This window comes from Wolbachia endosymbiont (group A) of Acrocera orbiculus (assembly GCF_947250015.1).
GTDB classification, from domain to species: domain Bacteria; phylum Pseudomonadota; class Alphaproteobacteria; order Rickettsiales; family Anaplasmataceae; genus Wolbachia; species Wolbachia pipientis.
In genome coordinates, this window is record NZ_OX366272.1 from 115,343 (window position 1) to 576,715 (window position 461,373).

Annotated in this window: 398 protein-coding genes, 12 tRNA genes, 1 rRNA gene, 2 other RNA genes, 35 pseudogenes and 1 riboswitch (2 of these 449 only partly in view); of the genes and pseudogenes, 226 read left to right on the forward strand and 222 right to left on the reverse strand. The window is 35.2% G+C overall.

Annotated elements, in window-relative coordinates; all coding sequences use genetic code 11:
* A protein-coding gene (priA, locus tag OOL03_RS00585) for a replication restart helicase PriA (protein ID WP_264707406.1) crosses the window boundary here: on the forward strand, window positions 1-337 show its final stretch. 2,006 nt of this gene lie to the left of the window's left edge; 337 of the gene's 2,343 nt are visible here — the last part of the coding sequence; its start codon lies beyond the left edge, outside the window; it ends in the stop codon at window positions 335-337.
* Between the two features lie 9 nt (window positions 338-346).
* On the opposite strand, the gene petA is transcribed toward priA, so the two are convergent.
* From petA to OOL03_RS00600, 3 genes are all read right to left on the reverse strand, one after another.
* Window positions 347-946, reverse strand: coding sequence for a ubiquinol-cytochrome c reductase iron-sulfur subunit (gene petA / locus OOL03_RS00590; RefSeq protein ID WP_010963095.1), 600 nt, complete (start codon window positions 944-946; stop codon window positions 347-349).
* Window positions 947-1,038: 92 nt separating this feature from the next.
* On the reverse strand, window positions 1,039-3,741 hold the full coding sequence (gene gyrA, locus OOL03_RS00595; protein ID WP_264707407.1) for a DNA gyrase subunit A: 2,703 nt from the start codon (window positions 3,739-3,741) through the stop codon (window positions 1,039-1,041).
* 52 nt (window positions 3,742-3,793) lie between these two features.
* A tRNA-Val gene (locus OOL03_RS00600) sits at window positions 3,794-3,866 on the reverse strand.
* Window positions 3,867-4,131: 265 nt separating this feature from the next.
* On the opposite strand from OOL03_RS00600, the gene OOL03_RS00605 reads away from it, so the two are divergent.
* Window positions 4,132-5,088, forward strand: a complete 957-nt coding sequence (locus OOL03_RS00605; protein WP_253303014.1) for an IS5 family transposase — start codon at window positions 4,132-4,134, stop codon at window positions 5,086-5,088.
* Window positions 5,089-5,234: 146 nt separating this feature from the next.
* Here OOL03_RS00605 and OOL03_RS00610 read toward each other — a convergent pair whose 3' ends face one another.
* The gene (locus OOL03_RS00610) at window positions 5,235-6,509 is read right to left on the reverse strand and encodes an APC family permease (RefSeq protein WP_010082345.1); all 1,275 of its coding nucleotides are present in this window, start codon (window positions 6,507-6,509) and stop codon (window positions 5,235-5,237) included.
* Between the two features lie 135 nt (window positions 6,510-6,644).
* On the opposite strand from OOL03_RS00610, the gene OOL03_RS00615 reads away from it, so the two are divergent.
* Complete coding sequence (locus OOL03_RS00615; protein WP_264707408.1) at window positions 6,645-7,970, forward strand: hypothetical protein; 1,326 nt, start codon at window positions 6,645-6,647, stop codon at window positions 7,968-7,970.
* 218 nt (window positions 7,971-8,188) lie between these two features.
* On the opposite strand, the gene OOL03_RS00620 is transcribed toward OOL03_RS00615, so the two are convergent.
* Window positions 8,189-8,395: a WPE palindromic element domain-containing protein gene (locus OOL03_RS00620; RefSeq protein ID WP_022626386.1), complete on the reverse strand. Its 207-nt coding sequence runs from the start codon at window positions 8,393-8,395 to the stop codon at window positions 8,189-8,191.
* 141 nt (window positions 8,396-8,536) lie between these two features.
* Between OOL03_RS00620 and OOL03_RS00625 the strand changes: the two genes are divergently transcribed.
* The 5 genes from OOL03_RS00625 (at window position 8,537) to OOL03_RS00645 (ending at window position 10,789) form a co-directional block, all read left to right on the forward strand.
* Window positions 8,537-9,703 (forward strand): aspartate kinase, encoded by a 1,167-nt coding sequence (locus OOL03_RS00625; protein ID WP_264707409.1) that lies wholly within the window; start codon window positions 8,537-8,539, stop codon window positions 9,701-9,703.
* A 91-nt stretch (window positions 9,704-9,794) separates the two neighbouring features.
* The gene (locus OOL03_RS00630; RefSeq protein WP_264707410.1) at window positions 9,795-9,998 is read left to right on the forward strand and encodes a transposase; all 204 of its coding nucleotides are present in this window, start codon (window positions 9,795-9,797) and stop codon (window positions 9,996-9,998) included.
* A 15-nt stretch (window positions 9,999-10,013) separates the two neighbouring features.
* Window positions 10,014-10,160, forward strand: a complete 147-nt coding sequence (locus tag OOL03_RS00635) for a hypothetical protein (RefSeq protein ID WP_264707411.1) — start codon at window positions 10,014-10,016, stop codon at window positions 10,158-10,160.
* A gap of 17 nt (window positions 10,161-10,177) precedes the next feature.
* The gene (locus OOL03_RS00640) at window positions 10,178-10,414 is read left to right on the forward strand and encodes a hypothetical protein (protein ID WP_238513961.1); all 237 of its coding nucleotides are present in this window, start codon (window positions 10,178-10,180) and stop codon (window positions 10,412-10,414) included.
* A gap of 162 nt (window positions 10,415-10,576) precedes the next feature.
* Window positions 10,577-10,789, forward strand: coding sequence for a hypothetical protein (locus OOL03_RS00645; RefSeq protein ID WP_065094389.1), 213 nt, complete (start codon window positions 10,577-10,579; stop codon window positions 10,787-10,789).
* Window positions 10,790-10,943: 154 nt separating this feature from the next.
* Here the strand turns inward: OOL03_RS00645 and OOL03_RS00650 are convergent, their stop codons facing one another.
* Window positions 10,944-12,860, reverse strand: coding sequence for an ATP-dependent helicase (locus tag OOL03_RS00650; protein ID WP_264707412.1), 1,917 nt, complete (start codon window positions 12,858-12,860; stop codon window positions 10,944-10,946).
* A gap of 392 nt (window positions 12,861-13,252) precedes the next feature.
* On the opposite strand from OOL03_RS00650, the gene OOL03_RS00655 reads away from it, so the two are divergent.
* The 8 genes from OOL03_RS00655 to ccmE are packed head-to-tail and all read left to right on the forward strand — an operon-like array spanning window position 13,253 to window position 20,386.
* Window positions 13,253-13,840 carry an NADH-quinone oxidoreductase subunit J gene (locus OOL03_RS00655; protein WP_006279581.1) on the forward strand — a complete coding sequence of 196 codons (588 nt, stop codon included), beginning with the start codon at window positions 13,253-13,255 and terminating at the stop codon, window positions 13,838-13,840.
* Window positions 13,831-14,139 (forward strand): NADH-quinone oxidoreductase subunit NuoK, encoded by a 309-nt coding sequence (gene nuoK, locus OOL03_RS00660; protein WP_006012916.1) that lies wholly within the window; start codon window positions 13,831-13,833, stop codon window positions 14,137-14,139. The genes OOL03_RS00655 and nuoK overlap by 10 nt, the downstream gene beginning before the upstream one ends.
* Before the next feature lie 4 nt (window positions 14,140-14,143).
* Window positions 14,144-15,991 (forward strand): NADH-quinone oxidoreductase subunit L, encoded by a 1,848-nt coding sequence (gene nuoL, locus OOL03_RS00665; RefSeq protein WP_264707413.1) that lies wholly within the window; start codon window positions 14,144-14,146, stop codon window positions 15,989-15,991.
* 3 nt (window positions 15,992-15,994) lie between these two features.
* Complete coding sequence (locus tag OOL03_RS00670; RefSeq protein WP_264707414.1) at window positions 15,995-17,437, forward strand: complex I subunit 4 family protein; 1,443 nt, start codon at window positions 15,995-15,997, stop codon at window positions 17,435-17,437.
* On the forward strand, window positions 17,434-18,819 hold the full coding sequence (locus OOL03_RS00675; protein WP_264707415.1) for an NADH-quinone oxidoreductase subunit N: 1,386 nt from the start codon (window positions 17,434-17,436) through the stop codon (window positions 18,817-18,819). Before OOL03_RS00670 ends, OOL03_RS00675 begins: the two co-directional genes overlap by 4 nt.
* A gap of 4 nt (window positions 18,820-18,823) precedes the next feature.
* A complete protein-coding gene (locus OOL03_RS00680; protein WP_264707416.1) occupies window positions 18,824-19,867 on the forward strand; it encodes a biotin--[acetyl-CoA-carboxylase] ligase in 1,044 nt (347 codons plus the stop codon).
* Window positions 19,864-20,001: a CcmD-like small membrane protein gene (locus tag OOL03_RS07105; RefSeq protein ID WP_006012903.1), complete on the forward strand. Its 138-nt coding sequence runs from the start codon at window positions 19,864-19,866 to the stop codon at window positions 19,999-20,001. The genes OOL03_RS00680 and OOL03_RS07105 overlap by 4 nt, the downstream gene beginning before the upstream one ends.
* Entirely contained in the window at window positions 19,985-20,386 is a 402-nt protein-coding gene (gene ccmE, locus OOL03_RS00685) for a cytochrome c maturation protein CcmE (protein ID WP_012673317.1), read from the forward strand. Before OOL03_RS07105 ends, ccmE begins: the two co-directional genes overlap by 17 nt.
* 62 nt (window positions 20,387-20,448) lie before the next feature.
* Here ccmE and OOL03_RS00690 read toward each other — a convergent pair whose 3' ends face one another.
* The 3 genes from OOL03_RS00690 to OOL03_RS00700 form a co-directional block, all read right to left on the reverse strand.
* Window positions 20,449-20,781, reverse strand: coding sequence for a hypothetical protein (locus OOL03_RS00690; RefSeq protein ID WP_182320991.1), 333 nt, complete (start codon window positions 20,779-20,781; stop codon window positions 20,449-20,451).
* Window positions 20,782-20,882: 101 nt separating this feature from the next.
* Complete coding sequence (locus OOL03_RS00695) at window positions 20,883-21,311, reverse strand: hypothetical protein (RefSeq protein WP_264707417.1); 429 nt, start codon at window positions 21,309-21,311, stop codon at window positions 20,883-20,885.
* Window positions 21,308-22,167, reverse strand: a protein-coding gene (locus OOL03_RS00700) for an IS630 family transposase (RefSeq protein ID WP_264707034.1) whose coding sequence is annotated in 2 segments (ribosomal slippage) — window positions 21,308-21,843 and window positions 21,843-22,167 — 861 coding nt in all. Because the reading frame shifts where the segments join, the coding sequence is not laid out codon by codon here. Before OOL03_RS00700 ends, OOL03_RS00695 begins: the two co-directional genes overlap by 4 nt.
* A 177-nt stretch (window positions 22,168-22,344) precedes the next feature.
* Here OOL03_RS00700 and OOL03_RS00705 point away from each other — a divergent pair.
* Window positions 22,345-22,962, forward strand: a complete 618-nt coding sequence (locus tag OOL03_RS00705; RefSeq protein ID WP_264707418.1) for a group II intron maturase-specific domain-containing protein — start codon at window positions 22,345-22,347, stop codon at window positions 22,960-22,962.
* 23 nt (window positions 22,963-22,985) lie between these two features.
* Window positions 22,986-23,575 (forward strand): annotated as a pseudogene (locus OOL03_RS00710) (DUF6444 domain-containing protein); the annotation flags it as partial.
* A 16-nt stretch (window positions 23,576-23,591) separates the two neighbouring features.
* Here the strand turns inward: OOL03_RS00710 and OOL03_RS00715 are convergent.
* The 9 genes and pseudogenes from OOL03_RS00715 to OOL03_RS00755 form a co-directional block, all read right to left on the reverse strand.
* Window positions 23,592-24,414: pseudogene (locus OOL03_RS00715) on the reverse strand (IS5 family transposase).
* Between the two features lie 93 nt (window positions 24,415-24,507).
* The gene (locus OOL03_RS00720; protein ID WP_077188310.1) at window positions 24,508-25,245 is read right to left on the reverse strand and encodes a putative folate metabolism gamma-glutamate ligase; all 738 of its coding nucleotides are present in this window, start codon (window positions 25,243-25,245) and stop codon (window positions 24,508-24,510) included.
* Between the two features lies 1 nt (window position 25,246).
* Window positions 25,247-25,726, reverse strand: a complete 480-nt coding sequence (locus tag OOL03_RS00725) for a dihydrofolate reductase (protein ID WP_006279286.1) — start codon at window positions 25,724-25,726, stop codon at window positions 25,247-25,249.
* Entirely contained in the window at window positions 25,720-27,003 is a 1,284-nt protein-coding gene (folP, locus tag OOL03_RS00730; RefSeq protein ID WP_264707419.1) for a dihydropteroate synthase, read from the reverse strand. Before folP ends, OOL03_RS00725 begins: the two co-directional genes overlap by 7 nt.
* The gene (locus OOL03_RS00735) at window positions 27,000-27,218 is read right to left on the reverse strand and encodes a dihydroneopterin aldolase (protein WP_022626368.1); all 219 of its coding nucleotides are present in this window, start codon (window positions 27,216-27,218) and stop codon (window positions 27,000-27,002) included. Before OOL03_RS00735 ends, folP begins: the two co-directional genes overlap by 4 nt.
* 209 nt (window positions 27,219-27,427) lie before the next feature.
* Window positions 27,428-28,084, reverse strand: a complete 657-nt coding sequence (locus OOL03_RS00740; RefSeq protein ID WP_264707420.1) for a CADD family putative folate metabolism protein — start codon at window positions 28,082-28,084, stop codon at window positions 27,428-27,430.
* A 78-nt stretch (window positions 28,085-28,162) separates the two neighbouring features.
* A tRNA-Ile gene (locus OOL03_RS00745) sits at window positions 28,163-28,239 on the reverse strand.
* Window positions 28,240-28,281: 42 nt separating this feature from the next.
* Window positions 28,282-28,605 carry a thioredoxin gene (trxA, locus tag OOL03_RS00750; protein WP_006279168.1) on the reverse strand — a complete coding sequence of 108 codons (324 nt, stop codon included), beginning with the start codon at window positions 28,603-28,605 and terminating at the stop codon, window positions 28,282-28,284.
* A gap of 116 nt (window positions 28,606-28,721) precedes the next feature.
* Window positions 28,722-29,342, reverse strand: a complete 621-nt coding sequence (locus tag OOL03_RS00755; RefSeq protein ID WP_010962900.1) for a ribonuclease D — start codon at window positions 29,340-29,342, stop codon at window positions 28,722-28,724.
* Window positions 29,343-29,522: 180 nt separating this feature from the next.
* Between OOL03_RS00755 and OOL03_RS00760 the strand changes: the two genes are divergently transcribed.
* A tRNA-Gly gene (locus tag OOL03_RS00760) sits at window positions 29,523-29,595 on the forward strand.
* Window positions 29,596-30,078: 483 nt separating this feature from the next.
* Window positions 30,079-30,938, forward strand: a protein-coding gene (locus tag OOL03_RS00765; protein WP_264707034.1) for an IS630 family transposase whose coding sequence is annotated in 2 segments (ribosomal slippage) — window positions 30,079-30,403 and window positions 30,403-30,938 — 861 coding nt in all. Because the reading frame shifts where the segments join, the coding sequence is not laid out codon by codon here.
* Here the strand turns inward: OOL03_RS00765 and OOL03_RS07110 are convergent.
* The 3 genes and pseudogenes from OOL03_RS07110 to OOL03_RS00795 form a co-directional block, all read right to left on the reverse strand.
* Window positions 30,933-32,009 (reverse strand): annotated as a pseudogene (locus OOL03_RS07110) (IS3 family transposase). The gene OOL03_RS00765 and the pseudogene OOL03_RS07110 overlap by 6 nt on opposite strands.
* A 232-nt stretch (window positions 32,010-32,241) precedes the next feature.
* Window positions 32,242-33,057, reverse strand: coding sequence for an SDR family oxidoreductase (locus OOL03_RS00790; protein WP_264707421.1), 816 nt, complete (start codon window positions 33,055-33,057; stop codon window positions 32,242-32,244).
* Between the two features lie 5 nt (window positions 33,058-33,062).
* A complete protein-coding gene (locus OOL03_RS00795; RefSeq protein WP_265029948.1) occupies window positions 33,063-33,707 on the reverse strand; it encodes an alpha/beta hydrolase in 645 nt (214 codons plus the stop codon).
* Window positions 33,708-34,243: 536 nt separating this feature from the next.
* Here OOL03_RS00795 and OOL03_RS00800 point away from each other — a divergent pair.
* Window positions 34,244-34,414, forward strand: a complete 171-nt coding sequence (locus OOL03_RS00800) for a hypothetical protein (protein WP_264707422.1) — start codon at window positions 34,244-34,246, stop codon at window positions 34,412-34,414.
* A gap of 37 nt (window positions 34,415-34,451) precedes the next feature.
* Here the strand turns inward: OOL03_RS00800 and OOL03_RS00805 are convergent, their stop codons facing one another.
* The 3 genes from OOL03_RS00805 to OOL03_RS00820 form a co-directional block, all read right to left on the reverse strand.
* Window positions 34,452-34,817, reverse strand: coding sequence for a hypothetical protein (locus OOL03_RS00805; RefSeq protein WP_015589326.1), 366 nt, complete (start codon window positions 34,815-34,817; stop codon window positions 34,452-34,454).
* A gap of 121 nt (window positions 34,818-34,938) precedes the next feature.
* The gene (gene mnmG / locus OOL03_RS06910) at window positions 34,939-38,541 is read right to left on the reverse strand and encodes a tRNA uridine-5-carboxymethylaminomethyl(34) synthesis enzyme MnmG (protein ID WP_406721290.1); all 3,603 of its coding nucleotides are present in this window, start codon (window positions 38,539-38,541) and stop codon (window positions 34,939-34,941) included.
* Window positions 38,542-38,728: 187 nt separating this feature from the next.
* A tRNA-His gene (locus tag OOL03_RS00820) sits at window positions 38,729-38,804 on the reverse strand.
* A gap of 150 nt (window positions 38,805-38,954) precedes the next feature.
* Between OOL03_RS00820 and murJ the strand changes: the two genes are divergently transcribed.
* Window positions 38,955-40,442 carry a murein biosynthesis integral membrane protein MurJ gene (murJ, locus tag OOL03_RS00825; protein ID WP_264707423.1) on the forward strand — a complete coding sequence of 496 codons (1,488 nt, stop codon included), beginning with the start codon at window positions 38,955-38,957 and terminating at the stop codon, window positions 40,440-40,442.
* A 3-nt stretch (window positions 40,443-40,445) separates the two neighbouring features.
* Window positions 40,446-42,989, forward strand: a complete 2,544-nt coding sequence (locus tag OOL03_RS00830; protein ID WP_264707424.1) for an AsmA-like C-terminal region-containing protein — start codon at window positions 40,446-40,448, stop codon at window positions 42,987-42,989.
* 54 nt (window positions 42,990-43,043) lie between these two features.
* On the opposite strand, the gene OOL03_RS00835 is transcribed toward OOL03_RS00830, so the two are convergent.
* Both OOL03_RS00835 and OOL03_RS00840 read right to left on the reverse strand, forming a co-directional pair.
* On the reverse strand, window positions 43,044-44,117 hold the full coding sequence (locus tag OOL03_RS00835; RefSeq protein WP_264707425.1) for a phage portal protein: 1,074 nt from the start codon (window positions 44,115-44,117) through the stop codon (window positions 43,044-43,046).
* Window positions 44,114-44,973 (reverse strand): IS630 family transposase gene (locus tag OOL03_RS00840; protein ID WP_264707019.1). Its coding sequence is split into 2 segments (ribosomal slippage): window positions 44,114-44,649 and window positions 44,649-44,973, totalling 861 coding nucleotides; the frame shifts between segments, so codons are not numbered across the junction. Before OOL03_RS00840 ends, OOL03_RS00835 begins: the two co-directional genes overlap by 4 nt.
* 27 nt (window positions 44,974-45,000) lie before the next feature.
* Between OOL03_RS00840 and OOL03_RS00845 the strand changes: the two are divergent.
* The 6 genes and pseudogenes from OOL03_RS00845 to OOL03_RS00870 all read left to right on the forward strand — a co-directional run bounded on the left by OOL03_RS00845 (window position 45,001) and on the right by OOL03_RS00870 (window position 51,022).
* Window positions 45,001-46,147 (forward strand): annotated as a pseudogene (locus OOL03_RS00845) (transposase).
* A 350-nt stretch (window positions 46,148-46,497) separates the two neighbouring features.
* Window positions 46,498-47,823, forward strand: coding sequence for a ribosome biogenesis GTPase Der (gene der, locus OOL03_RS00850; RefSeq protein ID WP_012673406.1), 1,326 nt, complete (start codon window positions 46,498-46,500; stop codon window positions 47,821-47,823).
* Window positions 47,820-48,341, forward strand: a complete 522-nt coding sequence (locus OOL03_RS00855) for a disulfide bond formation protein B (protein WP_015589379.1) — start codon at window positions 47,820-47,822, stop codon at window positions 48,339-48,341. Before der ends, OOL03_RS00855 begins: the two co-directional genes overlap by 4 nt.
* Entirely contained in the window at window positions 48,316-48,858 is a 543-nt protein-coding gene (locus tag OOL03_RS00860) for a demethoxyubiquinone hydroxylase family protein (protein WP_264707426.1), read from the forward strand. The genes OOL03_RS00855 and OOL03_RS00860 overlap by 26 nt, the downstream gene beginning before the upstream one ends.
* Before the next feature lie 580 nt (window positions 48,859-49,438).
* Window positions 49,439-50,419: a phospho-N-acetylmuramoyl-pentapeptide-transferase gene (mraY, locus tag OOL03_RS00865; RefSeq protein WP_065094848.1), complete on the forward strand. Its 981-nt coding sequence runs from the start codon at window positions 49,439-49,441 to the stop codon at window positions 50,417-50,419.
* Between the two features lie 6 nt (window positions 50,420-50,425).
* Complete coding sequence (locus OOL03_RS00870; protein WP_015589381.1) at window positions 50,426-51,022, forward strand: ribonuclease HII; 597 nt, start codon at window positions 50,426-50,428, stop codon at window positions 51,020-51,022.
* A gap of 14 nt (window positions 51,023-51,036) precedes the next feature.
* On the opposite strand, the gene virB9 is transcribed toward OOL03_RS00870, so the two are convergent.
* From virB9 to OOL03_RS00885, 3 genes are all read right to left on the reverse strand, one after another.
* Window positions 51,037-51,822: a P-type conjugative transfer protein VirB9 gene (gene virB9, locus OOL03_RS00875; RefSeq protein ID WP_264707427.1), complete on the reverse strand. Its 786-nt coding sequence runs from the start codon at window positions 51,820-51,822 to the stop codon at window positions 51,037-51,039.
* 185 nt (window positions 51,823-52,007) lie between these two features.
* Window positions 52,008-52,463, reverse strand: a complete 456-nt coding sequence (gene mlaD / locus OOL03_RS00880; RefSeq protein WP_007548591.1) for an outer membrane lipid asymmetry maintenance protein MlaD — start codon at window positions 52,461-52,463, stop codon at window positions 52,008-52,010.
* Window positions 52,464-52,465: 2 nt separating this feature from the next.
* Entirely contained in the window at window positions 52,466-52,780 is a 315-nt protein-coding gene (locus tag OOL03_RS00885) for an NADH-ubiquinone oxidoreductase subunit NDUFA12 family protein (protein ID WP_007548590.1), read from the reverse strand.
* Between the two features lie 64 nt (window positions 52,781-52,844).
* Here OOL03_RS00885 and OOL03_RS00890 point away from each other — a divergent pair, with 64 nt between their 5' ends.
* From OOL03_RS00890 to purF, 3 genes are read left to right on the forward strand one after another with little or no spacing between them, the layout of a single operon-like run.
* Entirely contained in the window at window positions 52,845-54,311 is a 1,467-nt protein-coding gene (locus tag OOL03_RS00890) for a proton-conducting transporter transmembrane domain-containing protein (protein WP_250294989.1), read from the forward strand.
* A gap of 45 nt (window positions 54,312-54,356) precedes the next feature.
* Window positions 54,357-55,460 carry a rod shape-determining protein RodA gene (gene rodA / locus OOL03_RS00895; RefSeq protein WP_264707428.1) on the forward strand — a complete coding sequence of 368 codons (1,104 nt, stop codon included), beginning with the start codon at window positions 54,357-54,359 and terminating at the stop codon, window positions 55,458-55,460.
* A gap of 25 nt (window positions 55,461-55,485) precedes the next feature.
* Entirely contained in the window at window positions 55,486-56,871 is a 1,386-nt protein-coding gene (gene purF / locus OOL03_RS00900) for an amidophosphoribosyltransferase (RefSeq protein WP_264705329.1), read from the forward strand.
* 19 nt (window positions 56,872-56,890) lie between these two features.
* Here purF and OOL03_RS00905 read toward each other — a convergent pair whose 3' ends face one another.
* From OOL03_RS00905 to ruvA, 4 genes are all read right to left on the reverse strand, one after another.
* The gene (locus OOL03_RS00905; protein ID WP_264705328.1) at window positions 56,891-57,400 is read right to left on the reverse strand and encodes a DNA-3-methyladenine glycosylase; all 510 of its coding nucleotides are present in this window, start codon (window positions 57,398-57,400) and stop codon (window positions 56,891-56,893) included.
* Window positions 57,401-57,460: 60 nt separating this feature from the next.
* Window positions 57,461-58,333 (reverse strand): hypothetical protein, encoded by an 873-nt coding sequence (locus OOL03_RS00910; RefSeq protein WP_264707429.1) that lies wholly within the window; start codon window positions 58,331-58,333, stop codon window positions 57,461-57,463.
* Window positions 58,334-58,410: 77 nt separating this feature from the next.
* A complete protein-coding gene (gene ruvB / locus OOL03_RS00915; RefSeq protein WP_010963048.1) occupies window positions 58,411-59,391 on the reverse strand; it encodes a Holliday junction branch migration DNA helicase RuvB in 981 nt (326 codons plus the stop codon).
* Window positions 59,388-59,969, reverse strand: coding sequence for a Holliday junction branch migration protein RuvA (gene ruvA, locus OOL03_RS00920; protein ID WP_264338838.1), 582 nt, complete (start codon window positions 59,967-59,969; stop codon window positions 59,388-59,390). The genes ruvB and ruvA overlap by 4 nt, the downstream gene beginning before the upstream one ends.
* Before the next feature lie 801 nt (window positions 59,970-60,770).
* On the opposite strand from ruvA, the pseudogene OOL03_RS00925 reads away from it, so the two are divergent.
* The 6 genes and pseudogenes from OOL03_RS00925 to OOL03_RS00950 form a co-directional block, all read left to right on the forward strand.
* Window positions 60,771-61,470: pseudogene (locus OOL03_RS00925) on the forward strand (IS5 family transposase); the annotation flags it as partial.
* Window positions 61,471-61,964: 494 nt separating this feature from the next.
* Entirely contained in the window at window positions 61,965-63,422 is a 1,458-nt protein-coding gene (gene ltrA / locus OOL03_RS00930) for a group II intron reverse transcriptase/maturase (protein WP_264707430.1), read from the forward strand.
* A 451-nt stretch (window positions 63,423-63,873) separates the two neighbouring features.
* Window positions 63,874-63,996: pseudogene (locus OOL03_RS00935) on the forward strand (IS630 transposase-related protein); the annotation flags it as partial.
* Between the two features lie 71 nt (window positions 63,997-64,067).
* Window positions 64,068-64,184 (forward strand): annotated as a pseudogene (locus OOL03_RS00940) (tRNA pseudouridine(38-40) synthase TruA); the annotation flags it as partial.
* A 75-nt stretch (window positions 64,185-64,259) separates the two neighbouring features.
* Window positions 64,260-65,119 (forward strand): IS630 family transposase gene (locus tag OOL03_RS00945; RefSeq protein WP_264707019.1). Its coding sequence is split into 2 segments (ribosomal slippage): window positions 64,260-64,584 and window positions 64,584-65,119, totalling 861 coding nucleotides; the frame shifts between segments, so codons are not numbered across the junction.
* 139 nt (window positions 65,120-65,258) lie between these two features.
* Window positions 65,259-65,759 (forward strand): annotated as a pseudogene (locus OOL03_RS00950) (IS4-like element ISWosp8 family transposase); the annotation flags it as partial.
* A gap of 189 nt (window positions 65,760-65,948) precedes the next feature.
* Here OOL03_RS00950 and OOL03_RS00955 read toward each other — a convergent pair.
* From OOL03_RS00955 to OOL03_RS00980, 6 genes are all read right to left on the reverse strand, one after another.
* Window positions 65,949-67,199 (reverse strand): citrate synthase, encoded by a 1,251-nt coding sequence (locus OOL03_RS00955; RefSeq protein ID WP_264707431.1) that lies wholly within the window; start codon window positions 67,197-67,199, stop codon window positions 65,949-65,951.
* An 80-nt stretch (window positions 67,200-67,279) separates the two neighbouring features.
* Window positions 67,280-67,549 carry a 30S ribosomal protein S20 gene (gene rpsT / locus OOL03_RS00960; RefSeq protein ID WP_264707432.1) on the reverse strand — a complete coding sequence of 90 codons (270 nt, stop codon included), beginning with the start codon at window positions 67,547-67,549 and terminating at the stop codon, window positions 67,280-67,282.
* A 51-nt stretch (window positions 67,550-67,600) separates the two neighbouring features.
* Window positions 67,601-68,188, reverse strand: a complete 588-nt coding sequence (locus OOL03_RS00965; protein ID WP_010081980.1) for a lysophospholipid acyltransferase family protein — start codon at window positions 68,186-68,188, stop codon at window positions 67,601-67,603.
* A gap of 193 nt (window positions 68,189-68,381) precedes the next feature.
* Window positions 68,382-69,368: a tyrosine recombinase gene (locus OOL03_RS00970; RefSeq protein WP_151808093.1), complete on the reverse strand. Its 987-nt coding sequence runs from the start codon at window positions 69,366-69,368 to the stop codon at window positions 68,382-68,384.
* Between the two features lie 365 nt (window positions 69,369-69,733).
* Window positions 69,734-70,369: a DnaA ATPase domain-containing protein gene (locus OOL03_RS00975; protein ID WP_006280257.1), complete on the reverse strand. Its 636-nt coding sequence runs from the start codon at window positions 70,367-70,369 to the stop codon at window positions 69,734-69,736.
* A gap of 129 nt (window positions 70,370-70,498) precedes the next feature.
* On the reverse strand, window positions 70,499-71,563 hold the full coding sequence (locus OOL03_RS00980) for an AI-2E family transporter (protein ID WP_319803719.1): 1,065 nt from the start codon (window positions 71,561-71,563) through the stop codon (window positions 70,499-70,501).
* 263 nt (window positions 71,564-71,826) lie between these two features.
* Here OOL03_RS00980 and OOL03_RS00985 point away from each other — a divergent pair, with 263 nt between their 5' ends.
* On the forward strand, window positions 71,827-73,020 hold the full coding sequence (locus OOL03_RS00985) for a bifunctional 2-C-methyl-D-erythritol 4-phosphate cytidylyltransferase/2-C-methyl-D-erythritol 2,4-cyclodiphosphate synthase (protein ID WP_264707433.1): 1,194 nt from the start codon (window positions 71,827-71,829) through the stop codon (window positions 73,018-73,020).
* 826 nt (window positions 73,021-73,846) lie between these two features.
* Here OOL03_RS00985 and OOL03_RS00990 read toward each other — a convergent pair.
* Complete coding sequence (locus OOL03_RS00990; protein ID WP_264707434.1) at window positions 73,847-74,911, reverse strand: 5-(carboxyamino)imidazole ribonucleotide synthase; 1,065 nt, start codon at window positions 74,909-74,911, stop codon at window positions 73,847-73,849.
* Between the two features lie 99 nt (window positions 74,912-75,010).
* Here OOL03_RS00990 and apaG point away from each other — a divergent pair, with 99 nt between their 5' ends.
* On the forward strand, window positions 75,011-75,412 hold the full coding sequence (apaG, locus tag OOL03_RS00995; protein ID WP_179951370.1) for a Co2+/Mg2+ efflux protein ApaG: 402 nt from the start codon (window positions 75,011-75,013) through the stop codon (window positions 75,410-75,412).
* Between the two features lie 177 nt (window positions 75,413-75,589).
* Complete coding sequence (locus OOL03_RS01000) at window positions 75,590-76,483, forward strand: Rpn family recombination-promoting nuclease/putative transposase (protein ID WP_264707435.1); 894 nt, start codon at window positions 75,590-75,592, stop codon at window positions 76,481-76,483.
* A 10-nt stretch (window positions 76,484-76,493) separates the two neighbouring features.
* Here the strand turns inward: OOL03_RS01000 and OOL03_RS01005 are convergent, their stop codons facing one another.
* Window positions 76,494-78,092, reverse strand: a complete 1,599-nt coding sequence (locus OOL03_RS01005; RefSeq protein WP_264705318.1) for an ABC transporter permease — start codon at window positions 78,090-78,092, stop codon at window positions 76,494-76,496.
* Between the two features lie 479 nt (window positions 78,093-78,571).
* Here OOL03_RS01005 and trhO point away from each other — a divergent pair, with 479 nt between their 5' ends.
* The gene (trhO, locus tag OOL03_RS01010) at window positions 78,572-79,399 is read left to right on the forward strand and encodes an oxygen-dependent tRNA uridine(34) hydroxylase TrhO (RefSeq protein ID WP_264707436.1); all 828 of its coding nucleotides are present in this window, start codon (window positions 78,572-78,574) and stop codon (window positions 79,397-79,399) included.
* 178 nt (window positions 79,400-79,577) lie between these two features.
* Here the strand turns inward: trhO and topA are convergent, their stop codons facing one another.
* The 3 genes from topA to terL all read right to left on the reverse strand — a co-directional run bounded on the left by topA (window position 79,578) and on the right by terL (window position 83,756).
* Window positions 79,578-82,028, reverse strand: coding sequence for a type I DNA topoisomerase (gene topA / locus OOL03_RS01015; RefSeq protein WP_264707437.1), 2,451 nt, complete (start codon window positions 82,026-82,028; stop codon window positions 79,578-79,580).
* A gap of 87 nt (window positions 82,029-82,115) precedes the next feature.
* A complete protein-coding gene (locus tag OOL03_RS07115) occupies window positions 82,116-82,205 on the reverse strand; it encodes a hypothetical protein (protein ID WP_419198969.1) in 90 nt (29 codons plus the stop codon).
* Between the two features lie 99 nt (window positions 82,206-82,304).
* Window positions 82,305-83,756, reverse strand: a complete 1,452-nt coding sequence (terL, locus tag OOL03_RS01020) for a phage terminase large subunit (protein ID WP_264707438.1) — start codon at window positions 83,754-83,756, stop codon at window positions 82,305-82,307.
* A gap of 770 nt (window positions 83,757-84,526) precedes the next feature.
* On the opposite strand from terL, the gene OOL03_RS01025 reads away from it, so the two are divergent.
* Window positions 84,527-84,600: transfer RNA gene (locus tag OOL03_RS01025), tRNA-Arg, on the forward strand.
* An 8-nt stretch (window positions 84,601-84,608) separates the two neighbouring features.
* Here OOL03_RS01025 and OOL03_RS01030 read toward each other — a convergent pair.
* Window positions 84,609-85,559, reverse strand: coding sequence for a complex I NDUFA9 subunit family protein (locus OOL03_RS01030; protein ID WP_264707439.1), 951 nt, complete (start codon window positions 85,557-85,559; stop codon window positions 84,609-84,611).
* Window positions 85,560-85,609: 50 nt separating this feature from the next.
* Entirely contained in the window at window positions 85,610-87,139 is a 1,530-nt protein-coding gene (locus OOL03_RS01035; RefSeq protein WP_264707440.1) for a UDP-N-acetylmuramoyl-tripeptide--D-alanyl-D-alanine ligase, read from the reverse strand.
* Window positions 87,140-87,322: 183 nt separating this feature from the next.
* Between OOL03_RS01035 and OOL03_RS01040 the strand changes: the two genes are divergently transcribed.
* Genes OOL03_RS01040 through mdh form a run of 7 tightly spaced genes read left to right on the forward strand, consistent with a single transcriptional unit; the run spans window position 87,323 to window position 91,170 of the window.
* Complete coding sequence (locus OOL03_RS01040) at window positions 87,323-88,117, forward strand: hypothetical protein (RefSeq protein WP_264705228.1); 795 nt, start codon at window positions 87,323-87,325, stop codon at window positions 88,115-88,117.
* A gap of 22 nt (window positions 88,118-88,139) precedes the next feature.
* Window positions 88,140-88,397 carry a hypothetical protein gene (locus tag OOL03_RS01045; protein WP_006279579.1) on the forward strand — a complete coding sequence of 86 codons (258 nt, stop codon included), beginning with the start codon at window positions 88,140-88,142 and terminating at the stop codon, window positions 88,395-88,397.
* Between the two features lie 3 nt (window positions 88,398-88,400).
* Window positions 88,401-88,769: an HIT domain-containing protein gene (locus tag OOL03_RS01050; protein ID WP_015589394.1), complete on the forward strand. Its 369-nt coding sequence runs from the start codon at window positions 88,401-88,403 to the stop codon at window positions 88,767-88,769.
* An 18-nt stretch (window positions 88,770-88,787) separates the two neighbouring features.
* Complete coding sequence (locus OOL03_RS01055) at window positions 88,788-89,141, forward strand: NADH-quinone oxidoreductase subunit A (RefSeq protein WP_006279576.1); 354 nt, start codon at window positions 88,788-88,790, stop codon at window positions 89,139-89,141.
* Window positions 89,142-89,144: 3 nt separating this feature from the next.
* Window positions 89,145-89,651: a NuoB/complex I 20 kDa subunit family protein gene (locus tag OOL03_RS01060; RefSeq protein WP_006279574.1), complete on the forward strand. Its 507-nt coding sequence runs from the start codon at window positions 89,145-89,147 to the stop codon at window positions 89,649-89,651.
* The gene (locus tag OOL03_RS01065) at window positions 89,644-90,216 is read left to right on the forward strand and encodes an NADH-quinone oxidoreductase subunit C (protein ID WP_007548576.1); all 573 of its coding nucleotides are present in this window, start codon (window positions 89,644-89,646) and stop codon (window positions 90,214-90,216) included. Before OOL03_RS01060 ends, OOL03_RS01065 begins: the two co-directional genes overlap by 8 nt.
* A gap of 3 nt (window positions 90,217-90,219) precedes the next feature.
* Entirely contained in the window at window positions 90,220-91,170 is a 951-nt protein-coding gene (gene mdh, locus OOL03_RS01070) for a malate dehydrogenase (protein WP_253303333.1), read from the forward strand.
* A 27-nt stretch (window positions 91,171-91,197) separates the two neighbouring features.
* Here the strand turns inward: mdh and OOL03_RS01075 are convergent, their stop codons facing one another.
* Genes OOL03_RS01075 through OOL03_RS01085 form a run of 3 tightly spaced genes read right to left on the reverse strand, consistent with a single transcriptional unit; the run spans window position 91,198 to window position 93,060 of the window.
* Window positions 91,198-91,965, reverse strand: coding sequence for a TatD family hydrolase (locus OOL03_RS01075; RefSeq protein WP_182320547.1), 768 nt, complete (start codon window positions 91,963-91,965; stop codon window positions 91,198-91,200).
* Window positions 91,962-92,408 carry an RNA pyrophosphohydrolase gene (locus OOL03_RS01080; protein ID WP_007548581.1) on the reverse strand — a complete coding sequence of 149 codons (447 nt, stop codon included), beginning with the start codon at window positions 92,406-92,408 and terminating at the stop codon, window positions 91,962-91,964. The genes OOL03_RS01075 and OOL03_RS01080 overlap by 4 nt, the downstream gene beginning before the upstream one ends.
* Before the next feature lie 34 nt (window positions 92,409-92,442).
* On the reverse strand, window positions 92,443-93,060 hold the full coding sequence (locus tag OOL03_RS01085; protein WP_022626414.1) for an AAA family ATPase: 618 nt from the start codon (window positions 93,058-93,060) through the stop codon (window positions 92,443-92,445).
* A gap of 179 nt (window positions 93,061-93,239) precedes the next feature.
* Between OOL03_RS01085 and rsfS the strand changes: the two genes are divergently transcribed.
* The 4 genes and pseudogenes from rsfS (at window position 93,240) to radA (ending at window position 98,768) form a co-directional block, all read left to right on the forward strand.
* Window positions 93,240-93,557: a ribosome silencing factor gene (gene rsfS / locus OOL03_RS01090; protein ID WP_264707441.1), complete on the forward strand. Its 318-nt coding sequence runs from the start codon at window positions 93,240-93,242 to the stop codon at window positions 93,555-93,557.
* Between the two features lie 231 nt (window positions 93,558-93,788).
* On the forward strand, window positions 93,789-95,039 hold the full coding sequence (tyrS, locus tag OOL03_RS01095; RefSeq protein ID WP_007548582.1) for a tyrosine--tRNA ligase: 1,251 nt from the start codon (window positions 93,789-93,791) through the stop codon (window positions 95,037-95,039).
* Between the two features lie 730 nt (window positions 95,040-95,769).
* Window positions 95,770-96,592: pseudogene (locus OOL03_RS01100) on the forward strand (IS5 family transposase).
* Between the two features lie 832 nt (window positions 96,593-97,424).
* On the forward strand, window positions 97,425-98,768 hold the full coding sequence (gene radA / locus OOL03_RS01105) for a DNA repair protein RadA (protein ID WP_264707442.1): 1,344 nt from the start codon (window positions 97,425-97,427) through the stop codon (window positions 98,766-98,768).
* Here radA and ftsY read toward each other — a convergent pair.
* Window positions 98,755-99,666, reverse strand: a complete 912-nt coding sequence (gene ftsY / locus OOL03_RS01110; RefSeq protein WP_264705222.1) for a signal recognition particle-docking protein FtsY — start codon at window positions 99,664-99,666, stop codon at window positions 98,755-98,757. The genes radA and ftsY overlap by 14 nt on opposite strands.
* Before the next feature lie 188 nt (window positions 99,667-99,854).
* Between ftsY and iscU the strand changes: the two genes are divergently transcribed.
* From iscU to hscA, 4 genes are read left to right on the forward strand one after another with little or no spacing between them, the layout of a single operon-like run.
* Window positions 99,855-100,238 (forward strand): Fe-S cluster assembly scaffold IscU, encoded by a 384-nt coding sequence (iscU, locus tag OOL03_RS01115; protein WP_007548853.1) that lies wholly within the window; start codon window positions 99,855-99,857, stop codon window positions 100,236-100,238.
* 5 nt (window positions 100,239-100,243) lie between these two features.
* Window positions 100,244-100,648, forward strand: coding sequence for a HesB/IscA family protein (locus OOL03_RS01120; RefSeq protein ID WP_264705221.1), 405 nt, complete (start codon window positions 100,244-100,246; stop codon window positions 100,646-100,648).
* Complete coding sequence (locus OOL03_RS01125) at window positions 100,641-101,093, forward strand: iron-sulfur cluster co-chaperone HscB C-terminal domain-containing protein (protein WP_264705220.1); 453 nt, start codon at window positions 100,641-100,643, stop codon at window positions 101,091-101,093. Before OOL03_RS01120 ends, OOL03_RS01125 begins: the two co-directional genes overlap by 8 nt.
* Complete coding sequence (gene hscA / locus OOL03_RS01130) at window positions 101,071-102,819, forward strand: Fe-S protein assembly chaperone HscA (protein ID WP_264707444.1); 1,749 nt, start codon at window positions 101,071-101,073, stop codon at window positions 102,817-102,819. Before OOL03_RS01125 ends, hscA begins: the two co-directional genes overlap by 23 nt.
* A gap of 7 nt (window positions 102,820-102,826) precedes the next feature.
* Here hscA and lepB read toward each other — a convergent pair whose 3' ends face one another.
* The 3 genes from lepB to OOL03_RS01145 all read right to left on the reverse strand — a co-directional run bounded on the left by lepB (window position 102,827) and on the right by OOL03_RS01145 (window position 106,639).
* The gene (lepB, locus tag OOL03_RS01135) at window positions 102,827-103,573 is read right to left on the reverse strand and encodes a signal peptidase I (RefSeq protein ID WP_010962911.1); all 747 of its coding nucleotides are present in this window, start codon (window positions 103,571-103,573) and stop codon (window positions 102,827-102,829) included.
* A 949-nt stretch (window positions 103,574-104,522) separates the two neighbouring features.
* Complete coding sequence (locus OOL03_RS01140; protein ID WP_006280416.1) at window positions 104,523-105,410, reverse strand: aspartate carbamoyltransferase catalytic subunit; 888 nt, start codon at window positions 105,408-105,410, stop codon at window positions 104,523-104,525.
* A gap of 203 nt (window positions 105,411-105,613) precedes the next feature.
* Window positions 105,614-106,639, reverse strand: a complete 1,026-nt coding sequence (locus OOL03_RS01145; protein WP_010082338.1) for a Fe(3+) ABC transporter substrate-binding protein — start codon at window positions 106,637-106,639, stop codon at window positions 105,614-105,616.
* A 900-nt stretch (window positions 106,640-107,539) separates the two neighbouring features.
* Between OOL03_RS01145 and ltrA (OOL03_RS01150) the strand changes: the two genes are divergently transcribed.
* Complete coding sequence (ltrA, locus tag OOL03_RS01150; RefSeq protein WP_264707445.1) at window positions 107,540-109,369, forward strand: group II intron reverse transcriptase/maturase; 1,830 nt, start codon at window positions 107,540-107,542, stop codon at window positions 109,367-109,369.
* Window positions 109,370-109,392: 23 nt separating this feature from the next.
* Window positions 109,393-109,776, forward strand: a pseudogene (locus OOL03_RS01155) (DUF6444 domain-containing protein); the annotation flags it as partial.
* Window positions 109,777-109,804: 28 nt separating this feature from the next.
* On the opposite strand, the gene OOL03_RS01160 reads toward OOL03_RS01155, so the two are convergent.
* The 5 genes from OOL03_RS01160 to OOL03_RS01180 form a co-directional block, all read right to left on the reverse strand.
* A protein-coding gene (locus OOL03_RS01160; RefSeq protein WP_264707034.1) for an IS630 family transposase occupies window positions 109,805-110,664 on the reverse strand; the annotation gives its coding sequence in 2 pieces (ribosomal slippage) (window positions 109,805-110,340 and window positions 110,340-110,664; 861 coding nt in all).
* Between the two features lie 33 nt (window positions 110,665-110,697).
* A complete protein-coding gene (locus OOL03_RS01165) occupies window positions 110,698-110,880 on the reverse strand; it encodes a hypothetical protein (RefSeq protein ID WP_264707446.1) in 183 nt (60 codons plus the stop codon).
* A 237-nt stretch (window positions 110,881-111,117) separates the two neighbouring features.
* On the reverse strand, window positions 111,118-112,596 hold the full coding sequence (locus tag OOL03_RS01170) for a UbiD family decarboxylase (RefSeq protein WP_264707447.1): 1,479 nt from the start codon (window positions 112,594-112,596) through the stop codon (window positions 111,118-111,120).
* Window positions 112,597-112,683: 87 nt separating this feature from the next.
* Complete coding sequence (locus tag OOL03_RS01175) at window positions 112,684-113,748, reverse strand: Fic family protein (RefSeq protein ID WP_264707448.1); 1,065 nt, start codon at window positions 113,746-113,748, stop codon at window positions 112,684-112,686.
* A gap of 16 nt (window positions 113,749-113,764) precedes the next feature.
* The gene (locus OOL03_RS01180) at window positions 113,765-113,917 is read right to left on the reverse strand and encodes a hypothetical protein (RefSeq protein ID WP_007548541.1); all 153 of its coding nucleotides are present in this window, start codon (window positions 113,915-113,917) and stop codon (window positions 113,765-113,767) included.
* A gap of 333 nt (window positions 113,918-114,250) precedes the next feature.
* Between OOL03_RS01180 and OOL03_RS01185 the strand changes: the two genes are divergently transcribed.
* Both OOL03_RS01185 and OOL03_RS01190 read left to right on the forward strand, forming a co-directional pair.
* Window positions 114,251-115,009: a DsbA family protein gene (locus OOL03_RS01185; RefSeq protein ID WP_264707449.1), complete on the forward strand. Its 759-nt coding sequence runs from the start codon at window positions 114,251-114,253 to the stop codon at window positions 115,007-115,009.
* Window positions 115,010-115,199: 190 nt separating this feature from the next.
* Window positions 115,200-115,796, forward strand: a complete 597-nt coding sequence (locus OOL03_RS01190) for a TIGR02217 family protein (RefSeq protein ID WP_264329612.1) — start codon at window positions 115,200-115,202, stop codon at window positions 115,794-115,796.
* A gap of 130 nt (window positions 115,797-115,926) precedes the next feature.
* Here OOL03_RS01190 and OOL03_RS01195 read toward each other — a convergent pair whose 3' ends face one another.
* On the reverse strand, window positions 115,927-116,529 hold the full coding sequence (locus OOL03_RS01195; protein ID WP_264707450.1) for a GTPase Era family protein: 603 nt from the start codon (window positions 116,527-116,529) through the stop codon (window positions 115,927-115,929).
* A 172-nt stretch (window positions 116,530-116,701) separates the two neighbouring features.
* On the opposite strand from OOL03_RS01195, the gene OOL03_RS01200 reads away from it, so the two are divergent.
* A protein-coding gene (locus OOL03_RS01200) for an IS630 family transposase (RefSeq protein WP_264707019.1) occupies window positions 116,702-117,561 on the forward strand; the annotation gives its coding sequence in 2 pieces (ribosomal slippage) (window positions 116,702-117,026 and window positions 117,026-117,561; 861 coding nt in all).
* Between the two features lie 15 nt (window positions 117,562-117,576).
* On the forward strand, window positions 117,577-117,732 hold the full coding sequence (locus tag OOL03_RS01205) for a hypothetical protein (protein ID WP_264707451.1): 156 nt from the start codon (window positions 117,577-117,579) through the stop codon (window positions 117,730-117,732).
* Window positions 117,733-117,907: 175 nt separating this feature from the next.
* On the opposite strand, the gene OOL03_RS01210 is transcribed toward OOL03_RS01205, so the two are convergent.
* The 9 genes from OOL03_RS01210 to OOL03_RS01250 all read right to left on the reverse strand — a co-directional run bounded on the left by OOL03_RS01210 (window position 117,908) and on the right by OOL03_RS01250 (window position 123,686).
* Window positions 117,908-118,873, reverse strand: a complete 966-nt coding sequence (locus tag OOL03_RS01210; RefSeq protein WP_264339219.1) for an SGNH/GDSL hydrolase family protein — start codon at window positions 118,871-118,873, stop codon at window positions 117,908-117,910.
* 140 nt (window positions 118,874-119,013) lie between these two features.
* The gene (rpoD, locus tag OOL03_RS01215; protein ID WP_264707452.1) at window positions 119,014-120,966 is read right to left on the reverse strand and encodes an RNA polymerase sigma factor RpoD; all 1,953 of its coding nucleotides are present in this window, start codon (window positions 120,964-120,966) and stop codon (window positions 119,014-119,016) included.
* A 138-nt stretch (window positions 120,967-121,104) separates the two neighbouring features.
* Window positions 121,105-121,416, reverse strand: a complete 312-nt coding sequence (locus OOL03_RS01220) for a cation:proton antiporter subunit C (protein ID WP_264707453.1) — start codon at window positions 121,414-121,416, stop codon at window positions 121,105-121,107.
* Complete coding sequence (locus tag OOL03_RS01225) at window positions 121,413-121,832, reverse strand: Na(+)/H(+) antiporter subunit B (RefSeq protein ID WP_006279705.1); 420 nt, start codon at window positions 121,830-121,832, stop codon at window positions 121,413-121,415. The genes OOL03_RS01220 and OOL03_RS01225 overlap by 4 nt, the downstream gene beginning before the upstream one ends.
* Window positions 121,825-122,352, reverse strand: a complete 528-nt coding sequence (locus OOL03_RS01230; protein WP_015589497.1) for a DUF4040 domain-containing protein — start codon at window positions 122,350-122,352, stop codon at window positions 121,825-121,827. Before OOL03_RS01230 ends, OOL03_RS01225 begins: the two co-directional genes overlap by 8 nt.
* A 1-nt stretch (window position 122,353) precedes the next feature.
* Entirely contained in the window at window positions 122,354-122,641 is a 288-nt protein-coding gene (gene mnhG / locus OOL03_RS01235; RefSeq protein WP_006279703.1) for a monovalent cation/H(+) antiporter subunit G, read from the reverse strand.
* 6 nt (window positions 122,642-122,647) lie between these two features.
* The gene (locus OOL03_RS01240; protein ID WP_007548527.1) at window positions 122,648-122,893 is read right to left on the reverse strand and encodes a monovalent cation/H+ antiporter complex subunit F; all 246 of its coding nucleotides are present in this window, start codon (window positions 122,891-122,893) and stop codon (window positions 122,648-122,650) included.
* Window positions 122,894-122,921: 28 nt separating this feature from the next.
* Window positions 122,922-123,329: a DNA-directed RNA polymerase subunit omega gene (gene rpoZ, locus OOL03_RS01245; protein ID WP_007548528.1), complete on the reverse strand. Its 408-nt coding sequence runs from the start codon at window positions 123,327-123,329 to the stop codon at window positions 122,922-122,924.
* Between the two features lie 60 nt (window positions 123,330-123,389).
* Window positions 123,390-123,686, reverse strand: a complete 297-nt coding sequence (locus OOL03_RS01250; protein ID WP_010081926.1) for a helix-turn-helix domain-containing protein — start codon at window positions 123,684-123,686, stop codon at window positions 123,390-123,392.
* 436 nt (window positions 123,687-124,122) lie between these two features.
* Here OOL03_RS01250 and purE point away from each other — a divergent pair, with 436 nt between their 5' ends.
* The 3 genes from purE (at window position 124,123) to OOL03_RS01265 (ending at window position 130,025) form a co-directional block, all read left to right on the forward strand.
* Window positions 124,123-124,614, forward strand: a complete 492-nt coding sequence (purE, locus tag OOL03_RS01255) for a 5-(carboxyamino)imidazole ribonucleotide mutase (protein WP_006280351.1) — start codon at window positions 124,123-124,125, stop codon at window positions 124,612-124,614.
* Between the two features lie 7 nt (window positions 124,615-124,621).
* Window positions 124,622-126,448, forward strand: coding sequence for a DNA mismatch repair endonuclease MutL (gene mutL, locus OOL03_RS01260; RefSeq protein ID WP_264707454.1), 1,827 nt, complete (start codon window positions 124,622-124,624; stop codon window positions 126,446-126,448).
* Window positions 126,449-127,340: 892 nt separating this feature from the next.
* Entirely contained in the window at window positions 127,341-130,025 is a 2,685-nt protein-coding gene (locus tag OOL03_RS01265) for a 2-oxoglutarate dehydrogenase E1 component (protein WP_264707455.1), read from the forward strand.
* A 350-nt stretch (window positions 130,026-130,375) separates the two neighbouring features.
* On the opposite strand, the gene OOL03_RS01270 is transcribed toward OOL03_RS01265, so the two are convergent.
* From OOL03_RS01270 to OOL03_RS01280, 3 genes and pseudogenes are all read right to left on the reverse strand, one after another.
* Window positions 130,376-131,235 (reverse strand): IS630 family transposase gene (locus tag OOL03_RS01270; RefSeq protein WP_264707019.1). Its coding sequence is split into 2 segments (ribosomal slippage): window positions 130,376-130,911 and window positions 130,911-131,235, totalling 861 coding nucleotides; the frame shifts between segments, so codons are not numbered across the junction.
* Window positions 131,236-131,323: 88 nt separating this feature from the next.
* Window positions 131,324-131,485: pseudogene (locus OOL03_RS01275) on the reverse strand (transposase); the annotation flags it as partial.
* 338 nt (window positions 131,486-131,823) lie between these two features.
* Window positions 131,824-132,481, reverse strand: a pseudogene (locus OOL03_RS01280) (IS5 family transposase); the annotation flags it as partial.
* 57 nt (window positions 132,482-132,538) lie between these two features.
* Here OOL03_RS01280 and OOL03_RS01285 point away from each other — a divergent pair.
* Window positions 132,539-133,162, forward strand: a pseudogene (locus tag OOL03_RS01285) (transposase); the annotation flags it as partial.
* Between the two features lie 116 nt (window positions 133,163-133,278).
* Here OOL03_RS01285 and OOL03_RS01290 read toward each other — a convergent pair.
* Complete coding sequence (locus tag OOL03_RS01290; protein ID WP_264707657.1) at window positions 133,279-136,086, reverse strand: WPE palindromic element domain-containing protein; 2,808 nt, start codon at window positions 136,084-136,086, stop codon at window positions 133,279-133,281.
* 108 nt (window positions 136,087-136,194) lie between these two features.
* Between OOL03_RS01290 and OOL03_RS07080 the strand changes: the two genes are divergently transcribed.
* From OOL03_RS07080 to OOL03_RS01325, 7 genes and pseudogenes are all read left to right on the forward strand, one after another.
* Window positions 136,195-139,302 (forward strand): AIR synthase-related protein, encoded by a 3,108-nt coding sequence (locus OOL03_RS07080; RefSeq protein WP_264707456.1) that lies wholly within the window; start codon window positions 136,195-136,197, stop codon window positions 139,300-139,302.
* 1,233 nt (window positions 139,303-140,535) lie between these two features.
* Window positions 140,536-143,331: an excinuclease ABC subunit UvrA gene (uvrA, locus tag OOL03_RS01300; protein WP_264707457.1), complete on the forward strand. Its 2,796-nt coding sequence runs from the start codon at window positions 140,536-140,538 to the stop codon at window positions 143,329-143,331.
* Between the two features lie 24 nt (window positions 143,332-143,355).
* Window positions 143,356-143,700, forward strand: coding sequence for a hypothetical protein (locus OOL03_RS01305; RefSeq protein ID WP_264707458.1), 345 nt, complete (start codon window positions 143,356-143,358; stop codon window positions 143,698-143,700).
* Window positions 143,701-143,927: 227 nt separating this feature from the next.
* On the forward strand, window positions 143,928-144,659 hold the full coding sequence (locus tag OOL03_RS01310) for a ComF family protein (RefSeq protein ID WP_264707459.1): 732 nt from the start codon (window positions 143,928-143,930) through the stop codon (window positions 144,657-144,659).
* Between the two features lie 719 nt (window positions 144,660-145,378).
* Window positions 145,379-145,735: pseudogene (locus OOL03_RS01315) on the forward strand (transposase); the annotation flags it as partial.
* 42 nt (window positions 145,736-145,777) lie between these two features.
* Window positions 145,778-146,637, forward strand: a protein-coding gene (locus OOL03_RS01320) for an IS630 family transposase (RefSeq protein ID WP_264707019.1) whose coding sequence is annotated in 2 segments (ribosomal slippage) — window positions 145,778-146,102 and window positions 146,102-146,637 — 861 coding nt in all. Because the reading frame shifts where the segments join, the coding sequence is not laid out codon by codon here.
* Window positions 146,638-146,666: 29 nt separating this feature from the next.
* Window positions 146,667-147,362: pseudogene (locus OOL03_RS01325) on the forward strand (transposase); the annotation flags it as partial.
* A 329-nt stretch (window positions 147,363-147,691) separates the two neighbouring features.
* Here the strand turns inward: OOL03_RS01325 and OOL03_RS01330 are convergent.
* The 3 genes from OOL03_RS01330 to OOL03_RS01340 all read right to left on the reverse strand — a co-directional run bounded on the left by OOL03_RS01330 (window position 147,692) and on the right by OOL03_RS01340 (window position 149,649).
* A complete protein-coding gene (locus OOL03_RS01330; RefSeq protein ID WP_264707461.1) occupies window positions 147,692-148,567 on the reverse strand; it encodes a tetratricopeptide repeat protein in 876 nt (291 codons plus the stop codon).
* A 168-nt stretch (window positions 148,568-148,735) separates the two neighbouring features.
* A complete protein-coding gene (locus OOL03_RS01335) occupies window positions 148,736-149,125 on the reverse strand; it encodes a DUF1284 domain-containing protein (RefSeq protein WP_006279825.1) in 390 nt (129 codons plus the stop codon).
* On the reverse strand, window positions 149,122-149,649 hold the full coding sequence (locus OOL03_RS01340) for a biotin transporter BioY (RefSeq protein WP_006279824.1): 528 nt from the start codon (window positions 149,647-149,649) through the stop codon (window positions 149,122-149,124). The genes OOL03_RS01335 and OOL03_RS01340 overlap by 4 nt, the downstream gene beginning before the upstream one ends.
* 85 nt (window positions 149,650-149,734) lie before the next feature.
* Here OOL03_RS01340 and OOL03_RS01345 point away from each other — a divergent pair, with 85 nt between their 5' ends.
* Window positions 149,735-150,322 carry a nitroreductase family protein gene (locus OOL03_RS01345; RefSeq protein ID WP_006279823.1) on the forward strand — a complete coding sequence of 196 codons (588 nt, stop codon included), beginning with the start codon at window positions 149,735-149,737 and terminating at the stop codon, window positions 150,320-150,322.
* Entirely contained in the window at window positions 150,303-151,091 is a 789-nt protein-coding gene (dapF, locus tag OOL03_RS01350; RefSeq protein ID WP_006279822.1) for a diaminopimelate epimerase, read from the forward strand. Before OOL03_RS01345 ends, dapF begins: the two co-directional genes overlap by 20 nt.
* Window positions 151,092-151,099: 8 nt before the next feature.
* On the opposite strand, the gene sucD is transcribed toward dapF, so the two are convergent.
* The 9 genes from sucD to hemF form a co-directional block, all read right to left on the reverse strand.
* Window positions 151,100-151,975 carry a succinate--CoA ligase subunit alpha gene (gene sucD / locus OOL03_RS01355; protein ID WP_006279821.1) on the reverse strand — a complete coding sequence of 292 codons (876 nt, stop codon included), beginning with the start codon at window positions 151,973-151,975 and terminating at the stop codon, window positions 151,100-151,102.
* A gap of 3 nt (window positions 151,976-151,978) precedes the next feature.
* On the reverse strand, window positions 151,979-153,130 hold the full coding sequence (sucC, locus tag OOL03_RS01360; RefSeq protein ID WP_264707462.1) for an ADP-forming succinate--CoA ligase subunit beta: 1,152 nt from the start codon (window positions 153,128-153,130) through the stop codon (window positions 151,979-151,981).
* A gap of 37 nt (window positions 153,131-153,167) precedes the next feature.
* Window positions 153,168-153,368, reverse strand: coding sequence for a 30S ribosomal protein S21 (gene rpsU / locus OOL03_RS01365; protein ID WP_006279819.1), 201 nt, complete (start codon window positions 153,366-153,368; stop codon window positions 153,168-153,170).
* Window positions 153,369-153,567: 199 nt separating this feature from the next.
* A tRNA-Pro gene (locus OOL03_RS01370) sits at window positions 153,568-153,641 on the reverse strand.
* Between the two features lie 218 nt (window positions 153,642-153,859).
* Window positions 153,860-154,546, reverse strand: coding sequence for a 16S rRNA (uracil(1498)-N(3))-methyltransferase (locus tag OOL03_RS01375; RefSeq protein WP_264707463.1), 687 nt, complete (start codon window positions 154,544-154,546; stop codon window positions 153,860-153,862).
* A gap of 28 nt (window positions 154,547-154,574) precedes the next feature.
* Window positions 154,575-154,646, reverse strand: a tRNA-Glu gene (locus tag OOL03_RS01380).
* A 68-nt stretch (window positions 154,647-154,714) separates the two neighbouring features.
* Window positions 154,715-155,077 carry a hypothetical protein gene (locus OOL03_RS01385; protein ID WP_223823129.1) on the reverse strand — a complete coding sequence of 121 codons (363 nt, stop codon included), beginning with the start codon at window positions 155,075-155,077 and terminating at the stop codon, window positions 154,715-154,717.
* 50 nt (window positions 155,078-155,127) lie between these two features.
* Window positions 155,128-155,850, reverse strand: a complete 723-nt coding sequence (locus OOL03_RS01390; RefSeq protein WP_264707464.1) for a hypothetical protein — start codon at window positions 155,848-155,850, stop codon at window positions 155,128-155,130.
* An 81-nt stretch (window positions 155,851-155,931) separates the two neighbouring features.
* Window positions 155,932-156,756 carry an oxygen-dependent coproporphyrinogen oxidase gene (hemF, locus tag OOL03_RS01395; protein WP_264707465.1) on the reverse strand — a complete coding sequence of 275 codons (825 nt, stop codon included), beginning with the start codon at window positions 156,754-156,756 and terminating at the stop codon, window positions 155,932-155,934.
* Between the two features lie 160 nt (window positions 156,757-156,916).
* On the opposite strand from hemF, the gene OOL03_RS01400 reads away from it, so the two are divergent.
* The 3 genes from OOL03_RS01400 to OOL03_RS01410 all read left to right on the forward strand — a co-directional run bounded on the left by OOL03_RS01400 (window position 156,917) and on the right by OOL03_RS01410 (window position 161,181).
* The gene (locus OOL03_RS01400; protein WP_264707466.1) at window positions 156,917-159,400 is read left to right on the forward strand and encodes an ATP-binding protein; all 2,484 of its coding nucleotides are present in this window, start codon (window positions 156,917-156,919) and stop codon (window positions 159,398-159,400) included.
* 90 nt (window positions 159,401-159,490) lie between these two features.
* Complete coding sequence (locus OOL03_RS01405) at window positions 159,491-160,333, forward strand: ParA family protein (RefSeq protein WP_006280226.1); 843 nt, start codon at window positions 159,491-159,493, stop codon at window positions 160,331-160,333.
* Window positions 160,330-161,181, forward strand: coding sequence for a ParB/RepB/Spo0J family partition protein (locus OOL03_RS01410; RefSeq protein WP_182321205.1), 852 nt, complete (start codon window positions 160,330-160,332; stop codon window positions 161,179-161,181). Before OOL03_RS01405 ends, OOL03_RS01410 begins: the two co-directional genes overlap by 4 nt.
* Before the next feature lie 893 nt (window positions 161,182-162,074).
* Here the strand turns inward: OOL03_RS01410 and OOL03_RS01415 are convergent.
* Window positions 162,075-162,689, reverse strand: coding sequence for a hypothetical protein (locus OOL03_RS01415; protein WP_264707467.1), 615 nt, complete (start codon window positions 162,687-162,689; stop codon window positions 162,075-162,077).
* Between the two features lie 153 nt (window positions 162,690-162,842).
* Here OOL03_RS01415 and OOL03_RS01420 point away from each other — a divergent pair.
* From OOL03_RS01420 to wmk (OOL03_RS01520), 21 genes and pseudogenes are all read left to right on the forward strand, one after another.
* A 16S ribosomal RNA gene (locus OOL03_RS01420) occupies window positions 162,843-164,347 on the forward strand.
* 100 nt (window positions 164,348-164,447) lie between these two features.
* Complete coding sequence (gene sdhC / locus OOL03_RS01425; protein ID WP_010963112.1) at window positions 164,448-164,825, forward strand: succinate dehydrogenase, cytochrome b556 subunit; 378 nt, start codon at window positions 164,448-164,450, stop codon at window positions 164,823-164,825.
* Window positions 164,822-165,178, forward strand: coding sequence for a succinate dehydrogenase, hydrophobic membrane anchor protein (gene sdhD / locus OOL03_RS01430; RefSeq protein WP_010963113.1), 357 nt, complete (start codon window positions 164,822-164,824; stop codon window positions 165,176-165,178). Before sdhC ends, sdhD begins: the two co-directional genes overlap by 4 nt.
* 84 nt (window positions 165,179-165,262) lie before the next feature.
* The gene (locus OOL03_RS01435) at window positions 165,263-166,525 is read left to right on the forward strand and encodes a hypothetical protein (RefSeq protein ID WP_264707468.1); all 1,263 of its coding nucleotides are present in this window, start codon (window positions 165,263-165,265) and stop codon (window positions 166,523-166,525) included.
* A 111-nt stretch (window positions 166,526-166,636) separates the two neighbouring features.
* Window positions 166,637-167,926 (forward strand): sugar phosphate nucleotidyltransferase, encoded by a 1,290-nt coding sequence (locus OOL03_RS01440; protein WP_264707469.1) that lies wholly within the window; start codon window positions 166,637-166,639, stop codon window positions 167,924-167,926.
* Window positions 167,927-168,059: 133 nt separating this feature from the next.
* Entirely contained in the window at window positions 168,060-169,289 is a 1,230-nt protein-coding gene (locus OOL03_RS01445) for a lipoprotein-releasing ABC transporter permease subunit (protein WP_264707470.1), read from the forward strand.
* On the forward strand, window positions 169,282-170,013 hold the full coding sequence (locus OOL03_RS01450; protein ID WP_038250643.1) for a hypothetical protein: 732 nt from the start codon (window positions 169,282-169,284) through the stop codon (window positions 170,011-170,013). The genes OOL03_RS01445 and OOL03_RS01450 overlap by 8 nt, the downstream gene beginning before the upstream one ends.
* Window positions 170,010-171,230 (forward strand): hypothetical protein, encoded by a 1,221-nt coding sequence (locus OOL03_RS01455; protein ID WP_007548692.1) that lies wholly within the window; start codon window positions 170,010-170,012, stop codon window positions 171,228-171,230. The genes OOL03_RS01450 and OOL03_RS01455 overlap by 4 nt, the downstream gene beginning before the upstream one ends.
* A gap of 198 nt (window positions 171,231-171,428) precedes the next feature.
* Window positions 171,429-172,301, forward strand: a complete 873-nt coding sequence (gene atpG, locus OOL03_RS01460; protein WP_010081973.1) for an ATP synthase F1 subunit gamma — start codon at window positions 171,429-171,431, stop codon at window positions 172,299-172,301.
* 18 nt (window positions 172,302-172,319) lie between these two features.
* Window positions 172,320-173,654, forward strand: coding sequence for a TldD/PmbA family protein (locus tag OOL03_RS01465; protein ID WP_264707471.1), 1,335 nt, complete (start codon window positions 172,320-172,322; stop codon window positions 173,652-173,654).
* Window positions 173,655-173,828: 174 nt separating this feature from the next.
* Window positions 173,829-174,080, forward strand: a complete 252-nt coding sequence (locus tag OOL03_RS01470; RefSeq protein ID WP_006279919.1) for a cold-shock protein — start codon at window positions 173,829-173,831, stop codon at window positions 174,078-174,080.
* Between the two features lie 35 nt (window positions 174,081-174,115).
* Window positions 174,116-175,342: a DEAD/DEAH box helicase gene (locus OOL03_RS01475; protein WP_264707472.1), complete on the forward strand. Its 1,227-nt coding sequence runs from the start codon at window positions 174,116-174,118 to the stop codon at window positions 175,340-175,342.
* A 203-nt stretch (window positions 175,343-175,545) separates the two neighbouring features.
* Entirely contained in the window at window positions 175,546-177,852 is a 2,307-nt protein-coding gene (locus OOL03_RS01480) for an AAA family ATPase (protein WP_264707473.1), read from the forward strand.
* A gap of 58 nt (window positions 177,853-177,910) precedes the next feature.
* Complete coding sequence (locus OOL03_RS01485; protein ID WP_007548702.1) at window positions 177,911-178,921, forward strand: hypothetical protein; 1,011 nt, start codon at window positions 177,911-177,913, stop codon at window positions 178,919-178,921.
* 58 nt (window positions 178,922-178,979) lie between these two features.
* Window positions 178,980-179,876 (forward strand): class I fructose-bisphosphate aldolase, encoded by an 897-nt coding sequence (locus tag OOL03_RS01490; RefSeq protein ID WP_151807527.1) that lies wholly within the window; start codon window positions 178,980-178,982, stop codon window positions 179,874-179,876.
* Between the two features lie 5 nt (window positions 179,877-179,881).
* Window positions 179,882-179,953, forward strand: a tRNA-Cys gene (locus OOL03_RS01495).
* A gap of 130 nt (window positions 179,954-180,083) precedes the next feature.
* The gene (locus OOL03_RS01500; RefSeq protein WP_264707474.1) at window positions 180,084-181,175 is read left to right on the forward strand and encodes a quinone-dependent dihydroorotate dehydrogenase; all 1,092 of its coding nucleotides are present in this window, start codon (window positions 180,084-180,086) and stop codon (window positions 181,173-181,175) included.
* 422 nt (window positions 181,176-181,597) lie between these two features.
* Window positions 181,598-183,427: a group II intron reverse transcriptase/maturase gene (ltrA, locus tag OOL03_RS01505; RefSeq protein WP_264707475.1), complete on the forward strand. Its 1,830-nt coding sequence runs from the start codon at window positions 181,598-181,600 to the stop codon at window positions 183,425-183,427.
* Between the two features lie 23 nt (window positions 183,428-183,450).
* Window positions 183,451-183,663: pseudogene (locus tag OOL03_RS01510) on the forward strand (hypothetical protein); the annotation flags it as partial.
* A gap of 75 nt (window positions 183,664-183,738) precedes the next feature.
* Window positions 183,739-184,659: a WO male-killing family protein Wmk gene (gene wmk / locus OOL03_RS01515; RefSeq protein ID WP_264707476.1), complete on the forward strand. Its 921-nt coding sequence runs from the start codon at window positions 183,739-183,741 to the stop codon at window positions 184,657-184,659.
* A 32-nt stretch (window positions 184,660-184,691) separates the two neighbouring features.
* Entirely contained in the window at window positions 184,692-185,624 is a 933-nt protein-coding gene (gene wmk / locus OOL03_RS01520; protein WP_406721303.1) for a WO male-killing family protein Wmk, read from the forward strand.
* 306 nt (window positions 185,625-185,930) lie between these two features.
* Here the strand turns inward: wmk (OOL03_RS01520) and OOL03_RS01525 are convergent, their stop codons facing one another.
* Window positions 185,931-186,860, reverse strand: a complete 930-nt coding sequence (locus OOL03_RS01525; protein ID WP_264707477.1) for a patatin-like phospholipase family protein — start codon at window positions 186,858-186,860, stop codon at window positions 185,931-185,933.
* Between OOL03_RS01525 and OOL03_RS01530 the strand changes: the two are divergent.
* Window positions 186,859-187,380: pseudogene (locus OOL03_RS01530) on the forward strand (phospholipase D family nuclease). The gene OOL03_RS01525 and the pseudogene OOL03_RS01530 sit on opposite strands and share 2 nt — an antisense overlap.
* On the opposite strand, the gene OOL03_RS01535 reads toward OOL03_RS01530, so the two are convergent.
* Window positions 187,381-187,602, reverse strand: a complete 222-nt coding sequence (locus OOL03_RS01535; RefSeq protein WP_143688910.1) for a hypothetical protein — start codon at window positions 187,600-187,602, stop codon at window positions 187,381-187,383.
* A gap of 246 nt (window positions 187,603-187,848) precedes the next feature.
* A protein-coding gene (locus OOL03_RS01540; protein WP_264707019.1) for an IS630 family transposase occupies window positions 187,849-188,708 on the reverse strand; the annotation gives its coding sequence in 2 pieces (ribosomal slippage) (window positions 187,849-188,384 and window positions 188,384-188,708; 861 coding nt in all).
* Between the two features lie 209 nt (window positions 188,709-188,917).
* Between OOL03_RS01540 and secD the strand changes: the two genes are divergently transcribed.
* Entirely contained in the window at window positions 188,918-190,426 is a 1,509-nt protein-coding gene (gene secD, locus OOL03_RS01545) for a protein translocase subunit SecD (protein ID WP_065095131.1), read from the forward strand.
* Here secD and OOL03_RS01550 read toward each other — a convergent pair.
* Window positions 190,423-191,208: an enoyl-ACP reductase FabI gene (locus OOL03_RS01550; protein ID WP_006280349.1), complete on the reverse strand. Its 786-nt coding sequence runs from the start codon at window positions 191,206-191,208 to the stop codon at window positions 190,423-190,425. The two genes, secD and OOL03_RS01550, sit on opposite strands and share 4 nt — an antisense overlap.
* A gap of 233 nt (window positions 191,209-191,441) precedes the next feature.
* On the opposite strand from OOL03_RS01550, the gene OOL03_RS01555 reads away from it, so the two are divergent.
* From OOL03_RS01555 to OOL03_RS07120, 3 genes and pseudogenes are all read left to right on the forward strand, one after another.
* Entirely contained in the window at window positions 191,442-192,257 is an 816-nt protein-coding gene (locus OOL03_RS01555) for a hypothetical protein (protein ID WP_264705573.1), read from the forward strand.
* A 62-nt stretch (window positions 192,258-192,319) separates the two neighbouring features.
* Window positions 192,320-193,492 carry a porin gene (locus OOL03_RS01560; protein ID WP_264707659.1) on the forward strand — a complete coding sequence of 391 codons (1,173 nt, stop codon included), beginning with the start codon at window positions 192,320-192,322 and terminating at the stop codon, window positions 193,490-193,492.
* 170 nt (window positions 193,493-193,662) lie between these two features.
* Window positions 193,663-194,749 (forward strand): annotated as a pseudogene (locus OOL03_RS07120) (IS3 family transposase).
* A 48-nt stretch (window positions 194,750-194,797) separates the two neighbouring features.
* On the opposite strand, the gene OOL03_RS01580 reads toward OOL03_RS07120, so the two are convergent.
* From OOL03_RS01580 to OOL03_RS01600, 5 genes are all read right to left on the reverse strand, one after another.
* Window positions 194,798-196,201, reverse strand: a complete 1,404-nt coding sequence (locus tag OOL03_RS01580) for an NAD(P)H-dependent flavin oxidoreductase (protein ID WP_264707478.1) — start codon at window positions 196,199-196,201, stop codon at window positions 194,798-194,800.
* Between the two features lie 207 nt (window positions 196,202-196,408).
* Complete coding sequence (locus OOL03_RS01585) at window positions 196,409-197,365, reverse strand: IS5 family transposase (protein ID WP_253303449.1); 957 nt, start codon at window positions 197,363-197,365, stop codon at window positions 196,409-196,411.
* A gap of 711 nt (window positions 197,366-198,076) precedes the next feature.
* Window positions 198,077-198,655, reverse strand: a complete 579-nt coding sequence (locus tag OOL03_RS01590) for an RlmE family RNA methyltransferase (protein ID WP_010962344.1) — start codon at window positions 198,653-198,655, stop codon at window positions 198,077-198,079.
* Window positions 198,656-198,731: 76 nt separating this feature from the next.
* Window positions 198,732-199,307, reverse strand: coding sequence for a PopZ family protein (locus OOL03_RS01595; RefSeq protein ID WP_010082598.1), 576 nt, complete (start codon window positions 199,305-199,307; stop codon window positions 198,732-198,734).
* Between the two features lie 19 nt (window positions 199,308-199,326).
* Window positions 199,327-200,550, reverse strand: a complete 1,224-nt coding sequence (locus OOL03_RS01600) for a TolC family protein (protein WP_264707479.1) — start codon at window positions 200,548-200,550, stop codon at window positions 199,327-199,329.
* 129 nt (window positions 200,551-200,679) lie between these two features.
* Here OOL03_RS01600 and rplM point away from each other — a divergent pair, with 129 nt between their 5' ends.
* From rplM to OOL03_RS01615, 3 genes are all read left to right on the forward strand, one after another.
* Entirely contained in the window at window positions 200,680-201,138 is a 459-nt protein-coding gene (gene rplM, locus OOL03_RS01605) for a 50S ribosomal protein L13 (protein WP_264707480.1), read from the forward strand.
* Between the two features lie 10 nt (window positions 201,139-201,148).
* Window positions 201,149-201,604 (forward strand): 30S ribosomal protein S9, encoded by a 456-nt coding sequence (rpsI, locus tag OOL03_RS01610; RefSeq protein ID WP_006279875.1) that lies wholly within the window; start codon window positions 201,149-201,151, stop codon window positions 201,602-201,604.
* Window positions 201,605-201,750: 146 nt separating this feature from the next.
* Window positions 201,751-202,062 (forward strand): HU family DNA-binding protein, encoded by a 312-nt coding sequence (locus OOL03_RS01615; RefSeq protein WP_010082594.1) that lies wholly within the window; start codon window positions 201,751-201,753, stop codon window positions 202,060-202,062.
* On the opposite strand, the gene OOL03_RS01620 is transcribed toward OOL03_RS01615, so the two are convergent.
* Window positions 202,055-202,762, reverse strand: coding sequence for a pyridoxine 5'-phosphate synthase (locus OOL03_RS01620; RefSeq protein ID WP_006279877.1), 708 nt, complete (start codon window positions 202,760-202,762; stop codon window positions 202,055-202,057). The two genes, OOL03_RS01615 and OOL03_RS01620, sit on opposite strands and share 8 nt — an antisense overlap.
* 136 nt (window positions 202,763-202,898) lie before the next feature.
* On the opposite strand from OOL03_RS01620, the pseudogene OOL03_RS07125 reads away from it, so the two are divergent.
* The 4 genes and pseudogenes from OOL03_RS07125 to OOL03_RS01655 form a co-directional block, all read left to right on the forward strand.
* Window positions 202,899-203,942 (forward strand): annotated as a pseudogene (locus tag OOL03_RS07125) (IS3 family transposase).
* A gap of 58 nt (window positions 203,943-204,000) precedes the next feature.
* A pseudogene (locus OOL03_RS01645) lies at window positions 204,001-204,168 on the forward strand (transposase); the annotation flags it as partial.
* Window positions 204,169-204,230: 62 nt separating this feature from the next.
* Window positions 204,231-205,090, forward strand: a protein-coding gene (locus OOL03_RS01650; protein WP_264707019.1) for an IS630 family transposase whose coding sequence is annotated in 2 segments (ribosomal slippage) — window positions 204,231-204,555 and window positions 204,555-205,090 — 861 coding nt in all. Because the reading frame shifts where the segments join, the coding sequence is not laid out codon by codon here.
* A 27-nt stretch (window positions 205,091-205,117) separates the two neighbouring features.
* Window positions 205,118-205,392 (forward strand): annotated as a pseudogene (locus OOL03_RS01655) (transposase); the annotation flags it as partial.
* A gap of 47 nt (window positions 205,393-205,439) precedes the next feature.
* Here OOL03_RS01655 and OOL03_RS01660 read toward each other — a convergent pair.
* Window positions 205,440-206,299, reverse strand: a protein-coding gene (locus tag OOL03_RS01660; RefSeq protein WP_264707034.1) for an IS630 family transposase whose coding sequence is annotated in 2 segments (ribosomal slippage) — window positions 205,440-205,975 and window positions 205,975-206,299 — 861 coding nt in all. Because the reading frame shifts where the segments join, the coding sequence is not laid out codon by codon here.
* Between the two features lie 242 nt (window positions 206,300-206,541).
* Between OOL03_RS01660 and OOL03_RS01665 the strand changes: the two genes are divergently transcribed.
* The 6 genes from OOL03_RS01665 to OOL03_RS01690 all read left to right on the forward strand — a co-directional run bounded on the left by OOL03_RS01665 (window position 206,542) and on the right by OOL03_RS01690 (window position 212,093).
* On the forward strand, window positions 206,542-208,005 hold the full coding sequence (locus tag OOL03_RS01665; RefSeq protein WP_264707483.1) for a YifB family Mg chelatase-like AAA ATPase: 1,464 nt from the start codon (window positions 206,542-206,544) through the stop codon (window positions 208,003-208,005).
* An 83-nt stretch (window positions 208,006-208,088) separates the two neighbouring features.
* Complete coding sequence (locus tag OOL03_RS01670; protein ID WP_264707484.1) at window positions 208,089-208,538, forward strand: hypothetical protein; 450 nt, start codon at window positions 208,089-208,091, stop codon at window positions 208,536-208,538.
* Window positions 208,539-208,786: 248 nt separating this feature from the next.
* On the forward strand, window positions 208,787-209,983 hold the full coding sequence (ftsZ, locus tag OOL03_RS01675; protein ID WP_010962790.1) for a cell division protein FtsZ: 1,197 nt from the start codon (window positions 208,787-208,789) through the stop codon (window positions 209,981-209,983).
* Window positions 209,983-210,381, forward strand: coding sequence for an EVE domain-containing protein (locus OOL03_RS01680; RefSeq protein WP_319803720.1), 399 nt, complete (start codon window positions 209,983-209,985; stop codon window positions 210,379-210,381). The genes ftsZ and OOL03_RS01680 overlap by 1 nt, the downstream gene beginning before the upstream one ends.
* Window positions 210,382-210,765: 384 nt before the next feature.
* The gene (gene ybeY, locus OOL03_RS01685; RefSeq protein WP_253303271.1) at window positions 210,766-211,218 is read left to right on the forward strand and encodes an rRNA maturation RNase YbeY; all 453 of its coding nucleotides are present in this window, start codon (window positions 210,766-210,768) and stop codon (window positions 211,216-211,218) included.
* A gap of 86 nt (window positions 211,219-211,304) precedes the next feature.
* A complete protein-coding gene (locus OOL03_RS01690) occupies window positions 211,305-212,093 on the forward strand; it encodes a succinate dehydrogenase iron-sulfur subunit (RefSeq protein ID WP_264378091.1) in 789 nt (262 codons plus the stop codon).
* 3 nt (window positions 212,094-212,096) lie between these two features.
* On the opposite strand, the gene OOL03_RS01695 is transcribed toward OOL03_RS01690, so the two are convergent.
* From OOL03_RS01695 to OOL03_RS01710, 4 genes are read right to left on the reverse strand one after another with little or no spacing between them, the layout of a single operon-like run.
* Entirely contained in the window at window positions 212,097-213,233 is a 1,137-nt protein-coding gene (locus OOL03_RS01695) for a hypothetical protein (RefSeq protein ID WP_236514561.1), read from the reverse strand.
* Between the two features lie 42 nt (window positions 213,234-213,275).
* The gene (locus OOL03_RS01700; protein ID WP_264707486.1) at window positions 213,276-214,055 is read right to left on the reverse strand and encodes a GNAT family N-acetyltransferase; all 780 of its coding nucleotides are present in this window, start codon (window positions 214,053-214,055) and stop codon (window positions 213,276-213,278) included.
* Window positions 214,045-214,527, reverse strand: a complete 483-nt coding sequence (locus tag OOL03_RS01705) for a phosphatidylglycerophosphatase A family protein (RefSeq protein WP_006279290.1) — start codon at window positions 214,525-214,527, stop codon at window positions 214,045-214,047. The genes OOL03_RS01700 and OOL03_RS01705 overlap by 11 nt, the downstream gene beginning before the upstream one ends.
* A 19-nt stretch (window positions 214,528-214,546) precedes the next feature.
* On the reverse strand, window positions 214,547-215,530 hold the full coding sequence (locus OOL03_RS01710) for an NAD(P)H-dependent glycerol-3-phosphate dehydrogenase (protein ID WP_006280098.1): 984 nt from the start codon (window positions 215,528-215,530) through the stop codon (window positions 214,547-214,549).
* A 325-nt stretch (window positions 215,531-215,855) separates the two neighbouring features.
* Here OOL03_RS01710 and OOL03_RS01715 point away from each other — a divergent pair, with 325 nt between their 5' ends.
* Window positions 215,856-216,626 carry a response regulator transcription factor gene (locus OOL03_RS01715; protein ID WP_096616586.1) on the forward strand — a complete coding sequence of 257 codons (771 nt, stop codon included), beginning with the start codon at window positions 215,856-215,858 and terminating at the stop codon, window positions 216,624-216,626.
* A 51-nt stretch (window positions 216,627-216,677) separates the two neighbouring features.
* On the opposite strand, the gene rnpB is transcribed toward OOL03_RS01715, so the two are convergent.
* Both rnpB and OOL03_RS01725 read right to left on the reverse strand, forming a co-directional pair.
* Window positions 216,678-217,027, reverse strand: an RNA gene (gene rnpB / locus OOL03_RS01720) — RNase P RNA component class A.
* 157 nt (window positions 217,028-217,184) lie between these two features.
* Window positions 217,185-219,038: a hypothetical protein gene (locus OOL03_RS01725; protein WP_264707660.1), complete on the reverse strand. Its 1,854-nt coding sequence runs from the start codon at window positions 219,036-219,038 to the stop codon at window positions 217,185-217,187.
* 21 nt (window positions 219,039-219,059) lie between these two features.
* Between OOL03_RS01725 and OOL03_RS01730 the strand changes: the two genes are divergently transcribed.
* Both OOL03_RS01730 and OOL03_RS01735 read left to right on the forward strand, forming a co-directional pair.
* Window positions 219,060-219,919 (forward strand): IS630 family transposase gene (locus OOL03_RS01730; RefSeq protein WP_264707019.1). Its coding sequence is split into 2 segments (ribosomal slippage): window positions 219,060-219,384 and window positions 219,384-219,919, totalling 861 coding nucleotides; the frame shifts between segments, so codons are not numbered across the junction.
* Window positions 219,916-220,158 (forward strand): WPE palindromic element domain-containing protein, encoded by a 243-nt coding sequence (locus OOL03_RS01735; protein WP_264707487.1) that lies wholly within the window; start codon window positions 219,916-219,918, stop codon window positions 220,156-220,158. The genes OOL03_RS01730 and OOL03_RS01735 overlap by 4 nt, the downstream gene beginning before the upstream one ends.
* Here the strand turns inward: OOL03_RS01735 and OOL03_RS01740 are convergent.
* Window positions 220,150-221,748: a hypothetical protein gene (locus OOL03_RS01740; protein ID WP_264707488.1), complete on the reverse strand. Its 1,599-nt coding sequence runs from the start codon at window positions 221,746-221,748 to the stop codon at window positions 220,150-220,152. The genes OOL03_RS01735 and OOL03_RS01740 overlap by 9 nt on opposite strands.
* A gap of 700 nt (window positions 221,749-222,448) precedes the next feature.
* Between OOL03_RS01740 and OOL03_RS07130 the strand changes: the two are divergent.
* Window positions 222,449-223,371 (forward strand): annotated as a pseudogene (locus tag OOL03_RS07130) (IS110 family RNA-guided transposase).
* A gap of 75 nt (window positions 223,372-223,446) precedes the next feature.
* Window positions 223,447-224,820 (forward strand): dihydrolipoyl dehydrogenase, encoded by a 1,374-nt coding sequence (lpdA, locus tag OOL03_RS01755; RefSeq protein ID WP_264707489.1) that lies wholly within the window; start codon window positions 223,447-223,449, stop codon window positions 224,818-224,820.
* Between the two features lie 5 nt (window positions 224,821-224,825).
* Here the strand turns inward: lpdA and OOL03_RS01760 are convergent, their stop codons facing one another.
* Window positions 224,826-225,218: a hypothetical protein gene (locus OOL03_RS01760; protein WP_006279962.1), complete on the reverse strand. Its 393-nt coding sequence runs from the start codon at window positions 225,216-225,218 to the stop codon at window positions 224,826-224,828.
* A 69-nt stretch (window positions 225,219-225,287) separates the two neighbouring features.
* Here OOL03_RS01760 and murG point away from each other — a divergent pair, with 69 nt between their 5' ends.
* Entirely contained in the window at window positions 225,288-226,319 is a 1,032-nt protein-coding gene (gene murG / locus OOL03_RS01765) for an undecaprenyldiphospho-muramoylpentapeptide beta-N-acetylglucosaminyltransferase (protein WP_264705624.1), read from the forward strand.
* Here murG and gshB read toward each other — a convergent pair.
* The gene (gene gshB, locus OOL03_RS01770) at window positions 226,304-227,233 is read right to left on the reverse strand and encodes a glutathione synthase (protein WP_264705623.1); all 930 of its coding nucleotides are present in this window, start codon (window positions 227,231-227,233) and stop codon (window positions 226,304-226,306) included. The genes murG and gshB overlap by 16 nt on opposite strands.
* A 60-nt stretch (window positions 227,234-227,293) precedes the next feature.
* Window positions 227,294-227,890: a BON domain-containing protein gene (locus OOL03_RS01775; protein WP_264707490.1), complete on the reverse strand. Its 597-nt coding sequence runs from the start codon at window positions 227,888-227,890 to the stop codon at window positions 227,294-227,296.
* A 140-nt stretch (window positions 227,891-228,030) separates the two neighbouring features.
* On the opposite strand from OOL03_RS01775, the gene OOL03_RS01780 reads away from it, so the two are divergent.
* The 8 genes from OOL03_RS01780 (at window position 228,031) to recJ (ending at window position 239,318) form a co-directional block, all read left to right on the forward strand.
* Window positions 228,031-228,112, forward strand: a tRNA-Leu gene (locus tag OOL03_RS01780).
* A gap of 158 nt (window positions 228,113-228,270) precedes the next feature.
* Entirely contained in the window at window positions 228,271-229,566 is a 1,296-nt protein-coding gene (tig, locus tag OOL03_RS01785) for a trigger factor (RefSeq protein WP_264707661.1), read from the forward strand.
* Between the two features lie 11 nt (window positions 229,567-229,577).
* The gene (gene clpP, locus OOL03_RS01790; protein ID WP_006280254.1) at window positions 229,578-230,204 is read left to right on the forward strand and encodes an ATP-dependent Clp endopeptidase proteolytic subunit ClpP; all 627 of its coding nucleotides are present in this window, start codon (window positions 229,578-229,580) and stop codon (window positions 230,202-230,204) included.
* Window positions 230,204-231,481 carry an ATP-dependent Clp protease ATP-binding subunit ClpX gene (gene clpX / locus OOL03_RS01795; protein ID WP_006279985.1) on the forward strand — a complete coding sequence of 426 codons (1,278 nt, stop codon included), beginning with the start codon at window positions 230,204-230,206 and terminating at the stop codon, window positions 231,479-231,481. The genes clpP and clpX overlap by 1 nt, the downstream gene beginning before the upstream one ends.
* 15 nt (window positions 231,482-231,496) lie before the next feature.
* Window positions 231,497-233,950, forward strand: coding sequence for an endopeptidase La (gene lon, locus OOL03_RS01800; protein ID WP_264707491.1), 2,454 nt, complete (start codon window positions 231,497-231,499; stop codon window positions 233,948-233,950).
* Between the two features lie 289 nt (window positions 233,951-234,239).
* Window positions 234,240-235,535 carry a Na+/H+ antiporter NhaC family protein gene (locus OOL03_RS01805; protein WP_253303194.1) on the forward strand — a complete coding sequence of 432 codons (1,296 nt, stop codon included), beginning with the start codon at window positions 234,240-234,242 and terminating at the stop codon, window positions 235,533-235,535.
* Between the two features lie 34 nt (window positions 235,536-235,569).
* Window positions 235,570-236,829 carry a cbb3-type cytochrome c oxidase subunit I gene (locus OOL03_RS01810; RefSeq protein ID WP_010962509.1) on the forward strand — a complete coding sequence of 420 codons (1,260 nt, stop codon included), beginning with the start codon at window positions 235,570-235,572 and terminating at the stop codon, window positions 236,827-236,829.
* A gap of 749 nt (window positions 236,830-237,578) precedes the next feature.
* Window positions 237,579-239,318, forward strand: a complete 1,740-nt coding sequence (recJ, locus tag OOL03_RS01815) for a single-stranded-DNA-specific exonuclease RecJ (protein ID WP_010962506.1) — start codon at window positions 237,579-237,581, stop codon at window positions 239,316-239,318.
* A 54-nt stretch (window positions 239,319-239,372) separates the two neighbouring features.
* On the opposite strand, the pseudogene OOL03_RS01820 reads toward recJ, so the two are convergent.
* The 3 genes and pseudogenes from OOL03_RS01820 to ygfZ all read right to left on the reverse strand — a co-directional run.
* A pseudogene (locus OOL03_RS01820) lies at window positions 239,373-239,630 on the reverse strand (IS256 family transposase); the annotation flags it as partial.
* Window positions 239,631-239,709: 79 nt separating this feature from the next.
* Window positions 239,710-241,004 (reverse strand): annotated as a pseudogene (locus tag OOL03_RS01825) (IS4 family transposase).
* Window positions 241,005-241,264: 260 nt separating this feature from the next.
* A complete protein-coding gene (gene ygfZ, locus OOL03_RS01830) occupies window positions 241,265-242,071 on the reverse strand; it encodes a CAF17-like 4Fe-4S cluster assembly/insertion protein YgfZ (RefSeq protein WP_010962504.1) in 807 nt (268 codons plus the stop codon).
* A 186-nt stretch (window positions 242,072-242,257) separates the two neighbouring features.
* Between ygfZ and OOL03_RS01835 the strand changes: the two genes are divergently transcribed.
* A complete protein-coding gene (locus OOL03_RS01835) occupies window positions 242,258-242,539 on the forward strand; it encodes a co-chaperone GroES (protein ID WP_173862895.1) in 282 nt (93 codons plus the stop codon).
* Between the two features lie 100 nt (window positions 242,540-242,639).
* Complete coding sequence (gene groL / locus OOL03_RS01840) at window positions 242,640-244,289, forward strand: chaperonin GroEL (protein ID WP_264707492.1); 1,650 nt, start codon at window positions 242,640-242,642, stop codon at window positions 244,287-244,289.
* A gap of 594 nt (window positions 244,290-244,883) precedes the next feature.
* On the opposite strand, the gene OOL03_RS01845 is transcribed toward groL, so the two are convergent.
* The 6 genes and pseudogenes from OOL03_RS01845 to OOL03_RS07135 all read right to left on the reverse strand — a co-directional run bounded on the left by OOL03_RS01845 (window position 244,884) and on the right by OOL03_RS07135 (window position 254,073).
* The gene (locus tag OOL03_RS01845) at window positions 244,884-247,973 is read right to left on the reverse strand and encodes a DUF3971 domain-containing protein (RefSeq protein WP_264707493.1); all 3,090 of its coding nucleotides are present in this window, start codon (window positions 247,971-247,973) and stop codon (window positions 244,884-244,886) included.
* Window positions 247,966-248,403: a ribonuclease HI gene (gene rnhA / locus OOL03_RS01850; protein WP_264707494.1), complete on the reverse strand. Its 438-nt coding sequence runs from the start codon at window positions 248,401-248,403 to the stop codon at window positions 247,966-247,968. The genes OOL03_RS01845 and rnhA overlap by 8 nt, the downstream gene beginning before the upstream one ends.
* A gap of 175 nt (window positions 248,404-248,578) precedes the next feature.
* Entirely contained in the window at window positions 248,579-249,466 is an 888-nt protein-coding gene (locus OOL03_RS01855) for a heme o synthase (RefSeq protein ID WP_264707495.1), read from the reverse strand.
* Between the two features lies 1 nt (window position 249,467).
* On the reverse strand, window positions 249,468-251,018 hold the full coding sequence (ctaD, locus tag OOL03_RS01860) for a cytochrome c oxidase subunit I (protein ID WP_264707496.1): 1,551 nt from the start codon (window positions 251,016-251,018) through the stop codon (window positions 249,468-249,470).
* Window positions 251,019-251,033: 15 nt separating this feature from the next.
* Window positions 251,034-251,798, reverse strand: coding sequence for a cytochrome c oxidase subunit II (coxB, locus tag OOL03_RS01865; RefSeq protein WP_264707497.1), 765 nt, complete (start codon window positions 251,796-251,798; stop codon window positions 251,034-251,036).
* A 1,182-nt stretch (window positions 251,799-252,980) separates the two neighbouring features.
* Window positions 252,981-254,073 (reverse strand): annotated as a pseudogene (locus OOL03_RS07135) (IS3 family transposase).
* 741 nt (window positions 254,074-254,814) lie between these two features.
* Here OOL03_RS07135 and OOL03_RS01885 point away from each other — a divergent pair.
* The 3 genes and pseudogenes from OOL03_RS01885 (at window position 254,815) to OOL03_RS01895 (ending at window position 257,868) form a co-directional block, all read left to right on the forward strand.
* Window positions 254,815-254,988 carry a hypothetical protein gene (locus OOL03_RS01885; protein ID WP_264707108.1) on the forward strand — a complete coding sequence of 58 codons (174 nt, stop codon included), beginning with the start codon at window positions 254,815-254,817 and terminating at the stop codon, window positions 254,986-254,988.
* A gap of 316 nt (window positions 254,989-255,304) precedes the next feature.
* Window positions 255,305-256,780 carry a group II intron reverse transcriptase/maturase gene (gene ltrA, locus OOL03_RS01890; RefSeq protein WP_264707109.1) on the forward strand — a complete coding sequence of 492 codons (1,476 nt, stop codon included), beginning with the start codon at window positions 255,305-255,307 and terminating at the stop codon, window positions 256,778-256,780.
* 145 nt (window positions 256,781-256,925) lie between these two features.
* A pseudogene (locus OOL03_RS01895) lies at window positions 256,926-257,868 on the forward strand (Rpn family recombination-promoting nuclease/putative transposase).
* A 3-nt stretch (window positions 257,869-257,871) separates the two neighbouring features.
* Here the strand turns inward: OOL03_RS01895 and OOL03_RS01900 are convergent.
* Window positions 257,872-262,140, reverse strand: coding sequence for an ankyrin repeat domain-containing protein (locus tag OOL03_RS01900; protein ID WP_264707499.1), 4,269 nt, complete (start codon window positions 262,138-262,140; stop codon window positions 257,872-257,874).
* Window positions 262,141-262,885: 745 nt separating this feature from the next.
* Here OOL03_RS01900 and OOL03_RS01905 point away from each other — a divergent pair.
* The 5 genes from OOL03_RS01905 (at window position 262,886) to OOL03_RS01925 (ending at window position 270,941) form a co-directional block, all read left to right on the forward strand.
* On the forward strand, window positions 262,886-265,525 hold the full coding sequence (locus tag OOL03_RS01905; RefSeq protein ID WP_264707500.1) for a lipase family protein: 2,640 nt from the start codon (window positions 262,886-262,888) through the stop codon (window positions 265,523-265,525).
* 420 nt (window positions 265,526-265,945) lie between these two features.
* The gene (locus OOL03_RS01910; RefSeq protein ID WP_264707501.1) at window positions 265,946-267,106 is read left to right on the forward strand and encodes an ankyrin repeat domain-containing protein; all 1,161 of its coding nucleotides are present in this window, start codon (window positions 265,946-265,948) and stop codon (window positions 267,104-267,106) included.
* A 145-nt stretch (window positions 267,107-267,251) separates the two neighbouring features.
* A complete protein-coding gene (locus OOL03_RS01915) occupies window positions 267,252-268,535 on the forward strand; it encodes a hypothetical protein (protein WP_264707502.1) in 1,284 nt (427 codons plus the stop codon).
* Window positions 268,536-268,957: 422 nt separating this feature from the next.
* Window positions 268,958-270,787: a group II intron reverse transcriptase/maturase gene (gene ltrA, locus OOL03_RS01920; protein WP_264707089.1), complete on the forward strand. Its 1,830-nt coding sequence runs from the start codon at window positions 268,958-268,960 to the stop codon at window positions 270,785-270,787.
* Window positions 270,774-270,941: a BRCT domain-containing protein gene (locus tag OOL03_RS01925; protein ID WP_264707503.1), complete on the forward strand. Its 168-nt coding sequence runs from the start codon at window positions 270,774-270,776 to the stop codon at window positions 270,939-270,941. The genes ltrA (OOL03_RS01920) and OOL03_RS01925 overlap by 14 nt, the downstream gene beginning before the upstream one ends.
* A gap of 136 nt (window positions 270,942-271,077) precedes the next feature.
* Here the strand turns inward: OOL03_RS01925 and OOL03_RS01930 are convergent, their stop codons facing one another.
* Both OOL03_RS01930 and OOL03_RS01935 read right to left on the reverse strand, forming a co-directional pair.
* A complete protein-coding gene (locus OOL03_RS01930; protein ID WP_255498674.1) occupies window positions 271,078-271,341 on the reverse strand; it encodes a JAB domain-containing protein in 264 nt (87 codons plus the stop codon).
* Entirely contained in the window at window positions 271,281-271,754 is a 474-nt protein-coding gene (locus tag OOL03_RS01935; RefSeq protein ID WP_007549019.1) for a JAB domain-containing protein, read from the reverse strand. The genes OOL03_RS01930 and OOL03_RS01935 overlap by 61 nt, the downstream gene beginning before the upstream one ends.
* 463 nt (window positions 271,755-272,217) lie before the next feature.
* On the opposite strand from OOL03_RS01935, the gene OOL03_RS01940 reads away from it, so the two are divergent.
* A complete protein-coding gene (locus tag OOL03_RS01940; protein ID WP_264707504.1) occupies window positions 272,218-273,162 on the forward strand; it encodes an Rpn family recombination-promoting nuclease/putative transposase in 945 nt (314 codons plus the stop codon).
* A 20-nt stretch (window positions 273,163-273,182) separates the two neighbouring features.
* Window positions 273,183-273,728, forward strand: a complete 546-nt coding sequence (locus OOL03_RS01945; RefSeq protein ID WP_007549769.1) for a pyrimidine dimer DNA glycosylase/endonuclease V — start codon at window positions 273,183-273,185, stop codon at window positions 273,726-273,728.
* Window positions 273,729-273,742: 14 nt separating this feature from the next.
* Here the strand turns inward: OOL03_RS01945 and OOL03_RS01950 are convergent, their stop codons facing one another.
* From OOL03_RS01950 to OOL03_RS01970, 5 genes are all read right to left on the reverse strand, one after another.
* Window positions 273,743-275,287 (reverse strand): hydantoinase/oxoprolinase family protein, encoded by a 1,545-nt coding sequence (locus OOL03_RS01950; RefSeq protein ID WP_264707505.1) that lies wholly within the window; start codon window positions 275,285-275,287, stop codon window positions 273,743-273,745.
* Window position 275,288: 1 nt separating this feature from the next.
* Window positions 275,289-276,338: a DUF917 domain-containing protein gene (locus tag OOL03_RS01955; protein WP_209473059.1), complete on the reverse strand. Its 1,050-nt coding sequence runs from the start codon at window positions 276,336-276,338 to the stop codon at window positions 275,289-275,291.
* Complete coding sequence (locus OOL03_RS01960) at window positions 276,307-277,560, reverse strand: cytosine permease (protein ID WP_209473061.1); 1,254 nt, start codon at window positions 277,558-277,560, stop codon at window positions 276,307-276,309. Before OOL03_RS01960 ends, OOL03_RS01955 begins: the two co-directional genes overlap by 32 nt.
* Window positions 277,561-277,579: 19 nt before the next feature.
* On the reverse strand, window positions 277,580-277,933 hold the full coding sequence (locus OOL03_RS01965) for a hypothetical protein (RefSeq protein ID WP_264707506.1): 354 nt from the start codon (window positions 277,931-277,933) through the stop codon (window positions 277,580-277,582).
* A 101-nt stretch (window positions 277,934-278,034) separates the two neighbouring features.
* Window positions 278,035-279,666, reverse strand: a complete 1,632-nt coding sequence (locus OOL03_RS01970) for an OTU domain-containing protein (RefSeq protein WP_264707507.1) — start codon at window positions 279,664-279,666, stop codon at window positions 278,035-278,037.
* 805 nt (window positions 279,667-280,471) lie between these two features.
* On the opposite strand from OOL03_RS01970, the gene OOL03_RS01975 reads away from it, so the two are divergent.
* Window positions 280,472-282,418, forward strand: coding sequence for an ankyrin repeat domain-containing protein (locus OOL03_RS01975; protein WP_264707508.1), 1,947 nt, complete (start codon window positions 280,472-280,474; stop codon window positions 282,416-282,418).
* Window positions 282,419-282,840: 422 nt separating this feature from the next.
* Here the strand turns inward: OOL03_RS01975 and OOL03_RS01980 are convergent, their stop codons facing one another.
* A complete protein-coding gene (locus tag OOL03_RS01980; protein WP_264707509.1) occupies window positions 282,841-284,316 on the reverse strand; it encodes a recombinase family protein in 1,476 nt (491 codons plus the stop codon).
* Window positions 284,317-284,326: 10 nt separating this feature from the next.
* Window positions 284,327-284,455 (reverse strand): annotated as a pseudogene (locus OOL03_RS01985) (DUF2924 domain-containing protein); the annotation flags it as partial.
* A gap of 61 nt (window positions 284,456-284,516) precedes the next feature.
* Between OOL03_RS01985 and OOL03_RS01990 the strand changes: the two are divergent.
* A protein-coding gene (locus tag OOL03_RS01990) for an IS630 family transposase (protein ID WP_264707019.1) occupies window positions 284,517-285,376 on the forward strand; the annotation gives its coding sequence in 2 pieces (ribosomal slippage) (window positions 284,517-284,841 and window positions 284,841-285,376; 861 coding nt in all).
* A gap of 28 nt (window positions 285,377-285,404) precedes the next feature.
* Here OOL03_RS01990 and OOL03_RS01995 read toward each other — a convergent pair.
* From OOL03_RS01995 to OOL03_RS02045, 11 genes and pseudogenes are all read right to left on the reverse strand, one after another.
* A pseudogene (locus tag OOL03_RS01995) lies at window positions 285,405-285,878 on the reverse strand (phage portal protein); the annotation flags it as partial.
* Window positions 285,875-286,135: pseudogene (locus tag OOL03_RS02000) on the reverse strand (GH25 family lysozyme); the annotation flags it as partial. The pseudogenes OOL03_RS01995 and OOL03_RS02000, both read right to left, overlap by 4 nt.
* A gap of 30 nt (window positions 286,136-286,165) precedes the next feature.
* Window positions 286,166-287,025 (reverse strand): IS630 family transposase gene (locus OOL03_RS02005; RefSeq protein ID WP_264707034.1). Its coding sequence is split into 2 segments (ribosomal slippage): window positions 286,166-286,701 and window positions 286,701-287,025, totalling 861 coding nucleotides; the frame shifts between segments, so codons are not numbered across the junction.
* A 59-nt stretch (window positions 287,026-287,084) separates the two neighbouring features.
* Window positions 287,085-287,531, reverse strand: a complete 447-nt coding sequence (locus OOL03_RS02010; RefSeq protein ID WP_264707511.1) for a glycoside hydrolase family 25 protein — start codon at window positions 287,529-287,531, stop codon at window positions 287,085-287,087.
* Entirely contained in the window at window positions 287,528-287,752 is a 225-nt protein-coding gene (locus OOL03_RS02015; protein WP_264707512.1) for a gpW family protein, read from the reverse strand. The genes OOL03_RS02010 and OOL03_RS02015 overlap by 4 nt, the downstream gene beginning before the upstream one ends.
* 3 nt (window positions 287,753-287,755) lie before the next feature.
* On the reverse strand, window positions 287,756-289,498 hold the full coding sequence (locus OOL03_RS02020; RefSeq protein ID WP_264707513.1) for a phage terminase large subunit family protein: 1,743 nt from the start codon (window positions 289,496-289,498) through the stop codon (window positions 287,756-287,758).
* A protein-coding gene (locus OOL03_RS02025) for an IS630 family transposase (protein ID WP_264707034.1) occupies window positions 289,495-290,354 on the reverse strand; the annotation gives its coding sequence in 2 pieces (ribosomal slippage) (window positions 289,495-290,030 and window positions 290,030-290,354; 861 coding nt in all). Before OOL03_RS02025 ends, OOL03_RS02020 begins: the two co-directional genes overlap by 4 nt.
* 33 nt (window positions 290,355-290,387) lie before the next feature.
* Entirely contained in the window at window positions 290,388-290,531 is a 144-nt protein-coding gene (locus tag OOL03_RS02030; protein WP_264707514.1) for a hypothetical protein, read from the reverse strand.
* Window positions 290,528-292,012: an ankyrin repeat domain-containing protein gene (locus OOL03_RS02035; protein WP_264707515.1), complete on the reverse strand. Its 1,485-nt coding sequence runs from the start codon at window positions 292,010-292,012 to the stop codon at window positions 290,528-290,530. Before OOL03_RS02035 ends, OOL03_RS02030 begins: the two co-directional genes overlap by 4 nt.
* 19 nt (window positions 292,013-292,031) lie before the next feature.
* Window positions 292,032-292,517 carry a hypothetical protein gene (locus OOL03_RS02040; RefSeq protein ID WP_077188119.1) on the reverse strand — a complete coding sequence of 162 codons (486 nt, stop codon included), beginning with the start codon at window positions 292,515-292,517 and terminating at the stop codon, window positions 292,032-292,034.
* Between the two features lie 16 nt (window positions 292,518-292,533).
* Window positions 292,534-293,313 (reverse strand): annotated as a pseudogene (locus tag OOL03_RS02045) (DNA-methyltransferase); the annotation flags it as partial.
* A gap of 167 nt (window positions 293,314-293,480) precedes the next feature.
* On the opposite strand from OOL03_RS02045, the gene OOL03_RS02050 reads away from it, so the two are divergent.
* Entirely contained in the window at window positions 293,481-293,798 is a 318-nt protein-coding gene (locus tag OOL03_RS02050) for a WD_0736 family protein (RefSeq protein WP_010082444.1), read from the forward strand.
* A gap of 6 nt (window positions 293,799-293,804) precedes the next feature.
* Here OOL03_RS02050 and OOL03_RS02055 read toward each other — a convergent pair whose 3' ends face one another.
* Window positions 293,805-295,076, reverse strand: coding sequence for a M16 family metallopeptidase (locus OOL03_RS02055; RefSeq protein WP_264707516.1), 1,272 nt, complete (start codon window positions 295,074-295,076; stop codon window positions 293,805-293,807).
* A complete protein-coding gene (locus OOL03_RS02060) occupies window positions 295,073-295,693 on the reverse strand; it encodes a superoxide dismutase (protein WP_010082437.1) in 621 nt (206 codons plus the stop codon). The genes OOL03_RS02055 and OOL03_RS02060 overlap by 4 nt, the downstream gene beginning before the upstream one ends.
* Window positions 295,694-296,687: 994 nt before the next feature.
* Between OOL03_RS02060 and OOL03_RS02065 the strand changes: the two genes are divergently transcribed.
* Complete coding sequence (locus OOL03_RS02065; RefSeq protein ID WP_253303449.1) at window positions 296,688-297,644, forward strand: IS5 family transposase; 957 nt, start codon at window positions 296,688-296,690, stop codon at window positions 297,642-297,644.
* A 212-nt stretch (window positions 297,645-297,856) separates the two neighbouring features.
* On the opposite strand, the gene ppa is transcribed toward OOL03_RS02065, so the two are convergent.
* The 5 genes from ppa to OOL03_RS02090 all read right to left on the reverse strand — a co-directional run bounded on the left by ppa (window position 297,857) and on the right by OOL03_RS02090 (window position 304,380).
* Complete coding sequence (gene ppa / locus OOL03_RS02070) at window positions 297,857-298,363, reverse strand: inorganic diphosphatase (protein WP_010082061.1); 507 nt, start codon at window positions 298,361-298,363, stop codon at window positions 297,857-297,859.
* Window positions 298,364-298,422: 59 nt separating this feature from the next.
* Window positions 298,423-299,646 carry a WD1261 family protein gene (locus OOL03_RS02075; protein ID WP_208571592.1) on the reverse strand — a complete coding sequence of 408 codons (1,224 nt, stop codon included), beginning with the start codon at window positions 299,644-299,646 and terminating at the stop codon, window positions 298,423-298,425.
* Between the two features lie 786 nt (window positions 299,647-300,432).
* Window positions 300,433-301,545, reverse strand: coding sequence for a tRNA 2-thiouridine(34) synthase MnmA (mnmA, locus tag OOL03_RS02080; RefSeq protein WP_264707517.1), 1,113 nt, complete (start codon window positions 301,543-301,545; stop codon window positions 300,433-300,435).
* 316 nt (window positions 301,546-301,861) lie between these two features.
* Window positions 301,862-302,938, reverse strand: coding sequence for a rod shape-determining protein (locus OOL03_RS02085; protein WP_264707518.1), 1,077 nt, complete (start codon window positions 302,936-302,938; stop codon window positions 301,862-301,864).
* 23 nt (window positions 302,939-302,961) lie between these two features.
* A complete protein-coding gene (locus OOL03_RS02090) occupies window positions 302,962-304,380 on the reverse strand; it encodes a gluzincin family metallopeptidase (protein ID WP_264707519.1) in 1,419 nt (472 codons plus the stop codon).
* A 275-nt stretch (window positions 304,381-304,655) separates the two neighbouring features.
* Here OOL03_RS02090 and OOL03_RS02095 point away from each other — a divergent pair, with 275 nt between their 5' ends.
* The 4 genes from OOL03_RS02095 (at window position 304,656) to OOL03_RS02110 (ending at window position 309,622) form a co-directional block, all read left to right on the forward strand.
* On the forward strand, window positions 304,656-305,135 hold the full coding sequence (locus OOL03_RS02095; protein WP_264707520.1) for an OmpA family protein: 480 nt from the start codon (window positions 304,656-304,658) through the stop codon (window positions 305,133-305,135).
* A 517-nt stretch (window positions 305,136-305,652) separates the two neighbouring features.
* Complete coding sequence (gene tilS, locus OOL03_RS02100; RefSeq protein WP_264705472.1) at window positions 305,653-306,948, forward strand: tRNA lysidine(34) synthetase TilS; 1,296 nt, start codon at window positions 305,653-305,655, stop codon at window positions 306,946-306,948.
* 12 nt (window positions 306,949-306,960) lie between these two features.
* Window positions 306,961-308,799, forward strand: coding sequence for an ATP-dependent zinc metalloprotease FtsH (gene ftsH, locus OOL03_RS02105; RefSeq protein ID WP_264705471.1), 1,839 nt, complete (start codon window positions 306,961-306,963; stop codon window positions 308,797-308,799).
* 154 nt (window positions 308,800-308,953) lie between these two features.
* The gene (locus OOL03_RS02110; RefSeq protein WP_264707521.1) at window positions 308,954-309,622 is read left to right on the forward strand and encodes a hypothetical protein; all 669 of its coding nucleotides are present in this window, start codon (window positions 308,954-308,956) and stop codon (window positions 309,620-309,622) included.
* On the opposite strand, the gene tmk is transcribed toward OOL03_RS02110, so the two are convergent.
* Window positions 309,615-310,205 (reverse strand): dTMP kinase, encoded by a 591-nt coding sequence (gene tmk, locus OOL03_RS02115; RefSeq protein ID WP_264707522.1) that lies wholly within the window; start codon window positions 310,203-310,205, stop codon window positions 309,615-309,617. The two genes, OOL03_RS02110 and tmk, sit on opposite strands and share 8 nt — an antisense overlap.
* 108 nt (window positions 310,206-310,313) lie before the next feature.
* On the opposite strand from tmk, the gene OOL03_RS02120 reads away from it, so the two are divergent.
* Together OOL03_RS02120 and OOL03_RS02125 are read left to right on the forward strand one after the other, a co-directional pair.
* The gene (locus tag OOL03_RS02120; RefSeq protein ID WP_038248302.1) at window positions 310,314-310,886 is read left to right on the forward strand and encodes a thioredoxin family protein; all 573 of its coding nucleotides are present in this window, start codon (window positions 310,314-310,316) and stop codon (window positions 310,884-310,886) included.
* Window positions 310,887-310,891: 5 nt separating this feature from the next.
* Window positions 310,892-312,610 carry a monovalent cation:proton antiporter-2 (CPA2) family protein gene (locus OOL03_RS02125; protein ID WP_264707523.1) on the forward strand — a complete coding sequence of 573 codons (1,719 nt, stop codon included), beginning with the start codon at window positions 310,892-310,894 and terminating at the stop codon, window positions 312,608-312,610.
* 30 nt (window positions 312,611-312,640) lie between these two features.
* Here the strand turns inward: OOL03_RS02125 and OOL03_RS02130 are convergent, their stop codons facing one another.
* Genes OOL03_RS02130 through OOL03_RS02145 form a run of 4 tightly spaced genes read right to left on the reverse strand, consistent with a single transcriptional unit; the run spans window position 312,641 to window position 314,928 of the window.
* A complete protein-coding gene (locus OOL03_RS02130; protein WP_264707524.1) occupies window positions 312,641-313,258 on the reverse strand; it encodes an SURF1 family protein in 618 nt (205 codons plus the stop codon).
* A 1-nt stretch (window position 313,259) separates the two neighbouring features.
* The gene (bfr, locus tag OOL03_RS02135; RefSeq protein ID WP_264707525.1) at window positions 313,260-313,736 is read right to left on the reverse strand and encodes a bacterioferritin; all 477 of its coding nucleotides are present in this window, start codon (window positions 313,734-313,736) and stop codon (window positions 313,260-313,262) included.
* A 59-nt stretch (window positions 313,737-313,795) separates the two neighbouring features.
* Window positions 313,796-314,290 carry an RDD family protein gene (locus tag OOL03_RS02140; RefSeq protein WP_077188432.1) on the reverse strand — a complete coding sequence of 165 codons (495 nt, stop codon included), beginning with the start codon at window positions 314,288-314,290 and terminating at the stop codon, window positions 313,796-313,798.
* Window positions 314,290-314,928, reverse strand: coding sequence for an HAD family hydrolase (locus tag OOL03_RS02145; RefSeq protein WP_264707526.1), 639 nt, complete (start codon window positions 314,926-314,928; stop codon window positions 314,290-314,292). Before OOL03_RS02145 ends, OOL03_RS02140 begins: the two co-directional genes overlap by 1 nt.
* A gap of 167 nt (window positions 314,929-315,095) precedes the next feature.
* On the opposite strand from OOL03_RS02145, the gene OOL03_RS02150 reads away from it, so the two are divergent.
* The 4 genes from OOL03_RS02150 to OOL03_RS02165 all read left to right on the forward strand — a co-directional run bounded on the left by OOL03_RS02150 (window position 315,096) and on the right by OOL03_RS02165 (window position 317,959).
* A complete protein-coding gene (locus OOL03_RS02150; protein ID WP_264707527.1) occupies window positions 315,096-315,554 on the forward strand; it encodes a hypothetical protein in 459 nt (152 codons plus the stop codon).
* The gene (locus tag OOL03_RS02155; RefSeq protein WP_264707528.1) at window positions 315,506-315,919 is read left to right on the forward strand and encodes a hypothetical protein; all 414 of its coding nucleotides are present in this window, start codon (window positions 315,506-315,508) and stop codon (window positions 315,917-315,919) included. Before OOL03_RS02150 ends, OOL03_RS02155 begins: the two co-directional genes overlap by 49 nt.
* 857 nt (window positions 315,920-316,776) lie before the next feature.
* Window positions 316,777-317,307 (forward strand): phospholipase D family nuclease, encoded by a 531-nt coding sequence (locus OOL03_RS02160; protein WP_015589462.1) that lies wholly within the window; start codon window positions 316,777-316,779, stop codon window positions 317,305-317,307.
* Window positions 317,308-317,416: 109 nt separating this feature from the next.
* On the forward strand, window positions 317,417-317,959 hold the full coding sequence (locus tag OOL03_RS02165; RefSeq protein ID WP_006279913.1) for a hypothetical protein: 543 nt from the start codon (window positions 317,417-317,419) through the stop codon (window positions 317,957-317,959).
* Window positions 317,960-318,297: 338 nt separating this feature from the next.
* Here the strand turns inward: OOL03_RS02165 and rnc are convergent, their stop codons facing one another.
* Both rnc and ltrA (OOL03_RS02180) read right to left on the reverse strand, forming a co-directional pair.
* Window positions 318,298-318,996: a ribonuclease III gene (rnc, locus tag OOL03_RS02175; RefSeq protein ID WP_264705467.1), complete on the reverse strand. Its 699-nt coding sequence runs from the start codon at window positions 318,994-318,996 to the stop codon at window positions 318,298-318,300.
* A 218-nt stretch (window positions 318,997-319,214) separates the two neighbouring features.
* Window positions 319,215-321,044 carry a group II intron reverse transcriptase/maturase gene (ltrA, locus tag OOL03_RS02180; protein WP_264707089.1) on the reverse strand — a complete coding sequence of 610 codons (1,830 nt, stop codon included), beginning with the start codon at window positions 321,042-321,044 and terminating at the stop codon, window positions 319,215-319,217.
* 869 nt (window positions 321,045-321,913) lie between these two features.
* Between ltrA (OOL03_RS02180) and OOL03_RS02185 the strand changes: the two genes are divergently transcribed.
* The 9 genes and pseudogenes from OOL03_RS02185 to OOL03_RS06945 all read left to right on the forward strand — a co-directional run.
* On the forward strand, window positions 321,914-322,555 hold the full coding sequence (locus tag OOL03_RS02185) for a protocatechuate 3,4-dioxygenase (RefSeq protein WP_253303174.1): 642 nt from the start codon (window positions 321,914-321,916) through the stop codon (window positions 322,553-322,555).
* Between the two features lie 135 nt (window positions 322,556-322,690).
* Window positions 322,691-324,154 (forward strand): leucyl aminopeptidase, encoded by a 1,464-nt coding sequence (locus OOL03_RS02190; RefSeq protein WP_264707529.1) that lies wholly within the window; start codon window positions 322,691-322,693, stop codon window positions 324,152-324,154.
* 760 nt (window positions 324,155-324,914) lie between these two features.
* Complete coding sequence (locus OOL03_RS02195; protein WP_264707530.1) at window positions 324,915-326,036, forward strand: MFS transporter; 1,122 nt, start codon at window positions 324,915-324,917, stop codon at window positions 326,034-326,036.
* A gap of 60 nt (window positions 326,037-326,096) precedes the next feature.
* Complete coding sequence (locus tag OOL03_RS02200; protein WP_006279881.1) at window positions 326,097-326,402, forward strand: integration host factor subunit alpha; 306 nt, start codon at window positions 326,097-326,099, stop codon at window positions 326,400-326,402.
* Window positions 326,402-326,728: a MerR family transcriptional regulator gene (locus OOL03_RS02205; protein WP_006279880.1), complete on the forward strand. Its 327-nt coding sequence runs from the start codon at window positions 326,402-326,404 to the stop codon at window positions 326,726-326,728. The genes OOL03_RS02200 and OOL03_RS02205 overlap by 1 nt, the downstream gene beginning before the upstream one ends.
* Before the next feature lie 45 nt (window positions 326,729-326,773).
* Window positions 326,774-327,370: a murein hydrolase activator EnvC family protein gene (locus tag OOL03_RS02210; protein ID WP_006279879.1), complete on the forward strand. Its 597-nt coding sequence runs from the start codon at window positions 326,774-326,776 to the stop codon at window positions 327,368-327,370.
* Window positions 327,371-327,382: 12 nt separating this feature from the next.
* The gene (gene leuS, locus OOL03_RS02215; protein ID WP_264707531.1) at window positions 327,383-329,899 is read left to right on the forward strand and encodes a leucine--tRNA ligase; all 2,517 of its coding nucleotides are present in this window, start codon (window positions 327,383-327,385) and stop codon (window positions 329,897-329,899) included.
* 281 nt (window positions 329,900-330,180) lie between these two features.
* A protein-coding gene (locus OOL03_RS02220) for an IS630 family transposase (RefSeq protein ID WP_264707034.1) occupies window positions 330,181-331,040 on the forward strand; the annotation gives its coding sequence in 2 pieces (ribosomal slippage) (window positions 330,181-330,505 and window positions 330,505-331,040; 861 coding nt in all).
* Window positions 331,041-331,057: 17 nt separating this feature from the next.
* A pseudogene (locus tag OOL03_RS06945) lies at window positions 331,058-333,069 on the forward strand (hypothetical protein); the annotation flags it as partial.
* Here the strand turns inward: OOL03_RS06945 and pheT are convergent.
* On the reverse strand, window positions 333,060-335,399 hold the full coding sequence (gene pheT / locus OOL03_RS02235; protein WP_264707534.1) for a phenylalanine--tRNA ligase subunit beta: 2,340 nt from the start codon (window positions 335,397-335,399) through the stop codon (window positions 333,060-333,062). The pseudogene OOL03_RS06945 and the gene pheT overlap by 10 nt on opposite strands.
* Window positions 335,400-335,519: 120 nt before the next feature.
* Window positions 335,520-335,807 (reverse strand): hypothetical protein, encoded by a 288-nt coding sequence (locus OOL03_RS02240; protein ID WP_077188073.1) that lies wholly within the window; start codon window positions 335,805-335,807, stop codon window positions 335,520-335,522.
* A gap of 229 nt (window positions 335,808-336,036) precedes the next feature.
* Between OOL03_RS02240 and OOL03_RS02245 the strand changes: the two genes are divergently transcribed.
* From OOL03_RS02245 to OOL03_RS02270, 6 genes are read left to right on the forward strand one after another with little or no spacing between them, the layout of a single operon-like run.
* A complete protein-coding gene (locus tag OOL03_RS02245; protein ID WP_022626288.1) occupies window positions 336,037-336,762 on the forward strand; it encodes a F0F1 ATP synthase subunit A in 726 nt (241 codons plus the stop codon).
* A gap of 58 nt (window positions 336,763-336,820) precedes the next feature.
* Window positions 336,821-337,048, forward strand: coding sequence for a F0F1 ATP synthase subunit C (locus OOL03_RS02250; protein ID WP_006014985.1), 228 nt, complete (start codon window positions 336,821-336,823; stop codon window positions 337,046-337,048).
* Between the two features lie 3 nt (window positions 337,049-337,051).
* Window positions 337,052-337,531: a F0F1 ATP synthase subunit B family protein gene (locus tag OOL03_RS02255; protein WP_264707535.1), complete on the forward strand. Its 480-nt coding sequence runs from the start codon at window positions 337,052-337,054 to the stop codon at window positions 337,529-337,531.
* Between the two features lie 8 nt (window positions 337,532-337,539).
* Complete coding sequence (locus tag OOL03_RS02260) at window positions 337,540-338,016, forward strand: F0F1 ATP synthase subunit B family protein (protein ID WP_077188071.1); 477 nt, start codon at window positions 337,540-337,542, stop codon at window positions 338,014-338,016.
* A gap of 14 nt (window positions 338,017-338,030) precedes the next feature.
* A complete protein-coding gene (locus tag OOL03_RS02265) occupies window positions 338,031-339,638 on the forward strand; it encodes a glycosyltransferase family 2 protein (RefSeq protein ID WP_319803725.1) in 1,608 nt (535 codons plus the stop codon).
* Window positions 339,587-340,648, forward strand: a complete 1,062-nt coding sequence (locus tag OOL03_RS02270; protein WP_264705020.1) for a COX15/CtaA family protein — start codon at window positions 339,587-339,589, stop codon at window positions 340,646-340,648. Before OOL03_RS02265 ends, OOL03_RS02270 begins: the two co-directional genes overlap by 52 nt.
* Here the strand turns inward: OOL03_RS02270 and OOL03_RS02275 are convergent.
* Window positions 340,597-342,672: an acetyl-CoA carboxylase biotin carboxylase subunit gene (locus OOL03_RS02275; protein WP_264707537.1), complete on the reverse strand. Its 2,076-nt coding sequence runs from the start codon at window positions 342,670-342,672 to the stop codon at window positions 340,597-340,599. The two genes, OOL03_RS02270 and OOL03_RS02275, sit on opposite strands and share 52 nt — an antisense overlap.
* A gap of 72 nt (window positions 342,673-342,744) precedes the next feature.
* Entirely contained in the window at window positions 342,745-343,500 is a 756-nt protein-coding gene (locus OOL03_RS02280; protein ID WP_264707538.1) for an ankyrin repeat domain-containing protein, read from the reverse strand.
* A gap of 150 nt (window positions 343,501-343,650) precedes the next feature.
* Between OOL03_RS02280 and gltX the strand changes: the two genes are divergently transcribed.
* Both gltX and sdhA read left to right on the forward strand, forming a co-directional pair.
* Window positions 343,651-345,081: a glutamate--tRNA ligase gene (gltX, locus tag OOL03_RS02285; RefSeq protein WP_264707539.1), complete on the forward strand. Its 1,431-nt coding sequence runs from the start codon at window positions 343,651-343,653 to the stop codon at window positions 345,079-345,081.
* 845 nt (window positions 345,082-345,926) lie between these two features.
* The gene (gene sdhA, locus OOL03_RS02290) at window positions 345,927-347,732 is read left to right on the forward strand and encodes a succinate dehydrogenase flavoprotein subunit (RefSeq protein ID WP_264707540.1); all 1,806 of its coding nucleotides are present in this window, start codon (window positions 345,927-345,929) and stop codon (window positions 347,730-347,732) included.
* On the opposite strand, the gene OOL03_RS02295 is transcribed toward sdhA, so the two are convergent.
* The 4 genes from OOL03_RS02295 to OOL03_RS02310 all read right to left on the reverse strand — a co-directional run bounded on the left by OOL03_RS02295 (window position 347,733) and on the right by OOL03_RS02310 (window position 354,551).
* Window positions 347,733-350,675, reverse strand: a complete 2,943-nt coding sequence (locus tag OOL03_RS02295; RefSeq protein WP_264707541.1) for an ankyrin repeat domain-containing protein — start codon at window positions 350,673-350,675, stop codon at window positions 347,733-347,735.
* Window positions 350,676-350,970: 295 nt separating this feature from the next.
* Window positions 350,971-351,576 (reverse strand): guanylate kinase, encoded by a 606-nt coding sequence (gene gmk / locus OOL03_RS02300; protein ID WP_015588988.1) that lies wholly within the window; start codon window positions 351,574-351,576, stop codon window positions 350,971-350,973.
* A complete protein-coding gene (locus OOL03_RS02305) occupies window positions 351,560-353,365 on the reverse strand; it encodes a pentapeptide repeat-containing protein (RefSeq protein ID WP_264707542.1) in 1,806 nt (601 codons plus the stop codon). Before OOL03_RS02305 ends, gmk begins: the two co-directional genes overlap by 17 nt.
* A complete protein-coding gene (locus OOL03_RS02310) occupies window positions 353,358-354,551 on the reverse strand; it encodes an ankyrin repeat domain-containing protein (protein WP_077188062.1) in 1,194 nt (397 codons plus the stop codon). Before OOL03_RS02310 ends, OOL03_RS02305 begins: the two co-directional genes overlap by 8 nt.
* 330 nt (window positions 354,552-354,881) lie before the next feature.
* Between OOL03_RS02310 and OOL03_RS02315 the strand changes: the two genes are divergently transcribed.
* The gene (locus OOL03_RS02315; RefSeq protein WP_197907208.1) at window positions 354,882-355,067 is read left to right on the forward strand and encodes a hypothetical protein; all 186 of its coding nucleotides are present in this window, start codon (window positions 354,882-354,884) and stop codon (window positions 355,065-355,067) included.
* Window positions 355,068-355,296: 229 nt separating this feature from the next.
* On the opposite strand, the gene ychF is transcribed toward OOL03_RS02315, so the two are convergent.
* Complete coding sequence (gene ychF, locus OOL03_RS02320; RefSeq protein WP_264707543.1) at window positions 355,297-356,391, reverse strand: redox-regulated ATPase YchF; 1,095 nt, start codon at window positions 356,389-356,391, stop codon at window positions 355,297-355,299.
* Window positions 356,392-356,508: 117 nt separating this feature from the next.
* On the opposite strand from ychF, the gene OOL03_RS02325 reads away from it, so the two are divergent.
* Both OOL03_RS02325 and OOL03_RS02330 read left to right on the forward strand, forming a co-directional pair.
* Complete coding sequence (locus OOL03_RS02325) at window positions 356,509-357,441, forward strand: OTU domain-containing protein (RefSeq protein ID WP_264707544.1); 933 nt, start codon at window positions 356,509-356,511, stop codon at window positions 357,439-357,441.
* A 75-nt stretch (window positions 357,442-357,516) separates the two neighbouring features.
* On the forward strand, window positions 357,517-358,692 hold the full coding sequence (locus OOL03_RS02330; protein WP_264707545.1) for a CCA tRNA nucleotidyltransferase: 1,176 nt from the start codon (window positions 357,517-357,519) through the stop codon (window positions 358,690-358,692).
* Here the strand turns inward: OOL03_RS02330 and OOL03_RS02335 are convergent.
* The 3 genes from OOL03_RS02335 to OOL03_RS02345 form a co-directional block, all read right to left on the reverse strand.
* Entirely contained in the window at window positions 358,676-360,451 is a 1,776-nt protein-coding gene (locus OOL03_RS02335; protein WP_264707546.1) for a coiled-coil domain-containing protein, read from the reverse strand. The genes OOL03_RS02330 and OOL03_RS02335 overlap by 17 nt on opposite strands.
* A 135-nt stretch (window positions 360,452-360,586) precedes the next feature.
* Window positions 360,587-361,120, reverse strand: a complete 534-nt coding sequence (locus OOL03_RS02340) for an HK97 family phage prohead protease (protein WP_264707547.1) — start codon at window positions 361,118-361,120, stop codon at window positions 360,587-360,589.
* 243 nt (window positions 361,121-361,363) lie between these two features.
* Window positions 361,364-362,185 carry a hypothetical protein gene (locus tag OOL03_RS02345; RefSeq protein WP_264707548.1) on the reverse strand — a complete coding sequence of 274 codons (822 nt, stop codon included), beginning with the start codon at window positions 362,183-362,185 and terminating at the stop codon, window positions 361,364-361,366.
* A gap of 171 nt (window positions 362,186-362,356) precedes the next feature.
* Between OOL03_RS02345 and OOL03_RS02350 the strand changes: the two genes are divergently transcribed.
* Together OOL03_RS02350 and tatC are read left to right on the forward strand one after the other, a co-directional pair.
* Window positions 362,357-363,445, forward strand: a complete 1,089-nt coding sequence (locus OOL03_RS02350) for a type I glyceraldehyde-3-phosphate dehydrogenase (RefSeq protein WP_264707662.1) — start codon at window positions 362,357-362,359, stop codon at window positions 363,443-363,445.
* On the forward strand, window positions 363,442-364,203 hold the full coding sequence (gene tatC / locus OOL03_RS02355) for a twin-arginine translocase subunit TatC (RefSeq protein WP_264707549.1): 762 nt from the start codon (window positions 363,442-363,444) through the stop codon (window positions 364,201-364,203). Before OOL03_RS02350 ends, tatC begins: the two co-directional genes overlap by 4 nt.
* Window positions 364,204-364,256: 53 nt before the next feature.
* On the opposite strand, the gene OOL03_RS02360 is transcribed toward tatC, so the two are convergent.
* Window positions 364,257-364,712 (reverse strand): arginine repressor, encoded by a 456-nt coding sequence (locus tag OOL03_RS02360; protein ID WP_264707550.1) that lies wholly within the window; start codon window positions 364,710-364,712, stop codon window positions 364,257-364,259.
* A 125-nt stretch (window positions 364,713-364,837) separates the two neighbouring features.
* Here OOL03_RS02360 and OOL03_RS02365 point away from each other — a divergent pair, with 125 nt between their 5' ends.
* The 3 genes from OOL03_RS02365 to OOL03_RS02375 are packed head-to-tail and all read left to right on the forward strand — an operon-like array spanning window position 364,838 to window position 366,844.
* Window positions 364,838-365,572 (forward strand): substrate-binding periplasmic protein, encoded by a 735-nt coding sequence (locus OOL03_RS02365; protein WP_264707551.1) that lies wholly within the window; start codon window positions 364,838-364,840, stop codon window positions 365,570-365,572.
* A complete protein-coding gene (locus tag OOL03_RS02370) occupies window positions 365,572-366,219 on the forward strand; it encodes an amino acid ABC transporter permease (protein WP_007548901.1) in 648 nt (215 codons plus the stop codon). Before OOL03_RS02365 ends, OOL03_RS02370 begins: the two co-directional genes overlap by 1 nt.
* On the forward strand, window positions 366,212-366,844 hold the full coding sequence (locus OOL03_RS02375; protein ID WP_236718395.1) for an amino acid ABC transporter ATP-binding protein: 633 nt from the start codon (window positions 366,212-366,214) through the stop codon (window positions 366,842-366,844). The genes OOL03_RS02370 and OOL03_RS02375 overlap by 8 nt, the downstream gene beginning before the upstream one ends.
* Window positions 366,845-367,233: 389 nt before the next feature.
* On the opposite strand, the gene OOL03_RS02380 is transcribed toward OOL03_RS02375, so the two are convergent.
* On the reverse strand, window positions 367,234-368,433 hold the full coding sequence (locus OOL03_RS02380) for a phage major capsid protein (protein WP_264707552.1): 1,200 nt from the start codon (window positions 368,431-368,433) through the stop codon (window positions 367,234-367,236).
* A 92-nt stretch (window positions 368,434-368,525) separates the two neighbouring features.
* Here OOL03_RS02380 and OOL03_RS02385 point away from each other — a divergent pair, with 92 nt between their 5' ends.
* Window positions 368,526-368,726, forward strand: a complete 201-nt coding sequence (locus OOL03_RS02385) for a hypothetical protein (protein ID WP_264707553.1) — start codon at window positions 368,526-368,528, stop codon at window positions 368,724-368,726.
* A 599-nt stretch (window positions 368,727-369,325) separates the two neighbouring features.
* Here OOL03_RS02385 and OOL03_RS02390 read toward each other — a convergent pair.
* The 4 genes from OOL03_RS02390 to OOL03_RS02405 form a co-directional block, all read right to left on the reverse strand.
* Window positions 369,326-369,547, reverse strand: a complete 222-nt coding sequence (locus OOL03_RS02390) for a hypothetical protein (protein ID WP_264707554.1) — start codon at window positions 369,545-369,547, stop codon at window positions 369,326-369,328.
* 221 nt (window positions 369,548-369,768) lie between these two features.
* On the reverse strand, window positions 369,769-370,122 hold the full coding sequence (locus tag OOL03_RS02395; protein ID WP_264707555.1) for a hypothetical protein: 354 nt from the start codon (window positions 370,120-370,122) through the stop codon (window positions 369,769-369,771).
* Between the two features lie 49 nt (window positions 370,123-370,171).
* The gene (gene pyrF / locus OOL03_RS02400; RefSeq protein WP_264707556.1) at window positions 370,172-370,846 is read right to left on the reverse strand and encodes an orotidine-5'-phosphate decarboxylase; all 675 of its coding nucleotides are present in this window, start codon (window positions 370,844-370,846) and stop codon (window positions 370,172-370,174) included.
* Window positions 370,847-370,876: 30 nt separating this feature from the next.
* Entirely contained in the window at window positions 370,877-372,097 is a 1,221-nt protein-coding gene (locus OOL03_RS02405; protein ID WP_264707557.1) for a coiled-coil domain-containing protein, read from the reverse strand.
* 66 nt (window positions 372,098-372,163) lie between these two features.
* On the opposite strand from OOL03_RS02405, the gene OOL03_RS02410 reads away from it, so the two are divergent.
* A protein-coding gene (locus OOL03_RS02410; protein WP_264707019.1) for an IS630 family transposase occupies window positions 372,164-373,023 on the forward strand; the annotation gives its coding sequence in 2 pieces (ribosomal slippage) (window positions 372,164-372,488 and window positions 372,488-373,023; 861 coding nt in all).
* A gap of 286 nt (window positions 373,024-373,309) precedes the next feature.
* Here the strand turns inward: OOL03_RS02410 and OOL03_RS02415 are convergent.
* Together OOL03_RS02415 and OOL03_RS02420 are read right to left on the reverse strand one after the other, a co-directional pair.
* Window positions 373,310-374,839: a hypothetical protein gene (locus tag OOL03_RS02415; RefSeq protein ID WP_264707558.1), complete on the reverse strand. Its 1,530-nt coding sequence runs from the start codon at window positions 374,837-374,839 to the stop codon at window positions 373,310-373,312.
* 67 nt (window positions 374,840-374,906) lie between these two features.
* Window positions 374,907-377,378 (reverse strand): valine--tRNA ligase, encoded by a 2,472-nt coding sequence (locus OOL03_RS02420; protein WP_264707559.1) that lies wholly within the window; start codon window positions 377,376-377,378, stop codon window positions 374,907-374,909.
* 186 nt (window positions 377,379-377,564) lie between these two features.
* On the opposite strand from OOL03_RS02420, the gene OOL03_RS02425 reads away from it, so the two are divergent.
* On the forward strand, window positions 377,565-378,266 hold the full coding sequence (locus OOL03_RS02425) for a hypothetical protein (RefSeq protein ID WP_264707560.1): 702 nt from the start codon (window positions 377,565-377,567) through the stop codon (window positions 378,264-378,266).
* A gap of 53 nt (window positions 378,267-378,319) precedes the next feature.
* On the opposite strand, the gene OOL03_RS02430 is transcribed toward OOL03_RS02425, so the two are convergent.
* Window positions 378,320-378,835 (reverse strand): gamma carbonic anhydrase family protein, encoded by a 516-nt coding sequence (locus tag OOL03_RS02430; RefSeq protein WP_264707561.1) that lies wholly within the window; start codon window positions 378,833-378,835, stop codon window positions 378,320-378,322.
* A 144-nt stretch (window positions 378,836-378,979) separates the two neighbouring features.
* On the opposite strand from OOL03_RS02430, the gene secG reads away from it, so the two are divergent.
* From secG to OOL03_RS02445, 3 genes are read left to right on the forward strand one after another with little or no spacing between them, the layout of a single operon-like run.
* Window positions 378,980-379,300 (forward strand): preprotein translocase subunit SecG, encoded by a 321-nt coding sequence (gene secG, locus OOL03_RS02435; RefSeq protein ID WP_319803721.1) that lies wholly within the window; start codon window positions 378,980-378,982, stop codon window positions 379,298-379,300.
* Window positions 379,300-380,904: a CTP synthase gene (locus tag OOL03_RS02440; protein ID WP_264707563.1), complete on the forward strand. Its 1,605-nt coding sequence runs from the start codon at window positions 379,300-379,302 to the stop codon at window positions 380,902-380,904. Before secG ends, OOL03_RS02440 begins: the two co-directional genes overlap by 1 nt.
* A 25-nt stretch (window positions 380,905-380,929) precedes the next feature.
* A complete protein-coding gene (locus OOL03_RS02445) occupies window positions 380,930-381,337 on the forward strand; it encodes a nucleoside deaminase (protein WP_209472967.1) in 408 nt (135 codons plus the stop codon).
* 47 nt (window positions 381,338-381,384) lie between these two features.
* Here OOL03_RS02445 and OOL03_RS02450 read toward each other — a convergent pair whose 3' ends face one another.
* The 4 genes from OOL03_RS02450 to OOL03_RS02465 form a co-directional block, all read right to left on the reverse strand.
* Window positions 381,385-382,947, reverse strand: coding sequence for a hypothetical protein (locus OOL03_RS02450; protein ID WP_264707564.1), 1,563 nt, complete (start codon window positions 382,945-382,947; stop codon window positions 381,385-381,387).
* A 188-nt stretch (window positions 382,948-383,135) separates the two neighbouring features.
* Window positions 383,136-384,167, reverse strand: a complete 1,032-nt coding sequence (locus OOL03_RS02455; protein WP_264707565.1) for an ankyrin repeat domain-containing protein — start codon at window positions 384,165-384,167, stop codon at window positions 383,136-383,138.
* Window positions 384,168-384,416: 249 nt separating this feature from the next.
* Entirely contained in the window at window positions 384,417-385,622 is a 1,206-nt protein-coding gene (locus tag OOL03_RS02460; RefSeq protein ID WP_264707566.1) for an MFS transporter, read from the reverse strand.
* 266 nt (window positions 385,623-385,888) lie between these two features.
* Window positions 385,889-386,065: a hypothetical protein gene (locus OOL03_RS02465; protein WP_174930852.1), complete on the reverse strand. Its 177-nt coding sequence runs from the start codon at window positions 386,063-386,065 to the stop codon at window positions 385,889-385,891.
* Between the two features lie 719 nt (window positions 386,066-386,784).
* On the opposite strand from OOL03_RS02465, the gene OOL03_RS02470 reads away from it, so the two are divergent.
* Window positions 386,785-387,888: an ATP-binding protein gene (locus tag OOL03_RS02470; RefSeq protein WP_264707567.1), complete on the forward strand. Its 1,104-nt coding sequence runs from the start codon at window positions 386,785-386,787 to the stop codon at window positions 387,886-387,888.
* A gap of 214 nt (window positions 387,889-388,102) precedes the next feature.
* Window positions 388,103-389,101, forward strand: a complete 999-nt coding sequence (locus OOL03_RS02475; RefSeq protein WP_012673123.1) for a pyruvate dehydrogenase complex E1 component subunit beta — start codon at window positions 388,103-388,105, stop codon at window positions 389,099-389,101.
* A 101-nt stretch (window positions 389,102-389,202) separates the two neighbouring features.
* On the opposite strand, the gene OOL03_RS02480 is transcribed toward OOL03_RS02475, so the two are convergent.
* Window positions 389,203-390,062 (reverse strand): IS630 family transposase gene (locus tag OOL03_RS02480; RefSeq protein ID WP_264707019.1). Its coding sequence is split into 2 segments (ribosomal slippage): window positions 389,203-389,738 and window positions 389,738-390,062, totalling 861 coding nucleotides; the frame shifts between segments, so codons are not numbered across the junction.
* Between the two features lie 59 nt (window positions 390,063-390,121).
* Window positions 390,122-390,403: a TrbC/VirB2 family protein gene (locus OOL03_RS02485; RefSeq protein ID WP_264707568.1), complete on the reverse strand. Its 282-nt coding sequence runs from the start codon at window positions 390,401-390,403 to the stop codon at window positions 390,122-390,124.
* A 359-nt stretch (window positions 390,404-390,762) separates the two neighbouring features.
* On the opposite strand from OOL03_RS02485, the gene OOL03_RS02490 reads away from it, so the two are divergent.
* Entirely contained in the window at window positions 390,763-391,719 is a 957-nt protein-coding gene (locus tag OOL03_RS02490) for an IS5 family transposase (protein WP_253303449.1), read from the forward strand.
* 653 nt (window positions 391,720-392,372) lie between these two features.
* Here OOL03_RS02490 and lepA read toward each other — a convergent pair.
* The 10 genes from lepA to pgsA all read right to left on the reverse strand — a co-directional run bounded on the left by lepA (window position 392,373) and on the right by pgsA (window position 402,979).
* Window positions 392,373-394,169: a translation elongation factor 4 gene (lepA, locus tag OOL03_RS02495; RefSeq protein WP_264339418.1), complete on the reverse strand. Its 1,797-nt coding sequence runs from the start codon at window positions 394,167-394,169 to the stop codon at window positions 392,373-392,375.
* 80 nt (window positions 394,170-394,249) lie between these two features.
* Window positions 394,250-395,653, reverse strand: coding sequence for a malonyl-CoA decarboxylase (locus OOL03_RS02500; RefSeq protein ID WP_264707569.1), 1,404 nt, complete (start codon window positions 395,651-395,653; stop codon window positions 394,250-394,252).
* Between the two features lie 1,051 nt (window positions 395,654-396,704).
* Window positions 396,705-397,361: a thiamine diphosphokinase gene (locus OOL03_RS02505; protein ID WP_264707570.1), complete on the reverse strand. Its 657-nt coding sequence runs from the start codon at window positions 397,359-397,361 to the stop codon at window positions 396,705-396,707.
* The gene (locus OOL03_RS02510; RefSeq protein WP_264707571.1) at window positions 397,342-397,617 is read right to left on the reverse strand and encodes a SemiSWEET family sugar transporter; all 276 of its coding nucleotides are present in this window, start codon (window positions 397,615-397,617) and stop codon (window positions 397,342-397,344) included. Before OOL03_RS02510 ends, OOL03_RS02505 begins: the two co-directional genes overlap by 20 nt.
* Window positions 397,606-397,708: riboswitch (TPP riboswitch) on the reverse strand. Its footprint overlaps the gene before it by 12 nt.
* A 76-nt stretch (window positions 397,709-397,784) precedes the next feature.
* Window positions 397,785-398,630, reverse strand: coding sequence for an SPFH domain-containing protein (locus OOL03_RS02515; RefSeq protein ID WP_264707663.1), 846 nt, complete (start codon window positions 398,628-398,630; stop codon window positions 397,785-397,787).
* Window positions 398,631-398,637: 7 nt separating this feature from the next.
* Window positions 398,638-399,819: a peptidoglycan DD-metalloendopeptidase family protein gene (locus tag OOL03_RS02520; RefSeq protein WP_410540989.1), complete on the reverse strand. Its 1,182-nt coding sequence runs from the start codon at window positions 399,817-399,819 to the stop codon at window positions 398,638-398,640.
* Window positions 399,816-400,556 carry a YebC/PmpR family DNA-binding transcriptional regulator gene (locus OOL03_RS02530; protein WP_038248082.1) on the reverse strand — a complete coding sequence of 247 codons (741 nt, stop codon included), beginning with the start codon at window positions 400,554-400,556 and terminating at the stop codon, window positions 399,816-399,818. The genes OOL03_RS02520 and OOL03_RS02530 overlap by 4 nt, the downstream gene beginning before the upstream one ends.
* Before the next feature lie 59 nt (window positions 400,557-400,615).
* Window positions 400,616-401,323, reverse strand: coding sequence for an outer membrane protein assembly factor BamD (locus tag OOL03_RS02535; protein ID WP_253303695.1), 708 nt, complete (start codon window positions 401,321-401,323; stop codon window positions 400,616-400,618).
* Between the two features lie 60 nt (window positions 401,324-401,383).
* Window positions 401,384-402,325 carry a hypothetical protein gene (locus tag OOL03_RS02540; RefSeq protein WP_264707573.1) on the reverse strand — a complete coding sequence of 314 codons (942 nt, stop codon included), beginning with the start codon at window positions 402,323-402,325 and terminating at the stop codon, window positions 401,384-401,386.
* 111 nt (window positions 402,326-402,436) lie between these two features.
* Window positions 402,437-402,979, reverse strand: a complete 543-nt coding sequence (gene pgsA / locus OOL03_RS02545) for a CDP-diacylglycerol--glycerol-3-phosphate 3-phosphatidyltransferase (RefSeq protein ID WP_264707574.1) — start codon at window positions 402,977-402,979, stop codon at window positions 402,437-402,439.
* Between the two features lie 134 nt (window positions 402,980-403,113).
* Between pgsA and OOL03_RS02550 the strand changes: the two genes are divergently transcribed.
* The gene (locus OOL03_RS02550; protein WP_264707664.1) at window positions 403,114-404,436 is read left to right on the forward strand and encodes a malic enzyme-like NAD(P)-binding protein; all 1,323 of its coding nucleotides are present in this window, start codon (window positions 403,114-403,116) and stop codon (window positions 404,434-404,436) included.
* A gap of 14 nt (window positions 404,437-404,450) precedes the next feature.
* Here the strand turns inward: OOL03_RS02550 and OOL03_RS02555 are convergent, their stop codons facing one another.
* Window positions 404,451-404,858 (reverse strand): P44/Msp2 family outer membrane protein, encoded by a 408-nt coding sequence (locus OOL03_RS02555; RefSeq protein WP_264707575.1) that lies wholly within the window; start codon window positions 404,856-404,858, stop codon window positions 404,451-404,453.
* Between the two features lie 84 nt (window positions 404,859-404,942).
* On the reverse strand, window positions 404,943-405,146 hold the full coding sequence (locus OOL03_RS02560; protein WP_264707576.1) for a hypothetical protein: 204 nt from the start codon (window positions 405,144-405,146) through the stop codon (window positions 404,943-404,945).
* A 111-nt stretch (window positions 405,147-405,257) separates the two neighbouring features.
* Between OOL03_RS02560 and OOL03_RS02565 the strand changes: the two genes are divergently transcribed.
* Entirely contained in the window at window positions 405,258-405,476 is a 219-nt protein-coding gene (locus tag OOL03_RS02565; RefSeq protein WP_006280012.1) for a BolA/IbaG family iron-sulfur metabolism protein, read from the forward strand.
* A 15-nt stretch (window positions 405,477-405,491) separates the two neighbouring features.
* Entirely contained in the window at window positions 405,492-405,815 is a 324-nt protein-coding gene (gene grxD, locus OOL03_RS02570) for a Grx4 family monothiol glutaredoxin (RefSeq protein WP_006280013.1), read from the forward strand.
* A gap of 194 nt (window positions 405,816-406,009) precedes the next feature.
* Here the strand turns inward: grxD and fumC are convergent, their stop codons facing one another.
* A complete protein-coding gene (gene fumC / locus OOL03_RS02575) occupies window positions 406,010-407,404 on the reverse strand; it encodes a class II fumarate hydratase (protein ID WP_264705061.1) in 1,395 nt (464 codons plus the stop codon).
* Between the two features lie 620 nt (window positions 407,405-408,024).
* A protein-coding gene (locus tag OOL03_RS02580; protein WP_264707034.1) for an IS630 family transposase occupies window positions 408,025-408,884 on the reverse strand; the annotation gives its coding sequence in 2 pieces (ribosomal slippage) (window positions 408,025-408,560 and window positions 408,560-408,884; 861 coding nt in all).
* 112 nt (window positions 408,885-408,996) lie between these two features.
* Here OOL03_RS02580 and ltrA (OOL03_RS02585) point away from each other — a divergent pair.
* Complete coding sequence (ltrA, locus tag OOL03_RS02585) at window positions 408,997-410,454, forward strand: group II intron reverse transcriptase/maturase (protein WP_264707430.1); 1,458 nt, start codon at window positions 408,997-408,999, stop codon at window positions 410,452-410,454.
* 672 nt (window positions 410,455-411,126) lie between these two features.
* Here ltrA (OOL03_RS02585) and cgtA read toward each other — a convergent pair.
* From cgtA to murC, 3 genes are read right to left on the reverse strand one after another with little or no spacing between them, the layout of a single operon-like run.
* Entirely contained in the window at window positions 411,127-412,149 is a 1,023-nt protein-coding gene (gene cgtA, locus OOL03_RS02590; RefSeq protein WP_264707577.1) for an Obg family GTPase CgtA, read from the reverse strand.
* Entirely contained in the window at window positions 412,137-413,411 is a 1,275-nt protein-coding gene (eno, locus tag OOL03_RS02595) for a phosphopyruvate hydratase (RefSeq protein WP_264707578.1), read from the reverse strand. The genes cgtA and eno overlap by 13 nt, the downstream gene beginning before the upstream one ends.
* A gap of 4 nt (window positions 413,412-413,415) precedes the next feature.
* The gene (gene murC, locus OOL03_RS02600; RefSeq protein WP_038250394.1) at window positions 413,416-414,912 is read right to left on the reverse strand and encodes a UDP-N-acetylmuramate--L-alanine ligase; all 1,497 of its coding nucleotides are present in this window, start codon (window positions 414,910-414,912) and stop codon (window positions 413,416-413,418) included.
* A gap of 26 nt (window positions 414,913-414,938) precedes the next feature.
* Between murC and OOL03_RS02605 the strand changes: the two genes are divergently transcribed.
* The 3 genes from OOL03_RS02605 to OOL03_RS02615 all read left to right on the forward strand — a co-directional run bounded on the left by OOL03_RS02605 (window position 414,939) and on the right by OOL03_RS02615 (window position 419,530).
* Window positions 414,939-415,613 carry a septal ring lytic transglycosylase RlpA family protein gene (locus OOL03_RS02605; protein WP_319803722.1) on the forward strand — a complete coding sequence of 225 codons (675 nt, stop codon included), beginning with the start codon at window positions 414,939-414,941 and terminating at the stop codon, window positions 415,611-415,613.
* Between the two features lie 930 nt (window positions 415,614-416,543).
* Window positions 416,544-417,908 carry an ankyrin repeat domain-containing protein gene (locus OOL03_RS02610; protein ID WP_065095203.1) on the forward strand — a complete coding sequence of 455 codons (1,365 nt, stop codon included), beginning with the start codon at window positions 416,544-416,546 and terminating at the stop codon, window positions 417,906-417,908.
* Between the two features lie 119 nt (window positions 417,909-418,027).
* On the forward strand, window positions 418,028-419,530 hold the full coding sequence (locus OOL03_RS02615; protein ID WP_458694000.1) for a type II secretion system protein GspD: 1,503 nt from the start codon (window positions 418,028-418,030) through the stop codon (window positions 419,528-419,530).
* Between the two features lie 7 nt (window positions 419,531-419,537).
* On the opposite strand, the gene OOL03_RS02620 is transcribed toward OOL03_RS02615, so the two are convergent.
* Window positions 419,538-420,497, reverse strand: coding sequence for a P44/Msp2 family outer membrane protein (locus tag OOL03_RS02620; protein ID WP_264707581.1), 960 nt, complete (start codon window positions 420,495-420,497; stop codon window positions 419,538-419,540).
* 45 nt (window positions 420,498-420,542) lie between these two features.
* Window positions 420,543-421,769: a tRNA (N(6)-L-threonylcarbamoyladenosine(37)-C(2))-methylthiotransferase MtaB gene (gene mtaB, locus OOL03_RS02625; protein WP_077188084.1), complete on the reverse strand. Its 1,227-nt coding sequence runs from the start codon at window positions 421,767-421,769 to the stop codon at window positions 420,543-420,545.
* Between the two features lie 389 nt (window positions 421,770-422,158).
* Here mtaB and gatA point away from each other — a divergent pair, with 389 nt between their 5' ends.
* Window positions 422,159-423,628, forward strand: a complete 1,470-nt coding sequence (gatA, locus tag OOL03_RS02630) for an Asp-tRNA(Asn)/Glu-tRNA(Gln) amidotransferase subunit GatA (RefSeq protein WP_264705071.1) — start codon at window positions 422,159-422,161, stop codon at window positions 423,626-423,628.
* Window positions 423,629-423,808: 180 nt separating this feature from the next.
* On the opposite strand, the gene OOL03_RS02635 is transcribed toward gatA, so the two are convergent.
* The gene (locus OOL03_RS02635; protein WP_264707582.1) at window positions 423,809-424,402 is read right to left on the reverse strand and encodes a hypothetical protein; all 594 of its coding nucleotides are present in this window, start codon (window positions 424,400-424,402) and stop codon (window positions 423,809-423,811) included.
* 85 nt (window positions 424,403-424,487) lie between these two features.
* On the opposite strand from OOL03_RS02635, the pseudogene OOL03_RS07140 reads away from it, so the two are divergent.
* Window positions 424,488-425,573: pseudogene (locus OOL03_RS07140) on the forward strand (IS3 family transposase).
* A gap of 46 nt (window positions 425,574-425,619) precedes the next feature.
* On the opposite strand, the pseudogene OOL03_RS02655 reads toward OOL03_RS07140, so the two are convergent.
* From OOL03_RS02655 to OOL03_RS02665, 3 genes and pseudogenes are all read right to left on the reverse strand, one after another.
* Window positions 425,620-425,998 (reverse strand): annotated as a pseudogene (locus tag OOL03_RS02655) (IS4-like element ISWosp8 family transposase); the annotation flags it as partial.
* 221 nt (window positions 425,999-426,219) lie between these two features.
* On the reverse strand, window positions 426,220-427,224 hold the full coding sequence (locus OOL03_RS02660; protein WP_264707665.1) for a gamma-glutamyl-gamma-aminobutyrate hydrolase family protein: 1,005 nt from the start codon (window positions 427,222-427,224) through the stop codon (window positions 426,220-426,222).
* A 90-nt stretch (window positions 427,225-427,314) separates the two neighbouring features.
* Window positions 427,315-427,387 (reverse strand) — tRNA-Phe (locus tag OOL03_RS02665).
* Between the two features lie 79 nt (window positions 427,388-427,466).
* Between OOL03_RS02665 and coaD the strand changes: the two genes are divergently transcribed.
* Both coaD and OOL03_RS02675 read left to right on the forward strand, forming a co-directional pair.
* Entirely contained in the window at window positions 427,467-427,973 is a 507-nt protein-coding gene (gene coaD, locus OOL03_RS02670; protein ID WP_015589048.1) for a pantetheine-phosphate adenylyltransferase, read from the forward strand.
* Window positions 427,974-428,041: 68 nt separating this feature from the next.
* Complete coding sequence (locus tag OOL03_RS02675; protein WP_182160113.1) at window positions 428,042-428,233, forward strand: zinc-finger domain-containing protein; 192 nt, start codon at window positions 428,042-428,044, stop codon at window positions 428,231-428,233.
* 16 nt (window positions 428,234-428,249) lie between these two features.
* Here the strand turns inward: OOL03_RS02675 and OOL03_RS02680 are convergent, their stop codons facing one another.
* The 6 genes from OOL03_RS02680 to rpsB form a co-directional block, all read right to left on the reverse strand.
* Entirely contained in the window at window positions 428,250-428,876 is a 627-nt protein-coding gene (locus OOL03_RS02680; RefSeq protein ID WP_015589049.1) for a phosphatidate cytidylyltransferase, read from the reverse strand.
* Window positions 428,866-429,561 (reverse strand): polyprenyl diphosphate synthase, encoded by a 696-nt coding sequence (uppS, locus tag OOL03_RS02685; protein WP_174515980.1) that lies wholly within the window; start codon window positions 429,559-429,561, stop codon window positions 428,866-428,868. Before uppS ends, OOL03_RS02680 begins: the two co-directional genes overlap by 11 nt.
* A 274-nt stretch (window positions 429,562-429,835) precedes the next feature.
* Window positions 429,836-430,393, reverse strand: a complete 558-nt coding sequence (gene frr, locus OOL03_RS02690; RefSeq protein ID WP_007549203.1) for a ribosome recycling factor — start codon at window positions 430,391-430,393, stop codon at window positions 429,836-429,838.
* Window positions 430,394-430,400: 7 nt separating this feature from the next.
* Complete coding sequence (gene pyrH / locus OOL03_RS02695; RefSeq protein ID WP_007549204.1) at window positions 430,401-431,144, reverse strand: UMP kinase; 744 nt, start codon at window positions 431,142-431,144, stop codon at window positions 430,401-430,403.
* Between the two features lie 10 nt (window positions 431,145-431,154).
* Window positions 431,155-432,015 carry a translation elongation factor Ts gene (gene tsf, locus OOL03_RS02700; protein WP_264707584.1) on the reverse strand — a complete coding sequence of 287 codons (861 nt, stop codon included), beginning with the start codon at window positions 432,013-432,015 and terminating at the stop codon, window positions 431,155-431,157.
* Complete coding sequence (gene rpsB, locus OOL03_RS02705; protein WP_264707585.1) at window positions 431,996-432,844, reverse strand: 30S ribosomal protein S2; 849 nt, start codon at window positions 432,842-432,844, stop codon at window positions 431,996-431,998. The genes tsf and rpsB overlap by 20 nt, the downstream gene beginning before the upstream one ends.
* 191 nt (window positions 432,845-433,035) lie before the next feature.
* On the opposite strand from rpsB, the gene OOL03_RS02710 reads away from it, so the two are divergent.
* The 4 genes from OOL03_RS02710 to OOL03_RS02725 all read left to right on the forward strand — a co-directional run bounded on the left by OOL03_RS02710 (window position 433,036) and on the right by OOL03_RS02725 (window position 436,770).
* A tRNA-Asp gene (locus tag OOL03_RS02710) sits at window positions 433,036-433,112 on the forward strand.
* 137 nt (window positions 433,113-433,249) lie between these two features.
* Window positions 433,250-433,621 (forward strand): preprotein translocase subunit YajC, encoded by a 372-nt coding sequence (gene yajC, locus OOL03_RS02715; protein ID WP_015589055.1) that lies wholly within the window; start codon window positions 433,250-433,252, stop codon window positions 433,619-433,621.
* Window positions 433,622-433,701: 80 nt separating this feature from the next.
* Window positions 433,702-435,522, forward strand: a complete 1,821-nt coding sequence (glmS, locus tag OOL03_RS02720) for a glutamine--fructose-6-phosphate transaminase (isomerizing) (RefSeq protein WP_264707666.1) — start codon at window positions 433,702-433,704, stop codon at window positions 435,520-435,522.
* A gap of 315 nt (window positions 435,523-435,837) precedes the next feature.
* Entirely contained in the window at window positions 435,838-436,770 is a 933-nt protein-coding gene (locus tag OOL03_RS02725) for an Rpn family recombination-promoting nuclease/putative transposase (RefSeq protein ID WP_264707586.1), read from the forward strand.
* 145 nt (window positions 436,771-436,915) lie between these two features.
* Here the strand turns inward: OOL03_RS02725 and OOL03_RS02730 are convergent.
* From OOL03_RS02730 to OOL03_RS02760, 7 genes and pseudogenes are all read right to left on the reverse strand, one after another.
* Window positions 436,916-437,775 (reverse strand): IS630 family transposase gene (locus tag OOL03_RS02730; RefSeq protein ID WP_264707034.1). Its coding sequence is split into 2 segments (ribosomal slippage): window positions 436,916-437,451 and window positions 437,451-437,775, totalling 861 coding nucleotides; the frame shifts between segments, so codons are not numbered across the junction.
* Window positions 437,776-437,850: 75 nt separating this feature from the next.
* A pseudogene (locus OOL03_RS02735) lies at window positions 437,851-437,967 on the reverse strand (tRNA pseudouridine(38-40) synthase TruA); the annotation flags it as partial.
* A 71-nt stretch (window positions 437,968-438,038) separates the two neighbouring features.
* Window positions 438,039-438,161, reverse strand: a pseudogene (locus OOL03_RS02740) (IS630 transposase-related protein); the annotation flags it as partial.
* Window positions 438,134-438,409, reverse strand: coding sequence for a hypothetical protein (locus OOL03_RS02745; RefSeq protein WP_264707587.1), 276 nt, complete (start codon window positions 438,407-438,409; stop codon window positions 438,134-438,136). The gene OOL03_RS02745 and the pseudogene OOL03_RS02740, both read right to left, overlap by 28 nt.
* 96 nt (window positions 438,410-438,505) lie before the next feature.
* On the reverse strand, window positions 438,506-439,393 hold the full coding sequence (murB, locus tag OOL03_RS02750) for a UDP-N-acetylmuramate dehydrogenase (protein ID WP_236515092.1): 888 nt from the start codon (window positions 439,391-439,393) through the stop codon (window positions 438,506-438,508).
* On the reverse strand, window positions 439,384-440,262 hold the full coding sequence (hemC, locus tag OOL03_RS02755) for a hydroxymethylbilane synthase (RefSeq protein ID WP_264707588.1): 879 nt from the start codon (window positions 440,260-440,262) through the stop codon (window positions 439,384-439,386). The genes murB and hemC overlap by 10 nt, the downstream gene beginning before the upstream one ends.
* Window positions 440,263-440,359: 97 nt before the next feature.
* Window positions 440,360-440,539 (reverse strand): hypothetical protein, encoded by a 180-nt coding sequence (locus OOL03_RS02760; protein ID WP_264707589.1) that lies wholly within the window; start codon window positions 440,537-440,539, stop codon window positions 440,360-440,362.
* 761 nt (window positions 440,540-441,300) lie between these two features.
* Here OOL03_RS02760 and odhB point away from each other — a divergent pair.
* Window positions 441,301-442,473 carry a 2-oxoglutarate dehydrogenase complex dihydrolipoyllysine-residue succinyltransferase gene (gene odhB, locus OOL03_RS02765; protein ID WP_264707590.1) on the forward strand — a complete coding sequence of 391 codons (1,173 nt, stop codon included), beginning with the start codon at window positions 441,301-441,303 and terminating at the stop codon, window positions 442,471-442,473.
* Window positions 442,474-442,548: 75 nt separating this feature from the next.
* Here the strand turns inward: odhB and OOL03_RS02770 are convergent, their stop codons facing one another.
* The gene (locus OOL03_RS02770) at window positions 442,549-442,857 is read right to left on the reverse strand and encodes a tetratricopeptide repeat protein (RefSeq protein ID WP_264707591.1); all 309 of its coding nucleotides are present in this window, start codon (window positions 442,855-442,857) and stop codon (window positions 442,549-442,551) included.
* A gap of 84 nt (window positions 442,858-442,941) precedes the next feature.
* Between OOL03_RS02770 and OOL03_RS02775 the strand changes: the two genes are divergently transcribed.
* A protein-coding gene (locus OOL03_RS02775; protein ID WP_264707034.1) for an IS630 family transposase occupies window positions 442,942-443,801 on the forward strand; the annotation gives its coding sequence in 2 pieces (ribosomal slippage) (window positions 442,942-443,266 and window positions 443,266-443,801; 861 coding nt in all).
* Between the two features lie 260 nt (window positions 443,802-444,061).
* On the opposite strand, the gene metK is transcribed toward OOL03_RS02775, so the two are convergent.
* From metK to pheS, 6 genes are all read right to left on the reverse strand, one after another.
* Complete coding sequence (metK, locus tag OOL03_RS02780; RefSeq protein WP_264705554.1) at window positions 444,062-445,234, reverse strand: methionine adenosyltransferase; 1,173 nt, start codon at window positions 445,232-445,234, stop codon at window positions 444,062-444,064.
* Between the two features lie 57 nt (window positions 445,235-445,291).
* Window positions 445,292-445,368 (reverse strand) — tRNA-Ile (locus tag OOL03_RS02785).
* A gap of 9 nt (window positions 445,369-445,377) precedes the next feature.
* Window positions 445,378-445,647, reverse strand: a complete 270-nt coding sequence (gene rpmA, locus OOL03_RS02790; RefSeq protein WP_006279564.1) for a 50S ribosomal protein L27 — start codon at window positions 445,645-445,647, stop codon at window positions 445,378-445,380.
* 10 nt (window positions 445,648-445,657) lie between these two features.
* Window positions 445,658-445,960, reverse strand: a complete 303-nt coding sequence (gene rplU / locus OOL03_RS02795) for a 50S ribosomal protein L21 (protein ID WP_006279565.1) — start codon at window positions 445,958-445,960, stop codon at window positions 445,658-445,660.
* Between the two features lie 1,002 nt (window positions 445,961-446,962).
* The gene (glmU, locus tag OOL03_RS02800) at window positions 446,963-448,255 is read right to left on the reverse strand and encodes a bifunctional UDP-N-acetylglucosamine diphosphorylase/glucosamine-1-phosphate N-acetyltransferase GlmU (RefSeq protein ID WP_264707592.1); all 1,293 of its coding nucleotides are present in this window, start codon (window positions 448,253-448,255) and stop codon (window positions 446,963-446,965) included.
* Window positions 448,256-449,299 (reverse strand): phenylalanine--tRNA ligase subunit alpha, encoded by a 1,044-nt coding sequence (gene pheS, locus OOL03_RS02805; protein ID WP_264707593.1) that lies wholly within the window; start codon window positions 449,297-449,299, stop codon window positions 448,256-448,258. It lies immediately after the preceding gene.
* 146 nt (window positions 449,300-449,445) lie between these two features.
* Here pheS and OOL03_RS02810 point away from each other — a divergent pair, with 146 nt between their 5' ends.
* From OOL03_RS02810 to ispG, 16 genes are all read left to right on the forward strand, one after another.
* On the forward strand, window positions 449,446-451,173 hold the full coding sequence (locus OOL03_RS02810; protein WP_264707594.1) for a hypothetical protein: 1,728 nt from the start codon (window positions 449,446-449,448) through the stop codon (window positions 451,171-451,173).
* Between the two features lie 67 nt (window positions 451,174-451,240).
* Window positions 451,241-451,981, forward strand: coding sequence for a riboflavin synthase (locus OOL03_RS02815; protein ID WP_264705558.1), 741 nt, complete (start codon window positions 451,241-451,243; stop codon window positions 451,979-451,981).
* A gap of 57 nt (window positions 451,982-452,038) precedes the next feature.
* Window positions 452,039-452,629, forward strand: coding sequence for a CvpA family protein (locus OOL03_RS02820; RefSeq protein ID WP_264707595.1), 591 nt, complete (start codon window positions 452,039-452,041; stop codon window positions 452,627-452,629).
* Window positions 452,630-452,753: 124 nt separating this feature from the next.
* Window positions 452,754-453,090, forward strand: a transfer-messenger RNA (tmRNA) gene (gene ssrA / locus OOL03_RS02825).
* A gap of 23 nt (window positions 453,091-453,113) precedes the next feature.
* Complete coding sequence (locus OOL03_RS02830; protein WP_006279412.1) at window positions 453,114-453,551, forward strand: ClpXP protease specificity-enhancing factor SspB; 438 nt, start codon at window positions 453,114-453,116, stop codon at window positions 453,549-453,551.
* 200 nt (window positions 453,552-453,751) lie between these two features.
* Window positions 453,752-453,970 carry a hypothetical protein gene (locus tag OOL03_RS02835; RefSeq protein WP_264707596.1) on the forward strand — a complete coding sequence of 73 codons (219 nt, stop codon included), beginning with the start codon at window positions 453,752-453,754 and terminating at the stop codon, window positions 453,968-453,970.
* Between the two features lie 13 nt (window positions 453,971-453,983).
* A complete protein-coding gene (locus tag OOL03_RS02840; RefSeq protein WP_255324035.1) occupies window positions 453,984-454,244 on the forward strand; it encodes a type II toxin-antitoxin system RelE family toxin in 261 nt (86 codons plus the stop codon).
* A gap of 106 nt (window positions 454,245-454,350) precedes the next feature.
* Window positions 454,351-454,572, forward strand: a complete 222-nt coding sequence (locus OOL03_RS02845) for a hypothetical protein (RefSeq protein WP_095742622.1) — start codon at window positions 454,351-454,353, stop codon at window positions 454,570-454,572.
* 43 nt (window positions 454,573-454,615) lie between these two features.
* Window positions 454,616-454,864, forward strand: a complete 249-nt coding sequence (locus OOL03_RS02850; protein ID WP_264707597.1) for a type II toxin-antitoxin system RelE family toxin — start codon at window positions 454,616-454,618, stop codon at window positions 454,862-454,864.
* A gap of 83 nt (window positions 454,865-454,947) precedes the next feature.
* Window positions 454,948-455,169 (forward strand): hypothetical protein, encoded by a 222-nt coding sequence (locus OOL03_RS02855; protein WP_264707598.1) that lies wholly within the window; start codon window positions 454,948-454,950, stop codon window positions 455,167-455,169.
* Complete coding sequence (locus tag OOL03_RS02860) at window positions 455,160-455,435, forward strand: type II toxin-antitoxin system RelE family toxin (RefSeq protein WP_015588829.1); 276 nt, start codon at window positions 455,160-455,162, stop codon at window positions 455,433-455,435. Before OOL03_RS02855 ends, OOL03_RS02860 begins: the two co-directional genes overlap by 10 nt.
* A 171-nt stretch (window positions 455,436-455,606) precedes the next feature.
* A complete protein-coding gene (locus OOL03_RS02865; RefSeq protein WP_006279515.1) occupies window positions 455,607-455,885 on the forward strand; it encodes a YggT family protein in 279 nt (92 codons plus the stop codon).
* Window positions 455,886-458,000 carry an FtsK/SpoIIIE family DNA translocase gene (locus OOL03_RS02870; RefSeq protein WP_264707599.1) on the forward strand — a complete coding sequence of 705 codons (2,115 nt, stop codon included), beginning with the start codon at window positions 455,886-455,888 and terminating at the stop codon, window positions 457,998-458,000. It begins immediately after the preceding gene.
* A gap of 154 nt (window positions 458,001-458,154) precedes the next feature.
* Window positions 458,155-458,637: a hypothetical protein gene (locus tag OOL03_RS02875; RefSeq protein WP_264707600.1), complete on the forward strand. Its 483-nt coding sequence runs from the start codon at window positions 458,155-458,157 to the stop codon at window positions 458,635-458,637.
* 188 nt (window positions 458,638-458,825) lie between these two features.
* Window positions 458,826-459,446: a TRP75-related protein gene (locus tag OOL03_RS02880; RefSeq protein WP_065094679.1), complete on the forward strand. Its 621-nt coding sequence runs from the start codon at window positions 458,826-458,828 to the stop codon at window positions 459,444-459,446.
* 16 nt (window positions 459,447-459,462) lie between these two features.
* Window positions 459,463-460,743, forward strand: a complete 1,281-nt coding sequence (gene ispG / locus OOL03_RS02885) for a flavodoxin-dependent (E)-4-hydroxy-3-methylbut-2-enyl-diphosphate synthase (RefSeq protein WP_077188516.1) — start codon at window positions 459,463-459,465, stop codon at window positions 460,741-460,743.
* A 14-nt stretch (window positions 460,744-460,757) separates the two neighbouring features.
* On the opposite strand, the gene OOL03_RS02890 is transcribed toward ispG, so the two are convergent.
* Entirely contained in the window at window positions 460,758-460,967 is a 210-nt protein-coding gene (locus OOL03_RS02890) for a hypothetical protein (protein ID WP_264707601.1), read from the reverse strand.
* Window positions 460,964-461,373, reverse strand: a protein-coding gene (locus OOL03_RS02895; RefSeq protein ID WP_264707034.1) for an IS630 family transposase (it continues 450 nt past the right edge of the window). Within the gene, window positions 460,964-461,373 belong to an annotated coding region that runs on past the window's edge; the region does not span the whole gene. The genes OOL03_RS02890 and OOL03_RS02895 overlap by 4 nt, the downstream gene beginning before the upstream one ends.

Sequence of the window (461,373 nt, forward strand, 5' to 3'; positions counted from 1 at the left end):
CAGATTAATAGCGCTTATCATTTGTGGTAAGAATCAGATTGCAACACAAAAAGCAGCGAATGAAATAGTAAAATCTCTTCTTTGTCATCCAAGTAGCTTAACTACTTGTATCCAGGAAAAAAATGTAGGTGTAGACAAAAAGGAATTTGAAATTCTTGGCCCATCACCAGCAGCGATAAATTTTTTAAATAATAAGTATCGGTATAGGGTATTATTAAAAATACACAATAAACACAGTTTATCTATACAAAAAAAGCTGAAATATTGGATTAAAAATTGTAACTTGAATTCGAGTATTGCAGTGATAATAGATGTTGATCCTGTGAGTTTTTTTTAACGAGTTCCGTTAAGCCTTCTTGCCAATTACCACAACATTCTCACTGGGAAAAAAATAATCAGGTACAGCCATATTTTTCGGTGCAGGACCCCCAATTACTCGACCTGATGTATCATAATATGAACCGTGGCAAGGACAAAACCAACCATTACCATCTCTTGTAGCGTGGTCAACCGGTACACACCCAAGATGTGTACATATTCCAAGCATAATTAACCATTCGTCTTTTCCTTCGTATACTCTCTGCTCATCTAATTGAGGATCCCTCAAGCTCTTCACATTCACAGCTCTTGCAGCCTCAATTTCTTGCTTTGTGCGTCTACGAATGAATACTGGTTTACCTTGCCACTTTACTTTTACTCCGTGTCCTTCCTGAATTCCAGACAAATTCACCTCCACTGTGGAAGTTGCTAGAACTTCAGCAGAAGGATTCATAGATTTAACCAGTGGCCAAAGTCCGCTTGCAGCTCCTATACCTGCCATAGCGCATGTAGTTAATGTTATAAAATCTCTCCTACTCTTATTTTTAGTAAGATCTTTAACAGGAGGTGTTTTTTTATCCTCTTTGTCTGCCAGTGGTTTTTTATTTTTAGTTAATTTTTTGTCCATTGATCTTTACTTAGCCATAAGTATATATTTTAATTTAAATACTGCATATTAATCAACAAAAACTTGCGCTTTTTGTTTAACCTATACTACGGTTAAGAAGCGATAGAGTTTTCAACTTCAGAAATACTATCTTCAGTGGAATCAGGATCTTCAATTTTCGCTACTGACACCACTTTTTCTCTACTTTCTGTTTTAAACAGAGTGACTCCTTGAGTGCTGCGTCCTGCAATTCTAATCTCATTGACCGAAATGCGAATTAACTTTCCTTTATCTGTAATAAGCATTATATTATCACCCTGCTCAACTGGAAAACTAGCAATAACATTACCGTTTCTGCTAGTAGTAAGAATATTGGTGATACCAACACCACCCCTGTTAGTTATTCTATACTCATACGCAGAAGTTCTTTTACCAAAGCCATTTTCGGTAATAGTTAATATAAACTCCTCATTCACTGCAAGTTTTAAGAATAATTCGTTATCTATTCCTAAATCATTCAAAGTCTTTTCCAATTTAGAATCAATAGAGTTATTAATTGCAGTTCCCAGTCTTTTTGCAAGTGGAACTTTTAAGTAAAGTTCTTTTGTTTCTGTTGCTACACCTATCCCATTTAATATGGTCATGGATATCACGCTGTCATTCTTTGCAAGTTTGATACCTCTTACGCCATCTGAATTGCGACTTTTAAATTGACGCACATCACTTACAACAAATCTGATACTTTTGCCGAATCTTGTTGAAAGAAAAACATGATCAATTGCATTGCATACTTTAACCAATATTAATTTGTCTCCTTCGTCGAGCTTTATTGCTATTTTTCCATTGCTTGGAATATAGTGAAAATCCGCTAAAGAGTTACGCCTTATGTTTCCATAGGCAGTAGCAAAAACTATGTTTTGATTTTCGTCATTTTCACTTGGCAATGGCATGATATTAGTTATAGTTTCACCATCGCTAAGCGGAAATATGTTAACAAGCGCTCTTCCACGTGCAGTTGGCTCTGCAAGAGGTAACTTATAAACTTTTAATCTATAAACTCGACCAATGTTAGAAAAGAATAAAAAGCTAGTATGGGTATTTCCAACAAATAATTCTGTGATTACATCCTCTTCTTTTAATCCCTGTCCTAGCTTTCCTTTTCCACCACGACGCTGAGTTCTGTAGTGAGAAAGTTTTGCACGCTTGATATAACCATTCATAGTTACGGTTATCACCATATCCTCTTGTGGAATTAGATCTTCAGCTTCAATGTCCGCGTCTGACTCTTCTATTGAAGTTTTTCGCGGCACAGCAAATCTGTTCTTTATTTCTTGTAAATTGTTTTTTATTTCTTTCATCAACTTCTCTTCTGAGCCAAGAAAAGCGATATATTCTTTTATCAGGTTGATCATTGAACTTAGCTCAGCTTCTAATTTGTCTTTTTCAAGGCCTGTTAAACGCTGCAGTTTCATATCAAGGATAGCCTTAATTTGTAGCTCAGTTAATCTATACACTCCATCTTTCAAAAAGCTTGCGCTATCTGAAATCAACTCAATAATAGTGTTGATTTCATTCGAAGTTTTCCATTCTTTATTTAAAAGTTCTCTACTTGCTTCCGCAGGATCTTTTGCACCGCGGATGATTTTTATCACTTCATCTATGCTGAGGACCGCAATGTAGAGCCCTATATATATATGAGCTTTTTCTCTCGTTTTTCTTAGACGAAATTCTGTTCTCCTGATTAACACTTCTTTTCTAAAGTCAACAAAAGCAGCTATGATTTCTTTTAACGACATCAAAGCAGGCCTGTTGTTATTGAGCACTAAAGTGTTAACACTAAAACTACTTCTTAGTGGAGTTAGCCCCAATATTTGATTAAGTATAAAACTTGCCTCAGCATTTCTTCTGAGGTCAATTACTACTCTAATACCAGACTTATCGGACTCATCCCTAATTTCTGTTATGCCATCAATTCTTTTTTCTTTTACAAGCTCACCTATCTTCTCAATTAATTTTACTTTGTTTACCTGGTAAGGTATTTCATCAATCACTATTGCTTGCCTATCTTGTGGCAGGTCTTCTATGTGAGTCTTGCCTTGCACAACAATTGATCCACGACCCGTTGCAAATGCTGATCTTATTCCAGACCTTCCAAGAATCGTTCCCCCAGTTGGGAAATCCGGCCCTGGCATCACTTCAAGTAACTCATCAAAAGTAACTTCAGGATTATCTACATATAATATACAAGCATCTATTATTTCTCCAAGATTATGAGAAGGAATATTGGTTGCCATACCAACTGCAACACCACTTGCACCGTTTACCAATAGATTCGGAAACTCTGCAGGCAGCACAACTGGTTCTGTTTCATTTCCATCGTAGTTTGGCCTAAAATTAACTGTATCTTCATCAATATCATTCAGTAAAAAGTGCGACACTTTTTGAAGTCTTGCTTCTGTGTATCGCATTGAAGCTGGTGGATCTCCATCTATCGAACCAAAGTTACCTTGCCCATCAATAAGCGGTAAAAGAAGAGAGAAATCTTGAGCCATTCTAACCAAGGAATCGTAAATAGCTGCATCACCATGTGGGTGATATTTCCCCATTACATCCCCAACTATACGAGCTGCCTTTTTATATGGCTTACCGGCATCGAATCCAGCTCTTGACATTGCATATAATATGCGCCTGTGAACAGGTTTAAATCCATCCCGCACGTCAGGTATAGCCCGGCTTATGATAACGCTCATTGCGTAGGAGAGATAAGAATCTTCCAGCTCTTTTACTATTGAGATTGGTACTATATTATCCTGCATTTTTTATACTTTAATTGAAGTAATTAATAATACTAACATTCAGTTAAGCAAATGGGCAATGACAGACTTGAACTGCCGACCTCCTCGGTGTAAACGAGATGCTCTACCAGCTGAGCTAATTGCCCCTTTAGATCTAATTCTATAGCTCAATATTATTATTGTAAACAAAAATAGCAATAAATTGTATCCGTTCAGCAGAGTGGCAAAATAGGTAGACAAGGTGATCTAAAAAGATAATCATAGAGTAAATGTGAGGTAAGTCCTTACAATAAATGGTGTCATCCAAGTAGCCGACACTGGGATGGCTTTGTTGCATCGCTCAAGTGAAAAGAACTGGCAGTTACTGACAAAATTCATTATAAATAGCCATTTAACTGTTGAAGAAAAAATATGCCACAAAAAATGAGAGTCAGTAACTGCCATGAATATAACAAATTTCTCCAAGAAAGAGGAAGCATTTTTTGTTATATCAATGACGCCATAGAAAATTGGTACGAGAATTGTCCAAAAATGCAGGGCGGCAACTATATTTATAGTGATAAAGTTGTGATTTTGGTGCATATAATCGTCAGTTTCTTTAGAATTGGTTTAAGACAAACAGTCGGGTTTATAAAAGGGTATTTGCAACAAATAGGAAGAGATTTGGCAGTTATCAGCTATTCACAAGCATCAAGAAGGTTTAAGAAACTTAATATTAAGATAAATGATTGCAGAATTGATAAAAATAATATGGAAGATATCGAAATTGCTATAGACAGTACAGGAATTAGTATATACAACAACACTCCTGGTCACAGCAAGGAAAATAGCACTGACAGAAAATATCGTGGCTATGAGCAAACGAGAAAATTGCACGTAATGTTGAATATAAACAACAAAAAAGCCATAGCTGTAAAATACAGTAACGGTGTCTACTCTGATCACTATGGAGCTTGTGATTTGCTAAAAGAAGTTGATTTTCAGCATGCCATAAAAGCACTATATGCAGATAGAGCATGTGATAGGCACAAGTTTTATAAGTTGTGTAACAAATATGATATAAAGACAAAAATTCCACCAATAAACAATGCGGCAGAACATCCAGAAATAGATTATATGTCTGACAGGAATGCTGCTATTAGGTTAATAAAATTATACGGTGAAGATGGCATGAAAGAATGGAAAAAAGAAGTAAATTATGGGAAAAGATCTTATATTGAAGGGTTTTTCTCAAGATTAAAGCAAATATTCGGATTTAGTTTTAGGAATAAATCTGAGATAAATCGAGAAAAAGAACTGCTAATCAAATGCTATTTGCTTAATAAATTCACTGATATTGGTATGGCTAAATTTGAGATAGTTACATGAATTTACCATAAATCACCATCTCATAAAGTGTGATGCAACAAAGCCATCCCAGTGTCACGCACTGGCATGACACCCATTTCTTCCTATAGTTGTCTTTTCTCGTCTACCTTATTTTGCCACTCTGCTGAACAGATACATAACATTTGCTATACAGAAACTCTGCGATACCAAAATAAATAAAGAGGTACGCCACTTGCAGTGAATAAGCTTGCGATCAGCAAGGTATTCACAGAAGTTTCAAATATTACCCAGCAGCAAAAGGTTGTTGCTATACTGCCAATTAAAAATTTGTAACAACTCTTTTCTTGCACAATAACTTTGAGAAAAGCAAGACTGCATGCAAGGTAAACAAATAAAAATGAAACTACAGAAAAGTCGATAATTGATGTGATCTGCTTAGCAAAATTGTTGCTTGAAGTGAGGATTAGTAAAGTTGCAGTTCCAACTGAGCTAGTTGTTATGCCCCAGAAAGGAGAACCGTGCTTGTTTCTTTGAGCAAAAAACTGTGGCATCAGTTTATCTTTTGCAAGGCCAAGGGCCACTTGTCCACTAGCTAGTACCCAAGCGTTTAAAGTACCAACACAAAAAATGAACGCAGTTATAGAAATAATCAAGTGCCAATTGCCAGAGGCCATAATTTTTATTGCGTCAACATATGGTGCTCTTGAACTTGCTAAATCATTGCCATTTATTAATCCCATAATTGCAAGATTGTTGATAAAATACACAACAGCAACAGAGATTGTTCCAAGTACCACAGCTCTTGGTATTGTTCTAGCTGGATTATCAACTGACCCTGCAGGTGCTGTTGCCAATTCAACTCCAATAAAACCCCATAGAGTAATAAGTGTAGAACGGGCAAGAATCTGCGATGTTGTAAGATTTGATATTTCTTCACTTATGATGAAGTTATTTCTATCAAAAAAAAACAATGCTGCTATAGGTATTACAAGCAATACAGAAATTTTTATCACCGTCAATAAAAACTCAACACGTCCAGCAGTAGCTACTCCTCTAAAATTTATTAGTGTAATAATTGTAAGTAATAACATCTCTAAAAACAGATGTACGTTTTGAATATCTTCATGGAAAAATGGTGTAAGATAACCAACACCCACAACTATTACGGCTGTTGTGCTAACCCATGAGATCACCCAATACGTCCAACCAACAAAAAAAGCTGCAGCAGGGCCAAAAGCATGCTTTACATAGACGTGAGGGCCACCCGTTTCCGGAAATTTTGCGCAGAGTGAGGCAAAAACTAAAGCAAGAGATATAGCACCAAGCCCTGATATTATCCAGCTTATAAGGCTATACATGCCATATGGAGCAAGGCTAATTGGAAGCATAAAAATTCCAGAGCCAATTTGGCTGCTAATCACTAAGGCAAAAATAGCCCAAAAACCTATTTTATTTGACACAATAATTTTTGTTTAAATAGATTAACAATATACCCTAAACTCAGAAATTTCAATTGATCTTTTAACATAAAAACTTGCATTTTTTTCAATTTATTCCTAAAATAGATTATATTAACAGATTATTAAGGGGGGGTTATGAATCCGAGATTAAAAGCATTTTTGATTGTTTGTAGTATTATTGCATTTTTGATTGCACTTTTGTTTCTCGTGTATTATTTAAATCTTCTTGTTAACTATATCCTTGACCCGATTCTAGTTCGTCCCTTTGAAAGATTATACAAAAACTTAATTGTTGATGGTCTTTATGCCTATTTATCTACAAGCACTTCTAGCCCTGCACTAGCATTTTTGGCTACAGGTTTTATTGTTATTGCTGCGTTTATTTGCCTGAATAAAATGCTTCTTCCCTTGCAAGAGAAGATCATAAACAACTATACCTCCTTTAAAAACAACAATATTGATAGCAATAGCATGTTGTTTGAGGTTTATAAAGATCCAACAATAAAATTAAAGGACAAAATCTTATTCTTCAGTATACACTTGATATATTACCTACAGCTTCCATTTTTGTATATTGCATCAAAGGTATCAGCTCTACGTGGGTTTCTTATATTTAATTTTGGTTTATTATTGTTAAATTATGCACTGCTAATTCCAGTAGCACTTCTTGAGTTAATAAAATATCCATCAGTAAAACTCTTTTCACCTTTGGGTTTGAATGTAAAGCAGCTAAGCTTTTTGTTTAATGTAAGTGATGTGGGTACTAGTAGTCAGAGCGTTCATACTAGAAGTTTTCAGCAAAGCGTTATTGAATGTGCCAAAAAATTAAAGGAAGAACATGGTACGCCGTTAAATGAGTTGGATGAAGAGTTTAAAAGTTATATAAGCGGTTTAACAAGTCAGCAAAAACGAATGATAGAACCTTATCTAAGATTGGATGGTTATGAAACTGGGGAGTGGGTAAATTGGGTAGATTCACAAACCGGATTGACATTGACACAGGCTATAAATTTAGTTTTAATTGCGGCAAGAGAGCAAAATGCAGACGTAGAACTATTGAAATCTATATTACTGGTTCGCTTTGAAGAAAGTAACCGCCAATGTGGTCCTGGAATGCTTCTCCGTATTATTTATGCATTAAGTGGCCTTGAAGCAGAAAACAACTTTGCAGCTCAACTGGAGCCTCAGCTAATGGGGAAGTTGGCTGGTAATGCTACTAAAAGATTTCTTGAGAAATATGTGGATAAGCACTACCATAAAATAAAAGTTTTGAAAGAAAATTTTGATAATTTGTATTCACCAAGTTCTGGGGTGGATTTGAGCAACGTGAGTGATGAAGTAAAGGACGGCATTTCTTATACAAGAGATGCTATAAAAGAATTCGTGTTTAAGGAATTATATGTAAAGTTTTATAACGACTATGGGGAGCATATTCAGAGAGGGCAGATAAAACAAAGTTAAGGGAGTTAATAACGGATGAAGTCGTAGACGCGGCAATATATTCTAAAATAGATGAAATAGAAATCCCTGCAGAACCACCTACTTATCTTGAAAGAGTAAAAGCATTTTTTGGAGGTCATGCAAGGTCTTCTGCTGCTTAGTGGTTTAGTTCGTGCTATATAGCTAAACTAACTTAGATTTACTGACAATTTTAAAACAACAAATTCGTCATTCCGCTACTAGTTAGCGGAATCTATACCGCGAATGAATCCATAGCTGTACGAACATTGTGATTTGAGAGCAATTTCCACAAGGGAGGGTGTCATTCCAGTGCTTGGCACTGGAATCCAGCCTTTATTATGCAGCCACTTGGTTGAAATTAAGTCTTCTGGATCCCAGTGTCTAGGCACTGGGATGACACCATTTGCTGTGCAATTTACCTTCAAAAATGAATGTTCGTACAGCTATGGAATGAATCGTGGTATGACGCGTTAGCTATAGCTTTGTCCTCCCTTTTCTAAATGGCTTGCAAGCTGCTATCTCTACAAAAACTATATTTTTCTTCAGAAGAGAGTTATATTGTAACTATGGACAAAATAATCATAAAAAAATTTGGTGGGACTTCGCTAACTGATTTAAACCGAGTTGCAAATTTGATAAAAAACGATATTGAGAAAGGTTGTAATGTAATCGTTGTTGTATCTGCTGTTGCAGGATTTACTGACCAAATGGTTTTTCAGGCTAGGCAAATCTCAAATTTAAGTTATAGACAAGAGTTATCAGAGTATGACGTTATGCTTTCAGCAGGAGAACAAATCTCTTGCGGTCTATTAGCTATCACTCTCCAATCGATCGGAGTTAATGCTAAATCGTGGCTTGCCTGGCAGTTACCAATTGTAACTGATGATTTTTATTCTGAGTCTAAAATAAAAACAATAAAGATTGAACGTGTGAAAAGATCTTTTGCTGAGGGTTATACTGCTGCGATCATTGCTGGTTTTCAGGGTATAAATGATGATAGAATCACTACTTTTGGAAGAGGAGGCTCTGATATATCAGCAGTTGCCTTCGCGGTAGCCTTTGGTGTTAGAACTTGCGAAATTTTTACTGATATTGATGGAATATATACAGCAGACCCGAGAATTGTTCCAAAGGCACGCAAGCTCAAATTTATCTCTTACGATGAAATGTTGGAAATGTCGTCATCTGGTGCTAAAATACTGCATAATCGTTCAGTACAACTTGCAATGAAACATAACATTAAAGTGCAAGTGCTATCCACTTTTAAGGAAGTAGAAGGCACCACAGTGCTACACAAAAGGGATGTACTAGAGAGATACTTAATTACTGGAATAACTTATAGCACTAATGAAGCTCTTGTAACTTTCACTAACCTTGCAAATAACTTGCGTACTTTAAGAGATATAGCAGGAGCAAACGTTAAAATTGATATGATACATGGGTCAAGTTTTGTTATCTCCAAATTTGATATTGATTTAATGGAAAAGTTACTGAATAAGAATGAAAATTATGCTATAAACGATAATGTAGCTAAAATTTCAATAATTGGTATTGGTGTTATGTCTAACACTGAAGTGATGCACCGCACACTCAAGGTTTTAAGCGAAAAAAAGATAGAAATACTTGCTATCACAACATCTGAAATCAAAATCAGTATAATTGTTCAAAAAGAATGCGCTGCAGCTTTAGTCAAAGATTTACATACTGAGTATGAGCTTGATATGCAGCACTAGGATAGGCTTGACGTCCAGTTGTCTAAGAGTATGTCTTGAAAAGGAATGAGGAAAAAAATATGATAGTGTAAGTAAAAAATAGGAGGGAAAATTGTATCCAAGTGATATAAGTGATAAGGAATGGGAAATTTTGGAGCCACATGTTGCACAAGGAAAGATAGGGAGGCCAAGAAAGCACAATATCAGAACAATTATTAATGCAATAAGGTATATAATGAGAGGTGGTTGTCAATGGGGAATGCTGCCGAAAGATTTTCCTCCATGGAAGACGGTGTATGACTATTTTCTCAGGTGACGTAGTAATGGCAAATTGGAAAAAATACATAATATGCTAGTAAAAGAGGTAAGAAAAATGTTTGGTAAAAATGAAACACCTTCAGTAGGAATAATTGACAGTCAATCAGTAAAAACCACTCAAAAAGGGGATCCAGAGGATATGATGCTGAAAAAAGAATAAAGGGTAGAAAACATCATATTGTTGTAGATACAGTGGGCTTAATTATTGCGGCTGATGTTCATAGTGCAAGTGTTCAAGATCGTGATGGTGCTCTAAATCTTTTCACTCAAGCTAAATACAAGGCTCCAACTTTACGTAAGTTTTTTGCTGATCAAGGATACATAGCAAAACCGCTGTTTATTGGAGACAGGATACGATTACCAAGAAAGCTGTTGATGTTACAGGATTTTTCGACAATCTGGACCACAATTTAGCACTGCAGGCTATCAAGAAGCACACAGACTGCAAATGGGTCATACTGTATGTTGAAAGGTGGATGAAATCCCCTATTCAGCAAGCAGATGGCAGTAAGGTAGTTAGGGAAAAAAGGAGTTCCGCAAGGAGGTTCAATAAGCCCAATCATTTCAAACATATTTATACACCATGCATTTGATATATGGATGAAACAAAATCACCCAACAGTACCATTTGAAAGATATGTGGATGATGCGATAGTGCACTGCAGAACTAAAAGACAGGCAGAATTTATGCGAGCAGCAATCGAAGAAAGATTGGCACAATGTAAGCTAAAATTGCAACCTGATACCAATGCCATTCCAAAACTCCATCATTATACTGCCTTAGTATAACCTTCTCACTTCTATTGTCTATTTGTTTGTTATGTAATAGAAATTGGTATGAGATTGAAGAATTAAGTGTGAACGGTTACAGAATTTTTGCCAGGAGAAACATATAGTTGAAGTAATTCAGATTTGTAAGATATGTTTATCTGCAATTATAGCTTCAACAGTAGGCAATGTTGCTTTTAATTACCTCAACATTTTCTCTTGGCAATTCTTTAATGAACCGAGAAGTGCGCATCGGTTGCCACTGGTTGTTAATTTCCCTCCTATCTGCACATGAAATGATTAACCTTTCCTTTGCCCTGGTTATGCCAACATATGCAAGTCTTCTTTCTTCTTCTAAAGCTTTACCACTTTTATCATCAAAAGATCTTTGATGAGGAAATAATCCCTCTTCCCAACCAGGTAGAAACACGCACGGGAATTCAAGTCCTTTGGCTGCATGAAGAGTCATAACATATACGGTGTCATCGTTATTCATATTATCCACTTCCATCACCAGACTTATATGCTCCAAGAAAGTTGTGGCATTATCGAAATTTTTTAAAGATGAGATGAGCTCTTTAACATTTTCTATTCGTGCTAAGCCTGTTACCTCCTCATTTTCAAGCATTTCAATATATCCTGATTGGTTTGCTACGATTTTAACGAATTCATGCAGTGGTTTTACGCTTACTATTTCTTCCCAAGCTTTAATTTTATTTAAAAAATCGTTGAGTGAGAGTTTAATTCTTTCGGTTACCTGATTACTATTAACTAATATTTTTGCTGCCTCAAAAAAAGAAATTTTGTTATCCTGAGCAGTCGTGTATATTTTCTTTAGAGTTGTAGCTCCTATGCTTCTTTTTGGCCGATTTACTATCCTTTCGAAAGCTAAGTCATCGTTATTGTTTGTAACAAGTCTTAAATATGCAATTATATCCCTGACTTCCTGACGTTCGTAGAATTTTACGCCACTTATAATCTTGTAGGGAATTGAATATTTTATAAAATACTCTTCGAGAACTCTAGTTTGAAAAGTGGCCCTTACCAGCACTGCAATGTCACTAAATCTGTATTTATTGAGTTTCAATATCTGTTCGCTTATGAACCTTGCTTCAGCTTTCCCATCCCATAATTTTATTAGATTTACCTTTTTCCCTTCAATGTTTGTTGTCCACAATTTTTTTTCTAAGCGAGTCTTATTGTGATTGATAACATATGACGCAGTTGCAAGTATGTGGGATGTTGACCTGTAGTTACACTCTAGTTTAACGGTTTTTGCATTTTTAAAATCATCAGAAAACTTAAAAATATTTTCAACTTCTGCACCACGCCAACTATATATCGACTGGTCATCATCTCCTACACAGCAAATATTTGAGTGCTCTTTTGCAAGGTATTTTAGCCAAAGATATTGTATCGCATTTGTATCTTGATATTCATCTACCATGACATATTTAAACTTGTTTTGGTAGTAGGACAGAACTTCGGTCTTTTGATTAAAGAGCTGTATGTTATATAGCAATAAGTCACCAAAATCGACAGAATTAAGGAATTTCAACCTTTCCTGATACTGGTGATAGACCTTGAGTGCAGTTACATATACTGGCCTAAATGATTGAATATCTTCCACTTCAGATGGCAATAAGCACTTCTCTTTCCATTGCTGAATAATATTCATAATGGTCTTACATTTTTCTGATAGGTAATCAGGATTTATTTCATTGATAATATTTTTTATTACCTGTAATTGGTCATCCACACCAATGATTGTAAAATTGGGGTTTAAGCCCACAATTTCTGCGTGCATGCGCAAAATTTTTGCTGCAATTGCATGGAAAGTGCCAAGCCATGGTATGTTTGTGCCCGTTAGCTCAAGTACCCTTGATACCATCTCATTTGCTGCTTTATTTGTAAATGTAACTGCTAATATCTCATCAGAATAAGCGTGACCGTTTCTAATTATGTGTGCTATTCTTGAAGTAATCGTTCTTGTTTTTCCCGTCCCGGCTCCTGCCAGTATCAAAACTGGTCCATCTATGTTAGTTACAGCTGATTGTTGTTCTGGATTTAGCAGTGAGAGATAATCGTTCATCGTAGCCCTATAGATTATAACTTCGTAAAGTTAAACCTATGATTGAAATATTGTAAAGGTTTTATTGAATAGAACAGTTAAAGAATGCTTCACTCAAGTACTACATATTTAAACGTAGGTTTTACATCTATTTTGTTTTAGTAGTTTCAGGTGTATGTCGAGTAACAACAACTTGATTTGAGGTATTGGCACCAGAACTTCTGCTTGTTGGGTGGATAAGTGGAGTTTGGAATGGCTTATATGTACGCCTTCATTTCTATTTCTTCAGCTTTATAATAATTTAAAATGGAGCTGGAGCTTTGTAGTACAATGTTTTCAAACGTTTAATATAATATTGACTTTACCACGATAGTCACTTTAAATTAGTAACTATTGTTGCAGTTAAAGTATCGATGCCTTTTTTCTTTTATTTTTTTGCAATTCTCAGCATTTTATCTGCTGTATGCGTAATTAGTGTAAGAAATCCTGTGCATGCAGTATTATTTTTAATTTTCACCTTCGTTAACTCTGCAGTTCTTTTCATTCTCCTTGGAGCTGAGTTCATTGCTATGATGGTGATGATAGTATACATCGGTGCGGTTGCGGTGTTGTTCCTCTTTGTAGTTATGATGCTCGATATTGACTACATAAGGTTGCGCCAGGGTTTTGCAAAGCATTGCACTCTTGGTGCTATGTTGTGTGTTGTGTTTTTTCTAGTCATCAGCTTTGTAATCCGCAGCTCAGCACCGAATATAAGCAATGTTATAAACTATAATACCAATAATGTGAAAGCTATTGGTAATTTGCTGTATACCGACTACATGTACGCTTTTCATCTTTCTGGTATTCTGCTGCTTGTTGCAATTGTCGGTGCAATTGCTCTTACTTTGCAGGACAAGAAAAAAGGAGTTAAAAAACAGAATGTATTAAAGCAATTGACACAATCTTCATCTGTAAAATTGATTAAGGCTAAATTTGGAAAAGGAGTAGAATGGAAATAGGATTAAATCACTTTTTGATAGTTGCTGCTGTTTTGTTCACTATTGGAGTGTGCGGTATTTTCATCAACCGTAAGAGCATAATCAATATATTGTTATCAATAGAAATATTATTGCTGGCAATTAATATCAACTTAGTTGCTTTTTCTGCCTTTATGAATGATATAGTTGGGCAAATTTTTGTGATGTTTGTGTTGACTGTTGCGGCAGCAGAGTCAGGAGTTGGGCTTGCAATATTGGTTGTATATTATAGAAGCCGTGGCAATATAGATGTTGAACAAGCAAATTTAATGAAAGAATGAAAGTATGATGGATATACTGAAATTAATAGTATTTTTGCCACTTTTTGGTTCGCTATTTGCAGCACTTTTTAGAAAAAGTCAGTTAGTTACAACGGCAGGGATTGGAATATCTGCAGTTTTATCTTGGTATGTTTTTCTCACCTTCTCTGAAAATTATCACTTGAGTTTATTTCCTTTGTTTTCATTGAGCATCTTAAAAGTAAATTGGGCAATTAGTGTGGATGCTCTCTCATCCTTAATGCTTATTGTTATTACCACCGTTTCACTGGTAGTACATCTCTACTCTATCGGTTATATGGAGCATGATAAGGGGAAGTCGAGGTTTTTTTCTTACCTATCGCTATTTACGTTTTGCATGATTGTGCTGGTTGTAAGCGATAATTTCGTGCAGCTTTTTTTTGGCTGGGAAGGGGTTGGCCTATGTTCTTATTTACTCATAGGATTTTGGTTCCAAAAATATTCTGCAAATAATGCAGCAATTAAAGCATTTGTTGTGAATAGGGTAGGAGACTTTGCACTATTGATTGGAATCTTTCTTATTTATTATACATTTCACTCTTTGAATTTTACTGAAGTTTTTGACACAACTGATCTTCTTGGCACGCAGAACATTAGGGCATCCTGCTGTGAATTCAAAGTAACTCATATAATATGCATATTACTTTTTATTGGCTGTATGGGTAAATCTGCACAGCTTGGTTTACATGTTTGGTTGCCAGATGCAATGGAAGGGCCAACTCCTGTTTCTGCACTTATTCACGCAGCAACGATGGTAACAGCAGGTATATTTTTAGTAGCAAAGTGTTCTCCATTGTTTGAGTCATCAAATGTGGCACGAGAATTAATAGTTATCGTTGGAGCACTCACTGCTTTTTTTGCAGCCACCGTTGCAATTACTCAGAACGATATAAAGAAAATAATTGCTTATTCAACCTGCAGTCAACTTGGTTATATGTTCATGGCATGTGGGCTTTCTGCTTACAATGTTGCTATTTTTCATTTAATGACACACGCTTTTTTTAAAGCTCTACTATTTCTTGGTGCTGGCAATGTGATTCATGCAATGCATCATGAGCAAAACATTCAGAAAATGGGAAATTGCTGGAAGAAAATCCCTTGCACTTACGCTCTCATGTGGATTGGATCTCTTGCGCTTTCTGGGATATTCCCATTTGCAGGTTTTTATTCAAAGGATTTGATAATTGAACATGCTTATAGCACGGATAGCTTTGCTTTTGTAATAAGCTTAGTTGTTGCATTCTTCACAGCGTTTTACTCTTGGAGGTTATTGCTTCTTGTGTTCCACAGCCAAAAACAAAGTAAAATTAATATACATGAGGCACCAAAGATTATGCTTATACCATTACTGATACTCGCTTTTGGATCAGTATTTTCTGGAATATGGGGAGCAAATATTTTGAACATAACTAGTAATGCGTTTTGGAAATCAAGTTTAGTGATGATTGATGAGCATGGAGTTCATAATTTCTTTATAAAACTACTGCCAACCTTAACAAGCCTAAGTGGAATAGCACTTGCGTACCTAATTTACCAATATCAAGTAATTAGGCAAATTAAGAGTAAATTTTTACTTAAGTTTTTGCAGAATAAATGGTACTTTGATGAGGTGTATGAGTTTGTTATAATTGCACCGATAAGGTTTATATCTAGGCTTCTATGGAAGTTTGATGTTAAGGCTATTGATTCATTTGGACCAAATGGTGTTGTAAGGTTGGTTAATGAATGTTCAAAAAGTTCTATAAAGTTACAAACTGGTTATATATTTGATTATGCATTTATTATGTTTGTTACTTTAATAATCGGTGCTTTATATATTATTGGAATTAAATAGAAGGTGTTGTTACTTAGTATATTTTTGCTTCCACTGATAGGAGCGTTGATTTTATCCTTAATCAGGATTAATCATCAATCTATACACTTAAGATTCCTTGCTCTATTTTTTGCTGCACTTCCATTTTTGCTTAGCATTGTAGCTTGTATAGAATTTGATTATAACGATGCGGACTTTCAGTTTGTCAGCTACCCAATTAGAAATGTTGGAATAGGGATAGATGGTATATCGTTGCTTTTCCTTCTGCTTACAACTTTCTTGTTTGTAATTTGTATACTCTACAACTGCAAAATGAGTTATACAACCCTTAGGCCATATATGGCATTATTTCTACTGCTTGAGAGTTTTGTAGTCGGTTTTTTCGTTTCACTGAATGCTATAAGCTTTTATGTGTTTTTTGAAGCTGTTTTAATACCAATGTTCTTTATTATTGGCATCTGGGGAGGAAAACACAGGGTATATGCAACGTTTAAGTTGTTTCTTTATACATTAACTGGCTCATTATTATTTCTACTTGGATTGGTTTACATCTATAACATTTTTGGAACGTTTAATATACAAAAATTAGCTACATTAGTGCCAAGCCTTGATCTTGAAGTGCAGTCATTGCTGTGGATTGCATTTTTTATTTCTTTTGCAATAAAAGTACCGATGTTTCCATTTCACACTTGGCTTCCTGATGCGCATGTACAATCACCAACTTCTGGATCTGTGATTTTAGCTGGCTTGCTTATTAAAATGGGAGGATATGGATTTTTAAGGTTTTCTATTCCAATGCTTCCTCAGGCAAGTTTATATTTTTCAAATTTCGTTGTTGTGCTGAGCATTATTGCGGTGATATATGCTTCGCTAGTTGCGTTTGCTCAAGATGATATAAAGAAGTTAATAGCTTATTCTTCAATAGCACATATGGGGATCGTTACTGCTGGCCTCTTTTCATTTTGTGAGGAAGGAGTACTGGGTAGCATATTTCAAATGATTAGTCATGGCCTTATTTCTGCTGCTTTATTTTTGTGTGTTGGAATGCTATATACTCGAACTGGAACTTTGGAGATTGCAAAATATTTTGGCATAGTAAACACAATGCCAAAATTTGGTTTTATGTTCATTTTATTTTCAATGGCTTCAATAGGGCTACCTGGAACATCTGGATTCATAGGTGAGTTTTTGGCTATGGTTGGAATGTTTAAGAGCATAGGGTTTTTTACAGGATTTATCGCACTTGGCACTATTTTAAGCGCAGTTTATATGCTGAATTTATGTAAGCAAATAATATGGGGGGTTAGCTATTCTAAATTATTAAATAACCGCTTGGATAGCATAGAATTTTCTGTCTTAATTCTGCTTGCAGTGTTTGTTATTTTGCTTGGATTCTACCCAACCCTTGCACTGAATTATTTGAAGCCATGTATGGCAAATTTGTTAGTCAAATATAATGCGCTATGAATTATATACAGATATTGCCGGAAACGTTCTCTATTATCTCCTCGTTAGTGTTGCTACTGCTTGGAATTATATTTAACCGCCGAACTATCAACTTATTAGCACTTGGCTGCACAGTGGTAACTTTGATTATTTTAATTATTTCGGCAGAAAACAATGAAATTTTTCTCTTTAATTCGTTGTTAAAACTCAATTTATACATCAGGTCAGCCCAAGGGTTAATTCTCAGCACAGGAATTTTAATACTTTTGATGCTGAATTTATCAAAATATGACTATAAATATGAATTTTCAATACTGATTCTTTTTGCGCTATTTGGCATGATAACTTTGGTTTCAGCAAATAGTCTGATTTCTTTTTATTTAGCTTTTGAGTTGATGAGTATATCTTTGTATGTTCTTGCGAGCTTTAATAAAGATTCAGCTTATTCATGTGAAGCAGGAGTGAAATATTTTACACTTAGTGCACTATCTTCCTGCATTATGCTATATGGAATGTCGCTGCTTTATGGATATACAGGACAAGTCAATTTCTCTGAGCTCGGTTCATTCTTGCAAAGCCATCAGATAACTTATGGAATAGTTTTTGGATTAGTCTTTATCCTAATTGGTTTGTGTTTCAAGCTTGCTATTGCTCCTTTTCATATGTGGGCTCCAGATGTCTATCAAGGTGCACCTACCATAGTAACTGCGTTTTTTTCTACGGCCCCAAAAGCTGCACTTGTAACATTTTTAATTCGATTGATGAATGAAGAGTTAGTAAATGTAAAAAGTTATGTTCAGCCTATTTTCTTATACGTTTCAGCATTGTCTGTGCTTATCTCAGCTTTTGGGGCCTTACGTCAGCAAAACTTAAAAAGGCTGCTTGCTTACAGTTCAATTGGTCACATTGGTTTTATATTTGCTTCACTTTCTATTTTTACACAAGCAGGAACAGATAGTGCCTTAATGTATCTGGTGATATATATCATCACAAGCATAGGGCTATTCTCATATCTCGTACAAATTGACGATGACGATTGTGATATTGCAAATTTATCTGGTATAGGGAAGAAACGCCCAATTGTAGCATTTCATCTTTCTGTGCTGTTACTCTCAATGTCGGGAATACCTCCACTTGCTGGGTTTTTCGCTAAATTTTTTATATTCAAAAGTTTAATAAATTCTGGCTTTATCAGCCTGTCCTTGATCCTTGTAATAGCGAGTGTGATATCATGCTACTATTATTTAAATATCATGAAAGTTATGTATTTTGATAAAGCTAGTGGTAATAAGGTTGCTTATTCTAAGGGTCTATTCATTATCACTTCAGTGGCTTCACTGATCAACCTCGTTCTTTTCTTGTATGTAGAAGATCTTTACTCACTCATTGCACTAAAGGGCTGACAAGGTGATCCCTGAGGGCTTTCATATTCATCATTACAAAGAAGTTTCAAGCACTAATAAAGAAGCGTTGGATTTAATTGATAAAGGAATATCAAATGAAACCGTTATTATTGCCGATAAACAAACAGAAGGCAGGGGGCGCACCGGAAAAAGTTGGGTTTCTCCAGAGGGTAATTTTTATGCGAGTTTGGTGATAAACCTCTTTAACGATTATCTGAATGAAAGCCAGCTTTCGGTGTCATTCCAGCGCGTGACGCTGGAATCTAGAAAAAAAGAAGAATGGTCAAGCACACAACTGTACAAACGTTGTGGTATTCCCACCAAGGATGATGTCATCCCAGTGCCCAGACACTGGGATCCAGAAAACTTAATTACAAATGGGCACATCAGGCAACTGTGTAATAAGAACTGGATTCCAGTGTCACGCACTGGAATGACACCACATACCACCTGCAAATTGCAATGTTCGCATAGTTATGTGTCAAACACTGGGGAAAATACTGGGATGACAGAAAGAGGTTTAATGAATCAAGTTAGCAAATTAACAGAATTGACTTTTGTGACTGCTCTTGTTGTAGGGAATACTTTACTGTCATTTATGGATGATAGTAACATTCAATATAAATGGCCAAATGATGTCCTAGTTGATAGTAAAAAAATCAGTGGAATATTGCTTGAAAAAAGATCCAATTCGAATTGGCTTATTGTAGGAATTGGAATTAATGTCAATCATGCACCACTTCCAGGAACAACGTGTATTAGCAATTACGGTGAATCTGTGTCTAAAATAGATCTATTAGAGAAATTAATAATAAATTTTAATAAGCTAAGAAAGCAATGGCTGTTTGATGGGTTTTATGCTATAAGAAAAATGTGGCTCACAAGAGCATTCAAGATGAACGAGCAAATCAGTGTAAAGTTAGCTGACAAATTGTATGAAGGAATTTTTGCTGATATAGATAAAAGTGGTAAATTGGTGTTGCAGCAAAAGGATGAAAGCTTAATTTATTTTGATGCAGGTGAGTTATTTATTAACGATATATTATGAACACGTATGTGATTTTTGCTTACCTTATTAGTCTTACATTGATTACCGGAGAACTGATTCTTACCATTTCTTGCTATATTAAAAGTAAAAAAATTCTAGAAAGCCTGAAAGATAATAATGAAGAAGAAACATAAGCGATTACTTATAACTTCAGGAATTTTCTGCTTTTTAAGCTGCATAGTCTTTTTTATTTTAACAACGCTCAAAGAAAACATCTCATTTTTCTATACAGTAAGTGAGGCAATAGTTTTACAAAATAGTCAAAAACTAATCCGTGTTGGTGGAATGGTTGTTGAAAATAGCGTGATACGGAGCGAAAGTGAAGTAATTTTTCAAATGACAGATTTTAACAAAAGCGTTGTGGTAAAATATCAAGGGATACTTCCACCAATGTTTTCAGAAAAAAGTGGTGTTGTTGTGCAAGGTAAAATGTTTGATAATAGTACTTTTCTTGCAGATACAGTGTTTGCAAAACATGATGAGAACTATATGCCGAAAGTTTTAAAACAGATTCCCTAATTCAGCTGTATTGAAACGATATGTAGAGAGAGTAACAGCCCACTGGGCTATTACTTTTTTTCTTATATGAATTCAGGAGCATCCATTGGTGGCGGTTCTAGCGAAGATTTTAAATCGTTAATTTCTTTTATTAGCTCGTCAAGCTTACTCCTTTCTTCTGTTAGCATGTCATTTAATTGACTGATAGAGTTGCTATTGTTATGCAATACATCATCCAATTCAGGAACGAATTTCGTGTTCAGCTCTGCGATTAATTTATCTAAAGCTTTGTGGACATAACCAAGCTGCGCTGGATTTCGCGCAACTGTTTCATCATAACCTTTAGGTTTGGTGTTAACTTCTATTTTGCTTATTACTTTAAGTTCGTTTTTGCTTTCTTGTTTACTATTATTCATGCTAACTCCTATAAAAAATTATAATTTCAAAATCAACTCAGCTATATTGAAATGATATGTGGAAAGGGTAACAGCCTGATATCAGGCTATTACCTTTTTTATTAAAGCAATCCGTTCTCTTCACCAGTAATATGGAGTAATGGAGGAGCTTCTCCAATATCTGGAATCGAATTCCTAAGATCTGCAAGTTCACTGTCTATACTACTTGTCTTGCTGCCTATACTATCTATGGTTGATGATAATTGTGTTATTATACCACTTTGAATTGCACTATCCATATTTTCGTCATACTTATTAATGCTGTTTATCAAGCCATCATAAAAATTTTTAAGGTGCTTGATGGTCAATGTAATTTGTGGCATCTTATCAATCTCTTCTTGTGTCATATCTTTAGTTATATCAAATTCTTCCTTTGTTTTACCACTGACAATCTTCTTTATTACTGGCTTTTCAAAGCTTGGTTTATCAAACTTCGGCTTCGAAAGTTGTAATGTATTATAGCATTTCTCATAATAGTCCAAACAGGTCATAGGAAGGCAGAATCAACAGCACGAAGAAAGGATTCGAATAGAGGAATGTTTTTCCTGGCTCTGTTTTTTATAGCAAACCAATGATGCTCAATTTTGTTGAAATCTGGAGAATAAGGCGGCAGATACAAAATTTCTGCACCAACCCCTTTAGCAAGCTCGATAATCTTATCAGACTTATGAAAAGTAGCATTGTCAAGAATGACAGTCTGTCCAGGTTCCAAGATCGGTGTCAAAAATTGCTCAAACCATCCATTAAAAACATCCATATTACAGTGGCCTTCAAAGGTTAACGGAACAACTATCTTTCTTCCACTTAAGGCTGCAACCATACTGATTCGTTGAGTTTTCTTTCCAGATTTTAAGGCATAAAACCGCTGTCCTTTCTGGCAATATCCGTAGGGGTAGTCTTCGGTGTTATCAATGCCAGACTCATCTATATACACTAAGTTTTTAGGTTCTTTTGTCGCTATAATTTTCAAAAATTCAGCACGTTTTTCTTCGTTTCTTTCCTTGTATCCATATGTCTTTTTTTGCGCGTAAATCCAATTTTTTTAAGGGCTCGATAGATCGTTTGGATACTAACGTTGTTCCAAAGTTTAGCCATTTCCGATAGAGTCTTTCCTCCGTGTTCTCTGGCAAATTTGGCAAAGGTATCCCAGTCGGTAATTTTGTGATTGTAACCCCCATTTCCAAGTTTTTTTGATTGAAAGTCTCCTGTTTCTTTTCTTCTTTGCTGCCACTCCCATAAAGTAGTTCGTCCAATCTTAAATCTTGCTGCCACTGTTTCTCTGCTTTCTCCTTCGTCTAGCGCTTCCATTGCTTTTTTTCTTAAATCATAACTATATGCTGCTGGCATTCAACCTCCTTATCATCATCTATCCTTATCCTATCACATCCGGACTTTTATCGAAAGAGCTATACAATACGACAGCATACAGTAAAACAAGGTAAGAAAACATACAAGTTACTAATAAAACCGAGCCGCAACTCTATAAAACGATATACATTAACCGCTAAGTACAAACTTAAAGAAATGTGTGGAGCACCACAAGAAGCTATTATAAAAAACCTAAATCCACTTATTAGAGGATGGTGTCAATATTATACTTCAGTGATTTCAAGGAAAGTCTTCGAGTTACTAGATAGCGTTATGTTTAGAAAACTATGGAAATGGGCAGTACGTAAACATACAAATAAAGGCAAATACTGGATAAAGAGGAAATACTTTAAAAGGTATAAGAATGATAATTGGAGGTTTATGACAAGTAATGGAAAATATCTTATCAAACATGGAGACCATGCTATTAAGCGGCATATCAAAGTGAGAGGAGCAAAATCTCCATATGATGGAGACTGGATATATTGGAGCAGTCGTAGAGTACCAGATAAGTCACTAAGAGTGATAAAATTACTGAAGATGCAACAGGGTAAATGTAATTATTGTCAGCTATATTTTAGGTCAGAGGACATAATTGAAGTGCATCATCAAGACAAAAATAGGAACAATAATACCATAGGAAATTTGTCTTTATTGCACGGGCATTGCCATGATTATTTACATAGGAGTGTGTATGACAAACACCAAGTTAGAGAGAAGCCGGATGTGGTGAAAGTCACAAGTCCGGTTTCGAAGTCGAGTGGGGAGAGGTGACTTTCCTCACTTAGATAACTAATGTGGTAAACCTTTTAGAACTTTGCAAAAATTTACAGCAAAAAATAGAAAAACTGAAAGCAGAGATAGAAAACTTAAAAGCAGAAAATAAAGCTTTAAAGATAGAGAACGCTGAATTAAAGGAAAGGCTCGGTTTAAATTCAAAAAACTCATCCCTGCCCAGCTCAAAAGAGCTATACAAAATAAAAAAGGACAAGCCAAAAAGCGAAAGGAATGTTGGCGATCAGGTTGGGCATAAAGGAAATTTTCATGCCACAATGGAAGCGGATAAAGTAGTAAAAATAGAGTTGCCTAATATTTGCGAATGCGGAGGAGAGCTTGTAATATGCGAAAAACCTTATGTTCACCAAAAAGTTGATCTTCCGGAAATTAGGCCTTATGTAGTAATTGGAACATGGTCGTTGTTGGAGATGCAGAAAAAGAAAAAGTAGCAAGTTACCAGAAGGTGTTACGCCAGATACATTTGGTCCAAGGGTTAAGTCTATAATTGCAGCACTCAGCGGATTTTACAAAAACTCAAAGCGTGAAGTGGCTAGTATCATAAATGACATTTTTAATTTGAACATAAGTGTTGGCAGCATATCAGAGGTTGTCCACAAACCAGTAAATCAAGCATATTCCCTATTTAACATAACTTTACTCATAGCCAGATATATGAAACTTTCAGTAGATGTTGTAAGTAAATCGTACTCCTTTGATAGCCTTCTATTTCTATTGATCCAAGCAAAAGTCCTCTCTACCAACCACCTTCTCGGCTGTACTGAAAATCCAGGATTCCGTTGTGGCAATAGTTCTAGTGGTGTATCTTTATGTACCCAAAACCTACATGGAGGCCTTTTGACAATTTCAATATCTATCCCATATTCTCTCTTTACGTAATCCTTTAAATCTTTTCCTTGGTATCCCATATCAGCCCACATTTTCTTAATATTGCTGTATTTTTCCTTCATATTGTCCAATGCCATCTTCACCCCATCTCTGTCATTTTCGCTTGCAGCTCCTACATAGCAACCAAGCACAAATCCTTGAGTATCTGTGATTATATGTCTTTTTCTCCCCTTTACCTTTTTCGCACCATCATAACCTTTAACCCCCCTTTTTCCGTGGTTTTTACCGATTGACTGTCCACTATGCATGCGCTCGGCTTCCCATTTTTGACCTACTATATTTAGTGATATCATAGTTCATTTTCTCAAAAATTCCCTGCTTTTTCCATCTTCTAAACTGTTCATGCACAGCCTTCCACGGCGGAAAATCGTGTGGTAAATAGCGCCATTGACATCCTGTGCGCAGTATATAAAGAATTGCATTTACTATCTCACACTTACTGTATTTTGGTGGCCTTCCTCCTTTCTTGTACGATACTCTGAAGTGTTTTTCTATTCTTGCCCATTCCCTTTTACTTAAATCTGTTGGATATTTTTTCCTCATCTCTTACCTCAATATTCTTTCTTTATATACTACGTATTCCTTGGTTTGTGGACAACCTCTAAGAAGTCTAATAGCAAATTTTTAAGTTCCTCTTTAACTCTTTAACCAGCGGGCTCGCATGAGGAGAGGAGAGTAAAGGTCCTCTTCCATAGATATCTTCACACTTTTTTCTTCTTCTGTAGTTGGCGGATGAGTAAGAAAGTGAACCTTTGGTGCACCACTAATTATTGCCATCGGTGTTTGCTCTGCCCCTTCTCCCATAACTAAAACAGCAGATGTTGCCAGTGCATCAAGAAGATTGACTTGTGTTACTTGCAGTGGTTGATTATAAAGATCTGGCTTGCCTATATAGGAATAAAGTGGTTCAAATCCACACCAACCAAGAGCAACGCCCGTAACCCCAAGGCGCATAGGTGTTATGTTACTATCTGTAATCAAAATACCAAGATGTTTTATGCAGTGTTTTGTCTTGAGATAGTTCCATATTGATAGAGCTGTTTTCTGAACATCCTTTGGGTATAAAATATACATTTCATTACCATTTGATTCATCAATACCAGCAGATGGAATTAAGATATTGTCTTTGATTGTTAAATAGATGCCGTAAGAATTATGGTCTACATCAACAATTGCATCAGCTTCTCTTTTGATTAGCTCTTCTTTAGAACAAGCAGTTTTGCAAACCACTTGTTTTTGACAAATAGAAATGATTTTTGATGTGATAGCAAGAACAACTTCCTCTCTTAGCAACTCTGAAACATAGCGATCAAGAACCTGCTCTAATACTTCTCCACATTCAATGCGGTGGGTATAAATTGCTTCAACATGCATATTAACGTGTCAGCTTGCATATAGTATAATCTTTTGTTTGAGCAAGAGCGGTTTTATACCATCCATCAAGAAGTGTTAAGTTGAAATATACATCACCTTTATAAAGTCTGTGAATTTCTGTTATGATAAACTCTGAAATTAGATCATACTCCAAAAAAAGGTGCGCTATTTGTGCTCCACCAATCATGAAGACTTTAGAACTACTTTGGATTGACAAAAACTCTTGCATAGAAGAAATAATAGTGCATTTTACTCCTCTGTTAAAACAAGAATTTAATTTGTTACGAGAAAAAACAACAGGGATACGATCCTTCAATATGTTTTGAGGCATAGTTTCAAATGTTTTTCTTCCCATAACAATAACTTGTTTGTCAGTCACCTGACGAAAATGATCTAACTCACTTGGATAATGCCAGGGCAATCCATTATTTATTCCAATTACCCCCTTGGGATCAACAGCCATAATTCCGATAACTAGCATCCCTGTAAAGCAGCTTGAGCTACAAAGAATCGCATGTGATCACGCACATTATGCACTCGAAGGAAATCAACCTTGTTGTGCAATGCAGATGATAAAGCAATTGTTTCTAAATCTCGGTTAAAGACAGGTTCTGTAGAAAAAGAAGAAATAAATGACTTTCTAGAATGACCAACCAGAACTTTGCAGCCAAAATTTTGTAACGTTTCTATACTGCGTAAAATCTGGATATTCTGGTACATAGATTTGCCAAAACCAATACCAGGATCAATAATGATCGAGCTTTGATCAAAACCTAGAGCTAGTAATCTATTAATGTTCCTTTCTGCCCAATTACTTATGGTATCAATTGGATCAATGTCACTTGGGATAATGTTGTCACTATGTGGTGGTATGGAGAGTGAATGCATAATAACGATACTACATCCACTGCTAGCAATCGCTTTTAAGGTATTATCATCTAGATCTCCCTTCTGATCGTTTACCCAGGCAATGTTGTAGTGCTCCAAAACATTCAAAATAACATCTGGCGAGAAACTATCAATGCTGACTTTAATGTCACCAACTTTCATATATTGATTAAGGTCATCAAGCACTGGTTTTAAGCGTGCATATTCTGCTTTTGGAGTTTGTATTGAGGAGCCAGGTCTTGTTGATTGAGCACCAAGTTCAACTATGCTTGCACCATCTGATAACAGCCGCAGTGCCTGCTTGGTTGCTTGATCTGCATCATAATAAAGACCACCATCTGAAAATGAATCAGGAGTAATATTGACAATACCTATAAGCTCTGGTGAAAGCGTAAAACTCCTTAAAAAGCAATCCTTAATGTTAGGGTTAACAGTACCAAACGTTTTGTTAACTACTGCCATGGGACTCAGCATTGCCATCAAGTGAAGCAAAAATGGTCTGTTTATCAATTCTGGGTGAGGAATCTTAAGGTAGGGTGTATCAAGTGTCAGGTCATCCCATAACAAAATATCCAAATCAATAACGCGAGGTGCCCATTTTTCATAGACCTGCAGACGGCCAATGTCACATTCAATTTGTTTAAGGCCCTTTAACAGCTCTTCAGGAGAAGAAGAACAACTTCCATACACAACCATATTTAGAAATGGCCTGTCCCACCCAGGTGGAGCATCATTTGGTAAAATAGCCTTAGTTTCCAGAATAATTGAAGATTTTAAATTTTTAAAATAGCGTTCCTGCAGTAACTGAGCAGCCTTTTGTAAATGGGAAAAGCGATTCCCCATATTTGAGCCAATAGAAATGTAAATCATTCTTGCAACGCATTACGATAAGTAAAGAAAACACCTCCATGCACACTGGGGACAGGTGGTGCAACTTTGTGAATAGTTACGCCTATAGAAGAAATAATAAGCTTTTTTTGCATCACAAGGTTATTAATGGTCCTGTATATATCATGAGTTAAATGCTCGATTAAGTTGAATTGCTTGCTTTGAACGAGAGATTGAATACTCTGAACTACCTCCAAGTAGCATATAGTATCCTCAAGCCGGTCAGTTGTAAGTCCTAAAGGGGGGGGGATTTAAAGGTAAAATCAATATTAACACTAACTAATTGAGAATGATACTTCTCTTCTGCACTATAGCCTAAATGAACCCAAAGCCGTAAGTCAGATATAAGAAGATTACATGCAGACATTGCATTCCAACATCACTGAGTTTAAGCTACTTACAACTACTAACACACGCTAGCATTCATCATTCCATCAAGAAAACCCCACAAGAGCCTTGCTCCCTTTTGAGCACCCTGCATAACTTTATCTTGCTCTTTTTCATCTAGATCTTCAATAAGATTTGCACATTCCTCAGAATGCCATTCATCAGCATGCATATGGACCGTAAAAAATTGAAGAGAACGCTCATCACTTATTGAATAGTGTTTTTTTAAACCTTCAATTTTAGACTTGGAAACCTCTGGAGTTTGACGTTCGTAAGCGTACAAGGCTCCAAGACCTGCTGCAAAACCTGATCTTACAATGTCAAAGTAACCATCAATTAATTCTTGTGTCTCCTTAATCTGTGCACTTTCACGAAGATCAGATCGCGCAACGCCAAGCCCTTCAGCAAAACGTTTCCATAACTCTGGATGATTTTCATCACCTTGTTCCTCTTCTATTAAATTACCAAGTAAAACCTGTCGCATTTTTAGATCTGGGCACAGAAAATGTATACCACTGATGTAACGAGGAAACGCAGCAACGTGGTGATAATATTCTTTAGCATAGGTTTGTAAAGCTTGCAAGCTTAAGCTTCCTGTATTCCATGATTGGTAGAATGGATGATTTAGTAAGTGCAATTCATCTAACTTGTTATTTAGAGACTTAGTAAATTTCATTATTTCCTCCATTATATCAACATATAGTTCATATACTACAGCTTTCTCATTGTTACGATCATGCTAAGATCAATACAATGGTGGGATTGGTAGGACTCGAACCTACGACCAATTCGTTATGAGCGAACTGCTCTAACCGACTGAGCTACAATCCCTTTTATCAATATTTATAATACACACAAAAGCAAATTTGTCTATTAGCTTATTTCACTATCAACCCAACTTGACAAATCATTTGTTGCACCAATTTTGCGTGCAATTTCCTTACCATCTTGAAATATGATTAAAGTGGGTATAGATTGCACTCCATACTTACTTGGCACTTCAGTCCCTTCATCTATGTCGAATTTGCAGATCTTAATCTTGCCTTTTCTGTCTTTAGCCAATTGTTCGATACGTGGCATTAGACTTTTACATGGCCCACACCATTCTGCCCAAAAGTCTATCAGAACAAACCCTTTATAGTCAGTGACTTCAGATTTGAAATTTTGATCATTTACCGATGTAATATCATCACTCATAAAATACCTAAATTTTTGTAAAATATAGCGTATCTATTAGCAGTTAATCAACTAAATTCTTACCGCAGAGCTTGAAAAATTGCCCTAAAGTGTTTTGCATAAACAAAAAACTTCTATTACATCTGGTGGTTAAAGATATCCACGTTTTCCCAACCCATTAAGTCTAACTCAATACGAGTAGGAAGAAATTCAAAGCACTTTTGGGCCAATTCTTTTCTATTTTCACGTTCCAGCATTAAGTCTAGCTTTTCCTTTATCCTGTGGAGATACAAAACATCAGATGCAGCATAACTTTTTTGTTTGTCTGTTAAATTTTCATTTCCCCAATCAGAAGATTGCTGCTGCTTATTTAGTTTGGTATCAAGCAGCTCTAAGCATAACTCTTTTAAGCTATGATTATCTGTGTAAGTGCGAACTAAACGTGAAGCTATCTTTGTGCAATAGCACGGAAGTGCCCAAGTTTCCAAGTAATAACGTATTATGCTCACATCAAATCGCGCGAAGTGAAATATTTTAGTTATATTTTTATCCTCTAATATTTTTCTCAAATTTGGCGCTGTATAATCGTTCTTGAGTTGAACTAAGTGAGCGTTGCCATCATTAAAAGAGAGCTGCACAAGGCATAATCTATCTCTGCTATGAAGTAGCCCCATTGCCTCGGTATCAACAGCTATAGACCTTATATCATCTGGTATTGAACTAGCTGGCAAGTCGTCTTTATATAAAAATATTCCCATAAAATTAATACATTTTTTGGCACAATTGAAAACCTATGATAATCAAAAATGAGTCTTAAGTATACGAAAAGATCATAGAAGGAACCACGCAAATTTATGGGCTCTCACATTTTTCGTGTACACGGGGTTTACAAATCGCTGTATATGCCTATAATTAAGTAAATTTAGGTTAATTTAATTGCGGGAGTAGCTCAGTTGGTAGAGCGCAACCTTGCCAAGGTTGAGGTCGAGGGTTCGAACCCCTTCTCCCGCTCTTTGCTTTCAAAATCATTTCGTCAAAAATCCCTTGACAAACTCCGCCAGCCCCCTTATCATGAAACTGAAGCTATTTATTTATCTTCTCTGTACAGATTAAATGACAAAAAAACTCACGTATCTGGCGTCCCATGTTTAATTTTTTGCACTATGTGCACCTTATGTCTTTATAAAATTCTAGGTTTTTACCTAATATAAGCTGAAATGCGCTTATAAAGCATTTAAAACATCAAAAAACGCCGATTTAAAAAATGGATAGTGAATAACTAGCTACCCTAGGGTTTCTTTTGCCTTTTTTTCTGTTTAGCAAATTTCTTAATGTTTATAATTTAGATTAGTTGCGGCTTAAAAGCAACTAAATCGCGGTTATTAAGCGTTTAGAATAAAAAAACGCCATACTTGAAAGTATAATGTAAGTATAGCTCTTTCGATAAAAGTCCGGATGTGATAGGATAAGGATAGATGATGATAAGGAGGTTGAATGCCAGCAGCATATAGTTATGATTTAAGAAAAAAAGCAATGGAAGCGCTAGACGAAGGAGAAAGCAGAGAAACAGTGGCAGCAAGATTTAAGATTGGACGAACTACTTTATGGGAGTGGCAGCAAAGAAGAAAAGAAACAGGAGACTTTCAATCAAAAAAACTTGGAAATGGGGGTTACAATCACAAAATTACCGACTGGGATACCTTTGCCAAATTTGCCAGAGAACACGGAGGAAAGACTCTATCGGAAATGGCTAAACTTTGGAACAACGTTAGTATCCAAACGATCTATCGAGCCCTTAAAAAAATTGGATTTACGCGCAAAAAAAGACATATGGATACAAGGAAAGAAACGAAGAAAAACGTGCTGAATTTTTGAAAATTATAGCGACAAAAGAACCTAAAAACTTAGTGTATATAGATGAGTCTGGCATTGATAACACCGAAGACTACCCCTACGGATATTGCCAGAAAGGACAGCGGTTTTATGCCTTAAAATCTGGAAAGAAAACTCAACGAATCAGTATGGTTGCAGCCTTAAGTGGAAGAAAGATAGTTGTTCCGTTAACCTTTGAAGGCCACTGTAATATGGATGTTTTTAATGGATGGTTTGAGCAATTTTTGACACCGATCTTGGAACCTGGACAGACTGTCATTCTTGACAATGCTACTTTTCATAAGTCTGATAAGATTATCGAGCTTGCTAAAGGGGTTGGTGCAGAAATTTTGTATCTGCCGCCTTATTCTCCAGATTTCAACAAAATTGAGCATCATTGGTTTGCTATAAAAAACAGAGCCAGGAAAAACATTCCTCTATTCGAATCCTTTCTTCGTGCTGTTGATTCTGCCTTCCTATGACCTGTTTGGACTATTATGAGAAATGCTATAATAGTGACGTTGTTTGTTATAAAAAATTTCTATGTATTCAAATATTGCAGTTCTAGTTTGTTGAGCAGAGTGTTGTGAAGTATCAATAAGTATTTCTCTTTTCAATGAGCTAAAGAAGCTTTCTGCAACAGAATTGTCGTAACAACAGCCTTTATTACTCATCTATATTCTTTACAGCTAAGAGATATTGATACCCTTGCGCAGTATATTGTGAACCTTGGTCACTGTGCAGCAGTAGATTTTTAACAGGTTTACGCCTATTAATGGCCATTAATAAAGAGTTCATAACCAATTGTTTATTTATTGCACTACTCATTAACTACCATACGTGAGAATTATTGCTGCCAAATATAGCCATCCCTCCTTGGTTTTGATGTAAGTAATCCCATACTTTATTTGGTTGATCAACAATAAAGTTTTGATCTAGTATATTGGGAGCTACAGCTCTATTATCTGTTTGTTGTTTTTTAATTTTAAACTTTCTTCTCAGTATAGCCCTGATGTCATTTTTCTGCATAATACTTTGCACCGTTTTCAAATTGCAACTTTTACCCAAAGCCTTCAATTCAGCATGAATTTTAGGAGCTCCATATCTACATTTAGAAGCTTGATATATTTTTTGAATAGCTTCGAGTAGCTCTTTATTTGCTGATTCTCTACTGCTTATTTTTCTTGTGGTCCACTTATAGTAGCCACTAGCAGAAAATCCTACATAATTCCTGTACTTTATAGCAGTTACTATATAAAAAAATATTTTACTCTTTTTGACTGGCCAGGGCTTTTTTTTAAATGTCTCTTTCCCTTGTTACTCTTGCTTTGTAAATCAAACCTCTCTTTGTCGTAAGGAGCCATGTTACCTCTACCTGGAAATGCATCTGCTGCCGACTTTTTTTCGTTGTGTTTCTTTATCCATTTTCCTAATAAACCACCCTTTATTCCTAAATCCTTTGCTGTTTTTGTAATTGTTTGACCTGCCTTTCTTTGTTCATTTGCCAGTTTAACAGCTTCCAATTTGAATTCTGCTGTATATTCTCTTACCATTTCTAATCCTCCAAAATTTTATTTTACCCAAAAAAACTCTTTTCTTTCTCTCCACTTTTTCTGGGTAAGGTCACTATTTCTTAAGTAATTTACACTTCAGAGTTTATCTGCTTTAAAGTTTACTCTATTCTGTTTCAGCATTTGTCATAAATCCTTAATTATTTCTGACTTTTTAGTTCAGTTTTTAACCATTCTTTCCTTAACTTAATGGCAGTTACAATAAGCCTATCTATCATTCTGATGTGATTTCAGTTTTTTTTACATGCAAACTTTCTAATCCCACCTTGTAGTTAGGGTAAATTAGAGAGACATTAAGATCTTTTTTAATTTTAACATTACTTACTTTTTTTGATCCTAAATAAAAACTCTGTGCATAATCTGGTAGGGAAGAAGCCTCAATTGGTTCTGGAGGGCTAACATTGAGAAGTTTGGTCGCATATATTACCACTTCAGATTGTGTAGTGGGTAAATCGTCTGCACAATTGTATATTTCACCAGGTTTTATGTTTTGCATGGAAGAAAATAAAATATTCGATATATCTTCAACGTGAATACGAGAAAAAAAATGCCCTTCTTTTTTCACATTTCTTGCTTTGCCAAGCTGCAAGTCAATTAACACGTTCCTACCAGGACCGTATATTCCAGCTAAACGAAAAATATGTACAGGCAGTTTGCTATTCAGCCACCTCTTTTCAGATCTAAGGCGCTTTTTTCCTCTGATTTCTATAGGTTTTGTTTCAGATTCCTCATTCACCCAATTACCAGAGTGATCACCATAGACGCTAGTTGCAGACAAATAACCAAGCCATTTTACATTTTGCAGGCAATCACCGTATCTCTCCACAACATCATCGCCATCTGGAGGAATAGAAATTAAAACGTGCGTTGCGCTTTTAAGCAGATCTTGACTAACTTTCTCATAATTAAAGAGGATTACATCTTGTATATTTTTACTTCTTGATGTGCCACTGACTTTCCAACCTAAGTTCAGTAATTTTTTCGATAAAAATTTAGCTACATATCCATAACCAAAGCAAAACAAGTGCATGAAAATTAATTTTTAAAATTCTTCTTGATAAATTCTACTCCTAATTTTATTCCCTCTTCATTAATAATATGCCCTAATGCATGAATTGGGTGTCCTTCAACATTTACTCCATTTTCTTTCAGAGCTTTAACCGCTAAGTCGAGGGACGAAAAAGGTACCACGTCGTCAGCATCACCATGGATAACACATATGTTAGGTTTTGACTTGATCTCTGGTGCAGTTTTTGAAGGTGAAAGAAACCTACCAGAGTATGCAACAACTGATGCACAGGATTGAGAGCGGGTGAGAGCTGTATGTATTGCAAGCATTGCTCCTTGAGAAAATCCAACTAAAGAAAGTTGCGTATCTTTTAAATTAAGCTCCTTTAATTTTGTATCAATGAAATGATTTACAATTGATGTAGCATTTTTTACTCCATTATATAGCGCTTCCTCACTACGATCTTCCAAGCTGAACCACTGATAACCATCACCTATTTCTCTCTTAAACGGAGCATTGGGTGCTACAAAATATGAACCCAGTAAAAACTTGCTCATAACTTTAGCAAGGTGAATGAAATTATCGCCACTTGAGCCCCAACCATGTAAAAAAATAATCAAATTTTTCTTATTTCCGCCTGCACAAATTTCTGGGCCTTTAAGTTCAATCATTTCTTTTCCTTTTGCGTTTATATTTTTATTTAACACTAATTTTCAAATTTGTAAAACCAATGTGCAATTACGTTCCCGATACTATAGCTAAAGTGACTTAGGTTCATCGACGATTTGAAAAACCGTCATTCCGCTACTTGTTAGCGGAATCTATACTAAGATACCGCGAATGAATCGCGGTATGACGTAGGATTGCTGTCATTCCAGTGCTTGACACTGGAATGGCTTTGTTGCATCGCTACTTATGAAAGGCTAACTATAGTTAGGATTATAAGCAACCTATTGAAAATCTTGTTTTTTTGCAATCAATCTGATCAAATTTAAGAATAGTAATTTGTTATTTATATTAATAAATTTAATTCTATTGAAAATAGCTAAAGCATTGAAATTCTTGAATTTTAGCCAGATTAGTGAGTGGTAGTGAAATTTCTTTTACTCAAATTTAGGTATTCACTGACCGTTCTTGTTATAAATACCAGAATAATAAGCTACTGATATTCCCTATCTTTTTTATCTTTAATCCATCATAGCTAGCGATGCAACAAAGCCCACTGGAATCCAGGAAACTTAACTTTACACCAGGTAATAAGAACTGGATCCCAGTGTCAAGCACTGGGATGACACCTCTGGGCACTGCCGTCATAAAGGAACCAGTGTCAGCTACTTTCATGACATCAATAATTGACCTCGACTTACCGTCCAACTAGAAAGTTGTATATAGAATGACAGAAATCCAGATGTTATTTATTTACTTTCGATCTTTTCTATCAATTTTTTAACTAAGCCTCTTAGCTTTTTACTGGATTCATCAAGCTCTTGAATCTGCGAGCTGTGCTCTTTCATTAGTTCCTTATAGTTACCTCTTATGTAGTCAATCATTTCCTTCATCTGAGCAATCATCTTGTTAACATCCATACTGCCCAAATCAGGTATCATGCCAGGCATAGCCCCTTCTAACATACCGCCAGCCATAAGCTGCTGAGACATTTGCATAAATGGTTTTAAAGTCTGATTAAGCAATTCAGGATCCTTGGCTAATTTTTCTATTTGCTCTTTGCAAGTACCCATATACTGCTTCATAAATTCATCTTCTTGCCCTTTGTCTATCATAATTATAACCTACCTAAAAATACGTGTTCTTTATTATATATTATTTTAAAATTAAAAACAATACAAAATACCTGTCACAATTGCATTAATACTTTTTAAATAATAAAAAATGCTCCTTTGCTTATAAAGGGTCACATACCTTCTTTAACCATTCCTTATCTTTTACGCTATTTTCTAAGTTTTTATAGACAAATTGATGGTAGCCATTTATCCATTCAATTTCATCCTTAGTAAGCATTTGCACATTTATTAGTCTTCTATCATATGGAATAGAGGTCAGTTGTTTAAAGTTTAAGAAGCCATTCTCTTGCCTGTCAACATATATCAGATTTTCAATTCTTATTCCATACTCTCCCGGAATGTAATAGCCAGGTTCGTTGGAAAGTATCATCCCTGGCGTGAGTTTCACTTTATTACTTTTTGATATTGCTTGTGGTCCTTCGTGTACTGATAGGTAACTTCCTACTCCATGCCCTGTACCATGCATATAGTCCATTCCAAATTTCCATAAATGCGTACGTGCCAATATATCCAATTCTCCACCAGTAGTGCCAGGAGGAAAGATGACACTTGCTATAGCAATGTGAGCTTTCAACACTATTGTATAGTGGGTTATTTGCTCATTAGTTGGACTGCAAATTGCTACAGTTCTTGTCACATCAGTTGTGCCGTCAAGGTATTGGCCACCAGAGTCAATCAAATATAGTCCACTTTTCTGAATTACCTTATTCGTCTTACTGCTTGCACGATAGTGAATTATTGCTCCATTCTCATTAAATGCTGAAATTGTTGGAAAACTTAGTTGCTTAAACAAATTCTGCTCTTTTCTGTATTCTAAGAGTTTCTCTTCAGCTTCAAGCTCTGTACCAACATTATTTTCAAGCCAATGTAGAAAGTTTGTAACTGCCACTCCATCTCTGATGTGCGCATTTATAGCCCCAGCTATTTCAGTTTGGTTTTTTACTGCTTTATAAATTAGACAAGGATCCTCTCTTTCAGCTACCTGTTTATCTTTTATTACAGCCATAATACTCATTGGAGTTGTGTTTGGATCTATAACTATTGAATTTAGCTTGTGCAGCGAATTTTCTAGCTCACTAATATCAAAAATATTTATATGATTGCCTAAATTTGCTTCTATAGTTGAATGTTCTTTATCTTGAATAAACAAATCAACATTACCGCTTTTATACAATATAGCACGGCCCAATATACATGGAGTATATTTAGCATTTTCATTTCTTAAATTTAATAACCATGAAATTGAATTTGGATCAGTTAAAAGCACTACTTCAGCTTCTTTATCTATGCTTTTAGCTATTTTTTCACATTTGTCCTTACTACTTTCACCAGCATATTCAATAGAATGTAAAACCACTGCTTGTTTTCGACAGTCACTTTTTTTTCCAGCTAAACAGGGTATTAATTTACAGATATTCTCATACTTTCTTATATCTTCTATGGTAAAATATTGCAAATAATAACCTAGTGAGGCAGTCGATGTTAAGTTTGCTTTTATCCATTCGCGTGGATCCTCTTCTTGTATATTATATACTTGAAAATTGCCCTGATCGAGCTGATTGCGAGCTTGTGTGATGTAGCGTCCATCCGTAAAAAATGGGCACTTGTTGTCTTTTGTAACGATAAGTAGCCCATTTGTTCCTGTGAAGCCACATAACTTGGTTAACTCGTCTGAATATTCATTTAAATATTCGTCTTTAGTATGCAACATAAATGCATCAACATTTATTTCATGCATAAATGAACGAAATTCTTCGATTTTTGACATGGGATACCTCACAGCAGCTACTTTCGTTTTCTTATTCCTAAGGTACACTAATATGCTCACTATCGCTGCGGGAGTGATGCCTTGTATTTGCTTTGCAATGCCAATCGTCGCTGGTTTTATCGTCTGCAACTTTTCTATTACTTCACTTGACAGGCCTTTAACTTGTGAATAGTTGAAATCAATTGGAATTTGAGTGTTAATTTCCTCTCGTAAAAACTTCATATCCGCTTCTTGTCTTATTAGATAAGGTTTGTATTTTGCTTCAATTTCAACCGCTTCGCATATTTCATTCTTAGCTCTATTATCCGCTTTGGTGTGTCCCATTTTGTCATTCCAGCGCGTGACGCTGCTTAACTCCGGCCATATTTCTTGTAATTTATTCCAGTCGATGTTTGGATAGCTAAGTAAATCTAGCGCCGTTTTTCTTATCCCATCATAAGATATTTTGATACCATAAGACCTAAGCTGCTCAGGAGTAATCGTCAGACTCCCTAACTTCTCTTCAAGCTGCTTAATGGATTCAAGTTTATTCTGTAAAACAGAGTATCTCTCATGCGAAACAAGGGAAATATCATAACCTTTTTGTGTTAATCTTCTATCTGCATTGTCTGACCTGATAGCTAGCCTATATTCTGCACGTGAGGTAAATAATCTATAAGGTTCGATCACCCCTTTGGTGACTAGATCATCTATCATTACGCCGATATATGAGTCTGTGCGATGAAGAACAAAGCTTTCTTTTTTTTCAGATGCAGAGAGTGCTGCATTAATTCCGGCAATAATTCCTTGCCCTGCTGCTTCTTCATATCCAGTAGTGCCATTAATTTGGCCAGCAAAATATAGGCCTTTAATTTTCTTAGTTTCAAGAGTATGGCTTAGTTCTCGTGGATCAATATAGTCATACTCAACTGCATATCCATGTCTTAGTATTTCTGCATTTTCAAGTCCCTTGATACTCTTTATCATTTCACACTGCACTTCAATAGGCAATGAATTTGAAATTCCGTTCGGGTATATAGTATCATCATTCAAGCCCTCTGGTTCTAAAAATATTTGATGACTACTTTTTTCTGCGAATTTTTTAACCTTAGTTTCAATGGATGGGCAGTATCTTGGTGCAACAATGTCATCTAAATATGAAGAAGCTGACCTATGAAGATTTTCTCTAATTATTTTATGCGTGTTTTCATTAGTATGGGTAATAAAGCATGATACCTGAGGTTGGTTAATTTTTTCTGTGAGATAAGAAAACGGCACAGGTGGATTATCACCCACTTGTTCTTGCAATATTGACCAGTTTATAGTGCCACGATCAAGCCTTGGCGGAGTTCCGGTACGCAATCTACCTAATTTAAAATTATATTTCTTCAACGTATTTGCAAGTTCTACGGCAGGCTTATCTCCCATTCTCCCTGAAGGAGTTACCTGCTCTCCTATATGAATCACACCCCGCAGAAAAGTCCCTGTAGTTAGAACGACTTTACTTGTCAGTATATGCTCCCCTGAGCTTGTTATTACAGCTTTAATGCACAATTCTCCATTGTTATTACTCTCTATAAGAAAATCGTCAACCGACTCTTCTTTTACCGTCAAATTATTATAATTTAGAATAATTTCCTGTATTGCTTGCTTGTATAATTTTCGGTCTGCCTGTGCACGCGGGCCCCATACTGCTGCACCTCTGCTGCTATTTAAAATGACTGAGTGTATACTTGCTTGATCGATTGCTCTTCCCATTATTCCATCAAGAGCGTCAACTTCCCTGACTACAACGCCCTTTGCAACTCCTCCGATTGCTGGATTGCAGGACATTTCCCCTATAGTTGAAATTTTATGAGTTATAAGCAGCGTGTTTGCACCAAGGCGAGCTGCAGCAGCAGCAGCTTCGCACCCTGCATGACCACCACCTACTACTACTACATCATATTTATGCATGCCTTCTTGAGTAATTCTTACTCTACTAATATTCTAACTATTAGCGGTTAATGTCAAATTTTACAGTAATTAACTATTTCAATCATCAGTGGCCAATGTATAGCTAACTCACGTCATACCGTCACGGTATCTCTAGATCCCGCTAACAAGCAGCGGGATGACGGTTTTTCAAATTATCGGGTTTTAGTGGGGCGAGCGACCAGGATCGAACTGGCGACATTCAGTACCACAAACTGACGCTCTACCAACTGAGCTACGCCCGCCAAGATATAAAATTTCTAACATAAGAGCGCAAATAGTCAATTGATTATTTAACTCTCTTTTTGCAGAGGGTTTTAAGTTTAGCCAATAAATATTTTCATTGATACTTTTACCATTATAGTTAATTGTATTGACACTAATGAAGTAGTGGTATGTTTAAAAGTATTTTCACATTTAGTTTTTTTACGGCTATTTCAAGGATCTCAGGGTTAATAAGGGATGTATTAATTGCTACGGTTATTGGCGCAAACTCTCTTGCAGACATATTTTTTTCTTCGTTTCGCTTTGCCAATCTATTTCGAGCATTTTTTGCAGAAGGAGCATTTACCACGTCCTTTATACCGTTATATTCAACAGAATCACACGATGATAAAAAGGCATTTAATTTTGCAAGTAGTGTAATATCCATTACGTTTATTATCTTAGTAATTTTTTGCCTTATTATGCAAACTTTCTCCCCTTATATGATTCAAATTTTTGCTCCTGGATTTGACCAAAGTAAGTTTACCCTTACTGTTACTTTATCAAGAATTATGATGCCCTACATAATCTTTGTTTCAATTGCATCACTTATTGGTGGAATGCTGCAAGTAAAGCAGCATTTTGCTTCAACAGCTATTGCACCAATCGTTTTGAATCTTTGTTTAATCATCAGTTTGTTTGTGCCTTACGTAAAAACCTCAGCGCACAACCTTTCTATAGCTGTGCTGATAGGAGGAGTTTTTCAGTTGTTGCTGATGCTATTTAGTGCATATAAATTAAAGGCAGCTTTTTCTTTTAGCCTTGAATTAAGCAATGAAGTAAGGTTATTTTTTAAGCGTGTGGTACCTGCAATTATCAATAATTGTGTAACTCAAATAAGCTTATGGATTGATACAATCATGGCGAGTTTTATACCAAATGCGGTGTCCTATATATATTATGCCGATAGACTAAATCAACTACCGCAGGGAATAATCGGTACTGCAATTGGTACAGTGCTTCTTCCTTTAATTTCAAAACAGGTGGATAATACTGAAAATATAGTCAAAATACAGAACAAGGCTCTCAACATAGGATTAATGTTAATTATGCCAACAACTGCTGCCTTTATCATTATTCCCGACATAATTTTACTTACGCTTTTTTCTTACGGCCGGTTTGATCATTATGCAGTGCAGCAAACTGTTCCCACTTTAATAGCATTTTCTCTTTCTTTACCTGCATTTATTATAAATAAAGTATTGCTACCTACATTTTTTGCTAAAGGCAATCTGAAAATACCAACCATATTTTCGCTAATGTGTCTTGGAATTAATGTAGTGCTAAACCTTTTGTTAATGAACGAGTATCAGCATACGGGGATTGCTATTGCTACTTCCGTTTCCACTTGGATAAACTCCATTCTATTAATTAGTTATTTAACAATAAATAAAATGTATAAGGTTAGCCAAGCGTTATTGTTAAATGTCATGAAAATTTTTGTAGCAACGGCAGTCATGTCAATAGCCCTTTATATTTTTAATTCTTTGTTGGCAGGATTATTTTTTGATAAAATGTTGGCTCGTATTGTTTATTTAACGACTTTAATAGCTTTGAGTGTTATTGTTTATTTTGGTATTCTCTATTTAATATTTAAGGGAAACTTTAAGCATGTGTAAATTATGAGACTTTCTTTATATGCTATATTATCAATCTCGCTGCTATTAATTCTCATGCATGTTGCTGCAACTTTTAAGGATTGGAGTGGCTACAAAGGATATGTTATAAAAGAGTTGGAGAAGACGTATGATGCTAAAGTGCATATTGGAGGAAAAATTAAAGTTTCGTTGATTACCCCAAAGCTCACTATCTATAATGTATATATACAATACAACGAAAATAAAGAGCAAAAGTTATCAGATTTAATTAGTGTAAGAAAAATTGAAATAAGGCCATCGTTCCTATCGTTGCTTTTATTCTCATTGCAACCAAAGTCAATCACATTGTTTGGCATGAAAAGCAATAAAGAAAATTTACTTAATATTATAAATGCAAAAGCCAGTGGTAACATAGTTGATATAGTAATAAAAGACAGCCAAGTAAGTTTTAAGAGTGATTTCGCTGATATTGTTAACATAAAGGAGGTTGCTGTAAAAAAAAATAGGCAATTCTCTGGTAAAGTAAAGGTAGGTGATAATAATTACGATTTTTCAGGAAAGGTTGATATCACAAAAAGGGACGTACACATTAGTGTTGAATCAAATTTTGTAAATTTGCTATTTACAGGTAATAGAAATCAAGAAGAACTCCAGGGTAATTTAACACTAACGATTAATAATAGTTCCGGTTCTGTGAGTAATTTAGCAAAAATCATTAATCTTAGCTTTCTCCCTTGTGTTATTCCTAGCGAAAATATCAAGATATCATCCAATATAAGTCTTAACGAAAGTGAGTTTACGGTAACTGACTTAAAAATTGATTCCAAAAGCATGCAAGCCAGTGGTACAATACAAAACGATAGAAAAAGCGATCACACTAATCTCAATATTAGCTTCAGTAAAGTTGACTTAGATTCCATACAAAATGATTCACAAAAAACAACAAATATAAAAGACCTTCTGGAATGCTTTAGAGCAGTTGTGCCAAAGAACTTGAGCTTAAATTTTAATATAGAAGCTTCTAACATTCAATATCAAAACAAAATATTGGACAATTTCCGTGCTGTACTAAAATCCACTGATGGCAAAGTAAAAGTTAATACGCTTCTTAAATTTCCTGGAATCAATAATATATCTTACTTATCAGGAGAGATCTCAAACAATAATGTCCTATCTGAATTCAACGGTGATTTATTAGTCGAAGGAAATGATTTTGAGTCATTCATTTCATGTTTTTTCCCTTCTATAAAGATGAAAGAAAACCAGAAAAATCAATTTACACTAAGTTCTAAACTGCACCTTGCACCAAGAATATTATCTATCTCAGACATTAGACTGCTAAATAATAAGGAATCCTTGCAAGGGTCAATTAGAGTAAGCCATACAAAAAAACACAATGTGGTCAATGGTGAATTTAGCATGCATAATCTTGATGCAGATAAATATGATCATTCATTATTTAGCAGTTTACCTAAAATGCAATGGCTGAAAAATTTTCAGTATGATACAAATATAAAGGCCCGTGTTAATAACCTTACATTGAATGATACGAAAATTAAAAATTTGGATTTTTTGCTGAAAATGGAAAAAGGTAAGCTAGTTGCAGATAAAATAAAACTATCTGGAGAAGATTTCGATATTACCGGTAATGCAAAAATATTAGCAGATCAAAAATACGCCAAACCTTTATTAGATGTTAACCTTACGGGCAGTAAATTTAATGGAAAAATTATTACATTACCAAATTTAGTAGAGACGAAAAGAAATTCAAGAAATGAGATAGATCAAATTCAATGGTCAACAAAGCAGCTTGATTTTTTGGATGATAAAGAAGGCTTTGATGCAAATGTGCAAATCAATACTGCAGAATTTAAAACCGAGCAGAATGTTTTAAAAGATTTTAATTTGGATGCGGTAATGAGAAACAACACTATCACTATCAGGCAGGCAAGTTACGTATTAGAACGCGGGCAAGTGTTTTTTCAGGGTTATTTAAGATCAGACTCAATGAATACAAGATTTTCTATTGTAAATTTGGACACTAAAAAGATTGGTAAGGTTATAGGAATTGACAATGTAAATGGTCAGGTAAGCTTAAATGGTGAAATCAAAACTCAAGGAAAAAGTTTTCATGATTGGGCTAGTAACTTATCAGGAGATGTAAACTTACAAGCGCAAGAAATAGAAGTTACTAATGTAGATTTCAATTCATTTATCACTAATTTGTTAAGCAGTAATAATAAGTCTGAAATCTCCACACTTGCTTATATTGATATATATAACGGTAAAACATTTTTTGAAAATATTAGCGGAAAAGCAAGTATTAAGAGTGGCATATGTTCAACTAGTTTACAATTCGGGATTGATCAAGCATCAGGGTCGATCTCTTCTAATTTAACCTTATCTAACTTCACTTTAAATTCTATATTCAGGTTCTTTTTCATACCACCAAATTATAGTAATCCAATCTATATCGATATGCATTTGGATGGCCCTATTTGGCGTCCTAAGATGAGTTTTGATGTAGACCAAATCTTCACCGCTCTGGTTGGCAAGAAAAATAGTTGATTTACTTAGGCGTACGGTTTAGGGGACAATAAACTCATCTGAACGGATACAAACTTAACCTAACTCATCACCACCTGGCAGTGGTGGCAAGCCAAATGCTTCTCTCTTTTCGTTGAGCGTCATGAAGCTTGCGTTTTCTACGTATTTCCACAACTTTTGTCTTTTTTCCATGAGAATTTCTATTGCATCTTTGTCATACGACAAGCACAGATCTTCACCAAATCTTGGTATCAGCCAAGAATTCAGGTGACAGATAATATTTTCTAGCGTTGGTAAAACCGTCTGCTCCCAGAGGGATAAGCGTGCTTCGACTAAATTGCTATAAGTGTTATCACCCGGTATGCCAAGCAATTGCGGTGGAACGCCAAAAGCTAGCGCAATATCACGAGCTGAGCTGTGTTTGGACTCAATAAAATCCATATCCCTTGGCGATAAGCTCATTTCTTTCCACTCCAAGCCTCCTTCAAGCAATATCGGTCTTCCAGCGTTTATAGAACCTGAATAATGATCATTTATCTGCGCTTTTAAGCGTTGGTACTGCTCTTGACTTAAACTTCCACCACTTCCATCTTTTGCTGATTTTACAACTATTGCACCACTTGGTCTTGCCCCATTTTGCAACATCGCTTGATTCCAAGCACCCGCCTGATTATGTTGATCTATGCTATATGCAGCTGCCTCAATTGGTGATAACCCATACCAATCATTCAAAGGATTAAAGGTCTTTAAGTGCAACACTGCTGAACATCCAGTTAGTTTATCAACTTTAAAGTCATAACTGTTGTTATTTATGGTATAACGATAGATATAAGGAACGTTATTTCTCCCTGGAACAATTTCAACCCTATCTGGGCGCAGAAGATAAAGCTCTGTTGGTGGTTTTCTACTATTCTGTGACTCAATCATCAATATATAAGAATTGCCGTTAACTAACCGATAAGTTACAATCCCCTCAATAAATTCCGATTTTGATGTCATTGGATTAGGAGAATAAAGTAATTTCAGTAATGGATGGGCTTTTAATTGCGATTTTCCCTGTTCAGTAAGCTGGCAGAGAGTAAAAGGTACCGAAGATGCAGCACTTGCAATCATATTATAGCATTTCTCATAATAGTCCAAACAGGTCATAGGAAGGCAGAATCAACAGCACGAAGAAAGGATTCGAATAGAGGAATGTTTTTCCTGGCTCTGTTTTTTATAGCAAACCAATGATGCTCAATTTTGTTGAAATCTGGAGAATAAGGCGGCAGATACAAAATTTCTGCACCAACCCCTTTAGCAAGCTCGATAATCTTATCAGACTTATGAAAAGTAGCATTGTCAAGAATGACAGTCTGTCCAGGTTCCAAGATCGGTGTCAAAAATTGCTCAAACCATCCATTAAAAACATCCATATTACAGTGGCCTTCAAAGGTTAACGGAACAACTATCTTTCTTCCACTTAAGGCTGCAACCATACTGATTCGTTGAGTTTTCTTTCCAGATTTTAAGGCATAAAACCGCCGTCCTTTCTGGCAATATCCGTAGGGGTAGTCTTCGGTGTTATCAATGCCAGACTCATCTATATACACTAAGTTTTTAGGTTCTTTTGTCGCTATAATTTTCAAAAATTCAGCACGTTTTTCTTCGTTTCTTTCCTTGTATCCATATGTCTTTTTTTGCGCGTAAATCCAATTTTTTTAAGGGCTCGATAGATCGTTTGGATACTAACGTTGTTCCAAAGTTTAGCCATTTCCGATAGAGTCTTTCCTCCGTGTTCTCTGGCAAATTTGGCAAAGGTATCCCAGTCGGTAATTTTGTGATTGTAACCCCCATTTCCAAGTTTTTTTGATTGAAAGTCTCCTGTTTCTTTTCTTCTTTGCTGCCACTCCCATAAAGTAGTTCGTCCAATCTTAAATCTTGCTGCCACTGTTTCTCTGCTTTCTCCTTCGTCTAGCGCTTCCATTGCTTTTTTTCTTAAATCATAACTATATGCTGCTGGCATTCAACCTCCTTATCATCATCTATCCTTATCCTATCACATCCGGACTTTTATCGAAAGAGCTATAAAAATATAATATACTCGAAAACTTTTCAGAAAATCCATTGTGTTGAGTTTTACACGAACAAGAAAACTTCCTTTTTCGAAAGTATTTTCTATGATTTTAAAGTTAGTTAAAAAAAGTTTGGGAATAGAATGTGAACTTATGGAGCCATTGACATGTACCCTCAAAGCAAGCTTTTTCTAAAGCAAGGTATAAGATTTGCCATACAGGCTTTCAAGAATTTAAGCATCCAAACAGCCTATCAGGATGAACCTGAGTTGGAGAGGCTATAGACTTATTGCAGCAGATGGTTCTGGTATGAGATTACCCAGCTCTGGGGAAATTGTATCCGAGTTTGAACCAAATGGAACAACAGGCACCATTGGCAATTTGTTTGTTGATTTGTGTACTTCATTGATTTGCAGTGCTCGTCTTGCAGCTTGGAATATAGGTGAACAAACGTTGGCGGCAGAGCAATTACCCGAAGTTATCACTCAAATGCGTTTATTAAATCAAGAGAAATTATTATTTATCTATGATCGTCTTCAGTAAAATTCATTCAGCAGCATTATGATTTGGAAGTAGATTTTATTTTTCGCTTGCAAAAAAGAAATTATAGTAAGCTATGGGAACGCTGGCGAATTAGATTTTGATTTTATATTAGAAAATGAAAAGCTAAAAAATAAAATGAAAGGACAGAAAGTAAGAGTTATAGTGCTGACATTAGCCAACTGAGAAACAGAGTTTTTGACCGAGACTTTGGAGCAAAGCTTATGTGTTAAGGTGGCACATAGAGGAGTGCTATAAACGACTCAAAGTAGGAGCAGAGTTAGAGAATTTTTCTGGAGAGGCTGTATTACAAGAATTTTGGGCAAACTTGGTCATGTGCAATATATTATCGCTTCATATATGTGATGCACAAGGGCCTTGGAACCCAGATCAAATTACTGAGTATCGTTTAAATTTTTCAGTTTTATTTAGTGTAATGAGACAGAAACTCTATCAGGTACTTATTGCGCCAAAAAACTTTCAAGCCCTTTTTAAGTATACGTGCTAAAGTTAAAATCCGACCGGGACAGCCGCAATAAAGTAGATAAGCCTAAACGCCATCATGTCTTTAGGAGAGTTTGCTAATGAAAATTCTTAAGTTGACGTCATTGACTGTTCCGATTCGTTATATGACATAAGAGCATCATATATTTCATGCAATGTATTTGAGATGTTTTTTTCCATATGTTGATTAATATGCCCATATATTGTCGTCTCTTCCGAACACTCTGTATCTTTATGTATATGATTTTGTTGCTTTAATTCTTCTCTATCTACACTCTCTATTTGCTCTGACACTAGTATAACTACCTCATATTTTACATAACGAAATAAAAAAATTCTAACTGTAGTATGCTTATATAATCTACGAAGTCAATAGTTAAATTGAAAAGTTTCGGTTATAATTTACTTCATATAGAACATGCCCTTGAATTATGCTAAAAATTGCCATAGTAGGCCTACCAAATGCTGGAAAATCGACCCTATTCAACAGATTAGTAGGAAGAAAAGCAGCAGTAGTGAGTAACATTCCAGGAGTGACAAGGGATAGGCGAGAGGGAATGGGGAGAATTAGCGATTTGGAGTTTAAAGTTATAGATACAGGAGGATGGAACGACCAAACTAGTTTTTCACTGCAAGTTATTGAGCAAATAGAGTTTTCTTTATCCAGTTCAAACATAATTTTCTTTCTTGTTGACGCAAAAGTGCAAAATGAGCGAAATAAAGAGTTTGCAAAGTGGCTGAAGAGAAAAATAAATAAACCTGTGATACTGATAGCAAATAAATGCGAGAGTCATAAATCCGAAAATGTTGATTATTTGCAGTTTTTTGATTTTCTTGGCCCGGTGTATATCTCTGCCGAGCATAATCTTGGCATGGTTGATCTTTATGATGCATTAGCTGGTGTTATTGAAAATTTTAACGAGAACACTGAGTTACCTAACAATGAACTGAGTAGGCTGAGGATCGCGATCATCGGCCGTCCGAATGTTGGAAAATCAACTTTTTTAAATGGTTTACTTGCAGAAAACAGACTAATAACAAGTTCAGAGCCAGGTACCACACGTGATTCTGTGGATATTACATATGATCATGATGGAGAGTTAATTACTCTAATTGACACTGCCGGAATCCGCAGAAAGGCGAATGTTGTAGATGGCTTAGAATCAAGATTTGTTGAGAAAAGCATGGAATCAATCAAGCGCTCTCATGTGGTAGTTTTAATGCTAGACTCCCTAGTTGGTATTGAGCAGCAGGATTTATCAATTGGTGAAGCTGCAATTAAGGGAGGGAAAGGGATTATTGTTGTTTTAAATAAGTGGGATTTAATAGGTAAGGATGACAGAAGCAGGTTAATAAAATTTGTCAAACAACAGGAAGTAACCAGGTTATTCTTGGAAGTGCCAACTATAACAATTTCTGCGTTAAAAGGCATGCGCTGCGGTGATGTGATAGATAAGTGTCTTGAAGTGAGTGAATCCTTGAACAAGAAGATCAGCACTGCAAAACTGAATAAGTGGCTCATAGATGCTGTAGGAAAACATTCTCACCCTCTTGTAAAAGGCAAAGCAGTTAAAATGAAGTATATCGCTCAAATTGGTACTAAACCTCCAGCTTTTTCTTTGATATGTAACATACCTGAAAGTGTTGATGAAAGTTACAAACGCTATTTAATTAACGATCTCAGAAAAAATTTCTTTGCAGACGGTGTGCCAGTTAGATTGCTTTTGAAAAAAAATAAAAATCCCTATGTAAAATGAATACTCTGCTTTATACTTTCAGGGATAATTTACTTAAAGTTATGTGTAATAATTCCAGAATTCCTGCAATCTTTCTGCTGTCGAGTGCCGCTGCTCTAATTTTTGCATATGTGCTAGAATATTTTTTCAACATGCTGCCATGCAAGTTATGTACATACGAGCGAATAGTTTACTATATCGCCGGATTACTTGCAGTAGCGTGCATGCTTAAAGACAACAAAATTCTAATCTATGCAATGTTTTGCAGCTACCTCATAGGTGCAGTAATATCTTTTTATCATATAGGTCTTGAACTCCACTTATTTCATGATGTTTTAGGTTGTACAGAGCAAGCAAGTGGTAACGTTAGTATAGAAGAGCTCAGAAATAATCTACTAAATCCTAATTACTCTCCATCTTGTGACAGACCTCATTACGTTCTAGGTGTTTCCTTAGCAACATGGAATCTAATTTATCTCATAGTAGCTCTGTTCGTATCAGGTAAGGTGTATTGTGGAGAAAGAAAGAAATCTAAATAATTTAAGGTACAGCAACAATCAGTTCTTGCAACAGGCAATTAGAGTAGATCACGCTGGAGAATATGGAGCTATTTGCATTTATTCTGGTCAAAAATTTATTCTTAAGAAATCTTCTATAATCAATGAAATAATTGAAATGGAAGAGCAGGAAAAAAAGCATTTTCACTATTTTAATGAGAAAATCAAAGAGCAAAAAGTTCGTCCTACTGTTTTGTTGCCTGTTTGGCGTGTTTTAGGAGGGTCGCTTGGCGTTGCAACTGCCATTATGGGCAAAAAAGCTGCTATGGCTTGCACTGCTGCAGTTGAAGAAGTTATCGGGGAGCACTACAAAGAGCAAGTTTCACATTTAGAAGATGGGGAATTAAGAGAAACTATAAGTAAATTTCGCGACGAGGAGTTAGAGCACAAAGATATTGCAATTCAGCGCAATGCTGAAAGCGCATTTGGCTACAACATTTTATCATCATTCATAAAAACAGGCTGCAAAACTGCTATTTACTTGTCTAAGTTAATTTAACTAAGCAGCTTTCTTAAAGTGTTTTAAATGTTCTGATAACAACAGAAACCAGGAAGGAATTCAAGTGTAACAATTATTTTATAACTATATTTACATATCACCATTATTAATAAATAATTAGTATTTGTAAATTAAATACATCTAAAGTATAGACTGCAAAGGAGGCAAAAGTGCGTTTTAATTTAGAAGAGGGAAATGCTCTTATGTAATACCTGCCACAGGTTCACAACTGTACGAACATTCATTTTTGAAGGTAAATTGCACAGCAAATGGTGTCATTCCAGTCTGGAATCCAGAAATTTTGCTTATAACTGAGCTGATAAGCTAAAGGTAATTGTCTTACACTAAAACAAACGTTTTTAATTAAGTTGCATAGAACCAGTGTCTGGGCACTGGGATGACACCCCACTGGTGGTCCAAACTACAACGTTCGTACAGTTGTGGATTCCAGACTGGGATGACACCCTACTGATGGGCCCAAATCACAATGTTCGTACAGTTGTGGGTCAGGCTATAGGATGACAGAAGTTGACTTTATTAGCTATAGGTGGTATGACACTTAGTCAATTTAAGTAAGCAGATGATCTTAGCTACAAAAGTATTTTTTACCTCATTTGTTTTTGGGTTTATTCTTTTTCCCTATTTTATAAAGCTTCTAAAAAAAATAAGCAAAGATGGGCAACCAATTAGATCATGTGGACCAGAAAGTCATTTAATAACAAAAAAGAATGTACCACCTATGGGCGGAATAATAATACTGATTTCTTCTTTATTACCAATTTTACTCTGGGCTCAGTTAACACCAGAAATTTTGCTGCTGATATTGATAACTCTATTTTTTGCTCTACTTGGATTTATTGATGATTATTTAAAATTGAAGACAAATCACTATCGAGGTTTAAGTGCAAAAACCAAAATACTTATTCAGTTTATTGTTGCTCTGGTTGGTGTGTTTATACTTAAGCTATACTCTGCTGAAGGTTTTACAAAAACGTCCCTATTTAAAGGAGTAATAATAGATTTTGGCTATCTATATGTTCCGTTTGCTGCGTTTGTAATTGTCGGCTCTTCTAATGCTGTGAATCTCACAGATGGTTTGGATGGCCTTGCTGCAACTCAAGTTATCACTTCCTTTGCTTTTTTGGGGCTAATTGCATATATAACTCAGGCAGATATGAATATTACTTTATTCTGCATTGCATTTATAGGAGCTATTCTAAGTTTCTTGTGGTTTAACACACATCCAGCAAAAATATTTATGGGTGATGTTGGTAGCTTGTCGGTAGGTGCGGCTTTAGGGTTAACTAGTGTCCTAATTAAAAGAGAAATGCTTTTTGCCATTATTGGAATAATCTTTGTAATAGAGACTCTATCTGTTATTATTCAGATATCATATTTTAAATATACAAAGTTTAAATATGGAGAAGGAAAAAGAGTTTTTCTTATGGCACCAATACATCATCACTTTGAGAAGAAGGGATGGTCAGAAAATGCAATCGTTATGAAATTTTGGATAATTTCTATTATCTGTTCAGTTTTTACTATAACTTTCTTATTATAAAAACCTATGAAATACCCAGACTTTACATTAGAAAATAAATTATCAGGAGTGATAGCAGGAGTGGATGAAGTTGGAAGAGGTCCGCTAGCTGGTCCAGTAATATCCGCAGCCGTAGTGTTTATTGATAGAAATACAATTATTGATGGAATCAACGACTCGAAAAAGTTGACTCCTCAATGTAGGCAAGTCCTATATGAAAAAATAATATCCGTTGCAAAATTTGGTATAGGAATGGCAAGCGTAGAAGAGATAAATTCATACAATATCTTGCAAGCAACAAAACTTTCAATGAAACGTGCGTTGATAGACTTGGACCTAGAGTTAGATTATGTGCTAGTTGATGGTAATCAACCACCTGAAGTGAAATGGCAAGTGAAATCCATAGTAAATGGTGATAATTTGAGTACATCAATTGCAGCAGCTTCAATCGTTGCAAAAGTTACGAGAGATCGGCTTATGCAAGAATTGCACAATAAGCATCCTGAATATAATTGGTATAAAAATAAAGGATATGGGACAAAAGAGCACCTTAACGCTATTGGCCTTTATGGAATTACAGAACATCATAGAAAAAATTTTGCACCCATATCTCGGGCATTATAGCCTTTAGATAGTAATCACTTACCTTTTTTGAAAGGCATGTTTTCATTAAATAGGCAAACTGTACTCGATCCATTCCTTAAGGTAAACACTGAACTTACCCTTTCGATTATCAGATAGTTGTCAACTGTACGGCAATTTACTAAAGACTCATATCCTGCAGAATCAACCATAAAAACTGCCGGGAAATCAGAGTTTATTTTATTGAATTGTAGATATGTAAATTTTCCATCATCAAAAACCTTGATTGGTATTATTGACTGACTGCCTTTAACGTGCGAGATGGAATAATTAAAATTTAAACCCTTCTTTACAACTTCAATATCGTTTATATCAGGAATAATGGTATGACTAGCTTGTTCGAGGATATCACCGTTATTTGTTGTGTAAATCTCATCACTGCTAAATAGTGGATAAAGAAACCTTACTTCATATGCTAATCTTGGATCATCTAGTCCAGTTGCTTCTTCAGCATGAAGTTCAAAGTAATAAACTCTTTTATTGGTAATTATAGTTGCGTTAGTATCGGCAATATCATCTATAGGCTTAATAAACAATCTGTTACCTTGAGGAAGGAGTTGCCAACCAGTTGAATCACCCATTGAAAGGTTTTGTATTACCTCCCCTGGTTCAAACAATATACTGGACTGATAACCATAAAAACCCGTATACTTATGTATAGCCTGTGGGTTATAATTTATTACCTTTATGTGATTATCTCCAGCTATTGAACGTGGCTCCTGTTTTGCAAGTGCATCACTACCACAGAGGAACAATAGTACGGCAAACAGTAAACCAATCATAATATCAAAATGAATTAATCTTCATTTTATCATTAATAGACATGCACTGCAACTGTTAAGGCACTTTCTATACTATAAACCCCAAAGCAAGCGGTAGAAAAGGCAAGAAATAAGGCAAACTCCTTAAATACTTTAGAACTACAGGAGGCTTCACCTGAACGGGTACACTTGGAATCCTGCCATTTTCACTTCGTAAACATACCAAGAATTCTGTCCATTATTCCACCCATGTTTGCTTCAGCTTGAGTATACTCTATTTTACCACCATGCAAGATTAGTTTAATATCTGATCCAGGTGATATATTAACAAATTTACTGCCAACAACTCCACTGCTAGTGATCAGAGCTGAACTATCAATTGGCAATTTTATGTCTTTGCTTATACACATATCGATTCGTGCTACGTAGGTAGCTTTGTCAAGTGATACACCAGTTATGCTTCCAACATCTACACCAGAGATCTTGACACTATCACCAACTCCTATACCGTTAGCGTTAGCAAAAAGACCATATATTTTATAGCAATCCTTATAGTTTTTCTTTATGTAAGATAGCTTATCAATAGCAAAGAAAATCAGAAAAATAGTAAAAATTAATACAAATAATCCAGCGGTTATTTCAAGTATATTTGACCTTCGCATCTTTAGTTATCAGGACTCCAGCTTTTATAGTAATTTTTCACTTTTTGGTTTGGATAGTATGCATCTTTTGTACCCGTTAAATTAGGAGTATGTTTTACTTTTCTTTTTTTATTATTAACTGGTACTACATTATCAGTATAGTGAAGCCATATATGCCATTCCGGAGGCACTGTTGTAGGCTCAGAAACACTGCTATACATAACCCACCTTTTTCCTTTACTTGATTCATAGTAAGAATTTCCATTTTCATCTCTTCCTACAAATTTATCTTCTCTTCGTAATAGGCGTTTTATTGCATTACAAATTTTAGATAACATAAGGGTATTAAAACAAAAAGTATTATATATACTAATACTTTAACGATATATTAACAACAATTTAATGCAATTACCAATTTTACAAGTTATTATCCCAATAATTGCATCAATGTTTTGCTTTCTTGCCAAGAAACACAAGGTATCTTGGTTTATTTCTTTTATTGCAACAACAATCACTCTTATCATTTCATCAATACTACTCATTAAAACATATAAAGGCGAAATTATAACTTATCACCTTGGGGATTGGGCTCCCCCGTACGGCATAGAGTTAAGAATCGACGTGTTGAACTCCTTGATTCTAACTTTGGTGAATTTTATAGCGCTGATTAGCGTGCTTTATAGCTTTTATATTAACGAAAAAGAAATTAGCAAAAACAAAATCACTGGTTTTTACTCTCTATTTCTACTGTGCTTAAGCGGACTGTTCGGGATTCTAGTAACAAACGACATATTTAACCTTTACGTTTTCTTGGAAATTTCATCTCTTTCTTCTTATGTATTAGTTTCAATGGGAAGGGATAAAAAAGCCTTGGTTGCAGCATTTGAATATCTAATTAGTGGCACTATAGGGGCAACGTTTTACTTGTTTGGCATCGGGCTCTTGTATTCAATGACTGGAACACTCAATATGTCTGACATGGCTGAAAGAATAGTTCCATTATACGATAACAACATCATAAAACTTGGCACATTGTTCATTTTTGTTGGTCTCTCAATTAAAATGGCACTGTTTCCATTAAGCAGGTGGCTGGTTAATGCATATAGTGAGGCGCCAAGTTTCATTAGCATATTCTTTTCAGGCACAGTAACTAAAGTGATGATATATGTTTTCATCAGAATCTTTTATACTGTTTTTCATCAAAATTTTTTCTTATTTAAGCCGCTACTGGACAATGTGATAATTATCCTCGCACTTTGCGCTATTGTATTTGGGTCGATATTTGCAATAACTGCAAAAGACATAAAAAGACTGTTTGCTCACTCTAGTATTAGCCAAATTGGTTATATAATTTTAGCACTGAGTTTTAACTCAAAAACAGGTGTATTTGCAGCAATTCTTCACATAGTAAACCACAGCATAATAAAAACATCTTTATTCATGGCTGCAGGATGTATTTCTTACAAATTTGATACAACAAAAATAGAGAATTTATCGGGACTCAAGAAATCAATGCCTTATACAGCACTTGCGTTCACTCTACTAAGTTGTGCATTAATCGGTGTGCCTTTAACAAATGGCTTTGTAAGCAAGTGGTATATAATGAAAGCAATTATCGAATCTCATGCGTGGATTTCCCTTGTAACATTTGCTGCTGGCTCTTTCCTTGCATTGATATATATGTGGAAGATGGTAGAAAAAATGTATTTTGAAAATAGTGCAGCATCAAGCGCTGGAATGACACTAGGCAAAATTAACGATGTGCCATTTCCTATGCTTTTCTGTCTATTGTTTATGGCAGCTTTAACAGTAGTAACTGGAATATATAGCACTCCAATTCGGTTAGTAGTTGAGAAGTTGGTTTTTTGATTTTTATCTTTGTTTCATATTTTACTATACTTTAAGGTTATAAGTGTGGATAGGCTGAAGAAGATTCATTGGTTATTAATCATTAACGTGATAGCGCTGTTTTGCGTTGGCATTGCTGTTCAATACTCTTCTGCTGGAGGAAAGTGGGTGCCATTTGCGATTCACCAACTGGTCATATTCTCCTTCTTTTTCCTACTCGCTATAGCTATGTCATTCATAGAGCTAGATTTTTATTTGAAGCACGCCTACTTTTTTCATATAGCAGCAGTGATTTCGCTATTAGTAGTGAATTTTTTTGGCTCACACATAATGGGTGCAACAAGGTGGATAAGAATTGGATCAATTAGTTTGCAACCATCAGAATTTGCAAAAGTAGGCTTAATACTTGCGCTTGCTCGCTATTTTGATAAGCAGAGTGTATATAAAATGATGGAATTTAAAAGATTGCTTAAGGCACTTATAATTATTTTCTTACCCGTGTTCTTGGTGTTAAAGCAACCTAATTTAGGCACAGCTGTGATAATGTTATTTATAGGGATATCAATTATATTCACAGCAATAATAAAAAGATCTCATTCGGTAATATGTGGAACGCTTGGCATTTTTGCAGTACCGGCTATTTGGCCTTTTTTACGTCCTTATCACAAGCAAAGGATATTGTCGTTTTTGGATTCATCAGTGGATCCACTTGGAATAGGTTATAATGCGCAGCAATCTCAGATAGCTATTGGTTCAGGAGGTTTGCTTGGTAAGGGCTTTGTTAACGGAAGTCAAACTCAACTTGGATTTTTGCCGGAGAAACGTACAGATTTTGCTTTTGCAGTGTTGAGTGAGGAATGGGGATTTTTAGGTAGCATGGCTTTAATTTTGCTTTATACCTCATTACTTGGCATAATTTTCTCTATCGCTTATAGGTCGAAAAATTATTTTTCTAAGTCGGTATCTATCGGCATTTTCGCCTTTTTTAGTGCTCATTTCTTTATAAACATCGGAATGACAATGGGCCTCTTACCTGTGATAGGCGACCCATTGCCATTTCTGTCCTATGGAGGAAGTACAACTGCTGCAAGCTTAATATGCATAGGATTATTGCTGGCAATAAAAGCAGATGAACAACAAAATGCTTGTATTTTACCTATGCTAAAGTAAAATTAAATTTTACTTAATAGTTTTTATGCTAGATGAAATGCGTGAGGAATGTGGGGTATTTGGCATAAGTTGCAACCAAAGTGCTGCTTTTAACTCTATACTTGCTCTCCACGCTTTGCAGCATAGAGGTCAAGAGTCTTTTGGCGTAGTAACCAGTAACAACGATAAGCTGCACTCTTATCACTTTCAAGGTCAAGTGAGCAGCGTATTTGATGATATAGATGAAATAAAGAAATCCTTACCTGGAGATTGTGCAATAGGTCATGTTCGATACTCAACAAGTGGTAATAAATTTGGAGTGCAGCCCATGTTTAGCAAAAGTGGCAAATTTGGGGATTTCGCCATAGCACATAATGGTAATTTAATTAATATTTCTCCGATACGCGAACAATTGATTAAACAAGAGTGCGTTTTTCAGTCAGATATTGATACAGAAGTAGTAGTGCATCTGACAGCAAGCGGTGAAAAAGATAGCTTTTTAGAGAGTTTTATATATGCATTAAAGCAAATACAAGGTGCTTATTCTTTTGTTGCAATCAATCAAGAAGTAGTTATTGGAGTACGTGATTCATCTGGAATCAGGCCTCTTGTTTTAGGAAAGTTAAACGGTTCTTACGTTCTTGCATCTGAAACTTGTGCTCTTGATATAATAAATGCAGAGTTTGTTAGAGAAATAGAACCAGGCGAATTAGTTACCATCAGTTCGGGTAGTAAGCTAGCCTCAATGTTTCCTTTCCCACAGCAAAAATCAAGTTTTTGTATTTTTGAATACGTTTATTTTTCAAGACCAGACAGCATAATGGAGAATAGGTCTATATACGATACAAGAAAAGAAATAGGAAGAATACTTGCAGAAGAGAGCCCACCAAAAAACAATGTAGATATGGTTGTACCAATACCTGATTCTGGAATACCTGCAGCTATTGGATATGCAAAGCATTCAGGATTACCTATGGAACTGGGAATAATTCGTAATCATTACATAGGAAGAACTTTTATACAACCAACCGCTGAAGTACGTAAAGTTAGAATAAAATTAAAATTCAATGCTAATAAGCACACTTTGAAAGGTAAAAACATAATTTTAATAGATGATAGTATAGTGCGTGGTAGTACGTTAACAAATATAATAGTTATGCTAAAGGATGCAGGAGTAAAAGAGATTCACCTCAAAATTTCAAGCCCACCAATTAAGCATTCTTGTTTTTATGGAATAGATACGCCAGAGTGCAAAGATTTAATTGCTGCAAATAAATCTGTAGAGGAAATTAAGGAAGTTATAGGAGTAGATAGCCTAGCCTTCTTGAGTATTGATGGACTATATCAGGCTGTTAAAGGAGAGGTGCGTAACAATGCTATACCACAATATTGTGATGCTTGTTTCACTGGTGATTATCCGATTGGCAAATAGTCTACGCAAGGTCTTAAGTTTAGAAAATCTTAAACCGCCAAAATTTCTCTTGGCCTTTACTAATTCCGATTCTCGGAGTGCAAATATAATCTGGTTTGAGGTGGGATTCATAAACACAAAATTCGTGGCTTATAGTAAGGTCCTGTTTGTTATGTTCTTTTGTAATATTTAATCTTTTGCACAATATTCCTGGTCCACCTAAATTTGCTTCAAGTGGTTCAATAAGCTTTAATCCCCGTATTAACACTGCTGCTGGGAACCCTTCTGCTTCTGTTACAATGTTTAAACAGTAGTACATTCCATATATAAAATATACGTACGAAAACCCCGGCACACCAAACATTACTGAGGTTCGATTAGTATAGCCTCTTGCCGCATGACAAGCTGGGTCATTCATTCCTATATAGGCTTCAACTTCGGTTATTATTCCACTAAAGTTAGAAAATTTGAGGACTTTTCCCAATAACTCTCCAGCTACAATTAAAGTTGACCGCTCATAGAAATTTCTTGGTAGTATTATGTTGCTCATTATAAGAGTATAAGTTACTTGCAGATGCAAGCAACTTATACTGAATTTTCACTACTTTACCTATTTTGAAGCAGCAGGAGCTTGATGCTTTTGTGATGCGCCGCTCAAGTCTTCTACATTTGTTGAATGATGCTCCAAAAATTTTACTTCTTCAGAGCTTTGTTGTAATTGTGTTTGTGGCAATTGTGATGCTAACACTTCATGTAAAGGCTTTGCTTCATATTGCCTTCCTACTTTTACTTCTTTATGTGCAGCTAATTGCTCCATAGTAACACCATTACCCTCAATAAGTTCTACGGAGCCATTATCATGAATATGAATATTAATTTTAATATTACATTCCTTTCCTTGAGCATTCCACTTTAAAGTCATTTGATATGACCCATTAGCCACTTCATAAATTCTTGCCCCATCCTTATCAATTTGGCAACGTACCCCCCTTGTTTTTTGGTCAGGTAGTAGCAACGTAACTGTCTTTACATCGTACTTTTTGCACATATTACCACTTAGAATATCATGCAAGTTTACTTCTTTTATATAATCGTTCAGCGCAATTCTTATGACAGGCTTAACACTGTTATCTATATTTTTAGTTTCTCTTAATTTTATAAGCTTTGCATCAATATTTTTAGATATCTCTTCTTCAATTTGTTTAGCAGCTTTGCCTACAATTTCCCGACCATGATATTTGGTCTCCTCAGCAGTATATCTATACATACCATCGCTATTCTTATGAACATGAGGTTTCACTATTACTTTATTAGTAGTATTAGTAGAAGGGTTGTTCTGATCTACAAAGAACCTCTTCCATGTTTCTTCATCATCAAGAGTGACGTACCTACATTTATCCTTATTCGGTATTGACCCAGATACGCTACCAGCAGCAATATTTTGATCAACAATCAAAGATACAGTTTCATTACTATCTAACATATATGCCTCCATTATCCTTAATACACAAATGTCAACATACGAGCATTATCTCAATTAGTCAATATAAATTATGACGTTTAATGTTGAAAGCTCAAATACTCCTTTGCTTGATCGGTTAGAACGCGCCCTCTTGGTGTGCGCTTTACAAAACTAATTTTGATTAAATAAGGTTCTACTGTTTCTTCAATATTGCCAACATCTTCGGATAGCGCAATAGATATGGTGTCAATTCCAACAGGGCCTGAAGTGTTGAATAAAAATCTTAGATAATTCATATCAAGTTTATTGAGTCCCATTTTATCTACACCCAATTTTAGTAATACAGAATCAGCGACTTCATAAGTGATTTTTTTATCATCTTTCACTTCAACAAAATCCCTTATTCTTCTGAGTAACCTCAAAGCAATTCTTGGAGTGCCGCGCGCACGGCAGGCAATTTCCCGTGCTGCATCCTCTTCAATTTCAGCAGAAAGAACTCTTGCGCCTCTTTTTATAATATTAACCAGCTCCTCAAAGGAATAAAACTCAAGATGCAAAGGAATGCCAAAACGATCTCTGAGTGGCGCAGAAAGTAATCCAAGCCGTGTTGTTGCTCCAATTAGCGTAAATGGTGGTAGATCTATCCTTAAAGTGCGAGTAGATGGACCTTCACCTACTAATATGTCCAAGCAAAAATCTTCCATAGCAGTATATAAAACTTCTTCGATGCTGCGATTTAATCTATGGATTTCGTCGATAAATAGAACATCTTTTGCATTTAAAGTGGTAAGCACTGCAGCCAAGTCCCCAGCTTTACTAAGTAAAGGACCAGAAGTTGCGCGAAAGCTAACTCTTAATTCTTTAGAAACAATTTGTGCTAAAGTTGTTTTGCCAAGCCCTGGAGGACCGTACAATAAGACGTGATCTAAAGCTTCAGTTCTCGTCTGTGCAGCGTTTATAAACACTTTTAAATTTTGTATTAAGTCTTTTTGCCCGACAAAATCATCAAGTTGCTCAGGCCTGATGTTAATATTGCGCACATCTTCAGTATATTCTTTACCGCACGATATTGATTTCATAATGTTAAGAGCTCCTTAAGCGCCATGCGAATAATGTCCTTAGTGTCCAGGTTTGACGATTCGTCTTGTATTTTTTTTATCGTATCATAAGCTTTCATTTTTTCATACCCAAGATTGATCAATGCTGAAAGGGCATCTTCATTAATTGGATTAAAGTTATTGTTATTTATTTCTAGTTTACTTACTTTGCCACTCAATTCAGTGATGATTCGATTTATGAGTTTCAAGCCAAGTCCACTCATCTTGAGTGTTACTTTATCTTCATTCATAATTGCCAAAAATAGCTGTTCTGGAGTTAATTTACTCAAAATTGACATTGCAGTTTTATAGCTAACACCGCTTACTTTAACTAGCAACCTCAAGCACTGCTGTTCTTCTTTGCTTATAAAACCATATAGCTGAGTAGTGTTTTCTCTGTTATTTGCATAGGTTTCGATAAGTAATTTGATTCTACTTCCAATTGCACAAGCACTTAAAGTTTTGGCTGAAAGATACACCATATAGCCAACATCATTCACATTCAAGATTATGTGATCGCTGCGCACTTCATCAACTATTCCACTTAGATTTCCTATCATTTTTAGTACTATATAGGGTTCAGTTTAAATACTCCTGGATCTTAGGTCAAGCAAACGAACATTATAACAGGGAAACGTGGCTAAAAAACCACTTGACACCCTTCGCCAGCCCCCTTATCATAAAACTGAAGCTATTTATTTATCTTCTCTGTACAGATTAAATGACAAAAAAACTCAACGTATTTGGCGTCTCATGTTTAATTTTTTGCACTATGTGTACCTTATGTCTTCACACAATATTTCTAGCTATATAAGCTAAAACGCGCTTATAAAGCGTTTAAGACAGTATAGAACGCCGATTTGCAGGATTAGAGAGTGACAACTAGCTAACACGGGGTTTCTTTTGCCTTTTTTTCTGTTTAGTAAATTTCTTAATGTTTATAATTTAGATTAGTTGCGGCTTAAAAGCAACTAAATCGCGGTTATTAAGCGTTTAGAATAAAAAAACGCCATACTTGAAAGTATAATGTAAGTAATTAGCCAACCACGGGGCTTCTTTTGCCTTTTTTTTTATTTGGTAAATTTCTTAATATTTATGGCTAAACGACAATCGTCATCCCGCTACTCGTTAGCGGGATCTATGCTAAGAGATACCGCGAATGAATCGCGCGGTATGACGGTCTGCGGCGGCATGACGATAAGGTTTATACCTTGTCATCCCAGTGCCCAGACACTGGGATCCAGCCTTTTCATAATCATCAAAACGTTGTATTTTAACATAAAACGGCTACTTTTATACTTAGAGGTTGTCCACAAACCAAGGAATACGTAGTATATAAAGAAAGAATATTGAGGTAAGAGATGAGGAAAAAATATCCAACAGATTTAAGTAAAAGGGAATGGGCAAGAATAGAAAAACACTTCAGAGTATCGTACAAGAAAGGAGGAAGGCCACCAAAATACAGTAAGTGTGAGATAGTAAATGCAATTCTTTATATACTGCGCACAGGATGTCAATGGCGCTATTTACCACACGATTTTCCGCCGTGGAAGGCTGTGCATGAACAGTTTAGAAGATGGAAAAAGCAGGGAATTTTTGAGAAAATGAACTATGATATCACTAAATATAGTAGGTCAAAAATGGGAAGCCGAGCGCATGCATAGTGGACAGTCAATCGGTAAAAACCACGGAAAAAGGGGGGTTAAAGGTTATGATGGTGCGAAAAAGGTAAAGGGGAGAAAAAGACATATAATCACAGATACTCAAGGATTTGTGCTTGGTTGCTATGTAGGAGCTGCAAGCGAAAATGACAGAGATGGGGTGAAGATGGCATTGGACAATATGAAGGAAAAATACAGCAATATTAAGAAAATGTGGGCTGATATGGGATACCAAGGAAAAGATTTAAAGGATTACGTAAAGAGAGAATATGGGATAGATATTGAAATTGTCAAAAGGCCTCCATGTAGGTTTTGGGTACATAAAGATACACCACTAGAACTATTGCCACAACGGGATCCTGGATTTTCAGTACAGCCGAGAAGGTGGGGTGCGACCCGAAAGTCGTGATTTTGTGGTGGTTAAATTCCATCTTCCCTAAACATCAGGGATAAAGTATGTCTCACATTTTAGAAAGTGGCAACTTCTGGGATGCAAGCATGAGACAAAAGCAGGTAATACCTAACCTTATGGTAAATCCCTGCGAACAGAGTTGGATAAGGTTACGAAAGGAACTTATGTTTGAATTGTCGTCAGCAGGAATATGCGAAATAAGGTTGATACGCATAGACCAAAATGGTAGAAGCGCAAAGAGGAATCAAGATCCTACCACTTGATTATGGATGTTCTCAGCTTCCGGCAAAAAGTAAGAACCTAAGTCCAACATGAAACAAAATCATGGAACGGAGTAACCGCATAGATGCTCTTATATTTATTTAGATATAAGCAGGTAGCCAACCGTAAGCTTCTATGTGGAAGGATTGTTTAAGAAGCTAACGCCCAAAGTAATATTTGGGATATGCAGACGTAAACACTGTAATTTGGAAGGTAAAGTTATGAGTAGTAGTGAATATGTTATGAGCCAACAAAATGTTAGGTATGAATGGAATGAAATTTCTTGGCGTAAGCTGGAGAAATCTTCATTTAAGCTACAAAAACGAATTTACCAAGCTTCTAAATGTAATGATATCAAAAAGATGCATAATCTTCAGAGATTATTACTCAAATCAACAAGTGCAAGAATGCTCGCAGTTAGAAGAGTAACACAGGACAATAGAGGGAAAAAAACTGCAGGTATTGATGGGAAAGCCAATCTCGACCAAAAAGAAAGAATGCAATTAGCAAATTCTATGGATTTAAGAGGAAGAGCAAAACCATCAAGACGAGTCTGGATACCAAAACCTGGCAAGCCATTGGAGCGTCGTCCCCTTGGTATTCCCACTATATCGTGTCGAGCAAAACAAACACTTGTAAAAATGGCGTTGGAACCTGAATGGGAAGCAAAATTTGAGCCGAACACTTATGGTTTTAGACCTGGTAGATCTTGTCACGATGCTATGAAGGCCATATTCAATGCACTAAGTCAGAAAACAGCATATTGTTTAGATGCTGATATTTCAGGGTGTTTCGATAATATTAAACACTATGCATTGCTTGAAAAACTCAATACCACACCAACATTAAGAAAAACAATAAAAGGATGGTTGAGAGCAGGAGTAATAGAAAATAGAATTTTCCAGCCAACTAAGAGTGGTACAATTCAAGGAGGAACTATCTCTCCATTATTGGCTTGTATAGCATTACACGGTATGGAACAATATATTAAAGAAGCATTAAAAAGTGAACTTTTTCTATATAGAAGAAGAAAGTATGGTACAGCATCGCAGCAACGGGCACAACAAGCTCTTAGTATAATTTTTTATGCTGATGATTTTGTTGTTATACATGAGAGTGAGGAGATCCTTATTAAGGCAAAGGTACTAATCGAAGAATGGTTAAAAATCATTGGATTAGAACTAAAACCTTCAAAAACAAGGATTTCCCATACTTTAGAAGGGGATAAACCAGGATTTGATTTTCTTGGATTTTCAATAAGACACTACCTAACAAGAAATAATAAGAAAGGTTACAAGTTATTAATCAAACCAAGTCGTGAATCTATAAAACAGCATAATTTCATTATCAAACATAAGATTAGAAAATTGAGGGGAGCAACACAAGAAATAGTAATTAAAGTACTTAATCCAATTATTAGAGGATGGAGTCAATATTACTCTTGTGTAGTTTCAAGTGAAACATTTAATCTTATCGACAGTGTAATGTTCAGAAAACTTTGGAAGTGGGCGTTATATAAACACCCAAACAAAGGAAAATGCTGGATCAAAAGAAAGTACTTCAAGAAGTATGGTAATGATAATTGGCGATTTATGACAAGTAACGAAGTGAATCTTATAAGACACGGAGATCATGTTATTAAGCGACATATCAAAGTGAAAGGAACCAAATCTCCATAAGATGGTGATTGGGTTTACTGGGGGAATCGTCTTAATAGAATACTAGATAAATCACCGAGAGTAATAAAGCTGTTGAAGTTACAACAAGGCAAATGTGATCAATGTCAACTTTGGTTCAAGAGTGATGATATTCTAGAAATACACCATAAAGACCAAAATAGGAAAAATAATATGATCAAAAATTTATTATTATTACATGGACATTGTCACGATATTTTACACAGGAAGTGTGCATGACAAGCACCAAATTGCAGAGGAGCCGTATGACGGTAACCTGTCACGTACGGTTCTGCAGTCGAGTGGGGAGAGGTGACTTTCTCCACTTAGATAACTGGTAGAGAGGACTTTTGCTTGGATCAATAGAAATAGAAGGCTATCAAAGGAGTACGATTTATAGCTCTTTTCATAGAAGTCCGGATGTGATAAGGATAGATAATGATAAGGAGGTTGAATGCCAGCAGCATATAGTTATGATTTAAGAAAAAAAGCAATGGAGGCGCTAGACGAAGGAGAAAGCAGAGAAGCAGTGGCAGCAAGATTTAAGATTGGACGAACTACTTTATGGGAGTGGCAGCACTGTAGGCTTGACCATAAATTATGTTAAGATAGAAAATGACTATTTTAGATAGAGCTTGATGTAATGCAGTGCGATACAAAATAACGGTAGAATATAATGGTAGTAATTTCTCTGGTTGGCAAAAACAGCAACACTCTGCTAACTCAATCCAGGAGAAGATAGAAAATGCTATATTTAATTTTAGTGGTGAGAAAGTTATAGCTCTTTCGATAAAAGTCCGGATGTGATAGGATAAGGATAGATGATGATAAGGAGGTTGAATGCCAGCAGCATATAGTTATGATTTAAGAAAAAAAGCAATGGAAGCGCTAGACGAAGGAGAAAGCAGAGAAACAGTGGCAGCAAGATTTAAGATTGGACGAACTACTTTATGGGAGTGGCAGCAAAGAAGAAAAGAAACAGGAGACTTTCAATCAAAAAAACTTGGAAATGGGGGTTACAATCACAAAATTACCGACTGGGATACCTTTGCCAAATTTGCCAGAGAACACGGAGGAAAGACTCTATCGGAAATGGCTAAACTTTGGAACAACGTTAGTATCCAAACGATCTATCGAGCCCTTAAAAAAATTGGATTTACGCGCAAAAAAAGACATATGGATACAAGGAAAGAAACGAAGAAAAACGTGCTGAATTTTTGAAAATTATAGCGACAAAAGAACCTAAAAACTTAGTGTATATAGATGAGTCTGGCATTGATAACACCGAAGACTACCCCTACGGATATTGCCAGAAAGGACGGCGGTTTTATGCCTTAAAATCTGGAAAGAAAACTCAACGAATCAGTATGGTTGCAGCCTTAAGTGGAAGAAAGATAGTTGTTCCGTTAACCTTTGAAGGCCACTGTAATATGGATGTTTTTAATGGATGGTTTGAGCAATTTTTGACACCGATCTTGGAACCTGGACAGACTGTCATTCTTGACAATGCTACTTTTCATAAGTCTGATAAGATTATCGAGCTTGCTAAAGGGGTTGGTGCAGAAATTTTGTATCTGCCGCCTTATTCTCCAGATTTCAACAAAATTGAGCATCATTGGTTTGCTATAAAAAACAGAGCCAGGAAAAACATTCCTCTATTCGAATCCTTTCTTCGTGCTGTTGATTCTGCCTTCCTATGACCTGTTTGGACTATTATGAGAAATGCTATACTTACAACATCTACTGAAAGTTTCATATATCTGGCTATGAGTAAAGTTATGTTAAGTAGGGAATATGCTTGATTTACTGGTTTGTGGACAACCTCTAAGCTATGGGAACGCTGGCGAATTAGATTTTGATTTTATATTAGAAAATGAAAAGCTAAAAAATAAAATGAAAGGACAGAAAGTAAGAGTTATAGTGCTGACATTAGCCAACTGAGAAACAGAGTTTTTGACCGAGACTTTGGAGCAAAGCTTATGTGTTAAGGTGACACATAGAGGAGTGCTATAAACGACTCAAAGTAGGAGCAGAGTTAGAGAATTTTTCTGGAGAGGCTGTATTACAAGAATTTTGGGCAAACTTGGTCATGTGCAATATATTATCGCTTCATATGTGTGATGCACAAGGGCCTTGGAACCCAGATCAAATTACTGAGTATCGTTTAAATTTTTCAGTTTTATTTGGTGTAATGAGGCAGAAACTCTATCAGGTACTTATTGCGCCAAAAAACTTTCAAGCCCTTTTTAAGTATACGCGCTAAAGTTAAAATCCGACCGGGACAGCCGCAATAAAGTAGATAAGCCTAAACGCCATCATGTCTTTAGGAGAGTTTGCTAATGAAAGTTCTTAAGTTGACGCCATTGGCTGAACGGATACGGAATGACACCATCCTTTTTTCTGGATTCCAGACTGGAATGACACCTCTGGACACTTCCGTCGTAAAGGAACCAGTGTCAGCTACTCGGATGACACCTTTTTTCTACTTAGTTTGGGTTATGCAAGAAGTCTAATGAAGTGAAAATAAATTTATTTACCAAAATAGAGTTGCCTTGGTCTACAGATCTTAGTTTCTTTATCATTTATCATTTCATACCACTGAGTAACCCAACCAGTGGTTCTTGCAAGTGCAAAAATAGGCGTGAACATATTTGAGGGGATATCAATAGCATTCATTATTATACCTGAGTAAAAATCAACATTTGGATATAACTTACGCACGATAAAATATTCATCCTTTAAAGCTATTTCTTCAAGTTTTTTTGCAATTTTAAGCAGTTCATTATTTTGTTCTAGTTTACTTAGAACCTCATGGCAAGCGCCTTTCAATATACGCGCGCGCGGATCATAATTTTTATAAACACGATGTCCAAATCCCATCAATTTAAATGGATCTTTATCATCTTTAGCTTTTTCGATGAATTTATCTATATCTTCACTTTGCTCTATCTCTTTTAGCATATTTATAACTGCCTCATTAGCTCCACCATGTGCTGGTCCCCAAAGTGTAGCAACTCCTGCAGAGAGGCTTGCAAACAGATTAGAACCAGCCGATCCCACCAATCTGACAGCCGCCGTAGAAGCATTCTGTTCATGATCAGCATGGAGAGTAAATATTTTATCCAGAGCTTTTGCAAAAAGGGCGCTTTTATCATTATCAACAGCATCGCCAAATATCATCTTTAAGAAATTTTCACTGTAACTTAATTCATTGTTAGCATTTATGAATTCCTGATTGTTGATATGCCTATAAATCATTGCAATAATTGTGGAAACTTGCGCTATTGCAGAAATTCCAAAATCTAGGTCTTCACCATTGACATTGTTGCCATGCTTTTCATGATAAGATGCTGACAAACTTGCAAAACATGCAACTAAGATTGACATAGGGTGAGCAGTTTTTGGAAATGCTTTAATTACATTTGTAACTTGCTCTGATACTTTGGATGATTCTTGTATTTTGAGAAGAAATTTTTTGTGTTGCTCTGAACTGGGTAATTCACCATAGAGCAATAAATAAATCACAGCAGTAAAATTATTATTCTCTGCCAAATCAGCTATATTATGTCCCCTATATTTAAGAACTCCTTCATCTCCATCAATGAATGTAATTGTAGAAGAGCATGAAGCTGTAGAAACAAACCCTGGATCGTAAGTGAATAATCCTGTCATCTTATATAAATCCTTGATATTTAACACATCAGGACCTGTTGTTCCGCTTAATACAGGTAGCTCGATTTTTAATCCATTACTTAGTTCTAATAGCACTTTTTTATCCATCACTTAAGCTACTTAAATTTTATACAGAATATACAAACTGAGGAGTATATATTAATACAGTTAACTTTACATTAACCGTATTAAGCGGTCATCAATGCTTTTACTTTTGCATTTAAGCGACTTATTTTACGCGCAGCAGTATTCCTATGAATAACACCTTTATTCACACACTTGTGTAAATTAGATTCAGCATTCCGAAATGCCAGAACAACATTTTCTTTGTCGCCAGACTTGATTATATCAACCAATTTTCTAATAGAGGTGCGAGTTTTACTTTTCCGCATCTTATTTATTAAAGTGCGCTTTGCTATTACCTCTATCATTTTTTTAGCACTCTTATGATTTGCCATATATTAATACCTAAAATACTGTACTTTTCTTTTAATTATAAAGTTTTTTTGTTAATTTGCAATATCAGTTTTTCCTATGGTTAATCTACTGCTTCTCTCTTCAATAATTTTTTCTAAACTTTGCAAGAATTCATTTTTGTTTAACCCAGGATATATTGGGGGCAATATTTCTATTACTGCCTTTCCGGGATTCTTTCTCAGAGAAAGTATGCTTTTTGGCCAAAACAAACCAGTGTTTAAAGCAACCGGTAACACAGGAACAGATAATACGCTATATAAAGCAGCAATACCTGGTTGATATTTTATATTTTGGTTTATAGTTGTTCTTGTACCTTCAGGAAATATTATTATGCTTCTATTTTCTTTTATACGCATTTTTGCTAGTTTGATTATATGGCGTATAGAACTGATACCATCTGAACGGTTAATAAAAATCATTTTCAGCGCTATAAGATGCAAACCAATGAATGGAATCCATTTCAATTCACGTTTTAAAATAAAAACCGCTTTTCTAAATAGTAGTATAAAAATAAATGTTTCAAATGGAGATTGGTGTTTAGATGCAATGATAAAAGGTTGCTTAGGGATGTTTTCCATTCCCCTCACTTCATATTTAATGCCACATAATAAACGCAGCATGAATAATACAACTCTCACCGAACAGACGAGGAAAATGGTTATTACACACTCAGAAAAGAAAATTACAGGGAGAGTAATGAAAGTATAGAATACCTCCCATAATATAAGAAAGAAATTAAACAATAAACTTGAAATCACAAACTCACATAAATTTATTTAAATTTAACTTTATTACAAATTAAAAACAATAAATTTAATTATTGATCATCTGAGTAATAGGATGCGAATCAGCTAATTTGTCCTTTAACTTTTCGTTAGCAATATGAGTATATATTTGTGTTGTAGAAAGGTTAGTATGGCCAAGAACTTTCTGTATCAACACAATATTTGCTCCGCTATTTAGTAGATGGGTAGCAAAAGAATGCCTAATCACGTGTGGAGAGATCTTATTTTCATCAATATTGCATTTTCTTGCCAACTCCTTCATTAATTGACCGACCCTCTGCCTTGTAATTGGTTTATTAGGTTTATCACCTGGGAATAGCCAATCGGATTCCTTTTCTTTAGAGATCAGATTATCACGAACTGATAAATAATTTCTAAGGCTCTGCAATGCTTGTTCATTAAAAAGAATTTGCCTCTCTCTACCACTTTTTCCTTTTATTATTATATAGCATTCTTTGTTATTACTGTTTATTAAATGTGACACTTCACATAATTTCATACTAATTAGTTCAGAAACACGCATTCCAGAAGAGTAAAGGATATCTAAAATCGCACATAGCCTTTTACTGCTTATCTCTTTATTCGATTCGCTTGCTGATTTTCTCACTGTGTCCATTAGCAAAAATATTTCTTCGACACTTAAATACTTAGGCAAAGGACGAGAAACTTTTGGATTCTTTAATTCAGCATCATTAGCCGGCGCTGGATTAAAATCTATTATTCCGTCATTAAATAGACACTTGTAAAAATTTTTCATAGCGGATATTTTTCTTGATATAGAGCTACTTTTATATTTTTTTTGTGTACATAAAGATTTCACATAATCTTTAATATTGGTTTTGTTTACACCAACCAAGGTAGTGCCGCTTTCCAATAAAAATTCTTCAAACTGGTGTAAATCCGAACGATAACTTTCCAGAGTATTTTGTGCAGCGGACCTCTCTGAAGCTAAAGCATCTATGTAATATGTTATGTAAAGATTTTCTTTTTTATTTTGCGACTGTTTATTTTTCATTATCAGTTCCTATATTTATTTCTTTGGCTATAATTTGATTAGAAGTGTTCCCTGTGTTTCTTATGAGAAAATATGAGACAAATAAAGCATTTATCAATAGAGTGAACATCACAAACTTTTGCTTTAACCTTTTTCTTAAATTTAATCTTACTCTTATCATAGTTAAATTATAACGTTAAATTTATAAAAAACACCTTATAAAGTGAGCTCTACTATAAATATAGAATACTTCTTAGCTGTATCTATCTATATTTATTATAACATAACATTGATTATAATTCTAACATGGACAGATAGAGATTCCAATTACGTTAGTGTTATGGGTGTTAATAAATTTTTAATATACACCTTTACAAAAGAAGAAATCAAATGGCATCTTTTTTTAATAAAGTGCTAATAAAAGGAACGGTCACATTTGACCCTATAGATTCATTATCTATCTTTTCTATAATTTTATCAATGCTATAGAAAGAACGTTCTATTCTTGCTAAAATATAATTAATCACTTTTAAATCAATTTTTAACTGTTTATCTGAAAATCGTTTTATTAGCATAATTCTTAATAATTCCTCGCTTGCAGGCAAAATTTTTACGCTGATAGTTGATAATATTCGAGAACTTAAATCTCTTAGTTTGAAGTTAAGCTTTTTTGGTGAAATTGAAGAAGTGATTAGCAGCCTCTTGTCGTTTTCTTTCATGTAATTGTAACAATGTAATAACATTGCTTCATCTTTAATGTTTTGTACGTCTTCTAAAATAAAAGCATCGCTATACCTAATCTCGCTTACGAAGTTATTCACATTGATAAAGATTGCATCGTTTATTGATTGCCAAATATGAGCAAGATGAGTTTTACCGGAGCTTTTAGGTCCAAAAAGAATCAGACATTTCCAAGATAAATCATTAACTACCGAATTATATACGTGCTTATTTTCATCTAAGATGATGTAATTTTGCCGGCTATAATCAGCTTGATTGTTGTTAAATAAATTTAATTGCACGTTGAACCTCTTACGTAACCTCTTTCTGGTAGTAATTTTTGCGCAGAAATTTACTTACGCTCCTCAAATGTGTCAGGTATTCTGGGCTCATTTCTCCTCTTACCATAAATTGATTATGCAAAAGGTCTGTTAGCCGTTTTTATAAAGCTCACTTTTAAAATATTTATTGATTGCATATTCTACTGATACATTGAACATTGCTATTATTGGAATAAAAAGTAATATACCTGTAAATCCAAAATATGAAGCGCATATAGTAATTCCCAGAATAATTACAGTTGGATGTATATGAACTTTTTTTCCTATTAATAAAGGAACTAATATGTTTGAATCTATTAATTGCCCAACACCAAATAATAGCAAAACAGCAGCACTTTCAAACCATCCACTAAATTGAGTGATAGCGCTCAAAAACCCAATAATGGTATATAATAATGGCCCTACGTAAGGTATGAACGTTAACATTCCTGATAAAATTCCAATAACAATAGAGTGTTCCAATCCGATTATGCTCAGGCTCACAGAGTAAAAGACCATCATGACAATACATACATTTACCTCCCCCTTTAGATAATTAGATATAATGAAATCCACTTTGAAAAAATAATCTGCAATTTTTCCCCTGTAAGGAATAGGGATTAATTTATTAGCTTTTTCTATAATTAAAGGCCAATCACGTAATATATAGAAAAACACTACAGGAGTAATCACCATTAATGATATCGTGTTAAAGCTTGAACTTAACACTTGGATTACAAAGTTACTAGCAATATCAAGAGCATTCATGAAATAAGATACATAGTTGCTGTAATTTTCTGCTAGATTTTTAGATAAGTGATCAAATAAGCTATCCTCGATTTTTATATTAAGAAATTCTAATACAGAGGGGATTACTTTAAGCTCTAATGAAGGCACTTTACTCACTAAGAAATTTAATATTGAAGTAATTTGAACATATATAATAGGTAAAACAAATGTTATGACTAGTATAAAAGCTATTAATAAAACAAGTATTATAAAAATTACAGAACATGAACGTGGTATTCTATACTTTTCAAACTTAATTACTAGCGGATTAAACAAATATGCAATAATAATAGATATTAAACATGGAAAAATCATAGTACGCATCAGGAATAACATCCCTATTATAAAAAGCAGTATGAAACAAATAGTTATATGACGTTTTTGCATGTGTTTAGCATAGCTAATTTACTGAAAAATATGCAATTTATTTTTCCTATGTTGAAAGTATTTTACGATTTGTAATACTATCGTTTTTTACTAAAATTTAGTTGTTTAATCCGCAGGCAAAGATAGATTTTGAGCTCTCTAAATATCTCTTTTGCTATTATAATTATGCTAGTTAATAGGGGAAGTAACTTTTATATGATGTCAGAAATTTTATTTTTCGGAAAGAATCTTGGATAGAGAGGAAAGCTTCTACAAAAAGAAATATGTGCGCTAAGAAATACAAAATAGCAGCATTAATAGTTGCAGCGGGAGTAGGCAGTAGATGCAATTCTACGATTCCTAAGCAATATATAAAACTGGCAGGTAAATCTGTTTTATTTCATACAATTAAAAGATTTCTGGCTAACCAATATATAGATTACATAAGAATAGCAATTAATAGAGACCATGAAAGTTTCTATGAGAAAGCTATATCACTAATTACAGACACTAAATTACTAAGCCCTGTATACGGAGGAGAAAACAGGCAAAGTTCAGTTAAACTAGGGCTTGAAAGCTTACAAAAAATTAACCCAGATTTTGTAGTTATACACGATGCTTGTAGGCCTTTTGTGTCAGATGTTCTGATAGATAACTTGGTTGAATCTATGATTAATGATCAATATACAGGAGTAGTTCCAGCAATAGAAGTTGAAGACACTATGTCATTGGTGAGTAATAGTTTTATTGAATCTACGATTTCAAGAGGAAAGCTCAGAGCCATACAAACCCCTCAAATTTTTAATTTCAAAGAATTATTATCATGCCATCAATCAGTCAAAGAATTTACTGACGATTCATCACTAATGGTAGAGCACAAAAAACATGTTGCGATTATTAAAGGTGAGAAAAGCAATTTTAAGTTAACCACAAAAGAGGATATCAATATGGCAAAGCTTCTTTTTGAAGAGCCAAAATTTCGTGTCGGAGCCGGTTATGATATACATAAGTTCATTAAAGTTCAAAATGGTGCTGAAAGCTTTATAAAAATTTGCGGTGTGAAAATTGAACACAACATGGCAATAGAAGCGCACTCTGATGGTGATGTTGCAATACATGCAATCGTTGATGCAATACTCGGAGCACTGGGATGTGGCGACATAGGAGAGCACTTTCCTCCTAGTTCCTCTGAATGGAAAGATTGCAATTCATCTCACTTTCTTGACTTTGCTGCTAAAAAAGCAAAAGAAAAAGGGTACAGCGTGTCTAATTTAGATATTACTATAGTTTGTGAAGAGCCTAAAATATCGCCTCACAAAGTAGAAATGAAGAAATTCATATCAAAAGCATTAGAAATTGATGATGAATTTGTAAATATCAAAGCAACCACTGCAGAGAAATTAGGTTATATTGGAAGAAATGAAGGAATAGCAGTGCATGCTTCTGTGTTATTGCATACAAACTTTTATTGGAAATAGAAACGAAAAAACTTACTTGACATCCTTCGCCAGCCCCCTTATCATGAAACTGAAGCTATTTATTTATCTTCTCTGTACAGATTAAATGACAAAAAAACTCACGTATCTGGCGTCCCATGTTTAATTTTTTGCACCATGTGCACCTTATGTCTTTATAAAATTTCTAGGTTTTTACCTAATATAAGCTGAAATGCGCTTATAAAGCATTTAAAACATCAAAAAACGCCGATTTAAAAAATGGATAGTGAATAACTAGCTACCCTAGGGTTTCTTTTGCCTTTTTTTCTGTTTAGTAAATTTCTTAATGTTTATAATTTAGATTAGTTGCGGCTTAAAAGCAACTAAATCGCGGTTATTAAGCGTTTAGAATAAAAAAACGCCATACTTGAAAGTATAATGTAAGTAATTAGCCAACCACGGGGCTTCTTTTGCCTTTTTTTTTATTTGGTAAATTTCTTAATATTTATGGCTAAACGACAATCGTCATCCCGCTACTTGTTAGCGGGATCTAGAGATACCGCGGCGGCATGACGTAGGACTGCTGTCATTCAAGTAGCTGACGCTGGAACCCAGCCTTGCTGTAATCTCATCAAGAACGTTGTGTTTTAACATAAGATCAGCCACTTTTATGCTTACCAACTTAATAAAATTCCTGGATCCAAGTAGTCAGGCTACTCGGATGACACCTTCACAAAGTGAAATGAGATCCCGCTAACAAGCAGCGGGATGACGGGAAAAGAGGTGCTAGAATGACACCGTTTACTATGTAACATCTCATCATATCACAATGTTCGTACAGTTGTGGCGGTATGACGTAGAAAAACTGTTAACTTAAATCTATATTGACATGTCCCATTTTACGCTTATCCCTAACCTCTTTTTTCCCATATATGGTTAAACTAGCTTTTTCGTTGCTCAAATACTTATGAGAATCATATGTATCATTACCTATTATATTTTTCGTCATACAAGGAAAGCATAATACTACTTCCTGCATAGGTAGCCCGCATATTATCCTAACTAGCTGTTCAAATTGACTAACGTTACATGCATCCAAGCTCCAGTGGCAAGAATTGTGAGGTCTGGGAGCTAGTTCATTAACTAACAATTCGTTATCTTTAGTAACAAAAAATTCAATAGCCAGAATTCCTATTACATCAAGCGCATTTGCTATTTTCTTTGCAGCTCGTTGTACCTCTTGAGTTAATTTGCTATCTATTTTAGCTGGCACTGTTGAAGTATCAAGTATTCCATCAACGTGGTAATTTTCTGCTATAGGAAAAAAAGCTACTTTACAGTTTTTATCTCTTGCAACGACTATTGAAACCTCTTTCAGTAAATCAACACTTGCTTCAAGAATGTACTCTGTATTCCAATCAAAGGAAGCAAATTGCTTCACTTCAGAATCATTCTCAAGCACATATTGTCCTTTTCCATCGTAACCCATTTCTGTTGTTTTCAGCCTTATTGGATAGCCAAAAGCTCTACTGCTTTTCAGTAGCTCATTATAATTTTGTATACTCTTATAGTTAGCAGTTTTTATACCCAAGTTTTTAATAAAATCCTTTTCTCTCAGTCTGTTCTGCGAAATGTGTAACGCTTTTTTACCCGGATAAAAATTTACATCGATATCAATTGCACTACATGGAATATTTTCAGACTCAATAGTAACTAAATCCACACTCTGTGCAAAAGATTCAAGAGCTTTCTTATTAGAGAAATCTGCTATTGTGAAATCATCAGCAACAGAGCAAGCCGGATCGTCTTTAGCACTGGCAAAAACATGTGTTTTTTGTCCAAGTTTTGTTGCAGCGATAGCAGTCATTTTACCTAATTGTCCACCACCTATTATTCCTATTACTTTTTTGCTCAGTGCATCTGGTTCATTCATACTATAAATTGATATTTCCTAATTAAAGTATACTTGAAAAATCTATGAAAAAAGCATATAATTAGAATATTATCTTTTTATCATGAATATTCTATAATGATTCTAGAATACACATTGACTACCAACTTTGTTGAAGTTACAGTTTTACCAATTTACATTGAAGAGCAATCCATTCCTTATGAAAATTGCTATGTATGGATGTATAACGTTAAGATAAAAAACAAAAGCCAATCAACTATTCAATTGTTAAGTCGTCATTGGCAAATAATAGATTATAAGGGCAAAGTAAATGAAATTGCCGGAGTTGGTGTTATCGGAGAACAGCCTGTGATAAAATCTGGAGAGGTATTTAAATACACAAGTGGAACATACTTAAATGTACCGTCAGGAATAATGCAGGGTAAGTATGAATTTCTGAATGAAGAAAGCATAAAAGTTTTTGAAGTTATGATACCACCCTTTTCTTTGGATAGTCCATACATCAAAACTAGACCCCATTAACTGTCAAAATAGTTTATTTGTAACCAGACTGCATTCTGTGATTTTTAGCAAAGCACGATCTTTCATTTGAGCTTTCTTCAATTTAAAATAAATACAGAAACTAGCTATCTTCAAAAATATGGTTGAATAATTGTTAATAATAGTGTATAATTATTAATATTTTCAAGCATTTTTGCCATGGCTCTTTCAAAATTTCTCGATCCTCGCAATGATTTGTGTTTCAAAAAAATCTTTGGAACGGAAAAAAATAAGAATATCCTGATCCACTTTTTGAACGATATTTTAGGGTTTACTGAGATAAATGCAATACAAGAAGTTGAGTTTCTTAGCACTATTATGGATCCCGAAGTTGCCTCTGATAAACAAAGTATTGTTGATGTTCTCTGCAAGGATTCTCACGGAAATAGATATATAGCAGAAATGCAGCTCGCTAGAGACAAGGGCTTCGAAAAACGCGCTCAATTATATGCCGCTAAAGCCTACTCAAGACAATTAGATAAATCTGGCAACTACATTGATTTAAAGAAAGTCTTCTTTATTGCTATATCAAATTGTAACTTACTTCCTGAAGAAGTTGATTATATTTCTACTCACAATATACGTGATATAAAAACTAACGGCCATTACTTAAAAGATTTTCAGTTTGTCTTTATTGAGTTGCCTAAATTCGCAAAAAATAAAGTAGAGCAGTTAGAAAGTATAGTAGAAAGGTGGTGTTTCTTTTTTAAATACGCAGAAGAAACAACAGAAGAGGACTTAAAAGAGATAGCAGAAAAAGCACCAATAATAAAGTTAGCCTACGATGAATTAGACAGGTTTAGCTGGAATGAAAAAGATTTAGTAGCTTATGAAGAAAGGATAATGGATCTACGCAAAGAAGAAGCTATTCTTGAATACAGACTTGATCTTGCTGAAGAGAAAGGTATACAAAAAGGTATAGAGAAAGGGAAAATTGAAGGGAAAATTGAAGTCGCAAAAGCAATGCTGGCTAATAATGTTGATGTCAACACTATTGTTAAGTTTACTGGCCTTTCTATTAGTGAGATTGAAGAATTAAGTGGAAATCTGTGAACAGTTACGTTTATTTTTTATCCTTATCATCAAGTGTAAATAAGGTTATTGTAGAGATTAAGCCTATTATAACTATTATTAACGAAAATGGGGCAGCTTCTCTATAGCGCTCATCGCTTACAAGTTCATATATTCTAGTTGATATAGTTTCAAAATTAAATGGTCTTATAATGAGTGTTGCTGTGAGCTCTTTGATAGTATCCATAAATACGAGCAAAAATCCCGATAATATACTCTTCTTGATGAGAGGGATATGAACATTCAAACATGTGGAAATAGGTCCGTGACCCATGGTATATGCAGTCCACTCAATTTCATTTGGTGTTTTTTTGAGCCCTGACTCTACCGCCTTGAAAGATATAGCAAAAAAACGGAATAAATATGAGTAAACTAATGCGCCAATAGTTCCTACTAAGCTAATTTCCACAACATATTGAGTAATGAAAGAGGATATTCTGCTTAAAAATATTATTATACTAATTGCGATAATTGCATTTGGAATTGCGTAGCCTAAAGAAATGAGACGCGCTATATTGTTGATTACCTTATTTTTACGCGCCGTATATCCAATCATTATTGCAATGCTAATTGAGATTAATGCGGTGATAAATGATAAACTAATGCTATTTGCTATTATGTTATAGAATCTTGCTTCGTATATGAAAAACCCCTTCTCTATGCTCCAATATATGAGCGGAATCATTGGCAAAATAAAACCTATTAATATCGGCAATACACACATAAGATAAGCAAAGATCAACGGTATAGCGCCACTTATACTCCGTTTGTTGTGATAATCTGAATTGGTATTGATTGAAGAGTAGGATATTCCTTTTTTTTGTAGTTTTTTTTCGATAGCTATTAGTGTTGCAACGAAAATCAACTCTGCAACTGCTAAAACAGTAGTTGAATATTTGTCATGCAGTAAAAACCAGGTGCGATATATTCCTGTCGTAAAAGTATCAATAGCAAGAAACTGTGGTGTGCCGAAATCTGTAATTACTTCCATTAGTACCAAAGACAACCCAGCTATAATTGATGGGCGTATGGAGGGTATGATGACAGAAAACAGGCTCTTCAATGAGGAGAACCCAAGTGTTGACGCAATAGTGACTGAGTTACTAACATTCTTTAGACTTGAGCGGACTAACATATAAACGTATGGATATAGGCTGAATCCCATTACTAATATTCCACCACCTAGGGATTTTATTTCAGGAAACCAATAGTCACCTTTGCTCCACTCTAAAATGTCTCTTAATGAGCTCTGCACCGGACCTGAAAACTCTAGTGTATTTACATAGACGAACGCTACTATATATCCAGGAATCGATATTGGAAAGAACAAAGCAATCTCAAAAATTTTACTTCCAGGAAATGAAAAAAATGTGGTAAGCCAAGCTGGAATTACTCCAAATATAAAGGATATTCCCCCCACTCCTATCATCAAAATTAACGTATTCAGTATATATTCAGGGAAAAGTGTGCTGATTACCCATCCGGAATTTGCTGTATCTGTAAATAAGATTGATATTAATGATAATATTGGGCAGACGAATAATATGCTTACTAAAAATAAGAATATATTTTTAAATACTCTTAAAAACATTAATTTGAATCTATATTTTATATTAAAATGTTATATGTAAAAACTGAAGATATCCAGTAATTATAGCTAACCCAAGAAAGGTTTCCCTACGTCATACCGCCCACAACTGTACAAACATTCGTTTGTGAAAGCAGTATGTTAAATGTTATAGCAGGTTTTGCCTCAAACACAAAGGCAGTGCCCAGACTACTTGGATCCAGAAAAATTGATTGTAAACAAACGACTATACAACATTTTCAATAAAATTACAAAAAAGCTGGATCCCAGTGTCAAGCACTGGGATGACATCCTCCCTTGTGGAAATTGCTCTCAAATCACAATGTTCGTACAGCTATGGATTCATTCGCGGTATAGATTCCGCTAACGAGTAGCGGAATGACGGTTTTTCAAATTGTAGAGCCACTTTAGCTATAACAGCCGTACTATTGAATATCTTTATAATTTTGTATATCATGTTTTTAGTTGATAAGTGAATAATCATGAGCTTCGTCATTGCAACTTTCTATCATTTTGTAGAACTTTCTAATTATTATGACATGAAAGAAGAAATAAAAGCTGCATGCGACAACATTGAATTAAAGGGTACTATACTCCTTGCAGAAGAGGGTGTTAATGCAACAATATCTGGTGAAAGAAACGCAATTGATAAAATATTCGATTTTCTACGTTCTGATTATAGGCTAAGGGACCTTACATGGAAAGAGAGTGCAGCAGAATATCAACCATTTAGCAAGATGAAGGTAAAATTAAAAAGAGAGATTGTGAATCTTGGTGTAAGCAATCTTGATATTTCCCTTAAGGGTAAATATGTTGATCCAGAGCATTGGGATGATTTTACTTCTCAACCTGACGTTTTAGTAATAGATACACGAAACGAGTATGAAGTGAAATTAGGCAAGTTTAAGAATGCAATTAATCCACACACACAATGTTTCCGTGAGTTTCCTCAGTGGACAGAGTCATTTTCTGAGAGTAAAGACCTGAAAGTGGCTATGTACTGCACTGGTGGGATTAGATGCGAAAAATCTACAGCATATATGAAAAGCCTTGGATTTAGTGATGTTTACCATCTTAAAGGCGGCATTCTTTCTTACCTTGAAAAAACTTATAATAAAAATGGTAATTGGAAAGGAGAATGTTTTGTTTTTGATGATAGAATTGCTGTTGATAACTCACTTACTCCAAGCAACACAATAAAATGCATATTCTGCTCAAATCAAGTTTCAACTGATAAACTGAAATCAGTTCCACGTGGCCAAGTGGTTTGTTCTGATTGTAAACTTCAGTGTTATAGCTATAATAAATAAAACATCATACTGCTGCAGTTGTATGCACGTTGTGATTTGAGAGCAACCTCTACCAGAAAGGGTGTCATGCCAGTGCCCAGACACTGGCATCCAGGTTCTTTTTTTCTAGATTCCAGCGTCACACGCTGGAATGACAAAAAAGCTGATTTTTAACGTAGATAATGGTTATGCAAGAAGTCTACTTCTTACCCTTAATCAACTCTAAAGCCTTCTCCAGATCTATACTCTCAATATCTGCACTCTTGCCTAAAGCAACGTTTGTTTTACCGCATTTTATATAGAATCCGTACCTACCGTTGCAGATAAAAACTTCTTTTCCTTTTTCATTAAGCCCGAGAGATTTTAACTCTTTGCGTGGACTGTTTGCAATAATTTGTACGGTTTCGCTCAATTCTGTATTCAGCACCTCTTTGGAGCTTTTCTTAAGAGAAAAGTATTTACCATCATAGAAAATATAGTATCCAAATCGTCCAAGGCCTATTTTTACTTCCTTTCCGGTTTCAGGGTGTTCTCCGATTACTTTTGGCAAGGAAAGTAACTGAGTAGCGGTGCTCAGATCAATATCATTAACATTTATATCTTTTGGTATAGAAACCGCCTTTTTCTTTTCTGACTCATTATTAAACTGCAGGTAAAGCCCAAAAGGACCTTTTTTAATTACTACCTCTTGTCCTGTTATATCATCTATACCTAAACTTTTTGGATATTCTGAATTGTCGTTACTACCTGTAATTTCTTTTGTATGGTTGCATTCAGGATAGTTAGAACATCCAAGGAACACCCCGGCTTTTCCAAAGTTCAATTTCAATATGCCACCTAAGCAATCAGGACATTTCGTATTCACCTCTTTTTTTCCTTCTTCTGAACAAAACCAATCGATTACCAAATCGTGAATTCCGCTGAAAACTTCATCATGCGTCATTTGCTTGACAGAGTTTACATGACCAAAAAATGGCACCCAAAAGTGGCCTAATTCTTTTTTCCAATCTGCATGTCCATTTGAAATTAAATCAAGCTTCTCTTCCATTTGTGCTGTGAAATCATACTCTACACAACGCTGAAAAAAAGTTTCTAAAAATATAGTAACGATTTTACCGCGGCTGCTTGGAATAAACCTTTTGCTATCCAATGAAACGTACTCACGATCTTGTAATACCGAAATAATTGTTGCATAAGTTGATGGTCGACCTATACCGATTTCTTCCATTTTTTTTACGATACTTGCTTCACTATAACGAGGTGGCGGTTGAGTGAAATGTTGTTTTGGCTCAACTGAAATCAGCTTACACGCTTCCCCTTCCTTCATGGCAGGTAGCAGGCCTTCATTTTCGGCTTCTATGTTATCTTGGTAGACTCTATAAAAACCATCAAAGAATATACTCGACCCACTTGCTCGCAGAACTACTTTTTGATCAGTAGAACTAATTTCAACTACCACTTGATCAAGGATCGCCGACTCCATTTGACTTGCAATGGTCCTTTTCCAGATTAAATCATACAATTTAAATTGCTCTGGCGTTAAGTAATCCTTAATACTACCCGGCGTTCTATTGATATCAGTTGGACGAATTGCTTCATGTGCTTCTTGAGCATTTTTGACCTTTTTTACATATTTACGAGGAGACTGCGGTAAATATTTATCACCATATAATGACTTAATTGATCCTCTAATTGAGTTTATAGCCTCATCTGCAATATGAAACCCATCTGTACGCATGTAAGTTATCAACCCTACAGTTTCACCACCAATATCGATACCTTCGTATAAATTTTGCGCTACTCGCATAACATTTTTCACGTTAAAATACAGCTTATTTACTGCATCTTGCTGAAGACTTGAAGTAATAAACGGAGGAAGCGGGTTTCTCTTAACTTGCTTGCATTCTACTGTGCTTACAGCATATTGCCTTGACTCAATCTCCCTGACTAAGTTCTTTGCTTCTTCTTCATTCTTAATATCAAATTTTTCTAGCTTTTTATTGTCATAGTGGCTTAGCATAGCAAAAAAAGCCTCATCTTTGCTATTTTGCATTTCTGCTTTTATGCTCCAATACTCCTGTGTTATAAATTTACTAATTTCATCTTCTCGTTCGCATATAATCTTTAATGCAACAGACTGCACTCGCCCTGCAGACTTGCTTCCCGACAATTTTGTCCACAGCAGTGGTGACAAACTAAATCCAACTAGATAATCCAAAGCTCTACGTGCTTGTTGTGCACGCACTAAATCCATATTAATTTCACGTGGATTTTTTATTGCTTCTTGTACTGCTCTTTTTGTTATCTCATTAAAGACTACTCTATAAATGTTGTTTTCATTACTGATTGCTTTCTTTTCTTTTAATGTCTCTATCACATGCCAAGCCATTGCTTCCCCTTCTCTGTCTGGGTCTGTTGCAAGATATATATCTGATGTTTTGCTTGCGGCTTTTACTAACTCTTTTATATACTTTTCTGCTTTTTCAATGGTTTCATACTTTATAGCAAAATCATTATCCGGATCGACAGAACCGTTTTTTGCTGGAAGATCTCTCACATGTCCAAAGGATGCAGCTACTTTGAACTCTTTACTCAAATATTTACCTATTGTCTTTGCTTTCGCAGGTGATTCAACTATTAATAATGCCATATTGTTAATTATTTTAGTACTTAAAGATAATATGTTGAGAAATATACAATGAAAAGTAAAAAAATATTTTAATGGTTCTTGTGAATTTTACGAACCGGGTTGTGGGACCTTTTCAGAAAACCCTTGGACGTTGCTATTTTTAAGTGACTTTGAAGGCTCATTACAATAGTATATGATCGCAGCAGCAACGAGAAGCTAGATTCCAGTGTCAGCTACTTGCATGACAAAAAAAGGAGCGCTGGGATGACATCCTCCCTTGTGGAAATTGCTCTCAAATCACAATGCTCGTATAGCTGCAACCCTGGAGGTACTGTTTCTCACCCACTGGAGATATTGCACGGTACTATCTACTTGATCATCGTGTCGAGTTTCAGGAAACATTAAAATCTCATACTCAAAATCGTTCAGCCATACTGCTTGATGTGGCAGAAAAACCTTGCCAGACTCTATAATCGGAACAATTTGATGAAATCGAGTGAGCTTACCATCATGTGGCACTATTTCAATAATCGGTAAATCACTGTTTGTCTTTAGCTCTTGCACCAATTGTTGACCACTTGTTTTTGCTTCGATTAAAATTGCGTGTGGCGTCCATCTTGCAGCTAGTGACAAAACCTGTTCTTTAAGCTTTGGATACTCAAGCTTTGCGCGATATACGTCGAGTAAATAGAATTTATTATCTATTTTTGCCCAGGTGGTGCAGACACTAAAGTTGCTCATGTTACTTGTTGAAACCGCAGTATCCCAACTTTGTGTTATATGCGAGAGATTATCAGGAAATTTTTTATAGCGTTTCAACCACTCTGGTTTAATTATACCACTTGAAAGCGGCAGAGGGTTTTGTTGATATTGAGCAGCAAAAGCGTAACTCCCAAGTTCAGCTTTTATTATCTCAACTTCTTCTTTTCCTCCATCGAGGGGATATAACAACTGACCTTCTTCTCTTGAATATAATATCCTTACAGGTGACGCTGGTTTATTATATAATCGCCTGGTCGCACAGTGCTGAGCTACTCGGATGATAGGAACGGGAGGTATTGGCTTTTTGATTGAATAAATAACCTGCTTATTTTCAGAAATCATTGGCAAACAAATATGATGCCATATGTTTTTTGGCTTGGAGAGAAGGTGTCCAGTTAAGTCCTCCTGGTGTAGCCTGTGCATTACAAGAACGATGACTCCTTTTTTTCTATCGTTCAGCCTGGTTACTAAAGTCTGATCAAACCAGTTTGTGGCACGCTTTCTAAGCGTTTCACTCAAAGCTTGAGCAGAACTGAGCGGATCGTCCACAATGATAAAATCACCACCTTCACCAGTTAGTGTTCCACCAACTGATGTTGCGATTCTGTATCCTCTCTGCACTGTTTGAAATTTATATTTGGTATTCTGGTCTTTGGATAGTTCTATCTCTGGAAATAGCGCTCTATACCAACTAGACTGCATCACGCACCTGGTGTCGAGCGAGTGCTTTTCGCTGAGCCGCTGAGAATAACTTGCAACTATTATTCTCGCAGTTGGTTGGTTTCCCAGTATCCATGCGGGCCACGCAACGCTTATGCACATGGACTTCATCGAGCGCGGAGGCATATTGAATATTATTCGTTTCACTTCACCAGCGCTCGCTGCTTCCAGCCTGTCTGCTATGACTTTTATATACTGATAATCGTTATACTCACACCCCGGCACTACCGTTTGAAAGCACAGTTCAATGAATTTTAGAAAGTTCATGATATAATGTTGAAACCAACGCGTGACGCTGGGATGACAAAAAAAGGAGCACTGGAATGACACCCTACTTAACCGTCATACCGCGATTCATTCGCGGTATCTCTTAACATAGATCCCGCTAACACGTAGCGGGATGACGGTTGTTGTTTAGCTATAAATATTAAGAAATTTACCAAATGAAAAAAAAGGCAAAAGAAACCCTGGGGTTATTATCCGCTTTAAAATATTGGCGTTTTTTATGTTTTAAACGCTTGACAAGCGAGATTCAGCCGCTTTTAATTGCAACTAACCTACGCTGCAAATGTTTAAGAAATTTACTAAGCAGAAAAAAAGACAAAGAATCCCCGAGTTAGCTAGTCTTTTACTATCTCTGTCGAGTATTGGCATTTTTTGATGTCTTGTAACGCTTTATAAGCGCGTTCAGCTTATTTAGATAAAAATCTAGATGTAGATGAAGTTTTGTAAAGACATACAGTATCTATATACTGCAAAAAATTGAACATAAGACGCCGATACATTAAGTAATCCTTACCTTTTAATCTGCAGATTGGCGAAAGCAAATACAATAGCTTCACTATCATGATAAGGGCGCTGGCGAAGGGTGTCAAGTAAGTTTCTATATAATATTTTCTAAAATAAATAGACTTCTCGCATCCAATTTTGGCAGCGCGCGACACACAACTGCAATGACAAGGTGTCGCAAGATAAACATCATATTCACACGAAGTACTTGACTTCACTTGTACTAAGAAGCATTTTATATATGTTGTGTGCCCGTAGCTCAGCTGGATAGAGCAACAGCCTTCTAAGCTGTGGGTCGTAGGTTCGAATCCCACCGGGCACACTCTTTTATCAATACTTTCTATAAATCTTCAAGTACTCTGGCACCACATTTTCAATTGCTAATGGTCGAACCTTCATTGTTTCAAGGTCAACTGACTTTTCGATTGAACTATTCATCATAACTTTCACCTGATCTTGAGTAAGCATAGGGTTCGTATCTCCGGTTATTGGTTTTAACAGCATAGAAATAATTTTATTTTCTAAAAAGAAAGCTATTAACTTTGCCATTGGAAAAGATACATTGATCAACAAACACTTTCTGTTAGTAACATTCAGAATAAACTTCAATAAGCTTTTGAAAGAGTAAACCTTTGGTCCACCCATGTTATAAATTTTCTTGTCTTGCTTATTAAAACTGATAATACGATATACCACTTCAGCTAAGTCTGTTACACATATTGGCTGAAATTTAGTTGTTCCATTGCCAATTAGTGGTAAGAAAGGAAGAATAGTTGCTAATCTTGCAAATTTATTAAAGAAGTTGTCTTCTTTACCAAATACAAGGCTTGGCCTAATTATTATTGCTTTTTGAAATGCTGAAGTTACAGCTTTTTCACCTTCCAATTTACTTTTGGAATATTTTGACAACTTGCTATTTTCTATTCCCATAGCAGAAAAATGTATCATCATAGGTACATTTTTCATTTTTGCAGCTTTTGCTATCCTTTCAGCTATTTTAACGTGAACAGCGTAAAAATCGTGCTTTTTTGCTTCATATAATATTCCCACTAAGTTTATAGCTACATCACATTCTTCCATACCATCCAGAACTGATTTTTCATCAAAAAAATCGCCTTTAAATACTGATATTTGTCCTAAATTGCCACACAATTTTAAACAAGCAGCTTTTTCCTGATTACGAGTGAATATCTTTATTAAATATCCTTCTGCTGCCAAGCGTCTTACGATGTGTTTCCCTATAAACCCCGTTCCACCAAAAATAATTACATGTTTTGTCACAATTAAAGTTCCTAATAATTTGTTACTGTAAATTAATACAATGATTTCGCTTAATATTTTATTACGAATTCCCGTACAATAAGATCCATTTTCATTCCTCGTGAGCCTTTAACTAGAATTGCGTCATTATTCTGAATAATGTTAGCTAAATCACTTTTCAATTGATTAGAATCATTAAAATGCGTGCCTCTTATATTATCTGGCAAAAGCTCATGCAATTCTAACATAAATTTACCAACTGTATAAACTTTATCTATATTATTTTCTGTGATAATCTTAACCAAATCTGTATGAAACTCTATGCTTTCATCACCAAGTTCCAACATATCACCAAGCAAAGCTACTTTTCTCTGATTAGAATATGTACTCAAAGTTTTTATTGCAGTTTTCATCGAAGCAGGGCTGGCGTTATAGGAGTCATCAATTAAATGTATATATTTTCTATTGTATTTGACCTTATGAATATTGCCTCTACCTTTCGCTACACTAAAATTCTTAAGTGCAAGTGGTAATTTTGATAAATCAAGTCCGAGGCTTTGCACAACTGCTGCAACAGCAAGTAGCGAATAAGCAAAATGCTCACCTTGTACATGTAAATTACAGTTTATAATTTGATTATCACTCAGCCTGATTTTTAAACTTAATCTATTAGCAACTCGGTTTGATGTCATTCCAGCGCGTGACGCTGGAATCCAGTCTTTATTATACAACCGTCTGATATGCTCATTTGCAATTGAACTTCCTGGATCCAAGTAGTCAAGCACTGGGATGACAGAAGATAGTGCTGAAATGACAGAAGATTCATCGTTTCTTATTAAGTTTAGTAAACAAACTTCAGCATTTTTATCTTTACCGAAGCTTATTACATTTCTATTGGCGTGTGATGAGAGATAATCATAATATTTATTATCTCTGCTTAAAACCAAAGTACCGTTATTTTTCATACCATACAGAATTTCTAACTTCGCTTGTGCAACGTCAAATAGTGATGAAAAATTTTCAGTATGTGCAGGTTCGATGTTGGTAATAACTGCAATATTCGGATTACTAATTTTTGATAATTCTTTTATTTCACCAGCTTTATTCATTCCCATTTCAAGAATTAAGTACTGGCAGTTTTTTGGAGCTTTCAGAATTGTCAAAGGCAATCCTATATTATTATTTAAGTTACCTTCGTTTGCATGGGACACTCCATATTGCGATAAAACAGTATGCAGCATATCCTTTGTAGTGGTTTTCCCGACACTGCCTGTAACTGCAATAACTTTAGCATCAATAAGAACATTTCTAATGTAGTATGATGCCATATCGTGCAAAGCTTTCAGGGTATCTTGTACAATCATGAGAGGGAAACTTTTATATTTACCCTCACTCACTATTGCAGCGACAGCCCCTTTTAAAAACGCTTCATGCAAAAAATTATGGCCATCAAAATTCTTTCCCTTGAGGGCAATAAATAAATCACCTTTTTTTATGCTTCTTGTGTCCGTTGAAATATTTGAGCTATGTATCCAATTACAACCATTTACGTCTCTTCCGCCAGTTGCATCAATGATATTATTTGTGTTCCATTTAAACATAATTTAGAGTATTCTTTATAATAAATTGAACAATAAAAGTAGCGAAAATACTACATGTTTTAGACAATGTGCAAATAATGGTTGCAATCCCTATAATTCTATCTTATAATGGATATAGAAGTTTAAATTTTTTCGTCTATAATTAAAATGTATTTAGTTATAGAAACTACCTTGGAGGTATGTATGGCAGAATCTATTTGGGCTAAGATAGGCGGAGCAGTTAAAACAGGTGTAGAAGCTACAGGTCGGGTGTTTGCTCTTGTGCCTAAAGCACTTATTTACCCTATAAAGAAGCCGTTTGCTTCAACGGGTGAAATGAAACATGATGCTACAGTTTCGTTAAAGAAAGCTGTTGGTATAGATGTACCTGAAGAAGAAAGGGAATATGATCCACCTATAGAAACCACACAGGCTAGTAAGGATCTTGGTGTACAAATAACAGAGCAAAAGAAAGGGATAGGAAAGGTAAGTTTTTTAGTGTCAAGAACTCTGACGGGAGATATACCTTATTTGAATGATGAACAATTGAATAAAATAAAAGCACTAAAAAGTGAGTATTCAAACATCACTATACATAGAGAAGAAAATAAAATTGTAATTGAAGTTGATGTTAAAAAAATAATTGAAGACATTAAAACTGACTCTAAAAATAAAGGAAAGAGTCCAGAGGAGATAAAAAAGCTTGCTATTGAAGAAATTAAACAAAAAGTTGACGGTAACCTTAAAGATCTAGCAAAAATTACTGGTGGAGAATTTAAAGTTCACACAGACTTAAAATTGCTGTATGGTATTGCAGAAAAATTGTATAAGGAATATGATAATCAAAAGCAGTCATCAGAAGCTACGAAACCTGCAGGACTTACAAATAGCGAAGGGTTACTAAAGGCTGGTCAGCCTTCAGTAACTATAGCTTCAGGTGAGAAAAAATGGGCGCAAGAAGCTATAAAGCCAGGTAAGTCGCAAAGTTGTGGAATGTAAAAATAAGTTATAGGGGAGTATTATGAGTGAAGCTAAAAAAATAGAGGAAAGACATCATAGTCTCACTGTTCCTGGGGATATGTATCACTTACAACCAGGAGTTATTACTGGAAAAAGGGTAAGTGGAATAGAACCCTTTTTGAAAGAACAGCAGGACATGGTAAAAGTAAGGGAACTTGTAAGCTCTTTAAATCTTGAAGATGCTTCTGGTGAAGCGATAAAACCACTATCTACACCTAATGTAGAGAAAAACGAAGAAAGAGGGAAAGGTCGCTCTTAAAATATGAGCAATGAAGTTTATGATAGCGATAACATCTTTGCTCAAATATTAAGAGGTGAGTTACCTTGTGAGAAGGTACATGAAAATGAAAATGTACTAGCTTTTCATGATAAGTACCCTGACGCACCAGTTCATATTTTAGTTATACCAAAAAATCAATATATTTCATATGATGATTTCATTCTAAAAGCTCCTGAAGAGGAAATAGCGGATTTCTTCAAAACTGTAAGAGAGATAGCACACAAATATAATCTAGAAAAAACAGGATATAGATTAGTCACTAACTACGGTGAAAATGGAGAGCAGGTTGTACCACACTTTCACGTGCATATTTTAGGTGGTAAAAAGTTAGGAAAGCATGTAAACTCATAGTGTTATATGTTTTGTTAAATGAGCGAATATTTAACCATAGTAATCTTTATCTGCGTATCAATTGTAGTATCTTTTGCTTTAGGTATATTGCCTATGTTTCTTGCAGTGAGTAAGCCAGATGGTGAAAAGCTTTCCACATATGAGTGTGGCTTCAATCCACTATCCAGTGCAAGAAAAAATTTTGACATTAAATTTTATCTAGTTTCAATATTATTTATAATATTTGACTTAGAAATTGCTTTTCTTTTTCCTTGGGCTGTTTCTTTATCTAAGATAAGCTATGGTGGATTTTGGTCTATGATGGTATTTCTTGCAATACTCACTATAGGTTTTATCTATGAATGGTGTAAAGGTGCATTAGAGTGGGAGTAGTTTATGACAAATCAAATTCTATCTAATGATGACTGGGGTCGTTATAAAAAAGAAGGGTTTCTTGTCACTAAATTTGGTGATTTAACAGATTATGTAATGAATTGGGCAAGGTCTGGTTCATTGTGGCCAATGACATTTGGTCTTGCATGTTGCGCAGTTGAGATGATGCATACTGCATCCAGCCGTTATGATCTTGATAGATATGGTATAATGTTTCGTGCAAGCCCACGTCAATCAGATGTGATGATTGTTGCTGGCACACTAACTAATAAAATGGCAGCAGCATTGCGCAAGGTTTATGATCAAATGGCAGACCCGAAGTATGTTATTTCCATGGGAAGTTGTGCAAATGGTGGTGGTTATTACCATTACTCTTATTCAGTAGTCCGAGGCTGTGATAGAATTGTGCCAGTTGACGTGTATGTCCCTGGATGCCCACCAACCGCTGAGGCGTTGCTATATGGAATGCTATGCCTACAAAACAAAATAAAACGGACTCGGAATGGATAAAACTGCAAAGTATATACAAAAAAAGACCAAATGCGAGTGCATTCAAAAAGATGATGGCATTATTGTAATATATTCAACTTTAGATGAAATTGAAAAGCACCTATTCTTTCTACGTGATGATGAAAAGTGTAGGTTTGAACTATTAGTTGATATTTTTGGGGTTGACTATCCAAATAGAGAGAAGCGCTTCGAGCTAATATACAATCTGCTCAGCATTGTGCATAATATTAGAGTACACATAAAGCTTCAGTTATGTGAAAGCGACATGCCTCCAAGTGTAGCGAAGATATTTAGTACGGCTTTGTGGTTTGAGCGTGAAGTGTTTGATATGTATGGAATAGAGTTTTCTGATCACCCTGATTTGCGTAGGATTCTAACAGACTATGGATTCAAAGGTCATCCAATGTTAAAAGATTTCCCTCTCACTGGTTATGAGGAAGTAAGATATGATATAGAGACAAAAAAGGTTGTGTATAATCCTATAGATTTACCGCAAGATTTTCGTATGTTTGATAGCTTATCGCCTTGGGAAGGTAAAACCATAAAAGTAAATACAAAGGAGTAGAAAATGACAGTACAAAGAAAAAAAATATCTTTAATCGGTGCAGGAAATATCGGTGGAACTCTCACCCATATGATTGCACTAAGGGAACTCGGTGATGTTGTTTTACTTGATATTAGTGATGGAATACCACAAGGTAAAGCACTCGACATAGCAGAATCATCCCCTATTGATGGATTTAATGTCAATATTACTGGCACAAATAGGTATGAAGATATAAAAAACTCCGATGCAATTATAATAACCGCTGGCATCGCTAGAAAACCTGGAATGAGCAGGGATGACCTCCTGCAAACCAATGCTAAAGTAATGAAGGAGGTTGGCGAAAATATTAAAAAATATTCTCCAAACGCGTTTGTAATAGTGGTTACCAACCCTTTGGATGCCATGGTTTCAGTGGTGCATAAATTTTCAAACCTTCCAACTAATATGATTGTTGGCATGGCAGGAGTGCTTGATTCTTCCCGTTTTCGTTACTTTCTTGCAAGTGAGTTAAATATCTCAGTTGAAGATATATCTGCTTTTGTTCTTGGAGGACATGGCGACACTATGGTACCACTAATCAATTGTGCTTCAGTTGCTGGAATTCCACTTACTCAAATTATCGATATGGGTCTTATCACACAGAAAAAAGTCGATGAAATAGTTGAACGCACTCGCAATGGCGGTAAAGAAATAGTTGATCTGCTTAAGTCTGGATCTGCATACTACGCTCCTGCATCTTCAGCTATATGCATGTTAGAATCATATTTAAAAGATAAGAGGCGCATATTACCATGTGCTGCTTACCTTAATGGTGAATATGGTGTAGAAGATTTGTTTATTGGTGTTCCTGTAATTATTGGAAAAAACGGAATTGAAAAGATCCTAGAAGTTAAAATGAATGATAGTGAACAAGAAATGTTTAATAAGTCTGTAAACTCGGTGAGAGAGCTGGTGAAATCTTTAGGTTCATAAGCAAATTAATGGTTTTATAGAGCTTCTTTATAGCTCAAACAGCCTAAAAAAGTTGCTTGTGGTTACCTTCGCTACTTGTTCTGGTGACTCATTCCACAACTCTGCCAAACAATCAACAACGTATTTCACCATTGCTGGTTCATTCTTTTTTCCCCTATAAGGCTCAGGTGATAGATATGGTGCATCAGTTTCGACTAAAACACGCTCGCGTGGTACATTTTGTGCAATTTCTCTGAGTAAGCTCGCATTTTTAAAAGTAATAATTCCAGAAAATGAAATATATAACCCCAAATCTATAGATTGATAAGCAAGTTCTTTAGAGGAAGCAAAGCAGTGCATTACTCCACTAAAAGCACCGGCTTTCATTTCTGACCTTAACATATCGATCATCTCATTATCAGCGCTTCTTGTGTGAATAACTAAAGGTAGTCCAGTTATTCTTGACGCTTCTATATGTAATGCAAAACTTTTTTTCTGATTGTCTTTGTTGTCAGATTTATAAAAATCTAACCCGGTTTCACCGATACTAATTACCTTTTGGTTCTTGGTAAATTCAACTAATTCATCAACATGTATACACTCACCGTTTTCTATAGCAACATCAAGCGGATGTATACCAACGGAGGAGTAGACCTGATCATAGGATGAAGAAATTTTTAATAACTTAGGAACATCGTCAATGCTTACGCATATGTTATGCAAAACCTTTACACCATTTTGCTCTGCCCTTGAAATTACTTTTGGTATTTCATCGTCAGAAAAATAAATCAAGTGGCAATGAGAATCTACTATCATGAGCTTATTGTTGAGGCTTTTATTATAGAAGAAAACTCTTCTATCACTGTTTTATAAACTTCTTTTTTAAATGATATAGCACTGGCTACTAAACTATCTATACCTTGCCAACGCCACTCTTTGAACTCTGGATGACCAGTATAATTAATATCAATGTCCTCATCCTCTCCGCAAAACTTCATTAAGAACCACCTTTGCTTTTGACCAGAATATTTTCCATTCCAGCATATTGGTATAACTTCTTCAGGCAAGTTGTAGTATATCCAATCCTTGCTTTTAGTTATAACCTTTACTTTATTAGTACCAACCTCCTCTAGCAACTCACGTAACGCTGCTTGTTCCAGTTCCTCACCATCATCAACACCTCCTTGTGGCATCTGCCAGTAAGAATCGCTATCAAAGCGTTTTCCAATAAAGGCATGTCCTTGTCTGTTAAATAGCATTATGCCAACACAAGGACGGTACTTATCTTTCTGCTCAACCACGAGTACGCTCTGTTTTTAAATGATTTGTTACAGAAGTTTTAATTAATTTTCCATTTTTTTCTTTCTTCATCTCTTCAACAATTTTCTTTGCAACTTCCTTTGCACTCAAGTTCGAGTTATCAATTTCAAGCGAACCCTCAGGTATAAATAGCCTTTTCCCTTCAATTTTCTTTATAGCAAAATCCGGATCAGTAATTTTATTTTCCTGATATCTCTCTTCTGATTGGACACGTCTTACTAGTTTTTCATTATTACAATGTAATACTACAGAAAAAATTTCCATGTCCATTTTTTTACTTAAATTTACCACTGAGTTATATAATCTTTGGTCATAGGGATCACCCTCTATCAATTCATTTGTAAATATATAATGTTTTGATTTTACGTAGTGTTTTTCCAGTATTGCTAATACATTTTCCCTAACTGCAAAAATTTTTTCCCATAGGTCATCTGGAACTTCAGCGTTTTGTAATTTAACAATATCAAATATAATATTATTGAATAGATTATTGCTTACTATTACTGCACCAATGATTTTACACAGTTCCTTTGCAGTAGTAAACTTACCACTGCCTGGAAAGCCGATTAAGTAGATGAGAGTCTTGCCCATAATGAATACTAGTAAAAAGCTATTTTCAATTATATAAAAAGTATATACATTGTACATGCTAAAAACATGATGATAAAATAGATGCAGGTAATACCTTTAACAAGTAGTTGCGTTGAAAATAGTTCATATTTAGAAATTTTGAGTATATAATTATAAATGAATCATATAACCTGTAAACAATGCTTAGCGATATGAAATCGATAAGAAGTACAATTGAAGAGATAATAGATCAAAATAAAGGTCATGATATAGTAATTTTTGATGTGCAGAATAAAACCGTTATTGCAAAATATATGATTATTGCATCTGGTGATTCAAGCCGTCACGTTAAAGCTTTAGCTGAGCACGTAATAAAAAGCCTCAAGCCACATGATAAAATAGATGTAGAAGGTATGGATGAAGGCAATTGGGTGGTTTTGAATTTTCAAGGCATAATGGTTCACATATTCAGGCCGGAAGTAAGGGAGTATTATAAAATAGAAGAGTTATGGAATTGATTATCCAGATAGCTGGTACACAATTGCACAAACGTTGTAATTTTGAAGGCAACTCCTGCACAGGTAGTGGTGTCATGAAAGTAGCTGACACTGGAATCCAGTTTTTCATGCAATTTCATCGAAAACGTTGTATAGTGTGCTTGTTTATAATTAAGTTCCAGTGTCTGGGCACTGGCTTCTCTATTAGGGTTACCTTCGGCATTAATGACAGGACAGACTGGGGTTTATAAAATGAAACACGCATCTGAATTTTTAAATTTCATCCAAGAAAGAGGGTACCTATACCAATGCACAAACATTGAAGGACTAGATCAATTATTATTGCAGAGCAATTATATAGTTGCATACATTGGGTTTGATTGCACAGCACCAAGTCTTCATGCTGGTCACCTAATTCAGATTATGATGCTCTGTCACCTACAAAAATTTGGTTATAAGCCGATAGTCTTACTTGGAGGTGGCACAACAAAAATTGGTGACCCATCCTTCAAAGATAAAGCAAGAAGCATCTTGCCTGTAGAGAACATCAATCAAAATACATCCAGTATAAGGAGAATATTAGAGAAAATGGTGTCTTTTAATGACAGCAAGACTGGTGCAATGATAGTAAATAACGCAGATTGGTTGGATAACATAAAATACATAGATTTTTTGCGTGATATAGGAGCTTATTTTTCTGTAAATCGTATGCTAAGTTTTGATAGTGTGAAAACCAGGCTGGATAGAGAGCAAACCTTAAGCTTTCTGGAATTTAATTACATGCTATTGCAAGCTTACGACTTTATTGAATTAAACAAAAAATATGATTGTCGTCTGCAGATTGGAGGGTCAGACCAGTGGGGAAATATAGTAAACGGAATTGAACTTGGAAAAAAGTTGAATTTACCTGAGCTATTTGGCCTTACCATGCCTCTTTTATTAAATGCACAAGGAAAAAAAATGGGCAAAACTGAAAGTGGAGCAGTGTGGCTTGATGATAATATGCTAAAGCCTTACGACTACTGGCAATATTTTCGCAACGTTGATGATCAAGATGTTGGACGTTTTTTAAGATTGCTCACTGATGTGCCAATTGATGAGATTAGAAAATTAGAGTCTTTAAAGGATCAAGAAATAAATGAAGCAAAAAAGGTCTTGGCAACAGAAGTGACAAAAATATGTCATGGTGACAAAGAAGCGGAACTTGCACAATTTGCTGCAATTTCTGCTTTTGAGAATGAAGATAGCTCACTACTTCCTGATTACATCATAAAAAAAGAACAAGTTGCAAGCGGCATATCCTTAGTAGACCTACTACATGACACCGGTTTTGAACCTTCAAAAGGCGCTGCAAAGCGTTTAATACAGGGCAACGGATGCAAGATTAATGATAATGTTGTAAACAATATTGATCATGTAATAAATTTCGAAAGCTTTAAAGATCAGCCATTTATAAAATTATCTGCAGGAAAGAAACGCCATATAAAAGTTGTGGTAGATTAGGTCTCGAAGTAAGAAAACAAATTTTATACAAGTGAGAAATTAGATATGGAGCAAATTTTCAAAATTCGAGAATTATGTATAAAACAACTGGAAAGATAGTAGAAAGCGAAATTCTATTATATATAGCTAAAGTGGCTTAGGTTTACCTACAATTTGAAAAACAACAAATTCGTCATTCCGCTACTCATTAGCGGAATCTATACCGCGAATGAATCCATAACTGTACGGACATTGCAATTTGGGCCTACCAGGAGGGCAATGCCTCTTATCCAAGTACCCTCTTCTTGTCATCCCAGTGCTTGACACTGGGATGGCTTTGTTGCATCGCTACTTATGAAAGGCTAACTATAGTTAGGATTATAAGCAACCTATTGAAAATCTTGTTTTTTTGCAATCAATCTGATCAAATTTAAGAATAGTAATTTGTTATTTATATTAATAAATTTAATTCTATTGAAAATAGCTAAAGCATTGAAATTCTTGAATTTTAGCCAGATTAGTGAGTGGTAGTGAAATTTCTTTTACTCAAATTTAGGTATTCACTGACCGTTCTTGTTATAAATACCAGAATAATAAGCTACTGATATTCCCTATCTTTTTTATCTTTAATCCATCATAGCTAGCGATGCAACAAAGCCCACTGGGATCCAGGAATTTTATTAAGTTGGTAAGAGGTTGTCCACAAACCAAGGAATACGTAGTATATAAAGAAAGAATATTGAGGTAAGAGATGAGGAAAAAATATCCAACAGATTTAAGTAAAAGGGAATGGGCAAGAATAGAAAAACACTTCAGAGTATCGTACAAGAAAGGAGGAAGGCCACCAAAATACAGTAAGTGTGAGATAGTAAATGCAATTCTTTATATACTGTGCACAGGATGTCAATGGCGCTATTTACCATACGATTTTCCGCCGTGGAAGGCTGTGCATGAACAGTTTAGAAGATGGAAAAAGCAGGGAATTTTTGAGAAAATGAACTATGATATCACTAAATATAGTAGGTCAAAAATGGGAAGCCGAGCGCATGCATAGTGGACAGTCAATCGGTAAAAACCACGGAAAAAGGGGGGTCAAAGGTTATGATGGTGCGAAAAAGGTAAAGGGGAGAAAAAGACATATAATCACAGATACTCAAGGATTTGTGCTTGGTTGCTATGTAGGAGCTGCAAGCGAAAATGACAGAGATGGGGTGAAGATGGCATTGGACAATATGAAGGAAAAATACAGCAATATTAAGAAAATGTGGGCTGATATGGGATACCAAGGAAAAGATTTAAAGGATTACGTAAAGAGAGAATATGGGATAGATATTGAAATTATCAAAAGGCCTCCATGTAGGTTTTGGGTACATAAAGATACACCACTAGAACTATTGCCACAACGGGATCCTGGATTTTCAGTACAGCCGAGAAGGTGGTTGGTAGAGAGGACTTTTGCTTGGATCAATAGAAATAGAAGGCTATCAAAGGAGTACGATTTACTTACAACATCTACTGAAAGTTTCATATATCTGGCTATGAGTAAAGTTATGTTAAGTAGGGAATATGCTTGATTTACTGGTTTGTGGACAACCTCTTACATAACCATATAACATTGGGAATAGAAACAAAAAACTTGCTTGACACCCTTCGCCAGCCCCCTTATCATGAAACTGAAGCTATTGTATTTGCTTTCGCCAATCTGCAGATTAAAAGGTAAGGATTACTTAATGTATCGGCGTCTTATGTTCAATTTTTTGCAGTATATAGATACTGTATGTCTTTACAAAACTTCATCTACATCTAGATTTTTATCTAAATAAGCTGAACGCGCTTATAAAGCGTTACAAGACATCAAAAAATGCCAATACTCGACAGAGATAGTAAAAGACTAGCTAACTCGGGGATTCTTTATCTTTTTTTCTGCTTAGTAAATTTCTTAAACATTTGCAGCGTAAGTTAGTTGCAATTAAAAGCAGCTTAATCTTGCTTGTCAAGCGTTTAAAACATAAAAAACGCCAATATTTTAAAGCGGATAATAACCCCAGGGCTTCTTTTGCCTTTTTTTTCATTTGGTAAATTTCTTAACGTTTGTAGCTAAACGACAACCGTCATCCCGCTACGTGTTAGCGGCTAAGAGATACCGCGGCGGTATGACGGTTTGCGGCGGCATGACCTCGTCATTCCCCTACGTGTTAGCGGGATCTAGAGATACCGTGACGGTATGACGGTTCGCGCGGTGGCATGACCTCGTCATCCCGCTACGTGTTAGCGGGATCTATGCTTTGAGATACCGCGAATGAATCGCGGTATGACATAGGGAACCCTTTCTTGGGTTAGCTATAGATTTACTTCGCATATTCAGCTAATTTTTATTACAATTACAACAAAATAATTTTGGCTTTGATGAAAACTGTATATGTATGTCAATCCTGTGGTCACAGCACTGGTAGGTGGGTAGGGAAGTGCATCGCATGTGACAATTGGGATACAATTGTTGAGGAAATAGCAGTAAAAACGGGCAAAAGAAGTATATCTGCACCAATTTTAATAAAGACGTTATCGGGTAGCGAAATTATCACTCCAAGTCGTTTTTTAACAGGAATAGAAGAATTAGATAGAGTTTTTGGTGGGGGTATCGTTCAAGGTGCTAGCATTTTAATTGGTGGCGAACCTGGAATTGGGAAATCCACCCTTTTGCTTAGAATTGCAGCTAATGTTGTGCAACTTTCCTCTTTTGAATGTCTTTATGTATCTGGCGAGGAATCTTTAGAGCAAGTGAGTCTCAGAGCAAAGCGTCTTAAGATAAATGAACCTAAAATTAAGCTTTTATCTACAGTGTCTTTAACTGATGTAGTAGCAACAATAAAGGAAAATAAAAGTATTAAATTTTTAGTAATTGACTCTATACAAACAATGTATGATAGCAGAATTACATCAGCACCAGGAACTGTAACTCAGGTCCGCACTTGCGCACATGAATTAACCATTCTTGCGAAACAATATGGTATTTCTCTTTTAATAGTTGGTCATATAACTAAGGATGGACAAATAGCTGGACCTAAAACTTTGGAGCATATGGTGGATACGGTATTATATTTTGAAGGTGAAAATAGCAATCAATACCGCATTTTACGTACTATTAAAAATAGATTTGGCCCTGCAAATGAAATTGGTGTTTTTGAGATGTCTGAAGCAGGATTTGTGCCTGTTGATAACCCATCATCATTGTTTCTGATGGCCCATGACAGAGAAGTAGTTGGCAGCGCCGTATTTGCAGGAATTGAAGGTTCAAGACCAATTTTAATGGAAGTGCAAGCATTAATAGCAGGGACTAATATGGCAACCCCAAGAAGGGCAGTAGTTGGGTGGGATATTAATAGATTGGCTATGATCATCGCAGTGCTAAATGCTCGTTGCAAAATGTTTTTGCATGATAAAGAGGTATACCTAAACATTGCAGGGGGACTCAAAATACAGGAACCATCGGCTGATCTTGCTGTTGCTGCTTCCCTTATTTCAAGTGTAGTAAATTTACCGCTGCCAACTTCTTCAATAATCTGCGGTGAAGTTGCACTTTCAGGAGAAATTAGGAATGTCTCGCATGCTGATCTCAGACTAAAAGAAGCACAAAAGTTAGGATTCAAAAAAGCAATTATGCCTAAAAATGGTAATTACTCTTCTCACGATATTGAGATAATTAAGCTTGGTCACGTAAGGGAATTAAGAGAAATTTTTAATTACAATTAAATAACGCTTCAGCAAATTCTTTGCTAGTAAACTCCCTTAAGTCCTCTATATTTTCGCCAATTCCTATAGCATGTAACTTTATCTTATAAGCTTCTGCAAGTCCAATTACCACTCCGCCCTTAGCAGTGCCATCTAACTTTGTTACGATTAGCCCGGTAACATTAACCATTTTGCTAAATGCTTCTAATTGGCTATAAGCATTTTGGCCGGTAGTTGCATCAAGAACTAAAATAACGTCATGAGGGGCAGTGTCATCCAATTTCTTTATCGTTCTATATATTTTTGATAATTCCTCCATAAGGTTCACATTATTTTGCAGCCTTCCTGCTGTGTCAATTAGAACAACATCAACGCTATCTTTCATAGCTTGACTTACAGCTCTATATGCCACACTCGCAGAATCGCTACCGTACTCTCCAGTAACGATAGAACAACCAGAGCGTTCTGCCCAAATGTTTAATTGTTCACTAGCAGCAGCTCTAAATGTATCGCATGCAACAAGCATAACGGACTTTCCCATCTCCTTATATTTATATGCGAGCTTACCTATAGTTGTGGTTTTACCATTACCGTTTACTCCGCATACCATTATTATGTGGGGTTTTTTATCCAAAACTAACGGCTGCACGACTGGATTTAATATAGCTTCTATTTCATTCACTAATTGCTGCGTGATAATATTATACTCAACTTCCTTGTCAAACTTGATGCTTGTGAGCCTATCGATAATCAACTTAGAAGTTTTATGACCAATATCCATGCTAATTAGCAATTCTTCTAGCTCATCTAAAAGCGACTGATCTAATTTTTTTTTGCCAGAAAAAATACTTTTCACCCCGTCGCTAAAGCGAGAAGAAGTTTTCAACAAGCCTTTATAAAGGTTACTAAACAAACTCAAGGGATACTCCTTTTAAAATTCAAACTTAATTACAATATAAAGAATGACACGCACTACGTGTATTTGTAAAGTTAAATACGACGTTTTACGTGCATTCTGAAAGTAAAATTCCCGTGATACTAGTGTATTTTACTTTAGTTTTTAACTTAAATGTGTTATAATAAATGTAGTGGTTCACAGGTAGTTTTATGAGTTATAATGAGAAAATATTAGATCATTACGAAAATCCAAGGAATGTTGGCTCTCTGGATAAAAATGATCCAAATGTTGGCACTGGTCTAGTTGGTGCACCATCGTGCGGTGATGTAATGAAACTGCAGATAAAGGTCAATGACAAAGGTGTTATTGAAGATGCAAAATTTAAAACTTTTGGCTGCGGTTCTGCCATTGCTTCAAGTTCTTTGTTAACAGAGATGATAAAGGGAAGAACCATCAGTGACGTTACACAGATAAAGAATACTCAAATAGTGGAAGAGTTGTCTTTACCTCCAGTGAAGATACACTGTTCGGTACTTGCTGAAGATGCTATAAAAGCTGCTATTCATGATTATCAAAGTAAGCAAAAGAATTAAGAAGCATGAGTGAATATCAAGAAGTAGGCGGAGGTGAAACTGTAACAAAGAATAAAAAACTTATCACCATAACTGCAAATGCAGTGGAAAGGGTAAGGTATTTATTGGACAAAAAAAAGCATACTAACCTTGAAGAAGCAATAGGAATAAGAGTGCTAATTAAGCAAAAAGGATGTTCTGGTTTAAAATATGACATTGAATATGCGTATGATATTCGTCCTTTAGAGTCGATAATTGAGGAAAACTGTAGTGATGGCCAAAAAGTTAAAGTGTTGATCGATCCAAAGTCCGTCATGTTTATTCTTGGCTCTGAAATGGATTATGTAGAAGAAAAATTTTCATCGGGTTTTGTTTTCAAAAATCCTAATGAGAAAGGAAAATGTGGTTGTGGAGAGAGTTTTCATGTCTAGCAACTATTTTACATTGTTTGAAATCGAACCAGCTTTCAATATCAGTTTTGATGAGTTAGAGAAAAAATATATCGAGCTAAGCAGGACTGATATAAATGAAAGACAGTCCCAAAACATGGAAAATATTAACAGAGCTTATCAGATACTAAAGTCACCGCTAAAACGTGCTGAGCATTTGTTGAATCTTTTTGGTGTGGCAAAGGATCATCCGAATTCTGAAATATTAAATGAATCAATAGAAATAAGAGAGTACTTACTAGACTGCGACGATCTACAATTTGCAAGCAGGATGATTGATGAAAAAATAAAAGATTGCGTTAAAAACCTAATTAACACTTTTGCTGTAAAGAATTTTGATGGAGCTGCTACACAGGTCTTAAGATTGAAATATTTATATAAGTCATTTGAGGAGGTGAAAAAGAATGCAACCAATTCAAATTTCTGAACCAAATTCAAGTGAAGTAGTTTTTGGTATAGATCTTGGTACTACCAATTCTTTAATTGCCATGGTAAATAAAGCTGGCAATGTGGAGATATTTAAAGATGAACAAGGAAGAGAGCTACTGCCTTCTGCTCTTTCATATGAAAATAATACATTGAAAACTGGCTACGATGTCGGTCAAAATGCAATCTACTCAATAAAGCGTTTAATGGGTAAAAGTGTTGAAGAATTAAATAAAGAAGGCGTCAATTTTGAAATAGATCATGAAAGCGAAAAAGTTATTAGAATAAAATGCGCAGAGGAGAAGTATCTTACTCCTGTTGAGATTTCTGCTGAGATATTAAAAGCTTTATGCAAGAGGGTAGAAGAGTCTATAGAGATGAAAGTAAAAAAAGCAGTGATTACTGTGCCAGCTTACTTTGACGATTCAGCACGTAACGCAACCAAATATGCGGCAAAATTAGCTGGAATAGAAGTTCTTCGCCTCGTTAACGAGCCAACCGCTGCAGCGCTTTCTTACTCCATTGAAAAGAACAATAGCAGTGGAATATATGCAGTTTATGACCTTGGTGGCGGAACGTTCGATATTTCGATATTGAAATTGCACCAAGGAGTGTTTCAAGTCCTTGCGGTTGGTGGTGACACCAAACTCGGCGGTGATGATTTTGATCATTTGCTGAGTTCAATTGTGATTGATAAGTATAGAGAAAAGACGGCTAAGCAACTAAATTCCTTACTTATCGAATCACGCTCTGTGAAAGAGTACCTAAGCAATCACACTATAGGTATCTTTGAATTTAATGTTAACGGCAAGCCATTTGAGTGCGAAATTACCAGAGAAGAATTCGAGCAGGCAATCAGTTCTTTGGTCAATAAGACTATCAATATAGTCACTCGTACTATAAGCAACATAGATCTTAAAATTGATAATATAAAAGGAGTAATTTTAGTTGGTGGCGCAACTAGAACACCATTGGTTCAAAATTCACTAGTCAAACTCTTTGGAAATAAAGTACTAAATGACGTGGATCCAGATAAAGCAGTTGCCATTGGGGCAGCTCTGCAGGCTCATGATTTAACTTCGAGCTCAAAAGATAGGAATATTCTCCTGGATGTTTTACCTCTATCACTTGGCATAGAAACTATGGGAGGCATAGTTGAAAAAATCATACCAAGAAATACGCCACTGCCAGTTTCAGAAACAAAAGAGTTTACAACTTATATTGATGGGCAAACAGCAATGAAAATTCATGTTTGTCAGGGAGAACGTGAAATGATAGAGGATAACAAATCTCTAGCGCAGTTTGAACTAAAAGGTATACCGCCACTGCCTGCAGGTTCTGCAAGAGTTGAAATAGAATTTACAGTTAACGTTGACGGAATCTTGACTGTTACTGCAAGAGAAAAAACTACTGGAATTGAGCAGACAGTTAAAGTAAATTCAAGTTTTGGCTTGAGTGAAGCTGATGTTCAAAATATGGTTAACCAGTCAATAAACAGTTTTGACGAAGATATGAAGGCTCGTTCCCTTGCAGGTGCTAAAATTAATGGAAATAAACTCATACACTTGGTTGAAAACAATAATAACCTTTCCACTGATCAAAAGTTGAAAAACCTATTACAAAATGCAAAAAACGCTTTACAAGGCAATGACTTGAATGAAATTAACAACACTATCGCCGAGTTAGAAAATTCTTCTTTAGAGTTGTGTGAATTAACAAATAGGTAGAAAAAGCTTACACAACCTTGTGCAATACCCTATTTAATCTCAAAGCAACAGGTAACCTGAAATTAAATGGTAACCAATCGACCTTTCCTAATTTAAATGATAAACCAACTATGCTTACACGCCCAATGATATTTTCCATTGGTACAAAACCAACTTCAGGAAACCTACTATCTAAAGAATTATTTCTATTGTCTCCCATAACGAAAAATTGATCGTTAGGTACATAATAAACCGGAGTGTTATATGATAGCTTATTAGAAATGTCATCTACCAAAATCTCATGTTCCTTGCCACTTAAAAGCGTTTCTATATATCTTGGTATGTTACGATTTGACTCATAATCAAAAAAACTTTCAATTTGCCTTCGCTCTACTTTCTGATCATTTAGGTATAATTCTCCCTCTATCATTTGCACTTTGTCACCTGGTGTTCCTATTACTCGCTTAACAAACCTGATGCTGTCATTTCTTGTGGGTTTGAAAACTACTATGTCGCCACGCTTTGGAGGGGTATAAAAAATCCTGCCGCTAAAAATGTTTGGAGAAAATGGAAAGGAGTGTTTACTGTAACCGTATGAATATTTACTAGTAAAAATGTAATCCCCTTCAAGTAGGGTGCTTTTCATTGAACCAGAAGGTATATGAAATGGCTCGAATAAAAAACTACGTATTGATAGCGCAATCAACAGTAAAAAAAACAATGAAGATAAAAATCTTCCCGTTCTTATCACCCAGTTTTTGCTTAGTTCTTCCAACTTTTCCAACTTTGTTTTTCTTATAGATTAAGCTTATTATAATACATAAATTAAAAAATGGTAATATGAAATTTTACTTGTGAATGTTATTCCTCTATTCAAAACAATTTTGAAAAGGCGGTTCATTTCTTTCAACGGTGTCATCCAAGTAGCGTGACACATAACTGTACGAACATTGCAATTTGCAGGTGGCAGATGAAAGTAGCTGATGCACATCTGTACGAACATTTGCTTTTGTTAAGGTAATATGGTGTTATGAAAGTAGCTGACACTGGAATGGCTTTGTTGCATCGCTACTTATGAAAGGCTAACTATAGTTAGGATTATAAGCAACCTATTGAAAATCTTGTTTTTTTGCAATCAATCTGATCAAATTTAAGAATAGTAATTTGTTATTTATATTAATAAATTTAATTCTATTGAAAATAGCTAAAGCATTGAAATTCTTGAATTTTAGCCGGATTGGTAAATGGTAGTGAAATTTCTTTTACTCAAATTTAGGTATTCATTGACCGTTCTTGTTATAAATACCAGAATAATAAGCTACTGATATTCCCTATCTTTTTTATCTTTAATCCATCATAGCTAGCGATGCAACAAAGCCCACTGGAATCCAGGTTGTAACCGTTCACGGATTGTGAGAATGAATAAAGAACTAAGCAGTCGTAACTTTTGGAAGGGATTTTGGCCATTGAGACGTGATGTCAAAAATATCGACAACATTCTTTCCACAAATCTTTCTCCATGTTCCGACCAGGTGAAAAAGCTGTTTTTACGATAGCCGTCTAATTTGCCGTTCTGCAAGGTTGTTGATTGACTTCAGGCTTTCGTAAAAACTTCCACACCATATCCTCGGCCTTAACATCTTAATGGCCATTCTCAAACCATTTACAAGCCTTGTCATTTCATGCCCCCCCTTTTTGCATTAGTTGTGTAGCATCTTTTAATATTAGCAAGGCCTATAATAGTGCAACACTGCCTTACGTATTGCCAATCCAAATTCTACTTGCTGTAAAATAACACAATCTGCTACATCGCTGCTAATCTCAATCCCTCTGTTTATTGGCCCTGGGTGCATAACAATCGCATCTGGTTTTGCGTATGATAGCTTTTGTGAATCAAGTCCATACAAATAAAAATATTCTTTCTCTGAAGAACTATTATTCATGCGCTCTTTCTGCAATCTCAAAAGCATAATTACGTCAGCATCCTTTATACCTTCAATTAATGAATAATGGACTGAATCTACTTCAGGAAAATGCTTACAAATCAAAGTTGGTGGTGCGACCAAGTTTATCTCTGCTCCAAACATTTTTAGCAATCTTATATTTGATCTTGCAACTCTACTGTGGAGAATATCTCCACATATCACAACTTTGAGGTCCTTTATTTGCTTTTTGTGATTGCTGATTACAAGATAGTCTGCAAGAGCTTGAGTTGGATGTTCACTACTTCCATCGCCTGCATTGATTAGCGAGCAGTTAACATACTTTGCCAGTGTATTAATGATACCACTACTTTTATGCCTGATTATTATGTAATCAGGATTCATTGCATTTAATGTTTTGATCATGTCTTTTAGATCTTCTCCCTTGTTAATAGAAGAAGATCTTATTGGCAAAGTTACAACATTTGCTCCAAGGCTTTTTGCTGCTATTTCAAAAGACGCAAGTGTACGCGTTGAATCTTCAAAGAATAAATTTATTACTGTCTTATTTTCCAAGATATGACTATTTGCAACTTCTTTTTTAAGGTACTGGTTGGCCAACTTAGTTATATTTTCTACATCATCGACTGTAAGGTCTGAGATGTTTAACAAATTCCTTCTCTTGTTCATAGTTTCCTTTTCAACTACTTGAACCTATTCTACTTTCTTATTACCTTTTTTCAATATACTTCTTGTGCAGCAATTGTTTTGGTGAAAGAACGGAAAAAGATAGTAAAGTCAAAATTAAGTTAGAAGGAAGAAAAAGTTCAGCGAGTCAAGAGTAAGGTATATTAGCATAAATCTTTCATCCCAATGTTTAGTGGCGCTGGGGATTACTTCCACTTACACTCATCCGCTATCATAACAGCCTCAAAAAGATGCTTCTCAAGTTCACTTAGAGGCAAATCACTTTGTGAATAATTTCCCCAAGATTTTAGTATATCGGAAGTTTCAACGCCTTCAATAATAGGATATTCTTGGTTTTTTTTAGCGTATAACTCTTGAGCCTGCTTGCTTACTAAAAATTCCAATAAGACTATAGCATTTTCCCTGTTTTTTGCGTTTTTTGTTACTGCTGCACCACTGATGTTTACCATTACACCGTGATCGTTGCGATTAGGAAAAAAAGCCCCTAGCTTGTCTGCAACATTCTTTTTATTTTCTGATGAAAGAATTCTCGCAAAGTAGTAGCTGTTTACTATTGCAACATCTCCCTCACCCGCTGCTACGGCGTAAATTTGATCAGTATCACCACCACTTGGTTTTCTTGCCATATTGCTCACAATTCCGCTTACCCATTCTTTCGTCTTTTCAAAACCATTATTTGCAATCATAAAAGCAATTAACGATCTGTTATATGGACTTGTAGAAGAACGCACTAATATTTTTCCTTTCCATTTTTCATTTGCTAAATCTTCATAAGTACTTAAGTCCTTAGGGTCTACTGACTCTTTATTGTAAACCAATATCCTAGCTCTTTTTGTAAGACCAAACCAATAATCTTCACTGTCTCTAAATCTTGCAGGTATAACACTTTTTAAAACCTCTGAATCTACTTGAGATAAAAGTCCTCTTTTTTTTGCTAGAATTAAGTTGATTGCATCAGCAGTCAAAAATAAGTCAGCTTCACCACCGTTTTCCATTCGTGAAAGTAGCTGAGAATAATCATCAATGATGTAACGTACTTTAATACCTGTATTTTTCGTGAATTCATCAAACAAAGTACGTACTAATTCTTCTTTGCGCGATGAATAAACATTTACCACTTGTGAGTCATTAGTTCCGTCGTTTCTGTATAAATAAGTAATAACTATCAATATAATTGCTATTAAGGATGTGAATATAAAGGCTTTTTTCATATTGGATAAAAAATAACTTCTTTCAGTTAAAGTTACCAAGATGGTACAACTTTAGCAAGTGTAAAGTTCGTTAGATAAATCATAAAAACTTCCTTGACAAGCTTCGCCAGCCCCCTTATTATAACACTGAAGCTATTTATTTATCTTCGCAATCTCTGCAGTGGATTAATGACAAAAAACTTAATGTATTTGGCGTAAATCATGCTTAATTTTTTGCACTATGTGCACCTTATGTCTTTATAAAATTTCTAGGTTTTTACCTAATATAAGCTGAAATGCGCTATTTAAAACATTAAAAAACGCCAACTTAAAAAATGGATAGTGAATAACTAGCTACCCTAGGGTTTCTTTTGCCTTTTTTTCTGTTTAGTAAATTGTATCCGTTCAGCGGAGTGGTAGAATAAGGTAGACAAAGCAAGATAATAAAGATAATCATAGAGCAAAAGTGAGGGTGCGATCCGATGTCATGAAATCATGATGGTTAAATTCCATCCACCATAACATCTGGTTGAAATCATAGTTCACATTTTAGGAAATTGGCAATTTTCTAGGGTGCAAGCATGAACTAAAAGGGAGTAATATTAAACCTTATAATAAATCCTCTCGAGAAGAGTTAGATATGGTTACGAAAGAAATTTATGTTTGAATTGTCGTCATTGCAAATATGCGAAAAAAAAGGTTGATACGCATAAACCAAAAGGTACAGAGAATGGATGATTAAAATGCTCACGTTTAATCAAGATGTTTCCGATCTCTCGGCAAAAAGTAAGAACCTAAATCCAACACGAAATGGTTTCATGGAACGGAGTAACCACATGGAAGCTCTTGTTAATCTTTATAAGAGTAACAAGCAGGTAGCCAACCGCAAGTCTCTGTGTGGAGGGATTGTTTAAGAAGCTAATGCCTAGGGTAATGTCTAGGATATGCAGACGTGGACACTGTAATTTGGAAGGTAAAGTTGTAAATAGTAGTGAATATGTTATGAGCCAACAAAATGTTAGGTATGAATGGAATGAAATTCCTTGGCGCAAGCTAGAGAAATTTTCGTTTAAGCTACAAAAACGAATTTACCGAGCTTCACAATGTGATGATATCAAAAAGATGCACAATCTTCAGAGATTATTACTCAAATCAACAAGTGCAAGAACGATAGCAGTTAGAAGGGTAACTCAGGACAACAGAGGGAAAAAAACTGCAGGTATTGATGGAAAAGCTAACCTTAGTCAAAAAGAAAGATTGCAATTGGCAAACTCCTTAGATATAAGGGAGAAAGCAAAGCCATCAAGACGCATTTGGATTTCAAAACCTGGAAAGAATGAGAAACGCCCATTGGGGATACCCACTATATCGTGTCGAGCAAAACAAACACTTGTAAAAATGGCTTTAGAACCTGAGTGGGAGGCAAAATTTGAGCCAAACACTTATGGTTTTAGACCTGGTAGATCATGTCATGACGCCATTGAAGCAATATTTCAAGCGTTGAGTCGAAAGACAGCATTCATCTTAGATGCTGATATATCTGGGTGCTTTGACAATATTAACCATAATAAACTACTTGAAAAGCTCAATACCACACCAACGTTAAAGAAAATATTAAGAGGATGGTTGAAAGCAGGTGTTATGGAAAATAGAATATATAAACCAACTGAAAGTGGTACTATCCAAGGAGGAACAATTTCTCCATTGCTCGCCTGTATCGCTCTAAATGGTTTAGAAAGCTATTTAAAAGAAACAATGGCAGATCAGATAAGAAGCTATAGAAAAGAAAAACTTGGTAGATCATGTAGAGAAAAGGCAAAAAGATCACTCAGCATAATTACTTATGCCGATGACTTTGTGGTATTTCATGAAAGTAAGCAAATTGTGCTTAAGGCAGAGATTTTAATTAAGGAATGGTTAAAAACCATTGGATTAGAATTAAAGTCATCAAAGACAAAAATTTCTCATTCATTGAATCCTCTAAAGGAAAAAAAACCAGGCTTTGATTTTCTTGGATTTACAATACGACAGCATACAGTAAAACAAGGTAAGAAAACATACAAGTTACTAATAAAACCGAGCCGCAACTCTATAAAACGATATACATTAACCGCTAAGTACAAACTTAAAGAAATGTGTGGAGCACCACAAGAAGCTATTATAAAAAACCTAAATCCACTTATTAGAGGATGGTGTCAATATTATACTTCAGTGATTTCAAGGAAAGTCTTCGAGTTACTAGATAGCGTTATGTTTAGAAAACTATGGAAATGGGCAGTACGTAAACATACAAATAAAGGCAAATACTGGATAAAGAGGAAATACTTTAAAAGGTATAAGAATGATAATTGGAGGTTTATGACAAGTAATGGAAAATATCTTATCAAACATGGAGACCATGCTATTAAGCGGCATATCAAAGTGAGAGGAGCAAAATCTCCATATGATGGAGACTGGATATATTGGAGCAGTCGTAGAGTACCAGATAAGTCACTAAGAGTGATAAAATTACTGAAGATGCAACAGGGTAAATGTAATTATTGTCAGCTATATTTTAGGTCAGAGGACATAATTGAAGTGCATCATCAAGACAAAAATAGGAACAATAATACCATAGGAAATTTGTCTTTATTGCACGGGCATTGCCATGATTATTTACATAGGAGTGTGTATGACAAACACCAAGTTAGAGAGAAGCCGGATGTGGTGAAAGTCACAAGTCCGGTTTCGAAGTCGAGTGGGGAGAGGTGACTTTCCTCACTTAGATAACTAATGTGGTAAACCTTTTAGAACTTTGCAAAAATTTACAGCAAAAAATAGAAAAACTGAAAGCAGAGATAGAAAACTTAAAAGCAGAAAATAAAGCTTTAAAGATAGAGAACGCTGAATTAAAGGAAAGGCTCGGTTTAAATTCAAAAAACTCATCCCTGCCCAGCTCAAAAGAGCTATACAAAATAAAAAAGGACAAGCCAAAAAGCGAAAGGAATGTTGGCGATCAGGTTGGGCATAAAGGAAATTTTCATGCCACAATGGAAGCGGATAAAGTAGTAAAAATAGAGTTGCCTAATATTTGCGAATGCGGAGGAGAGCTTGTAATATGCGAAAAACCTTATGTTCACCAAAAAGTTGATCTTCCGGAAATTAGGCCTTATGTAGTATAGCATTTCTCATAATAGTCCAAACAGGTCATAGGAAGGCAGAATCAACAGCACGAAGAAAGGATTCGAATAGAGGAATGTTTTTCCTGGCTCTGTTTTTTATAGCAAACCAATGATGCTCAATTTTGTTGAAATCTGGAGAATAAGGCGGCAGATACAAAATTTCTGCACCAACCCCTTTAGCAAGCTCGATAATCTTATCAGACTTATGAAAAGTAGCATTGTCAAGAATGACAGTCTGTCCAGGTTCCAAGATCGGTGTCAAAAATTGCTCAAACCATCCATTAAAAACATCCATATTACAGTGGCCTTCAAAGGTTAACGGAACAACTATCTTTCTTCCACTTAAGGCTGCAACCATACTGATTCGTTGAGTTTTCTTTCCAGATTTTAAGGCATAAAACCGCTGTCCTTTCTGGCAATATCCGTAGGGGTAGTCTTCGGTGTTATCAATGCCAGACTCATCTATATACACTAAGTTTTTAGGTTCTTTTGTCGCTATAATTTTCAAAAATTCAGCACGTTTTTCTTCGTTTCTTTCCTTGTATCCATATGTCTTTTTTTGCGCGTAAATCCAATTTTTTTAAGGGCTCGATAGATCGTTTGGATACTAACGTTGTTCCAAAGTTTAGCCATTTCCGATAGAGTCTTTCCTCCGTGTTCTCTGGCAAATTTGGCAAAGGTATCCCAGTCGGTAATTTTGTGATTGTAACCCCCATTTCCAAGTTTTTTTGATTGAAAGTCTCCTGTTTCTTTTCTTCTTTGCTGCCACTCCCATAAAGTAGTTCGTCCAATCTTAAATCTTGCTGCCACTGTTTCTCTGCTTTCTCCTTCGTCTAGCGCTTCCATTGCTTTTTTTCTTAAATCATAACTATATGCTGCTGGCATTCAACCTCCTTATCATCATCTATCCTTATCCTATCACATCCGGACTTTTATCGAAAGAGCTATAATTAGCCAACCACGGGGCTTCTTTTGCCTTTTTCTCCGCTTGGTAAATTTCTTAATGTTTATACGGAAGGTGTCATTCCAGCGCGTGACGCTGGAATCCCAAAAAAAGGATGATGTCATCCGAGTAGCTGACACTGGGATCCAGTTTTCCATATAATCTCATCGAAAACGTTGTAACCACTTTCTATGCTAGTTTGCTTGTGAGCAACCTGGATCCCAGTGTCTGGGCACTGGGATGACAGGGGAAGGAGGCTACTTTCATGACACCATCATAAAGTGAACCAGTGTCAGCTACTCGGATGACAAGAAGAGGGCACTGTGACGCACAATTATCAGTTAATGCGGCATTATAAAAAACGCCAAACTTTTTTCTGCTTTTATGCAAGAAGTCTAGTCCATATATTCCTCCCACTTCTCCGCGACTTTCCTTACTATTTCCTCACTCATCTCAATTTTCTTTCCCCACTCTCGTTTGGTTTCAGGCGGGATTTTATTTGTCGCATCAAATCCCATTTTACCTCCAAGTCCACTTTCAGGGGAAGCAAAGTCTAAATAATCAATAGGTACACTTTCTATCATGATTGTGTCACGCACAGGGTCCATCCTTGTTGACATTGCCCACATCACTTCCTTCCAATCACGTATATTTATATCATCATCAACAACGATAATAAACTTCGTGTATAAAAACTGCTTTAGAAAAGAAAGTATGCCCATAACAATTCTTTTTGCCTGCCCTGGATAGGATTTTTTTATCGACACTATCGCTATTCTATATGAGCAACCTTCCGGTGGCAGATAAAAGTCCACTATCTCTGGAAATTGATTGATAAGAATGGGCACAAAAATTTCATTGAGTGCTTCACCAAGAATCGATGGTTCATCAGGTGGCTTGCCAGTGAAAGTGCTAAGATATATCGGGTTTTTACGCATAGTAATTGCAGTAATATTAAATTCTGGAAATTGCTCAACAGAATTATAGTAGCCAGTGTGGTCTCCATATGGTCCCTCATCTTGATATCTATCCAAACTCACATAGCCTTCCAGAACGATTTCCGCGTGAGCTGGCACTTGAAGTGGAATAGTCTTACAATTTACCAGCTCAAGCGGCTTCTTTCGCAGTAGTCCAGCAAATTGGTATTCTGACAATGTTTCTGGCACTGGAGTTACCGCAGCAATAATCGTTGCAGGATCACTACCGATCACAGCAGCAGCAGGAAATTTCATATTTCTGCCTTCTTCCTTCCAACGCTTATGGTGAGTTGCGCCACCCCTGTGTGCAAGCCAACGCATTAGTGTTGTTTTTTTATCTATAACCTGCATACGATATATTCCAAGATTAAAATTATCTTGCTTTTCTTTCGTGGGTCCTTTCGTTACCACAATTGGCCAGGTGATAAGTGGTGCAGGTTCATTTGGCCAGCATGTTTGAATGGGCAGTAGACTTAGGTCCACTTCATCTCCGGTTAGCACTACCTCTTGACATGGAGCCTTGCTCACTATTTTACTTCGCATCGATAACACAACTTTCAACAAAGGAAACATTTTTATAGCATCCTTAAAGTTTTTTGGCGGATCAGGTGATTGCAAAAATGCTAAAAGTTTACCAAGATCTCTTAGCTCACCAGGATTTATGTTCAGTCCCAAGGCAATTCTTTCAATAGTACCGAATAAATTCACTAAAACTGGAATCGAATTTTTGCCGTTTTCTGTGACAACATTTTCAAAGATGATAGCTGGTCCTTTGTTTGACAAAACTCTGCGGTGAATTTCTGTCATTTCAAGAACTGTTGAAACTTCCTCCTTAATACTAATCAGATCTTTTTTTTCTTCTAAGGCTTTGATGAAGTCGCGTAAGTTGTTGTACATATTCCAGTTTTTAAAATTTTAAGTTTATATCTAGTTTTCAAGCACTTTATTGAAATTTGATCTATGCACTGTCTAGCGAGCTTTCAGTTAATTTGAGATCAAATCTTCATATTGCTTACTAATTTTGTATTTCCTTCCTCTATTGGAAAAATCTACAATCTTGATAAACCCCATTTCCACCCACTTTTTACAAAGTTGCGCACTGGTACGAGGCTTAAAATTAAATAGTTCGCCAACCTGACTAGCTGTAATAGCGGAAAACTCCTGGAAGAGCTCAAGAGCTTTGCGTTGTTTAGGATCAAGCTTACGTATAAGATCAGTCTGATCAGTGTGGTATTCTTCTTCATTTATACGTTGTAAAACGTTCTCAAATGAATTTGCCATACCTTCTACGAAATACTCCACCCACTTAGTGATATCTGCTTCAGCTCGCCCCATGTAATAATTGTGCGATGTTATTGCTTCATAATAAGCCCCTAGATTTTTAGCATAATATTCTTCCAATGAGTACAGTCCTTTTAGGTCATATCCACCAAGGTGTAAAATTAATGTAGTCAGCAATCTTGCAGTACGACCATTACCGTCATAGTAAGGGTGAATTGTTACAAATTGATAATGAGCAATACCTGCAATAACTGGGCAAGGCACTTGCTCACTGCCACGAATCCAATCAATCATACTGCTCATGAGCTTTGGTACATCCTTTGCTTCAGGTGGCATATAAATTATTGCACGTGTACGGCTATCACGAATAACGTTTTGACCATCACGATAAGGGGTTGGTTTTACTTTAGGTTTTCCACTTGCCATTACTAGAGCATGCAGTGTTTGAATAGCCTTCTCAGTAATAGGTATTCCTCTTGCTGCCCATTGTTCAACTTGGGTTAAAGCTGCATAATATCCTTTAACCTCATTTTCATCTCTCCTATATTTTGGAAAGTGGCTTTTACCACTTAAAACCTCTTCAATCTGTTTAGGCTCAAGTCGATTTCCTTCAATCATAGTAGAATAGTGTGTGGTATAAAGCCGTGCAGTTTCACGAAGAGACAAAAGCATTGATACAGTGAGCGGCAAATGTAACACTTTTTCTTTTGCTGCTTCAATCCTTATAAGACAACTAGCAATTTTAGAAGTAATCGTATAATTCGGCATCGGCATAATATCTGCATTACATTACTTCTATATTATGCTGATAAAATGCAGATAATACAACATTTACACGACGCCGACCATAAACAGCAATAAATTCGGCTGATTGAGAAAGAAGTTTGTCTTGTAGAATAGCTATTTCTTTTTCTCTGCCAATTATTGGTTCACTCATATGTTTATTCCGCGGAGTTTGTTGAAATTATACACAGCGGAATAAAATTATCAACTTTGTTTTACCGCCGTATTTACAGCGTGGCGGTAAAAGATAGAGCATCTCATAATTGGCTATTCTGGAGGTAGTTTTGTCACTTGCATCACCAAGTCTTCTGATGAACTTTGTGGTAATGTGCTTGAGTTTTATTGTGTAAAGTTTGCATTTGAGGCAAAACCAGCTATAAAATACACTTGATATAAATGTTTTTATATATTAACATTAGATGCTTCTTTTAATATACAGATAAATGTGTACTAAAAGTTTTATGTTGTAGGTTTTTAAATAAATTGTATGTCTAGAATATCGTTTTTATTAATTTTAATAATAGCAATAGCAAGCTTGCCGATAATAAACAATTGGCTTTCAAATCGCAGCCAAATGCTAAGCGATGATTATATAGGTGAGAAATTAGATAATTATATAAGCAGAAATTTTGATAAGATCGTAAGAACTCTCAAAGAGGAGTCGATTAAAAGTAGTTACGCTGCTCGAGATAATGTAACCAAAAGTAAAATTTCACAATACAAGGATCAAATATTTGACCTTACTTATCCTTACTCCGGAAATGAAAATAGTAGTGTTATAGCTGTAGGCTTCCTTGACTATTCTTGTGGACATTGCAAAGCTATAAAGAATGATATAAAGCAGTTAATTAACAACGGCAAAATTAAGTATATCTTTAGGGATGCTCCAATACTTGGTAACGCTTCTTTAAAGGCAGCAAAAAGTGCTTTAGCTGTCTATTTTCTCGATAAAGAAAAATATTTCGATTTTCACCATGCTGCTTTAAGTCACAAAGGAGAATTTTCAGACGAAAGCATATTGGATATAGTGAAAAACATAGGAATTGATGAGGACGATTTTAATGATTCCATAAAAGATAACGCGGACAAAATTGAGCAAATGATAAACAACAGTAGGCTTCTAGTAAGAGATTTGGGAGTAGGTGGTACACCTTTTTTAATAATTGGAGATAGCCTGTTTGTAGGAGCAACTGATTTGAATGTATTACGCAAAAAAGTAGATGAATTAAGTCACAAGCAAGGCTAGTTACAGTTTGCCATAAAATTTTATTTTTTTGCTTGACAACTCAAATGAACCTGAGTATAGTAACTGTGGGTGTGACAGCAGTTTAACTCAGTAGTCTCATCCACTTTCCATAGCGTCATTTACTATGTGAAACGCTTTCAAATTACAACATTTTCTTCAACCAAACTATTTTACTTTCACAGGAGGGTATATGTCATTCACAGAAATTAGATTTCCAGAAAATATATCTTATGGTTCCACTGGAGGACCGGAATTTTCCACTGACGTTGTAACAACTCACAATGGTTGTGAACAGCGCAACATCAATTGGTCTCATGCACGCACTAGATACAACATAGCTTACGGGGTCAGATCAAACGAGCAGCTACTAGAACTAATAACATTTTTTCATGCACGAAAAGGTAAAGCAATAGGGTTTCGTTTTAAGGATTGGTCGGATTTTATAGCCATTAATCAAGAGATTGGTATAGGAGATAACAAAAAAACGACTTTTCAGCTAATCAAAACTTATGTAAGTGGGGAAGATAAGCATATACGTATGATCAAAAAGCCAGTACATGGGACAGTAAAGATTTATTTAAATGGTAAAGAAGAGAGTGAATATTCAGTAAATTATTCAACTGGAGAAATAACATTTATGAAGCCACCAGTAAAAGATGTGATAATCACTGCGAGCTTTGAATTTGATGTGCCCGTGCGCTTTGATACAGATTACTTAAACGCTTCTATTGATGACTATGGAAGCAATAGCTGGAATAATATCCCCTTGGTGGAAGTGAAATTTTAGTTATAAGCGAGCATAGATCCACATCATAGTAGGGCTACTAGTCACCATCAATTGAAAAAATTAAGCACCACTGAGGCTCTATATTTAAATGAGCCTTAGTATATGCAATTATTTTAAACTTTATCACCAGCTATATACTACAATGTTGCTGAGCTTTGCTAACATTTACACTTGAAGCTTGGGGAGATTCTAACTCAGTGCTTTTTTCTTCCTGCAAAATAGAAAGCTTCAACAACTCCTTTAGAGTTGATTTTGCAAGTGTTGTATCATCTTTGTTTAAGATGTAGTCTAGCATGTTGTTTTTCTGTAAGCGATTAACAAAATATCTATCTTCCTCATTAAGAACCTCTATCTTGTTAATACAAGATAATACTAAATCCGAATTCTTTGTTGCTAAAATTCCATTCAAAAAGATATCTAATTTTGTTTTATCTTCAGTTAAGTCTTCAGCTAACCTATTTCTGATATTCTCATTGTCAAACACAATGTACTCGAGGTACGAGGAAGGCTCAATAAGTATAAAGTCCTCTAAAGGTACTAGTTCTAAACAGTTGTCAGCATAAGCAAATATTCCACACTCAGTAATACGCCCTCTTCTTCTCACAACACAGCACTTGGGAAGACTATGATACATTGATAACAAAGAAAAAAGACGTATTATACTTGTACCTCTATCTTTCATTTCCTCGAAAAGCTTCCTATCATTTATTAATTTGTGCAAAATGTAATCCATAGCAGGACCTGGTTTGCGGAAATGAAACATATTATTCTCTTCAAAAATGGCCTCAGCTAATTCGATAGATTCTTTATCCTCATCTACAAAAGCTTTTTCATTTCTATTTATAGCTCTTTCGATAAAAGTCCGGATGTGATAGGATAAGGATAGATGATGATAAGGAGGTTGAATGCCAGCAGCATATAGTTATGATTTAAGAAAAAAAGCAATGGAAGCGCTAGACGAAGGAGAAAGCAGAGAAACAGTGGCAGCAAGATTTAAGATTGGACGAACTACTTTATGGGAGTGGCAGCAAAGAAGAAAAGAAACAGGAGACTTTCAATCAAAAAAACTTGGAAATGGGGGTTACAATCACAAAATTACCGACTGGGATACCTTTGCCAAATTTGCCAGAGAACACGGAGGAAAGACTCTATCGGAAATGGCTAAACTTTGGAACAACGTTAGTATCCAAACGATCTATCGAGCCCTTAAAAAAATTGGATTTACGCGCAAAAAAAGACATATGGATACAAGGAAAGAAACGAAGAAAAACGTGCTGAATTTTTGAAAATTATAGCGACAAAAGAACCTAAAAACTTAGTGTATATAGATGAGTCTGGCATTGATAACACCGAAGACTACCCCTACGGATATTGCCAGAAAGGACGGCGGTTTTATGCCTTAAAATCTGGAAAGAAAACTCAACGAATCAGTATGGTTGCAGCCTTAAGTGGAAGAAAGATAGTTGTTCCGTTAACCTTTGAAGGCCACTGTAATATGGATGTTTTTAATGGATGGTTTGAGCAATTTTTGACACCGATCTTGGAACCTGGACAGACTGTCATTCTTGACAATGCTACTTTTCATAAGTCTGATAAGATTATCGAGCTTGCTAAAGGGGTTGGTGCAGAAATTTTGTATCTGCCGCCTTATTCTCCAGATTTCAACAAAATTGAGCATCATTGGTTTGCTATAAAAAACAGAGCCAGGAAAAACATTCCTCTATTCGAATCCTTTCTTCGTGCTGTTGATTCTGCCTTCCTATGACCTGTTTGGACTATTATGAGAAATGCTATAACTGATACATTTATAATCAAACAAATAGAGGAACTGCTTGCAATTTTACGTAATCAAATTAAAACTTTAGAAGATGAAATGATTACATTTATCGATCAAAACCAAGAGCTTAAAAGAAAATATATATCAATAACTATATAGTAGCGGGATGACGGTTTTTCAAATTGTCGGTAAATCTAAGTCAGTTTAGCTATAGGCAGCAATTTTCTGTATTTATTTTAAATTGAAGAAAGCTCAAATGAAAGATCGTGTTTTGCTAAAAATCACAGAATGCAGTCTGGTTACTATTTAAAAGGATATGTTCAAAAAAACTGTGTCAAATCAACTCATACACTTCATTACCAACTTCATGATGAAGTTCCGCAGTTGGATGGAAATAATCCTTTAGTGTTTCTTTGCTACACCCAGGGTTATAGTGAACGTCAAGTTCCCCTTTAAATATCAACTTTAAGAGTATTTTTATATTTTCTTTAAATCTCCCAACTTGGTCTGCAATGTTCGATGTGCATGCATCTTGACAATTTAAACCTTTGCTCTTGTATTCGCTAAACATACTTCTCATTTTAGAGTTAAGATCAAATGCTTTTATTTCAAGATTTGTACTTTTCTTCATATAATCTAAGCCTTTAGCCAGTTTTGCATTGAAACTCTCCGTGAGCTTTGTAGCTAGTTCCCTTGCTTCTTCATCTCTATTAAAAGCTGGTATTGAGCCAACTTCAGGTGCATTTGCAACAACTACATGCTTAACACCATGTTCATTTAGAACCTTAAGTGCATTACATATTTCACTCACTGCTTGTTCCAACACTTCTTCCGCTTTAGTATCGTCATAAGCAGTGGCAACCATAACATCATTTCCGCCGATTATGATGCAAAATAAATCTTCTTTACCTATATCTGGATGATGTTTAATTACCGCATCTAGCTGGTTAGCTAAACGAAATTTATTGAAGAAATAAGAAAAAATAGGGTCAAAAATTTCAGATGCTGTTGCATATGAAACTGCGTAATTCTGACCTTGCTGTTCGTGGCATCTCCCAAAAAATGAATAACTCCACCCAGGTTTAAATTCATCTAAATCTAAATATTTTGCTATATATTCAACAGCAGTAGGGCCATTGCTAAAAGATCTTCCTTGATAAAAAGGATCATCAAATTTTACGCTTTTTGCAAAGGATAAATTATTTAAAATTCCAATGATTGCGCCATTATCGGATAAGCTATCACCCAGAACATAAAAATTTCTATACTTTGAATTAGAATTGTCATTTTTGTTTGTCATAATATTTACCGTAGATTAGCATGTTGTTTCATTAGATTCATAGAAAAAGAAAAATAGCGGTGAAATTATACAACTTTGGCCTAACTTGCTCTCCACTTTTTCCGGGCAAAATCAGCTTCTTCTTAACTTGACACGTATACTTAAAAGAACCCTCTAAGTTTTCTAGCACGGCTTGGATGTTTCAACTTGCGCAGTGCTTTTGCCTCTATTTGCCTAATTCTCTCACGTGTTACATTAAAAATTTTTCCTACTTCTTCTAAGGTATGTTCCTTCCCATCTTTACCAAGGCCAAAACGCATTCTTAAAATTCTTTCTTCCTTTGGTGTTAAAGTTGCAAGGACATTGGTTGTAATGCCACGCAAGTCAGCAAGTATTGCAGCATCCTCTGGCCTGGAGACTCGCTTGTCTTCTATACAATCACCAAAGGTACTACTATCATCTTTTCCTGTTGGAGCTTCAAGACTTACTGGATCCCTTGCTATTTTCATAACTTTGCGTATTCTTTCCAGTGGCATTGTCAGTTCTACACTCAATTCCTCTAACGTCGGCTCTCTTCCCATCTCATGAGTCATCTTTCTTAATGCTCTGTTGATTTTACTGATAATTTCCACCATATGAACTGGTATTCTAACTACTTTAGACTGCTCAGGTATTGCTCTAGTGATTGATTGTCTTACCCACCAAGTGCCATAAGTTGAAAATTTATATCCACGTTTGTAATCAAACTTATCCACGGCCTTCATAAGACCAATATTGCCTTCTTGTATCAAATCAAGCAGATCAAGGCCTCTTTTTGAATACTTCTTAGCAATGGAAACTACTAGCCTTAAGTTAGCCTTAATCATTTCTTGCTTTGCTTCAGAGACTTCTCGTTCGTGTTTTTGTATTCTCTTGATTAGCTCCTTAAATTCTTGTACGTTATCTTCCTGTATATGCTGCTTAATACCGTTCAAGGTACTAGCTATATGTTCAGAGTTATCGTCTATAAACCTTAAAAATTTGTTTTTTAATTCACCTGTAAAAGAGGACTGATTTTCATTGATCTTTAAAAGACTTATCTTTTTCAATTCGTGCTTTAAAAGCACGTCATCATAAACTTTATAGAAACTTTCTCTATCGATATCGTATTTTCTAGCCTCAGCAATAAGATTAGCCTCTTCAAGCGTAATGGATCTATTTATCTTATAAAGTTCTTGTGTAATTCTGGCAACAGCAGCATCACTTAACTTAATTTGTAATGCTATAGACCATATTTGATTATACAAATTTTCTAGCTCATTAGAGAAATTTTTAGAATTTTTTCTTAATATCAACGCTTCATTTGTTAAAGTAATTATCTCATCCAATGCAACTATGACCTTTGGCAATAAGTCACTTTCCATTTCAAGAATAGAAACATTTAAATTGACTGAACTTATATCTTCATTATTACCGTCTTTCTCATCATCACTTTTTTTACTATCTTTCTCATCATCACTACAGTACTCAGCATCTTCAGAAACATCCTCAGAATCCTCAACATCTTCAGCACTTTCTTCACTCTCTTCACTTTCTTCTTTGGGTACCACATTAAAATCAGAGTTATAAATTGCATCCAGATCTATAATTTCTCTCAGTAAGAGAGCTCCATTACTAAAATCATCACGCCATACTTTTATCACCTTTGATGTTACTGATGTTTCAATTATTGCGCGTAACATGTTATGCTTTTCAGATTCAATTTTTTTTGCTATCTCGATTTCATCTGCCCTTGATAAAAGCTTTACGGAGCTCATGTCTTGTAAATAAATCCTCACTGGATCATCATTTTGTACTAAAGTTGCAGTAACATTTGGCGATGTGTCATCATCATCAAGTTTACTATCATCACTGTTGGAAGGAATATCTTCTTCATCTTCGCTACTTTCAAGCACATTAATTCCGGAATCCTGCAATAAAGATATAGCATCATCTATAAAGTCAGACGAAAAATTTTCATCTGATAATTTATCATTTATATCATCAAAGGTGATAAAACCACCCTTTTTTATACTCTTAGTTACCAGATCTTTGATAATTTTTTTCTTATCTTCTGCATCATTAATAGTTGACATCATTACCTTTATAGTTTATAATTTTATTTCTTATTAACAAACAAACTTACAACGAGCAAGTCTATAATTTTACTTTTAACTTGTGGCTATTTGTTACTTCATATAGTTTAAGATACTGTTAATTTATGTACACTTGTCTTAATCAATTGTTCCATACTTTTCTTCCATTTTTACTGCTATGGATAATCCAACTGAAAATGTTGCAATTCCAACCACTATAGCAGTAAGCATTAAAACATGGGGTATAGGATTGCTATATGAATAAAAATTTGAAACCAATATAGGAGGCAAGGAACTTTTTATATATCCTAGAGATGTGTAAAATAACAAAACAGATGCTTGGAAGACGCTTACCCCTATCATTTTCTTGATTAAATTTTTATCGTTTATAATAATATATAAACCTAGCACCATTAATACAATAATAATCGTATAATTATATAAAGTCATTGTTTTTTCCTACGAGCAAAATTTATATATATAATTAACATAGAGGAGCAGACAGTAAATGCTACACCTAATTCCACCAAAAAAATACCTAATTTTTGACCGGTTCTATTATTGGTTAACAAGATATCATAAGATAAAAAATTTTGGCCAAGTAAAGTTGTTGCAACGCCCGTTCCTCCATAAATTAAAATACCTAACACGTTAGTCAATCTAATCACAGAATAAGGTATTGCTTTTAGAGTTGTAGATACACCAAATAGCATTGAATATAATATTATCCCGGAGGCAATAATTATTCCTGCTTGAAAACCTCCACCCGGAGTGTAATCACCGTGAAATTGTATGTATAAACCAAATAAAATGATAAAAGGTATCATCAAAAATGTTACTGCATTTAATATCGGATCTTTAATCATTTTCTTTTTCTTCTTTTAATATCAACGTTATACAAAGCGCAGCAGTAAAAACTACTATAGTTTCTCCAAACGTGTCATAACCACGAAAGCTTGCCAAAATAGCTGTCACTATATTAGGAATACCGGTAGCTTTTTCGGTATTTTCCACATAATAAGGAGCAACATGCAAGTGGATCGGAGCATTGTGGCTGCCAAAATCTGGCAATTGAATCATAAAATATGACAAACATACAGCCAGAAATAACATAAAAAAAAGCGTTATAGGGTTATGAGATAGATTTACTTTATGATTCTTTATCAAGGAGAGTGCTGCAAACGTAAAAACTGTACTGAGCCCCGCACCAACAGAAGCTTCAGTAATTGCAACATCAGGTGCATTCATAATTAAGTATATAAGCGCAATCAGTGAACTAAATACACACATTAGAACAGCACTTACGACTAAATGTCGCGAGAAAACTATAAAAACCGTAACTGTTAGTAACAACAAAAGTAACACTACATTTAATATTTCTAACACCTTAGCCTTCTTTAACAGTTTTTTTCTTAACTTTATAATGAGTGCGCGCTAAAATATAGCTATTAGTTGAGTTAGCTACCCATATTATAAAAATTAATAATACTATTTTAACAGTATTGATTGAAAATCCATTCTGCAAAGCAAAACCAATTAACAATAACGTTGCACCGCTAGAATCTGTAATACCTGCTGCATGTAACCTAGTATAGAAATCAGGAAATCTGATCACCCCTATATTTGAAATAATTATCAAACAAATACCTAAAAATATGAAAATGGATCCTATCATAAATTATCAAAACAACATTAATCTCATTAGTGCTATAGTTGATATAAAGCTAACACTAGCATACAACAATGCTATATCAATTAAAAAAAAATTATTCAGAATGATTGATATTGCTGTTATAAGTACAACTACTTGCGTTGAGAAATTATTGAACGCTAAAACCTTATTGTACACATCATTTGACTTAGACACTATGCAACACAACATTACACTCATACAGAACAACAGTGTATAGATAGCAATGCAAATCATTTAAAGACTATGTAACTTCAGTAGATTTCTAAACGGATACTTCTTCATCGCCATCTTGATCATTTATTTCATCATCTATTTCACCATCCACTTCATAATCTTGGCTTTCTTGACTTGCATCAAGATCTGTGTTATCAGAAAAATTTAATAAATTCGCTAGCTTACTTGTATTACTGCTGTAAACATTATTCATATTTCCTTTCATGTATTCCTTGCATCTACCTACCAAAAGGCTAAACAGCTCATGAGTATCCACCTGTTTTCCTGCTATTTCATGTAAGGAAACTATGGTATTTTTATGACCTTTAAACTTAGCTGCTTGAATTGGATTACTTGCCCCTGTATTTAAATCATGTGTTCTTTGACTTGCCAACAGAACCAATTTGAAACGGTTACTTACCCGTTCTATACACTTTTCTACAATAGACTCAGCCATAAGATACTACCTTAATAAGTTTTATACTATATCACAAAAAACAAGTTGTCAACTTTGTATCTATTGCGATTCAACTTCATGTTTTACTTTTTCTGCCTCAGATTTTATTTCTTGGCTTTCTGTCATCGTGATTGTTATCTCATGATCAAGTTTTTTTAGAAATCCTAACAATCGCTCTAAAGAAAAACCATCTATTTTACCATTTTTAATTTGCGATACCTTTGGCTGATCAATACCAAGTTTCTCAGCTGCAAAAGCCTGAGTCCAAGCATTTTTTTCTATAATTTTATTTATTATATAAAGCAACTTTGTTTTTATTCCTGCACTGTCTAAGTTATTTAACGATATTATTTCCATAATTCTTACACTCACATATCAATTAACTTTATTAAACATTATAACATAATATTTAATATACCAAGATATTAATATCATGTAACTTGTCAATAATTATATGATATCAATATTTAAAACTTTAAGTTGATTATATATTAATATTTTTATCAAATTTCTAGTAATTTTAAATTACCATTTTACCATCAGTCTATCTGAAAAAACCATTTATAGAAAGAACAAGCTAAGATTACAAAGCTTGAAATACAAAAATAATTATTTTATAAATTTATCTTACATAAGAAGTTTATATCTCTATATCTTAATATAAATATTTATTTAAATTTTTAAAATTTCTATTTTAACGAGAATTCTATATATTATATTTATAATATAATTTAAATATTTGTTGCTTTTTAGCTGGAACATTATTTAGTTAGTAAGTAAAATTGTGTTGAATATGACAAAAATAAAAAAAGATGTTGCTGTTATTATGGGAAGTGAGTCAGATTACACCACTATGGTCCATACTGTTGATATGTTAAAAGCATTAGAAGTTTCACATGATATATTCATAATATCTGCACATAGAACACCAGAAAGGCTCTTCAATTTTGCTAAATCTGCACAAGAAGAAGGTTTTAAGGTTATTATAGCTGGTGCAGGAGGTGCAGCTCATTTACCTGGTATGGTTGCGTCACTAACTTGTTTACCAGTTATCGGCGTTCCTGTGCATAGTAAACAATTAAATGGGCTGGACAGTCTACTCTCTATAGTTCAAATGCCAAAGGGTGTTCCAGTTGCAACCATGTCTATAGGAGAAAATGGAGCATATAATGCTGCCATTACTGCCGTATCTATATTGTCAATTTCCAACAGTGAAATTGCAGGTAGGTTAAAAAAGTGGAGAGAGAAACAGACCAAAGAAGTAAAAGAAAAACCAGTTTCATAATAAATCTATGGCAATAATTCTTTTAGACACAAAAACCATAAACCGTATAGCAGCGGGGGAGGTGATAGAAAGGCCAGCAAGTGTAGTAAAGGAATTAGTGGAAAATGCAATAGATGCTGGAAGTTTAGAAATAGAGATTAAAATAGAAAGTGGTGGGCGTAACCTTATTATTGTAACAGATGATGGTAACGGAGTAGAAAAAAACGATTTAGAACTTGCGTTTATGCGCCATGCTACTTCAAAATTGAGCGACAATGAGTTGATAGAAATCAAGCATCTTGGCTTTAGAGGAGAAGCTCTGCCTTCAATAGCAGCAGTAAGTAGGATAAAATTATCGTCTAAGGCAAGAGAAGCAAATGAAGCATGGTCTATAAGTTATGAGGGTGGAGAGAAAATAGGGGAGCAAACTCCTTACTCTTTATCACAAGGTACACATATTGAAGTACGAGATTTGTTTTTCGCTACCCCAAATAGACTAAAATTTCTAAAAACCGAAAGAGCAGAAACTCAAAGCATTGTTGATATTGTAAACAACCTAGCAATGATTAACTATCATATAGGGTTTACTCTCACTTCAGGTAATAAAAAGCTCTTAAAATACGCTAAGCAGACTTCGTTATTTCATAGATTGTGTGAAGTAGAAGAAGAATTTCAGGGCAATTCTTTGGAGATCAATGAAGAAGAAGACGACATTAAACTTACGGGACACATCTGTAAGCCGACCGTCAATCGTGGTAAGTCCACTCAGATCTATACGTTTGTTAATGGAAGGCCAATTAAAGATAATTTACTTATTGGCGCAGTTAGGTATGCATATCATGATTTTATTCCAAGCGATAGGTATCCTTTTGCAGCGTTACATTTAGAGATACCTTATGATCAAGTAGATGTAAATGTGCATCCAAATAAGTCAGAAGTAAGGTTTCAGAATAAGAAGCTCATATATGAGATAATGACAAGAGGATTAATTAAAGCATTGTCAAGAAGGATAGGCACTTTTCCAGCGCATGACCAGAAAATGGATTCAACATTGCCGGATCCTTTTGATAAACCTAATGTTCAAAAAGAATTTTATGAAAAAAGACCAAGTCCTTTTAAAAATCAACTAATAAAAGAATTTGCTTCTCCAAATGAAAAAGCAAAAGGCTTATCAGAACAGTCAAAATCGTTTGATTATACCGGCATACAGAAATTTCCATCACAAGCGGAGACTATGGTTCTGGAAAAAAAGGTGTTAGAGCAAGTTGATTTGATAGAGAGCCACCCGCTCGGGTTTGCACGCTGTCAGGTCTATAATACTTATATTATTGCAGAGGTAAGGGACAAATTGATTATAGTCGATCAGCATGCAGCCCATGAAAGACTAGTATATGAATGCTTAAAACAAAAATCAAGTATAAAAAGACAAAAACTGCTTCTTCCTGAAACGGTTGAAATTAAAGATCAGGCTGGAATGGAGATGATTGAAATCTATAAAGATAAGTTATTTGAAATGGGTTTTGATATTGAAATCAAATCAGAGAATAAAGTGATAGTAAAAGAAATCCCTGCAATCTTGGGCACAATAGATGTGAAAGAGATGCTAATTAACATAATTGATAGATTAACGGAAATAGAAGATACATTGCCAGTAGAAGATAAAGTGAACAAAATATTGGCCACTATCGCTTGTCATGGATCAATTAGAGCGGGTAGAAAAATGAGGTTAGATGAAATGAATGAGCTGCTGAGACAAATGGAAAAAACCCCATATTCCGGGCAATGCAACCACGGAAGACCAACTTATATAGAAATGAAACTCAGTGATATTGAAAAACTTTTTGAGCGTAGGTAATGAGGTTGCCATAAATATGTAAGTGCTCTTTCCTCGTCATCCAAGTAGCTCATAGAAACGGATTAAACGAAAAAACTTCCTTGACATCCTCCGCCAGCCCCCTTATCATGGAAGTAAAGCTATTTATTTATCTTCGCAATCTGTGCAGGTTAATGACAAAAAACTTAGGGTATTTGGCGTCTCATGTTTAATTTTTCGCACTACGTGCATCGCATGTCTTTAAAAATTTCTGGGTTTTTACCTATATAAGCCGAAACGCGCTTACAAAGCGTTTAAGACAGCAAAAAACGTCAAATTGACAAGGGAGAATTTGAATGCTAGCTACTATGGGGTTTCTTTGCCTTTTTTCCTGCTTGGTAAATTTCTTAAACACTTGCGGTGTAGGTTAGTTGCAAGTTAAAAGCAGCTAAATCGCTCTTAATCAAGCGTTTTAGAATAAAAAAAACGCCGATATTTTAGTACATGGTAAATAGCCAACCACCACGGGGCTTCTTTTGCCTTTTTTTTCGCTTAGTAAATTTCTTAATGTTTATAGCTAAACGACAACCGTCATCCCGCTACGTGTTAGCGGGATCTCTTGTTAGCGCCGCGGCGGTATGACGTCTCGCTTGCAACCTATAGCTTTGTCATTCCAGTGCTCCTTTTTTTGTCATCCCAGTACCTTGACTATTTGGATCCAGAAAACTTAGCTTCGAGTCAAGTAGGCTGCAAATAAAAACTGGATTCCAGCGTCACGCGCTGGAATGACACCCTGACAATCGTCATCCCGCTACGTGTTAGCGGGATCTATGTTAAGAGATACCGCGGCGGTATGACGTATAGAAACTAAAAAAGTTCTTTTTTAAAAAACTTAAGTTATACTTATAAGTATTTGATACTTTTTATAGTGATTATGTCGAGTTTAAGCTGCCTTTATGGTGATAATGCAGAATTTGTGGAAGAAATGTATAGCCGTTATTTGCAGGGTGATAAATCAATCGGGGAGGATTGGTATAGAATTTTTTCAAGCAATTTAGAAGTTAATAAAGCGGAGACCTGCGGTGCACAACATGTAACTAAGGTGGATGATTCAGTTTCTGGTTTAGCAAATTTTTTCAGATCTTACGGTCATTTTTTTGCGGATCTTAATCCGTTATCACCCAATGTGAATAAGGAAGTAGATTATCAGAAATATTCGAATCTATATCCGGCAAGTGACGCTGGAATCTATAGAGATATTTACTGCAAGAACATCGGTTTTGAATTTATGCATATCTCCTCTTATGAGGAGAGGATGTGGCTGCAGGAAAAGATCGAAAATCAAACCTATACGCTGAGTTCACAAGATAAAAAGGAAATACTGAGGCACTTAATTGAATCTGAGATGTTCGAGCAATTTCTCCATATGAAATTTCCTGGATATAAACGTTTTTCTATCGAAGGTGGGGAATCAGCTATCGTTGCAATTGAGAGAATCATTAGTGATTCTGCAGCTTTTAGTATTGAAGAAATAGTTCTTGGCATGGCTCACCGCGGACGACTCAATATTCTAACCAAAGTTATGGGGAAAGAATATGCGGCAATGCTATCTGAATTTCAAGGCAATCTTGCATATCCAGGTGGTCTTGAGGTGTCCGGTGATGTTAAATATCACCTTGGTTACTCTTCTGATCAAACACTTGCCGGTGGTAAGAAAATACATTTAAGTTTATGCCCTAATCCATCTCACCTTGAAGCGGTAAATCCGGTTTTGGCTGGAAGAATAAGAGCAAAACAGAATATAAGATCTGTGCTTGGCATATCAATTCATGGTGATGCGGCTTTCATCGGCCAAGGAGTGGTTGCTGAAACTCTAACCTTAAGCAATATTGAAGGTTATAAGGTAGATGGCATTGTGCACATTGTTATTAATAACCAAGTTGGTTTTACTGCTAATCCGTGTTGTGCGCGATCCTCTTTTTACTGTACTGATGTAGCAAAATCAATAGAAGCTCCAGTGTTTCACGTTAATGGAGATAACCCAGAAGCTGTGAGTTTTGCTACAAGTCTGGCGATGGAATATAGGCAGAAATTTAAAAAGGACGTAGTGATTGACATAATATGTTACCGCAAATATGGCCATAATGAAGGTGATGAACCGAATTTCACTCAGCCACTCATGTATAAGGTAATATCAAAGCATAAAACTCCAGGAACACTGTATGAAGAGAAGTTGATCGCAGAGAAAGTATTAAGTGGTGATGAGGTAAATAAATTGCGCAGTGAGTTCAGGGCAAGATTGGATAAAAGTCTTGCTGAATCAGCGGCTTATACTCCAAAAAAAGCGGCTTATACTCCAAAAAAAGCTGACTGGTTTTGTGGAGTATGGTCAAAATTAAGAAAGGCAAGGTTGAACGATTTGAGCGAATACTATACAGATTCTGGTGTTCCGCCAGATGAGTTGAAAAAATTAGGTGTACATATAAATAGCAACATCCCAAGTAGCTTTAACATTAACAATAAGGTTAGAAAAATACTTGATGGCAGAATAGACAGCATAAATTCCGGTAGTAATATAGACTGGGCAACTGCCGAAAGTCTTGCGTTTGCATCACTGCTCACAGAAGGAATAGGAGTGCGTTTATCAGGACAAGACTCTGGTCGTGGAACTTTCTCGCACCGTCATTCAAGGCTTGTTGATCAGGTAACAGAAGAAGCGTTTATTCCGCTAAACAATATAAATGAAAAGCAAGCTCACTTTGAGGTCATAGATAGCGCTTTATCAGAGTATGCTGTAATGGGCTTTGAATATGGATATAGCCTTGATTCCCCATATTCACTGGTGCTCTGGGAAGGACAATTTGGTGATTTTGCAAATGGTGCACAAATTATGATCGACCAGTTTATCGCATCTGCAGAAACAAAGTGGTTGCGATCAAGCGGTCTAGTTTTGTTGCTGCCTCATGGTTATGAAGGACAGGGACCTGAGCATAGCTCCGCGCGTATAGAGAGATTTTTGCAACTCTGCGCAGAAGATAATATGCAGGTAGTTAATTGTTCCACTCCGGCAAATTACTTCCATGTCTTACGCAGACAAATCCATAGAGACTTTCGTAAGCCTCTGGTAGTGTTTACACCAAAATCGCTACTGCGTCACAAAAGAGCAGTTTCTAACCTATCTGACTTTGAAGGAAAATTCCTCACGGTAATCCCAGAATGTAGAACAGGTTTAGTTTCGAATGATAAAATACGTAAAGTTGTAATATGCAGCGGTAAAGTTTATTACGACATAATTGAAGTATGTGAAGCACAAAAAATAAACGATATAGCAGTAATACGTTTGGAGCAATTCTATCCATTTCCTGCCGATAAAATAAGTATTGAACTTGAAAAATACAAAAGCGCTGAAATTATATGGTGTCAAGAAGAACCAAAAAATATGGGAGGGTGGTTTTTTGTCAACCCATTGATAGAAGAAGTGTTGTCCAATCTCAATATTCAAGCAAAAAGACCTAAGTGTATCGCAAGACCTGCTGCTGCATCTCCTGCATGTGGTTATGTTAGTGTTCACACTCAGCAGCAGGAAGAGATTTTAAAGCAGGTTATGCAGGGGATCTAGCACAATTGTGCAAATATTGAAGCGAAAGCTGGCAAGCGAACATTGTTCATCAGATCTTGACGCTGGGCACTGCAGCCAGGCGCAATAGAAAACGCATTACACCAATAAAGCCCTTTTGGTACTCAAGCAAATATAAAAGATTTTTATTCTATTAAAAAAAATTTAATTTTTATTAAAATTTTCATTTATTTTTATTTAAAAAGTAAACATTATTAATATTTACTTTAATTAATATAGGATATATATGAATACAAAAATATTTGAGATGTTAATAAGGAGAACTGGTCTACGCAGAGATAGCAAAGCTGAGATCATACAGTTATAGCATTTCTCATAATAGTCCAAACAGGTCATAGGAAGGCAGAATCAACAGCACGAAGAAAGGATTCGAATAGAGGAATGTTTTTCCTGGCTCTGTTTTTTATAGCAAACCAATGATGCTCAATTTTGTTGAAATCTGGAGAATAAGGCGGCAGATACAAAATTTCTGCACCAACCCCTTTAGCAAGCTCGATAATCTTATCAGACTTATGAAAAGTAGCATTGTCAAGAATGACAGTCTGTCCAGGTTCCAAGATCGGTGTCAAAAATTGCTCAAACCATCCATTAAAAACATCCATATTACAGTGGCCTTCAAAGGTTAACGGAACAACTATCTTTCTTCCACTTAAGGCTGCAACCATACTGATTCGTTGAGTTTTCTTTCCAGATTTTAAGGCATAAAACCGCCGTCCTTTCTGGCAATATCCGTAGGGGTAGTCTTCGGTGTTATCAATGCCAGACTCATCTATATACACTAAGTTTTTAGGTTCTTTTGTCGCTATAATTTTCAAAAATTCAGCACGTTTTTCTTCGTTTCTTTCCTTGTATCCATATGTCTTTTTTTGCGCGTAAATCCAATTTTTTTAAGGGCTCGATAGATCGTTTGGATACTAACGTTGTTCCAAAGTTTAGCCATTTCCGATAGAGTCTTTCCTCCGTGTTCTCTGGCAAATTTGGCAAAGGTATCCCAGTCGGTAATTTTGTGATTGTAACCCCCATTTCCAAGTTTTTTTGATTGAAAGTCTCCTGTTTCTTTTCTTCTTTGCTGCCACTCCCATAAAGTAGTTCGTCCAATCTTAAATCTTGCTGCCACTGTTTCTCTGCTTTCTCCTTCGTCTAGCGCTTCCATTGCTTTTTTTCTTAAATCATAACTATATGCTGCTGGCATTCAACCTCCTTATCATCATCTATCCTTATCCTATCACATCCGGACTTTTATCGAAAGAGCTATAAGAGGTTGTCCACAAACCAGTAAATCAAGCATATTCCCTACTTAACATAACTTTACTCATAGCCAGATATGTGAAACTTTCAGTAGATGTTGTAAGTAAATCGTACTCCTTTGATAGCCTTCTATTTCTATTGATCCAAGCAAAAGTCCTCTCTACCACCCACCTTCTCGGCTGTACTGAAAATCCAGGATCCCGTTGGGCTTTGTTGCATCGCTACTTATGAAAGGCTAACTATAGTTAGGATTATAAGCAACCTATTGAAAATCTTGTTTTTTTGCAATCAATCTGATCAAATTTAAGAATAGTAATTTGTTATTTATATTAATAAATTTAATTCTATTGAAAATAGCTAAAGCATTGAAATTCTTGAATTTTAGCCGGATTGGTAAATGGTAGTGAAATTTCTTTTACTCAAATTTAGGTATTCATTGACCGTTCTTGTTATAAATACCAGAATAATAAGCTACTGATATTCCCTATCTTTTTTATCTTTAATCCATCATAGCTAGCGATGCAACAAAGCCATCCCGTTGTGGCAATAGTTCTAGTGGTGTATCTTTATGTACCCAAAACCTACATGGAGGCCTTTTGACAATTTCAATATCTATCCCATATTCTCTCTTTACGTAATCCTTTAAATCTTTTCCTTGGTATCCCATATCAGCCCACATTTTCTTAATATTGCTGTATTTTTCCTTCATATTGTCCAATGCCATCTTCACCCCATCTCTGTCATTTTCGCTTGCAGCTCCTACATAGCAACCAAGCACAAATCCTTGAGTATCTGTGATTATATGTCTTTTTCTCCCCTTTACCTTTTTCGCACCATCATAACCTTTGACCCCCCTTTTTCCGTGGTTTTTACCGATTGACTGTCCACTATGCATGCGCTCGGCTTCCCATTTTTGACCTACTATATTTAGTGATATCATAGTTCATTTTCTCAAAAATTCCCTGCTTTTTCCATCTTCTAAACTGTTCATGCACAGCCTTCCACGGCGGAAAATCGTGTGGTAAATAGCGCCATTGACATCCTGTGCGCAGTATATAAAGAATTGCATTTACTATCTCACACTTACTGTATTTTGGTGGCCTTCCTCCTTTCTTGTACGATACTCTGAAGTGTTTTTCTATTCTTGCCCATTCCCTTTTACTTAAATCTGTTGGATATTTTTTCCTCATCTCTTACCTCAATATTCTTTCTTTATATACTACGTATTCCTTGGTTTGTGGACAACCTCTAATATGGAAGATATCGAAATTGCTATAGACAGTACAGGAATTAGTATATACAACAACACTCCTGGTCACAGCAAGGAAAATAGCACTGACAGAAAATATCGTGGCTATGAGCAAACGAGAAAATTGCACGTAATGTTGAATATAAACAACAAAAAAGCCATAGCTGTAAAATACAGTAACGGTGTCTACTCTGATCACTATGGAGCTTGTGATTTGCTAAAAGAAGTTGATTTTCAGCATGCCATAAAAGCACTATATGCAGATAGAGCATGTGATAGGCACAAGTTTTATAAGTTGTGTAACAAATATGATATAAAGACAAAAATTCCACCAATAAACAATGCGGCAGAACATCCAGAAATAGATTATATGTCTGACAGGAATGCTGCTATTAGGTTAATAAAATTATACGGTGAAGATGGCATGAAAGAATGGAAAAAAGAAGTAAATTATGGGAAAAGATCTTATATTGAAGGGTTTTTCTCAAGATTAAAGCAAATATTCGGATTTAGTTTTAGGAATAAATCTGAGATAAATCGAGAAAAAGAACTGCTAATCAAATGCTATTTGCTTAATAAATTCACTGATATTGGTATGGCTAAATTTGAGATAGTTACATGAATTTACCATAAATCACCATCTCATAAAGTGTGATGCAACAAAGCCATCCCAGTGTCACGCACTGGCATGACACCCTTTTGGATAGAAACCAGTATCAGGTACTCGGATGACACCATTTACAACCACTCTCCTACCCTTTCTAGCTGTTTATAGCTGTTAAATCTCAGGAATTTATCAAAATATGGAGAGGCAATAAAGGGTGTGGAATTACTTAAATAGTTAGATAAAAAACCAGGCAGATCATTTTTTAATTCTTGCATTTTGTATCTATAATTTTGTATAGAAATAACTTTTATTTTATCATAATCAAGTTTCCAATAAGCAAGTTCTGAGACTTCTCTTTTTGTTATATGTTCTACCGCTAAGGCTTGTAAAATTAATTGCGGAAAAAACCCCGACATCACTTCTTCATTGGAAGGTGGTGAACCAAGTTTATAGTCTATAATTGCTACTTGCCCACTTGATAGATACTCAACTCTATCACATCTTGCTGTCAGTGAAATTTCTTGTGGCTTATTTGTCATCCAAGCAGTTTCATACTGATCACAAGAACCAGTGTCACGCGCTGGAATATGAAATATCGGACAGGAAAAGTTCTTTTCCAACTCAACATAATTGCTTCGAGTTTCATCAAATTCGACAAAAGATTGAATTATCTTTTGTAGTCTTACCCACCACATATTTGAAAAATTAAACTGACTAGTCGAGAATGCTTCTCGTGCAATGCTCATTGGAGATTTTTTGTTGCGTAAATATCTTGCAAGAATGTTGTGTACCATAGTGCCAAATTCCAATATCGATGGCTTAAAATTCAAGTCTCTTAATTGTTTAAGGCCCAGTATATATTCAACGTAAAATGAATAAGGATTACGAATTAGCTTTTCTATTGCACTGCAAGACATCACCTGCATTTTTTCTTTTCTAACTTCGGTTTGAGGTTTTGGCATAGGCTGAGTACATGGAACAGTACATTCAGGCGTATTTAATATCCTTAGCCAATCACGATACGGCTGCTTCCCCTCCTTGAGTAGAATTTCCAAACGCTGCAATAGAATTGGTTTTCTATGGCTTAGCGATCTTGTAATATAAACCTTACTTGCACAAAACAAATTGTGTAAAGTATAAAAAAAATACCCCTGCTCTTCTTGCACGGAAGGAAGATTAAATTTTTCTCTCGTAAATGCATTCAAAAGCGGATTTTGAAAGCTTGGCGCTTCATTAAATCCAGCAAGTATTACAACTTTGTTGTGATATAAGCTGAATTTATTCAAGTCACTTGCTACAGAGAAAAACTCTTTCTCTAAAAATAAGGTCAGAATTTGGCTATATAACTCTAAGGAGCATTTAATTCCTACACCCTCACATGCATTTGAGAAATTACAGGTAAAATTGCCTATTTCACTATTTAGCTCTGAAAAATTTATACCAGATAATATATTAATACACTGCAAATGAGTTGCTACCACATCAAAAATAGAGCAATTTATAGAACGAAGTAAAGGATTAAATATAACCTCTAACTTACTGATAATAAGTAATATATCTTCTTTGTATTTTAGCTTTTTATGGGCATTGATAGCATTTATAATATCGCTCAGGCCATTTGTACTAAAGTTGCGTAATATCTCTATTTCAAATTCAGATAAAATCCGAGTGTACTCTTCTTGAGTGTAACCAAAAGTCACTAGCCTATGTTTAAGGAGCGAAAGTAATGACACACTGCTCCAATTTGAGGTCAAAACTTCGATACTATAAAGCAGAAGCGTTATATAAGGGTAATTTTTCGGTATGGCACTGTGTTGCCTTGATAAACATGCTATACGAGCTGCAAGTAATTTATCAAAGACGACCAAAGAAATGTTTTCATAACCTTCATTTTCTATAATTAATGATGTCACTTGTGCTTCTTCCTCTCTGGAATCACAAGTGATGACTTCAATATTGCCAACATGTCCACTACTAACTTTGCTTAGATCGGCAGTTGTATCAAAGACGTAATCTAGATATTCCTCAGGACTTCCTGTTATCCCAGCCCTTTCTTCTGTCATCCCAGTGCTTGACACTGGGATCCAGTTTTCATTATACAGCCACCTGGTGCGCTCATTTAAAGTTAAGTTTTCTGGATCCCAGTGTCTGGGCACTGGGATGACACCAGAACACGCTTCTGGCAGAAAACTAACATCCCTTCTATCCACTTTTAAATAATCGAGTAGATCTTTCAGGCAATATTGATAGTGTTTTTTATCAAGCAATTTCCAGTCTTTCTCTTTAATTTTCAAATTCAGGTTAGGCAAAATTATTTTTCCAAATGGCAGATCATATATAGCCTTAATTAACGACTTATCCTTTCCAATTCCAACAAAGATTATATGTTGGTCTTTTTGTAAAGAGGTTATCATATTGTTTATGTAATCACTCTTATGTTTTAATATATCTACTACTTCTAAATCTTTTAAAGTTTTACTCCAAGTCTCAGTGAGTAAGCTTATGAAATTCTCTATTTTTTTTGAATGTTCATCAAATTGATAACAATCCGTTGTTTGGGTAGATTGAATTTTATCAAGCAATGATGGCAGGCTATAAGCTAAATCAATTGGGAAATTATCATTATTTTTTCTATTCCATTCCAATATGAATTGAATGAGTAGCAGCGTCCTTTTTATTGGACTTATAACTTTAACTCTATCAAGATTTAATATTAAATCTTCCTCATCAATGTTCTCTAGCGAAACTATCTCTGGCAAAATTATGCATTTTTCAGCGTTATAATTCTTGAATGCACTCAGCAGCGCTATCACATCCCTCTTGCAAGGAAGTATGACCTTTATCTCGGGAATTTTTTCTCTTTCATATTCAGAAAATATGTGCTGAACCAGCACATCAAAAAGGGATTCATCCACATTAACAGTAAAAACTCTTCCCACTAACAGTAACAATTAATACAATACTTTTATTGTATAGAAATTATTTAAAATATAAATGTGCTCGCAGTTTCTTATGCTATGATATATTAAAGTCTTTCACAATATTACATGGCAAACATCAGAATAGAAGTTTTAAATAAATGTGAACAAGTTGGCCGCAGAAGGGTAGTTAATGTTTACTTGATTTACATAAGCAAAGAATTACCATCAAAATTACATGAAGAAATTTGTGGGCTATTTTATAATAAAGTCATACAAGACTGCCGTTATTATTCCTACAATGAAAACCTTGAAGAAGTTCAATATAACTTCATAGAACCACAAGCAAAGTGGGGCTTGGAGATAAGCTTTTTACCTGGCATGACTGACAATGTAGGCAACACAGCGAAACAAATTGTTAGAGAATATTTAATAAACAAGGACTACATTGATGAAAATGTTTGTATAAAAGCAAGAAGTTCAAAATTGATTCTAAGTCAAGCAACTGAAGATGATATAAAACAAGAATTTAATCCTATCACTGAGTATTGCATTCTTGTTTATAAAGAAAACGGCAATTGCTATTGGAGGCATTACGGTAAATTAAAAGGTGTCATCCCAGTGCCCAGACACTGGGATCCAGAAAATTTCAAGCAATTGTATAATGAAAACTGGATTCCAGTGTCAAGCACTGGAATGACAGAAGGTAGGGTTGGGATGACAGAGGATAGTACTAAGTCCGTTGACCTCAATGTAAGTGACCAAGAGCTTGAAAAGATCAGCAGAGATGGAATCGATGGTAATGGCACTTTAGGGCTCTCTCTGGCAGCAATGAAAGCTATAAAGGATTACTTTAAAAAACTTAATAGAAATCCATATGATATTGAACTTGAGTCCCTAGCACAAACTTGGTCTGAACATTGTAAGCACAATATCTTTTGCTCTCCCATTGATGAAATAAAAGATGGCCTATACGCACATTATATCAAGCGTGCAACGCGTGAGATAAATTCTGACATATGTGTGTCAGTTTTCTCTGACAACGCAGGAGGAATAATTTTTGATGACGATTACTTGATTGTAGATAAAGTTGAAACTCACAATAGCCCTTCAGCTCTTGATCCATTTGGTGGAGCAATGACTGGAGTGCTTGGAGTAAATCGTGATATAGTTGGTTTCGGTAAAGGCGCAGAGCCTATAATGAATACCTATTACTTTTGCTTTGCCAAAGAAGCAAAAGGCAAGTTTTATAGGGATAAAGAGCGCACTGATGAGATCTTACCGCCAAAATATATAATGAAAGAAGTGATTCACGGTGTTAATGTTGCTGGTAATTGCTCTGGTATTCCAACACAACTTGGATCGGTATATTTTGACGATAGATTTTGTGGAAAGCCGTTAGTCTTTGTTGGCAGTGTCGGAATTATTCCACGCAACATAAATAACGCACCTTCACACATCAAAGGGCCTAAAAACGGCGATAAAATCGTAATTATTGGCGGAAGAGTTGGAAGGGACGGAATTCACGGTGCAACGTTTTCCTCAGAGGCTTTGTCGGGAAACAGCCCTTCAACAATTGTGCAAATTGGTGACCCTATAACACAAAAAAAATTATCCAACGCCGCCTTGGAAGCAAGAGATCTTGATCTTTATAATGCAATAACGGATAATGGAGCAGGCGGTCTATCATCATCTATTGGTGAAATGGGAAAAGACGGATTTGAAGTTGATTTGAGCAAGGTTCTCCTTAAAAACGATGGTATGGCTCCGTGGGAAATATGGATATCAGAATCACAAGAGAGAATGACCTTAGCAGTGCCAGAAGAAAATCTCCCTATGTTTAAGCAAATCATGAAAAAACATGATGTGGAGGTTTGTGTGATTGGAGAGTTCAATGAGAGTGGTAAAGCTGTTGTTAAATGTCCTAAAGGGAAAGTAATAATGGGTATCGGAACTGAATTTCTGCATGATGGTAATCCTAGAGTGCATTTACAGACAAAGCCGTGGTCTAAGGAGTCTGCTGTATCCTTTCCTGTCATCCCAGTGCTTGACACTGGGATCCAGCAGGTAAAGCCTGCAAACATTTTACGCCAAAACTCATCTAATGGTGGAATTGAATGTGAAATGGATTCCAGTGTCAGCTACTTGCATGACACCCTTTGCGTGTCAGCTACTTGCATGACATCAAGCCAAGAAACTGAACTAAAAGAAATGCTGAGCAGACCAAACATTTGCAGCAAAGAGTTCATAGTGGTGCAATATGATCATGAGGTTCAAGGATCGTCAGTGTTAAAACCACTGCAAGGCAAGGGAAGAATGTGCAGCGAAGCTATTGTCTCAAGGCCTGTTCTTTCTTCAAATAAAGGTGTTGTAAAATCGCAAGGATTTGGCTCAAGTTATGGAGAAATTGACACCTACCACATGGCAGCATGTGCAATTGACACCGCGATACGCAACTATGTAGCCGCAGGAGGAAATATAAATCATCTAGCGTTGCTCGACAATTTTTGCTGGTGTGATGCTTATAATCCAGAAAGGCTATGGCAGCTAAAGAGAGCTGCAGAGGCTTGTTACGACTTTGCAACTGCATTTAAAACACCATTCATATCCGGAAAAGACAGTATGTTCAATGACTTCAAGGGATATGATGAAAATGGCGAGAAAGTGATAATCTCCGCACCACCTTCATTACTCATCTCAGCAATTGGAATTATAGAAAATATTGAAAATGCGGTATCGCTTGATGTGAAAATGCCGGGAGACTTGATATATGTACTTGGAGAAACACTTGATGAACTTGGTAGATCTGAATATCAGTTATATAGTGGAATAGGTAATAACAACGTACCAAAAGTTGATGCAAAGAGCGCTAGGAAGTTGTATGAGCGTTACAACCAGGCAATAAAAGATGGCATAATTGCCTCTGCAATTGCACCAAACTTAGGCGGATTAGTTATTGCTCTGGCAAAATCGCTAATTGCAGGAGACCTTGGTGCTGAAATCGATCTTTCACTAGTGCCAATAGGAAAAATACAAAATACAGACATAATAAACAAGATAATAATGTTTTCTGAATCGCAAAGTAGAATTTTGGTTACTATTGCACCACAAAATCAGAAGAGGTTTGAAGAATTGTTTGAAGGTGCAGTTTATTCATGTATTGGCAAAGTAACAGAGAAAAAGGTGCTAAACATAAAGGATGTTTTAAAAGTAGATCTGAAAGATGTGGCATGCTAATATAAAATATTTTTCTTATTATGCTAAATAACTCTTTTACTATATGTAATGTTTATTTAGAATGAATGTATGTTATTAATTTTGGGTAGGTAATTATGTCTATTTTATCGATACTCCTGTTTATCAGTCTTTCTTTACTCAACACTTCAAATAAATTGATGATATGTGCTGCCTTATTTGTGGGAGCTGCTTTAGTTGTAAATTCAATGGTTGAATTTTATGGCAGAAGCAAAGCTACGTACAACTTAATAGTGTGTACAGCGCTATGTTGTGTTTTTAAATGGCAAAGTTTTAATTTGATGATATTGATTTCATATACTGCAATTTTAGTATCTCTTCTCTCAAGCATAATTATTTTTGAAAAATTGAAGTCCAAGTTGAATTTTCATATGGCAAATTTCATTACTTTAATTATAGCATCAGTGGTTGATAGTGCCGTTGTATGTGTTGGATTACTATACAAATTTTCTGCAGGTAAATGCTTATCAATATACATTAGAGATTTAATTTTTAAGTTTTCTTATGTGTCAGTATTGAGCATCTGCTTGTTTGTAGGAATGTATTTATTTTGCTTGGCGAACAAGAAGTATTTTAAGATTTCCACATAACCTGTTTTCTGATATAGCTAAACTGACTTTGGGTCCTGGGGGTGTATTTGGTGGTCCTAATACGTAACAACAGTTTAGAATTTATAGGTAGCCTAAACTCACAACTGTACAAACACTATGATTTGAGCCTATCAGGGGGGTGTCATTCCAGTCTGGAATCCAGAAAAAAGAATGGTGTCATCCCAGTGCTTGACACATAGCTGTACGAACATTCATTTTTGAAGGTAAATTGCACAGCAAATGGTGTCATTCCAGTCTGGAATCCAGAAATTTTGCTTATAACTGAGCTGATGAGCTAAAGGTAGTTGTCTTACGCTAAAACAAACGTTTTTAATTAAGTTGCATAGAACCAGTGTCTGGGCACTGGCCCACTGGTGGGAATTGCTCCTAAACTACAACGTTCGTACAGCTATGTGCTTGACACTGGGATGACATCATCGGGGCACTGGCCTACTTAACCTTCATACCGTCGCGGTATCTCAGCCGCTAACAAGTAGCGGAATGACGATTTATCAAACGCTGCCTAATTTTCCGTAACAGTTGAAAAAATCAATAGAAAATCAATATATCACTATAAATTCACGTATTTTGAGGCTATAATGGTTAATACGCTATATGGTATAATATGGACGATTTTATCAGAGTTAAGGGCGCAAGGGAACATAATCTGCAAGGTGTAGACGTCAATATACCGAAAAATAAGCTAGTTGTTATAACTGGGCTAAGTGGTTCTGGCAAGTCTAGCCTTGCATTTGATACGATTTATGCAGAAGGCCAACGCCGGTACGTTGAAAGCCTGTCAGCTTACGCGCGTCAATTTCTCAACATTCAGGATAAACCAGATGTTGAGTCGATTACAGGTCTCTCTCCTGCAATATCTATCAACCAGAAATCGATCTCAAAAAATCCAAGGTCAACAGTTGGAACTGTTACCGAAATTTACGATTACTTGCGCTTAGTATATGCACGAATAGGAGTTCCTTATTCACCTGCAACTGGATTACCAATAACAAAACAAACGGTGTCTCAAATTGTAGACACTATAATTGTGTTACCTTTAGAAACTAAGATATATATACTTGCCCCTGTTGTGCGTGGTAGAAAGGGAGAACATCTTAAAGAGATATTGGAAATTAAAAGACAAGGTTACGTAAGGTTCAAAATAGATGGTGAAGTGTACAATGTAGATGACTTGCCTAAACTCGATAAGAACAAGAAACACGACGTTTTTGTGGTTGCAGATAGAATATCAATATTGGGCGATATAGGAAATCGACTGCCAAGTAGTATAGAATCCGCACTAAAACTTGGTAATGGTCTAATGTATGTAGAAATAGTAAACCTACCTGACAACCATAATTCCGAGTATAAAAATGGTCAAATTCTAACTTTTTCAGAGAATTTTGCATGCCCCGAGTCTGGTTTCACTCTTGAGGAAATAGAACCAAGATTATTTTCTTTTAACAGCCCTTACGGTGCATGTGGTTCGTGTAATGGGCTTGGTAAAAAACTAAGTGTTGATATAAAGCTAATAGTACCGGATGAAACTCTTTCAATATCTGAGGGTGCTTTAAAGCCAGTGGGATCAATGTTCCGTCAAGTGCACACAGGTTATGGATTTCTAAAAAGTGCAATTCTATCACTGGCTGAAAACTACAAATTTAACCTTGATATTCCGTGGAAGAACATAGATCAAGAAGTAAAAGATATGATACTCTTTGGCTCTAATAAATTTCAAGGTTTGATCAGTATCTTGGAGAACCAGATGGATTATGATGAAACACTTGTTGAGCGATATTGCTCTGTCACTCACTGCAGAGAATGTACTGGCTATAGATTGAAAAAAGAAGCGCTTACAGTAAAAATTGATAGCAAACATATAGGTGAAATATCTAGGCTCAGCATCGATGAATCCCTTAAGTGGTTTGAAAATTTGCCAGACAAGCTCACAGAACAACAGAAGCAGATCTCAAGTAAAATATTAAATGAAATAATCAAGAGGCTAGCATTTTTAAAGAATGTAGGGTTGAATTACCTAACGCTTGATCGAGAATCTAGCACTCTCTCTGGCGGTGAGAGTCAGAGGATCAGACTTGCTTCACAAATTGGCTCTGGTTTAACAGGAGTGCTGTACGTGCTTGATGAACCCTCGATAGGCCTTCATCAATGCGATAATGATCGGTTAATTGCTACACTGAAAAACTTGAGAGACATGGGTAACACTGTAATCGTTGTTGAGCATGATGAAGATACAATAATGGCTGCTGATTATGCGATTGATATTGGTCCTGGAGCTGGCGTAAATGGTGGAAAAGTTGTTGCAGAAGGAACACCAGACCAGGTGCAAAGAAATTCGGGGAGCATAACAGGGCAATATTTGAGTGGAGAGAAAAAAATTTTAATTCCAAGGAGAAGAAAGCAAGCAACTCAGTTCATAAAAGTAATAAATGCATGTGAAAATAACTTAAAAAATGTGAACGTTAAATTTCCTATAGGGAATCTTATTTGTGTTACTGGAATATCAGGAGGGGGAAAATCAAGTTTAGTCATAGAAACGTTATATAAATATTCAGCACATAAGATACATCATTCGTCTGCAAGGTATGGTCAGTGTGATAGAATAGAAGGCCTTGAATATATAGATAAAGTTATAGAAGTTGATCAGTCGCCAATTGGTAGAACTCCTGCGTCAAATCCAGCAACATATGTTGGTATGTTCACTCATATAAGAAATTGGTTTGCAGGTCTTTCGGAGTCAAAAGCAAGGGGATATAATATAGGCCGGTTTTCATTTAATACCAGAGGGGGAAGGTGTGAGGCTTGTAAAGGTGATGGGCACTTAAAGATAGAGATGCATTTTCTACCGGACGTTTATGTGAAGTGTGAGCAGTGTAAAGGGCGAAGGTATAATCGGGAAACATTGGAAGTTACTTATAAAGAAAAATCAATCTCTGATGTCCTTGATATGACGATAGATCAAGCTTGTGATTTTTTTGAAAACCTTCCAATGGTAAAAGAAAAGTTGATTTCTTTGCAGGAAGTGGGGCTTGGCTATATAAAACTCGGACAGTCGTCAACAACGCTGTCTGGGGGTGAAGCACAACGAATAAAGCTGTCCAAGGAGCTATCAAAACGATTTACCGGAAGAACATTGTATATTCTTGATGAGCCAACAACTGGATTACACTTTGAAGATATAAATAACTTACTAAAAATACTCCATAGATTAGTCGATCTGGGAAACACTGTTATAGTTATCGAGCACAATTTGCACGTTATAAAAACTGCAGATTATATAATAGACATCGGACCAGAGGGCGGAATAAAAGGCGGAGAAGTGATTGCTACTGGAACTCCAGAAGAAGTGGTAAAAATTCCAGAAAGTGTTACAGGCAGGTATCTTAAAACATATTTATTATAAACTATTTCTTAATCATTATTGACTATGTTGCATATTTATGATTTGGAGAGGGTAATGTCAGTATATCGATACTTTAGAAGGTACGTTGAATATGGAGTTGTACCTGCTAAGAAAGCAGAAGATAACACACTAGTTCCAGAAAATAGTTTCTATAAATCTGTACGTTACGTTGATAATGTGCTAGGACCTGTGAAAGATGTAATTTGTGGAGTTGAGAGTAAAGACAATTATAACAAGTATTATCAAGATAATGATAAACGTGGGTCACAGGGCAGAGAAAGTGTATTCATTGTGTGCACTTGGTGCTATTTTAGCAGCCAACATAATATTGCAACCTTTATGTTTGATACTATAACTAAAGTGACTTAGGTTTACCGACGATTTGATAAACGACAAATTCGTCATCCCGCTGCTTGTTAGCGGGATCTAGAGATACCGCGGCGGTATGACGTAGGAAAACCTGACTTGCACTAGCTACAGCACTCAGCAGTGGCTCAGTTTGAACTATATTGAAATGAAATAAAAAGTGAAAGAGTGTAAGCTTAAGTTACTTTAGCTATACTATATAAATTATTTTATAATATATTTAATGAGTTGTGAACCTTCTCTTACTAAAAAAAGCTACAAATCTCATATTTCCAAGCGTATGCGTAAGTTGCGAATGTATCATTGATGAAAATCTTAATCTGTGTAGTGAATGCAACAAAAAAATCAATTTTCTAACTAAGCATTACTGCAATGTTTATGGCGTAGTAATCTCAGACAATATTTATACGTGTGGTAAGTGCATCATCAATCCTCCACCGTTTAAAGTATTAAGATCAGTTTTTGCTTATGATCAACATAGTAGAAACATGATTATAAATTTCAAATTTTTTGATAATTTGAATTACGTAAAAATCTATGCAAAGTGGATACACCAAGCTAATCAGGATACATTTCAGAACGCAGAGATCATAATTCCTATACCGTTACATAAAATGCGCTTGTTTAAACGTAAATATAATCAAGCAGCACTGCTTGCAAAAGAATTGAGTAAGTTGTCCAATTTATCCTATACGCCATTTGCAATAAAACGCCTTCGCCATACTGCGCCTCAAGCTGGTCTTTCACTTAAACAGCGTGAAAAAAATTTAAAGAAGGCTTTTAGTATAAGCAACAAAGAAATTATCGAAAATAAAATCGTGATATTAGTTGACGATGTGGTAACAACCGGAGCAACTGTAAGATCTTGCTCTCAGGAAATTTTAAACTCCGGTGCAAAAGAAGTGAGAGTGCTATCACTTGCAAGAACGGTGAATGATTGGACCTCTTGCATAAAAAATTAGCAGTCAGTATCATCCAAGTAGCTTGACTACTTGGATCTATTTTTTTCTAGATTCCAGCGCCAGCGTCACGCACATAGCTGTACGAACATTGTTTGCCAAGGAGGGTGTCATCCCAGTGCTTGACACTGGGATGGCTTTGTTGCATCGCTAGCTATGATGGATTAAAGATAAAAAAGATAGCGAATATCAGTAGCTTATTATTCTGGTATTTATAACAAGAACGGTCAATGAATACCTAAATTTGAGTAAAAGAAATTTCACTACCATTTACCAATCCGGCTAAAATTCAAGAATTTCAATGCTTTAGCTATTTTCAATAGAATTAAATTTATTAATATAAATAACAAATTACTATTCTTAAATTTGATCAGATTGATTGCAAAAAAACAAGATTTTCAATAGGTTGCTTATAATCCTAACTATAGTTAGCCTTTCATAAGTAGCGATGCAACAAAGCCCACTGGGATCCAGGAAAGTTTGCTTGTAAACTGATTTGTTGAGTATGAAAAATAGCTGATCTTATACTAAATTGATAAGGCTGCATAAAAAGCTAAATTCTAGCATCAGCTACTTTCATGACACCAATTCCTGCCATCCACTGGATCTATGCTCTTTTTTCCTGGATCCCAGTGGGCTTTGTTGCATCGCTCAAGTGAAAAGAACTGGCAGTTACTGACAAAATTCATTATAAATAGCCATTTAACTGTTGAAGAAAAAATATGCCACAAAAAATGAGAGTCAGTAACTGCCATGAATATAACAAATTTCTCCAAGAAAGAGGAAGCATTTTTTGTTATATCAATGACGCCATAGAAAATTGGTACGAGAATTGTCCAAAAATGCAGGGCGGCAACTATATTTATAGTGATAAAGTTGTGATTTTGGTGCATATAATCGTCAGTTTCTTTAGAATTGGTTTAAGACAAACAGTCGGGTTTATAAAAGGGTATTTGCAACAAATAGGAAGAGATTTGGCAGTTATCAGCTATTCACAAGCATCAAGAAGGTTTAAGAAACTTAATATTAAGATAAATGATTGCAGAATTGATAAAAATATAGCTCTTTCGATAAAAGTCCGGATGTGATAGGATAAGGATAGATGATGATAAGGAGGTTGAATGCCAGCAGCATATAGTTATGATTTAAGAAAAAAAGCAATGGAAGCGCTAGACGAAGGAGAAAGCAGAGAAACAGTGGCAGCAAGATTTAAGATTGGACGAACTACTTTATGGGAGTGGCAGCAAAGAAGAAAAGAAACAGGAGACTTTCAATCAAAAAAACTTGGAAATGGGGGTTACAATCACAAAATTACCGACTGGGATACCTTTGCCAAATTTGCCAGAGAACACGGAGGAAAGACTCTATCGGAAATGGCTAAACTTTGGAACAACGTTAGTATCCAAACGATCTATCGAGCCCTTAAAAAAATTGGATTTACGCGCAAAAAAAGACATATGGATACAAGGAAAGAAACGAAGAAAAACGTGCTGAATTTTTGAAAATTATAGCGACAAAAGAACCTAAAAACTTAGTGTATATAGATGAGTCTGGCATTGATAACACCGAAGACTACCCCTACGGATATTGCCAGAAAGGACGGCGGTTTTATGCCTTAAAATCTGGAAAGAAAACTCAACGAATCAGTATGGTTGCAGCCTTAAGTGGAAGAAAGATAGTTGTTCCGTTAACCTTTGAAGGCCACTGTAATATGGATGTTTTTAATGGATGGTTTGAGCAATTTTTGACACCGATCTTGGAACCTGGACAGACTGTCATTCTTGACAATGCTACTTTTCATAAGTCTGATAAGATTATCGAGCTTGCTAAAGGGGTTGGTGCAGAAATTTTGTATCTGCCGCCTTATTCTCCAGATTTCAACAAAATTGAGCATCATTGGTTTGCTATAAAAAACAGAGCCAGGAAAAACATTCCTCTATTCGAATCCTTTCTTCGTGCTGTTGATTCTGCCTTCCTATGACCTGTTTGGACTATTATGAGAAATGCTATATCAGCTATTCACAAGCATCAAGAAGGTTTAAGAAACTTAATATTAAGATAAATGATTGCAGAATTGATAAAAATAATATGGAAGATATCGAAATTGCTATAGACAGTACAGGAATTAGTATATACAACAACACTCCTGGTCACAGCAAGGAAAATAGCACTGACAGAAAATATCGTGGCTATGAGCAAACGAGAAAATTGCACGTAATGTTGAATATAAACAACAAAAAAGCCATAGCTGTAAAATACAGTAACGGTGTCTACTCTGATCACTATGGAGCTTGTGATTTGCTAAAAGAAGTTGATTTTCAGCATGCCATAAAAGCACTATATGCAGATAGAGCATGTGATAGGCACAAGTTTTATAAGTTGTGTAACAAATATGATATAAAGACAAAAATTCCACCAATAAACAATGCGGCAGAACATCCAGAAATAGATTATATGTCTGACAGGAATGCTGCTATTAGGTTAATAAAATTATACGGTGAAGATGGCATGAAAGAATGGAAAAAAGAAGTAAATTATGGGAAAAGATCTTATATTGAAGGGTTTTTCTCAAGATTAAAGCAAATATTCGGATTTAGTTTTAGGAATAAATCTGAGATAAATCGAGAAAAAGAACTGCTAATCAAATGCTATTTGCTTAATAAATTCACTGATATTGGTATGGCTAAATTTGAGATAGTTACATGAATTTACCATAAATCACCATCTCATAAAGTGTGATGCAACAAAGCCCACTGGGATCCAGGAATTTTATTAAGTTGGTAAGCATAAAAGTAGCCGTTTTATGTTAAAATACAATGTTTTGATGATTATAAAAAGGCTGGATCCCAGTGTCAAGCACTGGGATCTGATGGGCCAAAATCACAATGTTCGTACAGTTATGCATTTGTTGTGCAAATTACCTTTGCAAACAAATGTTCGTACAGCTGTGTGTCACACACTTTGCTTCAATATTTGCACATTAGCCACTCCCTTGAACAGATACGATAAATTAGCTTTAGGTAAGCTATAAGCTTTTATGAAATCTTTGGGTGCGTGCTGTGAAGTTTTATAAATTTTAGTCTTGCTGTCACTTTGTATAAAGGTATTTTTTCACTCACATCTTTCGAAGTTGTAGCCATGTTTAACAACTTTAAGTAGAATATTGTAGCATTTTGAAAATCTGAAAGTTTATCTAGAATAACAGCTAAATTATAAGTATAAAAAATATTGTTTTCATCGAGGGAAATAGCAGTTATCATATACTCTTTACCTTTTACATAATCCTCCTTTTTCATATAGATCAGACCTAAATTTGCTAATAAAGGAGCATAATTTTTATGTATATCATACAATTTTAACATTTCACTCAACGCCAGATCAGGATCATATTGTGAGATTATCGTCAGAAAATTTTTTAATATGTAAGGGTTACTAGGGTGTTCTTTTAACAGTCTTGTGTAAATCTCTACAGCTTTTTTGTATTCTTTATTAGCGTAATAAATATTTCCCAATCCAATTAAAGCATTTTTATGATAAGGAAACTTTGCGATAATCTGATTAAGGAGAGAAATAGCTGCTTCATTATCTCCTGATTCAAAGGAATCTTTTGCTTTTTTTAAAGTAGAGTATATGTCAAAACTCTTGCCAGAATTCTGCGAAATTTTGATATTAAATTTGTCACTTTTTCTCTCAATAACATCAAGATCTTTATATTTTTTATCAGCTTTTATATGCTTGACAACACTATCGAAGGCCTTTTGTATCTCCAAATTTTCACTAGCATAGGTAACAGAAGACCTCCATAAAATCACAACGCAAATTAACATGCAGATAAACATAGGTCCTAGTGTTGTGGCATTGGCTGCAGCGTGTAACCAGTAAACCTTATTTCTTTGAGCTATGCGTAACACATTACAAATTCATAAATGCTAAATTACCTATCTCATACAATAATAAAGATATTATTAATTAGCGGGACGAACATGCTGTGTAGCTTTTCAGAATGCATTTATCTTTTGTCTTCCATATTTCGCTTTATTTCCACAAAAATGCTTCAATTTATCTTAACATTTTGTCAACTACCTTTGTAGATTTAAAAGGGCATTTTTACATATTCCATATGGCTGCCAGTTGCACCCCTCACATGCGTACTCGAATTTCTTTAAAGACATTTTCTCCCTAATCTTTTTTACTGCCTCATTCCAAGTTAAAGTCTCGCCAATTTTAATTCCTAAAATTTCCATATGCCTTCTATCTAGCTCTAAAACTTTAGCTTGTGTGGTGCATTTACCTTGTTTAGTCTGATTTGGACAAGCACTACAGATATTATCAAGGTTACCAACTACTTCGATTTGAGTACTAATTACTTTGCTTGCTATCCTTTTATAATTTTCTACAAAACCCTGAGAATACCCATATCCCCGAAACGCGAGGGTGCACATGAAATGATGAGGGCGGAATTTTATCATTTTTTCAAATATTGCAAAGCTGCTACAAGTAGAAAAATTTTTACCAAACCAGGAAGGATAAATGGTAAAACACCCACCATTATTGCTTGTCCCAGACCCAAGTAAACAGCAAGCCAACTAACACCACAAATAAAGATTACAACTGTACCAGCCAGACAACTTAAAGAATTACACACAAATGATTTATATTTAGAGTTCAGTAATTCATTTACTTTGCTCATTACCATAACAGCAGCTAAACAGCCAATTAAATATCCACCGGTTGGTCCAAGAAGAGCGTGATAACCACCAGAAAAATTCGCAAGAACAGGCAATCCTGCTGCACCAAGTGATAGATATGTAAGCACAGAATAGAATGCTGTTCTGCGGTTAAATTTAAGCCCAATAAGCATTACTCCTAAAGTTTGCAATGTGATAGGCACAGGCTGCAATGGTATACTTATTTGAGCCATCAAGAATAAAAGTAAAACGCAAGACAATATTTCAGCCAGTGTTGATCTGCTGCTAGATTGTGTTATAAACATACCTTCCCAATAAAAATAACTTATTAAATGTAATATATGTGTATGAGAGGTTTTGCAATTTAAATTTTGCTTATATTGTGCTACAATGAATTATTTATGCACTATTAAATTAAAAATGATGAGTAAACAAGATCTATTATCGTTGATGAAAGCAAGACACAGCGGACGTTCATACGATCCTACAAGAGCAATATCTCAGGAAGACATGGATATTTTAATGGAAGCTGTAAGGCTGACTCCCTCATGTTTTGGTGATGAACCCTGGAGATACGTAATATGCAACAAACAGAACAATCAAAGCGCATGGGAAAAGCTGCTAAATTGCCTTGATGAATCTAATCAAAAATGGGCAAAAGATGCACAAGTGTTAATCATATCTTTAAGTGCTAAAAACTTCCGTAAACAAGGTAAAGGAGAAAATCTTTGGGCTAATCATGATACTGGTGCAGCAAATTATGGACTTATGTTACAAGCTGCAGTTATGAACTTAATGGCCCATCAAATGGGTGGATTTGATAGAGATAAAATAGTGAAAGAGTTCAATATACCCAATGACTTTAACGTAATGTCAGTGATAGCGGTTGGTTACGAAGAAGAGGGTGCTGAAACAAGTAAGAAGAAAAGAAGACCAATAGAAGAAATATTTTTTTATGATGAGTGGCCAAAATTCTGAAAATTTTATCAAAATGCACGGCACTGGTAACAATTTCGTTATCATAGACTCACGTTCAACAAACAATTTAGACTGGAACCATAGACAAATTGCTGATCAAAGCAGTTGTGATCAAGTGATAATTATAACAATGTCTAATGCTGCAGACTGTTTTATGCATATCTATAATGCTGATGGCAGTCGAGCTGAAATGTGCGGAAACGCAGCACGCTGTGTTGGATATTTGATAATGTCAGAAAAAGGTGCTGAATACTCCATTATTGAGCTAACAAGCAAACGCATTTTAGAGTGTTTTAAAGTGGGTGATAAATCCATAAAGGTTAACATGGGTAAACCTTTGCTAAAATGGCATGAAATTCCCTTGTCTACTGAGTGTGACACTCTTCACTTACCTATAGAGCTTGAAATGCTAAAAGATCCTGTTGCAGTAAATATTGGCAATCCTCACATAGTTTTTTTTGTTGATAACATAAGTGAAATACCATTGCGAAATTTAGGACCAAAGCTAGAAAATCACGCATTATTTCCTCGGAAAATTAATGTTAGTATTGCACAAGTTGAAAAGTCTGGAGAAATAGCTTTAAGAGTTTGGGAAAGAGGTACAGGCATTACTGCATCATGCGGTAGTGCAGCCTGTGCAGCACTTGTTGCATCCACACTACGTGGATATCTGGTTGCCCAACAGACTTCAGTAAATTTACCAGGAGGCAAGTTATTAATCGAATGGGCAAATAACGTATTCATGACCGGTGATATAGGGTTTTTGTGATCCTAATTCTAGTGATGCATTACTTCCAATACCTTCTTACCAATTACTGCAGGGGTTTCAGCAATTGCAATTCCAGCGCTCCGCATAACTTCTAGTTTTGCACCAGCACTTCCACCGCTGGAAGAGATGATTGCTCCAGCGTGTCCCATACGTCTTCCTGGAGGTGCCGTTTGGCCTGCTACAAAACCAACGATTGGCTTTTTAGTTTTTTCTGTTTTTACAAAATGTGATACATCTTCTTCTTCGTTTCCACCTATTTCACCAATAACTACAATACCATGAGTATCGTCATCTTTTAAAAAGAGCTCCATACAGTCAACAAATGTCATACCATGAACTGGATCTCCCCCAATTCCGATACATGTGGATTGACCAAGACCAACAGCGGTTGTTTGTGCTACTGCCTCGTAAGTTAAAGTTCCGGAGCGAGACATAATTCCTATGTGTCCACGCTTATGGATATGGCCAGGCATAATTCCTATTTTGCATTCTTCAGGTGTAATAATTCCCGGGCAGTTGGGACCAATCAATCGACTTTTTGAGCCGATAAGCGCACGCTTAACTTTCACCATATCAAGTATAGGAATGCCCTCTGTAATACAAATTATCAATTCTATTTTTGCATCTATTGCTTCAAGTATTGCAGCAGCAGCAAATTTAGCAGGTACATATATAACTGTAGCATTTGCACCGGTTTTTTCTTTGGCTTCTGCTACAGTATTAAAAACCGGTAAATTAAGGTGAGTGCTCCCACCCTTTCCAGGAGTTACACCTCCCACCATTTTCGTTCCGTAATCAATTGCTTGCTCTGAATGAAATGTGCCTTGTGCACCAGTAAAACCCTGGCATATTAATCTTGTATCTTTGTTTACTAAAACGGACATGCTTTATTTTACCTCTTTTACTATCTTTTGCGCAGCTTCATCTAGCTTATCTGCAGCAATAATATTTAATCCTGACTCTTCTAAAATTTTTTTTCCTTCTTCAAAATTAGTACCTGATAATCTAACCACTAGAGGGACTTTAATGCTCATTTCTTTTGCAGCCGCAACAATTCCACTTGCGATAATATCGCAACGCATTATACCACCAAATATGTTAACCAGAATTCCTTTTACGTTGCTATCAGACAATATGATTTTAAATGCTTCAGTTACAGTTTCTTTACTCGCTCCACCACCAACATCCAAAAAGTTAGCAGGCTCTGCTCCGTAGTATTTTATTATATCCATTGTTGCCATAGCAAGACCTGCACCATTTACCATGCAACCAATACTGCCATCCATTTTGATGTAACTGAGCCCATACTTTGAAGCCTCTATCTCTTCTTTCACTTCCTCATCATAATCACGAAGTTCCATAATTTCTGGGTGACGATATAAAGCATTATCATCGAAATTAATTTTTGCATCGAGCGCAATAAAATCTCCAGAATTTGTTTCAACCAGTGGATTAATTTCAATTTGGCTCGCATCAGTTGCAATAAACGCATCATATATTTTTTTTGCAATGTTCGATATCTTTTCTATTTGTTCTGGACTCAAATGAAAACTGCTGCTTAACTTGCTGCTATCAAAACTTGTAGCAGGATCAATATCAAATTTCACAATTTTTGCAGGAGAATTTTTTGCCACTTCTTCGATGTCCATTCCACCTTCTGAGGAAAATATGAATATTGGCCTACTGAGCTTCGGGTCGATTACCAGGCTTAAATAATACTCTTTCTTAATGCTTGAGCCTTCTTCAACGTACACTTTTCTTACTTGCTGCCCGCTTGGCCCTGTTTGATGAGTAACTAAAGTCATACCAATCATGTCCTTTACAAACTGTTGAGCTTCTTCAACTGACTTTGCTAGCTTTACGCCACCGGCTTTACCCCTACCACCTGCATGAATTTGAGCTTTAACTACAAACACGTCAGATTTTAATTGACTTACTTGAGTCTTTACTTCTTCTGCAGATGTAGCAACAAAACCTTTTGGCACTGGGACATTAAATTTATGCAAAACTTCTTTCGCTTGATATTCGTGAATATTCATAAAATAACCAATGATAAACTATTAACTTGAGTACAAACTACCAACCATAACGTTGCCTTCTGCACTCTTGTTGGTACCTCTTTTTTTTAGCTTCAGCTTTCTTTTTAGCTCTTTTTTCTGATTTTTTTTCATGATATTGTTTTTTCATTTTCAACCCTCTTCCTTCCTTTTGAATTGTTTTTTTCAATACTGGAAGAGCTCTGTCTACATCACCATAATGGACTGATACTTCTATCAAACTCTATACCTCCTTCGGTAATCATTTCAAAATCTATTTATAAATTAGAAAATTAACATTGTCAATTATTTTATAAACTTGAGCGTTAAAATGTAATATGCCATAATTTACATGGCAAATAATGTCATTCCAGTGTCAGCTACTTGCTTACTGATGGAGATTGCTCTTATGTTACAGCGTTCTTACAATTATACTAACATCGGGGCGGAGAGATTTGAACTCCCGACCCTTTGGTCCCAAACCAAATGCGCTACCAGGCTGCGCTACGCCCCGACTTCTTTACTCAGAGTATCAATAACTCAGGCAAAATGCAAGATTCATTTGTTTACTTTAGAAAAAATATAATATGAGATTTAATATTATCTTAGAATATGTTTTTTATTAGCTCCTCTTTAACAACAGACTGCTTCGTAGAAAGTCTACAGGGTTTTTGTGCGCGCAACACTGAACCAGATTTCTTTATGACCCAAACCTTAGCCATATTTAAAAATCTAGCTACACCAATTGGTGAAAGTGAGTGCAGCAACTACAGCAGTATCGACCCTTAAAATTCTTTTTCCTAGACTCAATTTTTGACAAAACTTATCGGCAAGATCAAGTTCATAAGATGAAAAACCACCTTCAGGACCAACAATAATAGCAACATTTTTTTTGCCTTTCAGCACTTTATCAGCTTTACCTGTTTCATCACACAAAACAAAATTTTTACTTTGGGAATCAGGTAACTCACAAAAGTTAATAGGAGGCAAAATCTCTGGTATACTTATCCTACCTGATTGTTCCGCTGCTTCGATTGCTTGTAATTTTGCTCTACTTAGGTTAATATTTTTTACCACTGTACGTTCTGTTGAAATAAATTGAATGCAGATTACTCCCATTTCAGTTGCCTGTCTTACTATGTTGTTCAAAGCAGCACTTTTTACCATGGCACAATACAGGTATAAATTTTCCTCATATTGCTGTTGTTTAGTGCATTCTTTGGGTGTAACTTCTGTCAATTTACGCGATATATTAACTACTTCTCCTAACCATTCTCCATCTTTTCCATTAAAAAGAGAGAGATTATCATACTTCTTAAGCCGCATTACATTGCAAATATAGTGACTTTGTTGTAGATTAAGTGCTAAACTCACGCCTTGTGATAAAGCTTCTTCAACATAGAGCCTAATTTTTCCCATTCAAAACTTTAATTATATTCTACTTGAGTGACTCTTACGGGATTTGAACCCGTGTTACCACCGTGAAAGGGTGGTGTCCTAACCACTAGACGAAAGAGTCAACTTGAATCTAACTAGGTTATATCGATTACATATATAAAGTCAATTCAATTATTTTGAATCATATAGTTAGAGGGATATATCAGTAATCTTATATCGACAGCCTCCTATTACTCCATGCTCAATACTCACTGAACCTATCTCAGATTTAGGAGCTAATTCTAATTGTTGTTCAACTTTTGTATCGGAATCATAGCCAGAATCGTAGCCAGAATCTCTACGCTCATATTTCTGCCTTATTTCTTCTACACTAAAGCCAGCCTTGGTCTTAATTTTTTGATCATTAGTCTGTTGCTGACTTATCGACTTATTAGCACTTAGCTCATTTAGCTTCACTTGCCAATCATTCACTTTATCTTGCACTAACCCATGGCAAGTTCCAGAATTAGCTTTTATGTCTTTTGCTTTTCTTTCTGCTCTTTTCTTGGACAAATCTACCCTAGCATAAATAGGTTCTGACGACTGTTCTGGCTCTTTCTGTTTTAGGCTAGTAGGCTTTTTTGTTCTGAAAGATCATCTATAGTGCAATAAATAGGTTCTTCTGATATACTCAAATAACCACTATCTTCCAATGATAAATTTTCAGTGGATTTTTTATGTGAATCATATATTTCAGCATAAATAGATTCTTCTGATACACTCAAATAACCATTCTCCCCTAATGAGTTACTAACCTTAGTGTCATACACCTCAGCGTAAATGGGCTCTTTTGAAGGCAAAGCATCATAGCTAGTATTCTTTGACTTATACTCAAAAGTTCTAGGAGGTTTTTGTTGTATAGCTTCAATATTCAAATCATCTGTAGAATAATACTCTGCGCCTTTTCCTAGTAAAAAGGAAACTGTGGGGTGAAGAATTATCTCTGCTGGTAAGTTTTTCTCACTATCCAATTTTAGATTTTTTGATTCTGCTAAACTCTCAATAACACGAATTATAACATTCTTTCCATTCTCATCTATTGAGTGGATATCAGCTCCACGATTAATCAGCAATTCCATTATTTTGTGATCTGTAGCATGTCCTAAAGCCTGATTTAAAGCTTGATTATTATTTATATCAAATGATCCTGTATTCTTGAAAGACATAGTCTTTGAAAAGAATTTTCTAAAACTATTTAATGCATCATAGAGAATTAGAGTCAGTTTAACACCTTTTATGTCATTGTTTTTGACAGATTTAATTAAAAAATTATCTATTATGCCCATGATTATACCCCCTATATAAAAGCTCACTACCATGGTACAATTTTAAACTATGATGATTTATTTTCTACTAATAGCAGCTCTCTATAACCACTTAACAAGTGGTGGCATTGACATCATAATTGCATCTGGATTGCCGTCAGTCATTAAACCAAACCTTGTGCCACGATCGTATAACAGATTGAATTCTACATATCTGCCACGTTTTATTAATTGATTTTCTCGTTGTTCTTTTGTCCAAGATTTTTGCATATGTTTACGTATGACGTGCGAATAAATTTCCAAAAAGGCTTCACCTACTGCTTTTGTGAACTCAAAATCGTTTTCCCAGTTGCCAGAACTCAGATTATCATAGAAAATGCCACCAATACCACGTGGCTCTTTTCTGTGTTGTAAGAAAAAATAATTGTCACATTGCTCTTTAAATTTTGGATAATATCCGGTGTCAAATCTATCACATGTCATTTTGATTGATTCATGGATATACTTGCAATCTTCTTCATTTTTATATATTGGCGTAAAATCCATTCCTCCACCAAACCATTGTTTTGAAGTATATATCAGCCTTGTGTTCATATGTGCTGCAGGGATAAGGGGCGATTGCATATGAGACACTAAAGATATACCGCTTGCCCAAAACTCTCCGTTACTTTCACTTGCACCAGGAATCTCATTAATGGCTGAATCTGCAAATTTTCCGTGTACTTTTGAAACGTTTACTCCAACTTTTTCAAAAACATTACCAAAAATAATTGTAGATTCACCACCTCCACCACCTGGGCGATCCCACTTTCTCTTTTCGATCTTTGGTTCTGCGGATGATTGTTTTTCAATTGATAAGAAAGATTCTATGATCTTATCTCTTAGTGCACAGAACCATTTAAGTGCTTGTGTTTTTTGTTTTTCCATAATATCCTCTTACTAGCTTATTAACATTGTTATATCTGATACTTAAGGAACTTAATTAGATTTGGATGGTAATTATCTATCAAAGACGTTAATAAATCTATAATAATTAAATCAATATAATAGAACATTTTCGTATGTACAACAATGCCAAGTAACAATAATGAATAAAAGATACATAGATAACAAAAAAGAGAACAGGGTTGACTTCATACTAAGAAATTATGGAATGTCAATTGTTGTGATGGCAGTTATTATGCTCTTACCTTCAGTAGCAATATCGATACTCTACTTTTTTGATATATATAGTCAGCATATTAATATAGAGATTAATTTATTAGTTAGCATTCTAACAACTCTCTTTATGATATATAATGTAAAACGCTACAGATACCTACTTAATACTATAGAATTTCAAAATGCAATATTTGCAAATGCACTAAATCATAATACAGAATTTTGCCTTATTTTACATAAAGATGAGGGTGTTATTTATGCTGATGCAAGGTTCTACGAAAGGTTTAAAGATCATATAATAGATAATGACATTACGTTAGGCAAGATTCTTGAAATAGGAGATGTTTCAGAAGCAGACAAAAAAGTACTCTATCATGCACTAAAAAATAACTCTTCTGTACAGGTATGCATTTCCTTAAACAAGAAGAATAGAGTATCTAACTTTCTTTTGCTCTTTGAGCCGATACCAGATAATCCCCAAATTGCTATAAATAGTAATAAGATTTTAAATTTATCATTAGTGCCAATAGCAAGGCCAGATGGGTATTTTGTATTAAAAGCAACACAGATAAACAAGGAGCAGATATATGAAGAGTTAATAGAAAAACACAGCATAGGAACTTACATTGCAAATGCCAAAGGGGTGATTTTATCTGTAAATAAAAGATTTTTAGACATATTTGAACTAAAAAAACTGGAAAAAGGTAGCTCAATCAGTGATTTTATATCTCAATCTAAATATAACAATACAACAACCGATAATGAAATTTTGTTTTTTACTATAAGTGGTATTCCATTCAAGGCTTATATGAGCACTGCTATATTTTGTGATAAATACAACCACAGCTATATATATGGCTTTATAACACCAACCGAATCAAATATTGTTGATTATCAATTACACCCTTGTTTTGCAAATTCATCAATTGCTATTGCACAATGTGACATAAACGGCAACTTTGTAAAGAAAAATACGGCACTAATAAAGCTTGCAGGGTCAGATAATAATTCAATCTTTACGTTGATATTGGATAGTTATCATGTGAAAATACGTGAATATTTTTCGAGTAATAGAATAAATAATGCGTCTTTTGATGTACAGCTCAACGGCGGTAATAACATAAAAATATATTTCAATAAGTTTCTTCATAATAAAATGATCTTCATACTTTGTTATTTTATTGACAATACTGAACACAAAAACCTAGAGATAAAGCTTGAGCATTATCAAAAGATGCAAGCTATAGGGCAGTTAGCAGGTGGTATTGCGCATGATTTCAACAATATATTGACTGGGATAATAGGATTTTGCGATTTGCTTTTACTCCAGCATTCAGCTGGTGATCCATCTTTTGGAGATATAATACAGATACAGCAAAATGCAAAGCGTGGATCAAATTTAGTAAGACAATTGCTTGCTTTTTCAAGAAGACAGACCTTGCAGCCAAAAATTATTGATGTAAATAGAACTATAGCTAATCTTTATGAAATGATAAAAAGATTAATAGGTGAAAATATAAAATTTAACATTTATTATGGTAGAGACTTGGGTGCTGTTAGGGCTGATCAAGGGCAATTAGAGCAAGTTATACTTAACTTAGCAGTCAATGCTAGTGCTGCTATGGAAAAGGGCGGGGAATTAACTATACGAACCTTTAATCAAAAGATTGACTCATTAAATTCTACATCTCAGGATATGTTTTCTCCAGACAAGGAAACGATCGAACATGGAAATTATGTTGTGATTGAAGTAATTGATACTGGATGTGGAATGACAAGTGATACAATTGGAAAGGTATTTGACCCATTTTTTTCTACCAAAGATATTACCTCTGGTACAGGTCTTGGCCTCTCTACTGTATATGGCATTATTAAACAAACTGAAGGATACATCTATGTTGCTAGCAAAGTAAATCATGGAACTAAATTTAGCATATTTTTGCCCATGGTTTACATATCAGATGAAAATCTGAGAGAGGAAGATAGTGAAGAAATAGAAAGACCGGTAGTAAGTGAAATTAAAGGTAATGGTATAATTTTATTGATTGAAGATGAAGATTCAGTAAGGGAATTCATTGCTAAAGCACTAAAAAGGAAAGGATTTGATGTAATAGAAGCAAGCATAGGCAGCGAGGCGCTAGAAATAATCAGTAAAAAAAGTCAACACATAGATCTTATAATCTCTGATGTAATCATGCCAGAGGTGAGCGGCCCAGAAATAGTTAAAGAAGCATTGATCCATAGGCCAAATATCAACGTTATTTTTATTTCTGGGTATGCAGAAGATGCTTTTTTAAAGAGTGATGACATCAATATAGAAGATTTTCACTTTTTGCCAAAACCATTCACTCTGAATGAATTAGGAAACAAGGTTCAAAGTGTGTTACACAAAGCAAAAAAGACAGTCTAATTTTAGTGTGGTTAACAACAAAAAAATTTTCTAATGCAAAAGTTTCTTGCATATATACAATAGAATTATTTTATACATAAGATAAAAGGCGTGAGCAAGATTATTGCAATAGTAAATCAAAAGGGTGGAGTTGGCAAAACCACAACTAGTATAAATTTATCGACAGCCTTTGCTGCTGTGGGAAAAAGCACTTTATTGGTAGATCTTGATCCTCAAGGAAATGCTAGCACCGGGCTCGGGATTTCTTATCGTAGTAGGGAAGAAAAAAATATATACAAAATACTACTAAGCAGCGAAAATAAATTGATAGAATCGGCAATTTTCAATATAAAGGAAATTCCAAATTTATCACTAATTTCGTCAGTAGTTGATTTATCAGCTGCAGAAATTGAATTATCGCAACTTGAGCGAGGAAAATTTGTGCTAAAAAGCGCATTAGAGAAGATACGCGATAATTATGAGTATATAATCATCGATTGCCCTCCATCACTTGGGCTTCTAACCATAAATGCTTTGACTGCTGCTAATTCTATTATTGTCCCTCTTCAGTGTGAATTTTTTGCTCTGGAAGGATTAAGCCATTTAGTTAAAACTGTAGAGCTGATAAAAAGGAATAACCTAAACCCTTTTTTGGCAATAGAAGGGATAGTGTTAACAATGTATGACAGGCGTAACAAACTCAGTGAACAGATTAAAAACGATATTTGCCAGTATTTAAATGATAAAGTATACAAAACTATCATCCCATTGTATGAGACTGTTATTCCACGTAACGTACGGTTATCAGAAGCGCCTTCTCATGGAAAACCTGCTATTGTGTATGATCTTAAGTGTCCTGGTGCACAAGCATATATAAGTTTGGCAAGGGAAATTTTAAAAAAGCACGCGAGCAGTTGTAAGGAGAAGAAACTAGTAAGCGAGGGCGTAGTATGAAGGATGATAGACGCCTCGGCAGAGGTCTTGCCGGCCTCATAGGCGATAATTATGATAATAAAGAAGATCGACAAGAGCATTTGCCTATTTCATTACTGCACCCAAGCAAATTTCAACCGAGGAAACATTTTGACGAGGAGTCATTAAGAGAACTTGCAAATTCGATAAAGAAAAGTGGCATTATACAGCCTATCGTGGTACGCAAAGATTCAAATGATGACGGTTATGAAATAATAGCCGGGGAACGTCGTTGGCGAGCAAGCAAGATTGCAAATCTTAATAGTGCACCGGTTATCATAAAAGATCTGAGCGACAAGGAATGCTTGGAAGTATCCATAATTGAAAACATACAAAGACAAGATATTAATCCAATAGAAGAAGGTGAAGCGTATAAGAAACTGATAGATGAGTTTTTCTATACACATGAGGAATTAGCTTCAGCTATAGGCAAAAGCCGCAGCCACATAACCAATATGATTCGGATGTTGTCACTTCCCTGTAGGGTGAAAACAATGATCAACGAAAAAAAACTATCTATGGGTCATGCAAGAGCGTTGATTAATGTTGAAAATGCTGAAGGTATTGCAGAAAGAATAGTTTCTCAAGGCTTAAGCGTTAGACAAACTGAAAAATTGATAAAAGATTTGCATCAAGGCAACAACCAAAAAGAGCAGAAATATACTAGAAATCAAGATATGACGGTAATAGAAGGCGCTATATCTTCTCAACTTGGTTTAAAGATCAAAATTAATGACAACAATTCTAAGGGTAAAGTTATGATACGGTATAATAATTCAAATGAATTGGATCTAATATTGAAAGTTTTGAATAGGAAACTTGAGGCATAGCTAGTAGCTGCCAGTAAAGCAACAAACCAATATCAACTGTTGGTGTCATGAAAGTAGCTGACACTGGTTTCCATCCAAGAGGGCAGTAGCCCCTTCGGTGTCATGCAAGTAGCCTCCCTCCCCTGTCATCCCAGTGCCTTCTCCTGTCATCCCAGTGCTTGACACTGGGATCTAGCAAGCTTTGCTTGCAAATAAGTCTAATACGCGTCGCGTTTTATGCCAAAACACAATTGGAGTTACATGCAAAATAGATCCCAGTGTCAGCTACTCGGATGACAAAAAAAGGAGCACTGGAATAACAGCAGTCCCTCATACCGCGATTCATCCGCGGTATCTCTAGATCCCGCTAACAAGTAGCGGGATGACGATTGTCGTTTAGCCATAAATATTAAGAAATTTACCAAATGAAAAAAAAGGCAAAAGAAGCCCTGGGGTTATTATCCGCTTTAAAATATTGGCGTTTTTTATGTTTTAAACGCTTGACAAGCAAGATTAAGCTGCTTTTAATTGCAACTAACCTACGCTGCAAATGTTTAAGAAATTTACTAAGCAGAAAAAAAGACAAAGAATCCCCGAGTTAGCTAGTCTTTTACTATCTCTGTCGAGTATTGGCATTTTTTGATGTCTTGTAACGCTTTATAAGCGCGTTCAGCTTATTTAGATAAAAATCTAGATGTAGATGAAGTTTTGTAAAGACATACAGTATCTATGTACTGCAAAAAATTGAACATAAGACGCCGATACATTAAGTAATCCTTACCTTTTAATCTGCAGATTGGCGAAAGCAAATACAATAGCTTCACTATCATGATAAGGGAGCTGGCGAGGCTTGTCAAGGAAGTTTTTCGTTTCATCCAATGCGCTGCCAAAAGCTATGTAAAAAGTCTAATGAGTTAACTCCCATATATCCTGAGTAATTCTTGTGCATTAGCTTTGATTAGGATAGGGCATTTTCTATCATTTAATAGGGAACGCAATATTTCAGTTGCACCCTTAACGTCGTTATTGTGTATCTTTACTATAGCGATGGCTTCTTGGCTTGAATAAGGGTATACTGTGCTTGATTCTAAATTATCAATTTTGTCTTTATTTATTTTTTCACCGTTGGAGTGAAGTAAGCTCATTACTTCTAAATATTGTGCTAACTCACGAAAAACATCAGGAGCATCTTTATCATCTGCCAAATCATTATAAATAGATGCTGTGTCTGTTGGCATTGAATCTGAGATATGATTGAATGCGCGTTCAAAATTTGCTAAATACTCCCAATTTGAATCTATTTCTTCTAGCAGCGGCTTATTATCTTTTTTTAAGAATAATACTTCGTAAAACTTGTCACCTGCAGTTATAGATTGTTTTGTGTTATCAATGTTGCGCAATAAGTATAATGTGATGCCAACTAACATTGGCGCGAGTGCAAGCAGAAAGATGTATTTTTTCATGGTAATATTCCAAATAGTTATATATTTATACATTAATGCTTTTGATTTGCAAAAACATATTGACATAGTGATTATATCACATAATAATATTCTCAAAGTTGTTTGAATAGTTGGAGATTAAAATATTTCTAAAGTAGAAATAAAGACAGCAGTATTAAGCTAAATTATTTTTTGTCGGATTTATCCGATGTACCCTCAACCTTTTATAGGTTGAAGTCTAAATTTGAGAGTTTGATCCTGGCTCAGAATGAACGCTGGCGGCAGGCCTAACACATGCAAGTCGAACGGAGTTATACTGTAGCTTGCTATGGTATAACTTAGTGGCAGACGGGTGAGTAATGTATAGGAATCTACCTAATAGTACGGAATAATTGTTGGAAACGGCAACTAATACCGTATACGCCCTACGGGGGAAAAATTTATTGCTATTAGATGAGCCTATATTAGATTAGCTAGTTGGTGGAGTAATAGCCTACCAAGGCAATGATCTATAGCTGATCTGAGAGGATGATCAGCCACACTGGAACTGAGATACGGTCCAGACTCCTACGGGAGGCAGCAGTGGGGAATATTGGACAATGGGCGAAAGCCTGATCCAGCCATGCCGCATGAGTGAAGAAGGCCTTTGGGTTGTAAAGCTCTTTTAGTGAGGAAGATAATGACGGTACTCACAGAAGAAGTCCTGGCTAACTCCGTGCCAGCAGCCGCGGTAATACGGAGAGGGCTAGCGTTATTCGGAATTATTGGGCGTAAAGGGCGCGTAGGCGGATTAGTAAGTTAAAAGTGAAATCCCAAGGCTCAACCTTGGAATTGCTTTTAAAACTGCTAATCTAGAGATTGAAAGAGGATAGAGGAATTCCTAGTGTAGAGGTGAAATTCGTAAATATTAGGAGGAACACCAGTGGCGAAGGCGTCTATCTGGTTCAAATCTGACGCTGAGGCGCGAAGGCGTGGGGAGCAAACAGGATTAGATACCCTGGTAGTCCACGCTGTAAACGATGAATGTTAAATATGGGAAGTTTTACTTTCTGTATTACAGCTAACGCGTTAAACATTCCGCCTGGGGACTACGGTCGCAAGATTAAAACTCAAAGGAATTGACGGGGACCCGCACAAGCGGTGGAGCATGTGGTTTAATTCGATGCAACGCGAAAAACCTTACCACTCCTTGACATGGAAATTATACCTATTCGAAGGGATAGGGTCGGTTCGGCCGGGTTTCACACAGGTGTTGCATGGCTGTCGTCAGCTCGTGTCGTGAGATGTTGGGTTAAGTCCCGCAACGAGCGCAACCCTCATCCTTAGTTACCATCAGGTAATGCTGGGGACTTTAAGGAAACTGCCAGTGATAAACTGGAGGAAGGTGGGGATGATGTCAAGTCATCATGGCCCTTATGGAGTGGGCTACACACGTGCTACAATGGTGGCTACAATGGGCTGCAAAGTCGCGAGGCTAAGCTAATCCCTTAAAAGCCATCTCAGTTCGGATTGTACTCTGCAACTCGAGTGCATGAAGTTGGAATCGCTAGTAATCGTGGATCAGCACGCCACGGTGAATACGTTCTCGGGTCTTGTACACACTGCCCGTCACGCCATGGGAATTGGTTTCACTCGAAGCTAACGACCTAACCGCAAGGAGGGAGTTATTTAAAGTGGGATCGGTGACTGGGGTGAAGTCGTAACAAGGTAGCAGTAGGGGAATCTGCAGCTGGATTACCTCCTTAGGCTTTGCACATAATTTACCATTTTTAATGATGGTGTTGTTATGTGCTATACTGCTGTCTTTACTTCTACTTTATTTTAATTTCCCGATAACGGAATTTTATGAGTGATAGACCTCTTTCTCCACATTTACAAATATATAAAGTACAAGTTACTAGTTTTTTCTCTATTATGCATAGATTGACTGGTATCTTGCTATTCCTTTTATTAATGATACTTTCTTGGTATTTCATATTACATGTTTACTTTCCTGAGTTACTTATAGTAAGGTACTTAAATGCATTATTATTCACTCCTGTTGCTAAATTAGCTTATGTCTTATGTTTTATAAGTTTTGTATATCATTTTCTTAATGGTATTCGTCATTTATTGTGGGATGTTGGGCTTAATTTAGAAATTACTGGCGTTTCAAGGAGTGCTATACTGCTGACAGTAACGCTACTTCTTTCTACTATGGCTTTTTTATTTATGTTTATATGAGTCAGTCTGGAAATTCAGTACATCATTGGTGGGTTCAGCGTGTTTCTGCGGTAATTTTACTGTTCCTGTTTCCTTGGTTTATCTATTCATTTTCTTGCACATTTTATACTGATAGCTCTTTGTCTTTTAGTGAAAAATTTATTAATCACCCTCTAGAGCTTTTATTTTTTGTTGTATTGTTGTTTTGCATTTTTTGGCACGCAGTTCTTGGAATGCAGGTAGTATGCGAAGATTATATACACAGCGTACCTTTGAGGATTTTTACAATTACATGCATAAAGTACTTATCAAGCATTACTTATATAACCCTCGCTTTTACAATCTTTATCTTCTACAGGCATATTTTCTTGTAAAATCACCGGTGCTGTGTTAATATATTATTAGTGTACTAGTTTTATTATTGAACTATAGCATTATAGCGATTTTGGTTTGACAATATGTTTGAAGCATTAAAAAAGGGAGCAATAGATCTTACACTTAAAGCAAAAGGTCTGCTTACTTCACCTGAATCTCAAGTTTACGTCGAAGACCTTAGAAAGGTAATGATGTATGATGGAAGGAAATGCCAGTATCCAAAAAATTATGATCAAATTGTACAGTCTGCTAAAATCATAGAAAACAGGGATATGCATGGAAATGCTATACTAGATAAAGATAAAAATCCAACCTATAAACTTTTGTATGGTCAAAAAGATGAGAATGGAGAACAACCAAGTTTCAGATTATCTTTAGTTACCAAAGATAAAGATAATGATAGATCTTATTTTACTATCAATTATATAGACAATCAGGGTAAGCAAATTCCGATAAATGAGTTGCATAAGTCATATTTTGAGCCATTAGGCTTTTCGAGAATGGATTTGAAAAAACACGTGCCAATTTTTGAAGCTGAAAAAACTAAGGATCCTCAATATCCATTTGAATTAACTAATTCTTCTGTGCTAACTAAAGAGGTAAAAAATAAAGAAGGTAAAGTTCAGGAAGTTGTTGATGAAAAAGGAAGAAATGGAGAATTATTATACACTAGTGATTACAAGAAGCTAAGCACCCATTTTTCAGAAATTAGAGATCAGAATGGTAATCTAGAGCTAGATAAAAGTCTTATATCTGTTCCTATCGTTTTTGCTACAAGCTTGGCTAAAGTTTGTACTAAATTGTTGACTTCTCTTCCTATAAAGTTAGGGGAGCATTTAATAAGCAAACAAAACCCAATTGCAAAGTCTTTTGGCTATCTTTTGTTCACCCCTGCGATGGCAGTGAAGAATTCAGTAAATATGGTAGCTACCATACTTAAGGCTCCAGTTTTATTATTTGTAGCGGATAAGAAAAAGTATGGTGATGCTTACTTCACTATGTGGAAACACCAATTGAAAGGATGTTGGGAAGAAGCAAAAAGTGACTTTAATGTTATTAAAGGTGAAGAAAGGCTAAAGCCAGAGCAAAAGGATCATAAGCCACTTAGTATAGTGGGCACATGGGATGAGCTTAACGCTAGGAGGCCAGATATTGAAAAAGACTTGAAGAAACAAGGGAATGATAAAGGAGTCAGCAAGAGTAATGAAATACTAAAGAGTCCTGAGGAAGAACAAAATAAGGGTAATGAAATATTAAGTGATAAAAGCAAAGGTCATGTTAAGAAATTACAAAATGAGAGGAATTTACAGAAAGGGCAAGGCGCTACACACACTCACTCTCCTTAGCCATTACTTTAAATTGATACCTACCCTCTATTTAATCATTTTACAACAAAAACTTGCATGTATTTTGCCCTCAGTATAAGATATTAATTATTTAATTAATATCTTAACTAAATGCGCCCTGTAATATTGTGTGGTGGTAGTGGCAGTAGACTTTGGCCTTTATTCAGGCCAAAGCAATTTCAAAAAATATTTAGCCATAACACTATGTTTCACAACACTTTATTGAGGCTAAAAAGTGGTTATATGCCACCCATAATTGCCACAAATATACAGTACGAGTCGTTAGTGAAGAAGGAGTTGCATGCGCTGCAAGAATATAAAGTGATTTTCGAACCAGTGAAAATTGGAACAGCAGCAGCGATATTAATTGCTGCGCTTCTCTGCAATGAAAACGAGATAATGTTAATTCTGCCTTCAGACCATTTTATAGGTGATTTGAATAATTTTTATGCTTCCGTTGAGAAAGCGTCTAAGTTAGCTTCTGAGGCTGACTCTATAGTTACTTTTGGGGTTAAGCCTCATGAATTCAATTCTGAATACGGCTATATAAATGCAGTATATGATCAGAAAGAAAAATGTCATATAGTGAAAGATTTTACAGAAAAACCCGAGCGTAAGTTAAGTAACGATCATTATTGGAACTCTGGAATATTTGTGTTTAAAGCAAAACGCTACATAGATGAGATCAAAAAATCTGCCCCGAATCTTTACAATTCATGTTTTAAACATTTCACACCGCAAGAGAGATTTCTATATTTAAAACAACGAGATTTTGCAGGAATTGAAGGCATATCTATTGATTACTTGGTGATGGAAAAAGCAAAAAACGTTGCAATGATAGAAGCTAATTTCGATTGGTTGGATGTTGGAACTTGGAATTCGGTTTTAGAATTGAGTGAGAAGTTTAGTAAAGAACCGGTGTCATTTCAGCATGTGATTAGAGAAAAAGAACCAGTTTCAACGACAGAAAGTAATAAAAATTTATTGGGTGGAGCTTGTAAGCAACCAAGCAAAAGTCTAATTTCATTTATTCATAAAGTTAAGAAAGTAAAGGCGATAAGGAAAGAAGTTAAACCATGGGGATTTTGTAGTATAATTTTAATGAGCGAAAATTTTCTTATAAAATATCTTTTTATAAATCCATTAAGCTGCACTTCTAAGCAATTCCATCACTATAGAGATGAATACCATATAGTGCTATCAGGAGTTGGGTATGTTAGTTTAGACGACAAAGAATACGCTATAGCAAAAGATCATATGATAGAAATTCCAAGGAAAGTTTCCCATAGGATTGAAAATAGAAGCACGAGCTCTCCACTTGAAATAGTTGAATTTCAGATAGGAGAGCATTTATCTGATAATGATATAGTGAGGTTGGATGATGTATATGGAAGATTTTGAAATTCTAATGTTAAAGATACTCTATAAGTCTGCTAAATTTAAGGAAGCAAAAATCTCTAGTTTTTAAATAAAGAAAAGTCTACAATTATACGAAGTTTCAAAAATATAATGTCTAACCTCAAAATATTTTTTAATGTCCATTGCCTTTGAAATTACTATGGCTGCTTGCTATTTGCGAGCAAGAAATGCCAGATTTTGCTCTATAATGACTTTGTTCTCTATTATCGGCATTGCCCTTGGAGTTGCAACACTAATAGTGGTGATGTCTGTGATGAACGGATTCAGAGCAAAGTTGCTTGACTCAATACTTGGCATTGATGGCCATATTAACGTTTATTTTGATAGGAACATAAATTCAGATTACTACGCAGTTTCAAAATCTGTTGAGAGAATTCCTGGTATATTAAAAGCTACTCCTATGACCAATGATCAAGTTATTATTGTAGCAAATGGTAAAATTGCAGGTAGCGTAGTGCGAGGTGTGTCAACTAAAGATTTGCTTGATAGTACTGCCGTTACAAATAATGTAATTATAGGTGATGTAAAAAAATTTGATGAAGGGATAATAATAGGAGCACGCTTAGCAGAAGTTTTGAACATTGACTATGGCGACGAAATTACGTTTATATCATCTGAAGAATTTGATGCATTACTTGGTGAAATGCCGCGAATGAAAAAATATAAAGTTATAGCAATATTTGATATGGGTATGTTTGAGTATGATAATACCTTGATATATATGCCTCTAAAATCAGCACAAGCCTTTTTTAATTATAAAAATAGCATAAAAAATATAGAAGTACTTGTAGACGACGTTACTAGAGCTGATAAGCTGGCAGATGCTATAGAAAAAGAAATAGGAATGGAAGCTGAAAGTTGGCAATCACAGCAAAGCCATTATTTTAGTGCTTTAAAAACTGAAAGAAATGTGATGTTTTTAATTCTCACTTTGATTATAGTTGTAGCAGCGTTTAATATTATCTCAAATTTAATGATGATAGTGCAAGAAAAGAAATCCGCGATTGCAATTATGCGTACATTTGGTGCAACAAGTGGAAGCATTATGCGTATATTTTGCGCTTGTGGTCTATTAATCGGTTTTACGGGAACTTGTCTTGGCTGTATTATAGGTGTCGTTTTTTCTCTCAATATCGAAAGCATTAGAGTGTTTTTAGAAAACATTACTAACGTCAAGCTGTTTGATCCTATGATATACTTTTTTTCAAGTTTGCCAGTGATATTAGTACCCCAAGACGTAGTAAATATTTCTGCACTTGCGTTACTCTTATCATTTTTAGCGACAATTGCTCCTGCGTTGCAGGCAGCTGCACAAGATCCTGCGGAGATACTACGTTATGAATGATACTCAGCAAAAGTACATAGGTTGGTTCTTAATTGTATTGTTATTTACCGGTTACATCACAATAAATAACATAATCTTTTTAAAAATAAATCAGCAAGAGAGTGAAAACAATGTGAAAGCTTTAACGGAAAACATGGATGAATTTAGAATGTTGCTTGAAGTTAATCAATCTAGAATAGAAAAAAAGATATTTGACCTCAAGAGAAGTCAGCATACTCAATGTGAGCAAGGTGATAATAACTCAAGATGTAAGAACCTTGCAAAATTGCTATTACTTGTGGTTAAAATGAAGAATTCGTTATTGCGAGAAGCAAAATTTGATAACCATATAAATTCAATAAAGCCTTTGATATCAGAGCTTGACGATCCAGAGATAGAAAATGCAGTAGATGAATTAGAAAATTTGAAAGAGATAAATACCTTACACGAATTGAAGTTATCTTTTGAAAAAACTATTGATACTATCGATTACAACAAAAGTACATTGTCTAAAAAAATCATTTCAAACTGGATAAAGGTAGACGACCGAAATGATCCATTAAGAGTAAAATTCGCAGAAATTGAGGAGTCAATAAATGATAATGATTGGCAAAATATAACTGTTACAGTAAGCAATTTAACGCATTCAGAATTCAAGCCATGGCTGAATAAATTGAATGGTTTTATTGTAGCTTCTAAGAATATTTCAACAATATATCATCACTTATTACAATATATCTCATGATTTATTTTATAATTTTCGCTTTTTCGTTTTTATTTGGTATATGGGTCAAGGTAAGTGGTGAAGTAATAAAATTGGAATTAGGCAATTACACTATAAGTATTGATCTATATTTCATTATTTTTACTTGTGTAGTTTTATTATTTTTATTAATTACACTTGTACGCTTTTTTTCCTCCATTTCATCAACATTTGCCAACATAAGAAATAGAAGAAGGGATAGGGAAGAATTGCTTCTCTTTGAAGCTTTCTTTAGCATAGACTTAGACAATATAGAGAATGCCCAAAAGCTAGTTAAAAGTCTGAGTGAGGAGAGCGATAGGTTGTCTTTAATAAAGCTCTTTAACTCAGGTAAGACGGGAAATTACAGCTTTTTCAGTAACGGTTTAACAAATATTGCAAATAAAAATCGTAACTTAGCTCTACTTCTAGCCAATAAGCTGATTGTCCACCTCAAACAAGAAAAAGTAGTCTTTCAAAAATTTATAGAATATTGCTCTAGTTCAATTAACGATAAAATGCTATCTATTCCCTTTCAAATAGAGCATTGCATATTGAAAGAAGATTGGATTAATGCAATTTTGAGGTTGAAGGAAGCAGTTAAGTCCAATATTTTTCTCCCCTTTGATCATAAAGAAATGTTTGCAGTGTTTTATTGCGCTTTAGCAAAGCAATATGAAAGTAAAGGAAATTTTAAGGAGGCTATAAAGTCTTTATTTAGAGCACAACGTTATAGTGCAATTTTTCAGCCCATCAATTATTTAAAGGCAGAATTATATATTAAACTTGGAAAAATCAGAAAAGCTTCTGCAGTGCTAGAGGCAGAGTATACAGTAAATCCTACTCCTCAGTCAGCTAAAATGTACATCAATTTAAATAGTAAAGGTGCTGAAAGACTATACAACTTACGCCCTGATTATTATTTTAGTTACTGTTTACTTGCTTTGTCCTCAATGAGTTCAGGTAAATATGATCTTGCAAGTCAATATTTAGACACTGCTATGAAAAAAGCTAATTACATGTCAATCTACTTTATTGTAATACAACTCAAGGTTACATTGCAAGAACACGACAAGGTAATTTATTGGCTAAACAAGATGGGCTCAGAAGCTTTGCCTGATCCAGGCTGGAAATGTAAAAATTGTAACAGGGAACTAGAACAATGGGATCATAAGTGTTCAAGTTGTAATAGTTTTAATTGTGTTTATTATATATTATAAAATTCCACAAAGTGTAGAAATTACCATTAGGCTACTTTCACATTGATATTGCTGAAGTTAGAGCACTTTCTTAATATAATCCTTATCTCCAAACAATAAACCTGCAAGTTTCTTAGCTAGACTTGGTTTTAATGTCAAAAAAACTTGCTTTTAGACACTAACAGTTATATATTTTAATAAATCAGGGTTGTATACAAAATGAAGAGCTTAAAGGAATTATCCTTAAGAATTAAGAATATTAGGTCTGTACAGAAAACCACGAAAATAATGCAAATGGTTTCTGCAGCAAAGTTGTTACAAAGCCAAAAGAAGTTATTAAATTCAAAATTATATGTATCTAAGCTGCATAACATTATTTTTTCATTAATGCTATCAGTTGATCAAGAATTACTGGCAAAAATTCTAAATGTCAGTAACGACGGTTCTTACCTAGTATTCATTATTGCGTCTGATCGTGGCTTGTGCGGCAACTTTAACTCTTCTATTGTCAAATTTAGTCAAGAGCGTGTAAATAAGTCAATCGCAAATGGCAAAAAAGTAGATATTGTATTTCTTGGTAAAAAAGCTTTTGATGTAGGTAAAAATAGATTTGACTCTAAAAGTATCTTAAAAATTGAAAATAGTAAGGGAATCACGTTAAAGCACGTAGAAGCTTTGGTTGATGGTATAGATTTAAGTAAATACGATAAAGTTAAAGTTTTTTATAGTAAATTCTATAATACCTTCACGCAAAAACCAATGTTGGAAACAATAAAACCATGGAGTAAAGACTCATCCTTGATTGATAGCTCTCTGGCTGGTCCAACAACAGATTACGGCTATGAGTATGAACCACAAAATATTGAATTTATTTTAAAATCTTTGGTTCAAGATTACGTTGTAATTGCTCTTTACTCTGCTTTACTTGAAAGTGCAACGAGTGAGAATAGTGCTAGAATGGTTGCTATGGAATCAGCAAACAGAAACACTAAAGAGATACTGAACAAATTAGCATTGCTTTATAATCGTTCTCGTCAAGCAGCGATTACGACTGATTTAATTGAAGTTATAGGTGGTGCAGAATCTTTATAGAAATCTAAGGAATAGAAAATGAATATATTAAATATTGCAGCAGATATTACTAAACTAATAAAAAAGCAAAATCAAGATGCGGAAGTTACAATATATGAAACTAATAAGACTTCAGTTTCTCAGCGTCTATCAAAAATTGAGCAAATATCACAATCTAAAAATTGCACTGTAGGAATCAGAGCTATAGCAGGTAAAAACAAAGCTGCGTATATTTCTACAAACGATTTGAATAATCTGAGTGATACAGTAAGCCAAGTGGTAGAAATGGCAAAGAATGCGCCAGAAGATTCTTGCATTAATTTTGCTGTAAATGGTAGTAATTATATCTCTTCTGCAGATTTAAGTATCTCAGATAATAATGTTGTAACCGTTGATAACCTAAAAGAAATTGCTGAAGCTGCAGAAAATTCAGCCCTTGCACATAAGAGTATCACTAATTCTGAAGGAGCCTCTTCTTCATACGCTTTAGTGAATACAGTATTATCGACTGTTTCTGGTTTTATTGGCTCATTTAGTAAATCAACCTTTGCTAATCAGGTCTCTGTTGTTGCTGGAAGAGAAAGTGAAATGAAGGTTGGTTACGATTATGATATAGCATGTAATTTTAGTGATTTAAAGTTGCCAGAGTTAATGGGAAAAGAAGCAGCAAAAAGAGCAGTTGATCAATTGAATTCACGTACAATGAAAACTGGTAAATTTCCAGTTATTTTTGAAAAAAGAGCAGCAAAAGGGCTAGTAAAAAGTTTTGCTTCTGCTATAAATGGGAGCAGTATTATAAGCAACAGTTCTTTCTTGAGGGGTAGTTTAAACGCTCAGATTTTCAACGATAGAATTAATATTATCGATGATCCATTGTTGCCAAGAGGCATAGCATCGAGACCATTTGATGGAGAAGGGATAACTAGCAAGAAAAATATATTTGTAAAAAACGGAATATTACAAAATTGGATTTTAGACTTATACTCGGCTAGAAAATTAGACTCAGAAACAACCGGAAGTGCAACTCGTGCAAGTAATGCTGCAGTTATTCCTGCAGCTAGTAACCTCTACATTGAGAATGGTGATGTATCGTTTGAAGAATTAATTCAGGAAATGAAAGAGGGAATATATGTAACTGATTTATTTGGTTTTGGTGTCAATTTAATCAATGGCGATTACAGCCAAGGCGCTTCCGGATTTTTTATAGAAAATGGAAAAATAACGTATCCAATACATGAGATTACCATTGCTAGCAATTTGAAGGATATGTTTAGCAATTTAGTCGTTGCAGATGATCTAACTTTTTGTGGGCAATTTAATTCACCAACGATTAAAGTTAGCGAAATGACGGTTGCAGGTTCGCTTAACGATTAAAAAATTTATTTGCATCAAGTACAACAATTGTGTATTATTGTCATGTAATGTTAAGAATAGACTATGGAGTATAAAGGTTTAGTTTCAATAGCTAAGCTTAAAGCATTCTCAATCGTAATTTCAAAGTTTTTCATCACATTAGTAATGTTAGTTAATAATTTAGGAGTTGTTTAAATGGAATTTGGTAATGTAAAATGGTTTAATGCCGAAAAAGGCTATGGTTTCATCAAGCCAGAAGGTAAAGGGGGTGACGTTTTTGTACATATTAGCACATTGGAACGTTCGGGAATAAGACCTGAGGCACTTAAAGGAGAGAATAAAGAGAAGGGAATAAAAGGAGAAAGGGTGAGTTATGAGGTTAAAGAGGAGCGCGGTAGAAACGGAGAAGATAAAAAATCTGCAATAAATTTAAGATTGGAAGATTAATCTATTATGAAGTCTTTTAACAGGATTAACGTATTGTGAATAATTTTCATGAGATGGGTCTCCCAGCTTCGCTTAGACAAGCTCTAGATAAAAATAATCTTTTCGTCCCAACTCCGATTCAAATACAAGCGATTCCCTTAGCGCTACAAGGTAAAGATATTCTCGGATCTGCTCAAACGGGGACTGGAAAAACTTTAGCATTTGCTATTCCGTTGGTTGCTAAGTTGCTGAATGAGCCTAACACTGGTTCAGCTTTAGTCATCGTGCCAACCAGAGAGCTTGCGCATCAGGTAACAAATGAGATAAGAAAACTCTTATCTCAAAATTCTGCACTAAGGGTCGCTTTGTTGATTGGTGGTGAGCCTATTTTTAGGCAGCTAAATCAGCTTCAGAAAAAACCACAAATTGTAATAGGTACTCCTGGTCGTATTATAGACCATATTGAGCGTAAAACTTTGATTACTCGCAATGTTAGCGTTCTTGTGCTTGATGAAACGGATCGTATGTTTGATATGGGCTTTGGAGTTCAGATTGAAGAAATTATGAAGCATTTGCCTAAAATAAGGCAAACTCTTATGTTTTCTGCAACTCTTCCCGGAGATATAGTAAAACTTTCTGAGAAGTACCTTAATCGACCAGAACGTATTTCTGTTGATTGTGAGGTTACAACTTCTGTAAAAATTAAGCAAGAAATTGTTTATGCATCAGAATCAGAAAAATATGAAAAGCTTGTTACACAACTATGTCAGCGCGAAGGATCAATCATTATCTTTGTCAAAACAAAGCGAGGAGCGGATCAGCTAGCTAACAGATTGCACAAAGATGACTATAGCGCTTTAGCAATTCATGGTGATTTAAGGCAGCACAAGCGCGAAAGGGTCATTAATTCTTTTCGTCGTGGCCGTAATCAAATCATGGTTGCAACAGATGTTGCTTCTCGCGGCCTTGATATTCCCCACATTCAACATGTTATCAATTATGATGCACCACAATCGCAAGCTGACTATATTCATCGTATAGGTAGAACTGCACGCGCTGGAGCTGAAGGGTATGCGCTATCTTTTGTTACACCTCAAGATAAGAGAAGACTGCCTGCACTGGCAGACAAAGAAGGAGAGCTAAATTTTGATTGTAGTGTGCAATTTAAAAAACGTAACAGCAAAAAGGTCTTTAAAAGGCCAAGTACGTTAAAGACTAAATACGGTAGAAAAAAGATTAATGCATTTAAGAAGAAAAGCAGAGTACTAGAAAAAGCGTATTAAATAGGATTTACCTACAATTTGATAAGCGTAAAACTCGTCATTCCGCTACTCATTAGCGGAATCTATGCTGAGATATTGCGGTGCTATGACGTAGATCCAGAGTGGGATTCAAATTGGCTACAGCGAACTGCTGGATTTCAATTTTTTTAATAATTGTGTGCTATTCATTATATATGAGTTCCCACTTTTAAAGAGAATAGGAGATGATTTCCAAAAACTTAGAGGCAAGTTTGAATAGAGCACTATTCATTGCTTCTAATTTTAATCTTAAATATGCGAAAGTAGAACATTTATTGCTGGCGTTAACTAAAGACGTGGATGTAAATTACGTTTTATCAAGATGTAATATCAGAGCCGATGAAATCATCAGTATGGATAACATTCTATCAAGATGCAATATTAAGGCTAATGATTATAATAATAATATAAAAGGGTTTTTACAAAGCAGTTCTGAATTGATTATCAGTGGAGTTAAACCTAGCTCAATGTTTCAATGCATAATACACAGAGCAATAATACGGGCTCATAGCTTGGGGAAAAAAGAAATAAATGGAGCAAGTGTTCTAGTAGAAATTTTGTCTGGGCAAGATTTATACGTTGAAGATCTATTGCAGAAACAAAGTGCGAAAGATTCCAATTTGATTTACCACATATCTAACATGAAATACTCTAACGATATAGATGAATACACCACTAATCATAAAGTAAAACTTGATAAAAATAATGATGCTCCTACTACAGTAAATAAAGGTGAGCTACTAAAAGATGAGGAAATTCTACAAAGTTATTGTAAAAATTTAAATGACTATGCAAGAAGCAAAAAAATAGATTATGTTATTGGTCGTGATTATGAATTAAATCGCACTATAGAAATATTATTGAGGCGTAGAAAAAACAACCCTTTATATGTTGGAGATCCAGGTGTTGGCAAAACCACAATAGTTGAGGGTTTGGTACTCAAAATCATTGAAAACAGTGTTCCAAGTGCGCTCAGGTCCAGTATAATTTATGCTTTGGATTTAGGGTCACTCCTTGCAGGGACACGCTATAGAGGTGATTTTGAAGAGAGAATAAAATCTATAATAAAAGCGATTGAGGCAAAACCAGGTGCTATCCTTTTTATTGACGAAATACACACTATCATTGGAGCAGGTTCTACAAGTGGTAGCTTTCTTGATGCAGGTAACCTACTCAAACCTGCGCTTGCAAGAGGTACACTGCGTTGTATAGGTGCAACCACATATAGAGAATACAGCGCTAGTTTTGAAAAAGATAAAGCACTAGCGAGAAGGTTTCAAAAAATTAATGTTAAAGAATCTTCTGTTAATGAAACGATAAAGATACTGGATGGTATAAAGCACTACTATGAAGGGTATCATGGAGTATATTATACAAAGAATGCCATTAGGTCTGCGGCTGAACTTTCGCATAAGTATATTACTGGGCGAATATTACCTGATAAAGCGGTTGATGTTATTGATGAGGCAGGGGCATATTGTAAATTGCTAAGAAACAGGGGTAAAATTGTAAATAGTAGAGATATTAAGAATACCATTACTAGAATTACAAATGTGCCTTGCGGATCTGAATCTGATGATTTGCAGAAAGTAAAGTCTTTAAAAGCTAATCTAGAGAAGGTGATTTTTGGCCAAGAGCAGGCAATAGAATCTCTTGTTAATTCTATTAAAATTGCTAAATCTGGGTTGAGAAATTACAATAAGCCTTTAGCAAATTATCTTTTTGCAGGGCCAACCGGTGTTGGTAAAACCGAGCTAGCAAAACAATTAGCAGAAAGCATGGGCATGAATCTTATACGCTTTGATATGTCCGAATATATTGAGTCTCATACGATATCAAGGATGATTGGTTCTCCTCCTGGATATGTAGGTTATGATCAGGGTGGATTACTCACAGAGTCTGTATCTAACAATCAATATAGTGTTGTGTTGCTTGATGAAATTGAAAAGGCCCATAGCGATATCTATAATATATTGCTACAAATTATGGATTATGGTTGTGTTACAGACACTTACGGACGTAAAGTTGACTTTTCCAATATAATCTTAATTATGACAACTAATGCAGGAGCAGCTGAACGCAGCAAAAGTTTTGTTGGCTTTGGGCATAAAAAATTTAACACTGGTGATAGTGAAAAAGCGATAGAACAGGTTTTTAGCCCTGAATTTCGTAATCGTCTTGATGCGATTATTTCTTTTTCTGACTTAAATGCGGATATAATTCTGCATATTGTAGATAAATTTATTCAGGAACTGAAAAAGCAGCTGACGCAAAAAGGCATAAACTGCTTGGTAGAAGATGAAGTGAAATCTTATCTTGCACAAACAGGTTATAGTAAGGAAATGGGAGCACGTCCGATAGAGAGACTTATTGAAAAAGAGATAAAAAGTTACTTAGCGGAAGAAATACTGAATCGTAAATTAATAAAAGGAAAGAAATTAAGAATCTATATGAATAAAGTAGAAAATAAAATTGCTTTTGATATAGTTTGAAATTCTTGTTTTTTTATTACACTGATAGTATACTTATTTTAAGAATAATGAGGCTATAGTGGCAAGTTTAACTAGAAATCAGTATTACAGTAATCGCGATTTACAGAATTTATTTTCAAGACTAGAAATAAAAGCAGAAGAAGTAATAAGCCAGGAGTTTGACGATATACTCAAGTTAGTTGAACGGAGCTTTAGAAAGCTTTCATTAAAGTGCCACCCTGACAAAGAAAAAGATGAAGAGAAGAAAAAGATAGCTACAGAAAAGTTTCAAAAACTTAGTGCAGATAAAAAAGAGCTAGAGAAGCATCTCAACGCTTTAAAAGAAGGAAAAACTCCTAGTCAATATGAAAGGCTATCAAGTGAAGAAGAACGGAGGAGGCAAACAAAAATTTATGGAATATTATCACGTAGAAGCAAAGCTATAAATAGAGCACTTTTATTTTTTATATTAGCAAATGCGGTGTTTACTCCATCGCTGAAAGTTGAGTATTGCTTATCGCAACTTGCTAATAGTGGCACGGTGCAAAGCATCGCTTATCAATTTTATGCATTTAGCATAGGGATTTGGCCGTTGTTATTTATTATATCCTTTTGTGGTATTATTTATGCAGCAAGTAAACAAAAAGGTTCACAAGAGGAAAATCTGGATAGATTAAATCGAAGATACAATCTACTTATTGCTGCTGATAATTATGTGATATGTATCGCAGCAACATTTGCTATATGTGGTCTAGTGTCAGAGGTAGCACAAAATGGCTGGCCTGCTCAATATGGAACAATGCTGATGATTAATTTAGCATTGGATTTATTACTTATTGCTTTACTTAGAACTTTTACAAAGGCATCTGAACTATATAGTGAACATTGCATTCAGCGCTTATATGAAGAAGATGCAGAATTTAGCTATAAAGAAAAATTTGCATGGTATGACTACAAGCTAGTGCTTATGCCACTTGTTCTTCCTATTGTCAAAATGTATTTTAGAGATTTAATCCAAAAAAAGCCACAACAGCACACCACCAATCCTAACGTTACATCTTTAGGTACACCTGCAGGACAAGAACCATAAAAAGATCTTTGCTTCAACTGTGGTTTTTGCTATACTTTAAATGAACTTCATAGCGTTAATGAGTAAAGAAATAAGACAAATCTTAAACCACTACGAAAGTGAAAACCCCGGGGTAAAAGCAAATCTTACTCGTATTCTCATGCATGGAAAGCTTGGCGGCACTGGCAAATTAGTAATTCTCCCTGTAGACCAAGGGTTTGAACACGGGCCAATAAAAAGTTTTGAAGTTAACCCTGATGCTTATGACCCACATTATCATTTTCAGCTTGCAGTTGATTCGGGAGTAAGTGCATATGCTGCTCCACTTGGTATGATTGAAGCTGGTGCTTCAACTTATGCTGGAATGCTCCCACTTATTTTGAAACTTAATAGTTCCAACTCCTTACATTCGAAGAATCTGACTTCTGATCAAGCAATAACCTCTTCTGTGAAAGATGCACTGCGTTTGGGCTGCTTGGCTGTTGGATTTACTATATATCCTGGTTCTGCTAAGTGTTTCGATATGATGGAAGAAGCCCGTGAAATCGTAGCTGAAGCCAAATCTTATGGGCTTGCAGTAGTGTTATGGTCTTATCCACGCGGTGAAGGAATTTCCAAAGAAGGTGAAACAGCGGTTGATGTTATTGCCTATGCTGCACACATGGCAGCTTTGCTTGGCGCTAATATAATAAAAGTAAAACTTCCAACTAAATATTTGGAAAGGGAGAAAATAGAAACAGAAAATATTGAATCATTACCTAAAAGAATTGAATATGTTAAAAGATCTTGTTTTGCAGGAAAAAGAATAGTAGTTTTTTCTGGTGGCGAGTCGAAATCAGTGAATGACATATGCAATGAAGCGAAAGAAATTAAGCAGGGTGGTGGTAATGGTTCAATCATTGGACGTAACACTTTCCAACGCAAAAGGGAGGAAGCTTTATCTATGCTAAAAGATATAATGGATATCTACACATAAAAAACGGCTGGGTGGCAGAATGGCTTATGCAGAGGACTGCAAATCCTTTTATACCGGTTCAATTCCGGTCCCGGCCTCTTTCATTTTCTATATCTTGTAAAAGTTGCTCAATTCAACAGTAGCTTTAAGTGTGTAACCTATAGAGAAAATTATTCATAAGTAAAATCAATTTCTTTTCAAGTTATGGTTATACTCTTATAGCGTTTCATGGTAAAAAATAAACTAAAAATAAGCAAAGTGTTTTACAAAATGATATTACGTGATTTATTGTTTTTACTACCGCCCGAGGTTGCTCACTCTTTGGCAATTATGGCATTAAAGGAAATGCCTTATAGAAAACCTATAGAGCTACCAGAATCTTTGAGTGTGAATTTTTTTGGTAATAAGCTCAGAAGCCCCGTGGGTCTGGCTGCAGGTTTTGACAAGAATGCAGAAGTTATAAGGCCTATGCTTTCATTTGGTTTTGGATTTATTGAAACTGGTACTGTAACTCGTAATCCACAATATGGAAACAAAAAACCAAGAATTTTTCGGTTAATTAAAGATCAAGGGGTAATTAACAGATTGGGATTTAACAATAAAGGAATAGACTACTTTCTTAAACAAATAGATAAAACCAAGCTTGATGACTGCATTTTTGGCATCAACATAGGAAAAAACAGTACATCAAAGGACCAAATCAGCGATTATGTTGACTTAATAAAGATAGTATATGGAAAAAGCAATTATATAGTGCTGAACATCTCATCCCCAAACACGCCTAATTTACGCAATCTGCACAATAAGCAAGAATTATCGGAATTGTTGAAATCCGTAACTCTAACCCGGAAATCAATTGATAATTCTAAATCCATACCAATAATATTAAAAATCTCACCAGATATAGATCAGCAAACGAAAGAAAATATCGCTGAGCTTGCGTTGGAATATAAGATTGACGGATTAACAGTGAGCAACACTACGATCAGTCGGAATAACTTACATTCCCACCACAACGAGAGTGGTGGGTTGAGTGGCAAACCGCTGTTTAAACTTTCAACCGAGTTATTGAGCGATATGTACAAACTTACTAAGGGCAAAATATTGTTGGTAGGATGCGGAGGAATCTCAAGTGGTGCTGATGCATATAAAAAAATAAAGGCAGGAGCTTCTTTGGTGCAGTTGTACACTGCTCTCATATACCACGGACCTCAAGTTGTAAACAAAATTAATCTAGAACTTGCAGAACTAATAAGGAGAGATGGATTTAGTAACATTAGTGAGGTGGTGGGTGTGCGATCCGATGTCATGAAATCATGATGGTTAAATTCCATCCACCATAACATCTGGTTGAAATCATAGTTCACATTTTAGGAAATTGGCAATTTTCTAGGGTGCAAGCATGAACTAAAAGGGAGTAATATTAAACCTTATAATAAATCCTCTCGAGAAGAGTTAGATATGGTTACGAAAGAAATTTATGTTTGAATTGTCGTCATTGCAAATATGCGAAAAAAAAGGTTGATACGCATAAACCAAAAGGTACAGAGAATGGATGATTAAAATGCTCACGTTTAATCAAGATGTTTCCGATCTCTCGGCAAAAAGTAAGAACCTAAATCCAACACGAAATGGTTTCATGGAACGGAGTAACCACATGGAAGCTCTTGTTAATCTTTATAAGAGTAACAAGCAGGTAGCCAACCGCAAGTCTCTGTGTGGAGGGATTGTTTAAGAAGCTAATGCCTAGGGTAATGTCTAGGATATGCAGACGTGGACACTGTAATTTGGAAGGTAAAGTTGTAAATAGTAGTGAATATGTTATGAGCCAACAAAATGTTAGGTATGAATGGAATGAAATTCCTTGGCGCAAGCTAGAGAAATTTTCGTTTAAGCTACAAAAACGAATTTACCGAGCTTCACAATGTGATGATATCAAAAAGATGCACAATCTTCAGAGATTATTACTCAAATCAACAAGTGCAAGAACGATAGCAGTTAGAAGGGTAACTCAGGACAACAGAGGGAAAAAAACTGCAGGTATTGATGGAAAAGCTAACCTTAGTCAAAAAGAAAGATTGCAATTGGCAAACTCCTTAGATATAAGGGAGAAAGCAAAGCCATCAAGACGCATTTGGATTTCAAAACCTGGAAAGAATGAGAAACGCCCATTGGGGATACCCACTATATCGTGTCGAGCAAAACAAACACTTGTAAAAATGGCTTTAGAACCTGAGTGGGAGGCAAAATTTGAGCCAAACACTTATGGTTTTAGACCTGGTAGATCATGTCATGACGCCATTGAAGCAATATTTCAAGCGTTGAGTCGAAAGACAGCATTCATCTTAGATGCTGATATATCTGGGTGCTTTGACAATATTAACCATAATAAACTACTTGAAAAGCTCAATACCACACCAACGTTAAAGAAAATATTAAGAGGATGGTTGAAAGCAGGTGTTATGGAAAATAGAATATATAAACCAACTGAAAGTGGTACTATCCAAGGAGGAACAATTTCTCCATTGCTCGCCTGTATCGCTCTAAATGGTTTAGAAAGCTATTTAAAAGAAACAATGGCAGATCAGATAAGAAGCTATAGAAAAGAAAAACTTGGTAGATCATGTAGAGAAAAGGCAAAAAGATCACTCAGCATAATTACTTATGCCGATGACTTTGTGGTATTTCATGAAAGTAAGCAAATTGTGCTTAAGGCAGAGATTTTAATTAAGGAATGGTTAAAAACCATTGGATTAGAATTAAAGTCATCAAAGACAAAAATTTCTCATTCATTGAATCCTCTAAAGGAAAAAAAACCAGGCTTTGATTTTCTTGGATTTACAATACGACAGCATACAGTAAAACAAGGTAAGAAAACATACAAGTTACTAATAAAACCGAGCCGCAACTCTATAAAACGATATACATTAACCGCTAAGTACAAACTTAAAGAAATGTGTGGAGCACCACAAGAAGCTATTATAAAAAACCTAAATCCACTTATTAGAGGATGGTGTCAATATTATACTTCAGTGATTTCAAGGAAAGTCTTCGAGTTACTAGATAGCGTTATGTTTAGAAAACTATGGAAATGGGCAGTACGTAAACATACAAATAAAGGCAAATACTGGATAAAGAGGAAATACTTTAAAAGGTATAAGAATGATAATTGGAGGTTTATGACAAGTAATGGAAAATATCTTATCAAACATGGAGACCATGCTATTAAGCGGCATATCAAAGTGAGAGGAGCAAAATCTCCATATGATGGAGACTGGATATATTGGAGCAGTCGTAGAGTACCAGATAAGTCACTAAGAGTGATAAAATTACTGAAGATGCAACAGGGTAAATGTAATTATTGTCAGCTATATTTTAGGTCAGAGGACATAATTGAAGTGCATCATCAAGACAAAAATAGGAACAATAATACCATAGGAAATTTGTCTTTATTGCACGGGCATTGCCATGATTATTTACATAGGAGTGTGTATGACAAACACCAAGTTAGAGAGAAGCCGGATGTGGTGAACGTCACAAGTCCGGTTTCGAAGTCGAGTGGGGAGAGGTGACTTTCCTCACTTAGATAACAGCAGACAAGGAACTTTGGGCTGAATTACAACAAAGAGGGGAAGAAATTGGAAAAAATTGCCTTTTCGGGGGAGTAAAACTTAAAGAAGCAGTAGAGAAAGGTAGTTTCACTAGATGTGGCATATGGAGTGAAAAGCAGAAGGAAGTAAGTGAAAAATTGTTTTCATGGGCAGACAAAGTACGTGAAAATAGTAAAGAAACTTGTAGGGCACTTTAATGCATCAATTTAAAGGTTCCAGAGTCTGGCTATTATATCTGGAGCCTTTGAGCTATAATAGAAAATATTATATGTATGGTTCTTTGCGTGGAAAAAATTCTAGACTATGAAGTAGGGGAAAAAGTGAAAAGTTGGAGGTTAGAGAGGGGGTATACTCAGAAAGATTTAGCTGAGAAAATTGGTGTAAAGTATTGGGTGATACTGCAATATGAGAAAGGGAATCGTAGAGTTCCAATTGAAAGGTTATATGCTATAGCTGAGGCACTATCAATCAGTATTACGGATCTTATTCCTGTATCAAAAAGCTGTCTTGAAAATGAGGGAGAAGAAATATTAAATCTAGTAAGAGAATATAAAAAGATTAACGATCATGAGTTACGTAGGATGTTTTGTTTATTAACCAAATTTGTTCAAGTTAGTGAGAAAAATAGTAAAAAAACGGAGAGAATAAAAATTGCAAAAGGTCTGGTTAAAGCAGGAGTTTCTGTTGATACTGTTTCAAAAACAATTGGTCTGTCTGCTGATGAATGTGTTGAAGAAAAAACGGGTTCTATCTACTACCAAATAGGAAAAAAGATAAAAGAATGTAGGCTAGTGAGAGAGTATACTCAAAAAGATTTAGCAGAGAAAATGAGTACAACACGTCACGAAATAAGCAACTATGAACAAGGAAGGACTGCTGTTCCACTTGATAAATTATATGAAATGGCAGAAGCGTTATCGATTAATATTACAGATCTACTAATAGAGAAAGATGAAGGTAGTACAGTGGAAAATGAGCTGCTTGATTTGATTAAAGAATACAAAGAAATTGAGAGCCAAGAACTACGTAATGCACTAATAAAATCTCTGTTTGAGGGAATACGTATTTGTGAGGAGAAAGTGAGAGAGATAGAAAGGATTAAAGTTGCAAAGGATCTAGTAAAAGGGGGAATTTCTATTGATATTATTTTGCAAGCGGTAGGTTTACCTGTTGATATAGTTTTAGATGGGTAGCTCATGAAAAAATTATAACAATAAAGTTTTAAATGGAGGTGTATGTGTGTGTTTCTGCAAGCAATGTTAGCTATGGAATAGGGCAAAGAGTAGAAAATAGTAGGTTAATACAAGAGTATAATCAAGTAGAACTAGCAAGTAAAATCGGTTTAACATATCAAGAGGTGAACAGCTATGAAAGTGGCTATAGCGCTATTCCTGTTGAAGTATTATATATAATAGCAAAAGCATTATCAGCTACTGTTACAGATCTGCTACCTGAATCAGTAGTAGTAAGAGAGTATAAAGATGAAGACGAAGAAATACTCTATCTAACAAAAATATATGAGAATCAAAAGTTAGGTAAAATAGTACCTTCATTAGTCAGGTTTGTTCACATTAGCGAGAAAGTCAATCAAGAGGAAGCAAGATTAGAGGTAGCAAAAAATCTAGTTAAAGAAGGAGTTTCTACTGATATTATTTCCCAAGCAACCGGCTTATCTACTTACGAATATAATGATACAAGAAAAGAAGTCTGCACTGACTCTATATATTACAGAATAGGACAAAGAATAAGAGAATGGAGGTTGGTGAGGAGATATACTCAAAAAAATTTGGCAGATAAAGTTAGTTTAACATTCAAGGAAATACACGAATATGAAAAAGGATACGCTGCCATATCATTTGATAAACTATATGAAATAGCAGGGAAATTATCAGTGAATATTAAAGTTCTGCTACCTAAAACCAGAGAAAATAAAGAAGAAAATAAGCTATTGAGTTTAATAAACGAGTATAGAGAACAAGAATCATTAGATGCGTTAGTCAAATCTCTATCTGAAGATATGAAAGATAGTAAAGAAAAAGTTAAAAAAATGGAAAAGATCAAAGTTGCGAAAAATCTAGTGAAGGCGGGTGTTTCTACTGATGTTATTTTGCGAGCAAGTGGTCTAACTGCTGATGAGTTGGGTGATTGTGAAAATTGAATTGTGTTAAAGACGGTTGGGAGTGTTAAATAATATATTAAGATATAAGTAAAGATAGTTATATACTTAATATAAATAAAGGTTGCAAATAATCTACTTATGTTGGATGTTTCTACTGATGCTATTTCTAAAATAACAGATTTATCTATTGAGGAGCTTGAAAATTATGCTTTCAAAACTTAGCCTGAATTAAAAACAGCAGTAGGTTACTGATTCACAAATAATATACTAAGATATAAGTAGAAATAGTTATATATTTAATATGTCTATTCTGAACCCTTGTTTAGCTCTGCAGAATTTGACGTATCAAGATGCAACATCACAGAATTTCTCTATCACTTTCTGATTGTCCTCTACCATTGCCTTTGCCTCTTGCTGAAGAGATTTGATATTTTTTGATGTAATATTATCCATGTCAGGTGATGCTACTTTTAATTGCGATTGTATTCGTATATATTTATCAGCTATAACTTGATCAAGTTGGTAGTTTACTGCATCTAAACTTGAGGCAAACATTACGTTCAACAGAGGTTTTATCCAGCCTATCTTTCCAAATTTCCTCGAGTTAGAATACTTTATACTTCTATCTGTTCTGCCAGTACCTATTGATAACAGTAGAATATCATCATTTGGAAACAATTTCTTACCACTTGCATATGCACAAGCAGCTGGATTATTAGCAAAAACCCCTCCATCCACTAGTACCATTTCCTTTCGGTTGATTTTAAGATATTTAGGTGCAAAGTAAGTAGGTGCTGCAGTTGCTGCTCTTAATACATCCCTTAATTTAATAAAATTCTTATCCTCTTTCCAGCTTTTGAAGAAAAATGGGCAGTTATTGTGAATATCGTAACTCGTAATCAACACATTACTTAAAGTGTTTTTAAAGACATCATCGCCAAAATATTTATGAAGTACATACTCAATATTTTTATGTGGGTATTGTGTACAGTTAAACCAAGATAATATTGATCGCCTAAAAAATGAAGATTTAAAAATATATGACCCGTATTCTTGGTAAAATTCAACTAAATCATTGGCTGAGTATTGGGGATTTTCTTGTTCATCTTTCCTGCATAACCCTGCTACAACAATCCCACCGGTTGAAGTACCAGCCATAAGATCAAAAATCTGGTAAATAGGTTTTCTTGCTCTTTTTTCTATTTCTGCTAGAATGATGGCTGGTATGATGCCCTTTATGCCTCCGCCGTCAACTGAAAGGATGTATTTTTTCATGATTAGATATTTATTAATTCTGTTAACTTGCTCACTTTTATCAGGTTGTGTTTCTTGTCCAAGTACTACTGTATGTTTCACTCCTGGGGAAAATTGCACCAATCTAATAATTGATTCCGTAGAGCATGCTAAAGGGTCTGTGTTGGTTCAAGCATACCAATTTACCTCAAAGCCTATTGCTGAGTCCTTGATTCAAGCCAAAAAACGAGGTGTAGAAGTTAAGATAATTCTTGATAAATCGCAAATTCATTCAAAATATAGTGTCATCAATGAGTTATTCGAGCAAGGTATTAAGATTTATGTTGATTTCAAACCAGCAATCGCTCACAATAAAGTCATGATTATTGATAATCAAAAAATCATAACTGGGTCTTTCAATTTTTCTGATGCCGCACAGAAAAAAAACGCTTAGAATCTACTAATTATAACAGGAGATCCTCCATTAGTCGAGCAATACATCAAAAACTGGAAGGATCGTCAATTTCAATCTGATGCTTACACACCAAAAGTAGAAGAATAATTACTTGTACTTCAAATTAGCTTTGAATTCATCTAATTCCTCAGAAAGATTCTTTACCCGTTCTTCCAGACGATATACCGTAACGGCCAATCCATTGTTCTGCTCTATAAATTTATCATGCATGTGTACCCGTAAGTCTAGCTTGGCGAGCCACCAAATTGTTGCTATGGTCTGTATTACCATCGTTATTATTACTGTGATTGGGATTTTTTGTTTTTGCATGCTTTTCCTGATTGTATAATAAAAGACTTTCAATTATTTCTTTTTTGGTAGTGTTCATAAGCGTCAAGTTAATTGCAAGCGGCATAAGAAAGAAAATGGAAAAAAACTATTTTAGACATTGAGTAATAAGGTTAGTAATTTATGGATCAATCTAAAAAAATTATCTTAAACTTGACATGTATAAATATTTCCTATTGTTTCCCAGTTACGAAATATTATAGCATTTCTCATAATAGTCCAAACAGGTCATAGGAAGGCAGAATCAACAGCACGAAGAAAGGATTCGAATAGAGGAATGTTTTTCCTGGCTCTGTTTTTTATAGCAAACCAATGATGCTCAATTTTGTTGAAATCTGGAGAATAAGGCGGCAGATACAAAATTTCTGCACCAACCCCTTTAGCAAGCTCGATAATCTTATCAGACTTATGAAAAGTAGCATTGTCAAGAATGACAGTCTGTCCAGGTTCCAAGATCGGTGTCAAAAATTGCTCAAACCATCCATTAAAAACATCCATATTACAGTGGCCTTCAAAGGTTAACGGAACAACTATCTTTCTTCCACTTAAGGCTGCAACCATACTGATTCGTTGAGTTTTCTTTCCAGATTTTAAGGCATAAAACCGCCGTCCTTTCTGGCAATATCCGTAGGGGTAGTCTTCGGTGTTATCAATGCCAGACTCATCTATATACACTAAGTTTTTAGGTTCTTTTGTCGCTATAATTTTCAAAAATTCAGCACGTTTTTCTTCGTTTCTTTCCTTGTATCCATATGTCTTTTTTTGCGCGTAAATCCAATTTTTTTAAGGGCTCGATAGATCGTTTGGATACTAACGTTGTTCCAAAGTTTAGCCATTTCCGATAGAGTCTTTCCTCCGTGTTCTCTGGCAAATTTGGCAAAGGTATCCCAGTCGGTAATTTTGTGATTGTAACCCCCATTTCCAAGTTTTTTTGATTGAAAGTCTCCTGTTTCTTTTCTTCTTTGCTGCCACTCCCATAAAGTAGTTCGTCCAATCTTAAATCTTGCTGCCACTGTTTCTCTGCTTTCTCCTTCGTCTAGCGCTTCCATTGCTTTTTTTCTTAAATCATAACTATATGCTGCTGGCATTCAACCTCCTTATCATCATCTATCCTTATCCTATCACATCCGGACTTTTATCGAAAGAGCTATAACTATTGCATTCCTGCACAATTTATTCTCATGATAAAAACGTCTTAACTTTCTCTCTACTTTTTCTGGGTAAGGTCAAATAGAGAATTTTACAAAAATCTATTTTTAACTTACAATCAATTATTACAATTTTAAACCTACAACTTATGTACAACAGACTTATAGTCAAATCTTTTTCAGTATTATGCATCTGTTTATTTGCTTTATACATAACACTGCCAAATTTCTTTGATAATAAGCTTTTTATTTCGAAAAAAAGAATAAACTTAGGCCTTGACCTGAAAGGAGGGGCATCTTTGCTTTTAAACATAGACTTAGACTTCTATTTTAAGGAAAAGCTAAGCATGCTAGCTAACGAAATAAAAGAGACATTGCTAACAAAAAATATTGAATCTAACGTACAAAATAGCGTTATAACTTTAAATAATATTGATGATTATAAAAAAGCATCTGTGTTGATTAATGCGATAAATCCAAATTTAGAGCTAAATAGAAAAGATTCTTCGATTCTCATTTCGTATAAACCCCATTATAAAAATTCTTTGATCAGTGAAGTAGCTGCAGAATCAATAAACAATGTCCAGCGCCGTTTGGACAAACTTGGCACAAAGGAAGTCAGCGTTCAAAAACAAGGGCAGAATAAAATATTAGTGCAGGTGCCTGGAGTAGAAGATACCAAGCAGATAAAATCTCTGCTTGGCAAAACTGCTAAGCTAGCTTTTCATTTGGCAAACACTAACATAGCCAAGGTGCAGGATATAGACCATGAAACCACTGTCATGCTCAAGGATTCTTTAGGTAATTCTTATCCAATATTCCGCAAAACTGAAATAGGTGGTGATTCGCTGGTTAACGCATCAGTTAGATTTGGTCACTTAGGTAAACCAACAGTGCATTTTAAATTTGACAGCATAGCGAGTAAAAGATTCGCAAAAATCACTAAAGAAAATGTGGGAAAACCTTTTGCAATTGTTCTGGATAACACAGTCTTAACAGTACCTACAATACGTGAGCCAATTTTAAATGGAGAGGGAGAAATTAGCGGTAATTTCACTGAAAAACAAGCAAGCGAACTTGCAATACTTTTAAAATCTGGAGCACTGCCAGCACCACTTAAAATAATTGAAGAAAAAAACATTGGCCCAAGTCTTGGAGAAGAATCAATAAAGGCAGGGGAAATGGCAGCAACAATCTCTATTATAGCCGTGGCTTTATTTATAATCATCACTTACGGCAAATTAGGTGTATTGGCCTCTGTTGCACTTTTTTCTAATGTAGTTCTTATATTATCAATTCTCACTCTGCTTGAAGCAACTCTAACTTTACCTGGAATTGCCGGTATTGCACTTACTGTTGGTATGGCGGTGGATGCAAATGTTTTAATATTTGAGCGAATTCGTGAGGAAATCAAATCTGGCAAGAGAGTGGAACGTGCTATTGAAGAAGGGTTTAAAAACGCTATAAAGACAATACTGGATTCAAATATCACTACATTAATTGCTGCAGGAATAATGTTCATTATTGGCAGTGGAGCAATAAGAGGCTTTTCTGTCACTCTATCAATAGGAATTTTATGTTCGATGTTTTCTGCAATCACAGTCACAAAACTCCTGATAGAGTTGTGTATGAACCCGAAGGAACTAGTGCTTTGTTAGTCAACTACCTTCATTCCCACAACGTTATATCCTGAATCAACGTGCAAAATTTCTCCAGTAGTGCCACTACTTAAGTCGCTTAATAAGTATAACGCTGCCTTGCCAACATCCTCTATTGTAACATTGCGTCTGAGCGGAGAATTATTTCTATTCCATTCTGATATGGAGTGAAAATCGCTTATTCCAGAAGATGCTAAAGTTCTGATTGGACCAGCGGAAATTGCATTTACTCTGATATTTTGTGGCCCGAGATCACATGCTATATATTTTACACTTGCTTCAAGTGCCGCTTTACATAAACCCATAACGTTATAATTTGGCATAACTTTTTCAGCGCCATAATAAGATAAAGTAAGTAAACTACCACCATTTGACATCATTTTTTCAGCCCTTTGCGCTAAAGCAGTAAAAGAATAGCACGATATATGCATTGCATTGAGGAAGTTATCCAGTGAAGTATTGACATATTTACCATCTAACTCATTTTTATCGGAGAATGCTATTGCATGCACCAAAAAGTCAAGAGTACCCCATTTTTTCTCTATTATTTCGAAAGCGTTATCTATGATTTTTTCATTTGAAACGTCGCAGTGTAATATTAGCTCCACATTTAGTTCATCTGCTATTGGTGATAGTTTTTCTTTTATTATTTCATTCTGGTAGGTGATTGCAAGTTCTGCTCCGTGCTCTGAGAGAGTTTTTGCTATACCGTATGCTATTGATCTCTTATTTATTATTCCGGTTATTAATCCCTTTTTGCCTTGTAATAGACTTGTCGTCATAGAACTATCTGTTTTTTTATAATTTGGAATATTAACTAGGTAAAGTCAAGATATCACTATGTTTTAAAATATTTTTTGCAGTAACTTGAAGTCTATAAACAGTAATCTTGATTCTTCTACAACAAAGCCATCCCGTATGACATTTTGTCTATACCTAATTAAGCATATCAATAAGTAAGTAAATCTTAATATAATCTTATTATACTTATAAATACGCTGTATAGAATGAAAGTATGGATGATTTCATAACTGCAAGAAGAAAAGATGATGCTGTGGTATCTGTTTGTCAGGATAATAAGAAAAAAAACGTGTTAATTTTAGGGCTCAATCAAGTTGCAAGGGATTTGTTAAAATATGAAGAGGAGAATTTGCTTAATAAGCCATTAATTAATATCTTAAGCACAAGAGCAGCTGACAACGTGAAGAATTATTTAGAGTATACCGAAAATGGGCACGATTTACTTGATATATTACCTAAAGTGATAGATTTTTCCTTAACTGATGCTAAAGGAGAAGATATCAGGACAAAAGTAAAAGTTTTCCGCACTGCACAATTTGCCAGTAATAAAATAAATTATGAGCTATTAATACGTGATATCAGTTTGTCCCATAAACTAGGAATCTTTAGAGATAAATATCTAATGGGTAAAAAATATAAAAACCATGACTTATTCGATATACCGGGCAATGAGTCCACTATTCTAGAGTTATACGTTATATTAAATTTTGCCTTTCAACATCAAATTAATGCAGCTATAGGAGTGATTGGCTTAAATAGTAGCTGTAGTGAGACAAATAATGCACTGAAAGTTATCATAGAACATTTTTATAAAAATTGCCGTAGTGATGATTTTCTAGGGTATATTGATGAGAATAAAGTGCTTTTTGTTTTGATTAACTGCGATGTAAAAAGTATATCTAAAATAATTAATCGTATACATTCTGCCATTAATAAGCAGTTATTAAAGCGAAAATTACCAAGTGTATCAATAATTTATGGGAATATAGCTCAAAAACAGGCAGCAAAATCTACCAGCGGTGCCTTCTGAAAAGTTGTTTTTTATTTATATTGAGTTTAAACTTAAATTTTTATAAAGGTTTAAGTTTATTTATGAAGTTAAAGTACTACCTGGTAGCACTGCTTTCATCATTGTTTTTGCAGAATAGTGCTAGCTCTAAAACAATTTTGGATAAGGAAATATTTTATGCAGAACTAGACGGAAAAATAGATTTGAGATTCGGCTACGCCTTCAACAGAGATTCTTTCAATGCTAAGCCTAAGGATAAAACTTCAAGTTATTCATACTTGCGCTTTCTTTATTTACAGCAAGTTTATCCAAATACTCAAATGGGGGTTAATGTTAAGGCAGGGGTTTCTGGTATTGCAAACCTAAAAGCGTTAGACATAGAAAAGTTAGACATGGAGGAATGGTATTTTATCATAAAAAACCAGGAACTTGGATCAATTGAATATGGTAAAAGAAGTTTAGTTGGTCAGAGCATGTTAATTAACACTTCAAAAATTTATGCAGCTGCTGGAGGAGTAAATGGTCATTGGACAAACTATGCAAATTTGCGCGGTGATCATAAAAAAGATGGTGACCCTGGATATGATCAAGACAAGGTGTTCTGGGTCAAGCCCAATATTTATAGCGATTATAATGAACTCGAACTAGGGTTAAAACAATCATCAATTAACTACATCTCCCCTGAAATCTATAACTTTCAACTCGGATTCAGTTATGTTCCAGGAAAAAATAACTTACAGTACAGCAATTTAATTGCTGCTGGCCTTTCCTATAAAAACAGCTTGTCAGATGATATAGGTTTTACTACTGCCTTAACTGGTGAATTTGCAAGAGAAAATTTAACTGATTGCTCAGATGGGACTTCTAAAAATTATGAATGCCGCAATCAATTACTACACTGGAATTTTGGTTTGAAGCTAAAATTGTTCGATCTTGATTGCATTTTTTCGTATGGTAATGGTGGTAAATCTGGTGAGAAGCGTAATCCTGAAACAAATAATACGTATTATATGAATGCAGGTATCGCTTACCGTTCTGATTCTTACAAATCGAGCTTAACATATTTTAGTAGTGGTAGGGATATTGCAGGCGAAGGTACAAACGAGTTAACATCATATGCTTTAAGTCTTAAAAATTCTCTTTTTTTAGGTACTTCATACTATTTCGATATTGTAAAGTTTAGTACAAAAGAGCCTAAAATAGAAAATAACAACTCTGGTTATGTGTTCTTGGCTGGACTGAAATTAAGTTTTTAATATTGCCTCCTTCCAACACTCTTTTCTGTCATCCAAGGTAACCGTTCACAGATTTCCACTTAATTTTTCAATCTCACTCATGGAGAGGCCAGTAAACTGACCTTACCCAGAAAAAGTGGAGAGAAAGAAAAGAGTTTTTTTGGGTAAAATAAAATTTTGGAGGATTAGAAATGGTAAGAGAATATACGGCAGAATTCAAATTGGAAGCTGTTAAACTGGCAAATGAACAAAGAAAGGCAGGTCAAACAATTACAAAAATAGCAAGAGATTTAGGAATAAAGGGTGGTTTATTAGGAAAATGGATAAAGAAACACAACGAAAAAAAGTCGGCAGCAGATGCATTTCCAGGTAGAGGTAACATGGCTCCTTACGACAAAGAGAGGTTTGATTTACAAAGCAAGAGTAACAAGGGAAAGAGACATTTAAAAAAAAGCCCTGGCCAGTCAAAAAGAGTAAAATATTTTTTTATATAGTAACTGCTATAAAGTACAGGAATTATGTAGGATTTTCTGCTAGTGGCTACTATAAGTGGACCACAAGAAAAATAAGCAGTAGAGAATCAGCAAATAAAGAGCTACTCGAAGCTATTCAAAAAATATATCAAGTTTCTAAATGTAGATATGGAGCTCCTAAAATTCATGCTGAATTGAAGGCTTTGGGTAAAAGTTGCAATTTGAAAACGGTGCAAAGTATTATGCAGAAAAATGACATCAGGGCTATACTGAAAAGAAAGTTTAAAATTAAAAAACAACAAACAGATAATAGAGCTGTAGCTCCCAATATACTAGATCAAAACTTTATTGTTGATCAACCAAATAAAGTATGGGATTACTTACATCAAAACCAAGGAGGGATGGCTATATTTGGCAGCAATAATTCTCACGTATGGTAGTTAATGAGTAGTGCAATAAATAAACAATTGGTTATGAACTCTTTATTAATGGCCATTAATAGGCGTAAACCTGTTAAAAATCTACTGCTGCACAGTGACCAAGGTTCACAATATACTGCGCAAGGGTATCAATATCTCTTAGCTGTAAAGAATATAGATGAGTAATAAAGGCTGTTGTTACGACAATTCTGTTGTGGAAAGCTTCTTCAGTTCTCTAAAAAGGGAGTTACCAATAGACACCTCTCGGCACTCTGAACAGCATATCAAAACTGCTATATTTGAATATATAGAAATTTTTTATAACAAACAACGTCACTATTAACTATTGCATTCCAGAACAATTTGATGCATCATTCTTTTTGTAAAAAACATTCCACACTTTCTCTCCACTTTTTCTGGGTAAGGTCACTGACTCAATACCCAGTCAATATCCTTTCCACCAGTTCTTTTACTGCCGGTACGTAGCCATTCTCATAAAATGGATCTTGCTTAAATTTGTACACATTGTGCCCGGAAAACATGAGTTCGTTCTCAATATCACCACCCTGTATAATGTTTTGCAGTGTTTTTTGTATGCAAAAAATACGCGGATCTGGCTTTCGTCCTGTTGAATGGTCACCATGATCTTTCCAATTGCTAAACAAACAATGACTTAAGCATCCCATACAATTGATTTGATCTTGTCTTATCTCTGCAAACCTGCCTGGCGTCACAAAAATAACAGTTGTATCTGGAGTTTTCATTGCTTCTGTATACCCTGCTTTAGTCCATGTATTTGCCAGTTCTTTGTCTTTTGCAGTAAGGTAGATCTTTCTACCTCTGCTACCCATTGCAAATTCATTATTAAATTCTTCGCTAGCATTTTCTGAAAACTTTATTTGACGTGAATTCCGTTCCTGCAACTCACGCATGAAGTTATTTTTTACTGCAGATGAGTAAAACCCTGTTGGACTGAATTTATTTAAAAATACATCACCTTCTTCTAAAGTGAGTAGCTTCTTTTTCCACTCTGCAGAAATTGGGCTTTCTTTCGTCAAAAGTGGACGAGTGCCAAACTGAAAAGCTATTGGTCCAATTTGCAGATTGTCAAGCCAATGTTCCCAATCTTTCAAATGCCACACTCCTCCTGCCATAACAATTGGTGTTTCTGAAAGACCGATCTCGTTCATGAAAGATCTAAGCTCTGCAACTCTTTCAAATGGAGCCTGTGGTAGCTCTGGGTCTTCACTGTTACTTAGTCCATTGTGCCCTCCAGCAAGCCATGGATCTTCATACACTACTCCACCAAGCAAATAGGAAGATATTCTTTGGTAAGCACGCTTCCATAATGCTTTAAAAGCACGCACCGATGAGATAATAGGGTAATAATAAACCTGATATTTAGCTGCAATTTCTCCAAGCCTATAAGGCATACCAGCACCGCAGGTAATACCATGAATCAAACCTTTCGCTCCTTCTAATATGCCATGAAGCACGCGTTCTGCTGCTCCCATCTCCCAAAGTACATTCATGTGTATTCTTCCATGACCTTTTGATATTTCATTTGCTATTCTTGCCTGACTAATTCCAGCTTCAATACTATACTCAATCAATTCACTATGCTTTTCATTTCTTGTTTTGCCTTTATAAATTAGTGGCACTAACTCGCCATTATCATCAATAAGCTTAGCATTTGCACCAGAAAATGTACCCACAGCATCTGCTGCAGCAAATGCTCCGCTTGATCTTCCATCACTAACTGCAATGCCTTTGCCGCCCTCGATGATTGGCCACACTTCCTTTCCTGAAATTACTATCTTTTTTATCTTATTTTTCAAAACTTCCTCGCAATCTTTCACTCTATTTTACTTAATTACTAAAAAAATGATAGCTGTTTATTTTTTCTTGTATCATTAAAGCTTCTATAGCTACTCATGCTGTTGTAGTTTGAGAGCAGTTCCCATCGGAAGGGTGTCATTCCAGTGCTTGACACTGGAATGGCTTTGTTGCATCGCTCTTCGGATAGTAGGTAACGTACAATAAATTCATGAAGCTATCTCAAACTTAGCCATGCCTATTTCAGTAAATTTGTTAAGCAAATAACACTTGAGTAGCAGTTCCTTCTCACGATTAATCTCAGATTTGCTCCTAAAACTAAACCCAAATATTCGCTTCAACCTTGAGAAAAATCCTTCAATATACGATCTTTTTCCGTAATTTACTTCTTCTTTCCATCTTTTTATACCATTCTCACCATGTAATTTCATTAACTGAATAGCGGCATTTCTATCAAGCATATAATCCAATTTTGGATGCTCTGCTGCGTTGTTTTTCGGAGGAATTTTCGTTTTTATACCATATTGATTACACAGCTTATAGAGCTTTTCTCTGTCATATGCCCTATCTGCATATAGTACTTTTATGACATACTGAAAATCGACTTCTTTTAGCAAATCACAAGCTCCATAGTGATCAGAGTAGACACCGTTACTGTATTTTACAGCTATGGCTTTTTTGCTGTTTGTATTCAACATTACATGCAATTTTCTTGTCTGTTCATAGCTGCGATACTTTCTATCTTCGCTATTTTCTTTGCTATGACCAGGAGTGTTGTTGTATATACTAATTCCTGTACTGTCTATAGTAATTTCGATATCTTCCATATTATTTTTATCAATTCTGCAATCATTGATCTTAATATTGAGTTTCTTAAACCTTCTTGATGATTGTGAATAGCTGATAACTTGCAAATTTTTCCCAATTTGCTCAAGGTATCCTGCTATAAACCCAACTGTTTGCCTCAGGCCTATTCTAAATAAACAAGTTATTATGTGCACCAAAATTACAACTTTATCGCTATAAATATTGTTGCCACCTGGTATTTTTGGACCATTCTCGTACCACTTTTCTATGGCTTCGTTGATATAATGAAAAATATTTCCTCTTTTTTCTAGAAATTTGTTATATTCGCTATGGTTACTGACCCTCATTTTTTGTGGCATATTTTTTCTTTCAAGGTTAAATGGCTATTTTATAATGAATTTTGTCAGTAGCCACCAGATTTTTTCAGTTGCTATGCAACAAAGCCATCCCAGTGTCAAGCACTGGGATGACAAGATATAAACCTTATCGTCATACCGCCACAAACCGTCATACCGCGATTCATTCGCGGTATCTCTAGATCCTGCTAACAAGTAGCGGGATGACGATTGTCGTTTAGCCATAAACATTAAGAAATTTACCAAATAAAAAAAAAGGCAAAAGAAGCCCTGGGGTTATTATCCGCTTTAAAATATTGGCGTTTTTTATGTTTTAAACGCTTGACAAGCGAGATTCAGCTGCTTTTAATTGCAACTAACTTACGCTGCAAATGTTTAAGAAATTTACTAAGCAGAAAAAAAGACAAAGAATCCCCGAGTTAGCTAGTCTTTTACTATCTCTGTCGAGTATTGGCATTTTTTGATGTCTTGTAACGCTTTATAAGCGCGTTCAGCTTATTTAGATAAAAACCTAGATGTAGATGAAGTTTTGTAAAGACATACAGTATCTATATACTGCAAAAAATTGAACATAAGACGCCGATACATTAAGTAATCCTTACCTTTTAATCTGCAGATTGGCGAAAGCAAATACAATAGCTTCAGTTTCATGATAAGGTGGCTGGCAGAGTTTGTCAAGCAACTTTCTTGCTTCTGTGAGTACCTGGATTAATATTATATAGAAGGTTTGCTGCCAATAAAGCCTAAACTTACCAAATACATTTCTGTAGATTCAGATCTACTTGACTTTGGTTTAAAGTATTTTACTGTTTTAAACATTTTTTTTAGCTCGTTACAAAAATCTTTATCAGATTCTCCTTGGAAAATTTTTACTACAAACGTGCCACCATGGCTCAAGAAATGCTTTGCAAAATTGAGCGCTGCCTCACATAAAAGCATAATTCTGATATGATCCAACGATTTTAAACCACAAGATTCGGGCGCCATGTCAGATAAAATTACATCAAATTTTTGATCCTTGAATTTTTCTCTTAAAATTTCAAACTCATTGATAATATCACATTGTATAAACTCTACTCCATTAATTGCGTTCATTGGTTTTATGTCAAGAGCAACCACATTTGCACCTTTCTGAGATGCAACTTGTGACCATCCACCAGGAGAAGCACCAAGATCAATAATTTTTTGCCCTTCTTGGAATAATTTAAATTTGTTATCCATTTCTACCAGCTTATATGCTGAGCGTGACCTATAACCATCCTTGCTAGTTTTTTGCACATACTGATCATTCAAATGACGATGTAGCCACCTTGTTGAAGATAGTTTTCTGCCTCTAGCCGTCTTTACTCTAGTTTTTATTGCTAATACCCTACTTATTATTGATTATATCTTTAAGCTCTTTTTCAACTACTTCTTTTACCAGTGCATGTAGATATTTATTCAGCCATTCTGAGAGCTGAGGTTTTAAAAGAGATGTAACTAATTCTTCAACAGTAAGGTTCGCTTTTTTTTGTTGTTTATGCTGTAATTCGTTTTGCATTTTTCCAAGCAACGCTTTGATCTCTTCCATATTCTCTTTTAAAATTAGATGATCGTTATTTTGCGCTTGTAAGCCGCTATTACTCGCTTTGTTATTACTCATTTGGATATTATCGTACAAATAAATATCTTTTTTTTCTTCTGAATTGTAGCTATGGCCATTAAATTGGTTATTGTTGCAAGCCATTTCCTCACTTTGGTCATCATTATCAATGTCCTCTTTTTCATTATTTTCTTTTTTGCCATCTTCTTCTATTTCTTCTGGATACTCTTCCTCAAGGTATAGCACATCATCATTTTCATCCTTTATTTCTGCTTTATCGTTACTCGCGTTTTTACCCGATATAGCTTTTTTTATATCTTCTAGGATATCTTTTACAGATTGATTGCCTTGTTCATCATGCATAGTGCTAATACCATTAAATTTAGAGGTCTATACTATTTATCATAAAAAGCAAGTTGTAAACACTAATCACATAATTGCTTTTTGCTTCAACTAATTCTGAACGTGCTTTAAATAATGCATCTTCAGTGTCCAAAAGGTCAGATGTACTCTTTAAATTTAAGTTTACTTCTTGCTCAACTCCTTCCAATGCTAGAGCTGCTGCTTTTTCCGCTTCTTGACTTGCTTTGATAATGGCCTTTGCTGTCAACACATTATTCCAAGCATTTACAACTGCTTGTTCTATATTTTTTACCATTTCATAATAATCGTAGGTAGATTTTTTTGCATCCATTTTAGCTTTACTGACACCAAAAGCATTAACTCCTCTCTTAAAGATTGGAACATCAAGAGTAAAAACTACATGAACATTTTCTAATAGTTTGTCTACCTTCATACCATCCTCCCCAAAATTTTTGCTTGCACTTAGATTTAAAGAAGGAAGCCACTTGGAGCTTTCAGCAATCACTTCCATTCCGGCTGCTCTTTTTTGATAAACTGCTGCTTTTAGAGATAAATTATTGGTTTTTGCTAACTGTAAACATTCATTTAGCTCTGGAACAGAAGGTAGTTTATCATTAGCTTCAGAAAGGTCATCAGCATCTTCGCCAATCAAATGATAATAAGCAATATTTACCAACTTTAATTTACCTTCAGCATCAACTCTTTCGGATATAGAAGACGAAAATTTTGCTTTTGCTAACAAAACTTCAGCATTGGTTACCTCTCCAAGGGAAAAGCGTTTTTTCATAGCTGACAAATGTTCCAAAGAAACGCGTTCTTTATGTTCTCTGAGCTTTAATATTTCTGTCTTTTGTAAAACATTAACATATGCTTTCACAGCATTAAGTGCAAGCTCTTGTTTTAATTGCTGAAATCGCATCTTTTCTGCTTTGAGAAGATGGCTTGATCGACTGAATGTGGCAAAGGTACCACCGCCATCGATTAATTTCTGGCGCAATGTAAGTTTTTTTTCAGATGTATCAAGATTAAAGTTACTATCGAAATTGTATTGCAAATTAATGTCAGGTAAAAATCCAGCTAACCCAGAAGATTTATAGTGTTTTTCTGCGCTTTTATATTGGTAAAATTGAGACTTTATTTTTGAGCTATTTTTGATGGCTTTGCTTATCACTTCTCCCACATCGGTTGCATAGCAACTTATAGTATTAAAAATGATCGCAAGTGTGATAATCAATCGAAACATTCTAATTCCTATGCATATTGGTTGCGCAGCTCAATTACTAACATAAATTACTTTAATAATCAATAACTAATATTGTTGACACTATTGAGAAATTAAGTATATCATAGCTTACTATTGTTGGATCAAATAATGAAGACTTTTTTCTTAAGGGAGAAACAAATCAATAAAAAGTGGTTTGTCATAGATGCAGAAGGATTAGTGGTAGGGAGGCTTGCAGCATTTGTAGCGACACTATTACGTGGAAAGCATAAACCTGAGTATACACCTCATATGGATTGTGGCGATAATGTAATTATTATCAACGCAGAAAAGGTGCATTTCACCGGAAAGAAGCTTAAAGATAAAATTTACTATAAGCATACAGGTTATTCTGGTGGTTTGAAGAAAACTACTCCAGATAATATTTTAAATGGCAAATTTCCTGAGCGTGTAATAGAAATGGCAGTGAAAAGGATGCTTGATGATGGGCCTATGGCACGTAGACGCTTTGAAAATTTGTATGTTTATTCTGGTTCAGAGCATAAGCATCAAGGACAGCAACCTGAAAAGATAGATTTTGCCTCTTTGAATCGTAAAAATAAAAAGTAATGGAGTAAAAATGAAGAGTTCTACAATAAATAACAATGATTGGTCAGAAAAGACAATTAAATCAGCAGTTGATTCGCTTGGTCGTTTATATGCTACAGGCCGAAGAAAAGAATCTGTAGCAAGAGTATGGATAAAGCCGGGGAGTGGAAAATTTAGTGTTAACAAAAAAGGCGATCTAATTTCTTATTTTAAAAGAGAGTCAGTGTGCCAAATAGTAAAAATGCCATTTGTTGCAACTTCCACATTGGATAAATACGATGTATTTGCAACTGTAAAAGGTGGAGGGCTATCTGGTCAAGCAGGTGCTCTAGCTCATGGAATAAGCAGAGCTTTAAGTAGTGTAAGCCAAGATTTGCATTCTATACTACGTAATGGTGAGTTCTTAACTAGAGATTCACGTGTTGTTGAACGTAAGAAATATGGTCAACATAAAGCTCGGAAAAAGTGTCAATTTTCTAAGAGATAGTTATTTTATAGGGGTGTTTTTTTGTAAGTATTATACAAATATTTGCAAAAATGTATGATATCCTCTATTTTTGTGATGAATTTAGTTGACTATCGGTGTCAACATAATATGCTATTTATGTGATTTTTTCAATATTAAGGTAATTTATGAGTAAAGAAGATATAATAAAACAATTAAAGGAAGATTGTTCTAGTCAGAATATAGATATAACAAAATCTGATTTGAGCAAGATTCATGATGCGTTTATTAAAATAATAAAGAATGAGCTGCATGGGAAAGGTGAAATACGTTTGCATGGAATAGGAACATTTTCTACTGCTATCAGTCAGGAAAAACAATGTCGTAACCCCCAAAGTGGTCAGATCATGACTGTTCCTAAAAAGACAAGGGTAAAATTTAAAGCAAGCCAAACTCTTTTAAGTATTTTAAATGAGAAGGAAAAAGCAGCAGTTAGTTAGACATTGTCATTTTCATTGTTTTTACTACGCTGTGTAAGCCGTAAAATACAGCTTCGCTAATTAAATAGTGGCCTATGTTAAGAGCTGAGATGTGAGGTATTCTTGTCATCTTCTTAGCGTGTTTATAAGTTATGCCATGTCCTGCGTGGCATTCTATTCCTAATTTATTGACGTACTCTGCAGCATTAGTAATTAACTGTAACTTTTTTTCTGATGGATTATCACAGTAATCCCCTGTGTGAATTTCTATTATGTCAGGTTTTGTCCCTAGCTTTTCAAGATATTTTAGTTGATCAATATTTGGATCGATAAACAGTGAGACTTTTATGCTGGAGCTATGCATTTCCTCTATTATACTAGAAAGTTTACTGTGCATATTCACGATATCCAGGCCACCTTCGGTTGTTAATTCTTCTCTTTTTTCTGGTACTATACTAATCGAATAGGGTTTTACCTTTTTTGCTATTTCAAGCATTTCTTCCGTGGCTGCAATTTCAAGATTTAGCTCAGTGCTAATGCTTTTTTTTAGGTTAAATACGTCTTCATCTCTAATATGCCTTCTATCTTCTCGTAAGTGTACAGTAATAAAGTCTGCTCCAGCGTCAATGGCTATTTCTGCTGCTTTCAATGGATCTGGATAAGAAGTTCCGCGTGCGTTGCGGAGGGTTGCAACGTGATCGATATTAACACCTAGTTTCACAATCTACCTCAGAAATTATTTATAGATTATACATGTTATTAGGTTTTTTGCATAGTCATTGTTTGACCTTATCCAGAAAAAGTGGAGAGAAAGAAAAGAGTTTTTTTGGGTAAAATAAAATTTTGGAGGATTAGAAATGGCAAGAGAATATACGGCAGAATTCAAATTGGAAGCTGTTAAGCTGGCAAATGAACAAAGAAAGGTAGGTCAAACAATTACAAAAACAGCAAAGGATTTAGGAATAAAGGGTGGTTTATTAGGAAAATGGATAAAGAAACACAACGAAAAAAAGTCGGCAGCAGATGCATTTCCAGGTAGAGGTAACATGGCTCCTTACGACAAAGAGAGGTTTGATTTACAAAGCAAGAGTAACAAGGGAAAGAGACATTTAAAAAAAAGCCCTGGCCAGTCAAAAAGAGTAAAATATTTTTTTATATAGTAACTGCTATAAAGTACAGGAATTATGTAGGATTTTCTGCTAGTGGCTACTATAAGTGGACTACAAGGAAAATAAGCAGTAGAGAATCAGCAAATAAAGAGTTATTAGCAGATATTCAAAAAATATATCAAGCTTCTAAATGTAGATATGGAGCTCCTAAAATTCATGCTGAATTAAAGGCTTTGGGTAAAAGTTGCAATTTGAAAACGGTGCAAAGTATTATGCAGAAAAATGACATCAGGGCTATACTGAGAAGAAAGTTTAAAATTAAAAAACAACAAACAGATAATAGAGCTGTAGCTCCCAATATACTAGATCAAAACTTTATTGTTGATCAACCAAATAAAGTATGGGATTACTTACATCAAAACCAAGGAGGGATGGCTATATTTGGCAGCAATAATTCTCACGTATGGTAGTTAATGAGTAGTGCAATAAATAAACAATTGGTTATGAACTCTTTATTAATGGCCATTAATAGGCGTAAACCTGTTAAAAATCTACTGCTGCACAGTGACCAAGGTTCACAATATACTGCGCAAGGGTATCAATATCTCTTAGCTGTAAAGAATATAGATGAGTAATAAAGGCTGTTGTTACGACAATTCTGTTGCAGAAAGCTTCTTTAGCTCATTGAAAAGAGAAATACTTATTGATACTTCACAACACTCTGCTCAACAAACTAGAACTGCAATATTTGAATACATAGAAATTTTTTATAACAAACAACGTCACTATTAGAGGTTGTCCACAAACCAAGGAATACGTAGTATATAAAGAAAGAATATTGAGGTAAGAGATGAGGAAAAAATATCCAACAGATTTAAGTAAAAGGGAATGGGCAAGAATAGAAAAACACTTCAGAGTATCGTACAAGAAAGGAGGAAGGCCACCAAAATACAGTAAGTGTGAGATAGTAAATGCAATTCTTTATATACTGCGCACAGGATGTCAATGGCGCTATTTATAGCTCTTTCGATAAAAGTCCGGATGTGATAGGATAAGGATAGATGATGATAAGGAGGTTGAATGCCAGCAGCATATAGTTATGATTTAAGAAAAAAAGCAATGGAAGCGCTAGACGAAGGAGAAAGCAGAGAAACAGTGGCAGCAAGATTTAAGATTGGACGAACTACTTTATGGGAGTGGCAGCAAAGAAGAAAAGAAACAGGAGACTTTCAATCAAAAAAACTTGGAAATGGGGGTTACAATCACAAAATTACCGACTGGGATACCTTTGCCAAATTTGCCAGAGAACACGGAGGAAAGACTCTATCGGAAATGGCTAAACTTTGGAACAACGTTAGTATCCAAACGATCTATCGAGCCCTTAAAAAAATTGGATTTACGCGCAAAAAAAGACATATGGATACAAGGAAAGAAACGAAGAAAAACGTGCTGAATTTTTGAAAATTATAGCGACAAAAGAACCTAAAAACTTAGTGTATATAGATGAGTCTGGCATTGATAACACCGAAGACTACCCCTACGGATATTGCCAGAAAGGACGGCGGTTTTATGCCTTAAAATCTGGAAAGAAAACTCAACGAATCAGTATGGTTGCAGCCTTAAGTGGAAGAAAGATAGTTGTTCCGTTAACCTTTGAAGGCCACTGTAATATGGATGTTTTTAATGGATGGTTTGAGCAATTTTTGACACCGATCTTGGAACCTGGACAGACTGTCATTCTTGACAATGCTACTTTTCATAAGTCTGATAAGATTATCGAGCTTGCTAAAGGGGTTGGTGCAGAAATTTTGTATCTGCCGCCTTATTCTCCAGATTTCAACAAAATTGAGCATCATTGGTTTGCTATAAAAAACAGAGCCAGGAAAAACATTCCTCTATTCGAATCCTTTCTTCGTGCTGTTGATTCTGCCTTCCTATGACCTGTTTGGACTATTATGAGAAATGCTATAGTTATAGATTCTTTATTGATGGCCGTTGATAAACGCAAACCCGATAAAAATCTGCTGTTACATAGCGATCAAGGGTCACAGTATACCTCTCAAAATTACCAATTTCTATTGAATACAAAAAACATCATTTCCAGCATGAGCCATAAGGGCTGTTGTTACGATAACTCTGTTGCAGAAAAGTTCACTTAAAAGGGAGCTGCTTATTGATACTTCTCGCTCAACAAACCAGAACTGCCATATTTGAATACATAGAAATCTTTTATAACAAATAACGTAGACATTCTACTATTATAGCATTTCTCATAATAGTCCAAACAGGTCATAGGAAGGCAGAATCAACAGCACGAAGAAAGGATTCGAATAGAGGAATGTTTTTCCTGGCTCTGTTTTTTATAGCAAACCAATGATGCTCAATTTTGTTGAAATCTGGAGAATAAGGCGGCAGATACAAAATTTCTGCACCAACCCCTTTAGCAAGCTCGATAATCTTATCAGACTTATGAAAAGTAGCATTGTCAAGAATGACAGTCTGTCCAGGTTCCAAGATCGGTGTCAAAAATTGCTCAAACCATCCATTAAAAACATCCATATTACAGTGGCCTTCAAAGGTTAACGGAACAACTATCTTTCTTCCACTTAAGGCTGCAACCATACTGATTCGTTGAGTTTTCTTTCCAGATTTTAAGGCATAAAACCGCTGTCCTTTCTGGCAATATCCGTAGGGGTAGTCTTCGGTGTTATCAATGCCAGACTCATCTATATACACTAAGTTTTTAGGTTCTTTTGTCGCTATAATTTTCAAAAATTCAGCACGTTTTTCTTCGTTTCTTTCCTTGTATCCATATGTCTTTTTTTGCGCGTAAATCCAATTTTTTTAAGGGCTCGATAGATCGTTTGGATACTAACGTTGTTCCAAAGTTTAGCCATTTCCGATAGAGTCTTTCCTCCGTGTTCTCTGGCAAATTTGGCAAAGGTATCCCAGTCGGTAATTTTGTGATTGTAACCCCCATTTCCAAGTTTTTTTGATTGAAAGTCTCCTGTTTCTTTTCTTCTTTGCTGCCACTCCCATAAAGTAGTTCGTCCAATCTTAAATCTTGCTGCCACTGTTTCTCTGCTTTCTCCTTCGTCTAGCGCTTCCATTGCTTTTTTTCTTAAATCATAACTATATGCTGCTGGCATTCAACCTCCTTATCATCATCTATCCTTATCCTATCACATCCGGACTTTTATCGAAAGAGCTATACAACAAGAATTGAGCCTTGTTACAGATAGCTTGAAAAACTTTTCCTCAAGTGTTGAATCAAAACTTGATCTGGTAGATTGGCAGACTAAACAAAATATTATTAGAATGTTAATTCATCAAATTGAAATCAACCACAACCACTTATACATAGTATTTCGCATAAAAAGTCTTGCAAATTTTGATCAAAATAGGCATAATAGAATTATGCAATGTTGTACTAGCAGTCAATATTGTTGGATTGCCAGATAAAACTGTTGCGGAATCCAAAGAACGCATCAGAGCAGCGTTAAATTCAATCAATCTACTACTACCTCCAAAAAGAATTACAGTTAATCTCTCCCCTGCGGATTTACTGAAAGAAGGTAGTCATTATGACTTGGCTATTGCTATTGGACTACTTGTTGTAATGAATGTGATACCAGTTGAAAAAGTTCAGTCTTATATCATTATGGGTGAGCTTGCCCTTGATGGCAGAGTTATTCCAGTTTCAGGAGTGCTGCCAACAGCGATCAATGCAAAACAGGCAAATAAAGGAGTAATTTGCCCAAGGGGAAATGGAGTAGAGGCTTCATGGGTAAAGAATGTTTCAATTCTAGCTATAGAGAAATTAACTGATATTATCAGACACTTTAAGGGTGAGCAATTAATTCAGCCAGTAATTTTTAAATATAGTGATGCACCCAAAGAAAAAAGATTGGTTCCCGATATGAAGGATATTAAAGGCCAAGTTGTTGCAAAAAGAGCAGCTGAAATTGCAGCAGCAGGTGGGCATAATATGCTTCTTGTTGGCCCTCCTGGTACTGGAAAATCAATGCTTGCTAAACGATTTGTAGGGCTATTACCTGATTTGACTGAACAGGAAATGATTGATGTTAATATTATTTCCAGCATAACAAAAACTGGTAACGAAATATTCAAAGTAACTCGTCCCTTTCGTGAACCTCATCATTCATGCTCTATGCCAGCGATGATAGGGGGAGGAAAGAATGCAAAACCTGGAGAAATTACCATGGCTCACAATGGCGTGTTATTCCTTGATGAGTTGCCAGAATTTCCAAGACTTGTGCTTGATTCTCTGCGCCAACCACTTGAAGATAGAAAAGTTACCGTTGCAAGGGCAAATGCTCACATAACCTACCCTGCCAATTTTCAACTGATAGCTGCAATGAACCCTTGCAGGTGCGGTTATTTAGGTGATGCAAGCAGATCGTGCAACAAAGCTCCAAAGTGTGGCACAGATTACAAAAACAAAATATCAGGGCCATTGCTTGATAGAATAGACATATGCATTGAGATGCCAAACGTTAGCATACTCTCTCCTGAAATCTCTGTGGAGGGAGAAAGTACTAAAATTATAAGAGAAAGAGTGATAGCAGCAAGAAAAGTTCAAACTGAGCGCTATAGTGAATTAAATATTCGTTGCAATTCAGAAGTAAGCGGTGAAGCATTTAATAAATTTACTGAACCAGATCAGGCAGGGTTAGAATTGCTAAAATACGTACTGAAAGAAAATTACATTTCCAATCGAGGCTACACACGCGTATTAAAAGTTGCAAGAACTATTGCAGATCTTGCAAAAAGTGAAGAAGTAAAAAGAGCACACATTGCTGAAGCGCTCAATTACAGAATAAAGGTATATTAAAAAATTAGTTTACTTGACAGGCAATTTTTTTTACTATATGCTTCCTTAATGAAATTTTAACATTCTATTTAAGGAGTAGAGTTATGGCATTAACAAATTATGAGTATGGAAAAGGGGATGGCATTTTTCATGCTATTTCAGAAGGATATATACAAGCTGAAAAATACTGGGGAATTCCTGGTGCTGCTGGTGGAGCTGGTCAGTACGCTATGCATAATAAAGGGAGAACAGCATTATTTCCGCTTGCAGTTGCAAGTGTTGTCTTTACAGCAATGCATATGAAAGCAGGCTTTGTTAGTGCAGCAGAAGCTTCTGGGTTTCTTGCTAAGACTGCCAGTTACTTTGTTGGAACAAATCAAGCAATAGCTGCTTCATTACCTGGATTTATCGGAACAGGTGTTGCTGGTCAGATAGTTGCGGGTGCCATAATGGCAATTGCTGCAGCTGCCGTTCTTTATGGAACATATCAAGTTGCCTCAAAATTAAAAGATGTTGCAGTTGAAGCATTGAAAGGGAAAGATCAGGAAGTATAATAATCTTCAACAAAATAAAAAGGGATAGGTTTCTGTCCCTTTTTATAAACGTTTTCTATTTTTTGCATCGGTTAAGTGATGTCATCTAAGAATCTAGTTATTATAATTAACTGCACTTATTAGTATAAATGTTAAGAATAAGTAAATCCCGTTTACTGTTTACGCCTATAGAAGTGAAAAGTATTTGCATATTATTAAAAAAGCGGTAACTTATTATCAAGTGAATTCGCTAAATTTGAGTAATTTAAATGTCTATTGATCTTAGTCTGCCGGAGTTACCTATATTGCACCCAAGGATTACCGTTGTGGGAGTGGGTGGTGCTGGTGGAAATGCTGTGAATAACATGATCCAATCTAATTTGCAAGGAGTGAATTTTGTTGTCGCAAATACCGATGCTCAAGCACTAGAAAAGTCGTTATGTGATAAAAAAATTCAGCTTGGCATTAATTTAACTAAGGGGCTTGGTGCTGGTGCTTTGCCTGATGTTGGCAAAGGTGCAGCAGAAGAGTCAATTGATGAGATTATGGAGCATATAAAAGATAGTCATATGCTTTTCATCACAGCAGGAATGGGCGGTGGTACTGGAACCGGTGCAGCACCGGTAATTGCAAAAGCAGCCAGAGAAGCAAGAGCCGCAGTTAAGGATAGAGCGCCAAAAGAAAAAAAGATATTGACTGTTGGAGTTGTAACTAAACCGTTCGGTTTTGAAGGTGTGCGCCGTATGCGCATTGCAGAGCTTGGACTTGAAGAACTGCAAAAATACGTGGATACACTTATTGTCATTCCAAATCAGAATTTATTTAGAATTGCAAATGAAAAAACTACATTTTCTGATGCATTTAAACTTGCTGATAATGTTCTGCACATTGGCATCAGAGGAGTAACTGACTTGATGGTCATGCCAGGGCTTATCAATCTTGACTTCGCTGATATAGAAACAGTAATGAGCGAGATGGGCAAAGCGATGATTGGCACCGGAGAGGCAGAAGGAGAAGATAGAGCAATTAGCGCTGCAGAGGCTGCAATATCTAATCCATTGCTTGATAATGTATCAATGAAAGGTGCGCAAGGAATATTAATTAACATTACTGGTGGCGGAGATATGACTCTGTTTGAAGTTGATGCTGCAGCCAATAGAGTGCGTGAAGAAGTAGATGAAAATGCAAATATAATATTTGGTGCTACTTTTGATCAAGCGATGGAGGGAAGAGTTAGAGTTTCTGTTCTTGCAACTGGCATTGATGGTCGCAATAATAAATCAGAAACTTCACCTATAAGTCAGAGCGAAGACTCAGAGAAAGAGAAATTTAAGTGGCCATATAGTCAAAGTGAAAGTACGCAAGACAAAACACTGGAAACAAAACCAGCTGAACAGGTAAGCGAAGGAGCTAAGTGGGGCAGCAATATCTATGATATACCAGCTTACTTAAGAAGAAAAAAATAATGCAATTTTGGCTACTCAAGTCAGAGCCAAGTGAATACTCATGGCAAAAAATGGAAAAGGATCAGGTAGTTGAGTGGGGTGGTGTGCGCAATTATCAAGCTCAAAATTACATGAAAATTATGAAAGCAAGCGATCTTGCGTTTTTTTATCATACAGGTAAAGAGAAAGCAATACTTGGAATCGTTGAAGTATTTAAAGAGTATTATCATGTTAATGATCCCAAGTTCGGATTAGTGAATGTAAAGTTTTTGAAACCTTTAAATAACCAAGTAACGTTAAATAATATAAAACAAAACCCACTTTTGAAAAATATGACTATATTAAAACAACCACGTTTATCAATTGCCCCAGTTTCGGAAATTGAATGGAATGAAATAATAAGGATGAGTGATGTGTAATACCTGTCATTTCAGTTCCTAAATGATGTCATCTCAGCACACAACGCACAGCTGTATGAATATTTGTCTCGAAGGCAGTGCATTAAACGTTATAGCCGATTTTGCATCAAACACAAAGGTGTCATTCCAGTGCTTGACACTGGAATCCAGCCTTAATGCAACCACATTAAAGCCGTTGTGTTTTAATATAAGATTAGCTACTTTTATATTCACTAACTTGATGTCTAATCAAAATTCCTGGATTCCAGTGTCTAGGCACTGGGATGACATCCTTCTAGTGTACAATATTCGTACAGTTGTGTACATGACACAAGGGTCTATAACTCTTCTTTTTTGGATTCCAGTGTCAGCTATTTGCATGACACCCTTACTGATGTGTCACTCATGTTAGAAGTAAATATTCTTGACAAGAAATGGTGCAGCATTATAGAAAATCCTAAAAATTTTGTATTAGGTGTCATCAATGCTTCTCTAAAAGAATTAAAAATAGACCACTATAAACCAAATATATCAATAGCTCTGGCTGATGATGACTTGCTACATCAACTTAATTTAAAATTTAGAGAAATGGATAAGCCAACTAACGTACTATCATTTCCGTATGAACAATTGTCTAATGAGTGCGATTTAGGAGACATAGCAATTTCAATAGACACAATAAAAAGAGAATCGCATGAGTATTGTATACCCATTCTTGCTCACATTGCACACATGTTAGTGCATGGATTACTGCATTTACTTGGTTATGATCACCAAAAAAAAGATGAAGAAATTATAATGAAAAATCTAGAAAGAGAGATTTTAGCTTCGCTTGGCTACAATATGTGCACGATTTAAAAGGAATTTAATAAAAATATAGTAGATGATAATAAAATATGTTATCTACAAAGGGTTTTAGCTATAAACAATAAAAGGTAAGTGATATGGTTCAGTTTTCTTTGCCAAAGAATTCTAAAATTAATCAAAAGGGCAAAATTTATCCTATTCCTGCTAGAGCAAAAAACATCAGAAGATTTCAAATTTACCGTTGGTCTGCTGATGACGAGAAAAACCCTAGAATAGACACATTTTTTATTGATATGGATAATTGTGGCCCTATGGTACTTGATGCATTAATAAAAATAAAGGATGAAATAGATTCGACTTTAACTTTCAGACGTTCTTGTAGAGAAGGCATATGTGGATCTTGTGCCATGAATATTGATGGAACCAATACTCTTGCATGTACTAGATCTATACATGATATAAAAGGTGACGTAAAAATATATCCATTACCTCACATGTATGTAATAAAGGACCTAGTCTCGGATTTGAGCCAATTTTATGAGCAATACAAATCAATTAAACCTTGGTTACAAGCAGATAAGCCTGCCCTACCAAATAAAGAATACTCTCAATCTTCTGAAGATAGAAAAAAATTAGATGGCTTGTCCGACTGTATATTATGTGCTTGCTGTTCGACTGGTTGCCCAAGCTACTGGTGGAATAGTGATAAATTTTTAGGACCAGCAATACTATTACAAGCTTACAGATGGATTGCTGACAGCCGTGATAATAAGACAGGTGAAAGACTTGATGTTTTAAACGACCCATTCAAGTTGTATCGTTGTCATACAATAATGAATTGCACAAAAACTTGTCCTAAAGGACTTAATCCAGCAAGAGCAATAGCGAAAGTAAAACAGCTCATGGTAGAGAGAGAAGGAGTTTAAGTATTATCTTTTGCATTCTTCGTAAGAGAACAGCAAACCTTCCGAAGCGTAGGGTATTGTTAATACCCTGAACGCTTTTCCATTCGTGAAATGCATCGTATCATCATACGATTCAAATAATTTTTTGAACAACTCATGTCTTTGATTACTAATAGTTTGAAAATCCTCTTTTTCTAAAAGCTTTTTAGATTCGCAGAGGTAAAGCATAACTTCATGATAAGTTGGGTAAGATGCCAAAAATTTTGGGTCAAATTGAAAGGTTTTTATAAAAGCATTATTATAAAATTTTAGCTTTTGATTCTTACTATATATTACTATAGCAACCGGTAACCTCTCAAGCAAATTTTTCTGTGTAGCTAAATAACTGTTTAATTCAGTATATAATTTCTCTGCATCACTAACATCTTTCCCATACATTACTATGCTACCAGAACCTTGTATTGGAATTTTAACAAAATCGAAAACCTTAGGTTCGTTCTTATAAGTTATAACATGTCTTCCTGGTTTTGTGCTATGAGCGCTACCGGTAATAGCAAATTTCTTAGAACCATCTACATATTTATCATAAAACAAGTTATAAAATTCCACCTTTCTACTCTTGTTATATCTTAGTATTGGAAATGGTAAAGAGTTGAAAACGTTTTTATAGCTCTCCACTTCCTGTGTAAGCTTACTATTTTCTAACTCAAGTCCGTTAGCCTTTATCTTACAGTCTGAGACATTCCTTATCCATAACAGCACACCTATCACATTGTTAGAATCATCTATTATGCTTCTACCGTAACATATGCAATAAACCTCACTGTCTTTTGACTTTAAATCTAGAGTAAAAGATTTATTTATTTCCTTTGCCTCAACAAAATTTTTGATTAAGCTTTCTGATTGCTCAAAAAAATTCACAAACTCATTAAATGAGTAAAAAACAGTATTAAGCAAAATTAGTAAATTGGGAGAGAACTTTTCTATACGTTTTTTTGCATCCCAAATATAAAACCCATCATTCACAGTATCAATTAAATTATTTATGATAACATTTTGATGCTGTAAGTTCTTAATCTTATTACTAATTTTTAATTTAGAATAAGAGAGAAAGAATAATATTAGAATCAATATTAAAACCACTTCATACAAAAAAAACATAGCACTTTTAAAACAAATGTAAAAATTTGTAACCGCTCAGAATTATGCTGAAGAGGTATATAAGTAAAGATTGCCTAACATTTGAAAGCCCAATCTCTTATAAAGGTTCACAGAAGATTTCATACAATGTGCTACTATATATTTGCATTCAAGCTGTTTAGCTATCTTTATTCTTTCTAAAACCATTTGGGTACCTATTCCACAATTCCTGTAAATTGGTAAAACTCCATCACTATAAAAACCAGCTACGCTGTCTTGAACATAAAGACCGCATGTCCCAATAATTTCATTATTTAGTGTTACAAGAAAAAATCTTAATCTTGAGTTCTTATCATCATAATTTGATAATCCGCGAAAAAATGTGCTGACAATTCCAACGCCATGATAAAAAATTTTAGAAGTGTGTAGATCTAACTGTTCTAAGAGGTTGCTACCATTCACAGCATTTAACCTCAAGTTTGGAATAACATCAGCAGGTAAAAAGTAATTTTTCATATTAAGTAAAGCTTTTTTTGGTGTGCTAACGTGTTTTATTTCACACTTTTCTAAAATATCTTTTATTTTCATATGTGAATTTATTACCCATGTTGCTTCTATATCTCTTGTTCTGAGATAATCTAGAGTTTTTTGTATAGAAAGCTCGGTACATTGATCTCCACAGAACACAAAATTAAATAATGACTCCCTGGTACCATTTATTGTAAATATGATGTTATCAAATTCATCGTGTACTTCCCACTCAGATAAATTCGCTGTGTACAGTATATAATCCTTTAGATTTTGAACAATTAAGCTTGAATAATAAATTTTTTTATCCTGCATACACCAACAATAAACAATAAAAGGCTCCTATAAGAACACAGGCTAAAATTGCAGCTATAACGTCATCTAGCATAATACCTAAAGGACCTTTGGTATTTTTATCGATTAAATTTATAGGCCACGTTTTTATTATATCAAAAAACCTAAAAGAAAAAAAGCACAACAACAATGAAGAACAATTCATCTCTTGGCTTAACAATATCGAAACTAAAAGTATCGTCAGCAATTGACCAACCACTTCGTCAATTACTACCTCTTTTGGATCACATGAAGTCTTGTAATGTTTTATATAATTACCTGTAGACCATAATCCAATTAAGAATAAAAAAGAAATAATTGCTGCACCTAAAATTTTGTTGCTCAGGATTACAGGAACAAGCGGAAAAGAAGCCAAACTACCCACAGTACCTGGCATTTTTTTTACTGTTCCAGACAGCCACCACGTTGATATTAATTTATATAAAAATTTCACAATATATCCAAATACAAAATTAACTTATAAGAACAGAAATAGTATCCTCTATAGAGGCGCTTTCATACAATAATCTATAGACCGCTTCACATATAGGCATTTTTATCTTTAGCTTTCCTGCTAAATTAAATATGGACTCAGCAGTGCTAAAACCTTCAATCACTGACTTGCCTTCTGACAAAATCTGCTGAACATTAAAGCCATTGTCACTATTACCTATTTTAAACCCAAAAGATAAGTTTCTTGAATTCAAGGATGTGCATGTCATAATTAGGTCACCCAGACATGCTGGCCCAAGTAGTGTATTTATATCCACACTACCGTCACCAATTTTTGCTGAGTATAAAGCCTTAATTTCGCTCATACTTTTCGTAATCAATGCTGCATGAGCATTAAACCCAAGTTTACTACCTAAAACAATCCCACACGCTATAGCAAAAACGTTCTTTAACGCTGCACAAATCTGTACTCCTATAATGTCGTTACTAAACTCCAATTTAACATTTTCTTGTTGCAGCTCTGATACTAGCTTTGAACCTAATGTGTTATTTTGGCATGCAAGAACCATTGAATAGGGTAATTTTCTTGCAACTTCTACAGCAAAGCTAGGACCTGAAAAAATAGCAATAGGATTGTTAGGTAAAATTTCATTTACTATTTCACTAGGTAATTTTAATGTAGACTTTTCTATTCCCTTACAAGCTAAAATTATTGCTACATCTTTTTTCAGATTACAATTATGCAATTGCTGACATACCTTCCTCAGAGACTGAGTGGGAACAGCGAGGATTGTTACTGAAGCATTAATTGTGTCTTCAATAGCCAATTTTACTGACACATTATCAGAAATTCGACAACCGGGTAGCTTGTCACTTTCTCTTTTCCCGTTGATTGATTCAAATGTAGTTTCATTGCGAGTCCACAAAATCACATCTTTCTTACTACCTAATGAAATTGCGATTGCTGTACCCCATGCACCAGCACCTAAAATTGATATTGCCACACAATATTCCTGAAAATATTACTTATACTTTAAAATAGTAGGATAAGTAAATTAAAAATATAACACAGACATATAGAATAGTTAAATATTTATTAACCGAAGTATTCTTTTAATAATAGTAACTTTAATTCAATATTTACTAAAAATATTATTACTATCATGGTATGTCTATTATATTTTAGATCTATTTATATAACTTTGGAACAATATATTTACTATTAATTAATAAGTGTAATTTTGATCATTTGTTAATAAAAATTTGATTTATTACTTTCCTTAGTTATATATATTACTAAAATTATAAATTATTTATGGGGTGTAAAATATGCGTATATTATTAATTGAAGATGATCAAGTAAGTGCAAAGACTGTGGTTAACGCCTTAACTTCTGATGGACATTTCTGTGACGTTGTTACTTCTGCACAAGATTATAACAATAATATGGTTTCCTCAAACGGAGATTACTATGACCTAGTTATTTTAGATATACACTTGCCTGGTGATATTGACGGATATGATATATTGCTAAGACTAAGAAGTGCAAAAATCAAAGTTCCTGTCTTAATACTTTCATGTATATCCGCTGTCAATCACAAAGCTAAAGGACTCGGGTATGGTGCCGATGATTACTTAACCAAACCATTTCATAAAAGTGAGTTATTAGCTCGAATTAAGGCCATAGTGCGTCGTACTAAAGGCCATCCTGAATCGGTGATAAAGATTGGTAATATAAATATCAATTTTGATCACAGGATTGTTGAGGTGAAAGGTAAAACGGTTCACCTTACTAATAAAGAGTATTCTATGATAGAATTGCTAGCACTGCGTAAAGGAACAGTATTAACAAAAGAAATGTTCTTAAATCATCTTTACAATGGCTTAGATGAACCTTCAGATAACAAGATAGTTGATGTTTTTATGTGCAAATTACGTAAGAAACTTGAAAGTGCAAATGATGGAAAAAGCCACATAGAAACCGTTTGGGGCAGAGGGTATGTTCTGAAAGAGTATATTGATGATGAAGAATATTCTAATGTTAATGTAGGCGAAAGTAGTGATGGCTATCAAGCAGAACAAGTGAAGGACAACGCATGAAATGCCTATACATTTAAATATAGCATGGCTTATATCGCACGTATCATGTGAACGCCTAGGTGAAATATAAGCCGAGTTCTGTTTATGTAGCTATTTATCTGGAGTAAATGTTACCATTTACCGCATGCGATTTACCCGAGTAGATATGAGGAAAACATAAAATCTACTTCTATTTAATCTTGCTCCTAGTGTTGGTTACTCGACTACCAATGTTGCCATTGCCATGGTGTGCTCTTACCACACCTTTTCACCCTTACCTAAGAATATTTTAGGCGGTAATTCTCTGTAGCCCTATAACTGGAGTTACCTCCGGCGGGCATTACCCGTCACTATTTTTCCTTGGAGCCCGGACTTTCCTCTGCTATGTTTATCACACAACAGCAGCTACTTATTTCACCTAGGAATTATACTTTAACATGAAAATCACAAAAGCAAAAGACAATTTCCTAACAGTCTACATATTAAAAACATTTAGACAAATAGCTAAAGGTGATATTCCGGCACATCATCACTATCCCAAGATAAGCTTTTTTCACTTTTAGACTCCGCTTCAGTTAGTCAAGAGCCTGGTCCACCGCTTGAAGACGATGAGCTACTTCTTGATCGACTACTACTTTCTACTGATATACTATTTAGCACTGTTTCAGATTGATATATAGTTCGCATTCTGTTACCAGTGGTAAAAATTTCTTCATCGCTACTTGAAGATGATCGCCTTCTATAACCCAAATCAGTTAGTTCTAATACAGGAGCAGCATTACGACCCTTAACATATCTATATGCTATGAATCCTATAATTCCAACAATACCTATTGCTCCAACCAAAGATCCCCCTATCATTCCTGCCTTATTAGACCCTATAGCAAGTTGAGTAGGTTGTGGTGAAGAAGTAGACTGAGGAAGTAAAGTCGTGGTGAATATAGGAGTTGTTGACTCTTTTGTTCTAGTACTTGGTATACTAAATACTGTTTGTGTAGTTTTCTCTGAGCTTGTTGTTGGCGCAGTTGGTTCCACTGTTACTGTGCTTGTTTGAGTCGTTGACTCTGTTGAAGGTTTATTCGTTGTAGAAGTAGGTGCAACGGCTTCTGTTGTTGGCTTCACTGTTACTGTACTTGTTTGAGTCGTTGACTCTGTTGAAGGTTTACTCATCGTAGAAGTCGACGCACCAGTCGCTGCTGTAGGTTTTACAGTACTTGTCTCAGTCCCTGAAGTTACTATCGGCACACTAGTTGACGTTGTAGCAACCGTGGTCGCTTGTGAAGTAGTAGTTGTTTTTGCTACTGTCGTTGACTCCGTTGAAGGTTTACTTATTGTAGAAGTAGGTGCAACGGCTTCCGTTGTCAATTTAGTAGTCTTCACAGCGTCGGTTTCTGCTGTGCTAGTAATTGCAGCAGTCGGCGTTTTCTTAGAAGTCACAACCGTTTCTGCAACAGTTATAGGAGCCACGGTACTACTAGAAATAATATCTGGCGTTAATCGACCGTTAATGATATTAACAAAATCACTGAGAGTTTTGATGCTATTTGCCGGTATTATTGTTGCTTCAGAAGATTTTCCAGAGCCGTTTTGATTAAAAGTTACAATATTTTCTCCACTTACCGCAGTTACGATAAAACCACCCTGACCGTTGCCTTTAATATATAATTGCTCTATAGGATCTGTAAATTGATAGATAGGAAAATCTGACACTGATCCATTTTTAAGTAGAGTTGCTATATGTAACCTCTGCTCATTAGCTGATTGGTCATTTTCAAGAAAAGCAACTAGATCATTTCCTTCCGTTTGTTCAACATACTGCAAAAAGCTTATTTCATGTTCTCTAGAAAGAGATAGTGCTTTATTATCTATTTGACCTTTTCGATTACCAAGTAAAAAGCCATTAACTCCATCCTTCAGACCCTGAATCACTTTAGCCATATCAAATTTAAAAATACGTGTTTTTCTCACCTCTTGATTTTCCTTAGTAATCCTTTTGCTCACTTGCGAATAAAGCATCGTGTTTCCATTTAATGCCAATTGCCCCTGATTATCAAAATTGAACAATTTTCTTTCTGTAACACCTTTTTCTCCAGTCAATACCTTAAATTTTCCGCTCTCGCTTGACTTTAAGTACCAAGAAACTAAAGTTTGATCCTTTAAGTTATGGGCGATTACAATTACGTCACCATTACCAACTTTCACTGCTCTTGGTTGAAAGTAACTATTGCCCACATTTGCAAGACTATTATTATCAATATTCTTTTGTAATTTTCTTTTATCTAAATGTTCAACTGAAGGAGTATTAACTGATTGTTTAATTCCGTAAGTGTTAAAAGATAAGCCTTTAACGCATTTTTCTCCTTCTTCGCTAATTCCTTCTTCAGGAAAGATATAGCTCTTTCGATAAAAGTCCGGATGTGATAGGATAAGGATAGATGATGATAAGGAGGTTGAATGCCAGCAGCATATAGTTATGATTTAAGAAAAAAAGCAATGGAAGCGCTAGACGAAGGAGAAAGCAGAGAAACAGTGGCAGCAAGATTTAAGATTGGACGAACTACTTTATGGGAGTGGCAGCAAAGAAGAAAAGAAACAGGAGACTTTCAATCAAAAAAACTTGGAAATGGGGGTTACAATCACAAAATTACCGACTGGGATACCTTTGCCAAATTTGCCAGAGAACACGGAGGAAAGACTCTATCGGAAATGGCTAAACTTTGGAACAACGTTAGTATCCAAACGATCTATCGAGCCCTTAAAAAAATTGGATTTACGCGCAAAAAAAGACATATGGATACAAGGAAAGAAACGAAGAAAAACGTGCTGAATTTTTGAAAATTATAGCGACAAAAGAACCTAAAAACTTAGTGTATATAGATGAGTCTGGCATTGATAACACCGAAGACTACCCCTACGGATATTGCCAGAAAGGACGGCGGTTTTATGCCTTAAAATCTGGAAAGAAAACTCAACGAATCAGTATGGTTGCAGCCTTAAGTGGAAGAAAGATAGTTGTTCCGTTAACCTTTGAAGGCCACTGTAATATGGATGTTTTTAATGGATGGTTTGAGCAATTTTTGACACCGATCTTGGAACCTGGACAGACTGTCATTCTTGACAATGCTACTTTTCATAAGTCTGATAAGATTATCGAGCTTGCTAAAGGGGTTGGTGCAGAAATTTTGTATCTGCCGCCTTATTCTCCAGATTTCAACAAAATTGAGCATCATTGGTTTGCTATAAAAAACAGAGCCAGGAAAAACATTCCTCTATTCGAATCCTTTCTTCGTGCTGTTGATTCTGCCTTCCTATGACCTGTTTGGACTATTATGAGAAATGCTATAACTGCCAGTTCTTTTCACTTGAGCGATGCAACAAAGTCCACTGGGATCCAGAAAAATTGATTGTGCACTATACAACATTTTCGATTAAAAGCTGGATTCCAGTGTCAAGCACTGGAATGACATCACAGGGGCACTGGAATTTTTGTTTCAATATTTGTACATTAGCCATGCATCTGAACAGATACTGTAAATTAGCTATATTACATTAGCCCATCAGATGAGTTGTAATGGTTATAATTGTCTGATAAGTGATCTCTAACATCGTGACCTAACTCATTGGCATCAGGCTTAACTTCGTGATCTAACTCATTAGCATCGAGCTTAAACAAAGAAGAATTATCATCAGATTGTTGATTAGACTCTTTCTCTTTCGACCCAAATAACCATGAAAAGAGTGATGAGATAGAATCAATAATGGATTTAATTGTTGAAAAAATATTGGATAAGAAATTACTGGGTTGCTGAGTATCCTCTTCGGCTGATTCTGGTTCAGGCTCTTTTCCTGCTGTGTCATCCACATCTTCTTCAGGTTTACTTCTGCTTATAAGTGTCTTATCTAACCATTTGAATATATTCTTGTCTAGATTATGAAAATACATTTGACTTATCTCCTTATTTTCATCAACGTAAATCACTAAAGTTGTATTCTCATTCCCCAATCCATCACATTCACTAACGAGCGATTCATGAGAGTTCTTAATGTCTTTGATAAATTGAAGTTTTTCTTCTTCTGCTGAAAGATAATCTCTGTGTTCTGCTCTATAAGTGGTGCCTTTGTATTTAAAACTAAACATTGATTCACGATCTTCATATTCATCTAGTCCAGAATTCTTGACACGTTGTATAATTTGAAATTTCTCTTCTTCTGAAAGGTCCTTGAGGTATATACTACCAGTTGTATCTTTATATTTAAATTTAAACATCCATCCATGGTCTTCATATTCATCTAGTCCAGAACTCTTGACACGTTGTATAATTTGAAATTTCTCTTCTTCTGAAAGGTTTAGGCGGTATATACTACCAGTTGTACCTATGTATTTAAAAATAAAACTCCATCCATCGTATTTATATTCATCTACACCCATCTGCTTGCAAATAGCTTTATAATTTTTTTCTTCTACTTCTCGTCCAACAACATTTGCTATGAGTTCAGTATCCAGAATACTCAAAGTTTGGACTGTTGCCGATGGTGAAAAACACAATTGAAATATGTGGCCTAGCTCATGACCTAGAACAAAATCCATGGCACTTTGCTTATATGTCAGAATATTCTGACAATCTGTTACTCCTCGTGTAATATATCCTGGACCACCATCTTCATCTAAGCCGAGAAGATTGTTATACTTTGTATAATCGCTTCTATTATTAAAAATGTGAACCGTTATATTGTAACTTGCATTACTATTTTTCAAGCAAAACTTTTCTTTAAATGCTTCATAGGCAGTTTTAATGTCTGTTTCTATTTGGTTTTGTTCCTGCTCAGATAAGTTGTCGTATTTTATAGTACAATTTATATACCCGTATTTAACGGTAAAGCTGTTAGACAAAACATCATGTATATTTGTGGAAAAATAATTGAACTGCTTTGACTCAGCTTCCTTATACAATTGATGCCCATATTTATCCCTAGAATACTTTGGTAGTTTAGGTACTTTGGCAATTAAGTTTTTGTTACTATCAAAAAAAGAAATATCAGAATTACCAATCCTAAAATCCTTTATAGATTGCCCGCAAGTGCCATCATTTGCACAATCATGATTATCTTTCTTATTAAACCATGCGTTGGTGTATTTTTCCATTTTGATACCTCACTACCAAACCTTACTATATTATTATCTTGGTAAAAATCATAATAATTCGTTAACTTGTATTTTAAATCTGTATCAAATGTGCTTTTCTCGTAAGGTATCAATTGTGAAGTAATTAACTTTATTTGTTTAAAATTTTGCTAAAATAGCTCTTTTTATACTATGTTTTATATAGCTAAACTGACTTAGATTTACTGACAATTTGAAAAACAAAAATTCGTCATTCCGCTACTATAGTATTTTCTAAAACGAATGATAAACGTCTAAAATGGTATTACCAACTAAAAGGTGTAAGTTTGTACATTGATGCATTAGAGGTCTGAGGCGACTTTTGATGGTGTGCCAACAATGCTCTATCGGATTTAGATCTTACTATTACCCACAAATATAAATGTTTGTTGCATAGCTCTTAATGGCATAACTTGTGCTTGAAATAACTGTTTATATGGTGCAATTTACAGCTTTTAGTTGCTAAAATTATAACTCTTAGTTTAATAATTTTAATCTAATAAGCTTTCAGGTTAATAAAATTAAATTATTTGAATAAATACAATACTATGTTTTTATTTGTGGGTAATAGTAAGGCTTAAAGCAAAATGTAGTACGAACGGTAGGTGGATCTAAAAGATCGAATTACAATCCTGTATACAGCATTTTGCATTATTGTTTGATGATATTTATAGGTACAAAAATGGCTAGAATAATTTTCATGGGAGTAGATGTTTCCAAGGAAGCATTGGACATCTCAATTAATGGCAAGCATAAGCGCATAGCAAACGTGAGTGATGCTATATCTAAGTTTATAGAAACAAATATAGTCGATTTACCCATCAAGTTATGTGTAAACTGGTGGCTATGAAAAGCTCATTATAAAATTGTTGCAAGATAACTGTCCATAAAGCTCACCCGAATCGGGTATATGCATTTGCCAAAGCTTGCAATCATTTTGCAAAAACTGACAAGTTAGATGCTAAATTACTGGAAAAATACGCTGAATTTGTCAGTAAAGACGGTGAAGTAAAAGGATGTGTAATTTCAAAAAAGCAAGAGGAATTAAAGGAGCTGGGGGCAGTTGAGCGTAATTTAAATGATGCAATTCATGCAAACAAGTGTCGCCTGCAAAGTGCGACGGGAAAAGCTAGAGAATACATAGAAAGACAGATAGGGTTTGCTGAAAAACAATTGAAAGAAATTAGGCAAGACATAGAAGACACAATAGATTCTGACCCTGAATTGAAAGGAAAAAATGAGCTTTTAATCAGCTATAAAGGTATTGGATCAAAGACGGCGAGCGTTCTACTGACAGAGGTGCCTGAGCTTGGTAGATTAGAGAATAGAGAAATTGCATGCTTGGTTGGAGTTGCACCTAAAACTAGTGAAAGTGGAAGAAAAGTTGGCAAAGCTCAAATCAAAGGAGGCAGGTTTTATGCAAGGAAAGCACTATACATGTCAGCTCTTGTTGCTATGCGCCACAACAGAAAAATGAAAGCGTTTTATCAGCGTTTGGTTGATTCTGGCAAAGCTGCTAAGGTTGCATTAGTTGCTGTCATGAGAAAAATTATCGTTTGTTTAAATGCCATGATAAAAAATAACAACTTTTATCTTGACTCTTAAGACGGTAGATGACAGACCATTGATTGTATGGGTTCCATCTGTTATATATAATCTTTTTGAATACGAAGAAAACTGATGAATGAATATGATATTACGGTTATAGGTAGCGGTCCTGGTGGTTATATAGCGGCAATTAGGGCGGCACAGCTTGGGTTTAAAACTGCAATTGTCGAAAAAGAAAAAAATTTAGGCGGTATATGCTTAAATTGGGGATGTATACCAACAAAATCACTGCTTAGAGCATCTGAGGTTTATAGGCTAATAAAAAGATCAAAAGAGTTTGGTATAGAAGTAAAGGAAGCGAGTTTTGATATACAATCAATAGTGAAATATTCAAGAAACGTTGTTGATAAATTGTCAAGTGGTGTTGCATATTTGATGAAAAAAAATAATATCAAAGTTCATCAAGGTTTTGGTAAACTTGCAGGCAATAGTACTATAAAAGTCGTTAGCGATAAGGAAGAACAAGAAATTGTTTCCAAGCATATCATTTTAGCAACAGGCGTGAGGGCACGGAATCTGCCTGGAATAGAGGCAGGTGGAGATTTAATATGGAATGCGCAGCACGCTATGACTCCAGAGAGATTACCAAAATCGCTACTAATTATAGGGTCTGGTGCAATTGGAATAGAATTTGCAAGTTTTTATAGTACTTTGGGGGTTGATGTAACAATCATAGAGATAAAGAGCACTATTTTGCCGCTGGAGGATAAAGACATTTCAGATTTAGCACAAGAAATATTCACAAAACAGGGGATAAAAATATATACAAATAGTAGCGTAAAAGCTTTGACTAAAAATAAAGACTCTGCTCAAGTGCTACTAAGTAGTGGTGAGAGCAAAGAATTTGATAGGGTGATTGTTGCGGTTGGCATTCAGGCAAATACTGAAAATATAGGTTTAGAAAATACAAAAATTAAATTAAGCCCTTCTGGTTTTATTGAAATAAATGAATGGTATGAAACTAGTGAATCAAATGTGTATGCAATAGGTGATGTAGCTGGCCCACCATGTTTAGCACATAAAGCGAGCCATGAAGCCGTGATCTGCATTGAAAAGATTGCTGGTAAAGGTACTCATGCGTTAAAAAAAGAATGCATACCAAATTGCACTTATTCTCATCCACAAATAGCGAGCATCGGCCTTACTGAGGAACAGGCAATAAAAGGTGAGTATGATATAAAAATAGGAAAATTTCACTCTAACTTTAATGGTAAGTCTGTTGCACTCAGTGAAACTGAAGGGTTAGTGAAAACGATTATAGATAAAAAAACCGGAGAAATTCTGGGTAGCCACATGATAGGTGCAGAAGTAACGGAGTTAATTAGCAATTTTGCTCTTGCAAAGCAACTAGAAGGAACAGACTTCGACATAAAATCTACGATTTTTCCTCATCCAACCATTTCAGAGATGATACACGAATCAGTGCTTGCTGCAGATGTTAAATAGTTGAACTAACGTTCCATTGTTTTAGAGTTGTCAATGTCTTGAGTAGTAGTTTGATTAGGCACTTTAGTTTCAATAGATTGATTACCACCAGCATCAGAATTCTGTAACTCTTCTTTCAATCCCTTGGCTGCTTCTTTGACTTCAAGCTTTGCCTTTGGATGAAGATCTTCTGGGCCTTTTCCTTTAGTATCCAAACCTTGTTGTAGATTAGTGCTTTTCATTTTATTATGCTGCTCGTGCTCAGGTAGGTCAACGACCGAATTGAAAAGAATTTTTATTATATTTTTTAGCAGTTCTAAAAAACCTCCGCTTCTGCCTTCTCTTTGTTCTTGAGGTTTATTTTTCTCATTAGGTTCTTTTTTACTATTACTTTTAGGCATTTTTAACTCAACTATCATAACGCTTAATAAAATTCTACGTGCAAATTGTTAAATAACAGTTAACAATCTAGGATTTATTATTTACAGATGGATATTATTTTAGCAACAGGTGGCACAGGTGGGCATATCTTTCCGGCCATAGCTTTAGCAAAAGCACTAAAGACACAAGGATACAATTGCATATTATTCACTGATAAAAAAACAAATAAAAATACCGACATAGAAAGCTACACCTTACCATTACGTAGACCAAGCAGCAACAAATTTAAGTTTTTCCTTTTCTTGATATACAGCTCTATGTTAGCACTGTATCAAGTAAGAAAATTAAAACCAAAATCGGTCATTGGTTTTGGTAGCTATGCTTCTTTTCCAACTCTTCTTGCAGCAAGAGTTCTTTCTATACCTATAATTTTACATGAACAAAACACAGTTTTAGGGAGAGTAAATAGATTCTTTTTCAAGAGTGCAAAATTAATTGCAACCAGCTTTCCGGAGACTAAATATGCAGAGGGCAATAAATGTATTTTTACAGGAAATTTTGTTGATATAAAAGCACAGAGCCATTCTAGCACTGAGAAAATCCTAAATATATTGGTCATAGCAGGCAGCCAAGGTGCAAATTTTTTTGATGATGTAGTAAGCAGCGTAATTTGTGATTTACCTATTAAAATGAAAAAGAAAATTAGAGTGACGCAGCAATGTACGAAGAAAAATGTAAACAAGGTCAAAAGTCTATACAAAAGTGAAAAGATCGATTGTGAATTGAGTGAATTTTTTGATGATATGAAGAATAGACTGGCCAATGCTCACTTGGTAATTAGCAGAGCAGGAGCAACTTCAATAGCAGAGATCACTCTTGCTAGGCGTTCTGCTATATATATTCCTTACCCTTACTCAAAAGATAATCACCAATTTTATAACGCAAAATATATTGAAGACTCGAGAGCAGCTATAATAGTTGAGCAGAATAGTGAAGCAAAAAAAAATCTAACAGAGGTACTATTTGATCTATTAAATAATTCTCAAAAATTGCGTGATATGACCAATAGTACAGAAAAAACAGGGATAAAGAATGGGACTACTGAGTTTGTTAAGGTGATTGTTCACAGGTTTAGTTGATGGCTGCTTGCTTTTTCTTCAAACACGTCCCAAAGATCCTTTTCTAGCGATATATTATACAATTTATTGATATAAACTACTCCCGTGGGTGAAGTTGTGTTAATTTCGAGCAGGAAGTCATCTATAATATCAATACCAACAAATATTAGCCCCCTTTTCTTTAATTCAGGACCAATTTTGTTACATATTTCATTGTCCCTATCGTTCATTTGAGCGGGTTCAAAACTTGCTCCAAGCCGCACATTTGTCCTGATCTCTCCACTGATTTTTGGAATTCGTTTCATTACACCAATTGGTTGGCCATAAAGCAGCAATATTCTTTTATCTTTATCTATGTTTTTACAAAATGATTGTGCAATCACAGGGCATTCGTATTTTGCTATCATGAGATCCACTACTACTTGAATACTATTCTCATCTTGTATTCTTATCACATCGTTTCCTCCATAACTATACAATGGCTTCAGAATAATATCTTGATAGTTGTAGTAGAAATCTCTAATCATTGATATATTTTCAGTAATCAAAGTTGGCGGAATTAGCTCTGGAAATAATGAAGTTATCAATTTTTCAGGACAATTTCTTATTTCTGTTGGATTGTTAATTACCAATGCGCTGGTTTTTTCTAAGATATATGTTGTTGTAATATAACGCATATCAAAGGGTGGATCCTGTCTGATAAATATGATGTCCATTTCATTCAAGTTGATTGCTACATCCTCTTTAGAGATAAAACTAAAATCATCAACGCTGACTTTCTGAGCCAGAGCAATTGGATGGTTTAGCTTTAGTGCTAAATTGTTAGGAGCATAGACAAAAACTTCGTGCTTCCTCCTTTGTGCTTCCTTTATTAGCACGAATGTAGTGTCAGTTTCAAAATTTATATTTTCATCCATCTGAAAGGCAATTTTCATTTATGTTCTCTACCTATTGTCACAACTGTACAAATGTTATAATTTGAAAGCGATTTTTGCCTAATGGCGTAACTTACTGTACCTGTATCGTACATAACTTACAACTTGTTTTACTCCCTTTACTTTTCTTGCAATTGCTATTACAGCTTTTAATTCCGCTTTATTTTGGGCTATACCCATCAAATAAACAACTCTATCAACCGTATTAACGCTATAATTAATTGACTTAATATTTCTTTTTCCCAGAAGTCTTGTTCTTATTTCCGCTGTTATCATGCCATCTACAGTGGTGTCTAGCATGGAAGCCATTTGAATTGGTATTACTCTTATTTCATTTATCACTTCTTTAATTTCTTTTTGCTGCCAAGCTATTTTTTCTGCTGTAAGTTGTTTTTCAGGAGTGTCAACACTTCCAATGAGCAATACTCTTCCTTCACTTACTTTAACCTTTATGGATGAAAATAGCCTATGTTTTAAGAGCCCCTTATTAATTCTGATGACCATAGTCGTATCATCAATGATATTTCCCAAGGATTTGTCCTGCATTGTTATTGCTGTTGCTGTCGCTGTAGCCACCACACCACCTATTATAAGGGTTGTGCAACCACTTTGTGTAATCAAAAAAATTGCGAGTAAGAAGCTTGTTATTAATCTCATTATTGATTTTCATGGTTTAGAGCTTTCATTAAGAAATGTTAATAAGCTTTTTTGATTGTGTAAATACCATAAATTAAGTAAGACTTTAAACCTTGAATATTTTTAATGGAATACCTATAATAGGGTACTGAAAATTTCTTGCGGATATGGCGGAATTGGTAGACGTGCCAGGTTTAGGTCCTGGTGAGCTTGCTCGTGGGGGTTCAAGTCCCTCTATCCGCACTTTAAAGTCATGTAACTTAGGTTTTAAGGGAAAATTTATAATCACTAAATACACTTTTGTTTGTATAAAAACCTGTTCTTAAGGATTGTGTTTAACTTAAATTCTGGTAAAATGACTCTATTAAGATATGAATTAAAATGTTAATAAATGAATTATGATGTCTAATAATATACCTCAAAATACAGTCGAAGTAAGTAGCGTATATACCTACAAAGAGCTTAGTATAGATAAACTAAAGTATGAGTATGAAATCACAGTTGGTAGTGATTATATAAAACAAAAGGTAAATTCCAGGTTGCAAGAGATAGCAGAAAATGCAAAATCACCTGGATTTAGGGCTGGAAAGATGCCCTATGACCTTGTTGTTGCAAATTATAAAAACGAGGCTTTGGAATATGTGATAAATAATACAATTGATTATTGCTCAAGTGATTTGATGAAAAAAATTGAAGTCAAGTCTCACATTTATCCTAAGGTTGATGTTATATCATTACCAGATCTGGGCAAAGAAAATGAGGAGGGCAATTTTGTATACAAGCTATCTTTTGAGTCGATGCCTGAAGTACCAGTGATAGATCTTGACAAAATAAACTTAAAGAAAATTGAAGCAAAGATTGAAGAGGAAGATATAAAAGAATTTATTGATTCTATTAAAACAAAGTTCCCCAATTTCGCCTCTGTTGATGATGCTTCTTATCAAGCGAAAGATGGGGATAAATTGATAATTGATTTTGAAGGGCGGATTAGGAATAAGCTCTTTCAAGGTGGAAGTAGCAAAAATTTTGCCGTTAATTTAGGGTCTGGCACATTTATTAATGGTTTTGAAGATCAATTAACTGGTATGAAAAAGGGAGAAACAAAGAACTTTAAGTTGAAATTTCCTGAAAATTACCAAGCCATTTCCCTTGCAGGACAGGAAGCTGATTTTTCTGTGCGAGTTAATGAGATTCAAATTGCCAAAGATTTTGAAAATGATGATGAAATAGCTAGGAGTATTGGTTTTAAAGATTATTCTTTGCTAATAAGTCATGCAAAAAAAATGATTGGTGATCAGTGCACCGAAATGAGAAATCTCTTAATTAAAAAAGAGCTATTTGATTATTTGGATGCTAATTATAGTTTTGATTTACCCACAGACATAGTAAAACAGGAGCAACAAAGAATGGAAGGAGAATTGGGTGCTCAAAATGATTCTCGTAAAGAAGCTGAAAAACGTGTAAAGCTTGCTATGTTATTTATGAAATTTAGTGCAGAACATAAAATATCATTAACTCAAAAGGATGTACCGTTTGACAGAGTACTTAAGCATTTTGAATCAAATAAACAATTTCAAGAATTAGTTAGAGGGCAAGCGCTTGAGTATAAAGTGACAGATTATATAATAGAAAAAGTTAGTAAAGAAGAGCAGATTGTTTCTGTGAAAGAATTAAAGGAATTATTTGATAATATTTAATAGGAAAAGGTATGACTCTTATACCAATTGTAGTTGAACAAACTAGTCGCGGTGAGCGCGCTTATGACATATATTCAAGACTAGTGAAAGAAAGAATAATTTTTGTAACAGGTCCTATTGAAGACAATATGGCCAGTGTAATAGTAGCACAGCTTTTATTTTTAGAATCGGAAAATCCCGATAAAGACATTTGTATGTACATCAACTCACCAGGTGGTGTTGTAACTGCTGGTTTGTCGATCTACGATACAATGCAGTATATAAACCCAGACGTTTCAACTTTATGTATAGGTCAAGCTGCGTCTATGGGTTCTTTATTGCTTGCAGCTGGTACAAAAGGTAAGCGCTACTCTCTACCTCATTCAAGAATTATGATACATCAGCCATCTGGTGGTTATCATGGTCAAGCAACTGATATAGAAATACATGCTAATGAAATTTTGCGGGTTAAGAAAAAACTAAATCAAATTTATGAAAAACATACTGGAAATTCACTGAAGAAAATTGAAGGAATGATGGAAAGAGATAAATTCATGGATCCTGAAGAAGCAAGGAAAATTGGCTTAATTGACAGGGTGATAGCTGAGCGTACAGATATTGAAATTGAAAATATTAAAGTTAAACAAAAGGTGGGTTAATGGATAACAATAATGATTTACACTACTGTTCTTTTTGCAACAAGGCGCAAGATGAAGTAGATAAATTGATTACTAACTCTTCGGATGGTTTAAAGGTGTTTATTTGTAATGAGTGCATAGAATTATCCCATAAAGCAATAAGTCAAAAGAAAGATAGATCTTTTAATTCAGATCGTATATCTGATATGAAGCTATTACTAAAGAAACCTGAGGATATAAAAAACTTTCTCAGCAAGCATGTTGTAGGTCAAGAACACGCGCAACACGTTTTATCTGTAGCTATGTATAACCATTGTCAATCCATGGTACAATTTCATGCTATAAGTGATATTGAAATCGAGAAGTCAAATATAATGCTTATTGGTCCCACTGGTTCTGGTAAGACTTTGCTAGCCAAAACACTTGCTAAAGTTTCAGATGTGCCATTTGCTATGGCTGATGCGACAACTTTAACTGAGGCAGGTTATGTGGGTGATGATGTAGAAAGCGTGTTGTCGCGTTTATTACAAGCTGCAAATTATGACGTTGTAAAAGCACAGCGTGGTATAGTGTTTATAGATGAAATAGACAAGATTACAAGAAAATCTGAAAGCACTTCAATAACCCGTGACGTTTCAGGTGAAGGGGTCCAGCAAGCTCTGCTTAAGATTATGGAGGGTACAGTTGCTTATGTTCCGCCACAAGGAGGGCGAAAACACCCACAACAAGAGTTTATACAAGTGGATACTAGTAACATACTGTTTATTTGTGGAGGAGCTTTTGAAGGCCTCGATAAAATTATTGAAGCGAGAAAAAAGGGAACGTCAGTTGGCTTTGGAGCAGATATAAGTCAGTCTAAAGAGCAAAAGAAAAAGAATGCTTTACATGATGTTCAACCTGAAGATTTAATCAAATTCGGTTTAATACCCGAATTTGTAGGGCGGGTTCCAATAACTGCTGTTTTAGATGAGCTGGATCATGAAGATTTAATACATGTGTTGACAGAGCCAAGGAATGCACTAATAAAACAGTACAAAGCATTGCTTGCGTTTAGCAAAGTAAACCTTGAGTTTTCAGATGAAGCAATATCAGCTATTGCTAAAAAGGCTATAAGCTACAAAACAGGTGCAAGAATGTTACGTGCTATCTTGGAGTCACTTTTGCTTGACATTATGTATACATCTGGAAACGGAGGCTTTGAAGGTAGCACTATAGTAATCACTAAGAAAATGGTAGAATTAGGAAAAGCAACGGTTAATCATAATAACAATGGCAATGTTATAACGGTTAATGATTAATTTGAGGCATATATTATGAACATTGAACGTGCTGTAAGCTCTAGTTTTACTGCATTGCCAGTATTACCTTTAAGAGATGTAGTAATTTTTCCAAATATAATGGTGCCTTTATTCATAGGCAGAGAAAAATCTGTTAATGCACTAGAGTATGCAATAAGTAGTAGTAATCACCAAAATGAGATTTTTCTTGTAGCACAGAAAGATGGCTCTGTTGATAATCCAGAGCCTGAAGATCTTTATGAAGTAGGTGTGTTAGCAAGCATTGTACAACCGTTAATAAAATTACCTGACAATGCAGTAAAAGTTATAATCCGGGGGATAAGAAGGGGAAGAGTTGTAGAATATATTAGCTCTCATACTTTATTACAAGCCAGGGTAGAGTTAGACAATTATTATAAAGAAGATGAAGACAATATTGATTTAGAAGCTTTAAGGCGGTCTGTTGTAGACGCGTTCGATATCTGGTGTAAGCTAAACAAGAAAAATCAACCCGAGGTTGCCATTAACTCCATTGATCAAATCAAAGAAGTTGATCAACTTGTAGACACGGTAGCTTCACATTTAAATATAAAAGTATCAGATAAACAAAGTATACTTGAGGCTTATGACCCAGAAGAGCGTTTAAAAAAAGCTTTTGCTTTTATTGAGAGAGAAATGAGTATTTTGAACGCACAAAACCGTTTATATAAGACAATTAAATCGCAAGTTGAAAGCACTCAGAAAGTTTACTACCTTAACGAGCAATTGAAAGCTATACAGAAAGAATTAGGCGAATTTGAGAATGGTGATGAAGGGAATATACTCAATGAATTTGAAAAAAAGATAAATGAAACAAAGCTTTCTCAGGAAGCAAGAGAGAAAGCTATAACTGATTTGAAGAGATACAAGAAAATGAATCCCATTTCTCCTGAAGCTACAGTTATATCTAGTTACTTGCATTGGTTGCTTGAGTTGCCATGGGGAAAGTACAAAGATGCAAAAATTAACTTAAATGCAGCTAAGAAAATCTTAGATGAAAATCATTATGGCATAGAGAAAGTAAAAGATAGAATAATAGAATTTTTAGCGGTATTAAAAAGAGTAAAAGAGATAAAAGGTCCTATACTTTGCTTAGTTGGACCGCCAGGTGTTGGTAAAACTTCTTTAGCTAAGTCTATGGCAAGAGCAGTAGGAAGAGATTTTGTTCGCATAGCTCTTGGTGGTGTGCGTGATGAGTCTGAGATACGAGGGCATAGGAAAACTTATATTGGCTCAATGCCTGGTAAAATCATTCAACACATGAAAAAAGCTAATTCATGCAACCCGCTTTTTCTGCTTGATGAAATAGATAAGATGGGTTCTGATTCGCGTGGCGATCCTGCATCTGCATTACTTGAGGTTTTAGATACTGAGCACAATAAACACTTTACGGATCATTACTTGGAAGTTGAGTTTGATCTTTCAAGTGTAATGTTTGTAGCTACGGCAAACAGCTTAAATTTACCACATCCTTTGCGTGATAGGATGGAAATTATACAATTGTCCGGGTATACTGAAGATGAAAAAATCAGTATTGCTACACACCACCTTATTCCGAAGTTAAAGAAGGAGCATGGTTTGTATCAGAAGGAATGGGACATAACTAATGAGGCGTTATACGAGTTGATACGTTTATATACACGTGAAAGTGGTGTGCGGAGTATGGAAAGGGAGCTTGCAAAGCTCATGAGAAAGGCAGTTAAAGAAATATTGACTGATAAAAATAAGAAAATATCCGTAGGGGTTGACAATTTACAAGATTATTTAGGGGTACGTAAATATACCTTTGGCATTGCGGAAAATGAGAGTTTAGTAGGAATAGTAACTGGGCTCGCCTATACTGAAACAGGTGGTGATATTTTGATGATAGAATCAGTCCTAATTCCGGGCAAGGGAGAAATAAAATACACAGGAAAGCTTGGAGAGGTTATGCAAGAATCTATAAAAGCTGCGTATAGTTATATTCGATCAAATTGTTTGTTTTTTGGTATAAAGCCCGAAAAATTCCAAAATAATGATATACATTTACATGTACCTGAGGGTGCAGTACCAAAAGATGGCCCTTCTGCTGGCGGCGCGGTATGTACGTCTATTGTTTCTCTTATGACGAATATACCAGTTAACAAAAATGTTGCTATGACAGGCGAAGTGACATTGCGTGGTAGAGTTTTAGCTATTGGGGGCTTAAGAGAAAAATTGCTTGCAGCGCTCAGAGGATCAATCAAAACTGTGATTATACCAAGTGAAAATGAGAAAGATATGCAAGAGATTCCGGCAAGCATCAAAGAGGGGATCAACGTAGTTTTTGCTAAGAATATTGATGAAGTTATGAAAGTTGCTTTAATGCACCCTACTACTCCAATTGATGGTGATGATAATCAAAATAGTGTGCCTTCCTCTATAGAAAGTAAAGATGATACTTTTCCTATGTCGGAAACATTGAAGCATTAGATTAAAAAAATATTATCAATCTCCATTTCTCTTTTATCCGGCAAAAATCCACCAACTTGTGCATCCCATAAGGATATGACTTGCTTTGTTGTTATGTCATTCATATTTTTTACTTATTCTATCTCCCAGTTTAATTCAAGTAGATGATATATTATAATAGTCCTTTTCATGGAAACCTTTTCTGGTAGATTGCTTTCTAGAAAAACCTTGGTCAAGGTGCTAACTGTGGTTTATAATAATATAAATCATATCATAGTTGATTTGCGTTTATCAGAGCTGGAGTAGAGGTATGTTTTATCTTACAAATTTTTTGCCTATTTTACTGTTCCTATTTCTTTTTGTAGGAAGTGGTATATATTTTACTATTCTTGGCGTGTCAAATGCTTTTTATCAGTTATCTCCACTGGTAGCCATTGTTCCTGCCATAGCTCTGGGTTGGGTTTTATACAAGGGCAATACTGAAGAAAAAATGTATGCCTTTCTAGATGGGGTAAGAGATCGTAATATTATCACTATGTGTATCATTTTCTTACTTGCAGGTGCATTCAGTGAAGTAACTAAAGCAATCGGTAGTGCTGATGCCACAGTTAATTTGGCTCTTTCATTTATACCAACACAATTTTTACTCATAGGATTATTTTTTGTAGCAGCTTTCATCTCCACTGCTATTGGTACATCAATGGGCACCATTGCAACAATTGCTCCTATTGCAGTTGAACTGACACAAGCTGGGATTTCTCCTTCCTTAGGAGTTGCAACCGTTGTAGGAGGAGCAATGTTTGGCGACAATTTATCTATTATCTCTGATACTACAATTGCATCTGTGATGTCTCAAAAGGCTGATATAAAGAAAAAATTAAAACTGAATGCAAAAGTGGCACTAATTGCTTCTATATTCACAATAATTATATTATTTTATAGCTCAAGCAATAGTGCTGCTATTTCAGTTAAGGAGTATTCTTTATTGCTTGTGACTCCTTACATAATACTTATATTGCTTGCAAACTTTGGAATAAATGTATTTACGGCATTGGTTTTAAGCATAACTTTTGCTGGAATCATTGGATTTATAAATAACAACAATCATGGTTTATTGTTTTTAAGCCAAAACATCACTAAGGGGTTTATGAGTATGCATGAAATTATGCTACTGTCATTGATGGTTGGCGGGCTTTCAGGACTGGTAGGTAAAAATTCTAAGGAGTTTGCAGATAAACTTTCATCTTGGGTTATGATACAACGTGGTGGACAAAAAACAGCGCAGTTATTTATTGCAAAAATAGTCAGTATATTTGATATTTTACTTGCAAATAATACCATCGCTATAATTTTTAGCGGTGAAATTGCTAGAGATATTGCTAAGAAATATGAAATACCGCCTCACTATAGTGCAGCATGGCTAGGCATATTTTCTTGTGTATTTCAAGGATTAATACCGTATGGCGCTCAATTGCTTTTGGCTAGCACTATTGCTGGAGTTTCACCTTTGGCAGTCGTGCCACACGTATACTATTGCTATGTTTTAGGTATTATTGCAGTGTTATATATTGTATTGAACAAAATTGAGAAAAAAGATTGTGCTTAATATACAAGACAACGCTCCGCTCTGTAGAAAATGGATGTTCTTGGCAGTATGTGCTCTTGCTTGCTCTGGGTTACTGTCAATAATTGTTATTTTTCTACGATTGCCTTTTATCTCCTCTCTTGTTCCTTCTGCACAATATATTTTTGATAATGCGCTGGTAATACACGTGAACTTGTCAATTTTAGTGTGGATGTGCTCTATAATATCTCTGCTCTTTATCATAAACCTACAAAATACCAATAGTTGGTTTAACTTTTCATGGGTTCTATCAACCCTTTCGATGCTGCTCATGTTTATATCCGCATTCGTTCCAAACACTGAAGTTATCAAAAGTAACTATATTCCCGTATTACAAAACAAATTATTTTTACTTGGACTCAGTTTATTTATTGCCAGTATATTAGTAAATACAATGCTAGCATACACATCAAAAAAAGAGGTTTCATTTCTCTCTGTTGGGCAAATTGGGCTAGTTATTATACTTGTATCGTCATTTCTTTGCTTTGTTTTAGCATATAATAATATGCCTCCAGGTCTATATCACTCAGATAATAATTTATTTTACGAATATCTCTTTTGGGGAGGCGGACATTTATTGCAGTTTGCTTTTACTCAAGGAATGTTTTTAGTCTATTTAATAATGCTAAGTTCCAATGATATTAGTTTAGCTTCAAACAATAAAATTACTATTTTACCACTATTTATAAACACGATTTTAGCTGTAGGCGCACCGTTTGTATATTTTGTTTATCCAGTTGATAGTGCCAAGTTAATACAGTTTTTTACTTGGCATATGAGGATTGCTGGAGCAGTTTTGCCGTGCTTTTTGATAATATTAGTGTGCTACAACATCAGAACTTTTATTAATGATAAAAGCAACTATTTATTACATTCATTTTTGTTGTTCACTTATGGAGATGTGCTCGGAGTGTTGACTATTGAAGGTAATGTCACGATTCCTGCTCATTATCACGGTTCTGTAGTTGGTATCACTATAGCTTTTATGAATTTTGTCTACTGGATGTTACCTAAATTAAACTTTAAAGAGATAAAAAGTTCCATGGTAAGATTACAGATTTATGCCTACAGTATAGGGCATTTTCTCCATATCACTGGCCTTGTGTGGCTTGGTGGATATGGTGCTTTAAGGAAGGTTGCAGATCTGCCAAGTATTTCGTCAATGTTAGCACGCACGTGCTTCATTATAGGTGGCGCTATATCAGTTGTTGGTGGAATGTTGTTCGTAATAATTGTGCTTTTACATCTGTTAAAAGGCAAAGCGCGTACCAACTGACCCATAGAAACAAAAAAAACTTCCTTGACAAACTCCGCCAGCCCCCTTATCATGAAACTGAAGCTATTTATTTATCTTCTCTGTACAGATTAAATGACAAAAAAACTCACGTATCTGGCGTCCCATGTTTAATTTTTTGCACTATGTGCACCTTATGTCTTTATAAAATTTCTAGGTTTTTACCTAATATAAGCTGAAATGCGCTTATAAAGCATTTAAAACATCAAAAAACGCCGATTTAAAAAATGGATAGTGAATAACTAGCTACCCTAGGGTTTCTTTTGCCTTTTTTTCTGTTTAGTAAATTTCTTAATGTTTATAATTTAGATTAGTTGCGGCTTAAAAGCAACTAAATCGCGGTTATTAAGCGTTTAGAATAAAAAAACGCCATACTTGAAAGTATAATGTAAGTAATTAGCCAACCACGGGGCTTCTTTTGCCTTTTTTTTCATTTGGTAAATTTTTTAATATTTATACGGAAGGTAGCGCGTGACGCTGGAACCCCAAAAAAAGGAGGCACTGGAACGACAAAGTGGAGTGTCTGCTTCTGTCATCCTATGATAGCTAAAAAGACCTGGTCACGCGCTGGAATGACACCGAAGGGGCTACTGCCCTCTTGGATGGAGACCAGTGTCAGCTACTTAGATGATACCTTTTTTCTACTTAGTTTAGGTTATGCAGAAGTCTAATACAATTATAGAACAAGCTTAAAAATTCTGGTAAAGTAGTTTTATTTACAAAGAAAGAATATGCTACTTGAAATTGAAAAGCGCAGCATAACAAATGCATTGTGGAAGTTGCAAGAAGCAGATCAAAGGCAAATCTTAACTCTTACACAGAGATTTGAGTTACCAGAAATATTAGCAAGAATATTGGTTACTCGTGGTGTTAACATAGAAAATGCAAGCGACTTCTTATATCCACTAATCAGATCGCTATTACCAGATCCCTTTCACCTTCTTGATATGGATAAAGCTGTTTCTCGTATAATACGGGCAATAAAAAATGATGAAAACCTTGCAATATTTGGTGACTATGATGTTGATGGTGCAACGTCGTCAGCATTGATTAACAGGTACCTGAGAGCAATCGATATACACTCTATAATCTACATTCCAGATCGTGTTGATGAGGGTTATGGATTAAACACAGATGCTTTATTACAACTTAAAAAGAATGGAATTGATTTATGTATTTCCGTTGATTGTGGTACGCTTGCATATCAACCAATAGAAGATGCAAAGGCTTTTGGTCTTGATATTATAGTTGTTGACCATCACCTTGGTACGGAAAAATTACCAAGCGCCGTAGCAGTTGTGAATCCAAACCGCCTTGATGAGAGCTCTCCTTATAATAACCTAGCAGCAGTTGGAGTGTCATTTCTGCTAATTGTTGCTCTTAATAAAAGCCTACGTGAGCAAGGATTTTTTACCAACAAAAAAGAACCAGATTTATTTGATCTGTTGGATTTGGTTGCCCTGGGAACTGTCTGTGATGTTATGCAGATCACAGGCCTCAATAGAGCACTTGTCTCACAAGGATTAAAAGTTATGTCAACAAGAAAAAACGTTGGCTTGCGTGTTTTATTTGATGCTTTGGGAATCCTTGAAAAACCAAGTGTTTCTCGATTAGGGTTTAGTATTGGGCCATGCATAAATGCTGGAGGAAGAATTGGAGAAGCATCGCTTGGTGCAAGGTTGCTTTCCACCGATGATGATGAAGAGGCACATTCAATCGCGCTAAAATTAATAGATTTGAATAATGCAAGAAAAGTGTTAGAAAATGAGGCTCTCTTGGAAGCTACAGCACAAGCGGAAAAGTCTGCCCAATCAGGTGCGAATTTTATAATGATAAGTGGCAATTGGCACCAGGGAATAATTGGTATAATTGCATCAAGGCTAAAGGAGCAGTTTCACTTGCCAACAGTAGTGATATCTTTAAATAATGGAATAGGAAAAGCAAGCTGTAGATCAATTTTGGGAGTTGATATCGGTGCTGCAGTCCTTTCCGCAAAGTTTATAAATTTGATTATTGAAGGTGGTGGCCATAGTATGGCGGCAGGATTTTCAATTAAAGAAGACAAAATAAATGATTTGCATGATTTTTTTACTGAAAGATTTTCAAACTCTATAAATGAGAAAACTTTAAAAGCTGATAGTATAGTAACTGCTAAAGCAATAAATTTGTCTTTATGGAATCAATTGCAACGCTTGGGACCATTTGGAGTTGGAAATCCTGAACCAAGGTTTATTATCCAAGGAGCAAAGATAAGAAAGCCTGAAGTTATAGGAGTTGACCATATAAAATGTTTTATTGCTGATGATAATGTTATGGTAAGAGCTATTGCATTTCGTTCTGCAAATACTCATCTTGGCTCTGCTATCATGCAGGGTAATGTTAAAGCTATTTTGGGTAAAATCTCTATGAATTACTGGAATGGCAATGAATTTGTACAATTTTTAATAGAAGATGTATTGACCATAAGTTGAGTGTATCTGTTCAGCAGAGTGGCAAAATAGGTAGACAAGATAAACCAAAAAATCAAGAAGAAGTGAGTGTGCACTTGTCCGTAAAGTCTTTCCATTTCTCCCATTTCTTCGATTATTCTCTTCACTTTCAGCTAATAAGTGATTTTCTATTTCACCTTCCAAACTTGCCTCCAGCAGCTTTTTTATAAGTGGTGTAAATGCTCCATCCCTTCCTGTTAATGGTCTGCCTTCCCTTATTGATAACAGTATATTTGCTTCCAGTTCTTTGTAATCTACCAAACCGGTAGTTCTGTTTACTACTTTCTGACTCATTGTCAAACCTCCATTTTTTTATATCAATTTATTACTTTTTTTTCGGTTTGACACACTTTTTTGAACCATACGCGTCAAGTTAAGAGATTGTGAGCAAATTTAGAGAGGTTAAAGTGGATACTCTAGCCCTTCTACGTTTGTCTTTTAATGAAAATCGCGACCAAGTTATAGTGAGTTTTTTAAGAAATGCTTTTAAACTATTAATTTTGGTTAATACTAAAAATAACTCTCTAACCCGCCTTTTTAGCTCAATAAATGCCTTTGTTAAGCTAAGTTCTGTATTCTTTTTCACTTCTGTGCAACCAACTATGCCGTGAAATATAAGAATTGCGCACAATTTAGCATATAGTTCACATAATACTCTGCATGGCTTTCCTTTTAGCTTATCAAGCCTGATATGGCTTTTATACAATTTAAATAATAACTCAATTTGCCACCTTACTCTGTAAATCGTTAATACTTGCTCAGCACTAATTTTATTTTCTGGAACATTAGTTATACCAGTTCAATAATTTTTGATTTCTTTTAGAGGATCCTGCGATCTTGCTAATCTATTAGCTTTCCTTCTTCTGGCCATAGACTGTTCTTCAGTTAGTTTCTGACATATAATTCTTACTCTAATTTTTGCTTCTTTTCCTAACAATACCTCGTTTTCTAAAAATCTCTAAACATTCTAATAACTCCATTTTTTGATTTGTTTCTACATCATATACGTTGGTATCGACGACTTATGAAATAAGCTCCTATTTCATTGATTTGTTTAAAAGAACTTGGCACAAAATAACCGAGATCAGATATTAGCAAATCATTGCTTGATATATTACTTAAATGTTTCCTATATCCCTGGTCTGATCTTATTCCCTCCGTTAAATTAAGTTGGTCTATTATCTGATTCATGTAATCGAAAACTAATTGTAACTTTATTCCAGACTTAGTATTGCTTTCATAGCCACTGTAGCTAGTACCATAACCTTTATACATCTCTTCCATACTGTTAGGTAGAGTAATATAGCTACTGTCCAATAATTTAACACTATTAAATTGCTGTAAGATTTTGCAATCAACTTGCAAGATATTTTTAAAGAGAATCACAGATTCATTATACATCCTTTTCATAAATTCCACTGCTTCTTCAGTAAATCTAAAATCCAAACCTTGTTTTGTTATATCTATCGAGTCCTCGTTTAGTAATTGACACATTGTTTCTACGCTACAATTATCAACTCCTATATTACCCAAGACCATGGCTTTTACGAATGATGAACCTTTTAGCTTTCTCTTTCTTTTTATAAACCTTGTTGTAATTGAGATTTTCTCTGCTTTTTCATTAAAAAATTCTTTGAGCTTTTTTGATAAGCAAGTTATTTTATTCATTGGTTCTCTCACTAAAAGTATATCTGGGAGAACTTATACCTTATTATTCTATCTCTTTCATACCTTTATTTCCTTAACTTGACGCGTATGCTTTTTTGAACATTCCCGGAAATGGAGAAAAAAAATGTTCAACATTATATCAGGAGTCCTTGTCGTTTTAATCTGCACAGATTGCGAAGTTAAATGAAATAGCTTCACTGTTATGATAAGGGCGCTGGCGAAGGGTGTCAAGCAAGTTTTTCGTTTCTATATGGGCTACCTTAAGACTTCAACGTCTTAACGCACTTGACCCCACCAGCATATAAATTTGCATGGCTCTTTCCAGTATTAAGCAATGCAAATCCAATGTTGTCTACACTAGAGCGCAGTTCCCCTATTTCCTCATTGTTTTCATTTGTCACTTTAGTGCCAATATCTGGAAGTGCGTTATCCCCCTCAACAAGGTAAAGTTTTCTTCTGAATATTTCTTGTCTGCTCATTCGATTTACAACTTCCTGACCTATATAACACCCCTTATTAAAGCTTATACCGTTTACTTTATCGATTAAAAATTGCAGCGGAAACGATGAATTCTGCACCATATCTTTCGCTCCATCTGGAACGAGATTTTGAATTCTGACTTTTTCATACTGAGTAAAATCCCCAACCGGCTCTTTCATTTCATCTTTATGTATGATCCTCATTCCTAGCAGCTTGTGCCTTGGATCTTGAAAAATAACTTGTGACTTACTACTACACTCCGCCAACTTAGTATTAAACAAAACCCCAACCTTATATAGTGCACTAACGTCTTTAATCTTTACCCTCAAATAAGTTTTAAGTAAATCTAGTTTCTCGATTATTTGCTGCAAGTGCATGTTTTCGCACTCCAAGAGGGTGTATTTACCATATTCAATAAGAAAAAAATCATATAGATATTTTCCCTGAGGGCTAAGCAATAAAGAGTAAATGGCTTTTTGGCTATCCAACTTATTAATATCATTGGTTATAATACCCTGCAGAAAATCTCTAGTGTCAGGCCCATATAGCACTATCACACCACGACTTAAAAATGGTATATAACTCATGAAATCTCTATAAATAAATCTAAATTTTATTATATAACATTAGGCTCTTTTAGAAACTGCTTTTGGCGTGCATATTTTATAATGGCGTGCATATTTTACAAGCTCCAGCCCTTGAAATCTAACTTACGAGTATATATATATAAACTTATAAGTTAATTTGTTGATGAGGAAAAACAAATGTCAAGTATAAGTTTAAATGTATTAGATGATAGCGTGCTGATCAAGCCTATTAGCGAAGAAAAGCAAGGTGGAATTGTGCTTCCATCAAGTGCTGAAAAGAAACCTACTAAAGGTGAAGTTATAGCAATTGGTGAAGGTTCACGCAATTCAAGTGGCGAACGCGTAACTTTAACTGTGAAAGCTGGTGATAAAGTGTTCTATCGCCAATGGGCTGGTACAGAAATAGAACATAATAATGAGAAGCTTATCGTGATGAAAGAGTCCGATATACTTGCTGTTATTAAGTAGCAGTCTTTATTTTACTAAACTGAAACAAAGCGCAACATAGCGCATTGTAAATGATTTTATTATAGTTTTCTAAATTTTTTATTAACAAGAGGTGATAAAAATGACTAATGTAGTAGTATCAGGTGAGCAGTTGCAAGAAGCCTTTCGTGAAGTTGCAGCAATAGTGGATTCAACGGTAGCAATAACTGCAGGACCTAGAGGAAAAACAGTAGGGATTAATAAGCCCTATGGAGCACCAGAAATTACAAAAGATGGTTATAAGGTGATGAAGGGTATCAAGCCTGAAAAACCATTAAACGCTGCGATAGCAAGCATCTTTGCACAAAGTTGTTCTCAATGTAACGACAAAGTTGGTGATGGTACAACAACGTGCTCAATACTAACTAGCAACATGATAATGGAAGCTTCAAAATCAATTGCTGCTGGAAACGATCGTGTTGGTATTAAAAACGGAATACAGAAGGCAAAAGATGTAATATTAAAGGAAATTGCGTCAATGTCTCGTACAATTTCTCTAGAGAAAATAGACGAAGTGGCACAAGTTGCAATAATCTCTGCAAATGGTGATAAGGATATAGGTAACAGTATCGCTGATTCCGTGAAAAAAGTTGGAAAAGAGGGTGTAATAACTGTTGAAGAGAGTAAAGGTTCAAAAGAGTTAGAAGTTGAGCTGACTACTGGCATGCAATTTGATCGCGGTTATCTCTCTCCGTATTTTATTACAAATAATGAAAAAATGATCGTGGAGCTTGATAATCCTTATCTATTAATTACAGAGAAAAAATTAAATATTATTCAACCTTTACTTCCTATTCTTGAAGCTATTGTTAAATCTGGTAAACCTTTGGTTATTATTGCAGAGGATATCGAAGGTGAAGCATTAAGCACTTTAGTTATCAATAAATTGCGTGGTGGTTTAAAAGTTGCTGCAGTAAAAGCTCCAGGTTTTGGTGACAGAAGAAAGGAGATGCTCGAAGACATAGCAACTTTAACTGGTGCTAAGTACGTCATAAAAGATGAACTTGGAATCAAGATGGAAGATCTCACGCTTGATGATCTTGGTACGGCTAAAAATGTTAAAATTACTAAAGATAATACCACAGTTGTCAGCGAAAATAGCGATTCTGACAGTGTGAAAGCTAGAATCGAGCAGATTAAATCTCAAATTGAAACTTCAACTTCTGATTATGATAAAGAAAAGCTAAGAGAACGTTTAGCGAAATTATCAGGTGGCGTTGCTGTGCTCAAAGTTGGTGGAGCAACTGAAGTGGAAGTTAAAGAACGTAGAGATAGAGTCGAAGATGCGCTGCATGCAACAAGAGCTGCAATTGAAGAAGGTATAGTTCCAGGTGGTGGGGTTGCGCTTCTTTATGCTTCATCTATTCTCGACAAATTAAAAGGTGCAAGTGACGAGGAACAAATAGGCATAAACATTATCAAGAAAGTTCTCAGTGCTCCAATTAGAAGGTTAGTCAAAAATGCTGGTCTTGAATCTGCTGTTATAATTGACTATTTGATTAAGCAGAATGATAAAGAGCTTATATACAACGTTGAGGCTATGAATTATGCTAATGCGTTTACAGCTGGTGTGATTGATCCAGCAAAAGTGGTGCGTATTGCTTTTGAAACAGCGGTATCTGTTGCGAGTGTGCTGATAACTACTGAATCTATGATAGTTGATGTACCAAGCAAAGAAAATGCTTCATCTCCTATGGGTGCAGGAGAAATGAGTGGCATGGGTGGATTCTAAGTAGAATGAAACCGTGGAGCAATTGCTCCACGGTAGTTCCAAAAAATCTCACATTTTACTATTCGTTAAAGGTAATACGTTTGGTGCAGAAATGCACTACTGTTTGCATCCGTTTCACTCCTTTATATTGTGGTTGTCTAATAACAAAAAGGCAGCATAAGAAAACTATAACCCCTAGTATATTTATACTATAGCTGACCCAAGCAACACGTCATACCGCGATTCATTCCACAACTGTACGAACATTACAATATGGCACATAGTAAACGATGTCATGAAAGTAGCTGACACTGGAATGACACCCTTTTGGATGGAAACCAGTGTCACGCACTGGCATGACACCCATTTGTTCCTATAGTTGTCTTTTCTCGTCTACCTTATTTTGCCACTCTGCTGAACAGATACAATTTACAACCACCCCCTACCCTTTTTAGTTGTTCAGCAAATATAGAGAGGCTAAAGGGAGTGGCATTACTTAAATAATTAGATGAAAAATTAGGTGGATCATTCTGAAATTCTTGCATTTTTGTCTATAATTTTGTTAAATAATTTCCCTTTTGGTCATATCGAACCAAATTTTTTTTTCATACCACTTTAATTGCTGACAATAGCCTTATTAGTTTTTGTCATAATGTGATCAAACACTCCCAATAACCTCTTTAATAGGTTTGGAGTTAGCGAAGAGATAAGATCAACAGATACGTTATTGTTTTTGTCATCACCACTTGCTTTATAGTCTATTGAAACGATTCCCCTACTTTTCCCACCAGTAAGAAGTTTTCCAATTATAGGAATTTTTAACAAAGATTTATTAATTGAATATGCTGTTATTACTTGTCCTGCAACCTGGAATTTATAATTTCTAATATCGAGCTTACCACCAGTGCTAATACCTAACTCCGCCCCTTCAAGCCAAGATTCTTCAATTTCAATAGTGCCATCTTTGTATGAAAAAGGTGCATTACATTTGTAAAAGTATACACCTTCATTTTTTATGGCATTTACAATGCCAGGCAATGAAGACATCGACAATAAAGTAGTAAGTAGTGGAGCATCTTTGATGTAGAAATTGCTAATGGATAACGTACCATAATGTTCTCCACTTTCTCTCTGAGGAGAGAGATAAAAAGACAATTTGCCGTTTTTAATTGATTTACTAATGCCTAAGGAACGCAAAAGCATACCTGAATTATCCGCATATATTTCGAGCCCTATTCCACTGTATTCTGCTAGTATGTTGCTGCTATCTTCCAGAAACTGCCCTGTAAATTGACTTCCATTGCAATTACCTTTAGTACAGGTTACATTCAGCTTAGCATTTTTGATAACGATGCCTTCTTTCATAATTACATTGTCAACATTCATACTAATCTCTATATCTTTATTTAATCCATTACTGTTTTTGCCAAGCAAGCCTAAAATATCACTTAAGTTAATTTCCTCACCATAAATAGTTATGGCATTTTTCTCCTTACCTGATTCAATTTCTATACTAAAATCATTATCAGGCAATTTAAAGCTACTAGAATTTAAATATAAATTTCCATTTTCTACTCTTCCGCTGAATTTTATATCTAGGTCATTTCCTACAATGTCTAATTTATCTACTAACAATTCACCTGCTCCTTTTAACCTTGTAGAAAACAAAATTTTATTGTGATCTTCAAAGCGATTTTTCCACCCTAAGTAGCTTGAATGTGATTCAAATTCTGATAAATCTATATCACCATTAACATACCCCGTCTTATCTTGATTTATCACTGACTCTAAATTTGCACTGACATAGCCACTATCAAAATTAAATATTTGAGCAGGTAAATCTCCGGTCAAATTCCAGGCGAAACTTTCATTCCTATTGCTACTTTTCAGGTCAAATAATAGCTGTGTGTTATTCACCATACCACTACCATTTAAATCTATAAAGTCACTGCCAAAACTAAGCTTAACATCATATTTACCAAGACTTGCATTATAGACGGCCAAATTGTCAATTTCGGAATGAAAATTGGCCGAAAAATCTACTTTTTTGTCATCAGCATTTAGATTAAAAATGCGAAAATTAAATACGGATTTTGCCATTCCACTTACTTTATCCCTTTCAACCTTCACCACATCATCCAGCTTAAATTTTATAGGCTCATATAAACCATAAGCATCACTTACAGCTTGGCCATTAATGGTTAGAACTGAATTTTCCTTATTGAGAGATTTCATTGCAATATCACCACCATTAACAGTGAAATTCTGAAACTTAGCGCTATTTACAGTAATTTCAAGATCGTTATTCTTGATGATCAAATCACCCTTTAATTCCTTTACTTGCTCAAAATCTTCATCAAATTTTACGCTACCGTTTTCTATATCAGCAACAATTACAATGTCTGACAGATCGTCATCAACCAAATTGTTAATTTTGCCATTGAAACTTACAATGGTATTTAAAACATCCCCTTCGATATTATCACAATACCAGCTTTTAAATTTACTATTTACTACACTATCTGGTATATAAGTACATAAATCCTTTGCAGCAAACTTACTAATATTAATTCTAAGCAAAGCATGACTTGTACTAAAGTTCATTTTGCCTATTAAAGAGAGATACGTGTCATTTAACTTAAAATGGAAGTTTTTTACACTAATAATTCCATTACTATATGTTAAATTTATATTTACATTAGTTAAGGCCAAATTTTTGTTCAAATAATTTTCTGTATTTAATACGTATATATTTCCATCTACAATTTCATCCTTTTTATTAATTTTCACTGAGAAGCTTCCTTTGAATCCTATATTTTTGTCCAAATTGTAGCTTTTAACTAATGTAGAAAACTTGCTCAATAGTCCCAATTTTAGATCATAAAATGTCCCGTACACATTTAGCAAATTGTTGCGATTTTTTATCGTAATTGATAAATCATCCAAAAATCCCTTTCCATCTTTTGTATTCACATGAATATCTAAAACATTAAAATCTTCCCCCTTCCCTATATATAATTTATCAATAAAAAATTCATCTTCTGTGCTTTTATCAATAGCGATGTTAGTAAATTCAATTTTTGAATCCGCATTTAAGTCAAAAAAAAATTCCCTTATTGTTTTTAATAGATTTTTTGCACTGCTTTCTGTCATCTTGAAATTCTTCCCTGTCATCCCAGTATCTTTTTTTCCTGTCATCCCAGTGCTTGACACTGGGATCCAGGTTTCTTTTTTTCTAGATTCCAGCGTCACGCGCTGGAATGACACCGAAGGAAGGCGGTTATTACTTAAATAATGATTATCCAAAAGGTCTAATGAGTTTTGCGGATTAACATTAGTTTCTTCTCTCTTGATATATACATGCACATTATCAGCTGAAACCTGAGAGAGATTTGTGCTAGCTTTAAATAAGGAACTTAACTTAAAATGTACAAAAAGCTCAGGAACTTTTATAGTAAAATTAGGATTTGCTATTGCCAAATCTGTAATGACTAAATACGGATCTTTACTACCTTTCTGCCAAACAACTGAGGTATTCTCCATATTAACGCTTGAGCCAACAAATATCTTTGATATTTTATGTTTAACATAAAAATTAATATAATTAATATTGATTTCTAAAGGACTCTCACCCTTAAAAAAGACAAATAAGCAGAATACAAACAATAGAACTATGGAAAGTGATATAGTGATTTTTTTAAGCATCGATTATTGCTTTTCTTGCTAAACTATCAGCCTCCTCATTATACTTATCGCCACTGTGTGCTTTAACCCACTTCCAATCAATTTCGTGTTGTGAAGCAACGTTGTCTAGCTCTTTCCACAATTCCATATTTTTTACTGATTTTTTATTACTTGTTTTCCAGCCATTCATTTTCCACTTATTTATCCACTCTGTTATGCCATGTTTAACATAAAGACTATCCATATATAAATTAATATTACAAGAAAATTTCAATACTTTCAGCCCATTGATCACCGCTGTTAACTCCATTTTATTGTTTGTGGTATTTTCTTCTCTACCATAAATGTCTTTTCTGGAATCTTGAAATAATATGATAGCTGCCCATCCTCCCGCTCCAGGATTACCAGAACACGCCCCATCCGTATATATTGTCACTTCTTTTTTACTCATCTTTGTTTATATCGGTTAACAAAGTATATAGTTGCTTTTATGAAAGCACAATTTCTAAAGGTAGTTTAAGCTGCACCTTTAAATTTTATTATAGAAACAAAAAAAAGTGTGACAACGAGCATTACCAAAAGGAAAAGGAAAAAATAGTTTTTATGTTTCTGCCGTTCTTTCATAACTAAAATAAATCAATAGAACAAAAAATAATACTGGCAAATAGGGAAAATAGATAAGAAATTGAGTAAGAAAACATTTGTTTCTGTGAGTTGTGGTTCTTGAATCTGAGAATTGACATAGCGTACCAAATAAAGATGCAACCTGCAAAAATTGCCATGCTTAGATAAAGTAAAGCCTTTTTCAAGAATAGAGCTGGAAGCAAGCTAGTTAGCACCAGCAAGACACTATAAATTAATATATATTTTCTTGTTTTTTCCGGACCATAAACAATATTGAACATTGGAATCGATGCCTTTGCATAGTCTTCAGACTTATTTAAAGATAGGGCCCAAAAGTGTGGCGGAGTCCACATAAAAATTACTAAAAATAAAATGAAACTTTCCCAACTGACAGAATTAGTTACAGCTGCCCAGCCAATCATTGGAGGAAAAGCACCTGCTGCACCACCGATAACGATATTCTGCGGAGTACGCCTTTTTAGCCAAATTGTATATACGAAAACGTAAAATAATATGCTAACTGCAAGCAAAGCAGCAGAAATATAATTTACTGCTATTGCCATGATAAATACTGACAATATTCCAAGAGTTATACCAAATTCAAGCGCGCTTTCTGCAGAAACTCTACCTGAAGGTATAGGGCGGTTTTTTGTCCTTTCCATGAGCAGATCTATGTCTTTGTCATACCACATATTTATAGCACCTGCAGATCCTGAGCCAAGAGCAACACATATAAGAGATATTAGTGCTAGAAAAGGGTGCATACTAACTGGTGCAGTAACCATACCAGCAACTGCAGTAAATACCACAAGATACATTATCCTTGGCTTCAGCAAACGCCAAAAATCCAGTATTGTTGATTCAACATTTAGCAAAACACTTGTGTACATTCTATTTTACCACTGGTGGTTTTTCGAAAGTATGAAAAGGCGGTGGTGAAGATACCGTCCATTCCAAGGTGTCACCTCCCCAAGGATTATCTCCAGCTTTCTTGCCCCATTTAAAGAGATGTATAACTATAAACACAAAAAACATAACTGAAACAAAGGACATATACGAACCAATTGAGGATATATAATTCCAAGGGATAAACGCATCAGGATAATCAGGTATACGCCTTGGCATACCAGCTAATCCTAAGAAATGTTGAGGTAAAAAAGTGATATTGGTGCTAATAAAAGTAAGCCAAAAGTGGATTTGACCTAAGCGCTCATTATATTGTTTACCCGACATTTTACCAATCCAATAATAAAAGCCAGCAAAAGCTCCAAATAATGCAGCAAGTGACATGACATAATGGAAGTGAGCAACAACATAATAGGTGTCGTGCAGGAGCTTATCTATTCCACCATGAGAAAGAATTATTCCCGTTATGCCACCGCCAACAAACATAAAAATAAAACCTAGTGCAAATAGCATAGGGGTCTTAAACTCAATTGCTCCACCCCACATAGTTGCAATCCAGCTAAAGACTTTTACACCAGTTATAACACCGATAAAAATTGTGGTAGTGCTAAAAAATGCAGCAGCGTCAGCACTAAGCCCAACAGTGAACATATGATGAGCCCAAACCATAAAGCCAAATACTGCTATACCTATCATTGCATAAACCATCCCTATGTAACCAAATACAGGTCTGTGAGAAAAAGTTGATACAACCTGACTTATGATGCCAAATGCAGGAAAAATAATTACGTAAACTTCTGGATGACCAAAAAACCAAAATAGATGTTGAAATAACACAGGATCGCCACCACCGGCAGGATCAAAAAAGGAAGTGCCAATATTGCGATCAGTAAGAAGCATAGTTATAGCACCGGCAAGCACTGGTAAAGCAACAATCAACATAAATGCTGTTAGCAAGACAGACCAAACAAACAGTGGCATCTTAGTTAATGACATGCCTTTTGCGCGCATGTTAAATATAGTAACTATAAAGTTGATCGCCCCAACAATTGACGACATACCAGCAACATGAAGTGCAAGTATAGCAAGGTCAACTCCTGCACTTGGATGGGACATTACCTGTGATAAAGGTGGATATAAAGTCCAACCTGTACCTGGACCTTCACCAATAAACACTGAGAGAATGAGCAAAATAAAAGATGACACTAATAACCAAAAACTTAAATTATTCATACGAGGAAATGCCATATCTGGTGCGCCAATCATGAGAGGTACAAACCAATTACCAAATCCTCCCATTAAGGCTGGCATTATCATAAAAAACACCATTATCAACGCATGCCCTGTAACCATTACGTTATATAATTGATAATTATTGTTAAGTATATTAATGTGCATTAGCTGAGTGCGAATAATCACCGATAATAATCCACCAATAATTCCAGCTAATATGGAAAAAATAATGTACAGTGTCCCTATGTCTTTATGATTAGTGGAAAACAACCAACGCTTTATGCCCTTTGGTACGTCACTCATATCTATACTCCAAATTTAACTCACTAATTTTCTATTTTCAATCCACTTATTAAAATCTTCTTTGCTTACTGCTTCAACAACAATTGGCATAAATCCATGGCCTTGACCACACAATTCGTAGCACTGCCCGTAATAAACACCAGGCTTTTTGATATTAAACCACGCCTCATTCAGCCTACCTGGTATCGCATCAATTTTTACACCAAAAGCCGGTACTCCCCAGCTGTGTATCACATCTCCTGCTGTAACTTGTAAACGAACGTTAGCATTAACGGGTAAAATGATGTTGTTATCAACAGAGAATAGCTTTAAATCTCCTTCGATAAAGTCTTCTTTTCCCTTAATATAACTATCAAATGACACACCTTGATATTCTGGATATTGGTAGCTCCAATACCATTGATGGCCAATAACTTTTAGTGTTATGTCAGCTTTCGGTATTTCTTCCTGTAGCTTCAGTAATTTAGCGTTTTCAAAGGCTAATATTCCAACAATGATAGTTGGTATAACAAACCAAATAATTTCTAAAGGAACACTATGGGTAGTTTTACTTATGTTTGTTACTTTGCTTTTACGAAAGCGAAACGCTATATAAGCAAGCAGCGCCCACACAAAAAGCATTATTGTAACCATCACAAGCATCACAAACGAATGTGACCTAACTACAGCCTCCATTACTTCAGTTGCAGGAACAGGAAATCCAAATTGCCAGGAAGTAGGAGCAGAGGCAACAGATATATTTGAGTAAAATATTATCAATAGTGCAAATAACTTCACCATATCTTTTGTTTGTTTGCTATAAAACTAAGTGATATACTGTATAATAGTATATATAAACTTACTATGCAAATAGAGATTAGTGATGGTTAATAATTTTTTAGCATTCAACAAGTATAATAGTACAATACTAATTTGAGGAAAAAAGCATTTACATAAATCTATTGTAAGTAAAAATATTATAATATTTTAAATTAAGTATTTACTTTAAGTAAATTCTATAATAAGTTTAATAGCGTCTGTTACTGCTAATAACCCTCTAGCCTCACACCTAAAAGCAGTAACAGACACTATTAAAGTTTATGATTTGCAAGATCAAAATCTTGCAAGTGTCTTTATTTCATTATACATTGCAGTTTGTTAATTAACTTTTAATGCCTATGGTGGCATTTACAGCTTGGACCAAAGGTTTATGTATTATAGAAAATAATTATAAAAAAAACACACTATTTGTATACCATACAAACTTTTTTTATTCTGCATAGCTGAGTTACTAGATTCTGTAAACGAAATCTTTAGAGAAGCCAAATGGGCAAAGTTTCATGAAGGTCTTTGGCATCTCTTAGCATAGATCCCTTACTTAACCATCATACCGCGATTCTTTCGCAGTATCTCAAAGCATAGATCCCGCTAACACGTAGCGGGATGACGATTGTCGTTTAGCCATAAACATTAAGAAATTTACCAAATAAAAAAAAAGGCAAAAGAAGCCCTGGGGTTATTATCCGCTTTAAAATATTGGCGTTTTTTATGTTTTAAACGCTTGACAAGCGAAATTCAGCTGCTTTTAATTGCAACTAACCTACGCTGCAAATGTTTAAGAAATTTACTAAGCAGAAAAAAAGACAAAGAATCCCCGAGTTAGCTAGTCTTTTACTATCTCTGTCGAGTATTGGCATTTTTTGATGTCTTGTAACGCTTTATAAGCGCGTTTCGGCTTATATAGGTAAAAACCCAGAAATTTTTAAAGACATGCGATGCACGTAGTGCGAAAAATTAAACATGAGACGCCAAATACCCTAAGTTTGACTCGCGACATAATGTTGAACATTTTTTTTGCATTTCCAGAGCAAGTTCTTGAAACCTAAACATTATATGTACATCATCATGATCAATTCTAATGCATCTAACTAATGCTATGATGACCTTACCCAGAAAAAGTGGAGAGAAAGTTTGGAATGTTTTTTACAAAAAGAATGATGCATCAAATTGTTCTGGAATGCAACAGTTAATAGTGACGTTGTTTGTTATAAAAAATTTCTATATATTCAAATATAGCAGTTTTGATATGCTGTTTAGAGTGCCGAGAGGTGTCTATTGGTAACTCCCTTTTTAGAGAACTGAAGAAGCTTTCCACAACAGAATTGTCGTAACAACAACCTTTATGACTCATCTATGTTTTTTATGGATAAGAGATATTGATACCCTTGCGCAGTATATTGTGAACCTTGATCACTATGTAATAGTAGATTTTTGGCAGGTTTACGCTTGTTAACGGCCATTAATAAAGAGTTCATAACCAATTGTTTATTTATTGCACTACTCATTAACTACCATACGTGAGAATTATTGCTGCCAAATATAGCCATCCCTCCTTGGTTTTGATGTAAGTAATCCCATACTTTATTTGGTTGATCAACAATAAAGTTTTGATCTAGTATATTGGGAGCTACAGCTCTATTATCTGTTTGTTGTTTTTTAATTTTAAACTTTCTTTTCAGTATAGCCCTGATGTCATTTTTCTGCATAATACTTTGCACTGTTTTTAAGTTGCAACTTTTACCCAAAGCCTTTAATTCAGCATGAATTTTAGGAGCTCCATATCTACATTTAGAAGCTTGATATATTTTTTGAATATCTGCTAATAACTCTTTATTTGCTGATTCTCTACTGCTTATTTTCCTTGTAGTCCACTTATAGTCGCCACTAGCAGAAAACCCTACATAATTCCTGCACTTTATAGTGTTTACTATGCTCTTTTATGAAAAAATATTTTACTCTTTTTGACTGGCCAGGGCTTTTTTTAAAATGTCTCTTTCTCTTGTTACTTTTGCTAACTCTTTCTGTAAATCAAATCTCTCTTTGTCATAAGGTGCTACATCTGGAAATGCATTTGCCGCTGACTTTTTTCGTTATATTTCTTCATCCATTTTCCTAATACACTATCCCTTATTCCTAGATCTCTTGCTACTTTTGCAACTGGTTGACCTACCTTTCTTTGTTCATTTGCCAGCTTAACAGCTTCCAATTTGAATTCTGCCGTATATTCTCTTGCCATTTCTAATCCTCCAAAATTTTATTTTACCCAAAAAAACTCTTTTCTTTCTCTCCACTTTTTCTGGGTAAGGTCACTATTTCTTTTTTACGATCTTTACTTTTATTCTTATTGTTCATATAATATACCCTTCACTAATAATAAATTATTTTTAAATGTTTACTGTTATTTTCTTAGCAGTATTGGCATAAAGCCATAGCTTTTGGGTGAAGTCAAATCAAATTTTCAATTTTTTTTTGTTTATTTTTTTATGAAAAGGTAGAAGATATTAATAGCTGCTAATTTCTTTAAACGATGTTGTCGTAGATTCGTATTTTTATACACCAAAAAGGGTATCTTTGATGTCTCCTACAGCTACAAACTCATAGCATCCATTTACCGGCCTTTTAAGGCGCTTTATAGAAGGGTTGATAAAAGATGTACAAAAGGACGTCTAAGGTGCGTAGTAGCATTCTAAAGCCATCTATGGGAGACATTTTTTTCATCAACGCATTCAAAACTTAAAAAAATAAAAAACTTGAACATTTCTTCAGAATTGTGTATAATTATTAATGCTTTTTAGGTTGATTTCTTATGACTTTTTCTAAGTTTCTTGATCCCAAAAATGATGTATCGTTTGTGCGACGTGAAAAGTCGCTTATTAAATTGTTTAGCAGGTCACCCTGACTAAACCGAGTGTTTTGCCGCTCGTACCCTACTAGACTGTACAAAAGCAGTAATGCTTTGTGCAAAGCGTTTAGGACAATGAACCCGCCTGAAAAGGAGAAGTTCGGTCTGCGAAGAAAGAACAATGCTATAAGTGTCGAGTTGGCACGGGGGCTAGGGTTAATGGTATGGATAGCGCAAGCAAATGATCCTAAGCATCGTTACGTCGAACAAGCCAAAGACACTGATAGGCTTGAACCAAAAGGTAAGTAGACTGGTTATCAAACTGAACGCATTTGATACGCAAACATCAAGGTCACCGGTGTAGAGATCAATCCTAACCCGTTGTTGTTTAATAGGTGGAACACGGAAACCCCATATATCTCTGGGTACCAATATTGGATATTCAGTAAGGTCGATCGTGAGAAAGGCTTATGGGTATGTGGGATTGGGAGTGTGGAAAAAGTGAACGCTCATCTGTAATGGATGTGATACAGGTTTAACGTTACCTGGCTCGAAAGAGAACTGACGTCCACAATGGTCATCTTGGACAAGATTGTTTGTAAAACTTTTAAAGAGAGGAAAGCAGATGGTTACAGGTAAAATTGTAAGTGCACCTTTCGGTACTGCCGAGCACTGGAACCAAATTAATTGGTCTCAATGTAAGAAAAAAACCAGGAAGCTACAAGCTCGTATTGTTCAGGCAACAAAAGATGGGAGATGGAATAAAGTGAAAACTTTACAACATCTTCTCACACGTAGTTTTAGTGCTAAAGCATTAGCAGTGAAACGCGTAACTTCGAACAAAGGAAAATACACGGCTGGTGTTGATAATCAGTTGTGGCAAAGTCCTTCAGCTAAATCTCAAGGAATTGCTAGCCTAAAGCGACGTGGATATCGCTCTCAACCTATGAGACGCATTTATCTAATCAAGCCTGAGGGCGGCAAGCGGCCGATTAGTATTCCAACTATAAAAGATCGTGCGATACAAGCCTTATACCTTATGGGCTTGGACCCTGTTGCAGAAACAATAGGAGACACTCACTCATATGGATTCAGGGTGCATCGTTCAGCAGCAGATGCAGTAAGTCAAATTTTCATAACATTGGCAAGACGTGATGCTCCGCAATGGATTTTAGAGGGGGATATTAAGAAGTGTTTCGATGAAATAGACCACCACTGGTTGAAAAACTCAATTCCAATGGAAAAGAGTATCCTAAATAAATGGTTAAGGTCTGGATTCGTAGAAAGACGAATGCTACATCCCACAATAGCAGGAACTCCACAAGGTGGAATTATATCTCCTGTACTTGCTAATTTAACTCTCGACGGTCTTGATGATGTTTTCAATAAACATTTCGGAAAAAAGGGAACCAAAAAACGCAAGAAATATGGTGTACACATGATCCGCTATGCGGATGATTTTATAGTAACTGGAAAATCGAAAGAAATTCTAGAGACTAAAGTCAAACGGCTTGTAGAGGATTTCCTGAGCCAAAGAGGGCTATCTTTATCGGCAGGAAAGACAAAGATCACACACATAGAACAGGGATTCGATTTTCTCGGTCAGACAGTACGCAAGTACAAAACAAAACTAATCATCAAACCTTCAGAAAAAAGTGTAAACAGACTTCTGAAGCGCATCCGGTACCTAATTCGCAAGAAGAACGCAGAAACCCAAGAAAAAGTAATTGATATGCTTACACCTCAAATTCGAGGATGGGCCAATTACCATCGAGGAATATGTGCGAGAAAAGCTTACGAAAAAGTGGACCATGAGATCTTCAAAGCCTTATGGCACTGGTCAAAACGCAGACATCCTAATAAAGGATTACGTTGGATTAAAGGTAAATACTTTAAAGTCAAGGAGTCTCGAAAATGGTGTTTTGCAGTACTGGCTAAGAATAAAAACATAATTGAATGGAAAGAACTCTTCCAAGCGACAAGTGTACCAATTCGCCGCCATAAGAAAATTAGAGCAGTAGCTAACCCCTATGATAAAGAGTGGTATGCTTACTTTAAAGAACGTCAATCAAAAAAACTCTTCTCTTTGCAAAAATGGTAAGGTATGATTAATGTTAGTTCTAAGAAGGAATTTGATATGTCCAAATATTCGATAAAAACTGTTGCCGGTTCTAAAGAAAAGGACTTAAGGTGGCTCGAGCCGTATGAAGGGAAACTTTCACGTACGGTTCCTAGAGGAGGGTTCGATGGGTAAATATCCTAGTCCATTGAACTCTTACTCTTTCAAGCGTATCTTCGGTACTGAAAAAAATAAAGATATCCTTATTCACTTCCTCAATGATATTCTTGGCTTTACTGGTAAAAATGAAATAAAGGATATAGAGTTTTTAAGTACTATTCAAGACCCTGATATCGCCGCTAAAAAGCAAAGTATTGTTGATGTTCTCTGTAGAGATTCTACAGGTGCTCAATACATTTGCGAGATGCAGGTCGCTAAAACAAAAGGATTTGAAAAACGTGCCCAATACTATGCTGCTAAAGCTTACTCAAGGCAAGCTGATAAAGGTGACCAGTATCATAACCTTAAGGAAATTATCTTCATTGCTATAGCAGATTGTGTACTGTTTCCTAATAAATCTGAGTACAAATCAAAGCATACTATTCGAGATGAAGACACTAATGAGCATGATCTAAAAGATTTCTATTTTATATTTATTGAGTTGCCTAAATTTCCAAAGAATAAGGAAGATCAGTTGGAAAATATAGTTGAAAAATGGGTTTATTTTTTTCGATATGCAGACGAAACTAGTGAAGAAGAGCTGGAAAAAATAATAGGTAGTGATGTAATAATTAAAAAGGCCTATGAAGAGCTAAATAGATTTAACTGGTCAGAAAAAGAATTTATTGCCTATGAACAGGAAATAAAACGTATTCTTGATGAACAGGCTGTCCTCGCTCAAAAACTTGATGATGCTAGAGAGGAAGGTAAAGAAGGAAGGTAGAGAGGAAGGCATCCTAATTGGACATGAAAAAGGCAGAGAGGAAGGTATTCAAATTGGCGAAGAAAAGGGCGAAAAACAGGCTAAAATAGCAGTGGCTAAAAATTCACTTAAGGCCGGTGTCTCTATTGATGTTATCGCTGAAATTACCGGCCTTTCGATAGATGAAATTCAAAAGTTAAGGAATTAAATTTCATGTAATTGAAGCCTGAGCTTGAGCCAAATTGTGAGGAGTAGAAACATCATTAAAACTACTCTTAGGCTGAGGGTTTTCTTGTTGTTCTTTTAAGAGCCGCAATATCTTCCCACCAGCTTTAATAGCAATCTCAATAGTCGTATTTTCATCTTTACCATCTGGAGAGTAATTCAAACTTGGTTTAAAACCATACTCAGTTTTTGATTCCAGTAATTCTTCTATCTCTTTGAGTAATGCATCTACCTTATTTTCATCTTTTTCTTCTGCCGATTTTTTTACCTTCTGAAACAGATTAGCATCTTGAGCAAATTTTTGACGAATTTTTTCTTTATTTTTTCCATTTTCAAGAGATCCAATTTGTATATAACCAACATTAATATTTGGATCAGCAAGCAGAAGGTCAACTATCTTAGAATAGCCAAATTCTAGCGCTAACGCCAAAGAGGTAAAACCTTCCTCAGTCTTAGCATTAACATTAGCATCCTTATCAAGAAGAAGTCCAGCTATATCCTTATTACCACCTTCTGCTGCAAAATGTAATGGTGTTTTACCTTTACTAGTAGCATTAACAATTGCCCCTTTATTTATGCAAGATCGAATTTTTTCTACTTGATTTTCCTTTATATGATCAAATAATTGTTTTGTTAAGTTTAAAATATTTTCAACAATAGGGTGGTTTTTCGCTAATTCTAGTGGTATCTTACCATCGTTATCCTTGGAATTAATATCAGCACCTTTATTCAATAAAGCCTTAACAACCTCCTCGTGACCATGGTATGCTGCCACATGTAAAGGAGTAACACTACCACTCGCAGTAACATTAACATTAGCTTCTCTCTTCAGAAGAAGGTCAACTACATCCTTATGACCATTTTTTGCTGCTAGATGTAAAGGAGTAATACCTTTCTTACTCATATCATTAACATCAGCTCCACACTGCAGAAAAGAGTCAACTATATTCTTAAGACCATTTTCTGCTGCCACATGTAAAAAAGTAAAGCCTTCTTCATCCCTAGCATCAACCCCAATTCCAGGCAGCAGAAGAAGGTCAACTACATCAAATTTTTGCCCAATCTTTCTTCGATTTTTAGCAGACTGTTTAAATATATGACCATAGGTCTGCAGTAATTTTTCAAATCTACCTGTAATATCTATAGCTTCATCCCTAAGCTTTTCAAATTCAGAATAGCTCAACTGCTCCTGAGAAAGATTTTCGACTTTCTTTCTACAATCTTCTAGCTTATGGACCAATTTATTAAAATGGATCTTTAAAGGTGCTCTCTCTGATAAACATTCTTGCGATCGTGCAACTAAATCAACCCTCTCTTTACTTGGAAAAAGGGATAAAAGACTCGCTTTCACTTCCTCTTGTTTAATTTTTTGCTCTTCTTGATTTATGTACTTCTTCAACTTCGCTACATTATTTTCCAACGCTTGGCAAATTTCATCAAGTCTTGAATCTAATTCCTCCTCTGAATAATCATCTACAAGTTCTTTTAATTGTTTCATTATGTTTTCCTCTATACTTCGTATAGGATTTTTGAATTTTTCCTGTAATAGTTGCAATCGATATTTTTTGTCTCTGCTCACTTGTTTTTTATCGGGCAACTCTAGAATATTTACAAATACCCCTTCTACAAGATTTTTTGCACCGTCCCTAATCTTTTTACATTGCATTAAACGCCGCTTCCCTGCAACAATAGCTGTTAATTCGTTTGTGATTTCTTCCTCAGGTAAACTTCTACCATTTTTATTATTAAACGCTGTATGTCTCTCTTTAACTTTGGGCTCAAATACACTCATAATCGCCATAGCGAATAGTTCCAGAACACAATATTCAACATAAATACCCTTAATCACATCATCTTTAAAACTCATAAATTCTCCTGGCTTCATGGATTTCATCAAATTATCAACCGCTTCGTCCTTTAATCCTCTGATTGTTTTGTCAAATGCTTTTCCCTCTTTTTTCAATTTCGTAACGCGCTCTTTCCCTTCTAACCGCAGAGGAGTCTGCTCTTTTAGATCCTTTGCATTAACATCTTCATCTATTAATTTCTTTGCTGTCTCCGTATGACCATCTTTAATAGCAGCTATCAACTCTTTTTCCACTTCTAACTGTTTCTTCACTTTTCTTCTTATACCCTCAACACTACGAGCATTGTCTGAAGGAGACTGTACTACAGTATTTGCCACGGCTCCTACACGGTGTCCTTTAGCTTCTAATGCATCCATGATCTCTTGAGCATATTCTTTTTCTCCTTTTTCTAGCAGTTTTATTACCTTACCTTTAGCTTGCTCCATGTTTCCGTTATCTATTAACATTAGTGCCCTAGCTTTCCATTTTTTAGGGTCAAATTTTTCCTTCTTGATATCCTTAGTATCTACTTTATTAACTTCTTTTCCTAGTGCTACTACTTTTAATAAATTACACTGTTTTTCACCCTCTATAATATAGGCATTACTAACAGTACGAGTAACTGCAACATATAGAGCATGTATATAAAATTTATACTTCTCAAAAGATCTATCTTTCTTATCCTTAGGTCTTGAAGTGTTAACATCCTTTTTATCATATGAATCACGAATTTTTTTAATAGTATCTTCAACCTTCTCCTCCTTATCTTCGTTTTGACGTGCTATATCCCACATATCACTGTAGGCTTTATGAGATGTAAACTTGTAAAGAATTACATTATCAAACTCCAAGCCCTTGGCTTCATGTATATTAAACACAAATGAAGGATCAAAACACTTACAAGCATCTTCTTTACTCTCATCATCCAGGACTAAAACAGCCCAATTTGTAGACTCAGATATTTTTTCTGCTATTTCTTGTTCATCACCCTTAGCAATAAAGCCGACATTACCTGGGTTTTCAGTATCACTCTCCATAAAAAAAGCTTTTTTTTCATCTTCTGTCATTTGATCTTCTGAAGCAAAATAATGATTCTTAAAGTGTAGTATACGGTTGGCTAATTCAATAACTTGCTTACTACTACGATAGTTCTTTTCAAGAATACAAACCTTTGGTTCCTTGTTATATTCATTCTGATAGAGAAAAGACTTTAACTTAGACAGAGAGAAAAAACTTGGATGTATCACTTGATTAACATCACCACATAATAAAAAATTACTCTTACTTTCATCTTTTAAGCTCTTCAATATCAGCTTTAATGTGCTTTCAGTCAAATCCTGCACTTCATCTACAACAACCACATCATAAACTTTATTAGACCGTATTTCTTCTTCAGTACACCTATGAGCGATAAGGTTAGGATCATAATATTCTCGATCTTCTTCTATAAACTTCCTATATTTTTCAAAAAAACCATAAATACGGCTCCTTTTGTCCCTAGGAAATATAGATTGTCTATCTCCTAGCTGTTCATATTTTTCTTTCTTTCCCAAGCATTTTCCAGCTATCACAGCTATAAATTCTTCAAATATTTTCTCTCCGTCTTTTGCATACTCCTTAAATTCTTTTTTCTTACATTTTTCGTTGAACCATGAAAAAAATGCATTTCTATTGATCGGCTTCTTTCCTTCTACATCTTCCTTTGTTACCCTTTCTATAAACTCATGAACAGATAAGAACTCAATTCGCTGTGAAACACCAGTCCTTAGTTTATTGGCAGCTCCATCATAGTATTCATATTCATATAATTCTTTTGATTTTTTTATAAGACTTTCAGACTGGGTAATATACAGAATTTTTCCTTCCTTGAATTCCTCTTCTATCTTCCTAAGCTTTTCCAAAGCCACCGATGTCTTTCCACTACCAGCAGATCCACTAACGATTAAAGGTAAACCTTCAGCATTTTCAACTATGTCTTCTTGCTTTGCACTAAAAGTGATAAATTTATCTAACCAACGAACTTGTGGAGCATCTCTAATCTTCACTTCACCCGTACTATCAGAAACTTCTTTATTGTTTTGATCTATTATTTTTATGTTTTTTATTTTTTCTTTATTTGTTAAGAATTTTGACTTGTCGTATTTATGGTTCAGAATTACTTCTAAAATAACAAAAGCATCTTCATTATTATACTTTATGCTCGTAAATAATAATCTGTCACTATCACTTAATTTAGCCCGAAAATATTTAACACCTCCATCACCACTTATTAACTTTATATCTCCCAGACTTGTATGCTCATTCTCCTTTAAATCTTTAATTATTGCATCGAATTTTTTCCTTAAAGGACTTCCACCATTATCTAAATCAAGTTCATCAAACTCATCACAATAGAATACAGGATACATACCTCATCACCTCAATTTATATCTATAAAAGTTAACCTAAGATATTACAAAACGTTGATTAAACTGCCAAGTAACCTCTAGTATACAATAATCCCCCTATTTTGTCAATACTTTAGCAGACCTTACTCAGCAAAAGTGATGGAGAAGTTAGAATATTTTCTACAAAAAGGACAATACTAACAAAAGAACTTTATTCTATTTAAAATATATAATGATCATAAATTTTTCTGTTATTTCTAAATAAATTACTATTAATTTAACAAAATATACTACTAAAAACTTAAGTAATGCAACCACTTTCAGCAACTTAAAATAACAAACGTGAGAAGTGTTCGTTTTGGAATCGGCCGGTCACCACTTGTTCTGTGCGAACTTTTCTATATAATAATTCTACTATACCGTAAAACCAGCTATATTAGCCTATTTTGCCACATTTATATACGAACTAATTCGCTTAGCTTTGTTGTAATAATTTTACGTTTTTGTTTTTGAAACACCCCTTTTACGTAAAAAACTCTCACAAATATACGTACTTTTTTTGTGTTTTGTGAAGAAAGTAAATAATTGAATTGCTGTTAACGCTAGTTACTGTAATATTCCTCCCAGAAACGCTCCTGAACAAATATTGCTTGTACCGTTGAAGACGAAAAGATTTATGGTTAATCTTATTAAATTGATAACTTATTTGACTAAATAATTGCATAGTGGTATACTAAGTTAATTAAACTTGTAGTAAGTAAGAAATATGCCAGGTGTTATTGATAATCAAAATTCTATTAGCGATGATTTTGTAAATATTAGCAATACTTCAATAAAAGAGGTCTTAATTGAAAAGCTCGGACCAATTAAGAGTGAATTAGAAGCTCGAGATGAACATGATCTCGACGCGCTTTTGAATCAAGACACTTCTAGTTTAATTAAAATATGGAAGAATATAGAGCGTTCTGAGAATAGTGAGTTAAATGATGCTTCTGACCTTGCCGATCTGATAACAGGACAAATTGCAGAATTTGATAAAGAAAAATTACTAGAAATGTGTACTCTCAGTAAAATTGCCTATGGTGATGGGGACAGGAAATTAAAGAAAGATGAATATGAAACTAAAAGGCAGTTTGAAGAAGCAGGTTATCAAATAATAAAATTTTATGACAATGAACTCATTCAAGATAAATATTGCTCGGATAGTGATTATAAATTAGAACAACATAATGTCGGCTATGCTTTGACGGGTAGCAATTCATACAATCGAGATGTTGGTTATGTTTTTATTAAAGACAAGGAAGTAACTATAGCTTATCATGGTACTCGCGATTTGAATGATTTGAAGGAAGATCTTCGTGCATCTTTGACTAAGTTATCATTTTTATCTGGAGATAATTATATCCACTCTGGTTTCTACTCTTTATTCAAACGCTCTTGGCCCAGCGTACACAAGATATTACAAGGGCATGCTAATGATAAAGGATTAGAAGGAATCAAAAGTTTAAAAATTAATGTTACAGGTCATAGCATGAGAGGTGCTCTTGCTACTATAGCTGCTTTATGTCTTGATAAAACAGAAGAAGCCAAAGACATTAATGTTGCAACTTTTGGCTCCCCAAGAGTTTTCTACAATGATGCTGCTGAAGTTTACAGTGAGTGTCTTGGAAAGAAGACTATTAGAGTAGCTTGTCAATCAGACCCAGTACCATGTCTGCCACACGGTAATGCTGGTGCGCATTATAAACATGTAGGTAAACCATTAAAACTAGAAACGGATAAAGTTCTAGATTATTTAGAGCCATACTATCATAAAATTGATACCTATTATAAACTTATTCGGGAAGTAAAGCAGGAAAATTTTAAATCAGACAGCAATGCATCTAGGTATTTTTATATTTCTTACGTGCTTAGTCCATTTTACCACTTAATAAATTGTCTACTTAACTTTACATGTATAGATGGCGAGAAATTCTTTGAAGAAGTCAGGAAAGAAAATAAGGATATTAAGCTTTCTGAAATACCGATTGAATATGCCCCAAAATTAGAAGAAAAATTGAAACAAGAAGAACAAGAGTGTGATGAGCTTAATGATAAAGTAGCTCAATTGACTCAAGACAAGAGTCAACTAAAAGAAACGCTAAAGAGTACACAACAAAGCTTGAATGAAAAAACTGAGGAACTTAACAGCAAGGATCAAGAGCTGAATGATGCGAACCAAAAGCTGGAAGAGTTTAAAAATACACAAGCTCAGTTTGCGCAGGAGAAGAAAAAGCTAAATCAAGGCTTGGATGCAAAAGCTAAAGAACTTAAGAGTACAGGAGCTCAGCTTGCAGAGAAGGAGGAAAAGATTAGCAAGCTAAATAATCAAGTAACTAAATTTACTGAAGAAAGCAGTAAGCTTAAAGAGCAATATAAGAACATAAAAGTTAACCTTGAAAACAGCAAGACAGGGCTGGATAATGCAAATGAAAATATTTTAAAATTAAAAGAAGATTTGGAACAAGCAAAACAAAAGATTGATGATGCAAATCAAAAGGTTTCACAATTACAAGCTCAGTTAGAACGAGAGCAAGAGAGTGCAAAGCAAGAATTGGCTAAAATAACTAGGGAATTTGAGAGCAAAGAAGCTAACCTTGAAAACAGCAAAAAAGAGCTGGATGATAAAAATAAAGCCTTGAATGCAGAAATTCAAACATTTAAGAGCACACAAACTCAGTTGGAACAGGAGCGGGATAGTGTAAAGCAAGAATTGGTTGGCAACACTAGTGAAGTAACTCAGCTCACTGAAGAAAACAACAAACTAAAGAATGAGCTAAAGCTGAAAAAGCCCAAAAATGAAAATAACGACCTGAAGACAAAGCTGCAGGAATCTGAAACCAAAAGTAAAGAACTAGAGAGTCAAGTTAAAAATCTACATGAACAACTTGAAAGCAAAAATAGGGTGGAAAGTCAAATCCAATGTTTGCAGGAACAACTTGAAGGTAAAAATAAAGAGCTGAATAGTACAAAGAAAAATGTTTCACAACTAAAGCATGAGACATTAAGTAAACAAGCAAGTATTGATTGTCTTACTAAAAAAGAAATTCAACTTTTATCAGAAAATAGTCGGCTCGCCAAAGAAAAAGATCTCAGCCTGGGTAATGAAAACAAAAAACTCTCAGCAGTAAATGCTCAAAGTAGAAAGCAAGTAATCTATGCTTCTGTTTCTTTTTTGTTATCTGTGGCATTTGCTGTTGGTGCAAGTTTAACAATGTTTCATTTAGCAATGTGTATTTCACTTGCTGTAGCTGCATTAACTTTTCTTGCAGTAGGATGTTACTGTTCGTATGAAGCAAATACAGCGCTTAGCAATGTTGAAATTGATCAAACAAACGGTATCGATCTTGCAGATGCTAAAAAATAGTTTTTAAGGTTTTAAATTATACTCCTCCCACCACTTGTACCGTTTGAACTTTCTTGTATAATAGTTTGACTATATCGCAAAACCAGCTATATTAGCCTACTTTTGCCACATTTAGGTACGAACTAATTTGCCCAACTTCGTTGCAACAATTTTACGCTTTTATTTTCACAACGCCGCTTTTATTTAAATTATTCTCACAAATATACTTACTTTTTTGCGTTTTTGGGGAAAGTCAATAATTAAAAATTTTGTGATGCTGAAGAAAGGCATGTTTCTATTGAATTGCACAAATATGCTCCTTCTACCGATCAAGCAGAGCAACTAAAACAATCGCTCGTAATTTTCAGGAAGACATATAAAATTCTTGACTTTTGTATCAGGCATATAATGATTAAAGCGGTTTTAAACTAAGGTAAAATTATGAATTTAAGTGAGTTGCAAGAGATATTAAGAGCAATAATACAAGATGGTGTAGATGAGAGTAATGTTATTGATAGAATAGAAAATCAGCTAAAAGAACAAGATTTTGACATAATATTTTCCGATATGGATGTAAAGACTACTTTACTGCATGTAGCTGCTTCCATGGATCGCTTAAGAATAGTTGAATATCTTGTAGGTAAAAAAAATGTTGCTATTGATTTACAAGACAAGGATGATCATACTCCCCTACACAGTGCTGTTCGCAAGAATAATTTCAGTATAGTTGAATATCTTATAAAAAATCATGCTGATCCTAATGCAAAGAACAATCACGGCTTTACTCCTTTGTACTTTGCTGCCATTAAGGGTTACTTAGACATAGTTAAATATCTTGTAAAAAACGGAGCTACTCTTGATCTACGAAGCAAGAAGGGTGATACTCCTTTATATGCTGCTGCTTTAAGTGGTCACTTAGATATAGTTGAATGTCTTGTAGAAAACGGAGCTCCTCTTAATCTACAAGACCCGATTGGTAGTATCACTTTATACTGTGCTGCTTCAAATGGTCACCTAAACATAGTTAAATATTTTATAGAAAAAGCTGATGTTGAGACAAAAAACAGTTATATCTACACTGCTTTCTATTTTGCTATTTCAGAAGGTTACTTAAACATAATTGAATATCTTGTAAAAAATGGAGCTGCTCTTAATGTGCAAGACTCGATTGGTAATACCCCTTTACACCATGCTGCTTTAAAGGGTCACCTAAACATAGTTAAATATTTTATAGAAAAAGCTGATATTGAGACAAAAAACAGTTATATCTACACTGCTTTCTATTTTGCTGTTCTAGGAGGTCACTTAAACATAGTTGAATATCTTGTAAAAAACGGAGCTGCTCTTAATGTGCAAGACTCGATTGGTAATACCCCTTTACACCATGCTGCTTTAAAGGGTCACCTAAACATAGTTAAATATTTTATAGAAAAAGCTGATATTGAGACAAAAAACAGTTATATCTACACTGCTTTCTATTTTGCTGTTCTAGGAGGTCACTTAAACATAGTTGAATATCTTGTAAAAAACGGAGCTGCTCTTAATGTGCAAGACTCGATTGGTAATACCCCTTTACACCATGCTGTTTTAAACAAGCACTGATTACAATGATCTCATCTCTTCACTTCTGGATAGTGGAGCTAGATCTGATATATGTGATAAACAAGGAAAGACCCCACTAGACATAGCAATTGATAATTGTAACTACTATGCTGAAGGTTATCTTTTAACTGAGGATCACAAAAGGTTGCAGCAAGAATTAGACTGTATTCTTGGTGGTGTTGACAAAGATAACCCTTCTTCTCTAAGTAAAGGTCTTACTGTATTAGAAAAGTTTTTGAATGAACGCAAGGGTACTCAAGACTTAAAGAGAGTTTTAAGCCTTCATAACAATAAAGGGAAGTTACGAATCTTTCAATATATCAGAAATGTTTTTCATAGTGATGAAACTTGTTGTAAAGAAGCAGAAAGATTGTTGCTGGCAGCAGGAATAAAAGATTTCAAAGGGTTAGATAGTGAAAAGCATCTGCTTAAATCTAGGACTCTATGGGATAATTTAATACTAGACCAGCAGGCAAAGTTAGAAGTGTTTTTAGATGAAGTAGGTAAAGCGCAAGACATGAATCAATTAGAACAAGTTGTAAACGAAGCTATAAAGTCTGGAATAAGGTTTAATTTTCCTCATCAAGGAAAGCTATATGGAAAGATGTATGAAGATAAGTATAACTTTATGGATTGTGTGATGAAAAGAATAAAAGAGATTAGTGAATTAGAAAAGAACTCCAAGGTTGCTAGTGATATAATATGTAAATTAGTATCAAAAGGAGCGGTGTGGTATGTTGTAGATAGTATGTATGTGCTCAATACACTGGAATTAGAATTTGAAGATCATGAAACTAATATGATAAAAGCTCATGGAAGTTGTGCAAATCTTACTCTCAAGTTTATGGAAGTTGTTAGAGGTGCAACTAATGGTAAGTTAAAAGATGCAAAAATGGACAACTCTACTTTCTACTTAGAGTATTCAGAGGATAGCATAATAGATGTCGCAAAGATAACAGATGGGGCAAGGAGCTTAGGGTTAACTCAAGGAAAAATAGAATACGGAAGAGATATAGTAAAGATCGGTAAAAGTGAGGTAGAAATTATAACGGAAAGTGGCATAAGGCATTACACTAATCTTGCAGACAATAGTAATATAGTGTTAACTTTCTCTACTAGTTTAGGAGAATTAGAAGTTAATTTGTACCCTGACAAGCAAGATAAAATAATAGTAGAAGTTAGTAACAAAAAGGAAATACTGGAAAAGTTCAAAAATTGTAAAGAAGAATTAGGTGAGAATTGCTCGCTTGGTGGATATTGGGTCTACGATGCTATTAAACAGGGATATTTTGAAAGGTCTGGAAAACTTTGTCAATCTTTTGAAACAATTAGTCTATCTAAAAAAGTCTCAGAAGGAGTCAAAGCAGCGGTAAAAGGTTTAAAGTGTGGTGATATAGTGAGGGTGCGATCCGATGTCATGAAATCATGATGGTTAAATTCCATCCACCATAACATCTGGTTGAAATCATAGTTCACATTTTAGGAAATTGGCAATTTTCTAGGGTGCAAGCATGAACTAAAAGGGAGTAATATTAAACCTTATAATAAATCCTCTCGAGAAGAGTTAGATATGGTTACGAAAGAAACTTATGTTTGAATTGTCGTCATTGCAAATATGCGAAAAAAAAGGTTGATACGCATAAACCAAAAGGTACAGAGAATGGATGATTAAAATGCTCACGTTTAATCAAGATGTTTCCGATCTCTCGGCAAAAAGTAAGAACCTAAATCCAACACGAAATGGTTTCATGGAACGGAGTAACCACATGGAAGCTCTTGTTAATCTTTATAAGAGTAACAAGCAGGTAGCCAACCGCAAGTCTCTGTGTGGAGGGATTGTTTAAGAAGCTAATGCCTAGGGTAATGTCTAGGATATGCAGACGTGGACACTGTAATTTGGAAGGTAAAGTTGTAAATAGTAGTGAATATGTTATGAGCCAACAAAATGTTAGGTATGAATGGAATGAAATTCCTTGGCGCAAGCTAGAGAAATTTTCGTTTAAGCTACAAAAACGAATTTACCGAGCTTCACAATGTAATGATATCAAAAAGATGCACAATCTTCAGAGATTATTACTCAAATCAACAAGTGCAAGAACGATAGCAGTTAGAAGGGTAACTCAGGACAACAGAGGGAAAAAAACTGCAGGTATTGATGGAAAAGCTAACCTTAGTCAAAAAGAAAGATTGCAATTGGCAAACTCCTTAGATATAAGGGAGAAAGCAAAGCCATCAAGACGCATTTGGATTTCAAAACCTGGAAAGAATGAGAAACGCCCATTGGGGATACCCACTATATCGTGTCGAGCAAAACAAACACTTGTAAAAATGGCTTTAGAACCTGAGTGGGAGGCAAAATTTGAGCCAAACACTTATGGTTTTAGACCTGGTAGATCATGTCATGACGCCATTGAAGCAATATTTCAAGCGTTGAGTCGAAAGACAGCATTCATCTTAGATGCTGATATATCTGGGTGCTTTGACAATATTAACCATAATAAACTACTTGAAAAGCTCAATACCACACCAACGTTAAAGAAAATATTAAGAGGATGGTTGAAAGCAGGTGTTATGGAAAATAGAATATATAAACCAACTGAAAGTGGTACTATCCAAGGAGGAACAATTTCTCCATTGCTCGCCTGTATCGCTCTAAATGGTTTAGAAAGCTATTTAAAAGAAACAATGGCAGATCAGATAAGAAGCTATAGAAAAGAAAAACTTGGTAGATCATGTAGAGAAAAGGCAAAAAGATCACTCAGCATAATTACTTATGCCGATGACTTTGTGGTATTTCATGAAAGTAAGCAAATTGTGCTTAAGGCAGAGATTTTAATTAAGGAATGGTTAAAAACCATTGGATTAGAATTAAAGTCATCAAAGACAAAAATTTCTCATTCATTGAATCCTCTAAAGGAAAAAAAACCAGGCTTTGATTTTCTTGGATTTACAATACGACAGCATACAGTAAAACAAGGTAAGAAAACATACAAGTTACTAATAAAACCGAGCCGCAACTCTATAAAACGATATACATTAACCGCTAAGTACAAACTTAAAGAAATGTGTGGAGCACCACAAGAAGCTATTATAAAAAACCTAAATCCACTTATTAGAGGATGGTGTCAATATTATACTTCAGTGATTTCAAGGAAAGTCTTCGAGTTACTAGATAGCGTTATGTTTAGAAAACTATGGAAATGGGCAGTACGTAAACATACAAATAAAGGCAAATACTGGATAAAGAGGAAATACTTTAAAAGGTATAAGAATGATAATTGGAGGTTTATGACAAGTAATGGAAAATATCTTATCAAACATGGAGACCATGCTATTAAGCGGCATATCAAAGTGAGAGGAGCAAAATCTCCATATGATGGAGACTGGATATATTGGAGCAGTCGTAGAGTACCAGATAAGTCACTAAGAGTGATAAAATTACTGAAGATGCAACAGGGTAAATGTAATTATTGTCAGCTATATTTTAGGTCAGAGGACATAATTGAAGTGCATCATCAAGACAAAAATAGGAACAATAATACCATAGGAAATTTGTCTTTATTGCACGGGCATTGCCATGATTATTTACATAGGAGTGTGTATGACAAACACCAAGTTAGAGAGAAGCCGGATGTGGTGAAAGTCACAAGTCCGGTTTCGAAGTCGAGTGGGGAGAGGTGACTTTCCTCACTTAGATAACTCTAGTGTGTCCAAAAATACGGATTTTGTGGTTATAGGTAAAGATCCAGGGTCAAAGTATCACAAAGCTTTGGAGCTAGGTGTTAAAATTTTAAGTGAGGAGGAATTTAATAAACTAATCATGAGAGAAAAATAAACGCTATTATTTCCTATACCTTCTTCATCACTGAAAGCCTCAAATCAACAAGTAGCAATTTTCTTTTCGTTAGATTGCAGCTCAACTGCGAGAAAAATGTACATAAAAAAGAGGCTTACAGCAGATGCCCAAAACTCTACAACAATCCGTTTTGTCGAAAACTAAAATAATCGTCGCCTGTAATGATAATATGATCAAGAAATTTGATACCTACACTATGACACGCTAAAGCTAAACTCTTAGTCATGGTTTTATCAGCTTCAGATGGTTTTTCACTTCCGCCGGGATGGTTATGTGAAATTACGATTGATGTTGTATTTTTTAATAATGCTTTTTTTATTATTTCCCTTGTATAGACAGGCGCCTGCCAGCAAATACTTCTTCCCCTATCAAATGGCACCCTTGATTCAAATACATTATTGTAATATTCTCCTTGTCTGAATAGCCGATGCTCACCCTTAAGTATTCTATAAGCTTATCTAGGTTATCTAGTATCGGCCCTTTTTTTAGCCCCTCCTTGAATACTCTAGTCAAAGTTTCCTTAACACAAAAAATCATTGAAACTGTAGAGTCTGTGACACCTTCTACACTTTTCAGCTCATCTATTTCGCGACCTAAAATCCTTCCTATTCCTGTACAAGTGGTTACTAGATTTTTAGCAATAGCTCGAGCCTGAGCCCTATCATGCACTGCACTTAGAAACGTTTCAATTATTTCATGATCTAGTAAAGCATTTCCTTTGCTTGCCAATATTCTGAACTCTATTTCTTTTTTACGTTTATTTTCTTCTTTACTTTTATTCTGATTATTCATATAATATACTCTTCACTAATAATAAATTTTTTTTAAATGTTTACTGTTATTTTCTTAGCAGTATTGGCATGAAGCCATAGCTTACGGGTGAAGTCAAATCAATTTTTCATTTTTTTTTGTTTATTTTTTTATGAAAAAGTAGAAGATATTAATAGCTGTTAATTTCTTTAAACGATGTCGTTGTAGATTCGTATTTTTATACACCAAAAAGCGTATCTTTGATGTCTCCTACAGCTCCAAATTCATGACATCCATCTCCTGGGCTTATAAGCTGCTTTACAGCAGGGTTGATAAAAGATGTACAAAAGGACGTCTAAGGTGCGTAGTAGCATTCTAAAGCCATCTATGGGAGACATTTTTTTCATCAACACATTCAAAACTTAAAAAATAAACTAAAAATAAAGAAGTTGAATATTCCTTCAGAATTGTGTATAATTATTAATGCTTTTTAGGTACTCTTGCTATGGCTCTTTCTAAGTTCCTTGACGTACGAAATGATGTCGCGTTCAAAAAAATATTTGGTACTGAAAAAAATAAGGATATACTTATTCACTTCCTCAATGACATCATTGGCTTCACTGGTAAAAACCAAATAAAGGATATAGAGTTTCTAAGTACTATTCAAGACCCTGATATTGCCGCTAAAAAGCAAAGTATTGTTGACGTTCTCTGTAGAGATGAAAATGGGGTGCAAGTGATCGTCGAGATGCAGGTCGCTAAAACTAAAGGATTTGAAAAACGTGCCCAATACTATGCTGCTAAAGCTTACTCAAGACAAGCTGATAAAGGTGACCAGTATCATAACCTTAAGGAAATTATCTTTATTGCTATAGCAGATTGTGTACTGTTTCCTAATAAATCTGAGTACAAATCAAAGCATACTATTCGAGATGAAGACACTAATGAGCATGATCTAAAAGATTTCTATTTTATATTTATTGAGTTGCCTAAATTTCCAAAGAATAAGGAAGATCAGTTGGAAAATATAGTTGAAAAATGGGTTTATTTTTTTCGATATGCAGACGAAACTAGTGAAGAAGAGCTGGAAAAAATAATAGGTAGTGATGTAATAATTAAAAAGGCCTATGAAGAGCTAAATAGATTTAACTGGTCAGAAAAAGAATTTATTGCCTATGAACAAGAGATAAAGCGTATTCTTGATGAACAGGCTGTCCTCGCTCAAAAACTTGATGATGCTACTGAAAAAGGTAGAGAAGAAGGTAAAGAAGAAGGCATCCAAATCGGACATGAAAAAGGCAGAGCCGAAGGTATTCAAATTGGCGCGGAGAAGGGTGAAAAACAAGCTAAGATAACAGTTGCAAAGAATCTACTAAAAGCAGGTGTTTCTATTGATATTATAGCTCAAACTACTGGTCTTACAGTTGATGAAGTTAAAGACTTAAGCTGATTCTATCTTTTGACACCTAGATGAACATCTTTGTACTAGATGAAAACCCAGTAATTGCAGCACAAATGTTGTGTGATAAGCATATAGTAAAAATGCCATTAGAAACTGCTCAGTTATTAAGTAATGTTTTTTCAATAGCATTAAAAGCGCCAAATCCTTTTGTCAGTACCACAGATCAGAATATAGCAGTTCCATATAAACTCACTCACAGCAATCATCCTTGTTCTTTGTGGGCTAGGCAATCGAAAGGGAACTTTTGTTGGTTGATAGAGTACGGAAAAGAATTATGTAAAGAGTACACTTGGCGATACAAAAGAAAGCATAAATCAGAAGAAGTAATAGATTGGTGTGATAGTAATAAGGATTTACTCATTTTTCGATCAACTGATATGCAAGCTTTTATACAAGCACTGCCCGATCGGTATAAATGTACTAATCCTGTAAAAGCTTATAGGGAGTATTACCTACAGGAAAAGATGAGATTCGCTAAGTGGGAAAATGGAAGAGAAGCACCAGGTTGGATAGTAGGAAATCCTGCTACACATTTTTTCCACATCTTTTCTTGATAAGGACACAAGGTTTACGATATCCAAGGGCTAGCAGCAGTAATACGCACACGTGCAAGATTATTGGGTATATAATGATAGGGAATAATTTCTTCATATACAATGCGAATTGAACTAGGATTCACTTTATATAGCAGTGATATTTCACCCTTAGCTTCGTTTCTTATATTTTTCAACACATTTTCTCTATCAGTTAAAGAAACTACAGTATCCTTTGTTACCGAAACCTCTGCAAAAGCAGCTCCATAAGCATTTGCAACTTCAGCATATTCAGGAATGAACGCATATTTTGGTAAAAACGGTGATGCAAGCAACATAGCGCCACCACCTACAATGATAAAAGGAAGGTCAGCATGCGGTCCAGAAATTTTCTGATAAAGTTTTTCAAGCTTCAATACTATTTCGCTCATAATACGCTTTGCACACATAGCTTCCTGTTTAGTAAACTTAACAGAAGAAAAATTAACATGCCCTAAAGCTTGTGCCATATCAGTGAGAGTTATCTTGCTGCCTCCCCATAGTTTTGCATGTTGCTTTATTAGATATCCTGCACTTTCAGGTCCTATATTAACTTTATCATCTTTTGCTTCTATATAACTGCCACCTCCTAATGCAATAGACAAAATATCAGGCATAGCACAATTGAGTGTAATACCACCAATAGAAGAATTATAAAGCGAACGCCGCGGAAAATTGTTTAGCACTATACCTACGTCTGTTGATGTTCCTCCAATATCTGCAACTACACATTCATTTTTACAAGCAAGACGTGCTGCCCCCACAAAAGAATTAGTAGGGCCTGATGAAATAGTCAATATAGGGTACTGCAGTGCTTCTTCTAAAGTAATAATAGTACCGTTATTCTGAGTAATAAACAAAGGACATGTTAACCCGAAAATGCTTAATATATTTTGCAAATCTTTAAACCCTGCATTCATCGCTTTTATAAGAGCAGTATTAAGTATAGCTGAATTCTCTCTTTCGATATAACCAACTCCACCAATCTTATGTGATAACGTAAATGGAAAAGCTTTCCCTAAAATTTCTTTGATCTCATTTCCTACTATGTTCTCTTGTTCACAATATAGAAGAGAAAACACTCCCACTACTGCAAATCCTTCTGCTCCTTTATTGTGCAACTCGTATATGGCAGAGCGTACTTCAGAAATAGAAAGCTTAGTTATACAACTACCATCACAATCATACCCTCCATTAATAACTTTTTCTCCAATATACAATGTACTACGTGTCTGTGCGTTCCACGAGTATGCAGGTGGAAGTGAAGGTTTATGACCTGCAATGCGAATCACACCTACCTTGTATAGTTCAGATCCTTGCAAAACCGCATTAGTTGCGTGCGTGGTTCCTATAGATACAGCTAAAATTCTCTGTTTATCAAAAGGATGAAGCTCATACAATGTGGATAATACACGTAAAACCCCTTCAGAAATATTTTTCGTAGCAATCACTTTACAAGAAGTAACTATTGTACCATTATCCTTTACAAGTACAGCGTCAATATTTGTGCCACCAACGTCGATTCCTATTCTATAATCCATATCACCTCCTTTTTTCAGAAAGACCAAACACTTCAGGACCTACTATTGCCAGTCCTTCTGGTGTTGTCCATAACGTGGGAGAAGGAAATTTTAGCACTGATACACGTATTCCATATGTTAAAGCTTCAGAAGCTATTGGATATCCAGTATCTTTATCAAGAACAGCAATGATATCTGGTGTTGCAGCAACACAATCGGAACCATCATACACTGCAAGATATTCATTTTGATAAATGATGGTCAACATATTATTACAACCTTCTATAGATACATTTCCTGAAAGAAACCCTCCCTTAATTGACTGATCTATATCTCTTATAATTCCCTCTCCCAACAGCAATGCATGCTTATCGCATAACGCTTTTATAGGACATATTTTTCGTTCTCGTGCTTCCAGTATAATATTACCTAGAAAACATGCATAGGAGATACTGTTTCTACAAATAACTTGCTTTGCTTGTTGACCTGTTATAGGGTAACAGCTAACACCTATGCTTGAACCACATGCCACTGTCACCGCGCGCGCAACCCTTTCGAGGTGGTCACTGCTTTCAATATGCATAATTATAGTGTTACCTAAGCTATCTGCAAAAAACGCAGGACAACAAGAAATGCCATATAAATTAGGTGATACCATATTCAATGATGGAAATGCTCTGCCCATTAAGTCTCCGTCTATAACAGGAATCCCGACTTTACCTGCTGCAAGGAATGGTGTAAAAGCGTTACTTCCTCCTATTTCCGCTGGTATAAGTGCTGTAGGTTCTTTCTTATAATATAACGTAAATACATCGATTAATGAGTGACACTCTTTACTGGGTAATTTTTCTGCAGCTACAAGAGGTGCACCCATAAAACCAATGGGCATAATTAGAGCATCATCTTCCAACTCATCTATATCTGTAATAGCTACCTCGCCATGGAGTTCGATTTTATATTGTGTACTAAGCTTATTATAATAGGTATTACCTCCACCTCCTGAGCCTAATAATCCAGCCCCTAAAGAAAGAGCTTCTATATTATTGAGAGTTAGTTGGTTTATTTTTTTCACAATAGTTCTTATAAATAAACAGAAAAGTGCGTGTGCATAGAACAGCAAAAGATGATACAATTGCTGCATCGGTGTAAATAAAACCAGTTGTTATATCATGCACCTTAAGTAACGAAAGCAAACCATATATAATACCAAATATTGCACAAATGAGATTGGTTTTTTGTGCTGAAGACGTATATTGTATAGGTTGTAATTTATCCAGCACAAAACAGGTTACAATAACAGATCCTTGGCTTCCTATGACAATGGTAATTACATTAAGTAACTCCTCAAATTTTAGTATTATATTAGTACATGAAAGTACTGTACCAACAATCCCTATAATTGTTATGCAGAACGGTAATGAAACTTTGGGTAACAAAAAATTAACGTTTACACCAGCAGAATACAAGTTTAAGTTATTAGTAGTCCAGCATAAAAGAATTATAGACGGAATACACAATAACTTCCACAAATCATTTCCGCTGCTCAATAATACCTCTATAAAACTTGAATCTGGCACACAAAGAGCAAAATAGACTCCTGTGCCTATAACGAAAAAATAACATATGAAAAAGGTAAGTATAACGCTTACATATGCATCGAGATTTGTTCGTGCAAAACGATAGTATGTTGGGATATCGAAAATAGCACCTAAAGATGCTGCAATTATAAGCGGTACGCCTTTTAATGTCATATTAGATGTAAGTATAATATCAGGTAAGGTGTGCTTGTAAAAAAGTTGCAATATTGCGATTATCGTAACTATGATAAGAAAAGGCGTTGCAATATTTGCAAAGCTCTTTAATGCAGTGATACCTCTGCTTACAAGAAGTGTAATAGCGAAACCAATGATACAATTAGTAGCAACGAATACATATGGTAAGTCTTTCATTTTTAATAGAGGAAATTCTATAATAGTGTTCACCATAATGTTTTGTTGAATAGAAAACCAGAACACTAAACACATTATAATACCTAATCCATATAGCCATGTACCGTGAACACCAAAATAGTGTAATACTTGTTCTATGGTATTGCATGGTCTTCTTACTGACAATACAGCAAAACACAACCCCAACATTGTCAGTATAAGATTTGCTATAATTATAGAAATTAAGCTAGAAGTAACACCATATTTGGTAGTAAGCATATACCCCAACATGAAAGCAGGTACACAAAAGACTGCACCTGCTTGAATCGCGGTAAGATCTATGTATGTTTGACTAGTATACTTCAACTTATCACCTACAAAACAATCAAAGGAGATTCATTCTTAAGTTAGTTAGTCCTCTTTGAGCTTTTGAAGTCTCAGTTTCGTCAACTTTAGTACTAGGACCTGCTCCAGTATCAGCATGCAACTGGCGAAGGACTTCCTTGGCTTTTTCAGTGGCCTTATCAACCTTTATATCCTCCTCCATGTTAACTTTGGCATCAGGAGCTAAGCTCTTTTGATACTCACGTTCCCTTGAATAGTTTGATAAACATATATGATGCATAGCAAAAAGAGCATTTTCACTTCTCCGCGTTACTTTGGCTAAATTTCCAACCTTAACATGATGTGAATAGCGTGTATCTTTTATACCAAATCTCCTCGCAAAATTAACATGCATATTATTATAACCAAGGAAATCTTTATCTATTGAATGAAAGTCATCTACTAATGGATCTTGTAATTCTACTGAGCCATCTGGGCACTTCTCATATAAGCTTTCTACGTACTTTCTAAGTTTTTCCTCATCTTTAGATGGTTTATCTTCTTCAGGAAGTTTAGTGCATAGTGGTAATTGAATATGACTGCAGGATGGAGCATAAGAATATTTCTGATATCATAATCTTCTGTTAGAAATTTCTTTGACGGTACTTGTGTACCATCGGCATACTCCTTATATTCTTTAGAACATTCTCCATTAATCAAGCTAAAACAAAAAAAAGCAAGAGTTGGTTGTACTTTTTCATTTTCATCAACATCTTCCTCCTTTTTATAATAAAACGTTTTTTTATTTTCTGCTTGGAACTTGTAAAAAAGCACATCTTTACTATCTATACTAAGCTGATCATTTACTCTATTAATTCTCACTAACGAAATAATGATTGGCAGCCCTTTTTGTTCCATACAGCTGATTACTGCATAGACACTAATGTAACAAGGTAATACCTTGAGGGTAATATTATGTTTTGAATACAGTAGAACACCTTTACATGTGCCCAATATTTTCTGAACTCTTTCATTTGCAATATTTTTTATATATTCTATAGAATGTAAGTTAATTTCGCTTTTCATTTTGGCAATGAGTTCTTCCTCCTTATCTTTACCAAGAGAAACACCACCAAAATTATCTATCGATTCTTCCAAAACTGCAATACCAAGTTTATCTTTTTTTCTATATTTTAACAAACTGAGCAGAATTACAGGTAAAAATAGATCTTTTTCTTTCTTTGTTAAGTTTTTGACTTCATCACGAGAAAGCTTACCTTCTTTGCAGAACTTAGGCAACATAGAAAGAATAAATAAGGGACGAATTTGACATAGGCTATCTGATACAAGAGGATCTAGTAACTCAAAGATATCTTCACCTTTGTCACATATGAGTTCTTCGCAACAAGCCAAGATTTCATTAAGATCTTTTTTTTCTGCTTTGGGTTTCTCTGATGTATTGGATGAAACGCCGTAAATTTTTTCTCTAGAAACTGGCATATCATCCTCTATGTCCTTTTCGATGTTACTAAGAAGTGGTACAAAATGGTTGCTGTAATTCACTATATAAACAACATTATCACCTGTGCCTACTTCATCTGTAGTAATATGTAATCCATCTACCGATTTCTCATGCAATTCTATAACTTTAATTTTCACATTATATTTCTCACATATTATTTTTCCTTCAATTTCGTTTCTTCCACATACAGCATCTTCTAACTCTAGTTTTCTCATTAATGAATTAAGGCTTAAATCTTTAACATCTTTTACAGTAAATTCAATACGTGAAACATATCTTATAATGTTATCATCTTCTTTTTTTAAAGCTTTATTCAACCATGAACTGCTCTTTGATTGTTTTGCATATTGTTTACAACTTTTCCGTAAAGACTTTACGTTAAACTCTTCACTACTTGTAATCAGACCATTACTTTTTAGTTCATTCAATCCTTGAGCAACAGAATCAAAAAAGCAATCTCCTGCACCTACAGCAGCCCCTATTTTATAGTTCCCAGGAAACTCCTTTTTTAGCTTACTTAAAAGTTCCTCGAGTTCTTTTCGCTTCTCACCTTTTGCCTTTTTTATCTGACAAAAAACGGAAATAGGCTCTCTACTAACACCTGACCCTTTACCCACTGCTAACATATTAACTCACTAAACCAAGCTACCTGCTTGATAGCAGAAAAAATAAGCAAAGTAAATTATTTTTTTATGATAAATAACAATATTTTTCAATAGATATATATTTCCATATTTTTTATTATTAAATTAATAATATGGTTCTACTTTTTGCCTAATTAACAAACAAGCGTGAGAAGAGTTTTTCTTGGAATCCGTTGGTCTACCAAACGATACATACGAACTTTTCCATATAATGATTTTGTTATACGCTAAAACTAGCCATATTAGCCCATTTCATCCATATCTACATACGAACTGTTTTGCCTAAGCTTATGGAAATAATTTAAATCTTCTATTTTTATAACCTTATTTTACGCGGCTTGTTCTCACAAATGTATGACCTTTTTTGAAGAAGTAAATAATTGAATTCTTTATAACACTAACTAGCATGGTACTTTTACTAAAGTATTTTTTGAAAAAGTTAGTTGACTTATAAATAATTCTCTACTAATACTGGCATGTGTTTTTTATTCTGCTGAAGTGGCTCCGCAGGTTACTGTATAATCTTCAGCAGTTTTTCCACTCCTTTAAAGCATCATATTCCTATATATTAAATATCGCTGGTGTTCTCAATTTTGTTGATCTATAGTAAAATTGGCTAAAACTTGGAGTCATAAGCAACTTTTAACCTCTCTATATACTCCATTGTTACTCACCATAAAAACTTAACAAAAGCTTAACGACATAAGTAGTAAAAAGATTATGGTTATTGACTTAATGTTACATATCGCATATAATGTATTGTGTATCTTAGCTTAGAGGGGTAAGTATGGGTGAATCTACTGGGATGGTAAAATCTATCATCAATCTACTAAAACCAAAATCCAAACCAGAACCATCTGATTTTGAATATGAATCCATTATAGAACATCTATCATCTAAAGAGCATTTATTAAATGAGCTGATGAATGATATGTGGTACTCAGGAGATTTACCATCAGTTAGAAATCATAATGAACTACCTTCTTTAATAGATAGCAAACTTGGACTAAATGAACAAATTTGTGTTTGGTTTGCTCTGGAACACGATCTTACGCCAAGTCAAAAAAATTTAAACAAAAAGTTACTTAGTGCTCTAAAATGTTTAGCTTCTAACTGTGGTTCATTTGATAATACTGAACCTCTTGAAGAATTTTTACATGATAATAAAAACAATAAAGATTTAAAAGTAATTCTTAACCTCAAAAGAGGAGAATCTCAATCAACATTATTGCATGCGATTGCAGGAGCAAATATTGGTGGATTTCGTCGCACAGGAAATCAGGCTATAGATTCACTCTTAGAAGCAGGCGCAGATCCTAACATACAAGATAATAAAGGAAAAACACCATTATACCTTGCTGCTGCCAAAGGTCATTACAATAATGCAAACTCTCTTCTCTTGAAAGGAGCTAACCCTAATATAACAAGTAGAAAGGGAAGAACTCCACAACAAATAGCAACTAATAAGCTGTGCTATAATATAGAAGAATTATTTTTAACTGATAAACAGAAAAAGATGAATAAGGAATTGTATGACTTACTTGTGTGTGATTCAGACTGCACTAAAAATTTAAAGGAGTTTTTAAGTAAGCATAAAAGAGATTCAGACCTAAAAGTAGTGCTAAATATTCGGCAAGGAATGGGTGAATCAAAAGTGTTTTCGTATGTTGATCGTTTTGCTTGGGATAATGAAGATCTTGCTCAAGAGTTAAGAAAAATATTTCTAGAAGCAGGAGCATTAGATTATGATATAAATATTTATCGTCAGCAAAAGAAAGGACAGGTCAGTAAATTACTCGTTAATTTAACTTCAAATCAAAAGGAGAAGTTAAATAGGTTTTCTGATAAGGTATTTCAAGCTCAAAATATGGCTGAACTTGAAAAGATTGTAAACGATGCTATAAAGTCTGGTGTACGATTAAACTATTCTCTTTCACAAGATTTCTTTTCAGGTAATGAGTACACTTTTACCGATTATGTGATGAAAAAAATCAGTGAGTTGGAAAAAAATCCTAAAGTTGCTAGTAGTATAATATGTCAATTAGTATCAAAAGGGGCAGTGTTTGGTAATACAGTTGATGCTAATACACTGACATCAGAATTTAAAGAGCATAAAACTAACCTAAAAAAAGCTTATAGAGATTATGTTAGCAATTCTCATAAGTTTATTGAAATCGCAAAAAGTGCAACTAATAGCGAGCTAAAAGATGCAAGAGTAGACAACTCCGTTTTTTACTTAGAATATTCTAAAGATAGTAAAATAGACATTATAAAGATAACAGATGGGGTAAGGGGTTTAGGTCTAACCGATGGAGAGGTAAAGTGTGGAAGAAATATAGTAAAGATCGGTAGTAGTGAAGTAGAAATTATAACGGAAGATGGCATAAGGAATTACACAGATCTTACAGAAGGTAGCAGTATAGTATTAACTTTCTATACTAGTTTGGGAAATGTAGACGTTAGGCTGTATCCTGACATACAGAATAAAAGCAAAATTATAGTAGAAGTGAGTAATAGAGAAGAAATATTAGAAAAATTCAAAGGTCGCGAAGAAGAGTTAGGCAATGATTGCGAGCTTGGTAACTACTGGGTCTACGATGCTATTGAACAGGGATATTTTGAAAGGTCTGGTGGATTAATGCGTCCTGAAGTAATAAGCGAGTCTAACAACAAATGGACAGAACGTGAAGAGTTAAGAAGGACTTCTGATCCTAAGAGAGAAGTTTCTAGGTAGATTAATTTGTCATAAAGGTTAAAGATTATTATTTAAATATAAACTATTATAATTTATAAATTAAGAAAATTGTACCAATGTCTTCTAAGAATACTCTTTTATATTGTTTTTAAGCTGGCTACAAAATGAGGATATGGAACATACAATTGGCTGAGCTGCCTTTTACACTCCAGGTTTACTATTAAAATATGCAGCTAAAATTGGATACATTTTCTATCACTGTTGCATCCGATATGTTAAAATATTCATCATTTATATTGATATTTTTCGCATAATTGATTCTGTAACATTGACTTACTTTTCTATATCAATCTCAATATCTTTTGGCATGGCTCTTTGTAGCAGCTTCTTTTGCAATAACCTTTTTTAATTTTCTGGCACATACTTTTTTCGATGTTTTCATATTGTTATTTTTATAAACGTTACAACGCTGAGCCGTAAAACTTCTCCATTTGCTCACTCCATAACATCGGTATTTCTCTTAAATCAGCTAATTTCAAACCCCTTGGATGTCTCCCATTTACTATGTCTTCTTTAATCTTTGGCGCTAAATAATTCAGCCTTAAAATTTGTTGTATACATCTTGTACCTATATTAATTTTGGCACTCAGCTCCTTCACACTTCCATATTTTCCCTCTTCCAGTTGCCGTTTCCATAGGTGAGCTCTTACCACTGCTTTCAGTAACGCATTATTTGTTTTACCTTCTGGTTCTACTACTGTGCATTTGTTTCCTTTCTTTTTTATTGGTATAAATTCCACCTTATCGTCTGAATTAACTTCTATTCCATCTTCTTTTACCATTACTTTCTTTATTAACTTTTTCACTATTTCTTTCTGCTTTCCAAAACTCCATTCTTCCCCTTTTTCTCCCCGTTTTTCATATAATTGCTCTGCTTTTTTCATTACTTCTTTTTCTATTTCTCCAGCTACCATAGTTCGATTTACCGATTCACAATTTTTCCTTCCTAGATGATTGTTGCATACATAATATCGATACCTTTTATTCTCTTTTTTCGAGTACGTCAGCGTCATATTTACATCACAGCTCTTGCACTTAATTATTCCCTTTAGTAGCGCCTCTTCATATTTTGCCTTTCTATACGGCTGATTCTTTATCAATTCCTGCGCTTTTTGCCATTTTTCTTTCTCTATTATCGCCTCATGCTTTCCTTCATACTCTTTCTCATAATGCCTAATTTTCCTCATATATATTGGATTTGTTATTATTCTCCTCACCGTTGCCTTTTTAAAGGTATCTGATTTTGTTCTGTAACCTTCTCTATTTAGCTCCCTTGCCAGTCCTGCCATTGACTTCAGCTCCAAATATCTTTCAAATATATGCTTCACTGTTTTTGCTTCTTTTCCATTTATTATTAATTCTTTATCTTTTACATCATATCCAAGCGGCAAAGTTCCTCCCATCCATAACCCTTGCTCTTTTGATGTTGATATTTTATTTTTTACCCTTTCTACTATCATTTCTCTTTCTAGTTGTGCTGCTCCTGACAATACCGTTTGCATGAACTTTCCCATTGGTGTATTATTGTCAAATATCTGCGTTACTGCTATAAAATTTACTCGATGTCTTCTAAAAAATGACGTTACTTCAATGCTGTCTTTTGTTTCTCTTGATAACCTATCTAGTGTATATACTACTACACAGTCCGCTTCTCCTGCCTTTACATCTTCAAATAATTCCTTTATCGCTGGTCTTTCTAAATTTTTCCCTGAATATCCACCATCATCGTACCTTTTGGCCAATGCTACCCAGCCTTCTTTGCTCTTTATATACTTTTCACATGCTACTCGTTGCGCATCTAAACTATTAAACTTTTGTTCTAGACCGTCTTCATTTGACTTCCTAGTATATATCGCGCACCTTACCTCTTTTAGCATTTTCTCCTCTTCAGCTCCCATTTTTATCACGCATCCCGAATAATAAAGGTCCGTTGTAGCTCATTCCCATTATTTTCCCCGCCACTGCTGACAATGATGTATAAAATTCTTCTCGGTAGATTAAACCCTTATCTGTTATAGCTCTTTCGATAAAAGTCCGGATGTGATAGGATAAGGATAGATGATGATAAGGAGGTTGAATGCCAGCAGCATATAGTTATGATTTAAGAAAAAAAGCAATGGAAGCGCTAGACGAAGGAGAAAGCAGAGAAACAGTGGCAGCAAGATTTAAGATTGGACGAACTACTTTATGGGAGTGGCAGCAAAGAAGAAAAGAAACAGGAGACTTTCAATCAAAAAAACTTGGAAATGGGGGTTACAATCACAAAATTACCGACTGGGATACCTTTGCCAAATTTGCCAGAGAACACGGAGGAAAGACTCTATCGGAAATGGCTAAACTTTGGAACAACGTTAGTATCCAAACGATCTATCGAGCCCTTAAAAAAATTGGATTTACGCGCAAAAAAAGACATATGGATACAAGGAAAGAAACGAAGAAAAACGTGCTGAATTTTTGAAAATTATAGCGACAAAAGAACCTAAAAACTTAGTGTATATAGATGAGTCTGGCATTGATAACACCGAAGACTACCCCTACGGATATTGCCAGAAAGGACGGCGGTTTTATGCCTTAAAATCTGGAAAGAAAACTCAACGAATCAGTATGGTTGCAGCCTTAAGTGGAAGAAAGATAGTTGTTCCGTTAACCTTTGAAGGCCACTGTAATATGGATGTTTTTAATGGATGGTTTGAGCAATTTTTGACACCGATCTTGGAACCTGGACAGACTGTCATTCTTGACAATGCTACTTTTCATAAGTCTGATAAGATTATCGAGCTTGCTAAAGGGGTTGGTGCAGAAATTTTGTATCTGCCGCCTTATTCTCCAGATTTCAACAAAATTGAGCATCATTGGTTTGCTATAAAAAACAGAGCCAGGAAAAACATTCCTCTATTCGAATCCTTTCTTCGTGCTGTTGATTCTGCCTTCCTATGACCTGTTTGGACTATTATGAGAAATGCTATAAATGTTCAGACTCAAGTACTTGCAGTTGTAATGGCACAGAAAATCTATCTTCCAGCTTTCTCGTTCTTAAACGTACAAAACATTCTCCTCCCTCTATCATACTTCTGCATACTAGAGCTTGTAATCCATAAAAATCACTTATTCCACAGCTATCTGCTTCATCTGTCCATCTTAGCCATAATTCTTGCACCTTCTTTCGAAATTCTCCATCTCTTGCCTTTGATTGTGGTTTTATTCCTGTTCCAATCGAGTTACTTACTATTGTATCAATTATATTTGCTGCATATGGATTTTTTCTTACCATATCACGTGATCTACTACGCAAAGTTTCAAGGCTTTGAGAGAGTAAATTGTTTATACTTCCTGTTTCCCCCTGCCAATACATTACTCTTCTTCCTGAGCCTGCTGCATCCCAAGCAGAACTTTTGATTTTTGGCTTACTAAATAGTTGTTTGAAATTTTTCAGCATCATACTAACCAAAATTCTCTTAATTCTTTCAAAGTTCCGTTAAATTTATTTCTGTCACATTTTCCGATTCCTTCTACTTCATGTGGCTCTGGATTTGTTTTACCGTCAGTATATTGCCATAAAATCCAATCATTCCAGCCTTTTGGTAATGTGAGCTCTTTTCTCCAGCTTGCTATCCATAATGGACATTTTGTCAAAGTTGGCGTGGCAAAATCCTTAAGAAAATAGCTACTGCCATAAATTAGGGGTAATCTTCCTGTTATAGCATTTCTCATAATAGTCCAAACAGGTCATAGGAAGGCAGAATCAACAGCACGAAGAAAGGATTCGAATAGAGGAATGTTTTTCCTGGCTCTGTTTTTTATAGCAAACCAATGATGCTCAATTTTGTTGAAATCTGGAGAATAAGGCGGCAGATACAAAATTTCTGCACCAACCCCTTTAGCAAGCTCGATAATCTTATCAGACTTATGAAAAGTAGCATTGTCAAGAATGACAGTCTGTCCAGGTTCCAAGATCGGTGTCAAAAATTGCTCAAACCATCCATTAAAAACATCCATATTACAGTGGCCTTCAAAGGTTAACGGAACAACTATCTTTCTTCCACTTAAGGCTGCAACCATACTGATTCGTTGAGTTTTCTTTCCAGATTTTAAGGCATAAAACCGCTGTCCTTTCTGGCAATATCCGTAGGGGTAGTCTTCGGTGTTATCAATGCCAGACTCATCTATATACACTAAGTTTTTAGGTTCTTTTGTCGCTATAATTTTCAAAAATTCAGCACGTTTTTCTTCGTTTCTTTCCTTGTATCCATATGTCTTTTTTTGCGCGTAAATCCAATTTTTTTAAGGGCTCGATAGATCGTTTGGATACTAACGTTGTTCCAAAGTTTAGCCATTTCCGATAGAGTCTTTCCTCCGTGTTCTCTGGCAAATTTGGCAAAGGTATCCCAGTCGGTAATTTTGTGATTGTAACCCCCATTTCCAAGTTTTTTTGATTGAAAGTCTCCTGTTTCTTTTCTTCTTTGCTGCCACTCCCATAAAGTAGTTCGTCCAATCTTAAATCTTGCTGCCACTGTTTCTCTGCTTTCTCCTTCGTCTAGCGCTTCCATTGCTTTTTTTCTTAAATCATAACTATATGCTGCTGGCATTCAACCTCCTTATCATCATCTATCCTTATCCTATCACATCCGGACTTTTATCGAAAGAGCTATACTTCTTCAACTCTCTTTACAAATTCCTCAGCTTGCTTAACTGCAATATTTTTGCCACTTTTGTTTTCTTCAATATCCAGCGCAAGTATGGTATTTTTGCTTTCGCCTACCGTTTTTAGAAAATGATCAGCTTGATTCTTGCCGTTTCCTTCTGTGCCAAAATGATATGCTCCCCAGAGTAATCCTTCTTCTTCAGCTTTCTTTCTTCTCTTCGCATACTTTGAATCCACATATTTTAGCCCTTGTGTTGCCTTGTGAATTACTCCAACTATACCATTCTCTTTGTCTAGCTTAAAATTCACATTTTCTTGCCAATGTGACAAATCTATTATTCCATTTACTGGACTCTCTCTATTCTCCCATAGTTTTATAAAAGTTTTTAATTGCTCTAAAAATTCAGAATATTCCTCTTTTACAACTTTTCTCAGAAAATTTTCCCTCATATAACTCCTTTATTTGTTGCAAAAATAATCTTTCGTTTAGGCTTCATTCCAGCAATCTTTAGTTCACCTTTGATGCGTTGTCTGAGGCTGAGCAAATCATTTATATCTACTTCTGCATATCTCACCACATGGTCACCATATGCAATTGATACCACTCGCTCTCCGTTTTGCAGCTTCTTTATCGCTTCTTCAATTTGAACTAAATACTCTTCGTTATACATTTACTACTTGCTGATCCACTTACTTTTCACTATTTTCTTTGATTTTTTACTTTCTGGTTTTTCACTTAAACTATTCCATTTACTCTCTGGCCATCTGTCTACTCCCAGTGCTATCGATGCTGCTCTCGCATAAATTCGGCAATCTAATACTTCATTTCTTTCTCTTACCTTTTGCCACTCCTGTTTGGTATATCCTTTCACCACTTTGCTGACTAATTGCTCTGCCGTTAGCTGCTTAAAATATTCAGGTGCATACTCAGGAAAATGACAGTATCCTGCTGGCACTTTCTCTTCTTCTTTTAAAATATTAAGTAGCTGAAAAAGCTCTGACTTTAATATCGATACTCCTACTGGCCAGAGCTTTATTCCTCTCTTTAGCTTTTGACCACCAACTGTTATATCTACTCTACTTGGGCTGCTAAGTGGTACTAGAGCTTTATTTACACCTTTCACTGCCATTACTCTTCCAGAGCCTTGATGACCTCTTACCCAATTGTATACTTCTTGTGTCGCATACCCAGCATCAACCGCCATCATACTTATCATGTATTCAAGACCATTTTCACCGATAAAATGATGATTTAAGAGCTCAGAGAGTTTTCCCCATACTTCTCCTCTTCCAGTATCACCTTCAAATACTCGGTATTCTATTGACCAACTTTCGCGGCTTTTTCCCCATGCTACAACTTCTACTTCTAAACGATCTTTTTGGACATCTACTCCTGCAGTAAGCACCACTTCTCTCCTAGGTACTGTGCCTACGGGAAAAAATTCTCTCCTGTTAAATAATTGCTTCCAATCTGGTACTTCTCCTTTGTCTACCCAGGTTTCTCCAAGCGTAGTATTTATCCATACTTTTAGTAATTGTTCACTTTCTTTTGCATGAAGAAAATCTTCTACTGCTTGAGTCCAGCTATACCAGCCTACTGGACTATAAAGACTTGAAAGATGAAATCCTTTTTTCTCACCTTTTACTCTATTAGTAGGTCTCCATTCTCCACGCTCAAGCATCTCTGTCTTTTGATGATTTTCTATTTTGCCGCTACATTCAGTGCAGACATAATGTGCTGTTCTTGAGTCGTTGTTTTCCCATTTAATTTGTGACCATTTTAGAACTTGATAGTAATTACAATACGGACATGGTACAAAAAAGTACTGCTTATCTGTTGCTTCAAATTCTTTCTCAATTCTGCTTATTCCATGAATCGCTGGTGTTGATACTAAAAAAATCTTTCGCCGTGCAAATGTATTAGTTCGAGCAATACTGAGCAGCACTGGATCTCCTTCACCACCTGAATCTCCTGGATAGGCGTCTATTTCATCAAGAAAGAGATATTTTACTGGCATAGACCTCAGTCCTACACTGCTGTTTGCTCCAGTTATTACTACTATTCCACCTGGAAATTCCTTACTTTGTACAGTATTGCCTGAGTCTCTTGACCTTGGGTCTTTTACTTTACTCTTTAAACATGGCGTACTCTCTATTAACGGCGCAAATCTTCCTTTTGACCAACGCTTTCCCATTTCAACTGTTGGCTGCACAACTAACATTGGACCAGGAGTCTGATCTATAATATAGCCTATCCAATTGTTACCAGCTTCTGTTCCTCCAATCTGCGCTCCTTTCATGAATACTACTTTTTCTGCTGGTGAGGACGGAGAAAGTGAATCCATGATTTCTTTTAAATAAGGAGTTCTTTCTGTTCTCCATTTATAGCATTTCTCATAATAGTCCAAACAGGTCATAGGAAGGCAGAATCAACAGCACGAAGAAAGGATTCGAATAGAGGAATGTTTTTCCTGGCTCTGTTTTTTATAGCAAACCAATGATGCTCAATTTTGTTGAAATCTGGAGAATAAGGCGGCAGATACAAAATTTCTGCACCAACCCCTTTAGCAAGCTCGATAATCTTATCAGACTTATGAAAAGTAGCATTGTCAAGAATGACAGTCTGTCCAGGTTCCAAGATCGGTGTCAAAAATTGCTCAAACCATCCATTAAAAACATCCATATTACAGTGGCCTTCAAAGGTTAACGGAACAACTATCTTTCTTCCACTTAAGGCTGCAACCATACTGATTCGTTGAGTTTTCTTTCCAGATTTTAAGGCATAAAACCGCTGTCCTTTCTGGCAATATCCGTAGGGGTAGTCTTCGGTGTTATCAATGCCAGACTCATCTATATACACTAAGTTTTTAGGTTCTTTTGTCGCTATAATTTTCAAAAATTCAGCACGTTTTTCTTCGTTTCTTTCCTTGTATCCATATGTCTTTTTTTGCGCGTAAATCCAATTTTTTTAAGGGCTCGATAGATCGTTTGGATACTAACGTTGTTCCAAAGTTTAGCCATTTCCGATAGAGTCTTTCCTCCGTGTTCTCTGGCAAATTTGGCAAAGGTATCCCAGTCGGTAATTTTGTGATTGTAACCCCCATTTCCAAGTTTTTTTGATTGAAAGTCTCCTGTTTCTTTTCTTCTTTGCTGCCACTCCCATAAAGTAGTTCGTCCAATCTTAAATCTTGCTGCCACTGTTTCTCTGCTTTCTCCTTCGTCTAGCGCTTCCATTGCTTTTTTTCTTAAATCATAACTATATGCTGCTGGCATTCAACCTCCTTATCATCATCTATCCTTATCCTATCACATCCGGACTTTTATCGAAAGAGCTATACCTGGCTCTGATGCTGCAGTTGGCGCTAAAACTCGATACTCATTTGCCCACTCTGATACTTTAAGCTCTGGATCTGGTTTTAAACCTTCAGAAAAAGATGTGGCGTATATCATTGTCTGCATCTACTCATAATTGGTTCTATCTCAACATCATTAACAGTAGAACTACACTCTTCCAATTCCATAAACATCTTTTTCTGAAATTCCTTTTCTATATATCTTTTGCTCATCTCACTTATCATTAGTGCTATAATAAGCGCAAATATCCCTGTTGTTGTTGCAAAAATGATTGCACTGCTTATTGTTGTTGCTGTTAAACCTATATATGCTGCCATTGCTACTGCGCTAACTGTAATACAGATGCAGATAATATTATTATGTTTTTTCATCCTTTTATCTGCTATTTCTCTCTGTGCTATATATTTATTATGAAGGGTTGGAAAATTAATAACGGTATCTCTGCAGAGCAATGCACCATTTTTTTCAGTAAATAAAACTTTAAGTAACTCTAAATTGTTTGATTTAATTGCTAAATGTAAAACAGGTGTATAATTTGCTCCTTTTTTCAGCAATAACTTTACTACATGTAAATGCCCTTTTTCCGCAGCAAGGTAAACCGGTGATAAACCTTTATTATTTACAATATCAATATCGATTTCTTCTTTTAAGATAGACTCTACAAGCTCAATTTCTCCTCTTTGTGCAGCTAAATGTAGTAGACTATTCTTTTCAGAACCGTATTTATTACTCATCAAAGCCTTCTTTATCTCAGGTTTAGCGTAATCAAATGGTGTCTTACCATTATCATCCCTGATTAAAGGATCTATATCCTCTCGAGTTAGTAAAACCTCTATTGTTTTAAGTCTTTCAGCGTAATGTAGTGGCGTTTTATTTTCGTAGTCTTGCAAATTTACTTGAGCATTAGGCTCCTTTATTAAGCATTTGAGAATATCAAGACACAAATCTCTTTCATCGTAATTAGTATTACTTACAGCTATATGAACAGGCGACAATTTCATTGAGTTTTGTCCCATGCGTGCACTATTTACATCTGCTCCAAGTTTCAGCAGTAACTTTACTATCTCTAACTTTTTGTTATTAACTGCATAGTGCATTGGTGTCTGATTTCGTGCATCAAAGACATCTATTTCAGCATTTCCTTCTTCCACTAAAATTTTGACAATATTCTCATGTCCTATTCCTGATGCTAGATGTAATGGTGTATGATGCAGAGCATTTCGTACATTAACGTCAATACCTTTTCTGATCAAATATCTAACTGCATTAACTTCACCTATCATTGCAGCTAAATGAAGTAAGCTATCTTGTTCTGATCCGTATTTGTGATTGATTAATGCTTGTAATATTTCTGCTTTTTTACCTTCTTTGGCATAATCTAAGGAGGTTTTGCCTTCATTGTCCTCAACAAAAGGATTAATGTTCTTCTTCGTGAGTAATAAATCCACCATGCTTAACTCGTCAAACTCTATAGCGCAATGTAGTGGTGTCTTTCCATTTAATCCTCTGACATTAACATCTAATCCAGGTTGATTGATGAGACATTTTATTAACTCCAAACTTAAGTTATCAGCCATTTTATATTCAAAATCTTTTTTATATTTGAAATTTAGTATTAGATAATTCTTGTAATGAGTTTGTAATCTCTTCGGTTAGCGTCTTATGAATCTTTTCAGTGTCGCTCAGTGATGCAAGCAGTGCTGAAACTCTATTTGGAATATTAAGCAGATTATTACGGACAACTCTTGCTACGTTAAATGCATCGCGCTTTACTTCCTCTACTGCTACAAGTTCACCAATCCCAGCCTTAGCTTTCGCCTCAAGCAGTTTACCACGTTCCATCTCATTTTTTATTCGCGTTTTTAGCAACATTGTAGAAAGGTTATTTGTATTTTCGTTTTCTGGATTTTTCCTCCTAAGTGGCTGACTTGGATCTCTTATTGCTGCCACCGCTTCATTTGCTTGTTCTCTACTGATCAAACCATCCTCCAACTCAACTATTCCTTTCTTTACTAAATAACAGACATATTGCTTTGATACTCCTATCTCTCTTGCCCATTCCGTTTGTGTGATCTTTTCCACTTTTTTTGCTTCTTTTTTACAAATTTTCTTCTTGAATCTCTGAAAAGGTTTTGCCAGTACCGGCTAAAATGGCATCTCTTCCGGTATATATTTGCCAACGTTTTATAGTTACATCTACAAATTTTGAATCTAGCTCTATTGTCCTACAAATTCTTCCTGTTCTCTCGCATGCAATCAGTGTACTTCCAGAGCCGCTAAATGGATCAAGTACGATATCTCCTGATCTACTGCTATTAACTATTGCTCTTTCCATTAGCTCTACTGGCTTCATTGTTGGATGTAGTGTATTGTGCGTTGGCTTATCATAAAACCACAGATCACTTTGATTTCTACCCCCATGCCACTCACGTTTATTGCCGCTTTTCCATCCATAGAGGATTGCTTCGTATTGTCTTTGATAATCTGATCTTCCTAGCGTAAAGTGATTCTTTGCCCAAATGATAAATGTTGACCATTTCCCTCCCGCTTCCTCAAATACTTTTTGTAACGTTGAAAACTCTGATGATGATATGCAGATGTAAATTGCACCTTTCGTATATGCTAAAATATGGGAACAGATGTCGTAGAGAAAAAGTTCGTACTTTTCACCTTGATTATCGTTTAATATTTTTTTCTCTTCTCTTTCCTGACTGCTACCGTAATCAACGTTATATGGAGGATCACATACGGTAATATCTGCCATTTTATTATCTAATACCGCTTTATATGATTCAACTAAAGAGCTATCACCACAATAGATTCGATGATCACCTAAAATCCATAGATCAGCTGGTTTTGTTATTTCTACTTTTTTGTCATATTCCCTAAAACAGAAAAAGCCTTCCTCTTCCTACTCTTTCTTCCTTGGCTAATCCATAGTTAGCGTTTTTTGCACATGTGCGTTGCATTTTTTAATCTTCTTTAAAAACTTGACAATACATGACAACACTGGTATGTTAAAAATATAGTTTTTGTGAGGTATTTATGGTTAACAATAAAGAAAAACATCAAATAGCGTTTTGCGTTTCAGCCGTTACATTCTTAGCTGGGTTATCATTAATCGCAACTGCAATTGCAGTGGGTACCGTACCTGCTATAGCTGCTTGTCTAGTGATAGGAGGAATTTTGACTGTCTTGTCTGGTGTGCAAGCAGTAGAAAGCTATTTATTTTTACGAAACAGCGAGAAAACTTTGAATAAACTGATAAGTAATATACGCGATGAACCAGAAAGCAAACTTTTTATAGAAAGGATTTTGCAACCGTTCATTGAACTTTTTAGTGAGCTTAAGCAACATAATTAAAGTACACTAAGCTTTAAGCATAGAAACCACTTTATCGTAACTTGGCAATGATTCAATTTCTCCAATTGCAGCTAGAGTGGTTTTTTCATGCTGAGATAACAATTCTTCTGCTGCTTTTTTTATGTTAGCAGTGGTAACTGCACTAATTTTTTCTATTAATTCATTTTTACTGATGTACCTATTATAGTTACCGTAGTAGTGTCCCAATGTTTCAGCACGTGAGCTAACACTTTCGCGTGACATTAAAATTTGGGATTTTACTCGCTCTTTCACTCTATTTACTTCTTCTTCCTTCAGATCATCTGTAGACAACTTCTTCAACTCTGTCGTTATAGATTTTAAAAGCTTATCTAAGTTACTACTGTCTGTACCAGCAAAAATGGAAAACATTCCTGTATTAGTATAGCTGGAATTAAATGAATAAACAGAGTAAGCTAATCCCTGCTTTTCCCTTACTTCCTGGAATAAACGTGATGACATTCCGCTCCCTAATATAGAATCAAGCACTTGAAACGTGTGATATTTATCGTCATGGCGAGAAACACTAGGTAGACCAATTAGCAAGTGTACCTGATCTAATTTACGATGTTCTAAATACTCACCACCAGTACAGCTCGCATTTTGGCTTTTTTTCAGCTTTTTAGAATGAATCTTTGAGAGAAAATCTTTGGTTAATGCAACAACTTCTTCATGTTCAACATTTCCTGCAACGGCAAATAGCATATTCTCACCAAAGTAATGCTCATTTATGTAATTATCTAGATCTCCTCGAGTAAAAGATTTTACAGTATTTTGCGTGCCTAAGATTGACCTACCAAATGGTTGGTCTTTATAAGCTGCCTCAAAATATTTGTCGAAAATAATGTCACTTGGTGAATCATTAGTTTGAAAAATCTCTTGTATTACAACACCCTTCTCACGTTCCAATTCATCTTCTAGAAACGTGGAATTCATCAATATATCTATTAATATATCAATACCAGTTTTTATGTCTTTCTTGAGGACTTTTGCATAATAGGTGGTGCTTTCCCTACCGGTGCTAGCGTTGAAAACTCCACCTATGTCATCAAAAGCTTTTGCAATTTCAAAGGCAGTTCTTGTCTTCGTCCCTTTGAAAGCCATGTGTTCTAAAAAATGGGATATTCCATTTTGCTTTGCACTTTCTGCTCTACTGCCAACACCAACTCGTATGCTTAAAGCTACGGAATCAATATCACGCACCTGCTCAGTTATTATGCGCAGACCATTATCTAATTTTGTTACCCGGGGTATATTCATCTCATATATTCTTCTAAGTTCTCTTCTGCAAAATCCCAATTAATCAAATGATCAAGGAAAACTTTTATGTAGTCAATTCTACGGTTTTGACAATCTAAATAATAGGCGTGCTCCCACACATCCATAGTGAGTAGTGGCACTTGGCCATAAATTATTGGCAAATCTGCATTTGGAGTTTTGGTGATTTTGAGCTTTCCTAACCTACCTTTTTCGAGCACTAACCATACCCATCCACTGCCAAATTGGCTTACTCCATGACTCGAAAATTCTTCATAAAATTTATCAAAGCCACCGATATCGTCTTGAATTTTTTTTGCTAGAAGACTACCATCTTTAGGCTTACCACCACCATTTTTTTTCATTGAATTCCAATAAAAAGTGTGATTCCAAACTTGTGCTGCGTTATTAAATATAGGCAAGTTGCCGCTATTACCATGCACTTTTGTTATTAATTCCTCAATTTTTACATGTTGATAATCCGTATTTTCAACTAGCTCATTGAGTTTATTTAAATATCCTTTATGGTGCTTATCATAATGAAAATCCAAAGTTTTTGCAGATATGTAAGGCTCCAAAGCTGTTTTATCATATGGTAATTCAGGTAAAGTAAAACTCATGCCAACCTCTTTATTTTTGACCTACTTGGATGGTAGGGCAATATATGCTTTTATGCAACATATAATTAATAGCTAAAACATTTAGGTATCTATTGCATTATTCTAAATTATACTACAATAACGATTATTATATAAGCCATAGAAATGGATTAAATGCAAAAGTTACTTGACACCCTTCGCCAGCCCCCTTATCATGAAACTGAAGCTATTGTATTTGCTTTCGCCAATCTGCAGATTAAAAGGTAAGGATTACTTAATGTATCGGCGTCTTATGTTCAATTTTTTGCAGTATATAGATACTGTATGTCTTTACAAAACTTCATCTACATCTAGGTTTTTATCTAAATAAGCTGAACGCGCTTATAAAGCGTTACAAGACATCAAAAAATGCCAATACTCGACAGAGATAGTAAAAGACTAGCTAACTCGGGGATTCTTTGTCTTTTTTTCTGCTTAGTAAATTTCTTAAACATTTGCAGCGTAAGTTAGTTGCAATTAAAAGCGGCTGAATCTCGCTTGTCAAGCGTTTAAAACATAAAAAACGCCAATATTTTAAAGCGGATAATAACCCCAGGGCTTCTTTTGCCTTTTTTTTCATTTGGTAAATTTCTTAATATTTGTAGCTAACATGAAGCTAAGTACGAACTTTGTTAAACACAACAAATGGTTTCATCCCAGTGCTCCTTTTTTTGTCATCCAAGTAGCTGACACTGGGATCTATTTTGCATGTAACTCCAATTGTGTTTTGGCATAAAACGCGACGCGTATTAGACTTATTTGCAAGCAAAGCTTGCTAGATCCCAGTGTCAGCTACTTGGATGACAGGGGAGGGAGGCTACTTGGATGACACTATATAGGCTACTTAGAGGACCCAAAAAGGGTGTCATCCCAGTGCTTGACACTGGGATGGCTTTGTTGCATAGCAACTGAAAAAATCTGGTGGCTACTGACAAAATTCATTATAAAATAGCCATTTAACCTTGAAAGAAAAAATATGCCACAAAAAATGAGGGTCAGTAACCATAGCGAATATAACAAATTTCTAGAAAAAAGAGGAAATATTTTTCATTATATCAACGAAGCCATAGAAAAGTGGTACGAGAATGGTCCAAAAATACCAGGTGGCAACAATATTTATAGCGATAAAGTTGTAATTTTGGTGCACATAATAACTTGTTTATTTAGAATAGGCCTGAGGCAAACAGTTGGGTTTATAGCAGGATACCTTGAGCAAATTGGGAAAAATTTGCAAGTTATCAGCTATTCACAATCATCAAGAAGGTTTAAGAAACTCAATATTAAGATCAATGATTGCAGAATTGATAAAAATAATATGGAAGATATCGAAATTACTATAGACAGTACAGGAATTAGTATATACAACAACACTCCTGGTCATAGCAAAGAAAATAGCGAAGATAGAAAGTATCGCAGCTATGAACAGACAAGAAAATTGCATGTAATGTTGAATACAAACAGCAAAAAAGCCATAGCTGTAAAATACAGTAACGGTGTCTACTCTGATCACTATGGAGCTTGTGATTTGCTAAAAGAAGTCGATTTTCAGTATGTCATAAAAGTACTATATGCAGATAGGGCATATGACAGAGAAAAGCTCTATAAGCTGTGTAATCAATATGGTATAAAAACGAAAATTCCTCCGAAAAACAACGCAGCAGAGCATCCAAAATTGGATTATATGCTTGATAGAAATGCCGCTATTCAGTTAATGAAATTACATGGTGAGAATGGTATAAAAAGATGGAAAGAAGAAGTAAATTACGGAAAAAGATCGTATATTGAAGGATTTTTCTCAAGGTTGAAGCGAATATTTGGGTTTAGTTTTAGGAGCAAATCTGAGATTAATCGTGAGAAGGAACTGCTACTCAAGTGTTATTTGCTTAACAAATTTACTGAAATAGGCATGGCTAAGTTTGAGATAGCTTCATGAATTTATTGTACGTTACCTACTATCCGAAGAGCGATGCAACAAAGCCATCCCAGTGTCACGCACTGGAATGACATCGTTTACTATGTGCCATATTGCAATGTTCGTACAGTTGTGCGCGGTATAGATTCCGCTAACAAGTAGCGGAATGACGAATTTGTTGTTTTTCAAATTGTGGGCAAACCTAAGCCACTTTAGCTATAAATCAATAAAAACTAATTTCTGCTTTTTTCAATGATTTTCTTTGCTTCTTCCACACCAACCCATTCTCCAACTGCTACCGTTTTTCCCTTTTCTAGATCTTTATAATGAGAAAAGAAATGAGTAATTTTATCTAGTAGGCTTTTAGATAAGTCAGAATAGTCCTTTATATTGTCATAATAGCTATCAACACTGGAAACAGGCACAGCTAATATTTTCTCATCTTCTCCTTTTTCATCTTTAGTGAGTAATGCGCCTATCGGACGCACCGATATTAAAACACTAGATGCTAAGGGAAACTGAGTTAGCACCAAAACATCCACAGGATCACCATCACCTGCGCAGGTATTTGGTACAAACCCATAATTGCAAGGATAAGTCATTGAGGTAGATAAAAATCTGTCAACTTGTAACAACCTAAACTCTTTATTAAATTCATACTTTACAGGCTCAGCATTCGCACTTATTTCAATTACCACATTCACCGCATTTGGTCCTGCTGTTATTTTACTTAAATCCATAAATTACCTCTTAACTTAAGAATAAGCATTATACAATATATGCTTTTAAGTTGCTACATTTATGTAATTCTAAACTTATTTTGCACGGGCTGTCCTAAATTTTCATTCGTCATCTTATTGACTGTTGAAAGTGGTGGTTCCTGTGATAATTGAAATAAAGCATATACTATTACGATAGTAAGCACTGCAGCAATTACTAGATTAGCAAAATTATCCTGTGGTAGGACACCTTTTATTGGATTAAATAATTTTTGCTCCATAAAGAAATAATCAGCAACATATAACCCAACAGATAATACAAACATACCTAAAATAAGTTTACAGACTGTGTTTTTATGGTCTTTTTCTTTTTTCTTGCTGGTGATAGGATTTGGCCTACATTCATTCTCTTCTTGCAGCACTGAGTAGTATATATTATCAGGGCTCGTTATTAATTGTTCAAATTCATCACTATTTTGGTTTTTTAACAGTTGCTCTAGGGTGTTTTTTGTATTTATAGGATATATTAATCCATCCATTTTCAATGCTTTCTCTTGCCGATCCACATTCTCATGGTCGATTGTATATTTATCTCTACTTGATAATCCGATCATGTGTAGTTTGCCAGCTAAGAACATTATATAGCTCTCTATTAACTGATTCTCACATATCTCTAATACTTCTCTTTTTACTGTTTTGTTAGATGACGAAAGTTCTTTATAGTGACCACCCAAAGAAAAGAACAATGCTATATCTTTATCTGCTTTTATGTCATGAATGGAATAATAGCTGCTGATAACGCACTTATTTAATGCAAATTCTCTGTCATATTTGTTTAATGTATTTCCTTCACTTAGTAACTTTCTAAGACCAATGAGTACTTTATTTTCAAAATCTTCTTCTGTTTTAAATATTGGTTCTCTCTTTGGATTTGCTAAGATGTTAAGTAAATCTAATTTTCTTCCATCTACTACTTCATTTATATATTCATTTAACTCAGATCCTTTAATAACTTCATATATTTTATCTATGACATCTTTAGTATTCAGGTTATTGTTTTCACTTAGAATTTGATAAGCTTGAGCATAAATTAAAAACAGCCCTTGTAGACTAAATTTTAAGTTAAAATATTTATCTAATGGTTCCTCTTTTTTTCTAATGAATTCAGACAAACCAAAATGATTTCTGTGATCCATAAAACGACCTAAGTCAGCATGTTGAAAGCTACCTAAAAAAATAAATAACGTCTCTAATAAATTACCCTTACCAACAATTTTTATTAGTTCTTCAATTTCTTTTATCATTGCTGAAACCTATAATGTTCTACTTTATAGTATAAGGGATACATGGCAAAATAGCAATAAATGTTATTAGACTTCTTGCATAACCCAAACTAAGTAGAAAAAGGTATAGCTATACCGCCGCGGTATCTCAGCCACTAACAAGAGATCCCGCTAACACGCAGCGGGATGACGAGACTTATCTTTATGCCGCCGCGAACCGTCATACCGCGATTCATTCGCGGTATCTCTAGATCCCGCTGGGATGACGGTTGTCGTTTAGCTACAAACATTAAGAAATTTACCAAATAAAAAAAAGGCAAAAGAAGCCCCGTGGTTGGCTAATTACTTACATTATACTTTCAAGTATGGCGTTTTTTTATTCTAAACACTTAATAACCGCGATTTAGCTGCTTTTAAGCCGCAACTAATCTAAATTATAAACGTTAAGAAATTTACTAAACAGAAAAAAAGGCAAAAGAAACCCTAGGGTAGCTAGTTATTCACTATCCATTTTTTAAGTTGGCGTTTTTTAATGTTTTAAATGCTTTATAAGCGTATTTCAGCTTGTGTAGGTAAAAACCCAGAAATTTGATAAAGACATAGAGTGCACATAGTGCAAAAAATTAAACATGAGACGCCAGATACGTGAGTTTTTTTGTCATTTAATCTGTACAGAGAAGATAAATAAATAGCTTCAGTTTCATGATAAGGGGGCTGGCGAGGTTTGTCAAGGAAGTTTTTTCGTTTCTGTTATATGGTTATGCAAGAAGTCTATTGTATGTTTACACTCTGCATTAAAGCTTTTAGTTAAGAGCATATCCATCCACCGCCGATAACTTGTTCATCTTTATACGCTACACAGGCTTGACCTGGACTGATGCCAAAGTAATCGTCGTTTAAAATGACACAGGCTTTATTTTTTTCGTCAGTTGAATGTATTGTTGCTAAACTTCCCGCATGTGATGATCTCAGCTTCACAGTTACTTCCATACCTTCCTTTGGTTGTTCTAACCAATTTAACTCCTTGATCAATATTTTTTTTTGCATTAATACGTTGATCGGACCTACTATAACCTCATTATTTTCTGTATTAATTTTTATCACATAAAGAGGTTCATTGTGTGCGATACCCAAGCCCTTTCTTTGCCCCACTGTAAAATTTACTATGCCACTGTGCTCGCCTAGCACTTTTCCATTAACATCCACTATTTTACCTTTCTGTACAGATTGTGGAGCTAATTTAGCTATTGTTTTACTATAGCTTTCGGAAACAAAGCATATATCTTGACTGTCCGGCTTTTCAGAAATTTGTAAACTGAAATATTTTGCTAATTTTCTTATATCACTTTTATAGAACCCACCTAGCGGAAATCGCAAAAGCTTTAACTGCTCTTGAGTTGTAGCAAACAAAAAATAACTTTGATCTTTACTTTTATCAATACTTCTGCACAACTTTACCTCACCATTTTTTTCTAACCTTCTCACGTAATGTCCTGTTACGAGCACATCCGCACCAAGATTTTTTGTAACTTGCAATAGATCACGAAATTTTACCGTTTGGTTACATCTCACGCATGGTATGGGAGTTTCCCCACGCATATAGGTACTCGCAAAATCCTCTATTACTTCCTTTTTGAATATTTCCTCATAGTTTAAAATATAGTGAGGAAAGCCAACACTTTCAGCTACACGCTTAGCGTCATAAATATCCTGTCCAGCGCAGCATGCACCCTTTCTTGCGTTAGCATTACCGTCAGTGCCATAGAGTTGAAGAGTCACACCTATCACCTGGTACCCAAGGTTATATAGCAGTGCTGCAGCAACCGAGCTATCAACTCCCCCGGACATTGCAACAACAGCCTTAGTCTGGTGCGGAGTTTTATCTTTTAGCAGAGGTTCAATTTCAAATTCTTTTAGCATAACCGCCTTAATTTATAAACGCAAATCTTGTGTCATTCCAACATACAACTGTGCAAACGTTTTGATTTGGGGGCAATTTACATAGTAGATAATGTCATGAAAGTAGCTGACACTGGAATCTAGCTTCTATTACACAAATTCATTAAAACAGCATATTTATTTGTAATCAAGTTTCCTGGATCCCAGTGTTAGCTACTCGGATGACACCCTTTTCTGCTAGAAGTTGCCTTCAAATTACTTGGTGCATGACACTGGGATCTCATTTATATTACATAATTCCATCAAAACAATTCGATAAACTACCTTCAAAAATAATTTAATCTTGCTTGAATAAAACATGGCCAAAATAATCCATGTTTTCAAGCACTTTTCCACTACCTAAGGCAACACAACAAAGTGGGTCATCTGCAACACGAACCGGTAATTTTGTTGTTTCACTGATAACTTTACCTAGATTACGTAATAATCCACCACCACCGGATAAAACTATTCCTCTATCGACTATATCAGAAGAAAGTTCAGGTGGAGTGCTCTCCAGCGCAGTCTTAATAGCAGAAATTATCTGATGTACAGGCTCTATTAAACTCTCTGCAACTTGGTATTCTGATAAAAGCATTTCTTTTGGCATGCCACTCACTAAATCCCTGCCTTTAATTATCATTCCCTCTTTGTTATTTTCACCTGGCATACTGGCTGAACCTATGCTTTTCTTAATTTTCTCAGCGGTTGTTTCACCGATTAATAACTTATGATTTTCACGAATATATGATTTTATTGCTTCATCCATAATATCGCCACCTACTCTGGCAGAACGTGAATAAACAATTCCGCCTAAAGAAATAATTGCAACTTCAGTTGTACCGCCTCCTATATCAACAATCATAGAACCCTCAGGTTCAGTAACCGGGAGCCCAGCTCCGATTGCTGCAGCCATTGGTTCTTCAATTAAAAATACTTCATTTGCACCAGCACTTTCTGCTGCATCTTGTATAGCACGCCTTTCAACTGGCGTGGATCCAGATGGAACGCATATGATAATATTAGGTTTATTAACAGTGAATTTTGTGTTTGCACTGCGTATGAAATATTTTAGCATTTCTTCCGCACTTTTAAAATCAGCAATGACTCCATCTTTTAAGGGCCTTATCGCCTCTATTTCTCCAGGCGTTTTTCCAAGCATCATTTTAGCTTTTTTACCAAAAGCATAAGGAACGTAACTTCCTTTTTCTTTTATTCTTGCTACAACTGAAGGCTCATCAAGCACTATTCCCTGATTTTTCTGATAAACTAAAGTGTTTGCAGTACCAAGGTCTATAGCAATATCGCTAGCAAACAAACCTTTGAAAGTAAAAAGGCTATAAAACTTTCCGGTTAATTTTCGAACAAAATTCATACATAACTCAAGAAAACCATTTATTAAGACAAATTATACTTTTCAGATAAGTAGTAAGTAACACACTCAACGTCTAAACCCTTACCTGTTACTTTTTTTAGCAGTTCCAGGCCACACTTTGCACTGTATACATTTTGAGATAACCAACTGATAAGTAAACTAAAATCTCCTTTTATTATAGCACTTAATGATTCGTAATGATTCTTTTTAACGAAAGAGAAAATCTGCACAGCAGCAATTAAAGCAATAATTTTTATAGGAAAGTAGCCCATAACACCGCTTGCCCAATATTCATCTTGAAAATAAGTGTTTAGCTCATTTTTAGCTTTTACTGGAATTTTATAGTGCTTCATACCTTCCAACCACGCATCATGCAGGTCTTTGACTTCCAATGTGCCATTTATTATATCTTGTTCTAACTTAGTTCTCAACATAATATGAGCTAACAGACTAAATTCATCTGCATTTTTTAAAAAAGAAGAAAGGTTTATTTCATTGAAAACCAAGTGCAAATTTTCAACACTGCTATTAGTTTTGCCTTTTATAGCAAACTTCTCTTTTATGTGTGGTTGAATAAACTCAATAAATTCTCTGGATGTTCCAATCATCCTTTCCATGAATAACCCTTGAGTTTCATACATAACATGTCTCGTAATTGGACTACTTATAGAATTTTGCGCTAAACATTTTTGATAAATTGCATAACCACTATGCCGTAAAAGTGAAAATAAACCATAACAAAAATCAGATTCATCATAATCTATAGGGTAGTAATAAGAAGTACGAATCTCATTTAGTGCAATACCCATTTGCTGTAAACATAATGAGCCAAGTTCAATCTGTTTCTGAGTAGCAACTTTTTGTATATTAGTAACCTTATCCTTATCCTTTTTCTGCTTTTCAATTATTTTATCTACATTTTCGCTAAAAAATTTGCCTACCTTGGGGAATACTTCCCTTATATTCTTTTCTGTGATATCAGAGTCATAGTCAGCAAGCAGTGAGTCGTATTTTGAGCATTTTAATTGCTGCGATTTTATAGAAGCTACTTCGCGAATGAGTGTGATTAAATCAGTAAAACGTTCTTTTAGTTTTTCTAAGTTACTGGTTTCAGAATGAGATAGCTTCCATAAATTTTGGCATTCAACCTTAGCTTTGGATAAAGACTTTACTAAATCAATAGGAACAGCACTGTTGCTTTTATGTATTCTCTCTATTAACTTTAGCTGCTGAGTATTTGCACTTTTTTTGTTACCAAGAGCATCTGCTAATGATTCCTTTATTGCGTCATGAGAGATAATTTCATGTCTGATTTCTTCTAGAAGACTCATTTGTTCAACTTTGTCCTCTATATTCAATTGGCTTTGGTTTAGTACTTTTAGCGTATTTTCGATATTCTTTACCCTATATAATACTTCCTCTAAAAACTTATAAGATTGCATATTTGTTCATTATTTTAGAAAACATCTGTTTAATACCGTAATAGATTAATAATAAAGTTAAAAGTATATTTGCTTAAAGTACAATAAAAAATTGTACTTTTTATTCTTTTATTGGATTTTTCTACTCAGAGTCCAGCATATTATAGGAAAATTAATTGTAAGGTTGTAGAAAAAGTATTTAGTATTTTATTTCTCTTGACTATATTACAATATGGAGAGATATTAGCTACTGAAATTAAAGTTACGCACTATTTAAAATTTATGGAGGTTTAGTAATGTGGAGTAGACTGGTTATAATGTGCTGTTTTTGTTTATTACTTACTGGTGTAAGTTCTTGCCCAAAAAAAGGAGCAAATACAACAAATAAAATAAATTCTGTTGTTAAGCAGATAGGTGATAAAAGAGTTTTCTTTGGTTATGATGAATCTAGTATTGATGAAGTAAGTGCAGATGCATTACTTGACGTAATGGAGGTGTTACAAGATAACCCTGACGCGAAGGTTACTTTAACTGGTCACACTGACAACCGTGGTTCTCATGAATATAATCTTGCGCTAGGCGCTAGAAGGGCTGATGCAGCTAAAAAATTTATGGTTAGTTGTACACCCTACATAGAAAACAGAATAAAAACTGCTTCTAAAGGTGAAACTGAGCCTTTGGTTAATGTAAAAGGTGATTCTAGAAATTCTAAATATGAAAAAGAGCATGCTAAAAATCGTAGAGTGGAATTTTCATTTTCTGGAATAAAGAAATAGTTTCTTGCATTAAAACCTGGATCCCAGTGGGCTTTGTTGCATCGCTACTTATGAAAGGCTAACTATAATTAGGATTATAAGCAACTTATTGAAAATCTTGTTTTTTTGCAATCAATCTGATCAAATTTAAGAATAGTAATTTGTTATTTATATTAATAAATTTAATTCTATTGAAAATAGCTAAAGCATTGAAATTCTTGAATTTTAGCCGGATTAGTGAGTGGTAGTGAAATTTCTTTTACTCAAATTTAGGTATTCACTGACCGTTCTTGTTGTAAATACCAGAATAATAAGCTACTGATATTCTCCACCTTTTTTATCTTTAATCCATCATAGCTAGCGATGCAACAAAGCCATCCCAGTGTCAAGCACTGGGATGACATAAAGAAAGGGCACTGGGGTAGACAAAAAAGGACAAACTTGTCATATTTCGTTGCTTGAGCGGGATCTATATATACCACAAATAAGTCGCGGTATGACGTAAGAGATCTGACCTATCTGGCCATCAAGAGACATAATGGAATTAGAGTTATTATTTCAAAATGTGGTTAATAGTTTTGCTTTCTATAACAATCAAGTTGCAGTTGCAGTATCAGGTGGTGTAGATAGTATAGTCTTACTGCACTTAATGACTAACTGGGCAAAAAAAAACAAGCTTTCACTTCCTATAGCATTAACAGTAAATCATGGATTACGTTCAGAGTCTCAAAAAGAAGCTGATTTTGTTGTAAGTTATGCAAAGGAACTTGGAGCAAAGGAATCGTTCATATTAAATTGGGAAAAGCAAAATATTAAAGGCAATATTCAGTTACAGGCACGAAAAGCACGGTATAAGTTACTAGCAGAGTGGTGTAAAAACAATAATGTTAAATGTTTGCTCGTCGCTCATCACAAAGATGATCAAGCAGAAACGTTCTTGTTAAGATTAGAGCGAGGTAGTGGCGTAGATGGATTATCATCAATGGACTACAAGTCTTTCCTAAATGGTATTTATATATTTAGGCCATTGTTAAATTTTAGTCGTAGTGAAATAGAAAAGTACGCTAAGCTTCACCAGTTAAAGTGGATCGAAGATAGAAGCAATCATGACTTAAAATACAGACGAACTTTATACCGCAACTTACTTAAAGCAAGTGACAATCAAGAGATTTTAACAGAGCGAATATGCCTCACAGCCCTTCATATGAAAAGAGCTGCAAAAGCGTTGATGCACTACACACGCCTTGCGTTTAATGACTGCGTTAATGTGCATGATCTTGGTTATATTGAAATTAAACTAAGTGAATTTTATCAATTGCCAGAGGAAATAGCCTTGAGGCTTCTTCTTTACTCTATAATGGCAATTGCCAGTAAACACTATAAACCAAGGTATAATAGCCTTATCGTAATATTTAATAAAATATTGCAAAAGGATAGTAATGTTAACTGTACACTTTCTGGGTGCAAAATAAGAAAGTATGGAGAAAATATCTTGATAATTAGAGAATCGTCAAAGATACAAGAAATTACCGTAAACCTACCTTTAAATGAACCTACTCAATGGGATAACAGATTTAGCTGCACAATACTCGGAAATCAAGAGTGTTCAGTTATCATCGCTCCATTAAAAAAAACACAAAAAGTTCCTGAATTTCTGAAGGATTACAACTGCTGCCCTGAAGTTTTCTATTCTTTGCCTGTAGTGCTAAAAGATGGAAAGGTGCTTGCTTATCCTGATGTAAATTATAACGAAAAAAATACCAATGACGATAAGGCTCAATGCATTATTAATAGCACGATAAAACAAAATTTGGTAAGCTTGATTAGTATTTAGTTAGAAATAGAAATGAAAAAATTTTTAGAAGGCTTATTGATCTGGTTAGTAATTATTGTTCTTATTTCAGTTGCTTATATTCAGTTCAGCGGAAATGTAGGTAAAAGTAAAACAATTATACCTTTTTCGGAATTTTTAACTAGACTAGAAGACAATGATGTAGAAAATATTGTCATAAAAAACCAGAGCATTGAAGGCAAGTTCAGGGACGGTTCAAGTTTCAATTCAAGCGGTGTCATATATAGCGACCTAATAAAAAATTTACATGATAGAAAAGTGAGATTCTCCTTTTCAACTGGAGATTCTGCCATGAACGTAATTGGTGGATTACTTATCTCATGGGTCCCAACATTTATCTTTATTGGCTTCTTGCTATTCTTTCTTAAACAAACACAAGCGGGGGGCAACAGAACTATAAGCTTTGGCAAGTCAAGGGCTAGACTTATGACTAGTGGAAAAAAAGTAACATTTGATGATGTTGCCGGAATTGATGAAGCAAAAGAGGAGCTAGTAGAAATCGTTGATTTCCTTAAACAAAGGCAAAAATTTCAAATATTAGGTGGAAAAATACCAAAAGGGTGCCTTTTAATTGGCTCTCCTGGAACTGGTAAAACTTTACTTGCTCGTGCAATTGCAGGAGAAGCTAATGTGCCATTCTTTAGTATTTCTGGATCTGATTTTGTTGAAATGTTTGTGGGTGTTGGTGCAAGTCGTGTTCGTGATATGTTTGATCAAGGCAAGAAAAATGCTCCTTGTATAATTTTTATAGATGAAATAGATGCGGTGGGTAGGCATCGTGGCATTGGTCTTGGTGGCGGCAATGATGAAAGAGAACAAACATTAAATCAGTTATTAGTTGAGATGGATGGCTTTGAGTCTAATGAAGGTGTAATAATAATTGCTGCGACTAACCGTCCGGATGTCTTAGATCCAGCACTGCTTAGACCTGGTCGTTTTGACCGACAGATTACTATTTCTTTACCCGATATAAATGGGCGTGAAAAGATATTAAATACTCATATAAAGAAAATATCAATAGCACCAGATGTAAACGTGAAAACAGTTGCAAGAGGAACACCAGGCTTTTCTGGAGCTGATTTAGCAAATTTAGTGAACGAATCTGCACTTATTGCTGCAAGAAGAAACAAGAAGATTGTTACCATGGACGATTTTGAATATGCACGTGATAAAGTGATGATGGGCGTAGAAAGACGATCCCTAATTATGACAGAAGAGGAAAAGAGACTGACTGCATACCATGAAGCTGGTCATGCGATAATTGCTGTTAATATGCCTGCTTCTGATCCTATACACAAGGCAACAATTATTCCACGCGGTAGAGCACTCGGTTTAGTTATGAGACTACCAGAAACAGATAGAGTGTCCCTCACAAGAGAAAAGATGATAGCAGATATTACTGTTGCTATGGGTGGAAGAGTGGCAGAGGAGCTAATTTTTGGCTACGATAAAGTCACAAGCGGTGCATCTTCGGATATAAAACAAGCATCTGATTTATCACGCGCTATGGTAACAAAATGGGGAATGAGTGACAAAATAGGCCCGATCTATCACAATCGCGAACAAACCATACATGGTTCTGAGATAATTTCTGAAGATACGTTAAAACTTATAGATGAAGAAGTAAAGAAAGTTGTGTCTTCTTGCTATGAAAAAGCAAAAGACATTTTGACCAAGCATAAGAAAGGCTTAGATCTCATTGCCGAAAATCTACTGGAGTTTGAAACTTTAACAGGAGATGAAATAAAGGACATATTAAATGGAAAAAAAATTGTTAGAGAGGAAAATGAGAAGAATGAGAAAATAAAAAAATCCTCTCTCTATGAGAGTTGACCTCATCTTAAAAATGCTAATCAGCTAACGCTGCAATAAAACATTCAGAATTGTAACTGTCAATATAAATTGTATTAAAATATTAATAATATTGCATTTTCATCACAATAATGCTATCATTCAGTTAGTATTAATGTTTAATGAGGTGTGAGTAATGATTGATATAGCTTCTATTGGTGTAAGTACAGTTATTGATCAGAATTATAGAAGAAAAGCACAATTATGTTTATCAGGATTATTTGTAACTGTGTCAATAGCAACTGTTACCTGGTTTATTTTCCCTGCGTCACAAAATGTATTAGCTCCGTTTTTACTTCCGGCTATGTTCTTGCTCTTCACTTTATCGATGGGTTATTACATGTTCATATTTAGTTGTGAAGAAAAATCTTTGGTAAAGAATGTTCTTGGTATGGTTGAACCGGCTGAATCGGTAAAGAGAGTGCATTGCCAAGAAAATATTAAGTCCTTATTAGCAGAAGTGAGAAGTACTACGAAAGATAGGTTTCGTAACGTGCTTGTTAATCTTTGTTTTGAAGATCGTAGTAAAGCACACAAACTTGCATTATATGTGAAAGAAATTGACGATATTGTGTCTTCAATAAAAAATAAAGACCTCTTAGACTATTTTGATCAATTTTTTACTATTACTGAAGTAAGCAATAAAAAAAATAGAAGTGAATTAATGAACCTCGCAAGGGCATATAAGATGATAAGTGAAGAAGATCCAGACAAAATACAGGATTTTTTAGCTACTCAAACAAAAAGTTATTCATATGAAATAATGTTACCTGAAATTGATAATTTTCTATCACAAGCTAGGTGATTTTATCAATAATTTCATTGTGTACGTGATTATCATTTTTTGTTTCAATTCCAGTGATAACACTGCACCTAACGGGCTCTTTTATGGCTATTTCCTGAAATCCTTTTCTGACCTTATTGTAAAAATTAACATCCATTTCTTCATATTTATTCTTGTCTTTTGCTCTATTTAACCCAACTTTAACATCAATATCTAGAATGAATGTAATATCTGGATATTTAATTTCCACTAGCTTATGTAAGTCCCTTATTAGCCCTAAGTCAACTCCAAACCCATATCCTTGATATGCAATAGTTGAATCAATAAACCGATCACAAATCACTATTTTTCCTTCTGCAAGAGCTGGTAATATTAATTTTTTCATATGTTCGCGCCTCATCGAGATAAGTAGCAAGAGTTCAGAAATAGAATCAATATTATTCGTTAACAATACTCCTCTTATCTTTTCTGCAAAATCAGTGCCACCTGGTTCTCGAGTCAATACCACATTATTTTCGCCGTGAATTTGCTTAAAATGATTTGCAAGTAGCTTAGATTGTGTTGTTTTACCAGAGCCGTCTATTCCTTCGAAAGTTATGAACATAAGTTTTATAATTATAATACTAAAAAAGAATATGCAAACAGTATACATAGAAACCGTTTGACATTTAAATAATAAGACCGTAAATTACATATGGTATAATAATAGTCTATGGTTGCTCTGAATACTCCTAAAGTCGATTTTAGTTTTACTGCAAAAGATTTTAATCTTTTGGGAGTAGACAATAAATATTATGCATTAAGTGACTGTTGTGGAAAAAATAGTCTTATTATAATGTTTATATGCAATCACTGTCCTTACGTTCAGTCAATTATTAGCAATCTGGTAAGCGATGTTGATCAATTGAAAAAAGATTATCAGGTAAACACCGTTGCAATAATGCCAAATGATGTAAATGAATATCCAGAAGATTCCTTTGAAAATATGATTAATTTTGCCAAGGAAAATAAGTTTACATTTCCATATTTAATTGATAGTACACAGAAAATAGCTAAAGAATACGGGGCTGTTTGCACTCCTGACTTTTTTGGCTTTAATTCCAATTTAAACCTTTGCTATCGTGGACGTTTTAATAACACAAAAAAAGAAAAGGTTCAAAGCTATGAAGTAGGAAGTAGTGACTTATTTCAAGCTATGAAATTTATTGCAGAAACTGGTAATTCTCCAATTGACCAAAAATCAAGTATTGGCTGCTCAATTAAATGGTCTAATTCTACAGGTTAAATATCATGCACAGTGGCTCTCAGCATTTGTTTGATATTATAATTTTGCTTTCTGCTGCTGTGTTTATAGTCATAGCGTTTTGGAAAATGAATATTAGTCCAGTGCTCGGTTACTTCGTTGCAGGTGCAGTTATTGGTTCTCATGGGTTTAATCTGATACACTCAGCTGAAGCAATGGATAATCTTGCAGAATTTGGTGTAGTTTTCCTATTATTCATTATAGGCCTTGAATTGACATTTGAACGCCTGATCGCTATGCGTATTCATGTATTTGGGTTCGGTTCTCTTCAAGTTATAGTTACCATGGTAGCAATATGGTGCATCGCTCTTGCTTTCGGAGTGAATACGAATATAGCAACAGTTATTGGTGGTGGGCTTGCGCTATCCTCAACAGCAATAGTGTTGCAGGTTCTGCAAGAAAAAGGTTCTCAAGCAAGTCAGGTTGGTAGGTTGTCAATAGCAGTACTATTAATGCAAGATTTTGCAGTAGTACCATTAATAGTATTGGTACCTTTACTTGCTGGCAATTCTGAGCACAGCCTGATAAGCTCATTGGCAGGTTCATTGGTGCAAGCAGCTATTGCATTAGTGCTGATATTTATAACTGGTAGATTATTGCTTAGACCTTTATTTTCGGTTATTGCTAAAATGGAAAGTAATGAGGTCTTTATATCAACAACGCTTTTAATAGTATTAGGAGCAGCATTTATTACTGAGCAATTCCATTTATCGTTGGCATTAGGTGCATTTGTCGCTGGATTGTTAGTTGCAGAAACAGAATACAGACACTCAGTGGAACACGCGGTATTACCATTTAAAGATTTGTTTCTTGGCTTATTTTTCATGACTGTTGGTATGTCCATCAATACCGAACTTTTACTCAATAAGTTACCACTAATTACTTTATTATCGATTATCCTTATCGTTTTAAAAACATCTATCATATATATATTGTGTAGATTTTTTGGATTTAAGAGTGCACCTGCTATACAAGCTGGGTTACTGCTTTCACAAGGCGGTGAATTTGCGTTTATTTTATTTCGCTTAGCAGATGAGCTAAATGTGCTACCAAGTGAAATCGCTCAAGTACTTATGATGGTAACTACAGTAACCATGGCTTTCACTCCTCTTTTATCGGGGCTTGGAGATTGGATAGCAAACTCATTTAGCACTGAGAAAACAATATTAGATGATGAAGCTGTTGAAACAGATACACAAGATCTTTATAACCATGTGATAGTTGCTGGATTTGGTAGAGTGGGATATATGGTAACAAAAATGCTTACGGCAGAGCATTTAAGTTACGTTGTTGTAGATATTCAATCGAAAATAGTCAAAGAAGGAAAAAGTGATAGTTTTCCTATATATCTTGGAGATGTTACAAGATGTGAAATTTTAAAATCGGTAGGAATAGAAAGAGCTCAAGCTCTCGTTATTTCAATAAAGAATGAAGTTACTATAAAAAAAGTTGTTTCTTTAGTTGCAGCAAATTTTCCGCATGTAAATATTGTAATACGCTTACCAGATCTGAGTAATGTGGAGGTTTATAGAGATCTAGGAGCTAGTAAAATTATTCCTGAAACATCTGAGATAGGATTGCAGCTAGGTGGAGCTGCACTGAGCCTTAGTGGTATTAGCGAAAGTGGAGTTACGTCTTTAAAAAGTAGATTCAGAAAAAGCAATTACAGTATGTTAAAAGACCTTGGTAGTGATAAAGATGAATAACTACTTTTCTAATTTTATGTACAGAAAGCTTCAAGCTTTATTGAGGTTTTGCCTATAGTAAATTACGCACATAATCAACCAAGTTAAGGAAAGTGCAAACCAAGTGATTGCATATTCCAAATGCTTCATTGGCTGTATAGCTATTTTGCTGCCAAAATTGTTCGGCCACAATACACACTTCTCTAGCTTAATACCTAACTCATTGGAAATTTCTTCTGTACTCAGGGTAAACCATGTATTCGAAGCAGTATCGTTCTTGATAAACCAATTTTTACTTTTATTGCTATCGCAATATAAAATTCCATCTGCAACTACTTTTTCAATTTTTACTTTTTTCTCCTTTTTTTCTCTGACTATTCCTTTATTCACCAACATGTAACGTCCAGTGGTGAGCAACATAGGAGACAGTACGTGATAGCCGTGTTGCCCTGCAAAAACATATAGTTCTATATCACTTAGAATCCCATCAATCTTGACATGCCTATAGTTAAATTTTTCAAGGTCGTTATTGGGCAATAGATGAACCACTGGAAGACTCATACTTTTAATAATATTATTCTTCCAGTTCAATCTGAATATTTGCCATAACCCTAATAAAAAAAGAAGTGAGCAAGGTATAATTAAAATAAATACTATCTTTTTTAACACTCTATATTTGTGTTCTTAAATAGTTTTCAACACCCATTAGTTCAATAAGATCGATCTGTTTCTCAATCCAATGAAAGTGCTCTTCTTCATTTTTTAACATCTCTTCTAATAACATTACACTAACAAAATCCTTTTCTTTCTCAGCGATAGAAATCGTTTCTTTGATATCCTTAATACCTTTTCCCTCTAATTTCAAATTAGCTTCTAAGATTTTCCGTATTGTGTCTTTTGTAAACTTTCCATCATACTTTGATATTTCGTTTGTATCCTGAAAATTTGGGACTCCTTTAAATAACAAAATTCTTTCTGCCAACTTGTTTGCATGTTCAAGTTCTTCGTTAAGCTCATTTTTTACCTTTTCTGCAAGTCTATTAATTCCATTGTTTTTGAGAATCGCAAAATGCAAAAGATACTGGCGTACAGAAGTCAGCTCATTGGTCAATAATTTGTTCAAATGTTTTACTACCTCTTCATTCATAATCTTCCCTTAGTTCAATTCATCAGCATAATTTATATGATAACGATAGTTATAGCAACTCATTTAATAGTTCCTTTGATAACAACCGTATTAAATAGCATGTCGTGGTATGTCTGTTTTTTCTTAGAGAAGCAAGCAACTAGATACCAGCAGAGAGTGAGTAGCACTATAATTACTTTCAATGCACTCAAGACATTCACTAATACTTCCTGATCTCGCAAAAATTCAGTAAGGACAACTACTACACTGTTTAACAAAGGAAGAAAAAACTGGGAAGAGCTTCTGTCAAACGCTAAATTCAAGTCTATTTTAGAATTATCTAAATTGATAGTATACATATTCATTAACTGTTGACCGGGAGTTGCTTGGGCCTTTGAAGATATAAAATATGTGAAGTAACTACAATTTACACACATGTATGATAGATGTAAAATCAACGGAGAATCCTCTAATAGCAGTATAATTAATAAAGTTGGAATTAATAAAATTGCTACATCTATTAAATACGCGCAAAAGCGTCTTGTTATACTGGCAATCTCTGTAACAGCGGTCATTACCTATCTTCTAAATACTTTATTACAAAATCTGTAAGTTTATCAAAATGTTGAAAACATAACAAATCTTCATAACCGCTTATTGATGGACCGTATATAATAGGTAAACAATTGGCATTTTGTGCACACAGAACATCTGTGATGCTATCACCAACGAAAAACACATTTTCTCTATTTATAGGCAACGTACTCTCTTCTAATGCAAATAGCAGTGGGGTTGCAGATGGTTTATCTTCTGCAGTATCGGATGACCCAACCACTCTTTCAAAGTAAGAATCTAGTTTAAAATAGGTAACTTCTTCACGTAAATTAGTATTTTTCTTATTACTTACTATTGCTAGATAAACATTGTGGCTTTTCAGTGTCTGCAACATTTCCTCTACTCCTTGATTCAGAGCAATGTTTTGTAATAGCGCATTATCTAAGTATTGTTGATATATGTGATTTGCTTTTTTCCACTGATCGCCAAACAAATTGACCATATAGCTCTTTCTCGACTCATGGGAATTTCTATCAGCAGCTTTATTACTATACCCCATTGAGTTTATGGTATGCTTAATAGCATTAAAAATGTTATCTTGAGTGTCAACTAAGGTATTATCCCAATCGAATACTACTGCTAATGGGCTATCTTTCATTTCTTACATAATTATACATTTTAACTTAATAAGTAAATAGCATTTTAATGAAAAAGATATAAATAGGACGCCCTTGATAAACACTTTTTACCACAAGTTATGTTAACTGTTTTTTATATAATTAGCTAATATACTGGTTATATGATATGTTTTAATAGGTAACAGGTATGGCCCAGACATCTAAAGAAAGTGTTGAAAAAAAGTTTAAAGATGTTTTTGAACGTTCTCCAGGTGCTTTTCCAGAAGGTACCTCATTAGAAGAGAAGGTTAATTATATCGCAAAAGGAACAGAGGCTCTAAAAGCTGTGAAAAGTAAGGAGCTTGAGAACAAAATGAAAAACGTTGCAGAATTGAGTCAGAAATTTGAAAGTCAAAAAGGACGTGCAGATGAAAAAGTACGTCAAGATTTTGAAAGAATTGCTGAGCTTGACCAACAATATAAAGGGAAGGGCATCTTCACAAGTGAAAAAGTTGCAGAGCCAAAAAGTGACAAAAAACTCCAAGACACTCCGAGAAAAACTACAACAGCAGTTAAAGACCTTGAACATAATACACAAAAAAGACTACTGAAGCTTCTGTGCAAACAGCATCAGAGCACGATTCACAAACCGTTAATCCCTCAGTGAGCAAGAGTTCTATAAAAGAGAAGCTCAACACTGAGCCGGACAAAAAAGATACTACGCCTCAACCACAAGAAAATCAAAAAGAAGAAGGGTTTTTGAGTCTTCTGAAGCGCTTTGTTAAGAAAATATTAGAAAAATTTTTAGGTGAAGGTGAAAAGGATGTAGAGAATGCTCGTGGCATGAAAGAAGATGCTCAAAGAGATACGTCAAATAACGAAGAGCAACAAAAGAGTAAGCAGCTTGATGAAATTTTAAAGGACAAAAGTGTAAGCGAGGGTTTGAAGCAGGCAACAAAGCTTGAGAACCCGGCAATAACGCCTGTTAATACTCCTAAAGTGAATGAAGTAAACACGGGTCGTGAAAGGTGATCCGCTTTCAAGCTTCATTATACCGCCACGAACCGTCATACCGCCGCGGTATCTCATCCGCTAACAAGTAGCGGGATGACGATTGTCAGGGTGTCATCCCAGTGTCCCTATGATGTCATCCCAGTGCCCTGACTACTTGGATCTAGCAAGCTTTGCTTGCAAATAAGTCTAATACGCGTCGCGTTTTATGCCAAAACACAATTGGAGTTACATGCAAAATAGATCCCAGTGTCAGCTACTCGGATGACAAAAAAAGGAGCACTGGGATGACACCATTTGTTGTATTTAACAAAGTTCGTACTTAGCTTCATGTTAGCTATAAACATTAAGAAATTTACCAAGCGAAAAAAAAGGCAAAAGAAGCCCCAGCTAATATCTATTTTAGAACATTGGCGTTTTTTAAGTCTTAAACACTGCAATTTAGCTGCTTTTAAATGCAACTCACCTTAGTTTAAATGTTTAAGAAATTTACTAAGCAGAAAAAAAGGCAAAAGAAACCCCGTGTTAGCTAGTTGTCACTCCCTAATCCTGCAAATTGGCGTACTATACTGTCTTAAACGACTTATAAGCGCGTTTCAGCTTGTGTAGGTAAAAACCTAGAAATATTGTGAAGACATAAGGTGCACATAGTGCAAAAAATTAAAAATAAGACGCCAACTACGTTGTTTTCTTGCTGTTTAATCTGCACAGATGAAGATAACTGAATACCTTCAGTTTCATGATAAGGGGGCTGGCGGAGTTTGTCAAGTAAGTTTTTTCGTTTCTAACGGTTGTTGCCAAAAACTATGCAAGAAGTCTATTGACAGGTGATTAAATTATAATGTAGCCTATCGCCGTATATCCGGGGGTGGGTTGTTGTGAGGCTTTTTCACTTTTTATTCTTGTTAATGTGTTTTTCTCTGTATTACTATGCGGGTTTTATATTTTCGCCCTGCCCAAAAGCTACGGTTTGCTTTTCACCTGGAGAAGATTGTGCTGTACCGATAATCAACGTAATAGATCAGTCTAAAAAATCTATCTTAGTTCAAGAATATACATTTACTCTTGGAACAGTTGCAAAATCTTTGATTAATGCTAAAGAACGCGGTGTTGATGTTAAAGTCATCTTAGATAAATCGCAACTCTACTCAAAATATAGTGTTATAAATGAATTATTTTCAGGTGGAGTACCAATTTGGATCGATGATAAGCCAAAGATTGCTCATAATAAGATAATGATTGTTGACAATCAAAAAGTCATCACAGGGTCATTTAACCTTAGTAAGACAGCTAAAAAAGGAAATGCTGAAAATTTATTAATTATTACAGATTATCCTGAATTGATTCAGCAGTATGTGAAAAACTGGGAGGCACGAATGTCACAATCTTACAAATACGCTCCCAACTAATCGAGAGCGCTTGCTCAAAATCAGTTTTAAAAACAGCAAGGGAGAGCTTTTTTGATTGATTGGCATAATGATTATGATATAATGAACTAAAAATTTAAGGAATAAAGTAATGGATTATATAAATGATGCTGCCGGTAGCTACACTGCTATTCATGATTTTTTTCAAAACAACGGTGTTGGAGATTACAAAGTTCAATGCAATTATGGTGGGGTGCCGTATGCTACTGATGAGTACGTGCATTCTGGCGATAAATTTTGGAGTAATAATTTCATAGACTCACATTTTGGCAGGGAAATAAAGATGTATCCTCAAAGTGAACTTTTAGCTAAAGAATATGCTGGAAATACGTTGCCAGTTTCAATATCACTAGATAAGGATTTAATAAAAATGAAGGAATGTCAGAAAAAAACGAAATTTGTGGAACTAGAAAGGGAATCAGGTGATTTAGTGCATGATAAGCAAAAGTATGTAAAGTGTTACACAACAAAGCTATCATATGATGATGTACATATTTACAATAACGATAAAGTTTCAACATTTAGCATAAAATACGACGTGCCAAATGATCCGAAATACAGTTTAAATATAACATTTACAAAGGTTAATGATAATAAACCAGGATTTTGGCAGAAATTTAAAAATATGTTTTAACGTGACCATTCACTGGTTTTTACTCAATCAACCAACAACAGTTAATATCAAATTTTTATAATTAAACAATATGCTATTTTTTAAAACTTTCATTCTCCTTGACTCTGTCAACTTCACAAAACAACTCTTGGACCAAATGTATCTGGCATAACACCTTTTGGTAACTTGCTACTTCTTTTTTTCCGCATCTCCGACAACAGCCATTGATATTCCACTACATAAGGCTTGATTTTTGGTAGATCAACTTTTTTATGAATAATACTATGCTTCTCCTTAAATTGACCATTTACCCTAAACGCTATTAGCTTCCTTAAAATTTACATTAATGCCTATTTTGCCTAAACTGAAGCGTCTTTTCCAATTTTTTCTAGCATCAACTCAGCAGCTTTTTGTTCAGCAATCTTTTTACTAGAAGCGCATGCAGAAACTTTACCATAATCTTCTATGCAAACTGATATAGTAAATTCAGGATTGTGCGCTGGTCCAGTTTGTTTTACAAGCTCATACTCTGGTAAAGGCAATTTGTTTTTCTGAGTCCACTCTTGCAGTGAGGTTTTAGGATCTTGAGGGGGGTCAAGCATGCCTTTAGCTAGCTTTTCCCAATATTGGATAATAAATTTTTCAACATTTTCAAGCCCGCCATCAATATAAATTGCACCTATTAGTGCTTCAAGCGAGTTTTCTAAATTTTTTAAGTTACTTCTCCCTCCATTGCAGCGTTCACTATTATTCATGATGATAAAGCTGCCTAATTTTATTTCTTTAGCAACATTAGCAATGGTGTTGCCACAAACTAAATCCGTCTTTCTTTTTGCCAATGCTCCTTCTTTTTCTTCAGGAAATAGTTTAAACAGTGTGGCAGATACAACCATATTCAAAACACTATCGCCCAAAAACTCTAGTCTTTCGTAGCTTACAATCTGGTTTTTGCTATTTCTTTTATTTACGCTTGGGTGAGTTAGTGCCTCTTCTAATATTGCATAATTTGTAAATTTATAATCAATGATCTTAGATATTGCATCATTCAAACTCTTCATACCCATTATTTAAAAGAATAACACTTCCTACCACACCTTTATACCAAAGAATTAGTTTTGTTTTATTAAAATAATACCAACAACTTCCAAAATATACAGTTTAATAGACTTCTTGCATAACCATTATTTGAATAATGATTCATCGATGTTATTCCAGTGTCGGCTACTTAGGTGACAGAGAAGATGTTTAATGTATACAGTTATCTAAGTGAGGAAAGTCACCTCTCCCCACTCGACTTCGAAACCGGACTTGTGACTTTCACCACATCCGGCTTCTCTCTAACTTGGTGTTTGTCATACACACTCCTATGTAAATAATCATGGCAATGCCCGTGCAATAAAGACAAATTTCCTATGGTATTATTGTTCCTATTTTTGTCTTGATGATGCACTTCAATTATGTCCTCTGACCTAAAATATAGCTGACAATAATTACATTTACCCTGTTGCATCTTCAGTAATTTTATCACTCTTAGTGACTTATCTGGTACTCTACGACTGCTCCAATATATCCAGTCTCCATCATATGGAGATTTTGCTCCTCTCACTTTGATATGCCGCTTAATAGCATGGTCTCCATGTTTGATAAGATATTTTCCATTACTTGTCATAAACCTCCAATTATCATTCTTATACCTTTTAAAGTATTTCCTCTTTATCCAGTATTTGCCTTTATTTGTATGTTTACGTACTGCCCATTTCCATAGTTTTCTAAACATAACGCTATCTAGTAACTCGAAGACTTTCCTTGAAATCACTGAAGTATAATATTGACACCATCCTCTAATAAGTGGATTTAGGTTTTTTATAATAGCTTCTTGTGGTGCTCCACACATTTCTTTAAGTTTGTACTTAGCGGTTAATGTATATCGTTTTATAGAGTTGCGGCTCGGTTTTATTAGTAACTTGTATGTTTTCTTACCTTGTTTTACTGTATGCTGTCGTATTGTAAATCCAAGAAAATCAAAGCCTGGTTTTTTTTCCTTTAGAGGATTCAATGAATGAGAAATTTTTGTCTTTGATGACTTTAATTCTAATCCAATGGTTTTTAACCATTCCTTAATTAAAATCTCTGCCTTAAGCACAATTTGCTTACTTTCATGAAATACCACAAAGTCATCGGCATAAGTAATTATGCTGAGTGATCTTTTTGCCTTTTCTCTACATGATCTACCAAGTTTTTCTTTTCTATAGCTTCTTATCTGATCTGCCATTGTTTCTTTTAAATAGCTTTCTAAACCATTTAGAGCGATACAGGCGAGCAATGGAGAAATTGTTCCTCCTTGGATAGTACCACTTTCAGTTGGTTTATATATTCTATTTTCCATAACACCTGCTTTCAACCATCCTCTTAATATTTTCTTTAACGTTGGTGTGGTATTGAGCTTTTCAAGTAGTTTATTATGGTTAATATTGTCAAAGCACCCAGATATATCAGCATCTAAGATGAATGCTGTCTTTCGACTCAACGCTTGAAATATTGCTTCAATGGCGTCATGACATGATCTACCAGGTCTAAAACCATAAGTGTTTGGCTCAAATTTTGCCTCCCACTCAGGTTCTAAAGCCATTTTTACAAGTGTTTGTTTTGCTCGACACGATATAGTGGGTATCCCCAATGGGCGTTTCTCATTCTTTCCAGGTTTTGAAATCCAAATGCGTCTTGATGGCTTTGCTTTCTCCCTTATATCTAAGGAGTTTGCCAATTGCAATCTTTCTTTTTGACTAAGGTTAGCTTTTCCATCAATACCTGCAGTTTTTTTCCCTCTGTTGTCCTGAGTTACCCTTCTAACTGCTATCGTTCTTGCACTTGTTGATTTGAGTAATAATCTCTGAAGATTGTGCATCTTTTTGATATCATTACATTGTGAAGCTCGGTAAATTCGTTTTTGTAGCTTAAACGAAAATTTCTCTAGCTTGCGCCAAGGAATTTCATTCCATTCATACCTAACATTTTGTTGGCTCATAACATATTCACTACTATTTACAACTTTACCTTCCAAATTACAGTGTCCACGTCTGCATATCCTAGACATTACCCTAGGCATTAGCTTCTTAAACAATCCCTCCACACAGAGACTTGCGGTTGGCTACCTGCTTGTTACTCTTATAAAGATTAACAAGAGCTTCCATGTGGTTACTCCGTTCCATGAAACCATTTCGTGTTGGATTTAGGTTCTTACTTTTTGCCGAGAGATCGGAAACATCTTGATTAAACGTGAGCATTTTAATCATCCATTCTCTGTACCTTTTGGTTTATGCGTATCAACCTTTTTTTTCGCATATTTGCAATGACGACAATTCAAACATAAGTTTCTTTCGTAACCATATCTAACTCTTCTCGAGAGGATTTATTATAAGGTTTAATATTACTCCCTTTTAGTTCATGCTTGCACCCTAGAAAATTGCCAATTTCCTAAAATGTGAACTATGATTTCAACCAGATGTTATGGTGGATGGAATTTAACCATCATGATTTCATGACATCGGATCGCACCCTCACTTTTGCTCTATGATTATCTTTATTATCTTGCTTTGTCTACCTTATTCTACCACTCCGCTGAACGGATACAATTTACTAAACAGAAAAAAAGGCAAAAGAAACCCTAGGGTAGCTAGTTATTCACTATCCATTTTTTAAGTTGGCGTTTTTTAATGTTTTAAATAGCGCGTTTCAGCTTGTGTAGGTAAAAACCTAGAAATATTGTGAAGACATAAGGTGCACATAGTGCAAAAAATTAAAAATAAGACGCCAACTACGTTGTTTTCTTGCTGTTTAATCTGCACAGATGAAGATAACTGAATACCTTCAGTTTTATGATAAGGGGGCTGGCGAAGGGTGTCAAGCAAGTTTTTTCGTTTCTATTTCCAATAAAAGTTTGTTATATGGTTATGCAAGAAGTCTATTATAAATGAAATGAATGTGAAAAATATCTTATTAGCGTTTTTAGTACAAATGGTATTCAGTTTGCCGCTATTTGCAGCTGATCCTGTTTTGCTCAACTGCATTGAAACTCCAGAAATATATGACCTTGATGCAAGGCCAAAAAATTTTAGCTCTTCAAACAATTTAAGAAGGAAACCTGGTTCTCCAAATAGTGCAACAGGAGAATTAATACACATAGTGGGTAGAATTACTGATATAAACTGTTTACCAATACAAAATGCTGTAGTTTCTATATGGCACGCGAATTCACGCGGCGTGAACCATTACGATAAGAATATAGAGGATGATCCGAATTTTGCTGGATCAGGAAGGTTTGTAGTGAATAATCTTGGCTATTATAATTTTATTACGATAGCACCTGGTAAAATTGGTGATAGAGCTCCACATATTAACTTTCTAGTTCAACATCCGGATTTTCCGGAATTCACAACGCAAATGTTTTTTGTTGACCATAATTGCGATAATTGTGCTGATCCTGTTCTTGGAGATTTTGTTAGTAATGGGCTTGCAAGCCTTCTCATAACACCATTTACTTACAGTGATCAGGTCATAAAAACCTATACGTTTAACATTACCTTGGGCGGATATAATAAGTTCTCTAATAAAAGATAAAAACCCTTGCATGTAAGGGAGTCCATAGTAAACTTAAGTGTTATTGTACTTAGGATGTATATGAAAAATATCTTACTGATGTTTTTGCTATGTTTTATGTACAATTTACAATTATTTGCAACGGAGATACCAGCAATGAAAATAACAATTTCTAAAATTTCGCCCGATTTTAAAACAATAGTAATGGGTTTATTTGAAGACAACGAAACCGTAAATGATAGCGGAGTTTTGCAAAGAAAACAGGTCATAGATAATATAAAGCAATTTAGCGATTTCAATGGAAGTTTTGGTGAATTTTTCTCTACTGCTTTGCCAGAAGAAAAAAATGTTATAGTTGTTGGACTGGGTAAGAAGGATGAATGGAATGAAAATAAAGAATTAAATATTGGTGGTAAAATATATTGTGAGCTAAGCAGATTAAAAATTAAAAAAGCAGCGGTTTTAATCGAAGGTAGTGCAGCAAATGTTGCATATGGTGCGTTTCTGCGTAGTTTTAAGTTTGATAAGTATAAAACTAAAAAGGATGAGAAAATTACAGAGGTAGAGGAGATTACCGTATTAGTAAAAGATAAGCAATTAAGTAATGCTGAAAGATCATTTGAGCACTTAAGGCAAGAAGGTGAGAGTATATTCCTTGCGCGCTCTTTTATAACAGAGCCTCCTAACATTCTATATCCAGAATCCTATGCTGATCATATAAAAAAAGAACTTACTAAGCTTGGCCTTGAAATCGAGGTGCTTGATAAAAAGCAGATGGAAGAGAAAAAAATGGGAGCCTTGCTTGGAGTTGCACAAGGAAGTAGTAAAGAACCAAAATTAGTAGTGATAAAATGGAATGGGGCTGCTAAAGAACAAAAGCCAATAGCTTTTGTTGGTAAAGGTATAACGTTTGACACTGGTGGAGTATCACTCAAACCTTCACGTGGTATGGAGTCAATGAAATATGACATGGCAGGCTCTGCTACTGTGGTTGGGGTGATGCATGCTTTAGCAGGACGAAAAGCAAAAGTAAATGCGATCGGTGTGGTCGCACTTGCAGAAAATGCAGTGGGTGGTAATGCTCAAAGGCCAAGTGATGTAGTAACTTCAATGTCTGGACAGACAATAGAAGTGTTGAACACCGATGCAGAAGGAAGGCTCATACTTGCAGATGCTTTATGGTATACGCAAGACAGATTCTCACCAAAATTTATGATTGATCTTGCAACTTTAACTGGTGCTATAGTGGTTGCACTTGGAAATAACGAATATGCTGGTCTTTTTTCAAATAATGATGAATTAGCAAGCCGTCTGATTGATGCAGGAAATGAAGTAAATGAGAAGTTATGGCGTTTTCCTATGAATGAAACTTATGACAAAATTATTGATTCACCGATTGCTGATGTTCAAAACATCGCTCCTGCAGGTTCTGGCGGAGATAGCATAATGGCTGCACAGTTTTTACAGCGTTTTGTGAATGAAACTTGCTGGGCACATTTAGATATCGCAGGCACTGCTTGGCACGAGAAAGGTACTGACATTTGTCCAAGAGGAGCAGTAGGTTTTGGTGTAAGGTTACTTAATAAGTTGGTTGAGAAGTACTACGAAGCCAATGATTAAAGGTCTTTATACTGGATTTATGGCTTAGCTACATGAACGTTTATTTTCGAGGCGCAGCAAATGAAAGTAGCTGATACATATTTCTTTTTTTCTGGATTCCAGTGTCAGCTACTTTCATGACACCCTGACAACCGTCATCCCGCTACTTGTTAGCGGCTGAGATACCGCGAATGAATCGCGGTATGACGGTTCGTGGCGGCGTGACGATAAGCTCGTCATCCCGCTGCTTGTTAGCGGGATCTAGAGATACCGCGGCGGTATGACGTAGGACTGCTGTCATCCCAGTGCTCCTTTTTTTGTCATCCAAGTAGCCTCCTATGGTGTCATCCCAGTGCCCAGACACTGGGATCCAGTTGAGCTATTTCAACAAAAATACTGCATTTTGAGATGAACGTTTATTTTCACCAGATTATTTACAAGTATAACAATTAAAGTCTGGATTCCAGTGTCAAGCACTGGAATGACACCGTCTTGGATGGAAACCAGTGTTGGCTACTCGGATGACATCATAGGGGCGCTGGGATGACACCCTGACAATCGTCATCCCGCTGCTTGTTAGCGGCTAAGAGATACCGCGGCGGCATGACGTAGGGAAACCGTTTTTTGGGTTAGCTATAACAGTAGTCAGGAAACAATAGCTTAAAAAGAGACTTAGTGTTAAATTTCTAATAGATTACTTATAAAAATAAGTCTTATGGAAAGCAGAGCTAAGGCTTGGTTCATTTGGCTGATTAGTAACTTGGTTGTTATATTCAGCAACATGCAGATAATTTATACCTTTATAAGTGTAAATCTCGAAAAGGAACTTGGACTTACAATCGCGCAAGTTGCACTGGCTAATTCAGTATATACTTGGACTTTCGCCATCTTACAATTTTTTAGTGGAGCAACGTTTAATGTTTTTTCCAGTAAAAAAATTTATTTTTTCTCGTTATCAACTATGATCTTGGGGTTTTTTGTCCTTATTAATAGTGACAATTTCTCCCATTTGATTTTGTCTCAAGTGTTGATTGCAACTGGAGCATCATTTGGTTTTATTGGTGCTGCTCACACAAGTAGCATATGTTTTTCCGCTGCCCAATTTGGACTAATGTTTTCACTAGTGCAGACAATTTCAAGCCTTTCTGCTTTGGTAATTCAAATACTGTTCTCTAACTTGCTTGCCGAAGATGCATATTGGAAAAATCTGATTGTATGCATAATACTATTTGGTGTGTTGATATTTGTACTTACGCTTTTTTGTCCAAACACACTTCCAGAAAGCAGCTCAGAAAAGCGCACAATAAAAAGCTCTATGAAGACAGTAATGTGCTCTATATTAACAGTGCTAAAATTAAGAGATATCTGGATAACTTCAGTGGTGGGTGCTATTACTTTTGGAACATTTTTAGCACTTAATACCTTGTGGGCTCCAAGGTTACTGGGCAACTCAGAACTCAATGCAATGGAGTCAGGTATAGCAACTGCAATACTATGGCTTGGTCTTGCAGTTGGTGCTCCAATTGCAGATCGAATCTCAAACTTATTTAAAAATAGGAAACATGTAATTTCTGCTTTTGCTTTATTGCAAGGCGTCTCAATTATTATTTTACTATACAGCCATTTAACAGTCCACGTTGTGTACTTTTGTATGTTAATGTTCGGGTTTTTTGCGGGAGGACATATGCTTAATTTTACTGTCGGCAGCGAGATTGTGAAACGAAAATACATCAGCACATCATCATCCATTATCAATGGATTTATGTTTATTGGCAGTGGAGTTATAGTGTCAATGTTAGCACTTTTTACAGATCATAAAATGGCACTTTTTGCAATATTTGCGATATTGATAGTTGCCGGTATTTTAAATTATGCAACAAAAGAGACATACTCTAAAAAATAAAGTAGCTGAATCTCGAGTCGATTGCTATATTATATTTACGTATTGTAATATTTATCAATAATGGATCACGTTACAACAAAAGACACAACAGTAACTAAGGCAACGATAGCTGGAGATATAAACCAAGAAATAGGATTATCAAAGGAAGACTCTGTTTCGATAATAGATGATATATTGGACGAAATAAAGACAAGCTTGGTAAAGGATGGAATAGTAAAAATATCGTCATTTGGAACATTCTTGGTTAAGAAAAAGAAGGAAAGACCAGGAAATATACCAAATACATCGGAGAAAGTGATGATTCAGGCAAGAAATTCAGTTTCTTTTAGGCCTTCAAAAATTATAAAAAAATCAATCAATAATTAATGAACAAGGAAAAATTATTTTATACGATTGGGGAAGTAGCTGAAGAGCTACATTTGGAACAGCATGTTTTGAGATTTTGGGAAGGTCAATTTCATCAAATTAAGCCTACAAAGCGTAAAGGAAGAAGGCTATATGATCGTAAGTGTATAGAGGCCATAAAGAAAGTAAAATACATGCTATATGATAAAGGATATACAATAAAAGGAGTGCAAAAAGAATTTGGTAATGATATAAAAGTCACAAAGAATTTGTTGCAAGAACTCACCGATTTGAGGGACTATTTAACTAGTAAAATAAATAACGAGGAAAGTAACAAGCAGGCGTGAAACACTACGTCTCGCTAAAATTTTGGAGTTTTGTGAGAGTTTAAAATGTGGCATATAGCCTCATTTCTTATGTTATTAGCAATATTAATAGGCTGTGGCCTGCAAAAACCTGCACCTGTGCTGCTTAAAGGCGAAGAATTTTACGGAAAAAGAGATCTGGAATATACAAGAGAGTACCATTTAATTAGGGAGCCTTCAGTGCAAAAAGAAAGTAGAAAAGCCATCATAAATAGGATATACAAAGATAACAATAATACACAAAATGTGGGGGTAAATTGTAAATTTGTAATGCCAGTTAAAGGTTCAGCTACCTCTTCTGATGAAATGTGTAAGGATGGCATAAAAATTGCTGCTCAAAATGGAACGAACGTAGTTTCCTCTGCACCAGGCAAAGTGATATATGTAGGCAAAGGGCTGAGATGGTATGGGAATTTAATTATAGTGGAACACAAAGATAATTACATGACTGTGTACTCCTATTTAAAAAACATACATGTTGAAATTGGCGATAAAGTAAAGCAAGGTCAAGTAATTGGATCTGCAGGTAAATCAAGCACACAAGATAAAGATCCACAGATGTGTTTCACAATACGACATAATGGCCAAGCGGTTGATCCTTTGATGCATATGAACTGTAATTGAATTTGGATTTATATGAAATATGATTTTAAAAGTGTTGAAAAATTTTATCAAGATAAATGGGATTTTTCTGTAAGCAAGAGTGGTAAACAAGAAAAGTGTTACGTGTTGGAAATGTTTCCATATCCATCTGGTAAAATTCATATGGGACACTTACGTAACTATGCAATAGGGGATGTGATAGCGCGTTACAAGAGAGCTAATGGATTTGAGGTTTTGCATCCAATTGGCTGGGATGCGTTTGGATTACCAGCTGAGAATGCAGCAAGGGATAACAATATTAGCCCCGAAATATGGACAAAAGAGAATATAGATAATATGCGTACACAGTTGAAATCTATAGGTCTTTCTTATAATTGGGAGCGTGAACTCTCCACATGTGAGCCTGATTATTACAAACACGAACAAAAATTTTTCCTGGATTTTTTAAAGCATGGGCTTGCCTATCGAAAAGAATCATGGGTTAACTGGGATCCAGTGGACCAAACAGTGCTTGCAAATGAACAGGTGGTTGATGGAAAAGGATGGCGATCAGGTGCAGTTGTTGAAAAACGTAAGTTGTCCCAATGGTTTTTAAAGATTACTGATTTCGCTGAAGATTTACTCAAGTGCCTGCAAAGTTTGAAAAATTGGCCAGAAAAAGTCAAAACAATGCAGGAGCGTTGGATAGGAAAATCTGAAGGAGCAACTATAGAGTTTGAAGTAGTTGGCCTGAATAAGAAATTAAAAGTTTTTACAACTTATCCTCATACTTTGTTTGGGGCTTCTTTTTGTGCAGTGGCAGCAGAGCATCCTATTGTGCAGGATTTAAAGAATGGTTCTTCTGTTGTCATCCCAGTGCTTGACACTGGGATCCAAGAAATAAAATCGAAAAGAGAGAACGATGAAAAAATAGGAGTTTACACCGGATTAAACGTCAAACATCCATTTCTTGATAAGGAATTGCCGCTTTACATAGCGAATTTTGTGTTGATGGAATATGGGGAAGGCGCGATTTTTGGTTGCCCTGCACATGATCAGCGTGACTTTGAATTTGCACAGAAATATAATTTGCCGATAATTCCCGTTATTTCTTCAGCCCACTTAGGTGTCATTCCAGCGCGTGACCAGAATTCTTACAATGGATCCCAGTGTCAAGCTACTCAGATGACAAAGGAGGCGTATACTGGAGACGGGACAATGTTTAACTCCGAATTCTTAAACGGATTAATGGTTAGTGAAGCAAAGGAAGCCATAGTTAAAAAATTTGAAGAAAAAAAAATAGGCAAAAAAACAATAAACTATCGTTTGCACGATTGGGGAATTTCGAGACAACGTTATTGGGGATGCCCTATACCTATTATATATTGCAAAGACTGTGGTACTGTTCCAGTGCCAGAAAAAGACCTGCCTGTAATACTGTCCGCGGATGTGGAATTCACAAGTGGTGGCAATCCACTTGATAAACATCCTACTTGGAAATTTGTTGATTGCCCAAAATGTGGAAAGCAAGCAGAGCGTGAAACTGATACGTTTGACACCTTTTTTGAATCCTCTTGGTATTTTGCTGCATTCTGTAGCGAAGATAAATCAATAGACAAAGATGCGTGTAATCGTTTTATGCCTGTTGATTATTATATAGGTGGAATAGAGCATGCAATTCTGCATTTGCTTTACTCACGATTTTTCTGCCGTGCTTTAACCAAATGTGGCTATTTTGATATTAAAGAGCCTTTCTCTACTTTAATCACTCAAGGAATGGTCTGCCATGCAACTTATAAAGACGAAAATGGTAAGTGGCTATTTCCCGCAGAAGCAAAAGAGTTGATTGCACAAGGAGCTAAGGTTCAAGTGGGCAAAGTTGAAAAAATGAGCAAATCGAAAAAGAATACAGTTGACCCAAACTTTATCATAGAAAAGTATGGTGCTGATACTGCTCGCTTGTTTGTGTTGTCCGACACTCCTCCGGAGAAAGATATGGAATGGTCCGATGATGGCGTGGAAGGTTGTTCTCGTTATGTAAATAAATTGTGGCGTATGGTCATGCAGCTAAGACCTGTAAATATACACTATGATAATGAAAATGTTACGGGTGGACTTCTAGAGTACAGAAAAAAAATTCATAAACTCTTACACGGACTTACAGATGACTTGGAAAACTGCAGATTAAACTGTGTAGTGGCAAAATTTCGTGAGATGACGAATTTAATAGCTGAAATAGACGTAAAAACTGGAAAATCTCTTATTGATGAAGGTATATGTATATTAATCAGAGTAATCGAACCATTCATACCACATCTAGCTGAAAGCCTATGGCAAGAAATAGGAGGTCAACCTTGGCCAAAAGCTGATGAATCATTATTAGTTGACGATACGGTAACTATAGCAGTGCAAATCAATGGAAAATTACGTACAACAATCAAGGTGGCAATTAACTTACCTCAAGAAGAATTGAAGAAAATAGCGATAGACTCTGTGTCCAGTAAGATCGATCAAAGCAAAGTTCGCACTGTATATGCTGTACCAAATAAGATAGTAAATATAGTTATATAAAAGACCTGAGTAGTACGTTTTATATAATCTGATTTTATGGCTATACTTTTTTTGACATGTAGTTATATCTTTTTTAATATAAAGGATATATACTTATGCATTATATATTTTTTTGTATGAGGAGTTATATGAAAATAAAGAGATTGTGCGTTTTGGCTGTGTTGCTTACTTCATCTCTAGCAGGTGCAGCTAGTAATAGTGCAAGTAAGTCAGAAGATATAGCTCTTTCGATAAAAGTCCGGATGTGATAGGATAAGGATAGATGATGATAAGGAGGTTGAATGCCAGCAGCATATAGTTATGATTTAAGAAAAAAAGCAATGGAAGCGCTAGACGAAGGAGAAAGCAGAGAAACAGTGGCAGCAAGATTTAAGATTGGACGAACTACTTTATGGGAGTGGCAGCAAAGAAGAAAAGAAACAGGAGACTTTCAATCAAAAAAACTTGGAAATGGGGGTTACAATCACAAAATTACCGACTGGGATACCTTTGCCAAATTTGCCAGAGAACACGGAGGAAAGACTCTATCGGAAATGGCTAAACTTTGGAACAACGTTAGTATCCAAACGATCTATCGAGCCCTTAAAAAAATTGGATTTACGCGCAAAAAAAGACATATGGATACAAGGAAAGAAACGAAGAAAAACGTGCTGAATTTTTGAAAATTATAGCGACAAAAGAACCTAAAAACTTAGTGTATATAGATGAGTCTGGCATTGATAACACCGAAGACTACCCCTACGGATATTGCCAGAAAGGACAGCGGTTTTATGCCTTAAAATCTGGAAAGAAAACTCAACGAATCAGTATGGTTGCAGCCTTAAGTGGAAGAAAGATAGTTGTTCCGTTAACCTTTGAAGGCCACTGTAATATGGATGTTTTTAATGGATGGTTTGAGCAATTTTTGACACCGATCTTGGAACCTGGACAGACTGTCATTCTTGACAATGCTACTTTTCATAAGTCTGATAAGATTATCGAGCTTGCTAAAGGGGTTGGTGCAGAAATTTTGTATCTGCCGCCTTATTCTCCAGATTTCAACAAAATTGAGCATCATTGGTTTGCTATAAAAAACAGAGCCAGGAAAAACATTCCTCTATTCGAATCCTTTCTTCGTGCTGTTGATTCTGCCTTCCTATGACCTGTTTGGACTATTATGAGAAATGCTATACTGGACCAAATATTGCGTGGGATATGGAAATAGAATTTCCACCGCAATTTAAACGATTGCTTAGAGATTTGTATGAAAATGAAAATAACAAGTGGTTTGATGTGACGCGGGATTCAGAGCATAGCATCGTACTGAAATTGTCAACTAACATCAATTTAAAAAATGGTCTTAAGCCCTTACGCAATGAAATCAAGGATGTGCTTGCAACTTCTATTCAAGAATTTGCGAAGACTATGGAAGAACTGATAAAGCTAGAAAAGAAAGAGATTACATATGATAAATTGAAGGAATTGTTGGACGAATTCAGGTTAAAAGTGGTAAGTAGCATAGATTTTAAGTTGACAACTCACTTAATATACAACGCCTATCAAGTTGCCTTTATACAAGCAGTTAGGTTTCAGCTGGATAGACGGAAAGAAGGTTTTTCACTGGAAGATGAGATAAAAAATTCTTTAGTGAGACAGGAATTAGAAAGTCAAGGTAAGGAATTACCAGGTGAGAAAGAAGTGATAATAAGAGATCTGAAAAAAGCAGGAGCAAAAGTACCGGATGTTTTAGATGATAGTGAGCTTCCTATATTTAAAGCAGAATGGAAGCGGCTTAAAGAAGAAGGGAAGATAGCTAAGAGAACAATTATTGATGTTTATAAATATATACATAGTAGAGAAACAGAGACAGCTCTAGGTAATGCTAAAGAAGAGATTAATCTTTTAAAAAAAGAAGGACAAAAAAGATATATTAGGATACATGAAAAATTGAAAGAAATATATGGAGATGTAAAAAAGAATAATTTAGCAGGTGATGTTTTAAGAAGAAGGTTAGAAGGTCTTTTTAAGTTCGAGTATGATGATCAAGAAGTTGAGCAAAGGCTAGTAAAATCAGTAATGAAAAAAGCCAAGGGTGAGTTAGGCCTATTAGGCATGCTCAGCTTAATAGACCAGTTTCGGGATTTAGAAAAGGAGATAAAAGGTTCTTTGAGTGAGAATTTAAAAGAAGCTTCAGATAAAGCAAATGCTTTTGTAGCAAAGATATATTTAGAAATAACGAAATGCAAAAAACAAAATGTACTCAAAGGCCAAGCAAAGGGTATAGAGGATTCATGTAAGCTGTTAGAGGAAAAGGAGCCGGATTTAGTACAGAGGATTAATGCGCACCGAGCGGAAATTGCAGAATGCTTAGAGCAACCTATATCGTTAAGGAAAGTAATAAAGGTGAGCGAAATAGGAAAGGAGAACAGCATCCAAGTACAAAATTAATAGAGAAGCATTTGAAAAATAACCAAGAAATTCTCAAAGCATTAAAACAGTTAGAATTAGAAGAAAAAGGATTGTTGATAAATGAAGAAACAAAAAATAATTATATAGAAGAACTAGAATCTCGCGAAAAAATAAAGTTTGCAATAATAGAGGATGATTTACTGAAGGAGTTCGAGCGTGAAACTTTTAACGAAGAAGCAGTTAAGAAGTTGTTAGAGGAAGCGGAACTTGAATACTATTTGGCAGAAAAATGCATAAAAAGTCCTGTGATAAAAACAAAAAATAATATCAAGCACTTTTATCAAGGTTTATTGTCTCCTTTGATAGATAATTTGACAAAAGATATAATAAATAATATACCAGGAAATAGTGAAGGTTGTATACAGAAAGTTAAGAACTGGAGTAAAGTTATGTTTGGTGCAATAAAGATTGGAGCATCAAATGCTTATAAAGAGACTACAGAGAGAAAAGCGTTAAATGTGGCACATAATACTTATAAAGAAGGAGAGACATTTCTTCAATGTTTTCAGTCAAATTATGAAGGTATTGGAGCCTTTTTAGGTAATTTATTTTCTGATGATGGGGTAACATTTAAAAATGATGTGTGGCCTAAAATAGAAGAGCATTTGCATGGAATGTGGGATAGATTTTTCAAGGATATTGAATTCAATATTGGAAATAAATTGGATGAAGTAAGTGTGACACAGCAACGGCAGGAAACTATGATTGTGACTCAACGATAAGTTCTCAAAGTTCCTCCGGTATTTTCACATACTAAATTAACTATAGCACTTGATTCTTTTTGGATCTCTTTTTCAGTTAAAGTGTGAGTTGGAGAGCAGAAAGTAACTGACAATGCTATAGACATCTTATTCGATTCTATATTATTTCCATGGTATACGTCAAATACTAAAACTTCTGTGATGAGCTCTGAGCTTTTTTTTACCACATTGATTATGTTACCTACTTTCACATCCTTATTTACAATAAATGCAAAATCACGTTTTACACTTTGGTATTTATAATCGATAAATTTCTTTCTACTTACAGGTAAATTTTCAATATTTTCTAATATCACCTCAAAACCTACAACTTTTTGCTTGATATCAAAAAGATCTAATATATTAGGATGCAACTCTCCAAAATAACCTGCTACTTTATTCTTAAAAGAGAGAGTGCCTGACTTTCCTGGGTGATAATGTTCTTTTTCTGCTCTCTCTATCGTTAAATTATCACAATTGACGTTAAAAAACTCCAAAGCTGCTATGCAATCAGCCTTTGCGTCAAAAACATCTACTTTTCTATCAGTATTATAATGGTTTCGCGGTAAATTATTTCCTGTTCTTATCCCACTTAAAACATGTTTAGACCGAGCTTCACCATCGTAAATCGGCCCAATTTCGAAGATTGCAAGATCAGATATTCCATGGGCAATATTATCAGCAGTAACTTGCAATAAATTTGGCATAATACTTGGTCTCATTATATTAAAGCTATTGTTAAACGGATTATCGATGATAAATAACTTATTCGAGTAACCAAATTTTTCAGCTGTTGATTCACTCATAAACGACCAGGTTAGCACTTCATGAAACCCTCTGTTTGTCATCAAAATACGCAAATTGTCGCATGTACTATCTACTTCTTCAACATTATTTGGTAGTGGTTCTTCTTTTATTTTGTCATAGCCGTATATCCTTGTTACTTCTTCGATTAGGTCAGCCGGTATTGTCACGTCCGGTCTCCAGCTTGGTACTTGTACATTCCAATTGCCTTCGGTTTTTTTATCAATACTAAACCCTAGTTTCGTTAAGATATCAAGCACCTCATCAGGCGATACAGACACACTTCCAAACTTGTTCACATCCTGATAATCAAAGCTCACCTTGGTGTCAGCACTATCTAAACTGCCAGCAGACACTACGCTTGAGGTTTCTCCACCACATAAGTCCAGAATCATTTTAGCTGCAAGGTTGAGTCCATCAAAAGTAAATCCAGGATCAACTGAACGTGCAAATCTGTAACTAGCGTCTGTGGAGATGCCGAGCTGCCTTGAAGATTTAGTAATAGAGATAGGATCGAACCAAGCAGACTCTAAAAAGATATCAGTAGTTTCAAGAGTACATTCACTGCACTTACCACCTATAATTCCAGCAATTCCATGAATATTTTTATCACCTGCAATAACGCTTATGTCTTTGTTTAATAAGTATTCTTTACCGTTCAAACCAGCAAATTTTTCTCCGTCGTTTGCTTTGCGTACTGTGAGCTCTCCTTCTATTTTTTTTGCATCATACGCGTGCATTGGGCGGCTGAAAGATATCATAATATAGTTCGTGATATCAACTATTGCAGAAATGGAGCGCATTCCTATCGATTCCAGCCTATCTTTTAACCATTTTGGGCTTTCTTGATTTTTTACATTGGCGATGTATATTCCACTAATAAAACTTTCCCCGTCAGTAACTTCAACATCGATTGGTGAATTTATGGAGCTGGTAAGTTGTGGAATGCTTAAAGTCTTTAATGTCCCAATTCCAGTTGCAGCAAGGTCGCGAGCTATTCCATAAATGCCTAAGCAATCTCCACGGTTTGGAGTAACATTTATATCAATTACAGGGTCACAATTGAAAAATTTATCCCCTACTTTATAATCATCGGAAAGCTCGATTATTCCTTCACTTTCCTCTTGAACCAGCGCAAGTTCAGAAGCAGAGCAGAGCATCCCTTCACTTAGCATTCCTCGTATTTTTGTGGACTTAATTGTGAGATCACTTTCTGGCAACGTGCTACCAAGAGATGCAAGTACAGTTTTCATACCTTCTCTAACATTGTTTGCTCCACAGACTATTTGTAGAATTTTACTTCCATCATTTACTTTACATAATTTTAATTTATCAGCATTTGGATGAGGTACGACTTCTAATACCTCTGCAACAATAAACCCAGTCAATCTGGAATTATCGATCACATCTTCTACTTCTAACCCTATGTGAGTTAATTTATCGGTAATTTCTTCTAAACTAGCATTGGTTTCTAAGTGTTCTAATAACCAAGATAATGTGAATTTCATGGACCTAAAAAGAAGTGAAAAAGTTATTGTAATGTAAAATGTAGTGATTTTAAAGCTTATTGTAGTGGAATGAAAAGTGACTTCTGTATCACAAGCAATGATGCAGAAGTTTTTGTAACTTTATATCTTCTTGTAAAGAGAATTTATCTTCTTTATATCACCTTTTAAATCTATCTCCGTAAAGGATTTAAGATTCATATTGTGGGTATCTGCATGGAAGCTATGAATGTAGCCATCTATAGTTAAGTCTCCTATCATATTATGGCTTTCATCTAGTATTTCGCTTCCTATTTGATAATGGCCAGTATATTCGTTAAAGGAACCATCTGTCAATTTGATGTATCCGTTACCAAATTCCTGCTCTAAATTTAAAGGATGATTAGCGTTAATAAAATCTATTTCGTTCATTATATACCTCACTAAAAATTAAATTATAATTAAAATAAGATGTTAAGTTAAATAATTTAATAAGATTAGTAAATTTTAAAATACAGAGCTGACTGTAATTAACACTCTAATTACATATTTTGTTAATGTATCAATGTTATAATAACACAGAGCCTTATCTTAACCCTTGACTTTGTCCTATAAAATTCATACTTTATTTACTGTTATAGTTCAAGTACATAGGGTCAAAATGGCGTTAAATCCGCTAGAGCAATTTAAAGTATATACAATAATAGAGTTACCTAGGTTATTTGGGTATGACGTAAGCTTTACCAATTCATCTTTTTTCACGATGATTTCGGTGATATTGATGATACTCTTTTTGCTTTTTGGAATAAAGAAGGGGTCAGTAATACCAGGATATTTGCAAGCTGCAGTTGAGTATGTATATGATTTTGTTATTTCAATAATAGAAAATAACACTGGAAGCAAAGGCTTGCAGCACATTCCATTGATATTCACAGTATTTATTTTCATTTTATCGTGTAATTTAGTTGGTGTTCTTCCTTATAGTTTCACGGTCACAAGTCATGTGATAGTCACCTTCGCTTTATCGATGGTGGTTTTTATTTATATAACGATTGTTGGATTTAAAGAAAGGGGAGTAGAATTTTTACGCATATTGCTACCAAAAGGAACTCCTTCGTGGCTTGCACCTATAATAATTATTATTAAGTTGTTTGCTTATTTAGTAAGGCCGGTTAGCCTATCAATAAGGCTTGCAGCAAATATGATTGCTGGTCATACAATCATCAAAGTGATAGCAGGGTTTATTGTAAACATGAACATATTTTTCACTCCTGCGCCGTTTTTGTTCATAATTGCATTGATAGGATTTGAAGTATTTGTTGCAATTTTACAAGCTTATATATTTACTATATTAACATGTGTATATTTGTCAGATGCAGTAAAGTAATTGACTTCCTTGTAGAATATTTTACAATTATATTATAAAGAAAAATTAAAGGTAATATATGGATTTAGTAGCTTTAAAGTTTATAGCAATTGGTTTAGCTGTGTTTGGAATGCTCGGTGCTGGTTTAGGTATAGCTAATATCTTTTCTGCTATGTTAAATGGGATTGCGAGAAACCCTGAATCAGAAGGTAAAATGAAAAGTTATGTTTATATTGGTGCTGCCATGGTTGAAATCATGGGATTGCTTGCGTTTGTACTTGCAATGTTATTAATATTTGCTGCTTAACAGATGCCACAGCTTGATGTTTCAACCTTCTTTTCTCAAGTTTTTTGGTTTTTAATTTTTTTCTCTTCACTTTTTTTCGTGGTAAGTTGTTTATTTTTACCAAAGTTAGATAAAATAATAAGCACTAGAAGTAAAGAAGTATTGGGTTCTTTTAATAGTTCTGTTCATCTTTTAAGACTCACGGAAGAGCAGATTGCCAAGTATAATTCCGCTTTAAACCAAGCTAGAATACAGGCAAAAAAAATCATAGATGATGCACTTGCTCAGGTAGAAGAAATGAGAGCTAATGTTCAGAATATATTAGAAGAGGAAGACAAAAAAAAGAGCAAGCTTATTGAAAAAAAAGTGGCAGAATTTAAATCTGAATATACTGATCAGTTAAAACAAATGGCTACTAGTATTGCTTTAATTTATTATACTAAATTGACTAATTCTGAAATTGAAGAGGAATTTATTGCTGACTTGGTGTCCAAAGAATTTTAGGGGTTTTTATGTCTACATCACTGATTATCGGTCTTGCCTTCTTGGTAAGTTTTGTCCTTTCGTATAAATTGCTAAAGAAAGTGATAAAAAATGCGCTTAACAATAAGCGTAACAAAAGCAAATTTTCAAGTGAAGAAACTGAAAAATTCAGGAAAGATATGTTGGAGTATTACAAAAAATCTTCTAAAAAATACAAAGAATTAGATGCAGAAGTTAATAAAATGATGAATGAAGCACTTGATAAAGCTAATAGTATCATTAAGCACAATAGACAGCAGCTAGATCAGACATTAGATGACAATGCCCATTCTAACTTGAAGAAAGTCACTGACCAAGTTGAAAAAGCTCTTGGGGATTTACAGACTAACACAGTGAATATAGCTGCTGATGCTGTAAAAAAAATAATGCATGAACGTAAAGATGATAAGCGTAGTAGCGAGGTCATATCTTCATTTTCACGTGACTTAAATAAAAAATTGCATTAGGTTCAATGCAACAATTGCCTATACTTCAAGCTGATAATGTAGAAAAAATTAAGTTTGATTCTAGTTTGTGCAAAGAGCCAGAGAAACTTTTTTACTATAAATTTAATATAATTCCTTGGCAAAAATTAAATAATACTACTTTTTTTATGGTTGAAGACACAAGCCGAGATATCAACCGTTGGGTCGAAGCTCATTACGGTATTGACTATGTATTAATAAAAGTGGATAGCGAACAGATTTTAAATCTTCTTAACTCGCACTTTGGTATTTCAGAATTTGCAAGCAACTACTTATATTACAAGAATCCTAATTTTTCAGCTAAAAGCATTAAACTAAGCTCAATATTTTTTGCTTCTTTCTTTATTGTAACTTCAATTTTAACACTAACAGAGAAATATACATATTTTGCTTTGATGTTGATATTTATAATCGGATGTTCTAGTTATTTATTCAAGTTTATAGCTACAGTTTTTAGCTTATGTGAAACCTCCAACCAAAAAGTGGATTATAGTAAGCTGAATGAAGAAGATTTTCCTATATATACTATTTTATTGCCTGCTTTTAAAGAAAGTGCAGTGATAGAGCAATTGATCGAAAGCATTGAAAGTTTGGATTATCCAAAATCAAAATTAGATGTGAAGCTTCAGGTAGAAAGTGATGACCAAGAAACGCTAGCAGCTATAGAAAAGTACACTTTACCGCAGTATTTTGAAGTAATAAAAGTGCCTCATTCTTTGCCTAGAACAAAAGCCAAGTCATGCAATTATGCTATGAGCTTTGCTAGAGGAAAGTATGCAGTAATATATGATGCGGACGATAAACCAGACCCATTGCAGTTAAAAAAAGCACTGATTGAATTTAATAAGGACGACGATAAGCTTGCCTGTGTACAGGCGAAATTAAATTACTATAATTGTGATTATAATTTTCTCACAAAATCCTTTTCTCTGGAGTATATGAACTGGTTTCAATACTTATTGCCTGGATTCCAAAAAATGAACATGCCAATGCCTTTGGGTGGTAGCAGTAATCATTTTTCAGTAAAAATTCTAAAAAAAGTGTTTTTCTGGGATGCTTACAGTGTTACCGAAGATGCTGACCTCGGTTTGAGACTTGCGCAAATGGGATATAAAACCAGGATGATTGACTCAGAAACATTGGAAGAGTCACCAATTGCTGTATTTGCTTGGATTAAGCAAAGAGCGCGCTGGATCAAAGGCTATATGCAAACTTATATTGTTCATTTAAAAAATATAAAGTCACTTTATAAACACACTGGATTTAAGGGAATTTTGCTATTGAATCTTTTTGTTGGCTCTGCAGCTTTTATATTTTTTACTACTCCATTTTTACTGCTTTCATTGATATTAACTAAAGTTTTAAATGAATTATTTTTGTACTACTGTGTAGTGGTATACGTTACTAACCTGATTCTTTTGGTAATAGCTGTCAAACAGCAAAAGATGCCTTTTTATTTTTATATAGTATCGATATTTTTTCCGGTCTATAGTCTGCTACATAGTGCAGCAGCTTTTCTTGCCTTGTGGGAATTTATTCTTTACCCTGAGCGATGGAACAAAACTCAGCATGGTTTATGGAACAAAAGCAATCAAAACCTGTAGCTATTTGGCTTTTTCTCTGCTGTATCATGGTAATTCTCATGGTGGGGATTGGTGGATTTACCAGACTTTCAAAAGCAGGATTGTCAATCACAGAGTGGAAACCCATCACTGGAACATTGCCACCACTGAGTGGACAAGACTGGCTACAAGAAAAATTAAAATACGAAGCTACACCTGAATATAAAGCACTTAACTATGGTATGAGTATGGAGGAGTTTCGCGCTATATACTTAATAGAATATGTACACAGATTGGTTGCAAGACTAACAGGTTTAGTTTTTGTCCTGCCATTTATATATTTCACATTAAGAAGAAAAATATCTAAAAAAGTAGTAATAAAGCTATTTATGGCATTATTATTTGGAGCTTTACAAGCTTTTGCTGGTTGGTATATGGTTAAAAGTGGTTTAGTAACTGAACCTCATGTTAGCCACTATAGGCTTGCACTTCACTTATTATTAGCATTAATTATCTTTGCATTATTGTCATATCAATTTTTTGATTACCAAATCAGGCCAAAGCAAACTAAACTTAAGATTAGTAGTGACACTATATACTATACAGGGATGATTTTGGCCCTAATTGTAATACAAATAATTTTCGGTGCGTTTGTTGCGGGATTAAATGCTGGTTTGATTTACAATACCTTTCCACTAATGGGCGGACAAATCGTTCCAGAAGATTTATTTTTCTTACAGCCTATATGGCTGAATATCTTTGAGAACAGAGCGACAGTGCAATTTATACATCGAGCACTGGCATTGCTAATACTAACTTTGGTAGTAATACTCACAGTAAAAAATGCTAGCATAAAACCGGTATATATTATGCTGCTCTCCGTCGTCATTCAGATCATTTTAGGTGTAATTACTCTATTATTGCACATACCGATAGCCATTGCCATAGCTCATCAAGTGTTTTCATTTATCTTGTTTGGGTCAAGTTTATACTTCTTGTGTTATTTAAGGAAGCAGACTACATCACCAATCTGCACATTTTTTCCTTCTTGAACGGGAATATTTTTTATCACCATTGCTGCTTCAGCACATATAATATTTTCCATTTTCATCGCTTCCACAACAAATAAAGGTTGTCCTATTTCTACCTGATCTCCTACATTTACGTGTAATTTAACTAATAAGCCAGATATTGGGGATTTTACAGCATCTACTGAAATCCCTTCTGTTTCATTATTTAGCATTAACTTACTTAATTCAGCTACATGAGGTTTTAATATACAACACTCAGCTTTCATACCTGCATGTCTTATGAAGTACTTGCTGCCTTGTCTTTCTATTTTAAGTGCTATATTGGTATCGTCATTAATTGTGATATATAGCAATCTATAACTTGATTTCCACTTGCCTATAACGGAGTATTTATTGTGATTATATACCGTTATTAATATATTATCTTGGTATTTTGCATTTACGGAGTACTCATTGTCATTTATATTCACTATGAATAAATCTCTTGCACAGTCACCTGCCATCCGAGTAGCTGATACTGGTGCCCCTTCTTTTTTACTAGATTCCAGTGTCACGCACTGGAATGACACCTGAGATGTTTCATTCACTGCTTTATGATGGTACCTTTCTTCATTTTCCAAATGAACATATAACGCAGTGAAAATAAATATTTTAATATACTCCTCTGTAACCAAATCGCCGTGAAACCCACTAGGGTAATGATCTGGAATGAATCTCGTATGGAGCTTTGCTGCGATAAAATTTGGGTGATGGAAGATGGATTCTAGAAATTCTATATTATTTGTTACTCCTTCTATATAGCATTCAGACAATGCTTTTTGCATTCTGCTGATCGCTTCTACTCTATCTTTTCCATATGTTATCACTTTGGCAATCATCGAATCATAGAACATGCTAATTTCTGAACCTGCAGCAACTCCATCATCTATTCTTACATAATCATTTTCACCCGGTTTATCGTAATATTTTATTCTTCCGCTGGAAGGGAAAAATTTCTTCGATGGGTCTTCAGCGCAAATTCTACTTTCTATTGCAGAACCAGTAAGTTTAATATCATCCTGACTGAACCTTAATTTTTCTCCACAGGAAGTTCTAATCATTTCTTCTACTATGTCTATTCCAGTTATAAATTCTGTTACTGGATGCTCAACTTGTAATCTCGTATTTACCTCAAGAAAATAGAATTTTTGGTCTTTATCTACAACAAACTCAACAGTACCTGCTGAAAAATAGCCAACTTGCTTTGCTAAAGAAACACATTGGGCATACATTTTTTGTCTTACTTCTTCACTAATAAATGGACTTGGCGTTTCTTCCATTATTTTCTGATTATTCCTTTGTATTGAGCACTCCCTCTCTCCAAGACATACTATATTGCCATATTTATCCGCTATGATTTGTATTTCGATATGTCTTGGTAATTCTATATATTTCTCTATAAAGATACTGCCATCCTTAAAACTTTTCTCTGCTTCATTTGTTGCTGATGTGAACGCTAGTTCAATTTCTTTTTTGGAATTTACAATTCGCATTCCCTTGCCACCACCGCCTGATGCAGCTTTAAGCATAACGGGAAAACCGATCTCTTCAGCAACTTGAGCTGCGTGGGCAGCATCGCTGATCTTACCCATATATCCTGGCACTACATTCACTCCAGCTTTTCTTGCAGCTTCTTTTGCTGTTATTTTGTTGGCTGTAACTTCTATTGTTTCTGCACTGGGACCGATGAAGTCTATATTATGTTTTTGAAGAGCACGTGGAAAATCTGGATTCTCTGCTAAAAAACCATAGCCAGGATGAACTGCCTCAGCACCTGTTTCAACTGCTACTTCACATATTTTTTCAATGTTTAAATAACTGAGGCAAGATGGCGAAGGGCCGATATATCTTGACTCATCTGCTTGTCTTACATGCACAGAATTTACATCTGCATCCGAGTATATGCACACACAAGATATACCCATCCTACGAGCAGTTCTGATAATCCTGCAGGCAATCTCTCCTCTGTTTGCTATTAAAATCTTACTGTACTTCTTTTCCGTCATCGTATGAGTATACTTTCTGAAGTTAAGAAAGTAAATTTCTATATCATTGCCTGCAAGTAATTTCTAGCTTCATCAAACACCTAAACTTTCTCCTGCAAGTTGTACATTAGCATTTTCCACTAAAGTGCTTTCGTTATGCAAGGCATGTATCTCGCTACATGCTTTAACTGACAGGTATGTGACTCCGCCAGAAGCTATTGCAACCATCGAGCTTAGTGCAAAAGATTGAGAAACTAAAAATAAAAAGTATAAAGACAAACATAAAGCAGCGATACATGCTATCGCTCCTATTATATATAAGCACAGGTGAAACTTCTGGTTACATATAAAGCTGTCTTTTGTGCCTGCGATTTGCTTAATTTCTTTCTGTTGTGCAGCATTTAAGTAATAAAGAGGAGTTTCCCTCTTCTTATTAAAAGCATAGCCTTTACTGCAGAGCGCATCTTTAATATATTTTTTATTACATTTGAGTTCCTCTTTCAATCTGCTTACTTCTTTCCGATCTCCAGCTTCTTCTGCTTTCGTAATTTTGTTATTAGCTTCCTTCTCTAAGTCATTCACAATCTCTTGTACTGCAGGCAGCAAAATTCCACTTCTTGCTGCTTCATGAAATGGATTATCTCCATATTCATTATGCGCAGTTACAGAAGCAATGTTCTTCTTACAAATGTCTACAAATTTACCTTTGTTTTGTATTCTTGCAGCTAAATGCAGGAGATTATCTGCCTGTACTCTTTGTTTTGTTTTATCAAAAGGGCCGGTGTAACGCCAATTGATATTAGCTTCATTATCTGAAAGCAATTTTGCTATATCTACAAGTCCATCCATAACTCACCTCGCTATATTCAACCAATACTAAATTATACAACACAATTTATGAAAAATAAATAAAATTTTATCTCTCAGAATAAATAAATTCTAAATTGTTACAAACATAAATTTTAGCTATCATCATTTATATTACTGTAACGGACAAATATGCCAGGTATAGTCACGAGATTCGCTCCATCACCAACAGGGTTTTTGCACATTGGTGGGGCCCGCACTGCGTTATTTAATTGGCTCTATGCAAAGCATCATGGTGGCAGGTTTTTGCTAAGAATTGAGGACACCGACAGAAAACGTTCAACGAAAGAAGCAATTGATGCAATTATAGAAGGGCTAAGATGGCTCGGTGTGAGCTATGATGGGGAAATAGTATATCAGTCAAAAAGAATAGAGCGGCATAAAGAAGTAGCAAACCTTTTAGTTGGGAAGGGTAGGGCGTATCACTGTTATTGCCCTGAGGATGAAGTTGCAGAAAAGAAAATAAAAGCAAGAGAAGAGGGCAAGATATACAAGCATAAATGTACTACAAAACCTCCTTCTTGTCATCCAAGTAGCCGACACTGGGATCCAGAAGAAAATATGTGGTCACGCGCTGGAATGACATCGGGTGTGAGGTCAGTTGTCCGCTTTAAAGTGCCAGATTCGCAAGAGATCGTTATTGATGATAAAATATACGGCCAAATCAAAGTAAATAGCAACCAGCTTGATGATATAGTGATCTTACGCTCTGACAACACTCCAACATATATTTTTGCCGTAGTAGTTGACGATCATGATGCTGGAATAACTGATATAATACGTGGCTCTGACCATCTCACTAATACCTTTAAACATCTGCTAATATACCAGGCTCTTGATTTTGACATTCCACGCTTTGCACATGTGCCGCTTATCCATGGGGAAGATGGGAATAAGCTATCCAAAAGGCATGGTGCCACAAGCGTTTGCGATTATGAAAAGATGGGAATATTGCCAAAAGCGATGCGTAATTACTTGCTGAGACTTGGCTGGAGTCACGGCAACGATGAGATTATTAGCGATGAGCAAGCAATAGAGTGGTTTAATTTAGAAAGTATTGGTCGTTCACCTGCACGGCTCGATTTCAAAAAACTGGAGCATTTGAATAACCACTATATTAGTAATATGAGCAATGAAGATATTCTGACTCTAATGCTTAGAGAAAATACTCTAACTGACAAAAAAAAGGGCTATTTACTGCAGGGACTGACAGAGCTAAAAAAAAGAGCAAACTACCTGACCGAACTGCTGGATTTAGCAAAGTTTTATATTCAAGATCCGCCACTTGATTTAAGTGAAGAGGCTGAGCAAATTGTCAAATCTAACCTCGATATAATCAAGTTACTCGCGTCATTTCTGTCAAAGATCGGTGATGAAAATTGGAATAAGGGTTTTTTATCTTCTCAGATCAAGGAATGTGCAAAATTGCACGATATGAAAATAAGCGATGTATACCACTCATTACGCGCCCCTATAACTGGAGTAATGGATGCACCTGGAATCATTGATATCATGGTGATTCTTGGTAAAGATGAGTGTATAAGAAGGTTACAAGCAATTTAAATGAAATAAGAAAATTACTTGACATCCTTCGCCAGCCCCCTTATCATGAAACTGAAGCTATTGTATTTGCTTTCGCCAATCTGCAGATTAAAAGGTAAGGATTACTTAATGTATCGGCGTCTTATGTTCAATTTTTTGCAGTATATAGATACTGTATGTCTTTACAAAACTTCATCTACATCTAGATTTTTATCTAAATAAGCTGAACGCGCTTATAAAGCGTTACAAGACATCAAAAAATGCCAATACTCGACAGAGATAGTAAAAGACTAGCTAACTCGGGGATTCTTTGTCTTTTTTTCTGCTTAGTAAATTTCTTAAACATTTGCAGCGTAAGTTAGTTGCAATTAAAAGCAGCTGAATTTCGCTTGTCAAGCGTTTAAAACATAAAAAACGCCAATATTTTAAAGCGGATAATAACCACGGGGCTTCTTTTGCCTTTTTTTTCGTTTGGTAAATTTCTTAATGTTTATAGCTAAAAGAGCCCAAGAGAGGTGTCATTCCAGTGCTTGACACTGGAATCCAGTTTTCCATATAATCTCATCGAAAACGTCGTATTTTAACATAAAACAGCTACTTTTATACTCACCAACTTAATAAAATTCCTGGATGCCAGTGTCAAGCACTGGCATGACACCCTACTAGTAGCACAATGTTCGTACAGCTGTACGTGTGACCAGAAAAAACATAGACCCCAAGTGTCAGCTACTTTCATGACACCCCGACAACCGTCATCCCACTACTTGTTAGCGCCGCGGCGGCATGACGTCTTAACTATAGAAAACTTGTATAGATTTTTTCTACTTCTGTGATATCATAAGCCTGTAATGATAAAATAAGTAAATATGGATAAGTCAGCGTATGAGATCATAGAACATGAGTATGATGTGGTAGTAGTAGGTGCAGGTGGAGCAGGGCTCAGAGCAACGCTTGGGATGGCTGCAACTAATTTTTCAGTTGCCTGCATTTCTAAAATTTTCCCTACACGAAGTCATACAGTTGCAGCACAAGGCGGAATTAGTGCAGCTTTAGGTAATATCGGTGAAGACGATTGGCGCTGGCATGCATATGACACAATAAAAGGTTCAGACTGGCTTGGTGATCAAGATGCAATAGAATATATGTGTAAAAACGCTGCTAAAGCTGTTATTGAACTTGAAAATTTTGGCGTACCTTTTTCTCGTACAGAAGATGGCAAAATATACCAGCGTTCCTTTGGTGGAATGACAACTCACTTTGGTAAAGGAAAATCAGCGCAGCGCACTTGTGCGGCAGCAGATAAGACTGGGCACGCAATCCTTCACACTCTATATCAGCAGTGTCTTAAATTCAACGCTGAATTTTTTGTTGAATACTTTGTGATTGATTTAATTATGGATAGCGAAACCGGAGCATGCTGCGGAGTTCTTGCTTGGTCGCTATGCGACGGCACATTACATAGATTTCGTGCGCATAGAGTGGTGTTAGCAACAGGTGGATATGGACGTGTTTATTTCTCTGCAACAAGTGCGCATACCTGCACAGGTGATGGTAATGGCATGGTAGTAAGGGCTGGATTACCACTTGAAGATATGGAATTTGTACAATTTCATCCAACAGGAATATATGGCTCAGGGTGCCTGATGACAGAAGGATGCCGTGGTGAAGGGGGGTACCTCGTTAATTCTCAGGGCGAGAAGTTTATGGAATGTTACGCACCAAAAGCAAGAGATTTAGCTTCCCGTGATGTGGTAAGTCGCGCAATAACAATTGAAATTAGAGAGGGAAGGGGGGTTGGACCAAAAAAAGATCATATGTATTTAACTATAGCGCATCTTGATCCGGAAGTAATAAAACTCAGATTGCCGGGCATCAGCGAAACCGCAAGAACTTTTGCTGGAGTTGATGTCACTAAAGATCCAATACCGGTCATTCCGACTGTTCACTATAACATGGGTGGCATTCCAACCAATTATTATGGAGAAGTGATCACGCTGAAGCAAGGTAAGGAAGAAGTGGTAGATGGACTATTTGCAATTGGAGAAGCTGCATGTGTTTCTGTGCACGGTGCAAATCGACTTGGTTCTAACTCGCTTCTTGATCTTGTGGTTTTTGGTAGAGCTGCAGCGCTCAGAGCAAGAGAGAAACTAAAATCCGGTACACCACATAAAAAATTGCATTCAGACTGCACAGACTGGATAGTAGATAGATTTAATAAAATGCGATTTGCCTCCGGTGGGCTAAAAGTAGCAAAAATACGCAGCGAAATGCAGAACACTATGCAAAAGTACGCATCAGTGTTCCGTGTTGCTGAAGTTTTAGAAGAAGGCAAAAAAGCTATAAAAAAGGTAGCAAAAATGATGCCTGATATTTCACTTGAGGATCGCAGTATGATGTGGAATAGTGATTTAGTTGAAGCACTGGAGCTTGCTAACATGATCCCACAAGCGGTTATTACCATGGAATGCGCAGCTAATCGCGAGGAAAGCAGAGGTGCCCATGCTCGTGAAGACTTTCCTGAACGTGATGACAAAAACTGGATGAAGCACACTATAGCGTGGCTTGAAGAAAAGAAAGGGCAAATTAACGTAAAAATTGATTATAAAAAAGTGGCTGAAAAAACTCTGAGCGGTGAGATTGATTTCATAGCGCCAGAGAAGAGGGTTTACTAGTTACACTATCCCTACACAATTTTTCAACGAGTTCATTATTGATATGGCACTCATTTTAGTGTCTGGAGGACTCTCAGTATGCTCTGATTGATTTGGTGACTCTTGTACTGCTTGATTTTTAGTCTCATTCCTTAAATTCTGTTGATCATTATTAACAAGGTTCTTCGAAGCTTGATTCTGCTCTGTTGTTGAATTAGAGCGGTTTTTGTCGTTAAATGTGTCCTGTGCTTTGTTGGTTGATTTTTCAAAAAGTTTCTTAATACCACTAAATCCTAAAGTTAAAGTAAGGCATATAACTCCAGCAGTAGCTATGATAGGAATGGCTGCTCCAATTGCCATTTGACCCTGAAAGAAAGCAAATGTTACCATTGCAATAACAGTAATCGTTATCGTGATTGCTAACAATTCGCGGGTCCTTTTTGCTGGATCTATGAATCCTGCTACAGCAGATCCTGTTTTCTTTATAGCAGAACCTAGCTTTTTAATGCCAGACTTGCATTTTTTCGAAGCAGTTCCACAGTGGTATTTTTCTTCAAGCTTCTCTTTTAGTTCTTTAGCTTTCTCCTGTGCTTTCTGTGGAGTCCCTGAATAATCTTTTAGATCTCGTAAAGTTAAATAGTACTTTTTAGTATGGAATTTTGGATCTTTCAGCTCCAGAGAACAGGGATCAGCGCCTATTTCTAGCAGCATTGTACAAAATTTTGTTGTATTGTCATAAGCAGTTGCTGTATCAAAAATTGTTCCTTGCAATAGGTGTTCGATACTTCTTTTTTCTGCTTTTTTCTTTAATGCCAATTCTAGGGGTGTGTTCCCTTCTCCATTCTTAGCATTTATAGCTTTACCTAATTTATCTTTAGATATTGTTCCATTTTTTACTAAACCTAAAATCAATTCCAAACATGTAACTTTTTGTTCTCCTTTGAATGAAGCAATATAGTGCAGAGCATTTTTTCCATCTTTATCTTGCACAGTAATATCTGCACCATTTTGTAGAAATAACTCTAAGGTTTTATACCTGCCAGTATCCTTAAATTCTTTTTTTATTACATTCTTTATTTTATTTTTCAATGAAGGTTCTTTACTCTTTTCTTGTATGCGCTGGAGTACCTGATGGAGCGGTGTTTGCCCTTCCTTGTTAGTAGTATTTACAGCATCATCTTTATTTGAAATCAACTCTAAACATGTAACTTTTTGTTCTCCTTTTAGTAAAGCAATATAGTGCAGAGCATTTTTTTCATCTTTATCTTGCACAGTAATATCTGCACCATTTTGTAGAAATAACTCTAAGGCTTTATATCTATTTGTTTTTTCAAATTTTCTATCTGTACATGATCGATCCTCATTCTTTTCTTTTATATGCTGAAGCAACTGATGAAGAGGTGTTTGCTCTTTCCCGTTAACAGCATTTATAGCCTTACTAAATTCATCCTTACCTAAAGTCAACTTCAAACATGCAACTTTTTGTTCTCCTTTGAATGAAGCAATATAGTGCAGAGCATTTTTTTCATCTTTATCTTGCACAGTAATATCTGCACCATTTTGTAGAAATAACTCTAAGGTTTTATACCTGCCAGTATCCTTAAATTCTTTTTTTACTACATTTTTTATTTTATTTTTCAATGAAGGCTCTTTACTCTTTTCTTGTATGCGCTGGAGTAGTTGATAGAGCGGTGTTTGCCCTTCTTTGTTTTTATCATTTACAGCTTTTATAAATTGCTCTTTTTGACCTGCTTCTAGCAATATATTGAGAAGTTCAAGTTTTTGTTTTGTTTCAGGTTTAACAATCAAGTGTAGAGCATTATTACCATCTGTGTCTTTAAGGCTAATATCCGCCCCTTTTTCCAATAGTTCTTTAAAAAGTTTTTTATCACTATTTTTAATTACTGGATGTAATAGATAATTATCATTACTATCTGGAGTATTTATGGTATGTGGTATAATTTCTTTAATTTTTGCTTCTGTATTGATTCTTATTTCTGGCTTTAATTTAGATTTCTTTCCTTGCTCTGCTAATTTTTCTAAGAAATTACGGTAGTATGTCTTTTGCTCCTCTTTTAAGTTTTGTAATTCTTTTGTAGATAATTCTAAATTATCAGAGCTGGCTCCATGCTCTAACAATTTTGTAAGAAACTTAAGTGTGTTATCGTTACTTCGAATTGTATTAGACTCATGTTTTTCTTTTGTTACCTTGTTAATTAGTGCCACCTGAAGAGGAGTTTTTTCGTCCTGATTTTCACTATCAACAAGTTGTGCTAAATCTTCCTTGGTGACCGTTTTTATTAGGGTACCCAGAAACTTGCATTTCTGTTTCTTTTCCAACGACGCAATGAGGTGTAAAATATTTTTCCCTTCTTCAGCTTTTATGCTGCTAATATCCGTACAATCTTTTAGATATTTTCTAAATTTCCTGTTATTTCCATTTTTGATCGCTTTTAGTAGTAGAGCATTGTTATTTGTTATTTCGTTGCTTATTTCTACTTCATGATCATCTTCAACATCACTGCTGTAGCCACTCTCTGTTTCGCTGTCCCTACGGTTGTGGGTAAAACAATATCTGCTATTATAAGTAATTTCTGAAATTGCTTGCTTTACTCGCTCTTTTGTTTCATTTGATATTTTTTTCGATCGTTCTATTGCTTTATCTAGCACTGGAAGGAAGCATTGGACATAATACCTATAATATTTTTCTTGTTCTCTAAGTGATTCTTCTAATTTAGTTAATACTTCAGGACTAGCATCTTTTTCAAATAACCTTTTACACTTCTTGAGGGTTCCATCTTGACCTCTTGGTTTTTCACGCTTGTGTTCTTCTTTTTTTACCTTTCTCTCTATAATGCCATACAATTGCTCGTCTTTTCTATCCTGCTCTTGCTTTTTATTTTTATCTATGCATTCACCTAATTTATCTGCATTAGTAGTTAGTGCAGTTATATCTATACCCATACTAAAACCTCAATATTAAAAGCTATTTAAGTTGTCAGCACTAAACTAACAACCAAGAAGTTTGACTTTTAAATTGAGCTAAACGTTGTATATGTGATCAAAATATAGGTGGAAAGGCAGAAAATTAATTTCTGTGAGAAAATTTGCCGTCATAGTTAAACCTCACTTGAACAGTTGTCTACTATTTTAACCATTTTGTCTTAAAAAATAATAAATATAGCTAAACTGCGAAACGTGCTATTGGCTAAAATAGGATAAGAAACTATAGCTGCAAATATCCAAATTGATGTTTTTATCAGTCTTCCAGACTTGGTTTTTCTTTTAGTTTTTTAAGTCTTTCTTTATTTAGTATGGAGCTTATCTCTTCTACACTTTTATCAATATCATCATTGATTATTACATAATCATATTTATCACGTTTGCTTATCTCTTTTTGAGCTTCGGCTAATCTGCGCTCTATTTCGCTTGCATCATCACTATTACGCTTTTGCAAACGCAACCTAAGCTCTTCCATTGAAGGGGGAAGTATAAAAACACTCACAACTTTTTTTCTCATGAGCTTGAATAAGTGAAATGCTCCTTGCCAGTCTATGCTTAGTAAAACGCTTATTCCATTGCTTAAGTTTTGCTCTATAAAATTTCTTGGTATACCATAAAAATTCTCAAAAACTTTGGCGTATTCAAGCATTTGGCCAGCTTTGCATAACTCGTGAAATTTTTCTTCGGTAACGAAAAAATAGTCTTTTCCATTTATTTCGCCGGGGCGAGGCTTGCGTGTAGTCATAGAAACAGACCTAACTAAATTAGTTGATTGCTCAAGTAATTTTGCTGATATAGTAGTTTTTCCAGCTCCAGAAGGGGAGGATAGAACCAATAATACGCCCTCACTTTTTACGGTCATTTTTCTTTGCATTTTTTAACATGGTGCTTTTTGGATCAGAGTTTAAAAAGCTAGAACCTTCTAAATTAGAATTTGATAAGTTGGTGCCAATAAGAGAAGAGTTATCAAAGACAGTATAGCGCAAATCGGTTTTTTCAAAATTTGCCTTATTCAAATTAACGTTTACAAACTTTGCTCTACTCAATGTTGAATTAGAAAAATCAGCATTTTCTAAATTCATATCTTTAAATTCAAAGTAAGAATAATTTACATTAAATTTTTCACCCTGTGATATTTTCTCTTGCAAATCTTCAATTGAAGTTATAGCATTTTCTGAACCTGTGAGTTTCTCCTGCCCTTGATTGTCAATCAAAATTGAATTATCAAATTTGCAACCTGTTAAGTGAACATCAGCAACTGAACTTTTATATATGCTTGAAGAGTGAAAAGACATATCACTAATTGTTGAATTACTCAAATTGCTAAGAAAAAAACTAGTTTTCCTAAAGGCATTAGCGTGAAGCAAAGAAGATCTGAAATCGCTTTCAATAAAATTTGAATTAGTTACTTTTAAATTGGACCAACTCGAATTATCAGCTAATAAATTAAAGAATGTTGAATTTTCTATTTCACTGGAATCAATATTATGGCGAGAAAGTGTACTGTTATAAACTTGAGAGTCTTGGATTTTTATCTTATACATTGAAGTTGTAGAAAGGTCTGAATCTTCTATCTTCGCAGAGGTGAATAGTGAATGGTCAAAAAATGAGCCATTCATGTTAGAATTCGCAACTTTAGTATTATGAAACTTTCCGTGACGAATGTCAGCATTAGAGACATTAACTTGATGCAGTTCACTAAAACTAAAATCAATATTGGATAAATCAGCATCCTGAAGATTTGCTTCAGAAACATATGTATGCTTTATCTTGGAACCATTTAGTATAGATTGAACAAAACTTGAATTATCGTCATTCACATAGGAAATTTGTGTGTTGCTTAAATTAGTTTCGTCGAAGTTACTGTTAATTATGATAGAAGAATTAAGGTAGGCAGCGGAAAGATTGCTACCTGTAAAGTCTGATTCTTTTAACTCTGCACCATATATGTTAGCATTTTTTAATGAAGAAAATTGTATCTTTAATTTATATGCATCCACTCCAAAGAAACTTGCATTATCAAGGTTATTTTTCTGCATAACAGTATCGTTTATTTCACTATCACTAAAATTTACGTGGCTAACATTCGAGTTTGATAAGTTGGAGAAATTCATTTTCACATTCGAGAAATTAGTATGCAAACCAATTACGTTGTGCATACTTACTTTTTTGAGATCGGAACTGATAAAATCAGCATAACTAACATTAGACTGATCAAATACGATATCTGTTAAGTTTGCAGAAACAAATTTTGTAAAACTCAAATTTGTACCTTTTATTTTAATGCCATGTAAATTAGCATTGGAAAAATTAGCACCACGTAAATCAACATCAATGAAAGACACATCGGATAAATCGGTGTTAGAAAAATCGGCACCAATCAGACTTACTCCATCAAAAACAGATTTACTTAGGTACAGTTGGTTAAAATTAGCTCCATTTAAGTTAGAACCAAAACCTTTCTTAAAATCTTCTGGCACGCCCTCTTTGTGGCACTGCACCAAAAATTCAGCAAAGTCTTTTTTACTGTAAGATACGTATTTTGCATCACGCAAAGCGTTTAAAAAATCACTAATCTGATTTTTTTCATCATTTGTTTCGTTTCCATAACATAAATGACCAACTAAAATTAATATCAAAAATCTAATCATCTTGCTTATCGCACTGTATTTCTTTCGTTTTCACAGCCCAATCGTACATTGCTGAGCTTTCTTTATTGTCTATTTTTCTATCCTCCAAAAGATGTGGCATCATTTCGGCAATCGCATTTATTATATTGATCTGCTTTTTTTCGATTGCTATATCAATTGGGGATTGAAAATTATTGTTAACTACTCTAAGATCAGCACCTTGTAATAAGAGAAAGCGCACTATGTCTACCTCACCTTGTTTAACTGAATAAATGAGAGGAGTATCACCCAATTTATTTCTAAACCTTAGTATCTCTTGAATTGTTAATCCAATTTTTTCTAGCTTACTTATTACTCCTCTTAAGCAAGTTAAGTTGTTCTTCTTAATGCAGTAAAAAAATTGCTTACTGTAATCATCAATAAACACAGTTGTAGGAAGATGCTCATTAAGGCTATCATATTGTCGTTTATATATTGACTTGCTTTGTATGTCTTTATGACCCCATTCTTTTATTGGTTCTCTGTTTAGCTTTGTCCATTTTTGTAAACTTTTCTTTTCACTTTGCTCTTCTTCATCTTTTTTAGTTATAGGTTTTACTCTATTGCGGTCCTTGGAATTACTGTTTGTTTCTTTCACTTTTTTTTCTTCAGACTGATTCTCTACTTTTTCTTTTTTTCCCTCTAATAATTGACTCGCATCACTTTTTGAAAGTTCATTATCTTTTATATCAATCTTCTGATCAGCTTGTAGATTTTTTTGCGGGTTAGCTGTATTCTCATTTAAATCAGCACTTAAAGGCAAAGGCTCTGGTTTCAAATCTTTATTCACTTCTTTATTGGCCACATTTGGTAAATTTTGAGCAAATTTGTCTGTGCTTCCTTCTAGCTGGTCATTTGGCAAATCTTTATCAATCCTTTCACCTTCACTTATAGTTTTTTCAACCACGAAAGCTTTGTTCTCGTTGTGTTGCAGTTTCTCTTTATCGGTAGTGCCGTCTAATCTTTTGCTCTCAGCCTCTTGTGTTTGTTTAGCATCGACGTTGCTTTTTAACTCATCTTTTTGATTTGTGCTATCTTGCTTCCTTACACCTACATTTTCGTTTTTATGAACTGATTCAATTTTCTTTTCTTCAAATTGCTCTACAGCAAATAGGCTCAGTGATCCGAATACAACAGCTAATAATATAAAATATAAAATATTTTTCATAAATATCCCAAGCATAAGCTTAATTAAAATGATACTATAATCAAATGATTAATCTACAGTAAAAAATGCCTTAGGATTTAATTTATAAAAAAACAATAGATTTTTTGTATCTGTTCAGGGGCATCGCAAATATTGAAGCAAAGTGGTCAGTGCTTACTGTACGAACATTGTGATTTGAGAGCAATCTCCGCTAGGGAGGATGTCATCCCAGTGCTCCTTTCTCGTCATCCCAGTGCCCAGACACTGGGATCCAGAAAAAAGAATGGTGTCATGCAAGTAGCCTCCTTCTCCTGTCATCCCAGTGCCCAGACTACTTGGATCCAGAAAAGTTTGCTTGTAAGCAAGCAAACTAGCATAGAAAGTGGTTACAACATTTTCGATGAGATTATATGGAAAACTGGATCCCAGTGTCTGGGCACTGGGATGACAAAGGAGGACGTTATTCCAGTGCCAAGCACTGACCATTTGCTGTGCAATTTACCTTCAAAAATGAATGTTCGTACAGCTATGGAATGAATCGCGGTATGACGTAGGATTGCTGTCATTCCAGTCTGGAATCTAGTCTTTACTGGGGAGAAGAAACTATCCTTCTACAGTGTATCCGTTTATGGGAGGTATCTGTTCAGATGCATGGCTAATGTACAAATATTGAAACAAAAATTCCAGTGCTCCCTTTCTTGTCATCCCAGTGCCCAGACACTGGGATCCAGAAAACTTAACTTTAAATAAGTGGCTGCATAATAAACTACACATTAAACCTAAAGTGCATTATATCACCATCTTGCACGATGTAATCTCTGCCTTCAAAGCGAATTTTTCCTGCGTCTTTGCAAGCTGATTCACTTCCATACTTTATGTAGTCTACAAAGCTTATTGTCTCTGCTTTTATAAAGCCTTTCTCAAAATCAGTATGGATTACACCTGCTGCTTTATCGGCTGTTGACCCTATTTTTACTGGCCATGCCCGTGCTTCTTTGGGGCCCACAGTAAAGAAAGTTATCATACTCAGCACTTCATACATAATACGCGCTACTCCATCAAGGCCTGATTCTTGTAAGCCAAATTCTGATAAAAAACTCTGTTTTTCCTCTTCACTATCAAGATTTGCAATATCTGCTTCGAGTTTTGCTGAAATGCAATAAAATTTGCTTTTATTTTCCTCTGCCATTCTCTCTACCTTTTTAGATAATTCATTGCCAGTTATAACATTTGTATCTTCAACATTGCAAACGTACATAACGGGCTTTGTTGTCAGCAATTGAAGCAACTTCATCTCATCTTCATTGATATTCTCCAAACTTCTTGCAGGTTTACCTAATTTTAAAGTAGCTAATACCTCTTGCATTAATTCAAGTTGTCTCTTTAGCTCTTTATCACCTTGCTTTGCTTTCTTTTCCAATTGAGGAAGCCTTTTTTCTATGCTATCAATATCAGCTAGGATTAATTCCATTTCTACCACTTCAGCATCTGATATTGGATCTATTTTACTGTGTATATGGCTGATATCGTCATCCGTAAAGCACCTGAGCAGATGAACGATGGCATCAACTTCTCTGATATGGCTTAAAAATTTATTGCCGAGCCCTTCGCCTTTGCTCGCACCCTTTACCAGACCTGCAATATCTACAACTTCTAATTGGTTGTAGATTACCTTCTCTGAGCCTGCAATTGCTGCGATTTGTTTCAAACGTTGATCTTTTATCGAAATCTTGCCTATATTTGGCTCGATTGTGCAAAAAGGATAATTTGCAGCTTCGGCTGCACTTGACTCTGTAAGCGCATTAAATAAGGTTGATTTTCCTATGTTTGGTAACCCAACTATACCGCAGTTAAAACTCATATTTGCTATGTAAAATTATAACTATTGCATAATTTAAAAATTTCTGCTATACTTAATTAGTCGCTTATTGACAATTTTGTTGGTATAGTAATATATAGCTTAAATTAAGGTAAAACTATGACTACAGCTAAGAAACGGAAACTACCAAGTGACTTTCATGATGTTGAGGTTGGAATAAAAAGGCCCAGGATCTCAGGGCAAGAAATAACTCTTTTAAATAGTAACCCTTACCCTGACAATTTCTATGTAGGACAAGCAATTGGTAATGGAAGCTGTTTTTTTGACTCGTTCAGGCAAAGTCTAGAACAACAGACAGGAGAGCAAGTTACTGCCGAAAAATTAAGAAATGATTGTAGGGAATTTGCGCAAAAGAATCCACCAAAGTGGTTTACAAATGCAATTGTCAATAGTCATGATAACAATGGCCAGCACCGTAGTGAAACTGTAGATGATTATACAGCAGACATTATGCGTAACAGTAGGTGGGGTGATCCTGACGTTGAAGGCAGAATACTTTGTGAAAAGTATAAGGTAAAGCTACATGTTATAGAGAACCAGACTGTTGATAACCAAGATCTGTCTTTGCATGAATTAATAGACAATTCAGGTTCAAAAAGTGCAGGTGAATACAATAAAGTTGATTATGATGATAGTAGTATTGTGCATATAATAAACAAAGGCGGATTGCATTTCGAACCATTGCTTGATAGAAATAAAAGTTTAGCAAAACAACTGCAAGAGGAAACCAAACTTAAACAAGAGCAAGAACAAGAAGATTTCCTATTAGCAAAAAAACTGCAGCTAGACGAGATCTTAGAGTATTGTAACTTTTCAAAGGATATCTCTGAGAGAGCAGAGGTTGAAAAGGGATTTGATAAGTTATTGGCAGAAAATGCTGATGGAAAAATTGGTGATGTTGTAGGGCAGTGCGTTAGTGATATAAAGCAGCGCATAGAGCAGCAAAACCCTTCAAGTTTACTAAGATGTGGTACGGAATCGATGGCAGAACCATTTCATCAACAACGAGCACCACAACTTGTAAAATCTTAATAGCCCTGTATATTTTTATATAGGGCTTTTGCAAGCATTTCATATAATATGAACTTGCAGTACGTACTAACCTAAATGCAAGTTGACCATGAGACTAGTTTAATTATTGATGCCATAGAGGAATTTGGTGGTGAGGCTAGGCTTGTCGGCGGGTGTGTGAGAGACTCAATTTTGCAGCGTGATGTCCACGACATCGATTTAGCTACTAATTTGCTTCCCAATCAAACGATTAAAGCGCTAAAACTCCGTAATATAAAAACTATTCCAACTGGCTTAAAACATGGAACTATCACTGCGGTTCTAAATCAGAGGTCTTTTGAAATTACGACACTAAGGCATGATGTGAAATGTGATGGTAGGCATGCAAAAGTAGAATTTACTAATAATTGGCAAGCTGATGCTTCAAGGCGTGACTTTACATTTAACGCTCTATATGCAGATAAGCATGGCCATATATATGACTACTTTGGTGGCATTGAGGATTTAAAGGCGCGAAGGTTAAACTTTATAGGCAACGCTGAAGATAGAATTAAAGAAGACTATCTACGTATTTTAAGAGCATTTCGTTTTCATGCAAAAATATGTGCCGGAGATTTGAGTGATGAAATACTAAGCGTATGCAAAAAGCATTCGCATATGATCCAAAACCTCTCTGGAGAGAGAATAAGAGATGAAATACTTAAATTGCTGAAGTGCAATGATCCTTTTCCAACACTTAAGAGCATGCAAGAATCTGATGTTTTGCAAAAGATTATCCCAAAAGAAGTAAAATGCGAAATTCTGTCTTCGTCACTTCTTTTCGGCACTGATGCGCTAGTAAAATTAGCGTTACTCCTTAGGACTACTAAAAAAAATGACAGGCTAAGTCTTGGAGAATATATAATCATGTTTCTACGTCTTTCAAACAAGCAAAAGAAAAAGCTGCTATTTTTACTATCCAACGATATCAAAACAGAACTCTCAGAAAAAGAGCAAAAAAAATACATATCTTTATTTGGTAGAGAATTATATTGTTATTTAGTGAAAATTTGTGGTGTTGAGTCTGGAGAAAATGTTGATGAATACATTTCATTTGCTAACACATTCAATATTCCAAAATTTCCTTTATCTGGCGATGATTTAATAAGTATAGGTCACCAGCCAGGAAAAAGTTTAGGTAGAAACTTGGAATTGCTAAAACAACATTGGGAAGATAGCTCCTACACTTTAACAAAAGAGGAGCTGGTGCTTTATGCTAAGAGCCTATTCTAACTGCTTTCTGACTGTTCAATGAATGTATGCTTGCAATATTAGGGGAACTCATAGAGGAATTAGGTATATGTTCTTTTTTAGCTTTTTCTGTTAATTGATATTCGTTTACTCCTCCTTGAGTTTGATTACACATTCCCTGATCTGGAGATAAAAATTTATCTCTTATGCTTAATGCCAGTTGTAACTCTTGAATCTTATTTGAAAAACATTTCATTTTAGCCTCTGTTAATTTTCCTGTAACAATTTCTTTAAGCAATTCTCCTGAGTCGTTATTATTATTATTCTTGCTATTAAAGCTGTGCAAGATAGAGTCTACAATCTTATTTACCCCTTCTTGTTTGTTAAATTCTAATTTTTTTACGCATTTTCTAACAGAAGGTGACAACTTGGCTTTTAACGTGTCATCTCGTAGTTCTTTACCCATATTTTTTCCAATGTTACAATGTTCGTTGACAACTTCTTTAACCTTAGCTTCTATGATCTCCCTTGCGGATTGTTTCAAATTACTTTCTAATAATTCAAGCAGCTTACTGCTTTCAAATTTGCCATCATCTTGATTTGATAGAGACTTTATAGTTTCATTAAGCACGTTATGGCAAAAGTGTTTCTCTTTAAATTCAGGAAAACCTTTTTTTAACTCCTCGTTTTTCCCAGATAAAAAGTTATTGAGACCCTTATCCCTAGAAAGCTTATTGGGCAAGTTTCGTAATTTTGAAAGAGTTGATTTTGCAGTAGATACTGTACTCACTGCACCTGCCTTTTTAGCCAATTGACCTTCTTTTGCTTCCTGTAGTTTCTTAGTGTCAGCTTTCAATTGACCTTCTAAATCAATCTCCAATTGTTGTTTAGATTCTTGAACACTTTGTAATTGCTTCCCCAAGTTCTCCATTTCACCCAATTGAGCAGTCAATGTATTCACACTTAATCGTAGAGCTTTGTTTTCATGACCTAAGTCACTGACTTTATTTTCTAATTCAGTATTTTTGTCTTTAGCCTGACACAATTTATCAGTCTGTGATTTAAGTAAAGCCACTAATTTGCTAGCTTGCCATTGTTGATTCAATTCAATTAATTTATCCTCCTTGTCCTTTAACCTACTCTTAAGTTCTATTATTTGTGCTTGCAGACTTTCATTATCTTTCCTAGTAGCTTCAATTTCTTCTCCTTGCTCTCTTATTATCATGTATTGATCAAATATAGTTTTCTGTTGTTCATCAACTTTATCCCGCATTGCTTTTTTATCTTGTTTGTATTTGGTTAGTTCCTCTTCTCGTTCGCCTGCATCTTCTGTAAGTCCCTTATAACTCTTTTCAAGTCCTTCAATTGCAGATCGTAATTCTCTATTTTCTTCTTTTAAGGAAGCATTTTGTAAACGTTCAAGTTCTAATTCCTGATTTATGCCCTCCAGCTGTTCTTCTAATGCTTCATCATCTTCCTCTGTTATCAATGCTACTCCATCAGTCTGAACCTCTCCATCTTTGTTTATCACTACACTTTGGCTCTCTTTCTCTACAACTTCAGGTTTTAAGTCAACTTGAACACTTCCATCTATTGTCTTAAAAGCATCAGTTTGAACTTCATTGTTTGCAGTAGTTTTATCGTAGTACAAAATATTTTCTGCCCATCTATTCCATCTCTTGGGCAATATTCGTCCAATCGTTTTTAGATATAACCAAGCAAATACAGTAGACCAGCTGTATTTTTTTTCCTTTCGCTTAATATTAATTTCATAATTAACCTTATTATTAATATTTAGCATAAAATTACCTTATTTTTTAACTTTAATTTACAGAAAATTTTAATAGTAATAAAGTTATATATATTAGTATAAATGTTAAACAAATACTAACGCAGGTGTCAAATTATGGTAAAGTCTTTGCCCGCCTAATACACTTTAAGCAGAAATGTACATGTCTGCAAGTACAGCATTTGCTTTTTCTATCGCTCTTTCTAACACTTCCTGTTCATTGTTCTGATTTTTCACATTGATTACCTGAGCAGCTAAGTTTGCAGGAAAAGTGACCAAACTGACTTCCCATAATTCCACTTGTTTTAACACTCTAGCTCCGCTTTTATGATCAACATCATACTCTATAGGTATATAGCCGATGGAAAGTCCGTTAATTGCCCCAGTTTTGAGCATCAAATACACTTCTTCTGCTTTCTGAATACCCAAAAGTAAATGTGCGGTTATATACAGGCCAACATCATTTTCATAAATATCTATGATACTACCTATAGGTTCGTCAGGATTATGCTGCCAAAGGAGTTTTATTTTATTTCTGTTTAAATTTTCCTTAAATGCCCCAGGCAATATCAGATCATTTTGTTTATCAATTATATTAAAAACGCTAGCATAACCAGAAAATACACCGTTTTCTCCTATGCTTTTTATTGACAATGGTGAATAGAGAAATTTCTTATTCATAAAGCCTCCTGTAGTGTTGGGAATTTTGTTTGCACAATGCACTGCAATGTCAAATCTATTATATGCAGTTCTCTAAAAAGGGAAAGTATTTTTTTTAGTTACAAAATAATAAATGAGACTATGAAAGCAATAAAGATCCCAGCGTCACGTGCTAGGATGACAGTAGGAAAACTCAGATGTGAAAGCACTCAATAACAGTCTAGAAAGTATTGAGATATGAGAAAAATCTGTACTCAGGTAACATCAACAATTGATATCTCTAGACAAATTTGATCCTACTTTTACTTCTGACAGAATAGAGATAACGTTCTCTTGTATTTTTTTATATCTAGCGATTTCTGATTCATTTTTTTGCACTTCCAATCTATTATGGAGTAAACTAGAAACATCTCTTACTAACGTAGAAATGTTTTGTGCGGCCTTATATGCTATTGTTCCAATAATAAAGCTAGCAAAGGTATTAATTCTATCAGTAGTAAAATCAGAAAAGTTTGACATGTTGGCATGGAAAACAGGAATGCAAGTAAGACTACCAGGACCATTATAGTAATTACCTTTAATAGCATTAATAGCCATCAAACTCACAAAGCTAGTAATACACCCAACAATAAAAGGTCTCTTATCACTGTGTCTAAGGTCCAAATGTTGGAAAGCATCTCTTATATTAGTAATTCTGCGTATTATTTCGTAGATATGTGAAACATTAGCATTATTACTTAATGAAATTCTCCTAGATTGTTCAGATTTTTCCTGTATTCTATTACTAATTTCACAATTAAAGTCATCAATGCTTATACCACATGATGTTAAAATACGAACCATATCTTGATTGTCGTTTTCTGATACAGAATATAATGCTGCCTCATCCTTATAATCACGAAAATTGACATCTCCTCCACTTGATATATAAACGCTAATTATAAACTCTTCTAAGCTCATCTTATGATTTTCTTCCAAATACCTTGACACTTCCTTAAAATATTCTTTATCGGTAGCAAGTTTGTGTAGAAATGATTGGCCTGAAATTTTTTCTAATTGATCTACAATGATCCTCTGTAATAACATAATTAGCCTCCTATTAAAGTTTCAATACTATTGATAAAATGATACAGTATTATAGTTCTTTAGTCAAGGTGAATATTAATATATTAAGGTTAAAACTGCCAATTAGCAGTCAAAAGAATAAAATGAAATATCAAGTGATATCCTCTATAATTAAATTTTTTGAATGAAGAGATGACGATTCGTGTAGGAATTAATGGTCTTGGTAGAATAGGCAGAAGTGTATTGCGTGCTATTTATGAAATAGAAAAGTATAGTGAGCAAATAGAAGTTGTAGCTATCAATGGATCGCTCGGTGCTGAGCAGCATGCACATTTGATTAAATATGATTCTGTTCATGGCAAATTCAGTGGTGATATTGATTTTAATGAGTCTCAAAATTGGATTTCTATAAATGGCAAAAAGTTTTCTTTATATAGAGAACGGAATCCTGAAAATATTCCTTGGAATGTTGATGTAATACTTGAATGTACTGGTGCATTCAATAAACGTGAAGAAGCAATAAGGCACAATGCAGAGAAAGTAATTGTCTCTGCTCCAGTTCCGGATGCTGATGTCACTATAGTTTATGGTGTGAATGACGATATGCTCGAAAAAGAGCATAAAGTGATATCAGCAGGTTCTTGCACTACAAATTGCCTTGCTCCGATTGTGAAAATCCTACATTCTGGTTTAGGCATAAAAAGCGGTTTTATGACTACTATACATGCCTACACGAATGATCAAAATATTCTTGATGGTAATCATAAAGATTTGCGTAGAGCAAGAGCTTGCGGATTATCTATGGTGCCAACTACAACCGGGGCAGCAAAAACAATTGGTTCTATAATTCCTGAATTAAAGGGCAAGCTAGATGGCACTGCCGTCAGAGTTCCAGTTAGCAATGTTTCTATGGTTGATTTTACATTTACGACTGATAAGAAAGCGACCGTTAAAGAAATCAATGAAATGTTTAAGGATGCAGCTCTCTCGTCTACGTCATTCCAGCGCGTGACGCTGGAATCTAATCCAGTGTCAGCTACTCGGATGACATCAGAGGGTACTAGGATGACAGAGGGTTCTCCAATGTCAAATGTACTTTCTATATGTACGGAACCTTTAGTTTCAATAGACTTTGTGCATAACCCTTATAGTGCAATTGTGGATTTAACTGGTACATATGTTACAGGTGATATATGCAGGGTTGCAGCGTGGTATGACAATGAGTGGGCTTTTTCGCTGAGAATGTTAGACATAGCATTATTGAGCTATAGTAAAGTATGAACTGGAACTCAAACAAATACGCCTCATTTTATGAGCACTTTGCGGAACTCAGAAAAAGAGTTATCTTTTGCTTTCTATTTTTTTGCATTGCTTTTGGTTTTTGTTACTACTTTAAGGAAAATATATACCGTTTTTTACTTGCACCTTTAATAGAAGCAACAAAAGATAGCAAAGGTTTTTCTTTAATTTACACAGACTTAACGGAGGCATTTTTTGTGTATCTTAGAGTTGCAATGATGAGTGCACTTTTGCTCTCTTTTCCTGTGTTTGCATGGCAATTCTATATGTTCTTAGCACCTGGGTTATATAAAAGTGAAAGGGCAGTGTTGTTGCCATACTTAATTGCAACACCGGTTTTATTTGTAACGGGAGCTACTGTAGTCTATTACTATATATTTCCTTTAGCCTGGAAGTTTTTTATCAACTTCGAACACAGTGGTAAATCCTTCGATATACCGATAGAGTTTATGCCATCAGTTAGCGAATATTTAGATCTCGTTCTCCAATTTATGTTTGCATTTGGCACTGCATTTCAAATTCCAGTAATACTCACATTGATGGTGAGAGTAGGGTTACTCACTACACAAAGTTTGTCAAATAAACGTAGAATCGCAATAGTGGTAATTTTTATTATTGCTGCAATCTTAACTCCACCTGATGTATTAAGCCAAGTAGGGCTTGCAATACCTATGCTGATTCTATATGAATTGTCCATTCTGATATGTAGGTATATTGAAAAAAAGAAGACAAAGATTTAAACAAAGGAATCCCTCTCATCTCCTTTATATCACATTTTTAACTTACAACATTCTTATTCAGGACTTAAATATGGAAATGTTTCATAAATTGATTGTAATACTTTGTTAAGTTCAGTCTTACTTTTGATGATCAATAATACTGTATCATCACCTGCTATAGTTCCTATAATTCCTATGTTTTTGCTATTATTTAATGAATAAATAACATACTTCTGATCTAGAAAGTAAGCTAGGCTGCTAGCTTGTCCTGGTTGAGTGTGTAGTACTATTAAACCAAAATCCGAAATTTGCATATTAAGTATTAATGGTAATCGATATTGGTTGATGTCAATTACTTTATACATACCAGCAACTTTGGCAATTTTAAGTTCTTTCAATTTTCTTGATAAAGTAGCCTGAGAAATGTTATACCCTCTTTTTTTGAGTAAGGTCTGTAAATCGCTCTGTTCTAAAATTTCATGATTTTGAATAATATTTAAAATATGTTCACCTAGTGTGTTGTCATGCATTATGCATTTTCCTCATATTGAATATGTAATAAGTATATTTGAAATTATATTCATTATTTCTTGACTATTCAATTTTTAATGTCTATATTCACAAGATGAATAAAATATGAATATAAATTAGTAATATGAAAAAATACATTTTAAATGCTATTATAGCGATAAGTATTCTATTAACAGGATGCAAGGAAGATAAACACGATAATATCATTAGATTTGCAATTTCTGCAGATTATCCACCTTTTGAATATTATGAAAATGGTAAATTTACTGGCTTTGACATTGAGCTTACTCAATTAGTAGCAAAAGAGTTAGGTAAAGAAGCGATATTTAAAGATATGCAGTTTAGTACTATATTTGCAGCATTGCAAAGTAATTCTGTAGATGCTGCTATATCTACTATTGGTAGCACAGAAGAGCGTGAAAAAAATTTTGATTTTTCAAATAGTTATTATACAGGGGAATTTGGTATTCTATATCACAAAAATAAACCCATAGCCGGTATAAACAACTTAACTCACAAGAAGATAGCCGTTCAACTAGGAACTGTCATGGAAATTTGGCTAAAAGAGCATGTTCCTACAACAGCTCAAATTATTGCTATAGACAATAATAATCAAGCTGTAGAAACATTAAAGTCTGGTCATGTTGATAGCGTCCTAATTGATGAATTCCAAGGTAAAGTATTTAGCAAAAAAAATCCTGGTCTATCATGGTCAGCCATCGCTAAGTCAGATAATGGTTATTCTATTGCTGTGAATAAAGGATCTGATTTAAAGGATAAAATAAACGAGGCGTTAAAAAGTTTAGAAAGTAAAGGTGTAATACAAAAGATAGCAGAAAAATGGCTAGGAGATAACTGATGCAAGAATTAATTTCTAATTTCTTGTTTGTTGGAACAGGCCTTGCCTTTACTTTAAAATTATTGATTGGAGGACTGCTTTTAGGTATGAGTCTAGGAGGGTTATTTTCAGTACTCAGATATAATAAGATCTGTATTCCATTAATTAATGGAATTATATCTGTAATACGTGGCACCCCCCTTATATTACAGTTAAGTGTTGTTTATTTTATGACTCCAACCATTGCAGGAATTAAATTAAACATATTTAGTGCTGGCATTATAGCATTTGGTCTAAATAGCTGTGCTTATATTGCTGAGATTTTACGAGCTGGTATTGAAACTATATCAAAAAACCAGTTTGAAGCAGCTAAAACTTTACAAATACCTAGTTTCTATATGTGGAGAGATATTATATTACCACAAGTTATTAAAAATATTCTTCCTGCAATGATAAATGAGATCATTGCACTCCTTAAAGAAACGGCATTAATCTCTACTATTGGTGGTGTTGATATTATGCGCTCTGCGCAAATGCTTGCAGCAGAACAATTTACTTATTTTATACCACTTTGTCTTGCTGGGGCTTATTATTACGCTCTTGTATTACTAATTGAATATATAGGCAAAAAGATTGAACAGAAAGGTATATATGATAAAAATGCATAATGTTTGTAAATTATTTAATAATATTCCAGTACTTAATAATATTAACCTGATTATAGAACAATCTATAGTTGGTCTTGCTGGTCCTTCTGGTAGTGGTAAATCAACATTGTTACGTTGTATACAAAAACTCGAAGTTTTAGATTCTGGTAGCATTGAATGCAATGATAGTACTGGTTTTGTATTTCAGGATTTTCAACTTTTCCCACATATGACTGTCTGGGAAAATCTTACATATGCTCCCAAACTTAAAAACAAAACTCAGGATCAAAGTGATTCACTACTTGAGTCTTTGGGTATTGCCTCTAAAAAAAATGATTACCCTAGTAATCTATCCGGTGGGCAAAAACAGCGGGTTGCGCTTGCCAGAAGCTTAATGATGAATCCAAGGATTCTATTATGCGATGAGCCAACGTCTGGTTTAGATGTAGCAACAATAGTCGACGTTGTGGAACTATTACAATCAGTTAGAGATATGGGTATTACTATGATTATCGCTTCTCACAATTTGGATTTTTTAACAAAAATATCAGATCGGATTATTCTGTTAAAAAACGGAAAAATAATTGTAGATATCAATCCTAAAGAAATTGATGAACCAACAAACTATTTAAAAAATAATTATTAAAAGAGAATCACTCATATCATACTGAGAGCTATAACAGATCTTAGCATCGAAAATTACATAATGTATATTATGGAAAATAAATTACATAATATAAGAAGCAACGCTAAAAATAAAATCACATAATATAGCAAACTATAGCTAACCCAAGAAAGGTTTTCCTACGTCATACCGCCGCGATATCTCAGCATAGATTCCGCTAACAAGTAGCGGAATGACGAATTTTTGTTTTTCAAACTGTCGGTAAATCTAAGTCAGTTTAGCTATATGTGTCAAGCACTGGGATGACACCCTCCTGATGGACCAAAATCACAATGTTCGTACAGTTATGGAATGAATCGCGGTATGACGTGTTGCTTTGATCAGCTATAAAGATGATGCTGCGGAAGTTTTTAGTACTTGCTCGCAACTTTCAACAATTTAATAGCACTGGTGTTTACAACCTCTCCGCCGACACGCTTAGTGACAAAAAACCTCACATAAGGTTTATTCGTATAAGGGTCTCTTAATATTCTCATTCCTCTGTTATCTACAATCTTATAAGCTTGTTTGAAATCTGCCATCGCAATTACTGGTAGCTGATTGTTTGGCGCTGGTGGCATATCGGCAGATTGATATACTGGTATTCCCATTAAGGTATCTGGGGCTTTAAGCGACAAACTTGGTTGCCAGAGATATTGACCTGTTTGAGCTTTTAGTAGCCTAATGTCCTTCAACGTACTCCTGTTCATCAAAAATGACACATTTTTGGAATAATATTCGTCCAGAGAGTAATACAACATCATTATTGAATCACTATCTAATTTTTCAGTTTTAACTTGCTCTATTTTATTATAACTGTTTCCATTTTCATAAGCTAAAATTCCTTTTGGTTGAAAAGTGCCCTCACCCTTAATGAAGGCTTCGCTTTCTTCCTTACTAAAAGTCTCGGCAATCTTTTCCACCAGCCAACTCTCAACATCGACAAACGCATCATCGAGTAACTTTTGTGATATTTGTGGTTGAGCATATAACTCGTAAGTTGTGACGGAAATCTTTTGGATTTTGGGCGTGTCCGTATCTTTTGCAAAATCATACTTAGACTTATTGCCACCGTCCTCATCATCTACTGTTTCACTGCTCCAACCTGCACCGGCGCGGTCAAAATCTTCTATAATGTAATCCAATGTTTCAGTAGAGATTCTTTGACTGGAGCATATTTGTCGCATTGGGGACGAATCAGTTACGCGCTTGTTTATGCGTTTTACAATATGCGGAGTAACTAGATACCCCCCGATATCACTGTCATCTCCACTGAGGGTTTTGTGTGATAAACCGCTTTCCATTCCCTTGCGGATATAATCAGAAAAATATTTATCGCTTGTGCTAAAATCTGTATTTACTTCTGGGCGTTGAGCTGCAGTTTCGATCAAGTCTAAACGCTCTTTGCAACTATCAATGGCATTATTTACCTTGCATAGCTGCTCAATTGTTGCAGAATCAGCACGCCCTTTGCTTTCAATTTCTTTTAGTTTGCGATCATTTATTAATTTAAATTGCTCCCATGATGAAGCGAGTTCATTGATACGGTGAGCGATATCGGTAAGTGACATAATAGCCTCCTTTGAAAATGAAATAAAAATGGAAATAAGGTAATAGGAATGGCATCCATAGATGTTTCCCACAGTTGTACGAATATTGCAATATGGTACATAGTAAACAATGTCATTCCAGTGCTCCCTTTCTTGTCATCCCAGTGCTTGACACTGGGATCCAGCTTCTATGCAACTTAATTAAAAACGTTTGTTTTAGCGTAAGACAACTACCTTTAGCTCATCAGCTCAGTTATAAGCAAAATTTCTGGATTCCAGTGGGCTTTGTTGCATCGCTACTTATGAAAGGCTAACTATAGTTAGGATTATAAGCAACCTATTGAAAATCTTGTTTTTTTGCAATCAATCTGATCAAATTTAAGAATAGTAATTTGTTATTTATATTAATAAATTTAATTCTATTGAAAATAGCTAAAGCATTGAAATTCTTGAATTTTAGCCAGATTAGTGAGTGGTAGTGAAATTTCTTTTACTCAAATTTAGGTATTCACTGACCGTTCTTGTTATAAATACCAGAATAATAAGCTACTGATATTCCCTATCTTTTTTATCTTTAATCCATCATAGCTAGCGATGCAACAAAGCCATTCCAGTGTCAAGCACTGGAATGACATCATCTGTTGTGCAATTTACCTTTAAAAATGAATGTTCGTACAGTTATGTGCTTGGCACTGAAATGGCATCATTTTTTATCTGTTGAAAATGTAAACCGAAAAATAGCGTGGCACTTTGTGCCACGCTTAGTACTGTAAGCTTAATCCAGTAATTAAATTAAGCGAGGTAAAATAAAAGATAATGACACTATATAATGTTCCTTCTTTTATGTCAAGCACTTTTTTGAATTTTTTTGGTGATAATTTTTATCCAGTTATTTTATTATTGTAGTATAATTTCAATGCCAGATACTATCATTATGATCACTATCTAAATTTAAATCGTAATTATCATCAAATTTATATATCCCCTCCATCTCTTCTCTATGCAATTCATGTGAATCACCTAAAGCTTTTTGATTAGAAACGTCAACACAATACTGTAACAGTGCTCTTAATGCTCCAGCACTATCTTGATCTAAATTAAAATTGCTAAAATCAAATTTCTGCATATTCTCCACATGTCCTTCTCTACATAACCTACATATCTTAGCAAAAGCCCTTTCACTTTCTCGACTCCAAGCATTAAGAAAGTAAGGATCTACTACTTTGCTAAATTGTTTCTCTATCTCTTCAAGAGAGCTCTCTGGATTAAGTTCTAATATTACTTTGAAAATCCCACTGCCATGGAATCTATAAAATTTACTAGATAAGCTATCTTTTACAAAATTAACTGCATCATCTATTGTAACACCAGAGCGAGATCAAATATCATCTCAAATGCTCCATAACAACTATCAATACCAAAATTAATTATTTTTTCCATAAAATCAATTACCTCTTCTAAGGAAATTTGTGGCTTATTCCTCAAGATAACTTCTAAACTCTTGACAAAATTATGCCCATGCTGACCCATAGCATGGGTTTTCCCATTTATTGTATAATGATATAGCTTCTTATTTTCTATTATATGCTTATTGCACTGGTAGATATGTAGCTTATTCAATTTGCCAGAATATTCCTCTATTTCCTTATCTGGTAATTTTGAGCGGAATTCCTTGATTACTTCGCGTATTATTCTATTGATATTACTCATGCTTATTCCTAATTAATATGTTAGTATTTTTATAAATTAAGTTATTATATTAAAATTCTTTCATGGATTTCAATATTAGCTCCGCACTACTTGTAGTTTTTGTAATGGGTCTGCCAATGACGATATAATCAGCTCCTGAATTTATTGCTTCTTTTGGTGTTGCTGTTCTTTTTTGGTCGTCATGACCTGGATCTATACGAATTCCTGGAGTAATAATTTTAAAGTCTTCACCGCATTCTCGGCGCACTTCTTGAGCTTCTAGTGCAGAACAGACTACTCCATGGAGTCCAATCTTTTTTGCAAGCTTTGCAAGCAAAATTACCTGTGATTTTGCCTCTCTTGCTACTCCAAGCTCGCTTAAATCCTCATTGCTCATACTAGTTAGCACTGTCACTCCAATCAGCTTTATTTTTGTGCCTTGCACTACACTTAGCGCTTCTTCAAGCATTTTTGTTCCACCGCTGATGTGCAGAGTTAACATTTCAATGTTCAGAACTTTTATTACTTCAACTGTTTTGGCTACAGTGTTTGGAATGTCATGCAATTTCAGATCTAAAAAAATTGGTACATTGCATTTTGCAACTTCTTGCACTCCAGAAAGACCTTGAGCAGCAAAAAATTCTAATCCCAGCTTTACCATGCCAACTTTACCACGCAGAGCATTAGCTAGAGAAATAGCCTTATTTAAGTCTTGTGTATCCAGTGCGCATATTATTGGGTTCATTATCTTGCATGATTTATCTTATAATAAGACTCATTGTTGTGTTTTGCAAATACTTTCACTCTGATTGAACTGACTGCGTTCATAAGATTCTGTCAATAGTGAATTTGGCAACTTGGTCGGGGTGGATGAGCGACTGACAAATAATGATTCATATCCAAGATCTTCCAGCGAAGAAGAAGGCGTTTCGTCTGGCAAAAGCCGTGCAATTTCTCCTTGTAACGCAGACTTTAATATTTGAATCGTATCTAATATTGCTTTTCCATCATTATTTCTTATTGGTTCTTCTATATTGTCTGTTACGCATCTTATCAACAGTTGCGCAAAATTCACTTGTTTTTCTTTCTCTTGCAAAAAATCTTCTATTTGACTGTCTCGTTCTAAAAGTGAATTTCTTAAACTTTTTACTTCATTATTACAATCTTTTCTTATCCCATCTAACTCAAAAGATTGATTTTTAATTAAACCATTTGCTTCATCTAACTCTTCAAATTTCTCTTTTAATTCTTTAGATAAATTTTTCTTTTCTTTGTTGACCTCTTTAATTTTACATTGTAGCTTATCTAAGTTTGCATGCAGCCTTTCTTGTTCTTCACGTAATTCCTCTACTTCTTTAGAAAGTTTATTTTTTTCCTTATTCAATGCCTCTACTTTTTCACTAAGTTCATGTTTTTTCTCACGTAGTGCCTTTTGTACTTCACGTAACGTTTCTATTCTATCATTCAACCCCTTATTCTCTAGCTCTAAATGTTTATTATCATCCACTTCCATCTTCAGCTTTGCAATAAATCTACTTCTTTCTTCCAACTGTTTCTTCAAACATGAGATTTCAAGTTTTAATTTCTCTTCCTGCTCATTAAGCTTACCTATTTCCTTTCTTGTTTTGTCCAATTCATTGTCTATTTCAAACGTACGATTCTTTGCTGTTTCTAATTTTTTCTCTAAAGATTTTTTTTCTTCAAGAAGAGATTCTCTCTCAACTTCTGACTCATTTACTTTCTGATTCAATTTTTTTGCTCTCTTGTCTAAATTTTGCTTTTCTCGAGTTAATTCATGTAATTGATTCTTCACTTCTTTGTTTGCAGCTTCTTCAGCTTCCTTTCCTAGAGTTATTTTATTTTCCAACTCTTGCTCTTTTTGAGCGAATTTATTTCTCTCAATCTCTATTTTCTTATTATTACGAATTATTTTATATAAAAGTGCAAGCACCAAAACAGATAATGCAGCTAAAGCGAGAGTTAGAGGAAGAGGCACATTATAGCTCTTTCGATAAAAGTCCGGATGTGATAGGATAAGGATAGATGATGATAAGGAGGTTGAATGCCAGCAGCATATAGTTATGATTTAAGAAAAAAAGCAATGGAAGCGCTAGACGAAGGAGAAAGCAGAGAAACAGTGGCAGCAAGATTTAAGATTGGACGAACTACTTTATGGGAGTGGCAGCAAAGAAGAAAAGAAACAGGAGACTTTCAATCAAAAAAACTTGGAAATGGGGGTTACAATCACAAAATTACCGACTGGGATACCTTTGCCAAATTTGCCAGAGAACACGGAGGAAAGACTCTATCGGAAATGGCTAAACTTTGGAACAACGTTAGTATCCAAACGATCTATCGAGCCCTTAAAAAAATTGGATTTACGCGCAAAAAAAGACATATGGATACAAGGAAAGAAACGAAGAAAAACGTGCTGAATTTTTGAAAATTATAGCGACAAAAGAACCTAAAAACTTAGTGTATATAGATGAGTCTGGCATTGATAACACCGAAGACTACCCCTACGGATATTGCCAGAAAGGACGGCGGTTTTATGCCTTAAAATCTGGAAAGAAAACTCAACGAATCAGTATGGTTGCAGCCTTAAGTGGAAGAAAGATAGTTGTTCCGTTAACCTTTGAAGGCCACTGTAATATGGATGTTTTTAATGGATGGTTTGAGCAATTTTTGACACCGATCTTGGAACCTGGACAGACTGTCATTCTTGACAATGCTACTTTTCATAAGTCTGATAAGATTATCGAGCTTGCTAAAGGGGTTGGTGCAGAAATTTTGTATCTGCCGCCTTATTCTCCAGATTTCAACAAAATTGAGCATCATTGGTTTGCTATAAAAAACAGAGCCAGGAAAAACATTCCTCTATTCGAATCCTTTCTTCGTGCTGTTGATTCTGCCTTCCTATGACCTGTTTGGACTATTATGAGAAATGCTATAGAAGTTACAATAAGCGCTAAAGATGTAAGTAACGTAAGAGTAGCTAAGGAACTAGCTACAAAATAAAATGCATTAGCCTCACTAAGCAAATTGCTCATTACTCCCCTCCTCCCCCACGTTCAGCAGTCTTGTATATATTTATTAAAATTCTCTTATCTGTGGAGGAATTATAGTGCTGCACCTACAACAAACTTCCCATTTTCAGTCTACTAGCTAAAAATGGCTAAGGTTTTATGTATCCAGTGTACAACTGTACTCAAAATGTGTGGCAGCTGTTGGTCGGGGTAGAACATCCACTGGTATATCCAGGATCTTCCACAAATGAAGGAACAGACGTTTCGCCTGGCAAATATTGTGCAACTTCTTCTACTAACACGGACTTTATTGCTTGAATCACTTGTAATATTACTTTTTTATCATCATCTCTGATCACTTCATTTTCCCTTACTAATTTTTCTACCTCATCTGTTATATACTCTATCGTCTGTTGCAAAAAAAGCACTTCTTCTTGTTTCTTTTTCGACAAATCTTCTTGAAGTTGTTCTATTTGAGAGGATTGCTCCAAAAGTGAACTGTTTAATTCTTTCACCTTATTATCGTGATCATCCTTCACTGTTGTTAATGTGTTATCAGATTCTTTCTCTTCTTTTTGTAAAGATAATAACTCCTTTTTCAGCTTCTCAATTTTAGATAAGTACTCTTTCTCCTTTGTACACAATTTATCAACTTTACTTTCAAGATCAGTGCGCTTTTGACGTTCATCACTAACTTTACCTTCTAATTCTTTCTTTTCCTTTTCCGACTGGCATAACTTCTTCTCTAATTCTTCTATGTCGCTTTCTGAGCTCTCATGTTGTTCTTCCGATTCTAAAGTTTTTAATTGTTTTACTTCTTCTACTTCTACTTTTTTTCTTAACATAGTTAATTGAGTACGCAGAGAAGAAGCTTCCCTACTTTTATGTTCTAATTCCAAGTTTAATTCATCTTCATATTCCAATCTTAAGCGTAACTCATCTTCATATTCTGACTTTAAACATAACTTATTCTTTTCACTTTCTAATTTGCATTGACACAATTCCTCCATTAAAGAATCTACTCTTTCATTCAATCTTGTATTTTCATCACGTAACTCTTGGTGTTCAAGAGAAAGCATCTCCTCCTTATGTTTTAACTGACCTTTTACTTTTGCACTCAATTCTGTATTTTCATCGTGTAAATCTTTGTTCTTATTATTAAGGGCACCTATCTTACCCTCTAATTCTCGGATTTGATTACCTTTATTATTTAACTCTTTTGTAGCATCATCTAATTTTTGCTGTGCATCATCTTGTTGTGTCTTTAACTGCTCTATTTCCTTATTTAACCCTGCAATTTCGCTTTCCAAATCTTGCTTTTCTCGAGTTAATTGATCTTTTAATTCCTTCACTTCTTTATTTACAGCTTCTTTAGCTTTTTCTCCCAGAGCTATTTTACTTTCTAACTCTTGTACCTTACTCTCTGATTGTTGTTTTACGCTTTCTAACTCTTGCTCTTTTTCAGCAAATTTATTTTTCTCAACCTCTATTTTCTTATTATTACTAATTATTTTACATGAAAGTGCAAGCACCAAAATAGAAAGTATAGACAAACTCAAAGCAACAGGAAGAGCTACATTAAAGGCTGCAACTGAAGACAAGAACTTAACATAAGGGGCAACAGCAAGTGTCCCAGACGCAAGCAATACCAAAGTAGCAAGAGCACCAGCTATAAGATATGGTGCATTGGCTTTATTATATAAATCCCCCATTATTATTCTCTCACAATCAATAATGACTATGATAGCATAGATATCAAAGGAAGTGAAGCTATAAAAATCAGTATAAGTCTATATTCACTATGTATTTCCCGTCTTCAGTTTCAAGCTCAGACTGCATCCACTCTATCGTTTCCGCATTGCACACTGCCTGCAAATCATCCTGTGCGGATTGATCCAACTTATCCTCTTGTACGCTCGCTTTTATCATCAACTTTTTTATCAGATGCTTAACTGATACATTATTATCTGCCTTCATCTTTCTGATAATGTTTAATATCTGAATAACATTATCTCCCATTTCCTCTGAATATTTATCGTAGATAAGTTCTTCTTTGCTCGGCCAATTACTTTGATTGTGTACAGAATTATAACTATACAACTGGTGGTATATCTCTTCTGTAATGTAAGGCAAGAAAGGTGCAAATAACCGCAAAATAATATTCAGTACATATGCCAAACTTTGTTTTACACTGAAGGTTGCTTCACTGCTTCCGTACGCGCGTTTTTTTACTAATTCCAAGTAGTTATCACAAAAATCCTTCCAAAAAAATTCTTCTACTGCACTCAAAGCTTCGCAGTATTCAAACTGTAATAGGTTATTCGTTGCTCTACCTATTACTTTGTACAGCTTAGACAGTATCCATTTATCCATCGTCTCACTGATGGAATTTATGCTTACTGTTTGATGCTTTTCCATGAACATGGAAACAAACTTGCTAGCGTTCCAAAGTTTTGTAACGAGGCGCTTGCCAATTTTGAATATATTTTCAGAGTAGACTGTATCAACTCCAAGCCTTGAGTTCGCTGCCCAATAGCGCACTACATCAGCTCCATAAGTTTCAAGTATTACATGAGGAGTGATGATGTTACCCTTTGATTTACTCATCTTTTTCTTATCATCGGTTAAACACCAACCGCTGATCATAATGTTTTTCCAAGGTAAAGAATTTGCATGATAATGTGCCTTTAAAATAGTATAAAAAGCCCAAGTTCTGATTATCTCATGGCTCTGGCTGCGCAGATCTGCAGGAAATATCGTATCATAGCGATGATTTGGTAAGCTAAACTCACTGTTTACTGCCAGTGCACTCAGTTGAGGAGTAATTGAACTTGTGGCCCAAGTATCCATTACATCTTGATCTGGGATAATCTCTTCTTTGCTATACCCTTTTGGTAAATCTTTCGATGGATCTATAGGTAGGGCCTTTATTTCAGCTAGGATGATTTTGCCCTCTTCTCCTTTACGCTTGGAATACCACGCTGGAAATGGCACACCAAAATAGCGCTGCCTTGAGATGCACCAGTCCCAATTTAGCCCTTCTATCCACACTTCCATACGTTTACGCATATTGCTTGGGTGCCAATTGCATTCTTTTACTTTATCTAATACTTGAGCTTTTTGCTCTAAAGTCTTGATAAACCATTGATAAGTAGGTAATATCTCAAGTGGTGCACCAGATCTTTCTGCGCACTTAACAGAATGAGAAATGTTAGTGCTTTCTATCAAAAGTCCTTTTCCACTCGAGATTTCAATCATCCTCTTTCTTGCTGCTGTAACTTTCAATCCATTTATTTCATCGTAGATTCCAGTGTCAGCTACTTTCATGACGCCGGGGTGTGGTGGAATGACATCATCTAGGTTCATCCTCCCATCCTGATCGATGATAATTTTCATCGGCAGGTTATGCTTTTGCTGCCAATATATGTCGAGTTCATCACCGAATGTACAACACATAACAAGCCCGGTGCCTTTATCTATTTTAACCTTATCATCTGCTATTATTGGAACTTTCTCCTCTGTTATTGGCACTACCGCTGTTTTTCCGATCAGATGAGTGTAGCGCGTATCCTCTGGATGACAAAAAACTGCAACGCATGCTGGAAGTAGTTCAGGTCGCGTAGTTGCAATATTGATCTGCTCATTTTCTTGAGTAGAGAAAACTATCGTGTTTAAGGATGACTCAAAAACTTTATCTTCTATTTCTGCTTGCGCAATTGCTGTTTTATCAACCGGGTCCCAAAGGATAGGCTGCATTTTTCTATATGCATATCCCTTGTTATATAGATCAATAAACGACATCTGTGAAAGCGTCACAGTTTCCTTGCTGATCGTGTGATATTCCAAATCCCAGTCATAACTAATGCCGACCGATTTAAATAGTTCCTTGAATTCTTGCTTTGATTTTTCAATAACCTCATGGCACATCTCTATAAATTTTTCCCTGCCAACTTCTTTTGCGCGGGTTTTATAGGTTTGCTCAACCAATCTTTCAGTGGGAAGCCCATTATCATCAAACCCAATTGGGTAAAACACATCTTTTCCCAGCATGCGCTGAAACCTTGCAATAAAGTCCGTGTGGCAATAGCTAAATATATGGCCAATATGGAGTTTTCCCGATATTGTCGGTGGAGGTATGTCTATAGTGAAAGTGTTATCCTTTTCACCATTCCATTTATAAACTTTACTACCTTCCCATAATATGTTGTATTTGTCTTCAACTTCTTTAAAGCCGTATTTTTCTTTTAACATAAATATTTCTCAATTTTAAACCTTAAGCTAGCAACGTTATACCGCCGCGGTATCTCTAGATCCCGCTAACAAGCAGCGGAATGACGATGGTCGGTAAACCTAAATTACTTTAGCTATAGCACAATTAAGTAAATACGGCAATTTTACGCCAAAATTTTTTGTTTACGAACATAAATTTTCTATGCGTTGAACTCAAATGAAAATCAAAATTCTTCACCTGAAGTACTTGCTGCACAAACTGAAGGTACGGCAACTGAGGCAACCACAGCAGTGTTGGATGATAGCACAGGACAAGAAACATCAGAAAACGATGCTGGTAATATCAGTAATGATGAGGTTATGTCGAACAATGAAGATGATCGAAGAGTTGGTTTTAGTAGTAGCACGTCATCAAGTAAAGATCTTGTTAATGAGCAAGAAGGTGTTACTGAGTTAAAAAAAGGAAAAGGAAAAAGATCAGCAAGTGAAAGACTACAACGGAGTAAGCAGCAGTTAAAAGAGAAAGACGAGGAAATAATAGCATTAAAAGCTCAACAAAATACACAAGAAGTTGCGGACTTACAGCAACAGTTACAAGCTAAAGAGAAAGAAGTTGACAAGCTAAAGAAGGAAAATAAAGAATTAGAAACTGAAAACAAAAAAATTCAACAACTAAAACAAGGCAATGGAGCACGGTACACTGCTACTGTTGGTATGGGTCTTGCTGCTGGACTGATAGCATTTACTGCACTTGAACGTACAGTGAGATTAGATATTTGGGTAATGGTTGGTATAGCAGTAGCATCTGCACTCGTAGCCGGTGGTATTACATATGCAGCATTACCTAGTACTCAAGTAGATGGGGCAAAAGCACAAGAAGTAAGTGGGGGAAAAAACAAGGTAGCTTAACACAGTTTGTTGAGCTGAAACGTACGTGTCAAGTAAAACACTTGACGCGAACTTCAGTTTTTGTATTCCTTCATTAGCATAATATAATTTTGTGCTGATTGTGTAATATGTTTAATTTCTTCATTTGACATTTTTTTGAAGAATTTTGCTGGCCTGCCAGCCCATATTTCTCTACTTTTTATCACTTTTCCGTGTGTTACCAGTGAGCCAGCAGCTACCATAGCTTCAGACTCCACAACTGCATGGTCCATCACGGTAGAGCCCATACCAATAAACGCTTTATCATGCACCGTGCATGCGTGCAACATACAAAAATGTCCCACTGTTACCATGCTGCCAATAATTGTGTCACCACCTGGGTTTCTATCCACATGAATTACCGTTCCATCTTGAATATTTGTTCCATCACCTATTTTTATTGATCCAACGTCCCCTCTGATTACACAATTAAACCAGATGCTCGCATTTCTTCCTATTTCAACCTTACCTATGATATGCGAACCACCTGCGATGAAAGCACTTTCGTCTATTTTTGGTTCATAATCTTTGTATTTTAAAATGTGATACATATTAAGCCCAAAGTCTTATGCATATGTTAATCAAAATAAGGTAGGCAGTAAATACATACTTAGGTTTCAAGCTATTTGGGTGACAGATGTTCTTGACTTACGTGCTTTGTACTGCTAAAATTTCTATTTTCAGCCCTATCTATAATGTCAGTAGCGGTATTAAGTATATTTCAAATAATATTGGTTGTTGTGTTAGTAATTTTAGTGCTCTTGCAGCCACCTGGAAGTAGTTCGTTAAGTGGTTTTAGTAATGCACAACAGAGGGTCAATTCGATGATTCCGGTGAAATCTTCTGAAAACCCGCTCAGCAGAATAACGGCTATTGTTGCTGGATTGTTTATTATAAACACATTGCTATTGTCAGGATTATGTTCAAAAGACGTACATAAAAAATCGATCGCAGAAAAAATTATATTAGAAAAAAAGCAAGAAAGTGAACCTACTTCTGTTCCATTTGAAAATTAATGAAGGAAGCTAAATTTATCTTTGTCACAGGTGGAGTTGTGTCATCGCTTGGTAAAGGCTTAGTTGCTTCAAGCGTTGGTGCGCTTCTTCAAGCTCACGGTTTTAAGATCCGTATCAGAAAACTTGACCCGTATCTCAACATTGATCCTGGGACAATGAACCCAACTCAGCACGGAGAGGTATTTGTTACCGAGGATGGTGCTGAAACTGATTTGGATCTTGGGCATTATGAGCGTTTTACTGGAATTAAAGCAACAAAAGATGACAATATAACAACTGGTAAGATATATCATGAGTTATTGAAGAAAGAGAGGCGTGGTGATTATCTGGGCAAAACTGTGCAAGTCATTCCTCATGTGACAGATTTGATCAAATCGTTCATTTTTAATGGTACGGAAGGTTTAGATTTTGTAATATGTGAAATAGGCGGAACTGTAGGTGACATTGAAAGCCAACCATTTTTGGAGGCTATACGCCAAGTTAACTACACATTAGGAAAACAAAGAGTTATCCTGATTCACTTAACTTTAATACCATATCTTACCGCAGCGCAAGAATTAAAGACAAAACCAACGCAGCATTCAGTTCGAGAGTTAAATTCCGCGGGGTTACAACCAGATATTATATTATGCCGCAGTGAGAAAGAAATTTTCGATAATCAAAGAGAGAAAATAGCTAAGCTTTGCAATGTTTCTTTATCCAATGTAATACCTGCCCCTGATGTGAGTCATATATATGAGTTACCGGTGTTGTATAGCCAATGTGGGCTTGATACGCAAATTTTGGAGCACTTTCATTTAAGTAAGCCAAAACCAAGCTTGACTGAATGGGATCAAATAGTGCATTCCATAAGGCACCCAACACAGGAAGTTACTGTATCTATAGTGGGAAAATACACCGAATTCCCTGATGCATACAAATCACTGATTGAAGCATTAAATCATGGTGCGATTAGTAATAAAGTCAAAGTAAAGATAAATTGGGTTAACTCAAGAGAGAAGGAAGAAAAACCTATAAATGAAAAACTTATAGGAGAGAAATTACAGAATTCTCATGCAATCCTTGTTCCAGGGGGGTTTGGTGATGATGGAGTAGAGGGTAAAGTATTAGCAATAAATTATGCCCGTACAAATAATATCCCATTTTTCGGAATTTGCCTTGGTATGCAGCTTGCAATTATTGAATTTGCTCGTAATGTTGTTAAGCTTGAAGATGCACACTCTGAAGAATTTCGTAACTGTAAACATCCAATCGTTAAGTTAGCTGGCGATCAAGATGACGATCTTGGTGGAACCATGAGACTTGGGGCATACAAATGTAATATAAATGCAAACTCTAAAATGATGGATGCATATAGTAACACTACTATTTCAGAAAGACACAGGCATAGGTACATAATCAATTCAGATTATAAAGATGACTTAGAAAAAAATGGGCTGTTATGCAGTGGCATATCAGAAGATGGAACGTGCATAGAGGCAGTGGAGTTAGAGAGTCATCCGTGGTTTATTGGTGTGCAGTTTCATCCAGAATTTCAATCAAAGCCGTTTTCTCCTCATCCTCTTTTCGTGTCGTTCGTTAAAGCAGCAATTGATAAGAAATAAGTGCCTAGTGTTTAAGTCTCAATATATGGAGCTTGCCATAGAGCAAGCCAAACTCGCTCAAAAAAATGATGAGGTGCCCATAGGTGCTGTAATAGTGAGTGGAGACAATATCATTTCTTCTGCACACAATATATCCAGCGATCCAACTGCACATGCAGAGATGTTAGCGATCAGACAAGCATTTTCAACTCCCACGCTTTGTGATGCTGATATGTACGTAACATTAGAACCATGTCCGATGTGTGCTCAAGCTATTTCCTTTGCCAGAATTAAACGATTGTACTTTGGAGCTTATAATCCAAAAGGTGGAGGAATTGAAAATGGTGCTAAGATATTTCAATTTTGCAGCCATATACCTGAAGTTTATGGTGGGATATTAGAAACAGAATGCTCTTTTTTGTTAAAGGATTTTTTTGAGAAATTGAGAACATAGTTTAAGTCTATCAATTGTCATTTGCTTGCTTATCTCTGAAACTATCTTCACTTTTTTCCATATAGCCGCCTCCAGTCTAACTGTGCAGATCGATTTGCTGCCACGTGCGTAATAAGTACAACATTAGAGTTGCTAGATAAATTATTATTAGTACCAGCTTCAGCGGCCAAATAACGACCATCTTCAGTACATGTGAGTATATAATTTAATAGTGTTGCGGCTGCTTCCCTATCATTCAGTTTTGGGTCCAAACAATAATCTATCAATTTACTAATTGACTGTTTATTTGTAACTCGACCCTCAAACTCCCTGAGAGATCCTACTCTCTCTCCTAAGTTTATAACGAATTGCTGCGTTTCTTCAGGTGTAAGTTTACCTACTCTGTAATCTAACTCATTTGCGGTTCTTGCACGTTCTACTTCTTCGTGTCCATAGCAGCCTAATAGGTTACTTATTGCCTGTACCATACCATTTAGACTATTTGCAAGTTCTACTCCTAATATCCTATACAATGACTCTTGTACCGATGTCGTATAAACTTCATCAATCACTTCTTTCAGGCAGACCAGAGTATAGATTATAAATTTTCTTTCTTCTCTTGATTCTGATAGGCTCTTTAAAATATCAGTAAGAGTTGGTACTATAACATTCCGCACAACTTCTTGATTTCTTATTAAGTTTGGTACTGTATTTTTTAATACCTTAGCCCACTGCTTATCTTCAGGCAATTTTCTTTCACTTATGGCAGTTAAAATTGTACTTCCAAGAGTTGGATCAGTTATTGCCTGAAAAATAGCATATGATACTTCCAATGATAAATGGTAAACAAGCGATAATAGATGTAAATTGGAAATAGGAATGCTGGAGCGTATCTTTAGAACATCTTTAACAGCAGCATAGAATTTCTTTAAAGTACTAGAATCTCTAGCACCTTGAAGTTCTTCAAAATTACTTAACTTATTAATGAAATTTTCTTGTATATTTTGAAATCTTGCTTCAATTAATTCCTTTTTGGATGTCATTTTTTTAGCTACACTTTCAGTCTTTTCCTTTACTTCCAGGTATAGTGCACCTGCTTCTGCTCCTCTTTCTGCTATAGTTGATAACCCGCTAAACAAATCATTAGCTGCTTCTTCTAGACTTATGTTAAATACAGCATTATTAACAATTACCTCGTGTTTGCGTTCCCCTTTTACTTTTTTATATAATACAAACAGAGACATAGATGCTATTGCAGTCAAAAAGAAGGTCACAGCTACTATTACTAACACTAGCGGAGACATTTTAATTAGAGTAAACGTGGCTGCAGCTCCCATACCAAGCGAAAACATCGCTACACATCCAACCGCTACTTGGAAATACAACTTACAGTTTTTCTTATTATTTGAAATGTTTGCGTTATTTGGAATGTCTGCTCTGTTTCGTAAAAGAAACCCGATACCTTCTATATCTCGATTCTGAAGAGCTTGTATCAGTAAAGATGACCCATTATGCGAAACATTTGCTCCTAGATCTATACAAGATTGAGCACTATCAAATAATTTATTGTTGAAAAAATACTCCAATAGTGTTTCACCAGAAGGCAATTTGAAATTTTTTACTAACTGCATGTTTTCACTCTGATCACCTCTTTCTATATATAGCTTGAATAGATAAACAGCTTCCCTAGGAGCTATTCTTGCGTGAAAAGCATATTCAAATGCTGTAAGGTTATCATGATTTTTGATATAGAGATCTGCACCATTCTTAAGAAAATCATAAAAAGTAGCGTTAGCTGTATAGGTTTCATCACATTCAATTAAGCGCTGCTTAATAAAATTGACAACAGCGTAGTGTAGTGTAGTGAGCTATTTCCATTATTATCTGGTATATTAACGTTAACTCTTTGTTTTATGAGATATTTTGCATGGCCCAACTTATCTTGAATAATTGCATTTAGTAATAACGTTCTTCCTTCAGCATCTTGAGAATTTACTCCTTCATGTGCTCCCCTTTCAAGCAATAGCACAGCATTTTCAACATCACCTTTTTCAGCTGCAACACTCAGTAGGGCTTGATCACCTTTATTAACATTAATGTTAGCACCATTTTTTAGCAACCAATCTATAACCTCTTCCTTTTCGCATCTGTCCTCAATCTCTAATGCTTTTGTAAGCACATCAAAGCAGTAGTTATGGTCAGAAACAAGTTTATTTAAATCTAATTCCCCTATATTAAGGTTGCGTGAGTATAAAAACTTTTCACTATGTTGTGCTCCATATTTTTGCAGCAAGCTATACATTTCACTGCCATATTGAGCATAATCCAAAGCAGTACAACCATCATTATCCTTAGCATTTACTTCTATTTTTTGATATAACATAGACAATGGCAAAAACCTTGCTACCAGGTACTGAGACACTTCTTTTTCATTAGCTTCTAAAAACAACTCAACAACTTTTCTATTTTCATTCCTAACAGATCTATGCAGTACAGTACGATCGCTAGCATCTATAGTATCAATCCTACTGCCATTGCTTATTAATGAACTTATAACTTTTGATGAGCATTTTTTTTCTATAGCAACGTCTAGAATAGTTTTGCCATTTTTTGTAGCATTTATATCTAAATCTTCCTTGATAAGCTGCTTAATTCTGTTTTCCCTATCGGTGCTGTTTTTTATTCTCAACACATCTTCAAAGTACTCAAAATTAGACCACGCATCACACAATGCTTCATTTTCTACTGATTTTTGTATTCTTTCTGAGTAAGCAATATCTGAATGAACAGCATTTCCTGCTTGTTCACGTACTATATTAATTCTATTATTATTTTCTGTATTTGTTGTCATATACCCTCTATAAAGCCTAACTTATATCATACTATATTTGTGACGCTTGTAAAGACTTAAATTTACAGTTGGAAATACTGTTTTTTTAGACGAATAGAATAAGAAATTAGTGTTACGCATAAAAAAGTTTATCATGGCATGTGTTTTTGATCGTTCTAATTTTTCCGCAATAAAATTTTCTCATTTAGCGAGATTAGCGCATTTTTCACACCTTTTTTCAACTTAGGAGAATACACACTTAAGAGAAAACTAAGACCAATCAAATTTCTTATCTTGCGGGTTTATTTGCAATATTGCTACCACACTGATCAACAAGCAGAAGACTATATAAAGCCCAGCAGCAAGGTTTGTTTGAGGAAATGTTACAGTCAACCAAATACAAACCATAGGAGTAAATCCTCCATGTAACGCATAAGAGATATTGCGTGATAAGCTCACACCACTAAATCTAACATTGGTAGGAAAGAGTTCAGATGCAACTATTCCTATGGGAACTATACCCCTTTCTATTATAGAGAGAACCATTACGCTCAACGCAATCACAAGATAATTTTTATAGTAATATGCAATAGATAACGCAGGACAACACAGTGCCATTGTAATTGCTATAAATAAGATTGCAGTGCGCTCTTTTCCAACTTTATCAGCCAACATTCCAAACGCTATTGAAGATATCGGCATTAATACACTGGTTATAATCAATACAATTTCGTTGATATATGTTGTTACATAAACATCCACTGATGCTATTTCCTTTGCGAGAGTTCGAAGAAATATGGTAAATCCAACAGCAACATTAACAGGTACAGATATTAAAATAGCAAGTATAAGAGCTCTCTTGTGGCGTTTTATAAGCTCTATTATTGGCAAATCAGGTAAATTTCTTTGTTTTCGATTTTTTTCATATGCTGGAGTTTCTCCCAATGTGTATATGCTATACGCGCTAATTAATCCTAAAATAGCTGAGAAAATAAATGGCAATCTCCAACCCCAGGTACAAAAATCAGTAGTTTTTTTGCAGATAATCACTATCACCGCAGAAAGCAAGACGCCAATGGAGCGACCAAAACCCATCATTCCAAAATACATCCCTAAGTTCTCTTTCCTACTGGATAAATGCTCTATAAGATAAACAGAACTTCCTTGTTCACCACCAAGTGCAATTCCTTGTGTTATATGGATTGCAAGAAGCAATATAGTAGAAATTATACCTACTTGATTGTGACTTGGAATAAATGCAATGAGACTTGATGGTATCGATATTAGCAAGATAGTAATTATTAATGCTATCCTCCTTCCATACCTGTCACCAACGTGACCAAATATGAATGCACCAAGTGGCCTTACAATTGCACCTAGCCCTACAATTCCAAATAATTGCAGTATGTTACTGTAGACATCTTTTGCAAAACAAAACTCTCTGCTGATTATGTTAATCAAATCAATAAAAAGCATGTAGTCATACCATATTGCGATTCTGCAGAGTATGGTTGATATCAACACCCTTGTTTGCACTAAATTCAATTCGTAAATGTTTGCTTATTCTATTCTGGCTGCTTTTTGGGATTTTACAACCTAAACATATGGAGTTGACTTTTTTATTATGGTGTGTGATAATTGCAATGAATATAGCTTATTTAGCAGCACTTATAGCAGCAGCTATAATAAAAATAGCAGCAGTAATACTTTGTGCTATAATGTGTATAAGCATTTTCTTTATATTATTTAAGGGAAAAAGAACACTTAGATTCAAAAGGATTTCTATCTCTTCTGAAAACAGTAGGTGTAATTTCTATAATACTATCAATTATATCTCTCCCACTTATTATATTAAGCCTTACTACTCCGTCACCTCTGGTAGTAGGTATAGTAGGTGGTATCGTTGGTGCTATTTCCATAATACCATTAATAGTAGCTTACATTTTGCTTGTGGCTATATCGAATATCTTTATTACCAAGTCTTTATAAATTTGAGCTAATGTTACTGTCTTCATTTCTTCTTGGTTGTAATATTGCTGAAAGTTATCTATTTCCATAGGTATAACATATAATCTGATTTTATAAGATATTCTACCGGGATTAAAATATCGTAAATCTTAGGCGTTATAAACAAAATTTACAGGAAAAATAAGATGATACTACTCAAAAAGGCAAACAAGACGGTATCTTTCTGGCATAAGTTAGCATTCAGCTTTACCTTTCCTTGCAAGACATTTTAGAGCTATTATGTCTTACTTCTTGAAGATACAAGTTAGCGTTTTTAACCCGAATTCTGGATTGGAGATTAAAAAAAACAAGAATATCAATAGCTTATTGTTTTAGCATTTACGATAAAGCAGTAAGCATTTTAAGACTAGTTACTAATTTAGTAAAATTCAAGACTTTCAATAATTTACCTAAAATCTAATCCAGAATTCGGGTTAATAATAAAATCTTGTTTTTTGAAAATGAATTTGGTAAACTTTAAAGATGTATGTGACAATATGGTGATATATTGTTTTTAGTATTTAATAAATTAAAGTACGTACTTGATAATTTTTCTGAACGCTCTAATCAAGCTAAAATAGGTAAGCTAGATAAAATTATTCTTAGTTTAAAATTGGTATAAGGTATTAAGATGAAAAAAATTGAAATTTCAGAATTACTAAAAAGAATTTCAATCTGTTTACTATGCGTGGCAACTATTGTCTCTATCGCTTTTTTGTTTGCCTATATGCATACAATGTTGCTTAGTAAAGGGTATGAGTTAGCTGCACATTATGTTAGTGAAGCTATGCCTTGTGTGTTACTTGTCGTTTTCTTTTTTATTGCTTGGTTTATATATGATCAAATATTCAGCAAACTAAAGGAAGTAGAGCTGCCTATATCGATAGAATTAGCTGATTCAGATGATAAAAGAATAACATTTGCTGATGCTATAATTGATGACTCCTTAAAACAACGGTTGCAGATGATTTGCTGTGACCAAATGACAGAAGAAATGCGCAAGCTGTTTGGAAATAAAAGTATTAATTCACTAAGAGGTTACATATTACATGGCCCTCCTGGAAATGGTAAAACACTTATCGCTCGTGCAATTGCAGGTGAATCAAATATGAATTTCATAAGCATCTCAGGTCCTGAACTTATTGGAGTATATATTGGTCATGGTGCACATGCTGTACGCGAGCTTTTTAAAATAGCAAAAAAATATTCTCCTTGTATAGTCTTTATAGATGAAATAGATGCAGTTGCTCAAAAAAGAAGTACCGCTAATAACTCAGCTTACCATTGTCGAGAGAGTTTAACACAGTTGTTAACTGAAATAGATGGATTTAAGAGCAGAAAAGATATAATAGTAATTGGTGCAACTAACCTTATCGGTGGTATAGATCCAGCACTTATTAGACCTGGACGTTTAGGTCAGAAGGTTTATGTCCCTAATCCAAACATAGAGGTGAGACAAAGGATATTGGAACTTTATATGCGAGTGCGAGGTACAAAAACTGATGAAAAGCTAAACCTCCAAGACATTGCAGACAAGACTGAAGGCTATTCTGGGGCTGAATTAGAGCAATTAGTGAATGAAGCAAAAATTAGCGCTGGTGCGCAAAGACGGCTTATAGTGAGTGAGGAAGATTTCAGTTACGCGCTTCACAGGTTAAGTCCAGAACAAGAAAGAGATAGAATAAGGTTAGTTTCAAACGTGAAGACACAGACAGAAGTATCTTATTCTATTTAGAGTATAAAACTATCATAAATTTTTCTGTTATTTCCAAATAAATTGCTATTAATTTAACAACATACATTTTCCAGCAACAAAAAACAGCAAGCGTGAGAAGATTTTTTTTTGGAATGAGTTGGTCATGATGTTTGTAAAACTTAATTTGTACACTTTACTTACCCCCAGTAATTCTGATATAGTTACTTTAGTTAAAGTCTATAAAAGTTTATAAATGGCAACCTTAAGTGTAAGAGAAGCTTTATGCACAGCAATTAGAGAAGAAATGCAAAACGACTCTGATGTGCTTATCATGGGTGAAGAAGTTGCAGAGTATGATGGTGCTTATAAAGTAACGAAAGGATTACTGAAAGAGTTTGGAGAAAACAGAGTAGTTGATACGCCTATTACCGAACATGGATTTGCTGGCCTTGCTGTTGGAGCGGCATTTGCTGGATTAAAGCCAATAGTCGAGTTTATGACTTTTAATTTTTCTATGCAAGCTATTGACCAAATTGTGAATTCCGCAGCAAAAACAAATTATATGTCAGGCGGACAACTTGGATGCCCTATAGTATTTCGTGGACCAAATGGCGCTGCAGCAAGAGTTGCTGCACAACATTCTCAATGCTTTGCAGCTTGGTATTCGCATATACCGGGGTTAAAAGTAATAGCACCCTATTTTGCCTCAGATTGCAGAGGTCTGCTTAAAGCTGCAATTCGTGACCCTAATCCGGTAATATTTCTAGAAAACGAAATAGCTTATGGACATGAGCATGAAGTTTCTGACTCTGAGCTATCAAACAAAGATTATCTACTTGAGATAGGCAAAGCTGCTGTTATACGGGAAGGAAAGGATGTAACTATCACTGCTTTTTCATTAAAATTAATGGATGCCTTAAATGCAGCAGATTTACTTTCGAGTGAAGGTATAGAAGCTGAAGTTATTGACCTCAGAACCTTAAGACCACTTGACACTCAAACTGTTATTAACTCTATTCAGAAGACTAATAGGTTAGTTAGTGTAGAAGAAGGATGGCCATTTGCAGGAATAGGAGCAGAGCTGTCAGCCGTTGTTATGGAACAAGGATTTGACTACCTTGATGCTCCAGTTGTACGTGTAACTGGCAAGGACATCCCCTTACCTTACGCTGCAAATCTAGAAAAAAAAGCATTACCGCAAGTGGAAGATATAGTTGAAGCCGTGCATCAGGTCTGTTTTAGAAAAAAATAGTTCTTTTTTGTGTCTCCTGTTCCGCATTGGTCCATCAAAGAAGTATTTCCAGTGCCGCCTATACCACCCATTATAGCATTTCTCATAATAGTCCAAACAGGTCATAGGAAGGCAGAATCAACAGCACGAAGAAAGGATTCGAATAGAGGAATGTTTTTCCTGGCTCTGTTTTTTATAGCAAACCAATGATGCTCAATTTTGTTGAAATCTGGAGAATAAGGCGGCAGATACAAAATTTCTGCACCAACCCCTTTAGCAAGCTCGATAATCTTATCAGACTTATGAAAAGTAGCATTGTCAAGAATGACAGTCTGTCCAGGTTCCAAGATCGGTGTCAAAAATTGCTCAAACCATCCATTAAAAACATCCATATTACAGTGGCCTTCAAAGGTTAACGGAACAACTATCTTTCTTCCACTTAAGGCTGCAACCATACTGATTCGTTGAGTTTTCTTTCCAGATTTTAAGGCATAAAACCGCCGTCCTTTCTGGCAATATCCGTAGGGGTAGTCTTCGGTGTTATCAATGCCAGACTCATCTATATACACTAAGTTTTTAGGTTCTTTTGTCGCTATAATTTTCAAAAATTCAGCACGTTTTTCTTCGTTTCTTTCCTTGTATCCATATGTCTTTTTTTGCGCGTAAATCCAATTTTTTTAAGGGCTCGATAGATCGTTTGGATACTAACGTTGTTCCAAAGTTTAGCCATTTCCGATAGAGTCTTTCCTCCGTGTTCTCTGGCAAATTTGGCAAAGGTATCCCAGTCGGTAATTTTGTGATTGTAACCCCCATTTCCAAGTTTTTTTGATTGAAAGTCTCCTGTTTCTTTTCTTCTTTGCTGCCACTCCCATAAAGTAGTTCGTCCAATCTTAAATCTTGCTGCCACTGTTTCTCTGCTTTCTCCTTCGTCTAGCGCTTCCATTGCTTTTTTTCTTAAATCATAACTATATGCTGCTGGCATTCAACCTCCTTATCATCATCTATCCTTATCCTATCACATCCGGACTTTTATCGAAAGAGCTATACTTTTATGACGATAGTTTTAGCACCGAAAAATACAGCACAAAATATACCGAGTGCAAAAAGAGCTGGCCATGGCATTCTACCAAATATCGCAAGCAAAGCTGCACCTATTATCACTACGGTCATAAGCGGTCCGCCTATTCCCCAAACGTAGCCAATAATGTTACATATTACTTGAGCAGTTGTATCAGTATTAGTGTCAGCGGCAGCACTCCCAACATGAGAAAAAGAAATAAATAATACTATAAAAAGAATATTAAAAACTTTCCTAGGGTTCATCTCTATACCTTAAATTTAGATATTGCAATTATACCTAAAATACTATAATTTTTAGTAAAACTAGCATAAAGATTGAATAACAAACAGTGCCACAAAAGTAGTTGATACACAACTGCACAAATATTGTAATATAGACATAGTAAACGATATTATTCCAGTGCTTGACGCTGGAATCCAGACTTTAATTGTTATATTTGTAAATAAGTCTGGTAAGAATAAACGTTCATCTCAAATGCAGTATTTTTGTTGAAATAGCTCAACTGGATCCCAGTGGGCTTTGTTGCATAGCAACTGAAAAAATCTGGTGGCTACTGACAAAATTCATTATAAAATAGCCATTTAACCTTGAAAGAAAAAATATGCCACAAAAAATGAGGGTCAGTAACCATAGCGAATATAACAAATTTCTAGAAAAAAGAGGAAATATTTTTCATTATATCAACGAAGCCATAGAAAAGTGGTACGAGAATGGTCCAAAAATACCAGGTGGCAACAATATTTATAGCGATAAAGTTGTAATTTTGGTGCACATAATAACTTGTTTATTTAGAATAGGCCTGAGGCAAACAGTTGGGTTTATAGCAGGATACCTTGAGCAAATTGGGAAAAATTTGCAAGTTATCAGCTATTCACAATCATCAAGAAGGTTTAAGAAACTCAATATTAAGATCAATGATTGCAGAATTGATAAAAATAATATGGAAGATATCGAAATTACTATAGACAGTACAGGAATTAGTATATACAACAACACTCCTGGTCATAGCAAAGAAAATAGCGAAGATAGAAAGTATCGCAGCTATGAACAGACAAGAAAATTGCATGTAATGTTGAATACAAACAGCAAAAAAGCCATAGCTGTAAAATACAGTAACGGTGTCTACTCTGATCACTATGGAGCTTGTGATTTGCTAAAAGAAGTCGATTTTCAGTATGTCATAAAAGTACTATATGCAGATAGGGCATATGACAGAGAAAAGCTCTATAAGCTGTGTAATCAATATGGTATAAAAACGAAAATTCCTCCGAAAAACAACGCAGCAGAGCATCCAAAATTGGATTATATGCTTGATAGAAATGCCGCTATTCAGTTAATGAAATTACATGGTGAGAATGGTATAAAAAGATGGAAAGAAGAAGTAAATTACGGAAAAAGATCGTATATTGAAGGATTTTTCTCAAGGTTGAAGCGAATATTTGGGTTTAGTTTTAGGAGCAAATCTGAGATTAATCGTGAGAAGGAACTGCTACTCAAGTGTTATTTGCTTAACAAATTTACTGAAATAGGCATGGCTAAGTTTGAGATAGCTTCATGAATTTATTGTACGTTACCTACTATCCGAAAAGCGATGCAACAAAGCCATCCCAGTGTCAAGCACTGGGATGACAGCAGTCCTACGTCATACCGCCGCGGTATCTCAGCCGCTAACAAGTAGCGGGATGACGGTTGTCGTTTAGCCATAAACATTAAGAAATTTACCAAATGAAAAAAAGGCAAAAGAAGCCCCGTGGTGGTTGGCTATTTACTATGTACTAAAATATCGGCGTTTTTTTATTCTAAAACGCTTGATTAAGAGCGATTTAGCTGCTTTTAACTTGCAACTAACCTACACCGCAAGTGTTTAAGAAATTTACTAAGCAGGAAAAAAGGCAAAGAAACCCCGTAGTAGCTAGCATTCAAATTCTCCCTTGTCAATTTGACGTTTTTTGCTGTCTTAAACGCTTTGTAAGCGCGTTTCGGCTTATATAGGTAAAAACCTAAAAATTTTTAAAGACATGCGATGCACGTAGTGCGAAAAATTAAACATGAGACGCCAAATACCCTAAGTTTTTTGTCATTAACCTGCACAGATTGCGAAGATAAATAAATAGCTTCAGTTTCATGATAAGAGGGCTGGCGGAGTTTGTCAAGTAAGTTTTTTCGTTTCTAACGGTTGTTGCCAAAAACTATACAAGAAGTCTTTTAAGATCAATCACTTATCTTCAAGGCTTGAATAAAAGCATTCTGTGGAATATTTACGTTCCCTATAGAATGTAACCTTTTTTTACCCTTCTTTTGCTTTTCAAGTAGTTTCATTCTTCGCGTTACATCTCCACCATAGAGTTTAGCTGTTACATCTTTTCTGTATGGGTTAATCGTTTCTCTGGCAATAATTTTTCCGCCCACTGCCGCTTGAATCGCGATTTTATATTGCTGACGTGGTATTAGATCCTTCAAACGTGCGCATATTTCACGCCCTCTTTTTTCTGCCCTACTTTTGTGAACGATACAAGCCAGTGCATCTACGGGCTCTCCATTAATTAAAAAGCTTAATTTATCTATTTGGCTTACCAGATAGCTGGAAATTTCCCAATCCAAACTTGCATATCCTTTGGAAATTGATTTTAATCGATCATAAAAGTCAAAAACAACTTCAGACAGTGGTAATTTATATCTTAACAATGCTGTTGTTGTGTTACCAATGTAAGATAAATCCTCCTGTTCTCCCCTCCTTTCTTCACATAGAGATAGAATCTCTCCCAAGTATTGGTCAGGGACCATTATGGTTGCGGTAATCCATGGTTCTTCCACAATTTCAATTTTCGTTGGATCTGGCATATCACTTGGGTTATGAATATTCAAAATTTCACCACTTCGTGTTGTAACCCTATATATAACACTCGGTGCAGTTGCTGTTAGGTCTAAATCAAATTCTCTCTCGAGCCTTTCTTGAATAACTTCAAGATGCAACATTCCCAAAAAACCACAACGAAATCCATAGCCTAGTGCATTTGAAGTTTCAGCTTCGAAGGTAAAACTTGCATCATTTAAATGTAACTTCTCTAGAGCTTCCCTTAGATATTTAAAATCATCCGTTTTGTGAGGGAAAATGCTACAAAATACCACAGGATGCACTTCTTTAAATCCAGGAAGTGCTTCACTACAAGGTCTCTTTTCCTCAGTGATAGTGTCTCCTACCTTGCAGTCTGCTACTTCCTTCATTGAAGCAGTTATAAAACCAACTTCACCCGCTGAAAGCTCACTCGTCATAACTTTTTTAGGGGTGAAAATACCAATATTGTCCACTTGATATGTAGCATTATTAGACATCATAACAATTCTCATGCCTTTTTTTAGCACTCCATTTTTAACTCGCACTAAAATTACTACTCCTAAGTAAGTGTCATACCAACTATCAACCAAAATTGCTTGCAATGGAGCATTTACATCACCTTGAGGAGCTGGAAGTTTTGCTACTATTGCTTCCAGTACATCTTTTATTCCAAGTCCAGTTTTTGCTGATATTAAAACTGACTCACTTGCATCAATACCGATTATTTCCTCAACCTGGAGTTTTACCCCTTCTGGATCTGCAGCAGGAAGATCAACTTTATTGAGCACAACTATTATTTCATGGTTGTTGTCAATAGCTTTATATACATTTGCAAGGGTTTGTGCTTCAACGCCCTGGCTACTATCTACCACTAAAAGTGAACCTTCACATGCGGCTAAGCTTCGGCTTACCTCGTAAGAAAAGTCAACGTGACCTGGGGTGTCCATGAGATTTAGGCAATATTGATTACCGTCGTTTGCCGTATAATTGAGTTTTACCGTCTGTGCCTTAATTGTAATCCCACGTTCGCGTTCTATATCCATTGAATCGAGTATTTGATTGGTCATTTCTCTTGCTTCAAGGCCGTTACATTCCTCTATTAAACGGTCAGCAAGCGTTGACTTACCGTGGTCTATATGCGCTATTATTGCAAAATTTCTTATGTTGTTCATTGATGGCCTACTTATACTTAATTAGTAAAACCATTTTACATTTTAAGTGTTGTGAGGGCAATCCTTTATTAAGAGACTATTTACTCCTTCAACATAGACGACACTTTTTTCGAGCAGGAAATCACTTTATTAACCATATAGTTTTCATGATTATTATCTATTTTAGGCAACTCATACAGATAATTTACCATCATTCCAGCCGACTGACTAATACCTTTTTCAGAAGTATCCGCCATCCAGTTTAATTGTTTTATCGACGCACCATTGCTTAAATGAAAATGCGCCACCGGATCATAAGCATTCCCATTACTATTATTCACTTTTAGTAAATAATATGCACATAGTTTAAGCATGCATTGTTTAGTTTCATTTGTACATTCAACATTAGTTTTTAATTGCTCTGCACTTTCTAAAATTTCTGCACTAGATTGTTTTATATTTAGTTTGCCCAATAAAGTGACATCTTGGTTTAGATTGTTTTTTAGCCATTTCGTAAAGCCAGGTATTGGAGAAAGAGTTGCGTATGTTTTTATACTTTTAAACTCCTGTGATAGCTTTTCTACAACCCTTTTGATCAAAAAATTACCAAGGCTGATTCCAGATAACCCTGCTTGAGTGTTTGATATTGAATAGAATATAGCAGTGCTTGCATTACTCGGATCATTTGAAGGTACTGACTCATCTAAAAGGTGTTGAATACTATCTGCAATCTTATCCACCAATGCAACCTCTACAAAAATTAGAGGTTCGTTTGGTATCTTGTAATGAAAAAAAGCAAAACAGAGACGATCAGAATCTAGTCTGTTTTTTAGGTCGCCCCAAGAGGAAATTTTATGCACAGCTTCATATTTTATAAGTTTTTCTAGCAATGATGCAGGTGAATCCCAGGTGATTTGACGAAGATCAAGTAGATCAACATCAACCCAAGTATAGAGTATATTTTTTAATTCGCTTTCTAGTGGATTCAAGCTTCTATATTGGTTCTTTAGCTTAAGCACGTCAGAACGCATATCAACAATAAACTTAAGGCCTTCTGGTAAAGAAATAAATTGCTTTAATATTTTAGAACGCGGTGATTCAAGAATTTTTATTAAATCCTGTTCAAATTTATAGTTTAACTCGGGATCTTGGTTTTTCTTATACTCTCTAATTTTCTCATCTATTTCCGCTTTATTCGGATTAAATTTTTCTGCCAGGGTTTGTAGAAATTTTATTTTACCTTTCTCTGATAAGCTTAAGTACAAGTTACCAAGAGATACAGCGTTTTTACGTGCTGAAACCTCCCCTCCCTTTGGATTTAAGCACTCGTTCATCTTCAAGACTAAACTATCGATATCGCGACTGTTGCTTAAATCAGGACTGATGTTACCAATCCACGATCTTACAGCATCTGCCACTCCACCTAGTATTTTAAAAAAGCTTCTTACCGCCTTTTTGTCTTCAACTTTCACTATATCAGTTTTTACCAATGATTCTTTTGTCATAGATTCCCTTTATTATACATAGCTAATGCAAGTCAGGGTCATACCGCTGCGATATCTCTAGATCCCGCTAACAAGTAGCGGGATGACGAATTTGTCGTTTGTCAAATCGTCGGTAAACCCAAGTTATTTTAGCTACATATAGCTTAAGTTAAAGGAAAATTTTAGCTACATAGCAGGCACTATTACTAGATTATTAATAATTCAGTAATACAATAGACTTCTTGCACTACCTCCCAAGCCACAACTGTCATTCAGTAGAAACGAAAAAACTTGCTTGACAAACTCCGCCAGCCCACTTATCATGAAACTGAAGCTATTTATTTATCTTCGCAATCTGTGCAGGTTAATGACAAAAAACTTAGGGTATTTGGCGTCTCATGTTTAATTTTTCGCACTACGTGCATCGCATGTCTTTAAAAATTTCTGGGTTTTTACCTATATAAGCCGAAACGCGCTTACAAAGCGTTTAAGACAGCAAAAAACGTCAAATTGACAAGGGAGAATTTGAATGCTAGCTACTATGGGGTTTCTTTGCCTTTTTTCCTGCTTGGTAAATTTCTTAAACACTTGCGGTGTAGGTTAGTTGCAAGTTAAAAGCAGCTAAATCGCTCTTAATCAAGCGTTTTAGAATAAAAAAAACGCCGATATTTTAGTACATGGTAAATAGCCAACCACCACGGGGCTTCTTTTGCCTTTTTTTTCGCTTAGTAAATTTCTTAATGTTTATAGCTAAACGACAACCGTCATCCCGCTACTTGTTAGCGGGATCTAGAGATACCGCGAATGAATCGCGGTATGACGGTCTGCGGCGGTATGACGGTTCGTGGCGGTATGACGGTTAAGCAATTCGTCATCCCGCTGCTTGTTAGCGGCTAAGAGATACCGCGGCAGTATGACGTAGGACTGCTGTCATTCAAGTAGCTGAAACTGGAATGACACGTCATAAAGGAACCAGTGTCAGCTACTTGGATGATACCTTTTTTCTACTTAGTTTGGGTTATGCAAGAAGTCTATTTACTTCTTAACTTGACGCACATGATGTCTTGCAGCATCATCTACTGTCTTCTAAATAAATCATTGCTAGACATATACCACTGTGTACTTCTACGGATACCTTATTGCCTAAACTTCGATTAAAGCAAAAATTTTTTCCCGGAAAAGCAAGATTACTAAGGTGCAGTTCCCATTTTAATCCTTTAGTTGATATTTGAGCTCTCGGTATACCAAGTAAAGATATTTTAGTACTTTTTGGCAAAGAAAAAAAATGGGTAATACCTTTTTGTAAAGTGCAACCTACCATGGGAGGTGAAGGTGTGTAAAAGATACTGCCCGTACTTAGAAAAATGTTAATATTCTGTAGTATGTGATCAATTGCTCCTCCAGTAATACCCGTTACTATTGATGGCAATAACTTTACTGTTTTTAAGTGAGCCATTGCTTTAGAAAAGTCGCAATAATCTTGATCAGGTAGATATATCGTATTCAAATTAGCACGTAAATCCAGATTTACGCTATCCAAATCTCCTACTACAAGATCAGGTTTTACGCCAATTGATAGAAGCTTGTTTGCTCCTCCATCTACAGCAATAATGGGTATATCTCGTTTAAAAAACGATGAGCTCGGTATTTTTCCATTTAGCACTACAATAGAACGATATTGTTGTTGTGTACTGCAGTGCAGCACATGATCATGGTGCAGGTTTTGCATCGTAGTAACATTTTTGAATAATTGATATTATGCTAATCACTAATCCAGCAATATTGCTAAGCACCACAAAAATTGAGCTCTGGTAAAGACCATAGCCAATCCAAGACAATAAACAAATAAGATAGTTTACTAACATTAACATCGATACATCACGAGTAACTTTAGTGATATATGCTTTATATACTTGAGGTGATAATCCAATTAGAGATGCAATTAACGCAATGAAGCCGAAGCATTCTTCAATATTTATATACATACATTTTCCTACGCTTGCTTTAACAATATCAGGTTCAAAGGGTTGTACTTTATGTACTCTCAGCTTTTCTAGAGCACCCCTAATGCGTGTAATTTATAACATCATTTAGTCTATTAATCAAGAAATTAATACTGACTTGCATTTATGAAACCCAATCGGCTTCTATGCTAATTATTATCTAAACTAATCGTCGGTTGTGCATCTTGCTCAGAGATTAGGGCAACCAACAAATTATTTATCAATTGAACCTTTTGCTTGCCATCTAATTGTAAGCTTTTGTTTTTTTCAAAATGAGCTATTACTTCCTCGACAATTCCTATTGCATTTTGCACTATATGCCTTCTTGCCGAAGTGATAGCATGTGCTTGTTGACGCCTTAACATTGCTTGTGCAATCTCGGACGAATACGCCAAATGCGATATTCTTGCTTCTGTAATCTCAATTCCTGCAATATCTAATCTTTGTTGTAACATTGACCGCAATTCATCTGAAATTTTATCAGAATTTTTACGTAAAGATTCCTCATCGCTTTCGCTATCATACGGATAATTGCTCGCCAATTCTCTAATTACCGAGTCACTTTGTACAAAAACAAATTCGTGATAGTTGTTAACATTATAATACGCCTTTGCAGGACTGCTCACTCTCCAAACAATTACTGCAGAAATCTCTATTGGACTTCCATTTGCATCATTAACTTTTATTTTTTCTGTGTTAATATTCTGAAATTTTAGGGAAACTATATATTTGCTTGAAAAGGGAAGCGTTACACATATTCCAGACTTAAAATAAGTTCCAATATAATGACCAAAAAATTCTATCACTCTTGCTTCATTAGGGTCATTAATAAAAAATCCTTGAAGAAAAGTCAAAATTGAAACGGCAGCAACTCCAAGTGCAATTGTGCTGTCATATGCCAAAAAAAGCAGCGATAAAATTAATCCTAGCGCTATTAGTACAGGAAAAGCCCGAATTTGACTCAAATTTCTATCGTTTATCGTATTCTTATCCATATTGTCTTTAAACTTCTTTTTCACTTGAACTCTCTCTGTTGATCGTTTTATTTATCTTATTTACAAATAGTTTAAACTCTCTTAATTCATGATCAGGCAATTTTACTTCAGTTTTATGCGCTATCGTAAGCGGATCGATGTGTTTGCCGTTATATATAACTTCGTAATGTAAATGAGGGCCTGTTGCAACACCAGTGCTACCAACATAGGCGATGACCTTCCCCTGCTTTACTTTAGAGCCTAACTTTATATCGCCACTAAATCTACTTATATGCGCATAACAGGTTGAATATTCATTTTTGTGTTTTATTTTGATGTAATTTCCATAGCCACCATTCTTTCCTATATATTCTATCACACCCTCTGCAGCAGCGTATATGGGAGTGCCAAGTTTAGCTGCATAATCCACTCCTTTGTGAAAAGCAATTTTACCGCGAACAGGATGCTTTCTATTGCCAAATTTTGAGGATATGCGATAATCTCCATTTAAAGGATTTGCAAAAATTTCGCCATTTTTTAAGCTTATTCCTTCTTTATTAAAATACCTTTCTTTGCCGTCTTGCGATTTATAATGATATAAACTAATAGCTTTCTTGTTTATTGTCAGTGAAGCATATAAAATTTTTTCTTCAGTCTTCTGATTATTAGGCAATCTCTCAAAAAGAACCTCCAATTTACTCTTCGGCACAATGTCTTTTTTAAAATCAACACCGAAATCTTTATATATGTTGATCAATTTCACCACTGTATTTGGCGCCAACCCTTGCTCAATTCCCGTGGCAAAAAAGGAAGATTTTATGGTACTGGATATGAATAATAACCTTCTATCATGGTTGCTTTCTGTCACCTCAAAATCCTCTCCTGTCATTCCAGCGCTTGACGCTGGAATCCAGTTTTTATTATACAATCGCTTGATGTGTTCATTTGTAATTGAATTTTCTGGATCCCAGTGTCTAGGCACACAACTGTACGAACATTGCAATTTGCGGGTGGTGTCATTCCAGTGCTTGACACTGGAATCCAGCTCTTTGACTGACAATGCTGCATAGTGTGCTTGAATTTTTCTGGATCCCAGTGTCTGGGCACTGGGATGACACCCTACACACTGGAACAGCACTGCAAGATCTGTTGATGTTTCAGTAGCATATGCTGGTAAAATACAAAGCAATACAAATATTACCAGCCTCATAGCTTATCAACAAAAGTAAAATTACCTTCCACATACTGTACATCATCATTATCTTCCAGCTCTTCAACCAATGCAGATAATTTATCAATCAACTCTTTATCGCTAATTTCAATCAGATCTTTTGGCTGCCGTGAAAGACGAGCAAGTTCTGGTTCTCCGAATTTTGCATAAAAGGCATCGCGTACTTTACCAAAATCTTTTATTTCACAAGTTATAACGTGTAATCCTTCTTTGTCATTTTCCTCAACATTCAATACTTCTAATTCGATTCCATGACTGAATAAATCATCAAAATTCACACCCTCTGCTTTATAGACGATTAAGCCTACATGATCGAAAAGGTAACTAACACTTCCTGTTTCTCCTAAATTTCCACCTTTACGAGAAAAGATATAACGTACCTCAGAAGCAGTACGGTTGCGGTTATTAGTCAAGGCATGGACAATGAGTGCAGTGCCAGAAGGCCCATGACCTTCATATTGTATTTCCTCGTAATTTTCTCCAGCAACGTTACCAGTTGCATTTTTTATTGCTGTTTCTATTTTATCTTTTGGTAGATTTTCCTTGCGTGCAGCAAATATAGCAGAGCGAAGGCGCGGGTTGAGTTCGGGATCGGGCAGCCCTTGCTTTGCAGCAACTGTTATTTCTCTAATCATCTTCGTAAATTTTTGAGAGCGCTTTGCATCCTGAGCGCCTTTCCGATGTTTTATATTTGAAAATTGTGAATGACCAGCCATATTCAAATAGTTAAAAACCTAATTATATATCAAAGCATAGAAAAAGCTAAAGCAAATTTTCAAGCCTCCGGCTTGGCATCTTGCAGGTTTTCTGCTAATAACATACTTTCATACTGCTCAGCTTCTAAGTCAAGGCCAATAGCTGAATGGGCTGCTATTAAATAGTTAATAGACTTAGAAAAATATTTAGAATCCTTATAGCTTGCCATATTCTGGAAACGCTTAATTGCTGCTAAATATTCACCACGCCTCAGGTAAAATTTACCGATAGAATACTCTTTTGTTGATATATGTTCTGTGATTAATTTTGCTCTTTCCTTTATCTCGTCTACATATTCGCTGCCTGGAAAGAGATTAATGTACTCAGTGGCTAGCTCTAAAGTTTTATATGCAGTTTGCTGTCCAAGTTGCACTTTATTAATTTGCATGTAATAAGATAATACTCTTAAGTAGTATACATATGGTAAATCTTCACCATTTGAATAAACATATATATAATCATCCATATCACTTGCAGCACTGCTATAGTTACCCATATTATAGTGAGAGACCCCAGATAATAATTTTGCTTTCATTGCCCAATAAGAAAAAGGATACAAATCCTCTATCTTATGAAATGCCCTAATAGCTTGTTTATATTTTTTCTGGTCAAAAAGTTCAACTGCTTCTTCATATAGTTCAGTTTCAGTTTTTTCAAGATCATCCGCATACGATTGTGTAAAGGAGCAAATTAGGAAAATAAAGCACGTGATTAAAGTCTTATACATAAGATTTTTTTCGATCAAAATAAAGTATAGACCTAAATATTACTTAAATAAATAAATTTCTTAGGCAATAGCCGGTCCTTCTTCTTTATAACTACGGTCAGAACTACCTGCATTTCTTGATTCACCTCGTCCTTCCACTTTTGGATCTTTCAGCGTCTTACTGTAGGAATGTATAGTTAAGACCTGTACAGCCATAAAAATTGCAATACCTATCAAGCCTAAAGTAGGTCCAACAGCAGGATTTAAGGACGATGCTAATGCTATTAACATTATCCTTCTTATTAAAAATACAGAAGAACCAGCAAGCGCCAATCCGGCTACAGATATATTGCTAGTTTTCTTGCTAGATTTCTCATCAAGATCAGACTTTTCTGTTTCCTTTTTCTTATTTTTTTCATGCTTATCAATATAAGAAACAAGAGTTGCAAGAAAAGCAATTGCATTGGCAAGAAATAAAATTGCATCCTCTGCTGCTTCAAGTGAAGATGTTTCACCCATTATCATACCTACAATAACCAGTGCAGTTGTTATAGCCTCAATATAGATCAAACACTGACCTATATCAGAAATATTGTGCTCTTTTTCCTTTACTTCCTCTCCATTTTCAATAATCTCCAACTCTCGTTCTTTTTGTGCTATCTTCCTATTATTGTAAATTAAATATAGCGTACAAATAAGAGATAAGACTGTAAAAGGTAATATAGTGTGGCTTAGCGCGCCACTTATCACGCCAAGTAATACCTGATCGCTATATGTTTTTTCCAGTTCAATCGCCATCAGCAATGTAAATGGGAACATTGTTGCCAATGATGCACATTTTCTATATAGCTCTCTTTTTTTTAGTGCTAATAGTTCTTGTTCTAGCCTTTCTCTTTTGACTTCTTTATCAACTGTTGGCCAAAAATCCCAAAAAAACTCTTCTAATGGTTCAAAATCTCTTTTTTTCTTATTCTTTCCTGGAACCTTTTTAGTAGAAGAAAATTTACCACTAGGTATTTTCATAATATTAACCTAATTAGTTGTAAGTTAATATAATTATACACCTTTTTGCTTTCTGAGTCAATATCACTAAGATATTAACTACTCTTGTCTATTAACTATTTCCTAGGAGATTTAATCAATCTGTTTGATGCCGGCTAGGATATAATTATAGCCTGACCACATAGTTATAATAGCTGCAACCCATAAACAAATCGCACCTGTATATTGAATCATATAATAATCGTTCATTATTAGCGCTACTACAGCAACCATCTGCAAAAATGTTTTAATTTTTCCAGCTTTGCTTACAGGTAGACTAACATTTGTAGCTATCAGAAACTCCCGTAAACCCGAGATTAATATCTCCCGACAGATGATGATAATCGATGGTACTATTGTAAAATCATTTATCTTATGCTTATAAACTAGCATAATTATCGTTGAAACCACTATTAATTTGTCAGCAATTGGATCAAATAGCTTGCCAAACTTTGATTGGACTTTCCACGCACGCGCCAGGTAACCATCAAAAAAATCCGTAATGCACGCAAACACAAAGATTGATATTGTTATCAGGCCTGCATATTTATTTTCTATATAAAAACTTAATATTATTGCTGGTATTGCAAGTGCACGAGAAATTGTAAGCAAATTAGGCACGTTTTTTTTAAGCATGTAATATCATCTTACGTAATAGGTAAACTTATACAGAAGTACAACAGAGTTCACAAGTTAATAGTTTACAATTGAACATTTATAAAAACTCCATATACTTAAAAAATACAAGCTTAAAATATAAGGATGTAATGATGAACGATGATTTAGATAGCACCACAAAACAAGAAGCGCTTAAGTATCACAGCAGAGGTGGTAACCCTGGTAAAATTTCAATCATGCCAACAAAACCTTTATCTACCCAGTATGATTTGTCACTTGCTTATTCCCCTGGTGTTGCAGCTCCGTGCCTTGAAATAGCTAAAAATCCTGAGGTTGTTTATGATTATACAGCAAAAAGCAACTGTGTTGCTGTCATTTCAAATGGCACTGCAGTGCTTGGACTTGGTAATATCGGTCCTCTTGCTGCAAAACCTGTCATGGAAGGCAAAGCTGTTTTATTTAAGCGTTTTGCTGATATTGATGCAGTTGATATAGAAGTTGGTACAGAAAATATAGAAGATTTCATCAATGCAGTAAGGTATCTTGGGCCAAGTTGGGGGGGGATAAATTTAGAAGATATAAGATCTCCCGATTGTTTTATAATAGAGAAACGCCTGAATGAACTGATGGATATTCCAGTGTTCCATGATGACCAGCATGGAACTGCGGTGATTGTTGCAGCTGGCATAGAAAATGCTCTTGATATTGTTGAAAAGAAATTAGAGGACGTTAAGATCATTATGAATGGTGCTGGAGCAGCCGGTATTGCATGTTTAGAAATACTAAAGTCCATGGGCGCTAAAAATATAGTGCTGTGTGATAAGCAAGGAGTAATATACAAAGGTAGAAACGAGGATATGAATGAGTGGAAGGAAAAGTATGCAATTGATACTTCCGAACGTTCTCTACTTGATACAATAAAAGGCGCTGATGTATTCATCGGACTATCTGCAAAAGATGTGTTAAATGAAGAGATGTTAAAGAGTATGGGCAAAGACCCGATTATTTTTGCTCTTGCCAATCCCGATCCAGAAGTAAGGCCTGAGTTTGCAAAATCTGTGAGGCCAGATGCAATAATTGCAACTGGTAGGTCAGATTACAACAACCAAGTCAACAACGTAATGGGTTTTCCTTATATATTTAGAGGGGCACTTGATGTACATGCAACAACAATAAATGATGAAATGAAAATTGCAGCTGCAGATGCAATAGCAAAGCTTGCCCGTGAGCCAGTACCAGGTGAGATATCTGCAGTCTATGGCGGTCGTAAAATGGGCTATGGACGTGAATATGTAATACCTACTCCATTTGACCCAAGATTAATTTCTATAGTAGCTCCTGCTGTTGCAAAAGCCGCAGTTGATTCAGGTGTTGCAAGAAAGGCAATACAAGATTGGAGTAAATATGAAAATCAATTAAAATCTCGTCTTTCTAATGTTCTCATCACGCTGAATTTACTATCTTCACATATGTAATTTATTGGATAAAGTTAAAAGTGATAAACCAACCCAAACTCTAAGCCATATATGCCAAACCTATTGGTAATGGTTGCAGTTGTTGATTCAACACGTGCAGTTTCATCAACTTTACTTCCTCCACCGGCAGGAATATATCCTTCACCAGCTAGTATCTTTATTCCTGGTACAATATCTTTAAATTGGTTATCAAGGATACCAAAATAGCGTAAACCAGCAAATGCTTGAGTTTGTGCTGTAAGTTGGTGATTGATACCAAGTTTTGCTTGGTAAGCCAAGGCATATCTGGTTTTTCCTAGAAATTTAACCCTAGTTACACCTGCACCAATACCAACATATGGGGTGAATGGCATTTTTGCTATATTAAAATCACGATATACATTGACCATTCCAGCTAAGTTATTAAAACCTTCATTTTTCATCTTAAATGCAGCTCTGAACTCTGCTTCAACACTACAATTTTCTTGAATGTGAATATCAACCTTTCCACTTCTCCAAGGTGAATTTCATTCCGCTCCAGTAGACGCATCATTGTGACGACGAAGTTCAATATATCTTGCTTTTTTCTTATCTGAATAATCTTCATCATATAAGTTAGTCTGAGAATATAAGCCTTCAAACTCAACTCTCATATTTTTGAATAAATAAGTTAGCAAAACCAATAGATATGTGAATTTAAATCTTTCGCCCACCACAAAGCCTCCCTGCATAATTTGTCATTCCATTATTATAGTATGCTTCTATTTTTTATGATAGCAACTTTTTATTGCGCTCAATCGTTTTAGATTTATAATGAAAGTATTGTAATTTAAAGCAAATCAATGACTATTGCAATTCACGAATTAGAGAGGATCATCAAACAATCGTTCCCCGACGCTGATATAAAGATTCATGATCTTGCTGGAGATGATGACCATTATCATTTAAAAATAAACTCCAAGTGTTTTCTTGGAAAGACAAAAATAGAACAGCATAAAATGGTATATAAAGCTCTGGAAGGTCAGTCTATACACGCCCTGCAACTGGAAACTAATACTTAAAAATAAGGTGAATTTATGAGCAATTTTGAACAAATAAAAAAAGATATAACAGAAAATGATGTGGTATTGTATATGAAAGGCACTTCTGATTTTCCTCAATGCGGATTCTCTGGACTCGTCGTGTCAATCCTAAAAAAATTGAACGTGAAGTTTAAGTATATTAACGTGTTGGAGAATGATGAAATACGTGAATCTATAAAAAAGTTTTCTGATTGGCCAACAATTCCACAATTATATATAAAGGAAGAGTTTATTGGTGGTTGCGACATCACTCGCGAGATGTACGAAAAAGGCGAACTGCAAAGTTTATTGAAGGAAAAAAAAATTATTGCGGAATAAGTACCAAGAAACCAGTGCCCAGACGCTGGATAACGTAGTATAGCTATGAAAAAGGATCTTATGTCTTAAACCGTATCCGTTCAGGGGAGCGGCAAAATAAGGTAGACAAAGCAAGATAATAATGTTGATGTTAACACTATTGTCAAGTTTACTGGCCTTTCTATTAGTGAGATTGAAGAATTAAGTGTGAGCGGTTACAAATAATTTACCATTTCTTCTGGTTTCACTATCCTTTCAAACTCTTCCTCAGTGAGCAGTTGAAGTTTTGCTGCTGCTTCTTTTAGAGTGATATTTTCTTTATAAGCAAGCTTCGCTATTTTTGCTGCATTGTCGTACCCTATATGCGTATTTAATATAGTGACCAACATCAACGACTGATTCAGTAAATCTTTTATCCTCTCTTCATTTGCTTTAATACCAACTACACATTTTTCTGTAAAATTTAAACTTGCGTCAGCTAAAAGTCTTATAGACTGCAAAACATTGTAAATTATCACTGGCTTAAACACATTCAATTCAAAATGACCGTTTGAACCACTAATGGTTACAGCAACATGATTTCCCATAACTTGAGTGCATACCATAGTCACCGCTTCACACTGAGTTGGATTCACTTTACCTGGCATAATTGAAGAACCAGGCTCATTTTCCGGTAACATTATTTCCCCAATTCCGCATCTTGGACCAGAACCAAGCAACCTTATATCATTTGCAATTTTCATTAAACTGACTGCTACTGTATTGAGTGTTCCACTGAGCTCAACTAAAGCATCATTTGCTGCTAGCGCTTCAAATTTATTGCCTGCTGAAGTAAATGGAAGGTTAGTAATTTCTGCAACTTGGCTTGAAAAATCTTCAGCAAAACCCTTTTTAGTATTGAGTCCCGTGCCAACTGCAGTGCCACCTTGTGCAAGCTCATATATATCACTTAAAGTTGATTTTACTCTCTCTATCCCCTTTTTAATCTGGACTGCATAGCCAGAGAACTCCTGTCCTAGTGTTAGGGGCGTTGCATCTTGCAGATGAGTACGTCCTACTTTTATTATATCTTTAAATTCCTGAACCTTATTATCCAGCACCTTATGCAATTTTTCAAGATTTGGAATAAGCAAGCGGTTTATCTGGTCTGCTGCTGCTATATGCATTGCTGTTGGAAAGGTGTCATTTGACGACTGACCATAATTCACATGATCATTTGGATGTATCGGAGATTTACTACCCAAATTACCACCTAAAATCTCTATTGCGCGATTGCTGATCACTTCATTCATATTCATATTAGTCTGCGTTCCGGATCCGGTTTGCCAAACAACAAGCGGAAATTCATTATTAAATTTGCCATCTATTACTTCCTTTGCGGCTGCGCAGATTGCGTCCCCTACCTTATTATCTATGCTACCCTGCTTCATGTTAACATGTGCTGCTGCAAGTTTTACTATTGCTAATGCTTTAATCAGAGGCTCTGGCATTTTTTCTGTGCCAATCTTAAAATTTTCTAAAGAACGCTGAGTCTGCGCTCCCCAGTAATGTTCACTTGGTACTTTTACTTCCCCTAAGCTGTCTGATTCTATTCTCGTCTTTCTATCCATATTTTCCTCCTGGTGTTATGCAAACTGGTTCACTACATAATTTTTTCATGCCTACTTCTTGGTTAATTAAATCATACTAGATCCAAGTAGTCAAGTGTACGAACATTGCAATTTTCAGGTAACTTGCATGGTAGAGTGCGACCCGAAAGTCGTGATTTTGTGGTGGTTAAATTCCATCTTCCCTAAACATCAGGGATAAAGTATATCTCACATTTTAGAAAGTGGCAACTTCTGGGATGCAAGCATGAGACAAAAGCAGGTAATACCTAACCTTATGGTAAATCCCTGCGAACAGAGTTGGATAAGGTTACGAAAGGAACTTATGTTTGAATTGTCGTCAGCAGGAATATGCGAAATAAGGTTGATACGCATAGACCAAAATGGTAGAAGCGCAAAGAGGAATCAAGATCCTACCACTTGATTATGGATGTTCTCAGCTTCCGGCAAAAAGTAAGAACCTAAGTCCAACATGAAACAAAATCATGGAACGGAGTAACCGCATAGATGCTCTTATATTTATTTAGATATAAGCAGGTAGCCAACCGTAAGCTTCTATGTGGAAGGATTGTTTAAGAAGCTAACGCCCAAAGTATAGCATTTCTCATAATAGTCCAAACAGGTCATAGGAAGGCAGAATCAACAGCACGAAGAAAGGATTCGAATAGAGGAATGTTTTTCCTGGCTCTGTTTTTTATAGCAAACCAATGATGCTCAATTTTGTTGAAATCTGGAGAATAAGGCGGCAGATACAAAATTTCTGCACCAACCCCTTTAGCAAGCTCGATAATCTTATCAGACTTATGAAAAGTAGCATTGTCAAGAATGACAGTCTGTCCAGGTTCCAAGATCGGTGTCAAAAATTGCTCAAACCATCCATTAAAAACATCCATATTACAGTGGCCTTCAAAGGTTAACGGAACAACTATCTTTCTTCCACTTAAGGCTGCAACCATACTGATTCGTTGAGTTTTCTTTCCAGATTTTAAGGCATAAAACCGCTGTCCTTTCTGGCAATATCCGTAGGGGTAGTCTTCGGTGTTATCAATGCCAGACTCATCTATATACACTAAGTTTTTAGGTTCTTTTGTCGCTATAATTTTCAAAAATTCAGCACGTTTTTCTTCGTTTCTTTCCTTGTATCCATATGTCTTTTTTTGCGCGTAAATCCAATTTTTTTAAGGGCTCGATAGATCGTTTGGATACTAACGTTGTTCCAAAGTTTAGCCATTTCCGATAGAGTCTTTCCTCCGTGTTCTCTGGCAAATTTGGCAAAGGTATCCCAGTCGGTAATTTTGTGATTGTAACCCCCATTTCCAAGTTTTTTTGATTGAAAGTCTCCTGTTTCTTTTCTTCTTTGCTGCCACTCCCATAAAGTAGTTCGTCCAATCTTAAATCTTGCTGCCACTGTTTCTCTGCTTTCTCCTTCGTCTAGCGCTTCCATTGCTTTTTTTCTTAAATCATAACTATATGCTGCTGGCATTCAACCTCCTTATCATCATCTATCCTTATCCTATCACATCCGGACTTTTATCGAAAGAGCTATAATATTTGGGATATGCAGACGTAAACACTGTAATTTGGAAGGTAAAGTTATGAGTAGTAGTGAATATGTTATGAGCCAACAAAATGTTAGGTATGAATGGAATGAAATTTCTTGGCGTAAGCTGGAGAAATCTTCATTTAAGCTACAAAAACGAATTTACCAAGCTTCTAAATGTAATGATATCAAAAAGATGCATAATCTTCAGAGATTATTACTCAAATCAACAAGTGCAAGAATGCTCGCAGTTAGAAGAGTAACACAGGACAATAGAGGGAAAAAAACTGCAGGTATTGATGGGAAAGCCAATCTCGACCAAAAAGAAAGAATGCAATTAGCAAATTCTATGGATTTAAGAGGAAGAGCAAAACCATCAAGACGAGTCTGGATACCAAAACCTGGCAAGCCATTGGAGCGTCGTCCCCTTGGTATTCCCACTATATCGTGTCGAGCAAAACAAACACTTGTAAAAATGGCGTTGGAACCTGAATGGGAAGCAAAATTTGAGCCGAACACTTATGGTTTTAGACCTGGTAGATCTTGTCACGATGCTATGAAGGCCATATTCAATGCACTAAGTCAGAAAACAGCATATTGTTTAGATGCTGATATTTCAGGGTGTTTCGATAATATTAAACACTATGCATTGCTTGAAAAACTCAATACCACACCAACATTAAGAAAAACAATAAAAGGATGGTTGAGAGCAGGAGTAATAGAAAATAGAATTTTCCAGCCAACTAAGAGTGGTACAATTCAAGGAGGAACTATCTCTCCATTATTGGCTTGTATAGCATTACACGGTATGGAACAATATATTAAAGAAGCATTAAAAAGTGAACTTTTTCTATATAGAAGAAGAAAGTATGGTACAGCATCGCAGCAACGGGCACAACAAGCTCTTAGTATAATTTTTTATGCTGATGATTTTGTTGTTATACATGAGAGTGAGGAGATCCTTATTAAGGCAAAGGTACTAATCGAAGAATGGTTAAAAATCATTGGATTAGAACTAAAACCTTCAAAAACAAGGATTTCCCATACTTTAGAAGGGGATAAACCAGGATTTGATTTTCTTGGATTTTCAATAAGACACTACCTAACAAGAAATAATAAGAAAGGTTACAAGTTATTAATCAAACCAAGTCGTGAATCTATAAAACAGCATAATTTCATTATCAAACATAAGATTAGAAAATTGAGGGGAGCAACACAAGAAATAGTAATTAAAGTACTTAATCCAATTATTAGAGGATGGAGTCAATATTACTCTTGTGTAGTTTCAAGTGAAACATTTAATCTTATCGACAGTGTAATGTTCAGAAAACTTTGGAAGTGGGCGTTATATAAACACCCAAACAAAGGAAAATGCTGGATCAAAAGAAAGTACTTCAAGAAGTATGGTAATGATAATTGGCGATTTATGACAAGTAACGAAGTGAATCTTATAAGACACGGAGATCATGTTATTAAGCGACATATCAAAGTGAAAGGAACCAAATCTCCATAAGATGGTGATTGGGTTTACTGGGGGAATCGTCTTAATAGAATACTAGATAAATCACCGAGAGTAATAAAGCTGTTGAAGTTACAACAAGGCAAATGTGATCAATGTCAACTTTGGTTCAAGAGTGATGATATTCTAGAAATACACCATAAAGACCAAAATAGGAAAAATAATATGATCAAAAATTTATTATTATTACATGGACATTGTCACGATATTTTACACAGGAAGTGTGCATGACAAGCACCAAATTGCAGAGGAGCCGTATGACGGTAACCTGTCACGTACGGTTCTGCAGTCGAGTGGGGAGAGGTGACTTTCTCCACTTAGATAACTGTACAACTGTACGAACATTGTCTAGCAGGAGGGTGTCATCCCAGCGCCCCTATGATGTCATCACAGTGCTTGACACTTGGATCCAGAAATTTTATTAAGTTGGTAAGCATAAAAGTAGCCGTTTTATGTTAAAATACAACGTTTTGATGATTATGAAAAGGCTGGATCCCAGTGTCTGGGCACTGGGATGACACCATCTGCCACGCAAATTGCCTGCAAATTGCAATGTTCGTACAGTTGTGTGGTAGATGCAAGTAGCTGACACTGGGATTTGTTATGTTTAACAAAAACAAATGTTCGTACAAATATATTCTAGTTATATGATAAAATAAATGAAATTCACATCTTAAAAGGATCATATACATCGATTTCCTTAGAATTACTCTTTTTCAATTTTTCACTTAATAATCTTAAAATAGGCTGTAAATCACCATTAATTGATAAGCACAGCACTTCTTTATTGAGATAATTAGCTAGGTGATTCTTCTTTTCCAGAATTTCTGCTTCCCTCAATAAGTCGCATTTGTTTAATACTACAATCTCTTCTTTTTCAACAAGATCACTATTGTAAAGTTCCAATTCATTATGGATACAACTATAAGCCAAAACAACGTCATCGTGAGTTACATCGATTAAATGAAGTAAAATTTGACACCTTTCTATGTGCTTTAAAAATTTATGCCCGAGCCCAACTCCAAGGTGAGCATCAGTAATTATTCCAGGAATATCTGCTATTACAACTTCGCTATCATCCACTTTTACCATGCCTAAATGAGGTCTTACGGTGGTAAATGGATAATCGCCTACTTTTGTATCGGAATTTGAGCAGCGAGTCAAAAATTTTGATTTACCTGCGTTTGGCATGCCAATAATTCCAACATCTGATAAAACTTTTAGTTTTAATAATACATGTTTTTCTTCGCCAGGCTGACCGTAAGTAAAATGTCTTGGTGCCTTATTAGTAGAAGATTTAAAATTAGTATTTCCAAGTCCACCTTTTCCACCCTGTGCTACTTGAAATTCCATACCAGGCTTGTCAAGGTCTACTATTATCTCTTCACTTTCTTCATCAATTATTTGTGCACCGACTGGAACTTTAAGTATAACGTCTTTCCCTGCTGTGCCAGATCTATCCCTGCCTGCACCATTTTTTCCACTATCTGCTTTAATGTGTCTTCTATAACGAAAATGAAGCAAAGTGTTGAGATTAGCGTCGCTGATGAAAACTATGTTTCCACCCTTTCCTCCATTACCACCATTTGGACCACCAAATTCAACGAACTTTTCTCGACGAAAACTTGCACAGCCATCACCACCGTCACCGGCTTTTAAACACAATTTTACTTCGTCTATAAAACCCATGCTAACCCACGATAATATTTAGCATCCTTTCCTAACGTGCTTTCTATTCTCATTAGCTCATTATACTTCGCGAGTCTATCAGAACGCGATAGCGACCCGGTTTTTATTTGCCCGCAATTTGACGCAACTGCTATATGAGATATTGTTGTGTCTTCTGTTTCACCTGAGCGATGAGAAACAACAGCTTTATAGCCATTTGATTTTGCCATTTCAATAGCAGCAAAAGTTTCTGTTAACGTCCCTATTTGATTTGGCTTGATCAGTACAGCATTTGCCATTTTTTCCTCTATTCCTTTGCATATCAGTTCACAATTTGTAACAAACAAATCATCCCCAACCAATTGAATTTTACTCCCCAATTTTGCAGTAAGTAATTTCCAACCTTCATAGTCGTCTTCACTCATTGCATCTTCTATAGAAATTATTGGATATCTTTCCACAAGATTACAATAATATTCAGTCAACTCTTCTGAAGTAAGATCTCTGTGTTCAAATTTGTAAATTCCATCTTCATAAAAAGTAGATGAAGCAACATCAAGGCCTAGTGCAAAATCACTTTGCGCTGAATAACCTGCTGATTCTATAGCGTATATGATCAAATCAAGTGCTTCTTCAGTACTTTCAATATTTGGTGCAAAACCACCTTCATCCCCTACATTTGTGCTATAACCTTTTTTCTTAAGAATGCTACGTAAGTTGTGGAATACCTCCGCAGATATTCTAATCGCTTCGCTGAAAGTCTCAGCACCGACCGGAAGAATCATGAATTCTTGGAAATCGAGCTTATTGTCTGCATGTACTCCACCATTAATTATGTTAATGAGTAGAACCGGCATAACACTCGTCTGCTTTCCTCCCAAATATCTATATAGCGGCATTTTGAAACTGTTTGCTGCTGCTTTTGCAACTGCAAGAGACACACCCAAAGTTGCATTTGCTCCAAGTTTTGATTTGTTTTTTGTTCCATCCAGTTCAATTAATGCTTTATCAATTGCATTTTGGTCCGCTGCATTCATTCCAATGATTTCATCTGCTATTATCCCATTTACAGCTTGAACAGCTTTCAGCACTCCCTTACCACAATACCTTTTCTCATCTTGGTCCCTGAGTTCCAAGGCTTCTAATTTACCGGTTGAAGCTCCAGAAGGTACAGATGCTCTGCCTACTGCTCCATCACAGAGCCCAATCTCTACCTCAACGGTTGGGTAACCCCTGCTATCTAAAATTTCTCTTGCAAATACGTTATTGATTATCTTATTCATTACATTAAACCTTAACTTCCGCAATAAGTGCTGCAGTTTCCTTTGCCAATTTAGCTATATTACTACCAGCACCAATAAATAATACTATATCACTTGGACTTGTCGAATCACTAATAAAATGTGAAATGAGCAAAGCATCATTCATAATTTTTGTGTTATTAAATCCATTACTGATTAAAGCTTTTTGTATATCATCAATCCCACAACCAGGAATAGGCTTGTCTTCTGGGGGATGAACAGGAGTGAGGATGACATAATCAAACATCATGAAAATTCGTATGAATTCATCAAAAAAATTACGAATGCGGGCAAAACGAAGTGGTTCGATAATTCCTATTACTTTTCCTTTAGTAATCGAACGTGCAGCCGTTAAAGTTGCATATATTTCATTTGGATGATGGGCATAATCCTCAATTAACTTAACACCTTTAATATCGGCAATCAAAGAGAATCTTCTTGCTACTCCTTGAAATTCCAAAAGGCCTTTTTTAATATCTGCATCGCTAATTCCGAGCTTTATCGCAACTGATATTGCAGCTAGGGCGTTGCTTACTTTGTGAATTCCAATTGCATTTGATAGTACTATGTTTTTTAAAGGGCTGGATCCCAGTGTCACGCACTGGGATGACATCTCTGTACACTTTCCTTTTGTCATTCCAGCACGTAATGCTGGAATCCAGTTGTTCAACACATCAAATTCTATGCTGTTAGCATGCTGTTTAATGTTGCTGGCTCTTATGCTACCATTCTCAAACCCAAACGTTATAGAATTACCCGCATCATAATCGATGTCTACAGAATCAGGTAAAACTGCAGAACCTGCATTATTCACGAATTGGGAAAATGCATTTTTGATATTATCAAATGTGCCGTAATAATCTATGTGGTCATTGTTGATACTTGTTATGACAGCAATCTTTGCAGGGATTTTTAGCATAGTTCCATCAGACTCATCAGCCTCGATCAGAAAAGTGTCACTCCCTCCAAGTTTGAAGTTGCTCTTATAGGAATTTAATATCCCTCCTACAGTTACAGTCGCATCAATGCCAGAATGATCAAAAATGGAAGCAATCATAGCGGTTGTTGTTGTCTTTCCGCTTGAACCTGAAACCGCTATCACATATTTACCTTTCATAATTTCAGCAAGTATGTCTGATCTATGCAAAACGGTTTTATTGTTATTTTTTGCCGCAATTAACTCCACATTATCAGATTCTATTGCAGAAGAATGTACAACTATTTGAGCTTGGCTTATATTATTAGCATTGTGACCAATAAAAACCTCTATACCTAGCTTTTGTAACTTATTTATATTGTCGTTTGATTGTGCATCACTGCCTTGAACTTTGCAATTGGAATTGTGAAGAATTTCAGCAATAGCACTCATTCCGATTCCACCTATACCAATAATATGTATTATTCCTTTTTGAGTTTTGTTAATATTTAGCAGTAGATGTTTACTCATTACTAAATTTATTATAGTATAATTTAAAATCCTCATAGTATCGAACCCTCTTACCGAATACAATGATAAAAAACCTAACCTTTCTATGTCTAATATTTGTTTTGATAAGTAGCTGCAGTTTTAGCAACAGGTTTAACTGCACTGCAGGTCATTATAAAATTGGCAGCAGCTACACAATAAATGGTATAACTTATTATCCAAAAAACTGTAAACACTATGAAGAGATAGGGATAGCATCGTGGTATGGAATAGAAGATCATGGCACACTTACAGCAAATGGTGAAGCGTTTAACCGTCACTTGATCTCTGCAGCGCATAAGACTTTGCCCCTACCCTGCTTTGTTCTTGTCACTAATTTAGAAAATGGAAGAAAGCTTGTTACAAGGGTTAACGATAGAGGACCATTTATTGAAGGTAGAATAATAGACTTATCAGAAAAAGCAGCTCAAGTCTTAGGATTTCATAAATCTGGGCTTGCAAAAGTAAAAGTCCAATACCTAAGAAAGATGTCAGAACAATTGATACAAAATACTCCTTATTACAGAAAGCAGTATGAAAAAGAAATACAGAAACGTCACCCAAAACAAGACAATGCAGAAAGTAAGGGATATGTTGCATTTTTTAAAAGTGCTCAGGCTGCTAAGTCAGCTGCATCAAAGCTTCGCAATCAAGGAATAAAAAATGTTAGATTGCTTTTTAAGAACGATCAATATTGCGTGAAAGTGAGTTATAGGTAGTGGTGAGTGCAGAATTTGAAAGATTTGGTTAATGTAAGGAACGCTGGCTAACTATTGTAAGTTAAAAATGTGATATAAAAAAGATATCAACAATTTATAGCTATACCACCGCGATATCTCTTAGCCGCTAACACGTAGCGGAATGACGAGCTTATCGTCACGCCACCGCTAACCGTCATACCGCGATTTATTCGCGGTATCTCAGCCGCTAACAAGTAGCGAAATGACAGCAATCCTACGTCATGCCGCCGCTAACCGTCATACCGCGATTCATTCGCGGTATCTCAGCCGCTAACAAGTAACGGGATGACGAGCTTATCGTCATGCCACCGCGAACCGTCATGCCGCGATTCATTCGCGGTATCTCAGCCGCTAACAAGTAGCAGAATGACAGCAATCCTACGTCATACCGTCACGGTATCTCTAGATCCCGCTAACAAGTAGCGGGATACTTGACCTTTACAGGGATGACAGTTGTCGTTTAGCTATAAATGTTAAGAAATTTACCAAATAAAAAAAAAGGCAAAGAAACCCTAGGGTAGCTAGTATTCAAATTCTCCCTTGTCTATTTGACGTCTTTTACTGTCTTAAACACTTTATAAGCGCGTTTCGGCTTGTATAGGTAGAAACCTAAAAGTTTTATAAAGACATGAGGTGCACATAGTGCAAAAAATTAAGCATGATTTACGCCAAATACATTAAGTTTTTTGTCATTAATCCACCACAGAGATTGCGAAGATAAATAAATAGCTTCAGTTTCATGATAAGAGGGCTGGCGGAGTTTGTCAAGTAAGTTTTTCGTTTCATCCAATGCGCTGCCAAAAGTTTGTTATGCAAGAATGCACTAGCCATTTCTCACAGATTCATTTAAACTTAATCAAGTAGGAGTATTATTAACGCGAAAAGAGTTTAATTAGAGATTTAAGTGATATGGCGCGTGAGGAAGATATAAACCAATTAGTAGAAAATGGATTTGATATTAACTCAAAAGATGCAAGTGGAATCACTCTCTTGCATAAGTTCACAAAAGAAGGCGATTTAGTTGGAGTAAAGTCATTACTAGAGCACGAAGCTGATTTCAATGTCGTAGACAACGAAAATAGAAACCCTCTGCATTACGCCATTATGCATGGACACAAGAAAGTTGCTAAACTTTTTGTTAACCAACTGACAATTAATTCCAAGGATAAAAATGGATTCACTCCACTGCACCTTGCTGCACTACAAGATGACACGGAATTAATAGATTTTTTGATAACAAAAGGCGCAAAAATTAATGAAAAAGATGCCAAAGAGGGCTATACTCCTCTTCATATAGCTTCACTATACGGTTCTAAAAAAAGCGTCCAAATTTTAATTGATAGCGGAGCAAATCTCGAATGTGAAGATAACAATTTTCGTACTCCTTTGTTTTTAACCATTTATCAATGCACCGCACATTATGACAGCAGAGCAGAAATTATAGAATATCTGATAAAGAAAGGTGCAAATATAGAAGCCAAAGATGCAGAAAATAACACTACGCTTTTCCTAGCAGCGTATAACAACAAAATGCAAATAGTAAAACTTATTGCAAAAAAACAGCAAGCAAGTAACGATAAAATTAAACTTAAAGAGTTTTTTTGCACAAAAAACAACCATGGTTTTGATGCGTTAGATTGCGCTATTGAGCATAATAATAGAAAAATGGTAACATTTCTTGTTTCAAAGGGAATAGAAGCAAACGATCAAGATTTTAATGGTAACGCTAGGCTGCATAAAGCTAGCCATAATGGTAACACTAAAACAGTTAAGCTCTTATTGAAGCTTAAGGTAAACGTTAATGCTGTTACTAAATGTAACAGAACTCCCTTGCTACTCGCAGTTAAAAAAGGCCATACACAAATTGTGAAAATGTTATTGGAAGTTAGAGCCAATATGAACATTTGTGAGCAACAAGGTTTTGCACCTCTACATCTTGCTGTTCAAAAGGATTATTTTGATATAGCTCAGTTGTTAACAGAAAAAGGTGCAGACCTTAACATTAAGTGCAATAACGGTCATACCGCAATAGATATGTTCATTAGCAAGGCTCATAGCAAAAAAAACATCGAAGAAAATTACAAAAAATTTTGTAGATTTTTGATGCTTTACCTGAAAGAGCTACATAGTAAACACAAAGCCTGTTGTATACTTTCAACCCTAGCTCTAAGCTTAACAATTATAGGCTTACCATTTATTTTCAAGCCTATTATTAAATACAGAGAAAGAAGTAAAATATATAAAAAAATTAGGGCTATGCTGGTCTACATTTAAGTACAAGAAGAGTATACAAAAAATACATAGCCAAAGCTAATACACGACAATTATCTGCTCGATGAAAATGAGATTAAATACATTTTTAATATTTTTATAGAAATCTATTAGTATAGATTTTGTATGCTGTTCTAATGGCTATTTTTAAATGCTTAATACTCCTCTTCATTATTTCTTGCACACATCTACCTACCAAGCAATATCCTATTAACATAGACAATTATAAGCACGATTATCCGTTGCAACAATATAACACCTCTTTGGAGATTAATGAACCGGCAATACCAGAAATTATGCCTTTACCAATAGAGTTTCCCGATCTCACAATCAGTAATCAGCTTATTTCTATTAATGTTAGTGAAGAAGTATCAGTAAAGGATTTGCTGATTGAGATAGGAAAACTTTCTGACGTTAACTTGGATATGGACCCAAAAATATCAGGTAATATTATTTTAAAGCTAAAAGATAAGGATATAAACGAAGTAATTCAGAGTATAGCAAATAGCGCCAAACTGCTTTACTCAACAAGTAATGGTGTAATTAGAATTGAGCAGGACTTGCCATACGCACAAAATTATTACGTAGACTTCATCAATATTCAACATTCTGCTCAAAGCAGTTTCGTCATTAATAACAATATTACTAACAGTGATGGAAGTAACGTTGATAGGGACTATAACAATGTTATGAAGTCTCAATACAGTAGTGACTTATGGAATTCATTAGAAAAAGGCTTGAATGCAATAATGGATGTTAACGGGGTGGATGATGGCGAATTCCTTTCATCCAACAGAGAAGCTGGTGTTATTATTTTGAATGCTAGAAAAGATATCCACAAAGCTGTTGAAGAATATATTAATAAGGTTAAGAAGTTAGCGTCTTCTCAAGTAATGATAGAGGCAAAAATAGTTGAAGTTGTGCTAGATGACAAATACCTTTCTGGTATGAACTTAAATGACTTACAAGATGGAACTAAGTCTATAATAAATCAAGATAACTCCATTATTAACCTAGCAATGAACTTTGGTGCAAATGATCTAGGAGATTTAGTAAAAAATTTAGACAAATTTGGCACTTCAACTGTAATTTCAAGCCCCAGAGTACATGCTATAAATAATCAGCAAGCGATGATTTCATTTACTAAAAACCATATTTATTTTACCTCCGATATACAAAAAGATACTAGAAACTCTAATCAGACCTTAATTACCAAGATGAATAGCGTCCCAATAGGTGTTGTGCTAATAATCCACCCAAGCATTAACATTGATACTAGTGAAATATTCATGGATATACATCCAACTTTATCAAGAATTAACGGCTACACTAAAGATCCAGATATAGAGTACGTCGCACAGCAGAGTAAAATGAAATTAAATAGCGACATTCCAATTGTTGAAATCAGAGAAATGAACTCTATGTTAAAAATTAAGAGCGGTGAAATTATGGTAATCGGCGGGCTTATAGAACATAGAGAAGATAAGCAAAGCTTATTGCATCAGAAATCAAAAAGGCTAGCGAATAATATTAGAACAGTAGAAACTGTCATTTTTTTAAAAGCAACAATCGTACCAACATTTGGTTTGTTAGATAGAAAAGATAAGAATTTATATATATATTAAATTATCACTAAAAATTAAATATCAAACCAACTTCAATATTGTGAGTAGATATGTCATCTGCAACAGGTATCGGAACGCTAAAGTAACGATAGCCGAGAAAGGTTTTGATTTCTGGGATTATTGAATAATCAACACCAAGTTTTATTTGATAAGCAAACCAAGGAACATTCAGTGGCATTGAATTTTGGGGTGACCCATTAATCCTTTTTAATCTAAAAACTGTTGGTCCTATACCAAGACCGATGTACGGAGCAAATTGTGTATCCTGAACGCTGGGATTATAATAGAAGTTTAACAAAAACGCAAATATACTTGCTGATTTATCAAATACCGGAGGAGAATTACTATCTTCAATATTGGCTATAGAATACGCGGCTTCAAAATCAATTTTACCATTTTCTCCAGCATAGTAACCTAAAGACATGCTGCTAAACCACTGGAAATCAATTTTACCATCAAATTGCTGTATACTTTTAATTTCATCTGCCACTATATTTTTTATTATAAAACCATAATGACTTTCAACTAAAGTTAGGACTCTCTCCCCTATTGCCTTTATACCCTTTACAAATATTTCTGAATTATCATGGTATACCTTACCACCGTTAGCGCTAACATAAAAATCAAGTTTTTTTGATTTTTCTTTTGTAGGCTCAGCTTGATCTGCAATACGTGACCACATATTTTTCTGATCAGCTACTTGGAGAATAGAAGGTTGTTCAATAGGACTATTTTCAGGTTCTTGATATTTTAAATCCTCTGTTAGTACTTCTTTTTCAGTAACCTCTTTAGAATGCATTACATCTTCATTATTGTCCGTTTCTAGTTTTAAGAGTTGTGTTCCAATAACTTGTTCAACGTGTACATAATTACCGATATAAGTAATAAAAAAATAGACACATGAAATTAAAATCAAAAATAAAGTAATAGATCTTTTAGTTATCACAAATGAACCCATAATTATCATTTATAGTATAACCATCATATCATATATTTCTTTAATGTACAAAAATTAAGAAAGAGTATTTCCAATTAAATAATTATTCTCTACGCCTGTAACATTAACTTTCACAATACTTTTAGCTTGCGCTCTTGATTCAAGCTTTATTAATGCAAAATTTTCTGCTCTACCGACATTATTTTGCTCAACCAGAACACTTTGCTTAGTGTTGATCAAGGATTGACAAAAACTGCTCATAATTTCTTTATTTACTTCTCTTAAATTTTTTACTCGTTCTTTACGCACATTCTCTGGTACTTGTGGCATTCGTGCAGCAGGTGTATTTTTCCGCTCTGAATATGGAAAAGCATGTAGGTAAACTATATTTGTTTTTTTCAGTAAATCAACTGTATCCTGAAACATTTCATCAGTTTCTGTTGGAAATCCAGCAATAATATCAGCGCCAAATGCTATATTAGGCCTCAAGCTCTTCATTTTATGACAAAATTCTATCACTTGTTCTCTGTTGTGACGACGCTTCATTCTCTTTAGTATTAAATTATTACCAGATTGTAGACTCAAATGTAAATGAGGCATAAGTCTTGACTCATTAGCTATTAAATCCATTAATTCGTCGTCAACTTCAGCAACATCGATAGAGGAAAGTCTTAGCCTCTTCAACTCTGGTATATCCTTTAAAACTCTCCTAATCATTGAACCAAGTGATGGCTTACCCAACAAATCTGTACCAAAGTCAGTAATATCAACCCCTGTAAACACTACTTCTTGATATCCATTTTCTACAAAGATCCTGATTTGCTCTATAATACTGTTTATTGGCACAGATCGATTATTCCCTCTTGCCTCAGTAATTGAACAAAATGTGCAGCTATGATTACAACCATTTTGAATTTCAATAAATGCCCTTGACTTATCTTCAAATCCATTAATTAGAACAGGTTCTACTTGGTTATCACTGACCAAGATTTTATCGTCATTTAGTAAGTAATTTTCAGCTTTTAGCTTATCTTGATTACCGAGCACTTTACTTACACCAGGAATGCTACTGTAAACTTCTGGATCCAACTGAACAGCACAACCAACTACGATAATTTCTTTATTTGGATCATTTTTGTAAATCTTACGTATCTTTTGCTTTACCTGACGTTCTGCTTCGTTTGTCACTGCACAGCTATGCACCACAACAACATTTTCTCTCTTTGCTTTTTTTAATGCTTCTTTGATTAACTCGCTCTCGTAAAAATTTAGACGACAACCAAATGTTATCACTTCATTCATGTTAGTATTTTTTGCTTTAATAGACCTAAATTATATCAAATATCCAAGCAAAGTCTCTTGCATGACTATTTTTTTGTAAATAAATGCTATGCAAGCAGCAGACACTGGGATCTCAACGATTTTCACTCAGATACAGTATCACTCCTTTGCTTATTATAGTCTTTTGACCTTTTTAAGATACAATCCGGATTGGATACTGAGTTGGTGAGTATAAAAGTATAGCTTCTACGTCATACCGCTGCGGTATCTCTTAGCCGCTAACAAGTAGCGGGATGACGATTATCGGTGAATCTAAGTTACCTTAGCTACATTTCTAGCTGTAACTATAAATGTATGGATTTTTTATCGTGCCATGTTATAATTAACGTCTTGCTAAAAATTAAATATTGATGAATGAACTAAGAAAGTTAAGTATTACACAAATGCATGACGGGCTCAAAAAAAAGAGTTTTTCTGCCGTTGAACTCGTAGAGGCGCACATCAGTGCGGTTGAAAATGAGAAATTAAATGCATTTATAACAAAAACCCCAGAGATAGCAATGAAAGCTGCTAAAGCTGCAGATGAACATTTCTCTAGGCAAAAGGATGATTTAATCTCGCCGCTCATGGGTGTACCAGTTGGCATCAAAGATCTATTCTGTACAAAAGGAATAAAAACAACAGCATGCTCAAAAATGCTGGAAAATTTCGTTCCGACTTACGAATCTACGGTGTCTGACTTGCTTTTAAAAAGTGGAGCAGCCATGCTCGGTAAGCTTAATATGGATGAATTTGCTATGGGTTCTGCGAACACAAATAGCTATTTTGGCCCTGTTGAAAATGTGTGGATTAGAAAAAGTGATGGGGAAAAAGTTGTTCCTGGTGGATCATCTGGTGGATCTGCAGCATCGGTTGCTGGATTTTTATGCGCTGGAGCGTTAGGGAGCGACACCGGTGGATCTGTACGCCAACCAGCAGCTTATTGTGGAGTAGTTGGAATAAAGCCAACTTATGGAAGATGCTCGCGTTTTGGTATGATTGCATTTGCGAGTTCTCTGGATCAAGCAGGAGTCATTACTCGTTCTGTCTCTGATTCAGCATTAATGCTGGAAGCAATTTGTGGCTATGATACAAAAGATTCAATATCGAGCGAAAAGCCAGTGCCTAAATTTTCTAGCTTTATAAATGGTGATGTCAAGGGTAAGTGTATTGGTATACCAAAAGAATATAGGATGGATGGAATTTCAGAGGAAATAGTTCATAATTGGGAAAGAGTTGCTTCCTATTTAAAAGAAAATGGCGCTGAAGTTGTTGACATTACTCTGCCACATACTAAATATGCAATACCAGTCTATTATTTAATCTGTTCTGCTGAAACTTCATCCAATCTTGCTTGTTACGATGGTGTGCGTTATGGATTAAGGGTTGATGCTGATACCCTTGAAGAAATGTATTCACTAACAAGAGCAGAAGGTTTTGGTAAAGAGGTGAAAAGAAGAATTTTAATTGGCGCTTATGCGCTTTCTTCAGGTCATTATAATGAATATTACGAAAAAGCGCAGTGCATTAGGGCATTAATCAGAAATGATTTTATAAAAGCGTTTGAAAAAATAGATTACATACTTGTGCCATCTGCTCCAACAGAAGCTTTTGGCTTAAATGAAAAGCCAGATCCGTTAATTATGTGCATCAATGATGTGTTTACTGTGCCGGCAAGTCTGGCAGGATTGCCTGCTATTTCTGTTCCTGTTGGGCTCTCCAATGAGGGTTTACCACTTGCCTTGCAAGTGATTGGAAATTATTATGATGAAGCTGGAATATTAAATGTGGCAAGTGTGATAGAGCAAAATTGCGGCAGAATAATTAGACCTCTTGCATAATCTATTTTTTGATAGTAATTTTTGCATTAAAATTTGCTTACGCTCCTCAACGTACTCTATGGTTCCATTTTTAGATGAATAGCAAAAACAGGGTATATTAATCTGTTTACAAAATTTTCGTGTAACAGTTCACACTTAATTAAACAGACTGAATTCTGTAATTTTGGGATGTTGAAAAATTTACCTCACGTTGTCATTCCAGCGCATAACGCTGAAATCCAGATTTATAGAAACGAAAAAACTTGCTTGACACATTTTGCCAACCCCCTTATTATGATGTTTAGTACAATGATACAAATTAAGAATTCCCCCATCCTGTGCTGGTTCTTCGATCTGAAATCCTACTTCTACCTGATCACAACCAATGTTAATTTGTCCTATTAATGCTTTAATAATGCCGCGCTTAGTTTGCCAATCTAGCTGTTCCAGGTTCGATTTTACACTAGAATAAAAATTCTTTATGCTATTTATAATAAGACTTATTCCTTTTTCTACTGCCTTCTGATCAACTACCTTTTTTTTCTCTTCTTCTATCCCTTGTAAGCGTTCTTTCATTTTTCTCATTGTCTGTTTAAATTCTTCCTCGCTTATATATCCTTTCTCTCCTGCATTTTCTTGACTATAATAATCTTCCATTAATTTTTCGATACCTTCTTTTATTTGATTTTCTCTTCTTGCAAACTTTTTCTCTGATGATTCATCATTTTTATTTTCTAATACTCTACGTTGGTATTCCTTTTTTATCATCTCTGGGTTTTTTAGTACATCTTTCACCTTTTCCCATACTGACCTTACCCAGAAAAAGTGGAGAGAAAGAAAGGAGTTTTTTCGGGTAAAATAAAATTTTGGAGGATTAGAAATGGCAAGAGAATATACGGCAGAATTTAAATTGGAAGCTGTTAAGCTGGCAAATGAACAAAGAAAGGTAGGTCAACCAGTTGCAAAAGTAGCAAGAGATCTAGGAATAAGGGATAGTGTATTAGGAAAATGGATGAAGAAATATAACGAAAAAAAGTCAGCGGCAAATGCATTTCCAGATGTAGCACCTTATGACAAAGAGAGATTTGATTTACAAAGCAAGAGTAACAAGGGAAAGAGACATTTAAAAAAAAGCCCTGGCCAGTCAAAAAGAGTAAAATATTTTTTCATAAAAGAGCATAGTAAACACTATAAAGTGCAGGAATTATGTAGGGTTTTCTGCTAGTGGCTACTATAAGTGGACTACAAGGAAAATAAGCAGTAGAGAATCAGCAAATAAAGAGTTATTAGCAGATATTCAAAAAATATATCAAGCTTCTAAATGTAGATATGGAGCTCCTAAAATTCATGCTGAATTAAAGGCTTTGGGTAAAAGTTGCAACTTAAAAACAGTGCAAAGTATTATGCAGAAAAATGGTATTCAGGCTATATTGAGAAGAAAATTTAAAATTAAGAAACAACAAACGGACAGTAGCTCCCAATATATTAGACCAAAACTTTATTGTCGATCAACCAAATAAAGTATGGGATTACTTATATAAAAACCAAAGAAGGATGGCTATATTTGGCAACAATAATCGATCTATATTCACGCATGGTAGTTAATGAGCAGTTCAATAAATAAACAATTGGTTATGGACTCTTTATTAATGGCCGTTAACAAGCGTAAACCTGCCAAAAATCTACTATTACATAGTGATCAAGGTTCACAATATACTTCGCAAGGTTATCAATATCTCTTATCCATAAAAAACATAGATGAGTCATAAAGGTTGTTGTTACGACAATTCTGTTGTGGAAAGCTTCTTTAGCTCATTGAAAAGAGAAATACTTATTGATACTTCACAACACTCTGCTCAACAAACTAGAACTGCAATATTTGAATACATAGAAATTTTTTATAACAAACAACGTCACTATTAACTATTGCATTCCTGAGCATTTTGATTCATCATTCTCTTTGTGAAAAACATTCCAAACTTTCTCTCCACTTTTTCTGGGTAAGGTCAGTTTCCATTTGGTTCAAACTCGGATACAATTTCCCCAGAGCTGGGTAATCTCATACCAGAACCATCTGCTGCAATAAGTCTATAGCCTCTCCAACTCAGGTTCATCCTGATAGGCTGTTTGGATGCTTAAATTCTTGAAAGCCTGTATGGCAAATCTTATACCTTGCTTTAGAAAAAGCTTGCTTTGAGGGTACATGTCAATGGCTCCATAAGTTCACATTCTATTCCCAAACTTTTTTTAACTAACTTTAAAATCATAGAAAATACTTTCGAAAAAGGAAGTTTTCTTGTTCGTGTAAAACTCAACACAATGGATTTTCTGAAAAGTTTTCGAGTATATTGCATTTTTAATTTGTAAGATAAGATCTTTTCCTTTTTGCATGCCTCACCTAAAAAAGACACATTTTAAACTTTTTTGTTGCAATAAAATAGAAACAAAAGTGCTGTCCCTTGCACTCTTTGGATAATTTAATGATAAAAAATTTGGAGAGAAATTTTATACACTATCGCTGATATTTTTCCTTAAGTTGACGCCATTGCCTGAACGGATACATGACAAATCTATCGTTTATCAAATCGTCGGTAAGCCTAAAGCTATAGCCATTAAGCACGATAAAGAAAATCATTCATAATCGCTATAGCAACTAGTGTAGACACTTGACGTTCCTTGTGATTTGATAAATAGAGGTTTTTATCTGACTTCACAACAAGGGCTTCTGGATGACTTTGAAAGTGAACATTACCATGCTTATCTTCAATAGCCTCTATTACCCCCTCACTGGAAAATGCTGCAACTTTATATCCAAGTGACTCCAATTTTCTTCTATTTTCTGGTGTATTACTTACTGCTCCTGAATGAGCATCTGGAAAATATGTTGAAAACCAACCATTTTCATCAGGTATTAGGAATTTGGCTACTACTTCTGCTAAACGACTATTTGGAACAATCTTTATCTGTTGTAAAGGCACATCTTCCTGCTTTGGATTAAGCGCTGACATTAAATGGGTCTTTTGCTGTCTTTCATAACCCGCTACTTCAATTCCTTTTGCACGCATAATGTCTTGTAACCCACCACATATGCCAAGTAAATGAATTGCAGGATTGTCATCTACTATTTTTACAATTGCTTTAGTAGCAAGATCGTTGTAAAAATCAGCAATGCGAGTTTTTGGCTGATGAAGATCATTTAGAATAAATATTCTATTTATCTTTTGCTCTTTAATGAATCGTGCAACTTCAATTTTTATTCGGTCTAGTGCTAGCGCCAACACTTCATCTTGTTTTGCAAAGATAAGCGACTTTTCTTGGATTCCTGTTAGGTTAATTATTTTATTGTAATCAATGAGTAAGGTTTTAACTCCAAAATTATTGAATATCTCATAAATTTGAGATACCTCACGCCCAAATGCTCCTTCCTTTTTCAACAAACCAACAACTATGTCATTATTTACTGTATTTTCTGCCGTCAAGACAGTTGACGCTGGTTCTTCTTTTCTGGTTACATGTTGAGATGCCGGTTTTTCACTAACGCCAGCATAAGTAATATTGCTTAATAATAGAACTATAATTAATAAGATATTAAATATTCTGCTATAATATCTATACATGTAGTTTACCCTCTCAACACTTATATCAATATCATAACATATTATAGAACGTTTTACAACAAAAAGGTAAATTTGGTAAGAAAGAGAAGGTGGCCTGAGCAGGAATCGAACCAGCGACACAAGGATTTTCAGTCCTTTGCTCTACCAACTGAGCTATCAGGCCAACTGTATACTTTTATTTTTAGATAAAAAATGTTATTATGTCTATCAAAAGTTTTTAAAGTAGTTTATAAAAATAAAGGATGAACATTAATGACAAAATAGGAATCTACCCTGGCACATTTGACCCTATAACTTTTGGGCATATTGACATAATCAAAAGAGCGTGTAAACTAGTCGATAAATTAATAATAGGAGTTGCAGAAAACGTTAATAAGCATACTGCCTTTGACACAAAGCTACGCACAAGCATGGCTGAAAATGAAATCAAAGGACTAGGAATTGATGCAGATGTTATATCTTTTAATGGGTTGCTAGTGAAGTTTGCCAAAGAGCAGAATGCTTCTGTTATTATTAGAGGATTAAGAGCAGTGTCGGATTTTGATTACGAGTTTCAAATGAGTTGGGTAAATTATAAACTTCTTCCTGAAATCGAAACCATATTTCTTCCCGCTTCTGAAGATACTCAATTTATCTCATCAAGCTTTGTAAAGGAAATAGCAAGATTAGGAGAAGATGTTAGCAAATTTGTATCAAAAGGTGTTCAAAACGAATTGATTAACCTGAATAGGATAAAAAATGGAGAATAGTGCTTGTTGTTTTTTATTTCTGAATGGGTATATTCAATATATAAAATGTTATAAGCTAAAGGAGCAGCATGTCAAAAGTGAGGGTTAATAATAGAAAAGTTTGTTGTCATGGTGATGAGAATGATGAGGGTTCCGGCCATCCATTAATATATTTAGATATGGGAGAAAAAGAGGAAATAGCCTGCCCTTATTGTGAAAAGACGTTTGTCCATGACTGCACTGTAGAAGCGGTTGGGGAGCTGACTAGGGATGAGCTCTAATGGCACTTCTGCAGACTTAGCTTATGTAAATAGCAATAAGAGGGGCAGTAAAAATGAAACTGTCCATACGGTCGAGCACTCCCCCATGGCCAGGTATCATATTTCCACTATCTTTAACACCGTAAGCTCTTTTAACAAGCGACTCAGTGAAATCGCCAAGTTGCGCTAGAATAGCAATTGCAAGGCCAATGATTGGAGAATAAAAAATTGAAAATAGACCAAAAAATATTGATCCAAAAATTGTGCACACTACTCCAGCTAAAATCGCACCAAGAAGTCCTGTCCAAGTTTTTCCAGGGCTAAGAATTGGGCAAATTTTAGCTCCACCAAAATTCTTGCCAAATAGGTAGGCAGTAACGTCAATTCCCCAAATGGTTAAGACGAACCATACTAATGCGTATTTTCCCTGTGGTAGATTATATAAATATATTAATGAGGCGCTTGGTAGTGCAATCAATAATAATGCAAAAACGTATAAAATTTTATTTCCTTGGGTTAGATTATACCATTCAAAAGAAGATAAAACTGCTATTGAAAAAATCAATAGGTAAAACGATAAATCACTAAAATATGTAGCAAAGGAAAATATGAATAATATTACTATTGAGGACAACATTCTAATTATAAAATTATTATCTACCATATTTTTTCTCTCTTTTTGTATAATCTTCTAATGCTTTACTCAAATCTTGACAAGAAAAATCAGGCCATAAAGTATCACAAAAATACAATTCAGCATAAGCTGCTTGCCATAATAAAAAGTTGCTTAACCTTTTTTCGCCGCCAGTGCGAATTAATAAATCCAATTTTGGCAAATCTTTAGTATACAGAAATTTTTCAAATTCCTCTTCTGATACATAAGCAATATTTTCTTTTATAATATTGCTTATAGCTTGTGTAATTTCTTGCTTTGCTCCGTAACTGACTGCCACAGTGAGTAATAAACCATCGTTCTTATGTGTCATTTCTTCTGCTTTTTTAATTTGATCCAATATTTTACTGGATAACAGACTTAAATTGCCAATAAAATTCAACTTAATGTTACAGTTGCAAATGAAATTGACTTTATCTTCATTAGTTAAAACGGAGTAAAATAAATCAAATAGACAGTCAGTTTCGTTTTTGGGTCTAAGCCAATTCTCCATAGAGAATGCATACAAAGTTAAGTAGGGTATGGTTAGGTCCGTACAATACTTGGCAATATCGTATGCAACTTCACTGCCCTTTTTATAACCATCAATTTTTACTCTTCCTTGATTGTTTGCCCATCTACCATTACCATCCATAATAATTGCTAAATGTTTCGGTAAAGATTCTTGATTCAACATTTAAATTTAACCTAATTTTGACTTGAGTGAAATTTTTTGGATTTCAATGGACACCTGGAAGGTGTCAGCTACTTGCATGACAGGAAGAGAGTTACTGTAGTGACACCAATAGTTGATACTTGAATGCAAAATTGGTGTCATCCCAGTGCTCCGACACTGGGATCCAGGAAATTTGATTTCAAACAGTGCATCAGATAGTTGTATAGTAAAGACTGGATTCCAGTGTCAAGCACTGGAATGACATCATTTGCTATGTAAGCTTTCTCCATATCATTTAGTGATTCAGTATATCCTTTTCTTTGATGGACAATTCACCATCAATTTTTTTTATATTATTATCAGTAATATTTTGTATTTCCTTTTTAGCACCATGAAAATCATCTTCTGAGATTTCTTTATTTTCCTTCATTTTTTCTGTTTCTTCCATAATATCTCTACGTATATTTCTAATGGCAATCCGTGCATTTTCAGCAAACTGATGCAATAATTTCACTAATTTTTCACGGGTTTCTTGTGTTAAGTCCGGAAGAGCTATACGTATGGTATTGCCCTCAACAACAGGATTTAAATTCAAGTTGGCATTTAATATAGCATTTTTCACTTCACCGACAACATTAATATCCCAAATTTTAATTGATAGAGTTTTGTTATCTATAACCGAAACACCTGCAACCTGATTTAACTTTTGATGTCCACCATAGATATTTACAACTATACCATCAAGCAACGATGCGCTAGCTCTACCAGTGCGTACGCCTTTAATATCATCATGAAAGGACTGAATAGTTTTTAGCATTCTTTCTTTTGTTTTAGCTTTTATTTCATTTAACATAAATTACCTAATGTTTACAATCTGAAACTATAGTATAAGTACCTTGACCCTTAATAATATTGACTATTTTTTCTCCCTTCAAAGAAAAAACTATAATTGGAATAGAATTCTCACGAGCAAGTGAAATTGCTGATGCATCCATAACTTTTAAATCACGAGTCAATAAATCCGTGTAAGAAAGCCTATCATACATTACAGCATCCTCATTTTTTTTCGGATCAGCGGAGTATACACCATTTACTTGCGTACCCTTTAGAATAACATCACAATTCATTTCAACAGCACGTAAGGCTGCAGCTGTATCTGTAGTAAAAAATGGGTTGCCTGTGCCTGCTGCAAAAATTACCACTCTACCTTTTTCTAAATGACGAATAGCTTTCCTTCTTATGTAAGGTTCACATACAGTGGCCATGGGTATTGCAGATAATACCCTAGAAGCTATTAAATTTTTTTCTAAAAAGTTTTGTAAAATTAAAGCATTGATTATAGTTGCAAGCATTCCAATATAATCACTACTTGCTCTTTCACAGCCACTTAAAGACGCAGATGTGCCACGAAAGATATTACCACCACCAACAACAATACATACCTGAACTCCAAGCCTGTTAATATCAGCTATATCTTTGCACAATTGGCTTATTATTCCCATATCATAGCCAAAAGACTGTGACCCCATTAAAGCTTCACCAGAAATTTTAAATAACACTCTGGAATATTTTATTTCGCTTTTTTCATTTATTGAGGGAAACATTTTTTACCATTTAGTTTGCACCACCCAAAACAAGTAACTTGTAATTAGATAATTTAATAGCACTCATCTCGCTTGATTTTATAAAATCAGAAACCTTCATTTTATCATCCTTTATGAACTTTTGTTCTAGTAAAACAACTTCTTCATAGTACTTAGCCATTCGTCCATCTACTATTTTTTTTGCTACTTCTTCAGGTTTATTTAAGCCCCTCACTTGCTCTTCAATTATAGAACGTTCATTTTTCAACTTCATTTGATCTAAATCATCTATAGACAAAGCTTCAGGCTTCATAGCAACTACATGCATAGCTATTTGTTTCCCAATCTCTTGTAGCTTCGCCTTATCACCAGATGATTGCAATGCAATTAAAGCACCAATCTTACCTAAGCCACACACATCACCATGTACGTAGCCAGCAATAACTCCATCCTTAGCTTCTAAGTAACAAAGCTTGCTTAACTCTAGCTTCTCACCAAGAACTGATATACCATTCATAATAGCTTCCTGCACTGTGCCAATGCTTTCATACTTGGCATTTTTTAACTCATCAACGCTAGTACAGCGTTCTTGATGAGCAATTGATGCTAAATTTGAAACTAACTCTATAAATTTCTCATTCCTTGCAACAAAATCGGTTTCGCAATTGAGTTCAATCAATACACCACAATTTTCAGTCAAACACATAGCAACGAGCCCATCTGAAGCTACTCTATCAGATTTTTTGTCAGCTTTAGCAAGACCTATTGTACGTAACTTATCAACGGCTTTCTTGATGTCACCATCACATTCTTCCAATGCTTTTTTACAGTCACTTAAGCCAAGCCCTGTTCTATCACGTAATTCTCTTATATCATCTGGATTCATCTTCATTTGTTACTACCTCCCTTTCTTCTTCTTTGTAAACTTTACTACGTCTCCTTTTAGTTTGCACAATACCATCTTCTTTTTCTTGAATAAACTCATCACCCCTTATATCATCAATCTTAACTCCAGATTTTGCTAGACTAGACTCTATTCCAGCTAATATAGAGTCGGTAACTAATTTACAATAGAGCTCTATTGATTTTCTTGAGTCATCATTTCCAGGTATTAGATAAGTAATACCATCTGGATCAGAATTAGTATCAAGTATTGCAACTATTGGAATTCCTAACTTCTTAGCCTCCTTAACCGCTATATGCTCTTTATTAGTATCAATGATGAATAAGATATCAGGAATTGCTCCCATTTCTCTAATACCGCCAAGCGCCTTATCAAGCTTTTGCTTTTTCTTTTCAATGTTTCCCAATTCTTTCTTTGTTAAAATGCTATCCTCGTCATTTAATATTTTCTCATATTGCATCAAGGTTTTTATCGAAGAAGAAACAGTGCCCCAATTAGTAAGCATACCACCAAGCCAACGATGATTCACATAATATTGACCACAACGAATCGCTTCACTTGCAATAATATCAAAAGCTTGAAACTTTGTACCAACAAATAGAATGCGACCACCTTGAAATGCAACGTCATATAAAGCCTTCATGGCCACCTGTAGCAATGGTAGTGTTTTTCGCAAATCAATTATATGTATACGATTTTCTTGATGCACTCCATATATGTATGGAGCCATTTTTGCGTTCCAGCGACTAATTTTGTGACCAAAATGTACACCAGATTCAGCTAAATCACGCACAGTGACTTTAGGCAAATTTGTCATATATCATTCCTCCAAATAGTTTATCTTCCATGGCATAACCCTAATGGGACTACTTGTACAAGCCATGTGTGAAATTAAATTATTTACATAGTAATAGAAAAGACAGCAAAGCGCAAACAAAAAATATTGACAAAGGGCAACATGTTTATTAGCTTTAAAGTTGAAGCCCGAAAACGCTAAAAAGAAATTAGGGGGGTGTAGCTCAGTTGGTTAGAGCGCATGCCTGTCACGCATGAGGTCGTGAGTTCAAGTCTCATCACTCCCGCCATATTAGTTTTAGCATAACTTAGAATTCGCAGTATTATTGCCGGCATTGAGAAACGCCTTCACCAAACTTGACATGGCATGGTATTGTAATTAATACTTAAATAGGTTTGTTTTTATCATTAACAATTAGGATTAAATATGCTCATTTCTGAAGTTTTTGCAGCAGATGCAACTAGCAATACATCAAGTATCGGCGCATCTTTTGCTAGTTTTACTCCATTGATTTTAATATTTGTGGTATTTTATTTTCTCATTATTCGCCCGCAACAAAAAAAACTAAAAGAACATAGAAAGATGATAGATCAAATAAAACGTGGTGATACAGTCATTACTTCTGGTGGAATAATAGGTGAAGTTAATAAAGTTGATGAGGCAAATGCACAATTTATAATAGAAATAGCACCAAAAGTTGAGATAAAAGTTCTAAAGTCCGCTATATCTGAGGTTTTAAGCAAAGAAACTCAAAAAGTAGCAGCTAAACCAATTAAAAAGGTAAAATCGAAAGAATGATAAAAAGAATATAAATCAACCAGTAATAAAGGCAAAAATGCTTAACATGTTTAGAAAAAAGTTTGTTTGGTGATCCATTTGTGTGCGGAATATTTGGTGTAGTAAGTAGCGGTGATTCAGTAATACCAACCTTACTAACTGGGTTACAAAAATTGGAATATAGGGGATATGATTCCTCAGGTATAGCAATCATAAATAACGAAGGTAAGATAGAAGTCAAAAAATCAGAAGGTAAAGTCGAAAGGTTATGTGAAGTTGTTGATGACAGCAAGATGTCTCACAGTACAGTTGGTATAGCACATACTCGCTGGGCTACACATGGAGTCCCAGGCCTTAAAAATGCTCACCCCATTCGTACAAATAACGTTGTTGTTGCTCATAACGGCATAATTGAGAATTACAATCTGCTAAAAAAGGGCCTAGAAGAAAGGGGCATGTCATTCCATACTGACACTGACACAGAGATCATACCAAACATGCTAACCTTATATCTCGATGAAGGATTGTCGCCAGTTGATTCTCTATTTAAGTGTTTAAACAACCTACACGGCTCATTTGCCTTGGTCTTATTATTTGCAGAATATCCAGACGCCTTATTTGTTGCGAAGAGAAATTTGCCTTTAGCAATAGGCTATAACTGTAACACAGTGTTTGCTGCATCTGACTCTAATGCTTTAAGTGCATTTGTGGAAAAAATATCGCATTTGGAAGATGATGACATTGCAGTGATAAAATCTAGTGGAGTTAGTATATACAACAATGGTACACAAGTTAAACGCAGTATAGAAAATAGTAGTCCAAGTGATTTTCTAATTAGCAAAAATGGTTACCCTAGCTTCATGTTAAAAGAGATTTTTGAGCAACCGCGTGCATTAAACAAAACAATAAATCAATTTTACAAGCAATATAAAGAGGTAATATTTGCTAACAAAAAATTGTTTTCTGAGCTGAGTTACATTACTATAGTTGGATGCGGGTCATCTTATTTTGCTGGGCTAATAGCAAAGTATTGGCTGGAAAATGTCGCTCAAGTTCGAGTATATCTAGAAATCTCATCAGAATTTAGGTATAGCAACGTCAAGCTGGAAGAAGGCAGCATTGGGTTATTTATCTCTCAATCTGGCGAAACTGCAGATACCATAGAAGCGCTGCGTTATGCGAAATTACAGAAGCAAACAATCATAAGTATAACTAATACATTTAGCAGCAGCATTGAAAAGATCTCAGATATTGTGTTACATACTCTTGCTGGGCAAGAAATTGGTGTTGCTTCAACAAAAACCTTTTCTGCGCAACTTGCAACTTTAGCATGCTTTGCCGCGGAGCTTGGAAAAATAAAAGGTATACTGGGTGGAGAGAGAATAAAACAGCTAAGCAACGCTATTAACTCTATTCCCAAGTATGTTGAGCATGTTTTAAATGTGATGAAAATACAACATATATCAGGCAGCATATTAGAACACAATAACGTTATTTTAATTGGCAGAGGAAGTTCATACGGAGTTGCAATGGAAGGCGCATTGAAAATAAAAGAGCTTTCATACATCAATACCATTGGTATTGCAGCGGGAGAAATGAAGCATGGTTCTATTGCTTTAATAGACTCTACTGTGCTTGTTATAGCAATTATCCCTTATGATGATTTATTCTTTAAAACGCTATCTAATATACAAGAGATTATTGCAAGAAAAGGCAAAGTAATTGCCTTCAGTGATAAACAAGGAGCGCCATTCCTAAGGGGAGTTTGCGCAGATGTGGTGCAACTTCCAGACACTGATAATTTTATCTCTCCAATCATCTACAGTGTTGCTATGCAATTCCTTGCTTACTTTACTGCAGCAAAAAAAGGGTTAGATGCAGATTGTCCAAGAAATTTAGCTAAGTCTGTCACGGTTGAGTAGTCCATTTAAAGTTAAAGCTAAACTTCTAATTAAGGTAACCAGACTGCATTCTGTGATTTTTAGCAAAACACGATACACAATCGTCATTCCGCTACTAGTTAGCGGAATCTATGCCGAGATACCGCGAATGAATCGCGGTATGAAGGTTCGCGGTGGTATGACGGTTAAGTAATTCGTCATCCCGCTGCTTGTTAGCGGGATCTAGAGATACCGCGGCGGTATGACGGTTCGCGGCGGCATAGCTATCTTCAAAAATATGGTTGAATAATTGTTAATAATAGTGTATAATTATTAATATTTTTAAGCACTTTGGCTATGGCTTTATCTAAGTTTCTCGACCCTAAGCTGGATTTGACCTTCAAAAAAATATTTGGCACTGAAAAAAATAAGAATATTCTCATACATTTTTTGAATGATATTTTAGGGTTTACTGAGATAAATACTATACAAGAAGTGGAATTCCTCAGTACTATAATGGATCCTGAAATTGCATCTGATAAACAAAGTATAGTTGATGTTCTTTGCAGGGATTCTAGTGGGGTCAGGTATGTGATTGAAATGCAGCTTACTCGCGATAAAGGCTTCGAAAAACGAGCTCAATTATATGCTGCTAAGGCTTACTCAAGGCAAGCTGATAAATCTGGTAAGTACATTGATTTAAAGAAGGTTTTCTTTATTGCTATCTCTAATTGTAATTTATTTCCTGATAAGCTTGATTATATATCCAGCCACACTATAAGAGATGAGAAAACCAATGAGCATGACTTAAAAGATTTTCAATTTGTATTTATTGAACTACCTAAATTTCCTAAGAATAAGGAAGAACAGCTAGAAAGCATAGTGGATCGTTGGTTATTTTTCTTCAAATATGCAGATGAAACTACGGAAGAAGACTTAAGGAAAATAGCAGAAAAAGCACCAATAATAAAGTTAGCCTACGATGAATTAGACAGGTTTAGCTGGAATGAAAAAGATTTAGTAGCTTATGAAGAAAGAATAATGGATCTACGCAAAGAAGAAGCCATTCTTGAATACAGACTTGATCTTGCTACTGAAAAAGGCATCCAAATTGGCGAAGAAAGAGGCATCAAAATCGGTAAAGAGGAAGGCAAAATTGAAGGGAAAATTGAAGGGAAAATTGAAGTCGCAAAAGCAATGCTGGCTAATAATGTTGATGTTAACACTATTGTCAAATTTACTGGCCTTTCTATTAGTGAGATTGAAGAATTAAGTGTGAACAATTACTAATTAAGAACTTTAATTATCAATCATAAGTCACTGAATTTCGTTAGTAAATTTGTTGCCATTATCCATATTGCACAATTGTATATAAGATATAGTATAACAATAGTGTCCGTTCAGCTATAGCATTTCTCATAATAGTCCAAACAGGTCATAGGAAGGCAGAATCAACAGCACGAAGAAAGGATTCGAATAGAGGAATGTTTTTCCTGGCTCTGTTTTTTATAGCAAACCAATGATGCTCAATTTTGTTGAAATCTGGAGAATAAGGCGGCAGATACAAAATTTCTGCACCAACCCCTTTAGCAAGCTCGATAATCTTATCAGACTTATGAAAAGTAGCATTGTCAAGAATGACAGTCTGTCCAGGTTCCAAGATCGGTGTCAAAAATTGCTCAAACCATCCATTAAAAACATCCATATTACAGTGGCCTTCAAAGGTTAACGGAACAACTATCTTTCTTCCACTTAAGGCTGCAACCATACTGATTCGTTGAGTTTTCTTTCCAGATTTTAAGGCATAAAACCGCTGTCCTTTCTGGCAATATCCGTAGGGGTAGTCTTCGGTGTTATCAATGCCAGACTCATCTATATACACTAAGTTTTTAGGTTCTTTTGTCGCTATAATTTTCAAAAATTCAGCACGTTTTTCTTCGTTTCTTTCCTTGTATCCATATGTCTTTTTTTGCGCGTAAATCCAATTTTTTTAAGGGCTCGATAGATCGTTTGGATACTAACGTTGTTCCAAAGTTTAGCCATTTCCGATAGAGTCTTTCCTCCGTGTTCTCTGGCAAATTTGGCAAAGGTATCCCAGTCGGTAATTTTGTGATTGTAACCCCCATTTCCAAGTTTTTTTGATTGAAAGTCTCCTGTTTCTTTTCTTCTTTGCTGCCACTCCCATAAAGTAGTTCGTCCAATCTTAAATCTTGCTGCCACTGTTTCTCTGCTTTCTCCTTCGTCTAGCGCTTCCATTGCTTTTTTTCTTAAATCATAACTATATGCTGCTGGCATTCAACCTCCTTATCATCATCTATCCTTATCCTATCACATCCGGACTTTTATCGAAAGAGCTATAACTTTCTCACCACTAAAATTAAATATAGCATTTTCTATCTTCTCCTGGATTGAGTTAGCAGAGTGTTGCTGTTTTTGCCAACCAGAGAAATTACTACCATTATATTCTACCGTTATTTTGTATCGCACTGCATTACATCAAGCTCTATCTAAAATAGTCATTTTCTATCTTAACATAATTTATGGTCAAGCCTACAGTGCTGCCACTCCCATAAAGTAGTTCGTCCAATCTTAAATCTTGCTGCCACTGCTTCTCTGCTTTCTCCTTCGTCTAGCGCCTCCATTGCTTTTTTTCTTAAATCATAACTATATGCTGCTGGCATTCAACCTCCTTATCATTATCTATCCTTATCACATCCGGACTTCTATGAAAAGAGCTATAATACCAATTCCCACTGCACAACAAACGGATAGGCAACAATGGAAAAAAAGCCATACTATTGCCTTTCTTTCTCACTCCACAATTAAATAACTCTGCAATATCGCTTATTTGATTCACTAATAATGAGAATTGGTATAACTTTGCTATTTTTCTCTCTAGATTCTTGCAAAGTTCTACAAGATTAACCACATTACCTCACGTTTTCTCTATGATTATTTTTTTAGATTACTTGTCTACCTTATTTGCCGTTCTCCTGAACGAATATACATAAGCTATAAAAACTATCTAATAGCTACCCAAAACCCTTATTTCCCACTCAAGTTCAACATTAAATTTATCCTTTACTGCATCTTTTACTTTGTTGCCAAGGTTTTCCAAGTCAGATGCAGTTGCATTATCGTAATTGAGCAAGAAGTTACAATGTTTCTTAGAGATTCTAGCTCCACCAATATTTAACCCTAGGCAGCCAGATTTATCAATTAACTCCCATGCTCGGTAGTTTTTTGGATTTTTGAATATGCACCCAGCAGTTTTTCCTCTTATTGGCTGGCTTTTATTTTTCCTCTCAATAACTTCCTTTAACCTTTGCAGTATAAGCTCATACTCTGAGTTTACTCCTTTAAACTCAGCTTCAACAAAAATCCAATTTCCTTTTAGGCTATGTCCACGGTAAAAATACCCCATTTCTTCGCTGGAGAACTCATATAGGTTTCCATCCTCTAGATTCACTGCTTTTATGGATTGTACAACGCTTGCGATGTCACTACCATACGCACCTGCATTCATTTCTATTCCGCCACCAACTGTTCCTGGAATTCCAACTAGAAACTCAAGTCCACTAATTTGTTGCTCTCCTGCAAAGTAAGCAAGGTTCCTGAGCAGCGCAGCACCACCTGCAACAATGGAGTTGTTACCTTTACTTTTTATATATGAAAATTCCTTACCCAATTTTACTATTATTCCTCGAATGCCACTATCACGCACTATTATGTTGGATGTTGCACCGATAACGTTGATTGGCAACTCAGTGTTTTTAATCAAGCATGTTAAATCTTCAATATCACGTGGTTTAAATAATATATCAGCTCGTCCACCGACATTTAACCACGTTGCTTTAGACATTAAGATGTCATAACGATAGACTCCACGTACTTTAGGTAAGCTTATAAGCATTTTGATTTCAACTCTAACCCTGCATCCATACCCATTTTCTCCGCATCTTCTATAAATGAAGTGCGCTCAGTGAAGTATATATTTTTTTCATCTGCCAACATACAACGAAGATGTAGCATATTTTCGCTCACATATTCAGCCAAAGCTGCAAGTGGTGTAAAACATGAACCATTCACTGTCTTCATAAAACTGCGCTCTGATTTCACTCTTATAAAAGACATATTATTATTAATTTTCTCTAAAAGATCGATAATTTTTACATCATTCCTTCTACATTGAATACAAATCGCTCCCTGTCCCACTGCACTTAACATAACTTTTGGTGGCAATACCTCTGTAATTAAGTGATGTTTTTCTAATTTTATGAGCCCTGCTTCAGCTAAAATTATTCCATCAAAACTTTGATTTTGCAATCTAGTTGTTACATTTCCACGTAACGGTACTATATTTAAATCTGGTCTAAAATTTAGTAACTGAACTTTTCTTCTTATTGCAGAAGTGGCAATAATAGCCTGTTGTGGCAAAGACTCAAGGCTATTGTGTTTATGAGAAATAAACGCATCGCATGGACTTAGCCTTTCTAAAACACAAGGAATTGTTAAGCCCCCTGAGAAAAACGCAGGCACATCCTTTAACGAATGAACTGCCATATCTATATTATTTTCGAGCAATTCAGCCTCAATTTCTTTAATGAATAATCCTTTACCTCCTATTTCAGCAAGATTTGCGTTTGCATACTTATCTCCAGAAGTTTTTATCTTAACAATTTCAATAGATAAGTTAGGAAAAGAGTCCAGCAACTTTTGTTTTGCTTCCAAAGCCTGGGCAACTGCAAGCTTGCTTCCTCTGGTACCTATTTTGACTAGCATATGTACGACTGTTTGAATACCAAACCTTAACCTAATTAATTATTTAAACACTTTGGTAACGTGTATCGCATGAACTTCGGTTACCCTCTCTCTGATGTCATCCGAGTAGCTGACTACTTGGATCCAGTTTATATGAGCCTTTGCATTTATTGTACTTTAACTTAAAACCAAAAGCAACTTTGCCTTTACAAAATAATAACCTTTTATATGCATAAATAAGCTTACTGGATTCTAGTGTCAAGCTACTTGCATGACAAGGTATAAACCTTATCGTCATACCACCGCGAACCGTCATACCGTCACGGTATCTCTAGATCCCGCTAACACGTAGCGGGATGACGAATTATTTAACCGTCATACCGCGATTCATTCGCGGTATCTCTAGATCCCGCTAACAAGCAGCGGGATAACGGTTGTCGTTTAGCTATAAATATTAAAAAATTTACCAAGCGAAAAAAAAGGCAAAAGAAGCCCCGTGGTGGTTGGCTATTTACTATGTACTAAAATATCGGCGTTTTTTTTATTCTAAAACGCTTGATTAAGAGCGATTTAGCTGCTTTTAACTTGCAACTAACCTACACCGCAAGTGTTTAAGAAATTTACTAAGCAGGAAAAAAGGCAAAGAAACCCCGTAGTAGCTAGCATTCAAATTCTCCCTTGTCAATTTGACGTTTTTTGCTGTCTTAAACGCTTTGTAAGCGCGTTTCGGCTTATATAGGTAAAAACCTAAAAATTTTTAAAGACATGCGATGCACGTAGTGCGAAAAATTAAACATGAGACGCCAAATACCCTAAGTTTTTTGTCATTAACCTGCACAGATTGCGAAGATAAATAAATAGCTTCAGTACCATGATAGGGGGGCTGACAAAGCTTGTCAAGGAATTTTTATGGCCTAGCGTCACGTGCTGGAATGACATTTGGGAATATGTTATCCGTTTGTCACTTCTAAATGATAAGAGCCTCAATGAATTTATTAGTTTATTACATGTCTCTTTTCATGTATAAATCTATAGAAAGTTTTATACGGAAGTTGTTTTATGAGCAAAATTATAGAAATCAGAGCACCAAAAACTCTTGGTGGTGAATCAGTTACAGAAGGTATAGTAAAAATAAAGAAGGGTATTGGAGAAGCAGTAAAAGTAGATGACTTGATCTTTGAAATTGAAACTGACAAAACAGCACTCGAATTAACTGCAGAAGCTTCAGGGCAAATAACTGAATTTCTTATAAAAGAAGATGATGTAATAAGTCCTGATCAATTGTTAGCAAAGCTTTCCATGGGAGAAGTAAAAGAGGAAGCGAGAAAAGAAGATAAAAGCGAAAGTGCTGCTAAAAAAGATGCTCCATCAGCTCGTAAAATTATGGAAGAAAATGCAATCAGTGCAGAAAGCGTCAAAGGAACTGGCATGGGAGGCAGAATAACAAAAGCAGATGTGATAGGCCATATGAACAAAGCTGAACAACCTGCAATAAAACAATATGAATTGCCAAAAAGTGTAGTAAATGGAGAGCAAAGAGAGGAACGAGTAAAAATGAGCAAAATAAGGCAAGTAATTGCCGCTCGTTTGAAAGCATCGCAAAATACTGCTGCAATACTGACCACGTTCAATGAAATTGACATGAAAAATGTCATGGATCTAAGAGCAAAATATAAGGACGCCTTTGAAAAAAAATATGGAATAAAACTTGGTTTTATGTCGTTTTTTATAAAGGCAGCGGTGCAAGCATTGAAAGAAATTGCTGAAATTAACGCTGAAATCTCAGGCGATGAAATCATATATAAACATTACTATGACGTAGGTGTTGCTGTTGGCACCGATAAAGGTCTTGTTGTACCAGTTATTCGGGGTGCCGATCAGATGTCATTTGCAGAAATTGAGTTAACTTTAGTTGCTCTTGGCAAAAAAGCTCGTGAGGGTAAATTACAAGTATCAGAAATGGAAGGTGCAACATTTACCATCTCAAACGGTGGAGTATACAGTTCACTTCTTTCCACTCCGATAATAAACCCTCCGCAATCTGGAATACTTGGAATGCATTCAATACAAAACAGGCCAGTTGCTGTTGGTAATGCAGTAGAAATCAGACCTATGATGTACATTGCTCTCTCTTACGATCACAGAATAGTTGACGGCAAAGGAGCAGTAACTTTCCTCGTTAAAATAAAAAATTACATAGAAGATCCAAACAGATTAGTTTTGGAAGTGTAGCTCAAATGAGTTGTTGTTAGTCTAGTATTGCTCAAAACCTAAACTTTGTCTAATTCTGCCAGCAGTTTAGCAACTTCAGAAATGATTAGGACTCTGATGTTCCTTAAAGATAGATACAGCCCGTGCAAACGACTCCTGTTGTTTCTTGTGGTCACCTAAGGTACCATAAACTTCACATAAGTCTGCCAGTAGTTTGGCAACTTCCGGATGATCAGGGCCGTAATGTTCTTCAAAAATAGGAAAGGCCTGTTCAAGCAGCTCCTTTTTTTCCTTATGGTCACCTAAATCCCCATGAGTGCCACCGTGGCTTACCAGTAGCTTAGCAACTTGAATATGACCAGAACCATAGTGTTTCTCAAAAACAGGTGAAACCCGCTCAAACAACTCTTTAGCTTTCTGAGGATTATAGCTCTTTCGATAAAAGTCCGGATGTGATAGGATAAGGATAGATGATGATAAGGAGGTTGAATGCCAGCAGCATATAGTTATGATTTAAGAAAAAAAGCAATGGAAGCGCTAGACGAAGGAGAAAGCAGAGAAACAGTGGCAGCAAGATTTAAGATTGGACGAACTACTTTATGGGAGTGGCAGCAAAGAAGAAAAGAAACAGGAGACTTTCAATCAAAAAAACTTGGAAATGGGGGTTACAATCACAAAATTACCGACTGGGATACCTTTGCCAAATTTGCCAGAGAACACGGAGGAAAGACTCTATCGGAAATGGCTAAACTTTGGAACAACGTTAGTATCCAAACGATCTATCGAGCCCTTAAAAAAATTGGATTTACGCGCAAAAAAAGACATATGGATACAAGGAAAGAAACGAAGAAAAACGTGCTGAATTTTTGAAAATTATAGCGACAAAAGAACCTAAAAACTTAGTGTATATAGATGAGTCTGGCATTGATAACACCGAAGACTACCCCTACGGATATTGCCAGAAAGGACAGCGGTTTTATGCCTTAAAATCTGGAAAGAAAACTCAACGAATCAGTATGGTTGCAGCCTTAAGTGGAAGAAAGATAGTTGTTCCGTTAACCTTTGAAGGCCACTGTAATATGGATGTTTTTAATGGATGGTTTGAGCAATTTTTGACACCGATCTTGGAACCTGGACAGACTGTCATTCTTGACAATGCTACTTTTCATAAGTCTGATAAGATTATCGAGCTTGCTAAAGGGGTTGGTGCAGAAATTTTGTATCTGCCGCCTTATTCTCCAGATTTCAACAAAATTGAGCATCATTGGTTTGCTATAAAAAACAGAGCCAGGAAAAACATTCCTCTATTCGAATCCTTTCTTCGTGCTGTTGATTCTGCCTTCCTATGACCTGTTTGGACTATTATGAGAAATGCTATATTTATCAATTCAACATTAAAAGGGTGTTCTTTTATTTTATCAATAAGATCAGAAAACTCTTTTACAATTACGTTGTACAGTTCTCCTTCTATTTCGTTATACACTTTATAAGCCTCACAATAAAAATTGAATATAAAAATTATTACTAATGTGGTATAATTATTATGAAAAAGCGTGCTATGCTTTAACAATAAGCTAGTATATAAATATGGGGCTGTAAATCAAAAATTTTAGCAATCTAAAGAAATTTTACTATTACCTTCTATATTGAATTCTCTACAAAGATCAGCAGACAAGTTCATGCTTTCCCAAGAAAATCCACCGTCCCTTTCCGACTGTTTACCAAAATGTCCATAACAGGCTGTACGTTTATATATAGGATGATTAAGCGATAAATGCTTGATTATGCCTTTTGTTGATAAATCTATATTATTCTCGATAAACTTTTTAATTACTCTTTCCTCTACCTTATTCGCACCAAATGTATCAATATAGAATGAAGTAGGTTTTGATACACCAATTGCATAAGAAAGCTGCACAAGACAACGTTCAGCCAAACCTGCAAAGACAATATTTTTAGCAAGATATCTTGCCATATAAGCCGCAGATCTATCAACTTTGGTTGCATCTTTTCCGGAAAACGCTCCTCCACCGTGTGGAATATAACCTCCATAAGTATCAACCATAATTTTTCGTCCGGTTAATCCACAATCACTAACCGGTCCACCAATAACAAATCTACCAGTTGGATTGACTAAGAGATTTTCCTCAGAACACATCCATCCTTCAGGTAAAGATGAAACTATGTAAGGGTAAATTATTTCTTTTACTTTTGATTGATCCAAATCCTCAGGGTGCTGTATTGAGACAATAATACTTTCAGCACGTACCGGGAGGTTATTCTCATATGCCAAAGTGATTTGTGACTTTGCATCTGGACCAAGTTTTGCTTCTTTAACTGCGCTCATGATATTTTTCAGAATCGAGTGTGCATAAAAAATGGGTGCCGGCATAAGGTTTTCTGTCTCTGTTGTTGCATAGCCATACATTATGCCCTGATCTCCAGCACCTTGATCCAACCCTATTGCAATGTCATTTGATTGCTCATGCAGCAATATATTTACTTTCACTTTTCTCCAGTGGAACCCATCGTGCTTGTAACCAATATCTTTTATTGTATTCCGTACAATACTTTCAATCCTGCTATTTTTGATGTTAGGCCCAAACACTTCCCCAGCTATAATAACGTTATCTTTGGTGACTAAAGTCTCTATTGCAGCTCGCGCAAAAGGATCAGTAAAAAGGTACTCATCAAGTATTGCATCTGAAATTTGATCTGCTACTTTATCTGGATGACCAGCCGCCACTGATTCACTGGTTACTAAATTTTTATATAAACTCATGTTTTTGCTTATACAATATCAAAACCGCTATAGAAAACACAGTTAGTAACTACTAAATGGTGGGTCTGGGAAGAGTTGAACCTCCGACCTCACGCTTATCAGGCGTGCGCTCTAACCACCTGAGCTACAGACCCATGATTTATTCAAGCTGAAGCTTTCATATTATCTGTAGGCACGATATCAATAAAAGTCTTTTTATTTGCTGACCTTCTAAAGCTGACCCAGCCTTCTATTTTAGCAAAAATCGTATGATCTTTACCTATACCAACATTCTTCCCAGGATGGAATTTTGTGCCTCTTTGGCGCACAATTATGTTACCAGGAATAACCTTCCCATTCTTCTTTATTCCTAACCTACGACCCGCTGAATCTCTACCATTACAGGAACTACCACCTGATTTTTTAGTTGCCATATCTTACCTCTTACTTTTGAAGACTAATTTCATTTATACGAAGAACAGTTATATACTGCCTATGACCAGTTTTCCTACGGTAATTTTTTCTTCTTTTCTTCTTAAAGATTATAATTTTTTCCCCCCTGCACTGCTCCAACACTTCAGCTTTAACAGTAGCATTAGATGAATAAGATAAGCCATTATTTGAAATACAAATCACCTTATTGATTTCCACCTCTTTTTTTTCTTCAGCTTCTAACTTCTCTACCTTTATTATACTACCTTCTTTTACTAAATATTGCTTTCCACCAGTCTCAATTACTGCAAACATGATAAATATAAATTATTGTTATTAACTTTAATCGTAAACGATGTCATATACGCTGTCAATATAAATAAAAAGCATGACTTAACGTTCTTTTTGAGCTACTAAAATACTTCTATCTGTTTTCATCTTTTATCTACCTTTTCTCAGACAGTAGACTTCTTGCATAACCTAAGCAGAAAAAAGGCAAATAGTTATTATAGCTCTAAGTTTACCGACACCGTCATGCAAGTAGCCCCTTCTCCTGTCATCCGAGTAGCTTGACACTGGTTCCTTTATGACGATGTCATCCAAGTGTCAGCTACTCGGATGACAAAAAAAGGAGCACTAGGATGACATCATCCTTTTTTGGGATTCCAGTGTCACGCACTGGGATGACAGCAGTCCTACGTCATACCGCGATTCATTCGCGGTATCTCAGCAATAGATCCCGCTAACAAGCAGCGGGATGACGATTGTCGTTTAGCCATAAACATTAAGGAATTTACCAAATGAAAAAAAAGGCAAAAGAAACCCTAGTCATTGTCTATTTTCAGTATTGGCGTTTTTTAAGTCTTAAACACTGCAATTTAGCTGCTTTTAATTGCAACTAACCTACGCTGCAAATGTTTAAGAAATTTACTAAGCAGAAAAAAAGACAAAGGACCCCCGAGTTAGCTAGTCTTTTACTATCTCTGTCGAGTATTGGCATTTTTTGATGTCTTGTAACGCTTTATAAGCGCGTTCAGCTTATTTAGATAAAAATCTAGATGTAGATGAAGTTTTGTAAAGACATACAGTATCTATATACTGCAAAAAATTAAACATAAGACGCCGATACATTAAGTAATCCTTACCTTTTAATCTGCAGATTGGCGAAAGCAAATACAATAGCTTCACTGTTATGATAAGGGGGCTGGCGGAGTTTGTCAAGGAAGTTTTTTTGTTTCTATTCCCAATAAAAGTTTGTTATATGGTTATGCAAGAAGTCTAATATTAAAAATGACACAACAACATAATTAAATTAGACTACTTTATTCTCTTAGTTACTTGCTTTTCTCTTGCTATTGCAAGGCTTTTTTCTGGTACATCCTCAACTATAACACTACCTGCTGCAATTACAGATTCATCATGAATATTAAGCGGCGCAATTAGTGAGCTATTGGCGCCAACAAAGCAATTGCTCCCTATATTCGTTTCATGTTTATTTTTCCCATCATAATTACAAACAATAGTGCCTGCTCCTATATTACTCTCCTGCCCTACTTTAGCATTTCCTATATAACTTAAGTGTTTTATTCTAGTGTTTTGACCAACTTCACTTGTTTTCACTTCCACAAAATTTCCTATTTTTGCCTTATTACCAATTGTTGTGTTTCCGCGTATTCTGGTAAATGGACCGACCTCAGCATTACTTTTAATTAAGCAATTTTCTAAATGCGAAAATGGCAGTATTTTCGCACCAGACTCTATTTTCACTCCAGTACCGAAAAAAACATATGGGTAAATAACTGAATCTCTGGCAATTTGCGTATCAAGAGAAAAGAAAACAGTCTCTGGTGCAACAAGCGTTACTCCGGAGTCGGTAAAAATTTTTCTTTTATTTTCTTGAAAGTAAAATTCAGCTTTTATAAGGTCATTTCTGTTATTTATTCCCGTTGCTTCTTCTCCACCGGTAATAACGTAACCGACATTTAAATTACTCTTCACTGCAATGGAAACTATATCGGTCAAGTAATATTCATGAGTTGAGCTATTGCACTCTATTTTCTCCACCAATTCACGTAAATTCTTTGCACATGCAACCATTATTCCAGCATTTGCAAGAAATTCTTCATGATTATTTTTATCACTCTTTGCTTCTACGATTTCTCTTAAGGAACCATTCTCAATAATTAACCTACCGTATTCTTTATTGCTTGTCCTAAAACCTAGGCAAATTAGAGCCTTGCCTTCTAAATAACTAATCATTTTAGTTATTGTGCTGCTTTTTATGAGCGGAGTATCCCCATACTGCACAACAACTATGCTTGAATCTGGCAATTCTCTTAGGTTTCTCATCGCAGTTTTGACCGCATCTCCCGTGCCAAGTGTTGATTCTTGTGTAATTAACTGTATATCCTCAAAGCACTTTAGTCTTTCAATTAAAGGCTGATCAACTACAACAGCAATATTTTCAGGATTTAACTGTTTTGCATTGTAAATGACATGCTGAAGCATGGAAAAATTGCCTATTTCGTGCAGAACCTTAGGCAAATCTGAATTCATCCGCCTGCCATGCCCGGCAGCAAGTATGATAAAAGTATGAGCTTTATTTATCACTTATCTTAAAGATGAAAAATGAAAACCGTAATGATCAAGCCAGCTGATTTTGTTGTCATAAAAGCTCCTCAAGTCGCTAATTTGATATTTTAGCATTGCAAGCCTTTCTATACCAATGCCAAACGCAAAACCGTTGTATTTAGTATGGTCTATTCCAACATTTTGAAATACATTTGGATGCGTCATACCGCATCCCAGTACTTCTATCCATTTACTACCTTTATAACTTATGTCCACTTCCGCAGAAGGCTCGGTAAAAGGGAAAAAACTATTACGAAAACGTATCTTCAGCCCTTTATCGCCAAAGAACTTATTAAGGAAGTGATGAATAGTAAATTTTAACTGGCCCATATTGACATTCTCATCGACATATAACCCCTCTATTTGATGGAACATAGGGGTGTGAGTTGCATCAAAGTCGTTTCTGTGTACTCTACCTGCGGCTACTATTTTAATTGGGAATTTTTTTGTTTTTTCCATGGTTCTAATCTGTACAGATGAGGTGTGAGTGCGCAGTACCATTCTTTTATCATCTATTTTATTCTTTAAGTAGAAGGTATCTTGCTCCTCTCGTGCAGGATGATGACTTGGAGTATTCAGTGCATCAAATACATGAAATTCATCTTCAATGTCAGGGCCATCAACTGCCTTAAAACCCATATGTGCAAAAATAAGCTTTACTTCATTTAGAACCTTACTGAGTGGATGGACCTTGCCCATTTTTTCTGGTCTAACGGGCAACGTGATATCAACCGCCTCGTTCTGCAATTTAAAGCTAACTTCTTCGGCTTTTAGTATATTTTCCTTATTCATTATAAGCTGATCTAGCTTATTACGTAAAACGTTGATAACTTCGCCTAAATCACGCTTTTTCTCTGCATTTTCTATCTTTTTTAAGTTATCAAAATACGCTCTAACTACACCCTTTTTTCCCAAATATAATAGTCTAACTTTTTCTAAATCTTGCAAAAAAGAAGCATTCTCAATTTCGGAAACTGCTTTATCTTCAAGTGAAAGTATGTCATCTAATAACTCTTTATTCATCTTAAAAACGCTGGCTTAAACTTTCATTATAGTGAAATTTTAAATATCATCAACAATTCGAAAAATTGCCCTATTCTGATTATTAATTTATTGACTGATTAATCTTTTTTATTTACCTTTGCGTTGATGAATTCACTGTATCAACTATGCACAACAGTAACACTGAAACTAAGAATAAGTATAAAATAGAGGATTTACCTAAGCTCTTTAAGGAAAAATCCAAAAACATAAGTAAAGCATTTTCTAGCGAAACAATTAAGATCAGTGCTATTCGCTCGAGAAGTATTGAAAGCAATATACAAAAATTTTCATTTGAGCTAACAGCAACAGATAAAGACACCTTTAATATAAGATTATTTCGAATAAACCCTTTAATTGATTTTTTCAAAATCTGTCTTCCTCAGGAAAAAAATTTTACAGTCAACATGAAAGTGCCGAAAGAAAGCAGTGAATTATATAATAACCACTGTAAAACTAACAGTTACAAAACTGTAGAAGAATTCATAAATAATGCTCCATCTCAAATTCTCTTACAAGGAGTAACAATAACACTACAAACAGATGTTAAAGACATTAACTTAGATAATTTGCACCAAATAGGGTCATTTTTAAATGAAAAGCTAAAACATGCAGAAAAAACTGAAAATGAGGAACGGAGTCAAGTTACACTACAAGTAAAAGAAGCAGAAAATAAAAACAGACAAGAACAGAGTGAAACTGAGCAAAAAAACGCACAAAATAGACAAATTGTACTATTTACAGGCTCGTTTGGCTTTAACATAGCAAGCAAAGTAAATTGTAAAGCTCCAGTGGTTACTGCTGCAATAAAAGCTAATATACCAAAATATAGAATCTTCCTTCCCTTATCTAATTTTTTTAATGATGTAATAAGGTTATCCCTTTTAAGAACACCAAAACTTTCTATACAGAGCAACAATATACCATTTGGTGTCATTCCAGCGCTTGACCAGAAAAAAAGAGACATGGATCCAAGTAGTATAGGAAATCTAATACCTCAAGAAGCAGAACAGAATGTAGGTCAAACTACTTCGCACACAGAGTATTTTAAAGCTAATAGAAAAAAATCGAAAAAGCAAGCTCAAGAACTACCAGAAGAAGAAAAACAACCTACCATAAAACAAGCACGAAATGATGCTAGAGTAGCTATGATAGATAACCAAATTGAGCACAGGGGAAAAAAACTCGATGAAATATTTATTGAAGTGATAAATGGATACAAAGATCAAGATCCAGAAACATTTCGCAATGTTTTTAACTCAATATTCAATATTATTTATTTTCAAGATAAACAATTACATGAAATCTTAGAGCCAGGCGAAATAACAGAAGTATTACAGATACTCGAAAGGCCACAACCTCTTAGTAACTCACTTTTAGGTAAAGAATATTTACAAAAACAAGTATATAGAAAAAAAGAGCAATTGCTTAAATTAGTTTCAGGTGTTTATATACAACAACCTTCTCCACAACATGAAAATACTCCTCATAAATCTACAAACCCTTTACCAATTAAAGATCCTTCACCAGCAACAAATGAAGCTAAAACTCTACCACCTACTAACATTGCACTCAAATCACCGTTAAAAACTGTATTTTCCTCAAAAAAGGCTTATTTTTGTCTATTTATAATAGTAGCATCTGCATCAACACTTTGCTTATGGCATTTTCCATCAGGAAAAGTGTCAATGTTAAAAGGATTAGTGCCACCAGAAAAAAGAGAAAGTATTGGGCTAGCATTGAACATAGGGTTACCAATATTAACTGCATTATGTGTTTTGAGTTTAGCTTACTTTATATATTCTGAGTATTCTATAGAATCTATTGAACAGAACAAATCTCCTTCTCGCATTTAAACTTATCCAAAATGTAAACAAGTTGTCCTAAGAGATCTTTCATGGTAAAATTATTTATTTTCACCATATGTTTAAAGGGATTATTACGGATATTGGAACTATAACTGATACTACCACTCACCCCAACTCTGATCAAATTTTCCATATCAAAACACAAAATTTATCCTCTATAAGTAAAGGAGATTCAATAGCTTGCTCTGGTGCGTGTTTAACTGTTGTTGATATAATGAGCGATATATTTACAGTCCAAGTGTCTCAAGAAACTATGAAGGTTGCTAACTTAAATACGTGGAAAATAGGGAAAAAAATAAACCTAGAACAAGCAATGAGATTAAGTGATAAGATCGATGGCCACCTGGTTCAGGGTCATGTTGATGGGATAGTAAAAATTTTAACAATTAATCAAAATTTAGATTCTCATGAAATCAAGCTATCGTGCTCACAAGAATTAATTAAATTTGTTGCAAAAAAAGGCTCCGTTACACTAAATGGGGTTTCCCTCACAGTGAACTCAGTTATCACCAGACCCCTTTCGAAATTTGTTTGTGGTGAGAAATTTTTAGGAGAAGCACAGGCGAGCACCGCAGAATACTTAAATGTATTTGAGGAGCACAGTCAAGCTTTGACAACAAAATTGCCATCAGAAATCGAATTTCAAAAGGGGTCTGCCGAATTTACAGTAAATATAATTCCCTACACATGGGAAAATACAACTTTTCAGTACAACAAAGTAAATGATTATTTGAATTTAGAAATTGACATGATCGCTAGGTATTTAGATCAATTGATGCAGCATAAATACAATTAATTTTACAACCTTGTTATTTACAACTATTATATCTTGAAAACCATATAGATATAAAACATGCTTTTCGATAGCCTAATTATCTTCATTGTTGTCCTATGCGTAATAATCTCGGTAACTAGAGGCTTTATAAAAGAGCTATGCGCACTAATGTTTCTATTTTTATCGGTCTTTCTGACAGCTAATCACTATGATTTTTTCACTCCAAATTATAGTAAATATTTTGATTCTAAAGTTACACTAAACATACTTTCTACAATCTCTGTATTTATTATACTTAATCTTATATTCATGATAATAAATAACTGGCTAATGTACATATTATCACCCATAAGGTTGGGGTTTATCGATAGAGTTACTGGAATCTTTCTCGGAGTGCTTAAAGGAATATTGCTCTCTTATGTATTATTTTTTGCTGTGCACTTATATTGCTACACAGTATATGACAAAAAAGAGGGAGAGTATAAAATAGAAGCAGAAGACATATTGTCTAATTGGATAATAAATTCACACTCTTATCAGGCTTTATTTGTGACAGCAGAAGAAGTAATTGACATGTATGTACCAGAGTCGTTGATACTAAAAATAAAAGAGATCGGTGGAGAAATGGTTGATCAAGAAAAACCTAAAAACAATAAAAAAGAAGAGTAAATATTTATTTATAAATATTTTCATTGGGAGTATTCAAAAAGCCATATGTGTCAGGTTAAGAGCACAGAATTTTTTACTGGAAATATTAATTTTGTTTTAGCAATAAATCAACTTAAGGTCATAATATCTTGACATTTATTTAATGTTGCTATATAATAGCTATGTACATTTTGTGTACTATAGCAATAAAATTACCTTGTAATAGGTGTATTGGACCCGAGGGCAGTACTCGGCGTCTCCACCATGTTTTTTAATTTATACGGGGACGAATAAGGATCGACATGCATAGTAAAGATGGTAGCTTTGCTCGGTTTGACACCACCGCTAAGAGTTCATAATTTAAATGCAAACGATAACTTTGCTGCTGGTAGTAATGAATGTTGTGTTGCTGCTTAATTTAGCACAATCAATTTATTACTAAAGCACGGTTCAGGGAACGCCGGGTAACAGAAGTTCCCCCAAAATTTACGTATGTGAAAGTTATATGGAGCAAACAGATTACAAAAAACTGCTTAATTCTGCTAAGTTTCAAGTTATCAAAAAGACTTTAGATGTTATATCAGGTAATGGTTTTATCCCTCACTTAGAAATATTATTTTTCACATATTTTAATGGTGTGACCATGCCCGATCGTTTGAAAAAGTCATACCCTACTCAAATGCTTATTATATTACAGCATCAATTCTATGATTTAAAAGTTTCTGAGGATAAATTTAGCGTCAGTTTGAGTTTTCAAGGAAAACAAGAGCGAATTACTATACCGTTTTTTGCTATTAGTGAGTTTCGTGATAAAATTTCAGGAGATGTTTTAATATTTGACAAAATCAGTATCGACTCTGATAAAGAATACAAAAGTGAAAAATGTACTGAAAAACTATCAAACGGTAGTATTATATCCATAGATCAACTGCGTGATGAGTAACTGCTCATCTTTATAAACAAAAAATATTAATAGAAAAAAGTGGTCTAACTTAAGTAATAGAATAGAGGGTAGATAAATATGCTAAATCTTTAATTATTTATTAACGCAGGTGGCAAAATTTTTCTTACATATCATCAACTTCCTTTATTGAAAAATTCAGAAAAATGTTGTATAATTATTAGTAGACTTTGGTAAAACATATGACAGATTCAGGAATTAGTATAACTTTTGACCCAAAAACTTCACATAACCTTACTAAGTTAGCTGAAATCACCAAGGAATCCGTTCAAGAACTAGCAAAAAGGTTAGTCATCGAAGGAATCGAGTGCGAAGTAGAAGATATTGCGTTATATAAAACTATTAAGGAATGTGAGGATGTAGGCTGGAACACAGTACTATCTGAAAGGGAGAGGACATAAACTGAAATACGATATTGTCTACTCAAAAAACTTTACTGAAAGAGATTTTCTAAATCTTCCAAAAACAATAAGATCAAGGATTACAAAAGCGATAAACGAGCGGCTTACAACTGATCCAATTAAATTTGGTAAACCATTACGTGGCAGGCTAAAAGGGTATAGAAGAATAAGGGTTAGTGATTATCGAATTATTTATACTGTAAATATTGCAAAACATAAGGTATTTGTTGCTACAGCAGGACATAGAGACACCATTTATGAGAAGGCTACTTGATAAACATTAAATATATTTTTATACAGCCCTCCTTCCTTCCTTTCTTTATTGAAAAATTAAAAAAAATGTTGTAAAATAGCTATAGTAGTAGACTTTGGTAAAACTTATGGTAAATTCAAAAGTTAGTGTAACTTTCAACCCAGAAACTTCGCAGCATCTTGTTGAACTAGCTAGAGCCACCAAGCAGTCTGTTCAAAAATTAACAGAAAAGCTAGTCAAGGAAGCAATCGAACTTGAAGCGGAAGATATTGCATTTTCCAAAATTATTAGGGAGTTAAATTCTGATGATGCAGAAGAAGTAGAGGATAGTGAAGACATCTGGAAATAAGCAATACACCATTAAATATCTAAAGCATGTTCTTAAAAGAAATTTGCCTTCCTTGCCGGAAGATGTAAAGCCAAGTATTAAAGATGCAATAAAAGAGTATCTTGAGACTGATCCTATTGGTAACGGTGTGTTGCTACGCAAGAGATTAAAGGAACATAGAAGAATAAAAGTTGCTGATGATTATCGTATTGTCTACCGTGTAAATATTGTAAAACGTATAGTAATTATTGTTTCAATAGGACACAGGGACAATATTTACAAGCAGGCAATATTGGACCTACTGAAACATTAAATATATTTTTATACACCACTCCTTTCTTTATTGAAAAATTAAAAAAAATGTTGTATAATTATTAGTGGACTTTGGTAAAACATATGGCAAATTCAGACATTAACATAGCTCTTAGCGAAGAAACTTTAAAGCATCTTGCTGAATTATCTGAATTTACTAAACAGCCCGTTCAAGAATTAGCAGGAAAACTATTTAGAGAAGCAGTTGAGCTTGAAATGGAGGATTTTTTAGTATCTAAAATTTCTGATGAGCGTGATGTTGAAGGTGCAGAAACAGTTGATTTTGAAGATATTAAGTGGGATTAGAGCGTTACAAGGTTAAGTCTCTAAAGAGTGTTGTTGAAAAAGATTTACCAAACCTTCCAAAGACAATAAGGCTAAGAGTTCAAAAGGCTATAAAAGAACGTCTTACAGTTGACCCAATAAATTTTGGTGAACCACTACATCATAACTTAAAAGGATGTAGAAGGCTAAGAGTTGGTGACTATCGTGTAATTTACAGAGTAAATCAATTAGATCATATAGTAACTATCACAGAGATAGGACATAGAGATGATATTTATAAGAAATAAATACCAACATTAATATATATTATACACCCCTCCTTCCTTGTCCATTCTCTACTTTAGGTGGCTTTGCCCAGCTCAAAAAATGAAGTTTTTTTTGGTTCAGCAAAAACAACATTTTGAGTTTGAAAAGGCTAAATACTTGTCTTTTATATAACTTTCGTGTAATAGATATGTATGCATCCAATCATATATCTACTCAATACGTTACTTGATCTTTATAGCTTCATTCTAATATGTTGGGTTGTCCTAAACTGGCTGGTTAAACTTAATATGGTGAACATATATAATGAAACTGTCAGTAGCATAATGCACATCTTGAACCAATTGACATATCCACCACTAAAGATTATTAGAAGATATATACCACCGTTCAACGGATTAGATTTATCTATAATGATATTGCTAATAACAATTCACTTTGTAAAATATACAGTAGCTTACTACTTTAGGTAGATGTTAAAAAAATATCTAAAATCAGCAATATATCTATCCCTTTTAATATATATATATATATCAGTTTTTAGCTATAACTATAAAGATCCTTCCTTAAACACGGCTACAAATGAGGAAGTGACAAATTTAGGTGGAATAGTAGGTTCATATTTAGCTGATATATTGGTTCAATTTCTTGGATTAACTAGTGTTACAATAGCTACAACCATAGTTTACTTGTTGATCTTCAGGCCAGCAAAAATACTGCTGAAAATTCTCTATTTAATATTAATCAATTTAGGGGTATGTGCTATATTACCACAACTTTCGCTAGGCATCACAGCAAGGTACAGACACAGTGGAATAATAGGGAATGCACTCGTTAATAACTGCCCGTTTTATGTATTTGTGATAGTAACATTAATAGGTCTTGTAGGATCTGTTGGTTGGAAGAGAGCAATTTACTCTCTATTCTTCTTATGTAAAAAAATAGCTTGCTTATTTGTAAATGTTCCATTCTTCAGATCACATAAAACTACTGAGTATTCAATTGCACCATTATTAGTAGAAGAAAAACATAGAACTAAAATCACTACTAAACAACAACCAAAAGAAAGACAGAAAAAAGCTACCGAAGAAATTTTCAGTGAGTTCGAATTTCCAAGCATTCATTTACTTTCCAAAGCAGAGGAGTCTTTGCAGAGAAAACAGCTGAATGAAATGGAGAGCAATAAAAATTTATCTCTGCTGGAACAAGTCCTGAGTGATTTTGGCGTGCAAGGAAAAATTATCAGTGTATGCTATGGGCCGGTTGTGACTTTATACAAACTTGAACCACAAGCTGGTACGAAATCTGCAAGAGTAATTGGCCTTGCAGATGACATTGCACGTTCGATGAGTGCACTCTCTGCACGTATTTCAATAATTCGTGGGCAAAATGCTATGGGAATAGAGTTGCCGAACAAGGAACGGGAAATTGTAATGCTGCGTGATTTGCTTGAATCACCAGAATACCAAAATGCAAACTTAAATCTTCCAATTGCGCTTGGCAAAGAAATAAGTGGAAAACCAGTTATTGCAGATCTAACTAAAATGCCTCACTTGCTCGTTGCTGGAACCACAGGGTCTGGTAAATCAGTTGCGATTAACACTATGATTCTTTCACTCGTTTATCGATTAAGTCCTGACGAATGCAAGATGATAATGATCGACCCCAAAATGCTTGAGCTTTCAATATATGATGCAATACCACATCTAATAACGCCAGTGGTAACAGAGCCAAAAAAGGCTGTAGTCGCTCTTAAGTGGATAGTGAAAGAAATGGAAAACCGCTATCGCATGATGTCGTATTTGAATGTACGCAATGTTATAAACTATAATCAAAAAATCACAGAAGCGATGAATAGTGGAATAGAATTGGAGCGCGTTGTGCAGATTGGCTTTAACTCAACAACAGGCAAACCTCTGTTTGAAAAAATACCAATCAAGATGGAAACATTTCCATATATTGTAGTGATCGTGGATGAAATGGCAGATTTGATGCTTGTTGCCGGCAAAGAAATAGAGTGCTCTATTCAACGCTTAGCTCAGATGGCTCGTGCTGCAGGAATACACATCATAATGGCAACACAACGCCCATCTGTGGATGTGATCACAGGTGTGATAAAGGCGAACTTTCCAACGAGAATCAGTTTTGCTGTTACTTCTAAGATAGATAGCCGTACAATACTTGGCGAACAAGGGGCTGAACAATTGCTCGGCATGGGTGACATGCTCTATATGGCCTCTGGTGGTAAGATCATTCGAGTTCACGGCCCATTTGTAAGTGATAATGAGGTGCAAGATATAGTTGATCATCTGAAAATGCAAGGTGAGCCAAACTACATGGAGGAAATCACTAAAGAAGATGAAAATTCTTCTACAGAGTCACACGATGAAACGGAGGATGAAGAAAATGACCTCTATAACCAAGCAGTGGCCATCATTCAAAGAGATCAAAAAGTTTCAACCAGTTACATTCAAAGGCAGCTTAGAATAGGCTATAACAGAGCAGCAAACATCGTTGAAAGAATGGAAAAGGAAGGTATTGTCAGCGCTCCAAATTACTCAGGGAAAAGAGAGATATTGGTTGAATAACAATCTTGTAATACCTTAATTTAAGTTTCCGCACTTTCAAAAAGCAAGTCAAACAAAATTATTAAAAGGTCAATACATAATGACAGTTAATTTAATAATAATTTAAACATTGGGAATGTAAAATTATAATATATTAATTAACTAGGGGGTTAAAATGGTAAAAGGAATTTTGTGCAATTGGTTAGGTGTAACAGAATTGCAAGAAAGTCAAAAAATCGATACTGAGCAGTTTGAAAAAGTTTTTGGTGCATTAAAAGAATGGCAAGAAGCTCAAAAGATAGATGCTGAGCAGTTTGAAAAAGTTTTTAGTGCATTAAAAGACAAGATTGGTACTGAGCAGTTTCAAGGTATGCAAGAGCACTTAAACGGCCTGCAAAAAAAAGTGGAAACACTTGCAGAGGCAGTAGCAGATCAAGAAAAAACACTACTAATTTGTACCATAGCCACTGCTGTTGCCGTAATAGCGATAACTAGTTTTGTTGCATTCTGTATCTATCAGGGAGTTAAGTGTGAAAGGGAGAAAGAAAAGAACTTGTCTAAAGATACACCAGACGCAAAACTTAATAATGTAGATGCTACCGATGGTACTAAAAAACTACGGAATGACTTAAAAGTTGACAAACATATAGCTGCATAACACTTTTCTTGAAAAGGTGTTACGCAACTTGTAACACCTTCCTCTTCTCTTAGCCTATGTAGATTTTTTGATAGTAAACATATCACTTTTTAGAAAAATATTTGTATTGTAAAGTTAGTAAAGATTCTGGTTTACTTAAAGTTTGTTAATTGCTATCTTTTAAAACACGATATTTACTATAGCACCATATGCTTAGGATTTTTTCTAAAGTTTTGTTTATATTAATGTTTTTGGTTTCTAGCTTTTTTACTGTGCATAGTGCTGGAGCTAAATCTAAGCTCAGTAAGAGATACATACCTCCTGGTAACCCTGGTGGTGCAAACTTTCATACAGATGAGGATTTTGCTGAGTCATATAAACTGTATGAGAAGCGTAGGGAATTGCTCAAGAAAAAAAAGTCACAAGATCGAGCTATAAATAAAGAAGATCTAATCAAAAAATTAAAAGAGAAAAAAATTGCTAGTCTTGATAATGAGCCAAATGACATGGAAGCGTGCATAGTCGACGATGAAGAGAGCGCTATGATAAATCAGCATGGTATTAATATCGCACGTTTAAAGGGTGCTGTATTTATAGATCAAGAGCCAGTTTCTCAGTATGAAAGTAAGCAGCATGAAAGTGAACAACAAGAAGGGAAGAAAGTTACTTCAACACGAGAAAAGAAAGTTTCTCCTATAAATATCACTATAAAAGAAACTCCTTCAAGAAGAACGTGCTCACATGATTCTATTGCTAATTTGGATAACGTAGATGCTTATAGTTTGAATGGTTCAAGTTCGTTTGGCAGCGTAGCTGACACAGTAAAATAGTATCACAATTAATAATATGCTAGATACAGACCTGATATTGAATGACGATGCATGTGAATTATCGCCAATTTCCAGGCACAAAACTCATGTTGTAGAAGTTGGAAAAGTAAAGATAGGCGGAAATAATCCTGTAGTTGTACAATCTATGGCGCTTGGTGTGCATATAGATTCTGATAATATAAAAAGTAGCGCAAAACATTATGCAAAAGAGATAACAGAACTAGCGCGTACAGGTTCAGAATTGGTGCGAATTGCCTTGAACTCAGAGGAGGTAGCAAGAGCAATACCTTATATAGTAGAAGAGATAAATAAAGAAGGTTTTGACGGTAAAATATTGGTAGGCTGCGGTCAATATGAGCTAGATAAATTAGTTCAAGATTATCCAGACAACATCAAAATGCTGGGTAAAATTAGAATCAATCCAGGCAATATAGGCTTTGGCGACAAACGTGATGAGAAGTTTGAAAGGGTGATAGAGTATGCAATAATGCACGATCTTCCGGTTAGAATTGGGGTAAATTGGGGTAGTCTTGATAAATACCTTTTGCAAAAATTGATGGATGAAAACTCTTCGCTTAGTAATTCAAGGCCTTCTGATGTTATACTGCGCAAAGCACTTGTAATGTCTGCTCTTGATAGTGCAAAAAAAGCTGAAGGAATTGGTCTAAATTCAAACAAAATAATCATTTCATGTAAAGTTAGCAAAGTGCAAGATTTAATTTTAGTTTATATGGCACTTGCAAAATCTTCCAATTATGCGCTGCATTTGGGTTTAACTGAGGCTGGTATGGGCAATAAAGGTGTGGTAAATACCGCAGCAGGGCTTACTTATTTATTGCAAAATGGCATTGGAGATACAATACGGGCTTCTTTGACTCAACGTCCTGGTGAATCGCGTACTAATGAAGTGGTGGTGTGTCAGGAAATATTGCAGTCTATAGGCTTGCGATATTTTAACCCTCAGGTTAATTCATGTCCTGGTTGTGGGCGCACGAGCAGCGATCGTTTTCGTATATTAACTGAAGAAGTGAATGGCTATATAAAAACTCATATGCCGATGTGGAAGAAAAAAAATCCAGGTGTAGAGCATATGAACATTGCTGTTATGGGATGCATAGTAAATGGTCCTGGAGAAAGCAAACACGCAAATTTGGGAATCAGCTTACCTGGATATGGAGAAAAACCTGTTTCAGCAGTCTACAAAAACGGCAAATATTTCAAAACTTTACAAGGTGATAATGTCTCTGAAGAATTTAAGGCAATTATTGATAATTATGTGAAGAAGCATTACACGTAACCTTTCACGGTTAATTATGACCTTACCCATAAATGGAAGAAGATCTGATAGGCTTTCATATACTTAACTTCAATATTAGCTTTTCTTGATCTCTGGTTTCCACCTTTAGTAACTTCTAGAGAAATTTTCTTTTTTACTGGCAGTTGAGTGATGCGTGTTTGCAAATCTGTTTTTCCGACTTCAGTACAGATATAGCATTTCTCATAATAGTCCAAACAGGTCATAGGAAGGCAGAATCAACAGCACGAAGAAAGGATTCGAATAGAGGAATGTTTTTCCTGGCTCTGTTTTTTATAGCAAACCAATGATGCTCAATTTTGTTGAAATCTGGAGAATAAGGCGGCAGATACAAAATTTCTGCACCAACCCCTTTAGCAAGCTCGATAATCTTATCAGACTTATGAAAAGTAGCATTGTCAAGAATGACAGTCTGTCCAGGTTCCAAGATCGGTGTCAAAAATTGCTCAAACCATCCATTAAAAACATCCATATTACAGTGGCCTTCAAAGGTTAACGGAACAACTATCTTTCTTCCACTTAAGGCTGCAACCATACTGATTCGTTGAGTTTTCTTTCCAGATTTTAAGGCATAAAACCGCTGTCCTTTCTGGCAATATCCGTAGGGGTAGT

Coding starts and splice junctions, on each gene's coding strand:
- OOL03_RS02350 (WP_264707662.1), top strand. CDS start 362,357: ATGACGATTCGTGTAGGAATTAATGGTCTTGGTAGAATAGGCAGAAGT.
- OOL03_RS02125 (WP_264707523.1), top strand. CDS start 310,892: ATGCACAGTGGCTCTCAGCATTTGTTTGATATTATAATTTTGCTTTCT.
- OOL03_RS01055 (WP_006279576.1), top strand. CDS start 88,788: ATGAGCGAATATTTAACCATAGTAATCTTTATCTGCGTATCAATTGTA.
- uvrA (WP_264707457.1), top strand. CDS start 140,536: ATGGACGATTTTATCAGAGTTAAGGGCGCAAGGGAACATAATCTGCAA.
- OOL03_RS02855 (WP_264707598.1), top strand. CDS start 454,948: ATGGCAAATTCAGACATTAACATAGCTCTTAGCGAAGAAACTTTAAAG.
- OOL03_RS02020 (WP_264707513.1), bottom strand. CDS start 289,498: ATGACCTGTTTGGACTATTATGAGAAATGCTATAAATGGAGAACAGAA.
- coaD (WP_015589048.1), top strand. CDS start 427,467: ATGAACATTAATGACAAAATAGGAATCTACCCTGGCACATTTGACCCT.
- OOL03_RS02845 (WP_095742622.1), top strand. CDS start 454,351: ATGGTAAATTCAAAAGTTAGTGTAACTTTCAACCCAGAAACTTCGCAG.
- OOL03_RS01810 (WP_010962509.1), top strand. CDS start 235,570: ATGTTCTTGGCAGTATGTGCTCTTGCTTGCTCTGGGTTACTGTCAATA.
- OOL03_RS01120 (WP_264705221.1), top strand. CDS start 100,244: ATGAGTGAATATCAAGAAGTAGGCGGAGGTGAAACTGTAACAAAGAAT.
- mnmA (WP_264707517.1), bottom strand. CDS start 301,545: ATGCTAAAAGAATTTGAAATTGAACCTCTGCTAAAAGATAAAACTCCG.
- OOL03_RS07080 (WP_264707456.1), top strand. CDS start 136,195: ATGGCAAACATCAGAATAGAAGTTTTAAATAAATGTGAACAAGTTGGC.
- hemC (WP_264707588.1), bottom strand. CDS start 440,262: ATGCTAGTCAAAATAGGTACCAGAGGAAGCAAGCTTGCAGTTGCCCAG.
- OOL03_RS01945 (WP_007549769.1), top strand. CDS start 273,183: ATGAACATCTTTGTACTAGATGAAAACCCAGTAATTGCAGCACAAATG.
- mutL (WP_264707454.1), top strand. CDS start 124,622: ATGGCAATAATTCTTTTAGACACAAAAACCATAAACCGTATAGCAGCG.
- OOL03_RS02865 (WP_006279515.1), top strand. CDS start 455,607: ATGCATCCAATCATATATCTACTCAATACGTTACTTGATCTTTATAGC.
- OOL03_RS02835 (WP_264707596.1), top strand. CDS start 453,752: ATGACAGATTCAGGAATTAGTATAACTTTTGACCCAAAAACTTCACAT.
- OOL03_RS02530 (WP_038248082.1), bottom strand. CDS start 400,556: ATGGCTGGTCATTCACAATTTTCAAATATAAAACATCGGAAAGGCGCT.
- OOL03_RS02455 (WP_264707565.1), bottom strand. CDS start 384,167: ATGACAACAAATACAGAAAATAATAATAGAATTAATATAGTACGTGAA.
- OOL03_RS01220 (WP_264707453.1), bottom strand. CDS start 121,416: ATGACTTTATATAATTATACGATTATTATTGTATTAATGGTGCTAGGT.
- clpP (WP_006280254.1), top strand. CDS start 229,578: ATGACTCTTATACCAATTGTAGTTGAACAAACTAGTCGCGGTGAGCGC.
- tmk (WP_264707522.1), bottom strand. CDS start 310,205: ATGTTCATAACTTTCGAAGGAATAGACGGCTCTGGTAAAACAACACAA.
- tsf (WP_264707584.1), bottom strand. CDS start 432,015: ATGAAGATGAATCCAGATGATATAAGAGAATTACGTGATAGAACAGGG.
- rplU (WP_006279565.1), bottom strand. CDS start 445,960: ATGTTTGCAGTAATTGAGACTGGTGGAAAGCAATATTTAGTAAAAGAA.
- OOL03_RS01680 (WP_319803720.1), top strand. CDS start 209,983: ATGCAATTTTGGCTACTCAAGTCAGAGCCAAGTGAATACTCATGGCAA.
- uppS (WP_174515980.1), bottom strand. CDS start 429,561: ATGTTGAATCAAGAATCTTTACCGAAACATTTAGCAATTATTATGGAT.
- OOL03_RS02335 (WP_264707546.1), bottom strand. CDS start 360,451: ATGCTAAATATTAATAATAAGGTTAATTATGAAATTAATATTAAGCGA.
- OOL03_RS02395 (WP_264707555.1), bottom strand. CDS start 370,122: ATGAGTAATATCAATAGAATAATACGCGAAGTAATCAAGGAATTCCGC.
- OOL03_RS02815 (WP_264705558.1), top strand. CDS start 451,241: ATGTTTAAAGGGATTATTACGGATATTGGAACTATAACTGATACTACC.
- OOL03_RS02190 (WP_264707529.1), top strand. CDS start 322,691: ATGAAAATAACAATTTCTAAAATTTCGCCCGATTTTAAAACAATAGTA.
- ychF (WP_264707543.1), bottom strand. CDS start 356,391: ATGAGTTTTAACTGCGGTATAGTTGGGTTACCAAACATAGGAAAATCA.
- OOL03_RS02870 (WP_264707599.1), top strand. CDS start 455,886: ATGTTAAAAAAATATCTAAAATCAGCAATATATCTATCCCTTTTAATA.
- murB (WP_236515092.1), bottom strand. CDS start 439,393: ATGCTTATAAGCTTACCTAAAGTACGTGGAGTCTATCGTTATGACATC.
- OOL03_RS01465 (WP_264707471.1), top strand. CDS start 172,320: ATGAATATATTAAATATTGCAGCAGATATTACTAAACTAATAAAAAAG.
- OOL03_RS00755 (WP_010962900.1), bottom strand. CDS start 29,342: ATGGGAATATTTTTATATAAAGACGACTTGCCAGCTAGTTCAATACCA.
- hemF (WP_264707465.1), bottom strand. CDS start 156,756: ATGGAAAAACAAAAAACACAAGCACTTAAATGGTTCTGTGCACTAAGA.
- OOL03_RS02210 (WP_006279879.1), top strand. CDS start 326,774: ATGTGGCATATAGCCTCATTTCTTATGTTATTAGCAATATTAATAGGC.
- mlaD (WP_007548591.1), bottom strand. CDS start 52,463: ATGCGAAGGTCAAATATACTTGAAATAACCGCTGGATTATTTGTATTA.
- OOL03_RS01065 (WP_007548576.1), top strand. CDS start 89,644: ATGGATAAAACTGCAAAGTATATACAAAAAAAGACCAAATGCGAGTGC.
- OOL03_RS02150 (WP_264707527.1), top strand. CDS start 315,096: ATGGCCCAGACATCTAAAGAAAGTGTTGAAAAAAAGTTTAAAGATGTT.
- OOL03_RS01190 (WP_264329612.1), top strand. CDS start 115,200: ATGTCATTCACAGAAATTAGATTTCCAGAAAATATATCTTATGGTTCC.
- OOL03_RS01715 (WP_096616586.1), top strand. CDS start 215,856: ATGCGTATATTATTAATTGAAGATGATCAAGTAAGTGCAAAGACTGTG.
- OOL03_RS02365 (WP_264707551.1), top strand. CDS start 364,838: ATGAAAAAATACATTTTAAATGCTATTATAGCGATAAGTATTCTATTA.
- OOL03_RS01250 (WP_010081926.1), bottom strand. CDS start 123,686: ATGGAAATAATATCGTTAAATAACTTAGACAGTGCAGGAATAAAAACA.
- OOL03_RS02275 (WP_264707537.1), bottom strand. CDS start 342,672: ATGACGGAAAAGAAGTACAGTAAGATTTTAATAGCAAACAGAGGAGAG.
- ltrA (WP_264707430.1), top strand. CDS start 408,997: ATGAGTAGTAGTGAATATGTTATGAGCCAACAAAATGTTAGGTATGAA.
- ctaD (WP_264707496.1), bottom strand. CDS start 251,018: ATGAGTGACGTACCAAAGGGCATAAAGCGTTGGTTGTTTTCCACTAAT.
- OOL03_RS02110 (WP_264707521.1), top strand. CDS start 308,954: ATGATTGATATAGCTTCTATTGGTGTAAGTACAGTTATTGATCAGAAT.
- wmk (WP_264707476.1), top strand. CDS start 183,739: ATGGTTCTTTGCGTGGAAAAAATTCTAGACTATGAAGTAGGGGAAAAA.
- OOL03_RS00800 (WP_264707422.1), top strand. CDS start 34,244: ATGCAACAAAGCCCACTGGAATCCAGGAAACTTAACTTTACACCAGGT.
- bfr (WP_264707525.1), bottom strand. CDS start 313,736: ATGAATGAAGAGGTAGTAAAACATTTGAACAAATTATTGACCAATGAG.
- OOL03_RS01555 (WP_264705573.1), top strand. CDS start 191,442: ATGGATGATTTCATAACTGCAAGAAGAAAAGATGATGCTGTGGTATCT.
- ltrA (WP_264707430.1), top strand. CDS start 61,965: ATGAGTAGTAGTGAATATGTTATGAGCCAACAAAATGTTAGGTATGAA.
- OOL03_RS01950 (WP_264707505.1), bottom strand. CDS start 275,287: ATGGATTATAGAATAGGAATCGACGTTGGTGGCACAAATATTGACGCT.
- OOL03_RS00720 (WP_077188310.1), bottom strand. CDS start 25,245: ATGCATGTTGAAGCAATTTATACCCACCGCATTGAATGTGGAGAAGTA.
- OOL03_RS01140 (WP_006280416.1), bottom strand. CDS start 105,410: ATGAACAAGAGAAGGAATTTGTTAAACATCTCAGACCTTACAGTCGAT.
- OOL03_RS02380 (WP_264707552.1), bottom strand. CDS start 368,433: ATGTCACTTACCGATATCGCTCACCGTATCAATGAACTCGCTTCATCA.
- OOL03_RS00870 (WP_015589381.1), top strand. CDS start 50,426: ATGAAATACCCAGACTTTACATTAGAAAATAAATTATCAGGAGTGATA.
- purE (WP_006280351.1), top strand. CDS start 124,123: ATGACAAAAATAAAAAAAGATGTTGCTGTTATTATGGGAAGTGAGTCA.
- OOL03_RS02145 (WP_264707526.1), bottom strand. CDS start 314,928: ATGAAAGATAGCCCATTAGCAGTAGTATTCGATTGGGATAATACCTTA.
- OOL03_RS01735 (WP_264707487.1), top strand. CDS start 219,916: ATGACCTGTTTGGACTATTATGAGAAATGCTATAACTGCCAGTTCTTT.
- OOL03_RS00725 (WP_006279286.1), bottom strand. CDS start 25,726: ATGCTAGTTATCGGAATTATGGCTGTTGATCCCAAGGGGGTAATTGGA.
- tilS (WP_264705472.1), top strand. CDS start 305,653: ATGGAATTAGAGTTATTATTTCAAAATGTGGTTAATAGTTTTGCTTTC.
- OOL03_RS02445 (WP_209472967.1), top strand. CDS start 380,930: ATGGAGCTTGCCATAGAGCAAGCCAAACTCGCTCAAAAAAATGATGAG.
- pyrF (WP_264707556.1), bottom strand. CDS start 370,846: ATGAACCCAATAATATGCGCACTGGATACACAAGACTTAAATAAGGCT.
- OOL03_RS02050 (WP_010082444.1), top strand. CDS start 293,481: ATGGTTAACAATAAAGAAAAACATCAAATAGCGTTTTGCGTTTCAGCC.
- trxA (WP_006279168.1), bottom strand. CDS start 28,605: ATGAGTGATGATATTACATCGGTAAATGATCAAAATTTCAAATCTGAA.
- ftsZ (WP_010962790.1), top strand. CDS start 208,787: ATGTCTATTGATCTTAGTCTGCCGGAGTTACCTATATTGCACCCAAGG.
- recJ (WP_010962506.1), top strand. CDS start 237,579: ATGCTACTTGAAATTGAAAAGCGCAGCATAACAAATGCATTGTGGAAG.
- OOL03_RS01445 (WP_264707470.1), top strand. CDS start 168,060: ATGTCCATTGCCTTTGAAATTACTATGGCTGCTTGCTATTTGCGAGCA.
- mtaB (WP_077188084.1), bottom strand. CDS start 421,769: ATGAATGAAGTGATAACATTTGGTTGTCGTCTAAATTTTTACGAGAGC.
- OOL03_RS02060 (WP_010082437.1), bottom strand. CDS start 295,693: ATGAGTTTTACTTTACCTGAATTACCATATGATAAAACAGCTTTGGAG.
- OOL03_RS00625 (WP_264707409.1), top strand. CDS start 8,537: ATGGACAAAATAATCATAAAAAAATTTGGTGGGACTTCGCTAACTGAT.
- OOL03_RS02250 (WP_006014985.1), top strand. CDS start 336,821: ATGGATTTAGTAGCTTTAAAGTTTATAGCAATTGGTTTAGCTGTGTTT.
- petA (WP_010963095.1), bottom strand. CDS start 946: ATGGACAAAAAATTAACTAAAAATAAAAAACCACTGGCAGACAAAGAG.
- frr (WP_007549203.1), bottom strand. CDS start 430,393: ATGTTAAATGAAATAAAAGCTAAAACAAAAGAAAGAATGCTAAAAACT.
- OOL03_RS02010 (WP_264707511.1), bottom strand. CDS start 287,531: ATGAGGGAAAATTTTCTGAGAAAAGTTGTAAAAGAGGAATATTCTGAA.
- OOL03_RS01975 (WP_264707508.1), top strand. CDS start 280,472: ATGGGTGAATCTACTGGGATGGTAAAATCTATCATCAATCTACTAAAA.
- OOL03_RS02660 (WP_264707665.1), bottom strand. CDS start 427,224: ATGTATAGATATTATAGCAGAATATTTAATATCTTATTAATTATAGTT.
- ltrA (WP_264707445.1), top strand. CDS start 107,540: ATGCCTAGGGTAATGTCTAGGATATGCAGACGTGGACACTGTAATTTG.
- purF (WP_264705329.1), top strand. CDS start 55,486: ATGCTAGATGAAATGCGTGAGGAATGTGGGGTATTTGGCATAAGTTGC.
- rpsI (WP_006279875.1), top strand. CDS start 201,149: ATGAAGAGTTCTACAATAAATAACAATGATTGGTCAGAAAAGACAATT.
- OOL03_RS02820 (WP_264707595.1), top strand. CDS start 452,039: ATGCTTTTCGATAGCCTAATTATCTTCATTGTTGTCCTATGCGTAATA.
- OOL03_RS02485 (WP_264707568.1), bottom strand. CDS start 390,403: ATGAACCCTAGGAAAGTTTTTAATATTCTTTTTATAGTATTATTTATT.
- OOL03_RS02090 (WP_264707519.1), bottom strand. CDS start 304,380: ATGCAATCTTATAAGTTTTTAGAGGAAGTATTATATAGGGTAAAGAAT.
- OOL03_RS01040 (WP_264705228.1), top strand. CDS start 87,323: ATGGCAGAATCTATTTGGGCTAAGATAGGCGGAGCAGTTAAAACAGGT.
- OOL03_RS02255 (WP_264707535.1), top strand. CDS start 337,052: ATGCCACAGCTTGATGTTTCAACCTTCTTTTCTCAAGTTTTTTGGTTT.
- trhO (WP_264707436.1), top strand. CDS start 78,572: ATGAGCTTCGTCATTGCAACTTTCTATCATTTTGTAGAACTTTCTAAT.
- OOL03_RS02075 (WP_208571592.1), bottom strand. CDS start 299,646: ATGATAAAAGAAATTGAAGAACTAATAAAAATTGTTGGTAAGGGTAAT.
- OOL03_RS01035 (WP_264707440.1), bottom strand. CDS start 87,139: ATGTTTAAATGGAACACAAATAATATCATTGATGCAACTGGCGGAAGA.
- OOL03_RS01910 (WP_264707501.1), top strand. CDS start 265,946: ATGAATTTAAGTGAGTTGCAAGAGATATTAAGAGCAATAATACAAGAT.
- OOL03_RS01185 (WP_264707449.1), top strand. CDS start 114,251: ATGTCTAGAATATCGTTTTTATTAATTTTAATAATAGCAATAGCAAGC.
- OOL03_RS02810 (WP_264707594.1), top strand. CDS start 449,446: ATGCACAACAGTAACACTGAAACTAAGAATAAGTATAAAATAGAGGAT.
- OOL03_RS02605 (WP_319803722.1), top strand. CDS start 414,939: ATGATAAAAAACCTAACCTTTCTATGTCTAATATTTGTTTTGATAAGT.
- pgsA (WP_264707574.1), bottom strand. CDS start 402,979: ATGCTTAAAAAAAACGTGCCTAATTTGCTTACAATTTCTCGTGCACTT.
- OOL03_RS02505 (WP_264707570.1), bottom strand. CDS start 397,361: ATGCAAAACCTGCACCATGATCATGTGCTGCACTGCAGTACACAACAA.
- OOL03_RS02875 (WP_264707600.1), top strand. CDS start 458,155: ATGGTAAAAGGAATTTTGTGCAATTGGTTAGGTGTAACAGAATTGCAA.
- OOL03_RS00955 (WP_264707431.1), bottom strand. CDS start 67,199: ATGGATAAAAAAGTGCTATTAGAACTAAGTAATGGATTAAAAATCGAG.
- OOL03_RS01050 (WP_015589394.1), top strand. CDS start 88,401: ATGAGCAATGAAGTTTATGATAGCGATAACATCTTTGCTCAAATATTA.
- OOL03_RS00970 (WP_151808093.1), bottom strand. CDS start 69,368: ATGAAAAATAAACAGTCGCAAAATAAAAAAGAAAATCTTTACATAACA.
- OOL03_RS01000 (WP_264707435.1), top strand. CDS start 75,590: ATGGCTCTTTCAAAATTTCTCGATCCTCGCAATGATTTGTGTTTCAAA.
- OOL03_RS02095 (WP_264707520.1), top strand. CDS start 304,656: ATGTGGAGTAGACTGGTTATAATGTGCTGTTTTTGTTTATTACTTACT.
- OOL03_RS01210 (WP_264339219.1), bottom strand. CDS start 118,873: ATGACAAACAAAAATGACAATTCTAATTCAAAGTATAGAAATTTTTAT.
- OOL03_RS01145 (WP_010082338.1), bottom strand. CDS start 106,639: ATGAAAAAAGCCTTTATATTCACATCCTTAATAGCAATTATATTGATA.
- OOL03_RS00675 (WP_264707415.1), top strand. CDS start 17,434: ATGAATTATATACAGATATTGCCGGAAACGTTCTCTATTATCTCCTCG.
- OOL03_RS01490 (WP_151807527.1), top strand. CDS start 178,980: ATGAGTAAAGAAATAAGACAAATCTTAAACCACTACGAAAGTGAAAAC.
- OOL03_RS01450 (WP_038250643.1), top strand. CDS start 169,282: ATGAATGATACTCAGCAAAAGTACATAGGTTGGTTCTTAATTGTATTG.
- OOL03_RS02675 (WP_182160113.1), top strand. CDS start 428,042: ATGTCAAAAGTGAGGGTTAATAATAGAAAAGTTTGTTGTCATGGTGAT.
- atpG (WP_010081973.1), top strand. CDS start 171,429: ATGAAGAGCTTAAAGGAATTATCCTTAAGAATTAAGAATATTAGGTCT.
- ltrA (WP_264707475.1), top strand. CDS start 181,598: ATGCCTAGGGTAATGTCTAGGATATGCAGACGTGGACACTGTAATTTG.
- OOL03_RS02200 (WP_006279881.1), top strand. CDS start 326,097: ATGGATCACGTTACAACAAAAGACACAACAGTAACTAAGGCAACGATA.
- yajC (WP_015589055.1), top strand. CDS start 433,250: ATGCTCATTTCTGAAGTTTTTGCAGCAGATGCAACTAGCAATACATCA.
- OOL03_RS01500 (WP_264707474.1), top strand. CDS start 180,084: ATGGTAAAAAATAAACTAAAAATAAGCAAAGTGTTTTACAAAATGATA.
- secD (WP_065095131.1), top strand. CDS start 188,918: ATGTACAACAGACTTATAGTCAAATCTTTTTCAGTATTATGCATCTGT.
- OOL03_RS02680 (WP_015589049.1), bottom strand. CDS start 428,876: ATGGTAGATAATAATTTTATAATTAGAATGTTGTCCTCAATAGTAATA.
- OOL03_RS02370 (WP_007548901.1), top strand. CDS start 365,572: ATGCAAGAATTAATTTCTAATTTCTTGTTTGTTGGAACAGGCCTTGCC.
- OOL03_RS01440 (WP_264707469.1), top strand. CDS start 166,637: ATGCGCCCTGTAATATTGTGTGGTGGTAGTGGCAGTAGACTTTGGCCT.
- OOL03_RS01345 (WP_006279823.1), top strand. CDS start 149,735: ATGAATTATTTATGCACTATTAAATTAAAAATGATGAGTAAACAAGAT.
- OOL03_RS02065 (WP_253303449.1), top strand. CDS start 296,688: ATGCCACAAAAAATGAGGGTCAGTAACCATAGCGAATATAACAAATTT.
- OOL03_RS00855 (WP_015589379.1), top strand. CDS start 47,820: ATGAATACTCTGCTTTATACTTTCAGGGATAATTTACTTAAAGTTATG.
- groL (WP_264707492.1), top strand. CDS start 242,640: ATGACTAATGTAGTAGTATCAGGTGAGCAGTTGCAAGAAGCCTTTCGT.
- OOL03_RS02120 (WP_038248302.1), top strand. CDS start 310,314: ATGGTTGCTCTGAATACTCCTAAAGTCGATTTTAGTTTTACTGCAAAA.
- lpdA (WP_264707489.1), top strand. CDS start 223,447: ATGAATGAATATGATATTACGGTTATAGGTAGCGGTCCTGGTGGTTAT.
- OOL03_RS02270 (WP_264705020.1), top strand. CDS start 339,587: ATGGAACAAAACTCAGCATGGTTTATGGAACAAAAGCAATCAAAACCT.
- OOL03_RS02165 (WP_006279913.1), top strand. CDS start 317,417: ATGGATTATATAAATGATGCTGCCGGTAGCTACACTGCTATTCATGAT.
- OOL03_RS01480 (WP_264707473.1), top strand. CDS start 175,546: ATGATTTCCAAAAACTTAGAGGCAAGTTTGAATAGAGCACTATTCATT.
- clpX (WP_006279985.1), top strand. CDS start 230,204: ATGGATAACAATAATGATTTACACTACTGTTCTTTTTGCAACAAGGCG.
- OOL03_RS00705 (WP_264707418.1), top strand. CDS start 22,345: ATGTGTGGAGCACCACAAGAAGCTATTATAAAAAACCTAAATCCACTT.
- OOL03_RS02185 (WP_253303174.1), top strand. CDS start 321,914: ATGAATGTGAAAAATATCTTATTAGCGTTTTTAGTACAAATGGTATTC.
- OOL03_RS01595 (WP_010082598.1), bottom strand. CDS start 199,307: ATGCATGATGAACAAGGCAATCAATCTGTAAAAGATATCCTAGAAGAT.
- OOL03_RS01670 (WP_264707484.1), top strand. CDS start 208,089: ATGGCATTAACAAATTATGAGTATGGAAAAGGGGATGGCATTTTTCAT.
- ybeY (WP_253303271.1), top strand. CDS start 210,766: ATGTTAGAAGTAAATATTCTTGACAAGAAATGGTGCAGCATTATAGAA.
- OOL03_RS01060 (WP_006279574.1), top strand. CDS start 89,145: ATGACAAATCAAATTCTATCTAATGATGACTGGGGTCGTTATAAAAAA.
- OOL03_RS02375 (WP_236718395.1), top strand. CDS start 366,212: ATGCATAATGTTTGTAAATTATTTAATAATATTCCAGTACTTAATAAT.
- OOL03_RS01690 (WP_264378091.1), top strand. CDS start 211,305: ATGGTTCAGTTTTCTTTGCCAAAGAATTCTAAAATTAATCAAAAGGGC.
- OOL03_RS02245 (WP_022626288.1), top strand. CDS start 336,037: ATGGCGTTAAATCCGCTAGAGCAATTTAAAGTATATACAATAATAGAG.
- OOL03_RS01535 (WP_143688910.1), bottom strand. CDS start 187,602: ATGCAAAAACAAAAAATCCCAATCACAGTAATAATAACGATGGTAATA.
- OOL03_RS02510 (WP_264707571.1), bottom strand. CDS start 397,617: ATGTATATAAATATTGAAGAATGCTTCGGCTTCATTGCGTTAATTGCA.
- OOL03_RS02620 (WP_264707581.1), bottom strand. CDS start 420,497: ATGATAATTATGGGTTCATTTGTGATAACTAAAAGATCTATTACTTTA.
- OOL03_RS02345 (WP_264707548.1), bottom strand. CDS start 362,185: ATGTTATTACAGAGGATCATTGTAGATCAATTAGAAAAAATTTCAGGC.
- rsfS (WP_264707441.1), top strand. CDS start 93,240: ATGCTTAGCGATATGAAATCGATAAGAAGTACAATTGAAGAGATAATA.
- rplM (WP_264707480.1), top strand. CDS start 200,680: ATGAAGACTTTTTTCTTAAGGGAGAAACAAATCAATAAAAAGTGGTTT.
- OOL03_RS01005 (WP_264705318.1), bottom strand. CDS start 78,092: ATGTTTTTAAGAGTATTTAAAAATATATTCTTATTTTTAGTAAGCATA.
- ispG (WP_077188516.1), top strand. CDS start 459,463: ATGCTAGATACAGACCTGATATTGAATGACGATGCATGTGAATTATCG.
- terL (WP_264707438.1), bottom strand. CDS start 83,756: ATGAACTTTCTAAAATTCATTGAACTGTGCTTTCAAACGGTAGTGCCG.
- OOL03_RS00695 (WP_264707417.1), bottom strand. CDS start 21,311: ATGACCTGTTTGGACTATTATGAGAAATGCTATAATACATTACAACTT.
- mraY (WP_065094848.1), top strand. CDS start 49,439: ATGATCTTAGCTACAAAAGTATTTTTTACCTCATTTGTTTTTGGGTTT.
- secG (WP_319803721.1), top strand. CDS start 378,980: ATGTCAGTAGCGGTATTAAGTATATTTCAAATAATATTGGTTGTTGTG.
- radA (WP_264707442.1), top strand. CDS start 97,425: ATGAAAACTGTATATGTATGTCAATCCTGTGGTCACAGCACTGGTAGG.
- OOL03_RS01170 (WP_264707447.1), bottom strand. CDS start 112,596: ATGTACAACAACTTACGCGACTTCATCAAAGCCTTAGAAGAAAAAAAA.
- mnhG (WP_006279703.1), bottom strand. CDS start 122,641: ATGATAGGATCCATTTTCATATTTTTAGGTATTTGTTTGATAATTATT.
- virB9 (WP_264707427.1), bottom strand. CDS start 51,822: ATGATTGGTTTACTGTTTGCCGTACTATTGTTCCTCTGTGGTAGTGAT.
- mdh (WP_253303333.1), top strand. CDS start 90,220: ATGACAGTACAAAGAAAAAAAATATCTTTAATCGGTGCAGGAAATATC.
- OOL03_RS02760 (WP_264707589.1), bottom strand. CDS start 440,539: ATGACGATAAGGTTTATACCTTGTCATGCAAGTAGCTTGACACTAGAA.
- eno (WP_264707578.1), bottom strand. CDS start 413,411: ATGAATAAGATAATCAATAACGTATTTGCAAGAGAAATTTTAGATAGC.
- OOL03_RS02450 (WP_264707564.1), bottom strand. CDS start 382,947: ATGCAGTTAGTAAAAAATTTCAAATTGCCTTCTGGTGAAACACTATTG.
- OOL03_RS02565 (WP_006280012.1), top strand. CDS start 405,258: ATGACTATTGCAATTCACGAATTAGAGAGGATCATCAAACAATCGTTC.
- OOL03_RS01225 (WP_006279705.1), bottom strand. CDS start 121,832: ATGATTAAAGATCCGATATTAAATGCAGTAACATTTTTGATGATACCT.
- gshB (WP_264705623.1), bottom strand. CDS start 227,233: ATGAAAATTGCCTTTCAGATGGATGAAAATATAAATTTTGAAACTGAC.
- OOL03_RS02440 (WP_264707563.1), top strand. CDS start 379,300: ATGAAGGAAGCTAAATTTATCTTTGTCACAGGTGGAGTTGTGTCATCG.
- OOL03_RS00905 (WP_264705328.1), bottom strand. CDS start 57,400: ATGAGCAACATAATACTACCAAGAAATTTCTATGAGCGGTCAACTTTA.
- nuoL (WP_264707413.1), top strand. CDS start 14,144: ATGATGGATATACTGAAATTAATAGTATTTTTGCCACTTTTTGGTTCG.
- lon (WP_264707491.1), top strand. CDS start 231,497: ATGAACATTGAACGTGCTGTAAGCTCTAGTTTTACTGCATTGCCAGTA.
- OOL03_RS02515 (WP_264707663.1), bottom strand. CDS start 398,630: ATGGATAAGAATACGATAAACGATAGAAATTTGAGTCAAATTCGGGCT.
- OOL03_RS01560 (WP_264707659.1), top strand. CDS start 192,320: ATGAAGTTAAAGTACTACCTGGTAGCACTGCTTTCATCATTGTTTTTG.
- OOL03_RS00965 (WP_010081980.1), bottom strand. CDS start 68,188: ATGCTGCGTTTATTATGTGGCATTAAATATGAAGTGAGGGGAATGGAA.
- OOL03_RS00885 (WP_007548590.1), bottom strand. CDS start 52,780: ATGTTATCTAAAATTTGTAATGCAATAAAACGCCTATTACGAAGAGAA.
- OOL03_RS02140 (WP_077188432.1), bottom strand. CDS start 314,290: ATGACCGCTGTTACAGAGATTGCCAGTATAACAAGACGCTTTTGCGCG.
- murC (WP_038250394.1), bottom strand. CDS start 414,912: ATGAGGATTTTAAATTATACTATAATAAATTTAGTAATGAGTAAACAT.
- tyrS (WP_007548582.1), top strand. CDS start 93,789: ATGAAACACGCATCTGAATTTTTAAATTTCATCCAAGAAAGAGGGTAC.
- OOL03_RS01550 (WP_006280349.1), bottom strand. CDS start 191,208: ATGACGACAAGTCTATTACAAGGCAAAAAGGGATTAATAACCGGAATA.
- OOL03_RS01045 (WP_006279579.1), top strand. CDS start 88,140: ATGAGTGAAGCTAAAAAAATAGAGGAAAGACATCATAGTCTCACTGTT.
- OOL03_RS00990 (WP_264707434.1), bottom strand. CDS start 74,911: ATGAATGAACCAGATGCACTGAGCAAAAAAGTAATAGGAATAATAGGT.
- OOL03_RS01075 (WP_182320547.1), bottom strand. CDS start 91,965: ATGATAGTAGATTCTCATTGCCACTTGATTTATTTTTCTGACGATGAA.
- OOL03_RS01905 (WP_264707500.1), top strand. CDS start 262,886: ATGCCAGGTGTTATTGATAATCAAAATTCTATTAGCGATGATTTTGTA.
- OOL03_RS01340 (WP_006279824.1), bottom strand. CDS start 149,649: ATGTTTATAACACAATCTAGCAGCAGATCAACACTGGCTGAAATATTG.
- OOL03_RS01195 (WP_264707450.1), bottom strand. CDS start 116,529: ATGGATTACATTTTGCACAAATTAATAAATGATAGGAAGCTTTTCGAG.
- tig (WP_264707661.1), top strand. CDS start 228,271: ATGTCTAATAATATACCTCAAAATACAGTCGAAGTAAGTAGCGTATAT.
- metK (WP_264705554.1), bottom strand. CDS start 445,234: ATGAGTTTATATAAAAATTTAGTAACCAGTGAATCAGTGGCGGCTGGT.
- OOL03_RS02260 (WP_077188071.1), top strand. CDS start 337,540: ATGTCTACATCACTGATTATCGGTCTTGCCTTCTTGGTAAGTTTTGTC.
- pyrH (WP_007549204.1), bottom strand. CDS start 431,144: ATGTTTCCCTCAATAAATGAAAAAAGCGAAATAAAATATTCCAGAGTG.
- rpmA (WP_006279564.1), bottom strand. CDS start 445,647: ATGGCAACTAAAAAATCAGGTGGTAGTTCCTGTAATGGTAGAGATTCA.
- ruvB (WP_010963048.1), bottom strand. CDS start 59,391: ATGAAATCAATATCGTGCGGTAAAGAATATACTGAAGATGTGCGCAAT.
- OOL03_RS02280 (WP_264707538.1), bottom strand. CDS start 343,500: ATGGATGGACTTGTAGATATAGCAAAATTGCTTTCAGATAATGAAGCT.
- ccmE (WP_012673317.1), top strand. CDS start 19,985: ATGAAGAAGAAACATAAGCGATTACTTATAACTTCAGGAATTTTCTGC.
- OOL03_RS01410 (WP_182321205.1), top strand. CDS start 160,330: ATGAAGGATGATAGACGCCTCGGCAGAGGTCTTGCCGGCCTCATAGGC.
- OOL03_RS02560 (WP_264707576.1), bottom strand. CDS start 405,146: ATGCAGGGAGGCTTTGTGGTGGGCGAAAGATTTAAATTCACATATCTA.
- OOL03_RS02385 (WP_264707553.1), top strand. CDS start 368,526: ATGGTACATAGTAAACAATGTCATTCCAGTGCTCCCTTTCTTGTCATC.
- OOL03_RS00790 (WP_264707421.1), bottom strand. CDS start 33,057: ATGCACTTGTTTTGCTTTGGTTATGGATATGTAGCTAAATTTTTATCG.
- OOL03_RS02030 (WP_264707514.1), bottom strand. CDS start 290,531: ATGATATACGCCACATCTTTTTCTGAAGGTTTAAAACCAGATCCAGAG.
- sucD (WP_006279821.1), bottom strand. CDS start 151,975: ATGTCCGTTTTAGTAAACAAAGATACAAGATTAATATGCCAGGGTTTT.
- rpoZ (WP_007548528.1), bottom strand. CDS start 123,329: ATGGCTGAGTCTATTGTAGAAAAGTGTATAGAACGGGTAAGTAACCGT.
- OOL03_RS01525 (WP_264707477.1), bottom strand. CDS start 186,860: ATGAAAAAATACATCCTTTCAGTTGACGGCGGAGGCATAAAGGGCATC.
- OOL03_RS01175 (WP_264707448.1), bottom strand. CDS start 113,748: ATGCCGAATTATACGATTACTTCTAAAATTGCTAGTTGTCTTATAAGG.
- OOL03_RS02360 (WP_264707550.1), bottom strand. CDS start 364,712: ATGCATGACAACACACTAGGTGAACATATTTTAAATATTATTCAAAAT.
- OOL03_RS02325 (WP_264707544.1), top strand. CDS start 356,509: ATGACTACAGCTAAGAAACGGAAACTACCAAGTGACTTTCATGATGTT.
- gmk (WP_015588988.1), bottom strand. CDS start 351,576: ATGACCGTAAAAAGTGAGGGCGTATTATTGGTTCTATCCTCCCCTTCT.
- OOL03_RS02305 (WP_264707542.1), bottom strand. CDS start 353,365: ATGATTAGATTTTTGATATTAATTTTAGTTGGTCATTTATGTTATGGA.
- OOL03_RS02540 (WP_264707573.1), bottom strand. CDS start 402,325: ATGAAAATACCTAGTGGTAAATTTTCTTCTACTAAAAAGGTTCCAGGA.
- OOL03_RS02610 (WP_065095203.1), top strand. CDS start 416,544: ATGGCGCGTGAGGAAGATATAAACCAATTAGTAGAAAATGGATTTGAT.
- OOL03_RS01305 (WP_264707458.1), top strand. CDS start 143,356: ATGTTGCATATTTATGATTTGGAGAGGGTAATGTCAGTATATCGATAC.
- OOL03_RS01775 (WP_264707490.1), bottom strand. CDS start 227,890: ATGAGATTAATAACAAGCTTCTTACTCGCAATTTTTTTGATTACACAA.
- lepA (WP_264339418.1), bottom strand. CDS start 394,169: ATGAACAACATAAGAAATTTTGCAATAATAGCGCATATAGACCACGGT.
- OOL03_RS02420 (WP_264707559.1), bottom strand. CDS start 377,378: ATGTTAAAAGAAAAATACGGCTTTAAAGAAGTTGAAGACAAATACAAC.
- OOL03_RS02015 (WP_264707512.1), bottom strand. CDS start 287,752: ATGTATAACGAAGAGTATTTAGTTCAAATTGAAGAAGCGATAAAGAAG.
- nuoK (WP_006012916.1), top strand. CDS start 13,831: ATGGAAATAGGATTAAATCACTTTTTGATAGTTGCTGCTGTTTTGTTC.
- OOL03_RS01470 (WP_006279919.1), top strand. CDS start 173,829: ATGGAATTTGGTAATGTAAAATGGTTTAATGCCGAAAAAGGCTATGGT.
- OOL03_RS02055 (WP_264707516.1), bottom strand. CDS start 295,076: ATGAATATACCCCGGGTAACAAAATTAGATAATGGTCTGCGCATAATA.
- dapF (WP_006279822.1), top strand. CDS start 150,303: ATGAGTGGCCAAAATTCTGAAAATTTTATCAAAATGCACGGCACTGGT.
- OOL03_RS01400 (WP_264707466.1), top strand. CDS start 156,917: ATGAATAAAAGATACATAGATAACAAAAAAGAGAACAGGGTTGACTTC.
- ppa (WP_010082061.1), bottom strand. CDS start 298,363: ATGGATTTAAGTAAAATAACAGCAGGACCAAATGCGGTGAATGTGGTA.
- odhB (WP_264707590.1), top strand. CDS start 441,301: ATGAGCAAAATTATAGAAATCAGAGCACCAAAAACTCTTGGTGGTGAA.
- OOL03_RS01615 (WP_010082594.1), top strand. CDS start 201,751: ATGAGTAAAGAAGATATAATAAAACAATTAAAGGAAGATTGTTCTAGT.
- OOL03_RS00805 (WP_015589326.1), bottom strand. CDS start 34,817: ATGATAGACAAAGGGCAAGAAGATGAATTTATGAAGCAGTATATGGGT.
- OOL03_RS01080 (WP_007548581.1), bottom strand. CDS start 92,408: ATGCTATTTAACAGACAAGGACATGCCTTTATTGGAAAACGCTTTGAT.
- OOL03_RS00615 (WP_264707408.1), top strand. CDS start 6,645: ATGAATCCGAGATTAAAAGCATTTTTGATTGTTTGTAGTATTATTGCA.
- OOL03_RS02085 (WP_264707518.1), bottom strand. CDS start 302,938: ATGAATTTTGTTCGAAAATTAACCGGAAAGTTTTATAGCCTTTTTACT.
- OOL03_RS01965 (WP_264707506.1), bottom strand. CDS start 277,933: ATGCATGTTAATTTTGCGAGGAGATTTGGTATAAAAGATACACGCTAT.
- pheT (WP_264707534.1), bottom strand. CDS start 335,399: ATGAAATTCACATTATCTTGGTTATTAGAACACTTAGAAACCAATGCT.
- rpoD (WP_264707452.1), bottom strand. CDS start 120,966: ATGTCAACTATTAATGATGCAGAAGATAAGAAAAAAATTATCAAAGAT.
- OOL03_RS00890 (WP_250294989.1), top strand. CDS start 52,845: ATGCAATTACCAATTTTACAAGTTATTATCCCAATAATTGCATCAATG.
- OOL03_RS00830 (WP_264707424.1), top strand. CDS start 40,446: ATGAGACTTTCTTTATATGCTATATTATCAATCTCGCTGCTATTAATT.
- ltrA (WP_264707089.1), top strand. CDS start 268,958: ATGCCTAGGGTAATGTCTAGGATATGCAGACGTGGACACTGTAATTTG.
- OOL03_RS00980 (WP_319803719.1), bottom strand. CDS start 71,563: ATGCAAAAACGTCATATAACTATTTGTTTCATACTGCTTTTTATAATA.
- OOL03_RS02725 (WP_264707586.1), top strand. CDS start 435,838: ATGGCTTTATCTAAGTTTCTCGACCCTAAGCTGGATTTGACCTTCAAA.
- cgtA (WP_264707577.1), bottom strand. CDS start 412,149: ATGGGTTTTATAGACGAAGTAAAATTGTGTTTAAAAGCCGGTGACGGT.
- OOL03_RS00655 (WP_006279581.1), top strand. CDS start 13,253: ATGCCTTTTTTCTTTTATTTTTTTGCAATTCTCAGCATTTTATCTGCT.
- OOL03_RS00690 (WP_182320991.1), bottom strand. CDS start 20,781: ATGAATAATAGTAAACAAGAAAGCAAAAACGAACTTAAAGTAATAAGC.
- OOL03_RS02470 (WP_264707567.1), top strand. CDS start 386,785: ATGAAAAAAATTGAAATTTCAGAATTACTAAAAAGAATTTCAATCTGT.
- fumC (WP_264705061.1), bottom strand. CDS start 407,404: ATGGATAGAAAGACGAGAATAGAATCAGACAGCTTAGGGGAAGTAAAA.
- OOL03_RS01695 (WP_236514561.1), bottom strand. CDS start 213,233: ATGTTTTTTTTGTATGAAGTGGTTTTAATATTGATTCTAATATTATTC.
- OOL03_RS01125 (WP_264705220.1), top strand. CDS start 100,641: ATGTCTAGCAACTATTTTACATTGTTTGAAATCGAACCAGCTTTCAAT.
- sucC (WP_264707462.1), bottom strand. CDS start 153,130: ATGAATATTCACGAATATCAAGCGAAAGAAGTTTTGCATAAATTTAAT.
- mnmG (WP_406721290.1), bottom strand. CDS start 38,541: ATGCATAAATATGATGTAGTAGTAGTAGGTGGTGGTCATGCAGGGTGC.
- coxB (WP_264707497.1), bottom strand. CDS start 251,798: ATGGTGAAGTTATTTGCACTATTGATAATATTTTACTCAAATATATCT.
- folP (WP_264707419.1), bottom strand. CDS start 27,003: ATGATTTACATTTCTATTGGCTCAAATATGGGGAATCGCTTTTCCCAT.
- OOL03_RS01855 (WP_264707495.1), bottom strand. CDS start 249,466: ATGTACACAAGTGTTTTGCTAAATGTTGAATCAACAATACTGGATTTT.
- OOL03_RS01205 (WP_264707451.1), top strand. CDS start 117,577: ATGAGAAATGCTATAACTGATACATTTATAATCAAACAAATAGAGGAA.
- OOL03_RS01740 (WP_264707488.1), bottom strand. CDS start 221,748: ATGGAAAAATACACCAACGCATGGTTTAATAAGAAAGATAATCATGAT.
- OOL03_RS02550 (WP_264707664.1), top strand. CDS start 403,114: ATGAACGATGATTTAGATAGCACCACAAAACAAGAAGCGCTTAAGTAT.
- gyrA (WP_264707407.1), bottom strand. CDS start 3,741: ATGCAGGATAATATAGTACCAATCTCAATAGTAAAAGAGCTGGAAGAT.
- OOL03_RS01085 (WP_022626414.1), bottom strand. CDS start 93,060: ATGGGCAAGACTCTCATCTACTTAATCGGCTTTCCAGGCAGTGGTAAG.
- leuS (WP_264707531.1), top strand. CDS start 327,383: ATGAAATATGATTTTAAAAGTGTTGAAAAATTTTATCAAGATAAATGG.
- OOL03_RS02535 (WP_253303695.1), bottom strand. CDS start 401,323: ATGTATAAGACTTTAATCACGTGCTTTATTTTCCTAATTTGCTCCTTT.
- OOL03_RS01760 (WP_006279962.1), bottom strand. CDS start 225,218: ATGATAGTTGAGTTAAAAATGCCTAAAAGTAATAGTAAAAAAGAACCT.
- OOL03_RS00835 (WP_264707425.1), bottom strand. CDS start 44,117: ATGACCTGTTTGGACTATTATGAGAAATGCTATAATATGATTGCAAGT.
- murJ (WP_264707423.1), top strand. CDS start 38,955: ATGTTTAAAAGTATTTTCACATTTAGTTTTTTTACGGCTATTTCAAGG.
- OOL03_RS02830 (WP_006279412.1), top strand. CDS start 453,114: ATGGAGCAAACAGATTACAAAAAACTGCTTAATTCTGCTAAGTTTCAA.
- OOL03_RS01845 (WP_264707493.1), bottom strand. CDS start 247,973: ATGCTTAAAAAAATCACTATATCACTTTCCATAGTTCTATTGTTTGTA.
- pheS (WP_264707593.1), bottom strand. CDS start 449,299: ATGAATAAAGAGTTATTAGATGACATACTTTCACTTGAAGATAAAGCA.
- OOL03_RS01165 (WP_264707446.1), bottom strand. CDS start 110,880: ATGGAAAACTGGATCCCAGTGTCAGCTACTCGGATGACATCATCCTTT.
- OOL03_RS02890 (WP_264707601.1), bottom strand. CDS start 460,967: ATGACCTGTTTGGACTATTATGAGAAATGCTATATCTGTACTGAAGTC.
- rnc (WP_264705467.1), bottom strand. CDS start 318,996: ATGAAGAGTTTGAATGATGCAATATCTAAGATCATTGATTATAAATTT.
- OOL03_RS01335 (WP_006279825.1), bottom strand. CDS start 149,125: ATGATAAAATTCCGCCCTCATCATTTCATGTGCACCCTCGCGTTTCGG.
- OOL03_RS02460 (WP_264707566.1), bottom strand. CDS start 385,622: ATGCTTTTTATTGATTTGATTAACATAATCAGCAGAGAGTTTTGTTTT.
- OOL03_RS01415 (WP_264707467.1), bottom strand. CDS start 162,689: ATGTCAATATGTTTTTGCAAATCAAAAGCATTAATGTATAAATATATA.
- OOL03_RS02465 (WP_174930852.1), bottom strand. CDS start 386,065: ATGGAAATAGCACCAACGATACCACCTACTATACCTACTACCAGAGGT.
- sdhD (WP_010963113.1), top strand. CDS start 164,822: ATGAGTCAGTCTGGAAATTCAGTACATCATTGGTGGGTTCAGCGTGTT.
- grxD (WP_006280013.1), top strand. CDS start 405,492: ATGAGCAATTTTGAACAAATAAAAAAAGATATAACAGAAAATGATGTG.
- rpsT (WP_264707432.1), bottom strand. CDS start 67,549: ATGGCAAATCATAAGAGTGCTAAAAAAATGATAGAGGTAATAGCAAAG.
- OOL03_RS02340 (WP_264707547.1), bottom strand. CDS start 361,120: ATGAATAAGAAATTTCTCTATTCACCATTGTCAATAAAAAGCATAGGA.
- OOL03_RS02330 (WP_264707545.1), top strand. CDS start 357,517: ATGCAAGTTGACCATGAGACTAGTTTAATTATTGATGCCATAGAGGAA.
- gltX (WP_264707539.1), top strand. CDS start 343,651: ATGCCAGGTATAGTCACGAGATTCGCTCCATCACCAACAGGGTTTTTG.
- tatC (WP_264707549.1), top strand. CDS start 363,442: ATGAACTGGAACTCAAACAAATACGCCTCATTTTATGAGCACTTTGCG.
- ltrA (WP_264707089.1), bottom strand. CDS start 321,044: ATGCCTAGGGTAATGTCTAGGATATGCAGACGTGGACACTGTAATTTG.
- ygfZ (WP_010962504.1), bottom strand. CDS start 242,071: ATGAGTTATATACCATTTTTAAGTCGTGGTGTGATAGTGCTATATGGG.
- ruvA (WP_264338838.1), bottom strand. CDS start 59,969: ATGATAGGAAATCTAAGTGGAATAGTTGATGAAGTGCGCAGCGATCAC.
- OOL03_RS01805 (WP_253303194.1), top strand. CDS start 234,240: ATGTTTTATCTTACAAATTTTTTGCCTATTTTACTGTTCCTATTTCTT.
- sdhC (WP_010963112.1), top strand. CDS start 164,448: ATGAGTGATAGACCTCTTTCTCCACATTTACAAATATATAAAGTACAA.
- OOL03_RS01940 (WP_264707504.1), top strand. CDS start 272,218: ATGGCTCTTTCTAAGTTCCTTGACGTACGAAATGATGTCGCGTTCAAA.
- OOL03_RS02555 (WP_264707575.1), bottom strand. CDS start 404,858: ATGAAAAATGAAGGTTTTAATAACTTAGCTGGAATGGTCAATGTATAT.
- rnhA (WP_264707494.1), bottom strand. CDS start 248,403: ATGAGTAAAAAAGAAGTGACAATATATACGGATGGGGCGTGTTCTGGT.
- OOL03_RS01375 (WP_264707463.1), bottom strand. CDS start 154,546: ATGGGAAAAATTAGGCTCTATGTTGAAGAAGCTTTATCACAAGGCGTG.
- murG (WP_264705624.1), top strand. CDS start 225,288: ATGGATATTATTTTAGCAACAGGTGGCACAGGTGGGCATATCTTTCCG.
- OOL03_RS01885 (WP_264707108.1), top strand. CDS start 254,815: ATGAACCCGCCTGAAAAGGAGAAGTTCGGTCTGCGAAGAAAGAACAAT.
- OOL03_RS01390 (WP_264707464.1), bottom strand. CDS start 155,850: ATGGGCATAATAGATAATTTTTTAATTAAATCTGTCAAAAACAATGAC.
- OOL03_RS02195 (WP_264707530.1), top strand. CDS start 324,915: ATGCAGATAATTTATACCTTTATAAGTGTAAATCTCGAAAAGGAACTT.
- OOL03_RS01585 (WP_253303449.1), bottom strand. CDS start 197,365: ATGCCACAAAAAATGAGGGTCAGTAACCATAGCGAATATAACAAATTT.
- OOL03_RS00910 (WP_264707429.1), bottom strand. CDS start 58,333: ATGTTAGATAGTAATGAAACTGTATCTTTGATTGTTGATCAAAATATT.
- OOL03_RS01240 (WP_007548527.1), bottom strand. CDS start 122,893: ATGATTTGCATTGCTATCTATACACTGTTGTTCTGTATGAGTGTAATG.
- OOL03_RS02500 (WP_264707569.1), bottom strand. CDS start 395,653: ATGACAAAAGAATCATTGGTAAAAACTGATATAGTGAAAGTTGAAGAC.
- OOL03_RS02310 (WP_077188062.1), bottom strand. CDS start 354,551: ATGAAAAATATTTTATATTTTATATTATTAGCTGTTGTATTCGGATCA.
- rpsB (WP_264707585.1), bottom strand. CDS start 432,844: ATGACAAATTTGCCTAAAGTCACTGTGCGTGATTTAGCTGAATCTGGT.
- OOL03_RS00650 (WP_264707412.1), bottom strand. CDS start 12,860: ATGAACGATTATCTCTCACTGCTAAATCCAGAACAACAATCAGCTGTA.
- OOL03_RS02520 (WP_410540989.1), bottom strand. CDS start 399,819: ATGAGGCTGGTAATATTTGTATTGCTTTGTATTTTACCAGCATATGCT.
- OOL03_RS01700 (WP_264707486.1), bottom strand. CDS start 214,055: ATGCAGGATAAAAAAATTTATTATTCAAGCTTAATTGTTCAAAATCTA.
- OOL03_RS01935 (WP_007549019.1), bottom strand. CDS start 271,754: ATGAATAATCAGAATAAAAGTAAAGAAGAAAATAAACGTAAAAAAGAA.
- OOL03_RS02415 (WP_264707558.1), bottom strand. CDS start 374,839: ATGGGGGATTTATATAATAAAGCCAATGCACCATATCTTATAGCTGGT.
- iscU (WP_007548853.1), top strand. CDS start 99,855: ATGAGTTATAATGAGAAAATATTAGATCATTACGAAAATCCAAGGAAT.
- OOL03_RS01900 (WP_264707499.1), bottom strand. CDS start 262,140: ATGTATCCTGTATTCTATTGTGATGAGTTTGATGAACTTGATTTAGAT.
- OOL03_RS00795 (WP_265029948.1), bottom strand. CDS start 33,707: ATGATTGAACTTAAAGGCCCAGAAATTTGTGCAGGCGGAAATAAGAAA.
- OOL03_RS01980 (WP_264707509.1), bottom strand. CDS start 284,316: ATGCTAAAAGAGGTAAGGTGCGCGATATATACTAGGAAGTCAAATGAA.
- OOL03_RS07105 (WP_006012903.1), top strand. CDS start 19,864: ATGAACACGTATGTGATTTTTGCTTACCTTATTAGTCTTACATTGATT.
- OOL03_RS01455 (WP_007548692.1), top strand. CDS start 170,010: ATGATTTATTTTATAATTTTCGCTTTTTCGTTTTTATTTGGTATATGG.
- wmk (WP_406721303.1), top strand. CDS start 184,692: ATGGAGGTGTATGTGTGTGTTTCTGCAAGCAATGTTAGCTATGGAATA.
- OOL03_RS00740 (WP_264707420.1), bottom strand. CDS start 28,084: ATGAAATTTACTAAGTCTCTAAATAACAAGTTAGATGAATTGCACTTA.
- OOL03_RS02880 (WP_065094679.1), top strand. CDS start 458,826: ATGCTTAGGATTTTTTCTAAAGTTTTGTTTATATTAATGTTTTTGGTT.
- OOL03_RS00985 (WP_264707433.1), top strand. CDS start 71,827: ATGTGCGCTAAGAAATACAAAATAGCAGCATTAATAGTTGCAGCGGGA.
- OOL03_RS02475 (WP_012673123.1), top strand. CDS start 388,103: ATGGCAACCTTAAGTGTAAGAGAAGCTTTATGCACAGCAATTAGAGAA.
- OOL03_RS00605 (WP_253303014.1), top strand. CDS start 4,132: ATGCCACAAAAAATGAGAGTCAGTAACTGCCATGAATATAACAAATTT.
- OOL03_RS02430 (WP_264707561.1), bottom strand. CDS start 378,835: ATGTATCACATTTTAAAATACAAAGATTATGAACCAAAAATAGACGAA.
- topA (WP_264707437.1), bottom strand. CDS start 82,028: ATGGCATTATTAATAGTTGAATCACCTGCGAAAGCAAAGACAATAGGT.
- ltrA (WP_264707109.1), top strand. CDS start 255,305: ATGGTTACAGGTAAAATTGTAAGTGCACCTTTCGGTACTGCCGAGCAC.
- gatA (WP_264705071.1), top strand. CDS start 422,159: ATGAATGAACTAAGAAAGTTAAGTATTACACAAATGCATGACGGGCTC.
- OOL03_RS02240 (WP_077188073.1), bottom strand. CDS start 335,807: ATGAACGAAATAGATTTTATTAACGCTAATCATCCTTTAAATTTAGAG.
- OOL03_RS01180 (WP_007548541.1), bottom strand. CDS start 113,917: ATGAGTGAACCAATAATTGGCAGAGAAAAAGAAATAGCTATTCTACAA.
- OOL03_RS02205 (WP_006279880.1), top strand. CDS start 326,402: ATGAACAAGGAAAAATTATTTTATACGATTGGGGAAGTAGCTGAAGAG.
- OOL03_RS02295 (WP_264707541.1), bottom strand. CDS start 350,675: ATGGGTATAGATATAACTGCACTAACTACTAATGCAGATAAATTAGGT.
- hscA (WP_264707444.1), top strand. CDS start 101,071: ATGCAACCAATTCAAATTTCTGAACCAAATTCAAGTGAAGTAGTTTTT.
- OOL03_RS02490 (WP_253303449.1), top strand. CDS start 390,763: ATGCCACAAAAAATGAGGGTCAGTAACCATAGCGAATATAACAAATTT.
- OOL03_RS01600 (WP_264707479.1), bottom strand. CDS start 200,550: ATGTTTCGATTGATTATCACACTTGCGATCATTTTTAATACTATAAGT.
- OOL03_RS01435 (WP_264707468.1), top strand. CDS start 165,263: ATGTTTGAAGCATTAAAAAAGGGAGCAATAGATCTTACACTTAAAGCA.
- ftsH (WP_264705471.1), top strand. CDS start 306,961: ATGAAAAAATTTTTAGAAGGCTTATTGATCTGGTTAGTAATTATTGTT.
- sdhA (WP_264707540.1), top strand. CDS start 345,927: ATGGATAAGTCAGCGTATGAGATCATAGAACATGAGTATGATGTGGTA.
- OOL03_RS01970 (WP_264707507.1), bottom strand. CDS start 279,666: ATGTTAGCAGTGGGTAAAGGGTCAGGTGTTAGTAGAGAGCCTATTTCC.
- der (WP_012673406.1), top strand. CDS start 46,498: ATGCTAAAAATTGCCATAGTAGGCCTACCAAATGCTGGAAAATCGACC.
- OOL03_RS02035 (WP_264707515.1), bottom strand. CDS start 292,012: ATGGCTGATAACTTAAGTTTGGAGTTAATAAAATGTCTCATCAATCAA.
- OOL03_RS01265 (WP_264707455.1), top strand. CDS start 127,341: ATGTCGAGTTTAAGCTGCCTTTATGGTGATAATGCAGAATTTGTGGAA.